The organism is Nonomuraea sp. NPDC049624, from assembly GCF_040675255.1.
GTDB lineage: Bacteria > Actinomycetota > Actinomycetes > Streptosporangiales > Streptosporangiaceae > Nonomuraea.
On sequence record NZ_JBFAOR010000009.1, the window covers coordinates 53,026 to 506,097 of the forward strand.

Below are 453,072 nucleotides of genomic sequence, written 5' to 3' on the forward strand. Positions count from 1 at the left end.
CTGGGCGGTGGTGGCCTCGTCGTCGTAGGTGGTGAAGCCGCCCGAGCCGTACAGGGGGACCTCGGGCCGGGCGGCGCCGAACAGGCGGGTCAGCGGCAGGCCGAGCAGGCGCGCCTTGAGGTCCCACAGCGCCACGTCGGCGGCCGAGACGGCGTAGCCGGCGACGCCGGGACGGCCCGCGTTGCGCACCTGCCGGAGCATCGCGGCGTGCAGGGCGGGGATGTCGGCGGCGTCCGCGCCGGTCAGGAGGCCGGCCAGCAGCTCGGTGACGACCGAGGCGGCGGCGGCCGGGGCGTAGGTCCAGCCGGTGCCGGTGACGCCCGCGGCGGTCAGGGTGACGACGACCATGGTGGTGGACCGCCAGGCCAGCGTGCCGTCGCCTTCGGGCTGGTCGGTGGGGATGCGGTAGGCGGCCGCCCCGGCGTTCTCGATCGTGCTCATGACATCCCTGGCCCTACCCGATGGCTCCCGGCATGACGCCTCGGCTCCCCGCCAAGCAACCTGAATTGCCTGTTCCGGGGCCGGACGCCTAGGGTGGCTGGAATGTCAGTCAAGGAGCCCGCGGACGCGCTCGCGGCCGTGGTCGCGCTGCGCCGCCTGGCCGACCAGCTGGAGGACGCCGCCGTGGAGCAGGCGATGCGGGCGGGCTGGAGCTGGCCGCAGGTGGCCGAGGCGCTCGGCGTCACCCGCCAGGCGGTCCACAAGAAGCACGCCAAGCGGCTCATCGCGGCCGGGGTCGAGCTGCGGAGGCGGGCATGAGCGGCGCCTTCGACCGCTACCTGCACGACGTGCTGATCCGGGGGGAGGCCGAGGCGCGCGCGGAGAGCTCCCCCACGATCGAGGCCCACCACGTGCTGCTGGCCATGGCCGCGCCGCAGGACACCGCGGCGCGGGCGGTCCTGGCCGCGGCCGGGCTCGACCAGGCGGGGCTGCGGGCGGCGTTGCGGCGGGAGTTCGAGCACAGCCTGGCCGCGGCCGGGGTGTCGGCGGCTGCCTTCGACCTGCGTTCGACGCCCGACCCCGAGCGGCGCCCGCAGCTCGGGGCGTCGGTCAAGCTGGCGATCGAGCGGCTGGCCGCCGCCCATCGCAAGAAGGACCTGCGGCCGGTCCACGTGCTGCTCGGCGTCCTGCAGGCCGAGGTGGGCACGGTCCCGCGGGCGCTGGCCCTGGCGGGGATCGACCGCGCCGCGCTGGCCGAGCGCGCCCGCGCCGCCCTGTAGATCCGGCGCGCATCTTTTCTCCCCGGCGATGTCGATCCGGGCCCCCGCCCTTCGTGTAAGGGGCAGAAGGAGGCATGACGACATGACCGAGACGAAGACATTGGTGACCGGGCTGTGCGTGGGCGAGTCGCCGCGCTGGCACGAGGGCAGGCTGTGGTTCTCCCACTGGGGGGTGCAGGAGATCGTCGCCGTCGGCCCGGACGGCGAGCGCGAGGTGGTCGGCCGCGGCCCGAAACCCGCCGGGTTCTGCCTCGCCTGGCTGCCCGACGGCCGTCTGCTGGTGACCGGCGAGCGCGAGCTGCTGCGCGTGGAGCCGGACGGCACGACGTCCGTCCACGCCGACCTGGGCGAGCTGCCGGCCGGGCCGAACGAGGTCGTCGTGGACGGCCGCGGCCGGATCTACGTGAACTGCGTCGGCTTCGACTTCGGCCGGGCCGGCTTCGCGCCCGGCGTGATCGCCCTGGTCGGCCCCGGCGGCCAGGCCCGGGTGGTCGCCGAGGACCTGTACTTCCCCAACGGGATGGCGGTGACCCCGGACGGCTCCACGCTGGTCGTCGCCGAGTCCTGGACGCGGCGGCTGACGGCGTTCGACATCGGCGCGGACGGCGGGCTGTCCGGCCGCCGGGTGTGGGCGCCCGTCGGCGGCGACGGCATCTGCATGGACGCCGAGGGCGCGATCTGGACCCAGGTGGACGACGAACAGGGGGCCGCCTGCGTACGGGTGCGCGAGGGCGGCGAGGTGACCGACCGGATCGAGCTCGACCGGGCCTGCTTCGCCGCCGCGCTCGGCGGCCGGGACGGCCGGACATTGTTCATGACGGTCGCGGTGTTCCCGGGCGTCGAGCGGATGGCGGAGATGTTCGCCGGCCGGACGGGCGAGGTCAGGACGGCCGACGTGGCCGTCCCCGGGCTCGTCTGAGCCGGTGGGGCCCGCGCGGTCAGCCGAACTCGGCCTGGAACAGGTCGGCGCAGGTGGCCAGGAAGTCGCCCCAGTCGCCGTTCACGTTGGCGACCAGGGTGTGGTTACCTTGCCGGTCGCCCATCGCGTACGTCATCGACCCCTGGATGTAGCCGCCCCCGCCCCAGAGCGTGACCCCGGACGGGAAACGCTGGGAGTAGACGCCGAGCCCGTACCGGGCGCCGGGCACCCAGCCGGCGCCCTCGGTGGGCACGGTGGGCACGGTGGTGAACATCTCCTCCTGCTGGGCGGGCGGGAGCAGCCGCCCGCCCAGCAGGGCGGCCAGGAAGCGGTGGAGGTCGGCCGTGGTCGAGACCATGCCGCCGGCGGCCCAGGCCCATGACAGGTCGGCGTCGGTCACGTCGTGGCGGACGGTCTCCTGGCCGGTCTCGTCCTGGCCGGAGTAGTGGCGGGCGTGCGGGTCGCGCAGTCCTTCGCCGGCCGCGGGCAGGTACGTCCCGGCCAGCCCCAGCGGGGCCGCGACGCGGCGGTCGATCTGCTCGGCCAGCGTCGAGCCGGACGCCGCCTCGACGATCATCCCGGCCAGGTTGTAGTTGACCTTGGAGTAGACGAACCGCCCGCCCGGCTCCCCGGCGGGCGGGGTCTCCTGGCCGGGGATCGCGTCCGGCAGGCCGCTGGTGTGGTTGAGCAGCAGCCGCGGGGTGATGCGGGCGGCGTCGGCGCCGGGGAAGTACTCTTCGACGACGCCAGGCAGCCAGGTGGTGACCGGGGCGTCCAGGGCCAGGTCGCCGTCGGCCGCCAGGCCCAGCACGACGGTCCCGACGAACGCCTTGGTGAAGCTGCCGATGCGGAAGTGCTCCCCGGGGCCGCGGGGGCGGCCGGTCTCCAGGTCGGCCACGCCCGCGGCGCCGAACCACGGCGGGTCGTCGCCGTCCCGCACATCGGCCACGACGCCGGGCCCGCGGTCGTCGGCCACCAGCCGGTCGAGCTCCTGCCGTAACCTCGGACGATCGGCGTGAACCATGGACATGCTGCCTCCAGCGACACGAAGGGGATCCGCGAACGCGAGCAACCGTAGTTGACTATCGGCGCCATAGTCAACTGAAGTTGCTTGTCGGCCGCGCATGGAGGGCGGGGTCAGGTGTCGCGGCGGCCGCGGCGGGCGGGTCAGGTGTCGCGGCGGGCCGCGGCGATCAGTCGCATCAGCGCGGCGTGCAGGTCCTGGAGCTCGTCGAGGTCCATGCCGAGCCGGGCGACGATGGCCGGCGGGATCTTCTCCGCCTCGGCTCTGAGCTGCCGGCCGGCGGGCGTGAGGGTGACGGCCAGGGCGCGCTCGTCCTTGCTGTTGCGCTCGCGGTGGACGTAGCCCAGCGCCTCCAGCCGCTTGAGCAGCGGGGACAACGTGCCGGGGTCGAGCTGCAGGAGCTCGCCCAGCTCCTTGACCGACAGCGGCTCGTGCTGCCAGAGGGCCAGCATCACCAGGTACTGGGGGTGGGTCAGCCCGAAGGGTTGCAGGAGCGGCCGGTAGAGGCCGATCACGCTGCGCGAGGCGATGCTGAGGGCGAAGCACACCTGCCGGTCGAGCGCCAGCAGGTCTGTCGCCTCTGTCACAGGCTCCATGCGTGTACGCCTCCGATGCCGTCTGGTAACTTACTTTGTGTACAAACTAATAGCCTGCAAATCGATGCCACACAAATCGTACCCGTGGCCGGGCCGCCGAAAGAGGGACACCTCATGTTTCACCGCAAGCCCCTGGAGGAGCGCATCGCCGAGCGCCAGGCCAAGCTGCCTCCGCTGAAGGAGGGCAAGCACTTCGAGCACGGCCCGGCCAAGTTCGTGTTCGTCACGCTGCTGGTCGTGGTGGTGGTCACGCACCTCGTCGGCCTGGCCATCGTCATGCACTTCGCCTGATCTGCCGGGAACATCCCGGCGGCGGCCGCCGTTACATCCCTCGTGGCCGGTGTGCCCAGTGTCCCCGGGCCTCACCTATCGCCTTCGCGGACTACCGTTCGGCTGGAGCCGCGTTGTGCCCCTCGCCGAGAGGCGACACGCACACCGGTACGCACGCGTGAGGGCCCCCCGCCCGTCCCGGCGGGGGGCCCTCACGCGTGTCCGGCTCAGGTACGCCCGGCTCAGGTACGCGGCCAGGGGCGGCCGGCCAGGCGTTCGATGTCGGTGTTGAAACGCCGGAGGTAGTCGGCGAAGGCGGTGACGTCCTCCGGCGACCAGTCGGCCATCACCTTCTCCAGGCCGCGCACGTTCCTCTCGCGCTCCTCGGTGAGGCTGCGCTCGCCCTCCGGGGTGAGGCGGAACTTGCGCGCGATGCCGCCCTCGGGGTCGGGGATGCGTTCGACCAGGCCGGCGCGCAGGAGGGCCGAGGTGTGCCGGTTGAGCGTGGAGACGTCCAGGCCGAAGGCGTCGCTGAGCTGCCCGATGGACATCGGGCCCGCGCCGTGCAGCCGCCGCAGCAGGAGGTGGGCACTGCGGTCGTAGTGCCGGTGCCGGCCGAGCAACATCGTCTCGAACTCGATGAGATGTGTGGGCTTTTCCATCCCAATCCCCCCTTTCGCGAGATATGTGCACCTTACATGAATTGTGTACGTAACACATGATGTGTAGCGTGCACATCCTTCGACGACGGGAGAACACCGTGGGAGGCCCCACATCCACCGCCCGGCCCGGCGGCATCGTCAGCGTGATGGCGGTGGCCGGCATCGTCGCCTCACTCACGCAGACCCTGGTCGTGCCGCTGATCGGCGAGCTGCCGCGGCTGCTGCGCAGCACCGCCTCCGACGCCTCCTGGGTGATCACCGCCACCCTGCTGGCCGGCGCGGTCGCCACGCCGGTCACCGGACGCCTCGGCGACCTGTACGGCAAGCGCCGCATGATGCTCGTCTGCACCGCGCCGCTGATCGCCGGGTCGGTGATCTGCTCGCTGGCCGGGTCGCTCGGCCCCATGATCGTCGGGCGCGGGTTACAGGGCATGGGGATGGGCCTGATCCCACTCGGCATCAGCGCCCTGCGCGACCTGCTGCCGCCCGACCGGCTCGGCCCCTCGATCGCGCTGATGAGCTCGTCCATGGGCATCGGCGGGGCCCTCGGCCTGCCGGTCTCGGCCGCGGTCGCCGAGTACGCGAGCTGGCGGGTGCTGTTCTGGGGCTCGGCCGTGCTGAGCGTGCTGATCGCGGTGCTGATCCGGGTGCTGGTGCCGCCCACCCCCCCGCCGCCCCGCGCGGGCGCGGCCGGGCGGCTGGACGTGCCGGGCGCGCTCGGCCTCGGCGCGGGGCTGGTGTGCCTGCTGCTGGGGGTCTCCAAGGGCGCCGACTGGGGCTGGGCGAGCGGCGCCACGCTCGGGCTGCTCGGCGCGGCCGCGCTGATCCTGCCGGCATGGGCCCTGTGGGAGCTGCGCGCCGCGGAGCCGCTGGTGGACCTGCGGGTGACCGCCCGGCGGCAGGTGCTGCTGACCAACCTCGCCTCCATCATGGTCGGCTTCTCGATGTACGCCCAGGCGCTGATCGTCATGCAGATCCTCCAGCTTCCCGCGGCCACCGGGTACGGGCTCGGCCAGTCGATGCTGGCCGCCGGCCTGTGGATGGCCCCCTCGGGCCTGATGATGATGGCGGTCTCGCCGCTCGGCGCCCGGCTGTCGGCCGCCCGCGGCCCGAAGGTCACCCTGATCGCCGGGAGCCTGGTCATGGCGTTCGGCTACGGCTCCTCCCTGGGCCTGCTGGGCTCGGCCTGGGGCATGCTGGTCGTCACCTGCGTGTGCAGCCTCGGCGTGGGCCTGGCCTACGGGGCGATGCCGGCCCTCATCATGGGCGCGGTGCCCCGGACGGAGACGGCCGCCGCCAACAGCTTCAACACGCTGATGCGCTCGATCGGGACGACGGTCTCGGCGGCGGTCGTCGGCGTGATCCTGTCGCAGCTGACGATCCGGCTGGGCGCGCACACGCTGCCGTCGGAGGCCGGCTTCCGCACCGGGATGCTGGTCGGCTGCGGGGCGGCGCTGGCCGCGGCGGCCGTCACCATGGCGCTGCCCGGCCGTCGCGGCGGCCGGACGGCCGGGGACGAGACCGCCGCGTCCGTCTCGCCCGCCCGCCGGTGACATCGCGGGAGCCTCTTGGCTTCCTACACTTTTGGTAGGAAAATCAGGCAATATCGGTTCTCGTCACTGGGAGGACGACGGTGCCCTTGCCCGATTTCCTGATCGCGGGAGTGCCCAAAGCGGGGACGACGGCGCTGCACACCGCGCTGCACCCGCACCCCGACCTGTTCCTGTCGCCCATCAAGGAGCCGAAGTTCTTCCTCACCGACGGGCCACCCCCCGGCCGGGGCGGACCGGGCGACGCCGAGACCTACCGGGAACACGTCTGGCGGCGCGCGGACTACGAGGCGCTGTTCGCCGCCGCTCCCCCCGGCACCCTCGCCGGCGAGTCCACCCCCTTCTACCTGTACGACCTGGACGCCCAACGCCGCATCCGGGAGACGATCCCGCACGTCCGGCTCATCGTGAGCCTGCGGGACCCGGTCGAGCGCGCCCACTCCAACTGGACCCACCTGTGGTCGGCCGGCCTGGAGCCGATCGGCGACCTCGTCCGCGCCTGCGAGGCCGAGCCGGAGCGCATCGCGGCCGGCTGGGCGCACTTCTGGCACTACACCGCCCTCGGCCGGTACGGCGAGCAGCTCGCCCACCTGTTCACCCTGTTCCCCCGCGACCAGGTGCTGATCTTCCGTTACCGAGACATCGTGGACCGCCCCGCCGAGACCCTGGACCGCATCTGCGGCTTCCTCGGCGTACGACAGGGCCTGCTCACCGGCGTCCCGAGGGAGAACGTGACCGCGCACCCGGACCCCGGCGCGCGGCACGCGTTGCTGTCCGCCCTGCGCCGCACCCTTCCCGCGTCCCTGTCCGGGCCGCTGGAGCGGCTGCTCCAGCGGCGCGGCCGGGCCCGCCGGCCGCTGGAGTGGGCGCAGCGGCAGCGGCTGATCCCCTACTTCGCGGCGGACGTCGAGCTGCTCCAGCAGGTCACCGGCGAGGACTTCAGCGACTGGCTGCGGCCGCGGGAACGTTCGGGCGGCCTGGTCGGCAGCCGGCCACCCGGCCAGCGCCAGGCCAGAAACGGCCGCGCCCCCTGACCACCGGCCCCACGGCCACGGGCCCCTTGCCCACGCCCCTTGGCCGCGCCACCTGATCGCGTCACCTGACCGCGCCCCTGGACGCGACGCCTGACCGCGACGCCTGACCGCGACGCCTGACCGCGACGCCTGACCGCGACGCCTGACCTCGATCTCTGGCCGCGATCTCTGGCCGCGACGCCGACCGTGGCGGTCGGGCTGGTCCGGGCCGGACCGGGCCGGGCAGCGGGTCGGTCAGCGGGCTGGGCGGAGTTCCGTGCGCAGGTCGTGGGCGCCGTCGGCGCGCGTGTACTCGTAGTAGAGGCGCAGGCCGCCGTCCGGCAGGTCGACGAAGGTGAGGTAGCGCAGGCCGCCGCCGTGGTGCGGGGACATCGCGGCGGGCCGGTCGCCCAGGGCGGCCAGCGCGTCGGGGTCGGCGCCCACGGCCACGCCGGTGCGCTCCTCGTAGTTCTCCTCCGCGCTGCCGCGGCCGTCGTAGAAGGCCACGACCCGGTCGCCGTCGAAGCGCACGGCGCTGATCCGGACGCCGCGGGCGTCCCACAGGCCCGGCCGGCCGGTCAGGGCGGTGCCGTGCCAGGTCCAGTCCAGGCCGTCGGCGCTGGTGGCGTAGTCGGTCACCATCCGGTCGGCCTCGTCGGGGTCGGCCAGCGGGTGGCAGGAGGCCCACAGGTGCCACACGTCGCCGCGCCGTACGATCACGGTGTCCTTGACCCCGGTCTTGGGGTCGCCGGGCAGCACCGTGGTGCGGGTGCACGGGTCGAACGCGGCAGGGTCGGCGGCCTCGACGACCTCCACCCGCCAGTGCTTGGTGCCGGGCGTGGCGCAGCTCAGGTACAGCCGCCAGCGTCCCTGCGGGGTGCGGACCAGGGAGGGCCGCTCCAGCGACTCGGCGTCCATCTCCTCGCGGGTGATCGTGGTCAGCGGCTCGAAGCGTTCGCCGTCGGACGAGCGGGCGACCACGACCGCGTACCCGCGGCCCTCGCCGACCGGGCGGCGCAGGCGGTAGGCGAGGTAGATCAGCCCGTCCGCGGCGACGGCGCTCGGCGCCCCCGCCCAGTGGCCGTGCGCCGGGACCGGCGGCTCGACCGCCACGACGGCGCGGCCGGGATCGGGGAGCAGGGCGTTCTCGTCGATCGACATGGAACCGAGGCTAGGCCAGGACGTGAAGCCGGACATGGCTGCTTACCTCTCCTTGGGATTATCCTTATTACCTATAGACTTTATGGGGTTATGGCCGTCCGGCGCATGCCCGGCACGCCGGAAACGTGTTCGCTCCCCGGGGGCGCCCGGCGCGCAGTGTGCCTCCGGCGGCCGGCGTCCGGTGCATATGCTGGACCGATGCCAACCCCTGAGTTCGTGCTCGCGCTGCGCGAGAAGATCGGCACCGAGCCGCTGTGGTTGTCCGGGGTGACCGCGGTCGTGCTGCACGAGGACCAGGTGCTGCTGGTCCGCCGGAGCGACACCGGCGCCTGGACGCCCGTGACCGGCATCATCGACCCCGGCGAGCAGCCCGCCGACGCCGCGGTGCGCGAGGTGGCCGAGGAGACCGGCGTACGGGCCGTCGCGGAACGGCTGGCCCTGGTGCACGTCACGCGGGAGGTCACCTACCCCAACGGCGACCGGGCCCGCTATCTCGACCTGGTGTTCCGCTGCCGATGGCGGTCCGGCGACCCGTACCCGGCCGACGGCGAGAACACCGAGGCCCGCTGGTTTCCCCTGCGGGAGCTGCCGGACCTGAGCCCCGACATGCGCGCCCGCCTCGACGCCTCCCTCGGCGACGACCCGGCCGCCCGCTTCCTCACCACCACCCCCTGACCACTCGGCCCCTGACCGCTCGGCCCTTGCCCACCGGCCCCTCACCGCTCGGACCCTGACGCCGTGGCCACGGGACGCCCCCGGCGTGGCGGGTGCGCCGCCTTGCGATCTATGGTGGGGGCCGGATGCGGAAGGATCGGGCCCATGGCGAAGAAGACCATCGTCCTGACCGGCGCCAGCGACGGCATCGGCCGCGCCGCTGCACGCGCCCTGCGACAGCGGGGCGACGAGGTCGTCCTCGTCGGCCGGTCGGCCGGCAAGACCGCGGCGCTGGCCAAGGAGCTGGCGGCCGACCACCACGTGGCCGACTTCGCGCGCCTGTCAGCGGTACGCGACCTGGCGGCCACCCTGCTCGACCGCCACCCGGCCATCGACGTGCTGGTCAACAACGCCGGGGCCATCATGGGCTCGCGCACCACCACGCCCGACGGCCACGAGGCGACCTTCCAGGTCAACCATCTGGCGCCGTTCCTGCTGACCACGCTGCTGCTGTCCCGGCTGCTGGCCGTCGGCGGCACGGTCGTCACGACGTCCAGCCTGCTCAACACCCGTGCCCGGCTCGACCTCGACGACCTCGACGCGGTGCGCCGCTACTCCGGCAGCCGGGCGTACGCCAACTCCAAGCTGGCCAACATCCTGTTCACGCGCGAGCTGCAGCGCCGCCACGGCGCGGACGGCCTGGCCACGGCCTCCTTCCATCCCGGCGTGGTGGCCACCAACTTCTCCGGCGGCGGCGACAGCGCGGCGCGGCTGCTCTACCACACGCCGCTGAAGCGGTTCCTGCTCACGCCCGAGCAGGGCGCCGACACCCTGGTCTGGCTGGCCACCTCGCGGCCGGGCGCCGACTGGGCCCCCGGCGGGCACTACGAGAAGCGCCGCCCTTCGGCCGTCCACCGCCTGGCGGACGACCCCGACCTGGCCCGCCGCCTGTGGGAGCGCAGCCAGGCCCTCGTCGAGCCCACCTGACCCGGGGGACCGCGACCAGGCACTCACGCCCGCCTGACCTTTAGGACCGCGACAAGGCACTCGCCGAGCCCGCGTGACCGGTTCCACGGCCTGGGGCGTGAGCGGCGGGCGGGCGGCGGGCCGGCCCGGCGCCCGGGCGTGAGCGGCGGGCGGGCGGCGGGCCGGCCCGGCGCCCGGCCGCGTACGTTGCGCGGGGCCACCAGGGGCTGATGCGCGGCGGGGTTCCGTCTGCGATCGTGAGGACGGCCGGGGCGCGCCCCGACGGTGATCGTCCGCCGGACGGGGCCGGTCCGCCCTGGTGAACAGGCAGGAGGAAAACGCCGTGATCAGATTCGGTTATGCCGACACCCCGTTCGGCCAGATCCACCACGCCTCGTGCGGCACGGGAGACCCGGTGCTCCTGCTGCACCAGACCCCCCGCTCATGGGACGAATACCGCGAGGTGCTCCCCCTGCTCGGCCGCACCCGGCGGGCCATCGCCATGGACACGCTCGGCTTCGGCAACTCCGCCCGGCCGTCCGAGCACTCGATCGAGACCTACGCCGCCGGCGTGTTAGCCCTGATGGACGCCCTCGGCCTGCCGCGAGCCGCCGTGGCCGGGCACCACACGGGCGGCGTCATCGCGGTCGAGACGGCGGCGCGCGCACCCGACCGCGTCACCGCCCTGGTGCTGTCGTCCACGCCGATGGTCGACCCCGAAGGGCGGCGGCGGCGTGCGGGACGTCCCTCGATCGACGCCGTGCGCGAGCAGTCCGACGGCTCCCACCTGGGCGAGTTGTGGAGCCGGCGGGCTCCCTACTACCCGTGGCCGCTGCTGACCCGTTTCGTCCGCGACGCGCTGACGGTCCTGCCGGAGGTGGAGCGCGGGCACGAGGCGGTGGCCGCGTACCGGATGGAGGAGCGGGTCGGGCTGGTCCGCTGCCCGGTGCTGGTCGTCGGCGCCACCGACGACCCCTTCGCCTTCCCCGAGCTGGAACGCCTGGCCGCCGCCCTTCCCCACAGCACCCGGGCCGTGGTCAAGGGCGGCGTGATCCCGCTGGAGCACCAGGCGGCGGAGTTCGCGGCGCTCGTGGCGGACTTCCTCGACGGCCAGGCCCGCGAGACCGGCTGAGGCGGCCCCGGTCAGGCGGGAGCCACCCACTCGACGAACTGGATGACGATCCCGTTGGGGTCGGTCACCTGGAACAGGCGCTCGCCCCAGGGCTCCTCGCGCAACGGCATGCTGATCTCGACACCCGCGTCACGAAGGAGCTTCTCCTGCCCGTCCAGGCCGCCGTCCAGGGTGAAGGCCAGGATGAGGCCGGAGGCGTGCTGGTCGCGCTGCTCCGGCGGCAGGACCTCGATGCCGCGGGCGAGCAGCACGATGTCCATCGCGTCGGCACGGGTGAGCGAGGCGAAGCCGTCCGCGGCTACCCGGACGGTGTAGCCCAGGTGCTCGGTGAGGAACGCCTGGGAGGCGGCGACGTCGGCAACGGTGAGCGAAACGGTGGACGTGGTGATCTGCAAGAAGGTCTCCGTGAGAGATGAGAACGGCTGAGCGAGACACGAGTGGCCGGTTCGAACGGCCCAGGCCGACGTTGACCACGACGGCCGACGACCGCTGTGGACGTGGCCCGCCATGGACGCGACCGCCATGGACATGGCCCGCCATGGGCGTGACGCAGCGAACGTCGTCAGTGGCGGACGCGGTTGGGGGCGGGGATCAGTGAGGGCGGCGGCGGGGAAGGTTGCGGGTCACTTGCGGGTCCCGCCATCCCCGTGCGCCATGGTCGGCGGACGGTCTGCGGAGCCCGCCGCCCGGGACGGAGATCGGCTGCGACGTGCGGTCGCGGCCCTCCGACGCCCCGAGGTCGATCTTGAAAGCTACAGCCGGGAAGAGCTTGAGTTCCAAGCAGGTTCTCCTTATCGTTCATCGGTCGCAAACTTACGACGGACGTAAATATAGCCCGAGACCCTGAGGGGTGTCAACATAAAAATACGACGAGGGTAAGATTTCCTCATGGCTCACGAGACCTCGCCCGCACCCGGCCTCCGCGAATCCAAGAAGCAGGAGACCCGGCAGCTCATCTCCGACCACGCCACCAGGCTGTTCATCGCCCAAGGGTTCGAGCAGACCACCATCGCCGAGATCGCCACCGCCGCCCGCATCGCCAAGAAGACGGTGACCAACTACTTCCCGCGCAAGGAGGACCTGGCCTTCGACCATCAGGAGGCGTTCACCTCCGCGCTGGCGGACGCCGTCGCCGCCCGCGATCCCGGCGAATCGGCCCTGTCGGCTCTACGCCATGCCTTCCTGGCCTCTGTCGCGGCCCAGGATCCGGTGGCCGGGTTCTCCGGTCCGGAGTTCGCCCGCATGATCGCTGACAGCCCCACCCTGACGTCCTGCCTGCGCGGCCTGCACGACCAGCGCGAACAGCACCTCGCCCGGGCCCTCGCCGACGCCACCGGCACGACGGCGGACGACATCACCGTCCAGACCGCCGCCGGGCTGCTGGGAACCGTGCACCGGGTGCTGTTCCAGCGGATCCACGAACTGACCCTGGCGGGCCTGCCCAACGACCGCATCGCCGACACGATCGCCACCGACGCCACCCGCGCCTTCGACCTCCTCGAACCCGCCCTCTCCAACTACGCCGCCGCATGACGACCGCCTGAAGGCCCACCCCAAACCCAGGAGGCCTCCAGCCCCAGAGGACCACCGGACTCCGGGTGCCGCCGGACTCCGGGGCAGGGCCGGCTGTTGGCCGGCCGGACGGGGGCTACCAGGGCACCACGCCCGCTCAAGGCCGTCCCAGTGTCAGGAGTTGGCTGGGTCAGGGGCCAGGGGTGGGGTGGGTCGGGGTTGCCAGATTGTCAGGAAGGCTTCGGCCAGGGCGCAGGCGCCGGCGTACGGCCCCTCGGCATGGGACAGGGCGGCGGCGGTGATCTCCGTGACGCGGTTCTCGACCAGGTGGCCGACCTCGTCCGCGGTGGCGACCGTCCCCGCCCGTTCGGCGAGGTAGCCGATCGTGGCCCCTGCGCCGCAGACGAAGTCCGCCAGCGCCACCACGCCCCGTTCCCCCAGGGTCCGCAGCCCCTGGGCGGTGTAGGGCACGTTCGCGGCCGGCGCGACCAGGCCGGCACGCAGCGTCGCCGCCCGCCGCGCCGACAGGGTGCCGGTCCGCGCGCCGGGGACCAGCACGTCGGCGGGCACCTCGTACAACGCCTCCGGCGGCAGCACGGGCAGGCCGAGCCGGGGCACGCACGCGTCGCCGTGCTCGGCGCGCAGTTCCTCCAGGGCCGCGACGTCCAGTCCGGCGGGGTCGCTGACGCACCCGTGCAGGGTGGACAGGGCGACCAGGCGCGCGCCGCGCCGCGCCGCCTCTCGCACGACGGCGCTGCCGACCTTGCCGAAACCCTCCACCGCCAGCGTCCGCCCGGCCAGCCCGCCGAGCGCCGTCGCGGCGGCCACGACCACGCCCAGCCCGGTCACGACGGTGTCCGCCAGCTCGCCGCCGGCCTCCCCGTGCATGATCGAGTCGGCCCGGTACCCGGGCAGCGCCGCGAAGTCCTGGGTCCGCGTGCCCAGGTCCGAGGAGGTGAGGAAGGTGCCCTTCTCGACCAGTGGCGCGACCTCCCGGCAGAAGCGCGCCACCGTGGCCGCCCGGTCGGCCGGCGAGGCCCGCAGCACCGCCTTGGCCCCGCCGATCCGCTCGCCGAGCACGGCCAGCTTGTACGTCATCGCCCGCGCCAGCAGCCCCGCCTCCTCACGGGTGACGTCCGGCGCCAGCCGGGTGCCGCCCGCGCTGACCGGGCAGTCCAGGTCGAAGGCGATGCAGCCGTCCACCGAGACGAGTTCCATGATCCTCATCCGCGCTCCCCGCGTCCGTGCGAACCGTGCCTGCCGCCCAATCTCGGCGCCGCCCGGCCGCCTGTCCATGGGCCGGCGTCAACCGGAATGGCCGCCTGGAACACGCTCCGGCGCCGGCCCATGGGGCAGGCGGCCGGGGTGCCCGGCCGCCTGCCCACGGGTCAGGGAGCGTTGTAGCCCAAGGTGTACGGACCGGTCCCGGAGTAGGAGTGCACCCGGTAGCGGTAGTACCCGGCCGCGCCGGTGTAGGTGAGCGTCTCGTCGGCTCCCGCCCCGGCGCTCTGGGCGACCGTCGCCCACGTGGACCCGTTCCAGCGCTGCAGGTACAGGTCGAAGTCGGCGCCGGACGGGCCGGCCAGGCACGCCTGGTGCGGGCCGGTGACGGTGGTCTGCAGATATCCGCCGTCGGGCTGGTACTGCTCCGCCCCGGAGGCCAGCGTCCCGGACTTGGTGGTCTCGTAGCCGGAACAGCCGCCCGCGGCGGCCACGGACAGGGCGAAGGAGACCGTGTGGGTGGCGGCCGGGCCGGTCGCGGACACCGTGATCACGTACATGCCGCCGGGCGTCTGCGCGGAGGTGGAGACCGTCATGACGGACGTGCCGCCCGACTGGACGCTGGGCGGCGCGAACGTCGCGGTGGCCCCGGCCGGCAGCCCGGAGGCCGCGAACTGCATCTGCTGCGGCCCGCCGCGCGTGACGGCGGTGGAGATGGTGCTCGTGGTCGACCCGCCCGGTGTGACGCCGCCGCTCGTGGGCGAGAGCGAGATCGCGAAGTCGTCGCCGCCGCCGTTCGGCGGGGTGTTGTCGATCAGGCCGGAGATCTCGTTGTACACCTCGGTGATGCGCGTCCCCCAGTTGGGGCAGCCGCCGAGGTGGTGCAGCGCGATCACCTTGTGGCTGGAGGCGGCGATCACCGGGGAGCCGGAGTTCCCGCCGGAGGTGTCGCAGCGGTAGCCGGTGTTGACGCCCGACGACACCACGTCGATCTTGCAGGCCGCGCCGCCCTGCGTGTCCTCGTACAAGGACAGGCGCTTGGGCAGGGTGTCGCCGTGGCCGGGGATGTAGATGCGCTCGCCCGCCACCGGGGGCCGCGGATCGAGGTACAGGGTGCCGAACTGCTGGATCGCGGCGAAGTCGGCGACGCTGAAGAGCGTGTAGTCGAGCGCTTCGAGTGCGCTGGTCTTCAGGAACTGGCCGCCGCCGACCTTCGTCCCGGCGCCCGGGTTGTTGCCGCCGCAGGTGACGCAGTCGTAGTCGAACTGGAACTCGCTGGCGCTCAGGTCGGCGGCGCTCTCCATGCAGTGGTGGTTGGTCAGCATGCGGTTGGTGTTGCCGACCCGCCAGGCCGTGCAGTAGCCGAGGCCGTTGAGCAGCTGGCGGGCCACGGCGCGGCTGCGGGCGTACTCGGTGGGGTTGCTGTCCTTGTAGCACACCACGTCGCGCCGCGCGTCGGTGCCGCAGACGCTGAACGTCCGCGGCGTCAGGGCCGCGGCCTCCGCGGTGGTGTAGCCGCGGAAGTACCGGTCGATGCGCACGCCGAAGCCCTGCCGGGCCAGCCGGACGGCGTTGCGCGGCCCGGACGCGTGCAGGGTGACCACCGCCGTGTCGCCGTCCACGGAGAGCGCGGCGAAGCCGGGGACGCCGTGCAGCGTGTACCCGGAGCCGGCCGGGTAGCGCCCGCGGGTGGGGTCGCCGTAGTAGGTGTGGACCTCGCGGCCGTCCGGCGAGGAGACGGTGACGTAGTCGCCGGGCACGAGGGTGAGCGCGGCGAAGTGCACCTTGACGTAGCGGGAGCCGGGGCGGGTGACGCGCGTGCTCCAGCTCCGTCCGGCGGCGCCGTAGGGCAGGGACAGGTCGGCGAGCACCTCCTCGCCGGCCGGGGAGACCCGGCTGTCGATCTGCGCCCGCAGCGGTGCGGCGGGGGCCTGCGCGAGGGCGGGGGCCGGGGTCGCCGGCGCGACGACGGCCAGCGCGGCGATCAACGCCGTGGCCGCCGCTCTCCATCGGGAAGGACTCATGCGGGGGACACCTCCACGTGAGGGGTGACCGAAGCAGGCCGCCGGTCGCCGGGAGCCGGGCCCGGTCCGGGCGCGTAGGCCGCGCCGGCCAGGGGCCGGCGGAGCCGGCGAACAGGCGGCCCGCCGTGGTGGGGGGTGGGCAGAGGGTAACTCCGCCTCCCATCCGTACCGTTATCGGTAGCGATACCGATATTTCGGGTTATCGGGCCGAAAGCTCTAGTACGTCACATCTACCGGCCCGAACGGGTCGGAGTGATGTACAAAATCATTGACACGATGTCCGCCTTCTTTTACGTTCATCATGTCTACTTTCTTTGACATGGAGACCTGCCTTGAAGGCCATCACCCGGCACGTCTACGGCCCCCCGGCCCTCACCGACCTCGACCGTCCCGCCCCCGGCCCCGGCCAAGCGCTCCTGCGCGTGCACGCCGCCTGCCTCGACCACGGCGTCTGGCACCTCGGCGCCGGGCTGCCCTACCCCGTCCGCCTGGCCACCGGGCTGCGCCGCCCCCGCTCGCCCCTTCTCGGCCGCGACGTCGCCGGGACCGTCGAGGCCGTCGGCCAGGAAGTCACCGGCCTGGCGGCCGGCGACGAGGTCTTCGGCGTCTGCGACGGCGCGCTCGCCGAGCACGCCGTCGCCCGCGCCGACCGCCTCGTCCCCAAGGCGCCCGGCCTGTCGTTCGAGGCCGCCGCCGCCGTCCCGACCAGCGGCCTGACCGCGCTCCAGGCGCTGCGCGACCACGCCCGCCTCCGCCCGGGGCAGCGCGTGCTGGTCATCGGCGCGGGCGGCGGGGTGGGGACGTTCGCCGTCCAGCTCGCCAAGGCGCGCGGCGCGCACGTCACCGGCGTCTGCGGCCCCGGCAAGGGCGACCTCGTCCGCTCACTCGGCGCGGACGAGATCGTCGACCACACCCGCGAGGAGCCGCCCGCCGGCCGCCACGACGTCGTCATCGACACCGCGGGCAACCGTCCCCTGCGGGACCTGCGGCGGCTGCTCACCCGCCGGGGCACGCTCGTGATCGTCGGCGGCGAGAACGCCTCCGGCCGCTGGCTGCACGGCACCGGCCGGCAGCTCCGGGCGACGGCGCTGTCGCCGTTCGTCCGGCACACCCTGCGCGCCCCGATCACCCGGACCGACCCGGCGGACCTGCGCCACCTGGCCGGCCTCGCCGCCACCGGCGAGCTCACCCCCGTGGTCGGCAGGACGTTCCCGCTCGCCGGCTTCCCCGACGCGATGGATCACCTGCGGACGGGCCACGCGACCGGCAAGGTCGTCATCGTCATGCCCGGAACGAGGTAGGTCACCAGTCGCCGGCCTCGACGCGGGTGTTGCGCAGCGGCTCGCCCGAGCCCTCGGCGGGCGCCGCCCACGACACCGCGTTGGCCAGGATCCGCCGCACGCCCGGCTGGTGGAAGACCGGGTAGTTCTGGTCGCCGGGGCTGAAGTAGAAGACGCGTCCCTTGCCGCGCCGGTAGCAGCAGCCGCTGCGGAACACCTCGCCCCCGGAGAAGGAGCTGACGAACACCAGCTCGTCGGGCGCCGGGACGCCGAACGGCTCGCCGTAGGTCTCCTGCTCGGGGATGACCAGCGGCTGGGGCACGCCCGCGGCGATCGGGTGGGCCGGCTCCACCGTCCAGACCAGCTCGCGGTCGGCGCTGTCGCGCCAGTTGACCGTGCAGGTGGTGCCCATGAGGGCGCGGAAGACCTTGGAGTAGTGGCCGGAGTGCAGCACCAGCAGGCCCATCCCGGCCCAGACGCGCTCGCACACCCGCGCCACGACCTCGTCGTCCACCTCCTCGTGCGCCGCGTGCCCCCACCAGGTGAGCACGTCGGTGCCGGCCAGCGTCGCGGCGTCGAGGCCGTGCTCGGGGTCCTGCAACGTCGCGGTGCGCACGCGCACCCGCTCCCCCAGGTGCTCGCGCAGGCCGCCGGCGATCGCGCCGTGCATGCCCTCGGGGTAGCGGCGGCGCACCTCCTCCTCCCGCTGCTCGTGTACGTTCTCGCCCCAGACGGTCACGTTGATGCTCACGCGCGATGTTCTCCCTCCGGACCTGCCGCACCTACCGTCCGGTCCTTACCCGTCCGCCCGCCGGTTCCGCCTCCGGTGGGCGGGCGGAAAATGTCTCGCGGGAGCAAGGACGGTTTGGGTAGGTTCGCCAGTGACCATGGAAGTCATGCGAAGCCGCGCGCCGGCAGGCGTCCCGCCGGACGGCCGTCCTGTCGAGATCGCCTGCGACGAGTCCGGCGCGGAGGGCGAGAAGCTCGTCGGCGGCAACACCGACGTGTTCGCCCACGCCGGCGTCTCCCTCGACGTCGCCGCCGCGGCCGACTGCGTACGCGAGCTGCGCCTCAGGGCGCCCTCACCGGTCACCGAGTACAAGGCCGGGCACGTGCTGCGCGAGAAGAACCGGGCCACCCTGGTCTGGCTGCTCGGCCCGTCGGGCCCCATCCTCGGCCGGGCCCGCGTGCACCTGACCGACAAGGCGTACTTCGCCGTGAGCAAGGTGACCGACCTGCTCGCCGGCCACCACTCCAGCCTCGGCCTCGACCAGGACGAACGCTCAGCCGCCCGGGCGATCACCCTCTACCAGGAGGGCCGCCACGCCTTCGGCCCCGCCCGCTGGACGGCCTTCCTCGACGCCTTCAACCACCTGCTGCGGGCCAGGAACGGCCGCGGCCCCGAGATCTCCGCCGATGCGGCCTTCGAGCTGGTCGCCGACCTGCGCACCACCCCGGGCCCGGCCGGCGAGATCATGGCCGAGCTGTGGGCCGCCCGGCCGCTCGTGGACGCCTTCACCGCGCGCCTGCTCGACGACCCGCACGTCTTCCCCGCCCTCGACCCGCTGATCCCGGCCATCGCGCACGCGGTCGCCCACTGGGGCGCGGGCGGCCGGCCCGTCTCGGTGGTGCACGACCGGCAGACGACGCTGACCGAGGAGCGCGTCGAGCGGCTGCGGCAGCTGCTCGCCCGCCCGGACGGCCCCGCCGGCCCGCTGGTGCTGACCAGCCTGACGCTGGTGGCCTCGCATCTCGACCCCCGCGTCCAGGTGGCCGACATCGTCGCCGGAGTGGCACGCAAGATCGCCTCCGAGGAGCTCAACGGCCGCGGCGACCCCGAGCTGACCGCCCTGCTCCGCCCGTACGTGGACCTCGCGTCGGTCTGGCCGGACGAGCGCAGCCGGGCCGCGCTGATCGAGGGTCAGCCGAGCCAGGCGCGCGCCTCGGCGGCGGCCTCCGGGTCGAGCACCGGCTGGGAGTAGACCTCGATCAGCGTGCGCATCAGCAGGCGCTCGCCCTCCGGCGTGGACAGGTCGGCCCCCATGCCGCGGCAGACGTGCGGGTACAGGACCGTGACCGACAGCGCCATCGCGGCCATCACCGCCGCCCGCGCCCCCGGCGGCACGTCCGGCGGATCGGATCGTTCCTGGTCGGCGGCGGCCAGCCAGCGCTCGCCGAGCCGGGTCATCTCGTCGAACAGCGGCGCGGCCCAGCCCTCGGTCAGCGCCCGCGCCAGGTAGGCGCGGTAGGGGCCGAGCGCGGCCACCGGGTTGAAGCCGGCCGGCGGGCGGCCGGCGGCCTCGGCGTTGAGCCGGCGCACCGTCTTCATCAGGTGCTCGTCGCACGCCTCGCGCAGCGCCTGCTTGGAGCCGAAGTGGTGGCGGACCAGGCCGAGCGAGACGCCCGCCGACTCGGCGATGTCGCGGATCGTGGCCCGCTCGAACCCGTGCTCGCCGATGTGCCGGATCGCCGCGTCGCGGATGCGGGCCCGCGCGGTGAGGTCCTCCGGGTCCTGGACGGTTGTCATCACACCACCGATTCGTACAGCGGACTGTTCACCGGACAAGCATCCTATACCGGCGTGCAGCCCCGCCTGGCCCCGGCCGCGCGGGAGCGGCCGCCGGCGACTACGCTCCTGCCCTGTGCCGACGTTCGAACTGCCCCTGCGCCTGGACACCACGATCCGGCCCTACGACTGGGGTTCCGTCACCGCCATGCCCGAGCTGTTCGGCACCGAGCCGACCGGCCGCCCGCAGGCCGAGCTCTGGATGGGCGCCCATCCCGCCGACCCGTCGATCGCCGGCGGCGTGCCCCTCGACCGGCTCATCGCGGGCGACCCCGTCGCCGCCCTCGGCGCGCCGGCGGTCGCCAGGTTCGGGCCCGCGCTGCCGTACCTGCTGAAGGTGCTCGCGGTCGCCCGGCCGCTGTCGCTCCAGGTCCACCCGACGATCGCGCAGGCCGAGGCCGGGTTCGCCGCCGAGGAGGCGCGCGGCGTGCCGATCGGCGACCCGGCCCGCACCTACAAGGACCGCTCGCACAAGCCCGAGATGGTCTGCGCGGTCACGCCCTTCCACGGGCTGTGCGGCTTCCGCTCCCCCGTCGTCACCGCCGGGCTGCTCGGCCGGCTCGGCGTGCCGGGCCTGCAGCCCTGGATCGACGCGCTCGCCGTCCGGCCCGCCGGGCAGGCCCTGCGCGCGGTCTTCGCGCAGATGCTGGACGACGCCTCCGCGCCGCTGCGCGCCCAGGTCGAGGACGCCCTCGCCGGCAGCTCCGACCCGGACCTGGCCCCGTACGCCGACATCGCCGCGGCCTGCCCCGGCGACCCAGGAGTGGTGGCCGCGCTGCTGCTCAACCACGTCGACCTGCGGCCCGGCCAGGCCCTCTACCTCGGCGCCGGCGTGCCGCACGCCTACCTGGGCGGCGTCGGCGTGGAGATCATGGCCAGCTCCGACAACGTCCTGCGCTGCGGACTGACCAGCAAGCACGTCGACGCGCCCGAGCTGATGCGGGTGGTCGACTTCACGCCCGCCGAGCCGCACCTGGTCGAGCCCGAACGTCCGGCCGGCGGGGAGCGGCGCTACGTCCCGCCCGCCCCGGAGTTCGCCCTCACGCGCTACGACCTCGGCGAGGCCGCCTCCTTCGAGCTGCCCGGCGGACTGCCCCGGATCGTGTTGTGCCTGGAAGGCGAGGCTCGTCTCGGCCCGGATCGGGGCGAGCTGACGCTGCGGCCCGGCGAGTCGGCGTTCGTGCCGGCCGTCGCGGGCGCCGGCCTGTCCGGCAAGGGTGTGGCGTACGTGGCCCAGCCAGGCGCCTTTACGATGTAGATCAGCGCGACGGGGACATTTCGGCCGGCGGTTGAACGTCGTCTTCCTAGGCTCCTGCCATGAACACGGCAACCCTCGGCCACGTCGCCATCGAACCCAGCATCCTCTACTTCGGCACCCCGGTCGTGCTGCTGAGCACGGAGAACCCCGACGGCTCGGCCAACCTGGCCCCGATGTCGTCGGCCTGGGCGCTGGGCCGGACCGTCGTGCTCGGCCTCGGCGCCGACGGGCAGACCGCGCGCAACCTGGCCGACCGGCCCGAACTGGTCGTCAACCTGCCGGCCCCGCACCTGTGGCCGCAGGTGGAACGGCTCGCGCCGCTCACCGGCCGCGACCCGGTGCCCGACACCAAGGCGGCCGGCTGCCGCTTCGAGCCGGACAAGTTCGGCGCGGCGGGCCTGCGCCCCGAGCCGTCGGAGACCGTACGGCCGCCGCGCGTGGCCGAGTGCCCCCTGCAGCTGGAGGCGGCCGCCGCGCGGATCCTGCCGAACGAGTCCGAGGACTTCGTCATCGTCGAGGCCGTCGTGCGCAGGGTGCACGCCGACCCGCGGATCGTGGTCCCCGGCACCCAGCACGTGGACCCGTCGGCGTGGAGCCCGCTGCTGTACAACTTCCGCCACTACTTCGGCCTCGGCCCGGAGCTCGGCCACTCCTACCGGTCGCAGACGGCCTGAGCGCCGCGGCGGGTCAGCCGGCCCGCGAGGCGCACCCGGCGTACGAACCGGCCGATGAGGAGACGGACTCCGCCGACGCCAGCGCCGACGGCTCCTCCAGCCCGCGCGGCGGCGGCGTGGGACGGTCGGCCGCCACGGTCAGCACGAGCGGCCCGAACCGGCGCCACCACCCGTGCGCCACCCCGCGCCCGCCCGCGCGCACGGTCAGCCCGCTCCACCCGTCGCGGGGCCGGCCGCAGCCCAGCGAGACCTCCAGCGCCCGGTGCTCGGCGCGGCGCAGCACCTGCGCGGCGCTCTCCTTGGCCGACCACAGCAGGCTGCCCAGCAGCGGGTCGTCGCCGGCGATCCGCTGCTCCTGGCGGGTGAACCGGTCGGCGACGAACCCCGGTCCGCGCGGCTCGACCAGTTGCAGGTCGCAGCCGACGGCCCCCGGCTCCAGGCCGAGCAGGCACACCGCCCACCCGGCGCGGCTGGTGATCGAGATGCCCACCGGCAGCGGGCGGCCGTCCCGCCACGCCTGCGCCGCGCCGTCGGGGCGGCGCCGCACGTCGGGGTCGCCGGCGGGGCCGGGGCAGACCAGGTGCAGCGCCTGACTGACGGTCCAGCGGGCGAGCGGGTGCTCGGCGGGCCGCCCGTCGCCCGTCCGGTCCTCCCCCGCCGGGAGTTGCCCCTCCCCGCGAGCCAGCCACCTCATCGAGCCTCCATTCCGCGCTCCCGCGCTATGGATGACCTCCGGCCGCGGCACGGCGGCCGGGATCGCGTGATCGACCGACCCGGCCGCCACGCCCGGACGGCCGTCTCGCGCAGCTTGTCCGCCCGCACCTCCTCGAACGCCTCGAACGCCTCGTGCGGCGGCGGACGCGCCGAGCGCCGCCCCGCGTGCGTGCATACCCGTACGTGCCCGCGCTCCGCCGCCGGACACCCGCGGGACCTCTCGACTAGTGTGATCTTGTGACCGGAATTTTCACAGTGTTCCCAGCCTCGCCGGGCGACGGTGAGACGCTGGGAGAGATCCACGCCGAATCCTGGAAGGCCGCCTACGCCGGCTTCTTCTCCCCCGACTTCTTCGACCGGGCCGTGCGCCACCGGCGCGGCAAATGGCACGACGTGCTCGCCGAGACCCCGGCGGGCCTGGTGCTGGCCGCGCTCGACGGGCGCCGGCTGGCCTTCTCCTCCTTCGGGCCCTCGCCGTCCCGGGCGGGCGCGGCGGAGATCCTCGGCTTCTACGGCCACCCCGACGGCTGGGGCACGGGCGTGGCCGCCGCCCTGATGACCGACACCCTGCGCCGCATCCGCGACGAGGGCTTCACCCGGGTGCACCTGTGGACGCCGCGCGACATGCCGCAGGCCCGCCGGTTCTGCGCCAAGAGCGGCTTCACCGAGTCCGGCGCCGCCCGCACCCACGACTACGGCGACGGCAACCCCGTCGAGCAGGTCGAGTACGAGCTGTCCTTCCCCTGACCCCAGCGCCCTTCCCACGCGTGCCGACTTGACAGAGTTCCCCGGCGTATTTCGCGGTGAATACCCCGCCGCGGGCTCTCTCGTTGACCGTCTCCACGGCCCATGGCAACCATTCTTGAGTATGGCCAAGCGGGCACGAGAAACGGTCGAGTGATCGCGTGAGAGGAATGGCATGAGCGCGAATGCTTTGTACGCCGGTCGAGACTGGAAACTCGACCACGACAAGCGAGTCAAGGTCAGCAACGCGGAACTTCGTTACACCGTCGTGGGGCGCGGCGAGCCCGTCCTGTGCATCCACTGCACCTCCATTTCGGACGGTCTCATCACGCCGCTCCTGAAGTACAACCCGGAGCTGCTGGACAAGTACCAGTTCATCAGCTATTACCGCGCCGGTTACAACGGCAGCACGCTGGAGAAGGACAGCCTCAGCATCGAGGAGGGCGCCGAGCACGCCAAGCAGCTCCTCGACCACCTCGGCATCGACAAGGCGCACGTCATGTCGTACTCCTTCGGCGGGGTGATCGGCTTCCAGTTCATGCTCTCCTACCCCGAGCGCACGCACTCGGCGGTGCTGCTGGAGCCGTACCTGCCGCGTGAGGGCGCCGAGGCCGAGAAGGCCAACAACGACGCCGTGATGACGGCCATCGAGCTGGTGCAGAAGGGCGACAAGCTCACCGCCGCCTGCGACTTCATGGCCGCCGTCTGCGGCCCGAGCTACCTCGGCTCCGTGGACATGACCTGCCCCCTCGACGTGTGGGAGCGGGTCGAGGAGTGCGCGGACGTCACGTTCAAGGTCGACTTCCCGGCGCTGGGCGGCTGGGGCTTCCGCATGTCCAAGGCCGACCAGCTCGTGCCGGAGAAGCCGCGGATGCCGGTGCTGGCCGTGATGGGCCTGGACAGCGAGGCGGCCATGCCCGGCTTCCGCGAGGCCCAGCACTTCCTCATGAACTGGCTGCCCCAGGCCGAGCGCTGCGGCATCGTCGGCGCCACCCACGGCCTGCAGATCATGAACCCGAGAGCGGTCGGCGAAGGCGTCTCGGCCTTCCTCGCCAAGCACCCGATGCAGTAGCACCCGATGCAGTGAGAGGAGAGCGATGTCGGATCTGACGGCTGAGCGACTGGCGGCGGCACACCAGGCGCTGCGGTCCGGCGACCGCGAGCGCGCGCTGGAGTACTGGCACCCCGACGTGCGGTTCCAGTCCCCCGGCAACCACCCGTACGCCGGATGGCACGACGGCCTGGACGCCTTCATGGGCTTCATCAAGACCTGGCAGCGGCTGGCCGGCGGCACTCTGCGCATGGAGCAGATCGCCTGCCTGGTCAACCCGGTGGACGGCTACACCATCGACGTCAACCGGTGCACCGCCGTGCGCAAGCGCACCGGCTCGGACGGCACCTCCTTCTACGAGCACCTGCAGATGGAGGGGGTGGACCTGATGCGGTGGGAGAACGGCCGCATCGTGGAGGGCCGCGGCGGCATCTTCGGCGACGGTACCGCCAACTTCAGCTCGTTCTTCGGCCCGATCGGCCCCGACGGGCGCAGATCCGACGACTGAGCGGGCGATCCCCGGCGGGCCGGTCGGTACCGGCCCGCTTTCTCGTGCCCGCGGGCCGTCCCGGCCTTCCTTCGTGCCCCTTTTTCCGCAGGAACGCGCCCACAGGAGAAGACATGACCCGTTTGCGTGGCGTCCTCCGCGCCTCCGCCGCCGCCCTGGCCGTCACCGCCGCGCTGGCGGCGGCGACGCCGGCCCAGGCGCTCCTGGCCCCGTCCTTCCGGGCCGTGGACCCGCCCGGCGACCCCACCACCCTCTGGAGCGTCGACGTGCTGGACGCCGCCCACGCCTACGCCGTCGGCTGGCGCGGCTACGACGGCTCGCCGGACACCTCCGTGCTGCGCTGGGACGGCTCGTCCTGGAGCAGGCTGCCGCTCACCGCCGGGTACGACGTGCCGAGCCCGTGCTGCGTCGCGGCCGTCGCGCCGGACCAGGTGTACGTGACCGGCAGCAAAAGCATCGCCGACGTGTCCTGGCCGCGCTCGGCGTTCTGGAACGGCTCGGCCTGGTCGGAGATTCCGCCCCCGCCCGGCTGGACGCCCCCGGTGCCCGGCGACGAGTGGACCGGCCCGCTCGCCGCCACCAAGGACGGCTCGCTCTGGTCGATCAGGTACAAGAGCAGCGGCGGCACCGACATCCTGCGCCTGCGCCAGGGCTCCTGGACGGTCTACCCGCGCACCGAGAACCTGGGCCTGCTGCGCGCCGTGGACGGCGGCGACCAGATCGTCTTCGCCGCCGAGAACGGCGTCGTCCTGTGGGACGGCACGGCCCTGCGCTCGCTGGGCAGGCCCGGCGTCAACCCGCGGGGCGTGTACGTCGAGGGCCCGGGCAGGATCTGGGTCAGCGGCTACCAGCCCCGGGCGAACCGGCCCGCGACCCCGGCGATCGCCCGCTACGACGGCGCCCGCTGGACCGTCTCGGCGCTGCCCGGCGCCCCGGGCAACGGCTCGGCCAGCATCAGCGGCGACGGCGAGGGCCACCTGGTCATCCCGACCGGCGGCGGCACCACCTCGCCCGCCTACCTGTACTTCGACGGCGCCTCGTGGACCCGGGTCAGCGGCCCGGCCCGCCCGTCGGCCGGGTACGCGGGCGCGTACGCGGTGGACCGCGTGCCCGGCACGTCCACGATCCTGTCGGTGGGCGGCGCCAACGTGACCAACCTGACCGGGTTCGCGATCAGTGACGTGATCAGCCCCCGCTGAGCCGGGCGGCGCGGACCCCGTGAGCGGGGAGGGGCGGCAGGCCCCTCCCCGCTCACGCGCGCCCGCCGCCCGCGCGGCCCTGGCGGATCGCCGTGACGAGCGTGCCGGCCAGCAGCAGCGCCGAGGTGACCGTCAGGACCACGCCCAGCCGGTGCAGCCCCTCGTCGGTGGCGCGCTCGCCGTAGGTCACGCTGATGAGCAGCGCCGAGCAGATCGCCCCGGCGTACTGCGAGGTGCGCAGCAGGCCGGCGGCCATGCCGATCCGGCCGGGCGGCGCCTGGGCGTACATGGCGGCCTGGTTGCCCACGATGTTGAGCCCGTTCTGCACCCCGAAGACCATGCTGAGCAGGCACAACGACAGGATGGACGCGCCGCCGTCGAGGGCCGGCAGCCAGGCGCAGCCGGCCAGCAGGGCCGCGGCGCCGGCCGGCAACATCCAGCGCGCCGTGCCTGAGGCGCCGTCGGCCCGCGCGGCCAGCCCCGAGACCACCGCGCCCACGGCCGAGGTGGGCATCAGCAGCAGCCCGGCGATCGCCGCCGTCAGCCCTCTGCCCTGCTCCAGCCACTGGGTCCAGCCGTACAGGAAGCCGTAGGTGGCCATGAAGGTCACCGCGTTGCGCAGGTAGGTGACCAGCAGCGGCCGGTTGCCGGCCAGGTCGCGCAGGCTGCCGCCGCCGTCCGCGCCGGAGCGCTCGTACGGCTCGTCGCGCGGCAGCCACAGCAGCGCCGAGACCACCCCGGCCACCGCCATCGGCAGGTTGACCAGGAAGATCCAGCGCCAGCCGCCGAGCGCGTCGAGCAGCCCGCCGAGCGGCGGCCCGAGCACCATGCTGACCTGCCCGGCCATGGCCAGCGCGCCCATCACCGAGGCGGGCGCGGCGCCGCCGGACCGCTGCGACCTGCGGCGGACCATGCTCATGGCGGCCGGGTAGGCGGCCGAGGTGCCGAGGCCGATCACCACGCGGGCGGCCACGAGCAGGCCGAGAGTCGGCGCCCAGTAGCCGAGCAGCCCGCCGGCCGCGACCGTGACGAGCCCGGCCAGGTAGACGCGGCGCGGGCCGAGCCGGTCGGCCAGCCGGCCCAGCACCGGCTGGCCGATCGCGGTGGCCAGGTACAGGGCCGACACCAGCCAGGAGGTGGCGTCGGCGCCCACGCCGAAGTGGTGGGCGATGGGCACGAGCGCGATGGCGATGATCGAGGAGTTGATCGGGTTGAGCAGCGAGCCGACCGAGACCGCCGTGACGAAGCGGGGGCCGAAGGCGGCCTGGCCTGGCTCGCTGTCCGGCCGCGGCGGCGCGGTCACAGCTGGTACTTCTCCTCTAGCTTCTCGTAGATGTCGATCTTGTAGTCGATGGCAGCCAGGTCGTCCTTGAGCTGGTCGATGCGCTTGGCCACCTCCTCGCGGTGGGTGAGCAGGATCTGCTTGCGCTCGGCGGTCGTGCTCTCGCCGGCACGCACCAGCTCGGCGTAGCGGCGGACGTCGGCGATGGACATCCCGGTGCCGCGCAGCCTGGTCAGGAAGCGGATCCAGGCCAGATCACGCTCGGTGTAGCGGCGGTGCCCGTTCCCGCCGCGCGGCGGCGTCTCCCGCATCAGGCCGGCTTTCTCGTAATAGCGCAGCGCGTGGGCGCTGAGGCCGGTCTCGGCTGCGACTTCCGCGATCGTCAGGCTCTGACTCATACCGATCATTGTCGCCCTTCGAGCGCGATCCAAGTCAAGTGCATTCGCCGGAATTCCGGTGAATGCGGGTTCGGACTTGACGGAATGGGACCGGCTACCTCCATACCGCCCGGTCACCGCCGGACGGCGCGTTGACGCGTTTTCCGGCGGCTGAACATGATTCTTCCGTAGCGCCGGACGAAATGGTGGTGCCAATGGCGAAGAGCGAATTCGTGAGATTCCTCGGCGATCTCCGGGAGAATCCGCAAAGACGCGCTGAGTATAGCGCGAGAAATCTCAGTCAATTGTTGTTCCACGCCTCCGACGAGGGCTTCCGGTTCACCGCCGAGGAGCTGGTGTCGGTGGTCGGTGCCCTGGAGATCGAGGTCATCGTCGCCAAGGACGGCGAGTCCGTCGACGGCGGCAGCACGCTCTGGCGGCACATGTGGGGCAGGCGTTACCTGGACTACCTGCTCGATCACGTGGTGGCCAGGTTCGGGGCGGAGGAGCTGCGCGGGTTCGCGGCCGACGAGAGGCGGCCGGTGGCATGAGCGGGACGAACCTGATCGCGTTCCTGCGCCTGGCGGGCTCGCGCGCCGACGTGCTGGAGTCGCTGAAGGACAAGAGCAAGGCGGAGGTCATCGCCGCCGCGGCCGAGCACGGGCTGCCGTTCTCCGAGGGCGACTTCAACGGCGTCGTGTGGGAGCTGGAGGAGCGTCTGGCCGACCTGCGCGGCGACGCCTTCGACGCCACCTTCCCGCTCTGGCGGACGATGTGGGGGCAGCACTACCTGGAGTTCCTGGTCGGCGACCTGCTGCCCGCGCTGGAGCGGGCCCGGCTGCTGGAGCCGTCGTGAGCGCCTACGACTACATCGTGGTGGGCGCGGGCAGCGCCGGGTGCGTCCTGGCCAGGCGGCTGCTGGACGCGCTGGGCTGCCGGGTGCTGCTGCTGGAGGCCGGCGGCCCGGACGACGCCGAGTGCGTGCACCGGACGGACGTGCCGTCGATGACGTCGATGTGGGGCTCGCCGGAGTTCGTGTGGGACTACGCCAGCACCCCGCAGCCGGAGCTGGGCGGCCGGGTCGTGCCCATCCCGCAGGGCCGCGTGACCGGCGGCGGCAGCTCGGTCAACGCCATGATGTACGTGCGGGGCAACCGCCGCGACTTCGACGGCTGGGCCGCGCTGGGCAACGACGGCTGGTCCTACGACGAGGTGCTGCCCTACTTCAGGCGCTCGGAGGACTACCCGGGCGGCTCGCCGGAGTACCGGGGCGGCGGCGGCCCGCTGAAGGTCGTGGACTACGGCTCGCCGTCGGACGCCTCGCGCGCCTTCGTGCAGGCGGCGATCGCCCGCGGCCGCGCCGACGGCACGGGGGACTACAACGGCCCCCGTCAGGAGGGCCTGGCCTTCTTCTACCAGTCCACCCGGGACAAGGACGGCCGCCGCTCCAGCACGTCGGAGGCGTTCCTGGCGCCGGTGCTCGGCGAGCCCGGCCTCACGCTGGAGACCGGCGCCGTCGTCACCCGCCTCACCGTCGAGGGCGGCCGGGCCACGGGCGTGGAGTACGTCAAGGACGGGCGCGCGCACCGGGCCACGGCCGCGCAGGAGGTCGTCGTGGCCTGCGGCGCGCTGGGCTCGCCTGCGCTGCTGCTGCGCTCGGGCCTCGGCCCGGCCGCGCACCTGCGCGAGCACGGCGTCGAGGTGGTCGCCGACCTGCCGGGCGTGGGCCGCAACCTGCAGGACCACGTGCTGTTCGGCATCGGCTACGAGAGCCTGCGCGAGCTGCCCTTCCCCGAGCTGCTGGCCGAGGCGGGGCTGTTCACCAACGTCCTGGGCGGCGACGGGCCGGACCTGCAGTTCTTCTTCGGTCCGGTGCAGTTCATCGACGACCGGTACAAGACGGACGGCCCGGGGTTCACCTTCGCGCCGATCCTGCTGCAGCCGGAGAGCAGGGGCGAGGTGCGGCTGCGTCCCGGCGACCCGCTGCGTCCGATCATCGACCCGCGCTACCTGGCGGCCGCCGCCGATCTGCGGCTGCTGACCGAGGCCGTCGTGCTGGCCAGGGAGCTGGTCTCGGACGCGGCCTTCGACTCCCTGCGCGGGCGGGAGCTGGCCCCCGGCCCCGGCGTGACGAGCCCGGCCGCCCTGGCCGAGTACGTGCGGGCCAGCGCCTCGACCGTGTGGCACCCGGCCGGCACCTGCCGGATGGGCCGCGACGACGAGGCGGTCGTCGCGCCCGACCTGCGGGTGCGCGGCGTGGACGGACTGCGCGTGGCCGACGCCTCGGTCATGCCGGTCATCACCCGGGGCAACACCAACGCGGCCACGATCATGATCGCCGAGAAGGCCGCCGACCTGGTCGCCGCATCGGCGCGGAGGTGAGCTGAGATGACACAGAGCTTCGACTTCGTCGTCGTCGGCGGCGGCACGGCCGGATCGGTCATCGCCGCCCGGCTGAGCGAGCTGCCCGGGGCCAGCGTGCTGGTCCTGGAGGCGGGCGACACGAAGGTCACGGACGCGGTCGAGGACCCGAGCCGGTGGAACGAGGTGCTGCTGACCGAGCTGGACTGGGCGTACATGAGCGAGCCGCAGCCGGGGCTCGGCGGGCGCCAGGTCTACTCGGCGGCGGGCCGCGGCCTGGGCGGGACCTCGAACGTCTACCACATGATCCACACGCGCGGCCGTCCTGCGGACTTCGACGCCTGGGCCTACGACGGCTGCCCCGGCTGGTCCTACGCCGACGTCCTGCCCTACTTCCAGCGCCTGGAGGGGCAGCGGGACGCGACCAACCCCACGGCGGGCCACGACGGCCCCATCAAGATCGTCAACGCCCGGGACATGGGCAACCCGGTCTCCCAGACGTTCGTGGACGCCTGCGTGGAGCTGGGTTACCCGCAGGTCGAGGACTTCAACGCCGACAGCTTCGGCGTCAGCTGGCACCACGTCGACATCGACGTCGACAAGGGCACCCGCTGCGGGGTGCGCGCCTCCTACCTGGAGCCGGCGCTGGAGCGGCTGAGCGTCGAGGTGGGCGCGCTGGCCACCCGGCTGCTGTTCGAGGGCGAGCGCTGCGTGGGCGTGGAGTACCTCAAGGACGGCGAGCTGCGGACCGTCAGGGCCGCGCATGAGGTGATCGTCAGCGCGGGCGCGATCCAGTCGCCCAAGCTGCTGCAGCTGTCCGGCATCGGCGAGGCCGGCGCGCTGGCCGCGCTCGGCATCCCGGTGGTCGCCGACCTGCCCGGCGTGGGCGCCAACTTCCACGACCACCCGCTGGTCATCGGCCCGATCGGGTACATGGAGGAGGCCGCGCCCGACCCGCGCGGCCAGGTCACCGAGGTCGGCCTGTTCTGGGGGTCGGAGCCGGGGCTGCCGGTGCCCGACATGGAGATCTGCCTGGTGCACCGGGCGCCGTTCGGCGACCAGTTCTTCGCCAACGTCATCAAGCGGGTGGAGACCGGGCAGCCGCTCACGCCGGTGCGCGAGCTGGTCGACCCGAAGATCGTGCTCACCCTGCCGGGGCTGGTCCGCCCGCTGTCACGGGGCAGCGTCCGGCTGGCCGGCACCGACCCGACGGCCTACCCGCGGGTCAGCGCGAACTACTTCGCCGAACGCTCGGACCTGGAGCGCACGGTGACGATGGTGCAGATCGCCCGCGACATCTACGCCAGCTCCGCCTTCCGGCGCGACTGGGGGCTGACCGAGGTCGCGCCCGGCCCGGACGTGCGCACCCGGGAGCAGCTCAGCGCCTGGGTGGTGGAGAACGTCGGCTCGTACTACCACTTCGCCGGCTCCTGCAAGATGGGCTCCGACAGCCTCTCTGTGGTGGACACCCGGCTGCGGGTGCGCGGCGTCGAGGGGCTGCGCGTCGCCGACGCCTCGATCATGCCGACGATCGTCTCGGCCAACCCCCACACCACCACCGTGATGATCGGCGAGCGCGCGGCCGAGTTCGTCGCGGCGGACTTCCTCCCGGCCCGACAGGAGGCCACGCGATGATCCACCAGTTCATCTTCGGCGCCCCCAAGCCCGGCTTCACCGCCCAGCAGTTCCAGGACTACTGGGTCGACGTGCACGCGGTGAAGTACGCGAGCAAGATCAAGCAGATCAGGCAGTACCTGGTCGACACCCGCATCCCCTTCGACGGCGACGTGGGCCGGCCGCCGCTGCCGCACCAGGGCATCGCCGAGATCTGGCTGGCCAGCGCCGAGGAGCAGCTCGCCTCGCTGCAGAGCGAGGAGTTCCTCCAGGGCGCCCGGCTGGACGAGCCCAACTGGGCGGCGTTCTGGTCGACGATCGTGGTGGACACCGTCGCCCACGAGCTGGTGCCCGGCCCCAAGCCGCGGCCGGACAGCTGGGTGAAGGTCACCACGCTGATCAAGCGGCGGCCCGGCATGCCGCTGGACACCTACCGCAAGCAGTCCCTGGAGTCCTACGCCGCCGCGGTGGCCGGGCTGCCGGGCCTGCGCAGGCACCTGCACTGCCACACCGTGGACGGCGCGTACACCTTCGGCGAGGCCGGCTTCGACGCCGTGGACCAGCTCTGGTTCGACGACGTGGACGCGCTGCGCGCCGCGCTGGCCTCGGCCCATCACGCCCGCCGGGTCAAGCCGGAGCTGGAGGCGATCGCCGACCCGGCCCACGTGTTCTCCATGACCTGCAAGGAAAACTGGATCATCCCCGGGGAGTCGGCATGACCAAGCGCGTTCTCGTGATCCTCTCGGAGTTCGGCTACTGGGGGGAGGAGCTCGTCGGCCCGCTGTCGGCCTTCGACGAGCGCGGCTACGACGTCGTGTTCGCCACGCCGACCGGCAAGCAGCCGCACGCCCTGCCGCCCAGCATGGACCCCGACTACGTCGACCCGCCGCTCGGCCGCTCGGTCACCACGCCCGAGGTGGCCAAGCTGACCCGCGACCTGGACGAGTCCGGCCGCCTGGCCAACCCGCTCAACCTGTCGGCCTGGGCGCCCGAGCGCCCCTACACCAGCAGCCCCGACTACCTGCGCCGGCTGGAGTCCTACCACCGGGCGGTGGGCAAGCTGGAGGCCGAGCTGGTGCCCTACGACGCGGTGCTGATCGTGGGCGGCAGCGGGCCGATCGTGGACCTGGCCAACAACGAGCGGGTGCACGAGATCGTGCTCGCGTTCGTGCGGGCGGGCAAGCCGGTGGCCGCCGAGTGCTACGGCGTGGCCTGCCTGGCCTTCGCCCGCGACTGGGAGGACCGCAAGAGCATCATCTGGGGCAAGCACGTCACCGGCCACTGCAAGGAGTACGACTACAAGGACGGCACCGGGTTCCTCGGCGTGCCCGACTTCAACATGGGGCCGCCGCCGTACCCGCTGGAGTACATCCTGCGGGACGCCACCGGGCCGCAGGGCCGCTACATCGGCAACTTCGGCAGGGAGACCTCGGTCATCGTGGACTTCCCGTTCGTCACCGGACGCTCCACGCCCGACTCGTTCCTGACCGGGCAGAAGATCGTCGAAGTGCTCGAGGGCGGCCTGCGCCGCTTCGGCTGGTGATGGCGGGCCATGGCCAGGGACGGCAACACCGCGATCATCGAGCAGTTCCTCAGCGACGGCATCACGTACATGTTCGGCAACCCGGGGACGGTCGAGCAGGGCTTCCTGGACGCGCTGGAGGGCTTCGAGGACTTCCACTACATCCTCACCCTGCAGGAGACGGTGGCGGCCGGCATCGCCGACGGCTACGCCCGCGCCACGGGCGGCCCCGCGCTGCTGCAGCTCCACAGCGGCGTGGGGCTGGGCAACGCGATCGGCATGCTGTACCAGGCCAAGCGGGGGCACTCCCCGCTGGTGGTCGTCGCCGGTGAGGCCGGGGTCAGCTACGACGCGATGGACGCCCAGATGGCCGCCGATCTCGTGGCCATGGCCCGGCCCGTCACCAAGCACGCCATGCGCGTGATCGACCCGGGCTCGGTGCTGCGGGTGCTGCGCCGGGCGGTCAAGATGGCGATGACGCCGCCGCGCGGCCCGGTGTTCGTGGCGCTCCCGCTCGACGTGCTGGACCAGCCCAACCACGAGCCGGTCCAGCCGTCGGTGGTGCCGCACTCGGCCGCGCTGCCCGCCCCCGAGCTGGTCCGCCGGGCCGCCGGGCTGCTGTCCGGCGCCCGGTCCCCGATCATCCTGGCCGGCGACGGCGTGTCGGTCTCCGGCGCGCAGGCGGAGCTGACCCGGGTGGCCGAGCAGCTCGGCGCGGACGTGTGGGGCGTGGAGTTCTCCGAGGCGAACATGGACGGCCGGCACCCGCTCTTCCGCGGCCAGCTCGGCCACATGTTCGGCCAGGTCAGCGCGGACGCGGTCAAGGACGCCGACGCCGTGCTGGTGGTGGGCACGTACCTGTTCCCCGAGGTGTTCCCGTCGCTGAGCAGCCCGTTCGGCAAGGACGCGCGGATCGTGCACGTCGACCTGGACTCGTACGAGATCGCCAAGAACCACCCGGTCACGCTGGGCCTGGTGGCCGACCCCCGGCTCACGCTGGCGGCGCTGTCGGCGGAGCTGGAGGGCACGCTGAGCAAGGCCGACCAGCGGGCGGCGGCGGCCCGGCTGGCCCGGCGGACGGCGGCGCAGCAGCAGCGGGTCGGCCCGGCGCCGGCCGAGGACTCGATACTCAACGCGTTCATGCGCGAGCTGGCGGCGCGGGCCCCCGAGGACGTGATCGTCTTCGACGAGGGGCTGACCGCGTCCGGCGTGATCGGCTCCTACTTCCCGCCGCGCGGGCCGGGCAGCTGGTTCCTGACCCGCGGCGGCTCGCTCGGCGTGGGCATCCCGGGGGCGATCGGCGCCAAGCTCGCCCGTCCGGACCGCACGGTGATCGGCTTCACCGGCGACGGCGGCAGCATGTACACCTTCCAGGCGCTGGCCACCGCCGTGCGGTACGACATCGCCGCCAAGTTCGTGATCTGCAACAACCACAGCTACCGGCTGCTGGACAACAACATCGAGGAGTACTGGCGCGGCCGGGGCATCCCCGGTCACCGTTTTCCTCGCTCGTTCGACCTCTCCTATCCCGACCTCCAGTTCACCGACCTGGCCAGGGGCTGCGGCGTGGACGGGCTGCGGGTGGAGAAGGCCGACCAGATCGAGGAGGCCGTCGAGCGGCTGCTCGGCCACGACGGCCCCTTCCTCATCGACCTCGTCACCGAACCGGGGAGGCCATTGTGAGCGGCATCGAGCCACGGGCCGGCGCGGCGCTGAACGGCCGCAAGATCGCTGTCCTGATGGAGAGCGACTACGTCGAGCCGGAGATCTTCTACTACGAGCGGCGCTTCGCCGAGGCCGGCGCCGAGGTGCACTTCATGACCCGCCTGTGGGGGCAGCAGTCGATCACCTTCACCGGTCACGAGTGGCGGGTGCCGTTCACCGTGGACCGTGGGTTCGAGGGCATCAGCGACCGTGAGCTGCGCTCCTACGCCGCGGTGATCGTGCCCTCGGGGATCGTCTCGGACCGGCTGCGCTACACCGACGACGTCAACCGGCTGGCGCCGGCCACCGCGTTCGTGCGGCGGGCGCTGGAGGAGCCGTCGATCATCACGGGCGTGATCTGCCACGGCCTGTGGCTGATGGCCGCCGCCCCCGAGACGATGCGCGGGCGCAAGGTCGTCGCGCACAACAACCTCGTGGGCGACGTGCGCAACATGGGCGCCGAGTACGTGGACCAGGACGTGGTCATCGACGGCAACCTCATCACCGGGCGCAGCGTGTACCACTGCCATCTGTTCGCCCACACCATCATCGGCCAGCTCGCCGAGACGCTGTAGGAGCAACGATGAACTTCACCTTCATGGACACCGTGGCCGGGCGGGTCGAACGGTTCGACGCCGGCTCCGGCTCCTTCCGGCTGGCGACCATCGACGGCCGTACGGTCGAGGTGCGCCTGGACGGCGAGGTCTCGGCCGAGCTGCTGCGCAACCTGGGCGAGCCGTACGTGGACGCGGGCGACCACGTGCGCGACATGCTGACGCCGGGCCGCCACCTGTTCGTCTACGGGATCTTCTACCCCGAGGGCGGGGAGCCGGTCTTCTCGGCCAAGCGGCTGATCTTCCTGGGCCGCGGCTCCGGCGAGTACCGGTTCGAGCAGCCCGACTGGTGGATCAACCAGCTCGACGAGATCGCCGCGTTCTACCGCCGCGCCCAGTTCGGGCAGGGGCCGGTCGACTTCCGCGACTACCGGACGATCCTGCGCCTGGGCGGCGACAAGACCGCCAGCCACGTGCAGGAGACCGACACGATCTCGCGCCTGGTGTACGGCATGGCCTCGGCGTACCTGCTGACCGGCGACGACGCCTACCTGGAGGTCGCCGAGCGCGGCACCCGCTACCTGCGCGAGCACATGCGCTTCGTGGACCCCGAGAACGACGTCGTGTACTGGTACCACGGCATCAAGGTGGACGGCGAGCACGAGAAGAAGCTGTTCACCTCGGAGTTCGGCGACGACTACGACGCCATCCCGATGTACGAGCAGATCTACGCCCTGGCCGGCCCGACGCAGACCTACCGGGTCACCGGCGACAAGCGCATCGCCTCCGACGTCGACGCCACGCTGCGGCTGTTCGAGAAGTTCTTCCGCGACCACCGGCGCGGCGGCTACTACTCGCACGTCGACCCGATCCTGCTCAGCCCGCACCACGACTCGCTCGGGCCGAACCAGTCGCGCAAGAACTGGAACTCCATCGGCGACCACGCCCCGGCCTACCTGATCAACTACTACCTGGCCACCGGCGACGAGCGCCACCTGGAGATGCTGGAGCGCACCTTCGACACGATCGTCGAGCACTTCCCCGAGCCGTCGAGCCCGTTCGTCAACGAGCGGTTCCACGACGACTGGAGCCACGACCTGACGCACGGCTGGCAGCAGGACCGCGCGGTCGTCGGGCACAACCTGAAGATCGCCTGGAACCTCATGCGCATGCACGGCGCCCGCCCCAAGGACGCCTACCGGGACCTGGCCGAGCACCTGGCCCGCACCATGCCGGCGGTCGGCAGCGACCAGCAGCGCGGCGGCTGGTACGACGTCGTCGAGCGGCACCGGGCCGAGGGCCAGCGGTGGCACCGCTTCGCCTGGCACGACCGCAAGGCGTGGTGGCAGCAGGAGCAGGCGATCCTGGCGTACCTGATCGTCGCCGGCGAGCTGGGCGGCGAGGACCACCTGGAGCAGGCGCGCCAGGCGGCGGGCTTCTACAACGCCTTCTTCCTGGACCACGACGAGGGCGCGGTCTACTTCAACGTGCTGGCCAACGGCCTGCCGTACCTGCTCGGGACCGAGCGGTTCAAGGGCAGCCACTCGATGAGCATGTACCACTCCTCCGAGCTGTGCTATCTGGCGACCGTCTACACGCGGCTGCTGGTCACGCGGCAGCCGCTCACCCTGCACTTCAAGCCGGGCCCGGACGCCGAGCGCATCCTGCGCGTCGCGCCCGACCTGCTGCCGGCCGGACGGGTGCTGCTCACCGAGGCCGAGGTGGACGGCAAGCCGTACGAGGTGCTGGACCCGGTGGCGATGACCGTGGAGCTGCCGGTCTCGGCCGAGGCGCTGCGCGTCAAGGTGACGCTGACCCCGGTGCAGGAGTGAGCGTGCCGGCTATGGAGATCACGACGGACACCGTCGGCCCGGTCACCGTGATCGGGCTCACCGGCCAGCTCGACAGCAGGTCGGCCCCGGCCGCGCAGGAGCGCATCCTGTCGCTGCTGCCGGACAGCCGCCCGGTGCTGCTCGACCTGACCGGCGTCAGCTACCTGTCCAGCGCGGGCCTGCGCACGATGCTGCTGGTCTACCGGCGGGCGCGGACCATGGACAGCTTCATCGCCCTGGTGGGCCTGTCGGCCGAGCTGCGCGGGGTGATGGCGGCGACCGGGTTCCTGCGCTTCTTCGTCGTCGCCGACTGCGTGGCGGACGCGCTGGAGATCGTCCGGGTCGCCGAGCCGAGGGAGGAGGCCACATGAGTGTGGAGACGCAGGGCGTGCCGGGCCGGATCGACTCCTTCCCGACGGCCGAGCTGGCCGGGTTCGGGGTGCGGGCGGGCCATCCGATGCCGTTCGGCGCCACGCTGGTGCCCGGCGGGGTGAACTTCTCGGTCTACTCCAGCGGCGCGAGCGCGGTCTCGCTGGTGCTGTTCCGGCGCGGCGAGCGGGAGCCGTTCGCCGAGCTGCCCTTCCCCGGCGAGTACCGGATCGGCGGCGTGTGGGCCATGACCGTGTTCGGCCTGGACCACGAGGGCGTCGAGTACGGCTACCGCGTCACCGGCCCGGAGACGCCGGCCCCCGGCGACCGGTTCGACCCGGCCAGGATCCTGGCCGACCCGTACGCCAGGGTCATGTCCGGCCGGGACGTGTGGGGCGCCGAGGTGGACTGGGACGACCCCTACCCCTACCGGTCGGTGCTGGTCTCCGACGACTTCGACTGGGAGGAGGACCGGCCGCTGCGCGTCGCGCCGGAGGACCTGGTCGTCTACGAGCTGCACGTGCGCGGCTTCACGGCGGACCCGTCCTCGGGGGTGTCGGCGCCGGGCACGTACGCGGGGCTGATCGAGAAGATCCCCTACCTGAAGGCGCTCGGCGTCAACTGCGTGGAGCTGATGCCGGTCTTCGAGTTCGACGAGTTCGACATGAGCCGCGTCAACCCGGTCACCGGTGAGCGCCTGTACAACTACTGGGGCTACTCGACGCTCGGCTTCTTCGCGCCCAAGGCCGGCTACGCGGCCACCGGCCGGTACGGCATGCAGTCCGACGAGTTCAAGAACCTGGTCAAGGAGCTGCACCGGGCCGGGATCGCGGTGGTGCTGGACGTGGTCTTCAACCACACGGCCGAGGGCAACGAGAACGGCCCGACCATCCACTTCCGCGGCCTGGACAACGCCACCTACTACATGCTCACGCCGGAGGGCTACTACTACAACTTCAGCGGCACCGGGAACACCTTCAACTGCAACCACCCGGTGGTGCGCGACTACGTGCTCGACTGCCTGCGCTACTGGGCCGGCGAGTACCACATCGACGGCTTCCGCTTCGACCTGGCCGCGATCCTGGACCGCGGCCAGGACGGCGCGCCGCTGGCCAACCCGCCGCTGATCGAGACGCTGGCCCACGACCCGCTGCTGCGCGACTGCCTGCTGATCGCCGAGGCGTGGGACGCCGGCGGCCTGTACCAGGTGGGCTCCTTCCCTGGCTACCAGCGCTGGTCGGAGTGGAACGGCCGCTACCGCGACGCGCTGCGCCGCTTCCTGAAGGCCGACCCCGGCTCGGCCGGCGAGCTGGCCACCCGGCTGGTCGGCTCGCCCGACCTGTACGCCTCCCGCGGCACGCTCGCCTCGGTCAACTTCGTCACCTGCCACGACGGCTTCACGCTGGCGGACCTGTTCGCCTACAACGGCAAGCACAACGAGGCCAACGGCGAGGACAACCGCGACGGCAACGACGACAACCAGAGCTGGAACTGCGGCGCCGAGGGCCCCACCCAGGACGCCGAGGTGCTGGCGCTGCGCGGGCGGCAGGCCAGGAACGCGCTGCTGTTGCTGCTGCTCAGCCAGGGCATCCCGATGATCCTGGCCGGCGACGAGGTCGGCCGCACCCAGCAGGGCAACAACAACGCCTACTGCCACGACGGCCCGCTGTCGTGGTTCGACTGGGGCCTGACCGAGCGCAACGGCGACCTGCTGCGGTTCGTGCGCGAGTGCGTCGCCTTCCGCGCCGCGCACCCGATGGTGCGCGACCGCCGCCACCCGTGCGGCGACGAGGGCGCCGGCGGCCTGCCGCAGGTGTCCTGGCACGGCGAGCGGGCCGGCGAGCCGGACTGGTCGCCGGACAGCACGCTGGTGGCGATGCTGCGCAGCGGCCCGGCGGCCGGCGGCGGCGAGGAGCACCTGTACCTGGCCGCCAACACCCACTGGCAGGCGCGGGAGCTGGAGCTGCCCGCGCTGCCGGGCGGCGCGGTGTGGCACCTGTTCGCCGACACCGCGGCCGCCGCCCCCGGCGACGTCCACTCACCGGGCCAGGAGCCGCCGCTGGCCGACCAGCGGCGGATCGTCGTCGGCCCGCGGGCCGCGGTCGCGCTGGTCGGCCGCGCCCATCCGTGAAATCCCATGGAGGAGATCCCATGTCGTTCAACGCGATCCTGACCCACGACGGCAGCACCGCACTGATCACGCTGGAGGGCGAGCTGGACGCCCTGACCGCCGAGACCTTCAGGAGGGAGGTGGAGCGCGCGGCCGAGGCCGCGGCCGAGCTGCTGGTGCTGGAGATGTCGCAGCTCAGCTACATGTCCTCGGCGGGGCTGCGCGGGCTGGTGTTCGCCCGGCAGAAGCTGGCCGACGACGTGCGCATCGTGCTGGTCGGCGCCAACGACGCCATCGAGCAGACCATCCGGCTGGTCGGTTTCCACCACAGCGTGGACTTCAGCGATGCGATCCCCGAGTAGGCAGGCGATGGAGCGGCTCAGGCTGCCCGCCGAGCCCGAGTCGCTGGAGGAGCTGATGGCCTACGTGCAGACGCTGAGCGCGCTCGGCGGGCTGACCCGCACGCGCGCCCACTGGCTGCGGCTGGCCGCCGAGGAGCTGATCGTCAACATCATCACCCACGGCCACCGCGACCGGCCGGGCGAGCTGGAGGTGACGGGCGGGGTGGAGCCGGGCCGGGTGTGGCTGCGCCTGACCGACTCGGCGCCGCCGTTCGACCCGACCGCCTACGAGGCCGTTCCCGACCTGGACCGGCCGCTGGGCGAGCGCCGGCCGGGCGGGCTGGGCGTCTACCTGGCCCGTACGGTCGCCGACCAGGTCCGCTACGAGTACAGCTCGGGTCGTAACCAGACGACCATCATCATGAACCGCGTCTAGGAGGTGCCGATGGATGCGGAGGTGACCCTCGTCGTCAGTGGCCCATCACCAGCAGCGGAAGAGCTGTGCCTGCTGCTGGCCGCCGACGGCGCTCCCGTGGCCAGGCGCACCCCCGAGCAACTGCTGGCCGAGGCGCCTCCGCCCACCGGTCTGCTGCTGGTGAACGCGAGCCTCGACGTGGAGGTCGTGCGCGAGGTGACGCGGGTCGTCCAGGCCGGCGCGCGGCCGCCCGTCGTGGTCGCGTTCACCGACGGCGACCTGCGTCAGCTCGCACCGCACGTGCTGGCCGGGCTGGACTACATCGTCCCGCCGTTCGTGCCGGAGCTGCTGCACCGCAGGCTGCGGGCGGGCCAGGTGTTCGGCCGCTTCCCGGGCGCCGAGGGTGAGGCGCTGCTGAAGTACGAGCGCGAGCTGCAGATCGGGCGGGAGATCCAGGCGGGATTCCTGCCCGACGCGCTGCCCGCCCGCGCCGGCTGGCAGCTGACCGTCCGGTTCCAGCCGGCCAGGGAGGTCGCGGGGGACTTCTACGACGCCCTGGAGCTGCTGGGCGGCTCGCGGATCGGGCTGGTGGTGGCCGACGTGTGCGACAAGGGCGTCGGCGCCGCCCTGTTCATGGCCCTGATCAGGACCCTGCTGCGGCACACGGCCGCCCACGTGGAGACCGGCCCGGCCGCCGCCGTCCAGGACGACACCACGCCGCTGCTGCGCGCGGTGATCGCGACCAACGACTACCTGACCGCCAACCACCTGCGCCAGGGCTACTTCGCCACGCTGTTCTTCGGCGTGCTCGACCCGGTCACCGGCGCGCTGGTCTACATCAACTGCGGGCACAACCCGCCCATCATCCGCCACGCGGGCGGCGGCCACACCCTGCTGCGTCCCACCGGGCCGGCGCTGGGGCTGGTGCCCGACTCCGTCTTCGAGGTCGGCAGGGCCCACCTGGACCAGGGGGACCTGCTGTTCGCCTACACCGACGGCGTGCCCGAGGCCAGGGACGAATCCGGCCGCTTCTTCAGCGAGGAGCTCATGCTGACCCTCGTCTCGCAGCCCGCCGCCGGCGCGGAGGACCTGCTGGACAGGCTCGAACGGGAGATCAGCGCGCACATCGGGTCCGCCGAGCAGTTCGACGACATCACCATGATCGCTCTACGTAGGACACCCACGGGGAAGTACGGACAATGAACGAGATCGCCGGAATCGCATTGGCGGGCGGACAGGGTCTCAGGGCCCGGCCGCTCACCCTGGAGGCCCCCGGCCACCTGCGGAGCAAGGCCACGGTCTGCTTCGCCGGACGGCCGGTCATCGAATGGCAGATCATGGCCCTGCGCGACCAGGGGGTCAGCGACTTCTACCTGATCGCCAACGGCCGGGAGAACCGCTACCAGGCCAAGGACGTGCTCGGCCACGGCGAGGGACTGGGCGTGCGCGTGCGCTACTCACGGCCCCGGATGGACTGGACCAACACCGGTTCCGGCGAGGCGACGCTGAGCAGCCTGGACTACTGGCAGCTCGACGGCCTGGCGCTGGTGTTCCCGACCGACTCGCTGTTCGAGTTCGACCTGGACGAGCTGGTCCGCCGCCACCGCGACAGCGACGCGGTGGTCACCGTGGCCGTGGTCGAGCGGCCGGCCGAGGAGGTCGCGGGCAAGTACGGCACGATGGTCACGGACGCCTCCGGGCAGATCCGGCGTTTCGTGGAGAAACCACCGCTGGCCGAGGTGCACGCCCTGGCCGCCGACCCGGCCCGGGTGCCCGTCAACGCCGGGCTCTACCTGGTCGACTGCGGGCGGCTGCGGAAACTGGCCGGGGAGCCGTCGCTGGCCGAGCTGGCCCGCCACCGGCTCGACTGGGGGCACGACCTGCTCCCGTGGCTGGTGGAGGCCGGGCACCGGGTCGGCATCGCGCCCATCGCCAAGCTGGGCGACCTGGGCAACCTGCGCGACTATCTCGGCACGCTGACCGACGCGCTGAGCGGCGGCTACCCGCACGTGCTCAAGGGCATGCTGCGGGCCTACCCGGGCAACGTGCGCATCCACGAGTCCTCGCTGCGCCAGCGGGACGCGACGTCGGGCATGACGCTGGCCGAGAAGATCAGCGCGGGCCTGGTCAGGATCGGGCCGAACGTGCACATCGGCCGGGACGTCGAGATCGGCCCCGGCGTGGTCGTCTCCGACTCCGCGATCGGCGACGGCGTCGACCTGCACACCGGGTGCCGGCTGCAGCGGGTGGCCTGCCTGGACGGCGCGATCATCGGCCCCTGGGCGCGGCTCACCGACACGCACGTGGGGACGATGGCCAGGGTCGAGTCGTTCGTGGACTGCGTGACCGTGCTGAGCGGCTACAGCGCGCTGGGCAACGGAGTGACGGTTCAGGCCGGCGTGCGGCTGTCCGGGGTGACGGTGTACCCGGGGCTGACCGTGCCGGCGCACTGCGAGGCCGCCGCCGGCACCTCGTTCGAGACCATCGCCGACCTGCAGGACGCGTGAGACATGACTGAGACGCTGGTGTTGACCGAGATCTCCGAGATCGCCGCGGGCCGCGTGCCCATCGTGGGGGTCCGGCCCGTCGTGGCGGGCGGGTGCCGCCCCGCGCGCGCGGTGCCGGGCGAGCCGTTCGAGGTGTCGGCGACGCTGTTCCGGGAGGGGCACGGCGTGGTGGGCGCGAACGTCGTGCTCACCGACCCCGACGGCAAGCAGGCCGCCTGGATCCCGATGGCGGCCGTGTCGGAGGGCTCCGACCGGTACGCGGCCGAGGTGTCGGCCCACCGGGAGGGCGAGTGGACGTTCCGGGTGGAGGCGTGGAGCGACCCGGTGGCGACCTGGCTGCACGTGGCCGAGGTGAAGATCCCCGCCGCGATCGACGTGGCCGTCACGATGGAGGCCGGCGCCCGGCTGCTGACCAGGGCCGCCGCCCAGCCCGAGGTGCCGCCCGCCGACGCCCGGCTGCTGCGCGTGGCCGCCGCGACGCTGCGCGACGGCGAGCTGGACCCCGAGGCGCGGCTGGCGATCGCGCTGGCCGAGCCGGTGCTGCGGACGCTGGCCCGCCGGCCGCTGCGCGACCACGTGACGGCCGGGGAGGAGCTGCCGCTGCTGGTGGAGCGCGAACGGGCGCTGTACGGGGCCTGGTACGAGTTCTTCCCCCGCTCCGAGGGCGCCGTGGTGGACCCCACGGGCTGTCACCCGCCGCGCTCGGGCACCTTCCGGACCGCGGCCGAGCGGCTGCCCGCCGTCGCGGCGATGGGCTTCGACGTGGTCTACCTGCCGCCGATCCACCCGATCGGCCGCACCAACCGCAAGGGGCCGGGCAACTCGCCGATCGCCGGGCCGCACGACCCCGGCTCGCCGTGGGCGATCGGCTCGGCGGCGGGCGGCCACGACGCCGTCCACCCCGACCTGGGCACGATCGACGACTTCGACTTCTTCGTGGCCAGGGCCGCCGAGCTGGGCCTGGAGGTGGCGCTGGACTTCGCGTTGCAGTGCTCGCCCGACCACCCGTGGGTACGGGAGCACCCGCGGTGGTTCGAGCACCGGCCCGACGGCAGCATCGCCTACGCCGAGAACCCGCCCAAGAAGTACCAGGACATCTACCCGATCTCCTTCGACGCCGACCCCGGCGGCATCCTGGCCGAGTCGCTGCGGGTGCTGCGGCACTGGATGGGCCACGGGGTGCGGATCTTCCGGGTGGACAACCCGCACACCAAGCCGGTGTTCTTCTGGGAACGCCTGATCGCCGAGATCAACCGCACCGACCCGGACGTCGTCTTCCTGGCCGAGGCGTTCACCCGTCCGGCGATCATGCACACGCTGGCCGCGGTCGGCTTCCAGCAGTCCTACACCTACTTCACCTGGCGCAACGCCAAGCCGGAGCTGGAGAGCTACCTGGGCGAGCTGGCCGGGGAGGCGGCGGCGTACATGCGGCCGAACCTGTTCGTCAACACGCCGGACATCCTGCACGCCTACCTGCAGGAGGGCGGTCCCGCCGCGTTCCGGGTGCGGGCCGCGCTGGCCGCGACGGCCTCCCCCACCTGGGGCGTGTACGCCGGATTCGAGCTGTGCGAGCACGAGCCGGCCGCGCCGGGCAGCGAGGAGTACAAGGACTCGGAGAAGTACCAGTACCGGCCGCGCGACTGGTCGGCCGGCGGCACGCTGGCGCCCTTCCTGGCCGCGCTGAACCGGGTCCGCCGCCGCCATCCGGCCCTGCGCCTGCTGCGCAACCTGCGTTTCCAGCACGCCGACGACGACGCCGTGCTCTGCTTCGCCAAGCAGGCGGGCGAGGACACCGTGATCGTCGTGGTCAACCTCGACCCGCACCACGTGCGGCAGGCCACGGTGACGCTGGACCTGCCCGACCTCGGGCCGTCCTTCCGGGTGCGCGACGAGCTGACCGGCGAGGTCTACCAGTGGGGGGCGCGCAACTTCGTGCGGCTGGACCCGTCCAGGCAGCCGGCGCACATCCTGGCGGTGGAGCGGTGACGGACGTCCTGACCGGCGGGGGCCCGTCCGTGCTGGGCGAGCTGGACCTGCACCTCATCGGCGAGGGCAGGCACGAGGAGCTGTGGCGGGCGCTGGGCGGGCGCACCCGGACCGTGGGCGGCGTGGCGGGCGTCTCGTTCGCCGTGTGGGCGCCGGGCGCGCGCGAGGTGCGGCTGGTGGGCGACCTCAACGGCTGGGACGGCGCCGGGCACGCGCTGCGCCGGGCGCCCGGCGGCGGCCTGTGGGAGCTGTTCGTGCCCGGGGCCGGCGACGGCTGCCGGTACATGTACGAGATCACCGGCGCGGACGGGCGTACCCGGCGCAAGGCCGACCCGCTGGCCCTGGCGGCCGAGCACCCGCCGCGCACCGCGTCGGTGGTGTTCACCTCGCGGCACCGCTGGCGCGACGGCGCGTGGCTGGCGGCCCGCGGCGACGGCCCGGCCCGCGAGGCGCCCATGAGCGTGTACGAGCTGCACCTGGGCTCCTGGCGGCGCGGCCTGACCTACCGCGACCTGGCCGAGCAGCTGCCCGGATACCTGCGCGGCATGGGCTTCACCCACGTGGAGCTCATGCCGGTGGCCGAGCACCCCTTCGGCGGCTCGTGGGGCTACCAGATCTCCTCCTACTACGCGCCGAGCTCCCGCTACGGCACCCCGGACGACTTCCGCGCCCTGGTCGAGGCGCTGCACCTGGCCGGGATCGGGGTGATACTCGACTGGGTGCCCGCGCACTTCCCGCGCGACGACTGGGCGCTGGCCCGCTTCGACGGCGGCCCCCTGTACGAGCACCCCGACCCGCTGCGCGGCGAGCATCCCGACTGGGGCACGCTCACCTTCGACCTGGGCCGCCCGCAGGTGCGCAACTTCCTCATCGCCAACGCCCTGTACTGGTGCGCGGAGTTCCACGTCGACGCCCTGCGCGTGGACGCCGTCGCCTCGATGCTCTACCTGGACTACTCCCGCCCGGACGGCGCCTGGCGGCCCAACGCGCACGGCGGCAGGGAGCACCTGGAGGCGATCGCGTTCCTGCGCGAGCTGAACGACACCGTCCACCGGCGCTGTCCCGGGGTGCTGACGATCGCCGAGGAGTCCACGGCGTGGGAGGGGGTGACCCGGCCGACGTCCGCCGGCGGGCTGGGGTTCGACTTCAAGTGGAACATGGGCTGGATGCACGACACGCTCGGCTACATGCGGCGCGACCCGGTGCACCGGCCGTACCACCATCACGCGCTGACGTTCGGGCTGACGTACGCGTACGCGGAGGACTTCGTGCTGCCACTCAGTCACGACGAGCTGGTGCACGGCAAGGGCTCGCTGGCCGGGAAGATGCCGGGCGACGAGTGGCAGCGGCTGGCGAACCTGCGCGCGTACCTGGCCTTCATGTGGGCGCATCCGGGCAAGAAGCTGCTGTTCATGGGCCAGGAGTTCGCGCAGCGCAGCGAGTGGTCCCACGACCGCGAGCTGGACTGGGCGCTGCTGCGCGACCCGCGGCACAAGGGCGTGCGCGACCTGGTCAGGGACCTCAACCGGCGCTACGCCGCCACCCCCGCGCTGTGGCGGCTGGACTGCTCCCCCGGCGGCTTCACCTGGATCGACGCCGACGACGCCGGTTCCAGCGTCTACTCCTTCGTGCGCTGGGACCGGTGGGGGGCGCCGCTGGTGTGCGTGAGCAACCTGTCACCGGTGCCGCGGCACGGGCACCGGTTGGCGCTTCCCTCCGGCGGGCGCTGGCACGAGGTGCTCAACACCGACGCCGCCTGTTACGGCGGCGGGAACCTCGGCAACCTGGGCTCGGTCACGTGCCCGGAGGGGGGTGCGGTCGCCGAGGTGCTGCTGCCGCCGCTGGCGACGCTCTGGCTGGTCCCCGGAGAGGAGGCGCCGGAGCGCCGGCAGTGAGGCGGCCATGGCGGAGGGGGCGTCAGGGCGTCAGCAGTGAGGCGGCCATGGCCTTGTTCACCGCGTCGAGGCGGGAGGTGGCGTCGAGCTTGGTGAAGATGTTGCGCAGGTGACGCTTGACCGTGCCTTCGGCGATCATCAGCCGGGTGGCGATCTGGGCGTTGCTGAGCCCCTGGGCGGCCAGGGACAGCACGCTCAGCTCCCGCTCGGACAGCTTGCCCGTGCGCGGCCGGCCGGACATCATCAGGCTCTCCCGCGACACCGACAGCACCACGCGCTCGGCGTCCGCGCAGACGCCGCGGATGGCCTGCACCAGTTCCTCCCGGCCGACGCTCTTGAGCAGGTAGCCGCGCACGCCCTGGGCGATGAGCTCCTGCACCAGCACCGGGTCGTCGTACATGCTCAGCACGATGACGCGGGACCGGGGCGAGACCCGGTGGATGTGGGTGGTGGTGCGCACGACGCCGTCGCCGGGCATCTCCACGTCGAGCACCACGACGTCCGGCCGCAGCGCCTCGGCCGACTTCACCGCCGCGCGCGCGTCCCCCGCGGTGGCGACGACACGAAGGTCGGGTTCGAGCTCCAGCGTCTGCTTGAGCGTCTCCCGCAGGATCGTGTGATCGTCGGCGATGAGGACGTCAATGCTGCCTTCTCTTTGCATCCGATGTTTCCTTCGGCCGCTCGTCCCGGACAGCCCGGACAGGGGCACGGAAGACGACCTCGGTGCCCTTCCCGGGGGTGCTCTCTATGGTCACCAGGCCGCCCAGAGCGACCCCGCGCTCACGCATGGAGGTCAGGCCGTTCCCATGTTTCGCGCGCCACCCCGAGAAACCCCGGCCATTGTCCCGCACAATTGCTGTGATCCGGTCGTGCACAATCTTGACGCACACTTCGAGCAGGTCGGCGCCCGCGTGGGAGATGCTGTTGGTAATGGCTTCGCGTAATATCAGGAATAACTCGTCCCGAATGCCCGGAGGCAGGCCCTCGACATCGCCGATAAGGGTGATTCGATGCTCCAGCCGGGGGTCCACAATGGTTGTCATGAGCCGCACGAGCGCTTGCTCCATTCCCGGCCAATGGGCGTGAACGCGCAGGTCGGATATGACGTCCCGGATTTCCTGGTGGGCTCGCAGCAGGGCGGCCTTCGCCTCCTTCACATGCACCGGGAAACCGTCCGTACCACGTGCGTGACCGATTTCGGCGAGCTCCAGCTGCCGGCTCGCCACGCTGATCTCGTGGCCCACCCGGTCGTGCAGGTCGCGGGAAATTCGCCGCCATTCCCGGGCGTCGCCGCGGTCGCCGTCCACCGGTCCGGCCAGGGCTCCTGAAGAACGGTCCGTACTGGCCTTGAGCCGGGCCACCATCAGGTCGAGGAGCTCCTCCGCCAACTCCGCGCACTCGCCCGGAGCGGCCCCGGAAGTTGATTCTTCAATTTCGCCGCACAGCTGTGCCAAGATCGCAGCCTTATGGGCCTCGATCCGCTCGGCTATCACAACCGTGGGCTGGATGTTGCACTGCACTGGTCATCCCCCGTAGTGTGTGTCGCCTTACTCAGTCACCGGCGCAGATCCCCGCATCATATGATCACATGATTCCGGCGGATGCAAGAGTGCACTCCAGACTCATCGGGCGGCAAGTCCATTACCCGCACACCTGACTGACGCCGCGTGTGATGTAATACCGGGTTATCCATGAGCACCCGGCAGCTGCCTCCGGGAGTACTCCCTTTAATACTCCCGGACAGCTCCGCTGCCACCTTGGTGTTACTCTCTTGTGCGAACCAAAACTTAACTGCGATCCTGACCGCGTTCGCCATTACGGATCTTCTCTAATGCAGGTGAGGGGCGGTCATGAGAGAACTCGCGGTGAACGAGCGGGAAGAGTTCGCAGAATTCTTCGGTACGATATTCGGTTCGCTGCCGCGCTCCGACCAGCGTAGCGCGGCGGAGTCGTACGTGCTGGGGCTGCTGCACGCGGGCGGGCGCAAGTCCATCCAGCGCATCGCCGACGAGGTGGGCGGCCCGCACAACGGCCAGTCGCTGCAGCAGTTCGTCAACCAGAGCCGCTGGGACCCGCGCCCGGTCCGCCGCACCGTCGCCGACGTGCTGGCGGCCGGCGCGCCCCCGGCCGCCTGGCTGGTGGAGGAGGTGGCCTTCGCCAAGCACGGCCGCTGGTCGGCGGGCGTCGAGCGCCAGTACGTGCGCGGCCTCGGCCGCACGGTCAACTGCCAGGTGGGCGCGGCCGTGCTGATGAGCTCCGGCGAGGCGGCCGTGCCGGTCAACTGGCGGCTGTGCCTGCCGCAGTCGTGGGAGGCCGACCACGACCGGCGGGCCCGCGCGCACGTGCCCGACCATGAGCGGCACCGGCCCTTCGGCGAGCACGTGATCGACCTGGTCGACGACCTGACGCTCGACTGGGGCACGCCCGTCGCGCCGCTGGTGGCCGACCTCACGCACGTCCGGGGCGTCGCCGACCTGCTGCGCGGCCTGGAGGACCGCGGCCTCGACTACGTCGTCGAGGTCGACGCCCGCCACCGGGTCCGGGCCTCGATGAGCGTGGTGCGCGGGGGCGGCCCGCGGGCCCGCGTCGCGCTGGCCGAGGCGGCGCAGGCCGCGGCCGGGATGGAGCGGCGCACGGTGGCCTGGTGGGAGGGGCCGCGGGGGCGGTCGCTGCGTTCGCAGTTCGTCCTCCTGCCGGTCTCCGACGACCAGGCGCGTTCGCGCAGGCTGCTGGTGGAGTGGCCGCTCGGCCGGCCGCGGCCGCGCGCGTTCTGGCTGACCAACATGTCCGTGCCGGCGCAGGAGCTGGTCGCGCTGGCCAAGTCCCGCTGGCGGGCCGCCCACGCCATCGGCGAGCTGGCCGGGGGCTTCGGGCTGTTCGACTACGAGGGCCGTTCCTTCCACGGCTGGCACCACCACGTCACGCTGGCCTCGGCCGCCTACGCCTTCGACGTGCGCTGGCGGCTGGCCGCCGGCGCCGAGCCCGCGCTGCTGCCCGCGTGAGCACCCGCACGACGTACGAGGAGTCACACCGCTCGATGAAGCCGAAAGCAGACAAGCAAGTCACCTGGGTCGAGCTCTTCTTCGACCTGGTCTTCGTGTTCGCCGTCACCCAGCTGTCCGACCTGCTCCACCACGGCCACGGCTGGGGCAGCGTGGGGCAGGCCGTCGTCGTGCTGGTGCCGACGTACTGGGCCTGGGTGGGCATGGCGGTGCACGCCAACACCCGCGACGTCAACAACACCCCCGACCGGCTGGGCATCCTGGCGCTCAGCCTGTGCGGCCTGTTCATGGCGCTGGCCACCCCCCTGGCCTACGAGGAGCGCGGGCTGATGTTCGGCGCCGCCTACTTCGCCCAGCGCTCGCTGCTGGCCGCCCTGTACTTCCGCGGCCGGCCGTTCGAGCTGGTCAACCCGTTCACGCTCTCGGTGTGCGTGACCGGGCCGCTGCTGCTGGCCGGGGGCCTGCTGGACAGCGGCGCCCGGGTGTGGGTCTGGGCCGCGGCCGCCGCCATCGACCTGGCCGCGCCGGTGCTGACCCGCAGCCACCTGGTGCGGGTCAACTTCCACCCCCATCACTTACCCGAGCGGTTCGGCCTGTTGCTGATCATCGCGATGGGCGAGCCGATCCTGGCCATCGGCGCGCAGGCGTCGTCGTCGCGCCCGCTCGCGGTGGGCTCGATCGGCGCGGTCGCCGCGACGTTCGTGCTGGCCTGCGCGCTGTGGTGGGTGTACTTCATCTTCGCCGCCGAGTCGCTGCCCAAGGCCCTGGACGAGGCCGTGATCCGCACCGACCTGATCCGGCGCGTCTTCTCCTACGGCCACCTGGCCTTCATCGGGTCGATCATGGCGATGGCGGTGGGCATGGCCGAGGTCGTCTCCCATCCGGGCCAGGTCTTCGCCGCCCCCGTGACCGCGCTGCTGTTCGGCGGCTGCGCCCTGTACTTCGCGACGTTCTGCTACGCCCGCTGGCACATCTTCGGCAAGTGGTCGGGGCCGCAGCTCGCCATGCCGGTGGCCATCCTGGCGATCATCCCGATCTCGCTGCAGGCGCCGGCGCTGCTGTCCGTGGCCTGCCTGGTGCTCGTGGTGATGACGTTCAACTTCCTGGAACATTCGCGGGCCAGATCCGAGTCCGACGCCTTGACTTAGCGCGCGCTCTAACCGGCAAGGTGAGGGCGGCGGCGCCGGTCGTGCGGGCCGCCTCCAGGACATGAACCGGGTGGACAACTGAGGAGCGTCATGAAGAATCCCGCTGTTCGAGTCGCGGTCGCCTACCTGGTGTCCGCGGTCGTCGGCGCAGTGATCATCGGTTCGTTCGTCGGAGCGCTGCACCACCCGGTTCCGCACGGGGTGCCGCTCGCCGTGGTGGGCCCCGACGCCGCCCGGCTGGAGCAGGCCGCGGGCGGGGCCGTGGACGTCCGCCCGTACGCCGACGCGGCCGGCGCGCGGGCGGCGGTGCTCCGGCGTGAGGTCGAGGCCGCCTACCTGGCGGGCGAGGGCCGGCTGCTGGTGGCCGGCGCGGGCGGTGACACGGCGGCCCCGCACTTCACCGCCCTGATGCAGCGCGCCGCCGGACGGCAGCTCGCCGTCGAGGACGTGCGCCCGCTGGCCGAGGGCGACTCCTCCGGCGTGTCCGGCATGTTCTACGTGCTGGGCCTGCTGCTGACGGCGCTGGCGACGACCGTGCTGACCATGCGCATGCAGCCGATGATGCACCGGGGGCTGCGCCTCGCGGTGCTCGCGCTCGGCGCGGTGACCGGCGGTCTGGCGCTCACCTGGGTCGTCGACGGCCTGCTCGGCGCGCTCACCGGCGCGCCGCTCGGGCTGCTGGCCGTCTCCGCCGCGGTGATCTTCCTGGTGTCGGTGGCGGTGAACGGGCTGATGCGCCGCTTCGGGCCGCGCGGCGTGATCGCGGCGGCCGTGCTGTTCATCCCGATCGGCCTGCCGGCCAGCGGCGGCCCGTTCGGCGCCGCGTTCATCGAGCCCTGGTACGCGGCGCTCGGCTACGTGCTGCCCACCCGGTCGGCGCTCGAACTGGTGCGCAGCGTGGTCTACTTCGACGGCGCCGCCGTGGCCGTCCCGCTGACGGTGCTCGGGCTGTGGGCGGTGCTCGGCCTGGTGCTGATGGCGCTGCCGCCGCGCCCGATGCCCCGGCCCGCCGCGCCCGCCGCGCCGTCGGTGCCCGTCGCCGGGGCTCACTGAACACCGGACCGGCCATCGGCCCCTGGACCGGCCCCACGGGCCGGCCCTCTGGACCGGCGCGGCCGCGGGTGCGGGGGTCCGCGCCCGTGGTCGCGCCCTCATCGCTGGCGGGTCAGGTGGCCGGGGGCAGCGCGAGGACCAGCCGTACGCCGGGTCGCAGCGGCTCGGCGCGCACCGATCCGGCGTGCGCCTCGGCGATCTGGCGGACGATGGCCAGGCCGAGCCCCGAACCCGGCAGGGAACGGGCCGACTCGGCGCGGTAGAACCGGTCGAACACGAACGGCAGGTCGTGGGCCGCAATGCCCTCGTGCACCAGGGCCGGGGCCTGCGGGTCGGCCGTGCCGCGCCCCTCCTCCAGCAGCTCCAGGTTCGTGGTGAGGCTGGTCAGCGGCGTGCGCAGCTCGTGGGAGGCGTCGGCGACCAGACGCCGCTGGGCGAGCACCGATTCGCGCAGCGCGTGCGTCATCGTGGTGAACGAGCCGGCCAGGCGGGCCAGCAGCGTGTTGCCCACTGGGAGGGGCGTGGCCGGCAGCGGCGAGTCGGCGGTCTTCAGCGATTCCAGCAGCCGCGGCGCCTGCCCGGCGGCCCGCACCAGCTCCCCGTCGTGCTGGCCGGCCAGCCCCGCCGCGGCCGCCGGGTAGACCACCAGCGAGACCGCCAGCAGCGCGGCGGCCACCACGGCGGCGACCGTCAGCGCGACCCTGGTACGCAGCCTCACGGCTCCTCCCGCAGCACGTAGCCCAGGCCGCGGACGGTCTGGATCAGCCGCGGCTCTCCCCCGGCCTCCAGCTTGGCCCGCAGGTAGCTGATGTAGACCCACAACGCGTTGGACGACGGCCCGAAGTCGTACCCCCAGACCGAGTCGAAGATGACCTCGCGGCTGAGCACCCGGCCCGGGTTGCGCAGGAACACCTTCAGCAGGGTGTACTCGGTCCTGGTCAGGTCGAGCGGCCGGCCGCCGCGGCTGGCCCGGCAGGCGGCCGGGTCCAGCTCCAGGTCGGCGTGGCGGAGCAGCCCCTGCGCGGGCGCGCTGCGGCGCAGCAGCGCGCAGCCTGGCCCGCAGCTCCTCCAGCGCGAACGGCTTGACCAGGTAGTCGTCGGCGCCCGCGTCCAGGCCCGCGACCCGGTCGCCGACCAGGTCGCGGGCGGTGAGCATCAGGATCGGGGTGCGGTCGCCCGCGGCCCGCAGGCGGCGGCACACCTCCAGGCCGTCCAGGCCGGGCATCATGATGTCCAGCACCACCGCGTCCTGACGTCCGCCGCCGGCCGCCTCCAGGGCGCGCAGGCCGTCGGCGGCGACGCTGACGTCGTAGCCCTCGCGGGTGAGCGCGTGGGTCAGGGAGCGGCGGACCGCCTCGTCGTCGTCGGCAACAAGGACGTGCATGGTGCCACTCTCCCCTCCGCACCCCCGGCTGAGGAAGATCGGTGCCGGTCTCTATGCGGGCTCGGTGCCGGCCAGTGCGCGTTCAGATCTCTATGCGGGCTCGGTGCCGGCCAGTGCGCGTTTGACGTTCCGCAGCGCCTGCTCCAGGCGGTCCGGCGTGACGCCGAGATGTCCGGCCACCGCGCCGAATCCGGCCGAGTCCGGGTCCACGCGGCCCTTCTCCGTCAGGGCGTCCAGTTCCTTGACGGCGCGCAGGGCGCGGTCGTACCCGACGCCCAGCTCGGCCGCGAGCGCCTTGGCGAACGCCTCCCGGGAGAGGCCGTGGTCCTTCTTGTCCGGTTCACCGGGCTTTCCGCGCTGGTCCGTCTTCTCTGGGCCGCAGCCGGGCCCGCCGTCGCGCGGCTTCCCGCCGCCGGGGTCCTTCCGCACGTCGGTCCGCACGTCGGTCCGTACGCCGGCCTTGCCGTCGGCGCCCGCGTGGTCCTTGGCCACGTCGGCGGGCGAGCAGGTCGAGGAGACCTGGGCGCACGGGCCGGCCGCCGCGGCCGGCACCGCCCCGGAGGCGGCCAGCGTCAGGGCCGCCGCCGCCCCGAGGGCCAGCGCGGTCTTTCGTGGGTTCATGTCGGTTGCCCTTCTGGCGGCCGGTCCCCAGTGGCCCGGCCCGCTGCGGCCACTCAACCGCGGCCACCTTCACCCCACCGTCGGGGAACCTTAGGAACGCCATAGAAGCCGTCGGGCACTTCCAGGTACGCCGGAGAAGCGCGCCGCCGCGTCCCGCGCGCCCGCGCCGCCGCCCCGGGAACGGGTTCCGACGGCGGGGCATTGTGGCAGGCGCCCGGGGAAGAGACCGATCCGCCCAGCGGAAGGGAAGGCGAGGACCCGTGAGACTTCTGGTGATCTGCAACCGGCAGGCCGGCGGCGTCGGCGACGACAGCACGCGGGAGGTGCTGCGGCTGCTGCGGGCGGAGGCCGACGTGCGGGTCTGCGACGGCGACGCGCGGGAGGCCGCGCGGTCGCACGACGACCGGGTCCCGGTGGTGCTGGGCGGCGACGGGAGCGTGCACGCGCTGGTCGCCGCGCTGCTGGAGCACGGCCGTCTGGACGCCGGCCCGGTCGGGCTGATCCCCATGGGCACCGGCAACGACCTGGCCCGCACGCTGGGCATCCCGCTCGACCCGGCCGAGGCGGCCCGCGTCGTGCTGGCGGGGCACGAGCGGCCCGTGGACCTGCTGATCGACGACGACGGCGGCATCGTGGTCAACGCCGCGCACCTCGGCGTGGGCGCGCACGCCGCCGAGCGGGCCGCGCCGCTGAAGCCGCTGCTCAGCCGGGCCGCGTACGCGGTGGGCGCGGTGCTGGCGGGCGCGGGGACGGGCGGATGGCGGCTGCGGATCAGGGTGGACGGCGCCCAGGTGTGCACCGGCCGCCGCCGGGTGCTGATGGCCGGCGTCGGGAACGGCGCCACGATCGGCGGCGGCACGCCGCTGGCCCCCGCGGCCCGGCCCGACGACGGGCTGGCCGAGGTGGTGGTCTCCTACGCCACCGGACCGCTGGCGCGGCTGGCCTTCGCCACCGGGCTGCGCCGCGGCCGGCACCCCGCCCGCCCCGACGTGCAGACCTTCCGGGGCAGGCGGATCACCGTGGCGGGCGGGCCCGTCCCGGCCAGCGTGGACGGCGAGCTGGAGCAGGTGGCGGAGCGGCGTACCTGGATCGTGCGGCCGGCCGCCTGGCGGGTTCTGGCGCCGCCCGCGTCCTGACCGGTCAGTGCTCCGGGTGCAGGGACTGGCCCAGGTACATGGCGGTGAGCATGGTGAACAGGTACGCCTGCAGGAACATGACGAAGATCTCGAACGCGGTCAGCACGCACGTCATGAACACGCCCAGCACGCCCACCGCCACGCCGCCCACGGTCGGCCGCTCCACCAGGAACCAGTAGCCGACCGCGCTGAAGAAGGCCAGCAGCGTGTGCCCGGCGAACATGTTCGCGAACAGCCGCACGGCATGGGTGAACGGCGCGGTGACGAAGATGTAGAACAGTTCGAGCGGCGCGTACAGGGTGATGGCGAGGGCCTTGGGCAGTCCCTCGGGGAACATCGCGTTCCTGAGGTAGCCGGCCAGGCCCTGGTGCCTGAAGCCGAGGTAGAGCTTGAGCAGGTAGACCACCCCGGCCAGCACCCAGGGGAAGGCGACGTGGGCGGTGACCGGGAACTGGAGCAGCGGGATCACGCCCATCACGTTCCAGAGCAGGATCAGCAGGAAGAGCGTGAGCAGCAGCGGCATCCAGCGGTCGGCGTCGGCGCCCAGCGACGGGCGGGCGATCTGGTCGCGGACGAACAGGTAGGCGTACTCGCCCGCGTTCTGCAGGCCGCGCGGCACCAGCCTGGGCCGGGAGAAGGCGCCCCAGGCCAGCGCGCACACCACGAGCACGCCGGCGGCGGCCAGCAGCACCGGCTTGGTGAGCCAGAGCGGCGCGCCGTCCCACAGGGCGGGGTAGTCGAACAACTCCGGTCCGGGCGGGCGGAAGTCGTCGGAGGGCATGGCGAAGCTCCTCTTGAGGGGGTGGAAGTTGCGGGTGGTGCGGGGCTGCGTGGGGTCGCGGGATGGGCGGGGGTCAGAGCCAGCCGCGGGTCTCGGCCGCGCGGACGGCCTCGGCGCGGTTGCGCGCCCCCGTCTTGGTGATGGCCGAGGACAGGTAGTTGCGTACGGTGCCCTCGGTCAGGAACAGGGTGCGGGCGATGTCGGCGACGGTCGCGCCGCCGGAGGCGGTCCGCAGCACCTCGGCCTCGCGCTGGGTGAGCGGGCTCGGCCCGACGGTCAGGGCGGACACCGCCAGCTTGGGGTCGATCACCGTCTCGCCGGCCATCACCCGCCGCACGGCCGCGGTCAGCTCGGCCACCGGCGCGTCCTTGACCACGAACCCGGACACGCCCGCGTCGAGGGCGCGGCTGAGGTAGCCGGGCCGGCCGAACGTGGTGACGATGACCACCCGGTGGCCGCGCAGACGTTCGGCGACCTCCAGGCCCGACATTCCGGGCATCTCGATGTCGAGCAGGACCACGTCGGGGCGGTGCTCGGCCACCGCGGGCTCGACCAGGTCGCCCCGGCCGACCTCGGCCACCACCTCGATGCCGTCCTCCAGGGCGAGCAGCGCGGCCAGGCCGCCCCGGACGAGGTCCTGGTCGTCGGCGATGAGGACGCGGATCATGGCAGCTCCAGAGGCACTCGGGCGTGCAGCCGGTAGCCGCCGCCGGGCAGCGGACCGGCCTCCAGACGTCCACCGGCGGCGGCGATCCGCTCGGCCAGCCCGGTCAGCCCGTTGCCTCCGACTCCTGCGGAATCCGCGGCTGCTTCGGCTCCGGGGGTGGGGGCGTCTTCGGCGGATCCGGGGCCGGGGCCGTCGTCGCGGATCTCGACGGTGGCGGTGCGGGCGTCGACGGCGAGGTCGATGCGGCAGTGGCGGGCGCGGCTGTGGCGTACGACGTTCGTGGCGGCCTCCCGTACGGTCCAGGCCAGCAGCGTCTCGGCGGCGGCCGGGACGGGCCCGCCGGCGGGCGAGACCGCCAGCCGGATCCCCGCCAGGTCCAGGCTGTGGGCCGCCGTGCGCAGCTCGCCCGACAACGAGGGGGCGCGGTAGCCGGCGACGGCGTGACGCACCTCGTCGAGCGCCTGGCGGGCGGCGCGTTCCACGTCGGCCATCTCGCGGGCGGCCCGTTCCGGGTCGGTGCGGGCCAGCCGGGCGGCGAGCTGGCTCCTGATGGTGATCGAGGTGAGCGTGTGGCCGAGCGTGTCGTGCAGGTCGCGGGCGAAGCGCAGCCGTTCGTTGTCCACGGCGAGCCGGGCGACGTGGGCGCGGGCGGCGTCGAGCCGGGCGACCATCTCGCCCAGGTGCTTCAGGCTGCCCACCGTCACCGCCTCGACCAGGATCACCAGCGGCACCCACCAGACCTGCTCGAACGGCCGCCCGTACGCCGTCAGCGCGGCCACCACCACGACCGTCGTCACCGCCGCCGACACGACGAAGGCGACCCGCGAAAGGCAGGCCGACAGGGCGCTGACCACGAACACGAAGCCGACGTAGGCCCATGGCGCCCGCAACACCGGCAGCAGCGCCAGCGCGGCGGCCACCAGCCCCACCGGCGTCCAGGTCAGGGCCGCCGCGCCCAGGGCGCTGAGCGCCCGCCACATGATCCGCAGCCAGCACGCCGCGAAGACCGCGACCGCCGCGACCACCCACACCAGGGCGAGCACGCCGGGACGCGTGGCGAAGAACGACCACAGCGGCCAGCCCACCAGCAGCAGCCACACGCACGACCCGGCGCGCGCCGCCGTCCGGCCCCGGCCGAACTCCACCTCCCGCACCGCCGCGTCACCCGTCACAGGGCCCGACGGTAACGCCCGGCGGCCGGCGCGGCGACCGCCAGGGGGCGCCGTCCATGAGTCTCAGCATGGGACCAGCCTGCCGGGAGTGGTGCCGCCGGGTGTAGTGCCGACCGTCAGAGACGCCTCCATGACAAACGTCATGGCGGATTCGGCTGGGGAACGGCGCGCCGGAGGTGCGGGTGAGGTGTGCGGTTCGTCAGCACGAGCACGCCCGCGCCGACGAGCCCCGCCGCGTGCAGGCACAACGCGGGCACGACGCCGACGACCTCGCCGAGCACCCCGGCGGCCGCCATGCCGAGCAGCGAGGTGACGGCCTGGGCGCTCGCGAGCAGCCCGATCAGGCCGCCCCGGCGCTCGTCAGTGGTGGCCGTCTGGGCCAGCGTCGCGAACCCGGCCGTCGCCACGGCCGCCGGCAGCCCGGCCAGCGCGATGAGCACGAGGGCCGGCCACAACGCGTCTACAACGAGGGGGTAGGCGAACAGCGCCAGGTCGAGCAGGCCGAAGGCGACCGTGCCCCAGCCGAGAAGCGCCCGTGGCGCGGGGTCGCGCCGGTGCAGGGCCACGGCCAGCGCGCCGGCCAGCCCGCCGACCGCCTGCACCGACAGGAACAGCCCGTAGGCGTCGCCCCGGCCGCCCAGCACGTCGGCCACGAAGGGGGCGGCGAGCGTGGCGAAGATCCCCTCGCCCAACCCCGTGATCACCATGTACACGACCAGCAACCGGATGCCGGGGTTCCCCATCGCCAACCGCACCCCGGAGGCCCACTGGACGCGGACGGACGGCGCCCGCGCCACCACCGGCGACCTGGCCGGGACGCGCAGGGTCGCCTGCAGGACCGCGGAGATCATGAAGCTGGCCACGTCGAGCAGGACGATCGCGGGCAGACCGCCCGCCGTGACGGCGACGCCGCCCAGCATCGCCCCCAGCAGCCGGGCGAGCTGGCCGCTCTGGCCGTGCAGGGCGTTGGCCCGCACCAACCTGGACGCGGGCACGAGCTGCGGGACGAGCGCCCGTTGCGCCGGGGCGAGCAGGGTGCCGAGCACGCCGGTCCACAGGGCGACGGCGTAGACGATCCAGACCTGGTCGGGGCCGCGTACCGCCAGCAGGGGCAGCAACCCGAGCCCGAGCAGCACGTCGGTGCCGACCAGCAACCGGCGGCGGTCCCAGCGGTCGGCCAGCACCCCGGCCACGGACCCGAGCAGGACGGCGGGCAGCCGGGAGACCAGCAGCATGATCGCGGTGGACAGGGTGGAGCCGGTCAGGCGGTAGACGTGGAACGCCAGCCCGGTGCTGATCACCCAGTCGCCCGTCTGGGACACGACGGACGCGACCAGCAACCGCCCGAACCCCCGCCCGTCGCCCGGCGACACCCACCCGCCACCGCCCCGCACCGGCCACCACCGCATCCCGGCCCGCCGCGCCGGCCACCACCGCAGGCCACCGTCCCGCGCCGGCCACCGACGAGCCACCCCCTCCCGGTCCGGCGGCTCCTCCACCGTCCGCCCACCAGCCCGGCCAGTCTCCGCGGCTGTCCGCCCACCGGCCCGGCCAGTCCCCGCGGCCACCCGCCCACCGGCCTGGCCGGGCCCCGCGGCCGGGGGGCGTCGCTCAGTCACCGGAGGCCGTCGGGGCGAGCGGGATGACCATCTGCGTCACCAGCACCGGCCGGGCCCCTTCGGGGCGGGCCGCCGCGTCGTCCACACGGGCCATCAGCGGCCGCAGCAGGTCGGCGACGGCCTCGCCGAGCGCCGTGATCTCCTGCGGCGTGACGTAGAGGTAGGAGTTGCCGATGCCGCCGACGCCCCGCCAGGGCTCCTCCTCGCCGCGCCGCGCCTCCTGCCACTCCACCAGCCGCGACAACGCCCGCTCGGCCAGGACCTGCTCCAGCAGGCTGCGGGCGGCCGACCGCTCGGCCCCGGCCACGTCGTCGTCCCACACCTGGACGCTCGCGGTCACCTTCCAGGGCCGCTCCCGCTCGTCGCGCGCCTCGGCCTGCTCCACCAGGCCGTATTTGGCCAGCTGCCGCAGGTGGTAGGAGGCCAGCGCCTGGCTGATCCCGACCTCGCGGGCGGCGTCGGCGGCGGTGGTCGCCCCCGACCGCAACAGCAGCTCGTGCAGCGCCAGCCGGACCGGATGGGCGAACGCCCGCATCGCGGCCGGATCGTCGAGCACCAGCCGCCGCCCCGCGGATTCCAAAGACATGCTTGGAATGTTCGGCCACCGGCACCCGCGATGTCAAGGATTCCTTTGGAATGCCGCCGGACTGGCGCCGGGATACCGCCGGGATACCGCCGGCGGTTACCTCCGGGGTAATCGACGGCGTTCAGGCGGGCCGGAAGACTGGGCGCATGGAGAGGGACACGCGGGGCATCGTGCAGGAGTTGTTGCGGCGGATCGGCGAGGGCGATCCGGAGCGGGTGGCGGAGTTGTTCGCCGAGCCGGTCGACTGGCGGCTCAGCTGGCCCGTCGAGGGGCATCCGGCGGTGCCGTGGATCCGGCCCCGGTCCGGGCGGGCCGAGGTGGCCGAGCACTACCGTTCGCTGGGGGCGCATCACGTGCCGGAGCTGAACGGCACCACGGTGCGGCAGATCCTGGTCGACGGGCCGGACGCCGTGGTGCTGGGGCAGATCGTGCAGACCGTGCGGGCGACCGGCGTCTCCTACACCACGCCGTTCGCGCTGCACCTGACCGTCGAGGACGGGCTGATCACGCGCAACCACATCTACGAGGACAGCCTGACGGTCGCGGCGGCCATGACCGCCACAGGATGAGCCCGCAGGAAGGGCGCGCGGCCGACGGCGGGATCCTCGCCCGATGATCCGCATTCGGCAATGCCCGCCACCGTTTTGCCCCTCGACCGGCGCACGGACCGCGCCGCCCCGCCCGGCCCGGGTTACGGTGATCGCCACAGCCCGTACGGCCGGAGGGATGGGATGGACGGCCGCGCCCCGCTCCCCCTGCGCGTCAACGGCCGGCCGCACGAGCCGCCGGCGGACCCGCGCGTGTCCCTGCTCGACTTCCTGCGCGACCACCTCCGGCTGACCGGCACGAAGAAGGGCTGCGACCAGGGGGCCTGCGGCACCTGCACCGTCCTGGCCGACGGCCTGCGGGTCTACGCGTGCCTGCTGCTGGCCGTCCAGTGCGAGGGGATGGAGATCGTCACCGTCGAGGGGCTGGCGGACGACGAGGTGGGGGCGCGGGTGCAGGAGGCGTTCGTCCGGTACGACGCCCTGCAGTGCGGATACTGCACGCCCGGCCAGGTCTGCTCGGTCACCGGCCTGCTGGCCGAGCTGCGGGACGGCGTGCCCAGCGCGACGACGCCCGACCTGACCGCTCCCCCGCGCGAGCTGACCGACGCCGAGCTCGGCGAACGCATGGCGGGCAATCTGTGCCGGTGCGGGGCGTACCACCACATCGCCGCCGCCGTCCGGGAGGTCGCCGCGAGGTGAGGGAGTTCGCCTACCTGCGGGCGTCCAGTGTGGCGGAGGCCGTCGCCATGATGGCCGCGACGCCGCCGGACGGCGGCCCGGCCCGCTACCTGGCCGGCGGGACGAACCTCGTCGACCTGATGCGGGAGGAGGTCGAGCGGCCGGGCCGGGTGGTGGACATCTCGCGCCTGCCGCTGTCGGCCGTCGAGGACCTGCCCGGCGGCGGGCTGCGGCTCGGCGCGCTGGCCGGCAACACCGAGGTCGCAGCCGACCCGCGGGTGCGGCGGCGCTATCCGGTGCTCGCCCGCGCCATCCTGGCGGGCGCCTCGCCGCAGCTGCGCAACCGCGCGACCGTGGGCGGCAACCTGCTGCAGCGTACGCGCTGCCGCTACTTCTACGACACCGCCGCCGCCTGCAACAAGCGGGTGCCCGGCGCGGGGTGCGACGCGCTGGAGGGGTTCAACCGCGCGCACGCCGTCCTGGGGGCGAGCCCGAGCTGCGTCGCCGTCCACCCCTCGGACCTGTGCGTGGCCCTGGCCGCCCTCGACGCGACCGTCAACCTGACGGGGACGCGGGGGTCGCGCAGCGTGCCGTTCACCGGCTTCCACGTCCTGCCCGGCCGGACGCCGCAGGTGGAGACCGTGTTGCGGGACGGCGAACTGGTCACGAGCGTGGACCTGCCGCCCGCCCCGCCGGGGCGCGGGGCGTACGCGAAGGTCAGGGACCGGGCCGGGTTCGCCTTCGCGCTGGTGAGCACGGCCGTGCTGCTGCACGTCGAGGACGGCCGGATCGTGTTCGCGCGGGTCGCGCTCGGCGGGGTGGCGCACAAGCCGTGGCGCGCCCACGCCGCCGAGGACCTGCTGACCGGCGCCGTCCCGGACGCGTCCGCCTTCGCGCGGGCCGCCGGCGTGGCGCTGGCCGAGTCCCGCCCGCTGCGGCACAACGCCTTCAAGCCGGTCCTGGCCGCCCGGCTGCTGCGCCGCACGCTCACCGAACTCGCGCGCCCGCCATGAAACGCCCCCACCCGTGCGAACCGCCCGCACTCGCGTGACCGCCCGCACTTGTGTGACCGCCCGCACTTGTGTGAATCGCCCGCGCGCCGGGCGGCCGGGGCAGGTAGGTCTGGTAGCCATGACGCTGATGACGTTCTACCCGCCCGTCGAGCCCTACGAGAGCGGCCTGCTCGACGTCGGCGACGGCCAGGAGATCTACTGGGAGACCTGCGGCGACCCCGGCGGCAAGCCGGTCGTGCTCCTCCACGGCGGCCCCGGCGGCGGGCTGCTGCCGGTGCAGCGCCGGTTCTTCGACCCCGGCGCCTACCGGATCGTCCTGTTCGACCAGCGCAACTGCGGGCGCAGCCGTCCGCACGCCGCCGACCCCGGGGTGTCGCTGGCCGCCAACACCACCTGGCACCTGGTCGCGGACATGGAGCTGCTCAGGCAGCGGCTCGGGATCGACCGCTGGCAGGTGTTCGGCGGTTCGTGGGGCGCGACCCTGGCCCTGGCGTACGCGCGCCGCCACCCGAGCCGGGTGACCGAGCTGGTGCTGCGCGGCGTCTACCTGGCGAGCGCAGCCGACGAGGCGTGGGCGTTCACCGGTTCAGGGGCGGCCCGGCTGTTCCCGGCGGAGTGGGCGGCCTTCCGCGACGCGATCGCGCCGGCCGAGCGGGACGACCTGCTCGGCGCCTACCACCGCCGCCTGTTCGACCCGGACCCGGAGGTGCACCTGCCGGCGGCGCGGGCATGGGCGGCGTGGGAGCTGGCGGCCAACACGCTGCTGCCCGCGCCTCCCCCTCCGCTGACGGACCGGGAGGTGCTGGGCTTCGCCCGGATCGAGGCGCACTACTTCACCCGGCGCTGCTTCCTGCGGGAGGGCGAGCTGCTCGACGTGGCGGCGATCAGGGACGTACCCTGCGTCATCGTCAACGGCCGCTACGACATGAAGACGCCGCCCGACGCCGCCTGGGAGCTGCACCGCGCCTGGCCCGAGGCCGAGCTGCGGATCGTCGAGGACGCCGGCCACGGCGGCGCCGAACCCGGCACGCTGCACGAGCTCGTCAGGGCCACCGACGGCTACCGTCCGAAGGCCCGTGCACCACAGGATTCATGATCTACAATACGAATTTGTAGTGGTTTTGCGGGACTTGCTGGTCTTGCACACTTCTGCTCACCGTTGTTGACATGTCACCTCGTTCGCAGCCCGCCGCGGAGCAAGACGTGATCCGGATCGCCGTGATCGACGACCACGAGCTGATCCGCCATGGGCTGGAGTACCTCCTGCACCGGCACGAGGACCTGCAGGTGGTGCTGCGGGGCTCGTCCGTCGGGGACCTGCGCGGCTTCGACGCCGGGTACGACGTGCTGATCCTCGACCTCTACCTGGCCGAGGACCGGCCGTGCCTGGCCGCGGTCAAGGAGCTGTCGGCCGTCACGCGGGTCCTCATCGTGTCGGCCTCCGGACGGCCCGCCGACGTGCTGGCGGCGATCCGCTGCGGCGCCAACGGGTACGTCACCAAGGACGCCCCCTCCGAGCTCATCGTCGCCGCCGTGCGCACGGTCGCCGCGGGCGGCTTCTACCTGTCGGCGGGCCTGGCCGACATCCTGCAGAGCGAGCTGGACGAGAACACCCGCCCGCCCGCCGGGGCCGACGGCTCGGAGGAAGGCGGGGACGGCGGCGGCGACGCCCGGCCCCGGCTGTCGGCCCGCGAGGAGGAGACCCTGTCCTACATCGCCCAGGGCTTCACCCACGCCCAGGTGGGCCGCCGGATGGGCGTCAGCAAGGCCACGGTGGACACCTACGTCGAGCGCATCAGGGCCAAGCTGCAGGTCGGCAACAAGGCCGAGCTCACGCGCGCGGCGCTCAACCGGCTCGAACGCCGCGACCGGCCGTGAGCCGCCCGCCGCGCCCGCCCGGGACGGCGGTCGCCGGCATGGAGCGCAGCCGGGCCCTCACCATGGTGGTCGTCCGGGTGGGCGCGCTGATGTTGTGCGGGTCGCTGGAGGTGCTGGGCGACGGGCGGTGGCTGACGCTCGGGCCGCTGCCGTACCTGCTGGGGGCGATGGGCGCGGTCAGCCTGCTGGTGTGCGTGGTCACGGCGGCCCGCGCCGCGCTCGCGCCGCGCGCGCTGCTCTGCGCGGACCTCGGCCTGGTGACGGCGGCGGTGCTGGCCGCCGGTCACTACGCCGGCTCGCGGGTGACCGACGGCTGGCCGGGCACGGTCCTGCCGTACGTGCTGCTCGTCGGCATCATGGCCGGCATCTCCTTCCGCACGTTCCCCGTCGTGCTGGCGTGGACGGCGGCGCTGGGCGGCGCGCTGGTCCTCGGGTACGTGCAGGCGGACCTGCCGTGGTGGGCCGGGTTGCCGCACGTCGCCGGGCTGACGACGAACGCCACGATGGCCGCGTACGTCATGCGCATCCTGTTCAGGACCGCCGGCGACCTGGACCGGGCCAGGGCGGAGGAGCTGCGCCGCTCGGCGCAGCTGTCGCAGGAGCGCGAGCGCGGCAGGACGGCCCGCGTGCTGCACGACCGGATCCTGCAGACCATGGAGGCGCTGACCCGCGACGGCTGGATCGCCGACGACTCGGTCAGGGCGCGGGTGGCGGAGGAGTCGCAGTGGCTGCGCGCGTTCCTGCGCGGCGACGACGGCGATCCGGCCGAGGACGTCGTGGCCGCCCTGGAGGAGGTCGTGCGGCAGGCGGTCGGCAGCGGGCTGCGGGTGGAGTTCAACGCGGGCCGGCTGCGTTCGGCGCCGGAACGCGAGGGCATGCCGGCTGAGGTCGTCGAGGCGCTGAGCGGCATCCTGCGCGAGGCGCTGACGAACGTGCGCAAGCACGCGGGCGTGCGGCACGCCGTGGTGCGGGCCGAATGCCGGTCCGGGACGCTGGCGCTGAGCGTGCTCGACCACGGCAGCGGCTTCGACCCGGACGCGCCCACGACCGGCCTCGGCATCGCCCGTTCCATCCGGGAGAGCGCCCGCGCGGTGGGCGGCAGCGCCGACGTCGAGGCCGCTCCCGGCGAGGGCACGCTGGTGTCGGTGCGCATCCCGCTGCCGTCGGGCGAATGACGTCCCGCCAACGCACCACAGGCCGCATGACAGATCCGGGCGGGCCGGCCGGTCCACAATCGTGCCGACGAACCCGATCTCTCCCTGGAGGTGGCGGCATGCGATCACACCGGACGGCGGCCGTGCTGGCGGCGGCGGCCCTGGCCCTGTTCCCGGTCACGGCGGCGGCAGCGGACGACGGCCCCGCGAACGGCCGTCCGGCCGCCCGGAGCTGCTCCGGCACGGCCTGCGACGGCAAGGATCCGGCGCTGACGGGCTGCACGACGGGCTCCTCCACCGTGGCGTCCAGGTGGGTCCGGGCCTTCGGCGGCTACCTCGAACTGCGGTACGGCCCCGGCAAGGACGGCACCTGCCAGGTCAACTGGGCCAGGTTCACCAAGCGGGGGCAGGGCGCGGACTACAACGTGTGGGTGGAGCGCAGGCCGGTCGGCCGCTCGGCCGGCTACGACGACAAGAGCCTCACCCAGTATTCGGGCGGCGACGAGGGCACCGGGGTCATCTACTCCGACCAGGTCTACGCGCCCGAGGTCCCGGCGCGGGCCTGCGTCGAGCCCGCCCGCGGCCGCCGCGCCGCCGGCTCGCCCGTCTGCACGGACCCCGTCTGACCCGGCTCGCGCGCCTCCCGCCGGTGGGGGGCGGGAGGCGCGCCGTGGATCAGCCGAAGCCGTCGGGGCACAGGAAGCTCTTGATCGACGCGGGCGCGCTCGCCACCAGCGCCGGGCGGCCCTCCAGGGAGCAGAAGTTGCTGCCGATGTTCGCGTCGAGGAACCGGGAGGCGTTCCGCCGGGCGATCAGGTCGATGGCGCCGACGCTCGGGGAGGACAGCTCGGCGGCGACCCAGGAGCCGACGCAGCGCTTGCGCGCGACCACGGCGTCCTGCGGGAGGCTGCCGCCGTTCAGCGCGGCGGCCTCGCGCAGGATCGAGCCCGAGGAGGCGCACGGGAACGTGCGGGGCCTGCTCTTGGTGGGCGTCTGCTCGGGCGTCTCCTCCGGCGTCTCCTCGGAGGTGTCGGTCTCGGTCGGGGTGTCTTCCGGGGTGTGGCTCTCCTCGGGGGTCTCGCTCTCCTGCGGGGTGTCCGTCGGGTCCGGGCCCGCGGAGGTGGCGGGCGGGCCGGTGGCGGAGGAGGTGGGTCCGTCGTCCGGGGACGGCAGCGCCTGCGGCGTGCCGGCCGCGTTGAGCGCGAACGCCGCGCCGACCCCCACGACGGCGACGACCGCGACCACGGCGGCCGCCACCGGCCACGACCGCGCCCGCCCCCCGGACGAAGGCGGCCTCAGCGGTCCTCCCCCGCCGGACGAAGGAGGCCTCAGCGGTCCTTCCCCGCCGGACGAAGGCGGCTTCATCGGTCCTTCCCCGCCGGACGGGGGCGGCGGGGTCAGGGGCAGGGTGCCGGGCGGAGGCGGCGGGGGTGTCAGGGGAAGCGTGCCGGACGGGGGCCGCGGCAGGAGGAGCGTGCCCGACCGGAGCGCGCCGAGCAGCTCCGCCGACCCCGGACGCGCCGCCCTGTCCTTGGCGAGCGCCGCCCGGACCAGGTCGCGCACGTCCTCGGGCACCCCGGACAGGTCGGGATCGACGCTCATGACCCGGTAGGCGAGCACGTCGGGCGCCCCCATGCCGAACGGCGGCCGCCCGGTCGCGGCGTAGACCATCAGCGCGCCCCAGGCGAAGACGTCGGCGGCGGCGTCGGCCTGGTCGCCCCGGTACTGCTCGGGGCTGATCCAGCCGGGCGAGCCGATGAGCGCGCCGGTGCCGGTCAGGCCGCTCTCGTCGAGGGCGCGGGCGATCCCGAAGTCGAGCACCTTCGCCCCGGACCCGGCCAGGATCACGTTGCCCGGCTTGAGGTCGCGGTGGACGATCCCGGCCCCGTGGATGTCGGTGAGCGCCTCGGCGATGTCCGCCCCGAACGCCACCAGGTCGTCCGGCGGCAGCGGCCCGTGGTCGCGTACGTGCTCGGTCAGCGTGGGGCCGGGCACGAACTCGGTGGCCAGCCACGGCGGCGAGGCGGCGGTGTCGGCGGACAGGACCGCGACCGTGCACCGCCCGCGCACCCGCGACAACACCTCGACCTCGCGCACGAACCGGTCGTGGAAGTGCGGGTCGGCGGCCAGCCCCGGATGGATGACCTTGACCGCGACCCGCCCGCCGTCGGGCGCGACCCCGGCGTAGACCACGCCCATGCCGCCCGCGCCCATGCGGCCCACGATCCGGTAGGGACCGATGCGCTCGCGTTCGTCCATCTCCAGGGGGCCGAAGCCGCCGGGGTCGCTCATCGTGCTCCCGATCGCCGGATCTTCGCAACAGCGACGATCTTATTGACACATCGGTGTAAAGCGCGCCCCCCTCAGGCGGTTGCCTCGTCGAGGAGCTCCAGGAGATGCCGGTAGGTCTGACCGGTGGCGCGGGTCAGGCCCAGCTCGCAGGTGCGGTTGACCGAGGCGTGCGCCGCGCAGCCCGCCTCGGCCACGGAGGCGGCCTCGGCGCGGGTGGCCGAGGCGGTCAGCTCGGGGTGCAGCAGGCCGCGGTCGCCGGCGAAGCCGCAGCACTGCCATCCGTCCGGGATCACGACCCGCTCGGCGACCGCCTCGGCGACGCGGGCGACGGCGGCGTCCAGGCCGAGCCGGGTGGAGGAGCAGGTCGGGTGGAGCGCCAGCGACGGCAGGCGGCGCGCCCGCGGCAGGCGGGGCAGGACGTGCTCGGCGGTGAAGGCGACCGCGTCGACCACCTGGAGGCCGGGCACCAGGTGGGCGTAGCCCTCGGTGCAGGAGGCCGCGTCGCTCACCACGGGCAGCCGGCCGCCGTCGGTGGCCCGCGCGAGCACGTCACGGACGCGCTCGCCCATGGCCTCGTGGCCGCCGGCGAAGCCCTTGGACGACCACGGGGTGCCGCAGCACAGGCTCGCGATCTTCTCCGGGACGTGCAGCCTCAGCCCGGCGCGGGCGGCCAGGCGCTGGAAGGCGGTCATCACGCCGGGACCGCCGTCCGCGGGGGCGAACAGCGTGTTCAGGCAGGACGGCAGGTAGACGGCGTCGGCGTCGTCCGCCGGGGACGGGCGCCGCCTGGCGCCGCCGCGCGGCAGGTCGCGGCTCCACCGCGGGACGTCGTCGGCCCCGGCCAGGGCGCGGGCGGCGCGCGAGGCGGCCTCGGGGAGCGCGGGCGGGACCGCGGCGGCGGTGTCGAGGGCCAGGTTCATCGCGCGGGTGACGCCGTCCCAGTGGCGGGCGGCGCTCGTCCAGGCGCGCTCGGCGGCGCGGCCGTGGCGCTCGGCGCGCAGGCGTTTGGTCAGGTCGCCGGTGTTGATGAGGACGGGGCAGGCGGTGGCGCACATGCCGTCCACGGCGCAGGTGTCCACGGCGTCGTAGGCGTAGGCGTCCGCCAGCTCGCGGGCCAGGGCGTGGTCGCCGGCCGCCTGGGCCGCGGCCAGCTCGCGGCGCAGCACGATGCGCTGGCGCGGCGTGGTGGTCAGGTCGCGGCTGGGGCAGACGGGCTCGCAGTAGCCGCACTCGACGCAGCGGTCGACCTCGGGCTCGACGGTGACGACGGTCTTGAGGTCGCGCAGGTGGGCCTCGGGGTCGTCGGTGAGGACGACGCCGGGGTTGAGCGTCCCGGCCGGGTCGCACAGGCGTTTGACCTCGCGCATCACCTCGTACAGCTCGTCGCCGTACTGGCGGCGCACGAACGGGGCCATGACGCGGCCGGTGCCGTGCTCGGCCTTCAGCGTGCCGCCCCTGGCCAGGACGGCCTCCACCATGTCCTCGGTGAACTGGGCGTAGCGGTCGAGCTCGGTGGCGAACCGCTCGTTGAGCATGAAGTGCAGGTTGCCGTCCTTGGCGTGGCCGAAGACGACGCTGCGCTCGTAGCGGTGCTCGGCGAACAGCCGGGTCAGGTCGTCGCACAGGTCGGCCAGCGCGGGCACGGGGACGGCGACGTCCTCCAGCAGGGCGGTGGTGCCGCTGGGGCGGGCGCCGGCGACGGTGGCGTACAGGCCCTTGCGGATGTGCCACAGCGCGGCCCGGCCGCCGGCCTCCCTGCTCAGCCGGGCGGGGGCGGCCAGGCGCAGCCCGGCGAAGACGCGCTCGGCGGCCCGCTCCCGCTCGGTGAGCACTTCGGCGTCGGACTCCTGCCATTCGACCAGCAGCGCGGCGTGCTCGTCGACGGCCATCGCGCGCAGCGTCTCGTCGGCCTTCGGGTCGGTCTGGGCGACGCGCAGGGACTCGGCGTCCAGCAGCTCGACGGCGGCGGGACCGGCCGCGACCAGCTCCGGGACCGTGGCCATCGCCTCGCGCAGCGTCGGGAAGACGAGCAGGCCGGTGGCGGCCAGGCGGTGGGCGGGGACGGTGCGGAAGACGGCCTCGGCGACGAAGCCGAGGGTGCCCTCGCTGCCGATGACCAGGTGCGCGAGGATCTGCGCCGGGCCGTCGTGGTCGAGGAAGCTGTTGAGGCCGTAGCCCATGGTGTTCTTCAGCGAGAACTGGTCCTGGACGCGCCGCACCGAGCCGGGGTTGCCGCGGACGCGGTCGCGCAGCCGTTCCAGGCCGGCCGCGAGGTCGGGTTCCAGGGCGCGCAGCCGCTCGTCGGCGTCGGGGGCGCCGGTGTCGAGGACGGTGCCGCTCGGCAGCACCAGCGTCATCGACTCCAGCGTCCGGTAGGTGTTGGCGTGCGTGCCGCAGGTCATGCCGCTGGAGTTGTTGGCCACGACGCCGCCGATCGTGCAGGCCGACTCGCTGGCCGGGTCGGGGCCGAGCTTGCGCCCGTAGGGGGCCAGGCGGGCGTTGACCTGCCGCAGCACCGCGCCGGGCTGGACCCGTACCCGGGCGCCGTCGTCGAGCACCTCGATCGAGCGGAAGTGCCGGCGGGTGTCCACGAGCAGGTGCTCGCTGACGCCCTGGCCGCTGAGGCTGGTGCCGCCGGAGCGGAAGGTCAGCGGCAGGCCGGTGCGCAGCAGCGCGGCGACCTGGCCGGCGCTCTCGGCCACCAGCACGGCCTGCGGGGTCAGCAGGTAGTGGGAGGCGTCGTGGGCCATGCCGAGCCGGTCGCTGGCGCGGGCGCGGGTGATCCCCGGGACGGCCGTCTCGACCGCCGCCAGGACGGCGGCGTCCGGCGCGTTCAGCCGTCGCGGTTCACGGTGGGTCATGCTCGTGCTCTCTTCCAGGTTCATGGCCGGGGATCGATGTGGATCTTGGGCCCCGGGCCGGCGCCGGGCGGTCGCCGTCCGGCCAGCACGCCGGCCGTCTCGGCGAGCCCGACCGTGGCGGCCACCAGCGGACGGGCGTCCACCGAGCCGCCGGCGTAGGCGTCGATGGCCCCGGCCAGCCCCGCCGAGCCGCCCAGGACGCCGACCGCGGTGACGTCCTTGAGCACCAGCTCGCGGGTGTCGAGCGTGGACGGCGTGCCGGCCAGGCCGATGTAGACGACGCGGCGGGCGGGTTCGGCCAGGCCGAGGGCGAGCGCGGGCATCGCGGCGGCGTTGGTGGCGTCGATGACGGCGTGCCAGGGCAGGCCGGGCAACGTCGCGCGGGTCCAGGCGTGCCGGAACCCGAGGCCCGCGGCCAGGCGCAGGTCGGGTTCGGCGCGGCCCATGAGGTGCACCTCGGCGCCGCCGGCGCGCGCGAACAGCGCGGCCAGCAGGCCGATCGTGCCCGTGCCCAGAACCAGCAACCGCTCCCCCGCCTCCAGCGCCGCCGCGCGGACGGCGCGTAAGGCGTTGCCACCGGGCTCGACCAGCGCGCCCGAGGTAGCGTCCACCGTATCGGGCAGCCGGTGGAGCGCCGCGACCGGGACGGCGAGCCGCTCGGCCAGCGCTCCCGCGGCGCCCCGGCTGATGCCGAGCTCGGCCAGGTCGGGGCACACGTGGTGGCGGCCCTGGCGGCAGCGGTCGCAGCGCCCGCAGCCGAGCATGGTGTCGCCGACGACCCGCCGCCCCAGCCACGACGGGTCCACGCCCGCGCCCAGCTCCGCGACGCGCCCGCACCACTCGTGGCCGGGGCGCAGCGGGTAGCGGGAGCGGCCGGTGCGCAGGTAGCTCATCCCGCCGCTGAACAGCTCCATGTCGGTGCCGCACACGCCGGCGCGCTCGACGTCCACGACCACCTGGCCGGGCCCCGCCGAGGGGGGCTCGACCTCCTGGACCTCGGCCGCGCCCGGCCCGGTCAGGACGAGCGCCCGCACTACCGGGGCTCCACGACCCGCTGGCGCTGGCTGCCGAGCCCGTCGATGCCGAGCTCCATGACGTCGCCCGGCCGGAGCCAGATCTGCGGGTCGTGGCCCATGCCGACGCCGGGCGGGGTGCCGGTGTTGATCAGGTCGCCGGGCTCCAGCACCATGAACTGGCTCAGGTGGTGCACGATGACGTACGGGTCGAAGATCATCGTCTTGGTGCTGCCGGTCTGGCGGCGCACGCCGTTGACGTCCAGCCACATGCCCAGGTTCCGGACGTCGGCCAGCTCGTCGGGGGTGACCAGCCAGGGGCCGGCCGGGTTGAACGTCTCGGCCGACTTGCCCTTGCTCCACTGGCCGCCGCGTTCCATCTGGAAGGCCCGCTCGCTGACGTCGTTGACCACGCAGTAGCCGGCGATCGCGGCCGCGGCCTCCTCGGGCGAGTCGAGGTAGGAGGTGCGGCGGCCGATCACGATGCCGAGCTCCACCTCCCAGTCGGTCTTGGTGGCGCCGCGCGGGATGCGCACGTCGTCGTACGGGCCGACGAGGGTGTTGGGCGACTTGGTGAACAGGATCGGCTCGGCGGGCACGGCCTGGCCGGTCTCGGCGGCGTGGTCGCTGTAGTTCAGGCCGATGCACAGGATCTGGTGCGGGCGGGCGATCGGCGCGCCGACGCGCTCGCCGGCGAACGCCTGCCGCGGGCCGGCGGCCACCCGCTCGGCGAGCAGGGCGGGGCCGCCCGCGGCGAAGAAGCGCTCGTCGAAGTCGGGGGTGAGGTCGGAGACGTCGACGTAGTGGTCGGCGTCCACGCGGACGACCGGCTTCTCGGCGCCGGGCGCGCCGATGCGCATGAGGTACAAGGGGTTCTCTCCGGTTCTGTGCGGGTCAGGGAAGGTGGCGCCCGGCGACGACGGCGCGGATGGCCGGCACGTCCTCGACGAGCACGCTCAAGGGGGTGCGGTAGGCCAGGCCGCTGATGCTGACCGCGCCGCTCGGCACGGTGGGCGAGGTCAGGTACGCCGGGACGGCCACGCAGTTGACGCCCGGCTCGTTCTCCTGGTCGTCGGCCGCGTAGCCCTGCTCGCGGACGCGTACCAGCTCGGCGTGCAGTTCCTCCGCGGTGCCGATCGAGCGTTCGGTGGGCCGCTCCAGCCGCCGGTCGCCCACCCAGGTGCGCACCGCGGCCTCGTCCGTCAGCGTCTGCGCCAGCAGCATCTTGCCGACGGCGGTGCAGTGGGCCGGGTTGCGCCCGCCGACGACCGAGGTGAGCCGGACCGCGCCGGACGGCGGGTCGAGCTTGGACCGGTAGACCACCGACGTGCCCTCCAGCACCGCGTAGTGCACGGTCTCGCCGTAGCGGTCGCACAGCGCCTTGAGCATCGGGGTGACCCGGACGTGGTCGGGCCGGGCCTCGTGGTGGGCGAAGGCCATGCGCAGGAACTCGTCGCCGAGCACGTACCGGCCGTGGCCGTTCTGGACGGCGAGCCCGGCGCGGCGCAGCGCGGCCAGGGCGCGGTGGGCGGTCGGCTTCGGGCTGGACACGGCGCGGGCCATCTCCTCCAGGCCGATCCCGTCGGGGTGCCGGGCGAGCTCGGCCAGCACGGCCAGCACGCGGTCGGCCCCCACCAGCTTGGCGTCACCGTAGGACATGTTCCGAAGGTTAGACCACCGTTCCGGAAAACGGAAGTTTGCCGCGATCCAGCCCGGCGTTGACGCAACCAATTGGTTGCCATAATGTGGCAACCGTTCGGTTGCTACTAATGAGAGGCCGCCATGAGTGTTCCTGTCGCGACCGTCGAGGCCGCCCCGCCGCGCCTCGACGGCAGACAGCGGTTGATCGCGTTCGTCCTGCTCGGCGCCGGTTTCATGCTGGCGGTCGACTTCTCGATCCTGAATGTCGCCCTTCCCCAGACCGGCGCGGGCGTCGGGCTGAGCCCGGCCCAGTGGCCCTGGATCACCTCGGCGTACGCGCTGCCGGCGGCCGGGTTCACCCTGGTGTTCGGCCGCACGGCCGACCTGTTCGGCCGGCGGAGGCTGTTCCTGGCCGGCATGGTGGTGCTGGCCGGGGCCTCCCTGCTCGGCGGCTTCGCCGGCGGGCCCGCGACGCTCCTGACCGCCCGGGTGCTGCAGGGCCTGGCCACGGCGATGACGGTCCCCGCCGCGTTGTCGCTGCTCACCACCACCTTCCAGGAGGGCCCGCTGCGCGCCCGCGTCCTCGGGCTGAACGGCGCCCTGCTGTCCGGCGGCTTCACCGTCGGCGCGCTGCTCGGGGGCGCCCTGGTCAGCCTGCTGAGCTGGCGGGCGGCGTTCCTGTTCAACGTGCCCGTGGCGGTGGCGATCGTGGTGCTGGCGCCGTTCCTGATCCGGGAGAGCGTGCTGCCGGAGCGGGTGCGGCTCGACCTGCCCGGCGCGGTCACGGTGACCGGCGGCCTGCTGGCGGTGATCTACGCGGCCGTCGAGACGAACCTCCTGGCGGCCGTCGCGGGCGTGCTGCTGCTGGGCGCGTTCTGGCTGATCGAGCTGCGCGCGCCCGCGCCGCTCGCGCCGGTGCGCATCCTGCGGCGGCCCACGGTGAAGTGGGGCAACTTCGCCGGGTTCGTGATCTTCACGATGGAGCCGGCCATGATTTTCCTGGTGACGGTGTACCTGCAGCGGGTGCTGGGCCTGTCGCCGCTGGTCACCGGCCTGGTGTTCGGCATCCCCGGGCTGGCCTCGGTGGTCGCCGGGGTGATCGCCGGGCGGTTCGTCGGACGCCACGGCAGCCGCCGCGTCCTGGTCGCCGGCATGACGGTCCAGGCGCTGGCGACGCTTCCCGCCGTCTTCCTCGGGACCGGCTGGACGGTTCTGGCGATCCTCGTCCCCGCGCTGTTCGTCGGCTTCTTCGGGCACGTCACCGCGATCGTCGCCTACACCGTCACCGGCACCTCGGGCCTGCCGGACGAGGAGCAGGGGCTGGCGACCGGGCTGACGTCGATGACGCAGCAGGTGGCCGTCACCGTCGGCATCCCGCTGCTCGGCGCGGTCGCCGCCACGCGCGCCGGGGAACTGGCGGGAATCCGCCTGGCCCTGCTCGTGGACGTCGCGGTGACACTGGCCGCCGTCGTCCTCGTCTCCTACGGCCTGCGCCGGCACCCGCGGCCGGAGCGGTGACCGTCCACCTGCCGCCACAAGGTGTGGCACCCTTTTCCCTGCTGCATATGGAGGTTGTCATGGGATTCCCCGATCGGGTCGAGCGGACCCTCGAGCTCGCCCAGCCGCCGGCCAAGGTGTGGGCGGCGCTCACCACCCCCGAGGGGCTGGCCGCCTGGTTCGGCCAGGAGGCGGCGATCGAGCTGCGTCCCGGCGGGCCGGCGCGGCTGAGCTGGAGCCACGGGCACACCGTCGACCTGCGCGTGGAGCGCGTGGAGGAGCCGTCGGTGTTCGGCTTCACGTGGCCGGTCTTCGGCATGCCGGAGGGCGATCCGCGCCGCACGTACGTCGAGTTCACCCTCGAACCGGCCGGCACGGGCACCCGGCTGACCGTCGTCGAGACCGGCTTCGCCCAGTTGCCGGACGACCACCACCGCAAGGCGTACGACGCCCACTCCGAGGGGTGGGCGAGCGAGCTGGGCGAGCTGGTCGGGCACCTTGCCGCCGCCTGACATCGAGGCGGTGGCCGAGCAGGTCTTCGTCGCCCTGGCCGACCCGAGCCGGCGCGCCGTCCTGGCCGAGCTGGCCGCCCGGGGCCCGGCCACGGCGACCGACCTGGCCGCCCGCCTGCCGATCACCCGGCAGGCCATCGCCAAGCACCTGACGCTGCTGGGCGAGGCCGGTCTGGTGACGGCCGAGCCCGGTGAGCGCCGTCGCGTCCGCTACCGGCTGCGCTCGGCTCCGATGCGGGTGGCCCAGCAGTTCCTGGCCGCGCTGGCCAGCGACTGGGACGGCCGCCTCGACGCCCTGCGCGACCACCTCGACGGCTGACCGCCCGTCCCCTCCCCCGCTCACGCGGCCCGGCGGGGACGGGTGAGCCAGGAGAACGACCCGGCCATCACCAGCGCGACCAGCCCGCCCGCGACCATCGCGGCCGAGACCGAGAAGCCGTCGACGACCGTGCCGCCCAGCAGCGCGCCGAGGGCGAAGGTCGCCTGGAACGACGAGGTGAACACGACGGTCGCCGCCTCCGGCGCGCCGGGCGCGGCCCGCAGGAACCACGTCTGGGAGCAGACCGGCACGCCCCCGTAGGCCAGCCCCCACACCACCAGCAGCACGACCGCGCCCGCCGGCGAGGTTCCGGCCAGCGGCAGCAGCGCGGTGGCCGCCGCGATCAGACCGCCGCAGACGGCGAAGGCCAGGCGGGGGGCCGTGGCCACCATCCGGCCGGCCAGGAAGTTGCCCGCGATGCCCGCCGCGCCGTAGGCCAGCAGGACGGCGCTGACGGCGGCCGGGGGCAGGCGGGTGACGTGCTCCAGGAACGGCGTGACGTAGGTGTAGGTGCCGAAGTGCGCCAGCACGACGAGGAACGTGCCCAGCAGGGCGATCCCGGTGCCGCGCACCCGCAGCAGGTCCAGTAGGACGCGCGCGCCGGTGACCTGACGGGCCGGCAGCGGCGGCAGCACGCGCAGCAGCGCGACCAGCACGAGGACCGAGAGCCCGGCCAGGACGAGGAACGCCGTCCGCCAGCCCGCCAGGTGCCCGATGAAGGTCCCGGCCGGCACGCCGAGCACCGAGCCCAGCGGCACGGCCGAGAAGATCACCGCCGTCGCGGTGCCCACGGCGGCCGGCGGCACCAGCCGGGACGCCAGCCCCGCCGCGATCGACCAGAAGCCGCCGATGGTGAGGCCGACGAGCACCCGCGAGGCCAGCACCACCCAGTAGGCCCCGGCCACGGCCGCCAGCACGTCGGCGGCGGCCAGCACCGCCATCAGGACGCAGAGCATCACCCGGCGGTCCAGCCGGGCGGTGGCCACGGTCAGGACGGGCGCCGCGACGGCGGCCACGAAGCCGGGCAGCGTCATGGTCAGCCCCGCGGTGCCGTCGGTGACGCGGAAGTCGGCGCCGATGGTCGTCAGCAGGCCGATGGGCAGGATCTCGCTGGTGACGATGGCGAAGATGCCGAGGGTGATCGAGGCGACCGCGAGCCAGGAGATCAGCGGCGGGCGCGGCGGGGCGAGGGTGGTGGTGGCCATGGTTCCGTTTCCAGGACAGGGGTTGATCTACGGCGAACCAGCCAACCAGCCACGACGTCCCCGGCACCGGCCGATTTCGGACCACACCGTCAACCGCCCCCGGACCACGCCGTCATCCGCCGCGCCCCCGGCCGCGCCGTCAGTCGGCGTGCAGCGCGGTGCGCAGGCCGGCGAGCAGGTCGGGGGTCGCGGCGCCCGGCGTCCTGAGCCGGACCGAGAACAGCCGCCCGTTCCACCGGGCCGGGACGCGGTACCGGCCGGAGACGGGCAGCCCGAGGTCGTGGCCGAGCCGCAGCCCGGCCCCGCCGTGCTGGAGCGCGACCGGCAGCAGGCCGTCGAACGCCAGGGCGCCCACCACGACCCCGCCCTGCGACAGGTGGAACGCCGAACCCGCGGGGCCCGTCGTGTGGACGACGTCCACGGACAGGCGGCCGGCGGGCAGAGGGCGGTCGGCGGTGAGCTCCAGCGGCTCCCCGGCGCGGGAGAAGGTGAAGGCCAGGCGGCCGCCGGTGACGTACAGGGCGAAGCCGCCGTTCCAGTCGCCCAGCGCGAACAGCACGCCCTCGGGCTCCCGGTCCGCCTCGATCTCGGCCGTCCAGCGGAAGCCGCCGAACAGCAGCGGCAGCGACTCGTCGCACACGGGCGAGGCCCCGGGCCGGAACGTGCGGTCGTCGCCGGGGGGCCAGGCCGGCCCGATGAGCGCGCCGAAGCGGGCCACGAGGTCGTCGTACAGCGGCAGGACGTTGTTGCGCCCGGCCTCCCGGTCCCACAACCGCCGCAGCTCGGCGACCACCTCCGGATGCCCGGCGGACACGTCGGCCGCCTCGGAGAAGTCGGCCGCCAGGTCGAACAGCGCCCAGTGGTCGGCGTCGAGGTCGCGGCTGCCGGTGAGCAGGTCCTCCTCGTCCAGGACGCCCGTGGACACGTGGTCGGTGGTGACCTTCCAGCGGCCGTGGATGAGGGAGCGCGAGCCCAGCATCTCGAAGTACTGGGTGGTGCGCGGCGCGGGCGCCCCGGGGTCGCTGAAGGTGGCCAGGAAGCTGGCCCCGTCGATCGGCTGCTGCTCGATCCCGTCCACGACGTCGGGCGCCCGGACGCCGATCGCGTCCAGCAGGGTCGGGAACAGGTCGTTGACGTGCACGATCTGGTCGCGCACCGCGCCGCCGCCGCCGATCCCGGCCGGCCAGTGGACGATGAGCGGCGTACGGGTGCCGCCGAGCCAGGTGTAGCGCTTCCACAGCCGGAACGGCGTGTTCCCGGCCCACGCCCAGCCCCACGCGTAGTGGTTGTAGGTGCGCGGCCCGCCCCAGTCGTCGTGGTGGGCCAGGTTGTCCTGCGGGGACTCGCGGATGCCGGCGGAGAAGCGGTGCTCGTTGACGCTGCCGTCCACGCCGCCCTCGGCGCTGGCGCCGTTGTCGGAGAAGATCACGACGATGGTGTCGTCGAGCCGCCCGGTCTCCTCCAGGTGGGCGATCAGCCGGCCGAGCTGGGCGTCGGCGTGGGTGAGGAAGCCCGCGAAGACCTCCTGCTGGCGGGCGTACAGGCGGCGGCGCTCGGCGGTGAGGCCGTCCCAGGCGGGCACCCAGTCCGGGCGCGGGGTGAGCACGGTGCCGGGCGGGACGACGCCCGTCCCGGTCTGGCGCCGGAAGATCTCCTCCCGCCAGGCGTCCCACCCCTGGTCGAAGCGGCCCCGGTAGGGCCGGCTCCACTCGGGCGCGACGTGGTGCGGGGAGTGCGTGGCGCCGAGGCCGAGGTAGAGGAAGAACGGTTTGCCGGGGGCGGCGTGGCGCTGGTCGTCGAGGTGCCGGACGGCCTGCGTGACGAGGTCCTCGGTGAGGTGGTAGCCCTCCTCGGGGGTGGCGGGCGGTTCCACGTAGTGGTTGTCCCGGACGAGGTTGGGCGCGTAGTGGTTGGTGTCGCCCTGCAGGAAGCCGTAGTAGCGCTCGAAGCCCTGGCCGAGCGGCCAGTGGCCGAACGGGCCGGCGGCCGAGCGCTCGTAGCGCGGCGTGAGGTGCCACTTGCCGATGGCGATGGTGGAGTAGCCGTGGTCGCGCAGGATCCGCGGCAGGGTCGCGGCCGAGCGCGGGATGCGGGCGGTGTAGCCGGGGTGGTCGAGCGGGAGGTCGGCGAGGAAGCCCATGCCGACGGCGTGGTGGTTGCGCCCGGTGAGGAAGCAGGCGCGCGACGGCGAGCACAGCGCGGTCACGTGGAACCGGTTGTAGCGCAGGCCGCCGGCCGCGAGCCGGTCGATGTGCGGCGTGGCGATGCCGGAGCCGAAGCAGCCGAGCTGGGCGAAGCCGGTGTCGTCCAGGACGACGGCGAGGACGTTCGGAGCGTGCTCCGGCGGGCGGCCGGCCCGGCGGAAGATCGGTTCTGCGGTCACGGCGAGGCTCCTGCCAGAAGAGGCGTACGGTCTTGGACAGCAGACGGCACGAGAGTAAGACAGAGCGTCTTAATCCGCGACGATACCTCGGTGATCCGGAAAAGGTGGGAATGCAGGCCAAAGAGAAGATTCTCCTGGCGGCTGAACGGCTCTTCGCCGAGCGCGGCCTCGACGTCTCGCTCCGGGAGATCGCCGTCGCGGCCGGGCAGGGCAACCATTCGGCCGTCCAGTACCACTTCGACGGCAAGGCCGGCCTGATCGACGCCCTGTACGCCCACCGCATGACCCCCCTCAACGAGCGCCGCCGCGAGCTGATCGGCGACCTGCGCGCCCGCGGCCTGGAGGAGGACCTTCCCGCCCTGGTCGAGGCGTATCTGGCGCCGCTGGCCGAGCACGTGCTCGGCCACCCGGGCACGAGCTGGTACCTGCGCTTCACCAGCCGTTACGTGTTGTCCGGCGGCTACCGCTCCTGGCCCTACTCCAGCGACCACCATCCCGGGGTCGCCGAGCTGGCCGCCCTGCTGCGGCGGCGGCTGCCCGGCCTGACGCGCGAGCGCCTGCGGGTGCTCAACCTGCACGTCGTCGTGGTGCTGGCCGACCTGGAGCAGCGCCTGGGCGACCCCGCCTTCGACGCCGCGCGGGCGACGGCGGCCGTCGCCGACCTGCGCGTCACCGCCCAGGCCCTGCTCACCGCCTAACGGCCGGAGGCGAGGGCAGACGCAGGTTCGCGGGCCGGTTCGGGGGCCAGGCGGGGCAGCACGTACTCGCCCACCCGGTAGGCCTCCTCCAGGTGCGGCCAGCCCGACAGGACGAACTCCGTCACCCCCGTGGCGGCGTACTCCCGCAGCAGGGTGACGACCTCGTCGTACGAGCCGACCAGGGCCGTGCCCGCGCCCTCGCGCACCAGCCCGACCCCGGCCCACAGGCCCGGATGGATCTCCAGGTCGCGGGTGCCGCCGGCGTGCAGGTCCACCATGCGGCGCTGGCCGACGGAGTCGTAGCGGGCGAAACGCCGCTGGGCCTCGGCGATGCGGCCCGGGTCCATGCCCGCGAGCAGCCGGTCGGCCTCGGCCCAGGCGGCTTCGTTCGTGTCGCGGGCGATGACGTGCACGCGCAGGCCGTACCGGAGCTCGCGGCCCAGCGGCGCGGCCAGGGCGCGCAGCCGGGCGACGCGTTCGGCGACCGCCGCGGGCGGCTCGCCCCACATGAGCACGACGTCGGCGTGGCGGGCGGCGACCTGCTCGGCGGCCGGGGAGGCGCCGCCGAAGTAGAGCGGCGGCCTCGGGTCGAGCGGCCCGGCCAGTCCGCCGCCCTCGACCCGGTAGTGCTCGCCGTGGTGGTCGAACGGCACGCCGTCCCAGGAGCGGCGGAGCACGTGCAGGAACTCGGCGGTCCTGGCGTAGCGGGCGTCGTGGTCCAGGAAGTCGCCGTAGGCGCGCTGCTCGACGGGGTCGCCGCCGGTGACGACGTTGAGCAGCAGCCGGCCGCCGGAGATCTCCTGGAAGGCCGCGGCCTGCTGGGCGAGCAGGGTGGGCAGCGCGTAGCCGGTGCGGAAGGCGACCAGCGTCCTGAGCCGGTCGGTGTGCTGGGCCAGGGCCGCGCACACGATCCACGGGTCGGGGCAGCCGGCGCCGACGGGGGTGAGCGCGCCCTCGAACCCGGCCTGCTCGGCGGCCCTGGCGACCTGCGTCAGGTAGCCGAGCGTGGCTGGGCGGGCGGCCGGACGGAAGGCGTCGGTGGTGGTGATGGCCGAGCGCACGTCGTGGCCGTCACCGGTCGTCGGCAGGAACCAGTGGAAACGCATCAGGGCTCCTCGTAGGCGACTTATCCCGTAAAAGCGACTTGTTTAGTATGAAAACGGTAAGGGATCCCCCACCACCGCGCAAGTCTCCGGGCACGCGGAACGCCCGGGGCGGCCGCCCCGGGCGTTCCGGTCAGGCTCAGGCCAGGTCGAACCGGTCGAGGTTCATGACCTTGTCCCACGCCGCGACGAAGTCACGGACGAACTTCTCCTTGGCGTCGTCGCTGGCGTAGACCTCGGCGACCGCGCGCAGCTCGGAGTTCGCCCCGAAGACGAGGTCGGCGCGGGTGCCGGTCCACCGCACCTCGCCGGTGGCGGCGTCGCGCCCCTCGAAGACGTTGGCGTCCTCGGTCGAGTGCCACGTCGTGCCCAGGTCGAGCAGGTTGACGAAGAAGTCGTTGGTCAGCCTCCCCGGGGTCGTGGTGAGGACGCCGAGCGTCGACTGCCGGTGGTTGGCGCCCAGCACCCGCAGGCCGCCGACCAGGACGGTCATCTCCGGCGCGCTCAGCGTCAGCAGGTTGGCCCGGTCGAGCAGCAGGTACTCGGCCGGCAGGCGGTTGCCCTTGCCGAGGTAGTTGCGGAACCCGTCGGCGACCGGCTCCAGCGCGGCGAACGACTCCACGTCGGTCTGCTCCTGCGTGGCGTCCGCGCGTCCCGGCGTGAAGGGCACCTGGACGTCGAAGCCGGCCTCCTTGGCGGCCCGCTCGACGCCCGCGCACCCGGCCAGCACGATCAGGTCGGCCAGCGAGATCTGCTTGCCGCCGGTCTGGGCGCCGTTGAACGCCTTCTGGACGCCCTCCAGGGTGCCCAGCACGGTCGCCAGCCGGTCGGGGTCGTTGACCTCCCACGCGCTCTGCGGCTGCAGCCGGATGCGCGCGCCGTCGGCGCCGCCGCGCTTGTCGCTGCCGCGGAAGGAGGAGGCCGAGGCCCACGCCGTGGACACCAGCTCGGACACCGACAGCCCCGTGGCCAGGATCTGCTCCTTGAGGGCGGCGACGTCGGCCGCGTCTACGAGCTCGTGCGTCACCGGGGGCAGCGGGTCCTGCCACAGCAGCGTCTCGGCCGGGACCTCCGGGCCGAGGTAGCGGGCGCGCGGGCCCATGTCGCGGTGGGTGAGCTTGTACCAGGCGCGGGCGAAGGCGTCGGCGAGCTCGTCGGGGTGCTCCAGCCAGCGGCGGGTGATCTGCTCGTAGATCGGGTCCACGCGCAGGGCCAGGTCGGTCGTCAGCATCGTCGGGGCGTGCCGCTTGGCCGGGTCGTGGGCGTCGGGCACGGTGCCGGCGCCGGCGCCGTCCTTCGGCCGCCACTGGTTGGCTCCGGCGGGGCTCTTGAACAGCTCCCACTCGTAGCCGTAGAGGATCTCCAGGAAGCTGTTGTCCCAGGTCGTGGGGGTGTTCGTCCAGATGCCCTCGAGGCCGCTGGTGATGGCGTCGCCGCCCTTGCCGGTGCCGAAGCTGTTGCGCCAGCCGAGGCCCATCTGCTCGATCGGGGCGGCCTCGGGGTCGGGGCCGACGTGGTCGGCCGGGCCCGCGCCGTGGGTCTTGCCGAAGGTGTGACCGCCCACGATCAGGGCGGCGGTCTCCTCGTCGTTCATCGCCATGCGGCGGAAGGTCTCGCGGATGTCGCGGGCCGCCGCCAGCGGGTCGGGGTTGCCGTTGGGGCCCTCGGGGTTGACGTAGATGAGGCCCATCTGGACCGCGGCCAGCGGGTTCTCCAGCTCGCGGTCGCCGGTGTAGCGCTGGTCGCCGAGCCAGGTGGACTCCGGGCCCCAGTAGACGTCCTCGTCGGGCTCCCAGGCGTCCACGCGGCCGCCGGCGTAGCCGAAGGTCTTGAAGCCCATCGACTCCAGGGCCACGTTGCCGGTGAGGATCAGCAGGTCGGCCCAGGAGATCTTGCGGCCGTACTTCTTCTTGACCGGCCAGAGCAGGCGGCGGGCCTTGTCCAGGTTGCCGTTGTCGGGCCAGCTGTTGAGCGGCGCGAAGCGCTGCTGCCCGGACCCGGCGCCGCCGCGTCCGTCGCTGATGCGGTACGTGCCCGCGCTGTGCCAGGCCATCCGGATCATGAACGGGCCGTAGTGGCCGAAGTCGGCCGGCCACCAGTCCTGCGAGGTCGTCAGCACCTCGGCGATGTCCCGCTTGACGGCCGCGAGGTCGAGGGTCTTGAACTCCGCGGCGTAGTCGAAGCCCTCGCCGAACGGGTTGGCCACGGCCGGGTTCTTGGCCAGGATCTTGACGTTGAGCCGCTCCGGCCACCACTGGCGGTTGCCGCCGCCCTGGGTCGGGTGCGGGGCGCGCTCGTGCGCGACCGGACAGCCGCCCGAGTCCTCCGACTTGGCGTCTGTGACGATCGCATCATGGTTCTCAGACATGGGAATCCTTCCGGACGAGGCGGAATCTGGGTGCTCAGGAACTGCTGCCGGTGGAGCAGGCGGGGCACAGGCCCCAATAGATGACCTCGGCCTCGTCGATGGCGAAGCCGCGGTCGTCGGAGGCGGTCAGGCAGGGGGCGTGGCCGACGGCGCAGTCGACGTCGGCCACGGCGCCGCAGGACCGGCACACGAGATGGTGGTGGTTGTCCCCGACGCGGCCCTCGTACAGGGCCGAGCTGCCCGGGGGGTCGAGGCGGCGGACGAGCCCCGCGGCGGCGAGCGCGTGGAGGGCGTCGTACACGGCCTGCAACGAGATATGACCCACGCGCTCGCGCACCCCGGAGGCGATCGCCTCGACCCCGAGGTGGTCGCCCTCCCGGACGGTCTCGAGCAGCGCGACCCGGGCGGCGGTCACCCGCAGCCCGGCGCCGCGCAGCTCCTCGGCGGTCGTCGGAGCCTTCGATGCGGTCATAGCCGCCAAACCTACCTATACAAACCTGAATGACACAAGAGAACGAACCATCCAAGTTTAGTAATATGTCCGGAAATAGCCCCCAGGGGCGGCGTCACCCCGCGTCCGGCCCGCCGCCCTCCAGCAGCCGCCCGCCGGACAGCTCCAGCCTGCGGTCCACCCGGATCTCCGCCAGGAACCGCTCGTCGTGGCTGACCACCACGAACGCCCCCTCGTACGCGCCGAGCGCGCTCTCCAGCTGGCCCACGCTGACCAGGTCGAGGTTGTTGGTCGGCTCGTCCAGCAGCAGCAGCTGGGGCGCCGGCTCCGCGCACAACACGCAGGCCAGCGTGGCGCGCAGCCGTTCGCCGCCCGACAGCACACCTACCCGCAGATGGGCCCGGGCTCCCCGGAACAGGAAGCGGGCCAGCAGGTTCATCCGCTCGGCGGCGGGCATCGCGGGGGCGAAGGCGGCCAGGTTCTCGGCGACGGTGAGCTCGTCGTCGAGCAGGTCGAGCCGCTGCGACAGGTAGGCCACCCGGCCGTCGGCCCGCCTGGCGGCGCCGCCGTCGGGCTCCAGGTCGCCGGTGATCAGGCGCAGCAGGGTGGACTTGCCCGCGCCGTTGGGGCCGGTCAGCGCGATGCGCTCGGGCCCGCGCACGACCAGGTCGATGCCGGGCTCGGCGAACAGGCCGCGGGCCATGAGGTGCTCGCCCTGGAAGACCGTGCGCCCGGCGGGCACGTTGGTGCCCGGCAGCTGCAGGGAGATGCGCTGGTCGTCGCGCAGGGCGCGGCCCGCCTCGTCGAGCCGGGCCTTGGCGTCGCTGACGCGGGCGGCGTGCGTCTGGCCCGCCCGGCCGGCCGACTCCTGGGCGCCGCGCTTCATGTTCCCGGCGAAGATGCGCGGCAGGCCGGCGTTCTTCAGGTTGCGGGCGGCGTTGCCGGCCCTGCGCTCGGCGCGCTCGCGGGCCTGCTGCATCTCCCGCTTCTCGCGCTTGAGCTCCTGCTCGGCCGTGCGCACGTTGCGCTCGGCGGCCTCCTGCTCGGTGCGTACGGCCTCCTCGTAGGCGGTGAAGTCGCCGCCGTAGAAGCGCACCTCGCCCCGGTCGAGCTCGGCGATGCGGTCCATGCGGTCGAGCAGGGCACGGTCGTGGCTGACCACGAGCAGGCAGCCCTTCCAGTCGCCGAGCACGGCGTGCAGCCGGTGTCGGGCGTCGAGGTCGAGGTTGTTGGTGGGCTCGTCGAGCAGCAGCACGTCCGGCCGCCGGAGCAGCTGCGCGGCCAGGCCGAGCGAGACGATCTGCCCGCCGCTCAGCGTGCGCAGGGTGCGGGCGAAGCCGAGGTGGCCGAGCCCGAGCCGGTCGAGCTGGCCACGGGTGCGCTCCTCGATGTCCCAGTCGTTGCCGATGGTGGTGAAGTGCTCCTCGGCGGTGTCGCCCGCCTCGATGGCGTTGAGCGCGGCGATGACCGGGGCGATGCCCAGGACCTCGGCCACGGTCAGGTCGCCGGCCAGCGGCAGGCTCTGCGGCAGGTAGCCGAGCACGCCGTTGACGGACACGCCGCCCGAGCGCGGCCGGTACTCCCCGGCGATCAGCTTGAGCAGCGTGCTCTTGCCGGCGCCGTTGGGCGCGACCAGGCCGGTACGGCCGCCGGGCACGCTGAAGGACAGGTCGCTGAAGACGGGGGTGTCGTCAGGCCAGGAGAAGGACAGGTTGGAGCAGACGATGAACGCGTCGGACATGTGAAGAAGACCTCGACAGAGAACGCGGGCATGCCGAAGCCGCCCGGTGAAAGGACAGGGATTCGGGAAACGACGAACACGGCCACACCGGCGGCGCTCACGCGCTCACGCCGAGGCCGATCGACCTCCGGTATCACCCGGAGATGTCGTCGTCACCTGCCATGTCTGGTCTCCTAGCTGAGGATCACAAGCATTTCACACCATAGCAGGCGCCCACCGTGCTCCGAACGCCTGCCTCCCGCACGGCCACCGAGGCCGCACCCCCGCCGTGTGTCAGTGGGCTCCGGCCGCGCGGAGCAGGGCGGCCACTTGCCGCTGGCCCTTGGCCACGGCGTGGGCGAGCGGCGTGACGCCGTCGCGGTCGGCCAGGTCGACGTCGGCGCCCGCGGCGATGAGCAGCCGCACGACCTCCTGGTGGCGCTCGCCGCCGTCGCCCAGGATGACCGCCTCCAGCAGGCCCGTCCAGCCCAGGTCGTTGACGTGGTCGACGTCGATGCCGGTCTTCAGCACCTCGCGCACGTACTCGACGTGCCCGCGCTCGCAGGCCGGGATGAGGGAGACGCCTCCGTACCGGTTGCGCCTGGTCAGGTCGGGCCCGGCGGGCAGCAGCGCCTTGAGCATCGCCACGCTCCCGGTGACGCCGGTGACCAGCCAGGGGGTGTCCTGCCTGGCGTCCTGGGCGTCGGGGTCGGCGCCCGCCGCGACGAGCACCTTGGCCACCTCGACGTGGTCGGCCGCCGCCGCCAGCAGCAGGGCCGTACGGCGTTGCCCGTCGCGGGCCTCGACGTCGGCCCCGGCGCCGAGCGCGTCCCGGACGGCGGCGGCGTCCCCGCGCGCGGCCCCCGCCAGCAGTTCCTCGTCGGCCATTCCCGCTCCCTTCACCTCGCGCCCGCCGCAGGCGGCGAGCATCAGACCGAGTCCCCAGGTCAGGATGGCTCGGCGGTTCATCCCCTCATCCTTCCGTCCGCCCGCCCCCGGCGGCGCGCCGGGGGCCGGTCCAGCCGGTCAGCGAAGCTGCCCGGCCACCGCCTTGAGGCCCGCCTGGGCGATGGACTCGTCGATGTCGCCGCTGGGGGCGCCGCCGACGCCGATGCCCGCGACCGGGGCGCCGCCCGAGGCGACCGGCACGCCGCCGCCGAGGAAGAGGGTGCCCGGGATGTCGGCGATGGACGGCCCGCCGCCGTTGACGCCCCTGCCCAGCTCGGACGTCGTCCGGCCGAAGGAGACCGCGGTGAACGCCTTGCGCCGGGCCGACTCCTCGGTCTGCGGGCCCGCGCCGTCGCCCTTGAGCACCAGCCGGGTCGCGCCGGACCGGTCGACGATCACGACGGTGACGCGCTGCTTCTGCTTGACGGCCTCCTTCAGGGCGGCGTCGGCGATCTTCAGCGCGGCGTCCGCGGAGAGCACGCCGGTCTGCACGACGGGCTCGGCCGCGGCGACCCGGGCGACGCGAGCGCTGTGGGCGGCGTCGGCGGCCTGGGCGGGCGAGGTGGCGGCGACGGCGCCGGCCAGCACGGCCAGCCCCGACAGCGAGCCGGCGACCAGGCGAGTACGGATGTTCATGGCTTTCTCCAGTTCGTCAGGGCGAAGTCGGACACCTCGTCGGACACCTCCAGGTTTCCGGCCGGACCGCCGCGGGCCATCGGGAGCACGGGCGATCCCCGCGCGCCGAGCGGTCGAGGGCCGGGTCAACCGATCGGTTGATGCGCCGCCGCCCTGGTGGGGGCCATTGTCGGGCAGGGGATAGTGTCGAAGGGCGCGGCGACGGGGAGGGCCATGAGGGAGCGCACCTGGCTCAACTGGGCCATGCACGTCGGCTTCTACCTGCTGCTCGCCGCCTCGGCCCTGCGGCTGGTGTCCCGTCACGGCATGAGCGCCCAGACGGTGACGTCGCTGGCCGTCTGCGGCCTGCTCGCGCTGGCGTACGCGGCCGGGATCGTCTGGTGGAACCGGCTGGGCCGGCAGGGGCGGCTGGTCTGGCTGGGCGGCGTGGCGGCGGGGTGGCTGGCGCTGGTGGTGCTGGCACCGTCGTTCAGCTGGTGCGCGGTCCCCCTGCTCTTCCTGTGCCTGCGGCTGCTCAACGCGCGCGGCTTCGCGGTGGCCGCCGCGGCGCTGACCCTGGTGGTGATCGTGGCCCAGCTGGAGATCGCCCGCGAGCTCGACGTCAGCCTGATCCTCGCGCCGGTCGGCATCGCGGCCATGACGGCGGTGATCTTCGGGGAGCTGCAACGTGAGAGCGCGGCCCGGCAGCTGCTCATCGACGACCTGATCAGCACGCGCGGCACGCTGGCCGACTCCCGCCACCGCACCGGCGTCCTGGAGGAGCGCGAACGGCTGGCCAGGGAGATCCACGACACCCTCGCCCAGGGCCTGACCAGCATGGGCCTGCTGCTCCAGGCCGCCGACCGCATGTGGGCCACCGACCCGGCCCAGGCCCGCGCCCACGTACGGCGGGCCGCCGCGGCCGCCGCCGACAACCTGGCCGAGGCGCGGCGGTTCGTCCGCGACCTCCAGCCGCCCGGCCTGGTGGACGTCACGCTGCCCGAGGCCCTCGCCCGGCTCTGCGCGGACGCCGGCCAGACCGGACCGCAGGTGCGCTTCCGGCTGGCGGGCGAGGAGTACCCGCTGGCGCCGGAGGTGCAGGCGGCGCTGCTGCGGGTGGCGCAGGCGGCGCTGGCCAACGTACGCGACCACGCCGCCCCGGCCGCCCCGGCGGGCACGGCGGGCCCGGCGGGCCCGGCGGGCCCGGCGGGCACGGTGGTGACAGTCACGGTGACGCTGTCCTACCTCGACGGCGAGGTGACGCTCGACGTGTTCGACGACGGCGTCGGATTCGCCGAGCCGGCCCCCGCTCCCGGCCGCGGCTACGGGCTGCGGGCGATGCGCGACCGGCTGGCGGAGGTGCACGGCGTCCTGGTGGTGGAGAGCGCGCCCGGCGAGGGCACGGCGGTCGCGGCCCGGGTGCCCGCCGGGTGGCCGCCGCGGGCACTGGACGGCGGTGGGGCATGAGGTTGTTCCTGGTCGACGACCATCCGGTGGTCCGGGCCGGGCTGGTGGCGCTGCTCGGCGGCGAGCCCGACATGGAGATCGTCGGCGAGGCGGCCGACGGGGCCGAGGCGTTGCGCGGCATCGCCGCCCGCTCCCCCGACGTCGTCCTCATGGACCTGCAGCTCGGCGAGGGCGTCGACGGCGTGGAGGTCACCCGGCGGGTCCGCGGGCTGCCCGCGCCGCCGCAGGTGCTGGTGCTGACGACGTACGAGAGCGACGCCGACATCATGCGTGCCGTCGACGCGGGGGCCATCGGCTACCTGCTCAAGGCGTGCCCGCCGGAGGAGCTGTTCCAGGGCATCCGGGCCGCGGCCAGGGGCGAGAGCGTGTTGTCGGCCAAGGTGGCGACCCGGATGATGCGGCGCATGCGCGAGCCGGGCCCGGCGCTGAGCGCCCGCGAGGTCGAGCTGCTGGAGCTGCTGGCCAGCGGGGCGAGCAACCGGGAGATCGCCCGGCGGCTCTACATCACCGAGGCGACGGTCAAGACCCATCTGGTGCACATCTACGACAAGCTCGGCGTGGACACGCGCACGGCCGCGGTCACGGCCGCGGTCGAACGGCGTCTCATCCGGCTCCCCTGACCGCCCGCCGAAGGCAGGCGGTCGCGTCAGCGGACGGCCGCGGGGGAGCTCGCGCCGGGGATCAGCCGCCGGGGCGGGCCGCCGCCGACGTCGGCCGCCCATACGTCGCCGTCCTTGGCGTACATGACCGTTCGGTCGTCCAGCCAGGCGGCCTGGTCGTCGATGCTGGCCCGCTCCCCCAGCGGGCTCTCCCGCATGGTGGCCAGGTCCAGCAGGTGCAGCCGCCACGGGCCCGGCGAGACACGTTTCTTGAACACCAGCCGTGTCCCGTCCGGCGACAGGGACGGGCACTCGGCGTTCTCCCTGAGCGCCCGCGCCCGCCAGGCCCCGAAGTCGCCCTCCACCAGGTACGTTTTGCCCTTGGTCGAGACGGTCGCGTAGAAGCGGTTGTCGTCGGCGGCGAACGTGACCCCCCAGTAGTTGACGTCGGCCGAGTGGTAGCGGCGGCCGTCGAGGTAGAGCGGGATGTCCTCCATGTTGGTGACGAGGTAGCCGGTCCGGGTGTCGAGGATGCCGGTCCAGGTGGAGAAGCCGCCGGTGCTGTAGGAGTCGCCGGTGACGAACACCGTCCAGGAGGCCATCCGGCCGCTGGCCGACACGCGGGCCCGGCTCGGGACGCCGGCCAGGTTGATCCGGCGGGTCTCCTTGAGCGACCGGTCCAGGACGAGCGCCTCGGTCTTCGGCAGCGGGCCGGGCCGGGTGACCAGGCAGAGGGTGGTGCCGTTCGCCGTGTAGAAGCGGTCGCAGGCCCGGGAGCTGACCCGCGGCGGCGCGCCCGGGTCGGCGAGCGGCACGGAGGCGACGCGTCCGCCGCTGCGCACCAGCACCCGGCCCGGCTCGCCGGTGTCGAACCCCGCGACGGCGGGCCCGGCCTGCCGCGAGGACGCCGCCCAGGTGGCGTACGCGGTCGCGCCGCCCGCCAGCAGGACCACCGCGGCGAGGAGTACGAGCACCCGTCTCATGGACGACCTCCTTGTGATCGCAGCGCCCGCCAGGCGATCGCGGACGCCGTCACCAGCCCCGCGGCCATCACCGCCAGCGCCGGCCCCTCCCCCGTCCCGGCCCACAGCAGGCCGAACAGGATGGACGACACCATCCGGGCCGTGGCCTGCCCGGTCTGCAGCAGCGCCAGCCCGCCGGTGCGCGCGCTCTCCGGCAACATCGGCCCGGTCAGGGCCATCAGCACGCCGTCGGTGGCGGCGTAGAACAGGCCGTGCAGCAGCAGCGCGGGCACAAGCCAGGCCGGGCCCATCAGCACCAGGTAGACCGCGAGCAGCGCCACGTGCCCGGCGACGAACACCGTCGCGCGCCCGAACCGGTCCGCCAGCCTGCCGAGCGGCACCGCCAGCAGCAGGTACGCGCCCGCCGTGCCGAGCGGCAGCAGCGGGAACAGCTCGGGCGCGATCGCCAGCCGCCGCTGCAGCACGAGGTAGACGAACGAGTCGCTGACCGTGACCAGGCCGAGCGCCACCGCCACCAGGCAGGCCCGGCGGAACCCGGGCTCCCGTGTCACCGCCGCCCGCAGCCGGACGCGGGCGGTCAGCGGGCCGCGCCGGTCCCGTACGTACAGGACCAGCAGCAGCACGGCCAGCGCGGCCACGCAGAAGCTGGTCACGAACACCGCGTCGTAGGCGCCGGCCGTCGCCGTCAGCACCGCGAAGGCGGCCAGCGGCCCGAGGAAGGCGCCCACGGTGTCCATCGCCCGGTGCACCCCGAACGCGCCGCCCAGCCGGTCGGGCGGGGCGCTCAGGGTGATGAGGGCGTCCCGGGGCGCGGTGCGCAGCCCCTTGCCGGTGCGGTCGGCGGCCAGCACCAGGCCGAGCGCGGCGGCCGACCCGCCGGCCGCGAGCAGGCCCAGCTTGCACACGGCCGAGAGCCCGTACCCGAGCCCGGCGACCAGCTTGCGGCGGCTCCACCGGTCGGCGGCGTGCCCGCCGGCCAGCCTGACCAGCGCGGTGACCCCGAAGTACAGGCCGTCCAGCAGCCCGAACTGCACCAGGCTGAGCCCGAGCGCGCCCACCAGGTACAGCGGCAGCACCGCGGTGACCATCTCCGACGAGACGTCCGTGACCAGGCTGACCAGGCCGAGCGCCACCACGTTGGCGGGCACCGCCCTGGTCAGCCGGGTGCCGAGAAGCGAGATGTACATCTAGTGGCAGGAGTAGGTCGGGCTGGTGTCCTTGACCGAGCCGTCGGTCCCGATCAGCTGCCAGCCGAACGTGCTGCCGGTGAAGGTCAGCTTCAGCACGCCGAACGTGCCGCTCAGCCGCTTCTGGCTGTTGGGCTGCACGTTCTCGATCTGGTACGGCGACGCGCCGCCCATCCCGCCGAGCACCTCGACGATGCCCTTCGCGGTGTCGGCCTGGGCGCTGGGGTTCTGCGGCCCGAACCGCTCGTAGTGGTGGTCGTGCCCGTTGAGCACGAACTCGGCGCCGGCCGCGTACAGGGCCTGCCACACGGGCTTGGAGACGGGGTCGTTGCCGTGCTCGCCGGAGCTGAACAGCGGGTGGTGCCAGTACGCGGCCACGCACGGCTTGGTGGTCGCGGCCAGGTCGCTCTTGAGCCAGGTGAGCTGGGCGGACTGGTCGAAGTGGTTGGAGTCGAGCGCGACGAAGTGCCAGTTGCCCCGGTCGTAGCTGTAGTAGCTCTTGCCCTGCGGGAAGGCGATGGCGCCGAAGTAGGACTTGTAGCCGGCCTCGGACCCGGCCGGGTCGTAGGTCTCGTGGTTGCCGGGGACCGGGCGGGTCTTGGCCTTGAACCTGCCCCACGTCTTGTCGTAGTAGTTGCGGAAGTCCGACAGCAGGGCGTCGTCGTACTGGTTGTCGCCCATGGTGATGACGAACTCGGGGTTCATCGACTCGACCAGGGCGGCCGTCTTCGGGTGCACGCAGGAGGAGGAGCTCGCGGTGCACTGCTCGGCGATGTCACCGGCGGCGGCCACCACGAACGTGTCGCCCGGCGGGTCGGTCGGCTGGGTGCCGCCGCCGTAGACCTGCATCTCCCACAGGGAGTAGCCGTAGTCGGTGCCGCGCGCGGTCCCGTACATGCGGACGTAGCGGCCGGTGCCGGTCACGGTGAGGTCGTCCACGTCGCCGTCGCCGGCGGTGGTGGAGTAGACGTCGGTCCAGGTGCTCCCGTCCGGGGAGGTCTGGATCTTGTACGACGTGGCGTAGGCGTCCTCCCAGGTCAGCTTGACCCGGGTGATCTGCTGGGACGCGCCGAGGTCGACGCGCAGCCATTCGGGGTCGTGGCCTTCGGCAGAGGCCCACCGGGTGCCGGTGAGGTCGCCGTCGAAGGCCTTGGCGGCGGCGTAGGAGGTGGCTTCCTTGGAGGAGGAGGTGGCGGGCTTGCCCTGTGACAGCAGCGTCTCGGCGGTGCCGGCCGAGGCGTTGGCGGCCACGAGCAGGCCGGCCACCAGGCCGATCACGGCCATGACGGCCGTGGCGGCCAGGCGGACTCTGGACATGGCGATTCTCCTGGGGGTGAGAGATCGGAGCACGGTCCGGTGGGCGGCCGGGGCAGGAGGTCTTTCGCTGAGCGCGTCACATCCTGGGAGAGGAAGCCGCGCCGAGCCGCTTACCGGGATCGTGGCGCAGGGCGCTGAGGGCTGTCAATGAAGTTAGGAAGGTTTCTTAACCCCGTTGGGCGGGGTTCACCCGGGCGGCGCACGGCACGGCGAGGGCGCCGCCCGGAGGCCGGGCGGCTGCTCCCGAGCGGGCCGTCAGCCCGGGGTCACGGGGACGTTCGTCAGCCCGCGGGTGGCGCCGGTGACGGTGTTGGAGGAGCGCACGACGTTGGGGTCGGCCGCGCATTTCGACGTCGAGGTGATCTTGATGGCGTACGCGCCGACGCCGCCGAGATCGGACCGGTTGCCGCGCCAGACGTTCCCGCAGCCGTTGAGGAAGGACGGCGTCGTGACCGGATTGTGCGTCTCGTAGCCGTTGGCGAAGGTGCCGGGCGGGGCGAACGTGCCGGTGTTGTTCTCGATCGTGTAGCCGGAGCCCTTGACGTCCACCCAGGAGTCGGCGGAGTTCTGGCCGCTGACGCCGGTGCCGTCGAAGGTGTTGCCGCTGATCAGGCCGCCGCTGGTGCCCTCCTTGACGTCGATGTGCTCGGCGGCGACGTACGGGCCGATCGTGTTCCCGACGACCTGGACGCGGTCCGAGCGGTCCGCGCCGCCGGTGTTGCCGTGACAGCCCCAGTTGGAGCCGGCCGAGCCGAGGTAGACGCCCTCGCCGTAGCCGGGCTGGAGGAGGCCGGTGTGGGTGATGCGGGAGTTCCGCAGCACGCCGTCGGACGAGCTGCGCCGGAAGTGCACGCCTTCGTCCTCGACGTGGTGCACGTACACGCCGTCGATCACCACGTGCGGGGAGGCGTCCAGGACGACGCCCTTCTTGGAGTCCTTGACGGTGAACCCGGTGAGCCGCCAGTACGGCGCCTCGTACAGCCACAGCCCGTACCCGGAGTCCCAGCCGTCGCCCGGCGCGGGGCAGGACGGCGCGACGCCGGAGGGGCCGTCGTTGACCAGGACGGCGTCCGCCGGTCCGGTCAGCGTGATCGGGGCGGCGGACGTCCCGGGTCGCCGGGCGACGAAGGCGCCGTGGTACTCGCCGGGTGCGAGCCTGATGGTCTGCCCGGGAACCGCCGCGGCCAGCGCGCCGGCGAGCTGGGCCGCCGTGGCCACCTCGACCACCTCGACCACCTCGACCACCTCGGCCGCCTCGCCCACCTTCGCCACTCCGGCCACCCCGGCACCGGTCTCTCCGGCGGCCGGCAGCGCGGCGGCCGGGGTGGAGAGCAGGAGGGGCAGGAGCCCGGTCAGCAGGGCCCGTCTCATGGGGTTCCTCCCTTCGGGGGGCCGTGCCCGCGGAGGCCGTCCGCGGGCACGGCTCGGGTTCCGCCGCCGGTCAGGGCACCCAGTGGTTGCCGGTCACCGTGATCATGACCTGGAGCTGGATGCTGGAGGAGTAGTAGCTGCTCGCGTCGATCGGGGTGCCGAGCATCTTGTTCCAGAGCGCGTCGAGCCAGGCCTGGCTGCCGGAGTCCGTCATCGCCGCCACCGCGAACGGGGCGAAGAAGGCGGCCTCGCTGCCGCTGGAGATCTGCGTGCCGTTCAGCTTGTAGCCGATGGCGATCTTGCCGGGGTCGCCGCCGGTCTTGCTCTTGATCCAGGAGTTGAGCTTCCTGGCCGAGGCGAGCGACTTGGCGTCGCCGCTGGTCACGGCGTCGTCGGCGATGCGCCACGGGGTGCGGCAGGCGTTCCACCAGTACTGGCCGTCGTTCGGGTCCTCCAGCACCTGGCCGGGGGCCGGCTTGGCGGTGGTGTTGGTGTTGACCACGAAGTCCGGCAGCAGGCCGGTGGCGGAGGCGTAGGTGTTCTGCAGGGTGGTGATCAGGTTCTGGTGGGCGGTCCTGATCGTGTCCCAGGCGCTGTTGCCCGTGGCCTTCCTGAAGGCCCTGAAGTGGTCGACCATCCAGTCGGAGGTACGGGTGATGTAGTAGTACTGGTCGCCCGAGCTGCTCCAGTCGCCCAGCTTGAGCAGGTTCGTGGACGGGTTGATCTCGTCCTTCTTGATGGCGTTGATGTGCTTGATCGCCAGGTCGAGGTAGTTGTACGTGCCCGCGCTGCCCCACTGCCGGTGGGCCAGGAGCAGGCCGTAGGCGACGTCCATGTCGCCGTCGGTGGCGCCGTCGCCGCCGTCGACGCTCTTGCAGGCGGTGTCCTGCTCGGCGGCCAGCAGGTCGGGGTTGACGGACGACGGGTGGGCGAGCATCCACTTGACCATGCCGTCGAAGATCTTCTTGGCGTCGGGGTCGGCCCCGGCCATGGTCGCGACCACCACCATGCCGTAGCCCTGGGCCTCGGCCACGTACGGGTGGTCGGCGTCCGGGGAGATGACCTCATACCAGCCGTTGCCGCAGTTCTGCCGGACGAAGGCGGCCTTCCACCGCTTGTAGTAGTCGGCCACCCGCGCGTCCAGCGTGGCCTGGTCGCCGGAGGGACGCAGCATGCCCGCCGCGTACGGGATGGTGTGGCTGCCGAAGGGCACCGCGGGACCGCCCCCGCCGCCGGGCTGGGTGGTCGCCGTGACGGGGCCGCCGGCCGCCGACTGGTTGCCCGCCGCGTCGCGCGCCTTGACCGTGTAGCTGTAGGCGGTGGCGGCGGTCAGGCCGGTGTCGGTGTACGTGGTGCCCGTCACGGTGGTCACCAGGGTCGAGCCCCGGTAGACGAGGTAGCCGGTGACGCCCACGTTGTCAGTGGCGGCGTCCCAGGCCAGGGAGACGCTGGTGGAGGTGGTGCCGGTCGCGCGCAGGTTGCCCGGGACGGAGGGCGGGGTGGTGTCGGTCCCGCCGCCGCCGCCGCTGCCGTAGACCTCCAGCTCGTAGAGCGAGTAGCCGTACGTCGTGCCGCGGGCGGTGCCGTACATGCGCACGTACCGGCCGCTGCCGCTGACCGTCAGGTCGTCGGTCGCGCCGTTGCCGGAGGTGGTGGAGTAGACGTCGGTCCAGGTGGCGCCGTCCGGCGAGGTCTGGATCTTGTACGACTTGCCGTAGGCCGCCTCCCAGGACAGCTTCACCCTGGAGACGTTGTACGTGTCGCCGAGGTCGACCCTGATCCATTCGGGGTCGTGGCCCTCGACGCTGGCCCAGCGGGTGGAGGCGTTGCCGTCCACCGCCTTGGCCGCCTCGAAGCCGCTGCCCTCGACGGAGGACGAGGTGACCGGTTTGCCGCCTGACAGGAGCGTGTCGGCGCTGGAACCGGCCGCGGCGGTGGCCGGCGGCGCCAGGGGCGCGGCCGCCATCAGGGCCGCGACCAGGGCCGTGACGAGCAGCGACGACCGCCGGGGGCGCCGCTCAGGACGTCTGATCATGCGTTGATCCTTCGGATAGGGGGTGCCATGGGGCCATCCGCAGGTGGACCGTGATCGATGCACGGCGTTAGGAAACTTTCCTAACGCTCATAGCGGACGGTAAACAAGAACACCCCCATCCGCAACCCTTCCCCTCAAACCAACCCCGCAGTTCACCTCCCCGACACGAACACACCACCAAAAAACCAGACAAACCCCACACCTAGACGGGCCGCGCCCCGCGGTGCCCGCCTTCCGGATCCGCGCGTGGACGGCGGAGACGCCCCACCCGGACGCGCAACGATCCCGGCGTGGCCGCCCCCTTCCTCCGCCCCTTCCTCCGCCCCCTCGGCGAGGCTCGGCCGGGTCAGCCGGCCTCCAGGCATCCGCCCGCTGCCCCGCACGGATCTACGCCCCCGCATGCCTCGTCGCCGGCGTCGGCCTCCCCTCCGGAACGGTCGTCGCCCAAGGGGCGGCGGGCGGGCCGAACCGTTCGCCCGGCGGCCGTGACCGGGCAGCGGGCAGGCACGGGTTCGCGGGGCGACCGTGACCGGGAGCGGCCCGGCACGGTCCGCCCGGTGGCCATGACCAGGCAGGGCGCACCCACCATCCGAACGCCACAAGCGTCCGGCCGTCCGGGCAAGATGCCCTCCTTGCCCGGACGGCCGATGCGTCCGGGCGAGGGATGGGTCAGAGGCGTTCGAGGAGCTTGCGGAGCTGGGCCACCTCGGCCTGCTGCGTGCTCTCGATGGCCTTGGCCAGCCCCTTGGCCTGCGGGTTCACCCCGCTCGCCTGCTCGGTACGGGCCATCTCGATCGCTCCCTCGTGATGGGCGATCATCTGCTCGGCGAAGAGCCGGTCGAAGGCGGCCCCCTTGGCCCCGTCGAGCTTCTTCATGTCCTCGGCGGACATGATCCCGGGCATGTCATGCCCCATGCCCCCGGACGGGACGGGCTTGCCCCACTCGGCCAGCCAGCCCTTCATGGTCTGGATCTCCGGATCCTGGGCGGCCTTGATGTCGGCCGCGAGCTTCTTGATCTCGGGGTCCTTCGCCCGCTGCGGAGCCAGGCCGGCCATCTCGACCGCCTGCTGGTGGTGCGGGATCATCATCTGGGCGAACATGACGTCGGCGTCGTTGAACGACTGCTGCGACGGGGACGCACCGGCGGTGGCCGTCTCGGTGGCGCTCTGGGTGGCGCTCGCGGTGGTGGCCCCGGGCGCGGCCGTGGAGGCGGTGTCGTTCGTGCCGCACGCGGTGAGCAGGACGAGCGCGCCTGCGGCGGCGGCGAGGCCGATCTTACGGTTGGTGGACATGCTGATGTGCTCTCTCGTTCGCTGGAACTGCGGGTAGGCCGATGCGCGCGGATCGCCGTCGAGGGCGTCCGGCGAAGGGGCGGCCTATATGCGCAGGATCGAGAGACGAGCCAGCCTCAGGGACGTGGGTCGCGGCGGCGGCCGCGCGACGGGCCGGAAGGCCGGGCCCGGATCGGCGCCGCCGACGGCCCGCCGCCGCACCCCGACCCAGAGGGCCAGCAGCACCACGACGAGCAGCGACGTCAGGACGGCCAGGCACACCCCGGCCGGATCGAGCCCCGGCATCTCGTGGCCGGGCGCGAGCCCCGCCAGGGCGGCGACGGGGGCGACGGGGCCGACGGGCAGCTCGTGAACGACCGCCAGGCCGTGCCGCGCGGTCGCCGTGTCGTGCCGGGCGTTCACATGACCGAGCGTGTGCATCCCGCACACGCCGAGGGCAAGGACGACGAGCAGGAGTGCACGCGCACCCCGTCGCAGGCTCCCCACCGGCCCTCCCCCGTCGCTCCGGCTCTTCCGAACGTGCAGGATACGGCAGCCGCCCACCTCCGGCAACCTGCACCCGGTACGGGTATGGATGCCGGCCGGGAGCTCAAGGTGTCAGAAGAACTGGCCGAGGCGGAACGGGCGTACCACGAGCGGGACCTCCGACCGGCTGATGACCTTGACCTTCCTGAGGCCGGTCAGCCAGTCGGCCGTCACCTTGACGCATTTCAGGCGCACCTCGTGCTCCCCCGGCGGCGCGTACCGGGAGATGACGACGCCCTTCTTGCCGAACCCCATGCCACCCAGCCCGATCCCCACCTCGCGGAACATCCGCCACGACCCCTTGACGGGGAACGCCGTGGACCCGACGACGGCGTGGTTGGCCTGGGTGGGGCAGTGGATGAGCAGCCGGATGGCGTCGTTCTGGTGCGGCGCCGCCGGCGAGACCCGGAAGGACGTCAGCTTCTTCCAGGACGTGTCCCCGTCCGGCCCGGTGGCCGCCCCGGCGAGGGCGGCGGGTCCCGCGGCGACGACCGCGACGGCGACCGCCGCCGCCCATGTGATCGACCGCATCTTTCCCCCTCACGCTGAGTGACCAGATGGTTCCCATTCTGGCTACTTCGCCCCAGCGCGGAAGCACGCCACGCCGGGCAGGCCCACGGCGTGATCCCGATGGCGTACAAAGGAGGCGTGAACCGGCCGGAGGCACGCCTGATCGCCACGTTCGTCGTCATGGGGCTCGCGTTGAGCGGGACGTTCACCGCCCTGCTGCTGGAGGGGACCGCAGACCAGGCCGCCCCTCCCCCTCGGGCACCCCTCCCGGCGGCGACGGCCGCGCCCTCCCCCACCTACCTCGGCTCCATGCCCGAGCTGTGGGGCAGGGAGCTGGGCGCGGCGAACGGGCAGCTCGCCGCGCTGGGGATCACCGCGCGGGTGCAGCGGGTCAACCCCGACGGCGGTCCCGAGACGGGCGGATGGGTGGTGACCGCCCAGGCGCCGTCCCCTGGCACACTGCTCACGATCACCATCCCCGTGTTCCTGGTCGTCGAGCCGCGCGACTGAGGACCGGCGCCTGCCCGCGCCTTCGCGAGACCGCGAGGTGGCCAGGGTCAGGGGTTCTTGCCCATGGCCCTGCGGATGACGTCGCGCGCCCGGTCCATCATCGCGACCGGCGTGCCGACGAGCACGTTCTTGGTCGCCGACTCCGTGCCCGCGTGCGGGTGCGTCGGCGCCATCGCCTCGGCGGCCTTCACGCCGGCCGCCATGCCACGACGTTCCGCCTGGCCGGTGCGCCCGCGCAGCTGGGTGAACTCGTACCGTTCCTCGCTGCGGGCGTGCGCCTCGACGGCGGCGCGCAGGACGGCCAGCTTCTCGGCGAAGCCGGGCGCGTCGGGGCCGCCCTCGTCCAGCTCGGTGAGGAGCCGCTTGGCCTCGTTCTCCTCGGCCAGCCGGTCGTCCACCACCGCGTCACCACCGTCGATCTTGTGGCGGGCGTACGGGTGGACGATCTCCTCCTCGGCCGTCTCGTGCACGGCGAGCAGGCGCACCAGCCGGGTGAACGCCTCACCCCGCTGACCGGCCGGCGCCTGCTCGACCTCGTCGAACAGGTCTCTGATCATCGCGTGCTGCGCGAGCAGCAGGTCGATGACGTCGGTCTCGGCCATCTTCTCGGGCGCTGTCTGTTGAGCGGTCACGATCGTCTCCCTCTCGGATTCTGGCCGTAGCTACCCGGGCCCTGCCCACTCACGCCCGTCTTTGTCATCTGTGTCCTCTTTGTCGGAACGGCGTAGAGATTGCCTCCGGGGCCCTCGGGTAGGCCCAGCCCGGTACGGCACGGCCGCGGTCGTGTCCACCGAGGCGCAAAGGAGCGCGGCGTCCATGACCTTCAATCCACTGCGGGAGCGGGGCATCCCGCTGGACAGGCAATTGCGCAACTGGCGCGAGCTCAACGTCCTGCCGATCGATCCCGACCACGCCGACCCGTACACCCGGTGCCGGATCATCACGATGAACGGCATCGAGGTCGAGGCGATCCTGTTCAGCCACCAGCTCGCCCGCCACTGCCCGGACCTGGAGCTGAAGCAGCAGCTCGCCCGGGTGCGCTACATCGAGGCGCAACAGCAGAAAGTGGTCAACTGGCTGCTGCCCGGCCTGGCCTCGGTGCTGGAGACCACCATCGCCTACGAGCAGGTCGCGGTGGACCTGACGGCGTGGGTGGCGCGCATGGAGCCGGACCCGTACCTGACGCAGGCGTACCAGTTCGGGGTGCTGGAGGACTTCGACCACCTCTACCGGTACGCCAACCTCTACGAGATGATCGAGCACCGCAAGGCCGAGAAGATCGTCGACCAGCTCACCGAGGTCATGCCGGGACGGCCGACGTACCTGCACCACCGGGACCCGGTCGACAACGTGCGCGAGCCGTACGACCGCAACAACACCGCCCCCGTCTCCAAGCTGCACGCCCTGACCATCATGGCCGCCGAGCAGCAGACCATGAACTTCTACATGAACGTCGGCCCCACCTACATGGAGCCGATCGCCCGCCAGCTCTACCAGGAGATCGGCCTCATCGAGGAGGAGCACGTCACCCACTACGAGTCGCTGGTCGACCCGGGCGAGAGCTGGTGGGAGATGCTGCTCAACCACGAGTACAACGAGTGCTACCTCTACCACTCGTTCATGGAGACCGAGTCCGATCCCAAGGTGAAGGCCGTCTGGGAGCTGCACCTGAACATGGAGATCGAGCACCTGCGGCTGGCCTGCGAGCTGTTCAAGCGGCTCGACGGCCGGGACCCGGAGGAGGTGCTGGCTCCCGAGCTGCCCGCGCCGGTGACGTTCGAGCCGAACAAGGCGTACCTGCGGGAGCTGATCGCGACCCAGATCGACTGCACGACCCTGGGCACCGGATACGTCCAGGAGGCCCACGAGCGCTTCGAGAAGATGCAGGACGCGATCATGGGCGGCGAGAAGCCGCCGTCCGAGCGGGTCATCGAGGAGAACCGCGCCAAGTCGGGCCAGGAGTACCGGCTGCAGACCGAGGGCGAGCACCCCGTGCACAGCCTGGCGCTCAACCGTCGCTGACGGGGCCGCCCGGCCCCGGGGAGGGGCCGGGCGGGGCGGGGTCAGGAGCCCTGGTGCAGGCGGGCGATGCCGCGTTCGATGGCCTCGATGATCCGCGGACGCAGCTCGGCGGCGCTGATGATCGCGTCGACCGAGCCGACCTCGACCGCGCGCTGGATGTTGTGCACCCGGTCGAACTCCGCGGCCACCTCGCCCAGCTTCTCCGCCCGTACGGCCGGCTGGACCTCGGCCAGGCGGGCGTTGAGCGCGGCCCGCTCGGCGCCGCTGGCCGCCGCGACCTGCCGCTGCAGCTCGCTCACGCGCGGATCGTTCGCGGTGCGGTTGTTCACCTCGCCGGAGAACACCACCGCCGCGGCCGGTGCGCCGCCGAGCACCGAGGCGAACGAGCCCTCCAGCGCCAGCACGGTCATGTTCGGGTTGAGCGCCTTGGAGAACACCACGAACGCGCCGCCGTGGTAGCGGGAGATGACGCAGAACACGATCGGCCCGTCGAAGTTGACGATCGCCCGGCCGATCTCCGCGCCGTACTCCAGCTGCAGCTTGCGCATCGACTCGGGCGAGCCGTCGAAGCCGGACAGGTTCGCCAGCACCACCAGCGGCCGGTTGCCGGAGGCCGCGTTGATCGCCCGCGCGGTCTTCTTCGACGAGCGCGGGAACAACGTGCCGGCCGTGTAGGAGTCGGGCCCGTCGGCGGGCGGGAAGCCGCGCCGCGGCACCGGCCGTGACTCGATGCCGATCAGGCAGACCGGCCGGCCGCCGATGTGCACGTCCTGGACGGCCGAGGTGTCGGCGTCGGCCATGCCCGCCCAGCGTTCCAGCACCGGGTGGTCCTGGTCGGACAGGGCGCGCATCACGGTGCGGATGTCGAAGGGCTTCTTGCGGTCGGGGTTGTGCTCGGCGGAGAAGATCTGGCCGACGGTGGTGAAGTCGCTGCCCGCCACGGCGTGCGGGTAGTCGCGGACGTCCCGGTCGACCGGGTCGGCGGTCGGGGCCCGCCGGGGGCCGCTCTCGCCGGGGACGACGTAGGTGTGGTCGTAGTGGGCCATCAGCACGTCGCGGGCGGCCGGCAGGTCGGGCGCCCAGTACTGGGCCTGGCCGTTGGGCCCCATGACGCGGTCGTAGCCGCCGATGCCGAAGTTGTCCTCGGCCGACACGCCGCCGGAGAAGTCGAGGGACTGCTTGCCGGTGAGCACCATCGCCGAGTCGGGGGTCATCACCAGGATGCCCTTGGTGTGCATGAGCATCGTGGCCTCGGCGTTCCAGTACGGCTGCGCCCCCACGGTGATCCCCGCGACCACGATGTTGATCTCGCCGCCGGCCTGGGTGAAGGTGACGATGCGCTTGAGCGCCGCCGCCACCCAGTCCATGTTCTCGGTGCCCGAGGTCATCGAGATCCGGGCGCCGGCCGAGAGCGCGAACCACTCCAGGGGCACCCGCATGCGCTCGGCCAGGTCGAGCGCGGCGATCACCCGCGAGCACTCCGGCTCCGACAGCGCGCCCAGCGCCTTGGTCGGGTCGCCGAGCAGCACCACCCGGGTGACGCCTTCGGGGTGGCGGGCGGTCGGCGTGGTGACCACGCCGGCCACGATCGCCGCGGAGTTGTTGCCCTTGGGCCGGTCGACCGGGACGAGCACGCCGTCGGCGTCGAGGTCGTGCTCGACGAAGCTGCCCTGCGGGCCGGCGAGCAGGCCGGTCAGCTCGTAGGGGTAGGCGTTGCCGCGCCGGGCGGCGCGCAGCACCTTCTGGCGGTAGTCGTCGAGCGGCTGGACCGGCTCGTCGGACGGCTTGCCGACGTGCAGGCTGGCGGCGTGGCCGGGGCCGAGGGTGATGCGCACCGCGACCTCGCTCAGCTCGCCCGAGGGGGTGCGCTGGCGGGCCACGAACTGGACCTCCTCCAGCCCGGCGCCCGCCGTGGTCGGCAGGATGCGCTGGACCAGCATGTTGAGCTCGTCGGTGGTCAGCTCGGTCGAGGGCCAGACGTACATCATGATGCGGTTGGTGTCGAAGCGCTTGTTCTGGGGGCGCTGGGCCTGGATGTTGCGGATCGCGTCGAGGCCGGCGTTGAGTGCGTCCTCGACGGCGGGCAGCGCGACCAGGCGGCCGTCGGCCTCGCGCAGCGGCGTCAGGTCGCGGACCTGGCCCATGGCGATGAGCCGCTCGTCGGCCGGGTTGCTCTTGGCGACGGCCTTGAACAGGTAGAGCTCCTCGTCGACCGAGGGCAGCCGGGTGAGGTCGAACTCCTGGAGCCGGTGCAGTTGCAGGCGCTGGGCGATCTGCGGGTGCAGGCCGCGGATCAGGCGGTCCTCGGCGAAGCCGGCGCCGTCGGGGCGGAAGGTGAAGTGGTGGTGCATGACCGCGCCGCTGGCGCCCAGGACGGTGGTGGTGATCCGCCGTACGCCCGCGATCTGCGGGCGCCCGGCCAGGACCTGTCCGAGCCGTACGGCCATCTCCTCGGCGTCGGGCTGGTCGTCCCAGGTGAGGTAGAGGTCGGCGACGAGCCCGCGCCCGCCCACCCCCTCGGCCAGCGCGCCGACGGCGTCGATGGCGTCGGGCAGGGCGGCGATGTCGACGGCGGTGGTGACCAGGCGGGTCACGCCGCGCGGGCCGGAGTGCTCGGCGGTGACGAACCGGCAGCCCGCCCTGTCGAGGGTGGCGACCTGCGACAGCCCGCGGTTGCCGTAGTAGCGGCGGGTCAGGACCTCCAGCAGCGGCGCGAGGTCGCGTTCCGGCCGGCCGATGCGCTGGCCGAGCAGCCGGACGAGCGGCTCGGAGCTGGCCACCATGGCCTGGATGCGCTCGGCGCGGTCGGGCGCGTCGGGGTCGCGGTCGAGGTGGCGCAACTCGTCGCGGACGGCGGCGTAGACCTTGGCGCGGTTGCGGCGCAGCAGCGGCTGGGCGAACCAGCGGAACACGACGCCCCGGGCCAGGTCGGCGACCACGGGGAAACGCACCTGCGTGGCCTCGACCAGGTGCTCCAGGGCGAGCCCGGCCCGCTCGCCGAGCGGCTCGCGCGGCGGCGCCCCGGCCAGCCAGGCGCGCAGCAGCTCCGACACGACGGCGACGCCGGCGGTCATCCGCTGCTGGGCCAGGAAGATCCGGAAGACCGCGGCCTCCAGCTCCGGGGTGCGGTCGAGCTCCTCGACGCCGTAGTGCCTGAGCATGCGCCGCAGCTTGGCCTGGAACGCCTCGGGCAGGCCGGCGCGCTCGACGTCGAGGCTCTGCAGGTAGCTGTGGAAGTACTCGCGCGGGCTGTGCACCGGGCTGCCCGGCTCGACGTCGAGCTCGCCGCCCGGCTTGTTGCGGCTCAGCTCGGACAGGTCGGCGAAGACGGTGAGCAGGTCGAGCTCGCCCTCGATCACGCGGTCGTCGAGCTCGGCGCGCGCGGCCAGGTAGCCCGACAACATGCGGGTGCGCTCGTGGCGGTCGGCGTCGAAGCCGAGCAGCAGCTCGCGCAGGTCCTGGACGCCGCGCTCGGCCTGTTCGGCGGCGGAGGCCCGCGGCGGGGCGGCGGGCAGGTCGATCTCGGGGGCGCCCGTCGCGGCGGCGGCCTGCGCGGCCTCGGCGCCGGCGAGGGGTTCCAGGCGCATCAGCGGCGCGCCGGCCTCGACCTGGCTGCCGACCGAGACGCCGCACTCGCGGACGCGGGCGCGGAACGGCGCGCGCAGCACCGTCTCCATCTTCATGCTCTCCAGCACCAGGATGGGCGCGCCGGCCTCGACCTCGTCGCCGGCCGACAGGGGCGTCGCCACCACCAGCGCGGGCGCGGGCGAGCGGACGACGCCGCCCTCGTCGCGGCTGATGCGGTGGGTGACGCCGTCGACCTCGACGAGGTGGATCGGGCCGTGGGTGGCCGACATCAGGCGGAAGCGGCGGCCGTTGACGGTGATGCGGCCGCTGTGCTCGTCGAAGCGGTCGATCTCGACGTCGAGCGGGTGGGAGCGGTCGCCGTCGGAGATGCCGACGCGGAAGCGCCGCTGCCCGGCCCTGGCCACCGTGAGCCGGTAGCCGGCGCCGCGGAGCTTGAGGGTCAGCGGGCGGCCGGTCTCGTGCTGCACCTGCGGGCGCCCGCCGTGGGCGGTGGCCAGCAGCCGGTTGCGGCTGACCTCCTCCTCGTCCTGGTACGCCTCGATCGCGGCGGCGGCCAGGGCGACCGCGGAGTGGCGGTGGCTGACCAGGCGGCCCTCGGCGCGGACGCGGTCGATCCAGCCGGTGTCGGCGACGGCGTCGACGACCTCGGGCTGGTCGAGCAGGTCGAGCACGAAGCTCTTGTTGGTGGCGCCGCCCTCGATGATCACGGTGGTGGCGGCCATCGCGCGGCGCAGGCGGGCCAGGGCCTGCTCGCGGTCGCGGCCGTAGGCGATGATCTTGGCGATCATGGAGTCGAAGTCGGCGGGGATGGTGTCGCCCTCGCTGACGCCGGTGTCGACGCGGATGCCGGGCCCGGCGGGCAGCACCAGGCGGGCGATGCGGCCCGGCGCGGGGGCGAAGTCGCGGTCGGGGTCCTCGGCGTTGAGCCGGGCCTCCACGGCGTGGCCGCTCTCGGCCGGCTGGGGGCCCTCCAGGCGCCCGCCGGCGGCGACGTGCAGCTGCAGCCGGACCAGGTCGGTGCCGGTGGTCAGCTCGGTGATCGGGTGCTCGACCTGGAGCCTGGTGTTGACCTCCAGGAAGGCGAACATCTTGTCGCCCGGGTGGTAGAGGAACTCGACGGTGCAGGCGCCGCGGTAGCCGACCGCCACGGCGAGCCGCGCGGCCGACGCCTTCAGCTCGTCGGCCTGGTCGCCGGTCAGGACCGGGGAGGCGGACTCCTCGATGATCTTCTGGTTGCGCCGCTGCACCGAGCAGTCGCGCACGCCCAGCGCCCACGCGGTGCCCTGGCCGTCGGCGATGACCTGCACCTCGACGTGGCGGGCGCCGGTGACCAGGCGCTCCAGGAAGACCACGCCCGAGCCGAACGCGCGCTCGGCCTCCTGGCTGGTGCGCTCGTAGGCGTCGGCCAGCTCGTCGGCCGAGGCGACCATGCGGATGCCGCGGCCGCCGCCGCCCGCGGTCGCCTTGAGCATCAGGGGGTAGCCGATCTCGTCGCCGGCGCGCAGGGCGTCGGCCAGCGTGGCCACCTCGCCGCGGCTCCACGGCGCGACGGGGACGCCGACCTCCTCGGCGATGAGCTTGGCGCCGATCTTGTCGCCGAGCCGGCGCATCGCCTCCGCGCTCGGCCCGACGAAGGTGACGCCGATCTTCTCGCACAGCTCGGCGAAGGACGGGTCCTCGGCGACGAACCCCCAGCCGACCCACGCGGCGTCGGCCCCGGTCTCGATCAGCGCCCGCTCCAGCACGGCGTGGTCGAGGTACGGGCGCGCGGAGGCGGGCCCCAGCGGGTAGGCGACGTCGGCCTCGCGGACGAAGGTCGCGTCGCGGTCGGCGTCGGTGTAGAGCGCGATCGTCTCGATCCGCTTGCCGGTCTCCGCCGAAAGATCCCGGACGGCGTGGATGAGCCGCATCGCGGCCTCTCCGCGGTTGACGATGGCGACACGATTGAACACCGGTTGAGCCTCCCACGTACCCCGTACAAGTAGGCGAAGTCCGGGGTGGTCCCCGGAGTCTCGCCTGTCACTGTCTCTACCGTGCTCGATGACCACCGCGTGCACCAATGTCCGCATAGTGCACGCCGGGGCTCCTGCTTTGTGTGGATCCCACAAAAACAGACCCCGCCACAGGGTTCGAGCGCCGGTTCCCGTGGCAGCCTGCCACAAGCCGTCACGGTACCGACGACTGTACCGGCGACCCGGGTCACGCCTGCGCACCCCTCGCCCGCCGAGCTGCTCCCCCAGGGCGGAACGTCCATGAATGTGGCAGAGTGCGGGCAACGACAAGATCGAAAGGTGCGTGCCTTGGCTGTCCCCCTCGCCGCCTCCCTCGCCGCCCTGACGCTGGCCTCCTCGCTCACCTCGCCGTCCGCCGCGCTGCCCGCCGCCCGGCCCGCCGCGCTGCCCGCCTGCCCGCAGATCTTCGGGCACGGCGGCTACCCGACCGGCGCCGACGCCTGGGAGCGGGACCAGGTGCGCCAGCCCAACAACCCCACCGCCGTCAAGCGTTACAAGGGCTGGGGCGCCTCCGGCGTCGAGGCCGACCTCCAGCTCACCAAGGACGGCACCAAGGCCGTCATGTGGCACAACACCTCGACCTGGGGCCTGTCGGGCACGAAGAAGAACATCACCGAGATCTGGTGGGCGGCGGGCGACACCGCGCTCAAGGGCCGGACCATCGTGCGCGGCCTGTTCAAGGGCGAGACCGTCTACACCTTCCGCGAGTGGCTGGCCGCGATGAGGTCGGCCGGCATGATCGGGCTGGTCGAGATCAAGACCGAGGCCCGCCAGTCGCTGCTCAGCTCGAACGCCACGATCAAGGCGCAGGCGTGGAACGAGGTGCTCGGGCCGGTCAAGGAGAGCTACCGGTCGCAGGAGATCATCCTGTACTCCCACGACAGCGCGATCGCCGCCGAGCTCAGGAGCCGCGTGACCGCCGCGGGCCTGAGCCAGGTGCTGACCGGCGGCCCGATCTGGCCGGAGGTGACCAAGTGGGAGGAGCCGCCGCCCTCCTGGACCCTGAACGAGAACGCGTGGAAGTCGGCGCTGGCGAGCGGGGCCAGGCGGGTGGCCACCGACTACACGCCGGAGTTCAGCGCGTGGCTGAAGGGCAGGTGCCAGTGACCGCGTCCTGAGGGCGCGGGCGAGGGCCGGGCGGCGGCATCAGCGGGGCTGAGATCATCGGGCGCCAGGCCCTTGGTGTCCCGGTAGGTCGCCTTCGCGATGAACCAGTCCCCGGCCGGTGGCTGCCGCTCCGGCCTGGGCACATAGATCGTCGGGGCGCTTCGCGATGTTCCCCGGCCTGGACCGAACCGAACGCCGGGCCCATCGCGGACCCCCTCGATCATCGTCTCCGCGACCGGGAATTGACCAGCGGCCCCGGGTTGCCGACGCGCTGGACGCGTACGGCCATCGCCGGGTTCATGGTCACGCCGACCAGCCCGACGCCCAGCATGGCGATCACCGCGGGGACGCTCGCTTTGCGCCGTAGCTGGCGATGGTCACGATTCCGCACCGGGACGGGCCCTGAAACACGGCGCAGGTGCCGGACAGCGGTGCTCACCTGCGTCATGTCGTGGAACACCTTCTCCATGGACCGCGCTTTCGATCAGCTCGAAGCCGAGGGCTATTCGCTGGCCGAGGAAGACGTCGCCCGGCCATCGCCCTTCGTCCGCCAGCACATCAACGTCCTGGGCCGCTACGCCCTTCACCCGCGCTGACGTCGGCTCCGGGCTGCGCCCCTTCCACCACCTGCCCGCCCCGGCCGGGTGAGCTCGCCACCGGTCAGCAGCAAGACTTCAGATCGGCGAGGATGCGGGAGACACCGTCACGATCGCCTCGATGCAGCACCTCCTTGCCGTCGCGGCCGGCGTCGCCGGCGAGCGCGGGGTCGGCCGGCGCCTCCTCGACGGGAGACTCGTTGAACGCGCCGGCGCTCGCGTCGATCAGCAGGTGGTCCAGGCTCGGGAAGTACTTGTACACCGTGCGGCGGGCGGCCGCGATGTCGTCGACGGACGGTGTCGTTCCGTCGGCGCTCAGGCGGACCGCCGCGTCCACGATCGCCTTGCGGGCACGGCGGCGCTGCGTTCGCGGCCGCTACGGCGGGCTGGATCGTCGCTGCGCATCGCTGCACTGGCGCTCCTTGGGCGGGTGGTGGCCACAGAACTTGACGCCCGCTGACCACCAGAGTATATCTTCGTGCAGTAATTGCACAGCAGTGCAGTAAATGCACACGAGTTCAACGAATTTTTCAGGGCCTGTATGACGCAAGTCACCTGAGCGGCTCTGTCACAGAACCCCGACCTCCGGCATCTCATGACCGAGCCGACAACAGCAGCAAGGAGCACTTCCGTGGAAAGCCGCCTGAACCTCTTCGCCAGCCCCGCCGTCGCCAAGGCCCTCGGGCACTACGGCGCGGCGGCCCCGGTGCTCATCCAGGAGTCGGCGTTGCCGGCCACGACCCAGAACCTGGTGATGCTGCGCGCGAGCCAGATCAACGGCGACCCCTACGCCACCGACGTTCACGGCAAGAACGCCGCGCACGCCGGCGAGACCGTCGCGCGCCTGAACCTGGTCGCCACGTGGCGCGGGTCCACGGTGTTCACCGACGCCGAGCGCGCCGCCCTGGAGCTGACCGAGCAGGGCACCCGCATCGCCGACGGCGCCGGCGGCATCACCGACGAGGCCTGGGCGAACGCCGCCGAGCACTACGACGACGACCAGCTCGCCGCCCTGGTGGCGTTCATCGCCCTCATCAACGCCACCAACCGCTTCGCCGTGATCAACCGGCAGCGGGGCGGGGCGTACCAGCCCGCCCAGTGACGATCCACAGCACCGACCGAACGACACACCACCCCGCGAGTGAGGACTTTGCCATGGAGCGCTTCGACCTGCTGACCAACGAGCTGGGCGCCAAGATCGCCAAGCGGATCTACAACGTCGCCGTACTGATCGAGAAGTCGCCGCTGCCCAAGGCGACTCAGGATCTGGTGATGCTACGCGCCAGCCAGATCAACGGCTGCGGCTTCTGCGTCGACTACCACACCAAGGACGCCGCGGTGGCGGGCGAGAGCGCGACCCGCCTCCACCTGGTCGCCGCCTGGCGCGAGTCGACGGTGTTCACCGACGCCGAGCGGGCCGCATTGGCGCTCGCCGAGGAGGGCACCCGGATCGCCGACGGCCACCACGGCGTGTCGGATGAGACCTGGGCCGAGGTGCGCAAGCACTACGACGACGACCAGACCGTCGCGCTGGTCTCGCTGGTCGCCATGATCAACGCCAACAACCGGCTCAACGTGATCGTGCGCAAGCCCGGGGGTTCCTACCAGCCCGGCATGTTCACCGACATGGCCAACTGATCGGCGCCTACGGCCACCCCGGATGAGTCCTGCACGCAGGCCGACACCGGCGACCCGAAACGGCCACGGGATGTCCAGGCCGTTTCGGCATGGGCGACGCCCTTGTGCCTTCTGGTCGTCGGGGTGTTCACGAGTACGGCCGACCTGGAGTGGAAGGGGCCATCGCAAGATCGCTTCCCGAACTCATGGAGATCGTTTCCCGCTCAACCTGCGACATGGAGACCGTCATGCCGGCCCCGTGTCGTTTGTGAGCCAGGGCGCCACAGGCCGATGAGGTCAGCGTCGAGCCTCGAAAGTGCCTTTCGTCGGAGGGGGGTGCATGCGCATCACCCGCGCCCGCCAGGACCTTCTCCGAAGTTCACGGCTGGTTGGGGAGCGACAGCGCCCGGGACAAGAGTGCCGGGGATCACGGGCAGAACTGGCGGGTGGTGCCTACGACATGCGGCAGGCGGGGCCTGGCGACATCGCCCGCCGCATGTCGTAGGACGTCAGGTGGCTGGGGCGAATTCGTCGGCATGGTCGGCCGCCCACTGCGCGAGCGTGCGACCCTTCCTGCCGGCGATCTGCTCGAAGGCGGGTGAGACGGACGGTGGCTCGTCGGCGTACTCGGCCTGGTAGCACAGGACGTACTCGGCGATCTCCATGGGGAGCCCGGCCTTGATGTAGGCCTGGCGGGCCTGCCCGAACGTCAGCCCTTCGAACGCGATCGGGCGGCCGAGCCCGGCGCTGATCGCCTCTGCCTGCTGCCGGTGAGTGAGCGCCTCGGGCCCGGTCAGGTCGTAGGCCCGGCCCGCGTGGCCGTCCTGCAGCAGGGCGATCGCCGCGACCTCGGCGATGTCCTCTTCATGGACGGGGACGCCGACGCCGTCGGGGTAGGCGTTGCGGACCACGTCCTCCTTGCGGATGGACTCACCCCAGACATCGAGCTTGTTGACGGCGAACTCGCCGGGACGTATGTGGGTCCAGGTCGCCCCGGAGTCCTCGACGATCCGTTCCACGGCGTGCAGCATCTCGAAGCTCCCGGCCCGCTGTACCGTGACGGCAGCGCCGGACATGCACACGATCCGGCTCACCCCGGCCGCCACGGCGCGGTTGACGAAGACCCGCGCCAGGACGGTCGCATGCTCCGGGTCGAAGAGGCCGGCGATGAGGAACACGCCCTGCACCCCGTCGAACGACAGGTCGCCTGGACGGTTCAGGTCGCCCTGCACGACGTCGACCCCGTCGGGCAGCCCGGCGTCCTCGGGGTTGCGGCTGAGTGCCCGGACGGGCCGTCCGGCCGCGACGAGCCGATCGACCACGTGCCTGCCCACGGTGCCGGTCGCTCCGGTCACAAGGATGGTCATGGAGAACCTCTCTGTGGATACCGACGATGGGTGCGGGCCCGCTGCCGAAGACGGTAGGACAGGTCCGGCAGGCCTCGCATATGGAACGTTCCCACCTTGGTGTTCATGGTGCCCGGGCAGAGGCTCACACAACAACTGTGGAGTGGTTCACCCGTTTTGACCGGAGGCTCAGGTGACGGCCAGGGTGACGGCCAGCACGGCGAGCAGTGAGCCCATGGCGAGACGTTGCGTACGCAGCCAGGAGGGATGGGCGGCCAGGAAGCCGGCGATGCTCCCGGCGGCCAGCACGATCGACAGGTTGACCAGGAGCGCGACGGCGATCTGGATGCAGCCGAGGATGACGCCCTGGAGCAGGACGTTCCCCTGATCGAGATCGATGAACTGCGGGATGATCGACACGTAGAGGATGGCGATCTTCGGGTTGAGCAGGTTGGTCATCAGACCCATCATGAAGAGCCGCCGCGGGGAGTCCGGCAGCACGCGGCCCACCGCGAAGACGGAGACGCCGCCCGGTTTGAGCGTCTTCCAGGCCAGCCACAGCAGGTAGGCGGCTCCCGCGATCCTGATGGCGGTCAGCAGTTCGGGGACCGCGGCGAACAGCACCGCCAATCCGAGATTCGCCCCCAGCAGGTAGACGAGGAAGCCCGTCGCGACGCCGGCCAGGGAGATGATCCCGGCCGACCGGCCCTGACTGGTGCTCCTGGAGACGAGATACATCATGTTGGGGCCCGGGGACAGCACCATTCCGAGCGCCACGGACACCACGCCGAGCACCGCACTCTGTTCAATCACGGGCATGAAGCTATCCGTGCGGCAATATCGGTACAATAGGAAAAATTGTACTCGGAGCGATTTTTGATTGGATGACCGATATGGAGGACTTCCGGCAGGTCGCCGACGCCATCGCCACCGAGATCGAGATCGGGAGACTGCGCCCGGGCGACCGGTTGCCGCCGCAACGGGTCTTCGCGCGCCGGCACGGCATCGCCAACTCCACCGCCGCCCGCGTCTACCAGGAACTCACGCGCCGCGGCCTCACCGTCGGAGAGGTCGGCCGCGGCACGTTCGTACGGGCCGCGACGCCGCAGCAGGGACTGGCCCTGACCGAGCCTGCGACCAGCAGGATCGACCTCGAACTCAACTACCCCGTCGTGCCCGGGCAGGCGAAGCTGCTCGCCGACGGCATCGGCCCGTTGTTGCGGCCCGACGTGCTGGAGTCGGCCATGCGGCCGGTCGGCGCCGCGGGCACCCCGCAGGCGCGCGGCGCCGTCGCCGACCTGCTCACCCGGGCGGAATGGCGTCCTGATCCGGATCGGGTGCTCTTCGCGGGCAACGGCCGCCAGGCGATCGCCGCCGCCATCGCCGCGATCGTCCCTCCGGGCGGGCGGCTCGGCGTGGAAGAGCTCACCTACCCCGTACTCAAGGCGATCGCCGCCCGCCTCGGCGTCACGCTCGTCCCGTTGCGCATCGACGGGGCCGGCCTCGACCCGGCGGCCGTCGAGGCCGCGGGGCCGCTCAAGGCCGTCTACCTGCAGCCGACGTTGCACAACCCGCTGTCGTTCAGCATGCCCGTGGAGCGCAGGGCCGAGCTCGCGGCTGTCCTCGCGCGCCTGGACCTACCCGCGATCGAAGACTCGATCTGGTCCTTCCTCCGCGAGGACCTGCCGCCCCTGGCCGCTTTCGCACCCGAGCGGACGATCCTCGTGGACAGCCTGTCCAAACGGCTCGCAGCCGGCCTGTCGCTCGGCTTCGCCCACATGCCCGGCCCCGCCGTCGCAGGCGTGGCGGCGGCCCTGCGCTCCGGGGGGTGGACGCCGATGCGGTTCGCGCTGGAGTCGGCCACCCGGTGGCTGACCGACGACACGGTGCGGTCGATCGCCCAGGCCAAGCGGCAGGATGCCGCCACGCGCCAAGCGCTGGCCGCCCGTCACCTCGACGGCTTCGCGATACAGAGCGACCCGTGCTCCTACTACTGCTGGTGGGAGCTCCCGCCGCCGTGGCGAACCGACACGTTCGTGGCAGCCGCCGCCAGGCACGGCATCGCCGTCACCCCCGCCGCCGCCTTCGCCGTCAGTGGCACCAACGCGTCCAACGCCGTCCGCCTCGGCCTCGCCTCCCCCTCCATCCCAACGCTGTCCCACGCCTTGGCCACCCTCGCCGGCCTCGCCCGCTCCAGCCCGTACGACCTCATGGCGGAGTGACGGGCTCCAGCCATCGAGCGGCCCGCGGTTCCGATGCCGGAATGGGAAGAGTCAGACCATTCCCTTGCGCTTCGTGGCGCCGGGTCAGTCCGTGGTGAGGGCGTCGAGCAGGTCGCCCACCTTGGCGTCGGGCACGGACTTGGCCACTTCGGCGAGCGCGACGATCCCGACGAGCCGGTGCCCGTCGATGACCGGCAGGCGCCGCACGCGGTGGCCGGCCATGGTGCGCAGGATCTCGCGGGCGTCGTCGTCGGCGCCGACGGTGACGGCCTCGCCCTGGGCCAGCTCGCCCGCCCGGCACTGGGCCGGGTCCTTGCCCGCGGCCAGCACCTTCACCACGATGTCGCGGTCGGTGAGCATGCCCTTGAGGCGGTCGTCGGAGCCGCAGATGGGCAGCGAGCCGACGTCCATGCGGGCCATCTTCTCGGCGGCCACCAGCACGGAATCCTCGGCGCTGACGCACTCCGCGTGCGGGGTCATGATCTCTCGTGCGGTCGGCACGGTGTTCCTCCTCGTCTCGGGGTCCCGCCCGACTGCCCGCCGCCCGGCCGCCGAAACCGGTCGCCTAGCGCGGCCGGCCGTCCGGGCCGGGGGCGGGCAGCGGGAGGCGCAGGGCGAAGCAGGGGCCGTCCGGGGTGTCCTCGATCTCCAGGTCGCCCTGGTGGGCGCGGGCGATGGCGCGGGAGATGGCCAGGCCCAGCCCGCTGCCCCCGGGATCGCGCCGGCGTCCCTCCGACAGGCGGACGAAGGGGTCGAACACCCGCTCGCGGTCGTCGGGCGCGACGCCCGCGCCGTCGTCGCGGACCGAGACCACCGCTTGGCCGTCGCGGCGCTCCACCCGGACCTCGACCACCGTGCGGGTGTGCCGCTGGGCGTTGACCAGCAGGTTCGTCAGCACCTCGCCGAGCTGGACGCGGTTGCCCAGCACCTGGAGGTCCTCCTCGACGTGCACCCGGATCAGCAGCCCCGCCCGCCGGCCGGCGACCTCCTCCCGGACCAGCTCGCCGAGCCGCACCGGCTCCCGGTCGTGCGGGGAGGCCGTGCGGACGCGGGCCAGCAGCAGCATCTCCTCGATGATCACCTGGAACCGGTCGGCGGTGGACAGCGCGTCGCTCAGGGCGGCGCGGGGGTCCACGTCGGGGTAGGTCAGCGCCTCCTCCAGCCGGGCGCGCAGGCCGGTCAGCGGCGTGCGCAGCTCGTGGGAGACCATGGAGGAGAAGTTGCGCTGCTGCTCGACCGCCTCCTCCAGGCGGGCCAGCGTCCTGTTGGCGGTACGCGCGAGCTCGGCCACCGCGTCGCCGCCGGGCGGCTCGGGCACCCGCTTGCTCAGGTCGGTGACGGTGATCTCGGCCATCCTGGCCCGCATCGCCTCGACCGGCCGCAGCGTACGCCCGATCAGGAACGCGGCGATCCAGGTGATCAACGCGCTGACGGCCAGGCCCCCGGCGACGATGATCAGCTCCAGGCGGTGGGTGGACAGCAGCGGCGGCTCCACCCGGGCGGCGTAGACGACGTGGGGCGCGCCGCGCCACAGGAACCGCTCCTCCTGCGGCGAGGGCCGGGTGGCGGTGAACATCAGGCACTCGTCCCCCCGGCAGGCCACGCCGTGCCGGATACGGTCGTCGGAGGGCGGCCAGAGTGTGCTGATGGGCGGCCTGCTCCGAGCGGCGCGGCTGGCCGCGACCACCTGGCCGCGGGCGTCCACGAGCTGGATGAGGTCGACGTAGGACGTGGTGACCGGGGGCGGGAAGGTGGTGCCCATCGAGCCGATCCACTCGGTGGTGGCCCGCTGGGTGTCGGCGAAGACGTCCTGCCGGATCCTGTCGCGGATCAGCAGGTCGAGGGCGACGCCGATCGCCGCGCAGACGACGAGCGACAACACGGCGGTCGCCAGGATGAGACGCGCCTGGACCGAGAGCCGGAGCGGCCGCAGGGCCCCCACCCCCTCACCGGTCTCGCCCGGGACTCCTGCCGCCCACATGCTCTCAACCCGGCTCTCATGGCACGCCCAAGGAGCGGCAATGACCTCGTCGGCGGCGCTGCGCAGTTCAGCAATTGATCCCGCAATGGCAAGGGATATACACGAATAACCGATTTACCGTGACTTATACCGACCGTCAGATTCGTCAATACAAATGCCCGATTCAATTCATGGCGGCCGCCGCGGATCCTGCTGTACGATCACCATTCGTGGCAGCGGGGCTTTCCGGTGGCGCCGAATGTGTCGGGGGTTCGGGCGATTCGGGCCCACGCCCGTCCGTGCGCGCCGCGATCATCCCCTTGCCCGGCCAGAGATCGCGCCGGCCGTCAGGAGAGAGCATCGTGAAGATCGCACACGCCGCCGCCGCGCTGGCCCTCGTCACGGGCCTCGCGGCCTGCGGCGGCGCCCCGGCCCCTCCCCCCACCAGCGGCTCGGGGAGTTCCGGCGGGCTGGAGAAGACCCAGCTCCTCGTCGGCGTGGTGCCGGTGCCGTCGGCGGCGCCGCTGTTCATCGCCGAGAAACGCGGTTTCTTCAAAGCCGAGGGGCTGACGGTCAAGACCGAGATCATCCAGGCCCCTCAGGCGGTCATGCCGAAAATTCTCAACGGCAGCATGGACGCGTTCCTGACCTCCTACGTCTCGCTGCTGTCCATCAACGATTCCGGCGCGGCCAAGCTCAAACTGTTCCAGCACAGCCAGGAGTCGGCCCCCGGAGTCGCGTCCGTCGTCGTGCCCAAGGGGTCGCCGGTCAGATCCGCCACCGACCTGAAGGGCAAGACGGTCGCGGTCAACGTGCTCAAGGCGCTGGGCCAGACGGTCACCAACGCCCACCTCCAGCAGGCCGGGCTCGCCCCCGACGACGTCAAGTACGTGGCGATGCCGTTCAACGAGCAGCTCGGCGCGCTGGCCTCGGGCAAGGTCGACGCCGCCTGGCTGGTCGAGCCGTTCCTGACCGCCGCCAAGAAGGCGGGCGGCACCGAGGTGATCGACACCATGTCGGGCCCCACCGCGGGCATCCCGATCGACGGCTGGGGCGTGTCCGAGTCCTGGCTGGCCGCCAACCCCCGCACCGCCGCCGCCTTCCACCGCGCCCTGGCCAAGGCCCAGGGCGTCGCCGCCGCCGACCGCAAGGCGATCGACGAGGTCATCCCGACGTACACGCAGATCGACGCGGCGAGCGCGGCGGCCATGAAGCTCGGCGTCTTCTCGATGGAGCCGCCCCGGGAGGGCTTCCAGAAGCTGGCCGACCTGCTCGTCGGCTACGGCTACCTGAAGAGCAGGCCCGACGTCGGCACGCAGATCGCGACCGGCCTGGAATGATCACGCGAGGCGGGCGGCTGGTTCTGGGGGCGGCCGGGGTCGCCGGGGCGCTGGTCCTGACCGAGGCCGCGGGCCGGGCCGGGCTCATCGACCCCGGGGTGCTGCCGTACGCCTCCGACGTCCTGGCCGCCGCGGCCGGGCTGGCGGCTGACGGCGCCTTCCACGCGCAGGTGCTGGCCACGCTCGGCGCGTGCGCGGCCGGCCTGCTGATCGCGATCGCGGTGGCGGTGCCGGCCGGGCTGCTGCTCGGCACGGTGCCGGTGGTGGAACGCTCGGCGCGGCCGCTGGTGGAGTTCCTGCGGCCGATCCCGTCGGTGTCGCTGATCCCGCTGGCCATGTTCCTGTTCCCCGACAGCGCCGACGCCAAGACCTCGCTGATCGTCTACACCTGCTGCTGGCCGCTGCTGGTCAACACCATGTACGGCCTGTCCGACGTCGACCCGCAGGCCAAGGAGACGCTGCGCAGCTTCGGCTTCGGCCCGCTGGCGGTCGTGCTGCGGGTCTCGCTGCCGAGCGCCGCGCCGTTCGTCGCCACCGGCGTGCGCATCTCCGTCGGGGTCACCCTCATCGTCGCCGTCAGCGTGGAGCTCATCGCGGGCGGCGACGGCATCGGCACGTTCCTGCTCCAGGCCGGCAGCGCCAACCACGTCGACCGGGTGCTGGCCGGCACGCTGTGGGCGGGCCTGCTCGGGCTGGCGGCCAACCTGCTGGTCACCACGGCCGAGCGGCGGCTGTTCCGCTGGCACCACGCCCGCGCGCAGGGCGCGGCGTGACCCGGCCGGGGCCGGGCGGGGCCGTGGCGACCGTCTGGCGGCGGGCGCGCCGCCACTGGCTGCTGCCCGTGGTGGCGGTGTTGTGGGAGCTGGTCGCCCGGCAGGCGGCGGCCGTCTACTTCCCGCCGCCCAGCACGATCCTGGCGCGGCTGCGCGAGATGTGGTTCTCCGGCTCGCCGGGCCGGCTGTTCCTGACCGACGAGGCGGTCGCCGACCTGCTGCCCAGCCTCGGGCGGCTGGTGGCGGGCTGGGCGCTGGCCGCGCTGGCGGGGGTGGCGCTGGGCCTGGCCCTGGGCCGCCTGGAGTGGCTGGCGGCGCTGGCCGAGCCGCTGCTGCATCTCGGCCGCTCGGTGCCGCCCGCGGCGCTGCTGCCGGTGTTCCTGCTGCTGTTCAAGATCGGCACCCCGATGCAGCTCGCCTCGATCGTGTACGGGGTCGTGTGGCCCGTACTGATCAACTCGATGGACGGCGGCCGCCACGTCGACCGCGGCTACCTCGACACCGGCCGGGTCTTCCGCCTGTCGGCGGCCACCCGCCTGTTCCACGTCGTCCTGCCCGCCGCCGCGCCGAAGATCCTGGCCGGGCTGCGACTCAGCGTGTCGCTGGCGCTGATCATGATGGTGATCTCCGAGCTGTACGGCAGCAGCGAGGGCATCGGCCACCGGCTGCTGGAGGCGCAGAGCCAGTTCGACATCCCGGCCATGTGGGCCGGCATCGTGCTGCTGGGCGTGCTCGGCGTGGCGCTCAACTCGATCTTCCTGGCGGCCGAGCGGGGGCTGCTGCGCCGCTACGCCCGCGCCTGACGCTCAGCCCCGGCCGTGCAGGCGTTCGATGACCTCGCGCTGCCGGGCGAGGTGGAAGCCGCGGTCCGGGGCGGTGTCCAGGTCGGCGGGCCGTTCGACGTCGTGCGCGGCGTACTCGCGCGCCCACAGCCCGGTCTTGACCCGGCTGGGCAGGTTCGCCATGCCGGGCCGGCGGCGGGCGCGGCGCAGCGCGGCCAGGTCCAGCTCGGCGGCGGCGACCAGCGTCTCCCCCGGCCCCGCCTGGGCCAGCGCGCGGCCCTCGTGGTCGATCACCTCCGAGCCGCCGTTGACCGAGTCGCCCGGGATCGCGATGCCGGACAACCCCGCGGTGTTGGCCGAGACGACGAAGGCCAGGTTCTCCACCGCGCGGGCGCGGCGGGCGACGGCCTTGGGCGTCAGGGCGGGCGAGTACGCCTCGGAGGTCGGGTTGCAGAACACCTCCGCGCCGCGCAGCGCCAGCGCCCTGGCCAGCTCGGGCACCAGGATCTCCTCCGAGGCGAGCGCGGCCAGGTTGCCGATCTCGGTGCGCGCGACCGGCAGCACGCCGTCGAGGCCGTACCGGTCGAGGTAGCGTTCCCACACGTCGTACGGCGTGGGCGTGAACAGCGAGTGCAGCCGCCGGTAGCGCAACACCGCCTCCCCCGCCGGGGAGAGGATCACGCACGCCTGGAAGTACAGGCCGGGGAAGTGCTCGTCGCGCTCGTAGGCGTTGACGCACAGGAACACGTCGTTGTCGGCGGCGATCGCGGCCAGCGCCCGGTACTCGGGCCCGTCCACGTCGAGTGCGGCCTTCTCGCGCCACTCGGCCGGGCCCTGCCCGGCGGGGAAGCCGGTCAGGACGTACTCCGGCAGCACCACCAGCCGCAGGGCGGGGCCGAGCCACGCCTTGCTGCCGCCGACGCGCTCCGCCACCCGCCCGACGGCGGCGGCCAGGTCGGCGCGGTCGGTGACGGCCCTGGCCGCGATCTGGAGCGCCAGGGCGGTGCAGGCGGTCATGTCAGGCGGTCCTGTGCTCGTCGATCAGGGTGCGCCGGACACACTCGCCGTTCCTGATCCACTGCCAGGTGCGGCTGCGGGAGTCGCCGTCTGGGCTCAGCACGATCAGCTCGAACAGCCGCAGGTCGTCGCCCTCGGCCTTGAAGCGCCAGGTCAGGTAGATGGTGTTGTCGTCGAGCTCCCAGAACTGGCCGGTCAGCCGGTCGGTGTCGAACGCGCACCGGCCGCCGCCCAGGTACGTGCCGGGGAACTCGTGCACCTCGGTGCGGCCGTCGTCCCAGCGGTAGCGGTTGGTCTGGTGGTAGCCGGTGTCGTCGACGATCGCGCAGGTCATCTCGACGTGGTGGCGGTCGATCACGGCGCCGTCCTTGTCGACGTGCACGTACTCGCCGGCCCATTCGCCCTCGTGGCGGGCCAGCAGCGGCATCTCGGCACGCAGTCCCATGCTCTATCCCTCCCTGGGGTGCCACCACGGGTCGGCGGCGCCGGACCGGTTGATCAGGTACGCCCTGCGGCGCAGGAACCGGCCGATCGAGGCGGCGCCCATGCGCGAGCCGCCGAGCCCCGACAGGCCGAAGGAGTTCTTCTCGCCCTCGTGGACGAGCGCGGTCAGCGCGGCGTCGTTGACGCTGACCGCACCGGCGTTCAGCCGGGCCGCGACGGCCAGCGCCTCCTTCTCGGTGGCGGCGAACACGGCGGCCGACAGCCCGTACGCGCTGTCGTTGGCCAGCTCCACCGCCTCCTCCGCCCCGGAGACGGCCATGACCGGCAGCACCGGCCCGAACGTCTCCTCGGTCATGACCAGCATGTCGTGCCGCACCCGCGACAACACGGTGGGACGGCACCACAGCCCGCCGCCGTGCCGCTCGATCGCGCCGCCCGTGTGGGTCAGCGCGCCCTTGGCGGCGGCGTCGGCCAGGTGGGCCGCGATCACGCCGGCCTGCGCGGGGTCGATGATCGGCCCGATGGGGCCGCCCTCGCAGGTCAGCCGGGTCCGCGCGGCCCTGTCGGCGAGCAGGCCGAGGAAGGCGTCGCAGGCGTCGCGCTCGACGTAGACGCGTTCGATCGACTGGCAGGACTGCCCGGCGTTGGCCGTGCCGCCCCACAGGACGGCCTCGGCCGCCCGTTCCAGGTCGGCGCCCGCCAGCACGATCGCCGGGTCCTTGCCGCCCAGCTCCAGGTGGGCGGGGACGAACGCGCGCGCCGCGGCCTCGGCCACCCGGCGGCCGGTCGGCACGCTGCCGGTGAACACGACGGTGTCCACCAGCCCGACGAGCCGTTCGCCGGTCTCGGCGGCCCCCTCGACCAGCCGCAGCGGCAGCTCGGCCGGGACCAGCCGCATCAGCGGCTCGATGAAGCGCGGCGTCACCTCGCTCGGCTTGACCAGCACCGCGCAGCCGGCCGCCAGCGCGGGCAGCGCGTCGATCAGGGCGAGCAGCAGCGGGAAGTTCCAGGGGCTGATCACCCCGGCCAGCTCGTACGGCACCGCGTCGCCGCCCACGGCGATGCCCGGCAGCGCGGCCGGCCGTTCGGGCGGGGGCGCGAGCAGGGCGGGGGCCTGGCGCGCCCAGCGTTCGGCGAGCCCGGCGGTGAGCTGCCGTTCCAGCCTGGACTCGGCCTCCCGGCCCGTGTCGGCCACCAGCGCGGCCAGCAGCTCGTCGTCGGCCGCCAGCGCCCGGCCGAACGCGGCCAGCACCTCGCCCCGGTCGGCGGCCCGGTCGGGGGCCCGCCAGGCGGGGGCCATCGCGCGCAGCCCGGCCGCGATCTCCGCCAGCCGGCCGGGGCCGACGGGCGCGAGCGGCCGCTCGGCGCGCCCGGTGCGCGGGTTCCTGACGACGTGCCCGGTCGAAGGCGTCACGAGGCCCATTCTGAGCACGTTGACCGGCGCGGTGTCCAGCCGTACGCTACCCCGAATGATCTTCGATGCCGGGGAGCTGCTGCGGGTGCGCGCGGCGCTGCGCGCGGCCGGCTGCGAGGTGTGGATCGCCGGCGGCTGGGGCGTCGACGCCCTCGCCGGCCGGGCCACCCGCGACCACCACGACCTCGACCTGCTGCACCGGGCCGAGCAGGAGCCGCGCGTGATCGGGGCGCTGGAGGCGCTCGGCTACACCGAGCGGGACGGCGCGGTGCCCGGCCGGCCGGCCCGATTCGTCATGGCCGACGACCTCGGCCGCGAGCTCGACCTGCATCCGCTCCGCTTCGCCGCGGACGGCTCGGCCGTGCAGGACCTCGACGACCGGGGCGGCGCGCTCTTCTACCCGGCGGCCGCCTTCGCCTCGGGCACGGTCGCCGGGCGGCGCGTGCCGTGCCTGTCGGCGGCCCAGCAGCTCGCCTTCCACCAGGGGTACGAGCCGAGGGCACACGACCTGCACGACCTGGCGCTGCTGCGGGACCTGCCCGGAGTCACCGGCGGCTGAGGCCGGTCAGCTCTGGAGGAGCGCGGCGATCGTCGCCAGCAGCGCGATCGGGCCCATGACGGCCACCGTCACCACGGTCGCGCTGCGGCCGGGCAGCAGGCGGGCCAGCACGCGGGCGGCCCTGCGCCGCGCGGGCCCCGCGCCGGGCAGCACGAACAGCCCCAGCGTGAACGCGCCCGCCGCCAGGGCCTCGGCGTGGCTGGTGCTCGATCCGGCCGCCTCCAGCAGGCCGGCCACGCCCAGGCCGCAGGCCAGCGACAGCAGCAGGCTCCCCATGCCCACGAGCGCGGCGCGGGACGGCGTCGGCCGCTCCTCGGACAGGAAGTGGTCGGCGACGCGCAGCGCCAGCGAGAGCGCCACCGCCAGCAGGCCGCCGACGACCGGCGTGACGACGGTCGTGGCCGACAGCGTCACCAGCGCCAGCACGCCGACGAACGCGCTGCTGGTCACGAAGCGCCGCAGGTCGAACGGCTCGGCGGGGGCGGCGGGCTCGGGGGCGGGCCGCGGGCGTTCCCACTGCCGGTCGGCGTGGACGGTGGGGGCGGGCGGCGCCGGCTGCTCGTGGTGGCCGCGCGGCGCGTACTCGACCGGCGGGAGCAGGGCGGAGACGGCGTCCATGGTGAGCGTGCTGGCGCCGGGCGGTTCGGGCGCCAGCGGGCGGCCGCCGGGGTCGAGCGCACCGGCCTGCCGCAGCAGCTCCCGGGCGACGGGCCGGGCCGCCGGGTCGACGCGCAGCGCGCCGGCCAGCCAGCCGCGCAGCCACGCGGGGGCCTCGTCGAGCCGCGCCCGTCCCTCCATGGTGTTGAAGCAGACGGCCTCGAACGACCCGGTGCCGAACGGCGGCAGCCCCGTGGCCGCGAAGAACACCGTCGAGGCCAGCGCGTGCACGTCGGCCGCCGGGGTGACCTGCGAGGCCCGGATGATCTCCGGCGCCAGGTAGCCGGGCGTGCCGACGAACATGCCCGACTGCGTCAGGCGGGCCGCGTCGACCAGGTGGGCGATGCCGAAGTCGATGACCAGCGGCTCGCCGCCGACCAGCATGACGTTGGCCGGTTTGAGGTCGCGGTGGATCACGCCGGCCGCGTGGATGTCGACCAGCGCCTGGCACAGCCCGCGCGCGAGCCTGACGACCGCGTGGGGCTCCAGGGGGCCGTCGGTCAGGACGGCCTGCTCCAGCGTGCGCCCGTCGGCGAAGCGCGTCACGACGTAGGGCCGGGGGGCGTCGAACTCGGCGTCGACGACCTCGGCGACGTACCGGCTGCGCACCCGGCGCATGGTCTCCACCTCGCGCACCAGGCGGTCGCGCGCCTTGAGGTCGGCGGCGACGTGCGGATGCAGCACCTTGATCGCGACCTGGCGGCCCGCGCCGTCGAGACCGAGGTGGGCGACCCCCATGCCGCCTTCGCCGATCTTCCTGATCACCCGGTAAGGGCCGAGATGCTCCTGCGTCTGAGCACTCATCCTCGACGTCATCCTCCGTGTTCCCCCGTTGTTCCCCCGCCGGCCGTGCACCGGCGCGCGGCGAGGATCATTCTCCCGCAGCGCACCCCCCGAGATGCACAGTAAGCGAAGATCGAGCGAAGTGCGGCGATATGGAAGGCGGTATGAAATCAGAGCCAGCCGCGGGCGGCCGCCTCCGCGCCCGCCTGGAAGCGGCTGGTCACGCCGAGGCTCTCCACCACGGCGGCGATCTTGCGGGTGGCCGTCCTGGGGCTGACGCCGAGGTGACGGCCGATGGCCTCGTCCTTGAGCCCGGCGTTGAGCAGGCGCAGCACGAGCAGGTCCGCCTCCGCCGGGCGTTCCTGCGCCGCCTGCGGCAGCCCGGCCAGCGGCCGGCCGCGCTCCCAATAGACGTCGAACAGCTCGACCAGGGCGTCCAGCAGCCGCGAGGGGTGCAGCAGGGCGATGTTGTCGTAGACGCCGTCCACCAGCGGGAACAGGCCGATCCTGCGGTCGGCGATGCGCAGCTTGAACGGCAGGTGCGCGACGAACCTGGACCGCTCGCCCTCCTCGGCCAGCCGGATCAGCGTCTCCAGACGGCCGGGCCGGTCCAGGGACTCGGCGCAGTAGACCACCCGGATGTCCACGCCGCGCGCCAGCAGCTGCCGGGTGCCGGCCAGCTCCGACTCGTTGGTGTCGTGGGAGTCGTCGGGGCGGCCCACATAGGGCGGACGGTCGAAGCCGAGCAGCTCCACGCCGACCGTCCGCTGCAACTCGGTGATCACCCGCTTGACGGCCTCCTCACCGGCCAGCACCTCCACGACCCCGGCGGGCCCCGAGCCCATCCGGCCGGAGTGGTAGAGCTGGGCGAAGTCCGACACGACCGTCCGGACCGCCGCGAGGCGCGCCTCGGTCTCCAGGCGCCGGCGGTCCACCAGCCACTCGATCGCCGCCTCCGGCGGCACGGCCTCGTACCGGCCGGGTCCGGTGCGGCGCAGCAGCCCGGCGTCGGCCAGACGGGCCAGCCCGGCGCGCACGCGGGCGGGGCCGGTCTCCAGCGCGGCCGCGGCCTGGGACGTGCGCAGGCCGGGCCCGCGCAGCAGCAGCCGGTACAGCCGCTCGTCGAAGTCCGACAGGCCCACCGCGCCGAGCACAGAGCCGTCCGCCACAAAGCACCTTCCGAAAATGTCGTTTTTGGTCACGTGGCCGAAAATGTCAGCACTATATCTCGACACTGATCTCCACTGGACGCTTGACTCCATGGCGGCCCTCCGGTGATCCTCCCCGGACGGGTGACCAGGCTCGTCCCCCTTGAGGAGCAATGTCCCGCAACACCCGCGTTCACCGCGCACTGGCACTGGCCGCCGCGCTGGCGGTCACCGCCGCCGTCCCGGCCGTGGCCGGGCCCGCAGCGGCAGCCGCCCCGCCCGCCGCCCCCTCCCCCGGCCCGTCCCCCTACGTCGTCACCCTGACCGAGTCGCCTTTGGCCACCTACGACGGCGGCGTCACCGGCATCGCGCCCACCAAGGGCGGCAAGGGCAGGAAGGTGGACACCACCAGCCCCCACGCCAGGCGCTACCGCGACCGCCTGACCGCCCGGCAGGACGAGGTGGCCCGCAGCGTCGGCGCGTCCGCCACCGCCCACCACGTGGTCGCCTCCAACAGCTTCACCGCCGACCTCACCCCGGCCCAGGCCCTGCGGCTGCACGCCACCCGGGGCGTGCTCTCGGTCACGCCGGACGTCCTGCACAAGGCCCTGGACGACCGGAACTCCACCGACTTCCTGCGCCTGTCCGGCGACCGCGGCCTGTGGGCCGCCCTCGGCGGCACCGGCAAGGCGGGCAAGGGCGTGGTCGTCGGCGTCGTCGACACCGGCATCTGGCCGGAGAACCCGTCCTTCGCCGGCCCCGCCCTCGGCACCGAGCCGCCCGGCGGCGCCGACCCGTACCGTCCCTATCTCAAGGACGGCGCCACGGTCATGCGGAAGGCCGACGGCGGAACGTTCACCGGCAGCTGCCAGACCGGGGAGCGCTTCACCGCCGACCTGTGCAACGGCAAGCTGGTCAGCGCCCGCTACTTCGGCGAGCAGTGGCTGCGGCAGACCCCGCCGCAGCAGCGCGACGACTTCGCCTCACCGCGCGACGCCCAGGGCCACGGCTCGCACACCGCCGGGACCGCGGCGGGCAACCACGGCGTCCCGGCCGCCGCGAACGGCATCGACTTCGGCACGGTGTCCGGCGTCGCGCCGGGCGCGGCGATCGCCGTCTACAAGGCGCTGTGGCAGGGCAAGGACGGCGGCACGACGGGCGGCTTCAGCTCCGACCTCATCGCGGCCATCGACCAGGCGGTGGCCGACGGCGTGGACGTGATCAACTACTCGATCGGCAGCGCGATGTCGGAATCGCCCGCCGACGACCCGATCCAGCTCGCCTTCCTGGCCGCCGCCCAGGCCGGCGTCTTCGTCGCGACCGCCGGCGGCAACTCCGGCCCCGACGCCTCCACGCTGGACAACACCGCGCCCTGGACGACGACCGTCGCCGCCGGCACGATCGCGCCGCGCCGGGGCGAGGTCCGGCTCGGCGACGGCGCCGCCTACCGGGGCATCAGCACCTCGGTCGTCGCGCCGCTCGGCCCCGTGCCGCTGGTCACCGCCGTGTCGGTGAAGGCCGGTCAGGCGGCCGACGCCGACGCCGAGGTGTGCGCGGCCGGCTCGCTCGACCCGGCCAGGGCCGCCGGCAAGATCGTCTACTGCGCGCGCGGGACGACGGCCCGCGTGGAGAAGTCGGCCGAGGTCAGGCGGGCCGGCGGCGTGGGCATGGTGCTGGGCAACCCGACCCCGCAGTCCACCGACGCCGACCTGCACGCCGTGCCGACCGTGCACGTGGACGCGCCCGACGCCGGGAGGATCGCGGCGTACGCGGCCACGCCGGGCGCGACGGCCACCCTGCTCCCGGCCCCCGCCGACGGCGTGGCCTACCCCGAGGTGACCAGCTTCTCCTCGCGCGGCCCCGCCCTGTCCGCCAAGGGCGACCTGCTCAAGCCGGACGTCACCGCCCCCGGCGCGGCGATCCTGGCCGCCGTGGCGCCGCCCGGCAACGACGGCAAGGACTTCGACTTCTACTCCGGCACCTCGATGGCCACCCCGCACATCGCCGGCCTGGCCGCCCTCTACCTCGGCCGGCATCCCCAGCTGTCGCCGATGGCGATCAAGTCGGCCATGATGACCACCGCCTACGACACCAGGACCCCGGACGTCTTCGCCCAGGGCGCCGGGCACGTGGACCCGTCCCGCATGTTCACCCCCGGCCTGGTCTACGACGCCGGGCCGAAGGACTGGTACGGGTTCCTGGAGGGCCTCGGCGTGGCCACCGGCACCGGCGTGGCGCCGCTGGCCGCCTCCGACCTGAACTACCCGACGATCGCGGTGGCCGAGCTGTTCGGCTCGCGCACGGTCACCCGCCGGGTGACGGCGCTCACGCCGGGCGTCTACCACGCCTCGATCGAGGTGCCCGGGTTCAGGGCGAAGGTCAAGCCGTCCACGCTGGTGTTCAAGGAGGCCGGCCAGGCCAGGGAGTTCACCGTCACGCTGGAGACGCTGCCCGAGGCCACCGGCGGGACCGCCGCCGGGCGGCTCACCTGGACCGGGGCGGGCATCAGCGTGCGCAGCGCGATCGTGGCCACGCCGCTGAGCGCCAGGGCGCCCGCCGAGGTGCGCGGCTCGGGCGCGGCCGGCTCGCTCTCCTTCGAGGTGACGCCGGGGCTGAAGAAGTTCCAGGTCACCCCGTACGGGCCGGTCTCGGGAGCCGAGACGCCCGGCACGGTGAGCCAGGACGAGGTGTGGGGCCGCGAGATCCCGATCACGGTGCCCGAGGGCGCCAGGGCCGCCGCGTTCCGCATCAAGGCGGCGAACCCGGACGCCCAGGTGGGCGGCCTGCTCGTCTACGAGGGCGCCGGCGGGCGCGAGTTCGAGGCCTGGCTGTCCAGCCCGGACGGCGACCACCGCGCCGCGCTCTCCCGCCCGCGGCCCGGCAGGCACACCCTGATCGTGCTCAGCCTCGGTGACCTGCCCGGGACGGCGTCCACGGCGTTCACCACCCAGGCCGACATCGTGGAGGCGGGCCACGCGCGTGGCGCGCTCACCGTGACGCCGGCCCGCCCGAAGGTGACCGCCGGCACGCCGTTCACGCTGACCGCGTCCTGGACGGGCGTGACCCAGCGCGTCAACACCGGCTACGTCGAGTACCCCAACGGCGCCGGGACGATCGTCACGATCAACTAGCCGCCCGCCGCTCCGGCCGCCACTCCGGCCGCCACGGGAGAACCCGTCCGAACCGGACGAGTTCCCCGTAGTGGCCGGGGTCCACCGGGCCGAGGGCCAGGTCGAGCAGGGGGACGGCGGCCTGCTCCGGCGAAGGCGCGCCGCTGACGTCCCACCACAGGCCGGACGTCGGCGTGTTGATCATCCCGGGGCAGACGGCCGCCAGCAGGATCCCGCGGCGGGCGTCCTCCTCCCGCCGCCGTCCGGCCAGCGCCCGCACCGCGGCGACCTGCCAGACCTTGGACGGGATGTTGACGAACCCCGGCCAGGACTGGGCGCGGGCGCTCCCGTCCTTGACCGCGTCGCGCCAGGCGGCCACCTGCGCGTCCACCTCCTCCAGGGTGGTCAGCCCGTCGAAGCGGTCGTGCAGGACGGGGGCCACGTGGTGCAGCGTGCCCAGCGAGCTGCCGACCACCAGGAACCTGCCGCCGTCCCGGACCAGCGGGGCGAAGGCGCGCAGGAGCCGGGTGGTGCCGAAGTTGTTCACCTCGGTGTAGGCGTCGATGAGGGCGCGCATGTCGTCGTCCGGGCCGACGCGCATGACGGCGTTGCCGGCGACGACGTCCACGCCGCCGTGCCGCTCGCGCAGCAGGCCGGCGAACTCGGCGGCGGCCCGCGGGTCGGCCACGTCGAACAGCTCGCCGCGGACGCGGGCGCCGGTCGCCGGCATCGCCGCCACGGCCGCGGCCACGCGGGCGGCGTCGCGCCCGGTGAGGTAGACGGTGTCGTCCGGCGTCATCCGGCGGGCCAGCCCTTCGACGAGGGCCAGTCCGAGCCCCTGCGTCGCGCCGGTCACCAGGGCGACCTTCGGGGTGGTGCTCATGGGTGCTCCTTCGGGGAATGGTTCTGCGAGCCGGTGCGCGCTCCCGGCACCGGCCAGGTTAGGAGCGGCCGGGGGCATTCGGGTAGCGAAAGTTCCTCAAGTCCGGTATGCGTGATCGTCATGGCCTTCACCGACGCGTCGCTCACCGCCCTGCGGGTCTTCCGCGAGGTCGCCGAGCGGGGCACGCTCACCGCGGCGGCCACCGCACTCGGCTACACGCAGTCCGCCGTGTCCCGGCAGGTCGCCGCGCTCGAACGCGCCGCCGGGGCCCGCCTGCTGGAGCGGCGGCACGACGGCGTGCGCCTGACCGCCGCAGGACGGCTCGTGCTGCGCCGCGCCGCGGCCGTCGTGGACGAGGTCGACGCCGCGGCCAGGGAGCTGGCCGGGCTGCCCGGCGAGCCGGCGACCGTGCGGTTCGGCTGGTTCGCCTCCGCGGGGGCCGCGCTGGTGCCCCGCGCGCTGGCCGAGCTGCGCCGCACGCGTCCGTCCATCGCGGTCACCGGGCGGGAGGACGGCAGCTCGGCGCTGGTGCGCGCGTTGCGGGCCGGCACGCTGGACGTGGCCCTGCTCAGCTCGGCCCCGCCGTTCCGCGCCCCGGACGCCGAGACGCCGCCGCTGGACATCGAGATCCTCACCGAGCGCGGCCGTCCCCGCCGGGCACCCGCTGGCCAGGGGCGAGTACGTGGACGTCGCCGACCTGCACGGCCGCCCCTGGATCGCCGGCCCGGCCGCCCCGGCGGGCGAGAGCCCCACCCTGGGCGTGTGGCCGGGCCTGGACGAGCGGCCGGAGACGGTGTTCGTCGTCCGCGACTGGCTGGCCAAGCTCGCCCTCGTGGCGGCCGGCTGCGGGCTGACCACGGTGCCGGCGTCGATGGGCGCGGCCGTGCCGGAGGGCGTACGGGTGCTGCCGGTGCGGGGCGGCCCGCGCGAGCAGCGGCGGCTGCTGCTGGCCCGCCTCCCCGGCCCTCTCCCCGGGCCGGTCGCGGACCTGGCGGGCGCGCTGCGCGCCGCCGCCGTCGGCTCCTGAGGCGGCCACCGGTTATGGTGTGGCCTGTGATCCGTGCCGTGGTGGTTGATGTCGACGACACCCTGTGCCTCACCGAGGCCGCGTGCTTCGAGCTGGAGAACGAGGTCCTGGGGCGGCTCGGCCACGGGCCCATGTCCAGGGCGGTGCACGTGGCGACCTGGGGCCGGCCACTGCACGAGGCCATGCCGCTGCGCTCGCCCGGCCTCGACCTGGCCGCCTACCTGCCCCTGCATCACGCGGTGCTGCGCGAGTACGTGGCGGCCGGGCTGGTCGACGTCGTCCCGGGGGAGAACCTGCGCGCGATCGACGAGCTCAACGCGGCCGGGCGCGCGGTCATGCTGCTGACCTCGCGCGACGAGGCCGAGATGGAGCACCTGATGGCGCCGGGCCACGCGCTCGACGGCCGGATCGCGGCCGTCTACCACGCCGGCAACACCCGCTTCGGCAAGCCCGACCCGCGCGCCTTCGACGAGCTGCTGGCCGCCACCGGCCTGGCCCCCGATGAATGCCTCTACGTGGGCGACTCCCCCACCGACGCGGCGGCGGCCACCGGCGCGGGCCTGCGGTTCGTCGCCTGCATGCAGAGCGGGCTGCGCAGGCCCGCCGACTTCGCCCCGCACCCGGTCGACGCCTTCATCGACGCCTTCCCCGACCTGGCCGGCACCGTCGCCCTGCTGGAACAGGCCGCCCGCGGCCCGCTGACGACGGCCCTCGACTGACGCCTCCCGCCCCCCAGGACAGCAGTCACCGGGGGATGTCCGCGGGCCTGGCCTACTTCTCGGGGATCTTCGGCGTGGGCGGGACGATCGCGCTGGTGGGCCGGCCGGACGGGCTGATCGCCGCGATCGTCATGCTGGTCGCCCTCACCGTGATCAACGTGGCCGTCGCCCTGCGCGAGCGCCGCCGCTGAGCGCCCGGGTCAGCCGCGCCGCCGGATCCTCAGCACGTTGTCGACGCGGACGGCCGGCGTGCCGCCCGGGGCGGTCTGGGCGCGGTCGAACTCCTCGGCCCGCAGCACCTCCCACTCCCCCTCGGCCAGCTCCAGAGCGTCCAGCACCTGCTGCGGGGTGGGCAGCTCGACGCGGGCCTCGGGCTCCCACGGCGGGGGGCCGGCGTGCCCGAGCACCAGGAGCTGGCCGCCGGGCGCGACGGCCGCGGCGGCGGCGCGCAGGACCTTCTCGCGCGACAGTTCGGCGGGCGAGTGCAGGTAGCTCGCGGTGACCAGGTCGTACTCGCCCTCGGGGAAGGACTCGGCCAGGTCGTGGCGCTGCCACTCGATGCGCTCGGCCACGCCCGCGTCCGCGGCGTGGGCGGCGGCGCGGGCCAGGGCCACGCCGGAGATGTCGGCGGCGGTGACCCGCCAGCCGCGGCGGGCCAGCCACACGGCGTCGGCGCCCTCGCCGCAGCCCAGTTCCAGCGCGGTGCCGGGGGCCAGGTCGGCGACCTCCTCGACCAGGCGCGCGTTGGGGTTGCCGCTCCAGATCCGGTCGGCCTGCCCGTAGCGGCCGTCCCAGAACTGTTCGCCGGAGAGCGGCGGGCCCGCGGCGGCCGCCACCGCGCGGCGGGTCTCCTCCTCGATCAGGTCGGCGTTGATCGCCGCGGCCGCCCTGACCCCGGCGGCGGCGGCGCCGATGACGTTCTCGCCCAGGTTGGCCACGTTCCCGGCCACCCACACACCGGGGACGCCGGTCGCGCCGGCCGGGTCGGCGGGCACGTGGACGCCCATGACGTGCCCGTTCATGAGCTGCTCGGCCGTCTCGACGCCGAGCCCGGCCAGCAGGGCCGAGCGGGCGGTGAAGCGCGGGGCGACCACGAAGGCCCGGCACGGGACGACGTCGCCGTTCTCCAGGGTGACGCCGGTGAGCGGGCCGGAGTCCGGCGACAGGCCGGCGACCCGCCCTTCGACGACGGTGACGCCGCGCGCGGCCAGCCTGGCCCGGTCCTCCTCGCCGAGCGGGGGGGCGGTGTGCGTGAAGAGCGTCACGTCGTCGCTCCACTGCCGCCACAGCAGCGCCTGGTGGGCGGCGATCGAGCCGGCGGCCAGCACGCCGATCGGCTGGTCGCGCACCTCCCACCCGTGGCAGTACGGGCAGTGCAGCACCTCCCGGCCCCACCGTTCGGCCACGCCGGGCAGGTCGGGCAGCTCGTCCACCAGGCCCGTGGTGACCAGCAGCCGGTCCGCCACGACCGCGGACCCGTCGGCCAGCCGGACGCGGAAACCGCCGGCGTCCAGGCGTTCGGCCGCCACGGCCGAGCCGGTGACGAGCTCGCCGCCGTACCCGGTCACCTCCTCGCGGCCGGCGGCCAAGAGGTCGAGCGGCGGGGTGCCCTCCCGGCCCAGGTAGGTGTGCACGCCGTCGGCCGGCGCGTTGCGCGGCCGGCCCTCGTCGATCACCAGCACCCGGCGGCGGGCCCTGCTCAGGGTCAGGGCGCCGCTGAGCCCGGCGGCCCCGCCGCCGACGACCACCACGTCGTACTTGTCGTCCATCGTGTTCCTCCAGAGATGTGCCGATGGCACACTGTGCGTCCCGCGCAGCCAGGTTGACAAATGTCGTTGCCGAAATGGCAAGCTGGGCCGCATGGACGAGACACCGGATCTCGACGAGGTCCTGCGGGCGGTGGGGCCGCGGCTGCGGGCGTTGCGGCAGCGGCGGGGCGTGACGCTGACCCAGCTCGCCGAGGTCACGGGCATCTCGGTCAGCACGCTGTCGCGGCTGGAGTCGGGCGGCCGCCGGCCCACGCTGGAGTTGCTGCTGTCGCTGGCGCGCGCACACCAGGTGCCGCTGGACGAGCTGATCGACGTGCCGCCGACCGGCGATCCGCGGGTGCACCTGCGGCCGGTGTCGCGGCACGGCATGACGTACATCCCGCTGAGCCGGCGTCCGGGCGGGATCCAGGCGTACAAGCACATCTACCCGCCGGGCTGGCCGCACGGCGAGTACGAGCAGCGGGCCCACGAGGGCTACGAGTGGCTCTACGTCCTGTCCGGGCGGCTGCGCCTGCTGCTCGGCGAGCACGACGTGGTGCTGACGGCGGGCGAGGTGGCCGAGTTCGACACCCGCGTGCCGCACGCGTTCGCCAATCCCGGCCCCGATCTCACGGAGGTGCTCGCCCTGTTCGGCCCGCAGGGCGAGCGCCTGCACGTGCGCGCCCGCCCCACCACCCGATGAACCGCAGCCCGATGAACCGCAGCCCGATGAACCGCAGCCCGATGAACCGCAGCCCGATGAGCCGCCGTCCGGGAGGCGCCGGTCAGGAGGTGCCGAAGCCGTCCAGCTTCTCGCGCTCCTCCGGGGTGGCGAGCTCCTGGAAGACGGTGATGTGCAGGCCGCCGGGCGCGTCGAGGCGGGCGTTGAGCGACTGCCAGGGGGTGAGCGTGGGCGGGGCCACCTCGTCCGCGCCGGCCGCCACCAGGCGGGCGGTGGTCTCACGGGAGTCGTCCACCTCGAAGGCGACCCGGAGCTTGGGCGCCACCTGCCGCCCCACCTCGACGTCGTCGATCATCTTCTTCTGGGCCGGGTTGGCGATCTCCAGGGTGGCCCGGCCCGCGTCGAGGATGGCCACGCGGGCGCCGTCGCCGGAGGAGTAGGCGGCCTCCTCGGGCAGGCCGAGCACGTCGCGGTAGAAGGCCAGCGCCGCCTCGTAGTCCTCCGCCTCGACGACCAGCCGGAGCTGTCGGACGGCCGGGGCGTCGGGGTGGTCGTTCATGGGTTCTCCTCATCAGATGGCGACGATCATCCCCGCCAACCCGCGCCGCGGCCGGTAAATTCCCCTTCCAGGCTCGTTCAGGCCGCGCTGAGGGCCTTGACCAGGTCGTCGAGGACGACGCCGGCGGCCAGCGGGGCGCCGCGGGTGCTCCAGACCGAGCCGTTCACCGGCACCACGTGCCCCGCCTTGACCGCTTTCAGCTCCTTGAACGCGGGCGTCCGCCGCACCTCCTCCAGCGTCTTCTCGCCGTCGGCGGTCAGGGTGGAGACGAACAGCCATTCGCCGTCGATGTCCGACAGCGCCTCCAGGCTGAGCGGCATGGAGTGGGCGGTGCCGTCCTTGTCCTGGGCGGCGGGACGGGTCAGGCCGAGGTCGGTGGCGACGAAGCCGGCGAACTGCCGCTTCTCCATCCAGCTCGGGCCCTGCGGGTTCCAGCGCACGATGCTCACCTCGGCCGGCTTGATCCTGGCCTTGGCCGCGGCGACGCGGGCGTCGTAGTCCGCCATCACCTTCCTGGCCGCGTCCAGTTTGTTGAGCGCGTTGCCGACGCCCATGAACGACAGTTTCCAGTCGTCGGTCGGGGCCATCGTCACCACGGTGGCCGGGGTGACCTTGCGGAGCTGGTCGAGCACCTGCTGGTCCTGCAGGTCGCCGGCGAGGACGAGGTCCGGCCGGGCCTCGACGACCTTGTCGATGACCGGCTGCAGCAGGTTGCCGACGACCGGGACGCCCTTGACCTTGTCGGCCAGGTAGGCGGGCGGCGTGTCGATGCCCTGGCCGTTGGTGATGCCCACCGGGGTCACGCCGAGGGCGAGGACGGCGTCCAGGTCCTCCTGGGTGAGGGTGACCACGCGCTTGGGCTCGACCGGCACCTTGATCAGGGCGCCGGTGGCGTCCTTGACCTCCCGGACGGCCGGCGCGGCGGCGGACGCGCCCGGCGCGGCGGGTGCGGAGGACGCGCCGCACGCCACGGCGGTCAGGACGGCGGCGGCGGCGACGAGCAGTCCGCCGAGCCTGCGGAGAGGGGCCATTCGAGCTCCCGGGCTGAGAAGTTAGGAAAGCCTTACCTTTTTTAGGTTAGCCTTACCTTATGTTTACGCAAGCCCGCGCCTTCTGGCTCGGCGCCGCCGCGCTGCTGGCCCTGTGCGCGGCGTCCATGCTCACCGGCGCGGGCCGGGTCGCCCCCGGGCAGGTCCTCGACTACCTGCTCGGCGGCGGCGGTGACGGCCACCTGCGCATGGTGGTGGACACGCTGCGGCTGCCCCGGACGCTGGCCGCCCTCGTCGTCGGCGCCGCGCTCGGGGTCTCGGGCATGCTGCTGCAGTCGGTCACCCGCAACCCGCTGGCCGAGACCGGGCTGCTCGGCGTGAACGCGGGCGCCGCGCTCGGCGTCGTGACCGGGATCGTCACCGCCGGCGCGCAGACCGGCGGCGCGTACCTGGGCTGGGCGCTCGGCGGCGCGCTGCCGGCCACCGGGGTCGTGCTCGCGATCGGGGCCCGGCTCTCGCCGCTGAAGCTGGTGCTGGCCGGGGCCGCCCTGTCGGCCACGCTCACCGGGATCACCACGGCCGTGCTGGTGGCCGACCCGGTGACGTTCGACCAGTACCGGTACTGGATCCTCGGCTCGCTGGCCGGGATCCCCATGGACCGGGTGCTGGCGATCGCGCCGGCGGTCGCGGCGGGGCTGGTCATGGCGGCGGTCGCGGCCCGGCCGCTGGCGGCGCTGGCGCTCGGCGACGACCTGGCCGTCGCGCTCGGGCACCGGCCGGGGCGCACGCGGCTGTGGGTGACGGTGGCGGTGACGCTGCTCAGCGCCGCGGCGGTCGCGGTGGCCGGCCCGATCGGCTTCCTCGGCCTGCTGGCCGGTTACCTGTCCAGGTCCCTGCGCGGGGGGCGGGTGGGGTCGCGGATCGTGTTGTCCGGGCTGGCCGGGGCGGTGGTGCTGCTGGGGGCCGACGTGCTGGCCCGGATGGTCGTGCGGCCGTACGAGGCGCCCGTGGCGCTGCTGGTCGCCGTGCTGGGGGCGCCGGTGCTGGTCGTGGTGGCCCGGTCGCGGGCGGTGGCCGCCGGGCCCGGCGACCTCGTCCCGTCCGGCGCGCCGCGGCCGTCGCGGTGGCCCGCCCGCAGGACCGCGCGGGCGGGCGGGCTGTCGCCCTCCGGCGCGCGGGTGCTGCGGGGGCGGGGCTGGTCGGTGCTGGTGCCCGTACGGTCGTCCGTGGCGGCGGCGGCGCTGCTGGCGGTCACCGCGGTGGCCGTCGTGGCGGCGGTCGCGGCCGGGCAGTCGGGCATGACGGCCGGGCAGGCGCTGAGTGCCCTGGCGGGCGCGGGTGAGGGCGGGCACGTGCTGCTCGTCCAGGAGATCAGGCTGCCGCGGGTGGTGGCGGGGCTGGTGGCCGGGGCGGCGCTCGGGCTGTCCGGCTGCCTGACCCAGGCGCTGGCGCGCAACCGGCTGGCCACCCCCGACATGCTGGGCATCAACCAGGGCGCGGTGATCGCCATCATGGTCGCCGGGATGCTGTCCGCCTCGGGCACGCTGTTCGCCCACTGGTGGATCGGCCCCGTGGGCGCGCTGGCCGCCGCCGTGGCGGTGTTCGCCGTCTCGGGCGGCGTCGGCCGGCAGGGATACCGGTTCATCGTGACGGGGCTGGCGCTGACCACGCTGGCCGGCGCGCTCACCCAGTCGCTGCTGGCCTGGCAGGGGCTCGGCTCGGCCACGGCGGTGCACTCCTGGAGCGTGGGCAGCCTGGCCGGGCGCGGCTACCCCGTCGCCCTGCCCGTGGCCGCCGGGCTGGCGGTGCTGGTCCCGGCCGCGCTCGCGCTGGCCCGCCGGGTGGCCGTGCTGCGCTTCGACGAGGACGTCAGCGCCGGGCTCGGCGTCGATCCAGGCCGGACCAGGATCGCCCTGCTGGCGCTCGCCGTCGTGCTGGCCGGGCTGGCGGCAGGGGTGGCGGGGCCGGTCGCGTTCGTGGCCCTGGCCGCGCCCGTCGTCGCCGCCCGGCTGGCGGGACCGGCCCGGCTGCCCCTGGTCAGCGCGCCGCTCACCGGCGCGGCGCTGGTCGTGATCGCCGACACGGCCGGCCGCGTGGCCGCCGACGGCGCCGAGATCCCCGTGGGCGTCGTGACCAGCATCCTGGGCGGCCCCTTCCTGCTGTGGACCCTGCTGTCGGACCGGAGGCCGTGACATGACACCCGTGACCACCCCGATCGTCGAGCCCGCCGGCACGCCCGGCCGGTGCAAGGTGACGTTCCTGTGGCGGCCCAGGTCGCGCGGCGAGCAGGCGGTCGTGCTGATCAACACGATGACCGACCGCGACCGGCACGCGGGCGACATCAGCCGACATGTCATGACCCGCCGTCCCGGCAGCGACCTGCTTCACCTGACCTACGAGCTCGACGCCGACCTGCGGGCCGGCTACCAGATCCTGCCCTGCGACCGGCTGCCGGGCACCGACCGGGACTCCTGGCTCCAGGTCATGCGCGCGGCCGTGCCGGATCCGGGCAACCCGCTCACCGTGCCCGGCCCGCCGGACCGGCGTGCGTCCTCGCTGCTGGAGCTGCCGCAGGCGCCGCCGCAGCCGTACCGGGAGCGCCGGCCGGGCGTGCCGCGCGGCCGGGTCGGCCAGGCGCGGTCGGGCGGGCGGCGGGTGTGGGTCTACACGCCGCCCGGCCCGGCCGCCGGTCCCCTTCCCGTCGTCGTGCTGCTGGACGGCGAGCTGTGGGCCGGACGCGTCGCGCCCACCCTGGACAACCTGGTGAACGAGGGCCGCCTGCCGCCGCTCGTCGTGCTGATGCCCGACTCGGTGGACCGGCCGACCCGGCTGCGGGAGCTGGCCTGCCACGAGCCGTTCGTCCGCTACCTGGCCGACGACCTGCTGCCGTGGGCCGGGCGCACGTACGGGGCGACGGGCGATCCGGGGCTGACCGTGATCGCGGGGCAGAGCCTCGGCGGGCTGACCGCGTCCTACGCCGCGCTCCTCGCGCCGGGACGGTTCGGCAACGTCCTGTCGCAGTCGGGGTCGTACTGGTGGCCCGACGAGGATCCGGAACGGCTGACCCGCCGGTACGCCGCCGTCCCGAGGCTGCCGGTGCGCTTCCACGTCGAGGCCGGGCGGCTGGAGTGGATGCTGCTGGAGGAGAACCGCCGTTTCGCCCGCACCCTGGCCGCCCAGGGGTACGAGGTGAGCTACACCGAGTACAACGGCGGCCACGACCCGGCCTGCTGGCTCGGCGGCCTGGCCGACGGCCTCACCGACCTCGCGGCCGGTTGGCTGTGAACGTCAGGGACGCGATCCGCCGCCGCGCCGAGGCGCTCGCCCCCGAGCTGGTCGCGCTCAGCCACCGGATCCACGCCCATCCCGAGACCGCGTTCGAGGAGCACCGGGCGGCCGCCTGGACCGCGGGCCTGCTCGAAGCGGGCGGCTTCGACGTGACGGCGGGCGCGGGCGGCCTGCCGACGGCCTTCTCCGCCTCCCGCGGCACCGGCCCCCTGACCGTGGCCTTCTGCGCCGAGTACGACGCGCTGCCCGGCCTCGGCCACGCCTGCGGCCACAACGTGATCGCCGCCGCCTCGACCGGCGCGGCCCTGGCGCTGGCCCCGTTCGCCGACGAGCTGGGGCTGACCGTGAAGGTCGTCGGCACCCCGGCCGAGGAACGCGGCGGCGGCAAGGCGCTGCTGCTGGAGGCCGGGGTGTTCGACGGCGTGGACGCCGCCATGATGGTGCACCCGGGGCCGTTCGAGACCGTCCGGTTCCGCTCGTTCGCGCTCGGCACCCTGGACGCCGAGTACACCGGACGGGCCGCGCACGCCACCCTCGCCCCGCACGAGGGCCGCAACGCGGCCGACGCGGTGACGCTGGCCCAGGTGGCGATCGGCCTGCTGCGCCAGCAGCTCCCGCGCGACCTGCGCGTGCACGGCGTGGTCACCTCGGCGGGCGAGGCCCCCAACGTCATCCCGGCCAGGTCCACGGCCTCCTACGAGATCAGGGCCGCCGCCGCGCGGGACCTGGTCGAGCTGCGGGCGCGGGTGGAGTCCTGCTTCCGCGGCGCGGCGACGGCGACCGGCTGCGAACTGCGGCTGACCCGGCCGGAGCCCGACTACCTGGACTTCCGCGACGACGCCGCGCTGGCCGGTCTGTACGCGGCCAACGCCGCCGCGCTGGGCCGTCCGGCGCCGGTGGAGCGTGAGCCGTTCGCGGTGACGGACATGGGGAACGTGTCGCACGTCGTGCCGGCCGTCCATCCCATGCTGGACATCGGGGCGGGCGGGGCCGCGCCGCACGAGCCGGCGTTCGCCGCCGCCGCGGCGGCCCCGGCGGCCGACCGCGCGCTGGCGCAGGCGGCCGTCCTGCTCGCCCTGACGGCCGCCGACCTGGCACTCACCCGGTAGCCCCGGCCTCCCGCACGGCCGACGCCCCGGGGCTCACCCGGTAGCCTCGTGCGGCCGCGTGGCGGCCGGGGCGGGGCGGAGCAGCGCCGCGGTTCCGTAGGCGGCCAGCAGGAACGCCGCCGCGGCCAGCAGTGCGGCGCGGTACCCGGCCAGGGCCGCCGCCGCGGCGCACACGCCCACGCCGAGCCCGCCGCCGAGCATGCGCAGCGACTGGAACAGGGTCATGGCCCGGCCCATCACCTGCGGCCCGATCGTCGTGAACGCCGACACCTGCACCGCCGTCACGGCCTGCCCGAGCACCAGGCCCACCGCGAACATGGCGGCCCGCAGCGTCCAGGGCCCCGGCTCGGCCAGCGCGAGGAACGCGAACAGCGCCGCGCCGCCGAGCAGCCCGGCCGCCACCACCCGCCGCTCGCCCCAGCGGGCGCAGGCGCGGTCCACCAGGAACCCGGCGGCCATGAGCCCCAGCGCCTCCGGGAAGACGACGAGACCGGCGTCGGTGGCCGTGGCCGCCAGCGCGTCCTGGTACATCACGGGGAAGGCGAACAGCATGCCGAGCAGCCCGGCGGCCGACAACGTGGCGGTGGTTGCGCCGCGCAGGAAACCGCGATCGGCCAGCAGCCCGAGGTCCAGCAGCGGCAGCTCGGTGCGGCGCGCCGACCTGGCCAGCGCCCACACCAGGGCGGCTCCGGCGGGCAGCGCCGCCCAGGCGAGCGGCGACATGCCGGCGGCGGCCTGGTTCAGCCCGTACATCAGCAGACCGGACCCGGCGCCGGCCAGCAGCAGGCCGCGCACGTCCAACCGGCCCCCGCCCCTGCCCGTGCCCCCGCCGGGCCCGGTGCCCCTGCCCGTCCCGCCGCCCGTGCCCCCGCCCCTGCCCGTCCCGCCGCCCGTGACGGGGGCGAAGGCGGGCCGCGGGGCGGCGGCGCCGGCGAGCAGGGCCGCCGCGCCGAGCGGCAGGTTGACCAGGAACGCCCAGCGCCACGAGAGCGTGTCGGCCAGCAGGCCGCCGAGCACCGGGCCGAGCGCGGGCGCGAGCGCGGTGGGCACCACGATGTGCCGGGACAGCCGCATGCGCTCCTCGGGGGCGTAAGCGGCGAACAACATGGCCATCCCGGCGGGCGTCAGCACGCCGCCCGCCGCGCCCTGCAGCACCCGGAAGCACACCAGCGCCCCCAGGTCCCACGACAGCGCGCACAGCCCGGAGGCCGCCGTGAACGCGGCGAGCGCGGCCAGGAAGACGCGGGACGCGCCGTACCGGTCGCACAGCCATCCGGCGACCGGCATGGCGATCGCGAGGCTGGCCAGGAACGCCGACTCCACGGCGTTCGCCGCGGCGGGCGGCACGCCCAGGTCGGCGGCGATGGCGAACAGCGCCGGGTTGACGATCGTCGCGTCCAGGCCGCTCACGCACATCGCCGTGACGTAGGCGGCCAGTACGCGGCCCCTCACCGGCGCAGGCTGCGGGGGCGCAGGTCGGTCCAGGACGCCTGGACGTAGGCCAGGCAGGCGGCCCGGCCGTCCGGCCCGAAGCGCACCGACCAGCCGTCCGGGACGGCGGCGAAGGAGGGCCACAGGCAGTGCTGGTCCTCGTCGTTGGCCAGGACGAGGAACTGGCCGTCCGGGTCGTCGAAGGGGTTCACGGGGTGTGCTCCTGGGTCTTGGCGACGGCGCCGAGGGGGCCGGGGCCGCCGGGCCGGTCGATTCCGTCGAGGTGGTCGAGGTGGTCGATTCCGTCGAGATGGTCGAGACGGGCGGCGACGATCGCGGCGATCTCGGCGATCGGGCCCGGCTGGGTCATGTCCTTGTGGCTGCAGGCCACGTCGTGCGTCTCGATCGTGCCGCCGACGTGCGGGCGCCAGGCGTCCGCGGTCAGGGTGTCGTCCACGGTGTCGACGGTGGCGCGGAAGAACAGCACGTCGCCGTCGAAGCGGCGGGTGTCGAGGGCGCGGACGAGGCGGTTGGTGTTGAGGTAGAGGTCCTTCAGCTCGGCCAGCGTCCCGGCCGGCAGCCCGGCCAGCGGGCTGGACTCGCGGCGCAGGATCTCCGCCACCCGCTCCAGCGTGAGGGCGGCGTCGGGGGCGAAGCCGGCCATCGTGAGCAGCGCCTCCAGCGCCTCGGCCTCGTCCGAGGGCGGCAGGTCGCGCATGCCCTCGGCGGGGTAGGCGTCCAGGACGGCCAGCAGCGCGACCTCCTGCCCGGCCAGCCGGAGCTGCACCGCCATCTCCTGGGCGATGATCCCGCCGGTGGACCAGCCCAGCAGGTGGTAGGGCCCGCGCGGGCGCACCAGCCTGAGCTGGGCCACGTAGTCGGCGGCCAGGCGGCGCAGCGAGGTGGGCAGGTGGTCGCGGCGGGCCTGCAGCCCGTAGATCGGGCGATCCTGGACGTGCCGGAGGAGGCCGCCGTAGCACCAGCTCAGCCCGCCCGCCGGGTGCACGCAGAACAGCGGCGGCCGGGAGCCGGACTCGCGCAGCGGCAGCAGCGTGCGCAGCGGGTCGGTGCGCGCGCCGCCCTGCGCCAGGGCGGTGAGCGCGGCGGCGGTCGGCGCCTCGAACAGCGCGCCGACGGACACCTCGGCGCCGAACACCTCCTTGACCCTGGCCACCAGCCGGACCGCGAGCAGCGAGTGACCGCCGAGGTCGAAGAAGCCGTCGTCCACGCCGACCCGGGGCAGGCCGAGCACCTCGGCGAACAGCGCGCACATCGCCTCCTCGCGCGGCCCGTCCGGCAGCCGGCCGCCGCCTATGGGGGCCTCGGGGGCGGGCAGGGCGGCGCGGTCGAGCTTGCCGTTCACGGTGAGCGGCAGCGCGGGCACCCGGACGACGGCGGCCGGCACCATGTAGCCGGGCAGCGCCCGCGCCACGAACGCCCGCACCTCCCCCACGTCGACCTCCGTGTCGGAGTGGCCGCCTCCGGAGGCGCCCCGGTCGAGGGCATCCCTGTCGAGGGCGGTCCCGGCGGAGGCGGTCCCGGCGGAGGCGGTCCCGGCGGGTGGGACGACGTAGGCGGTGAGGCGCTGGTCGCCGGGCCGGTCCTCGCGGACGATCACGGCGGCCTGGGCGACCGACGGGTGCCGCAGCAGGGCCGCCTCGACCTCGCCCGGCTCGATGCGGAAGCCGCGCACCTTGACCTGCTGGTCGGCGCGGCCCGCGTAGTCGAGCGTGCCGTCGGCGCGCCACCTGGCCAGGTCGCCGGAGCGGTACATGCGGGTGCCGGGCCGTCCGAAGGGGTCGGCGACGAACCGTTCGGCGGTCAGGCCGGGCCGGCCGAGGTAGCCGCGGGCCAGGCCGTCCCCGGCGACGTACAGCTCGCCGACCACGCCGGGCGGCACCGGCCGCAGGCGGTCGTCCAGGACGTAGACCCGCAGGTCGGGGATGCCGCGCCCGATGGGGCTGCCGTGCTGCTCGCCGGGCGGCAGCACGTGGTGGGTGACGTGCACGGTCGTCTCGGTGATGCCGTACATGTTGACCAGGCGCGGCAGGTCCGGGCGGCGGGCCCGCCAGGGCGCCAGCCGGGCCGGCTCCAGCGCCTCGCCGCCGAAGATCACGTACCGCAGGGCCAGGTCGCGGCCGTCGTCGGCGGCGATGAGCTGGTAGAACGCCGACGGCGTCTGGTTGAGCACGGTGACCCGCTCGCGTTCCAGCAGGGCGAGCAGGTCACCCGGGGACCGGCTGGTCCCGTACGGCACCACGACCAGGCGGCCGCCGTACAGCAGGGCGCCCCACAGCTCCCACACCGAGAAGTCGAAGGCGTAGGAGTGGAACAGCGTCCACACGTCGCCGGGGCCGAACCCGAACCAGGCGTCGGTGGCCGACAGCAGCCGGACGACGTTGTGGTGGGTGACGACCACGCCCTTGGGCCGTCCGGTGGAGCCGCTGGTGTAGATGACGTACGCGGCGTCGCCGGGACGCAGGTCGCGCGCCGGGTCGTGGTCCGGCCAGTCGCCGAGGTCGCCCAGCCAGGACGCGTCCACGACGCACACCGGCCCGGCGTCGGCGATCATGTGGTCGGTCCTGGCGGCCGGGTGGGACGGGTCGAGCGGCAGGTAGGCCGCGCCCGTCTTGACCACCGCGAGCAGCGCCGCCACCAGGTCGGGCGAGCGGGGCAGCGACAGCGCGACGACGGCGCCGGGCCGGGCGCCGTGGGCGATGAGCCGGTGCGCCAGCCGGTTGGCGCGCGCGTTCAGCTCGGCGTAGGTCCAGGCGTCCACGGCGACGGCGTCCGGGGTGCGGCGGGCCTGGGCCTCGAACAGGCCGGGCAGGGTGCCGCCGGGCTCGCTGACCAGGTCGCCGTTCCACTCCTCGATCAGGGTGCGGCGTTCGGCGGCGTCGAGCAGGTCGTACCCGCCGAGCGGCCGGTCCGGGTCGGCCACGGCCTGTTCCAGCAGCCGGGTCAGCCGGCCGGCGAGGGTGTGGGCGGTGGCCCGGTCGAACAGGTCGCTGTTGTACTCCAGGAAGCCGGCGCCGGACGGGCCGACGTTCAGGGTGAGGTCGAACTTCGCCGTCCCGGTGTGGACGACCTCGACGCCGGGCGGCTCGGCGGCGTCCTGGTGGACGAGCATGACCTGGAACAGCGGGTGCCGGTCGCGCGACCTGGGCGGGTTGAGCGCCTCGACGAGCCGGTCGAAGGGCAGCTCGGCGTGGTCGAACGCGGTCAGGTCGGCGGCCTTGACCCGGTCCAGCAGCTCGGCGAACGACGGGTCGCCCGAGGTGTCGGCGCGCAGCACGACGGTGTTGACGTAGAAGCCGACGCTGCCGTCCAGGGCGCTGTGGCCGCGGCCCGCGACGGGCGTGCCGATCGGGATGTCGGTGCCCGCGCCGAGCCGGGTGAGCAGGGCGGCGAGGGCGGCGTGCAGCACCATGAAGACGCTGGCGCGGGCGCGGCGGGCGAGCGCCTCGACCTCGGCCATGAGGACGGGCGGGAACGCCACGGGGACCGTGCCGCCATCGCCGCCCAGCACGGCGGGCCGTGGCCGGTCGAGGGGCAGGTCGAGCCGGTCGGGCAGGCCGGCCAGCGTGGCCCGCCAGTGTTCCAGCCCGGTCAGTGGCAGGTCGCGCTGCCACAGGGTGTAGTCGGCGTACTGGACGGGCGGCGGCCCGAACGCCGGCGCCCGCCCGCTCCGGCGGGCCTCGTAGGCCACCCTCAGGTCACCGACCAGCGGCCCCGCCGACCAGCCGTCGCCCGCGATGTGGTGCAGGACGAGCATCAGCACGTGCTCGTCGCGGCCGAGCCGCAGCAGGTGGGCGCGGAAGGGCGGCTCGGCGGCCAGGTCGAAGCCGCGGCGGGCGATCCGCCGCATGGCCGCGGCGGGCTCGGCCGGCTGCCAGACGGGCATCGGAACGCTGTACCGGTCCAGGATCCGCTGGCAGGGGACGCCGTCGCGGTCGGGGAAGACCGTGCGCAGGATCTCGTGCCGGGCCACGACGTCGTCGAGCGCGGCCCGCAGGGCGGCGCGGTCCACGTCGCCGCCGAGCCGCAGCGCCAGCGGGATGTTGTACGTCGGATCGGGTCCCTCCATCCGGTACAGGAACCAGAGCCTGGCCTGCGCGGACGACAGCGGCACCGGGTCGGGCTGCGGCCCGCTCTTCAGGGACGGGAGCAGGGGCGGCCGGGGGGCGGCGGTGACGCCGAGCCGGGCCGCGAGCCCGGCCGGGGTGGGGGCGTCGAACACGGCCCTGATCGGCACGGCGGCGCCGAAGGTCTCCCTGATCCGCACGGTGAGGCGGGCGGCCAGCAGCGAGTGGCCGCCCAGGTCGAAGAAGCCGTCCTCGGGACCCGCCGCCGGAAGGTTCAGGACCTCGGCGAACAGGGCGCACATGCTCTCCTCGGCGGCGTTCGCGGGCGCCCGGCCGGTGGCGGGCCCGGCCTCGGGGGCGGGGAGCGCGGCGCGGTCGAGCTTGCCGTTGGGCGTGCGGGGCAGCGCCTCCAGGCTGACGACCTGGGCGGGCGTCATCCCGGCGGGCAGCCGCGCGGCGGCGAACCGCAGCACCTCCCCACCGGTACGCGGGTCGCCACCGGGCCGGGTGGGGACGATGTAGGCGACCAGGCGGCCGGTGTGGGCGGCGACCGCGGCACCGGCCACCGACGGGTGCTCCTCCAGCACCGCCTCGACCTCGGCCGGCTCGATCCGCACGCCGCGCACCTTGACCTGGTCGTCGGCCCGGCCCAGCAGCTCCAGCCGTCCGGGGGCGGCCCAGCGGGCGCGGTCGCCCGTCCGGTACAGCCGCGACCCGCCGGGGCCGGCGACGAACCGTTCGGCCGTCAGGTCGGGACGCCCGAGGTAGCCGCGGGCCAGCCCCTCCCCCGCCAGGTACAGCTCGCCGGCGGCGCCCGGTGGCGCCGGTTGCAGCGCGTCGTCGAGCACGTGCGCCGACGAGCCCGCGGTGGGCCCTTCCGAGCCGTCGCCGAGCCAGGTGTAGGCGTCGACGGTGGCCTCGGTGGGGCCGTAGTGGTTGACGGCGAACGTGCGCTCGCGCAGGGTCCGCCACAGCGGGCCGGGCACGGCCTCGCCGCCGACCACGACGACGCGCGGCGGCTCGGCCAGCAGGCCGGGCAGCTCCTTCAGGTGGGACGGCGTCAGGTCCAGGTAGTCGACGCCGTGCTCGCGGACGTAGGCGGTCAGGGCCTCCGGGTCGCGGTAGCGGTCCTCGCCCAGCAGGTGCAGCTCGTGGCCGCCGATCATCCACAGCAGCGGGTCCAGGGAGGCGTCGAACGAGAACGACGCGGTGTGCGCGACGCGCAGCCGCCCGCCGTCCGGGAACAGGCGCTCGCGGTGGGAGTCCAGGAGGGCGGCGAGCCCGCCGTGGGTGCCCACGACGCCCTTGGGCCGGCCGGTGGAGCCGGAGGTGTAGATGACGTACGCGGCGTCGCCCGGCCCGGGAAGGGGCGGCGCGTCCGGCGTGCCGGGCGCGTCCCCGGCCCAGCCGGGGGTGAGCACCACGGACGGGGCTGCGTCGGCCAGCATGAGGGCGCGCCGCTCCGCCGGGTAGGAGGGGTCCACCGGCAGGAAGGCCGCGCCGCTGCGCAGCACCGCCAGCAGCGCCACCACCAGCTCGGCCGAGCGCGGCAGGACGACGGCCACGACCCGCTCCCGGCCCGCGCCGCCGGCGGCCAGCCGCCGGGCCAGCCGGTCCACCCGGGCGCCCAGCTCCTCGTAGGTGAGCCTGTCGCCGTCGCACACCAGGGCCGTCTCGGCGGGCGTCAGCCGGACCCGTTCCAGGAAGGCGTCCACCACTGTCCGCCCGCCGGCCCGCCTCTCGGTCCGCTCGGCGGTCCGCCCGTCAGTCCGCCCGTCGGTCTGTCCGGTGGCGCGGCCGGTCCGCGGGGCGGGCCAGGTGGGGAGGGCCGCGCGGTCCTCGTCGGTGAGGAGGGGGAGGCGGCCGAGGGGGGTGTCCGGGGAGGCGCCGGTCAGGGTGGTGAGGAAGCCGGCCAGGCGCCGGGTGTGGGCGGCCAGGGCGGGCGGGTCGTAGTGGGCGGCGTTGCCGTCGAGTTCCAGGGTGAGGCGGTCGCCGTCGGGCAGGAGCGCCACGGCCAGGTCGTCCACCGGGCCGGCGGCCAGGTTGGTGACGGTGCCGGTCGCGTTGCCGAACTTCGTCTCCGCCGGGAACGGCTTGATGTTGAGCAGCGGGCCGAACAGGGCCCGTGACGTCCCGCCGAGTCCCAGGTCGCGGCGCAGGTCCTCGATGCGGTAGCGGCCGTGGCGGCGGGCCTCGGCGATCCGGCGGGCGGCCTGGCCGACCAGGTCGCCGACCGTGCGGCCGGGCCGGACGTCCAGCCGGACCGGCAGCACGTTGACCGTCAGGCACGGCACCCGGACGGCGGCTCCGGCGCGGTTCATCAGCGGCAGCCCGACCAGCACGTCGGTGCTGCCGGTGAGCCGTCCGACGTAGCAGGCCAGGCCGGCGGCGGCGACGTCGGCCCAGGTGGCGCGGGCGGCGCGGGCCAGGTCGTCCCACCGGGGCAGGGGCGGCAGGGCGGCGCGGCGCCGTACGACCTCGCGGGCCGGCAGCGCGGGCGTCCCGGCGAGCCCGGCGGGCTCGGGGGCGCCGGCCAGCCGCTCCAGCCAGTACGCCCGGTCGCCGGCCCGCCGTTCCGAGGCCAGGTACGCTTCCTCCTCGGCCAGCACCGCCGCCATCGACCCGAACGGCCCCGCCCCCGGGGCCAGCCCGTCGGCCAGCGCCGTGTAGATGTCGGCGGTCCGGCCGACCAGCATCGACAGGGCGTAGGCGTCGATGAGGATGTGGTGGGCCCGCAGGTACCAGACGTGGTGGTCGCCGGCCAGGCGCAGCAGCGCGTGCCGCGACAGGGGGCCGGTGACGACGTCCACGGGCGCGGCCAGGTCGGCCCGCATCCAGGCGTCGGCCGCGGCCTCGGGGTCGGGCTCGCCGCGCAGGTCCAGCACGGTGAGGCAGCCACGCAGCGAGTCGTAGTCCGGCAGGTACTGGGCGGGTTCGGCGGTGAAGCGCAGGCGCAGCGGCTCGGCCTCGGCCAGGCAGCGTTCCAGCGCCCGCGCGAAGAGGGCGGGGTCGAGCGGGCCGCGCAGGTCGATGCGGTCCGCGGCGTTGTAGACGGGGTTCTCGGGGTCCAGGCGCTGGGCGAGCCAGATCCCGGCCTGGGCGCCCGTGAGCGGCCTGGTCTGCACGGTCACGTGAGCAGCTCCGCCCAGGCCGCGATGGTGGGCCGGTCCACGAGGTCGGGGAAGCCGATGTCGCGGCCCTCCCGCCTCCACGCCTCGATGAGCGTCATCACCCTGATGGAGTCCAGGCCGGCGTCCAGCAGGTCGTCGTGCGGGCCGAGCTCGGCGGGCTCGACGTACAGCAGGCCGGCGATCTGGGCGCGCAGGCGCTCCTCGGCCTCAGACACCGGCCACCGCCCCCGACAGGGCGCGGCTGACGCGCGTGGTCGTGGTGGTGACGGCGCACCGCTCGGCGGCGTAGGTGAGGGCCATCTCGTGGTGCTGCCGGGAGAAGTCGGCGACGGCGTCGGCGACCACGAACGCCTGCACGTCCCGCATGAACGCCTCGCAGGCGGTCATCAGCACGCCGATGTGGGCGTACACGCCGCAGATGACGAGCTGGTCGCGGCCCTGCCCGGCCATCAGCTCGGCGAGCCCGGTGCGCTGGTAGGCGCTGTAGCGCCACTTGGTGAGCAGCACGTCGCCGTCGCCGGGCGTCAGCTCGTCGGCGATCGCGGCCTCGCGCGGGTCGGCGCCGATGCCGGTGCCCCAGAAGTCCAGCAGCAGGCCGCGCTGCTCGGCGCTCTGGGCGCCGGGCTGGGCCGAGTAGACGACGGGCACGCCCAGCTCGGCGCACCGCTCGCGCAGCGCCAGCACGTTGGCCATCAGCTCGACCATCGGCGAGCGGCCGGGGGTGAAGGCGCGCAGGAAGTAGTTCTGCATGTCGTGCACGAGGAGCACGGCCCGGCGCGGGTCGGGCCGCCAGTCGACCCGGTTGGCCGGGAGCTCGGACGGCATGGCGTACGGTTCGATCCTGGGGATCGGCATGTCATGTCCTTTCGCGGAGGTGGCGCTTGCTGACCTTGCCGACCGCGGTCTGCGGGAAGGCGTCGACGAACTCGAACCGGTCAGGGATCTTGAAGACGGCGATGCCGCGCCCGCGCAGGAACGCGCGCAGCTCGGCCCTGCTGGGCGGGTCGCCGCGGCAGATGACGTAGGCGCAGGCCCGCTCCCCCAGGTAGGGGTCGGGCACGGCGACCACGCTGGCGTCGTGGACCGCCGGGTGGGCCAGGAGGTGGTTCTCGACCTCCTCGCCCGCGATCTTCTCGCCGCCCCGGTTGATCTGGTCCTTGGCGCGTCCCTCGACGATCAGGTGGCCGGTGGGGGTGCGGCGGACGATGTCGCCGGTGCGGTAGAAGCCGTCGTCGGTGAAGGCGGTCCTGTTGTGCTCCTCGGCCCGCCAGTAGCCGCGGATGGTGTACGGGCCGCGGGTCAGCAGGTGGCCGTGGTCGCTGTCGCGGCCGTCGTCGTCCAGGACGCGGATCTCGTCGTCGGGCGAGATGGGACGTCCCTGGGTGGTGACGATGGTCTCCTCGTCGTCGTCCAGGCGGGTGTAGTTGACCAGGCCCTCGGCCATGCCGAACACCTGCTGGAGCGTGCAGCCGAGCTCGGGCCGCACGCGTCTGGCCGCCTCCCGGCTGAACTTGGCGCCGCCGACCTGGAGCACCTCCAGGCTGGACAGGTCGTGGCCGGTGGTGGCGGCGGCGTCCAGCCAGACCAGGGCGAGCGGCGGGACGAGGGCCGCGATCGTGACGCGCTCGCGCTCGACGAGCGGGAAGCAGGTGCCGGGGCTGGGATCGGGGGCCAGCACGGAAGCGGCCCCGGCGCTCAGCGCCCCGAACACGCCGGGCGAGCTCATCGGGAAGTTGTGCGCGGCGGGCAGCGCGCACAGGTAGACGCTGTCCGGCCGCAGCGCGCAGATCTCGGCGCTGGCGCGGAAGCTGTAGATGTAGTCGTCGTGGGTGCGCGGGATGAGCTTGGGCAGGCCGGTGCTGCCGCCGGAGAGCTGCAGGAACGCGACGTCGCCGGGCGCGGGGCGGTGCGGGCCGCCGGGGTCTTCCTCGTCCGGGCCGTCCTCGTCCGGGCCGTCCTCGTCCGGCTCGGCCTCGGGGAGCTCGCCGAGGACGTGCGCGGGCGTGCCGGGGGCGAAGGCCCGGTGCTCGTCGTCGGGGCAGATGTAGGCGGCGGCCTCGGTGAAGGAGCAGAAGTAGGAGATCTCGGCCGAGCGGTGGGCGGGCAGCGCGAACACCGGCCAGGCGCCGATCCGGAACAGCGCGAAGCACACCTGGTGGAACTCGGGCACGTTGGGGAGCTGCACCACGACGCGGTCGCCGCGGCGGATGCCGCTCGCCCGCAGCCCGGCGGCCAGGCGGTCGGCGCGCTCGTCCAGGTCGCGGAAGGTCCAGCGGGCGGTGGGTGAGATCAGGGCAGGGCGGGGGCCGTGCGCGGCGGCCAGGTCGCGCAGCAGGCCGCCGAACGTCTCGCCGCGCCAGTAACCGGCCGCCCGGTAGCGCGCGGCCTCCTGCTCAGGCCAGTGCATCGGAGACCCCCAGGGCGCGCAGCATGGTGCGGAACTTGGCGGCGGTCTCGGCCAGCTCGGCCTCGGGGTCGGAGCCGGTGACGATGCCGGCGCCGGCGTACAGGCGCAGGGTGTGCTCGGCCACCTCGGCGCAGCGGATCGCCACGGCCCACTCGCCGTCGCCCGCGGCGTCGGTCCAGCCGGCCAGCCCGGCGTAGAAGCCGCGGTCGAACGGCTCCAGCTCCTCGATCATCCGGCGCGCCCCCGCCTCGGGCGTGCCGCAGACGGCGGGCGTCGGATGCAGGGCGGCGGCCAGCGCGAGCACGCGGGTGTCGGGGTCGCGCAGCGTGCCGGTGACGCGGGTGGACAGGTGCCACATGGTCTCGGTGGAGGTCAGCTCGGGCGTGCCGGGCACCTCCAGGCCCGCGCAGTACGGCGCGAGCGCGTCTGCGACGGCCTCCACGACCAGCCGGTGCTCGCGCAGGTCCTTGGCGGAGGCGGCCAGCGCGGCGGCCCTGCGCCGGTCCTCGGCGGGGTCGGCGCAGCGGGCCGCCGAGCCGGCCAGCGGGTTGCTGACCACGGCCCGTCCGTGACGGGAGACCAGCAGCTCGGGGCTGGCGCCGGTGAGCGTTCGGCCGCCGGGCAGCGGCGCGGCGAAGGAGTAGCCGTGCCCGAGCAGCGGACGCAGCAGCCCCGGCAGGTCGATCGGCTCGTCCGAGCGCAGCTCCACGGTCCTGGCGAGCACCACCTTGGCCAGGCCGCCGCGCTCCAGCTCGGCCAGGGCCCGGCGCACCGCGGCGGCGTACGCGGCCGGCTCGGGCACCCGCCTGCTCCACCAGCCGCCGCTGACCAGGGGGGCGGCGCCCGGCGGCAGCGGCGGCGACCAGGTCTCGGACTCGGGCAGGATCAGGTGGGCCGTGCCGTCGAAGCCGATGGCCCCGGCTGCCGGGCCGTCCACCCTGCCGGCCAGCGTGGCCAGGTCGCCGGCGGCGACGCCGCGCACCCCGCGGGTGAGCAGCGTGCCGCGGGCGGAGGCGAACAGCACCGACTCCGCGCGGTCGTAGCCCGCGAGCGGATCCGCCGCGGTTGTCAGCAGATGCAAGGGAGGTCCAATCTCGATCGGTCCAATCTCGGTCGGTCCATCTGGTTCGGCCCATCTGGTTCGGCCCGACGCCGGGCCGTCCGGGTCGGGAGGCCGCGGGCAGGAGGGACGGGTCAGGCGCGGAGGGTGGCGCCGCCGTCCACGAGGAGGTCGTGCATGGTGATGTGCCTGGCGCGTTCCGAGCACAGGAACAGCACCGCGTCGGCCACGTCGGCCGGGTCGGCCACCCGGCCGAGCGGGATGCCGACGCGGAAGGCGGCCGGGTCGCCGTGCAGGGTGGCCGACAGCGCCTCGTCGGGGTCGGCGCCGTCCCACAGGGTGCGCAGCATGGCGGTGTCGGTGGAGCCGGGTGAGACGACGTTGCACCTGATGCCGTGCCTGGCGACCTCCAGGCCGAGGCAGCGGGTGAACATCCGGGCCGCCGCCTTGGAGGCGGCGTAGGCGGCCATGCCGACGCGCGGCACCCCGGCCGCGTTGGAGCCGACGGTGACGATCACGCCCCGCCGCCGCGGCGTCATGCGCCGGGCGACGGCGCGCGAGACGTGGAAGACGCCGTCGGCGTTGACGGCGAAGCTCTGCCTCCAGTGGTCGTCGCCGGTGCCGTCCACCTCGCCGGGCAGCAGCACGCCGGCGGTGTTGACGAGGATCGCGATCGGGCCGAGGTCCCGCTCGACCGCCGCGACGACGTGCTCGACGTCGTGGGGGTCGCGCACGTCCACGCGGTACGGCCGCCCGTCGCCGCCGGTCACCGGTCGCAGGTCGGCCGCGGCGACCACGGCCCCGGCCCCGGCCAGGGCGGCGCAGACGGCCGCCCCGATGCCGCGGGCCGCGCCGGTCACCAAGGCGATCCCGCCGTCGATCCCGTCCATTGCGGCACGTCCTCCCCGAATGCTTTAGTTAGGTAAGCCTTGCCTAATTTGAAGGCAAAGAGACCGTCTGTCAAGACCGCCGTCCGGACCCGGGGAGAACCGTCCGGAAGGCCGCGCGAGGAGCGAGATCGGGGATGTCACCGCAGGTCGGAGACGCGAAAAGGCGGCGTGACCGCAGCTGGGAGCCGCGGCCACGCCGCCGGTGCGAGCAGGTGGTCTCAGGCCAGAGCAGGCCGGCGCAGGGCCGGGTAGTCGGTGTAGCCGGTGTGGTCGCCGCCGTACCAGTGCTCGATGCGGACGGGGTTCAGCGGGGCCCCGGCGGCCAGCCTGTCGGGCAGGTCGGGGTTGGCCAGGAAGGCGCGTCCCAGCGACACCAGGTCGGCGCCCGCGTCGAGCAGCCGTTCCGCCTCGCGCCGGCCGCCGTCGGCGGGCAGCGGGCCGGGCCAGGGCTGGCCCGCGACCTGCACGAGCGCGCGCGGGAGCTGGCCGCGCGGCAGGGCCACCTCTACGGCGAGGTGCACGCGGTGATGGGCCTGGCCCTGGGCGCGCGGCGGTCCGGGGATCTCGACGCCGCCGAGTCCTTCCTGGCCCGGCTGCGCGACGTCTATCCCTCCTCACCCGCGGGCGCGCACCTGGTCCACGCCGAGCTGGGGTTCGTGGCCGAGCTGCGCGGCGATCACGAGTCGGCCGCCGCCCGCCACCGGCGCGGCCTGGAGATCGCCCGCTCGACCGGTGAGCCGCGGACCCTGGCGCTCTCCCTGGAGGGGCTGGCCGGAGCGGCGGCGCTGGCGGGGGCGGCGGACCGGGCCGCGCTGCTGCTCGGCGCGGCCGACGGGCTGCGCGGCAGCGTGGGCGCCCGGCTGCCGGACGCCGAACGCGGCGACGTGGAGCGGATCACCGCGTCCGCCGTCGCCGTGCTGGGCCGGGACGCCTTCGCCGAGACGTTCCTGCACGGCACAAACAACATTCTTGACATCGCCGAAACTGCCGGGTCGAACTTTTCATGAGTCCTGCTCGGGCCGATGCGATCTCATTCTCCGGGACATAAGGCCAGGTCAGCGGCGCACCTGAAGCGGCGACGCCCCTTCCTTGATCTATTACTCCCGGTCAAAAAATCAGTATGACAGCCCCTTGCCCTCCTTAGGGATTTTGTTCATATTTGCGGACAAGTCACCCCACCCTCAGGAGGCTCCAGTGAGCATCCATGGCTTACGGATCCGGCGCGCCGCACTGATCGTCGCCACCGCCGGACTCCTCACCGGCGCGGTCACGGGCGTACCGGCCCAGGCATCGCCCGCGCCGGCCCAGCCCGCCGCCGACCCGGCCGCCGCCGCGGCCAGGCTGGAGGGGCAGCTCGGCGCCCGCACCGCCGGCTCCTACTTCGACCAGGCACAGGGCAAGATGGTGGTCACCACCACCGATCCGGCCGACGCCGAGGCCATCACCGCCTCGGGCGCCGTGCCGCGGGTCGTGTCCCGCAGCGGCCCCGCACTTGAGGCCATCATGTCCTTCCTCGACCGCACGGCCGCCGTCCCCGGCACCGCGTGGGCCGTCGACCCGGCCTCCAACCAGGTCGTCGTCTGGGTGGACAGCACCGTCGCGAGCAGCGCGCGCACCAAGGTCCAGATCGCGGTCCAGCAGGCCAACACCCAGGCGGCCGCGGCGCAGGGCCAGAGCGCCGAGGCGGCCACGCCCGCGGTGCGCGTCGAGAACGAGCCCGGCAGGTTCAGCCTCTTCATCCAGGGCGGCGACGCGATCTACGGCGGCCAGTACCGCTGCTCGCTGGGCTTCAACGTGGTCAGCGGTTCGACCTACTACTTCCTGACCGCCGGTCACTGCGGCAACATCGCCTCCACGTGGTACGCCAACTCCGCGAAGACCACGACCCTGGGCAACACGACGGGGTCCAGCTTCCCGGGCAACGACTACGCGATCGTCAAGTACACCAACACCAGCATCGCCCACCCGGGCGGCGTGGACCTCTACAGCGGCTCGCGCGACATCACCAGCGCGGGCAACGCCTACGTCGGCCAGTCCGTGCAGCGCAGCGGCAGCACGACGCACGTGCACAGCGGCTCGGTGACGGCGCTCAACGCCACCGTGAACTACGCCGAGGGCACCGTACGCCAGATGATCAAGACCAACGTCTGCGCCGAGGGCGGCGACAGCGGCGGCGCGCTGTTCTCCGGCGGCGTCGCGCTCGGCCTGACCTCCGGCGGCAGCGGCAACTGCTCCAGCGGCGGGACGACGTTCTTCCAGCCGGTCACCGAGGCGCTGAGCGCCTACGGGGTGAACGTCTTCTGATCGGCCGCTGACGGCGGGTGAGCCGATCCGCGTGCGGGCCGCGTCCAGGCGCGGCCCGCACGTTCGCGTAAAAGAACCTATACAAAACAGACAAAACGCCCTAATGTGGGCATCGCCCCAGTCGGAAGCGACTGGGGCGCCAAAACTTCTTCCGCCGGCGTGCGCACCGGCCGCCCATAGGGCCACATTTTCGGGCAATTCCCCTTCGGGGTGCCGCCCGCCCCCTCAATTACGTGTCGTAACGGCTGTGTTACTGTCCGCGTTATGAACAAATCGGCCACTGAGCGGCAGATCGAAATTCTCTGGCCCACCATCGGCGTATCGGTCACAGCAGACCTTGACGGACGCAACCGCGACCTCGCCGACGCGTTGTGGCGGACCCTGCCCTACCGCAGCCTGCAAGGCCACGCCCTCGTGGCGGGCCACCATCTCTACCACCTGGCCCCGATGCCCGAGTTGCTGCACGTCCCGGGCGTCCACAAGATCGACCGGCGGATCGCGCCCGACGGATCGGTGTTCTGCTCCCGCCTCCAGCACCTCGGCATCAAGTACGGCCCGCTGAGCGAGCCCATGCCCGCCACGCCCATCGGCACCGTCCGCGAGGAGGACCTCGACGCGCTCGCCGAGGCCGGGCAGGCGGTGTGGCAGTCGGTGTACTCCGGCGGCGAGCCCGTGATCGTCGAGGTGCGCAGGGCCGGCGACGGCGGCGGTCACCAGCTGCGGCGCCCGACGGCCCGGCACGCCGAGGCCGAGCAGCTCCTCGCCGAGCTGCACGAGGAGATCGAGCGCATCTGGCTCGACCCGCCCCAGGAGCTGGTCGACCTGCACGAGGGCCGGATCGCCTCGGGCGCGGGCAGCTTCGGCACCACGCTGACCACGATGCTGTTCGTCAACGGCGAGACCCGCCCGCTGGGCTACTGCTGCTACTCCGGCCTGGTCAGGGCCGCCCAGCAACAACAGCTCCCGCTGGAGTTCCTGCAGCAGATGGCGCGCATCATGGCCGCCACCCCGGCCGAGTTCCTCGGCTACTGCGGGCTGAACAAGCTGCACCAGTTCACCGAGCGCGCCCTGGAGGTCGCCGACCAGCTCCAGGACCGCGAGGACTTCGTCGCGCTCATGAGCCACATGGCCCTGTACGTCAACTGCCTGGGCGCCTGGAACCTCCAGCTCTTCCCGTGGCAGGTCGACGAGCACCTGCGCGCGGACGGCTCGGTGGCCCCGATCTCCGGCTCGATGCTGACTCCCTTCGAGGGCGGGACGGTGGCGCCGGCATGAGCCAGGCCGACCGGGCCGAGGTGGTGGTCATCGGCGGCGGCGTGATCGGCCTGTCGATCGCGGCCCACCTGGCCGAGGCGGGGGTGGAGACCGTCGTCCTGGAACGCGACGACCTGGCCTCCGGCGCCTCGCGGGCCACCGCGGACGTGCTGCGCGCCTACTTCTCCGGCGACCCGGTCAGCTCCGCGATGGCGGTGCGCAGCCTGTCGGCGTACCAGTCGTTCCCGCGCTGGCCCGGCGTCGAGCTGCCGATGCGGCAGGTCGGCTACCTCGTGCTGTTCACCGAACGGGAGCAGGTGAACAGGTTCGAGGACGAGCTGCCGGCGCAGCGGGCCGCGGGCGTGGACGTGTCGCTGATCGGCGCCGAGGAGGCCCGGCGGCTCAACCCGCTGGTCGAGGAGCCGTCGCTGCTGGCGGCCGCGTGGTCGCCGCAGGCGTTCGTGAGCGACACGGCCGCCATCGTGGAGGCGTACGCGGAGGGGGCGGCGCGGGCGGGGGCCTCGCTGCGCACCGGCTGCCCGGTCACCGCCGTCGATCCGGCCACCGGGCGGGTCGAGACCGCGGACGGCACGCTCACCGCGCAGGCGATCGTGTGCGCGGCCGGGGCCTGGTCGGGCTGGATCGCCTCGGCGGCGGGCGTGGACCTGCCGCTGACCGGCCCGGCGGTGCAGGAGCTGCTCACCACCGGCCCGCTGCCCGAGGTGCCGGACATCCCGGTCACCCTGCACGCCGCCAGCGGGCTGCTGATCCGCCGGCGCGGCGACCGGGTCCTGATCGGCATGGGCAACCCCGGCACCGACCGGGACGCCTGGTTCGTCAAGGCCAGGGCGCAGCTCGCCACCACCTACCCCGGCCTGGACCTGTCCGGGCTGGAGACGGCGGTGCGCGGCCCCAGGGACGCCAGCCCCGACCGGTCGGCCTTCATCGGCCGGCTGCCCGGATCGCCGGCGTTCCTGTACGCCACCGGGTTCTCCGGCCACGGGCTGTGCAACGCCCCGGCGGCCGGCGAGCTGGTCCGTGACCTGTACCTGGGCCACGACCCGGCGGACGCGTTCGGCTTCGACCCGATCGAGCTGTCGGCCGGGTCGCGGCGGCGCTCGCGCTGACACCGCGCCCGCAGTGGTGCCGCCCGCGCCGACGCCGCATCCTTTCCGTGATCGAGGCGTGGCGTTGCCGCGGGTTGGCACGGCAGCGGGTACGACCGGCACCGGGGGAGACAACGATGACCACGAATCCGTACGCCACTGCGCCCTTCGGCTACGCGGCCGAGCCGACGGCCGCGCCGTACTCGATCGTCGAGCTCATGCCCGGCGCCCGCAACCTGGTGCACTACCTGCGGGTGGCGCCGGGCGAGCGGGTGCTGGTGCTGGCCGAGCACACCGTCGACCCGGTGGTCGTCCAGGCCATCGCGGCCGCGGCGGCCTACCGGGACGCCGACGTGCACATCCTGTCGGTGGCGCCGTTCAGCCCGGGCGGCTGGGACAGCGGGGCCGGGCACCACGTCGAGCGGGCCGCCGTCGGGGCGTCCGACGTCGTCATCGCCTGCACCTGGTGGGGCGAGGTGCACACCGCGCCGCTGTTCTTCGACGAGATCGCCGCCCTGCCGGTCAGGTTCGCGTCCCTGCACATGAGCGCCACGGCCGGGGCGCTGCTCACCGGCGCCCGCCTGCCCAACGAGGTCTTCTACGCCCTGGCGCACCGCACGCTGGAGAAGCTGGCCGCGACCAGCAGGATCCGGGTCACCTCGACGGCCGGCACGGACCTGACGCTGTCCGGGCTGACCCTCATGCCGGACGCCGAGCCGCCGGGCCCCGGCCAGTGGCGGCCCTTCCCGTACGGGGGCGTCAACTTCTGGCCCGCCGACACCGAGGGCGTGCTCGTCGTCGAGGACTGCACGGTGACCGGCGTGCCCGAGGAGCCGCTGAGCGTCCACCTGGCCAGCAACGTCGTGCAGAAGATCGAGGGCGGGGCGGACGCCGACCGGCTGCGCCGCTTCTCCCCCGGCGGCTTCTACCTGCGGCACGCCCTGATCGGGCTGAACCCGAAGGTGCGGGTGGCGGGCGGCAGCCAGTTCGAGCGGGAGAAGCACGCCGGCGCGTTCTACTGCGGGCTCGACGCGCTCACCGACGGCGTGGCCGTCACCACCGCGCCCGGTTTCGCCCACTGCGACTGCCAGGTCGACCGGCCCACCCTGTACGCCGACGACGAGCCGCTCGTCCTCGACGGCCGGCTGCTGCTGCTCGACGACCCCGAGATCCGCCGGGTGGCCGAACGCTTCGGGCCGCCGGACGTGATCCTCGACGACAACCCGGTCATGGTCCTCCCCCGCCGCTACAGCGGGGCGACGTCGAGCCGATGACCGCCCGACCGCACCAGACAGACAGGATGACCATGGAACCCGAGTTCGTCCTCGACCCGGCCACCCTCGACCTGCACGACAGCGACGAGCGGCTGCGCCGGGCCGGCCCGCTCGTCCCGGTACGGGTCGAGGGGGTGCTGGCCTGGGCCGCCACCAGCCACGCGACGCTGGAGGCGGTGCTGTCGCACCCGGCGATGACGCGCGACATCCGGTACTGGGACCCGGCGGCCCGCGCCGCGGCCCCGCAGGGCACGTCGCTGATGCGGCTCGTCACCGACGCGTCCATGCTCAACGCCGACGGCGAGGACCACCGGCGGCTGCGCGGCCCGCTGGTCAAGCTGTTCAGCGCGCGCCAGGTGCAGCGGATGGAGCCGTGGATCACCTCCATCGTCGGCGACCTGCTGGAGGACCTGGCGGCCCGGCCGCCGGGCGAGCCGGTCGACCTGCGCGCCGAGTACGCCTACCCGCTGCCGTTGCGCGTCATCGTCGAGATGCTGGGCGTGCCCGAGTCCCACCGCGAGCGCCTGCGCGCGCTCACCGACGAGGTGGTGCAGCTCGACCAGAGCCCGCCGGACAGCCCGGAGGGGCGCAGGGCGTTGTTCGAGCTGGTCGGCGAGATCATCGAGGTGCGGCGCGGCACGCCCGGCGAGGACCTGACGAGCGAGCTGATCGCGCTGCACGCCCAGGGCCGGCTGGACGACGCCGAGCTGCGGGACACCGTGCAGGTGCTGCTGATCGCCGGCCACGTCACGACGATCAACCTCATCGCGCACGCCGTGCGCGCCCTGCTCGAACGGCCCGAGCAGCTCGAACTGCTGCGCTCGGGGGCCGTGCCGTGGAGCGCGGCGGTGGAGGAGGCGCTGCGCTGGGAGTCGCCCAACGCCTACTTCCCGATGCGCTACGCCATGGAGGACCTGGAGATCGAGGGCGTCCGGCTGCGGGCGGGCGAGGCGGTGCTGGCCTGCTTCTCCGCCGCCGGGCGCGACCCCGAGCGGTTCGGCGAGAACGCCGCCGACTTCGACGTGACCAGGCCGGCCGTGCCGCATCTGGCGTTCGGGCACGGGCCGCACTTCTGCCTGGGCGCGCCGCTGGCCCGGCTGCAGGCCGAGGTGGCGCTGCCGGCCCTGTTCGCGACGTTCCCCGGCATCCGGGCCGCCGGGCCGCTGGACGACCTGCCCCGGCTCACCTCGCTGCTGGACAACGGCGTGCGCGCCCTGCCGGTGCTGCTCGGCCCGCGCGCCACCGGCTGAGCTCCGTCGGCTGAGCTCCGCCGGTTTCTCCGTGATTGCGGATCTTCCTGGGCTGCTTTCTCGGAGATTGCCGCATGTGAACGGGCCCGTTGCGGCGCCCGCGCCGGGCGTTCTTTGCTGAATATCCAGGTTCGGAAACCAGGATCGACCTCCAGGGGTATTCATGCAGACGCCCATCGCCCCCATCGGCGCGCACGGCATGCTCGTGTTCCTGTTGCAGATCGGAGTGCTGCTCGGCCTGGCCCTGGGGCTCGGGGCGCTGGCGGCCCGGTTCCGGCTGCCCGCCGTGGTGGGCGAGCTGTTCGCCGGCGTCGTGCTCGGGCCGTCGATCCTGGCGCACGTCGCGCCGGGCCTCCAGCGCTGGCTCTTCCCCGCCGACCCCGGCCAGTTCCACCTCCTGGACGCCGTCGGGCAGGTCGGCGTGCTGCTGCTGGTCGGCCTGACCGGCATCCACATGGACCTGAACCTGGTGCGCCGGCGGGCGGCCACCGCGGCCGGGATCAGCGTGGGCGGCCTGGTCATCCCGCTCGGGCTCGGCATCGCCACCGGGTTCCTGCTGCCCCGGATGATCGTGCCCGACGGCACCGACGGGACGGTGTTCGCGCTGTTCATGGGCGTGGCGATGTGCGTGAGCGCGATCCCCGTGCTGGCCAAGACGCTGATGGACCTGCGCCTGCTGCACCGCAACATCGGCCAGCTGACGCTCACCGCCGGGATGATCGACGACGCGTTCGGCTGGTTCATGCTCTCGATCGTGAGCGCCATGGCCGTCAACGCGGTCAGCACCGGCACCGTGCTCACCTCGCTGGCCTACCTCGTGGCCATCGTCGTGGCGGCCCTGACCGTCGGGCGTCCGCTGGTGCGCGGCGCGATGCGGCTGGCGGCCCGGTCGCCCGAGGCGGGCCCGACGGTCGGCATGGCGATCATGCTGATCGTGCTGGCCTCGGCCGGGACGCACGCGCTCGGCCTGGAGTCGGTCTTCGGCGCGTTCGTGATGGGCATGCTCATCGGCGGCGCGGGACGGGTGGACCCGGCCCGGCTGGCGCCGCTGCGCACCGTGACGCTGTCCGGCTTCGCCCCCGTCTTCTTCGCCACCGCCGGGCTGCGGATGGACCTGACCGCGCTGACCCGGCCGCCGGTGCTGCTGGCCGGGCTCGCGGTGCTGGCCGTCGCGATCGTCGGCAAGTTCGCCGGCGCGTACGCCGGAGCCCGGCTGAGCCGGCTCAACCGCTGGGAGGCGCTGGCCCTGGGCGCCGGGCTCAACGCGCGCGGCGTGATCGAGGTCGTGGTGGCCATGGTCGGCCTGCGGCTGGGCATCCTCAGCGTCGAGGCGTACACGCTGGTGGTGCTGGTCGCGATCGTCACCTCGCTGATGACGCCGCCCATCCTGCGCGCGGCGATGGCCCGGGTGGAGCAGACGGCCGACGAGGAGATCCGCGAGACGGCCCACCGCTCCTGGACCACCACGGCGAGTTGACGGGGACGACGCCGCGCGCGGCACGCCCTAAGGTTGCCCCATGTCCGACATGCCGTCACGGGTGGAGCTGCACCCGCGGGGCCGCTACCAGGGGGCGTCCCTCGGCTACGCGGCCTTCGCCCCGTCCGCCGGGCGCGGCTACATGACCGACGGGCTGACCCTCGCCCTGCGGCACGCGTTCGACGACCTGCGGCTCCACCGCCTGGAGGCCAACATCCAGCCGGCGAACAAGGCGTCCCTGGCCCTGGCCCTGGCCCGGCGCCTGGGCTTCCGGTACGAGGGGCTGTCGCCGGACTACCTCTACATCGACGGCGCCTGGCGCGACCACGAACGCTGGTCCATCACCGCGCCGAGCCCCTGGCGGCCCGACCCCTCCCTGCCGGAGGTGTGATCAGGGCGACGGCACCACCCGTGTGGCCGTCACGAGGTCGTGCAGGGCGGCCCGGTCGCGGCGGGTCAGCACCAGCACGACCGAGGCCCCGGCCAGGGCGTACGCCGCGACCAGAAGCGGCATGGCGATCGCCGAGTCCGGGTCGCGGACCAGCCGGGAGACCGCCATGTGCGCGCACTGCCACGGAAGCAGCTTCACCAGGGCGCGCGCTGCGATCCGCGCCACGCCGGGCCGCCCCCCGCCGTCCAGTGCCACGACGAGCCCCGCCCGCCGCTTGCCCCACGTGGCCTGCCGCCGCCCCGCCTCCCCGATGACCAGGTACGCCCCGAGGGGCAGCACGCTCAGCGCGGTGATCAGCAGGTCGGTGCCCAGGGCGCCGAGCCCGCCGAACCCCGCTCCCGCGCGGCTCAGCGGGACGAACACTCCGGCCAGCACCGTCAGCCAGGCGGCGATCACGAGGTAGTCCCAGCCGGCCGCCACCAGCCTCGGACGTAACGCCGTCCGGCCGCCTCGCGTCCGCTCCCGCTCGTTCAGCACCGCGTCGCCTCCATGACCCGCACACACAAGGGAGCCTGATCTTCGCACGGCCGCCACCAGGCGGAGGACGAGGGCCCGGCGCCGGCCGTCCCCGGGACGGCCGGCGCGGGCTCAGGCGGTCGCGCCGGGACCGCGGCCGTTCTCGCTGATGGCCGCGTTCACCAGGGCACGCGCGGCCCAGCGGACGGTCTCCCGTTCGGCCTCGGCGTCCAGGCCGCGGACGTCACGCAGGGCGATCTGCGCCTCCCAGCCGACCACGACGGTCAGCGCCGAGATCAGCCGCTGGAACGCCTCCTCGCTCAGGGTGTCACGCAGCGGCGCGCAGGCCTGCTCCAGCCAGCCCACCCGCCGCTGGGTGCGGCGCGGGCCGGTCGCCCCTGGCGAGCCGCCCACCGGCGGGTCGACGGTCAGGCGGATCAGCCGGCGCCCGAGGGGCAGCGACTGCGGGGAGTGCTCCAGCAGGGTCCTGATGAGGGCGTCGACGCGGGCGGCGGGGTCGCCGGCCAGCGCGGGGTCGGCCAGCGCCTGCTCGACCGGCGGATCGTTGATCGCCCCCGCGGTCGCGTCGATCAGCAGGTGGTCCAGCGTCGGGAAGTACGTGTAGACCGTGCGGCGGGACACGTCGGCGGCGGCCGCCACCTCGTCGATGGACGGGGTGGCGCCCCCGGCGCTCAGCCGGATCGCCGCGTCGATGATCGCCTTGCGGGTGCGGCGGCGCTGCGCTTCTCGTCCGCCGCCGCGGACCGGATCGTCACTGGTCATGATGCCGTCTGTCACTCCTTTGGGCCGCCGGTCTGTTCGGTGCGCGGCCGTGTTGACGACCACTCGCGAGCTGAGTATATCTATGTGCAGTCGCTGCACGGGAGTGCAATCAATGCACAACCGAGAAATCGATGTCCCGTGCCCGGCACCCAGCAACGGAAGGACAGAAGGTCACCATGAGCAAGATCTGGTTCGTCACCGGTTCGTCCCGCGGCCTGGGCCGCGAGTTCGTCGAGGCCGCGCTCTCCCGCGGCGACAGGGTGGCCGCCACCGCGCGCCGCGCCGACGACCTCCAGGACCTGGTGGCCGCCCACGGCGAGGCGATACTCCCGCTGGCGATGGACGTCACGGACAGGGCCGCCGTCGCCGAGGCGGTGCGGCGGGCCGTCGGCCACTTCGGCCGCCTGGACGTCGTCGTCAACAACGCCGGTTACGCCCAGGTCGGCGCGGTCGAGGAGCTGACCGAGCAGGACCTGCGCGACCAGCTGGAGACCAACCTGTTCGGCGCGGTGTGGGTGATCCAGGCCGTCCTGCCCCACCTGCGCGCCCAGGGCAGCGGCCACATCATCCAGCTGTCCTCGGCCGCCGGGCTCATCGCCGTCCCCCTCGGCGGCGCCTACCACGCCTCCAAGTGGGCCCTGGAAGGGCTGAACGAGGCGCTCGCCGGCGAGGTCGCCGAGTTCGGCGTCAAGGTGACCATCATCGAGCCCGGCGGCTTCGCCACCAGGAACGGCAAGAACCCCGACCCGCTCGCCAACGGCCACCTGGCCACGCCGGACCCGGCCTACGACGACCTGCGCCGACGGCTGGCCGCGATGACGGGCAAGCAGCCGGCCGGCGACCCCAAGGCCGCCGCCCGGGCCCTGCTCAAGCTCGTCGACGCCGAGAACCCGCCCCTGCGCGTGCTGTTCGGCCAGGGCTTCTACCCGATGGTCCAGAAGGCGTACGCCGACCGGCTCAAGATGTGGGACGACTGGCAGGACCTGTCCGCCGAGGCCCACGGCCTGCCGGACGCCGGCGCGGTCCCGGCCGCGAGCTCCTGACGCCCGACCAGCCGGCCCGGCGGCTCCCGTCAGCCGGAGACGTAGGTGATGGAGCCGGTCCAGCGGTTGGCCGCGTCCCGGTAGACCTGGAACAGCCCGGTGTCGAAGTACGGGGAGACGCCGGTGTCGTACCGCCCGTCGGCGTCGGTGTCGGCGACGCTGATCGTCAGGCCGTTCAGGTAGCCGGCCCGGGTCTCGGCGTCGTAGCCGGTCACCCACGCCGCCCCGGGCGAGGCCGTGAACGGCGAGTCCACGCCGACGGGCCGGTCCACGCGCAGGCCGGAGGGCTTCACCGCGAACGTCGGCCCGGTCGAGCGTTCGAGGCTCCCGCCCCCGTACGGGCTCGAGCCGTCGGGGTGCGGCCCGGAGGGGTGGCCGAAGACGTCGGCCGCGGGCGGGAGCGGCTGGTTGGCCGCGATCCCGAGGCCGCCGACGTTGTCGCCGAGGCGGCCGACCGTGGTCAGCGCGCCCGGGGCGGACAGGACGACGCCGCTGTGGACGGTGGCGAAGGCGTAGTCCCGGTCGAAGTCGTGCAGGTCCTCGAAGTCGTAGTGAGTGACGCCCTGCTTGCCGACGTACAGGCCGTAGGGGGTGGCGCCGTCGGAGTAGGCCGGGACGAAGACCCACTTGCCGAGCGCGCCCATCGGGGCCTCGATGTCGAACACGCAGTGGCCTGCCGTGGCCACCAGGTTGCGGTAGGCCGACTGCACCGAGGTGCCGGTGCACCAGTGGGGCAGGCCGTCGCTGCCGATGAAGAACACCTTGCCGGACGTCACGACCTCGTCGCCGGGCGGCGGGTTCTCGGCCCCGATCGGCGGGGTGCTGACCGCGGGCCCGTCCGGGACGACGCCGGTGGACAGGCGTTCGCCCCCCGTCGCCGCGGCCGGCACGGTGTACGGCGTGGCGGCCCGCAGGTTGGCCGCGTCGTCGGCGAGCCAGAACCCCGCCACCTCCCTGGCCTTGTCCACGACGGTGGCCAGCGGGACCGTCGCGACGGTGGCCGCCCGTGCGGGGCCGGCCACGACGACGGGGGCCAGCAGGCTCAGCGCGGCGGCCGACGTGATCATTGCACGCCTCAAGGACATCTCTCCGTCCGGTAGGGCCGGCCGGACGACCCGGCCGGCGAACACCAAGATCGTAAGCACGACCGGCGACGGAAGCCCACAAGTTTTGGATCACATGTTCGAAACGGTGTGGCGACCGGCACACGTATGGCCCACCACCCGGAGGGTGATGGGCCAGGCCGCAGCGGAGCCGCGCGGGTCAGGAGCGCTTGCGGCCCACCGCGCACAGGTGGTAGTCGCCGTCGATCGGGGACGGGTCGGTGTCGGCGTCGGGACGCCACTCGCGGGTGTTGACGATGCCCGGCTCCAGGAGGTCGAAGCCGTCCAGCATGGAGGCGAACACCGACCGCCTGCGGGCCGTGAACGGCGAGGTCGCGTTGCGGTAGACGGCGCTGACGTCGTCGGCCTTGCTCGGCATGGTGTCGGGGGCGACGTGCGTCAGCACGATGTGGCTGCCGGCGGGCAGCAGGTCGCGGTAGCGGTGGACGACGCCCACCGGGTCCTCGTCGTCGGTGACGAAGTGCAGCAGCGAGACCACCAGCAGCGCGATCGGCCGGGAGAAGTCCAGCACCTCCGCCGCCCGTTCCATGACGGCCTCCGGCCGCCGCAGGTCGCCCTCCTGGACGGTGACGTCGGGCGAGTGGCCGAGCAGGGCGCGGGAGTGGGTGAGCACGACCGAGTCGTTGTCCACGTAGACGATCCTGGCGCCGTCGATCACCTCGTGCACGTGGCCCGCGGTCGGCAGCCCCGACCCGATGTCGAGGAACTGGTCGACGCCCGCCTGCCGCAGGTGGCGCACGGCGCGCTGCAGGAAGGCCCGGCTGTTGCGGGCGTCGCCCCTGATCTCGGGGATGATCGACAGCACCTTCTCCGCGGCGGCCCGGTCGGACGCGAAGTTGTCCTTCCCGCCGAGGTAGTAGTCGTACATCCGCGCCACGTTGGGCACCGCGGCGCTGACGCCCGGCGGGACTCGGTCACTCATCATGTGCCAAACCTAGACGATCTAGGGCTGACGTTGGGATGATCTCTGCCATGTTAGGTCTCGACCCCGCGGCGGGCATCAGCAGGACCAACCTCTGGGCATGCATGGGGCTCGGGCTCCTCGGCACGGCGGTCATCACGTTCCTGCCGGCCGCCCAGCCGTACCTGCTCACCGACGCGCTGGGGTTGTCCGGCGACGACCTGGGCCGCACGACCGGCTACCTCCAGGTCGCCGCGGAGGCGGCGCTCATCCTGAGCCTGGCCTGGTACGGCGCGCTCGCCGACCGGATCGGCCGGCGGCCGGTCGCCGTGGCGGGGCTGCTGCTGTGCGCGCTCGGCGCGGCGCTCTACCCGTTCGCGGGCAACGTCCCCGTCCTGGTCGCCCTGCGCGTCGTGTTCGCCCTGGGGATCGCCGCGCTGAACGTCACCATGTCCGCGATCACCGCCGACTACGTGCGCGACCGCGCGCGCGGCAAGGCCTACGGCTGGCTCGGCCTGTTCAGCGGCATCGGCGCGGTGGTCGCGGTGCTGGTGCTGGTACGCCTGCCGAACATGCTGGAGGGCGGCGGCATGGCCCCGGCCACGGCGGCCAAGGTGGGCTTCCTGGTGGTCGCCGGGCTGGTGCTGCTGGGCGCGCTGGCCCTGCGCGGCACGCTGGCCCCCGGCCTGGCCGCGTCCGTCGAGCCGCCCGCCGAGCAGCAGGCCGGGCAGCCGGCCGGTGAGCGGGCCGGGCTGGGGCGGCTGGTCGTCGAGGGCGTGCGGCTGGCCCGCGACCCCGGCGTGGCGCTGTCGTACGCGGCGTCCTTCGTGGCCAGGGCCGACCTGGCGCTGGTGGCGAGCTTCCTGTCGTTGTGGATCGTGGACCACGCCAAGGCCGTGCGCGGCATGTCCGCCACCGAGGCCCTGGCCAAGAGCGGCGCGATCGTGGGCATCGCGTACATGGTGATCGTGGTGGGCGCGCCGCTGTTCGGCTGGCTCGGCGACCGGATGCGGCGGCAGGACGTGGTGATCCTGGCCCAGGCGCTGGCCGGGGCCGCGTACCTGTCGACGCTGCTGGTCAGCGACCCGCTCGGGCCGGGGATGATGCTGGTGGCGGCGGCCGTCGGACTGGGCGAGATCGGCGTCATCACCACGGCGGGCCCGCTGCTGGCCCAGCAGGTGCCGGCCCGCTACCGGGGCTCCAGCTTCGGCGTCCAGACGCTCTGCGGCGCGATCGGCATCTTCGTCATCTCCGGCGTCGGCGGCTGGCTCTACGACCTGTGGCGGCCCGCGGCCCCCTTCGCGCTGGCGGGCGCCTGCGGCCTGCTGGTCGCCCTGTTCGGCCTGGCCGTGCGCCGCCGGGTGACCCCCGTCCCCGAGGCCGTCCAGGGGACCGTGCCCGCGGCCTGACGGACGAGGGCGCCCCGTCGAGGAGCGCCCTCGTCGCGGGTCAGGCGACCAGCCGGCGGTCGGCCGCCCGGACGGTCTCCCGGACCACGCGGCAGATGCCGGCGATGTGCCCCGCGTCCACCGTGGGGCCGGTCGGCAGGGACAGGACGCGGGCGGCCAGGCCCTCGGCGCGGGGCAGGGGCAGCGGGAAGTGCCTGCCCGGGTCCGACCGGTACGGCTCGACCTGGTGGCAGATCGGGGAGAAGTAGCGCCGCGCGTGCACGTTCTCCTCCAGCAGCGCCGCCAGCACCGCGTCCCGCGACACGCCGGCGACGGCCTCGTCCACCTCGATGACCAGGTACTGGAAGTTGGCCCGTTCGCCGGGCGCCTGGCCGCGCACCACGACGCCCGGCAGCCCGGCGAGCAGTTCCTCGTAGACCCGCTGGTTGCGCCGGTTGGCCTCGACGATCGTGTCGATGGCCTCCAGCGAGGTCAGCCCCATGGCCGCGTGGAACTCGCTCATCCTGGCCACCGTGCCGGCCCCGGAGATCTGACCGGCCGCGTCGATGCCCTGGTTGCGCAGTTCCCTGACGCGCGCGGCCAGGTCGTCGTCGTCGGTGACGATCGCGCCGCCCTCGACGCTGTTGACGAACTTGGTGGCGTGGAAGCTGAAGATCTCGGCGTCCCCGGACGTGCCGATCGGCCTGCCCCGGTAGGTGCAGCCGAGCGCGTGCGCCGCGTCGAACAGCAGGACGAGCCCGTGCTCGCGGGCCAGGCGCTCCAGGGCGTCCACGTCGCACGGGTAGCCGAAGACGTGCACGCCGAGTATGCCGCGGGTGCGCGGGCCGATCAGGCGCTCGACGTGGTCGGGGTCGGCGTTGCCGGTGATCTCGTCGGAGTCGCAGAAGACCGGGACGATGCCGATCCACTCCAGCGCGTGGGCGGTGGCCACCCAGGTGAAGGACGGGACGATCACCTCGTCGCCCGGCCGCAGCCCGGCGGCCCTGGCCGCGATCTGGATGCCGGTGGTGGCGTTGCAGGTCGCCACGGCGTTCCGGGCGCCGGTCAGGTCGGCCAGGCGGGCCTCGAACTCGCGCACCAGCGGGCCGTTGTTGGTCAGCCAGAGCCGGTCGAGCACGCCGCCGAGCCGTTCCAGCAGGCGCGCCCGCTCCCCCGCGTTGGGCCGGCCGACGACGAGGGGCTCACCGAAGGCCATCGCCGGCCTCCTCGCGCACGCCGACGAACAGCCCGGGGCTGTTGGGCCGGCCGTCGGCCAGCTTGAACGCGGGCCGGAAATCGGCCCGGCAGCCCGCCTTGGCGAACGCCTCCAGGTACTGGTCGCAGGTGAACAGGCTGGAGTAGAGGACCTCGGCGAACTCCTTGAAGCCCGAGGCGTCGGCGACCCTGAACCGCACCTCCAGCCGGCTCTTGCCGCCCTCCCTGCGCGAGTGCGTCATGCGGGAGATGACGAGCCCCTCCTCCACCAGCGTGTGGCCGCCGACGTGCCCGTCGAGGAAGTTCTCCGGGAAGTACCAGGGCTCGACGACGAGGACGCCGCCGGGCTCCAGGTGGGCCGCCATGCGGCCGACGGCCTCCACCAGCTCCTCGTAGGAGCCCAGCTCGCCGACGGCGTTGCCCATGCAGGTCACGGCGTCGAAGGTGCGTCCGAGGTCGAAGGTGCGCATGTCGCCGGCGTGCAGCGGCACGCCGGGCAGCCGCCGGCCGGCGACCTCCCGCATGTCGGGCGACAGCTCGACCCCCTCGACGTGGTCGAAGAGCTTGGCGAAGGTCTCCAGGTGCGCGCCGGTGCCGCAGGCGACGTCGAGCAGCGAGGCCGCGTGCGGCGACCGTTCCCTGATGATCCGGTCGAGCTCCCGGGCCTCGCCCTCGAAGCTCTTGCCGCGGCTGCGGAAGACGCGGTCGTAGTACTCGGCGTGGTCGGATCCGTATTCCATGCAGATCTCCTTCAGGCCACCGCCGGGACGGGCTCGGCCGTCACGACCCTCGGCTGCGGGATGGGGATGATGAACTTGCCGCCGCGGCGCAGGAAGTCCTGCTCCTTGGAGATGATCTCGTCGGCGTAGTTCCAGGCGAGCAGCAGGTAGTAGTCGGGCTGCTGGTCGCGGGCCTGCTCGGGCGAGCGGCACGGGATGCGGGTGCCGGGCAGCAGCCTGCCGTGCTTGAGGCTGGTGGTGTCGCTGCAGAAGCGCACCTCGGCCGGGCCGAGCTCGCAGAACTGCAGCAGGGTGGTGCCCTTGGAGGGCGCGCCGTACCCGGCGACGGTCAGGCCGCGGCCGGCCAGGTCGCGCACGAGGTCGCCGATCTGCCTGATCACCTGGTGGGCGCGCTCGGCGAAGGCCAGGTAGGCGTCGTCGGAGTCGAGGCCGCTCTGCCGCTCCAGCGACAGCAGCCGGTTCACGGAGGGCCGGGCGGGGTGGGCCGAGTCCTCCCTGGCGGCGAAGACGACGATCGAGCCGCCGTGCACGGCCGCCCGCTCGACGTCCACGATGCGCAGGCCGTGCCGGGCGAACAGGTGGGCGAGGGTGGTGACCGAGTAGTACGACAGGTGCTCGTGGTAGATCGTGTCGAACTGGTTCTCCTCCAGCAGGTCCAGCAGGTACGGGACCTCGATCGCGACCAGCCCGTCGGGGGCCAGCACGGCGGTTGCGCCGTCCAGCACGTTGTGCACGTCGTCGATGTGGGCGAAGCACTGGCGGCCGAGCACCAGCTTGGCCTCGCCCTGCTCGGCGTGGATGCGGCGGCCCTGGTCGGCGCCGAAGAACTCGGGCAGCGTGCGCACGCCGCGGGCGTTGGCGATCTCGGCCAGGTTCTCGGCCGGGTCCACGCCGACGACCCGCTGCCCCTGCTCCTGGAAGAGCGCGAGCTGCAGGCCGACGTTGCTGCCCAGCTCGACGACGAGCTCGCCGGGCGCGAGCCCGGCCCGGCGGGTGCACCAGCCGACGATGCGCCGCATGTGGGCGGTCATCTGGTCGGACTCGGAGGTGACGTACACGTAGTGCCGGAACAGCACGTCGGGTCTGATCACGTGCCGGATGGCCATCAGCCGGCAGTTGCGGCACACGATGACGTCCACGGGGTAGGCGGGCTCCTCGGCCGGGAGGTCGGCGGGGTCGAGGAAGCCGTTGGCCAGCGGCACGGACCCGAAGGAGGTGACCTCCAGCCAGTCGTCGCGCCCGCAGACCCGGCACGTGTCAAGACGTCGGACAATGTCCTGCATGGCTTCTCCTCATGATCTTCAGTGGGCGGCCACGGCGAGCTCGCGGTGCTTGAGCGGTTCCCACCAGGACCGGTTGTCCCGGTACCACGCGACGGTCGCGGCCAGCCCGGTCTCGAAGTCGACCGACGGCGCGTAGCCCAGCTCCCGCTCGATCTTGGAGATGTCGAGGGAGTAGCGCAGGTCGTGCCCAGGCCGGTCGGGGACGTGCTCGACCATGTCCCAGCCCGCCCCGCACGCCTCCAGCAGGCGGGCGGTCAGCTCCAGGTTGCTCAGCTCGCTGCCGCCGCCGATGTGGTACACCTCGCCGGCCCGGCCGCGGTCGAGGACCATGCGGATGGCCCGGCAGTGGTCGGAGACGTGCAGCCAGTCGCGCCGGTTGCCGCCGTCGCCGTACAGGGGCACCCGGCGGCCTTCGAGCAGGTTGGTGACGAACAGCGGGATGACCTTCTCGGGGAACTGGTAGTGGCCGTAGTTGTTGGTGCAGCGGGTGATCACGACGTCCAGGCCGAGCGTGCGGTGGAAGGCCAGCGCGAGCAGGTCCGAGCCGGCCTTGGAGGCCGCGTACGGCACGTTCGGCGCGAGCGGCGTCTCCTCGGTCCACGAGCCCTCGGCGATGGAGCCGTACACCTCGTCGGTGGAGACGTGCACGAAACGGCCGACGCCGTGCCGCAGGGCCGCCTCCAGCAGGGTCTGGGTGCCCAGCACGTTGGAGCGCACGAAGCCGGTCGCGCTGACGATCGACCGGTCGACGTGCGTCTCGGCGGCGAAGTGCACGATCGCGTCCTGCCCGGCCACCACCTCGTCGGCCACCAGCGGGTCGGCGGTGTCGCCCTGCACGAAGCGCAGGCCCGGGTGGCCGGCCACCGGGTCGAGGTTCTCCAGGTTGCCGGAATAGGTGAGCTTGTCCAGGACGGTGACCCGCGTGCCCGGCGAGTCGCGCAACGTGGCTCTGACGAACTCCGAGCCGATGAAACCGGCGCCGCCGGTGACCAGGATCCGCAACTGTCCGCCTCCTGTCTGAGGGGTCGACGGCTACCGGGCGGCGGCGGTCAGCCGCTCCAGCTCCGCGACGATGTCGGTCGGGCTCGGCGTGGCCAGCCAGTCCTGGTGGATGGCGGCCGCGCCCTTGGTGAACGAGGGGTCCTTCAGCACGCGCAGCAGCTCGTCGCGGATCTCGGCCGCGGACTGCGTCTGGTGGTTGATCCGCACGCCGGCGCCGCGCGTGGTGACGTACCGGGAGGTCCGGGTCGAGGTGAGCTGTTTCTGGCACTGGAGCTGCCAGTCGATGCCGCCCTCGACGGGGGTGCCGACGAGCCGGTTGTGCTCGTCGGTGTCGCAGACGATCTGCGGGACGTTCATGGCCGAGGCGGCCGCGAAGGTGCCGATCGAACCGTGGTGGATGATCGCCGAGCAGGTCGGCAGGAGCTGGTCGAGCGGCACGTAGTCGAACACGCGCACGTTGGCGGGCAGCGGGCGGTCCAGGTCGAGCAGCTGGTTGGCGTCCAGGGTGGCGACGACCTCGGCGTCCAGGCCGTCCACGGCCTCCATCAGCTTGGCGGTGCGGCCCCAGTCGCCCTTGAAGAACGTGCGCATCGACACGCCCAGCGAGATCGCCACCCGTGGCCGCTCCGGCGGCCGCCGCAGCCACTCGGGCACGACGCTCGCCCCGGTGTAGGGGACGTACCGGACGGGCAGGCGGCGCACGCCGGGGGTGGGCAGGCTCATCCCGGGCGGGAACGGGTCCACCGTCCAGTCGCCGAGCAGCAGGTTGTCGTCGACGGTCACGCCGTACGCGTCGGCCAGCGGGCCGATCACCCCGGTCATGGGGTTGCGCTCGCCGCTGCCGGCGAACCTGTCCGCGGCCCAGGCGGTGTAGTCGGGGGCCAGCAGCGTACGGGCGTGGGCGGCGCCGCAGACCCGGGCCGCCACCGCGCCGCACGGGAACCACGGGTCCCACAGGACGAGGTCGGGCCGCCACTCGCGGGCGAACTCGACGACGGCCCGCACGTCCTGGCGCGGCTCCGGCGGATGGTAGTTGCGCATGGTGAGCAGCGCGAAGTGGTAGAAGACATCCCAGGGCGGGCGTTCCGCCTCGGTGATGCCGAGCGCGGCGACCAGGCGCTCCGACTCCTCGATCGTCGGGATCAGATCGGCGAACCCGGGGTAGCCGCGGTCGTGCACCGACAGCGGCTCGGGCGCGCCGCAGGAGACCGCGGTCAGCCCGGCCGCGTTCACCGACCGGTGGAAGTCGGGCACCGAGACGCCGGTGTCGACGCCCGGCGGGGCCGCCACCACCACCTGGTGCCCGGCCGCCTGCAACGCCCAGGCGTAGGGCACGATCGGCAGGAAGTGCGCCGTCGCGGGGAAGACGGTGAACATCACGCGCATGGCGATCACTCCAGAGGCGAGTCGGGGGCGGCCAGGCCGGCGCGCAGAATCTCGCCGAAGTCGGCCACCATCGTCACGATCGTGCTCTCGGTGAACAGGTTGCTGTTGTAGGCGAAGTTGCCGAAGATCTCGCCGGAGGGGGCGATGTCGAAGGTGAGCAGCGCGCCGTCGGGGATGTCGGTGCCGTTGGGCTGGTCCAGCAGGCGTTCGCGGACCTCGGCGATCTCCAGGTCGCCGACGCGCTCGCCGTCCATGCCGGTGGCGAACTGCCAGACCTGGAGCGCGCACAGCGCCTTGCTCTCCAGCGCGGCGTCGGCCATCAGCTCGGGCGCCTCGGCCACGATCTGCAGGAACGGGATCTCGTTGGCGTAGGAGTCCATGCAGGTCCGGCGGGAGCGCTCGACGACCTGCCGGAAGGTGGCGCAGCCGTCCAGGCCGGTGCGCAGCGGCAGGAAGTTGAAGAACGGCCCCACGGTCTCCTGGAACTCCGGCTGCCCGCGTCCGGAGCTGATCACCGGGACGACCAGGTCGGTGGCCCCGGTGATCCGGCTGAGCAGCACGTTGTAGGCGGCCAGCAGCACCATGAACGGCGAGCTGCGCATCGTCCTGGCGTAGCCGATCACCCGGGCGGAGACGTCCTTGGGCAGCGAGAACCGGTGGACCGGGCAGACCTTGGCCAGCCCGGCCGACCTGGCGTGGTCGGTGGGGACGGCCAGCATGCGCGCCCCGCGCAGCCGCTCGGCCCAGAAGTCGCGGGCGGCCTGGGTCTCGGCGCTGCCGGCCTGCTCCTGCTGCCGTCCGGCGTACTCGTGGTAGGGCCGGGGCTCGGGCAGCTGCGGCACGGCGTGGCCGCGGCGCTCGGCGTAGCGGGTGACGATGTCGCGGATGAGCAGCTGCATGGACCAGCCGTCGCCCGCGGTGTGGTGCACGATCAGCGCGAGCACCGCGTCCTCGTCGTCGAACCGGCCGAGGATAGCGCGCAGGTGCGGCAGTTCCTGGAGGCTGTAGGAGCCGGCCTCGACCTCGGTGAGCAGCTCCTCGGCCCGCAGCGCGCGCTCCTCGGGGGCGGCGGCCGGCAGGTCGACCACCAGCAGCCGGGCCGGCGCGGACGGCTGCCGCACCTGGTACGCCTCCCCCTCCCCCCGGGTGATCGTCATGTTGAGCGCGTCGTGCCGGTCGGCGACGTCGTCCATGGCGAGCTGGAGGGTGTCGACGTCGATGCGGCCGCGCAGGCGCCAGCCGACGACGATGTTGTAGCGGGCGCTGAAGGGCCCCTGGGCGTCGCCCTGGTCGAACAGGCGCAGGAAGTGCTGGGTGTAGGACAGGGGGTACCGGATCGCCGGCGGGGAAATGGTCATGCTGCCGCCTCCGTGCGGGCATCGCGTCGGCCGCTGCGCTGGAGCTCCACGGCCCGGTAGAGGGCGCTGATGTTGCCGCTGCCGAAGCTGCGCGCGCCCAGTCGCTCGATGAGTTCGAAGAAGAAGGTGTCGCGGGGGTGGGTGGAGCGGGCGAAGATCTGGTAGAGCTGCCCGTCGTGGTCCTCGTCCACGAGGATGTCGAGCCGGGCCAGGTCCTCCAGCCGGTACTTCACCGGCCGGACCCGTTCGGCGAGCAGGCTGTAGTAGACGTCGGGGGCGGTCAGGAACTCCACCCCGCGGGCCGCGCTGCCCTCCACCGCGGCCACGATGTCGGCGGCGGCCAGCGCCAGGTGCTGCACGCCCGCGCCGCCGTGGTCGCGCAGGAACTCGTCGATGTGGCCGGGCGTCCTGGTCACGTCCGGCTCGATCAGCGTGAACGTCACCTCGCCGCGGCCGCGGCTGCGGACGACCTTGGTGGTCATGGCCTGCGAGCCGACGGCGATGCGCTCGGCGAAGGTGAGCTCGAAGCCGAGCACCCGCCGGTACCACTCGACGGTGGCGTCGAGCTCCCCGGCCGGGACGCACACGGCCAGATGGTCCACCTCCTGCAGCCCGAGGGCGGAATCGGCCGGCCGCGGCCCGGTGTCGCGGAAGCCGGGCAGCGCCCGCTCCGCCGCCCCGGCCGGGCGCTGCACGAACGTGTGCAGCACGTCGCCGAAGCCGTGGACGGCGGCCGTGACGAAGCCGTCGCGCCCGGCGGGGGCCGCGACCGGACGGGCGCCGCGCCGCACCGCCTCGTGGTAGGCGGCCGCGGCGTCGGGCACGCCCAGCGCGATGTCGGACACGCCGTCGCCGTGCCGGTCGAGGTAGCCGGCGCCGGGATGGTCGGCGGCCAGCGGCTGGGTGAGCACGAACCTGATCCGGTTCGCGCCCAGGGCGGCCGCGCGGGCCCGGTCGTCCCGGGCCGTGGCGTGGGCCGTCAGGCCCAGGGAGCCGGTCAGCCGTTCGGTCTCGCCGTCCAGGTCGCCGACGTAGAAGCCGATGTGGTCCAGGCGCAGGTCGTCGAAGATCGTCGTGGTGGTCATGGGCTATCCGGCGTCCGTCCGGGCGGCCAGACCGCGCGGGCGCAGGTCCGTCCAGTGGGTGGTGACGTACTCGGTGCAGGCGTCGCGGACGGCGGGGCCGAAGGCGACCTCCCATCCCGCGGGCACGTCGGCGAAGGCGGGCCACAGGCAGTGCCGGCCCTCGTGGTTCACCAGCACGCGGAAGGCCGCGTCCCGGTCGTCGAACGGGTTGCTCATCTCGTCCCTCTCACTGGGTGCGCGCGCCGGCCTCTAGCCACTCGTCCAGGCCGGCCACGGTCGCCGCGTCGAACAGGTCGCCGATGGACAGGTTCACGCCCAGCGCCGCGCGGATCCGGCTGACCAGCCGCATCGCCAGCAGCGACTGGACGTCCAGGTCGAAGATGCTGTCGTCCACGCCGACCCGCTCGACGCCGAACACCTCGGCGAACACGGTGCACAGGACCTCCTGGCGGGGGTTCTGCGGCGCGCGGTAGGCCGAGCCGGGCTCGGTGTCGGGGTCGGGCAGGGCCGCGCGGTCCACCTTGCCGTTGGCGGTCAGGGGCAGCGCGTCCAGCACGACGAACGCCGTGGGCACCATGTAGTCCGGCAGCGAGGCGCGCACGTGGGCGCGCAGCGCGGCGGGGTCGGGGGCCTCGGCGGCCGGCACGACGTAGGCGACCAGGCGTTTGTCGCCCTGCCGCGACTGCCCGGCCACGACGGCGACGTGCGCCAGCCCGGGATAGCCGGCCAGCACGGCCTCCACCTCGGCCAGCTCGACCCGGAAGCCCAGGATCTTGACCTGGTCGCCGGCCCGCCCGATGAACTCGATCTGCCCGTCGTCGTTGCGCCGGACCAGGTCGCCGGTGCGGTACATGCGCTCGCCGGGCCCGCCGAACGGGTCGGCGACGAAGCGCTCGGCGGTCAGGTCGGGGCGGCCGTAGTAGCCCCGGGCCACTCCCCTGCCCCCGATGTACAGCTCGCCCTCCAGGTCGCCGGGGACCGGGCTGAGGCGGTCGTCGAGCACGTAGAGCCGCACGTCCCGCATCGGGCCGCCGACCGGCACGGTCGTGCCCAGCTCGGTCCCGGCGGTCAGGGGGGCGTGGGTGGAGAACAGGGTGACCTCGGTCGCGCCGTACATGGCCCGCACGGTCGTCCCCGGGCAGGCGGCCAGCACCTGGCGGACGGCGGCGGGCACGATCACGTCGCCGCCGGTCAGCACCTCGCGGACGCCGGCCAGGCAGTCCGCCCCCTCCTCGGCCACGACCCGGAACAGCCCGGCGGTCAGGTGCAGCCCGGTGATGCGCTCCTCGCGGATCAGCCGGCGCAGGGTGTCGAGGTCCGGCTCGCCGGGCGGCGCCACGACGATCGTGCCGCCGTGCAGCAGCGGCACCCACAGCTCGTACGTCGAGACGTTGAACGCGTACGGCGCGACCATCAGGACGCGCTCGTGGGCGCCGGTGTCCCAGCAGGGGTCGAGGGCCAGGCCGAGCACGTCCCAGTGGGTGACCGCGACGCCCTTGGGGTGCCCGGTCGAGCCCGAGGTGTAGATGACGTAGGCCAGGTCGTCGGGGCCGGTGGCGACGTCAGGGTCCGTGGACGGCTGTGTGGCGGTGGCGGGGTCGTCGTCGGCCAGCAGGGTCGCGGGGGCGGCCGGCAGGCCGGCGGCGGCCTTGGCCCGGTCGGCGACCAGGACGGGCGTCCCGGAGGAGTCGACGATCCACTGCCGGCGGTCGGCCGGGTAGGCGCTGTGGACGGGCAGGTAGCAGCCGCCCGTCTTGAGGATCGCGAGGAGCGTGACGACCAGGTCGGCCGAGCGCTCCATCAGCACCGCGACCGGCGTCTCGGGGCCGGCGCCGAGCCCGCGCAGGCGGTGGGCGAGGCGGTTGGCCCGCTCGTCGAGCTCCCGGTAGGTCAGCCGCACCGGGCCCGCCGACACCGCGACCGCGTCGGGCGTGCGCCTGGCCTGCTCGGCGACGTGTCCGTGCACAGTTGTAGGCGACATCAGCGGGTTCCTCAGTCGTCGTGGAAGATGGCGTGGATGCCGGAGACGCCCGAGAGCATCGTGGCGAAGTCGATCTTGCGGGGGCGGAGCTTGCTGGGGTCGAGGGTCTTCTGCGCCCTGTCCCAGTACTCCTCCTTGTGCCTGGTGCGGTCGTAGAAGAAGCGCACGAAGTCCAGCAGGGAGTTCAGGAACTCGCGGTAGTCCTTCTCGTAGCGGGCCAGCACGGCCTCCTCCGAGGCCGGGTCGGCGAGGATCTCGTCCACCGCGCCGGCCAGCCCGTGGGCGCCGCGCAGCGCCAGGCCGACGCCGGTGGACAGCAGCGGGTCGATGAAGGCCGCCGCGTCGCCCACCAGGGCCCAGCCGGAGCCGTGGAAACGGGTGCAGGTGTAGGACCAGTCGCGGATGCTGCGGAAGCCGCTGACCCGGGTGGCGCCCTCGGTCAGGGCCCGCACCTCCTCGGCGGCGGCCAGCTCCGAGGCGTACAGGTCCTCCAGGCTCTTGCCGGACTTCTTGTACTCCTCGATGGGCGTGACGTAGCCGACGCTCACCGTGCCGTCGTGCAGGGGGATGAACCAGAACCAGCCGGCGGGGCGGTTCTCGGTGACGGTGTCGCCGAAGCGCGTGCCGCCGTAGCGCTTGCACCCCTGCCAGTACGACCAGACGGCGATGTTGCGCAGGTCGTCGTGGTACTCGATGAGGTCGAAGCGGCGGGCCAGCAGGTGCTGCTGCCCGGTGGCGTCGATCAGCAGGCGGCAGCGGGCGGTGCGCTGCTCGTCGTCGCCCTTCACCGCGTACGTGACGCCGGTGACGCGGTCGCCGTCGAACACCAGGTCCTTGACCGTGGCCTCCTCGAACACCGTCGCGCCCAGCTCCCTGGCCCTGGCCAGCAGAAGGGCGTCGAAATCGGCGCGGCGCACCTGGTAGGCGTACTCGTAGTTGGACGCCTCGGCGAAGCGGAAGTCCCAGGTGCCCTGGTTCCTGCCCCACAACAGGGTGCCGCCGTACTTCTTGACGAACCCCATCTGGTCCAGCCGGTCCTTCAGGCCCAGTTCCTCCAGCGTGGGCATGGACCCCGTGATCAGCGACTCGCCGATGTGATAGCGCGGGAACTTCTCCCGCTCCAGCACCAGAACCCGGTGCCCGCGCTGGGCCAGCAGTCCCGCCGTACCCGAGCCGCCAGGGCCTCCGCCGATCACGACAACGTCGAACTCGTCATGAGTATTGATCACCGTGCTCCTCCGTTTCGCCGCTCTGCGACTCGCAGTCAGGGTCACATTCACGTCGCGGGGCCCACATCCTTTGAATTGCTGTCTGAGCTCACGAAACACCGCATTTCACAAGATGTGCGGCGGGGTGGCCGCGTTCATCATGAGGCGAATGAGAACGGTCATCAGCGTCTGGATCGCCGAGCATCCCCTGCCGGACTACCTGGGCCCGATCAGGAGGATGGCCGCCGACTTCGAGGCCGCGCACCCGGACCTCCGGATCGAGATCACCGGGCACGGCTTCCGCGAGCTGCCCGCCGCGGTGGCCGCCGCGGCCGGCCGGGGCGAGCCGCCGGACCTGGCGGAGTACTACGCCACGGCCACCCGGCTCGCGCTGGACACCCGGTCGCGTTCCGGCGCACCGCTGTTCACGCCGATCGAGCGCGCCGTCGGGGGACGCGCGGAGATCCTCGGCGAGCCGGTCGTGCTCGCCGACCTCGAACCGGCCGTCCGCGGCCACTACACCTACCGCGGCGAGCTCGTCGCCGCGCCCGCGACGGCGACCACGGCGGTGCTGCTCAGCAACGCCACCCTGCTCCGCGCGGCCGGCATCGACGCGCCGCCGCGCACCTGGGAGGAGCTGGAGCGCGCGTGCGCCGCCGTACGGGCGCTGCCCGGCGGCCCGCCGCACGGCGTCTCCTGGGCCAACCACGGCTGGCTGTTCCAGCAGGCCGTCGCCGGGCAGGGCGGCCTGCTGGCCGACCACGACAACGGCCGCGCCGGCCGCGCCGGACGGGTGGACCTGGCCTCCAAGGAGCTGCTGGCCTACGCCGCCTGGTGGCGGCGCCTGCACGCCGAGGGCCACTACCTGCGCGCCGGCGAGCCCGGTGACTGGGGCCCGGCGCTGGGGGCGTTCCTGGAGCGGCGGGTGGCGTTCACGGTCGCGTCCTCGGTGGTGGCCGGCATGATCGCCGAGCGCGGGCGGGAGGCCGGGTTCGAGGTGACGGCGAGCCCGCTGCCGCACAACGAGAGCCTGCCGCGCGCCGGGCACCTGGTCTCCGGCCAGGCGCTCTGGCTGACCGACGGGCTGCCGCCGGAGCGGCGGGACGGCGCGCTGGCGTTCGTCCAGCACCTGCTGAGCGCGGGCAACGCGGCGCGGTGGCACCGTGAGGCCGGTTTCCTGCCGGTCACCAGGGCCGCGGCCGGCCTGCTGGAGGAGGAGGGCTGGTTCGCGCGGCACCCGGTGCACCGGGCCGCGACCGCCCAGCTGCGCGCCGCCGACGGCTCCCCCGCCGCGCTGGGCGCGGTGCTCGGGGACTTCGCCGGGATCCAGGACCTGATGACGCAGGCCATGGCCCGGGTGCTGGACGGCGCCGACCCCGACGACTGCTTCGCCGAGGCGTCGCGGCGGGCTCAGGGCCTGCTCGACGCCTACAACGCCGACTGCCTGGACGGGCGCACCCCGCGCCGCCTGTCCGTGGGCTGAACCACCGCCGCCCTCCGGGCGGCGGCACCGCTCCCACGGCATCCGCCCGTGAAGTGAGCACTTCAGAAGAAGACCGTGCCGGCGGGCGATGCCACGCTCGGACATGGCGATGGGAGTTCCCGTATGTTAAGCCGACGGCGCTTGATCGTTCTCGGTGGCCTGGCAGGAGGCGCCGCGCTCACCCCGGTGTCCCGCGGGCTGTTCGGCGAGCCGGAACAGCAGGCGCAGCAGCAGCACATGATGCGCATGCACGACCACGGCGGCCGGGTCCCCGCGGTCCGCACCGGCGCCACCGCGGCGCCCTTCAGCGTCGCGATGCCGGTGCCCCCGGTGCTGGCCCCCGTGGCCACCCTGCCGGGCATCGACTTCTACCGGCTGTCCATCCAGCAGGCGACCACCCAGATCCTGCCGGGCGTGAGCACGCCCGTGCTGACGTACGGCGGCCAGTTCACCGCCCCCACCATCCGCGCCCGGCAGGGCCGCAGGGCGCTGGTCACCTTCGACAACAGGCTCGGCCACGAGGCGAACGTGCACCTGCACGGCGGCCGCGTGCCGGCGGCCAGCGACGGGTACCCGATGGACCTGATCGCCGACGGCAAGTCGAAGACCTACGACTATCCGAACGCGCAGGCCGGCGCCACGCTGTGGTACCACGACCACACCCACCACATGGAGGCCGAGCACGTCTACCGCGGCATGCACGGCTTCTACCTGGTCGAGGGCGCCGACGAGCAGCAGCTCGGCCTGCCGTCCGGGGCCTACGACGTGCCCATCCTGCTGCGCGACGCGCTCTTCGACGACCAGGGCGGGCTCGTCTTCGACCCGGCCGACCCCTACAACCGGCCGACGCTGATCGCCAACGGCAAGGCCCAGCCGTACTTCCAGGTCGCGGCCCGCAAGTACCGGCTGCGCCTGCTCAACGGCTCCACGCACCGGATCTTCGAGCTGTCGCTGAGCAACGGCGCCCAGATGACGCAGATCGCCACCGACTGCGGGCTGCTGGCGGCGCCGGTGCCGACGTCCAAGCTGGTGCTCTCCTCGGGCGAGCGGGCCGAGGTCGTGATCGACTTCGGCGCGTTCCCGCTGGGCACGCAGATCACGCTGGAGGACGTGAGCGGCTCCGTGCTCCGCTTCGACGTCGTACGGCGGGCCGTCGACCGCAGCCGCGTGCCCAGCCAGTTGCGCGCGATGGTCCCGCTGGCCGCGGCCACGCAGACCCGGCAGCTCACCCTCAGCCTGGACCCGGTCAACATCCAGGCCCTGATCAACAATCGGGCGTTCGACGCCAACCGGGTGGACATGCAGGTCAAGCGGGGAACCAGCGAGGTCTGGGAGGTCACCAACTCCGACACCAACGTCGGGGGCTCCGGCTTCGGCGTCCCGCACAACTTCCACACCCACCTCGCCCAGTTCCGGATCCTGGACCGCGACGGCACGCCGCCGCAGCCGGGCGAGGCGGGATGGAAGGACACGGTGCTCATCCAGCCGGGCGAGACCGTGCGCTTCCAGGCCAGCTTCGGCGACTACCTGGGGCGATACGTCTACCACTGTCACATGTTGGAGCACTCGGCCATCGGGATGATGGGCCAGATGGAGATCGTCAACTAGTTCCTCAAGGAGGACTGCATGAGCACCACGAACAGCACGTCCGCCGTCGGCCGGTCCACCGGCCGCGGCGTCAACATCGCCCTCTGGGTCGCCCAGGTCCTTCTGGCGTTCCAGGTCGGCCTGGGCGGCGTGCTCAAGCTCGCCGGCGACCCGACCATGGTCGCCATGTTCGAGGACATCGGCGCCGGCCAGTGGTTCCGCTACGTGGTCGGCGTGCTGGAGATCGCCGGCGCGATCGGGCTGCTGATCCCGCGGCTGAGCGGCGTGGCCGCGCTGGCGCTGATCGGCCTGATGATCGGCGCGGCCGGCACCAACGCGATCGTGCTGGGCGGCGTCCCCGTGATCGAGGCCGTCCTGCTGGTCGTCCTGGCGCTGGTCGTCTGGGGCCGCTGGTCCCGGGTCAAGGCGTTCTTCGGCGCCAAGTGAGCCAACCCCCGCCCGGTACGCGATCGGCGTACCGGGCATCGACCTGTCCCGTGGAGGGAACATGACAGAGACGGCCAACCCGCAGAACCAGCTCCCCACCCCCGACCCCTCGCTGCAGACCCTGCAGCCGCTGGTCGGCACGTGGGAGATGACGGGCAAGGACTTCGGCACCGGCGAGGCGACCGGCGGCCGGCTCGTCTTCGAGTGGATGGACGGCGGCTTCTTCCTCGTCCAGCGCGTCGAGATGAGCCACGGCGGCGGCACGATGACCGGCGTGGAGTACATCGGCCACGACCCCGAGAGCGGCGCGCTGCGCTCGCACTACTTCGACAGCACCGGCAACAACTTCGTCTACGTGTGGAAGCTCGACGGGCGCGACCTCCACATCTGGTTCGGCGCGGAGGGCTCGCCTGCCGGGTTCACCGGCGCCTTCAGCGAGGACGGCCGGACCATCAGCGGCCGGTGGGAGTGGCCGGGCGGCGGCTACGAGGCCACCATGACCCGGGCGGGTTAGCCGGACCGATCTCGTGACGGCCGGGACCGGCCCCCACGGGCCGGCCGCCGCCCCCCGTCCCGGCCGGCTGCTCACTCCAGGCGGCCCCGCCCGGCTGCTCACTCCAGGCCGTCGCCGCCCGGTGCTCACTCCCGGCCGTCGCCGGGGCCGGCGGCGGGGCGGGTGAGGCGGACCATGGCCCGGTACAGGGCGGTGGGCGCGGGGGTCGGCTCCAGCGGGGGCAGGTCGGCGCCGGGGGCGGCGTAGGCGCGCAGCATCTGGCCGACGAGGCGGCGCCAGGTGTCCGGGGCGGCGTCCCCGGTGGCGGCGATGACCCCGGCGTTGGCCATCAGCAGGATGACCATGTCCTGGTCGGTGAAGTCCGCCCGCAGCCGGCCGGTGGCCTTGGCGCGCTCGATGAGGTCGAGGAAGCCCTGGTAGGCCGCGGCCCGGCGCTTCTCCAGCGCCTTGGCCGCGGGGAAAGTCATGGCCAGCACGTCGGCGAAGCCCCGGTCGGCGGCCTGCATGGCGCACACGGACCGGACGTAGCCGACGAAGCCGTGCCAGGGGTCGGGGTCGGCCAGCGCCTCGGCGACGGCGGCGGCGTAGGCGTCCATGCGGTCGGCGAAGACGGCGTTGATGAGCTCCTCGCGGGTGGCGAAGCGGCGCGACAGGGTGGCCTTGCCGACGCCGGCGGCACGGGCGATGCAGGCCATGGAGACGCCGAGGCCGTGGCTGGCGTACAGGCGGCGGGCGGTGGCCACGATGCGTTCGCGGTTGCGTTCGGCGTCGGCGCGAAGGCCCGGGCCGGGCTGCTCACCTGAGGCATCGGCGCGAAAGCCCGGGCCGGGCTGCTCACCTGAGGTGTCGGCGGGATGATCCATGCGCCCATCCTACCCAAGTGGAACGACCTACCCGTTTTTCTTGCTACGCTGACGGCACGAAACGGGTAGCCCGTTCCACTTTTCTGAGAGGTGCAGCTCATGCGTGCTGTCATGATGAACTCCGTCCCCGCCGACCCGGCCCTGGCCGATCTGCCCGTCCCGCGGCCGGCGGCCGGCGAGGTGCTGGTGAAGGTCGCGGGCTCCTCGGTCAACGGCTTCGACGTGGCCGTGGCCGCCGGCTATCTGCAGCAGGCGATGGAGCACCGGTTCCCGCTGGTCGTGGGTAAGGACTTCGCCGGCACCGTCGAGGCGCTCGGCGAGGGCGCCGAGGGCTTCACCGTCGGGCAGCCGGTCTTCGGCGTGGTGATGAAGCCGTTCCTCGGCCCCGGCTCGATGGCCGAGTACGTCACCGTGTCCGCCGGTTACGGCATCGCCCCGCTCCCCCAGGGGCTGACCGCCGCCGAGGCGGGCGCGCTGGGTCTGGCCGGCACCGCGGCGCTGGACAGCCTCGACGCCGTCGCCCCGGCCGACGGTGAGACGGTGCTGATCTCCGGCGCCACCGGCGGCGTGGGCGCGCTGGCCGTGCAGCTGGCCGCCGCCCGCGGCGCCCGGGTGATCGCCACCGCCCGTCCCGGCGCCGAGGCCGACTTCGTCGCCGGGCTCACCGACGCCAAGGTCGAGCTCGTCGACCACGGCGGCGACCTGGCCGCGCAGGTCCGCGCGCTGGCCCCGGCGGGCGTGGACGCCGTGCTGCACCTGGCGGGCGACGGCGCCGAGCTGGCGGGGCTGCTGCGCGACGGCGGCCGGCTCGCCTCGACCCTCGGCCTGACCCAGGACGCCGTCCAGGACGCCGTCCAGGATGCCGCGGTCACCGTGCACACCGTCATGGCCGATCCGAACCCGCGGACCCTGACCGAGCTGGCCACCCGGGTCGCGGCGGGCGCGCTGCGCGTGCCGGTCACCGCCACCTACCGGCTGGAGCAGGCCCCCGAGGCGTTCGCCGCCTTCCGCGCGGGCACGCTCGGCAAGATCGCCGTCACCTGCTCCTGACGTCCCCGGCCTGAAGGCCCGGGACCGTCCTCACCCCTCGACCGGCCACGCCGGGGCGCATCGCCCCGGCCACCCCCCGCTTTCGCGAAGGAACCCGTGATGAACATCGCCCTGTGGATCGTGCAGGCCGTGCTCGCCCTCCTGTTCGGGCTCGCCGGACTCACCAAGTCCACGCAACCCAAGGAGAAGCTGGAGCCCAGACTGCCCTGGGCCGAGGACTTCTCCGCCGGCGCCGTCCGCCTCATCGGCCTCACCGAGCTGGCCGGCGCGCTCGGGCTGATCCTGCCCGCGGTCACCGGCGTCGCGCCCCTCCTGACCCCGCTGGCCGCGGCCGGCCTGGCCGTGGTGATGGTGCCGGCCGCGCTCGTGCACGTCCGCCGCAAGGAGCCCGGCGCGATCGCCGTCAACGCGATCCTGTTCCTGCTGGCCGCGTTCGTCGCCTGGGGGCGCTTCGGACCTCACCCCTTCTGAGCACCCCTAGACCGGGACGCGCGGGCTCTCGGCCGCCCGGCGTGGCTCGGCCTCGGCGCGCCGGGCCACCAGGCGTTCGCGCAGCCGCATCGCGGGCAGCTCGACCAGGTAGTAGCTGACCGTCGCGACCGCGACCGTGCCCACGAGCACGACCGCCAGCAGCTCCCAGAAGCCGGACTTGCCCATCACCATCGGCATCGGCACCGGCGGCGCGCCGAAGACGCTGCCGTTCTGCAGCCAGAGGTACTGCAGGATGAAGTGCCACAGGTAGACGCCGTAGGAGATGCGGCCGAAGAAGCGCATCGGCCGGTTGGTGAGCACGGCGTCGATGACCTTCGAGTGCACGCCGGGCACCACCACCGGGGCGATGATCAGCAGCGCGAAGACCAGGAACAGCACCATCTCGGCCATCGCCTCGGGCACGGTGGCGTAGTCGGCCATGCCGGGCTTGCCGAACGGCCGGATGCAGTTGATCACGTAGACGACGGCCGCGCCCAGCCAGAACAGCAGCGGACGGCGGGCCACCAGCCGGTAGAAGGCGGGCGTGGTGTCCTTGGCCTCCGCGTACGCCGACAGGATCGCCAGGCCCATGCCGATGGCCAGGAAGCCGGTGAAGCCGATCACCCAGAAGTACTCGTACGGGAAGGGGCCCATCGACTCCAGGTGCGTGTACGCCGTCCAGGCCAGGCCGACGAGCACGAAGACGCCCAGCGGGACCAGCAGACGGCGGGCCTTGGCGCCGGGGTCGGCGGCCTTCCTGGCGTACCGGTCGAAGATCCAGGCCAGAATGGGCAGCGCCAGGTAGAAGGTGACCTCGGCGGGCACGGTCCAGGTGGGCTCCAGCCCGGCGTAGCCCGCCTCGGGGCCCGGCACGTAGTAGTGCATGAGCAGCAGGGGGCTGAGCACGTACCACAGGCCGTCGACGCTCTTGAGGTTGAGCAGCAGCAGCGCCGCCACGGCCACCAGCCAGTACGCGGGCAGGATCCGCAGCATGCGCTTGATCAGGTAGCCCTTGAGCTCAGGACGCGACGTGCCGACGATCGTCGCCCTGGCGAACGGCCGGTACAGCAGCAGGCCGGACATCACGAAGAAGGGCGGCAGCAGCACGTTGAGCCCCTGGATCAGCACGGGCCAGATGCCGACGGACGGTTTGTCGTAGAAGCCGATGACGCCGGCGGCGAAGGCGACGTGCACCACGATCACGCCCAGTGCCAGATATCCGCGCAGCCCGTCGAGCCGAGGGGCACGTTTGCCGGGGCCGCCCCTCTTGATGATCTCCGGTGAGGTCATGGCATGTTTCCTCGCAGTTCGCTCGCTGATGGGGCTCGGCACCCCCTCGGCGCCATCGTCACGCGGGGCCGCGGGCGGCCGCATCTCGTGTCGTGCTGAATTCCCCGTGCCGCCGGACGGCCTTTTCCACATCTTCCGGAATGCGTTTCCGGCGAATTGCAGGAAGCGGTCCCGGCGGGGCAGGTAGCTGCCCGGGAATGCCCTGTCGCCCGTCCCCCGGGAGGCGCATCGTTGGGGCCATGAGAGAAGACACCGTCCTGACGTACTCGTCCTACCTGGCGCTGGAGGAGATCCTCACGGCGCAGCGACCGGTTTCCGAGAGCCATGACGAGACCCTGTTCATCATCGTCCACCAGGTGTACGAGCTGTGGTTCAAACAATTGCTGCACGAATTCGCCGAGCTGCAACTCGAACTCGCCGGCGGATTCACCGCGCACGCCATGCGGACTTTGCACCGGTCCTTGAAGCTGATGCGGCTGGCGGTCTCCCAGATGGACGTCATGGAGACGATGACGCCGTTCCAGTTCGCCGCCTTCCGCGGCAAGCTGGGCACCAGCAGCGGCTTCCAGTCGGCGCAGTTCCGCGAGATCGAGGCGGTGCTGGGCCGGCGCGACGAGCGCATGCTGCTCGGCCAGGCCGAGGGCAGCCCGGCCCGCGCCCGGATCGAGGCGGCGATGGCCAGGCCCACGCTGTACGACTCGCTGCTGACGTACCTGTACCTGCGCGGCTACGAGGTGCCGCAGGACCGGCTGCACCGCGACGTACGCCTGCCGCTGGAGCCGTCGGAGCCGGTGCAGGACCTGCTGCTGCGGGTCTACCGGGACGACACCGGCGCGGCCCAGCTCTGCGAGCGCCTGGTGGACCTGGACGAATGCCTCCAGGAGTGGCGGTACCGGCACCTGAAGATGGTCGAGCGCACCATCGGCGCCCGGCCGGGCACCGGCGGCTCCAGCGGCGGGGCGTACCTGCGGGCCTCGCTGACGCCGGCGTTCCCCGACCTGTGGGCCGTCAGGAGCATGGCATGAACGACATCTCGGGACGCCTGGCGCCGCACTACTCGGCCTTCCGCGCGGCCGACCGGCTGCTGCTCACCGGCCACTCCCACCAGGCCTGGCCGGACGTGGCGCTGGCCGGGCAGATCGAGGCGTTCGACGACGCCGCCCGGGACGTGGACGACAAGTGGGCCGCCGCGTTCAAGAAGGCCGACCGGGTCAGGGAGGGGTTCCGCCTCTTCCTCGGCGACCCGTACGCCGAGCTGGCCCTCGGGTCCAGCACGCACGAGCTGGTGCTGCGCTTCCTGTCGGCGCTGGACCTGCGCGGCCGGCCCCGGCTGGTCACCTCCGGCGGCGAGTTCCACACGCTGCGGCGCCAGCTCGCCCGGCTGGCCGAGGAGGGGGTGGAGGTGGTCGTCGTCCCGCCGGAGCCGGTGGGCACGCTGGCCGCGCGGCTGGCGGACGCGGCCGACGGGCGCACGGCCGCCGTCCTGGTCTCGGCGGTGCTGTTCGAGACGGCCAGGATCGTGCCGGAGCTGGACGCGCTGGCCGCCGCCTGCCGCCTGCGGGGGGCCGAGCTGCTGGTGGACGCCTACCATGCGCTGGGCGTGGTGCCGTTCTCGACGGCGGGCCTGGAGTCGGCCTGGGTGGTGGCGGGCGGGTACAAGTACCTGCAGCTCGGGGAGGGCAACTGCGTGCTGCGGCTGCCGGCGCACGCCGACCGGCTGCGGCCGGTGGTGACCGGGTGGTACTCGGAGTTCGCCGAGCTGGCCGAGGACCCGCGGGCGGGCGGCCGGGTCGGCTACCCGGCGGGGGCGGCCCGGTTCGCGGGGGCGACCTACGATCCGGTGAGCCACTACCGGGCGGCCCGGGTGTTCGACTTCTTCGCCGCGCAGGGGCTGACGCCGCAGGTGCTGCGGGCGGTGTCGCTGCGGCAGCGCGGGCTGCTGGCGGCGCGCTTCGACGAGATCGGCGCGCCCCCGCACGTGGTCAGCCGGGACCTGGACGCCGCGCCCGAGGAGTTCGGCGGGTTCCTGGCGCTGCGCTCGCCGTACGCGGGGCGGCTGCGGGCGGGGCTGGCGGCGCGGGGGGTGCAGGCCGACAGCCGGGGCGACCACCTGCGGCTCGGGCCGGCGCCGTACCTGTCGGACGCGCTGCTGCACGCGGCCATGGACCACCTGGCCGCGGAGGTCCGCTCCCTGACGTCCGGGGCGGCGGCCGGCACGGCGACCGGCACGGCGACCGGCGCGACGGCCGGCACGGCGGCCGGGGCGAGGCGGGCGGCGTGAACCAGAGGGGGCGGCGGCGGCCCACAGCCGGGCACCTGCCCCCGGCCCCGGCCCGGCCTTGCACCCGCCGACGGTCAGGGGCGGAAGAGGGCCGGGTCCATGGGGACGAGCGACGGCGAGACGCGGACCGGGAAGCCGATCTGGTCGAGCACGTCGCGGCGCAGGTCCACCCCGGGCGCGAGCTCCACGAGCTCCAGGCCGCCGGCGGTGACGTCGAAGACGGCCCGCTCGGTGACGACGCGGGCCCACTGCCCGCGCCGCACGCCCTCGCCCAGCCGGTACGTGACGTGCCCGGCCCGCGGGACCAGCTTGCGCACCCGCCCTTCGGCCAGGATCCGCAGCCCGCCGTCGGCGCAGCTCACCCGGAGGCCGTCGGTGGTCAGCGTGCCGGCGAAGACCAGCCGCGTGGCGTTGTGCGCGATGTCCACGAACCCGCCGGCGCCGGGGTTGGCCGCGCCGAACCGGCTGACGTTCACGTTGCCCTCGGCGTCGATCTGGGCGAAGGCGAGCGCGGCGAACGGGCAGCCGCCGCCGTCGATGAAGTCGAACTGGGAGGGCCCGTCGAGCAGCGCCCGCGGCGAGTAGTTCGCCGAGAACTGCCAGCCGCTCATCACGATGCCGCCGAACGAGCCGTGCTCGGTGGTGAACAGGTGCTCGTCCAGGCGGCCGTCGTCCAGCAGGCCGTCCTCGGCCATGGCCAGGACGGCGTCGGAGGAGGCGCCGAACCCGAAGATCGAGGTCTCCCCCGGCCTGACCTCCCTGGCGACCCGGCGGGCGATCACCTTGTCCGGCCCGGACGGCAGCCGCGGCACTCGCGCGACGGCGTCGGGCACGTGCCGCAGGTAGCCGGGGTCGTGCCGTACGCCGGTGGTCATGGGCGCGTCCGGGACCACGACGACCCGGTCGACGAGCGCCCCGGGCACCCGCATCTCCCGCGCAGGCGACGAGCCGGCAGGCACGATCCGCGACACCTGCGCGATCACGGTGCCGCCGCACGCCTTCACCGCGAGGGCGATGGCCAGCGCGCTGGAGAACAGCGGCTGGTCCTCGAAGGACAGGTTGCCGTCGGGGTCGGCGGCGCTCGCCCGGACCAGGCCGGCGTGCAGCGGCCAGGACGGGTAGAACAGGTACTCCTCCCCGCCCAGCTCGACCAGCTCCACCAGGTCCTCCTGGGCCAGGCGGGTGAACCTGCCGCCGCCGTGCCGGGGGTCGGCGTACGTGCCGAGTCCGACGCGGGTCAGGTAGCCGGGGCCGCGCCGGGCCACCTCGCGCAGCCAGTGCATGGCCGCGCCCATCGGCCAGCTGTACGCCTCGACGAGGTCGTTCTGGATCAGCTCGGTCAGGGCCGGGCGGGCGCCGGTCACCGGGTGGCGGGGGTTGATGAACGAGGCGGACACGATGCGGCGCATCAGGCCCTTCCTGGCCACGTGGTCCATGCCGCCGATGCCGACGGCGTCCCCGGTGGCGCAGGGGAAGTAGAAGGTCAGCTCGCGGGGGGCGCCGGTGGCGGCGAAGCGCTCGCCGAGCGCGGCCAGCAGGGCGTCGGGGGTCAACCAGCCGATCACGCCGGTGCTGGCGACGGCCTGGTGGTCCTCGATGAGCGCGACAGCCTCGGCCGCCCCGCACACCTTGCCCGTCCGGCCGGCCGCCGCCGGCTCCGGGGCCTGGTCCGCGGCCTGATCCGGGGCCTGGTCCGGGACCTGATCCGGGGCCTGGTCCGGGACCTGATCCGGGGCCTGGTCCGGGACCTGATCCGGGGCCTGGTCCGGGACCTGGTCCGGGACCGGGGCCGGGGCCTGGTCCTGGCCGGTCATGGGCGGGCTCCGAAGCGGGCCAGGCTCTCGCGGGCCGCGGCGGAGGCGCAGTCGGCGCCGAACATCCAGGTCGTACGCGCGTCGAGCGTCTCGGCGGGCCCGCTCACCGCGTCGGCCAGCGCCCGCTTGGCGGAGGCGACCGCGTGCGGGGGCAGCGCGGCGAGCCCCGCCGCCACCTCCAGCGCGCACGCCAGGGCCTGGCCCGGCGCCGTGAGCTCGTCGGCGCCGCCGATCCCGTGCAGCTCGCGGCCGGTCAGCGGGCGGTCGCCCCAGACCAGCCGCCGCGCGGCGACCGGCCCGACCCGGGCGGCCAGGCTCTGGATGCCCCAGGGCGGCACCCAGCCGAGCCGCACCTCCGGCAGGTGCCAGCGGGCGTCCTCGGCGGTGACCACCACATCGCAGCCGGTGGCCAGCAGGAAGCCGCCGCCGAGCGCGAAGCCCTCGACGGCGGCCACCACGGGGATGCCGAGATGCTGGACGGCCCTGGCCACGCGCCCGGTGTCGGCCTCGTGCCGCACCATGCCCTCACGCGTCATCCCGGACAGCTCCTTCAGGTCCGACCCCGCGCAGAACCCCGGCGGCGCGCCCGTCAGCACGGCGGCGCGCACCCCCGGGTCGTCGTCCAGCTCGGCCAGCGCGCAGCCGAGCGCCGCGACCAGCCCGGACCCGAGCGCGTTGCGCACGCGGGGCCGGTCGAGCCGCAGGACGGCCACCGCCCCGCGGCGCTCGCACGCCAGGCCCCCGTCCGACGGCCGATCCATCAGAACGGGGTGGGCCAGGGGGCCAGCCAGGCGACGTCCACGACGCCGGGACGCAGGTGCGGCCAGGCGGCCACCTCGCGCCAGCCGTGCGCCGTCATGTGCTCGGCGATGCTGTCGAGGGTCGAGCCGCCGCTGTAGCGGGCCGTCACGCTGCCCTCGACGACGGCGAGCCGCAGCCGGCTCAGGTCGGTCCCGGCCAGCACCTCCAGCTCGGCGCCCTGGGCGTCCACCACCAGCACGTTGCAGCCGTGCTGCACCTCGCTGACGGGGATCACCGGGACGACGTCCTGCCGGACGACGGCCATGGGCAGCAGCGGCGGCAGCATGCTGGACTGCTTGTCGTAGGGGGTGACGTTGAGGGTGGCCTGGCCGCGTTCCCGGCCGGCGCACGCCGCCACGACCTCGCGGGCCGGGTGGCCGTGCTCGGGCTCGGGCAGCCCGGCGGCCAGGTGGTGCAGCCGGAGCTGCTCGCGCAGCGCGGGCAGGTGGTCGCCGTTGGGCTCCATCATGACCAGGCGGCGGAAACCGCACCTGGTGAGCGCCTCCACCTCCTGGCCCCGGTGCGCGCCCACCTGGATCACCCCTTCGGCCGGCAATCCCAGCTTGTCCAGCAGGTCGGGCAGGTGATCCTCCCATCGGGCGCTCACCCGCTCCGGTGCGACAGTCTGGTTGCGCATCTGGTCGTCTCCTCCCGGTGAACCGCTCAGGGCAGCGTCATCGTGGTCATCGTCGGTCGCGGCCGCGCGCCGCCGCATCTCGTGGATTGCGCGGTACGGCCGCCCGCCGCCGTGCTCGGTCGCCCGGGCTCGCCGTCCGGCACCGCCGCGCGGCGAGCAATCCGCGAGGTGCGGGACGGCCGCGCGGCGGACCACGATGGACGCGGCGACCGAAGGGAGGGCCCATGCGGCGAACTCGTGACCGTGACCTGAACGCCTACCTCGACCGGCTGGACGTCGGCGACCCCGGCGAGCCGTCGCTCCCGGCGCTGCGCGCCCTGCACCGCGCGCACGTGGAGCGGGTGCCGTACGAGACGTTGGAGGTGCAGCTCGGCCGGCGGATCACCGTGGACCCGCGCGAGTCGGTCGAGCGGGTGCTGCGCGGGCGCGGCGGCTACTGCGTGCAGCTCAACGGGGCGTTCGCCACGCTGCTTACCGCGCTCGGCTACGACGTCACCTGGCATCGGGCCGGGGTGCAGGCCGCCGTCCGGGCGCCCGCCTCGCCGGCGTCGTTCGCGCCGCACCTCGCGCTCACCGTCGCCCTCGACGGGCAGGACTGGCTGGTGGACATCGGGCTCGGCGACGGGCTGCACGAGCCGCTGCCGCTGCGGGCGGGGACGTACCGGCAGGGGCCGTTCGAGTTCCGGCTGTCCGCCTCGGACGTGGAGCCCGGCGGCTGGCGGTTCGACCACGACCCCCGCGGGTCGATCGCCGGGCTGGACGTCGAGCGGGCGCCCGCCGAGCCCGGGGACTTCGTGGAGTGGCATCCGTACCTGTGCACCTCGCCCGAGTCCCGGCTGGTGCGGGCCGCCGTCGTGCTGCGGCGCGACGCGACGGGCGCCGACTGCCTGGTGGGCTGCATGCTGCGCCGGGTCGGCGCGGACGGCAGGACCGAACGGGAGCTGTCCACCCGGCGGGAGTGGTTCGAGGCCCTGGAGGAGGTGTTCGGGCTGCGCCTCGACGACGTCAACGGCGCCGAGCGCGAGGCCCTGTGGACCAAGGTCCGCGACGCCCACCTGTCCTGGCAGTCCCGCCGCCGCACCCCCGCCGCCTGACCCCGCCCGCTGGTTTTCCGATCAGCGGGCGGATCTCGCCACGGCGGCCGGGGTGACCGGGGTGAAGAGGTTGACGAGATTGCCGTCGGGGTCGCGGAACAGCAGCGACCGGTTGCCCCAGGGCATCGTGGTGGGCTCGTTGACGAAGTCGGTGACGAAGCCGGTCAGGTTCTCGTACACGCGGTCCACGTCGTCCACCAGGAACTCGACGATCACGCTGTGGTTGTCGGCCGGGCGGGAGGAGCCCGGGGCGAACAGCGGGACGGTGCGGGTGCTCGCGATCGCCAGCGTGGCGGTGCCGGTCCTGATCTCGGCGAAGTCCTCGGTGGACCAGGTCGCCGGGGTCCCGGTGGCCTGCTCGTAGAACCCGGCGAGGCGGGCGACGTCGTCGGTGATGATGCGGATCGATACGAAGTTCATGACGTTCCTTCAGTGTTCGTGCAGCTCTTGGCACCCCGCACGGTACGACTGATACTGGACGGATTCGGTCCACTATTCGCCATAGGCTCGTATTCATGTCGCCACCCACCGGTCGTGTGCTCACGCTCCTGGAGTTGTTGCAGTCGGGCGGCGTCCGGACGATGGCCGAACTGGCCGACCGGCTCGGCGTCGACGGCCGTACCGTGCGGCGGTACGTCGGTCAGCTCGTCGACCTCGGGCTGCCGGTCGAGTCGGTGCGCGGCCGTTACGGCGGCTATCGTCTCGCCCGCGGTTACCGCCTGCCGCCGCTCATGCTCGACGACGACGAGGCGCTGGCCGTGCTGCTCGGCCTGCTCGCCAACCGGCGCACGGCGGGCGACGCCGGGGACACGGCGAGCGACACTGCGAGCGAGACGGCGGCCGCGAAGATCCGCCGGGTGCTGCCCGAACGGCTCGTCCGCCGGCTCGACGCGCTCCTGGAATCCCTCGCCTTCACCGGCCCGCCCGGCGGGCCCGCCGGGCCGGACGCCGCCGTCCTGCTCACGATCGCCGACGCCGTACGCCACCGCCGGCCCGTCTCGATCCGGTACGCCGACCGCACCGGCCGGCGCAGTGACCGCACGCTGCACCCGTACGGGATCGTCAGCCACGCGGGCCGCTGGTACGTCACCGGCGAGGACCCCGGCCTCGGCGAGAACCGGACCTTCCGCCTCGACCGCGTCGCGGACGCCCGGACCCTGCCCGGCTCGTTCGAGGCGCCGGCCGGCCCGGATCCGGCGCAGCGCGTCCTGTCGGGGTTCGCCACCGCGTCCTACCGGCACGAGGTGACCCTGCGGATCCACGGGACGGCCGAGCAGATCCGCGCCCGCCTGCCCGCCGCCGTCGCCACCATGGAGGAGATCACCGACGACCCCGCTCTCGACCCCGCTGACGCCCTCGCCGTCGAGCCCGCTGCGCAGACCGCTGACGAGCCCGCTGCGGAGGCCGCTGGGGAGGCCCGTCCGGCGGGTGGGCGCTGGTGGCGGGTCGAGCTGCGGGTCGAACGGCTCGACTGGCTGCCCGCCGTGCTCGCCGCGCTCGACCGCCCGTTCGTCATCGAACGTCCCGCCGAACTGCGCGACCTCGTCCTCGCCGTCGCCGGCCGCCTCGCGTGCCGCGCCCGCCGAGCCTGACCGCCCGGCGTCACACTCCGACGAAGCTCACCGTCTCCGCCAGGTCCGCCCGCCCCGTACGCAGCCGCGTCTGTTTCGCCGGAAATGAAACCTACGGTGCACTGGTGTCGTCCTGGCTAGCGTGGCGGAGTGCACACAGTGATCACGCGAGACGGCCGCACCCTTGCCGTGGAGCAGTGGGGCGTCCCCGACGGGACACCCGTCTTCTACCTGCACGGCACCCCCGTGGGACGCCTGGCCCGCCACCCCGACGACTCCTTGTACACCAGGCTCGGCATCCGGCTGATCACCTTCGACCGCCCCGGCCTCGGCGGCTCGACGCCGCTGCCGGGGCGGCGCGTCGTGGACGGCGCGGACGACGTCGCCGCCGTGGCCGACGCGCTCGGCCTGGACGAGTTCGCCGTCTACGGGGTCTCCGGCGGCGGGCCGCACGCGCTGGCGTTCGCCGCCCGCCACCCCGGCCGGGCGGTCCGGGTCGCCACGCTGGCGGCGCCGGCCCCGCGCGACGCCGAAGGGCTGGACTGGACGGCCGGGATGATGGAGGGCAACCGACGCAGCGCCGCCGTCGCCCTCCAGGATCGCGACGCGATGATCGCCCACCTGGGGGCGGACTCGTCCGGGCCGCCGCAGTTGCCGCCGTTCGAGGCCGCCGTCCTGACGCGGCCCGAGGTCAGCGCCATGTTGGCGGCCGCCTACGCCGCGGCGGTCCGTCCCGGCCTCGGGGGCTGGGCCGACGACGTCATCGCCCTCTTCGGCAGGCCCTGGGAGGTGGACCCCGCCGCCATCACCGTTCCGGTCCGGCTGTGGCACGGCGAGCTGGACGGGGTCGTGCCGGTCGCGCACGCCCGCTGGCTCGCCGCCCGGATCCCCACCGCCACCCTCACCGTCCAGCCCGACGCCGGGCACGCCGGGCACTTCGACGCCACCCCCGCCACGCTGGAGTGGCTGCTGCACGGCGACGAACCCCTCCGCGACCAGGACGAGATGGCGGCCGCCACGACATAGGCGGCCCGCCGTCAGTGAGGGATGGTGTCGATCAGTTCCCGGGCGCCCTGGCGGAGCAGCGCGACAGCGACGGAGGTGCCGAGCGTCGCCGGGTCGAGCGGGCCGGCCCACTCGTGCGCGTCGAGCACGCGCTTGCCGTCGGGGGAGAAGACCCGGGCGCGCAACGACAACCGGCCGTCGCGCTCGGCGCGGGCGTACCCGGCGATGGGCGAGTTGCAGTGGCCCTGGAGCACGTGCAGCAGCATGCGCTCGGCCGTGATCTCCCGCCACGTGTCGGCATGCCCCAGCCCGGCGACCGCGTCGACGGTCGCCGGGTCGTCCTCCCGGCACTGCAGGGCCAGCACGCCCGCGCCGATCGGCGGGCACATCGTCTCCAGCGACAGCGCCTCGGTGATCCGTTCCGGCCGGCCGATGCGCTCCAGCCCGGCCACCGCCAGCAGCAGCGCGTCGGCCTCCCCCGCGTCCAGCTTCTCCAGGCGCCGGTTGGCGTTGCCGCGCATCGGCACGCAGCGCAGCTGCGGGTGGGACGCGGCGAGCTGGGCCACGCGCCGCACCGACGACGTGCCGATCCGGGTGCCCTCGGGCAGCGCGTCCAGCTTCAGGCCGCCGGGGTGCACGAGCGCGTCGCGCAGGTCGTCACGCTTGAGGAAGGCCGCGAACACCGTGCCGGCCGGCAGCGGGCGGTCGGCGGGCACGTCCTTCATGCAGTGGACCGCCAGGTCGGCCTGGCCGGCCAGGAGCGCCTCGTCGACCTCTTTGGTGAAGGCGCCCTTGCCGCCCAGCGCCGACAGCGCCCCCTGCCACCGGTCGCCGGACGTGGTGACCGGGACGACCTCGGTGCGGATGCCGGGATGCCGGTCGGCCAGCTCCCGCCGGACGCGCTCGACCTGGGCGAGCGCCATGGGAGACGAACGCGTCACGATGCGGATCAGCTCGGGGACGGCCATCCCCCGATCGTAGGGCGTCACCTCCGTGCCGCGCGGGCTGATTCCGGAGCTCGCCATGGATGGCCCGCCGAAGGGATGGCGGCTTAGGGTACGGATCACCAATTGTCACGGGGGAAGAGGACGGGGACGTACATGATGGCCAATGATCCGGGACGGCCGACGCTGATGACGCGGATGGTCGCGGCGTACAAGGGCGAGGTGCGCGCGGACGAGCTGGAGGCGTACCGGCGGGCGGGGGGCCTGGTCTACACCGAGCTGGAGCGTGCCGAGGAGCTGCGGTTACGCCTGGTCCAGGACGGCGTCAACCTCTGGCACGGCCCGCAGTCCGCCTCCGGGCAGCTGCTGTGCACCTGGAACGCGTTCGTGCTGCAGACCATCGGCGAGCAGCTGCTCGACTCCGACTACAGCGCCGACCCGCGCACCGCGGGCTACGTGCCGCCGGTCACCAGCCGGCAGGTGGCCGCGTGCTTCGCGCAGGTGGAAGGCTGGGTGTCACGCGCCCGGCAGGCGGCCGGCAACACCCGCTATCTGGTCGAGACAGAGCTCCAGCTGCCCGCCGACCTGCCCGAATGGGCCGAGGCGGACCCGTGCCCGCTGCCCCACCTGCACGGCATGCTGGCCGCCACCCGCGCGATCCGCCGGCACGCGGAAGTGGCCTTCGGCGTGTTCGAGCAGACCGTCGCCGACGCCCACGACCACCAGGCCGACCTGCAGCGGCTGCGCCAGCTCGTGGCCGAGGCCGCCACCGCCGCCGACTACGCCGAGGGGCTGCTCAAGGCCGATCCGCAGCCGAGCCTGCACGAGGCGATCGAGCAACGGCTGCAGCGGTCCCTGGAGCTCTACTACCACGTGGGTCAGCTCATCGCCATGCCCAGGCACATCGCCACCTACCAGAGCACCGTCACCAGGCCCGCGGCGACGTACAAGTCCCTTGAGGCGAATCTGCGCGACCTCGACCCGTGGTGCCTGACCGACCCGCAGCGGCGGGACTACTGGCAGGCCGACCCCAAGGCCCGGCAGGCCGTCAAGGAGATGTGGGAGTACGACCCCGACCCGGCCGCCACGCTGCACATCCAGGCGCAGATCGACGCCGCCTTCCGGGACGGCGCCATCGCCTACGCCGTAGACGCGGCGGGCAAGCCGCTCGGCAGCTACTACTGCTGCCCGTTCCCCGCCATCTATTCGGTGCGCAGGCCGGTGGTCATCGCGGGCAGGCTGCTGCGGCCCATGCAGCGCTTCACCTTCGAGGCGTCCGCCGAGGAGATGGAGAGCGGCGGCCCGTTCCGGCGCGAGATCATCGTGGCCGACTTCAAGCCGACGAACGAGATCGACTACTGCGACCCCGACGGGCTCCACGGCGACTAGTGTCATCCGCCTGAAATTCGCCGGCAATATTCAGCGAGGGATTCGAGGATCTCCTCGGCGGATCTCCAGCTCGGCCGGCACGGTGTCGGTGGCGGGCGACCACCTGCCCTTCCAGCGCTACGACCTCAGCGCTGCCGCGGGCATGCGCACGTGGGCGCGGAACGGCTGTTCCGCGCCCACCGTCGATCCATCTGTTTCAGCAGCCGACCGGCGCGTCCACCGTGACGGAGGCAGGGCCGTAGAAGCTGGGCCCGCCGGGACCCACGGGCCCCTGGGACAGCTTGACCTCGGCGCGAACCGTCGATCCGCAGGGGACGGTCGCGGTGGCGCCCTCAACGGTCACGGTGTTGTTCCAGATGCTCACCGACTGCCGCCGGGAGCCGAGGAACAGGCCACCGACGACTTGGCCGGACACCTCCACCTCTGCGCGCTGTGGGGTGATGACTCCGCCGGGTCCAGGCTCCGCGATGCCGGGCGCGCCGACGGTGCCGTATAACCGTGCCTGGGTGCCGGTGAGATCCACGCAGGCCTTGGTGGAGAGGCCCGAGATCAGGACGCTGTCACTGCAGGTGGTCGTAGTCGTGGCAGCGGATGCCGGGCCGCTCAACGCGAGCGCCCCCGCGGCCGCCGCCCCTGCGGCGAGTACCGCGGCTCCACGCTTGACGATCTGCTTCAACGATTTCCCCTTTGATGATCGGGCGTGCGGCCTCGCGCCGCACACGATCAGTAGCATGTCACACATGACATGATGAAACGCTGAGCGCCAGGAGAACTGCACGATAACCACGGGAAAAGGTTTGAGCGTTTAAAATCGGGCAGCCCAAAACCGCAAAATCGGAAAATGAAATAGGGGTCGAAAGCGAAGGCGCAAACCCCGGCCGTCGAGCTCTCGCCCAGAAAGCGTCCGGGCTGCTTCGCGCCGTGCCTCACCTCCGGCATCTCAGCTAAATGCGACCGATACAGGGAGTGGCGCTCACCTCCGGCTGGGAGAGGAGCTCTCACCTCGCATTCAATTCATTTCCCATTCATCTGCAAGAGCGCTTCGCGACTCTCGGTTCCGCAGGCAAGCGGCGACGGTGGAAGCGGGTCACGTGGGCATGCATTCAGAAGACCCGGCCATTCTGCGCGACATCGTGACCGCCGAACTCGGGCGCGCGGGCGCACAGGACTGGTCGATCGTCGAGGACAACCTCTGGTGCAAGGTCACCCCCGACGCCTACCCGATGCCCGACCAGGGATGGAAGCTGCACGTCTCCGCGACGATGCTCTCCGCCCCGCTGGCGCTCGCCCGCGTCTCGCGAGTACTCGCCGAGGCCCGTTGCGCCTTCAAGTTTCCCGCCCGGCTGAGCGACTACTGGAAACTCCTTGAGCCGCACTGCAGCCGGGCGCAGGCCGGGAAGTTCATCACCGTCTATCCCCTCGACGACGCCGCGTCGGTACGCCTGGCCGCCCTGCTCGATGACGCCACCCGCGGACTTCCCGGTCCGGTGATCCTTTCCGACCGTCCGTACCGGGCGGGCGGGATCGTCCACTACCGCTACGGCGCCTTCAGCGGGCACCGCGTGCTCGGCAACGACGGGTTCTACGAGATTCGGCTGCGTTCGCCGCAGGGCCGGCTCGTTCCCGACGAACGGCGGCCCAGCTTCTCCCCGCCGCCGTTCGCGACCTGCCCGTTCGAGGTTCCGGTGGCGAGCCGGCGCCCGCGGGCGTCTGCGGTGATGCTCAATGACCGGTTCATCGTCCGTAAGGCCGTACGGCATGCCAACCGGGGCGGCGTCTACCTCGCCGAGGACACCGCCACCGGCCACGAGGTCGTCGTCAAGGAGGGGCGTCCGCACGCGTGCGCCGATCTGAGCGGCCGCGACGCGCGGGATCGGATCGCGGCCGAACGTTCCTGCCTGGAAGCCCTCGCCACGGCCGGGATCACACCGGCCGTGGTGGACTTCTTCGAGCAGGGCGGCCACATCTTCCTCGTCGAGGAGCTCGTGCCGGGGATCACGCTGCAGCGCTGGTCGGACGAGAATGCCGGGCCACTGGGCGAGGACGGCTTCGGCAGCGCGCCGGCGCAGGTCCTGCCCATCATCAGCCGCCTGACCACGTTGCTGAAGGCGCTGCACGGCCGAGGCTACGTGTTCGGCGACCTGTCGCCGAACAACGTGATGCTCTCGCCCGGCGGTGAACTACGGCTCATCGACCTGGAACACGCGGCCGTGCCGGGCACCACCGTCATGGTGGGCGGGACTCCGGGCTACCTCGCCCCGGAGCTGGCGGGCCACACGGGGGAGTTCCGGCCCGCCCCGCACGCGAGCGCCGACCTCTACAGTCTCGGCGCGATGGCGTACTTCCTGGCGGTCGGCGCCCACCTGGACCCGCCGGGCCCCGGCCAGGCGGCCAGGGTGGCAGCGGTTGCCGCAGCCAACCCCACGCTCGCCCTGCTGCGACCGCTCGTGGAGGGCCTGCTGGCGACAGAACCGGAACGGCGCTGGTCGCTGGACAGCTGCCTCCGCTTCCTCACCGCTCCCGCCCCGGAGCGGGCCGCCCCCCACCACCGGTCCCGGCCGCCGCAGCGGATCGGCCGCCTGATCGACGACGGGCTCGCGCACCTGGTGGAGACGATGGACACGAGCGAGGACGCCCCGTCGCCGTGGCCCGACGCCGCCGACGGCATCGAAGCCGATCCGTGCTCGGTCAACGGCGGCGCGGCGGGAATCCTCGGCGTCCTGACACGGGCCGAACCGCACGCGAGGGCGGCTGCCGAACTCGCCCGCTGGTTGAGGCGGCGGCTGGCGGCCGAGGACGTCTGGCCGCCCGGCCTGCACTTCGGGCGCTCCGGCGCCGTGTGGGCGCTGTACGACGCGGCGACGGCCACGGGCGACGCCGAGCTGGCCCGGTTCGCGGTACGGACGGCGCGGCGACTGCCGACCGACCACCCCGGCTCCGACGTGACGCACGGACTGGCCGGATGCGGCATGGCGCTCCTGCACATCGCCCTGGCCTCGGGAGATCTCCCGCTCCGGGACCGGGCCGCCGAAGCCCTCCAGAACCTGCATCAGGCGCGGTCGTACGGCAACGGCCACCCGCAGTGGCCGACGCCGCAGACGTTCGACTCGGGCCTGGCCGGGGCCAACCACTTCGGTTTCGCGCACGGCATCGCCGGCATCGGGACCGCGCTGCTCCACGCGGGCCGGGCCCTCCACCGGCCTGACTGGACGGCGACCGTCCACGAGATCGCCCGCGCCCTCTACGAACACGCCGAAGTGGACGGCGACACCGCCTGGTGGCCGACGCAGCGCGGCGACCTGTCCACGGTGCGCCCGCGCCGGCCGCACTGGTGCAGCGGCTCCTCCGGGATCGGCTCCTTCCTCGTGAGGTACTGGCGTGCCACCGGCGACCCGCCCGCGCTGGACCTGGCGCGCAAGGCCGCGGCGGCCGTGCACCGTACTCGATGGCAGTCAGGGCCGGTGCCGTGCCACGGACTGCCCGGCGACGGTGAATTCCTGCTCGACATGGCCGACTTCACCGGTGACGACCACTACCGGCGGTGGGCGCGAGATCTGGCCGGCTGCCTCGAAATCCGTGCGGCCGATCGTCGCGGCCGCCTGCTCGTCCCCGGACCCCAGGGAGACTTCCCGCCGACCTTTCTCGCCGGTACGGCGGGGATCGTCGCCTTCCTCATCCGACTGCGCGACCGGTCCGCCCGGTTGTGGCTGCCGGAGGAGGCCCCCAGGCTCGCCGCTCCCGCAGCGGGACGGCGATGACAGACGGCCGCGCCACTGGCGGCCCCGGCATTCACAAGGAGGTGACGACCATGTCCTTCGACGTCGAGGACCTGCAGGCGCTCCAGGAGCTCGAGCCCGGCGCCAACGAGGCGCTCCGGCTGACCAACTGCATCAAGCACTTCGGCTGCACCGACAACTGACAGTCGAACCCGCCCGCCCGGACACGGGCGGGCGGGGCTCTGTTCGATCATCAGACGTTCGATCTACCAGACGTTCGATCTACCAGACGCTCGGTCACCAGACGCTCGATGCAGACAAGGACAGGCCCGGCCCGTGCACGATCGTCCCCTCTTCGCTCCGGAGAAGCCTCCCGCCCCCGGAACCTGGCGCAGGGTCGTGCGGCTGTTCATGCCGCACCGGCTCGCCATCTGCTTCGTCGTCCTGCTCGTCGTGGCCTACTCCGCGCTGAACGCCGCCGTCCCGTTGCTGACCCAGCTGGTCTTCGACCGGGCGCTGTTCGGCGCGGGCGGTCCCGACCTGCCGCTGCTCGCGCTGATCGCCGGCCTGGCGGCGGCCACCGCCTGCGCGGTGGGTGTGGTGGACCTCGGCCAGTCGTGGGTGTCGGCCCGCGTCGCGCAGCAAGTGGTGCACGCGCTGCGCGTGGAACTGTTCGGCCGTCTCCAGCGCATGCCGCTGGCCTTCTTCGCCGCGACACCAGGTGGCGAGATCCAGTCGCGGCTGGCCAACGACACCGCTCAGATCGAGAACGCCGTCAAGGACACCCTGCCCAGCACGCTGTCCGGCGTCATCGGATTCGTGGCCGCCGCCGGCGCGATGGTGGCACTATCCCCCCAGCTCGCGGGTGCCGCCCTGATTCTCGCGCCCATCGTCGTCTGGGTGGCCTCCCGCTCCGGGCGAGCGCTCAAGAACCTGTCGGAGGTCAGCCAGCACTCTCGCGCGCAACTGTCGGCCATCGTGGCGGAGCGGCTGAGCCTGGGCGCCGTCATCCTGGCCAGGGTCCACGGCAGAAGCGCGGACGAGGCCGGCCGATTCGCCACGGAAAGCCGGCGGCTGATCCGGCTCGGAGTACGCTCCGGACTGGTGGCCCAAGGGGTGCTGAGCGCGGGACACGTCTTCTTCGTGTTGACCCCCTATCTGGTGTTCGTGGCGGCGGGCCTGTCCGACGGGATCACTCCAGGCACACTGGTGGCCTTCACCGTGCTGCAGGCCAGGCTCTACCAGCCCCTTTGGCAACTCCTGCACATCTCCACCGAGTTCCGCTCCGCCCAGGGAGCCTTCGAGCGGGTCTTCGACTACCTCGACATGGAGCCCGAGCCGGAGCCCGGACCTGACGCACGACCGGACCCCGTTCCCGGGCCCGGCGCGCTCGCCGTCCATGGGGCCACGTTCCGGTACGCCGCAGACGAGCGGGGCCGCCCGGCGTTGGACGCTGTGAGTCTCGCCCTCCCGGCCGGATCCACCACGCTGGTCGTCGGCCCGAGCGGCTCGGGCAAGACGACACTCGGCCACCTGCTGGCCGGCCTGCACACGCCCACCGAGGGCTCGGTCCGGATCGACGGGGTGAAGATCACCCGTCCGTCGCCCGGACAGATTTGCATCGCCACGCAGGAGCCCTTCCTCTTCCAGGGGTCGATCGCCGACAACCTCCGATACGCCGCCCCCGACGCCACCGCGGACGATCTCATGCGCGCCTGCCGGCTCACCCGCGTCCACGAGCGGATCATGGCACTCCCGGACGGCTACGACTCGCTGGTGGGAGAGCGGGGGGCGCTGCTGTCCGGCGGCGAACGACAGCGCATCGCCCTGGCCCGCGCGCTCCTGGCCGGCGCGTCCGTGCTGGTTCTCGACGAGGCCACCTCCGCGCTCGACCCGATGACCGAACTGGAGGTCGTCGAGGCGATCCTGGCCGAGCGGGCGGGACGGACGACGGTGATGATCACCCACAGGTTCGGCGTCCTCGAGTCCTTCGACACCGTCGTGGCCCTGGACGAGGGCCGGGTAGCGGAACACGGAGATCGCCTCGACCTGCTCGGCGACCGGCACGGATGGTACGCGCGGATGGTCCGCGCTCAGACCGGCGTCGCATAGACCCCCGTTCGCCCTGTGCCGCGTCAAACCATCACACAGGGCTTGAGCTGCATGTTCTCCGAAGCGGCTACGCGGCTCGCAGGCCCACCGGCGGACGGTCACCGACGCGATCGGCCTGGTCCTGCGCCGATGCCTGGATGGAGATGCGGGGTGTGATGGGCGAGTACGACACCCAGGCGCGCCTCGCCGCAGAACGTTCTACCGGAGATCGCGCTGTCGCCCGCCGCCGGATCGGCGATCAGGTTGTTCTGTCCCGCGGGCGGTGAGTTCGTCGTCGCGCACGTCAACAATCACCTGCCTACCGGCCAATAGCGACCAAGCGCCGGCGTCACATGGACATAGCCATTCAGTCATCTCTCCATGGGCGATAACCCGACCAGCACCAGTGCTTTGGCCCGGCGTAGTTTGACATCAGTTCTCCGTACGGCCGGCCCTCGACCCCACTTCTGCCATTGTCATCGGATCTGAACGGTGACAGTCGCCTGCGCCGGCTCCTCGGACGGACTGCCGGACACCTCGTGGTGATCTTGCCTGGCACCGCTGGTGGGATTAAGTGGCGGAGGCTTGAATCCTGTCCAGATGCGGGCCAGGACTGGAGGGTGATTTCCCGCCCGTAATCAAGTTTCATAGAGACGAACGGGCGTCGTTGCCTCGATCACCGACCGAATGGGGGCTGGTGATTGACATCGAGGGTGCACCGCTTTCAACCAGATGCTGTCCGTGGACTTCACCACTGCGGGCACGCCGCTGCTGCTCGCGCCGTGGTTCGGCAGCTCATCACAGGCTTTCTTGACGGGCGCATCTACCGGAATTCATGGCCGAAGAATATATGGCCGCTTTTTCTGTGTTGCCCCTTGAGCGTCGACCGGCTCAATGTGGAGACCACTGGCAGAGGGCACGCCGTCCGGTGTGTGTCAGGCCCCTCCCCCCCGATTTCCCCTACCAAGGAGGTAACCATGGCTTCCTTCCCTTCTCGCGCCCGGCTGATCGTCAAGCATTCGGGCAAGGTGCCGGCCATCGAGAACGCCGGCCTCAAGGACGGTGCCAGCGTGAACCAGTACGACTCCGGCCACCAAGACAACGAGAAGTTCCGGCTGGAGCCCATCAGCGACGCCAACTGGTAGCTCACAAGGTCGGGCACGTCCGTGCCGTCCGTGCGCCGGACGGCCGGGCGTACCTGACATCGCGGTTCACCATCTCCACACTGCCGGGCAGCAGGCAACTGCCACAGAACGGGCGGCCCGGAACCCCTCGGGCGGGGGTCCCCGAGTCGTCGGAACAGCGTCTATGGTGCGCGATCCTGCGGGGATCAGTCTGGGTTGCGCATCACAAAGACGCTTCAGATGACCACCGATCGGAGTTGAGCCAGAATCTGGCGGCGAGGGCTTTTGCTGATCATTTCCCAATTCCGGCTTCCCGGCGGTCGTCCCTACCTGTACATCCCTGCTTACGCGGTAGCCCTTGTTCAGGATGACCGGGTAGTAAAACGCGCTGGTGGATCCTGCGTATGGGCCGCCTTGTGGCGGATCCCCCTCTGAACCGCCTGCTTGGGGACCCGTCGGGGACCACACGCCCTGCTCGCGCCGGGTGTGCAGCTGCCACAGTTCGTCGGCCACCGCGTCCGGTTCGTGGCGGGCGCCAGGGCCGAAGGGGCCGACCACCGTGAGCTGCGCGGCGTGGACCCCGTCGTCGCCGAGCGCCGTCGTGGAGCATGCGGACGTAGGCTGACTCGGCCGCATGGGCGATCAGCGTTCAGGCAAGATCGGACCGCCCGCGAACGGTCTGGAACGTTCCCGCCGCGGTGAACGCGTTGGCGATCGGCGCGATGAGCGAGGCCAGGCGGCGGGCACCCGCGTCGCCGATCGGCGCCCACAGAGCGGCGCAGTGCTCGTCGGTCTCCACGTCGATGCGCTCACGTGCCGCACTGCCGGCGGCGGTGATCACAGCGTTGGAGTCGAGCCAGCCGCGCGCGACGAGGCGTGCCGTCGCCGCGCTCCACTCCTCGTCGTCCCACTGGCGGGTCGCTCGTGCGAGAGCCGTCGGGAGGCGGCCGGTTGCGGTGTGCAGAACGAGGCAGTCGCACGGCCCGAGGTCGTTGTCGGCGAGTACGACGAGATGGGCGTCGCCGCGCCACTCGCGCGCCACCGTGATTTGCTGCCAGAGCGCGACGAGAGGATCGGCGGGAAGCACGACCGAGGCGTTCGCGGCGGCCAGCACCTTGCCGGCGTAGTCGGCGCCGGCGACGACCGGGTCGATCAGCGAGCGCGCCTCGGCAAGGTGGTCGTCGGTGAGCTGTACGTTGACGCGCCGCATCGCCCGGCCGGCGGCCAGGAAGCGGGCGGCCTGCCATCGCCCGGGCGGTGCGACGTCCCACACGCCCGCCATGGCCCGCACTGCACGCGGGCTGAAGTTGTAGAAGGCCGCGAGCGTGACCTGCCACGGAACCGCGCCCATCGCGGCCGACCTGAAGGCCAGATACGCCGGCCCGCGGTCGCTCACGCCGAGCTCGACCGCCTCCTCGGCGGTTTCGGGGACGAGATAGATGAACAGGTGGGCGGCACTGATGGCGCGGCTGATGTCACGGACGGCGTTCAGGTCCATCAAGCCGTCGCCGGGGCGGGCGGAGTCGGGAAGGTGCATCGTGGTTGTTTCTCCTGGGAGTCGGGCGGTGCTGTCAGGCGGGTGTCTCGGCGGTCGCGATCAACATCGCGCGTCCGAGGGTGTGACCGGCCATGGTGAAGCCGAGGACGGCCGGCGTGGCGTCGGCCGGGACGCCTGTCGAGGGGATGTCGAGGGCGTGCACGACGACGAAGTAGCGGTGCGGGCCATGTCCGGCCGGCGGGGCGGCGCCGATGTAGCGGGCCACGCGGGCGTCGTTGGGCAACTGGTAGGCGCCCTCCGGCAGCTGTGAGCCGGTGTCGTCGCCGGCTCCCTCGGGCAGTTCGGTGACGGTGGCGGGGATGTCGGCGACCGCCCAGTGCCAGAACCCGGACCCGGTGGGGGCGTCGGGATCGTAGACGGTGACGGCATAGCTCTTGGTGCCGTCCGGGGCGCCGGTCCAGGACAGCTGCGGGGATGTGTCCTTCCCGCCGGGCAGGCCGGAGGAGCGTTGCTCGGGCGGCCAGGGGGCGCCGTCGGTGACGGTGGTGCTGGTGACGGTGAAGGAGGCCGCCTTGGGAAAGCGGGCGAAGGGGTCGTTGGCAGGCACAGCGGTCGTTCCTTTCCGGACGAGTGCGGTTACTTAATCGACCGTAGCACAAATAATCGATTATTCGAGGATCGTCTATGATGAGCTCATGGCTCAGATGGCGCACCCCTCGATCTCACCGGGGAAGCAGATGCTCTCCGAGCAGGTCTACGCACACCTCCGGGACGCGATCATGCGCGGCGACCACCCTCCTGGCGCCCCGCTCAAGCCGCAGGACCTGGCCAAGGAGCAGGGCGTGAGCCTGGCCGTGGTGCGCGAGGCGCTCGTGCGGGTGGTCGGCGAGGGGCTCGCCGACCGGCTGCCCAACCGCGGCTTCGCCGTCCCGGCCTTCTCCGACCGCCGCTGGCAGGAGGTCGCGGAGGCCCGTCGGACCGTCGAACCGGTCGTCCTGCGTATGTCCATCGAGCGCGGCGACCTCGACTGGGAGGCCCGTGTGCGGGCCGCCCACCATCGTCTGGTTCGCACTCCGGCGTACGTGCCGGAGGAGGGCGAGTACTACACCGGCGCTTGGGCCGAGGCTCACAGGGCCTTCCACCGCACGTTGCTGGAGGGGTGTGGCAACCGCGCGCTGTTGGAGACCTTCGACCGGCTGTGGACCGCGAGTGAGCTGGCCCGCCGTTGGTCGGCGCACCGCAACCCCGGCCGGGACGGCGCCAAGGAGCACCGCAGACTGGAGGAAGCGGCGCTGGCCCGCGACGCCGACACCGCGGCCGAGGTCCTGGTCCGGCACCTCACCTTGACCGCGGTTGCTCTGACCGACGACTCCGGCCAGGCCACCTAGGCCCACGCCGCAACGGCGAGCAGGACGCCGGTTCCCTCCAGCCCCAGAGGCCGGCCCTTCTAGATCCAGAGGCTGCCCAAGAGCCAGAAAAGCGCCCTGACCAGGGCCCTGGTCATCGGACGGGCCACGGAGGAACGCGGAGGAAATGCGGCGGAAGCCGGGCCGGGCCGTCAGTATCCAAGGACATCCGGCATCCAAGGACATCCGGCCTCGGAGCTGCCTATATTTCAGGCAACGGAATTCTCCTGTTGGAGGCTAGGTGTCCGATGTGTTCGCCAAGGATCTCAGCCGCCGGGTCGTGACCAGGATCGCTCCCGCCGAACTGCCGCTGTTCGACCAGACCTGGGACGCGCTCGGCGGCAGGACCAGGCCGAGGTCGCATCGGGATCCGCTCGGTTTCGGGTTGCCGGGGGTGGACGAGCTGCTGGTGACGGCGATCGTCTCCGGCGTGGTGACCACGGTGCTCGCGGACGTGGGCAAGGACGTCGGCTCGTGGACCGGCCGGCTGATCGGCCGGTTGCGCCGCCGTCCGCGGGAGCTGCCCGAGGCCCAGCCGGCGGGCCCGCCGCCGTTGCCGCCGGCCCGGCTGACGGAGATCCGCAAAGTCGCCTACCACAAGGCGCGCCGGATGGGCATGTCGCAGGCGCAGGCCGACGCGCTGGCCGACGCGGTGGTGAGCGAGCTGGCCCGCAACCCGTCATGAGCGGCCGTCTGCCGTCGGCCACCACGTCCGCGTTCGTCCTGCTGATCAGCCTGGCGTTCGCGACGACCGCGATCTACCGGCCGGGGATCTTCGACCTGCTGTCGGTGCAGGGGGCGGAGGTCCCGGCGAAGGTCAGGGAGGCGTGCCAGCTCGCGGCGCTGAAGGGCCTGGACGATCCCGCGTGCGACGTGATGAGCCGCGGGGCCCACCAGGATCTCCGGCTCGGCGTGTTGCTCTGTTTCGCGACGCTCGTCCTGCTCACCGGGCTGCAGTACTGGTTCGGCCCGGCCTGGCGGATCCGCCGCCGGCGGCTGCGTCCGGTCGGCGGCGAGGTGGGCGAGGAGCTGCGGCGGATGGCGGCGGAGGTGCTCGGCGGCCGCCGGGTCGTCTTCCTGCTCGACGTGCTCGACCCCGCGGTGGCCGGGCTGGCCTTCGGCCGGGCCGGGCGCCGGTACGTGGTGATCAGCCGGGGCACCTGGATGTCGTTCGAGCGCGACCGGCCGCTGTTCCGTGCGGTGGTGCTGCACGAGCTGGCGCACGTGCGCAACAGGGACCTGACCATCACGGCGGTGACGCTGGCGATGTGGCGGTCCTACGCCGCGGTGATCCTCGTGCCGGGTCTGCTCGCCGCCGTGAACGGGGTGTTGTCGGGGCAGGCGCCGTTCCTGCGGTCGGAGCTGATGCCGTTCGGGGCGCGCGCGGCGCTGTCGTGGTTGTTCGCCGCCCAGATCGCCGGGCTGGCGGTGTTGTCGTGGCTGACCCGTTCGGTGGTGCTGCAGTCGCGTGAGCTGATGGCCGACGCCCGCGTGTTGTCGTGGGAGCGGGACGCGACACCGCTGCGCCGCGTGTTCGAACAGGCGCCGGCGCCGCGCCGGTGGCCGGTGTCGCTGCGGGTGCGCACCCATCCGCATCTCGCCGTCCGGCGGGCCGCGCTGGAGGACGAGGAGCCGCTGGTGCGCCAGGGCTTCGTCTTCCCGCTGGCGCTGGGCGGCTGTTTCTCCCTGACCATGGATCCGGCCACGTCGCTGACCGCGCAGGGACGCACCAACACGCTGCCGTGGCCGGCGGAGGTGTTCGCCCTGCTGCTGGCCGTCGCGCTGGGGTTGCGGGCGTTGCGGGCCGTGGGGGCGCGCGGCGACGCGGTGCACGTGCCGCTGGGCCTGGCCGTGGGGCTGGCGGGCGGCTGGCTGCTGGCCCCGAGCAGGATGACGGACCATGCGCTGGCGCCGTTCCCCGTGTCGGTGCAGCTCGCCGGGCTGGTGGTGCTGGCGGTGGCGGGCCTGCTGCTGGGGGTGTGGGTGCGGTGGGTGGCGCGGGTGTGGGCGCCGCGGGTGCACGGGCTGCGGTCGGCGCTCGGGCCGCTGCTGCTGATCGCGGTGGTCGTGACGCTGGTCGCGCGGGCGTTCTACGACATCCAGGCCGACATCATCATCGCCCACGTGCAGAGATATCCCGCCGTCTCCGACCCGCTGGCCCAGGTCCTGATCAGCGCGCAGATCATGCTGGACTCCCGCCTGTCGGGGGGCGTCCTGCTGCTGCTCGCCGTCGTCCTGCTCATCCTGACCCCGATGGCGGTACGTTTGGTCACCCTCGGCGAACGCCGCCCGCCCGCGCCCCGGCGCACCGGCCGCGTCCCCCTGGCGGTGGGCTGCGCGGCCACCGCGGCGCTGGTCACGGCAATGGTGTCGGGCACGGTCAACGGCTACGTCTTCCAGAGTTCCGGCACCGCGTTGTCGGGCGTCATCGCGACCGGAGCCGCCGCGGGCGCCGCCCTGGCGGCCTGCGTGGCCGCGCTGTCCGGGACGTCGCCGGTCGCGAAGGGCATGCTGACGGCTCTGGCCGCGGCGGTGCTCTACGCCCTCGCGCTGGAGCTGGTGTGGCTGCCCCTGCGGACGGCGCTGCCGTGGCCGATCCACATGATCATCCTGGAGCGTATGCTGGCGGCCGCGCTGATCGCCGCGCTGGCCACGGCCCTGCCGGCCCGCCTGCTGCCCGTCCGCGCGGGGCCTGGCGCGCCCGCGCCGCGGTGAGGCGGGGGCGCTGGACGGACGCTACTGCGTCCTCATCAGGTCCCAGAAGGACCGGTGGCGGTCGGCGCCCGCCAGCCAGGGCGCGAGGAACCAGGCCTCCCACTCGCCGTCGGCGGTCCTGACGTGCGGGTTGAGCAGGTACTCGCCGTCATCCCCGTAGCCGACCAGCAGGGTGTCGCGTACGTACTCCTCCCGCAGGTTGACGCAGTCCTGCTCGGCCCCGTAGACGAAGTAGAGCTCGTCGGGGACGCTGTAGGAGACCGGTTCTCCGGGCGACGGCCACAGCCCGGCGGCCTCGGGCTCGAGGTCGCGATACCAGCCGACCCGCGCGGCCGGCAACACGGTATGGCCGGACTCGTCGTCGCCCCAGCCGTCGGCGAACAGCAGGAACTGCCGGTAGCTCGGTGGCAGGGCCGTGCCCAGCCGGTCTTCGAGCCGGCTGACCTCCGCCTCGCCGGCCGGAGGGTGCAGGGCGTTGCCCGGCGCGGGCGGCGGGCCGCCGGGGCTCCGGGGGGTCAGGCCCTTCGCCGCGAAGAGGGCGGGCCAGCCGTACTGGGTGTTCATGGCAGGTGACCGTATCCGCCGCGGCCGACATTCCGTCCGGTCCGGCGGCCGGATGACGGTTGGGATGATGGGGTCATGGACACCCCCATCCCGATCGACACCGATGCCTGGCCGCGCCGGCAGCACTTCGAGCACTACCGCCGGGCCGTCCCGTGCACGTACTCGATCACGGTGGAGATCGACGTCACCGCGTTCACGGCGGCGCTCGGCCGGTCGCGGCGCAAGTCCTACCTCGCGCAGGTGTGGGCGATCGCCACGGTCGTCAACCGGCACGACGAGTTCAGGATGTGCCTCACCGCCTCGGGCGAGCCGGCCGTCTGGCCCGTCGTGCATCCGGCCTTCACGGTCTTCAACCCCGAACGCGAGACGTTCGCGTGCGTGTGGGCGCCCTACGACCCCGACTTCGCCGCCTTCCACGACGTCGCCGCTCCCCTGCTCGCCGAGCACGGCCGCGCCACCGAGTTCTTCCCTCAGGGGCCGCCGCCGTCCAACACGTTCGACGTGTCGAGCCTGCCGTGGGCGTCCTTCACCGGGTTCAACCTCAACATCGGCGACAACTGGGACCACCTGGCCCCCATCTTCACCCTCGGCCGGTACACCGAGCGCGACGGCCGGGTCCTGCTCCCCCTCGCCCTCCAGGTGCACCACGCCGCCGCCGACGGGTTCCACTCCGCCCGGCTCGTGAACGAGCTCCAGGCCCTCGTCGCGGACCCGGCCTGGATCGACCGGAGCCCGGCCGGTTCACCAGCGCGCCCGTAGCGGGTGTCGCGTCGGAGAGCCTTCGCCCCGTGGTGACGTGACGCGCCGTTCGCATGCCGGTCCGGGCGGCGCGAAGTCGGCCGCCTCGATCCCCCGTCGTCCGCCGCCGATCAGGGCAGGCGGGCGTGTTCGGCTCGGGTGGCGGCGATCCGCTCACGCGCGAGCGTACGGGCGCGCTCGGTGTCGTCGCCGGTGAGCCGGGCCAGGATCGTCGCGAGCGGGCTGACCTGGCCCCTGCCGCCCCAGTGCCCCTCGGGGATCTCGGTGGGGAAGACCCAGATCCGGCCGGCGTCACGCGGCCAGGCGCCGTTCTCCGCGTCGAGGATGGCCTCGGTGACCTCGGAGATGACGCTCGCGCGCTTCCGCTCGTCGAGCTGGCCCTCGGGGACGGACGGGACGACCTTGTAGCGGGGCGCGTCCGCGGGTTGTCCGCCGACGTAGACGCCGGCCGGCCGGTGCAGCCAGAGCCAGGAGACGGAACGGCTCACCGGGTCGGCGGGGTCGAATCCCTCGTTGCGGATGAGGATCTCGGTGATGCGGTTCAGCAGGGCCGCCTCGGCGTCCGGCTGGAGCGCCCCGTCAGGGATGTACACGTCGAGCATGGGCATGGTCGATCTCCTCTGTGAGTTTAGTTCTTCAACTCAGGCCGGGAGTCTACGAGGGCTGAGTACAGCTTGTAAACCCAGACGGGTACACTCCTCCCATGGAGACGCGGCGAATCGACCCGGTGAACTGCTCGGTGGCGCGCGCCCTCTCGGTGGTGGGGGAACGCTGGTCGCTGCTGATCGTCCGTGAGGCGCTGGACGGCGCGCGCCGGTTCGGAGAGTTCCACTCCCGCCTCGGGATCGCCAAGAATCTCCTGGCGACCCGGCTCGAGACCCTGGTGGCCGCGGGAGTGATGCGCCGCGTGCCCTACCAGGAGCCCGGGGACCGGCAGCGCTTCGCCTACGAGCTCACCGAGCAGGGCCGGGCGTTGCGGCCCACGCTCGTGGCGCTCCTGGAATGGGGCGACACGTACCTCGCCGACCCGCAGGGCCCGTCCGTCATCGTCCGGCACCGGCCCGTCGATGACGCGAGCCCCTGCGACGAACCGGTCAAGATCGTCCTCGAGTGCGCCGCGGGGCACCGCCACCTCGCCCCGGAAGACGTCTGCCGCACTCCCGGACCGGGCGCGCGCTTCGTGGAAAGCCCCTGAGATCACATGCCCGTTCTGCCCCCGCTACGGACAGGGTCGTCCGAGGTGAGGGTTCTCCCGGGGACCTGTCGGGGGCATCCCTGATGCAGGCCGCGGCGAGGCCGGACAGGATGGACGGCATGAAGATCACTGCGATCGCGGGCGGCCTGCTGGCCTCCGCGGTGCTCCTGACCGGGTGCGGCCTGGACGCCATCGGCAAACCGAAGAACGAGGAGACCAGCACGTACCAGGTCAAGGAGAAGGTGCAGCGGCTTCACCTCAGAAGCGGCAGCGGGAACGTGACCGTCACCGAGTCGGATGCCGCCCATGTCAGCGTGACCGAGAGGCTCTACTGGAGCAACGACAAGCCGCGGGCCGCGCACAAGGTGGAGGGCGGCACGCTGTCCGTCTCCTACGACTGCGCGAAGTCGTGGGGCACCTGCGGGGTCGAGTACCAGGTGGAGGTCCCCAAGGGGGTGCCGGTCGACGTGGACGCCGGTTCGGGCGATCTCACCCTGCGGTCGCTCACCGGCCCTCTGGACCTGGAGGCCGGCTCCGGCGACATCAAGGGTGACGGCCTGGGCGGCAAGAAGCTGCTGGTCAAGGAGGGATCGGGCAAGGTCACCCTGAAGTACGCGGTCGCGCCGGAGAGCGTCGAGCTGTCGGCCGGTTCGGGCGACGTCGTGCTCACCGTCCCCGACGAGACCTACGACGTGAAGGCCAGTACGGCCTCGGGCGACGCCGGCATCTCGGTCAAGAAGGACGGCTCCTCGCCGCGCAAGATGTCACTGACCACGGGTTCCGGAGACATCACCGTCTCCGCCGGGTAGCCGGCACCCCGCGCAGCGCCGGATCACGGGCGGTCGCGCCAGGGTTCAAGCCTGCGGGCTGGTGTCCTCGAGGACGTCGTAGCCGACGAACTGGAACATGCGCTCGCCGAGAGCCAGCGGCTGCGGCCGGCCCGTGTAGCGATGCACCCCCACGCCGAAACCCGCCTGGGGGTCGGACAGCCACGTCCGGTCGAATTCTCGCTCCTCGAACCAGGCGCAGATCAGCGGAACCCGGTCCGGCGCGCGGCGGTGCCGCGTCCAGATGACGGTGGCGCCGGTGGCGCACAGCTGTGGGCAGAAGCCGATCGTGCGCTCGATGTCCTCGTCGGTGATGTTGCCGAACATCCCGCAGGCCAGCACGATGTCGGCCGGCGCCAGGTCCTGGTAGTGGTCGGTGAGCGCGGCGTCAGCCGTCACCACCTCGACCTGGTCCAGCCCTGCGGCCGCGGCCGCGGCCCGGGCGATCGCGGCGTTGCCTGGATCCAGTTCGACCAGGCGCGCCCGGACGTCGCCACGACGGGGATGATCGGCCATCACGCCGAGAAGGTCACGGCCTTGCCCCGAGCACAAGCTGATCACCTTCAGCGGACCAGGCGGGCGAGCGTCCAGTGCCAGCCGAAGCTGGTCCTGGACGACCTGCAGCCGCCGCGCCAGGACGGAGTCGTCGAGGTCGTATTCGTCGTGCCAGGTCTGCCAGTCCATGACCGCACCCTACGGCCGCCCTGTCGAACAGTCCCGGCGAATGTCGCAAACGTGTCCGTCAGATCTGCGCGTCCTCGCGCGGGCGAGCGTCCCGGGCGTTGACTTTGTCGCAAGGAATGACGCACCATGTTGCTACAAAGCTTGCGACAAAAGGAGGAGGCATGACGAACGCTTCCACGTCCGACGCCGGACCGCCGCCGGCCGACGTCCGGTCCGCCGAGACCTGGCTGCGGCGGCACGGCCTGGGCGACGGCACGCCGACGCCGTTGCTGGCCACGCGCCTGGCGGTGCGGCGGCGGGTGCGGCTGCTGGGCAGCGTCCTGCTGGCCGTGCTGATCATCGCGGCCTCCCTGGCGCAGGTCGCCGCCCTGCCGGGAGCCTCCGGCGGCGCCGGGCCGGGCCGGCCGGCGCCGATGCTGGCGCTGAGCGGGTCGATCGCCGCGCTGCTGCTGACCCAGACCCTGCTGGACGCCTGGGTGCGGCGCGTCGACCGGCGCGCCGGGGCCACGCTGCCGCGACGGGCGGCCCATCCGGTGCGGCTCGGCTGGGCCGCCCTGCTCGGACGGCCCTACGCCGTCGTGGCGGGCGCCACCTTCGCCTGCGCGTTCGCGCTGGGGGTGAGCGCGCTGGCCGTCACCGAGGGCACCGCACGGTACGCCGCCGTGGTGCTGCTGGTCGCCGTGACCGGAGTCGCCCTCGTCGCCGTCCTGCAACTGCGCGAGACGCTGGCCCGGCCCGTCGTGGCCGAGGACGAGATCTCCCTGACGGCCGACGTCGTCATGCGGATCGAGGACGCCCGCGAGAGCTACGCGCCGCCCGTGTTGTGGGCGCTGCCGGTGGTGCTGCTGTCCGGGTTCGCGCCCGGATGGTGGAGCGCCGCCGCGGTGGGTTTCCTGGTGCTGGGGGTGCTCGCCCTGGTCGCCGTCCATGCCAGGACCCCGTCGTACGCGGCCACGGCGCGGCGCGCGGTGGGCCTGCGATGATCGTCATCGACGCGGGCTCGCCGGTGCCGCCGTTCGAGCAGTTGCGGGCCCAGCTCGCCCGGCAGATCCAGAACCGCACGCTCGCCGTGGGCGCCCGGCTGCCGACCATCCGCCACCTGGCGGCCGACCTCGGCCTGGCCGTCAACACGGTCGGCCGGGCGTACCGGGAGCTGGAGGAGGCGGGGCTGATCGAGACGCGCGGGCGGGCGGGCTCGTTCGTGTCGGCCGCCGGCGAGGAGGGCCGGGAACGGGCCCGGCGGGCGGCCGCCGACTACGCCGCCGTGATCGCCAGCGTCGGCCTCGACGCGGCCGAAGCACTCCGCATCGTGCAGGCGGCCCTGACGTCCGGCACGGTGGCACCGGCCTCTCCATGACGGCACCCCGCCGCGGCGTCACGTCACCAGGCACGGGGGCGGGGGGCGACGCACGAGGTGGGATCGGCGCGACGGGCCCTTGCGGCGGGCGGAGAAGGCCACCTCCCGCAGCTCCTTTTGCGAGGGCCTATGCCGAGACGATCCATGACCCTGGTCTCTTCCTCCGGATAGCGGATGCGCGCACACTGTTTCGCCGCCCACAGATCGGCCGCCCTGCTTAACGGCCGACGTACTGGATCTTGTGACAGGATCGCGGGATGCTGCGACTCACCGACTTCATCATCGACTGCCCGGATGCGCTGAAACTGGCGGCCTTCTACTCCGCGGTGACGGGTCGCCCGGTCAAGGAGGGCAGCCACGAGAACTGGGCCGGCATCCAGTTCGGCGAGATCGAGCTGGCCTTCAACCCGGTGGAGCACTACCGCGCCCCGCAGTGGCCCGACAGCGAGCACCCCAAGCAGTTCCACCTCGACTTCGAAGTCGACGACGTCGAGGCCGAGCAGAGCCGCGTCCTGGCCCTCGGCGCGTCCCTGCGGCAGGAGTTCATCGGGCCCAACGGCTATGGGTGGCGCGTCTACACCGACCCCGTCGGCCACCCCTTCTGCCTGTGCCGCAACAAGGGTGTCGTCTGGACCGACCAGGGCCCCGTCTGGCCCGACCGCGCCCAGTAGCTGTCGCCGACAGTTCTCCGATCCCCCGCCGGCGTCAATCGCGGGAGGAGGAAACGTCCGGATGTGGCCGCGTCGAGCCGAGCGTGACCGGCTTGTCGGGCATGCGCACCCGTAGATCGCGAGCCGGCGCGCGCCGGTCGGACGCCGTGTCGGATGCCGTGTCGGATGCCGTGTCGGACGCGGCGGCGGGCGCCGGGGCGCCACCGGGCATCCCGCCCGTCGTGAAGTCCCACCACACGCCCGGCACCTCGTGGGCGACGACGGTGTCGGCGGTGGCCGTGCCGCCGTCGTAGCCGAGGGTGTAGATCAGGCGCTGGTCGTCGTCGGTGATGAACGCCGTCACCGGCCACGACTGCCCCGGCGCGCCGCCCGCCAGATGGGTGACACCGCCCCGGTAGCTGCGCAGGCTGCGCACCGAGTCGTCGTCGGTGTACTCGTAGGCCAGCGCGGTGCCCTTCTGGCTGAGGAACAGCGCCTTGCCGTGACCGTTGACGTCCTCGGGGACCAGGCAGTTGCCCGCGCCCGGCGTGGCGCCGCCGATCCTGGCGACCATCAGGCACGAGGTCTGGGACGGATGCGCGGTGAACCGCAGCGCCACCACCTGCCCGTCGCCGGAGATGATCGGGTCGCCGACGTCGGCGCCCGGGAAGATCTCCGTCGTGCCGCCGGCGGCGGCGTCGTACAGCCAGGTGCGGTACTTCTGGGCGGTGGCGTCGTAGGTGGACCAGGTCACCCGGTTGCCGTCGCCGGACAGGACGCCCTCGCCCGTCGAGGTCGGGCAGTCGCCGTCGGTCTGGGAGTCGCACGAGGTCAGCTTCTGCGCCGCGCCGCCCTTGACCTGCCGGTACAGGTTCCACCGGGAGGTGGCCGAGTGCACGTCCAGCTTCTTCCAGTACACGACCGCGTGCCCGTCGTCGCTGACGGCGGAGACGTAGCCGTACTCCTCCAGCGTCCAGGAGGTCCTGGCGGCGATGTCGTGCACGACCGACCTCGGGGTCAGCACGCCGGTCCACTCCAGCGAGGTGAAGGCGACCACGTTGCCCTTCCGGCCGGCCAGCGGGCCGCCGACGAAACCGGTGACCGGGGTGACGCCGTCGGCGCCCATGGACACGACCTGCGTGCCGCCGCCCTGCGTGTCCTTGCGCAGGATGAACGGCGCCGTGCTGGAGGGCACGCGCCGGTCGTCCGGCATGAGGTTGCTGCGCGCCTTGGTCAGGAAGAAGATGTAGCGGCCGTCGCCGGAGGCCGCGGCGCCGGTGGCGCCGCCGGCCGTCCCGGAGGAGTCGGGGCGGCCCTGCGTCTCGGTGCTGCCCGCGAGGTCCGCGCCGAGCGTGGAGGGCGGGCCGAGGAAGATCACGTCCGTCGGCGTCAGCTTCAGCGGGGCGGACGGCTCGCCGCTGCCCTGGGCGTTCTGCGCGATCACGGTGACGCTGTACGTCACCCCGGGCGTGAGCCCCTGGACGAGCTGGTGCGTCGCGTCGCCGCCATAGGCGAACGCACGCGCGGTCCCGCTGCCGTCCTCGGCCGTCGCCGTCACCACGTAGCCGGAGATGTCGCTCATGCCGGTGTCGGCGGGCGGCGACCAGCTCACGGTGGCCCCGCGCAGCGTCGGCGCGGTGTAGGTGTCGAGCTTGGGCGGTCCGGGTGTGCCGTACTTGGTGCCGACCTCGACCCCGCCGCGGGCCTGCAGCTGCGGGTGCCCGCCGGTCGCGGGGCTGGTCACCTCGACCTCGGCCACGCCCTCCTGCGCGGAGTTGTACAGGCCGTCCGCGGTCAGCGTGCCGGGGCCGCTGATCAGCTTCCACTGGGTGACGACGTCGTCGGGATAGCCGGAGACGCTGACCTTGAACTGGTAGTTCTGCCCCGGTCCCACCCCGCCGAGCTGAGGGGTGACCTTGATGCCCTGGAACGCGCCCGCGGCGTGGGTGACCGTCCAGAACGAGCTGATGATGTCGTCCTTGCGCCAGACCGAGTAGTCCTTGCCGATCGCGCCCAGGTCGATGGCGGCCCCGAGCCGGGCCAGCACCCGCAGTTCCCACCACGGGTTCTGCGTGGTGTCGGCCTTGAGCTGCACGCCCGGCACGTCCACCACCAGGGCGGGGCCCGCCAGGCCGTACAGCAGGAGCTCGACGTCGGTGGAGACGGCGGCGGTGACCGTGCCGTCGCCGTAGGCCCCCACGCCGCCGTCGCTGTAGAAGCCCGGGCCGCCGTCGTTCGGGGTGCAGGACGTGCCGCTCTTGCCGGTGTGGCAGCGCGTGCCGAACTGCTTGTCCCAGTGGACGGCGAAGCTCAGCCCGACCGACGCGGACGCCTCGACCGACAGCGCGACCGAGAAGCGCACGCACACCACGACCGGCACCTTGCCCACCATGAACGAGAAGCACGGCCCGTTGACGTGCCCGAGGTGCACCCGCTTGTCGAAGGCGAACCCGAGGCCCTGCTTCACCCGCACCTCGGAGCTGATCTTCGTGGTGTTGCTGATGTCCACGCCCCGGCCGGCGGAGTCGGTGCTGGCGCCCATCTTGGTGTCCTGGTCGATCACCGCCCAGCCCTCGACCTTCGTGACCGAGCGGCCCTTCTGCTCGAACGACTCCTCGAACTCGATGACCAGGTTCCCGTCCCGCAGGCCGATCCGCGGCCCGGCCGCCCGGTTACTGGTGTTCTCGACGGGTTTGACGAGCCTCGCCCCCGGCACCGACGGCACGAACTCCACCTGGTCGCCGGAGTCCACGCGGCCGTCGGTGGCGAAGTTGGCGTCGGTGAAGGCGTCGCTCAGCGAGGCGGCCGTGGTCGAGACGACGAACCGCCCGTTCTGCAGCGCGGTGCCGGACACCTTGCCGAAGAACCCTTCGGGGGTGCGTTCGGTCTGGCCGATGACGAGCAGCGTGCCCGCGGTGAGCCCGGTGACCTCCGCCGGCGGGTTCTCGAACTCCAGGACCCGCCCCCGTACGGCCCGCAGCGTGACCGCCGCCTGCGGGGACAACACCCGCGGCTCGCTCTTGACCGTGAGCTTCGGCGTGATCGCCTCGGTCGGGGCGCTGGCCGTGCCGGTGCCCGCGGCGTTGGCGGCGCGCACGGTGAAGGTGTAGGCCGTGGCCGGGTCCAGCCCCGAGATCGTGGCGGTGGTGGCGGTGACCGTCGCGCTCTTCCCGCCGGGGCTGGCCGTCACCGTGTAGCCGGTGACGGGGCCGGTGCCGACGTCGGCGGGCGCGTCCCAGCTGACCTGGACGCTGCCGGAGGCCGGGAGCCCGGCCCGCAGGTGCGTCGGCGCGCCGGGCGGCCGGCTCGCCGCCGGGGTGACCGCCGCCGCGGTGCTCGGGACGCTCGCGCCCACCGCGTTCCTGGCCACGACCGAGACCGTGTACGCGGTGCCGTTGGCCAGCCCGGTCACCGAGGTGACCGTCGTGTCGGGCGGCGTGTCGACGGTCCGGCCGCCGGGCTGGACGGTCACCGTGTACCCGGTGATCGGCGAGCCGCCGTCCACCGCGGGCGCCCACTGCACGTCCACGCGCTGGTCGAGGGGGGTCACCAGCAGCGCGGGCGGGGACATGGGCACCTCGGCGGGCGCCGGGCGCACCGCGTCCGAGGGCGGCGACGGGTCTCCCGCGCCCGCCGCGCCGACCGCGGTGACGGTGAAGGAGTAGTCGGTGCCGTTGGTCAGGCCAGTGACCGTGGCCTGCGTGTCCGTCGTGTTCACGGTGGCGCCGCCGGGTGAGGCCGTCACGACGTAGCCGGTCACGCCCGCGGCGCCGGTCTCGGGCGGGGCCCAGGTGACGCGTACCGCGCCGTCCCTGCCGTACACGCCGGTGACGAACGGGCGGCCGGGCCGGCCGGCGACGCCGGGGGTGACCGGGTCGGCGGGCGCGGAGGCGTCGGAGACCCCGCTCGCGTTGGCCGCCGTGACGGTGAAGGCGTACGCGGTGCCGTTGGTCAGGCCGGTGACCGTGGCCTGCGTGTCCGTCGTGTTCACGGTGGCGCCGCCGGGTGAGGACGTCACGACGTACCCGGTGATCGCCGAGCCGCCGTCGGAGGCGGGCGCGCGCCAGGTGACCTTCGCCGTGCGGTCGCCCGGCGTCGCGGACACCCCGAGCGGCGGCGAGGGACGGGTGACCGCCCCGGCCGGCGTCACCGGCGCGGACGCGGCCGACTTCGCCGAACTGCCCACCGCGTTGGCGGCGGTCACGGTGAAGGTGTACGCGGTGCCGTTGGCCAGGCCGGTGACCGTGGCCTTCAGCAGGTCGCCGGAGACCGTCGCGGTCCTGCCACCGGGGGCGGCGGTGACCGTGTACCCGGTGATCGGCGCGCCGCCGTCCGCGGGACGCTGCCAGGAGACGGTCGCCGACGCGTCGCCCGCCGACGCGCTCACGCCGGCCGGGGCGGACGGCACGGACGCCGACGCGTAGTAGTCGAAGGTGTCGACGGTCACGCTCACGCTCGCCGTGCCGGTGTTCAGGATCACGAACGTGCCGCCGGTGCCGACCTTCACCGGCACCAGGCTCGACCAGAAGTCGTTCGGCTGGTACGCGATCGAGCCGCCGCCCGGGATGCTCGACTGGCCCGTGGGGTGGACGCGCAGCAGGCCGTTCGCCGTGCCCTTGGCGGTGATGTTCACGCCGACCGCGCTCACCCCGGAGGCCGGCACACCGCCCTTGCCCAGCGGGGCGACCGTGTACGAGGCGCCCGCCGCCACCGTCACGGAGGTGAGGGTCCGTGACGGGGCGACGGGCGCCAAGATCGAGGAGGCGACCGTGGCGGCGGGCGTCGCGAAGTAGCCCGCGACGTCGGCGTACACCGTCAGCGCGGCGGCCCCGTTGTTGTTGACGGCGATCTTGCCGTCCGTGCCGAGGGCCGCGATGACCAGGTTCGACTGGAAGTAGGACGGCCGGTAGTCGATGTTCGACCCGACGGGCAGCGTGCCGCCGGACGGGTAGGCGATCATCTTGCCGGACCCGGTGCTCTTCACCGCGAACGTCAGCGCCACGTACGCCACCCCGGAGGCCGGCACGCCGCCCACCCCCGCCACCGCGAACGTGGCGGTCGAGTTGGCCGCGACGGTCTGGTTGCCGATGACCCGGCCCGTGTCCAGCGGCACGTACCGGGCTCCCGCCGTCGCGGCGGCCGTCGCGGTGTAGTACCCGTGCACGTCGGCGTAGACGTTGACGGCGGCCGTGCCGGTGTTCTTGACCTTGAGCGCGCCGTCCGGGCCGAGCTTGACCGTCACGAGCTGGTCGTCCCACACGCCGGACCGGTAGCGGGTGCCCGTCACCGCGGGCGCCGCGGCCAGGTCGGAGGGGAAGACGATGAGGCCGCCCGCCGCGCTCGCGCCCTTGGCCGCGAAGTTCACCGCGACGCTCGCGACCCCGCTCGCGGGCACCGCGCCCACCCCCGCCACCTTGACCGTGGTGGTGGCCCCCGCCGCGACCGACACGTTGCTCAGCACCCGGGCCCGGACTCCGTAGAACTGGCCCGGTCCCGGCTGAACCGACGCGGCGGCGGCCGGGGGCGCCCCCGCCACCACGAGGATCCCGGAGAAGACCAGCATGAGTGCTGACAACCATCGCATGACCACACTGGCCTCCAGGATCGCTCCGTGTTGCGCGGCTGACGCTATCAATGGCCCTGAGCTCGTGAAATACGGCGAAAAATAGAGATTTTTCGTCTATCAACGGCCGTACGGCGGCTTGTCCGGCTGCAACTTCGGCGGTAGCCGCCGTCACCGTCCGGGGTCATGCCGTAAAGGTGGTCGGCGCGCGGCGGACTCACTCTCCGAGGCGGAGGCCGGGCTCGCTCGCTGACTCCAGCGCCTCTGCCGTCAGGTGATAAATGTCGCGGTGCTGATAAATGAGCTCGCCGTCCTCGGTGTTGCAGCCGATCCCGAACGGCTCCTCCGGCGAACTGTGCATGTCTTTCCCCAACGCCTCATCCACTTCCAGAAACCAGGTGACGCCCGCGATCGGCACCCCGGAAGGGAAGGGGAAGGGGATTCGATCGCCGTTCGCGTGCATGATCTCGTAAATGGCGCTCTGCACGTCCGGTACGGCGTCATTGACTTCTTCCGGGCCTGCGTCAGGCTGTAACCGTCGGTAAGCCCTGCGTCCCTCTTCGAGAAGTCGGCCGATGTCTTCGATGCGGTAATCGATGCGGGACAGAATCGAAATCGTCGCTCCTGGCGCATCGACCTTTTCGAGGGCGGTGAGCGGCTGTTCGTGCTTCGGCTCACACATTGCGTACTTCACCGGTCCCTTTTCCTGGTCGCCTTGGCCACGCGTCGATGAGGTTATCGTCCGTACGGGTGATCAGCAGGCCGAAGGCGGCGCCGGAGACGCCCGCGATCAATGCCATCCCCACGTCGGCGACCCCGGAGGACGACGACGCCGCGAGGCCGAGTACGGCCGGCGCCATGAGGACGAGGTCGCGGACGACGTGCGTCCACCCCATGGGCGTCCGCGAGTCGCCGCCGAAGCAGCGGCACGGTACGGCCGCGCCCCGCCGTACGACGAGGGCGGTGGCGACGGCGAAGGAGGCGAGCAGCGCCGCCGCCAGCGCGAACCCCAGCACCGCCGCCCACCGGAGGGGCGTCGCCACCAGCACGATCACCGCGCCCTCCCCCACGACGACCGCGACCGCTACCAGGACGGCGTTCGAGCGCCACGGCGTCATGTCCCCGACCGACCTGACGAACCGCGCCCACGGCTCACGCCCGGAGATCTTGCCCCACAGTGCGAGCGCGAAGACGGTGACCAGCAGAACCCGGCATCCCACCTCGACGTAGCTCATGACGCGAATGGTGCGTCCCCCGGCTCAACGATTTCTCAATGCCGTCCGGGCCCTGTGCGCGATCCGCTGACGGCCCGCCGGCTCCGGCCGGTCGGCGGCCCCCGCGGCGCCTTCCGCAGCAACTTCCCGTCCCTGACGACCACCGGGGAGCCGAGTCTCACCACGGCTCATCGCGGTTCGGGCGCCCCGGGCTGTTCCGGGCGGCGTCCCCATGCCGAGATCAGCGGCGCGAGGGTGAGATCGAGCTCGCCGGCCTCGACGGCGGCCAGGTGCGCGTCGATCTCGGCGTCGTCGGCCAGACCGGCGGCGAGCAACTCGGCGCGGACCATGCGCACCGTCGCGGCCTCCAGCCGGTCGCAGGCCACCCCGCCGACCGGGAAGCAGCCGGCCGCCGCGACGTCGACCAGGCCGGCCGCCCGCAACGCCCGCGGCAGCGTACGGCCGTAGCGCAGGTCGGCGCCGCGACGGGTCAGCAACTCCCGGACGGCGCGCCGCAGCCGGTTGGCGCGCCGCTGTGCCGGGCCGACCTCGTCGAGGCAGGCCAGCGGCTGCAGCTCGGTGTCGGCGTCCTCGATCAGCAGCCGGCCGCCGGGACGCAGCGCCGCCGCCATCGTCGCCAGCGCCCGCGCCCGGTCGGGCACGTGGACGAGCACGAGCCGGGCGTGCACCAGGTCGAACGTGCCCGGCTGCGGCGGCGGGTCGGCGACGACGTCGTGCCGGAGCACCTCGTACCCGGCGTGCGGGTCCAGCCAGGAGGGATCGATGTCCGTGGCCAGCACGTAACCGGTCGGCCCGACGGCCGTGACGAGCGCCTCGGGAATGCCGGGGCCGCCCGCGCCGACTTCCCAGCAACGCCAGCCCGCCGTCAGGCCGAGCCGGTCGAGGTGCCCCCGGGTGACGCCGTCGAACAGCTCGGCCAGCCAGGTGAACCGCTCGCCCGCCTCCGCCCGGGCGTTGTCCAGCAAGTAGCGGTGATCCGGGGCAGACCCGGAGGTGTGGGACGCTGCGCCGGCGCTATCCCCCGGCCCGCCTGAGGTCGTGTCCGGCCCGGACCCGCGGCCGGCGGAGGACTGTGATGAACTCATGCCCACATCCTCACGATCTTCCCCGTGCCGTGTCAGCACGACAGAGGATTCAACCGCCGAGCGAGGCCAGGGCCCGGCGAGTGACGTCGGCCGGGGCGGCGGCGATGACGTCGTCGAGCGCGTTCATGGAGGCCTGGAGGTCGCTGATGGCCTGGGCGATGCGGTCGCGCTCCTGGTGGAGGTCGGCGAGCAGGTCCGGGCAGGTGGGGACGAGGCGGTCGCCGGCGTCCCGCAGGCACGGCAGGACCGTCATGATCGTCGAGGTGTTCAGGCCGGCGGCCAGCAGGCTGCGGATGCGGCGGACGACGGCGACGTCCTCCTCGGCGTACTCCCGGTAGCCGCTGGGGCGCCGCTGCGGGTGCAGCAGACCCTGTTCCCCGTAGTAGCGCAGCAGGTGGACGGCCACGCCGGTCCGCCGGGACAGCTCACCGATGCGCACGACGACCTCCTGACGGCGAGCCGGTCATCCCCCCGGCCGCCTTGACTCTCATATCGATGTGAGACTTTAGCGTCTACGCCATGAAGATGGACAAGGGTTTCGCGACGCTCGCGGCATTGTGCTCAAGCGTCTTCGTCGTGGGCACCTCGGAGTACCTGATCGCCGGGTTGCTGCCCCAGGTCGGAGCTGATCTCGACGTCTCCGTGGGCACCGCCGGGCAGGCGGTGACCGCCTATGCGCTCGGAGTGGTGGCCGGGGGGCCGCTCATGGCCCTGCTGACCTCGCGTCTGCCGCGCAAGGGGCTCGCCATAGGCCTGATGCTGCTGTTCGCTGTGGGCAGCGCGATCAGCGCGGCGGCGCCGTCGTTCGGCCTGCTGCTGGCGGGCCGCGTGGTGTCCTCGCTCAGCCACGCCGCCTTCCTGGCTCTGGCGCTGGTGACGGCGACCCGGGTGGTCCCGGCCGAGCGGACGGGCTCGGCCATCGCCACCGTGGCCTCCGGCTTCACCGTGGCCACGCTCCTCGGCGTGCCTCTGGGCGCGCTGCTCGGGGAGAGCGCCGGTTGGCGGGCGCCCTTCGCCGTGCTGACCGTTCTGTCCCTGGTGGGCACCGTGCTTCTGGCGGCCGTCCTGCCCCGGCAGGAGGCGCCGTCCACGCGGCTGCGGGACGAGCTGCGCGTGGTGACGCGCCGGCCGGTCATGCTCGCCATCGCCACCACCGCGGTGGGCTTCTCCGGGGTCGCCACGGTGTTCACCTACATCGCCCCGCTGCTGACCCGCGTCTCCGGCTTCTCCGCCGCGGCGGTCTCCGGCCTGCTGCTCGCCTACGGCGCGGGCAGCTTCATCGGCAACCTCACTGCCGGCAGGCTGACCGACAAGTCGATGAGCGCCACCGTACGGGGGGTCTTCGGCGGGCTGGCGGGGACGCTCCTGCTGGTCCCGTTCGCCGTGGTGTGGCAGCCTGCCGCCGTGGCCGCGGTCCTGATGCTCGGCCTGCTCGCCACCGCGACCATCGCCCCGCTGCAGGGACTGATCCTGCACCACGCGGGCGCCGCCCCGAACCTGGCGGTCTCCGCCAACGTCGGCGCCTTCAACCTCGGGGCCGCAGCCGGCTCGGTCATCGGCGGCACGATCGTCGCCGCCGGCGCCCTGCGGTGGACCGGCCTGGCGGGCGCGGCCCTGAGCCTGATCGGACTGGCCCTCACCTACCTCGTCCTTCCCCGCCCGCGGACCTCGCCGAAGGACGCCGAACACGAAGCCCCGATCGCCGTCTGACCCCACCCGGCAGGGAAGGGTGGGGAGTTTGGCAGGCTTGGTGCTTTGTATCCCGCTTCTGCGCTTGGTATGTTCCTGCGGTCTCGACGGGCCCGGCTGCGGCCTGAGGACGTGGGCCTGAGCTCAGGGGTCAGGCATCGGCGCGTCGCGGGGCTGCGCAGGGAGGAGCTGGCGCCGCTGGCCGGAGTCAGCGTCGGCTACTACACCCGCCTGGAGCAGGGGCAGAGCCCCAACGTCTCCGACGACGTCCTGGACGCCGTGGCCCGCGTCCTGCGGCTGGACGACGACGAGCTGGCCCATCTGCACCGGCTGGCCAGGGCCGCCCGCGCCGGGGCGAAGGCCAAGCCGGAGCAGCTGCGTCCCGGCATCAGGCTGATGGTCGGCGCCTTCACCGACCGGCCCGCGATCGCGGTCGGCCGGCGGGGCGACATCCTGGCCTGGAACCGTCCGGCGCATGCGCTGCTCGCCCCGCACTGGCCCTTCGAGGGGGCGGAGAAGCCGAACTTCGTCCGCCTCGACTTCCTGGAGCTGGAGTTCTCCCGCGGGCTGTATGTCGACTGGACGCAGAAGGCCCGCGACGACATCGCCTACCTGGAGGGCTCCCTGAGCCGGTTCCCCACCGACGAAGGGCTGACCGCGCTGGTCAAGGAGCTGCTGGCGCTCAGTCCTGAGTTCCGCTCGATGTGGACCGAGCACCCGGTGAGCAACTGCGCCTCGATCTCGCGCGACTACCGGCATCCGGAGGTGGGCGTCATGACCCTCACCGCCGAGCTGCTGCGCACGCCCGACGACGAAGGGCAGGGCGTGACGGTCTTCCAGGCCGAGGCGGGTTCGCCGTCGGAGGAACGGTTGCGGCGGCTGGCCGAGCTGGCCGCCGCCGTCTCACCGTAGGGCCTCGGAAGCACGGTCACGCGGCCGGGGCGGGGCGGCGCAGCAGGGCGCCGCCGACGAATGCGCCGGTCAGCGCCACGGCGCCGGCCACCAGGAAGGCGGCGTGCAGGCCGCCGAGGGTGGCCGACGCCTCGGTGGCGACGGAGGCGAACGCTTCCGTACGGGCGGCGGCGATCGCGGTGAGCCCCGCCACGCCGACGGCGCCGACGAAGGTGGGCATCTGGGCGAGGCTTCCCGCCACGCCCTGGTCGGCCTCGTCCAGCCCGGACGTGATGGTCGTGACGGCGGCCACCACCGTCAGGACGTGCCCGAACCCCATGGTGGCCGACGTCGCCAGCAGCAGGACCAGGCCGCCCTGGGCCGGCAGGAACACCATGGCGGCGGTGCCGGCGGCCTGCACGGTCAGGCCGGTGACGATGGTCGCCGCCGTCCCGCGCGTGCTGATCATCCTGGCCGCGAAGCCGCCCGCGACCAGGGCCGCGGCCGTCAGCGTCGCCAGCGTCGGCAGGCTGCCCCAGCCCGCCGACCTGCCGGTCGAGATGTCGTAGACCAGGGCGAACAGGCCGCCGCTCGCCAGGAGCGCGCCGGGCACGTCGAGCCTGGCGCGGCCGCGTACGGCCGTCTCCCGCACCACCGTCACCGCGCCCGTCATGACCAGGACGCCGATGCCGAACAGGACGAGCATCGTCCAGCGCCAGTTCAGTCCGCTGGTGATGAGGCCGCCGCCGATCGTCCCGACGACGAAGCCCAGCGACAGCAGGGCGCCGTTGACGCCCAGCGCCCTGGTGCGCTGCGGCCCTTCCTGGAACGTGCCGGTCATCAGCGCCAGCGCGGTCGGGCCGATCATGGCCGCGGCCACGCCCTGTCCCGCGCGGGCCGCCACCAGCAGCCCCGGGGTCGGCGCCAGCCCGGCCAGCAACGAGAACGCCGAGAACGCCGCCACGCCGATGACGAACAACCGGCGCCTGCCCACCATGTCGGACGCGCGTCCGAACAAGGGCATCAACGCGGCCGTCGGCAGCAGGCAGGCGGTGGCCACCCACTGCAGCGCCGAGGCGGAGGAGAAGCCGAGGTCCCTGCCGATCTCCGGCAGCGCCACCGTGATGATCGAGTAGTCCAGCCCGGTCATCAACGTCGCGCCGCACAACGTGATGAGGACGAGCCAGCCGCGCGGCCCCCATCGCGGGGTCGTGCCGGCGGCGGTCATGTCGTGGGTTTCGGTCGTCATGCGGCCAGCGTGCGGCCGGCCGTGAAGATCAACCAGAGCCCTGCTGAAGGTACCTCTGTCAGGTGCAGGACGGGCGGGCGCGGGATCGCGTCGGGCAATTCGTCAAGGGCACTGCAGAGTCACCGAGGCGGAGAGCTGGGTGAGCAACTCCAATTGATCGAAATAGAGGCGCAGACTCGTTATGAGCCCGTCTTCCACCGTGCAGACATAACAGCAACGCAAACGAAGGGGACGACCCGTCGCGGTCAGCACCTGACCGTCGGCCATGGCGTACGGCCCTCGGTGAGTTCCCACCATGAGAAGCTCGTCGACGGTCGTGGCCTCGCCCTCGGAGGACTCCGTGATCACGGCCCGGACGTCGGGGAACGCCGTCCAGAACTCCTCCAGATAGGAGGCCAGCTCGGCGTGTCCCTGGGAAACGCCTTCGGGGCTGATGGACACCCCGGTCGGGCTGAAAGTGCTGAGCAGTGCCTTCATGTCGTGGGCGTTGAACGCGTCCGTATAGCGGTCGCGTACGTCGCGGGCAACATTCATGGCACCGGATCCTCCTCCTTCGCTCGATGCCCGACGCGGCTGTGGATATGCGGTCGAATTGCCAACGCAGGCTAAACCCGTCCACTCGGCGAGGTAGAATTCTGGGCCTTTCACAAAGGCACGCGGCGTAGCGGCAGGTGACGGAGGGTCACCGGGCGCCTGTTGACGCGAACGTGAGGAAAGGATACGTTCCGGTAGATTTCACGGTTGTCCAAGGGAAATCCGGTGAGATGCCGGTGCGGACGCGCCACTGTATCCGGGACGCAGATCCCGGGAGCCAGGTCGCTTGGCAGCCGTGACCTCGTGATATGGGACGCGTGACCCCTGAGGAGGCTTGACATGACCGGGCTGTCCACCCCGTCGACGATTCCCTTTCCCCGCCTGCGCCCTTGGCTGCTGCTGGCCGTGCCCGTGCTGCTGCTGGTCGCCTACCTGGTTCTGATGGACAACGGCGCCATCTCCCAGACCGGCACCTTCCTGCACGAGCTGATGCACGACGGGCGTCACCTGCTCGGCGTGCCCTGCCACTGAGGGCCGGGGCATGGTACGCACCTTCCTGGCCAGAGGTCTGCTCATCGGGCTGCTGGCCGGGCTGATCGCGGGCGCCTTCGCCTTCGCCTTCGGTGAACCTCGCGTGGACCACGCGATCGCCCTGGAGGAGGCCGCCGCCCAGGCCGGGGCGCCCGATCCGGACGCCGGGACGGCCGAGCACGGCCACGCCGAAGCGGCCGAGCACGGTCACGCCGAAGCGGCCGAGCACGGTCACGCCGAAGCGGCCGGGCACGGTCACGGCGAGGACGCCGTGGTCAGCAGGCCCGTGCAGAAGGCGGGGCTGTTCCTGGCCACCGGGCTCTACGGGCTCGCCGTGGGCGGGGTGTTCGCCCTGGTGTTCGCCGGGCTGCGCGGGCGGGTCGGCCCGCGTTCCGACGGGCGGCTGGCGGTGGCCGCGGCCGGCACGGCGTTCACCGCGATCATCCTCGTGCCCTTCGTGAAGTATCCGGCCAACCCGCCTGCGGTGGGCGATCCGGACACCATCAACAGCCGCACGCTGCTCTACGTGGTGATGATCCTCGTCGGGCTGGCGGCGACGGCGATCGCGGTGGCGACGGCCCGGCGCGTCGAGGGCGGCCCGTGGGCGCGCTGGACGGCGGCGGCGGTCGCGTTCCTCGTGCCCGTCGTCGCCGCGTGGTGGTTGTTGCCGGCGGTCAATGAGGTGCCCGAGGGGTTCCCCGCCACGCTGCTGTGGGAGTTCCGGCTCGCCTCGATCGGCACGCAGCTCGTCTTCTGGACGGCGTTCGGCGTGCTGTTCGGCTGGGCGAGCGACCGGGCCGAACGGCGCGCGGCGGCTCATCCGCTGGTCGCGGCGCCGAGCTGAGCAAGGTGCTGTTCGTCCGGCATGCCACGACGCCGGGGATGCGGGCCGGCTGCTTTCCCGCCGACGAGGACGCCGACGCGGCGAGCCTGACCAGGGCCGCCGCGTGGGGTTCCGTCGAGGGGCCGGCGGCATGGACCGCTCCCGGCAGGGCCGCGCGGCAGACGGCCGCCGCCATGGGGCTGGCGGCCCGCGAGGTTCCCGCCCTGGCGGAGGCGGATTGCGGCCGGTGGCGGGGCCTGCCGTACGGGCGGGTCGCGCTGGAGGAGCCGGACGCGCTGGCGAGCTGGCTGGCCGACCCGCACGCCGCCCCGCACGGCGGTGAGTCGCTGAGCGCGCTCGCCGCCAGGGTGGCGGGCTGGCTCGACTCGGTGCGGGACGAGCCGCGGGCCGTCGTGGTCTGCGACGCGGGCGCCATCAGGGCGGCGCTCGGCCATGCCCTGGGGCTGGATCCGCTGCGCGCGGCCCGTTTCGACCTGGCCCCTCTGTCCACCACCGAGCTGACCGTCGCGCGGGACGGCTGGCGGGTGGTCCACGTCAACCGGAAGGCTGAGTCTTGATCGTCACCTATCCGTTCAGCGCCGTCGTCGGGCTCGGCGACCTGAAGCTGGCGCTGGTGCTGAACGCGGTGTCGCCCCGGGTGGGCGGGGTGCTCGTACGCGGCGAGAAGGGAACGGCGAAGTCCACGATCGTGCGGGCGCTGGCGGCCCAGTTGCCGACGGTGGCCGTGGTGCCCGGGTGCCGGTTCGCCTGCGATCCCGTCGTCCCCGACCCCGAGTGCCCAGATGGGCCGCACGGGCTGGGCGCCGGGCGGGTGGAACGGCCGGCCGCCCTGGTGGAGCTGCCGGTCGGCGCGTCGGAGGACCGGCTGGCCGGCTCGCTCGACGTGGAGCGGGCGCTGACGGAGGGGGTGAAGGCGTTCGAGCCGGGGCTGCTGGCGGCCGCCCACCGCGGCGTCCTGTACGTGGACGAGGTGAACCTCCTGCACGACCACCTCGTGGACCTGCTGCTCGACGCGGCCGCGCTGGGCACGTGCTACGTCGAGCGCGAGTCGGTGTCGGTGCGCCATGCCGCCCGGTTCCTGCTGGTGGGCACCATGAACCCGGAGGAGGGCGAGCTGCGTCCGCAGCTTCTGGACAGGTTCGGGCTGACGGTCGAGGTCAGGGCGTCCCGCGACCCGCGGGAGCGCGCCGAGGTGGTGCGGCGGCGGCTGGCCTTCGAGGCGGACGCGGCGGCGTTCGCGCGTCGATGGGCGGCAGAGGAAGCGGCGCTGGCGGCCCGCATCGCCGCCGCGCGGTCCCGGGTCCCGGACGTGCGGTTGCCGGACGCCCGGCTGCGGCAGATCGCGACGGTGTGCGCGGCCTTCGAGGTGGACGGCCTGCGTGCCGACCTGGTGACGGCGAACGCGGCGATCGCCCACGCCGCCTGGCAGGGCCGCGACACGGTGACGACCGAGGACGTGCGGGCCGCGGCTCGGCTGTCGCTGCCACATCGCAGGCGGCGCGATCCGTTCGACGCTCCAGGGCTGGACGAGGCGCTGCTCGACGAACTGCTGGAACGCACATCGGACGACGACGCCCCGGACGACAGCCCGGACGGCGGCCCCGACTCCGGGCCCGGCGGTGCCGGCGGACCTGGGGGGACGCCGCCACCGGGCGACGGCACCGGACCGGGCACGCCGGACCACCCGGCCGGCGAGCCCCCGGCGGACGGCCGGACGTCCGCCGACCCGCCGGGGTCCGCAGCCGCCCGTGCGGACGCGCCGCCGATGGCCGGGGGTCCCGCTCCGGACGCGGCACCCGCCACGGGCGCGACGGCCTCCCGAGCGTCGGCGCCCCAGCCGGCCACGCAGGCGGCCTCCGAGGCGGCATCTCAGGCGGCCTCACAGGTGGGCTCGCAGGTGGCGGGCGTGGCGGCGCCGTACCGGGTGCCGCTGCTGGAGGTGCCGGGGGTCGGCGAGGGGGCGGTGGGCCGGCGGTCGCGGTCCCGGACCCGGCGCGGCCGGAGCGCCGGCGCGCGCCGCCCGCACGGCCCCGTACGCGACCTCCACCTGCCGGCGACGCTGCTGGCGGCGGCGCCCCACCAGCGGGAACGCGGCCACCGGGGCCCCGGGCTGGCGCTGCGCGGCGACGACCTGCGCGAGGTGGTGCGCGAAGGCAGGGAGGGAAACCTCGTGCTCTTCGTGGTGGACGCGAGCGGCTCGATGGCGGCGCGCAGGCGGATGACCGCGGTCAAGACGGCCGTGCTCAGCCTGCTCCTCGACGCCTACCAGCGGCGGGACAAGGTGGGACTGATCACGTTCCGGGGCGCCGGCGCGGAGGTGGCGCTGCCGCCGACCTCGTCGGTGGAGGCGGGCGCGGCCCGGCTGCGCTCCCTGCCCACCGGAGGCCGCACGCCGCTGGCGGCGGGGCTGGTGCGCGCGGCGGAGGTGCTGCGGGTGGAACGGCTGCGCGACCCCGCCAGGCGTCCGCTGCTGGTGCTGGTCACCGACGGACGGGCCACCGCCGGCGGTGACGTGGACCGGGCCGCCGCGCTGCTGGCCGGCACGACGTCAGTGGTCGTGGACTGCGAGGGCGGGCCGGTCCGGCTCGGCCTGGCCGTCCGGCTGGCCGCCCGGCTGCGCGCGCGGCTCGTGCCTCTCGACTCTCTGGCCGATCTCGGTTCGGTCGTCCGTGACCACAGGAAGGCGGTCTGAGGATGCCTCAGGGAAAACCGGCTGTCGTGCCCGACGACGGCCTGACCACGCGCCAGCGCCGGACCCGTCCGCTGCTGATGGTGCACACCGGGCCGGGCAAGGGCAAGTCCACGGCCGCCTTCGGGATGGCGTTACGGGCCTGGAACCAGGGCTGGCCGGTCGGGGTGTTCCAGTTCGTGAAGTCGGCCAAGTGGCGCATCGGCGAGGAACGCGCGCTCAGGGTGCTCGGTGAGACGGGCGAGGGCGGCCCGGTGACCTGGCACAAGATGGGCGAGGGCTGGTCGTGGATCCAGCGGCCCGGCGCCGAGGAGGACCACGCGGCCGACGCCCGTGAGGGCTGGGAGCAGATCAAGCGCGACCTGGCGGCGCAGACGTACCGGTTCTACGTGCTGGACGAGTTCACGTACCCGCTGAAGTGGGGGTGGCTGGATCTGGACGACGTGCTGGAGACGCTGACGGACCGGCCGGGCAGCCAGCACGTCGTGATCACCGGCAGGGACGCGCCCGAACGGCTGATCGAGGTCGCCGACCTGGTGACGGAGATGGGCAAGGTACGCCACCCCATGGATGCCGGGCAGAAGGGGCAGAAGGGCATCGAGTGGTAGTTCCGCGCCTGGTGATCGCCGCGCCGTCGTCGGGCAGCGGCAAGACGACGGTGGCCACCGGGCTCATGGCGGCGTTGCGGGCGCGCGGACTGCGGGTCTCGCCGCACAAGGTGGGGCCGGACTACATCGACCCCGGCTATCACGCGCTGGCCGCCGGCCGTACCGGCCGCAACCTGGATCCGTGGCTCGTCGGGGAGGAGCTGGTCGCCCCCCTGTTCCTGCACGGCGCGGCCGGGTGCGACGTGGCGGTGGTCGAGGGCGTGATGGGCCTGTTCGACGGCAGGGGGGACACCGGGTTCGCCTCGACCGCGCACGTCGCGACGCTGCTGGACGCGCCTGTGGTGCTGGTCGTGGACGCGGCCCGGCAGAGCAGGTCGGTGGCGGCGGTGGTGCACGGGTTCGCCACCTTCGACCCGGACGTGCGGGTGGGCGGGGTGGTGCTCAACCGGGTGGGCTCCGACCGGCACGAGGAGTTGTGCCGGTCGGCGCTGGCGGCGGCGGGCGTGCCGGTGCTGGGGGCGATCCGCCGCGACGACGCCGTGGCCACCCCCTCCCGGCATCTGGGGCTGGTGCCGGCCGCCGAGCGCCGGACCGAGGCGGTCGCCGCCGTGGACCGGCTGGCCGCGCTGGTGGCGCGTTCGTGCGACCTGGACGCGTTGCTGCGGCTGGCGCGCTCCGCTCCCCCGCTGGGCGGCCCCGCCTGGACGCCGCCGGCGCCCGGCGCGACGGGCGACCGGCCGCAGGCGCGGGGGGCTGCGGGCGACCAGCCGGAGGTGGCGGGGGCTGCGCGTGAGCGGCCGGTGGTGGCCGTGGCCGGCGGGGCGGCGTTCACGTTCGGCTACGCCGAGCAGGTCGAGCTGTTGCGGGCGGCGGGTGCGGAGGTGGCCGTCTTCGACCCGCTGCGCGACACGCGGCTGCCGGACGGGACCGGCGCGATCGTGATCGGCGGCGGCTTCCCGGAGGTGTACGCCGCCGAACTGGCCGCCAACGAGCCCCTGCGGCAGCAGGTCGCCGCCTTCCCCGGCCCGATCGCCGCCGAGTGCGCGGGGCTGCTGTACCTGTGCGACGAACTGGATGGTCAGCGCATGTGCGGGCGCGTCCCCGGGCGGGCGCGGATGACGTCCCGGCTGACGCTCGGCTACCGGGACGCCGTCGCGCTGCGGCGCTCGCCGCTCACCAGGACGGGCGAGCGGCTGCGCGGGCACGAGTTCCACCGGACGGCCGTCACGTACGCGGGCGAGCCGCTGTTCCGCTGGGACGGCGGCCACGACGGGTACGGCGATCCCGGCGTGACCGCGTCCTACCTGCATCTTCACTGGGCGGGCGCGCCCGGCCTGGCTCAGCGGCTGGTGTCGTCCTCCAGGTCGCCCTCGGTCTTGAGGTAGACCTCCTGCAGGCCGCGCAGGACCTCTGGGTCGGGGTGCTGCCACATGCCGCGCTCGGCGGCCTCCAGGAGGCGTTCGGCGATGCCGTGCAGCGCCCAGGGGTTCGAGCGGGCCATGAACGCCTGGTTCTCGGGGTCGAGCACGTACGTCTCCGTCAGCTTGTCGTACATCCAGTCGGCGACCACGCCGGTGGTGGCGTCGTAGCCGAACAGGTAGTCGACGGTGGCGGCCAGCTCGAAGGCGCCCTTGTAGCCGTGGCGGCGCATGGCGGCCAGCCAGCGCGGGTTGACGACCCTGGCGCGGAAGATCCGTGAGGTCTCCTCCGACAGGGTGCGGGTGCGCACGGCGTCGGGACGGGTGCTGTCGCCGACGTAGGCGGCCGGGGCCCTGCCGGTGAGCGCCCGCACGGTGGCGATCATGCCGCCGTGGTACTGGAAGTAGTCGTCGGAGTCGGCGATGTCGTGCTCGCGGGTGTCGACGTTCTTGGCGGCGACGGCGATGCGGCGGTAGGCGTCCTCCATCTGGGGGCGGGCGGCGACGCCGTCGAGGTCGCGGCCGTAGGCGTAGCCGCCCCACACGGCGTACACCTCGGCCAGGTCGGCGTCGTCGCGCCAGTTGCGGCTGTCGATGAGCGGCAGCAGCCCGGCCCCGTAGGCGCCGGGCGCGGAGCCGAAGACGCGCATGGTGGCCAGCCGCTCGTCGCCGCCGGTCGCGGCCACGTGGGCGCGGACGTAGTTCTCCTCGGCCGGCTCCGCCAGCGACGCGACCAGCCGTACGGCGTCGTCGAGCATGCCGACCACGTGCGGGAAGGCGTCGCGGAAGAAGCCGCTGATGCGGACCGTCACGTCGATGCGCGGGCGGCCCAGCTCGGCGAGCGGGATCGGCTCCAGGCGGATGACGCGACGCGACGCCTCGTCCCATTCGGGGCGGACGCCGAGCAGGGCCAGCACCTCGGCGACGTCGTCGCCCGCCGTGCGCATGGCGCTGGTCCCCCACACCGACAGCCCGACCGAGCGCGGCCACTCGCCGGTGTCGGCGCGGTAGCGCTCCAGCAGCGACTCCGCCATGGCCTGGCCGGTCTCCCAGGCCAGGCGGCTGGGCACCGCCCTGGGGTCCACGGAGTAGAAGTTGCGGCCGGTCGGCAGCACGTTGACCAGGCCGCGCAGCGGGGAGCCGCTGGGGCCGGCGGGCACGTAGCCGCCGTCCAGGGCGTGCAGGACGTGATCCAGCTCGTCGGTGGTGCGAGCCAGGCGCGGCACCATCTCGGCGGCGGCGAACGCCAGCACCCGCGCCACCAGCTCCACCCGTCCCTCGGCCACACGGCCCACCGATGCGGCGGGAGCGGCACCGGGCGTACCGTCCGACGCGTCGGGAGCGAGGCCGGGTGTCGCGTCCAGTACCGCGCGGGCGACGGCGGGGGCTGCCTCCGGGGCCCAGGCGTGCTGCTCCATGGCCTCGACCAGGGCGCGGGCGGTCGTCTCCGCGCGGTCCACGTCGCCGAGCCCCGCCGTGCCGTCCTCGGCCAGGCCGAGCGCCTCGCGCAGGCCGGGCAGCGTCTCCCGGCCGGCCCACATCTGGCGGGCGCGCAGCATGGCCAGCACCAGGTCCACCCGGACCTGGCCGGTGGGCGCCTGGCCGAGGACGTGCAGGCCGTCGCGGATCTGCGCGTCCTTCACCTCGCACAGCCAGCCGTCCACGTGCAGGATGAGGTCGTCGAACTCGCTGTCGTGCGGCCGGTCGGCCAGCCCGAGGTCGTGGTCGAGCCGGGCGGCCTGGATCAGCGTCCAGATCTGCGCCCGGATCGCGGGCAGCTTGGCGGGGTCCATGGCGGCGATCGTGGCGTGCTCGTCCAGGAGCTGCTCCAGCCGGGCGATGTCGCCGTAGGTGTCGGCGCGGGCCATCGGCGGCACCAGGTGGTCCACCAGCACGGCGTGCGCGCGCCGCTTGGCCTGCGTGCCCTCCCCCGGGTCGTTGACCAGGAAGGGGTAGACCAGCGGCAGGTCGCCGATGGCGGCGTCGGTGCCGCACGCGGCCGACATCCCCGCCGACTTGCCGGGCAGCCACTCCAGGTTGCCGTGCTTGCCGACGTGCACCATCGCGTGCGCGCCGAACTCGGCCGACAGCCAGCGGTAGGCGGCCAGGTAGTGGTGGCTGGGCGGCAGGTCGGGGTCGTGGTAGATGGCGATCGGGTTCTCCCCGAAGCCGCGCGGCGGCTGCACCATCACCACGAGGTTCCCGGCCCGCAGCGCGGCCAGCACGATGTCGGTCCCGTCCTCGCCCTCGTGCACGAACAACTCTCCGGGCGGCGGCCCCCAGTGGCGCTCCATCTCCTCGCGCAGGGCCGCGGGCAGCGTCCGGTACCACTGTTCGTAGGAGGCGGCGGAGATGCGGACCGGGTTGCCCGCCAGGTGCTCCTCGGTCAGCCAGTCCTGGTCCTGGCCGCCGGCGGCGATCAGCGCGTGGACGAGCGCGTCGCCGTCCTGGTCGGCCACGCCGGGGAAGCCGTCGCCCAGGTCGTACCCCGCCTCGGCGAGACGGGCCAGCAGCCGGACGGTGCTCGCCGGGGTGTCCAGCCCGACCGCGTTGCCGACGCGGGAGTGCTTGGTCGGGTACGCCGACAACATCACCACCAGCCGCCGTTCGGCGGGAGGGGTGTGCCGCAGCAGGCCGTGGCGCACCGCGATGCCCGCCACCCGGGCGGCCCGCTCGGGGTCGGCGACGTAGACGGTCAGCCCGTCGGGGTCGATCTCCTTGAACGAGAACGGCACCGTGATGATCCGCCCGTCGAACTCCGGGATCGCCACCTGTGAGGCGGCGTCCAGCGGCGACAGCCCGTCGTCGTTCTCCTCCCAGGCCTGGCGGGTGGTGGTCAGGCAGAGTCCCTGCAGGATCGGCACGTCGAGCTCGGCCAGCGCGCCGACGTCCCAGGCCTCGTCGTCGCCGCCCGCCCCCGCGGTGGCCGGACGGGAGCCGCCCGCCGCCAGCACCGTGACGACCAGGGCGTCCGCCGCGCGCAGCGTGTCCAGCAGCTCCGGCTCGGCCGCGCGCAGGGACGAGCAGAAGACCGGCAGCGCCTGCCCGCCCGCGTCCTCGACGGCGTCGCACAACGCCTCGACGAACGCGGTGTTGCCCGCCACGTGGTGGGCCCGGTAGTAGAGCACCCCCACCACGGGACCGCCGGTGGTCCTGGCGGGGCGGTCCAGCCGTCCCCAGGTGGGGGCCGGGACGGGCGGCTCGAACCCGTGCCCGGTCAGCAGGACGGTGTCGGACAGGAACGCGTGCAGCTCGGCCAGGTTGGCCGGGCCGCCATGGGCCAGGTAGGCGTGCGCCTCGGCGCACACCCCGCCGCTGACGGTGGACAACTCCATCAGCTCGGCGTCGGGCGCCTGCTCCCCGCCCAGCACCACCACCGGGCGGGGCCCGGCCAGCAGCGCGTCGAGCCCTTCCGGCCAGGCCCGCCGCCCGCCCAGCAGGCGCACCACGACCAGGTCGGCGCCCTCCGTCAGGCCGGGGACGTCCTCGGCGGTCAGCCGGGCGGGATTGCCCAGACGGTAGCCCGCCCCGCAGGCGCGGGCGCTCAGCAGGTCGGTGTCGGAGGTGGAGAGCAGCAGAACGGTACGGCTGTCGCCAGGCACGGCGCATTCCTCCCTCGGGGTCCTCGCCCCGGTCGCGGGTGACACGACGGCAGGAGTCTCCTGGCTCCCGGATCGACGCTCACCCCGGCCTTCCCGTCCGTCGCCGGACAGTGGCCTCGTGGTGGGGTTCGCTCCCCGGTCACAGTGGCGGGACCGCGCCGGATTCGCACCGGCTTCCTCCCATTGCCATCGTCTACGCCGAAGCTTACGGCAGGAGCGACCCGTCCCAGAAGTGGCGTTACGATCCCTTCGTGCCCGTAGGTGAATCTTCCGGACGTACGCGTCCCGATGCCTGTCCGGGGGCGCTCCAGGTGCACGAGGCCGCCGACGGCCCGCTCGCCCGCTTGCGCCTGCCCGGCGGCGCGGTGTCGGCCGCGCAGCTCCGCGTGCTCGCCGGGTGCGCGGCCGAGCTGGGAGCGGGCGTGATCGAGCTGACGTCGCGGGCGAACGTCCAGGTGCGGGGCCTGCGCTCGCCCGAGGTCTTCGCCGGGCGCATCGCGGCGGCCGGGCTGCTGCCGTCGCCCGCGCACGAGCGGGTGCGCAACATCCTGGCCTCGCCGCTGAGCGGGCGCGGTCCTGACGGGCTGCTGGACGTGCAGGCGATGGCGGACGCCCTGGACCGGGCGCTGTGCGCGCGGCCCCGGCTGGCCGCGCTGCCGGGACGGTTCCTGTTCGCCCTGGACGACGGCACGCGGGACGTCGCCGGGCTCGGCGCGGACGTCACCTACGTGGCGACCGGCCGGCTGCTGCTCGCCGGCGCCGACACCGGGCTGACCGTCGCCCCGGACGCGGCCGTGCCGCTCATGATCGACGCCGCCGAGGCGTTCCTGGACGAGCTGTCCCCCGACGGCCCGCGCGCCTGGCGCATCCGCGACCTGCCGGACGGCCCCGCCGCGATCGCCACCCGCCTGCGCGCCGGCCGACCAGCCCGACCGAACGCCCCGAACGCACTGGACGCCCCGGAGGCCCCGCAGGCGCCCCACACCGCCGACGCCCCGCAGGCCGCGGACGCCGCGAACGCGCCGCCCTCACCCGCCCCCGCGCGCCGCCCGTCCGCGGGCAGGATCGCGCAGCGGGACGGCCGGGTGGCGATCGAGGCGCTCGTGCCGCTCGGCCGTCTGACGTCCGCCCAGGCCGGAGCGCTCGCGGACCTCGGGCGGCCGGTGCGCCTGACCCCCTGGCGAACCGTCGTCCTGCCGGACCTCTCCCCCGGCTCCCCCGGTTCCTCGGGCTCCCCGGGCTCCCCGGGATCCCCCGGCGAGGCGGACCGGATCGAGCGGGCGCTGGCCGCCGCCGGGCTCGTCACCGACCCGGACTCCCCCTGGGCCGGGGTCACCGCCTGCACCGGCCGTCCCGGCTGCGCGAAGGCGCTCGCCGACGTGCGGGCGGACGCCCGCCAATGGGTGCGGAGCCTCGGCCGCGCACCCGCCACACCCGTCCACTGGGCCGGTTGCGAGCGGCGCTGCGGCCTGCCGCGCGGCCCGGTCCGCCAGCTTATCGCGACCATCAACGGATACGAGGAACGCCAGGAGTGAGCGACTACATCCGCGACGGCGCCGAGATCTACCGGCGCTCGTTCGCGACCATCCGCGCCGAGACCGACCTCACGGGCCTGCCCCCCGAGGTCGCCCAGGTGGCGGTGCGCATGATCCACGCGTGCGGCATGACCGACCTCGTGACCGACCTGGCCTGGTCCCCGCGGGTCGTCGCGCGGGCCAGGGCGGCGCTGCGCGGCGGCGCGCCGGTGTTGTGCGACGCCATGATGGTCGCCTCCGGCGTGACCCGGCGCAGGCTGCCCGCGGGCAACGAGGTGCTGTGCACGCTGGGCGATCCGCGCGTCCCCGAGCTGGCCGAACGCCTCGGCACCACCCGCAGCGCCGCGGCCCTGGAGCTGTGGCGCGACCGCCTGGAGGGGGCGGTGGTGGCGATCGGGAACGCGCCGACCGCGCTGTTCCGGCTGCTGGAGCTGGTGGCCGAGGGCGCGGGACGCCCCGCGGCCGTGCTCGGCATCCCGGTCGGCTTCATCGGCGCGGCCGAGTCCAAGCAGGCGCTGGCCGGCAGCGACCTGGAGTACCTGGTGGTGCACGGCCGTCGCGGCGGCAGTGCGATGACGGCCGCCGCGATCAACGCCATCGCGAACGAGACGGAGTGAGCACCATGTCAGGACGCCTGTACGGAGTCGGCCTGGGCCCCGGCGACCCCGAGCTGGTCACGGTCAGGACGGCCCGGTTGATCGGCGAGGCCGACGTGATCGCCTACCACGCCGCCCGGCACGGCCGCAGCATCGCCCGATCGATCGCGCTGCCGTACATGCGCGAAGGCCAGATCGAGGAGCTGCTGCTCTACCCGCTGACCACGGAGACCACCGACCACCCCGGCGGCTACCAGGGGGCGCTCGACGACTTCTACGCCGACTGCGCCGAACGCCTGGCCGCCCACCTGGACGCGGGCCGCACCGTGGTCGTGCTGGCCGAGGGCGACCCGCTGTTCTACGGCTCCTACATGCACATGCACAAGCGGCTCGCCCACCGCTACCCGACCGAGGTGGTGCCCGGCGTGACCTCGGTCAGCGCCGCCGCCGCCGTGCTGGGCCGGCCGCTGGTCGAGCGGGACGAGGTGCTGACCGTGCTGCCCGGCACGCTGCCCGCGCAGGTGCTGGCCGAGCGGCTGCGCGACACCGACTCGGCCGCCGTGCTCAAGCTGGGCCGCACGTTCGGGAAGGTGCGCGACGCGCTGGCCGAGGCGGGCCGCCTCGACGACGCCTGGTACGTCGAGCGGGCCACCATGGGCGCCGAGCGGGTCGCCCCGCTCAAGGACGTGGACCCGGACGGGGTCCCGTACTTCTCGCTGGCGCTGCTGGCCAGCCCGGCCGAGCGCACGTTCGTCCCCGAGCGCCCGGTGGACGAGGGGCGGGGCGAGGTGGCCGTGGTCGGCCTGGGCCCGGCGGGACGGCCGTGGCTGACGCCGGAGGCGCAGGAGGCGCTGGCCGCGGCCACCGACCTGGTCGGCTACGGCCCGTACGTGGACCGGGTGGCCCCGAACGCGCGCCAGCGCCGCCACCGCACCGACAACCGGGTGGAGGCCGAACGCGCCAGGCACGCCCTTGAGCTGGCCCGGGACGGGGCCCGCGTGGCGGTCGTGTCGTCCGGCGACCCGGGCGTGTTCGCCATGGCCAGCGCCGTGCTGGAAGCCGCCGCCGACTTCCCGGACGTGCCGGTGCGGGTCGTGCCGGGACTGACCGCCGCCCAGGCGGTCGCGGCCAGGGCGGGCGCGCCGCTCGGGCACGACTACTGCGTGCTGTCGCTGTCCGACCTGCTCAAGCCGTGGAAGGTGGTGGCCGACCGGCTGTCCGCCGCCGCGCGGGCTGACCTGGTGCTGGCGATCTACAACCCGGCCTCGCGGAGCCGTACGTGGCAGGTCGCCGCCGCCCGGGACCTGCTGCTGGAGCACCGGGCGCCGGACACCCCCGTGGTGATCGGCCGCGACGTCGGCGGCCCGGAGGAGAGCGTCACGGTCACCACGCTCGGCGAGCTGGACCCGGGCCAGGTGGACATGCGCTGCCTGCTGATCATCGGCTCGTCCACGACCCGGGCCACCGAAGGCGGCGTCGTCTACACCCCGCGCCGCTATCCCTGAACCCAGGCTGCCGCCGCCGCCACGCTGTCCGTCGCCCGGACGCCCGCGGGCAGCGGCGGCCGGTCCACCATGATCACCGGCAGGCCGAGCTCACGGGCCGCGCCGAGCTTGGCCGTGGTCATGCCGCCGCCGCTGTCCTTGGTCACCAGCACGTCCAGGCGGTGCTCCCGGATCAGGGCGCGCTCGCCCTCGACGGTGTACGGCCCCCGGTCCAGCAGGACGTGCACGTTCGCCGGCACGGGCCCCTCCGGCGGGTCCACCGACCTGGCCAGCAGCCACACGCCGGGCAGCGGCGCGAACACCGGCAGGCTGCGGCGCCCGGTCGTGAGGAAGACCCGGGTCTCCCGGCCGGCCGCGCCCCACCGCTTCGCGGTCAGCAGCCCGGCCGCCGCCTGGAGGGAGCCGACCCGCAGCCACGCGTCGCCCGGTCCCTCCCGCCATCCCGGACGCCGCAGCACCAGCAGCGGCACCCCGGTCGCCGACGAGGCCGCGACCCCCGAGGCGGTCATCCGCTCCGCGAACGGATGCGTGGCGTCGACCAGCACGTCGATGCGCTCCTTCAGCAGCCACGCGGCCAGGCCCGCCGGCCCGCCGAACCCGCCTTCCCGCACCTCGCCCACGGGCAGCCGCGGGTTGTTCACCCGTCCCGCGAGTGAGGACACCACGTGCAGCCCGGGGGCGGCGGCCAGCTCGGCGGCCAGGGCGCGGGCCTCGGCGGTGCCGCCGAGGATCAGGACCCGTCGCACGCCCGCTCCCTGGCGTCGCTGTAGAGATGGCTGTCGGGGAACTGCGTCGCCGACAACACCCGGCCCACGACGATCACGGCCGTCCGCCGGATGCCCGCGTCGTGGACCTGTCCGGCGATGTCGGCCAGCGTCCCGCGCAGGATCACCTCGTCGGCCCGGCTCGCCCGCGCCACCACGGCCACCGGGCAGTCCGGGCCGTAGGAGGGCAGCAGCTCGGCCACCACGGCGTCGATCCGCTGCACGGCCAGGTGCAGCACCATCGTGGCCCGGCTCGCGCCGAGCGTCGCGAGGTCCTCGCCGTCCGGCATGGGGGTGGCGCGGGCGGAGGTGCGCGTCAGGATGACCGTCTGGCCGACGCCGGGCACGGTCAGCTCCCGGCCCAGCGCGGCCGCCGCCGCCGCGAACGCCGGAACCCCCGGCACCAGCTCGTACGGCACGCCCAGGGCGTCCAGCCTGCGCATCTGCTCGGCCACGGCGCTGAACACCGACGGGTCGCCCGAGTGCAGCCGCGTCACGTCGAGACCGTCGCGGTGGGCGGCGGCCAGCTCGGCGACGATCTCGTCGAGCGTCAGGTCCGCCGTGTTCACCAGCCTGGCCCCCGGCGGGCAGGCGTCGAGCAGCTCACGCGGCACCAGCGAACCGGCGTACAGGCAGACCGGCGACGCCTCCAGCCGCCGCAGGCCGCGCAGCGTGATCAGGTCGGCGGCGCCGGGACCGGCTCCGACGAAGTACACGGTCACGGCCGGTCCCCCTCCGTCATCGTTGATCCTTCCTTGTGATCGACCACACGGTCACCGGCATCGCCGCCCGCCAGCCGGTGAACCCGCCGACCGGCGAGGCCCGCTGGACGCTCAGGCGCACCAGGTCGCCCCCGAGCCTGCCGTACCAGTGGGCGAGGACGGCCTCGGACTCCAGGGTGACGGCGTTCACCACCAGCCGGCCGCCGGGGCGCAGCGCCGTCCAGCAGCGTTCCAGCAGGCCGGGGGCGGTCGCGCCGCCGCCGACGAACACCGCGTCCGGCTCGGGCAGCCCGTCCAGCGCCCCGGGGGCCTTGCCCTCGACCACGCGCATCGACGGCACGCCGAGCCGCTCGGCGTTGCGCCGGACGGCGGCGGCCCGGTCGGCCCTGCTCTCGATCGCCACGGCGGCGCACGACGGGTGGCTGCGCATCCACTCGACGGCGATGCTGCCCGCCCCCGCGCCCACGTCCCACAGCAGCTCGCCGGGCATCGGGGCCAGGCGGGACAGGCTGACGGCGCGGACCTCCCGCTTGGTGAGCTGCCCGTCGTGCTCGTAGGCGCCGTCGGGCAGCCCCGGCACCCTGGCCAGGGGCTCGGCGTCCCGGGCGAGGACGCACTCGACGGCGATCACGTGGAGCGCGGGCGCCTGGCCCTCCGCCCAGCTCTCCGCCGTCCCCCGCAGCGCGGACTCGCGCGGGCCGCCCAGGTCCGACAGCACCGTCATCGGGCTCGGCCCGTACCCGTGCCGGACGAGCAACCCGGCGACCAGCGAGGGCGAGCCGGGCCCCGCGCCGAGCACGACGACCCGGCGGCCCGGCTGGAGGGCGGCGGCCAGCGCCGCGGGCGGCCGGCCCACCAGGCTGACGACGTCCACCCGCTCGGCCGGCCAGCCCAGGCGGGCGCAGGCCAGCGACAACGACGACACGTGCGGCAGCACCAGGACGCGCTTCGCGCCCAGCAGCCGGACCAGGGTCGAGCCGATGCCGTGGAACATCGGGTCGCCGCTGGCCAGCACGCACACCTCGCGGCCGGCGTACCGGTCCATGAGCGCGGGCAGGGCGGGCAGCAGCGGCGACGGCCACGGCACGCGTTCGGCGGCCGTCGCGGGCACCAGGCCGAGCTGCCGCACGCTGCCCATGAGCACGTCGGCGGCCTCCACCGCGCGGCGCGAGCCCGGGGGCAGGCCGTCCCAGCCGTCCGCGCCGATCCCGACGACCGTGATCACGCGTCGCGCCGGGTCAGCTGGAGCTCCTCGGCGACCCGCTGACGGGAAGCGGCGAAGGCGGCGCCCTGCTCGGCCAGGTTCACGATCCTCCTCTATGGCAAAGTGCGAGGGATATCGTATATCTGCCTATCTGGCAGACTTTGGCGGGTGAAACGGCTTCTCGTCATCGGGATCGGCGCCGGCGATCCGGACCATCTCACCCTGCAGGCGGTCAAGGCCATCGCCGCCACGGACGTGTTCTTCATCGTCGACAAGGGCGAGATCAAGCACGAGTTGATCCAGCTCCGCCTCGACCTGATCGCCGAGCACGGCCGCAGGCCGTACCGGATCGCCGAGGCCCGCGACCCGGAACGCGACCGCACCGCCCCCGCCTACACCGCCGCCGTCGAGGACTGGCGCTCGCGCCGCTCGCTCGCCTGCGAAGCGCTCATCCGCGACGAACTGGGCGCCGGCGAGACCGGCGCGTTCCTGGTGTGGGGCGACCCGGCCGTCTACGACAGCACGCTCGCCATCCTCGACGAGATCCGGCGACGCGGGAACGTCGCCTTCGACGTCGAGGTCGTCCCCGGGATCAGCAGCGTGGCCGCCCTCACCGCCCGCCACCGCATCGGGCTGACCCAGGTCGGCCGGCCCACGCACCTGACCACCGGCCGCCGCCTGGCGGAGCAGGGCCCCACCGCCGACGACATGGTGGTCATGCTCGACGCCCACACCTCCTTCACCGGTCTCGACGACTTCCACATCTACTGGGGCGCCTACCTCGGGACGCCGGACGAGATCCTGGTGTCGGGGCCGGTGCCCGAGGTCGGTGAACGCATCCGGCGGCTGCGTGCCGAGGCCCGCGAGCGCAAGGGCTGGATCATGGACACGTACCTGCTGCGCCGCCTGTCACCGGAGGACCGCTGACCTGACACCGAGGTGGCGCCGCCGGGTCGGCGGGCCCCCTCGCGTCATGCCAGCAGTCCCTGCCCGATCCAGCCGCCGGGCGGGCAGCCCGGCAGGATGGCGAACACGGCGGACCCGATCGGCGTGGTCCACTCGTTGAGCAGGTCGGCCTCGGCCAGCCGGCGCTGCATGGGCAGGAACTGCGCGCCGACGTCGGCCTGGTAGGAGGCGAAGAGCAGGCCGCTGTCGGGGTGTCCGGCCGCGGTGAGCCCTTCGTCGTAGTTGTAGGGGCGACGGAAGATCCCCTTGGCCGGGTCGGCGCTGTGCGCCCGCCTGATGTGGGCGTACTCGGAGATGACCGGGAACCCCACGGGCGTCAGCTCGGCGAAGTCGGGCGGGTCGTGCTCGGCGGTCCCGGTCAGCGGGGCGCCGGTGTCCAGGCGGCGGCCGACCGTGAACTCCTTGGCGACCCGGTCGGCGGCGTCCCACGTCTCCAGTTCGACCCGGATCCGCCGCAGCACCAGCGTGGTGCCGCCGCGCAGCCAGGCGGGCGCGTCCGCGCCGGCCCACACCACCCGGTCGAAGACAGGGCTCCCGGGGACGGCGTTGGCGGTCCCGTCGAGCTGCCCCATGATGTTGTGCTGGGTCAGCCCGGACGCCTGCACCCCGGCGGCCCGCCGGAACCCGCGCTGGACCCATCGGACGCGGGTGAAGGCGCGGGCGTCCTTGATGATCATGCGGAGGGCGTGGGCGACGGTCAGCGGGTCGTCGGCGCAGATCTGCACCAGGAGGTCGCCGCCGTTCCAGCGGGGCTGCAACTTGTCGATGGAGAAGCGGGGCAACGCCTTCAGCGAGGACGGGCGCGCGTCCGCCAGGCCCACCGCGTCGAACAGGCCGGGCCCGAACCCGAAGGTGACGGTCAACCGGGCGGGCAGCACCGCCAGCTCCGGTTCGGTGTCGGCCAGGGCCGGACCGCCCGCGGTCAGGCGGCGGGCGTCGTCGGTCAGCAGCCGCATCATCCGGGCCACCGCCTCCCGGCCGACGCCGCCGCGCAGGTCCAGTCCGACGAAGACGGCGTGGGCCTGCGGGACGGTGGCGATCCCGGCCTGGTGCGGGCCGTGGAAGGGCTCCACCGCCGAGCCCGTCGGAGGGGCCTGCGCCGCGGCCGGGCCCGTCGAGGCGGCCTGTGTCGCGAGCGCGCCGGCCGCGGCGGCGGCGGTCGAGGCCAGCAGGCCCCGCCGGGTCAGGCGGGACCTGCTGCCGGTGTGCGCGTCCATCAGTGCTCGCCCTCACCGGGCTGGTAGTTCTCCTTGCCGCCGGCGAAGTCCTTGCCGATCGCGGTGAACCGGAGGGTGGAACCGTCGGCGAGGGTCAGGGTGAAGGGCACCTCGGCTCCCGGCTCCACCTTCCCGGTGACGCCCATCAGCATGATGTGATCGCCACCGGGGGCCAGCGGGTGGGAACCGCGAGCAGGGACCACGAACCCGCCCTTCTTGGGGCGCATCACCATCTTGCCCCCGGAGTCCACCACTTCGTGCAGCTCGACCTTCGGAGACAGCGGCGAGGTGCCGGAGACGACCGTCAGCTCCGCGTCGGTGTTGTTGACCAGGGTGCCGAAGGCGGCGGTCATGCCCTTCCCGCCGGTCTTGATCCAGGGGTCGGTGATGGTCAGAGCGGGCGAAGGCGCGCTGGCGACGGTGGCGGCGGCGGCCGGCGACGCCGACGCGGTCGTGCTCTGGCCGCCGCAGCCGGACACGAGCACGGCCACGGCCAGCGCCGCGGCGGGAAGAAGCGGGGAACGCGAACGGAGAGAGTGCATGGTGGGCCTTTCCAGGCAGGCCTCGGCGCACGGCGGGATCTCCCACCGCGCCGGAGGCGGATCAGGCAGGGACGCTCGACGCGGCCGCGACGTCCGCGGCCACGCGGACCCGGACGAAGCCGGGCATGACGACGTACTCCGGCACCACGGGGGTCAGCCGGAGAAAGCGATCACCTGCGTGCACGGCGGGCCACGCGTGGGCGCGGCGTGTGCCGGCACCGCCGAGCGCAGCCGCTCCGGCTCGGGCGCCGTCACCACGACGACCGGCTGGCCCAGCGGACGCGGGAGGAGTGCCAGGAGGACCCGGCACAGCCGCGCGGCCAGGCGGTGCAGCAGCCCCCACAGAGCGGCCTCGCCCCGGGCCAGCCACAGGGCGATCAGCCCGGTGGCACCGGCATGCGTGACGAGCATGCCGACGCCGGGCACCAGCCCCGAATGGCCGTGGACGAGCGCGGCGTAGGCGTCGGCGGCATGGCTGAGGGAGAACAGCACATGCAGCACCACCTGCATGCCCGCCAGCAACGGCAGGATCACCGCCAGCGTGCGCTCACGCGCCGAGGCCACGACCCCGCCCCCGAACGCCAGCAGCAGCCCACCGGCCACCACCGGCCCGGTGACCGATCCCCCGCCGAACAGGTGCGCCAGCACGCCCAGCGCCACGCAGACCACGGCGAACACCGCGGCACGGGCGAGACGGAACGGCAGGGAGGCGGTCATAACCGGCCCATCATCCCATCCCACCCCCTCGCCCTGGCATCCGCCATCGTGCCCCGCCTCCGGCACGGCGCCTGTCCACGCACGACGAACCCGACGGCCGAGGGCCCCGGGGTCGCCGGGCGGGGTGGTGGCCGAGGTCTGGAAGGTCACCTTGGCGGTCTGCTCGCGGGGGCGAGCCCGTGCCCGCTCGACGGCGGGCACGGGCTCGCCCAGCCCGATGTGTCGGCGGACGTGCCGGCTCAGCGGGCGAGCGGGAGACTGCCATGAAGGGGCACGTCTCCGCGGGACACGGCGATCGCCACCCCCAAGGTGACGGCGGCGTATCCGCAGGTCACGGTCAAACCCGCCCATGGCGGCAGCGGGTAGTAGCCCCCCAGCAGTGACGGGTCCACGTCCACATGCGCGAACGTCGGGATGCTCTGCGTGATCGCGAACCCGGCGGCCGGGGTGATCACCAGCAGCCACGGCGCCAGCCCCGCGGTCGCCAGCAGGTACGGCACGACGACCAGCACGATCACCAGCCCCGCCGCGAACCCGACCACGCCGACCACCACGGCCCTGGCCGCCAGCAGCCGCGCCGGACGCGACACGGCCGCCGGGCCGCTGCCGGCCGGTTCGCGCGGGTGTTCGGTCGGGCTGGGGCCCGTTGGTTCGGGCCGATTTCGGGTGGTGAGGAACGTGGCCGCCGCCACGAAGATCGGGATCAGCCCCACGGCCCCGCCGATCAGCAGGAGGTCGGCGCGCAGACCGCCCTCCACCGTGGCGGGCCCGATGTCGCCTCCCCCGGTCACGACGAGCTTCCCGCCGGACTCGACGACCCCGCCCGGGTGGTGCGGGGTCCTCCCGTCCGACTCCATGGAGACGCCGACGTCGTCGCGCCGCCAGGAACCGTCCGCCCCCTGCAGCTCGATCTGGTCGAAGGTGGCGGTGGCCTGGGCGAAGGCCTTCGCCATGTCCCACGGGCCGCCTGGCGAGGTGACGAACAGCCCGATCTCGACCGTCTCCGGCCGTCGATGGAGTGCTCGCCTCCCGCCGCCGCCGAGCCGCGGAACGCGGCATCGACCTCGTCGAACGCCTGACGCCCGCGGTGACGGCCGGGGACCCGAGACTGGTCGAGAGCCTCGTCGCCAACCTCGTCGACAACGCCGTCCGCCACAACCACCCGGACGGGCACGTGACGGTCACCACTCAGACGTCCGGCACGCAGGCGGCCCTCACGGTCGCCAACAGCGGGCCGGTCATCCCCGACGACCAGATCGAGCGCCTGTTCCACCCCTTCCAGAAACTGGCGCCCGATCGTCACGGCCGCCACGACGGCCACGGCCTCGGCCTCGCCATCGTCGACGCCGTCACCCGGGCGCACCGCGCCACCCTCACCGCCGATGCCCGCCCCGAAGGCGGCCTGTCCATCACCGTGCGGTTCGCGCAGGCGTCTCGAGGGCAGCCGGCTGACGGCCGATGATGCGGGCCCGGGGGCGCGCGGTGACCGCCGGCGTCCCGGACGGAAGAAGCTTGAAGAAGCCGATGGTTCTCGCTTGCCCGACGTCGAGCAGGACCAGCATCGAGCCGATGAGCCCGATGAGGGGAGTACCAATGGGGCAGAGCATCAAGGGGCCTATGGTCCTGCGCATCACCGAGGGCGAGATCGTCGACAGCCAGCTCTCCGAGGACGATCTGAGAGCGTTGAGCGACAAGAGCGAGGGAGCCGCCGCTCTGGCCAGGGTCAGATGCCCTGTCCTGTACTGCGCCGCCATGTACGACTCCGGCCCCCTGCGCTGAGGCCTCCGGTGCACACCGCTCAGGCAAGGCGGCAGATGGAGGAGATCCTCGCCGGCGACCGCCCGTTCGGCGACTGCGACTACATCCGTCAGCGCGTCCGCCTGCACTACCGTCACCGCCTGCTCCTGCTCAAGGAGCACTCCAAGGGCGCGCATCTGCTGCTCGCCGCACAGCGGGACGCCTCCGACGACCGGCACCACCAGGTGCTGGGCGACCCGGCGGTCCGGGTGGCGACCGACACCTGGCTGAGCGCCGTGCTCGGCGGCCGTGAGCTGCCCTGGCCCGAGGAGGAGCTGGACGCCGTCCTGGAGACCGCGGCGGCGCAGAGCCCTCGCGCGGCCGTGCCGCCGCTGGCCGAGGGCGCGGCGGATCTGGTGCGGCTGCACGAGACCGGCCGGCCCTGGGTGTGGTCCGAGCCCCGGGTTGAGGTGGACCCGCTGGGAGAGTTCTTCCGCCGCGTCTTCTCCGCGAGCTTCCATGGGCTCACCCTGACGAGCCCCGAGGGCCGCGTGCGCGAGACACTCCTGCGGGGCGCGGAGCTGCTGCACGAGCTCTGCCCCGTGCTGGCGCGGAGCGCGCTGAGCCACGTGCACCTGGTCGCCGTCGCGGGCAGGAAGTCGCCCGGCTCGGCGTCACCCGGCATCACGTCGCCCGGCTCGGCGTCGCCCGGCTCCACGTCACCCGGGTTCGCGTCGCTCACCCATCCTCGCATCCCGGGGGTGATCTTCCTGTCGGCCGCCGTGCTGGGCGACCCGTGGCAGGCCGCCGAGTATCTTCTGCACGAGGCGATGCACGTCAAGTTCACCGACCTCGAACACACCCACTCCCTGCTGGAGGAGGGCTACGACGCGGCGGAGTCGCCGCTGATCCGTCCGCACTGGAACCGGGCCAGGCCGCAGGCGGACGCGGGCTGGCCGGTGGATCGTGCCCTCACCGTGAGCCACCTCTACACCACCTTGGCGCTGTTCCACTCCACCGTGGCCGCCAGGCACGCGGAACTGGCCGACCGGTACGGGCCGATCACCGGCGCGGATCCCGCCCGGCAGGCGAGGCGGTCCTTCGACCGGGCCCAGTACCTCCTTCACCGTCTCGGCCACCACACCGACCAGCTCGGATCAGGCGGCCGGCTCTTCCTGCGCTGGCTGGGCGGGATCAACGAGGCGTTCGACCCGTCGCCCGCGCCGGCGGGCACGTACGCGCACCTCGTGCTCGACCTGTACGAGCGTGAAGCGGACACGATCCGGCGGGCCCTGTCCCGGCCGGACGCCGGGCACGCCGACGAGGACGCCGACGAGGACGCCGCCGCCCTGCGGAGCGCCGCGAGGCAGGAGATCAGCGGTTGCCTCGCCGTCCTGGCCGCGACCGGCGAGCCGAGCGACCAGCAGGACGAACTGCAGGGCCAGGACAGGGCGCTCGCGGAGCGCGAATCCTCCGGAGCGTCGTTCCGCGACAGCGCCGAGGCGTTCCTGCGGACGAGGGACCTGGTGCTGCGGGCGCTGGGCCCGGTGCCGCCCGCCGCGTTCCTGCGCCCCGTGCCCGACCGGTCGGAGGAGACCGTCACCGAGAAGGTACGGGCGATGGTCGAGGAGTCCGGCCGCCGCCTGGGCGCCCTGCTGGAGCGCTGATCAAGGGGTCGCGGGGCCGCGTCCCCGCGACCCGGCAACCGCGGACGTCAAGGAGCGCAGGCGATGCCCGACGAGGACGAGCAGGCACCGGGGAGTGCCGGCAGACCACAGGACCCGATCGTGGAGAGGTTGCGGCCCGATCCGGCGCAGGCGCCGGCGGCCGTCCTGCGCATGACCGGCTTTCTCGGCGACAGCGACCGGCCTGGCCACCGGCGGCTGTACTTCACGCGCGGGCTCGACTACTACGCGGAGTTCCGCACCGGCGACGTCATCGACATGACCACGGTCGCCCGCCACGAGGAGCCGTTCCGGGGCGAGGAGGCCACCCAGGTGACCCTGCGCCGCGACGCGACGGTGGAGTTCACCAGAACCCGTACGGCCCGCTCCCTCGACGAGTTCGACCTCGACGTGCGGATCGGCCGGTCGGGGAGCGGTCAGTGCATCCCGGGCCTGACCGACACCCGCGAGCACGACTGCGAGGAGCCGACGGCGGCGGAGGGCGGGGACTGCGTGACGCCGGGCACCTGCCAGCCGAGCTGCGAGACCTGCGTGACCAACTGCGGATCCTGCTACGAGACCTGCGTCAGCCCCACCAACTGCGCCAGCTGCGTGACCTGCGACGCCGGGTGCGGTGAGAACCGGTGAGCGCCGTCACGTCCGGGCCGCCCGTACGACGGCTGGGCACGGGGGCGCCGAGGACCGACGCCGCCTGGCAGAGCCCGCTCGGCCCCGACCGGCAGGCGGCGGCCCTCCGCGTCGCTCGCGACGTCGCCGCGCGGGTGACCGACCCGGGCCGGGTGGCGGCGGCGCTCGCCGCGTCCGTCGAACAGACCCGGTTCCCGAGATCCCTGGCCCGCAGGCCCTACGCCGTCGCGGACGGCGACGCGGGCCTCGCGCTGACCTGCGCCTACCTGGACGCGTGCCGGCCCGGCGAAGGCTGGGACGCGGTGGGCCACCAGTTCCTCACGGCGGCCGCGGCGGGCGTGGAAGCGGCGCCGGCGGGCCTGTTCGGCGGGTTGAGCGGGCTGGCGTTCGCCACCGTGTCGCTGAGCCGGGACGGGACCCGCTACCGGCGGATGCTCGCCGCGCTGGACGACGCCCTGGCGCCCCGAGCCGCGGCGATCGGCGCCCGGCTCGGCCAGACCCGCGAGCCGGGCCCGGTGAGCGCGTTCGACCTGATCTCCGGAGCCTGCGGCGTGGGCGCCCACCTGCTGCGGCACGACCCGCACGACATCCTCCCGGCGATCCTCGCCGGGCTCGTGACGCTCGCCCGGGAGCAGGAGCCGCCCGCCTGGATGACGCCCGCCCGCCTGATGGGCGACGAGACGATGTCCCGGCTGCACCCGCACGGCGCTCTGGACTGCGGTCTCGCGCACGGCATCCCAGGCCCGCTCGCCCTGCTGTCGCTCGCCCTGCGCGCGGGCGTCGAGGTGCCGGGCCAGGCGGACGCCGTCAGGCGCATCGCCGACTGGCTGGTCGCCCACCGTGCCGGGGACGACTGGCCCGCGTTCGTACCGCTGACCGGCGAGGGACGGCCCGGCCGGTCGGCCCCGTCACGGAGCGCGTGGTGCTACGGGACCCCCGGGGTCGCCCGCGCCTTGTGGCTGGCGGCCCAGGCGCTCGACGACGGCCTCCTGGGCGAGCTGGCGCTGGAGTCGATGGACGCCGTCCTGCGCCGGCCGGCCGAGCGGCGCGCGATCCCGTCGCCGACGTTCTGCCACGGGGTCAGCGGCCTGCTGCACGTCGTGCTCCGCTTCACCCGCGACACCGGCCTGTTCCGCCGGGAGGCGGCCGGGCTCGTGGACGAGCTGCTGGCCGCCTACCGGCCGGAACGGCCGCTCGGGTACGCCTCCCTGGAGCCGCAGGGCAACGCCGTGGACCGGGCCGGGGTCCTGGACGGCGCGGCGGGCGTCGTCCTGGTGCTGCTGGCCGCGGCGACGGACGTCGAACCGGCCTGGGATCGGCTCTTCCTGCTGTCATGACCCGCGCTGCCCGGAGCCTGTACACGCCGATGGACTGGGCGCTGGTGCGCGCCCCGCTGCTGCCGGTGGACGCCGCCGTGCGAGCGGGCAAGCCGGCGGAGCCGGGCCGCCTGCTGCCCGGCGCGCCGGCGGTGGTGGCGGCCATCCAGGTGGCGAGCGGCGATCTGGCCGCCGCTCTGGCGCGAACGGCGCCCGGCCATCCCAAGGCTCGGCGCATCGGCCGCAAGCTGCTGCGCTACCTCATCCGCATGAGCACCCGGCCGACCCCGTTCGGCCTCTTCGCGGGCGTCGCCCTGGCCGACTGGGGAGACTGCACCGACCTGGCCCTCGCCAAGCAGGAGCCGCGCACCCGCACCCGTCCGGACCTGGGCTGGCTCACGGACCTCGTCGCGCGCCTCGAAGCCGATCCCGAGGTGCGCGCCCGGCTGCGCCTGGTGGCCGACCCCGCCGTGCTGGTCCGCGCCGGGCGGGCGTTCCCGGCGGGCGGCACGGCGTCCGTGCGGGCCACTTCGGCGGTACGGCGGGCGCTCGCCCTGGCCCGCGAGCCCGTCTCGCGTGCGGAGCTCGTCGATGCGCTGATCACGCTGCCCGGCGCCACGCCGGAGAAGGCGGACGCCTTGATCGAGGACCTGCTCCGGCAAGGGTTCCTGCACCACGACCTGCGTCCGCCGCTCACCCGCGACCCCCTCGGCCACGTCCGGGAGCGGCTCGCCGGGCATCCCGTCGCGGACGACCTCGCCGGGTTGCGGGCGGCCCTGCGGGAGTGGGACGCCCGCCCGCTCGGCGAACGGGCCCGCACGTGGCCGGGCCTGCTGGACCGGATGACCGCGATCGTGTCCCCCGCCGACCCGCGCAACCTCCTCCAGACGGACCTCGCGCTGCCGCTGTCCGGGACCGGCCTGAACAGGCGGATCGGGACGGAGGCGGCGGCCGCGGCCGAGCTGCTGCTCCGGTTGAGCCCGCACCCCGCGGGACCGCCCCGCCTCGACGCCTGCCGCCGGGCGTTCGAGCGCCGCTACGGCGCGGGCCGCGAGGTCCCGCTGCTGGAGCTGGTCGACCCGGACTTCGGGCTGGGCCGCCCCACCGACGGCGGCAACCCGGCCCACGCGCCGGTCCACGCCCCGGTCCACGCGCCGGCCGCCCGGCACCGGCTGCTGACCGACCTGGCGGTGAACGCCTGCCGTGACCGGGTGACCGTCGTCGAACTCGACGACGACCTGCTGGCACGCCTCCAGACCTGGACCCCGGCGGCCGCGCCGGCCCCGCCGACCCTCGACCTCGCGGTCCTGGTGGCGGCCGCCGGCGCCGAGGCCGTGGACAAGGGCGACTTCCTGCTCGTCGTGGGCCCGAACCTGGGCGCGAACGCGGCCGGGCGCACCCTCGGACGCTTCGCCGACCTGCTCGGCCCCCCGGCGGCCACCGCGCTGGCGGAGGCGGCGCAGGCCGAATCCCGGCACGCGCCCGGCCGCCTCCTCGCCGAGGTGGTCTACACGCCGGAGCGGGCCCGTTCCGGCAACGTCGCCGTACGCCGGTGCGGGCACCGCCACGAGATCCGGCTCGGCCCTTCCACCGGCCTCGCGCCGGAGTGGGCCGTACCGGTGGACGAGCTGGTCGTGGGCCTGCGCGACGGCCTGTTCACCGTACGGTGGCCCGCCCGCGACGTGGAGGTCGTCGCCACGCAGTGCCACATGCTCAACCCGTCGCACGCGCCCCCGGCGGCCCGCTTCCTGCTGGACGCCGCCCGCGACGGCCGGTGCGTGTTCACCTCGTTCGACTGGGGGCCGGCCGCCGGTCTGCCGTTCCTGCCCCGGATCCAGCGGGGCCGCGTCGTCCTGTCCCTGGCCCGCTGGCGGGTCGATCCCGCGGCCCTGCGCGAGCCTGGCGGCCTGGCCGCCTGGCGGCGGGCGCAGCGCGTCCCGCGCCACGTGTACCTGGCCGGGGGCGACAACCGGCTGCTGCTCGACCTGGACGACCCCGACCAGGCCGGACTGCTGCGCGACGAGCCGCCGGGACGTCCCGTCACGCTGCAGGAGGCCCTGCCCCACCCGGATCACGCCTGGCTGCCGGGCCCGGAGGGCGCCCACCTCAGCGAGGTGGTGGTGCCGCTCGCGCTGAGGGAACCACCACGGACCGTCCCGCCGCGCCGCCGGACCTCCGGCGCCGTGCCTGCCGGCGCCCGCGTGCGCCCGCCCGGTAGCGACTGGCTCTACCTCAAGCTGTACGGCCCCCGCCGGTTCCAGGACGAGCTGATCGTCGACTCGCTGCGCCCCTTCGGGCAGTTCGTCACCGGAGCGGGGCTGGCCGCCGGCTGGTTCTTCCTGCGTTACGCCGATCCCGACCCGCACCTGCGCATCCGCTTCCACGGCGACCCCGCCACGCTGCTCGGCCCGCTCATGCGCCACGTCTGCGCGTGGGCGGCCGACCTGATCTCCACGGGCGCGTGCGCGACCTTCGCCTTCGACACCTACGAACGCGAGATCGAGCGGTACGGCGGCCTGGACGACATGCCGGCCGCCGAGGGCGTCTTCCTCGCCGACAGCCCGGCCGTGGCCGAGCTGCTGGCCCTGTCCAGAAGCCACGGATTCCCCTACGATCCGGCCACCGTGGCCGCGCTCAGCGTCGACGACCTGCTCGACGGCCTCGGTCTGGACGTCGAGCAGCGCACGCTCTTCTACCGCGACGCCGTCTCCCTCTCACCGGACGGCGGCCGGGACCATCGCCGGCGCTCCCGCGAGCTGCGCCGGCTGCTGGGCGATCCTGGTCCGGCCGTCCCGGCACCGCACGACCGGGCCCTCACATCGGTGCTGGCCGTCCGCCGCCGGAGCCTGCCGTCCGCGCGCCCCTCCCCCGTGGTGTGCCGCAGCCATGTGCACCTGCACTGCAACCGCTTGCTCGGCACCGGTCACGAGCTCGAACACCGCGTCCTGGAGCTCCTTCGCCGCACCCGCGACGGTCTCGCCCACCGGTGACCGCTTGGACAGCTTCATCCCTGATGGATAGTTTCTCTGGGTCCCGCCCGACCTGACCCGCCCCCCGCCTGCAAGGAAGACGCGCCGTGACCGACATCGTCCCGCTGCGGAGAAACGCGCGTTTTCAGCTGCTGTGGCTCGGCAGCGCGGTCTCGGAGCTGGGATCGCAGCTCACCGCGCTCGCCATGCCGCTTCTGGTGCTGGCGCTCACCGGCTCGCCCGGGCTGGCGGGCGTCGTCGCCGGAGCTCGTACCGTCGCGCTCCTGGCGGTCCAGATGCCGGCCGGCGTCTGGGTGGACCGGTGGGACCGCCGCCGTACGCTCATCACGGCCCAGGGCCTGCAGGCGGTGGTCTCCGCGCTGCTGACGGTGTTGATCATCACCGGTCGGGTACAGGTCTGGCAGTTCGTCACACTGGCCGTGCTGGACGGGCTGTGCGTCGCGTTCATCGGGCCCGTCCAGGACACGGCGCTGCGCGGCATCGTCCCCTCAGGCCAACTGCACAGTGCGTACGCGCAGGAGGAGGCCCGCAGCCACGCGGCCGGACTGATCGGCCCTCCGCTCGGCGGCCTGCTGTACGGCCTCGGGCGGGCAGTGCCCTTCGTCGTCGACACCGCCACCTTCGTCGCCGCCACGCTCTTCTACGCTCTGGCCAAGGTGCCCCGCCGCCCGGCGGACGAGCCGCCCCCCTCCGCCCGGGACGACGGCGAGGAGCAGCGGCCGATCCGGCGCGGCATGCGCCGGGAAGCGGCCGAGGCCCTCACCTGGTTGTGGCGGCGGCACGGCCTGCGGGAGGTCACCGCAGCGGTGACGGTCCTCAACCTGCTGGGCGGGGCGTTCCTCATCCCGCTGATCGTGCTCGTCGGCGAACGCGGCGGCGACGCGCGCGTCACCGGCACGGTCCTGGCCGGTCTCGGAATCGGCGGGCTGACCGGCGCGCTGCTGTCGGGCCGCCTCAGCAGGCTCCTGCCTCCCGGAAGGCTCCTGCTGGCCGTCGTCACGGTCTTCGGCGCCGCGCTGGCGGCCACGGCACTGCCCTGGGGCGCGTGGTGGCCGATGATCCCGTTGGTGTTCATCACCTTGTCCACGCCCTCGCTGAACGTGGTGATGAACGTCGTGGTCGCACGCATGGTGCCGGAGGCGATGCTCGGCCGGATGGGCGCGGTCCTGAGCATGAGTGCGATGGCGCTCAAGCCCCTCGGGCCCGTCCTCGGCGGGGCACTGGCTGCGGCGCTGGGCGGCGCGGCGGCCCTCGTCGTGCTGGGCGGACTGCTCGTCCTGACCGCCGCCGTGGCCGCGCTCAGCCCGGAGCTGCGCCGCTTCACCGGAGAAGCCGCCGCAGCCGGAGACGACACTCCCACCGACGACAAGGCCCCGCACGCCCCTGCCTAGCCGGTGCCGACCATGACCTCCGCTCTCGCCTTTCGCCGGCCGCGAACCATGCAACGCTGCCGATCGTTGTCCGAGTGTTGCCGATTCCAGGGGGACCGCGGTGGAGCAAGTCTTCGAGTACCTGCCCTTACTGTTCGTGGCGTTCGGCGCCGTGATCGTGCTGGTGTCGGTCAGGGGGATCGTGCACGGCAGGCGGTTCGTCCGCGGGGCGCGGCGAGTGCCGGGCGTGATCACCGACGTGGCCACCACGTTCACCGGACGCGGCGAGCATCTCAAGGCGAGCCGGCGTCCGGTGCTGACCTTCACCACCCTGGAAGGGCGGGAGGTGACCGCCGAGTCCTGGACGGAGTCGCAGCTGGGCATCGGCAGGGAGACCGACGTCCTCTACGACCCGGACGACCCGACGAAGGCCGTGCCCGCCGGCGACGCCGGTGTCGGGGGCGGTTACGGCGGCATCGTCATCGGGCTCATCGCCGCCGCCGTCGGCCTGGCCGTCTTCGCCGCCTCCTCCGGACATCTCACCCCGTTCGGCGGCGCGGATGACGGCTGCCAGATCGAGCACACCGACGGCACCTCCGAGCCCGTCGACTGCCCGCCGGGCGTGGACGTCGAGTGACGCGGGGAGGACTACTTCGGCATCAGAACGCTCGACCTGGCACAGCTCGGCACCTGGATCCTCCAGGCACGCCCCCTCCTGCAAGCCGGGCTGACCTGGTACCTGCCCGACTACTGCCTCCGCACCCAGCAGGTGAAGAAGGGACGCCCGGTCCAAAGAAGCAGGTCGATCCGTGATGCTCGGGCCGTCGACTTCCTGCTCAGAGGGCGGCGTGCGATCGAGGCGTCAGGCGACGAACCCGTCAAAAGCCGGCTCGTCCGACCGATCCTGGACATCAAGCTGCCCTACATCGACGGCGTCGGACTTCGGGACTTCAGCAGAATCACTGTCGAGGAGTTCGGCTCCTACGACCGTTTCCGCACCTACCTGCGCGGGAAGTTCCTCCAGCTCGACGAAGCCCAGGACGCCGTTCAGTCCGAAGTGGCCCTGACTCGGATCGGCCTGGAGATCCGGGAGCAGATTCAGGAATGCCAGGCCGAAATGGCCAGGATCCAGCGGACCAGAGCCCTTGCCGCGACCGGCGCCGTCCTCGGAACGACGGGAGCGACCCTCACCGCCGTCTACGGTCCGGCTCTGACCGCCGCGCTCGGAGTCCTGGGCGCCACCGGTGGAATATGGAGCGTGGTCCAAGCGATCAGCCAGAACAGTGTCCGGACACTCCGCGAGGGCAGGTGGTACTACATCTGGACCCTCGATCAGGCGTACGAGCAGAAACGCGCGAAGGGCGGCACTCCCCAGCGCTCGAAGAAGCGGCGTTAGGGTCCTGCCCTGCGCTGTCCTGGCGCGAACCACCGTCGCGGTGCGTGCGAGATCGGTCTGAGAGGAAGAAAGCCATCATGACGATCACGGAAGAGTCGGAGCTCGTCGAGGTCCCGTTCTGGTTCGATCCGCTGTGCCCTTGGGCGTGGGTCACCTCGCGCTGGCTGCTGGAGGTGGAGAAGGTACGGCCGGTGCACGCCGACTGGCGGCTCATGTCGCTGGCCCACCTGAACCTCGTCCAGCGCAAGGGCGAGGGGATGAGCGAGGACTACCGCAAGCAGATGGAGAACGCCTGGGGGCCGGTGCGGGTCTGCGCGGCCGCCGCCGAACACGCCGGCCGTGACGTTCTCGGTCCGTTGTACACCGCGATCGGCACCCGGTTCCACAACCAGAGACGTCGCGACGACCCCACAGTCATCACCGAAGCCCTCACAGAGGTGGGCCTGCCCGCTGGGTTGGCGGCGGCCGCCGACAGCGACGAGCTGGATCAGCTCATCAGGGACTCCCACGATGAGGCTTTCGACGAGGTGGGGCTCGATGTCGGCACTCCCGTTCTCCGCGTCGGCGGCATGGCCCTGTTCGGCCCGGTGATCAGGCGGGCGCCACGCGGTGAAGCAGCCGGCCGGCTCTGGGACGGCCTGGTCCTGGTCGCCGGGACGGAGGACTTCTTCGAGCTCAAGCGCAGCCGGGAGCGGGGCGTCCGACCGTCCTTCGACTGAGGGACGCCGCACCTGGCCGACGCCTGCTGCCGGGTTCGCGGTCCTCGGGCCGCCGCATGCGATACACCACCTGGAGGGCGGTGGCTTCCCGAGGCGCTGCTCCTGGCCCCGACCCTCCACCGGCGACCGATTCGCCTCCTGGGGCCAGGGTCACCCGTACTGCTGGCGCATGGAGCTGTCGTAGTCGGCGTGCGGCCCCAGCCCGACCTCGGCTCGCCGCTCGTCAAGCCGATCGCGATCTTCTATCGGCTGCGGCCGGAGAACGCCGTCAGGAGCGTGGTACTGCATGCCGAACACCTGCGGCCGTCCCTCACCGACACGGACCCGGTCCACGAGATAGGCGAGGTACGCAGGCGGTGTTGTCGGCGTCCACGGCCGTCCACCGCTCCATCAGGTCATCGGGCACGGGACCGCTCCTGCACAGGCTCAGGCACACCTCCTGATCGCGCCTCATGCGTTCCAGCAGCTCAGCGCGGAGCTCATCGTTCATCGTGCCGCTTCTGACATGCCGGAGGTCAGCGTCACGGGCAGGCGGAGCACGTCGGTGCCGATGAAGGAGGGTAGCGGCTGGAGATCCTGCGGGCCGGTGGCCAGCCGCAGATCGGGAAAGCGCTCGAACAGGGCGGGCAGAGCGATACGCGCCTCCAGCCGGGCCAGCGGCGCGCCCAGGCAATAGTGCATGCCGTGGCCGAAGGCCAGGTGCGCCCGGTCGTGCCGGTCGATGTCGAAGCGGTCGGGATCGGCGTTGACGGCGGGATCACGCCCGTGGGCGCCGAAGCCGATGAGGATGAGGTCGCCGGCTCGGATGACGGTCTGCCCGTCCAGGGGGATGTCGTCAGTGGCGTAGCGCATCGGCAGATGCATGACGGGCGGGCGCCGGCGCAGGGTCTCCTCGATGACGTCGTCCCAGCGTGCGGGGTCGCGGCGGGCGACAGCGAGCTGCTCGGGGTGGCTGAGCATGGCGATGACGGCATGGTCGAGCAGGGACACGGTGGTCTCGCTGCCCGCGCCGATCATCAGGAGCAGCGTGCTGACGAGCTCGTCGTCGCTGAGCTGATCGAGTCCGCTGTCCCTGGCGGCGATCAGCCGGCTGGTCATGTCGTCGCCGGGCCGGGCCCGTTTGGCCTCGATGAGACGGAGCATCGAGGCGATCATCCCCTGCTGGACGTGGATCGCCTGCCCGGCTGACAGGCTGGTGTCCACCACGGCGTCGATGGTGGCCAGCATGGCGGGCCGCTGGTCCAGCGGCACACCGAACAGGTCGCAGATGACCTGGGTGGGGATCTTGTAGGAGTAGCGGGCCCGCAGGTCCAGCACGCCTCCCGGGGCCTCGGCGGCCAGGACGTCCAGCAACGTGGTGACGACGGCGATGATCGGCTGCCGCATCGCCGCCACGCGGCGGGGCGTGAACGCCTTGCCGACCAGGTTCTTCAACCGGTGGTGGTCGGGGTCGTCGGTGGTGAACATGCTCTTCACGTCCACCCAGGCGGTGAGCCAGCCGATCGCGTAGGGACGGTAGCCGGGCCAGGACTTACGCGCGTCCTTGGAGACGTGGGGATGCGTCAGCAGGTGCTTGACGACGTCCCCGTCGGTCACCGACCAGGCGGTGAGGTCGCCGGGCAACCGGACGGGCACGGCCGGTCCGGCGGCTCGTAGGGAGTCGGCCTGCTCATAGACGCGGTGTCCGCTGCTGTCGAGAACCACGGGTGTGGGGGTCACGCGGGGCCTCCCGTGCGGGTGGGAGCTACTGCGGGCTGACGGGACACGGCGAAGGGGTCGCCTTGTCGTGCGGCGAAGCCCACGCCGAGCGCTGCGAGGCGGGTGCGGAAAGACCTGGCCGGTCGGGGCCGCACTCTCCTCCCAGTTCCAGATTCCACGCCTTGTCGAAGGTCGTTTCAAGGGCCCGTCCCTGAACACCTGGCCGGGAGCAGCGCCTGCCAGGCGGGTCCGCGCCGCGGCGAAGGCCGGTCCGCGCGGAGAGCCCCCGGCCCTCTCGCGGTTCAAGGGGGCCGGGGGCTCGCGGCGGTGCCGGGGTGCGCGTTCAGGCGGAGGGGGTCGCCCTGACGTAGCTGACCTCGACGTTCAGATAGGTCCCGACGCCGTAGTCATGGCCGCGGATGGCCAGGAGGTTGCAGCGCTCCAGGTGCCTGGCGGGCAGGACGACGTTGATGGCGCCCGCGGCGCAGCCGCCGCTCCTGACGGCCTGGACGAGGCGGCCGTTGAAGTAGACCCGCGCATCGTTGTCGATCGTTCCCTGGATGCGGACCAGCCGGGCGTTGCGCGGGATGTGCACCCAGTGGCGTACCAGGATGTCGGTGTTCACCGCCCAGGGCGTCTTGACGTTGGTGGAATTGTTCCACGAGCAGATCCGGTTGGTGGTGCCAAATCCTTCTTGTCCGCTCGACCAGTCGCTGTCGTCGAAGTCCGGCTCGTAGAAACGCGGGGCGTCGGCCCCGGGCGGCACCTGGAGGTATTTCCAGTCGGTGCTGTTGTAGCCGAGGACGGTGACGACATTTTGCCGCTTTCCGGCCAGGGAGGCCGACGCCGACGCCGGCGCGGGCAGGGCCACGGCGGCCAGCAGCGAGCCGGCCGCGAGGCCGGCGGGAAGGAAACGCAGCAGTTTCTTGAACATGGCGATCTTCCTCCGTCGATTGTGCGAAATGTCGATCCTGCGGCCACCGAAAGGGACATGTCTATCCATGTCGCAATTCTGCCGCCTAACATCCCGGCCGGAATGGGTAAATCGAATCATAATTTGAGCACACACCGACAGGTTAAGCAATGGCAAAGAAACGCCGGCGAGAGAAGCCAAGCACATTCATCGTCAATGGGAATTTATCCGATATACCGAATAAACGCCCTTCCTTCGCGAGGTGGTCAGGCGGGCACCAGCAGGGTGGTGAGCAGGTCGTCCAAGGTGACGAGGCCGACGACCGCGCCGGCGCCGTCGCGGATCACGGCGATCTGGCTGTGGGCGGCGCGCAGCCGGGCGACCGCGTCGGCGACCGAGGTCTCCCGGGGCAGGTCCGGCACCCGGTAGGCGAGCTGGGCGGCGGTGGTGGCGGCGCCGCGCCGGCGGGCCAGGTAGGCGTCGCGCAGGTGCACGATCCCGCTCGGCTCGGCGCCGGACCACACGATCAGCCGGGTGCGCCCGGACCGGTTGCAGGCGTCGATGACGTCCTGGGCGGCGGCGGTGGCGGGGACGCCGACGATCCGCTCGGCCGGGGTGATCAGCGCGGTGATGCCCGACTGCGGCGCCTGCAGCGCCTGGCTGAGCACCACGTGGTCGTCGGGCTCGATCAGGCCGAGCCGGCGCGACTCCGCCACCAGGTGCCGGAGCTGGTCGGGGGTGCGCGCCTTGGCGCCCGCCTCGTCCGGACGGACGCGGAACAGCCGCAGCAGGCCGTTGGTGACGGCGTTCAGCGCGCTGATCAGCGGGCGGACCAGCAGGGTGAAACCGCGGAACGGCAGCGCGAGCAGGGTGGCCGAGCGCTCGGGGTGGGCGATGGCCCAGGACTTGGGCGCCATCTCGCCGAGCACCATGTGCAGGAACGTCACGACCGCCAGCGCGATGACGAACGCCACCGCGTGCGCGGCGGCCTCGGGCAGGCCGACGGCGCCGAAGAGCGGGGCGAGGGTGCCGGCGATCAGCGGTTCGGACACCACGCCGAGCCCGAGCGAGCACAGCGTGATGCCGAGCTGCGCGCCGGCCAGCATGAGCGACAGCTCCTTGATCCCGGACAGGGCGGCGGAGGCGGCCTTGCTCCCCTGCGCGGCGGCCTTCTCCAGACGGTGCCGCTTGGCGGCGACCAGGGCGAACTCGGCGGCGACGAAGAAGCCGTTGCCGATCAGCAGCAGCAGGGTGAGCGGCAGCCCGACGGACAGGTTCATGCCTGCTCCTGCGATTCGTCACGGTAGGGGGTCAGGCGCACGCGGTCGGGCACGTGCCGGTCCAGCGTCAGCACCTCGATGCGGGCGTGCGTGGGGGCACGGGGGTCGAGGGTGGCGGGCAGGCCGGCGGTGATGACGTCGCCCGGGACGGCGAAGCGGCCCAGCCGGTGCAGGACGAGCCCGGCCAGGGTGTCGTACTCGTCCTCGTCGGGCAGGTTCAGGTCCGTCTCCAGAGCGATCTCGTCGATGCGCAGGGCGGCGTCCAGTTCCCAGGCCTCGCCCTGGCGCACCGCCCGTGGCGTGTCGGCGTCGTTCTCGTCGGCGATCTCGCCGACCAGTTCCTCGGCGACGTCCTCCCAGGTGACCAGTCCGGCCAGGCCGCCGTGCTCGTCCACCACGCAGGCCAGTTCCTGGCCGCGCGTGTGCATCTGGGCGACCAGGTCCGGCAGGTTGATCGAGAAGGGCACGATCAGCACGTCGTGGGCGAGGTCGGCGACACGGGTGGCGGCGGCCTGCTCGACCGGGACGGCGGCCAGGTCGCCCAGGCTGACCACGCCGATCACCTCGTCCAGGGTGGCGCCGAGCACCGGGTAGTGGGTGTGGCCGTGGGCGGCGACGAGCTCGTCCAGGTCGGGCACGGTGGCCGCGCCGGTCACGGCGACCACCTCCACGCGTGGCACCATCACTTCCTCGGCGGTGTGATCGGAGAAGGCCAGGGCCCGTTCGAGCACGTCGGCGTGGCTGCCGGGCAGGTGGCCGTGGGCCTCGGACTCGCCGATGATGTGGCCCAGCTCCTCCAGGGTGGCGCCGTGGTGCAGTTCCTCGACCGGCTCGATGCCGACGGCGCGCAGCAGCTTGTTGGCGGCGGTGTCGAACAGCTTGATCACCGGTCCGGCGATGGCCAGGTAGACCAGGGTGGAGCCGGCCAGCGCGCGGGCCAGCGGCTCCGGGCGGGCCAGCGCCAGGTTCTTGGGGGCGAGCTCGCCCAGCACCATCTGGATCACGGTGGCCAGCGCGAAGCCGATGCCGAGCGCGATGCCGCCGATCGCCGCCCGCGGCACGCCGGCCGCCTCCAGCGCGGGCGCGATCAGCTCGGCCAGCGCGGGCCTGGCGATGAAACCCACGATCAGCGCGGTGACGGTGATGCCGAGCTGCGCGCCGGACAACATGAACGACAGCCGTTCCATCACCTTGACCGCCTTGGCCGCCTTCTTGTCGCCGGCGGCGGCCTGCTGGGACAGGGCGAGCCGGTCGGCGCTGACGTAGGCGAACTCCTGGGCGACGAAGTAGCCGGTGGCGAGGGTGAGCAGGACGATGGCCACCAGGCCGAGTGCGACGCTCATCGCGGCTGTGCACCCCGCAGACGAAGGCCGTACCTGGGGCTGGGCCTACTGCCAGGTCAACGCGTATGGATGAGAGTAAGTGCCGGATGTGATCCGCGTCTCAGCCGGGTTCAGTCGCAGTGGGAGCCTCCCGTCGCCTCTACCATGATCAGCGATTTGTGATCTTCACTGTGAGGAGCGATCCAGTGGTGTCCGGGCAAGAACGCGTGCGGGCCGTGCTCGAGCACCGGCTCACCCAGCGGGCCGTCATCGGCGTCATCGTGCTCAACGCGGCCACGATCGGCTGCGAGACCAGCGCCTATCTGATGGACCGGGCGGGCGGCAGCACGGCCGGCGCGGCCCGGTCGAAGGCGAAGGCGAGCTGGGCGACGTCGAAGCAGACGTTCTGCAGGAGCACCTGGACCGGCAACATCGGCAGGAACGGCAGCGCCAGCCCGGCCGCCAGCATCGCGATCACGTTCCCGAGGTTGGACGACAGCGCGATGCGCAGGTAGGTGACGATGTTGCCGGTGCTGCGCCGTCCGGCGACGATCGCCTGGTCGATCGCCGACAGGTCCTTGCCGGCCAGCACGACGTCGGCGGCCTCGCGGGTGACGTCCACGGCGGCGCGCGGGCAGATGCCGACGTCGGCGGCGCGCATGGCGGGCGAGTCGTTGACGCCGTCGCCGAGGAAGCCGACCGTGTGCCCGGCCTCGCGCAGCAAGCGGACGACGCGGGCCTTGTCGTCCGGCGTGCAGCGGGCGATCACCGTGGCCCGTTCGGCGGACGCGGCGGTGAGGTCGGCCGCCTCGATCACCGCCCCCACGTCGAGGCCCAGCTCCCGGCACGTACGGGCGGCGGTGGCCGGATGGTCGCCGGTCAGCACCTTCAGGGTGATGCCCCTGCGGGCCAGCAGCGCCAGCGCGGCGGCGGCGTCCGGCGACGGCTCGTCGACGAGGGTGAGGAAGCCGGCGAGCGTCAGCCCGCCTTCTGTGCCGGGACCGGCGGACCGGTCGCACACGGCGACCGCGAGCACCCGCGCACCGGCCTCGGCCAGGGCTCCGGCGACCTCGCCGGCCCGCAGCCGGTCGCCCGGTCCCATCGCGCACCGGTCGAGCACCGCCTCCACGGCGCCCTTGACCACGACGACGTCCGCGCCGCCGTCGCGGACCACCGCGCGGGACAGGCGCCGGCGGGATCGAAGGGGGTGGCCTCCAGCCCCTCGGTGTCGCCCGGGTCGGGCGCGCACTCCAGGATCGCCTCGTCGAGCGGGTCGGGGATCAGCGGATCGGCCAGGTGCAGCGTCCAGAAGCTGTTGACGGCCGCCCAGCGCAGCACCTCGGGATCCGGCCTGCCGTCAGGGCCGACGGACCCGCTCAGCACCGGCCGGTCGCGGGTCAGCGTGCCGGTCTTGTCCATGCACAGGACGTCGATCGCCCCCACGTCGTGCAGCGCGGGCAGCCGCTTGACGATCACGCCCTGGCGGGCCAGCAGCGCCGCTCCCCGGGCGAGGGCCGTGGTCACCACGACCGGCAGCATCTCGGGCGTCAGGCCCACGGCCACCGCCACGGCGAACGGCAGCGCCTCCAGCCCTCTGCCGCGCAGGACGGCGCCGGCCACCAGCGCCACGGGCGGGACGACCAGCATGAGCCGGACCAGGATCCAGGAGATGCCGTTCACCGACTGGTCGAAGGCCGAACGCCTGCGCACCGGAGCGTGGTGGGCGCCGGCGAACCGGGTGCCGCCGCCGGTGGCCGTCACCACCGCCAGCGCGCTGCCGGAGGCCACGCTGCTGCCCTGCCAGCACAGGTGGTCGTCGCCCTCGGGCAGGTCGCGCGCCCGCTTGGGCACGGGCGCCGACTCGCCCGTCAGCGGCGCCTGATGGACGGTCAGGCCGGCGGCCCGCAGCAGCCGCACGTCGGCGGGGACCAGGTCGCCGGGCCCCAGCTTGACGACGTCACCGGGGACGAGCTGGTCGACGGGGATCTCCCGTTCCCGGGGCTCGCCTCCCTCGTGGGCGCGCCGTCTCACGGTGGCCGTGGTGGCCACCAGCCTGCGCAGGGCCGCGGTCGAGCGGTCGGCCCGGAACTCGCCGTTGGCGCGCAGCAGGCAACTCGCCACGACCAGCAGGACGATGACGCCCGCCGTGCCCCAGGAGCTGATCACGGCGGCGACGAGCCCCAGCGCGAGCAGCGTCATGGTGAACGGGTCACGCAGGCTGCGGGCCAGGCGGCGCGGCCAGGACACCGGCCGCTGGGCGGGGATCGTGTTCTCGCCGCGGTCCAGCAGGCGGGCCTCGGCCTGGTCCTCCGTCAGGCCGCGCGGCCCGGTGTCCAGCAGGCGCAGGGTCTGGAGCTGGGTCAGCGGGGCCGGACCGGCGCCGGCCGTGGTCGGCGCGTCAGGCGCCCAGACCATGGACGCGTCCCGCGGAGGTGCCGGCCCGCTGCGAGAGCCGCCCGACGAGCCCGCGCACGGTGGCCACGACGTCCTCGTCGTCGATCAGGTAGACGACCCTGCGGCCCTCGCGGCGGGAGCGGACCAGGCCGGCCAGCTTGAGCTTGGCCAGGTGCTGGCTGATCGCGGGCAGCGCGCCGCCCACCCGCTCGGCCAGCCCGGACACGTCGCACTCGCCCTGCGCCAGCGCCCACACGATGTGCAGCCTGGGCGGCGAGGCGAGCAGCGCGAAGGCGGCCGCGGCCTCGGCCAGCACTTCGGCGGGCGGGTCAGGGGTCTGTGCGCCGGCCACCTTCACTCCTTCTTGGGACAGGTGCCAAGTCTAGGCGCGCGGCGCGCCGGCTCCCGAGCGTCGCATCCGCTACCGGCCGTCCTGCCGCGCGCCGGCCCGCAACCTGGCCGCCTGCTCCTCCAGACGCCGGGCCTGCTCCTCCAGCGAGAGGGCCGGCTCGTCCGTCCTGGTGGTCTCGGCCTTGAAGATCCGCAACGAACGGCCGACGGCGCGGGCCGTGTCGGGCAGCCGCTTGGCCCCGAACAGGAACATGAAGACGAGGGCGATGATCAGGATCTCCGCCCAACCGAGGTCGGCCATGGTGTCGTCCTTACTGAGCAGGTGTTTTGTCAGCTTCAGACTGCATCAAGGTTGCTCAGATGCGCAAGTCAGACATTGTCCCGCGAGGGTGCGCCGTGTCGGTCAGACGGTGTGGAGTTCCACGTCCACCGGGGCGTTCTGCGCCTTGGCGGCGAGCGGCGTGAACAGCGCGCCCAGCCGGTTCACCACCTCGGGGACGATCCGGTAGTAGACCCAGGTGCCGCGGCGTTCGCCGTCGATCAGCCCGGCGGTGCGCAACACCTTCAGGTGGTGGGAGATGGTGGGGGCGGTCAGGTCGAAGACGCCGGTCAGGTCGCACACGCACGCCTCGCCGCCGGGATGGGAGCCGATCAGCGACAGCAGGCGCAGCCGTACGGGGTCGGCGACGGCCTTGAGCAGAGTGGCCAGTTCGGCGGCAGCTGTTTCGCCGAGCGGTTCGCGGGCGATCGGCGCACAGCACTGGGCGGTGGCGGGGGCTGCCATGGCGTGACTCCTTGATTCGATGCCGGTCTAAATCATAGGCGTTGGCAGGCGACCGGCGCGAACACGGAGACGGCACCCGCCACGGCCGTGGCGCGGCGCCCCCGCTCAGCCGCAGCAGCCGCCGCCGACGCCCGCGGCCAGGCCGGCCCGCCGCTCCTGGCCCTCGGCCAGGCTGGACGAGCACACCCCGGTCTCGGGCAGGTCGAGCCGCACGTCGCGGGCGGCCTGCCAGTCGCCGGCCAGCGCGGCGACGACGGAGCGGGCCTGCTCGTACCCGGTGGCGAGCAGGAAGGTCGGGGCGCGGCCGTAGCTCTTGACGCCGATGGCGTAGTAGCCGGGCTCGGGGTGGGCCAGCTCGTCCACGCCGTGTGGCGGGACGGTCCCGCAGGAGTGCTGGTCGGGGTCGATGAGCGGCGCCAGGGCGCGGGTGGAGCCGAGCACCGGGTCGAGGTCGAGACGCAGTTCGGCGGCGATGGAGTGGTCGGGGCGGTAGCCGGTAGCCCGGACGATCCGGTCCACGGTGATCGACTGCTCGGCGCCGGAGGGGGTGCGGCTGGTCACCTCGACGCCGTCGGCGGCGGCGCGCACCCGGTGGGTGAAGAAGCCGGTCAGCAAGGCGATGCGGCCGGAGGTGACGTGGGCGCGCAGCCGGGTGCCGAGTGCCCCGCGGGCCGGGAGGGCGTCGGCGTCGCCGCCGCCGTAGACGCGGCCGGCGGTGCCCGCGCGGATGGCCCAGGTGATCGGGGTGTCGTCCAGCTGGGCCAGGGCGAGCAGCGTGGTGGCGGCCGAGTGTCCTGCGCCGACGACCAGGACGTGCCGGCCCTCGTAGCGGTGCCGGTCGGCGCCGAGGACGTCGGGCAGGGCGTGGTCGATGGGCACGTCGTTCTCGCCGTGGGCGGGCAGGCCGGCCGCGCCCAGCACGTTCGGGGTGGTCCAGGTGCCGGAGGCGTCGATGATCGCGGCTGCCTGGAGCTCGCCGCCGTCGGCCAGGCGGATCACGAAGGGGGCCTGCTCGCGGCCTGCCGTGCGCAGCCGGTCGTGGCCGAGGCGGCTGATCGCGGTCACTCGTGCGTTCGTGCGCACCCGGTCGCCGAACAGCTTGGCCAGCGGGGCCAGGTAGTCGGCGACGAGCTCGGCGCCGGTCGGCAGCCGTCCGGGGTCGGGGGCGGTCCAGCCGTCGGCCTCCAGCAGGCGGCGGGCGGCGGCGTCGATGTCGTACGTCCAGGGGCTGAACACCCGTACGTGCCCCCACTGCGCGATCGACGCGGCGACCTGATCGCCGGCCTCCAGCACCAGGTGGCCGAGGCCGCGCTCGGTCAGGTGCGCGGCGGCGGCCAGGCCGACGGGGCCCGCGCCGATCACGACCACCGGCAGGTCGTCCCGCACCGAGGCCGCCTGGCGAGGGGCCGCGATCTGCTCGATCGCGATCGTGGTGGGGCCGCAGCAACTGTCGCTCATGACTGTTCCCTTGAATAGAAGCTCATCTAAGCAAGAGCCATCATGGGCCGCTGTTTCGACAGAAGTCAAATCAGCGAGCGTGGGACCCACATGGGGTCAGGTCAGTCAGCTCCAGGGCCACCTCCAGGCGCAGGTAGGCGTCGACCCAGGTCTGCTCGGCCGCCTCGCCCGGCCCCTGGGACCGCGCCGCCGCGAACGCTGTGACGGCCTGGGCGATGCGGTGGAGCCCGAGCGTGGTCAGCCGTCGCGCGGCGCTGCCGAGGCGGGCGTCGTAGGTCGGCGGCAGGTGGGACAGGCCGTGGTGGGCCGCTTCCGCGAGCAGCCCGCGGGCGTCGATCAGCACGGCGGTCAGCGGGTCGTGCCGGACGTCCGCGGCGGCCGCGAGCCGGCCGCCGCCTCCGGCGGGTCGCAGGTCGGGCACGACGACCCGGCCGCCGGCGGCCAGGCCGACGGGGTCGATGACGACACCGCCCGCGGTACGGCCGACCACTCCGCTCACGAAACGCAGCTCGCCCTCCTCCCCGGCGAGCACGGCGGCCAGCGCGTCGAGCCGGCCGGGTGCGGCGCCGGTGTGGACGGCGGTGACGGTGCCGGTGTTGCCCGCCCGGTCGGCGATGACGGCGTCGAGGCGCTGGTCACCGGCCGCGTAGGTCATGGCCACCACCCGGGAGACGGCGACGACGCGTACCAGCTCCGCTTCGACGCGCGGACGGATGGGCCGCAGCGTGAGGGCGTCGAGCTCGCGGCCGAGCGCGGCGAGGTCGGTCACCACCAGAGACGGCGAGAGCTCACCCCAGTCGCCGCGCGACGGGCTGACCGTCGTCCTGGCGATCCGCCCGGTGGCCAGCCGCACGGTACGGCTGGCGCTGCGGACGGCGGACTCGGTGACAAGGTTGCCGGTGGCCAGGGCGGCCAGCGTGGAGCCGGCGACGCGTCGCCGTGCCAGTGCGGCGCCGTCGCAGTCGTCGCCGCCGTCCTGTTCGCGGTCCCATTCGCGGCGGAGCACCAGGACCATCGCGCTGTCGCTGTGGGCCAGGTAGACCTCGGCGATCCGCCGGTCGCCGAGACTGCGGACCCGGCAGCCCAGGCTCTCCAGCCGGGCCCGGCGCAACGGGGTCTCGGCGGCCTCGGCGGTGCCGAGCACGCTGCTGCGGAGGGTGGCGTCGGGGCGGGTCACGGCCCGGTGCCGGGCGTGGAGCTCGGCGAGGTGGCTCGCGAGCAGCTCGGGACGGTAGTGGGCGCCGCGGTCGCGGTAGGCGGCCAGCTGCTCGGCGAGGTCGCCGACGGCCAGCAGCGGCCAGCGCGATCCGGCGGCGTCCAGGCGGCGCTGGACGTCGGCGATGGTGGCCGCCAATCCCTGGCCGAGGTGCGCCGCGCCCTCGCGCAGGACCGTGCCGGCCAGCCCCAGGGCCCCCTCCAGCCCGGCTCCTGCCCCGGCGACGGCTTGGCCGCCGACGTCGACCCGTACCTCCGGCGTCCCGGGATGCAGCTCGTCGGCCACCCGGAAGGCCCATACGGCGAGGGCGATGACGTCGTCGCGGCTGCCCGCGACGGCGTCGGTGTGCACGAAGCCGAGGTCGCCGGGGATCAGGAAACGCACGGTCGCGGTGGCGAGCTCGACCTGCGGCACCGGATCGGCGGCGGTGGCGCGGCGCACGCGGGCGGTGTATCCGGCCCTTTCGGCACGGCGGGCGGCGGTCATCAGGCGGGCGCCGATCCTGGCGGTCAGCTCGTCGTCGCTCAGCTGCCCCGGCGACCAGGCGGCGGGTTCCGGAACAGCGCCCTCGACCTGCGGATGTCCGACGGTCTCGACGGTCGCGGCGTGCTGGTGCCGGTACGCCAGCACCACCCCGACGACGTGCCGGCAGACTCCGGTGGCGCCGCACGTGCAGCGGGCCGCGTCGAGCCCGCCGGGGGGCAGGCTCGCGGTCGGTCCGCCCGCGAAGTCGCCGTGCACGGTCCCGTCGGCGTCGGTGCGCAGGTCGGGCGCGGCTTCCTTGCCCGCCCGCTTGACCAGGCCGCGGTTGGTGAGCGCGGCGAGGGAGTCGGTGGTGAGCCCGAGCAGGTCCGTTCTCATCGGCCCACGTGCTCCGCGACGAAGGACGCCAGCTCGCCCGGGGTCATCGCGCCCACGTACGCGCCGGCGTCGGCCAGGCGTTGCGCGAGGTCCCGGTCGTAGTCGGGGTTGGCCTGCTCGTCGAGGGCGGCCAGGCCGAGGACCTTGCTGCCCTGCTCGACCAGGTGACGCACGATGCGGACCAGCCGGTGGGGATCGCCGCCCTCGTAGAAGTCGGAGATCAGCACGACGACGGCCCGCCGCGGCTGGTCCACGAGCCCGGCGCCGTACGCCGCCGCGCGGGCGATGTCGGTGCCGCCGCCGAGCTGGACCTTCATGAGCAGTTCCACGGGATCGTCCACGTCGGAGGTCAGGTCCACCACGTCGGTGTCGAAGGCGACCAGGTGGGTGCGTACGCCGGGCAGACCCCACAGGCAGGCCGCGGTGACCGCCGAGTGGATCACCGAGTCGGTCATCGAGCCGGACTGGTCGACGAGCAGGATCACCTGCCACTGTTCGAGGTGGCGGCGGGTGCGGGAGAAGAACAGCGGGGTCTCGATCACGACCTTGCCGGTGTCGGGCTGGTAGCGGCCGAGGTTGGCGCGCAGGGTGCGGACCATGTCGAAGTTGCGGGCCAGCCGCAGCCGGCCCGGCCGCCGTGCCTTCGTGCCCGAGAAGGCGCTGCGCACCTCGGTGGCGAGCTGGTCCACGAGCTGCCGGACGACCTGCTCCACGATGCGCCTGGCCAGCCGCAACACCTGCGGGTTCATCAGGTGCTTGGTGTGCAGGACCGCCTTGAGCAACGCGGGGTTGGGCTCGATGCGCGCGAGCACGTCGGGGTCGGTGACGAGGTCGTGGATCTCGTAGCGTTCGACGGCGTCGCGTTGCAGGCGTTCGACGGTCTCCTTGGGGAACAGGCGGGTGATGTCGTCGAGCCAGCCGAACGTGGTCAGGTTCGACGGGCCGCTCCCGGCTTGTCTTCGTACGCCCCGCCTGCGCAGGTCCTCGTCGCGGCCGTACAGCCAGTCCATGGCGGCGTCGCGGCCGGCGGCCTCCTCGTCGAGCTGCCCGCCGCCGAGGCAGACGCCGCCGGCCTCGCCGAGCAGCAGGCGCCACCGCATGAGGGTGGGGTCGGTCATGGCGTGATCAGTCCTTCCCGGCGCAGTGCCGCATCGACTCGTTCGTCCAGTGCCATGCCTGCGGCCACCAGTTCCGGCGCCGCCTCCAGCCGCATCAGGTCCCACGCGGACGCGCCCGCGCCGGAACGCAGTTCGACCAGGCGGGCGGCGATGAGGTGCCGCTCGCGGGGCGGGAAGTAGCCGAACGCCTGACGCAGCGCCGGCAGGGCCACCAGGAAGTCGTGGTCGCCCATAGCCGCGACCAGCTCGTCGAGCAGCTCCAGCATGCCGCCGGTGTGCAGGACCTCCTCGCGGGCGAGCGCGAACAGCCCGGCCAGCCAGTCGCCGGCCGTGGCGGGGACGAACGCGCCGCGTACCGCCCGTGCGGGGTCCGCGGCGGGGGCGCCGCGCAGTGACCAGCCCAGCCCGAGCGCCGCCCCGCGCAGGTCGGGCGGCGCGTCCTGGCAGGCGGCGACGCGGTCGGCGACGCCCAGCGCCGCGTCCAGGTCCAGGCCCAGTGGCGGGCCGGCGTGCCTGAGCGCGTCGCGTACGGCGGCCAGGGCGCCGATGCGCCGCGGATCGGCCGGTACGGGCCCGCCGCGCACGCCCTCGGCCAGCCACAACACCCGGAGGGCGGCGGCCCGCACCACGGCGCCCAAGGTGGCGCTGCCGCTGGTGGCGAACAGTTCGTCGTGGCGCCACATCGCCAGGGCGACGGTGAGGGTGCGGCCCAGCGAGCCCAGGTCGGCCGCCGCGGCGATCGCCCGCGCGAGGTCGTCGAGCACCTGCCCCGTCAGCTCGCCGATGCCGCACAGCGCGGCGTCGAACAGCACGTCGGCCAGCTCGTCCAGGCCGGCGCCCCTGATCCGCCCGGCGAGCACGGAGGCCGCCGCCTCCTGCGGGTCCACGCCGTACCCGCCTGCCTCGATCAGGGCGGGCAGGCGGTCGTCGGCGTCGGTCAGGGTCCACTGTTCGACCAGCTCGGCGCCGCCCGCGGGGCGGGGCCCCGAGATGCGGACCACGCCCGGGACGCCCAGGACGCGCAGCCTGTGCAGGAAGCGGCTGCGCGCACGGCCGGCCTGCCCGCCGAGGTCGAGCCGTTCGTCGCCGGGGCCGCCCAGCTCGGCGAGCACCGCGTGGACCAGCGGCGGCAGCGGGGTCGAGGGGTGCAGGCGGCCTGTCCGGTCGCCGCTGAGCGCCGCGATCATCTCCACGACCACCGGGTGGTGGCCCGCCTGGAGGGGCCCGCGGGACGCCCAGGGCAGCGGGGTCTCGATCGCCTCGCCGACCAGCGCGGTGGCCAGGCCGTCGAGCACGTCGACGCGGGCCGGATGCGGGTGACCGCGCATCAGCGCGATCCCGTCGGCGGTGGCGCGCGCGGCGATCAGGTCGGCGGTGGAGACCGGCTGGCGCCGGGCGCGCAGCCGGGCCGTCACCGCCTCGGTGAGCCGGCGGGCGGCTCCGTCGGGGCCGTGCTCCCACAGGTCCTGGTAGTAGCCGGGCGACGGCATGCCCGACTGGTAGCCGTCGAAGGCGTCCAGCCGGCGGAACGAGTACGGCACCAGGTAGCTGCCGGCCGTCGCCCCCTCGGGCGGCTGCGGCACCTGCGGCCAGCTCCGCTCGCCCTGCTCGGCCAGCCGGATCAGCGCGGGACGGTGGAAGCCGCCCGTGACCACGACCACCGGCCGCTCGCCCGCCTCGCCGGCGGCCGCCCGGATCCACTGCGCCATGTACGCCTCGCGGGCCGTGTCGCCGGGATCGGTCTCGGTGTCGCCGCGTACGAGGTCGAAGTAGGTGGCCAGCCGTTCGGCCAGCCCGTCGGCCGGTTCGATCTCGAACAGGTGGTCCCACAACGCGTCCACGTTGTCCACGTCGAAGGCGCGGCAGAGCCGTCGGGTCGCCTCCGTGTAGCGGGCCTCGGCGTCGGCGTACCGGTTGCTGACGTCCGCCAGCGCGGGATGCCAGGCGGGCAGGTCGATGAAGCGCAGCTCGGCGCCGGTCGCGCGGCCCGCGGTCAGCGCCGCCCACTCCGGCGAGTAGTCGCACAGCGGTGTCCAGGAACCGTGTCGCCGCTCATGGTCGCGGTAGCCGGTGTGGACGGCGATCGGCAGCTCGTGGCCGAGCAGGAGCTCGTCCATCCTGCCGTTCATCTCCGACGGGCCTTCGACCAGCACGTACGCGGGGCGTACGGCACGGATGGTGTCGGCGACCAGCCGGGCGCAGGCGGGACTGTGGTGCCGCACGCCGAGGAAGACGACCGCCATCGGTCAGCCCGGCAGCAGGTGGCGGGCCTCGTACAGGGCCTGCCACTGGTCGCCGTGCCGCCTGCGCTCCAGGTACCTGCGCAGTTTGGCCAGGTCCTCCGGGTTGTCCTTGGCGGCCGTGCCGGCGAGGCAGGAGACCAGGTCGGCGGCCGTGCCCGGCTCGCGGCGCAGGAACCAGCCGCGCAGCCCGACGGCATGGGCGACCGAGACGGCCTCCGCGGTGCTCATCACCCCCGACAGCCGGTCGGTGGCCTCGCCGCGCGCGGTCTGCCCCTGGCGCAGGTCGCGGAAGGTGGTGACCAGGACCTCCAGCACGTCGCGGCGCGGCGGCGCGGTGACGCCCGAGCGTTTGAGCAGCGCCCCCGCCTCCGCCTCCACCAACGCCAGCTCGGTGTCGAAGTCGGCGATCGGGAAGACGGTCTCGAAGTTGAAGCGGCGCCTGAGCGCGGCGCTCATCTCGTTGACGCCGCGGTCGCGGGTGTTGGCGGTGGCCAGGATCGTGAACCCCTCCTGGGCGAACACCATCGACTCCGGGCCGCTCAGCTCCGGTACGGCGAGCACCCGGTCCGACAGCGGTGACAGCAGGCAGTCCTGCACCTCCAGCGGGCACCGGGTGATCTCCTCGAAGCGCACCACCTTGCCCTCGGCCATGCCGCGCAGCAGCGGCGCGGGCACCAGCGACCGGGTGGAGGGGCCCTCGGCGACCAGCAGCGCGTAGTTCCAGGAGTATTTGATCTGGTCCTCGGTGGTGGCCGCGCCGCCCTGGATGGTGAGCGTCGAGGTGCCGCTCACGGCCGCGGCCAGCAGCTCGGACAGCAGCGACTTCGCCGTGCCGGGCTCGCCCACCAGCATCAGCCCGCGGTTGGTCGCGAGCGTCACCAGGGACCGGTCGATCAGCGAGGGATCGCCCACGAACTTGCGGCTGACGCCCAGCTTCTCGTCCCCGAGGACGAAACGGCGGGCGGCCCGCAAGCTGAGCGCCCAGCCGGGCGGCCGGTCGTCGGTGTCGTGCTCCCGCAGCCTGGCCAGCTCGCCGGCGTAGCGGATCTCGGCCGGGGGCCGCTGGGCGTGTCCGTTCATCGGGTGATCTCCCTGAGGTCTCGGAGGATCTCGGAGGTGGTGATCGCATCGAGGCCGTCGAGCCCCAGCTGGACCAGGGTCTGCTCGTCGGCGAAGTCGACGTGGCCGATCGCGATGCCCGGATCGAGGCCGATCGTGATGGTGCTGCCGCCGGGCACGTCCCGCTCGATCCAGCCTTGCCAGCCGGCGTCCTGGGGCGCGCCGCGCCGCCAGCCGCGCCGCTCCAGGCCGAGCACCGCGCGGGTGGGGATCCTGGCCGCCTCGATCTCGGCCACCAGCGCCGGATCCAGCTCGTACGTCTCCCTGCCCAGCTGCGGGAACGGCTGCAGGATCTCGTAGTCGGCGAACACCTCACCCCACGCGGCCAGGTCCTCCCCCAGCTCCAGCGGGTGCGCCACGCCGACGAGGGCGTCCTCGGGCAACGTCAGCGCGTCGTCCTGGACGTCGGCGAAGCTGCGGTCCTCGGCCACGCGCAGGGTGCCCGTGAGCCGGCCCGACGGGTCGTACAGACCCCATACGAGCCGCCGGACGATGTGCCGGAGCAGCGGGTGGCCGACGAGCAGCCGGCCGAAGTCGCCGGCGCTCCAGCGACGCCGGTTGACCATGGCCTGCTCCAGGCGGTGGATGGCGTCCCCGGCCACGGAGCGCACGTCCTTCTTCAGCCCGGCGAAACGCCGGTAGGCGGCGGTCGCGAGCTCCTGATCGTCGTTGGCGCCTGGCTTGGGCAGGTTCTTCAGCCGTTTGCCCGAGGCGTCGGCCACGTACGGCTTGAGCTGCTCGTCGAAGCCCACCGCGAACCGCCTGCGGCCGTAGTCGAGGGTCAGGCTGCCGTCGGCGGACAGGCCGAAGTCGGGCACCAGCCGGTCGGCCAGCTCCTGCGGGCTCAGGCCGAGCTCGGCGGCGACCTCGTCGATCTTCTGCTTGGCCCGGTTCTTCAGCCCGCCGAACTTGGCCTTCTCGGCGATGCCGTGCAGGTGCATCAGCGCCACCTCGGAGCCGATGGAGGCCAGCAGGTCCAGGCCGGTGACCGCGCGCGCGTGCCCGCCCTCGCCCGGCCAGGTCCTGATCAGCGGGGTCAGCCGCCGTACGGTCTCGTCGTCGCCGAGCAGCGCCTGCGCGTCCATCACCCAGCTCTCCTTGGACGGGTAGCCGGCCGCCTGCCAGCACTGGAACAGCGCCCAGGCGAAGTCGGCGAGGCTGCGGCCGTCGCAGGCCTCCTTGACCACGGCCAGACCGGCGTACGGGTCGCCGGGCTTGGAGATCGCCAGCATCGTCATCACGTGGCGGGCCGCCTCGGGGGGCAGCGCGCCCGCCTCGCCGCGCAGGTGGATCGGGGTCATGACGGCGACCTCCGTCCATTCGGGCAGCACCGGCATCCTGGCGGGCAGCGCGTCGAGCGGGTCGGCCACGAGCAGGTCGGCGACGGCGGCCTCGGCGGCGGGCCCGTACCCTGCGGCGGCCTCGGCCACGGTGTCGCGGTGGCCGCCCGCGACCAGCGCCGCCAGCGCCCGCTCGGCCCGGAGCCGGGCCACGCCGGGCTTGCCGAGAGCCGCCGGGATCAGCGCCCTGGCGGCCGCTCCGGGGTGACGGTTCAGCCACGCCAGCGCGGTGGCGCGGACGGACTTCAGCCGGGCCAGCCAGTCGGCCATCAGCACGGCGACCTCCGGCGCCGCGAACGGCAGCAGCGACGCGGCGACCGAGCTGGGACCGCGCCGGGCGCTGTCGACCACCATGGGCAGCGCCGCCGGCCCGAACCTGGCCACCACCGTCGGCATCCAGTCGCCGGCCCCCCACAGGTCGCCGGGGCGCCACTTCCCGATCAGCGGCGCGGCCAGCTCCTCGGGCCCGGCGACGAACAGGGCGATCTGGTCCGTCCAGCGGGCGCCCCGCCTCTCGGCGATGTCGCGGGCGACGTCCTTCCAGCTCCGGTGCCAGGCCCGGCCCCAGGAGTTCGCCGCCCGGGAGGAACGCCAATTGTCCTGCTCGCCCGGCGCCCACGACAGGGCCGGTTCGTCGGTGCACGCCAGGCCGTCGACCACGACCACCTTGCGCGGCTTGCGCGGGCGGGTCCAGGGCGGGCTGACCAGCACCTCGGGCAGCGCCTGCGGCGGAGCGGCGGCGACGGTCCCGGCGGTCACGACCCTGTCGAGACGCTCGGCGGCGGCGCCGTCGCCGAGGCTCGCGAGCACCTCCTCCACCAGGTCGGGACGGGCCGCCACGTGGGTGCGCAGCAGCAGGTCGGCGGCCTTGCCGCCGGACTCGGCCAGCATCCGCATCGCGCGGCGGGGGAAGCGGGAGGCCGCGCGCAGGAAGGCCGCCTGGGTGTACTTCTGCTCGACGCGGTCGAGGATCGCCCGCATCGCCGTGTCGTAGGGCAGGTCGGCGAGCATGTGCAGCAGCCGCTTGCGGCTGTCCGCGCCGTAGGCGTGGTCCACCCAGCCGGCCAGCAGCGGCACGGCCGCCTCGCCCATGCCGTCGACGACCGTGGCCGGCAGGGTGAAGGAGTCCCCCAGGTAGACGCCACGCACCTGGTCCGCGATCAGCTCGGCGTGCTCCGGCGTGCTGACGGCGGCGATCAGGCGGACGGCGAGCGCCGGGAGGACCTGGCTCACCTCGGCGCAGTCGGCCGCGACCCATGCGGTCTCGGTGGGTGCCAGGAAGGAGGCGGCCACGCGGTGGTGGAGCCCGCCCGTGCGGCTCACTTCCAGCGCCGCGACGACCTCGGCGTACTCGTCGTCGGACGCGGCGGCCAGCACGGCGCGGACCCGGGCGTCGATCTGCTCGCCGGAGGCCCAGCCGAGCCACGGGTCGGGGGCCTGGCCGTCGGTCAGCCGGCGGACCACCGAGGCGCCCCCGTCGTGACCGTAGTCCAGCGAGGCCAGCTCGGTCACGGCCACCGCCGCGAACACCGGGCCGCGTTCGGCCAGCCAGGTGTCGGGGAACAGGGAGAACAGCTCGCGCTCGTTCCACGGCAGGGACGCGGCCACCGCCCTGACGACCACCGCCGCGCCCAGCGGTGTGGCGGCGGGCTCCCCCGCCAGGTAGGCCGCGCCCGCGGACGCGAGCTCCGGGTCGGGGCACCTCGCCACCATGTCGGCGAGCCCCTTCCCGCGTCTGCCCAGCTCGGCGGCCAGTTTCTGCGGCGCGCTCGGGTCCGGCCGGTGCGCCGGGGCCTTGGCTCCGCCCCGCCGGGGGTGAAGAGCGCGCAACCAGGCGGGCGGCAACGTCAGCCGGTGCTCGTCCTCGACGCCGCCGGCCGCTGCCTGCGACGCGGGAGCCGTGCCGTCCTCCGCGTAGCCCTTGCGCACCTTCTCCGCCACCAGCTTGTCGGCGGCGGCAGTGGCGGCGGCGGCCGAGCCGAACGACTTGACCTGTGTCTGACCGGCCGCGCCCAGCCGTCCGTACCGGATGTGCAGCTCCGCGCCGTCCTGGCGCACCTCCCAGAACTTGGCCGAACCTCCGCCGACGAACGTCAGCGTGCGCTCCACGCTCATGCCGATACCTCCACGCCGCATCCCGTCTTCCTCTTGATCGACAGCGGCGAGTATGGCGGGCGCGACCGACAAAGTGACTGGGCACACCGGCCACGGGCGGCTCCGCGCCCAACCGGCCCGGTGCGCCGCGTCGGCGCCGGGACTCAGGCTCCCGCGTCGCCGGGCCCGCTGCCGGGGGCGCGGAGGAGTGGCACCGGGTCGGTGGCGAAGCGAGCGGCGCGAGGCTCGCGTTCGTCCCCGAACCGGCGGGTGAGGATGCCGTAGAGCTCCGGACGTCGTCCCTGGATCCATCGGCGGCCGGTCGAGAGCGGCAGCAGGCTGAGGTCGAGGTCGGCGGTGACCATGTCGTCAGCGGCCGCCCAGGTCTCGCCGAGGATGCGGCCGTAGGGGTCGATGATCATGGCGTTGCCGGTGCGGATCTCGTCGTCGTCTTCGCCGATGCCGTTGCTGAACAGGACGAACAGCCCGTTGTCATGAGCCCGGGCGGGCAGCCAGCGCATCAGCCACTCGCGTCCGCTGGGGCCGCGCAGCTCGGCTTCGATCGCCTTCGGGGCGCCGTGCCGGTTCCGCCAGAGCTCCACGGGGATCGGGCGCATCCCGTGGGGGCTGCGCGAGGCGGTGCCGCCGGTCTGGTGGGGCGCCACCAGGATCGAGGCGCCCATCAGCGCGGTGGCGCGGACGTTCTCGACCAGGTTGTTGTCCCAGCAGATGAGGATGCCCATGCGGACGCCCCAGGGGGTGTCGAAGACGGTGTAGGCGTCGCCGCTGCTGATCGCCGGGTGCTCGAAGGCGTGCAGCTTGCGGTGACGATGGACGGATCCGTCCGGGAGGCAGAGGGCGTAGCTGTTGAACAGCCGCCCGTCCGTGTCGCTCTCCAGGAAGCCGACCCCCACGGCGACGCCGTGCTCGGCCGCCAGCGCGCGGACGGCGGTGACGGACGGACCGTCCACCGGCTCGGCGAGCTCCCGCAGCCGCTCGGGGGTCTGGCGGCGGAGATGCCAGTACCCCAGCAGGCACATCTCCGGGAAGGCGACGACCTGCACGCCGTCCGCGCTCGCCAGGCGCACGTAGTGCTCGACCTGGGCCAGGTTGTAGGTCTTGTCATCGGGACGATGCTCGAACTGCACGGTCGCGCACCGCAGTGCCGGCGTTGGGGTCTCGGCCGCTTCGTCGTTCCGCGCCATCGCGAACCTCCGGATCCTTGGGGTGGTTCACCAGGAGAGCGCATGCGCTTCCCATTCGTCCAATGAATCTTTTCCGCTGTTCGATAGGCTCCCGGAATGGATCTGGTTCTGCTGCGCGCCTTCCTCGCGGTCGCCGGGCACGGTCACTACGGCCGCGCCGCGCGTACGCTGAACGTCACCCAGCCGACGCTCACGAAGCAGATCCAGTCGTTGGAGGCGCAGGTGGGAGGCCGGCTGTTCGACCGCGGCCGGCACGGCGCCGTGCTGACCGGTCTGGGCGCCGTCCTGCTCCCGGACGCGCAGGCGCTCCTGCGGCAGGCCGACGCGCTCACGCGGCGGATGGCGAGCATGGCCGCCGGCGAGGCCGGGAGGCTGGCGGTCGGCTTCGGGCTGTCGAGCATCGACCTGGCCCCCCGGATCGTCGCCGCGTTCCGGCGGCGCCACCCCGACGTGCACGTCACCTTGGATGACATGTCGTCACAGGCCCAGCTCGACCGGATCGGCGCGGGCGACCTCGATGTCGGTTTCGTCCGCCTGCCCCTCGAAGGCGGATGGGGACGGCTGCCACTGGCCGGCGACCGCCTCGCCCTCGCCTGGGCCGGCCATGACGACCGGCCGCCGCACGACCTCGGCGATCTCGCCGGGTGGGTGGCCCGCCACGATTTCCTCCAGTTGGCGCAGGAGAGAGGGCCGGGGCTGGCCGGGCAGATCAGCCGCCTGTGCACCGCCGTCGCGATCCGGCCTGCCGTCGTCCAGGAGGCACGGGACCTGCAGACCGTGCTCGCGCTGGTGGCGGCCGGCGCAGGGGTGGCGTTCGTGCCGGCCAGCGCCCGCCGTATCGCGCCCCCGTCTGTCGTGATCACGCCGGTCCGCCATCCGGCGGCCGCATGGCAGATCGCCGTGGTGTGGAAGGACGGGCGGCCCGGCCCGTTGACGACCGGTTTCCTCGACCTCGTACGGGAACAGGGCCTTCTGGGGGCCGGCGGCTCCTGAGCCGGCGGCGGCTCGGGCGGCTGCGTCCGGCCGCAGACAGCCGGACGCGCGGCCGAGGAGACGTCAGGAGAGGGTGAGCGTGCCGTCCGGGTTGCGGGCGCACGTGACGACCGCGCGGGGCGCCGCGGTGAGGGCGCCGGTCAGGCACTGGCCGAGGACCGTGTGGCCCGCGGCGTTGGGGTGCCACGACTCCTGACAGGTCTGGAAGTAGGTGACGCAGGTGTTCGCCGCGCGCTGGATACCGATCTTGTCCCAGCCCGACAGGCTGGTGACGAACGTGCCGGACGGCCCGTCCTGCACGCGGACCGGCGTCGCGAGCGCACCGGCCGGGCTGCCGGGGTTCTCGCAGAGCCTGGCCCCGTCGAACGCCCGCTGGACGTCCAGGACGCGCAGGTCGGCCGCCGGGCGCTCGGCTGCCAGCGTGGTGAAGGCGTTCTTGACCAGTGAGCCGAGGTTCTGGGAGAACACGTGCCCGGGGGCCAGGCTCGCACGGTGGATCGGGCACCCGGCGGCGTAGCGCTCGGCGCCGAGGGCGCGGAACTTGTCGCGGGTGTCGGTGCGGCCGTCCTCGTCGTAGTACTGCGGGGCTACGTCGGGCGGCAGCGGGTTGGTGTAGGTCTGCAGGATCACCTGGTGGCTGCCGTCGGCGTCGATCTGGTCGAGGGTGTCGAGGATCTGGCGCAGGGCCGCGGTGGTCTCGGCGGTGGCGGCGGCGACCTCGGCGTCGGTGGCCAGGTCCGAGGCGGTGCAGGGCTTCTGCGGCACCTCGCCCTTGAGGTAGGCCCAGAACTCCCACCAGCCGGTCCAGGCGTCGGCGATGAAGCGGTTGGCGCACAGCGTGGCCACGTCGCCGAAGGTGAACTGGGTGTTGTTGGAGCCGAGGCCGACGAGGACGACGTCGATGTCGTGCGTCCGGGCGACGGCGCGCAGCTGGTCGAGTTGCGAGGCGACGGTGCGGCCCTCGGCCCTGGCGCTGGAGGGGCTGGCGATGTCGGCGGGCTGGGCGCCCGAGCACGCGAGGTTGAACCGTTGCTGGATGCCCGGGAGCGACGCCGCGAACACCGAGGCGTTCGCCGACCGGTGGCAGAAGTAGGCGTTGCTGTTGGCCGCCGACCAGCCGGGGAAGGACTGGGCCGTACCGGAGGCGTCGACGACGGGCTGGTAGTCCCCCGCGCCCTCCCCGCTGATGAAACTGTCGCCGAGCGCGACGGCGGCGGTGGGCAGAGCCGCCTGCGCCGGTCCGCTCCGCGCGACCTGGACGCCCGCCGCGCTCACCAGGAGCATGACAACCGCGGCCGCACTCTGGAGGAGCCTCATGACCACCTGATTTCCTACTGAACCAGTACGAAATACGCCTGTGTGGATCACAACATGCGGTGCCGGCAGCGTCAACATGCTGATGTGGGGGCCGCGCACGCTTACCTGGGACGTAATTGTCGCCCTTACCTCTGACTGACAAGCTCAGGACATCGCACGAAATAAGGAGTCATGAGATGTTCTTCGAGACCACGGACGGCACCCGCCTCGCCTACGAGGACTACGGCCAGGGCAAGCCCATCGTCTTCGTCGCCAGCGTGATGCTCTCCGCCGACATGTGGGAGTACCAGATCCCGTACTTCGTGGAGCGCGGCTACCGTTGCGTCGCCCTCGACCGGCGGGCCCACGGCCGCTCGGACCGCCCCTCGGCGGGCTACGACCTGGACACCGGCGCCGACGACCTGGCCGAGCTGATCGAGCTGCTCGACCTGCGTGACGTCACCCTGGTCGGTCACTCCATGGGCGGCGCCGAGGTCGCCCGGTACCTGGCCCGCCACGGCGACGAACGGGTCGCGCGGGTGGCGTTCGTCTCGGCGATGCTGCCGTTCCTGCTGCAGACCGACGACAACCCCGAGGGAGTGCCGGGCGCCATGTTGGAGGCCTCGATGGCGGCCCTGGACGCCGACCGTCCCAAGTGGCTGGCCCAGCGGGCGCAGGCGTTCTTCGCCACGCACCTGGGCAACGAGATCTCCCCCGCACAGGTGGACTTCACGCTGCGGCAGTGCCTTGAGGTCTCGCCGTGGGCGATCCGCCAGTACCAGCGGGCCGCCATGACCTTCGACCACCGGGCCTCGCTGGCCGAGATCGCCGTGCCCGCGCTGGTCGTGCACGGGGCCGCCGACGCCTCCGTGCCGGTGGCCGTCACCGGGCGGCGCACCGCCCAGCTGGTTCCCGGGGCGACCTACCTGGAGTACCCGACCGGCGGGCACGGCCTGTTCGTCACCCACCGTGACCGGTTCAACGACGACCTGCACACCTTCATCAAGTCCACCTGACGGCGGTCGCGGTCATGACCGCCGTGGCTCGGTGGTTCACTCGACCACCCGGCCTGTCGTCTTCTGGCCGTCCGTGCGTACGGCCAGGCAGTACACGGTCCGGTAGCGGGGCCAGTCCTCCGCGGCCGGCCCCAGCCACGTCATCCCGATGACATCCCTCTTCGACTTCTTGACGCGCATTCTGGGAAGGCATCCGTTCTCCGCGAGCCGTGTCATGTCCGCCTCCGGATAGGGCCCCTGCGGGAGGACGTAGGTGGTGGCGAACTCGGCCGAGTGCGGCACATGGCAGGGGACGACGGTCACCAGGAACGTCTGGGGAAGGGGTTCGATGCAGTCGCCGGGTCGCAGTTCGGTGGCGTAATACCGTTGCGTGCCGGGAACGGCGCTCTGCTGCAGCGGAGTCTGCGGGGCGGCGGCGGGTTCCGGCTGAGCGGACCTGGACGACTCGACCGGAACCGGGTCACCTGCGCAGCCGGCGAGCGAGACGGCTAAGCAGCATGCGATCAGTGATGTGCGAACCATGGCACAAGGGTGGCAGCATCAGAGCGCTCCGGAGGCTCGCCTGACGTCTCGGCGTCGCCGGTATATTGGGCGGATGCTGATCAGGGAAGCCACCGTGGACGACTGGTCGGCCATCTGGCCGTTCTTCCGCGAGATCGTCGCCGCCGGTGAGACCTTCACCTATCCGCTCGATCTCGGCCAGGAAGAGGGGCGCGGCTGGTGGTTGCTGCCCGCCCCGAACCGTACGGTCGTCGCGGTCGACGACGACGGCACGATCCTCGGCACCGCGAAGATGAACAACAACCAGATGGGCAACGGCTCGCACGTCGCGAGCGCCAGCTACATGGTCGATCCAGCACATTCCGGACGTGGTGTGGGCCGCGCGTTGTGCGAGTACACCATCGAGTGGGCCCGCACCACGGGTTTCCGCTCGATGCAGTTCAACGCGGTCGTGGAGACCAACGAGGCGGCGGTGCGCCTGTACCGGAAACTCGGATTCGAGGTGCTCGGCACCGTGCCGGAGGGCTTCCGGAGCCCGGCGAAGGGCTACGTCGGACTGCACATCATGCACCGCCCTCTCTGACGACCTCCCGGAGCACGCCCTGCGCGCACCGGACCCGGCGCCCGTGGTGGCGGCCACGGACGCCGGGGCTGCTGCTGCGCCCGGTCGTCCTAGCGGGTCGCTCCGGCCACCCACTTGGGGGCGCCGTACTGGTAGGCGCCGAGGCTCGGGAGCGGGTCCGTCGAACCGTCGTTGACGCCGGGCAGCGGGATCGCCCGGTTGCGCGCCGGGGACGCCGCCGACAGCCGGTAGTCGCGCCCGGCCGGGTCGACGAACAGCGGGTCGACGTCGGCCGGCAGGTTGTTGGACAGCACCATCCCGCCGTTCGTGGCGCCGTCGAGGCCGCGGATCGGGCCGATGTTGTTGTAGACCTTCGTGCCGGTCGAGTTGCCGGGCTCCTTGACGTAGAACATCGTCATGCCGCCGGTGTTGTTGTAGACGCCGTTGTTGTGCGAGCCGCCGCCGAGGCCGTTGAGCATCACGGTCCCCTCGGGGTTGCCCCAGCCCACGTTGGCGGCGATGGTGATGTTGCTCTGCCCGTTGTCGGCGTAGACGCCGGTGACCCCGAACTTGGTGGCGCCCCACCTCGGCGCCGGATCGTGCAGCACGTTGTGGTCGATCGAGGTACCCAGCATGTCGGAGCCGCAGCAGGTGTAGACCGCGGCCACGTCCAGGCTCAGCCGGGCGTACTGGGAGATGTCGTTGTAGGCGATGCGGTCCGGCCCCGGCGTGCCGCCGGCGGCGTTGTCCCACTGCAGGTTCACGCCGCTGCGGCCGACCCGGTAGATGGTGTTGTGCGTGACCGTCTGGCTGTTGCCCTGCACGGCGACGCCGGCCGCGTAGGTGCCCAGGTAGTCCACGTCGTGGATGACGTTGTTCGTCGCGGTGTTCCGCATGCCGCGCAGCGCGATGCCGTTTCCGGCGCTGAGTGACAGGTCGCTGTCGACGACCTGGTTGTCCGTGCCGTTGAGCACGATGCCGGTGTCGGCGACGCCCCGGGTGACGGTGGAGCCGCAGTCGGTGGCGCCGCGCGTGATGTCGGTGTAGTGCGACAGGTACCTGCCGGTGATCCCGTCGATCACGACATGGCTGCTGCCGGGCCCGGTCTCGATGGTGGCGGCGAACAGGCCGACGCCGGCGATCGTCGTGTGGCTCGTGTTCCGCAGGTCGAAGGCCAGCGTGCGGGCCTTGGCCTCGATCACGTGCCGGTTGGGGTCGTCCTCGCTGTACAGGTAGAGCCGTTTGCCGGCCGGGTCGTAGAACCAGGTGCCGGGGTGGGCGAGTTCGCCGATCTTGCCGGCGAGCGCGTACCGGGTGTCCTTCGGGATCACCTTGTGGACGCACGGCGGCGCCGCGTCGAGCACGACCGAGCCCACGTCGGAGCTCTTGATCGTGGAGGTCGCCGTGATGTACCAGTAGTTCGTCGTCACGCGGGCGCCGGTCCAGTAGCCGGCCGGGCGGGTCAGCGCGTCGTCGGCGACGGTGGCCTCCGCGCTGCCGGGGCCGGCGTACCGCACCGCGGGTTCGAGCAGGTCGAGGCCGGGGTAGGGCCACTGGGCCTCGACGTTCATCCGCTGGTCGGTGAAGGTCTGCACGGTCGTGACGTCGGGTCCGAGGTCGGCGCGGGCGCTGTGGACGCGACCGTCGCGCACGGCCTGGGCGAAGGGCGAGTCCGGCGCGTACGGGTCCCACTGCGCGATGCGGGCCACGTCCCGGGTGGTGACCGGGGACCAGCCCCTGATCCGCTTGGCGCCGCTCACCGTCACGCGCGCGCCGGGGGCCGCCCGGTAGGTGATGGGCAGTCCGGCGGCGCCCGACCTGGCGGGCACGACGGTCTCCTCGTACGTGCCCGACTGGATCAGGCAGGTGTCGCCGGGCGTCATGACGTCGGCGCACCGCTGGATGTGCCGGAAGGCCGTCGCGGCCGACCGGCCGCCGGCCGAGTCCCTGCCCCACGGCGCGACGTGGTACGTGGTGCCGCCCGCGCCCTGCTCGGCCGCCGCCGGGACGGCCGCCGACACGACCGCGATCATCGTCGCGATCACCGGCGCGATTACCACGGCCGCGCGCGGCCGCCGATTGCGTAACAACGTCATGGTCCCTCTTTCCGTGACGGGCCGTTCAGCCCTTGACCGCGCCGACCGTGAGGCCGCTGATGATGTGGCGCTGCATGTAGACGAAGAAGATGACGACCGGTGCCACCGCCAGCAGCAGGTTGGGGAACACCCTGGTCAGGTGGGTCGAGTACTGGCTGATCCCGGCGTAGATGGCCGTCGTCACCGTGTACCGGCCGGAGCCGGGGCTGAGCAGGATCTGCGGGCTGACGAAGTCGTTCCAGATCCCGATCGAGTTGAGGATCAGCACGGTGACCACCGCGGGCCGCATCAGCGGGAAGATGATCGTCCAGAACGTGCGCAGCCGCCCCGCGCCGTCGATCATCGCCGCCTGGTCGATGGAGGCCGGAATGGTACGGATGAAGCCGACGAACAGGAAGATGCTCACCGGAAGGGTCGAGGCCACGTCGTGGGCCACGAGGCCGGCCACGGTGTTGGCCAGGCCGACCGAGCGCAGCACGTAGATCACCGGGATCACCAGCGCGGCGCCCGGGATGAACGTGCCCGCGAGGAAGTACAGCAGCAGCAGCTGGGAGCGGCGGCTGAGGCTGCGCGCGATCGCGTACGCCGCCGGGCCGGCCAGCAGGATGCACAGGACGTCCACGACGACGACCAGGAACAGCGTGAAGCCGTAGCTGCGGATCACGTTGTACTGGGGGCTGTTGACGGCGTTGGCGAGGTACTCGAAGGTGAGGTCCCCGAACGGGAGGGAGAAGGGGTTGCCGAGGATGTCGTCCTGGGACTTGAAGCTGTTGACCACGAGCAGGTAGACCGGCACGGTCATGGCCACCAGGAGCAGCGCCAGCATGACCGGGCGCACGAAGGAGCGGCGCCTGCCGTGGGCGGCCTGCGGCTGTTCGATCATCACCGTCCCCTAACTCGTCGTGGCGCGGTCTTGCCGGTTGCGCGCGGCGGTCACCAGCAGGGCGAGGCCGGCGCACACGACCATGAGGAACACGGCCTGCGCGTTGGCGTAACCGACCTTCGTCCCCTCGAAGGACCTGGCCAGGATGAGGAACGAGTACGTCTGCGTGGCGCCCGCGGGCCCGCCGTTGGTGAGGCTCACGACCAGGTCGTAGGTCTTGATCAGGCCGATGAGGTTCAGCACGGTGGCCACGGTCACCACCGGGGAGATCATCGGGATCACCACGCGCAGGTTGGCCTGGCGCCGGGTCGCGCCGTCGATCGCCGCGGCCTCCAGCAGTTCGGCGGGGACCGTCTGGAGCGCGGCGACGAACAACACGACGTTGAACCCGAAGCCGGCCCACACGATCACCGCGATGAGCGAGACCAGGGCGAGGTTCTCCTCGAACAGGAAGCCGACGGGCCCGATGCCGAAGTGCTGCAGTGTGCTGTTGACGGCGCCGTTGGTGCCGAGGATCGCGGCCCAGAGGAAGCCGAGGATCAGCGCGCTGATCACGTGCGGGTAGTAGGCGAGCGTGCGGAAGAACGAGTTCGTCCGCGAGCGCTCCTTGAGCAGCAGCGCGTACGCCAGACCGCCGCCGATCATGAGCAGGGTGCCGGTGACGGCGACGAGGGCGGTCACGTACCAGGCGCCGGTCGAGCTCGGGTCGTCGAACAGGTGCAGGTAGTTCTCGAAGCCGATGAACACCGCGTCGGAGAAGCCGTTCCAGTCCGTCAGGCTCAGGTAGACCGCCACGCCCACCGGGACGACGGTCATCACCGTGTAGACCAGCACGGACGGGGCGACGAGCCCGAAGGTCACCGCCCTGGCCCGGTACCTGGCCGGCAGCCACTCGCGGCGCGGGCGCCGAGGCTCGGACGCCTGCCGCTCCGGCCGCCGGGTCAGCTCTGCGAGTTCCACCACTTGTCCAAACCGGCGGCGACCTGCTCGGCCGTGGCGCCCGTGTACAGCTTCTGCACCTGCGTGTTGAGCTCGGCCGGATAACCCTCGACCGGCTGGCGCTCGCCCGACTTGACCAGGACGGACGGCGCCTCCTCAAGGATCTTCTGGACCTGCGTGCCGAGGCTGGACATCTTGTAGGTGAAGCCCTTGCGCAGGTTGCCGTCGGCGGCGAGCTGGCTCTCGATCGCGGCCGGGTCGGTGACCAGCCACTTCACGAAGTCGATCGCGGCCGTCTTGTGCTTGGAGGCGTTGACGACCACGTACGGGCTGGCGATGTTGCCGTACTGGCCGGTGGGGTACGAGCCGTCGGTCGGCATGGAGAAGACGCCGATCTCGTCGCTCTTCTTGGCCGCGTCGGCGGCCGGGACGAAGAAGGAGCCCATGACGTACATCGCGGACTTGCCGTCGAGGAAGGCCGTCTGCCCGTCGGCGTAGGTCAGGCCGAGCGCGCTCTTGTCGAGGTAGCCCTGGTCGATCCAGCTGCGGAAGCGCTGGAGGTACTTCAGGTAGTCGCCGGTGGCGAAGGAGACCTGGTTCTGCTTGCGCTTGACCGTCCAGTCGGGGTCGGCGGTGAGCACGCCGGAGTCGGCGATCAGGGAGAACTGCGCTCCCGGCACCCACTGCCCGGCGCTCTGCAGCGGCGTGTAGCCGGCGCTCTTCAGCTTGGCCATGGCGTCCTGGAACTGGTCGAGCGTCTTGATGGCGGTGGCGTCGAGACCGGCCTTGGCGAAGGCGGCCTTGTTGTAGAAGACCAGCGACTGGATCTGCTGGCCGACGCCGACCAGGTAGCGCTTGCCGTCCACGGCGTACTGGTCGGCCAGCGGGGTCTGGGCGGTCCACGCCTCGCCGGTGAGGTCGGCGAACAGCGCGGCGTTCTCCTTCGTCGGGGTGATCTGCTGGGCGATGTCCGGCGGGTCGCCGGCGGCGAGGTCCTGGGTGAGCTTGGCGGTCGCCGAGACGGTCCCGGTGAGCTCCAGGTTGACCTTCACCCCCGGGTGGCTCTGCTCGTACTTCGCGAACAGTCCCTTCCAGTACTGCTCGGTCAGGTTCGGGCTGATGTTGACGATGATCCGCAGAGTCGTGGCGCCGGCCTGCGCCGGGTCCTCGCCGCCGCAGGCGGTGGCCGCGGCCACCGCGGTGGTGGCGGCCACCGCGACCGCGCACGCCCGGCGCAACTGTGTTCCCATATCCGCTGCACGCTCCAATTGCATAGTCATGACCGGTGGAAGGTCGGGGGTGGACTGGCCGTCTTCGGGAGCCGCCCGCCCGGGGGCCACCTGGGTGAGGGGGTCGGGCTGCGCGGGCCGGCGTGGCGGCTCGACACGATCGACGCGGCGACATCGACCACCGTCTACGTCCATCGCCTATCGATAGGTGATGTTATGTGGCATACCTAACTTGTTCAAGAGTCATTTCGTGAGTGCCGGCGAAAGCTCACGGCGAACCGGCCGCCGCTCCCCGGGCCGGTGACGGCCAGCGTCAGCCGGGTCAGCCGGGAGCCCCAGCTGCGCGCGAGGCGCGGGTCGTCGATGTCCCGGTGCTCGACGGACGCGACGCCGACGGCGGGGTCCCAGCGCAGTTCGAGCGGCGGTCCCCCCTCCGCCGTGACGACCGCCCGGCCCGGCTCGCACGCGACCTCGCCGGCGAGAACGTGCCGGAACAGCACCGTCCGCGGGCCCGCGGCCCATGTGTCCTCGACGGTGACGGACGGCTCCGGGCCGTCGCGCACCAGCCGGACGACCCGCTCCCAGCGGGTGAGCAGACCCGCCGGATAGGCGGCGCTCAGGTCCGCCCGCAGGACGGCCTGGCCCTCGTCGAACCGGACGGCGACGTCCCGCGCGCCGTGCTCGGCCCCCGGGAGCTGCCCGTGCCCCGGTTCCGGCACGTTGTGCCAGGCGCTCTGGAACGGCCACTCCTCGTAGCGGCGCGGGCCGAAGGTCGCGGCGGTGTAGGTCGGCTGGCCGACGTCCACGACCATCGGCCGTCCGTCGAGCGCCACCCAGTAGGAGCCGACGTCGAGGTGGTTGTGGTGCTCGCCGTTGTGGCCGGCCTTCGCCGCCACGGTCAGCCCGTCCGCGCTCCCGGCCCGCTCGCGCGCGACCATGACCTGGACGCGCGGCAGCCAGCATTCGCGGGCCAGCCAGGGCGAGCCGTCCGGCGTCCCGCCGGACGTGACCGCCCGGCACCATCGCCGGTCGGCCAGCGCGGTCATGGCGCGCCCGAGCCCGGCCCTGGGCTGGACGACGCCGCCGGACCCGCGTGCGGCGGCCACCGCGTACGCCACGGTCCCCGGTTGCCCCAGGCGCTCGCCCCAGCGGAAGAGCACCTGCCACGGCCGCTCGCCGGAGAGCCGGGCGGGAGCGTCGCCGGTGTTGACGTACCAGTCCGCGCCGAGGTGCATGCGCGGCGGATAGGCGAGCAGGGCGGGCAGCACCGGCGGGCCGGGGTCCTCCAGCAGGTCCAGCGCCTCCAGCAGCCGGCACGCCCCCTGCCACCAGTACGCGATGCCCTCGTCGATCCCGCCGTCGTCGGGCAGCCCGGCGACGTAGTGGTCCAGCCCCTCGGCGGCCAGGCGTACCAGGCGCTCCCGCCGCCGGACGTCGTCGCAGAGCAGCCGCGCGGCCGCCAGGACGGCGCCGTGGATCCAGGGGTTCCAGTTGTTGGCCCGGCCGTCGCGGCCGATCCAGTGCCAGTCGCGCACCCGCTCGAACGGCGTGAGCACCCGCCGGTCGGCCTCGCGGCGCAACCTGCGGCGCAGCCCCGGCGCCCGGATGTCCAGATGCGGGCCCAGCGCGTGGTCGGCCCAGGCGAACAGCGTCGCGATCTCGGCCGCGCCCAGATCGAGGAAGGGGTCGTCGGGATCGGGCACGACCTCGCCCCGGGCCGCGGCCCCGCGATCGTGCGGCGCCCAGCACCACGTGCTCGTCTCGGCGAGCGCCATCAGCCCGTCCACGACGGCGTCCAGGTGCGGGCACGCTCCGGGGGGCGCGGTCGCGGGGGCCACCTCGCCGGTGAGCACGGCGGCGAGGGCGAGGACGTCCACGCGTTCGCGCAGCCGCCGCGTCTTGTCCTCGTGGACGGCCCGCGCCCCGTCGCGGAACGTCCGGGCCCAGTCGTCCAGGGACAGGTGCGGGGCCGGCCGGGCCAGCTCCTCGGCCGCGGCGGCCAGGACGGCGTCGCGGGCCCCGGCGGGCGCCGCGTCCCACACCGGCCGCGCGGTGACGTCAGGAACCATCGTCGTCGCGCAGCACGAGCTCGACGACCGGCAGCGGCACGTCCGGTGCGGCGACGGGCAGGGTCAGCGTGAGCGTGCCCGGCGGCTGGCTCGGCAGGGCGAGGTTGTTGTGCTCGTGCTGGTCCCCGTCCGCCTGGTGGAAGCGCACCTCGGAGCCGTCGTGGAGGAACTGGGCGTAGCGTACGCGTCCGGCGAGGCCGGGCAGGTGGACGTGCTTGAGCGGCCAGGACAGCAGGTGCAGGTAGAGGCGGCCGGCCCGCTGGGTGTAGAGGGCGTTGGGCGGCGGGGTGAACGGGCTCGGCCCCGCGCCGTGCACGGCCCTGGCGTGCAGGGACATCCACTCCCCGATCGCGGCCAGCGTGTGCCGGGCCCGCGGGTCGAGCGCGCCCCGGCCGGTGGGCCCGACGTTGAGCAGCAGGTTGCCGGCGCACGCGACGGACTGGACGAGCATCCGGATCAGCAGCGCCGGGTCCTTGTAGTCGTGGTTGTCGCGGTCGTACCCCCAGGACCCGTTGAGCGTGTGGCACGCCTCCCACCTGACCTGGACGCCGTCGCGGGTGAGCGGCCGGTCGGGCTGGTACTGCTCGGGCGTCACGTAGTCGCCGGGGATGCCGAGGCGGTCGTTCACCACGATCTGCGGGTTCAGAGCGCGCACGGTCGCCATCAGCTCCTCCGCACCCCAGTCGGCGGGCCCCTTCGCCGGGTAGGTGAAGTCGAAGAAGAGCAGGTCGATCGGGCCGTACCCGGTCAGCAGCTCGCGTACCTGCCCGTTCATGTACGCCCGGTAGCGGGCCATGTCGCGCGTGGCGTTCGCGTCCGGCGGCGCGCTGTCACGCAGCGGGTGGTACTGGTCGATGGTGAAGTCGGGGTGACGCCAGTCGAGCAGCGAGTAGTAGAGCCCCACGCGCAGGCCCTCGGCCCGCATGGCCGCGGCGAACTCGGCGACCAGGTCCCGGCCGGCCGCGCGGACGCTGGTGTAGCCGGTGAGCTCGGAGTCGAACAGGCAGAACCCGTCGTGGTGCTTGGCGGTCAGCACCGCGTAGCGCATCCCGGCGGCGCGGGCGTTCCTGGCGAGCTCGGCCGCGTCGAACAGGTCGGGATCGAACTGTTCCAGGTAGCGGTCGTAGTCCTCGTCCGGCATCTTCTCCCGGCTGCGCACCCACTCGTGCCGGGCGGCGAGGCTGTAGAGCCCGAAGTGGACGAACATCCCGAACCGCGCTTCCTCGAACCACTCCGTCGGCCCCGCCGGCATCCCGGTCTCCTCTCACGGTTGACAGCCCTCATCGGTCGGCAGTTACATCTACCATCGATAGGCGATAATTGTCGATGTGTTGGGATGAGGCAGAAATGAGCACGAACGGGCATGTCGGGGCCCCGGGAACCGGCGTCTACGAGACGATGCTGGGGCCGGCGCACTCCTCGCCCTTCGTCCGGCCCGGCGCGGGCCTGGTGGACGCCCTCGCGGACGTGAGCGCCGCCACCGCCTGCGCCAAGCTCCACCAGATGGGCATCACCCGGACCTTCATCGACGGCCCCGTCCCCCTGCACAGGGAGCCCGGTGTGCGGATCACCGGCGGCGCCGTGACCCTGCAGTTCCTGCCCCAGCGCGAGGACGTCTTCTCCGGCACCGGACAGGAGGACGCCGAGCGCAAGACCGCGCTGTGGGCGGTGCTGGAATCCATCCGGCCCGGCGACGTGCTGGTCATCTCCGCGCAGGCCAGCCACTTCACCGGCTGCCTCGGCGACATGCTCGTCCGCTACTTCAAGCTGCGCGGCGGGGCCGGCATCGTCGTGGACGGCCGGGTGCGCGACGCCGCGCGGGTGCGCGCGCTCGGCGTGCCGATCTGGTGCACGGGGGTGACGCCGCACTACGCCTCGCAGGCCGAGCTGTTCCCCTCGGCCTTCAACGTCCCGGTCGGGGTGGGCGGCACGCTGGTGACGCCCGGCGACCTCATCGTCGCCGACGAGGACGGGGCGGTCGTCGTCCCGCAGCGCAGCGCCATGGCGGTGGCCGAGGACTCCCTCCTGCACCAGGACCGCGAGGAGTTCGCCCGCCGCCGCCTGGACGAGGGCGGCCGGCTGTCGGACTACTACCCGCTGACCGGAGCCGGCCTCGCCGAGTACCTGGCCGCCCGCGAGACCGACTGAGAGACGGGGGGCGGGGCGGCGAACCCGCCCCGCCGGGGTCTTCCTCTATCCGTCCAGCAGCTCGGGAGGGACGAAGCCCTCCTCGGCGAGCCGGCGCCACAACTCCGGCGGGATCTCCGTACGCGAGGCGGCCGCGTTGCCCTTCACCTCGGCCGCCGACCGGCAGCCCACCACGACCGACCGCACGGCGGGATGGAGGAAGGGGAACTGCACGGCCGCCGCGGCGAGCGGCACCCCGAACTCCGCGCAGACGGCGCGGCAGCGCTCGGCCCGAGCCAGCACGCCGCCCGGCACCGGCCGGTAGTTGTACATGGCCCCAGGACGCGGGTCTGCGAGCAGGCCGGTGTTGAAGACGCCGCCCACGACCACCGCCGTGCCGGTCTTCAGGCACAGCGGCAGCAGGGTCGTCAGCGCGTCGTGGTCGAGCAGTGAGAACCGCCCGGCGATGAGGACGACGTCCACGTCGAACTCGGCCACGTACGCGGCCAGCGGTTCGCTGTGGTTCATGCCGAAGCCGACGGCGCCGGCCAGCCCCTCCTCCCGCAGCCTGCGCACGGCCGGGTAGGCGGTACGGCGCACGTCGTCGGGGAAGTCGTCGGGGTCGTGCAGGTACAGGATGTCGACGGAGGGCCGCCGGAGCCGTTCCAGGCTGGACTCCAGCGACCGGCGGATGCCGTGCTCCGTCCAGTCGGTGACCACCGTCTGCCCGGGGCGCAGCAGCCAGCCCGCCTTGGTCGAGATCACCGGCTCGGCGGCGTCGCCACCGGTCGCGAGCGCGCGGCCGAGCCGTTCCTCGGCGACCCCGTGCCCGTAGCGGGGCGCGGTGTCGAAGTAGGTGACGCCCTCCTGGACGGCGGCGGCCACCGTGGCGGCCGCGTCCTGCTCGGAGACGTCCTGGAACAGGTTGCCGATGGGGGCGGTGCCGAGGCCCAGCCGCGGCAGCTCGGCCCTCATCGCCGCACCTCCATCGGCGGAGCCTCGTACGTGGGTCTCCCGCCGCGCAGCGTCATCGTCAGCGTGAGCCGTACGTGCGTAGAGCCGGGCAGCCGCACGTGGACATGCGGCCCCTCGACCGGTGTGGGCGGCTCGTCGTCGGCGCGGACCTCGTGGATGACGTGCTCGGCGAACGTGCCCGCCTGCACCACGAGCGAGCGCGGAGCCTCGCCGAGGTTGGCCAGCTCGACCACGGTGTGCCCGGCGTCGATGCTCGTGACCAGCGCGGCGACGTCGGCGGGCAGGCCCGGACGGCGCTCCTCCGCGTCGAAGTACCGCAGGTGCATCTGCGCCAGCGCGCCGTTGTAGAGCACCTGCGGGGATCCGGTGGTCAGCTGCAGCAGCGCCTCCGTGACGACCGGGTTGCGGTCCTGCCAGTCGTGGATGCCGAACGCGTCGGGGCCGACGGCGGGGTCCACCGGGTCGGCCGCGATGGACTCCAGCCGCTGGGCGCAGGTGTCGATGGCGCTGCGCAGCATCCGCTCGGGGAAGCCGGGGTTGCGGCCGGCGAGGTACTCGTACCAGGGCTCCTCGTGCCCGGACTCCTCCTTGGTGCGCTGGGTGTGCACCGCCGTCCAGTCCCAGCTCGCCTCCTCGCGCAGCCGGTCGACGCGTTCCCGGTCGGCGGCGGCCCGGCTGAACTGCCACAGGGCAACCGGCAGCTGGGTCGGCATGATGTTGTGGTCGAACCACCCGGAGTCGTCGCGGCGCATGGGCGCCATGAGCGTCGGCTCGTGCTCCAGCCCGCGCAGGTGGGGCCGCCAGCGCTTGGTGACGGTGGAGACGTCGGCGGGGCGGCGCCGTTCGGCCCGGCCGAGCACGACGTCCAGCGGGTTCCTGGCCAGGTCCAGGTAGGACGCGTCACCCGTCAGCAACATGGCGTTGGACGCGCCGACGATCGCCGCCGTCCCGACGGGTGGCAGGCCGTGCGGCCAGGACCAGCCGTAGTGGCCGCCGTACCAGCGGCCGTCCAGGTGCTCGCCGACCACGCCGTGCAGGCCGGCGTTGTCGGGGACGACGTCGCGGCCGTCCAGCCGCCGCCGCCAGGCGTCGACGTACTCCACCACCCAGTCGGCGTGGCGGGACTCGCCGCCGAGCAGGTAGGCGTTGGTGACGAGGCTGGTCGCACAGAGGTTGACGATCGTGTCGCCGCGGCCCATGCGCTCCCACATCACGCGGCCGTACGCGCGGGCCCGCGCCGGATCGGCGGCCAGGTCGTCGAAGGGCGCGGCCTCGTCGATCCAGTCCAGGGGCAGCCCGTAGGGGCGCAAGGCCAGGCTCCACGGGAAGTACACGTCGTGGTCGCTGAAGCCCCAGCGCGGGCCGGCGGCGCCGTTGTGCGGCGCGCGGATGATCCGGTGCTCGGGGTCGTAGTTGGGGCCGCCGGGCAGGTAGAGGTCGGCGAAGCGCCCGGCCAGCGCCCTGAGCTCGCCGTCATCGGGCGAGGCGAGGCAGAGCCCGTAGAACAGCAGCATGCCCTCGCCCTGGTGGAACCAGTCGTAGCCGCGCTCGAACCCCTCGACCAGCATGCCCATCCCGGTCAGCTGGGCGGTGACGCCCCGCCAGTGCCGCCGCGCCGCCGCCAGGACGTCCGCGCTGCCGCCGAGCAGGTACAGCGTGGGCCAGTTGAAGAACGCCTCGTAGAAGTCGTCGACCCCGTCGCGGCCGTCGAGCCCCTCCCCCAGCGTGTCGCGGAAGACCAGCCGGCCGTCGTCCTCGGTGTAGCGGTCGGCGAAGATCCGCCACGCCTTGTCCTGGACGGCGAACAGCTCCCGCTCCAACACGGCCCACCGCGGCGGAGTCGCCAGTCCGCGGGAGGCCCGCACCTCCGGCACGCGCGTGGCGTCGAAGGCCGTCACCGCCTGCCACCCCGCTCTGCCGCGCCGCCGGGACGTCTTGCTGCCATGCGCATGAGAACACCTGTAATCGCTGATCGATAGCCGATGATTAGAATCATCATGAGCTCGGATCAACGTGTCAATACTGGCCGAACATACGGAGCACAGGTGATCGACTGCCACGCCCACCTCTGGGACCTCGACGGCGGCTATCCGTGGATCACACCGGAGTCGCCCCACCACCGGTCGTTCACGGCCGGCGACCTGGCCGCGGCGGGCGACGGCCTCGGCCTGACCGGGACGATCCTGGTCGAGGCGTCCAGGGGCGACCGCGGCGAGACCTGGCGGCTGCGCGACCTGCACCTGCGTCACCCCGGCCTGATCACCGGGCACGTCGGCAACCTCAACGTCCACGCCGGGATCGAGCCGTCCCGGTTCCGGGAGCTCATGGACGAGGCCCGGCCCAACGGGATGCGGCTCGGCGGCCCCTCGTGGGCGGCCACGCCCGCCTCGGCCCGCGCGCTCGTCCCCGTGCTGGCCGAGCTCGGGGTGGCGCTCGAACTCAACCTGCACGCCGCCGCCGTCGGCGTCGCGGCCGAGGTCGCCGCGCGGCACCCGGAGCTGACCGTGGTCGTCGACCACCTCGGCAACCCCCCGAACCTGCTGGCGGCCGATCCGGAGGAGTGGCGCGAGCACGTGCGGCGGGCGGCCCGCACCCCGAACGTGATCATGAAGATCTCCGGCCTGCTCACCCAGCAGCACGGCGTGCCACCGGAGCGGGTGGCCGGCCTGGTCGCCCACGTGGTCGAGGCGTTCGGTCCCGACCGGTGCGTCGTCGGGTCCGACTGGCCGATCTGCCTGCCCCGCGGGTCCCGCGCGGAGTCGTTGCGGCTCTCGACTCTCGGGCTCGCCGGGCTGACGGCCGGGGAGCGCGTACGGGTGCTGCGCACGACCGCCGAGCGCGCGTACCGCCTGGCACCTCCGGTTGACAACGCTCCGGAGCCCCTGCTTCGATGCGACAGTTGATCGATAAGCGATGATTGGTTGATCGATGGCCCATTTCGACCTCCCCCAGGACCAGCTCGAACGGTACCTGCCGACCCTGCCGGAACCGGCGGACCTCGATGCGTTCTGGGCGAAGACCCTCGCCGGGACCAGCGGCGTCGACCTCGCCATGACGGCCGAGCCGGCGCCGAACGGGCTGGCGACGATCGACACCTTCGACGTCACCTTCGCGGGCTACGGCGGCCACCCCGTCAAGGGCTGGTTGCACCTGCCGGTGACCAGGACCGGCCCCCTTCCCGCCGTCGTGGAGTACCTCGGCTACGGCAGCGGCCGCGGCGTGGCCCACGAGAAGCGGCTCTGGGCGTGCGCCGGTTACGCGCACTTCGTCATGGACACCCGCGGCCAGGGCGCCGAGACGCCCGACCCCGATCCCGCGACCGGCGACGTCGCGGCCCCCGGATTCCTGACCCGCGGCGTGCTCGACCCGGAGCGGTACTACTACCGCCGCCTGTACACCGACGCCGTGCGGGCCGTCGCGGCGGTGCGCACGCATCCGGAGGTGGACGCCTCCAGGATCGCGGTGACCGGGACCAGCCAGGGCGGCGGGATCGCGCTGGCCGCGGCCGGGCTCGTCCCCGACCTCGTGGCGGTCATGCCGGACGTGCCGTTCCTGTGCCACTTCGGGCGCGCGACGACGTTCACCGACCAGCCGCCGTACGTGGAGTTCACCCGGTTCGTGAAGCTGCACCGGGAACACGCCGAGACGGCGATGCGCACCCTGTCGTACTTCGACGCCGCGACGCTCGCCCGCCGGGCCAACGCGCCGACGCTCTTCTCCGTCGGCCTCATGGACCGCATCTGCCCGCCCTCGACGGTGTACGCGGCCTTCAACCACTACGGCGCGCTGCACGACCTGCCCCCGGCGCGCAAGCGGATCAGCGTCTACCCGTTCAACGACCACGAGGGCGGCGGCCCGGCGCACGAGGCCGTCAAGCTCGCCTGGCTGGCGGATCGGCTGCAATCGATACCTGCTAACCGATGATCGCGTATCATGACACCGGGGACCGGGGACGCGCGAGATCGCATGATGAGGACTTCATGGCATCGACACGGCAAGCCAACAGTGACTTCGCCTCCAGACTGGCCACGAGCAAAGACTCGGTCCGTCCCACCTTGATCTCCGATCGGGTGTACGAGCTGCTCCGGCAGGCCATCGTCGAGGGCGACCTCGCGCCGAACGAGCGCGTGGTGGAGTCGGAGATCGCACGCCGTCTGGGCGTGAGTCAAGCGCCGGTTCGCGAAGCCGTCAAGCAGCTGGCCCGCGAGGGGCTGCTCGTGCACGTGCCGCGCCGCGGCAACTTCGTCGTCGAGATCTCCACCGAGCACGCCGAGTACGCCCGCCAGGTGCGCGAGCCGCTCGAACGCCTCGCCGCCCAGCTCGCCGCGGGGCACGTCACCGACGACCAGCTCCGCGAGCTGGAGGACCTCGTCGAGCAGATGCACCAGGCCGTGGCGATGAACGACGTCGGCAAGTTCCGCGACATCGACATCGCCTTCCACACCAGGGTCAGCCAGATCGCGGGCAACCCGTTCCTGACCCGGATGTGGGAGGTCCTCGAACCGAGCCTGCGCGCGCTGCGCGCCATCGCCGACCCGCTCTTCGACGGCGACTGGCACGCGATGGCCGACGAGCACGGCCGCCTGGTCTCGCTGCTGCGCGACGGCGACCCCGCCAAGGCGGCCGAGGCGTTCGCCGACCATTCCGCGGGCCGCTCCCCCGTCCCCGACCGCCGCGCCCGCAAGAAGAGCAAGCCCTCCTCGCGCTGAGCCCAGGATGTTGTCGTTCCAGGTGGCATTCGCCGGATTCCGCCGCCTGAATCCCGCTAACGTGGGGCGCATGGCAGTTGATCAACATGGAGGTGCGGGGGTGGCCGGCGACGGGCGTACGGCGGTCGATCTCAAGACGAACGTGCCGCACTCGGCGCGGGTCTACGACTACCTCCTGGGCGGCAAGGACAACTTCGCGGCCGACCGCGCGGCGGCCGAGGAGGTCATCAAGATCGCCCCGTACATGCCGACGTCCGTGCGCGCCAACCGCGACTTCATGGTCAGGGTGACCCGCCACCTGGCGGCCGAGCGCGGCGTCGACCAGTTCATCGACATCGGCACCGGGCTGCCCACCTCGCCCAACCTGCACGAGGTGGCCCAGCGGGCTCACCCCGCCGCCCGGATCATCTACGTGGACAACGACCCGCTCGTCCTCGTCCACGCCCGCGCCCTGCTCACCAGCACCCCGGAGGGCCGGACCCGCTACATCCAGGCCGACCTGAACGACCCGGAGGCCATCATCGGCTCGGCCGAGGTCCGCGACACCTTCGACTTCACCCGTCCCGTCGCGCTGTGCCTGATCGCGGTGGTGCACTTCATCCGCGACGACGCCGCCGTCCGCTCGATCATCGAGCACCTGATGAAGCCGCTGCCGCCGGGCAGCTTCCTGGCCCTGTCCACCATCACGCTCGACAGCGCGCCGAGCCGGCTGGTGAGCGAGGCCGTCGCCCAGTACAACCGGCGCGGCATCATGTCCAAGGCCCGTACCAGGGCGCAGATCGAGGAGCTCTTCTCCGGATTCGAGCTCATCGAGCCGGGTGTGGTGCCGGTGCACCGGTGGCGGCCCGACGACCGGGCGCTGCTCGTGGAGGACTCCATGGTCTCCATGTACGGCGGCCTCGCCGTCAAGGCCTGACCGGCCCTCGCAGGACGGCGGCGAGGATCCTGAACTCGGCGATGCGGAGAAGGCGCGCGGCCAGGGCGTAGAGGGCTCGTGCGGCGGCGGCCGAGGCGTTGCCGTGGGAGAACAGCGCGGTGGTCAGCTGCGGGCCGAGCACGACGAGGGCCGCGGCGACAGGGACCACGACCGCGTCGGGCCGAGGCCCCCGTCAGAGGGGCCTCGGTGTTGTTCATGCTTACGGCGTTTGCGCGGCACGCATCGCCACGTCGTCGATCCGGAACGCGGACCCGGTGGGGGCGCTCCAGACGAAGGTCCAGTCGACGCGGGTCGCGCCCGCCGGCGCGGTGAACGTGCCGGCCGCCTCGGTCCAGGCCGTCTTCCGGGGCAGGGAGACGGGGTCGGTACGCAGCACCGCGCCGTCCTCGTCGCGCCAGCGCACGTTCCAGGTGACAGTGGGCATGGTGGCCACGGCCTCCCGGTACCACAGCGACACGCGGTAGCTCTTACCGGCGATCACACCGCTGTATCCGGGGTACTTGTCGAGCGCCACCGCGCTGCCGGACCCCTCGGTGCTGGTCAGCTGCAGCGAGCCGGTGCCGCCGTGCGCGTCGCCGGTCTGGTGCGCCAGGCTGGATCCGTACCAGGCGGAGTAGGGCGCCGTCGAGACGTCCTCGAAGGTCTGCTCGGTGAGCGGCGGCACCTCGGGCGCCTTGCCGTCGAACGTGCTGCCGGCGTCCTGGCCGTACTGGGGACCGACCCACTCCGCGGCCGTGACGCGCCTGCCCATGTCGTAGATCCTGAACTGCCACGGTCCCGTGTAGGTGTTGTCGTGCCAGGAGTTGTTCGACTCGAAGACGATCGACTTCTCGATCTTCTCTCCCAGGTACGGCGACCAGTCCGGGTGCGCCGTGCCCCAGTTGGACAGCAGGCTCATCTGGCCGCAGTACTGCGTCGAGCAGCCGCCGTCGACGGCGCCGGGTGCGAAGGAGAACGTGTTGTGGTGGATGTCGAGGTTCTTCGTCCACCAGCGGCAGTCGGTGTAGAGCGGCTGGTCCTTGATGGCGGGCGGCGAGCACTTCGAGGTGTTGGCCGGCCCGACGATCAGGGTGCAGTCGCTGGTGGTCGAGGCCGCGCTGCCGCAGAACCGGTCGGCGTTCGCCCACGCGGTGATGCCGCCCCAGTTGTTCTCCAGCAGGTTGCCGGTGACCTCGATCTTGCCGGTGCGCGCCGGGATGCGCGGCTCGCCGTCCGCCTCGGACAGGTAGATCGCCGCGTCGGGGAACGAGTCGCCCTTCGCAGCCCGCTCGGCACCCGCCTTCCAGGTGTTGCGGCGCAGGGTGTTGTTGCGGATCACGGCGTTGTAGCTGATCTCGTAGAAGATCCCGATCGAGTCGTTGTCCTCGATGAGGTTGTTCTCGATGAGGAAGTCGTTGTTGTTGGTGTCCGCCCAGATCCCCGGCCCGTGGTTGTGGTGCACCCAGTTGCCGGTCACGTCGGCGCCGTTCACCGCCCAGAACTTCAGGCCACCGGTGCATCCGCACCCTTGGCCCTGGTGTTCCCAGTCGTCGGTGTTGTTGCCGGTGACCTCGTTGTCCGCCACCACCAGGCCGGTGATGTGGTCGCCGTGCTGGGACGCGTTCAGGCCGAGCTGGCCGTTGTCCCTGATGCAGTTGCCACGGATCTGGTTCCTGGCCCCGGCCATCAGCGCCGCGCCGGAGTTGTCACGGAACGTGTTGTGCTCCAGGACCCAGTCGTCGGCGGCGCTGTGGTTGACCACGGCCTCCTCCTGCGGCGCCACGAACCCGGTGACGGTCAGGTACCGGATGGTGACCCCGGTCGCCGTGTCACCGAACGCGTACTGGTTCACGCCCTTCCCGTCGAGCACCGCGCCGGGCGCGCCGATGAACGTCGCGTTGTCACCGGGCAGGATCTGGGCGTATTGGGCGGGCTCCAGGGTGTGCGTGCCGGTCTCGAAGTAGTACGTGGTGTTCGCCTTGCGTAAGTCCACGCCGCTGTTGTCGCCGGCGGGCACCACGACCGCGCCGGCCGGCGGTGTGGCGGGGCCGTTCAGCGACGCGCTACCGCAGACCGCGGCTTTGGCCGCCGTCGTTCCCGCGGTTGCGGTCGTCGCCTTGGCCGCCGGGTCGCCGGCGTCGCCACTCGCCGGCGTAGCGCCGCCCATGACGACAGCGGCGAGGGCCACCAACGCCATTGGCCACGTTCTTCTCATTCATGTTCTCCTCGGGTTTCGGCCAGCCTTTACTGCCTTTGACTGCTGGCCGTCGTCACTGTAGCCCGCGTCCGCTCACAAGATCGAAGCTTGGACAAATTGGACAAATCAATCGGGTCCCGCGCGAAGCCGGGCGCAGGTTCCCCGCCGGGCTGCAGCCGGGGCCGAGGCTGGTCCTCACGCGCCGGCGCCACCGTCCACCGGCACGATCGCGCCGGTCACCATCGAGGCCCGGTCGCTGAGCAGCCACGCGGCCACCTCGGCGACCTCGCGCGGCTCGGCCATCCGTCCGAGCGGCACCGTCCAGGAGATCGGCCACATCCTGGGCAAGTCAGCCGACGCCGCCAAGATGATCGCCAGCCGCGCCCTGCTGGGGACACCCGGCGACGAGCCCACGCCGGACGAGCAGGCGGCGCTGGCCGACTCGGTCGGCCTCGCCCTCCTCGTGGTGCTCGACTCGCTCACCCCGAGCGAGCGGCTGGCGTTCGTGCTGCACGACCTGTTCTGGGTCCCGTTCGCCCGGCGCGCGAGGAACCTCATCCTCTACAGCGCGCCGCCGGGCTCCCCTGACGCCGAGGCCCTGGCGCTTCTGGACGTCCTCGGCCCCGACTACGTCAAGGCGAGCGGCCCTCCCTGACGAACGGCCCGGTGTCAGCGGCTGCACCGCTCAGAAATCCTCCGCCACGTCGTCAGTACTGACAGCCCTCGCCACCCGCGGAAGGATTGACGACCATGACCGACGCCAGACTGCCGGCCGACGACGGGGCCGCGTTCATCGCGGCGGCCCGCTCGGACGACGCGGCAGAGTTCGCGCTCATCACCGAGCCCTACCGGCACGCGCTCCAGGTGCACTGCTACCGGATGCTCGCCAACTACGAGGACGCCCAGGACATGACGCAGGAGACGTTCCTGCGGGCGTGGAACAGGCGGGAGTCGTTCAAGGGTCACGCCGCGCTGCGGACCTGGCTGTACCGGATCGCGACGAACGCCTGCCTGGACTTCCTGGACAAGCGCAACGACCGCATGCCCGTGCCCGCCGAGCTGCCGGGCGCGGGCTCGGAGGTGCACCACCTGCAGCCCTACCCGGACCGGATGCTCCCGGTGGACCCGCAGGAGTCGGTGGTGGCGCGGGAGACGATCGAGCTGGCGTTCATCGTCGCCGTCCAGCACCTGCCGCCGCGGCAGCGAGCGGTGTTCGTGTTGCGCGACGTCCTCGGCTGGCCGGCCTCGAAGGCCGCCGGCGCCCTCGAACTGACCGTCGCGTCGGTGACCAGCGCGCTGCAGCGGGCGCGCGTGACGGTGCGCGAGCAGCTGCCCGGCCGCCGCCTCGACTGGCGAAGCCCGGCCACGCACGAGCTGTCGCAGGACGAGCGCGGCGTGGTGAAGTCGTACATGGACGCCCATGAACGCAACGACCTCGACGGGCTGACGGCCCTGCTCCGCGACGACCTGCGCTTCACGATGCTGCCCGAGCCGGGCACTTCGACCGTCACGGCCAGGGACGCGGTGGACGGCTGGGTCTCCCACGGCCTCTTCCAGCGCGGCTACGACGACTGGCGCTGCATCGCCACGACGGTCAACCTCATGCCCGCCGCCGTGTTGTACCGCCGCACCGCCGACGACCCGCGACACCGTCTGTTCAACATCGCGGTGCTGCACATCGTCGACGGGAGGATCGCCGAGCTCACCGGGTTCGACGCCACCGGCAAACCATGGCTGGGCCTGCCCGCGACGCTGTGACCGGACAGGGCCGGCGCACGGGCCGGCCTCGCCGTCCTCCTCGTCCTCAGCGCGGCGGCCCGTGCTCAGCGCCGCGTCTCGTATCGGGTCAGCAGCACGCCGCCGGGGAACGTCCGCGTCTCGACCAGGTCGAGGTTCACCCAGCTGTCCAGCGCGGTGAAGAACGGCGTGCCACCGCCCACCAGGGCCGGATGGGTGACGATCGCGTACTCGTCGATCAGGCCGGCCCGCATGGCGGCCGCGGCGAGCGTCGCGCCGCCGATGTCCATCGGGCCGCCGTCCTCGGCCTTGAGCCTGGTGATCTCGGTGACGGCGTCGCCGGTGACCAGGCGGGCGTTCCAGTCGACCTTGTCGATCGTCGACGAGAACACCACCTTCGGCATGTCCCGCCACAGGCGCGCGAACGCGATCTGCGCCGGGGTGGCGCCGGGCAGCTGGTCGCCGGTCGGCCAGTGGGAGCTCATCGCCTCCCACAACTTGCGGCCGTACAGCGACAGCTCGCTCGCCCGCATCTGGTCGTACCACCACTGGAACAGCTCGGCGCTCGGCGACGAGTCCGGCCCCTCCCCCGCGCTCCAGCCGATGTCGTCGCCGGGCGCGGCGATGTAGCCGTCCAGGGTCACGTTCATGCCGAAGATCAGTTTCCGCATCCTGCCAGCCTTCCGTGAGTCGGTCTCACGTGTACAGACGGGCGCGGCCCGGAAACCTCATCGGTGCGCGATCCGCTGCGGCTGGTTCCCGGCCGGTGCGGAGTCGAGGTCGGACGCAGGATCAGAGCCGGATGCCCTTGATGATCTTCGTCAGTTCCGGCACGAGAGGCGGGGTCGCCATCACGGTGACGACGACTCCCGGGCGCTCGACCCAGCCCGTGTACACACCGGCCCCCAGCGCGCCGTCACCCTGCTGGCGAAGCACCTGGCGATCGCCGATCTTCGCGGTGGTCGGGTCACCGGAGAACGTCCCGATGTGGAAGGGCGCGTTCTTGAGCTCCGCCAGCGAGGTCGCCTTCGGCCAGCACACCACCCTGACCCACAGCGACCGGTGCCGGCGGCTCATGTCGTCGCGATCGTCCGACCACTGGTAGCTGTACTCGACCATGCCGTCATGCTTGTTGACGAGCACCTGCCCGTTCGTGAAGCCCTTCGGGATGTGGTTGACGCGGACCCCCTTGATCGCCGCCGCGCCTCTCGCGGGCTTGTCGACCTTGTCGGCCGACGAGCGCCGCACGTCCGCCTTGGAGGGCAGGGGACAACTGGGACGCTCCGCCGCCTGCGCGGGGAAGGCCACGAGAGCTGCGGCAACGGGGAGCACGGCCAGGGCGGCAAGGTTCTGAATCTTGTTCATGTCAGGGTTGGATGCAGCTCGATCGAAAAGGGTTCGGCCCTCTCTTCCCGGTATTTCGGGCGGAACTTCGTCCGTGATGAGTGCATCAAACGAGCGTGTTGATCGAAGGAGACCCTCAGCGGATCGGTGGGTACTGGCTGGCCGGGCGGCTCGGTGCCGGCGGCCAGGGCGTGGTGTACGAGGCCTATGCCGAGGACGGCCGCCGGGTGGCGATCAAGGTGCTGCACGGCGACCAGGTGGCCCAGCTCGGCCGGGAGGCGGCGGCCGCGCAGCGGGTGGCCTCGTTCTGCACCGCGTCGATCATCGAGGCCAGGCTGGAGGGCCCGCGTCCCTACATCGTCAGCGAGTACGTGGAGGGCCCGAGCCTGCGCACGGCGGGCCGGATCTTCGCCGGTGACGACCTGCACCGCCTGGCCACCGCCATCGCGACGGCGCTGACCGCCATCCACGACGCCGGGGTGATCCACCGCGACCTCAAGCCCGACAACGTGCTGCTGGGCCCGGACGGTCCCCGCGTGATCGACTTCGGCATCGCCAGGACCGCCGAGATGTCCCTCACCGCGACCGGCGTGGTGAGCGGCACGCCCACCTACATGGCCCCCGAGGTGTTCATCGGCCAGCGGGCGGACGCCTCGGCGGACGTGTTCGCCTGGGGAGCCGTCATCGTCTTCGCCGCCACCGGCCGTGATCCGTTCCACGCCGAGAGCCTGGGAAGCGTCATGCACCAGGTGTTGTCGGCCACCCCCGACCTGTCCGCCCTGCCCAGGACGCTGCGCCGGCTGGTCTCCTCGGCGCTGTCCAAGGAGCCGGCCCAGCGGCCGACCGCCCGCGAGCTGCTGCTGGCGCTGGTCAGCGGCGACGGCGCCCTCGACACCGCCCGCCTGCTGGCCCAGGGCGGCCACCAGGCCGCCGGGATCGGCGCGCGGGGGCACGATCCCGCGCTCGGCACGCTGGCCGAGCAGGCGTACACGATGCTCGATCCGGCCGAGCGCGAGCTGGTCCCCGAGGTGTTCCTGCGGCTGGTGACGGTGGACGAGGCGGGCGAGTTGTCGGTCCGGCACGCCGAGCTGGCCGAGCTCGTCGAGGGGCGGGCCTCGCGCGAGGTGGCCGCCGTGCGGAGGATCCTCGCCGTGTTCGGCTATCTCCTGGCCAGCCAGGACGGCGGCGTACGGCTGGCCAGACCGGCCCTCCCCCACGCCTGGCCGCGGTACCGCCGGTGGATCGAGTCCAACCTCGACGGCCTGGCCGTCCACCGGCAGATCCTCACCGCGGCGCGGCGCTGGGAGGCGGCGGGACGCCGGGACGGCGACCTGTTCCAGGGCAGCGACCTGGAGAACGCGTTGCATTGGGCGGCCACCGCCCGCCGCGACATCACCCTGTCGCCCGCCGAACGCGACTTCCTGGCCGCGGCGGCCGCCCTGGCCGGGCAGCGGGCCAGGCGGGCCCGGCTGACCTCGCTGAGCCTGGGCGGGCTGCTGGTGATCGCGCTGGTCGCCGGCGGGCTGGCCGTGCAGCAGAGCGCGGTGGCCGACGACCGGGCCGAGCAGATCGCCGGGCAGCTGACCCGATCGGAGGCGGCCAGGCTGGCGGCGGCGGCGACCACGGCCCGCCGCAACGACCCGCACCAGGCGATGCTGGCGAGCCTGGCGGCCTGGCGGCTGGACCACACGCCGGCCACCAGAGCGGCCCTGGTGGCCTCGCTGGGGCGACGCGAGACGGCGATGTTCGGCGACCCGTCCACCGCGGGCGACACGGTACGGACGCTCGGCGCCGACGGCCGCACGCTGGTCAGCGCCGACTCCACGACGACGCGCGCGTGGGACGTGCGCAACGGCCGGCTCCTGCGGACGCTCCCCACCCGCCCGGCCGAGCCGCTGGACAGCGTGACGCTGAGCCCGTCGGGCAAGGTGCTGGTGACCGTGACGGCCACGCGCGCCACCGCGGTCGACTTCGTCAGCGGCAGGCCGATCAGCGACCACGCCTTCCCCGCCGCCAAGGACTTCACGAGCGAGTGGGTCGACGTGGTGTTCGAGCGGGACGACTCCGTCCTGCTCGAGGAGGCTGACCGGCGTACCCGCTGGGACCTGCGAACCGGCGCCGCCAAGGCGCTCGGGCCCGCCCCCGCGGGCACGTTCAGCCGGGACGGGGTCTGGCGCGCCGCACGGCGCGGTCGCCTGCTGGAGCTGACCGACCTGAGGACCGGGGCGAAGGACTTCATCGGCGACAAGGACGGCGCCGGCACCCAGGGCACCTGGAACGGCGGCGCGGCCGTGTTCGGCCCTGGCCTCATCGCGACGGTGGGACCGCGCTCCATCCAGTTCTGGCGCAGGTCGGACACGCAGCTGCTCACCTCGGTCCAGGTGAGTGCGGATGAGGACGCGGTGCAGGGAGCCTTCGACGGAAGCACGTTCCGCTACCTGCTGGGCGACCAGGTCTTCTCGGTGAACGTGGCGGACCTGGCTCTCGAGGACGACGATCACATCGTGACGACGGCGGCGCTGAGCGGCGACGGGCATCTCGTGGTCCGCGACGGCGCGTTGTCCGCCGTCGGCGGGCGGAAGATCGGCGCGTTGCCGGAGGCGGAGAACGCGGTGTTCAGCCCGGACTCCCGTTTCGTCGCCACGTACGGGCCCGGGGTGCGGATCGTGGACACCGCCTCGGCCGCCGTCCAGGGGACGATTCGCACGTCCGCCGCGCAGGTGGCCTTCTCGCCCGACGGCGGCAGGCTGGCCGTGGTCACCGAGCAGGGCGGGGTCGAGCTGTGGGACCGGCGGACCAGGCGGCGGGTGTGGTCGGCCAGGGCGGGCGCGGCGAAGTACGCGGCCTTCTCCTCCGACGGGCGGACGCTGGTGGTGGCGGGCGACCGCGTGCACCTGCTGGAGACGGCCAGCGGCAAGGCCCTGGGGCCGGCGTTCGGCGGCGGCGGCAGGAACGCCGAGGGGGTGCGCGCGTATTTCACCCGCTCCGGCAAGGCCGTCGTGGTGCTCGACGCGCGGCAACGGATGACGGTCTGGGACGTGGCCACGCGCCGCAGGCTCGCCACCGTGCGCGGGTTCGGCGAACCCGCCGCCTACTCGCCGCGCGAGGACCTGCTCGCCACCCTCCAGGTGGGCGGCAGGGTGCGGCTGGTCGACGTGATGTCGGGCACGGACCTCGGCACGCTGCTCGACCAGGGCGGCGGTCAGGACCCGGAGATCGGGCAGCCGCTCGACGTGGCGTTCACGGCCGACGGGTCGGCCGTGCTGACCGTGGACGGCAACGGCCTCGTCAGGCGGTACGCCGCGGGCGGGGAGGCGATGGCGGCGGCGGTGTGCGCGAAGGCGGGCGGGCTGAGCGCGGCCCAGTGGCGGGTGATCGTGCCCACGCTGCCGTACAGAAGGGCGTGTCCCTAGCCGGCGACCGCGGCCGAGCCCGTGCCGTACAGAAAGGCGTGTCCCTGGCCGGCGACCGCGGCGGGGCCCGTGCCGCACAGCGATCAGGAGCAGGCGCGGCCGGCGTGGGCGGGCCTGGCCGCGCTTCTTCGCAGACCCGCACGTGCTTGTATTTTCCTGCGGCGAAAGGGGAAGTTCGCCCTACCTGAATGGGGGAACCCCGGTTCCGAGGTGGGTCGTTGATCGTCACGACTGCGATATACCGACATATTCAGAAAGTGGGCCCTTTGTCGCCGACCGTCTTACGCCTCGCCTGCATCTCCCTGGCGGCACTCCTCCTCGCCGCGGGATGCTCGGCCTCACCCCCCGCCCCCGAGCAGGCCGTCCAGCCCCCGCAGGCGTGGAGCGGCGACCCCTCGGCAGACAGCACGGACGACGTGGAAGAAGCGGAAGAGGACCGCGTCGAGGTCTGCGTCAGGAAGGCCACCTCGATCAGGGTCGACTACCAGCTCTGCGACGACAAGGAGAAGGGCTACGCCCGCCGCCTCCTGCCCGCCACCGCGAGGATCCCCGCCATCGGGAGGAAGGTCGGCAAGGGAACGACCGGCGAGTACGACGGCCTGACGTACCGAGCCCCCAAGAAGGGCGGCAAGGGCGTGACGAACATGATCCTGGACAGGGACGACCGCATCGAGATCTGCGTCCGCGAGGAGACCCGGGTCCGCGCCGCCGACAAGCACTGCGAGAACGACAGATCCGGTTACGGCTGGTACTACCTCCCGCTCTCCCGCCGGATCCCCGCGGTCGGCAGGAAGGCCGCGAAAGGCTCCTACTTCTCGAACGAGTACTCCGAATCGTTCAAGGCGCGCCCGAGCGGCGGCAAGGGCAGCAAGGCGATGGTCGTCGAGGAAGAGCCCCCGGCCGTCACCGATGACGCCGGCACCCGTACGCGCACCTACAGCGGAACCTGCTCGATGACGATCGGCGGCTCCTGCGCGAACGACGACGGCGGCTCGACGCCGTCGTGGACCGGCCGCTGCACCACCTGCACCAGGAGGTCCACGGGCCGCCGCCGCTAGAGCCCGCTCCGGAGTGCCGCTCGTTCCATAGACCGATGACCGGTATATATTGATCACATGAGATCGATGCAGGAGCCGACCTTCCTGATCCTGACCGCGCTGGCCGCCGGTCCACAACACGGATACGGCGTCATCACCGACGTGGAGCGCATCTCCGACGGCCAGGTTCGCCTGCGCGCCGGCACCCTGTACGCGGCCTTCGACCGGCTCCAGGAAGAGGGCCTGATCGCCGAGGACCGGGAAGAGATCGTCGACGGCCGGGTGCGCCGCTACTACCGGCTGACCGGCGACGGCGCCGCGAGGCTGGCGGCGGAGGCCGAGCGCATGCGCCGGCACGCCAAGGCGGCCACCGTACGCCTGCGCGCGATCGGCTCGGGAGGGACGGCATGAGCCCGCTCGAATCCCGCTACCGCCGTCTCCTGGCCACCTACCCACGCGATCACCGGGCGCGGCACGAGGAAGAGATGATCGGCGTGCTCCTGGCCGGTGCGCGGCCGGGCCAGACCCGTCCTCATCTGGCCGACGCGGCGGACTTATTGTGGGGCGCGCTGCGCGTCCACGGGCGGCGTGCCTTCGGCCCGGTGTCCTCGCCGGCGTGGCGCGCCGGGCTGGCGCTCGCCGTGGCGCTGTGGCCGTTCCTGATGCTCACAGGTGCGCTGGCGACAGCGGTGCTCCAGGGCGCCGAAGCGGTGGCGAACGTGGGGGCCGCCGCTGTGGAGCGGCCTGCCTGGATGCTGTACCTGGCCGAGCCGATCGTCGTCGCGGCCCTTCCGGTGCTGGCCGTGCTGCTCGCCCGGCGATGGATCGCCGTGGCCGCGCTGGTCGCGCTCATGCTGGATCTGGCCGACGACCCAGGCGTGCTGGATGTGGACACGCTGCTGTTCCCCAACCACGGCCTGGTCCTGCTGGCCCGGCTCGCGACCGTCGTCATCGCCTTCGCGCCCGTGGCGTACCGCGCGATCGCGGTCGTTCCCCGGCGCGCGTTCCTGCTGTGGGGGCCGCTCGCCGTGGCCGGGCTGACCGCCAGCAAGGCCATCGTGCGCTGGGTGGACGTGATCGCCCACCAGGACGTCGTGAGCTGGAAACCCGTGCCCTGGCTCGTCGTGGTCGGGCTGGCCGCCGGGTACGCGTGCCGGTCGGCCGTGGGGCGGCGGGCGGCGCTGTTGCTGTTCGTGCCCGCGGCGGCCCTCGGCGACCTCGGTGACCTGCCGTCGGTGCCGACCGTCACGGCCCTTGCCCAACTCGGATGCGCGGCCCTGGCCTTCACCGCCGCGGCCGCCTTGACCCGGCGGCGGCGGAACCTGAGAGGAGCCCCGGCTTCTTGAGGCGCAGGCTCCGGGAGCACGTCGGGCTCGCCGGCCGGGGTACCGGCCTGTCGCAGGAGGGCGGGCGGCCAGTCGGCGGATAAGCGGGCTCGTTCCTCAGCAGGAGGCAGGCCACGTGAGGGTTGCTCATAGTTGACGGCATGACCCGAAGATCCTTACGGCGGCCCCTGCCCCGCGCCCTCACCGCGGGGGCCCTGGCCATGGCTCTGGTCGCGAGCTCCGGCTTCACTCCCGCGAGCGCCGCCCCCATCACCGACGTCCCGCTGCTCGACGACTACGACGCCGAATCGCTGGCGAACCTGCCCGCCGTCGGCGGCCTGGAGTACCTGGCTCAGCGGTACGCGCCGACCGACACCTGCCCGCCGGTGGGCGGCGGGCCGGGCGGGCCGCCGTTCTGGGGGGACGACAAGCCCGTCCAGTTCCGCCAGGGCGTCCCCCGGCCGGGGCAGCGGGTCGTGAAGATCGTCATCAATGGCGACTCGTACATGTCGGGAGAGGGGGCGGGAAACTACTACAACAAGCGCGGCTTCCTCCCCGAACCCATGCGCTTCCTTCCCGGGCCCAACGGCGGCCGCATCCCGGCGGAGGGCCACACCGAGGCCGACTACGCCGAGGACTTCCGTCACCGCTCGGCCAACGCCGCGGTCCTGCAGGCCATCGACCTGCTGCGGCGCGCCAACCCCGAGGTCTTCTTCGACGTGCGCTTCAACGCCTCCTCCGGCGCGGCCACCGAGCACTTCTTCGTGGGCCAGAACGACCACGGCCGCGTCAACCCGCCGCAGAACGAAGGGCTGGACGCCGCCACCGACCTGGTGATCTCCGGCTTCGGCGGCAACGACGCCCGCTTCGGGCCCATGCTGAAGGCCCTGCTCCAGAAGAACATCGGCTCCCGGGACAGCATCGTGGCGGAGGTCGCGCCGCTGCTCGACGTCACCCGCACCTCCGCGCAGGAATGGGCGGACTCGGAGCCGCCGCGTCCGCCGTTCGTCCGCCCGCTGACGCAGCCGACGACCCTCTCGGCGCGTCTGGTGCAGCTGGTGCGGGCGATGAACGTCGCCACCAGCGGCAAGGCGAGGATCATGATGGTCAACTATCCCCAGCCCCTGGCGCAGGGTCTCACACCGGGAGGCCTGATGCGATGGCTGGTGACCTCGGCGGACCTGGAGCCGCTCCGCGCTCTCGGACCTCGGCTGACCGCCTCCATCAAGAAGGCGCAGCAGGTCCTGGCCGACCACGGGATCGCCGCCGACGTGCTGGACCTCGCGAACGCCTTCGCCGGCCACGAGCTGGGGAGCAGGGCCCCTTACGTTCGCAGCATCAGCTGGACCCCCGCCGAGGGAGGCGACGAATTCAACATGGCGCAGCAGTCGGGGCATCCCAACCAGGAGGGGCAGAAGGCGCTGGCGGGTCACTACGCCCTGATGATCGCCGGTGAGCTCGGGCTGCGCCTCAAGGCGGCCGACGGGGCGCCCCCACCGGCCAGGGCGGCGCAGCCGTGCGACGGCGGCCCCAGCGACCGTCACTATCTGCCCGCCAAGGCCACCCAGAGCGGCGGGTCGACCGGCGGCACCGGCGGCGGAGGGGGAGGCGGCGGCGGCATCATCCCCAACGTGGGCCCGCGTTCGACCATGACCTACGTCAACATCGACCCGCCGCCCTTCCATCCGGTACCCCAGCCCAGCTCCCAGCCCAGCTCCCAGCCCAGCCCGGGAACGGGCACGCCGGACCAGACGCCGCGGTGGACCATCTATCCGGTCGACACCGTCCAGCCGACCAACCCGACCATCTCCTTCGACCTGACCCAGCCGCTGCCCTATCTGTGGCCTGTGGGGGGTGGGTCGAGCCCGTACCGCGACGTCTACGAGGTGAGGGTCAACGCCGCTCTGCTCTTGCAGTGAGGATCGCCGGGGACGACGGGCTTCCCGAGGGTTCCGTTCGGCAGCGACTCTAGGTAGTGCCTCGTTGCTCGGGACCTGCCGCCGTCCGGGAGTCAGTCGCCTACCTGGCCGGTCGGCTCGGGGCCGCCGAACCCGGCCAGGAGTTCGCGCAGGAGGTCGGCGAGCTGCTCGCGGCGCTGGAGCGGCAGGTGGCCGAGGAGGCGGTCCTCTGCGGTGAGCAGACCGGCCACGACGCGGTCGAGCAGGGCGTGGCCGGCCTCGGTGAGGGTGACCGCGCGGGTGTGGTAACCCGTTCCGGCGGTGGTCCGTTCGACCAGTCCCGCCGCGACGGCCCGCTCCACGCGCTGGGTGATCGCGCCGCGCGTCACCATGCACGCCTCGGCCAGCGCGCCGGGGCTCATCCGGTACGGCGGCCCGGAACGGCGCAGGGTGGACAGCAGGTCCAGCGTGGCGACGTCCACGCCGAGGCGGGCGAGCAGGCGGCGGCGCTCGTCGCCGAAGACCTTGGCGGCCCACCAGATCCGGGTGATGACCCCGATCGACTCCACCGGGACGCCCGGCAGCTCACGCCGCCAGGCGTCCTGGATCGCGTCGGCTCCGTCGCGGGGCAGGTCAGCGGCCACGTTCGGCGCCGCCGTTGACCTGGACGACCTGGGCGGTGACATGACCGCCGCCGGGCGAGGCGAGCCAGTGGACGGTCTCGGCGACGTCTCCCGGCGTCCCGGCGCGGCCGGTGCAGGTCTGGGCGACGAGGGTGGCGCGGCGGTCGTCGTCAAGAGCGCCGCCGAAGAACTCGGTGTCCTCGATGAACCCCGGCGCGACCACGTTCACCGTGATGCCGCGCGGCCCGAGAGCGGCGGCGAGATCGTAGGCGTACGGGTGCAGCGCTGCCTTCATCGGCCCGTACGACGTGCCGCCCGAGCCCCGCAGGGCCGCGATCGAGCTGAGGAACACCACCCGCCCGGCCGGATTGAGCAGGTCGCGCAGCGCCTCGGTGGGCAGCACCGAGGTCAGCACGTTGGCCCGGAAGTTGGCCGTCCACCGCTCGGCGAGGTCGCCGACGCCGCCGCGCCCCTCGACGTTGCCGCCGGCGTTGTTGACCAGGACGTCGATCCCGCCGAACCGTTCGGCCAGGTCGCCGCGCACCCGTTCGACGTCGGCCGGCTCGCTGAGGTCGGCGGGCAGGGCGAGGGCGCCGATCTCGGCGCCGTCTTCTCCAGCACGTCGGCGCGACGGCCGATGATCACCACCTGGTCCCCGTCGGCCGCGAAGCGGGCCGCCACCGCTCTGCCGATGCCGGTGCCGCCGCCGCTGACCACGATCGTGCGCGTCATGCTCATTCCTCCTTCGAGTTTAGCCCTAAAGTTAGGCTACACCCGTCGGGCGTGCCCGCCCTCGTGTCCGATCCGTACAAGACCGATGCCGATCTTCCTGAATAGCGTCATGGCTGTGCGCCACGGGGGCGCATGAGGACGGCCGGAAACGGACTGTCCGCATCGTTGTGCCGGAGTGAGATCTTGAGACGGAGTGCTCGTGAATATTGGAATCGGTCTGCCGAACGCCGTTCCCGGACGTCCTGCGCGGGAGGTCAAGCAGTGGGCGGAGGACAGCGAGCGCCTCGGCTTCCACTCCCTGGGATCCATCGACCGCCTGGTCTACGACATCCTTGACCCGCTGGTCTCCCTCGGCGTCGCCGCGGCGGTGACCGAGCGCGTCCAGCTGTTCACCAGCGTGCTGAACGTCGGATGGCGGGGCAACCCGATCCTGTTCGCCAAGCAGCTCGCCACCGTCGACCTGATCTCGCAGGGCCGGCTCACGGCGGGCCTGGGCATCGGGGGCTGGCCGGACGACTTCACCCTCAGCGGCGCTCCCGACAAGGGCCACGGCAGGATCTTCGACGAGACCCTGACCGAGCTGCGCCGCGTCTGGGACGGGGAGGTCACCAGCATCTCCGGCCCCACCCCGCTGCCCGGCAAGGGCCGTCCCAAGCTGCTCATCGGTGGCCTGATCCCGGTGGGCTACGCCCGCGCCGCCCGTTTCGGCGACGGCTGGGTGGCGCCGACGCTGAGCCTGGACCTGCTGGTGAAGGGCGTGCAGGGCGTCACGGAGGCCTGGGCCACGGCCGGGCGGCCCGGCAAGCCGCACATCCTCACCGGCCGCTACTTCTGCTGCGGTCCCGAGGCCGTCCAGCTCACCGACGAGTACGTGGCCCACTACTACGGCTCCAAGGAGTCGCCGTACTACGAGGCGGTCCGCGCCGACTCGCTCGACTCCGACGAGCGCCTGCTCAAGGAGCTGATCGCCTTGTCGGACGCGGGCGTCGACGACCTGGTGCTCTACCCGGCCGGCAGTTCCCTGGACCAGGTGCACCTGCTGGCCGAGGCGCTGGAGCGGGTGGGGGCCCGGCGCAACCCGACGTTCGAGTTCACCACGGGCTGACCTGGACCGGCCGACACGCCACCCGACCGACGACACGTAAGGACATGCAGTGATCGAGCAGATCCGGCCGACGGCCGGCCCCGCGCTGACCGCCGGGGCCGTGACGGGACTCGCCGGCAGCGTCAAGGGCCCGGTCTTCCTCCCCGGCGACCCGGGGTACGCCGAGGAGGCGGAGGGCTTCGACCGCTCCGTCGTCCACCACCCGGCCGTCATCGTCGGCGCGGCGGGCGCCGACGACGTGGTGACCGCGGTGCGCTTCGCCCGCGACCACGGCCTGGGCGTCGCCGTACAGGCCACCGGCCACGGCGTGGGGCTGCCCGCCGACGGGGCCGTGCTCATCTCCACGCGGCGCATGGACGGCCACCGGGTCGACCCCGGGCGCCGCACCGCGTGGCTGGAGGCGGGCGTGCTGTGGCGGGAGGTCATCGGGTCCGCCGCCCGGCACGGCCTGGCCCCGCTGAACGGCTCGGCGCCGTTCGTCGGCGCCGTCTCCTACACGCTGGGCGGCGGCATCGGCGTCCTGTCCCGCCGCCACGGTTACGCCGCCGACCACGTCCGCTCCATCGAGGTCGTCACCGCCGACGGCGAGCTGCGCACCGCCTCGGAGGAGGAGAACACCGACCTGTTCTGGGCGTTGCGCGGCGGCAAGGGCAACTTCGGCGTGGTCACCGCACTTGAGGTGGATCTGGTGGAGGTGTCGCGGATCTACGGCGGCGGCCTGTACTTCCCGGCCGAGTCGATCCGTGACGTGCTGCACTTCTACCGCACGTGGGTCACCGAGGTGCCCGACGAGCTCAGCTCCTCCTTCCTCATGATGCCCTGGCCCGATGTGCCCCAGGTCCCCGAGGAGTTGCGCGGGCGTTTCGCCATGCACCTGCGTCTGAGCTACCTCGGCTCGCCGCGGGACGGCGCCCGGCTGGTCAAGCCGCTGCGCGAGATCGCCACGCCGCTGCTCGACACGGTCGCCGACATCCCGTACACCGAGGTCGGCACCATCCACAACGATCCGCCGACGCCCGGCTCGTACCACATCGACAACTTCCGGCTCACCCACCTCGACCACGACGCCGTCGAGGCGATCCTGGCGCTGGTGGGCCCCGGGTCGGACAGCGCGGTCGGCATCGAGATCCGTCATCTCGGCGGCGCCCTCGCCCGGCCGCCGCGCCTACCGAACGCGGTCGCGCACACCCCCGACCAGTTCCAGGTGTACTCCGCCGGTGTCCTCGGCATCGGCGCGGACGAGGCCGTACACGCCGGGCAGGACCGGGTCGTCCGGACGCTCGCCCCGTGGAACAGCGGGACGCGCACGCTCAACTTCATGGCGGGCGTCGCCCACACCGACCCGGAGGACGTGCGCCAGGCGTTCACCCCGGAGGCCTACGAGCGGCTGGTCGCCGTCAAGACGGCCCACGACCCCGGCAACATGTTCCGCTTCAACCACAACATCCCGCCGGCTCGCCGCTGAGTCGCTCACCGTGCCGTCGTCGGCTCGGGTGCGTTGTGGGCGCGACGGTAGGCCAGCGGTGACAGGCCCAGGTACGTGTGGAAGTGCTTGCGCAGGGCGACGGGGTCGCCGAAGCCGCAGGCGGCGGCGATCCGGGCGACGCTCAGGTCGGTGGACTCCAGCAGCAGCCGCGCGTGCGCCAGCCGCCGCTGAGCCAGCCACTGCCGGGACCGCCGTCCTGGCGGACAGGAAGTGGAGAAGAACATGAGCGAGCACGTCATGCGGGCTGTCACCGTCAGGGAGTTCGGCGGGCCGGAGGTGCTGACCGTCGAGGAGGTCGCGCGCCCCGAGCCGTTGCCGACCGAGGTGCTGGTGCGGGTGCACGCCGCCGGCGTCAACCCGGTGGACTGGAAGACCCGCGAGGGTCAGGGGATGGCGGGGCTGCAGACGCTCCCGCTGATCCTGGGCTGGGACGTCTCCGGTGTCGTCGAGGAGGTCGGCTTCGGCGTCACCACGCTGGCGCCCGGCGACGAGGTGTACGCCATGCCGTGGTTCCCGCGCGCCGCCGGCGGCTACGCCGAGTACGTGACCGCACCGGCCCGCCAGTGGGCCCGCAAGCCGTCCACCCTCGACCACGTGCAGGCGGCCGCCGTGCCGCTGGCGGCGCTGACCGCCTGGCAGTCCCTGGTCGACGCCGCCCACGTGCGGGCCGGCCGGCGCGTCCTGATCACGGCCGCCGCCGGCGGGGTCGGTCACTTCGCGGTCCAGTTCGCCCGGCACCTGGGCGCCCACGTGATCGCCACCGCCAGTGCGGCGCGCCACCCCTGGCTCAAGGAGCTCGGCGCCGACGAGACCATCGACTACACCGCCACCCGCTTCGAGGACGCCGCCGCCGACGTCGACGTCGTCATCGACCTGGTGGGCGACGCCCATGACCGGACCAGCACCCGATCGCTCAAGGTGCTGCGTCCCGGTGGGCTGCTGGTCACCCTCACGGCCGGGGTGTCCCCGGAACTGGCCCAGGCCGCCGAGGCGGCCGGCGTGCGCGTCACTCCGTACCTGGTCGAGCCGGACGGCGCGGCGCTGGCCACGATCGCCGGCCTGATCGACGCCGGCGAGGTCGCCGTAGAAGTGGCGGAGACCTTCCCGCTGGAGCAGGCCGGCACGGCCCACGCCCGCCTCCGGACCGGCCGCACCCGGGGCAAGCTCGTCCTCACCGTGACCGGCTGAGACCGCCCGGGGGCGCGCCGCGGCGGCACGTCCCCGGGCGAGGCCCGGGGGCCGGGGGGGCGGGCCGGGCCGCGGCCCGGGGCGCGGGGCCGCGCCCGGGGGGGGGGGGGGCCGGGCTCGGTGGGGGGGGCGCCGGGGCGGGGGTTGGGGGGGGGCGCGGGGGGGGGCACGGGCCGGGCGCCGGCCCCGGCCGGGCTCACGGGCACCGCCGCCCGGCCCGGGCCCGGTCAGCCGACCGCGTAGGCGCGGGTCACCGTCTGGGTGACGCCGTCACCGGCGGCGTCCTTGACCGTCGCGCGCAGGGAGACGAACCCCGGCGAGCCCGGGTTGGGGATGGTCGCCGTCCAGCCGGAGGCGGCCGCCCGGGTGCTGACGGGCTGCCACGTCGCACCGTCGTCGGTGGAGAACTCCAGCTTGACCGTGCGCACCGCGGCGCCGCGGGCGCCGGGGTTGCGTTCGGTCCAGATCGACAGCGGAGTTCGTGACCCCGGTCTGGCCCGGTTCGCGGTGTCGAGTCCCCTGGGCGCGTACCTGACCGCCGTCAGCGGCAGGGGCGTGGCCTGCGCCGTACGGGCCGAGCGGAACGTCCAGACGGCGTCGACCCCTGTGGACAGGGCGTTCACGGACGTGTCCCTGCGCGAGGACGCGGCGAGGGTGTAGGTGCCGGCGTCCTGCGGCAGCGTCGCGGACAGCGCGCACCGGTCGCTGTCGCCCGGCGCGCACCCGGCGATGTCGCTGGTGGCGAGCTGCCTGCCGTCGCGGGAGAGGGTCAGGGTGCCGGTGGCGGTGTCGTCCATGCCGGTCAGCCCCGCGACGCCGTCGGTGTAGAGCCGGCCCGCGAGGAACCGCAGCGTGTCCCCGGTACGGCTGCCGCCGGGCGTGGCGAACGACGGGCCGGCGACCGCCGCGTTCCAGACCTCGGAGAAGGCGCGCTCGCGCACCGGGCTGGTGCCGATCTGCCGGGAACCGCCCGTCTGGAACTCCGAGGACCAGGCGAGCCCGGGGCTGCGGTAGTGCGTCATGGCGGAGGGCAGCGGGAGGTCCCTGGTGGGCAGGGTGAGCGCCCCGAGGCCGGCCGGGTCCAGCGGTCCCGTCCACATGGTGCCCGTGCCGGCCGCGCCCGTGGAGCGGAACGTCTCGGACGCCTTGACCAGGTCCCTGGCCCGGGCGGAATAGGTGGGGTCGTCCGGGATGCCGCCGGTGCGGCGGTCGACGAGGTCGTAGCGGTACGGGCTGGGCGCGGTGTCCTTCTTGTGCCAGACGGTCCAGGACTCGTAGGTGAGCCCGGGTTGCCGGACCGGAATGACGTAGTTGCCCTCGTTGGGGTCCTGGCCGGAGGCGTACCAGCCGTACTGCCATGGACCGTTGGCCAGGTAGAGGCCGAACACCTGGTCGGCCGCGGCGGTGGGGTCGTCCACGGCGAACCGGATCCGCTTGCCCTCGCGCGCGTCGACCGTGACGCTCAGGTCGCCGTCGCCGACCGTGAGCGGCCGGTGTCCGGTCGTCAGGACGACGGGGTCGAAGTCGTAGATCTCGGTGTAGAGGTTCCAGGCGCCCTTCGGGAGCCGTGCCTTCGCCATCCCGCCGCGGAAGTTGAGGATCCGCTGGGCGCCGCTCGCCTGGTCGTAGACCATTCCGAACACCACGCCGGGCGCGGCGCCCGACCTGGCGACCGTGCTGACGGTGACGTCGTGGGACTCCGGTTCCACGTACGCGCCCGCCGGCGTACGGAGGATCGTGTCGCCGGAGGCGGCGGTGAGCACGCCCGGGTAGTCGCCGGCGGGCTTGCCGGTGACGTCGACGGTGAGGGTGAGGGACGCCTGCCCGCCGGCCGGGACCTCCAGCTTGTCCTGCGGCAGCTTCAGCACGTCGGTGTCGGTCGTGAGGTTCAGGGTGACGGGGGCGTCCCCGTCGTTGGTGTAGGTGATCGTCCGGGTCGCCCGGTCGCCACCGGTGTGCTGCCACGGGAAGGCGGCCCAGACGGTGGCGGGTGAGGCGACCACCGGCTGCGCCAGGGCGCGGGGCACGTCCACCCGCCCGGCGCCCTGCTCGTAGAGGCCGGTGCCGCTGGTGGGCCTGGCGCTGTCGACCAGCGCGGCCTTGAGCTGCTGCCCGGTCCAGCCGGGGTGTCGCTGGGCGAGGATCGCCGCCGCGCCGCTCACGTGCGGCGCGGCCATGGACGTCCCGCTGTGCGCCACATGGGGCCCGTCGGCGGTGCCCTCGGCCGCGGCGGCGACGATGTCCACGCCCGGGGCGGTGATCTCGGGCTTGATCGCGTGGTCGCCCGTTCTGGGGCCCCTGTCGGAGAACGCGGCCACCCGGTCCGACCGGTCGACGGCGCCCACGGAGAGCGCGGCGTCCGCGGTGGACGGGCTGGTCACGGACCCTTCGCCGCCGCCGTTGCCGGCCGCCACCACGAAGAGCGTGCCCGTCCGTTCCGACAGGGTGTTGATCGCCTGCTCGACGGGGTCGTCGCCGGGTTCGTCCACCGTGCCGAGGCTCATGTTGACGACCTTGGCGCGGACCTCGGTGGCGGCCCACTCCATGCCGGCCAGCAACGCCGAGTCGGTGATGCCGTCCACGCCGCCCACCTTCCCCATGGCGATGCGGGCCCCCGGCGCGACGCCTCGGTACTTCTCCCCGGCCCCGGCGACGATCGAGGAGACGTGCGTGCCGTGGCCGACGCGGTCGGTCATGTCCGGCTCGTCGGAGAAGTTGCGCTCCTGGGTGACGACGCCCTTGAGATCGGGATGACCGGCGTCGTAGCCGCTGTCGAGCACGGCCACCGTGACGCCCTGGCCGGTGAACCCCTGCTTCCACGCCTCGGTCGCGCCGATCTGCGCGGTGCTGCGGTCCAGCGAGAAGGAGCGGCGCCCGTCGAGCCAGATCCTGCCCTTGCCCGCGGCCGGCGTACGGCTCCCGCTCACCAGGTTCCGCCACGTCCGCGCGGCGGTGCTCTTCGGCACCCGCACGGCCGCCGCGCCGAGGTCGTCGAGCTTGCGGGTCAGGCGGGTCCCGGTCAGCGTCGGGGCCGGCTGCTGCCCCGGGGTCTGACTGATCAGGGGGATCTCGTCCGTGTCGGCGTCGCCGTACCTCCATGCGAGAAGCTGGGTGACGTCGAAGAGCCGCTCGTCGAGCAGTCCCTCGCTGAGGAGCGGGAGCGCGTCCGAGGGGATCACGTGGAGGTGTCCGTCGCGGAACTGCGTCGAGTAGCGGACCTGCCGTCCGGGGGCGCTCTCCACCCGGTGGCCCCGGCCGCTGACCGTCACCTTGTCCCCGGTCAGGAGCGTCACGCTGCCCGACACGACCGGCCCGGACCCTGTCGGGGCCGCGGCGAGTGAGGGTTCCTGAGCCGTGACGGCCCCCAGGGAACCGGCCAGTACGGCGGTCACCAATCCTGTTCGCAAAGTTCTGAATGCCACACCCCTACTTGGACGAACCGGCGTGAACCGTTATGAGCCACGTCGCCAACCGGCCGGCATTGAGAGATCGATCCACCTGTGCGACATTTGCGGCAGGCTCTCAGTGAGCAGCGCAGGGAAGGGGGCCGACTGTGCGGAAGCAGCCAGGTTGCGGCGCGCCGCCGCGCTCGTCCTGCGACCGCCCGGCCGGGGCCCGGCGGCCGGCGCTCCGCGAGACGCTGTCTCTGCTGGCGGGCGAGTTCAGCGTGCGCGTGCGGGCCGCCCGGGCGGGCGGGGTGCCGGGGTGGGCCGACGGCCTGCACCTCGGCGCGCTGGCCGTGGCGGTCGTCACCGTCGCGCAGCTGCCCGTCCTGCCCTACCTCACGTACAAGGTGTGGACCGTGCTCGGGGTCGTCCTGACGGTGGCGCTCGTGCGGGGATGGACGCGGGTCGCGGCTCCTCTCGCGGCGATCGCCGCGCTGCTGACGAGCTGGCCCATCGTCCTGGGGTGGCTCCACGGCCCGGTGGTCGACGTCGGCCCGCTGTACGGCGACCTCGCGCCGGTCGCGCCCTACTGGGTGGTCGCGGCCGCGACGGCGGTGCTCGCCGTCCGGCGGGCCGGGGTGGGCCGCGCGCCGGGGGAGGGCCGACGGTGGGGCGCGACGATGCCGGCCCGGTCGCCGTGGTGGCTGGTCGTCCCGCCGGTCTGCTGGGCCTTGCAGCTCGCGCGGGTGCCGGCGTACGAGCCGGTCTGGGTCGTCGCGCGGGCCGGCGTCGAGGTGGTGGTCCTGCTGCTGGTGCTGGCCGCCACGCTGGTTGCCCGGGACGGCCGCTGGGCGCTGGCCGCCGCCGTCTTCCTGGTTCCCGGCCTGGTGTATCTGGCCGAGAATCTGCTCGTGACCGGTGTGGGCGGTTTCCTGTACTGGAGCGTGCTCACCGTTCTCGTGGCGGCCTCCTTGGCGGCGGCCCGGCGGGTGCGCGTCCAGGCGTGACCGCCGCCTGACGCCCGCACGGCGCCCTGCGGGCGTCTGGAGGTCAGGAGGTGGTGACGAGGAAGCGGTGGAGGCCGCGGCCCACCCAGCGGTCGCGGTGGTCCGGCGGCTCGGCCGCGGACAGCGCCGGGAAACGCCGCAGGAGCAGCGGCAGCGCGATGCGGGCCTCCATGCGCGACAGCGGCGCCCCCAGGCAGAAGTGCGGCCCGGCGCCGAAGCTGAGCGGCTGGACGTCCGGACGGTCCGGGTCGAAGCGGTCCGGGTCGGGGAAGCGGCGCGGATCCCGGTTGCCGGCGGCGAGCATGAGGACGACCTTCGTCCCGCCCGGCACCACGACGCCCGAGACGTCGGTCGCCGTCTCGGCCCACCGGCTGGTCGCCTGGACGGGCGCCTCGAACCGCAGGACCTCCTCCACGTACGCGGTGGCGAACCCCGGCTCCGCGCGCAGCCGCGCGGCCTGGCCCGGATGCTCGAACGCCAGCCGCAGCCCGTGCCCGAGCAGGAAGCTCGTCGTCTCGAACCCGGCGGTCAGCAGCAGCATGAGGTTGCCCACGAGCTCGTCGTGGCTGAGCCGGGTGCCGTCGTCGTGGGCGCGGACGAGCGCGGTCAGCATGTCGTCGGCGGGGTGGCGGCGGCGGTCGTCGATCAGCTCGCCGAAGTAGCCGGCCAGCTCGTCCATGGCCTTGTCGGCGATGGACAGCCTGGAGACGTTGGTGATGCCCTCCAGGGCGATCGTCAGGTCCGAGGCGACCTGACGGAACCACTTCTGGTCGTCCTCGGGCACGCCGATGAGCGCGCTGATGACGGCGATCGGCAGCCGGGAGGCGAACTCGGCGATGTAGTCGACGGGGGTGCCGCCGGCGCCGAGGTCGGCCAGCCGGTCCAGCAGCCGGTGGACCATCCGCTCGACCGACTCCTGCATGCCGGCCACCCGGGCGGGCGTGAAGCCGCTGCTGACCAGGCGCCGGGTCTGGGTGTGGCCGGGCGGGTTGCGGTACAGCATGGAGTCGGTGTAGCCGCGCAGCGAGGAGTGCGAGCGCCAGGCGGGATAGATGTGGTCGTACCCGGCGGCGTCCTGGACGCGGAGGCGGTTGTCGCGCAGCGCGCGGTTGATCTCGGCGTACCCGACGGCGACCGTGAGACCGGGACGTACCGGGACGACCGGGCCGTGGGCGCGCAGCAGCTCGTACAGCGGGTAGGGGTCGCGGCGGCCCTCGGGGGCGACCAGGGCGGCGACGATCTCGGCGGGGTTCACGGGCGTGCCACCAGCCGGACGATCCGCAGCGCGCCCGCCGGATGCACGGAGGCGACCTCCAGGCCGCACCGCGCGGCCAGGGCCCGCAGGTCGGCGACGGCGCGCTCGCGGCCGCCGTAGTAGACGAGCATGCGCAGGTCCATCCCGGTACGCGGCGACTCGCCGTCGGGGCCGAAGTCCTCCACCACGAAGACCGAGCCGTCCGGCCCGGCCGCCTCGGCGCAGCGGCCCAGGATGACGGCGGCGTCGTCGTCGCTCCAGTCGTGCAGGATCCACGACAGCAGGTAGCCGTCGGCGCCCGGCGGCAGCGGGTCGAAGAAGCTGCCCGCCACGGCCTCGCCGCGGCCGGACAGGCCGGCGGCCGCCAGCGCCGCGGCGGCGGCCCGCGCGGTGGCGGGCTGGTCGACGACCGTGCCGCGCAGCCCGGGGTGGGCGGTGAGCAGCGCGATGAGCAGGGATCCGTCGCCGCCGCCGACGTCGACGATCCGGCCGAGGCTCCCCCAGTCGTAGCCGGCCACGATGGCGGGGGCCCGGCCGGGGACCTCGGCGGCCATGCGCGCGTCGAACGCGGCGGCGCGGGCCGGGTCGGCGGCCAGGTCTTCCCAGAACGAGCGGCCGAACTGGCGGGGGAAGGCGGCCTCGCCGGTGCGCACGCTGTGCAGCAGGTGGGCGAAGGCCAGCTCGGCCCGGCCCTCCCAGCTCTCGATGTCCAGCATGGCGCGCATCCCGGCCGGGTGGTCGTCGCGCAGCTCCTCGCCGAGCGCGGTCAGCGTGTACCTGCCGTCGTCGTCCCGGCCGAGCACTCCCCTGGCGGCCAGGTAGCGCATGAGGCGCTCCAGCACGCCGGGGTCGGCGCCCACGGCGGGGGCGAGTTCGGCGCCGGTGGCCGGCGCCTTGGCGAGCCGGTCGGCGATCCTCAGCGTCGCGGCCACCCGGATCGCCATCGGGGTTCCCAGGTGGGCCAGCGCCCACAGGCGGTGCTCCGTCACGCGGTCATCGTCACACCGGGGCGCGGGCACGGGCACCTTCCAGAATGCCGCCCGCGCCCGCGCCGGCGGAACAGCGCACATCGCGAGATGGCCGCCGCGGGCGCGGGTGCCACGCTGAGGATGCACCGTGCTGCCTGCCCAGGGAGATGTCCGATGCCCGATGCCGCGCCGAAGACCCGCCCGCTCACGGGCAGCGAGTACGTCGAGAGCCTGCGTGACGATCGTGAGATCTACCTCTACGGTGACCGTGTCAAGGACGTCACCGAGCACCCGGCGTTCCACAACCCGGTGCGGATGACCGCCAGGCTCTACGACGCCCTCCACGCCGACGGCACCCGTGAGCTGCTGACCTGCCCCACCGACAGCGGCGGCGAGGGCTACACGCACCGCTTCTTCACCACCCCGCGCACGGTCGAGGACCTGGTCGCCGACCAGCGGGCCATCGCGACGTGGGCCAGGATGAGCTACGGCTGGATGGGCCGCAGCCCCGACTACAAGGCCTCCTTCCTCGGCACGCTCGGCGCCAACGCCGGCTTCTACGCGCCCTTCGACGGCAACGCCCGCCGCTGGTACCGCGAGTCGCAGGAGAAGGTGCTGTTCTGGAACCACGCGATCGTGCACCCGCCGGTCGACCGCAACCGGCCGCCGGACGAGGTCAACGACGTCTACGTGCACGTCGAGCGGGAGACCGACGCGGGGCTCGTGGTGAGCGGCGCGAAGGTGGTGGCGACCGGCTCGGCGCTGACGCACTACAACTTCATCGCCCACTACGGCCTGCCGGTCAAGAAGCGCGAGTTCGCGCTGGTGGCCACCGTGCCGATGGACGCGCAGGGCCTGAAGCTGATCTGCCGCCCGTCCTACGGCATGAACGCGGCGCTGACCGGCGGCCCGTTCGACTACCCGCTCTCCTCCCGGCTGGACGAGAACGACAGCATCCTCGTCCTGGACAAGGTGCTCATCCCCTGGGAGAACGTGTTCATCTACGGCGACCTGGGCAAGGCGCAGCTGTTCACCGGCCAGTCGGGCTTCACCGAGCGGTTCACCTTCCACGGCTGCACCCGGCTGGCGGTCAAGCTGGAGTTCATCGCCGGGCTGCTGGTCAGGGCGCTGGAGATCACCGGCACCAAGGACTTCCGCGGCGTGCAGACCCGGATCGGCGAGGTGCTGGCCTGGCGCAACCTGTTCTGGGCACTGTCGGACGCCGCCGCCCGCAACCCGGTGGAGTGGCGCAACGGCGCGCTGCTGCCCAACCCGCAGTACGGCCTGGCCTACCGCTGGTTCATGCAGATCGGCTACCCGCGGATCAAGGAGATCGTCCTTCAGGACGTGGCCAGCGGGCTCATCTACGTCAACTCCGGCGCGGCCGACTTCAAGAACCCCGACATCCGCCCGTACCTGGACAAATACCTGCGCGGCTCGGACGGCACCGACGCCGAGGGCCGCGTCAAGGTGATGAAGCTGCTGTGGGACGCGATCGGCTCGGAGTTCGGCGGCCGCCACGAGCTCTACGAGCGCAACTACGGCGGCAACCACGAGAACACCCGGGTCGAGCTGCTGTTCTCGCAGATGAACGGCGGCCAGCTCGACGAGTACGCGGCCTTCGTCGACCGCTGCCTCGGCGAGTACGACCTGGACGGCTGGACGGTGCCCGACCTGTCCTCCTTCGAGGAGCTGCGGCGCACCGGCACCGGCTGACCTGCTCGACCCACCCCTGACACGAGAAGGGCGGACCACCCATGCGTCCATTCCGCATCGACATCCCCGAGGCCGACCTGGCCGACCTGCACCGAAGGATCGACGCCACCCGCTGGCCGGACGAGCTGCCCGGCACCGGCTGGGAGCGCGGCGTGCCGCTGGGCTACCTCAAGGAGCTGGCCGACCACTGGCGGCACGGCTTCGACTGGCGGGCGGCCGAGGCCGAGCTGAACCGGCACCCGCAGTTCGTGACCGAGATCGACGGCGCCGACGTGCACTTCCTGCACGTGCGCTCGCCGGAGCCGCAGGCCGTGCCGCTGCTGCTGACGCACGGCTGGCCGGGCTCGGTCGCCGAGTTCCTGGACGTGATCGGGCCGCTCACCGACCCCCGCGCGCACGGCGGCGACCCGGCCGACGCCTTCCACCTGGTCATCCCGTCGATCCCGGGGTTCGGGTTCTCGGGGCACACCAGGGAGGCGGGCTGGCACCCGTACCGGGTGGCGCTGGCGTGGGCCGAGCTGATGCGCCGGCTGGGCTACGACCGCTACCTGGCGCAGGGCGGCGACGCGGGCGCGGTGATCTCGCTGGAGCTGGCCAGGCTGGCCCCCGAGCACGTGATCGGCGCGCACGTCAACATGCTGATGGCCTTCCCCTCGGGCGACCCGGCCGAGCTGGCCGGCCTGACGCCCGCCGAGCAGGGGCGGCTGGCCGGGCTGGCCCGGTTCGACGAGGAGCTGTCGGGCTACATGAAGCTGCAGTCCACCCGCCCGCAGACGCTGGCCTACGCGCTCACCGACTCGCCCGTGGGGCAGCTCGCCTGGATCGTGGAGAAGTTCCACGACTGGACGGACTCCGACAAGTCGCCCGAGGACGCCGTGGACCGGGATCGGATGCTGGCCAACGTGTCGATCTACTGGCTGACCGCGACCGCCGGGTCGTCGGCGCGCTTCTACTACGAGGGCGCGGCGGGGCTGAAGATGGCCGCCGAGGGCCACCGTCCGCCGCCCATCACCGTGCCCGTGGGCGTGGCGGTCTTCCCCAGGGACATCTTCGTGCCGGTGCGCCGGCTGGCCGACCGGGACATCCCGACGATCAGCCACTGGACCGAATTCGAGCGGGGCGGCCACTTCGCCGCCATGGAGCAGCCGGAGCTGCTGGTGGGCGACGTCCGCGCGTTCGCCCGCTCGCTGCGGTAGCCGTACCGGCGAAAGGGACGCCGGCGGGGATCCGCCGGCGTCCTTTCGTCGTTCGGACGGGGTCAGGACTTGAGCAGCGGCACCTGCGGACGCTGCTCGGGGGCGGCGGCCGGCGCGGTGCCGCCGCCGCTCTGGCACAGGACCCGCAGCATGAGCGCGGGCCGCATGAGCGTCTGCGGCGGGTCCACGAGCCCGGCCACCCGCATGAACGCGGCCGTGACCGCGCCATCGCGGGCCGCCGCTGCGTGCAGGCGCGCCATGTAGGCGTTGCCGATGCGCACCTTGGCGGTACGCCGCCCCTCCACCCCGGGGAAGGCGAGGTCGGCGCCGGCGGAGATGTCCCACGGGACGTCGATGACCCGCGAGATGTCCCGGAAGAAGGCCCGCCACGGCGGCACCGCGCCCGCCTGGAGGTGCCCGCGCAGGATCATCGCCTCCATGGCGGCGACGGTCATGCCCTGGCCGTAGACCGGGTTGAAGCTGCACACGCCGTCGCCCAGCACCAGCAGGCCGTCGGGGAAGGCGGGCAGGCGCTCGTAGCGGCGCCGCACGCTGGCCGGGAAGGTGAAGGTGACGCCCTCGTCGAGCGGTTCGGCGTCGCGGACGGCGTCGTAGACGTCGGGCACGGGCAGGGACTTGGCGAAGGCGAGGAAGCCCTCCAGATCGGCCGGCGGGTGGTCGCCCAGGATGCCGGTGAGGGAGAGCATGCTCATGTCGCCGGGCAGTTTGGGGAAGAACGCGCCGCGCGGGTTCGCCGGCGAGGCGACGGGGTTGATCGACAGGTCCTCGCCGTAGGGGTCGCGGCGCAGGCGGAAGTGGCGGGTGGTGTAGGCCAGGCCGATCTTGACGCGGTCCTCGTCCGGCCGGGGGAAGCCGAGCTCCTGGAGCCAGGCGGGGGTGCGCGAGCCGCGGCCCGTCGCGTCCACCAGCAGGTCGCAGGCCAGGTGCTGCTCGACGCCGTCCGTCCCGCGCACGCGGACGCCGGTGACCCGGTCGCGGGCCGGCGTCGCGGTCGGCCCGAGGATGTCGGTGCGCTCCAGGAAGCGCACGTTGGGCAGGGCCGAGACGCGGTTCCTGACCTGCTCCTCCAGGACGGGCCTGGTGGCCGAGACGCTGATCAGGCCGGTGGGGGCCGGGCGCAGCCGGCGGCCGTTGAAGTACCAGCGCAGGCTGGTGGCGAGGTCGCCGGCGGGCACCCCGTCGTCGATCATCTGCTGGGTGAGGCCGGGGAACAGCTCGTCCAGGATCTGCTGGCCGCGGGCCAGCAGGGCGTGGGCGTGGCAGCCGTGCGGCACGCCCCGGCGCGGGCCCGCCGCGCCGGTCAGCGTGTCCCGGTCCACCAGCAGGACCTCGGCGCAGTGCTCGGCGAGCACGCGCGCGGCCAGCAGCCCCGCCATGCCTCCGCCGAGCACCACCGCGCGCTGTGCGACGTGAGCGGCCATCTCAGTCACGCGGGCTGTTCTGGTAGGCGGCCAGCTTCCACTGCCCGTCACGGCGGACGGCCAGCCAGGAGGCGCGGACCGCGCGCTCGGGGGCGACCGCGCTCTCGCCGGCCGCCAGCACGCCGCCCTCGGTGGTCAGCAGGCAGACGTCCTCCGCGAGGAAGCGCAGGTCGATGGGCTGCCCGGTGACCTGGGTGCCCTGGTAAGGCCCGGCGAAGGCGTGGGTCATGAAGGCGCGGATCTCGGCCTGGCCCTTGCGGTACACGCCGGGCAGGATCATGGAGCCGTCCTCGGTGAAGACGGCGGCGAACGCCTCGGCGTCGTGGGCGGCCCAGGCGGCGATGATCTGCTGCGGCAGGGCGGCGACGGCGAGGGTCTGGTCGGGGGCCGACACGGTGGTCATGGCGATCTCCTTCAGATGTAGAGGGTGTCGGGTTCGAGGCCGCACAGAATCCGCCCGTACAGCTCGGCGTTGGTGTTGGGGTGCATGAGGGCGTGCTGGTTGACGGCGTGCACGTCGCGGGCGATGCGCTGGATGGGCACGTCGCTGTAGATGGAGGAGCCGCCGCTGGCGGTGGCCAGGATGTCGACGGCCTCCTTGGCCAGGCGGCAGACGGCGCCCATGTCGGCGCGGGCGCGTACGCGCTCTTCGATCGTCCACTGGGCGGAGCCGGCGTCCTTGGCGTCCACGGTGGCGGACAGGCGGTGGGCGTGGAACTCGGCCTGGTCGATCTTGAAGGTGGCCTCGGCGACCTGGAGGTGGGTCAGCGGGGCGGCGCTCTGGCTGGCGTACCCGGTGTAGGTGATCTTGCGGTCGGGCAGCCGCTCGAAGAAGACCTCGCGGGCGGCCTTGGCCAGGCCGAGCACGGTCCCGACCGAGGAGGCGGCGGCCACCGGCAGCAGCGGCGAGCGGTAGATCGGGGAGCCGGCGTTGGCGGCGTCGGCGTGCTGTCCCTGGAGGATCGCGCCCAGCGGCATGACCCGCGCGGCCGGGACGAACAGGTCCTGGGCCACGGTGCTGACGCTGCCGGTGCCGCGCAGGCCGGAGGTGTGCCAGTCGTCGATGACGGTCAGGTCGCTCATCGGCACCAGCGCCATGACCGGCTCGGGCTCGCTGTCCGGGCCGACGACGACGGCCACGATCTCCTGCCAGTGGCTGTGGTGGGCGCCGCTGACGAAGCCCCACTTGCCGTTGACCACGATGCCGCCCTCGGCGCGCACGGCCATCGCCGTGGGGCTGAGCGTGCCGCAGATGCGCACGTCGGGGGTGGCGAACACCTCGTCCTGGACGGCCTCGGGGAAGTGGGCCGCCATCCAGGTCGGGATCCAATAGACCGAGGCCGTCCACGCCGCCGCGCCGTCGGCGCGGCCCAGCTCGGCGGCGACCTCGACCAGGGTGCGCGTGTCCGCCTCGAAACCGCCGTAGCGGCGCGGCGTCCGCAGCCTGAAGACGCCGGCCTCGGCCAGCGCCTCGATCGTCTCCTCGTGCAGCCTGCGGTTCTCCTCCGCCCAGGCCGCGTTCCTGCGCAGGACAGGGCCTGCCTCCGTCGCGCGGCGGACGAGGTCTTCCCGCGCCGGAGCACCTGTCATCAACACCATGTCCTCCCGGGACGTCAGTCGAGACACTGCTCCCTGAACGTCCCATTCGCCGGTTGACGGGCGCATCTTCCGGCGTGCGGGATTGCCGGGCACGCACGGAGATGCGAAGGTCACCGGCGCCGGGCGAGCCTTGAGGGAAAACCCGAGACGAAGGGTTCGCGCAGCATGACAGCCGTCACCCACGCCCCCATGGCTCCGCCCGAGCCCGGGCTCACCCCCGACGAGATCGTCGCCAGGGCCGAGGCCATGGTGCCCGCCCTGGTCGAGCGCCAGGCCGAGACGGAGCGGCGCACCTACTACGCACCCGACACCCACGAGGCGTTCGCCAGGGCGGGCTTCTACCGCATCCTGGTCCCCCGCCGCTTCGGCGGCTACGAGTTCGGCGTGGAGACCTTCATGCGGGTGTCGATGACGCTCGCGCGGGGCTGCCCGTCCACCGGCTGGATGTACTCCTTCGGCGCGGCGCACACGCTGGCGGTGGCCACGCTGTTCGGCGAGCGGGCCCAGAGCGAGCTGTTCGCCTGCGGGGACTTCGTCTGCCCGGCCACGGTCGCGCCCGGCGGCTCCGCCCGTCCGGACGGCGAGGGCGGGTGGCTCCTCGACGGCACCTGGAGCTACTGCTCGGGGGCCCCGTACGCCACCCACTTCATGGGCCACGTCGTCGTGGACGGGCAGCCGATGTTGTTCGTCGCGCCGCGCGACCAGTGGCGGCGGCTGGACGACTGGGGCGGCCAGCTCGGCCTGAAGGGCAGCGGCTCGCACAGCATCGCCATGGAGGGCGGCCGCGTCCCCGGCCACCTCACGCTGCCGATCCACCTGAGCCAGGCCGTCGTCACCGGCGGCACCCCGGGCCGGGACCTGCACGGCAACCCCGAGTACGGCGGCGGCCCGCTCAGCGTCATGCTGCTCGGCAGCGCGGCCGTCGTGCTGGGCATGGCCCAGGGCGCCCTGGACGCCTACGAGGAGCTGATGCGGACCAGGACGACCATCTTCCCGCCCTTCACCACCCGCGCCGAGGACCCGGACTACCAGTTCTGGTACGGCGAGGCCGCCGGCATGCTCGCCGCCGCCGAGGCGGCCATGACGAACGCCGTCCAGCAGTGGAGCCGGACGTGCGCGGCGGGGCCTGCGGCGTTCACCAGGGAGCGGGACGTGCGCCTGGCCACCGTCAGCCGCGAGGTGGCCCGGCTGGCCTGGCGGGCCGTGGAGGGCTGCCTGTTCCCGACGGCCGGATCCAGCGCGGTCAGGGACGGCCAGCGCATGGAGCGGATCTGGCGGGACATGTCCACCACGCACAGCCACGCCGGGTTCGCGATCTACCTGGCGGCCCTGGCCAACCGGGAGCTGTCCCGCGCCCGGTTCGGCCTGGACTGAACCCGCGCACGACCAAGGCGGGCCCGGTTCCCCGGGCCCGCCTTCTCGTGCGCTCGGTGTCGTGCGCTCGGTGTCGTGCGCTCGGTGTCGTGCGCTCGGTCCCGTGGGCTCAGTCCACCAGGGCGGGCTCGCGGTCCGGCTGGTGGTGGCCGTCGTGCACGCCGGTGAAGGGCGCCACGCCGCGCAGCCGGACCAGCGCGAGCACGGCCAGCACAGCGCACAGGGCGGCGCTCGCCCACGCGACCGCGTGCAGCCCGGCGGTGAACGCCTCGCGGGCCGCGCCGAGCAGCGCCGCGCCCTGGTCGGCGGGCAGCTGCCCGGCCACGGTGACCGCGCCGGTGATGCCGTCCTGGGCGAGCGCCGGGGTGCCGGCGGGCGGGGTGAACGTGCCCCGGTAGACCGCGGTGCCGAGGCTGCCCAGGGTCGCGACGCCGAGCGCGACGCCGAACTCGCCGCCGGTGGCCACCAGCGAGGCGGCCGAACCGGCCTGCTCCGGCGGGCTGGTGCTCATCGCCACCTGGTTGATCATGCCGCCGACCGGCCCGACGCCGAAGTAGCACACGCCCAGGAAGACGATCAGCGCGGTCACCGCGCCCACGACGACCTGGGTGAGCAGCAGCTGCCCGACGACCGCGATCACCATCCCGCCGCCCAGCAGGTACGCCGGCCGCACCCGGCCGGCCAGCCGCGGGGTGAGGTTGATCGAGACGATGAGCGCGACGGCCGGGCCCAGCAGCCACAGCCCCGCCTCCAGCGGCGACATGCCCTCGACCGTCTGCAGAAACAGCGCGACCTCCATCCCGGTCCCGGTCTGCAGCGCCCCGCACAGCAGCCCGATCAGCACCGCGGCGGTGAACGCGCGGTGGCGGAACAGCCGCACGTCCAGCAGCGGGTGGGCCAGCGCGCGCTGCCGGTGCACGAACACCGCCCCCACCAGCAGCCCGGCGGCGACGGCGACGGCCGGACCGGCGCCCCAGCCGTCGCGGGCGACCGCCTTGAGCCCGTAGATCACCGGCAGGATCGCCGCCAGCGACAGCACGACGCTGACCAGGTCGATCCGGCCGCCGGCGGGATCGCGGAACTCCGGCAGCAGCGGGGCCGCGGCCAGCAGCAGGAGCATGACCGGCACGCCCATCAGGAAGACCGACCCCCACCAGAAGCGCTCCAGCAGCGCGCCGCCGACCACCGGGCCAAGCGCGATGCCCAGCATGAACGCCGTGCCCCAGGCGGCCATGGCCAGGCCGAACTGCCGGGGGTCGCGGAACATGACGCCGATCAGGGACAGCGTCGAGGGCAGCAGCGTGGCCCCGGCGACGCCGAGCAGCGCGCGGGCCACGATCAGCATCTCGGGGCTGGTGGAGAAGGCGGCCAGGAGCGAGAGCAGGCCGAAGGCCGCGCCCCCGGCCAGCAGCAGCCGCCGGCGGCCGATCCGGTCGCCGAGCGAGCCCATGGTGACCAGGAAGCCGGCGGTCATGAAGCCGTAGATGTCGGTGATCCACAGTTGCTGGGTGGCGTCCGCGCCCAGGTCGGCGCTGAGGTGCGGCAAGGCCAGGAACAGCACGCTGATGTCCAGGGCCACGAGCATCGTGGGCAGGAACAGCGCCACCAGCCCGAGCCACTCTTTCCGCCCCGCGCGCGGGGCGCCGTCGTCGGTCACGTCCTCACTCCTTGTTCCCTGGGTTCATGTGGTCAGCTCGATCCGCGTGTGGTCGCCGACCACGAGACGGTGGTCGCTGCGGCCGGGAGCGACGGTGGTGTAGCGCCCGATGAGCGAGCCGCGCAGGCCGCTGGCGGCCACGATGGAGGCGCCGTCGAGCACGATGGAGTCGGACAGGCGGGTGGAGCGCACCACGCAGTCGCGTCCGATGGAGGTGCCGGGCCCGATGTGGCTGTCCACGATCAGGGTGTCCGGGCCGATGATCGCCGGTCCCTCGACGACGGAGGCCACCACCCGCGCGCCGGGGCCGAGCACGACGTCGCCGCGCACCAGGCTGGCGGCGTCCACGTGGCCGGCGATGTCGCGGGCGAGCCGGGCCAGCAGCCGCCGGTTGCACTCCAGGACGTCATCCACGCGGCCGGCGTCGCTCCAGTAGCCGCGGTAGAGGCTCGCCCGCACCTCCTGGCCGGAGGTCAGCAGCCACTGGACGGCGTCGGTGATCTCCAGCTCGCCCCGCCGTCCGGGGACGATGCGGTCCACCGCCTCGTGGACGGCCGGGGTGAAGAAGTAGACGCCGGTCATGACCAGGTCGCTGCGCGGCTGCTCCGGCTTCTCCACCACCCGCAGCACCGCGCCGGTCTCGTCGGTCTCGACGACGCCGAACGGCCGGGGGTCGGCCACCCGGTGCACCACGATCTGGGCGGCCGGGCGCAACGCGTGGAACTCCTCGGCGATCGGGCCGATGCCGTCGGCCAGGACGCAGTCGCCGAGGTACATGACGAAGTCGTCGCCGCCGAGGAAGGGTCGCGCCAGCTTGACGCAGTGGGCCAGCCCCAGCGGGCGGAGCTGGCGGATGTAGGTGACGCGCGTCCCGAACCGCGAGCCGTCGCCGACGACCTCGGCGATCTGCGCCTCCCTGTCGCCGACCACGAGGCCGATCTCGGTCACGCCGAGCGCGCGCAGGCTCTCCAGCACGTGCTCCAGGACCGGTTTGTTGGCGATCGGGATGAGCTGCTTCGGCATGGAGTGGCTCAAGGGACGCATGCGGGTGCCGGACCCGCCGGACAGCACCAGAGCCTTCATGCTCGCCAGAATCCCAACGGCGGGCCCCCGCGGGCATCTCTGACAGTGCGCGATGACGGCGAAGAAGGGCTTGTCAGCCGATGCCCTCCACCAGCCCGGCGGCCGACGACAGGTTGTCGCGCAGCCGCTGACCGGCCCGTTCGTCGACCGTGTCGGCCAGTTCGTGCACCCGCGACAACGCCCGTTCGGCCGCGCTGGCGTCGCCGAGGGCGACCAGCACCTCGCTCAGCATCGTGAGCGTCTGCGCCTCGAACAGCGGCGCGCGCATCTGGCGGAACAGCGTGACCGCCTTGCGCAGGCGGCCGATCGCGTCGCCCGGCTCGTTCGCGGTGACGGCCAGCTCGCCCAGCCCGGCCAGGGCGTGCGCCTCGGCCAGGCGGTGGCGGGCGGTCTCGGCCACGGCCAGCGCCCGGCGCAGCAGGTCGCCGGCCTCCCGCAGGCGTCCCCTGCGCAGGTGGGCGATGCCGAGGCCGTGCAGGGCGAAGGACTCGCCGACGGTGTCGCCGATCTCCTCCACCAGCGTGAGCGCCTCCTCGAACGCGCCGGCCGCCAGCGCGAACTCCTCGGCCTGCAGGTGCACCCGGCCCATCCGGTGCAGGATCTGGGAGATGATGCGCCGGCTGCCGCCGCTCTTGCCGCGGACCAGCGCCTCCGCCAGCATGATCTTGGCGTCGTCGATGTCGCCGCACTCCGACCGGATGGCGGCCAGGTTGTCCAGCGTGTGCGCGGCCGAGATCTGGTCGCCGATGTCGGTGAAGATGGCCAGCGCCTGTTCCAGGTGCGTCGCGGCGGCGTCGAGCTGGCCGTTCATGCGTTCCAGGAACGCCAGGTTCCGCCGGGACCGGGCGATCTGCACGACGTTGCCGGTCTTCTCGAACAGCGTCAGGGCGGCCTCGAAGTCGCGTCTGGCCTCGCCGAAGTGCTGCTCGGTCTGGGCCAGCGTGCCGCGCACGCACAACATCTCGGCCTGGCCGCGCTCGTCGCCCGCCCGGCGGGCGGCCTCCAGGGCGATCTCCTGGATCTCGCGCCAGTCGTCGAGGTAGACGTGCAGCTCGAAGAAGGGCTCGGCGTTCATCGCGGTGCGCCAGCACAGCTCCACGAACCCGGCCTGGGCGGCCTGGCGGATGCCGGCCAGCAGCACGTGGCGCTCGCGTTCGAACCAGCCGATCGGGTCGGCGACCAGCCGCTCGACCAGCTCGGCCGGCAGCGGCGAGTCGGAGCCGGGCCGCAGGTGGGGGCCGGCGGGCGGGCCGTACTCACGCGTCCTGGCCGTCTCGGTGAGGCGGTGCAGCGCGTCGAGCACGCGGGCCAGCGCCGCGCTGCGCTCGGCGGGCGGCTCCTCGGCGGCCAGGCGTTCGTGGGCGTAGACGCGGATGAGGTCGTGGAAGCGGTACTGGACGTTGACGTTCCTGCCGACGCCGGCGACCTCGATGAGCTGGGCGTCGACCAGGTCGTCGAAGAGGTCCTGGGCGTCGGCCAGCGGCCGGTCGAGCAGGGCGGCGCCGGTCCAGGCGGAGAAGATGTGCGAGTGCAGGATGGCCAGCCGGCGGAACAGGCGGCGGGCGTGCTCGGTGAGCGCGTCGTAGGTGAGCGACAGGCTGGCCCTGATGCCCATGTCGCCGTGCTTGAGCTCGTCGAGCCGGCGGGCCTCGTCGCCGAGCCGGTCCACGAGCTGCTCCACGGCCCAGTGGGGGCGCGAGGCCAGGCGGGCGCCGGCGATGCGCAGCGCGAGCGGCAGGAAGCAGCACAGCTCGGCCAGGGCGGCGGCCGACTCCGGCTCGGCCCGTACGCGCTCGGCCCCGGCGATGCGGGACAGCAGCTCGACGGACTGGGCGGCGTCGAAGAGGTCGACGTCCACGTGGGTGGCGCCGGCCAGGCCGCCGAGCCGGGTCCGGCTGGTGGTGATGACGGCCGAGGTCGGGCTGCCGGGTAACAGCGGCAGCACCTGGCTCTCGGCGGCCGCGTCGTCGAGCACGATCAGCATCCTGCGGTCGGCCAGCAGCATGCGGTACAGCTCGGCCCGCTCGCCGAGGGTGTCGGGCAGCGCCGTCCCCTGCACGCCGCAGGCCCGCAGGAACCGGTCGAGCACCTGCATCGGGTGGACCGGGCGCGAGACGCCGCCGTGCAGGTCGGCGAAGAGCTGCCCGTCGGGGAAGTGGGTGGCGACGCTGTGCGCGGCGTGCACGGCGATCGTGGTCTTGCCGATCCCGGCCCGCCCGGCGACGGCGATGACGGGCACGGCGAAGCGGCCGTCCCCGGCCAGGGGGACGGTCACCCGCTGCCTGATGACGTCGAGCTGGGCCTGCCGCCCGATGAAGTCGGCGATGTCGGAGGGGAGCATGCCGGGCACCGCGGGCGGACGGGCGGGCGGCTCGGCCTGGGCCGCCGCGGGGGGCGGCTGCGCCTCCAGGCTCTCGTCGGAGGTGAGGATGGCCGATTCGAGCTGCTGGAGCCGTTCGTTGGGCTCGATGCCCAGCTCCTCGACGATCACCCGCCGGGCGTCGCGGTAGACCTGGAGCGCCTCGGCCTGCCGTCCTGAGCGGTAGAGGGCGACCATGAGCTGGGCGGCCAGTCCCTCCCTGAGCGGGTGTTCCTGGACCAGCGCGGCCAGCTCGCCGACGAGCTCGTGGTGGCGGCCGAGGTCCAGTTCGAGCTGCACGCAGTCCTCGTTCGCGGTGACGCGCTGCTCGGCGACCCCGCTGGCCAGCGCCTGCACGGCCCTGCTGTCGATGCCGTCGAAAGCCGGGCCGCGCCACAACGCCAGCGCCTCGCGGTAGTGCTGGATGGCCTCGGGGAACAGACGTCCGTCGCGAGCCTTGCGGGCCCGGCTCACCAGGCTCTCGAAACGGCGTGCGTCGATCGCGTCGGCGGGGGCGCGCAACATGTAGCCCTGCCGGGTGGTGACGATCATCTCGGGGTGGCCGTGGGCGCTGAACAGGCGCCTGAGCGCGGAGATGCAGATCTGCACCTGCGCGCGCGACGTCGCCGGGGGGTCCTCGTCGTAGATCGCCTCGACGAGGCGGTCCAGAGTGACCGAGTGATTGGCGTTCAGGATCAGGACGGCGAGGACGATCTGCTGCCGCGCCCCGCCGAGATCGAGCTGTCTCTCGCTCGCAGTTACCTCGAGCGCACCCAACACGCGAAACTCCACCCGCATCCCCTCACACAAATCATCGCCCTCGGTCAAAGATCTTTCCCGACGCGACCGGAATGCGGGCGTGATTGCCATGATGAGTGGCGTAACTGGTGCTTACCCCTCAAAAGTTTCTGCCATGGTTGGGTGGATGGTACAACGCCCTTGGGTATGTGGCCAGTTTTGGAGCGTTTCAGGGTGATCCGTGTTGCCTGTCACCGTCAGCGCTGAAAGGCACCCTCGATCAGGCCCCACGGCCAGTCCATCGTGCCGTTGACGGTGTCGTGCTGGCCGGCGGACGGAACGGCGTGCGCGGGGGCCGGTGCGGCGGCGACGGCGGCGAAGCCGGCCAGCGCGGCGAGCAGCAGGGCGAGGGTGAGACGGACGCGGGCGGTGATGGCGGTGGTCGCGGTCATTTCGATCTACCTCCGGTGATTACCGCGGTTCTCGTCCGCGGCTTCGGAAATGACGCTCACACGACCCGCAATTCGCGCTTTATCCATCTTCTTTTCACCGGACATCAGTGCACGTTGGACGCTGTGCACCCCCACCCCCGCACCCGCCGGCGATAGCGGGGATAGCGCGAAATAAGGCGGCCGCCTCTTTTCGCGATCGGCGGCGATCGGACGGCGATAGCACGGCGATAGCGGCCGGAGGTCCGGCGGATAGGCGGCGGCGCAAGCCTTGGGCGCGAGCCCGGGCGGCGCGACCTGTCGCCGTCCGGGTGGCCATGTGCGCGGACGGCCCGCGCGGACCACTCGGAGAGGTTCGATGGGAATAGCGGTGCAAGCCCAGGACGCGGTCTACGGCCGGGGTGCGGCTGACCTGCACGTACGCCTGGACCATGACGCCGACGGGCATTGGGTGCTCGAAGCCGAGACCCGTACGGATCAGGACGGATCGGTCAGCGAGTGGGCCGATCGCCCGCTCGACCGTGGCCTGTACCGCATCGTGTTCGCCACCGACCCGTACTTCGTCGGGCTCGGGCTGCGGCCGGCGTATCCGGAGATCGTCGTCACCTTCCGCATGGTGGACGAGACCGCCGTGAACCACATCGTCGTGCTGATCTCGCCGCATTTCTCGACCGTCTATTTCGGATCGCTCAGCTGAGGGACAGTGAGGCCGGACATGAAGATCAGCCGCTATCGACCCTTCCCCAGGATGCCGCTCGGCGACCGCGCCTGGCCGGACGCCGAGCTCACCGCGCCGCCGCGCTGGTTGTCCACCGACCTGCGGGACGGCAACCAGGCGCTGCCCAGGCCCATGGACCCCAGCCGCAAGCTGGTGCTGTTCGACCTGCTGGTGGGCATGGGCTACAAGGAGATCGAGGTCGGCTTCCCGGCGGCGAGCCAGGACGACTACGACTTCGTCCGGCTCCTGGTCGAGCGCGACCTCATCCCGGACGACGTGTGCGTGACCGTGCTGACCCAGGCGCGCGACGAGCTGATCGAGCGCACGGTGGAGAGCGTGAGCGGGGCGCCCAGGGCGACGATCCACCTCTACAACGCGACCTCTCCGCTGGCCCGGCGGCTGGTGTTCGGGATGAACCGGGACGAGTGCAAGGACCTGGCGGTCCAGGGAACCCGACTGGTCATGAAATATGCCGATAAATTACTCGAAGAGGGTGATGTTCGGTTTCAGTACTCGCCTGAGCATTTCCACGACACCGAGCCGGACTTCGCGCTGGAGGTCTGCGCGGCCGTCATGGACGTCTGGCAGCCGGGCCCCGACCGGCCGATCATCCTGAACTTCCCCACGACCGTCGAGCGCTCGACGCCCAACGTGTTCGCCGACCAGATGGAGTGGCTGCACCGCAACCTGCCGCACCGCGAGCACGTCTGCCTGTCGGTGCACACGCACAACGACCGCGGCACCGGGGTCGCGGCGGCCGAGCTGGCGATGCTGGCCGGCGTCCAGCGCGTCGAGGGCTGCCTGTTCGGCAACGGGGAGCGGGCGGGGAACGTCTGCCTGGTCACGCTGGGCCTGAACCTGGCCACCCAGGGCGTCGACCCCGGCATCGACTTCTCCGATCTCGACCGGGTGCGGCGCGTCGTCGAGGAGTGCACCGGGCTCGCGGTGCCGCCGCGCCACCCGTACGGGGGCGACCTGGTGTTCACCGCCTTCTCCGGCGGGCACCAGGACGCGATCAAGAAGGCGTTCGACGCCATGGACCGGGAGGCGGCCCGTACCGGGAACGATCCGGCGGGGCTGCCGTGGGAGGTGCCGTACCTGCCGGTGGACCCGCGGGACGTGGGGCGCACGTACGAGGCGGTGGTCCGGGTGACCAGCCAGTCGGGCAAGGCGGGCCCGGCGTACCTGCTGAACGCCCGGTACGGCATCACGCTGCCGCGCGGGCTGCAGATCGAGCTGGGCCGGGCCGTCCAGGCGATGGCCGAGGCCGGGCGCGGCGAGGTCGAGCCGGAGCGCATCAGGCGGCTGTTCGAGCAGGAGTACCTGACCCCCGGCGACCCCGCCGACCTGCCCGGCGACCTCGCCGGGACGGTGGCCACGCTGCACGTCGACGGCGGCGCGTACGGGCAGGCCCGATCGGACACGGCGGCGGCGTTGCGCACGGCGCTGGAGGCCGCCGGCGTCCGGGTCCGGGCCGTGCACCACCTCGACGGCGCGGCCGGCGCGGCCGGCGGCGAGGTGACCGTCTACGCCCGGTGCGGCCTGGACGGCGGCACGGCGTGGGGCGCCGGCGCCGCGCCCGACGCGGCCGCCGCGGCCCTGGCCGCCTTGGGCACGGCCGTGGCCCGCGCCCGCCGCGCCCACCCGCCGGCCACCGCACCCGCCACCGCACCCGCCACCGCGCCCACCACTGCCCCCGAGCTGCCCCTTCCCGAGCCCGGACGCCGGCGCGCGGCCAGGAACCGGCGGCTGATGGCGGGACGATAGAGATCGAATACCACCCCGGCCTAGCGTGAGCGCAACACGACATGTGGGGAGACGGCCATGACTCTCATCGAACGGCAGGAGGAGATGTCCTGCCTGGAGTCGCTCGTCGCCAACGCCATCCTCGGCCGTGGACGGGTCGCGCTGGTCAGCGGGCCCGCCGGGACGGGCAAGAGCGCGCTGCTGCGCGCGTTGTCCGAGCAGGCCATAGAGCTGGGCGCGCTCGCGGTGACGGCGACAGGATCGCGCATGGAGCAGGACCTGCAGCTGGGCCTGCTCCGCCAGCTCATCCAGGACGCCCCCTTGGTCGAGGAGGAGCGCGAGCGCTCGGAGAAACTGCTGGCGGAGGGCGTGCGGACGGCGACCGCGGCGCACGCCGACGCCGAGCGGCTGCTCGACCCGCAGGTCGTGCACGCCCTCGTCACGGTGCTGCTCGACCTGTCCGAACGTTGCCCGCTGGTGGTCGTCGTGGACGACGTGCACCACGCCGACCGCACGTCCCTGCTGTGCCTGGCCTACCTGGCGCGGCGGGTGCGCAACGCCCGGATCGTGGCGGTGTTCGCGCTCAACGACCGGCAGGGCACGGACGGCCCGCTGGAGACCGACCTGCTGCGGCTGCCGCACTGCCTGCGCCTGCAGCTCGCCCCGCTCTCCCGCAGGGGCGTGGCCGCGCTGGTGGCGGGCCAGGTGGGGCTCAGCGCGACCGAGCGGTTCGCCGAGGAGTGGCACACGATCAGCGGCGGCAACCCGCTGCTGGCCGGCGAGCTGGCCGCCGACTACCGCCAGCACCTGCGGGCCGTGGAGGAGCCGCCGCGTGAGCTGGTCGTCGGCGACCGGTTCGTCCGGGCGGTCGAGACGTGCCTGCGGCGCAGCCACCCGCGTACCGTCCGGGTGGCGCAGGGCCTGGCCGTGCTCGGCGAGGCCGACGGGCTGGCCGAGATGCTCGAACTGCCCGCGGTCGACGTCAGCAGGGAGCTGCTCACGATCGGCGCGACCGGCCTGCTGCGCGGCGGCGGCTACCGGCACGAGGCGGTGCGCTCGGCGGTGCTGGCCGGCATGGACCTGCCGGAGCGCAAGGAGCTGTACCGCCGCGCCGCCGAGCTGGCCTACACGCGCGGCGTGCGGCCCGGCGTGGTCGCCGACCGCCTGCTCCAGGCCGCCAGGGTCGAGGCGCCGTGGGTGGTGCCGACGCTGGAGGAGGCCGCGCTGGCCGCGCTGCGCAAGGGCGAGGTGGAGTCGGCGGTGGCCTACCTGAAGCTGGCCTGGCGCGAGTGCACCGACGAGCTCCAGCGCTCCAAGCTGATGACCATGCTCGTCCGCGCCGAGTGGCGGATCAACCCGGCCACCCCCGCCGGGCACCTGGACCAGCTCACCGAGGCGCTGCAGAAGGGCAGCCTGCACGGCAGCGACGCCGTCGTGCTGGCCCGCGCGCTGCTGTGGCACGGCCGCTTCGAGGACGCCCGCGACGTGCTGGAGCAGCTCAACCAGGAGGCGTCGGCGTCCGACCACGCGACGCTGGCCGAGCTGGTCGTGGCGCAGCTCTGGCTGCGGGTGACCTGCCCGCCGCTGGCCGCCTACGTGGCCAACCCGCCGCGCGAGCACATCCTGGCCGGCATGGTGTCGGTCGCCGTCAACCGGCGGCTGGAGTCCACGCTCGCCCTGGCCGAGGTGCTCACCCACGGCCCGCGCGAGCACAACCTCGACGCCGTCGAGCGCATCCTGGAGGGCGAGCGGCTGGACGAGATGTCCCTGGACGTCGTGGAGAACTCGCTGCTCGCCCTCACCTACGCCGGACGCTGCGAGCGCGCGGCGCCGCTGTGCGACCTGTTCGGCGACGAGGCGGCGGCCCGGCAGGCGCCGAGCCGCCGGGCCCGGCTGGCGGCCATCCGGGCCGAGATCGCGATCCGCCAGGGCGACATGCCCGCCGCCGAGCGGCACGCCCGCATCGCGCTGGACACGATCCCGATGAGCAGCTGGGGCGTGGCCATCGGCGGCCCGCTGGCCAGCCTGGTCATCGCGCTGACCGCGATGGGCCGGCACGAGGCCGTGCGCGACCCGCTGGACCGGCCGGTCGCCGAGGCCATGTTCCAGACCCGCTACGGCCTGCACTACCTGTACGCCCGCGGCCGCTACAACCTGGCCGGCGAGTCGTTCGTGGCCGCCCTGCACGACTTCCTGCGCTGCGGCGAGCTGGTGACGGCCTGGGGCCTGAACAACCCGGCGCTGATCCCCTGGCAGGCCGACGCGGCCGAGGCGTGCCTGCGGATGGGCCAGACCGAGGAGGCCAGGGAGCTGATCAAGGCCCACCTGGACGGCTGCGGCCCCGGCGCCTACCGGGGACGCGGCATCGGGATGCGGCTCAAGGCGGCCGTCTCCGAGCCGGCCCGCCGTCCGGCGCTGCTGCGCCAGGCGGTGGAGTACCTCCAGCTCGCCGGCGACCGGTACGAGCTGGCCAGGGCGCTGTTCGACCTGGTGGAGGCGTACGAGGCGCTGGGCGAGTTCCGGCGGGCCCGGACGGTCGCCGGACGGGCGCAGGCGGCGGCCCTGGAGTGCGGGGCCGAGCCGATGATCGGCGCGCTCAGCCGGGCGGCGGACGGGGACGGCGCGCCGTCCCCCCTGCCGGGCGACCTGATCGGCGTGCTGAGCGTCGGCGAGCGCCGGGTCGCCGCGCTGGCGGCGGCCGGTTACAGCAACCGCGAGATCGCGGCCAAGCTCTACATCACGATCAGCACCGTCGAGCAGCACCTGACCCGCACCTACCGCAAGCTGAACATCCGCCGCCGGGCCGACCTCCCGCTCGTGGTGGAGTTCGACGACACCGCCCAGTCCTGACCGCCCAGTCCTGACCCGGGGCCCGCCCGCTCCGGCGCGGCGTCCGCCGCCGGATCGGGTTCACCCGTGCGCACCTGTACTCCCGGGGGCACCGGGCATGCAGGAAGTTGCGGCCGCGCGGGCCCGCGGGCGAGCGTCGAAGGCATGGAACTCACCGTGGTGCGGGGGCAGGCGACCCCCGAGGAACTCGAAGCGGTCGTCGCGGCGGTCTTCCGCCGCCTGGCCGAGGCGGCCGAGCGCGAGGCGTCGGCGTGGGCAGACCCGTCCGTACTGGTGCGCAGCCCGCTGGCCGGCGGTGGCGGCGACTGGCGGCTGGCGGCCTGGGCGAGCTGACCCGGGTCTTCACGGTACTGGAGGAGGAGCACACCATGTCGTCTCTGCTCGGTTCGCTGCGCCGGCTCGTGCTGGCGCCATCCCTGGCCGACGTGACCTTCGGCGCACGCGGCTTCCCCGTCGTCCCCTCGGCGCTCACCGGCCGCCTGGAGGCCATCCCGCAGGCCGTCGTGTGCGGCTTCGAGTGGGGCATCGACGTCCGCGACCAGTGGGAGATCGAGCGCCGGCTGTCCCTGGTGGACGTCGAGCAGCGCGGCTTCGCCTACGAGGGCGCGACGATGGCCTTCACCGTGCTGGACGCCATGGGCGGCGGGCGCGGGCGGCGGACCCGGGACCTGCTCATGGGCCCGGGGCAGCCGCACATCTTCCTGGCCTACATCGGCATCGGCTTCGCCATGGCCCGGCTGCCGCGGGTGTTGTGGAAGAAGGTGCTGCCGGACCTGGACGGCACCCCGTACCACCCGGTGATGAGCTGGCTGGCCGTGGACGGGTACGGCTTCGACCTGGCCTACTTCCACACCCGCCGGTACGTCGACGGGCAGCAGGTGCCGGCCCCCTACCCCTGGCAGGGCGACGCGGCCTACTTCCCGCGCGCCGTGGACCAGGGCGTCGGCCGGGCGTTGTGGTTCGTCCACGGCGGCAGGCCGGCCGACGTGGCCGCGGCGGTGCGCGCGTTCGCGCCGGGGCGGCAGGCGGACCTGTGGAGCGGGGTCGGGCTGGCGGCCACGTTCGCCGGCTGCGCGGCGGGCGCGGCGGCGGTGCTGCGCGAGGAGGCCGGGGAGCACCGGGGCGAGCTGGCCCAGGGCTCGGTGTTCGCGACCAAGGCCCGGCACTGGTCGGGCTTCGTCCCGGAGCATTCGGCGGCCACGGGCGCGGTGCTGACGGGGCTCGACGTGGCCGGCGCGGTGGCGCTGGCCGACGACAGCGAAGTCGCCGCGGGCACGTCGGAACGCGTCCCGGATTACGAGCTGTGGCGCGGCAGGGTGCGCGCGCATTTCGCGGCCGAGGCCGAGCTCCCGGCCCGCTGAGCGTTTCCCGGAATAAGCACGACATTCGCTTTCGCACGCCCAAAAATGAGCCTCCGAGCTGAGCAAAGCCGAAGTTGTCCGGCCACCGGACGGCATGTGTCAATGAAATTGGATTGTTCGGGCTATAAGCGGCGGAGGCTCAATTGGCAAGCGCATTGCGGTCACTGAGACGCAGAATTCTGGTGCCGGACGTCGGCGAGACAAAGGTAGAAACGCGCGGCTTCTGGGTGAAGAACGCGGCGTCCACCGAATTACTGGAGACGGTCGGCGAATACTTTCTCGCCGGTTACGCCCACGCCGTGGAGTCGCGCACCGTCGCCGAGGCCGAGGACCGGCTCGAAGAGGTGCCCGCCCGCTTCCGGGGCTTCGCCTACGAAGGCGCGGGCATGGGCTTCGCCATCCTGGACTGCATGACCTTCGGCGACCTGCGCCGGGTCAACGCCTGCCTCCGGGGACGCGGGCACCACCACAACTACATGATCTACGTGGGGATCGGCTGGGCCATGGCCCGGCTCCCCCGCTTCCTGTGGCCCAAGCCCCGGCTGCTGGACCCGCTGCTGCTGTGGCTGGTCCACGACGGGTACGGCTTCCACCAGGCCTACTTCCACACCGACAAGTACGTGCACCAGCAGGTGCGCGAACCCCGCTTCTCCTGGCCGGCCGGCCAGGAGGACTACGCGGCCCACGCCCTCGACCAGGGCATCGGCCGCGCGCTGTGGTTCGTCGCCGGCACCAGCGCCGAGCGGGCGGTCACGCTGCTCGAACGGTTCCCCGAGTCCCGCCACGCCGACCTCTACGCCGGCATCGGGCTGGCCGCCACCTACGCGGGCGGCGCCGACGACGCCGAGCTGCGGTGGCTGCGCGAGCGCGCCGGAGCGCACCGGGGGCCGCTGGCCCAGGGCAGCGTGTTCGCTGCCGAGGCCAGGATCCGCGCCGGGCTGCTCTTCCCGCACACCGAGTCGGCCGTGGGCGTTCTCTGCGGCACCACGGCGGAGCAGGCGGCCGAGGTGAGCCGCGCGACCCGCCCCACCGCGACAGCACAGGACTCGCCGCCCGCCTACGAGGCGTGGCGCCGGCGTATCGCCGAGACGTTCGTCTTCCATGGAGGTGTTCCCTCGTGAGCTCGGTAGCCGCGTGGTTGCGCAAGCAGGCGGCGGGAGTCGCCGCACTCGCGCTGATGATCGCCGTCTTCGCGATCGGCCACCCGACCTTCGCCTCCGACGCGACCAAGGCCGAGATGGCCGGCGCGTACGGCTTCAAGTCCCTGGCGATCGCGATGCCGGGCGGCGGCCCGGCCAAGACCGTCCGCAAGGTGAACCAGGCCTACAAGCACATCGACGCCTGGATCTCCTCCGTGGGGGCCGCGATCGCGCTGAACGACCTCGACGGCAACGGCAGGGACGACGACCTGGTGATCGTCGACCCGCGTACCGACCAGGTGGTCGTCACCCCGGCGCCGGTCGAGGGCGGCGGCGAGCGGTACCGGCCGTTCGCGCTGTCGCTCGGCTCGCTGCCGGTCACCGACGCGATGGCGCCCATGGGCGCGGTGCCCGCCGACTACAACGACGACGGCCGGACGGACCTGCTGGTCTACTGGTGGGGCCGCACGCCCACGCTGCACCTGCAGCGGCCGACCGCGACCCGGTTCGAGGCCGCCGCCTTCGACGCGGCCGAGCTGGTGCCCAACGCGGGCGGCGCGAAGTACACCGGCGAGGTGTGGAACAGCAACGTCGCGACCGTCGCCGACTTCGACGGTGACGGCCGGCAGGACATCTTCGTCGGCAACTACTTCCCCGACGGCAGCCCGGTCCTCGACAGCCGCGTGGACGGCGGCGTGCAGATGAACCACTCGCTGTCCAAGGCCGTCAACGGCGGCCGGGACTACTTCTTCCGCGGCACCGGCAACGGCGGCTTCACCCGCCTGGACGGCGTGCTGCCGCCGGACGTCTCCACCGGCTGGGAGCTCGGCGCGACCAGCGCCGACCTGGACGGCGACGGCCTGCCCGAGCTGCTGCTGAACAACGACTTCGGACCCGACCACCTGCTCTACAACACCTCCTCCCCCGGAAAGATCACGTTCTCCCCCACCGTCGGGACGCACGAGATCGGCGTGCCGAAGTCGAAGGTGCTCGGCGAGGACTCCTTCAAGGGCATGGGCTCGGACGCCGGCGACCTCAACCACGACGGCGTCCTGGACTTCTTCGTCAGCAACATCACCACCCCGTACGGCATCCAGGAGAGCAACTTCACGTTCCTGTCCACCGTCAAGACCCAGGCCGAGCTGCGCGAGAAGCTGCGGCAGGGCAAGGCGCCGTGGAAGGACCTCAGCGCCGAGCTGCGCACCGCCTGGTCCGGCTGGGGCTGGGACCCGAAGATCGAGGACTTCGACAACGACGGCGAGAACGAGATCGTCCAGGCGACCGGGTTCGTCAAGGGCGACGTCAACCGGTGGCCGCCGCTGCAGGAGCTGGCCGCCGCCAACGACGGCGTGACCAGCAACCCCAAGTCGTGGCCGAACGTCACCGAGGGCGGCGACATCGCCGGCGCGCAGACGCTGGCCTTCTTCGCCAAGGGCCCCGACGGCCGCTACGCCAACCTGTCGGAGCAGCTCGGCCTGGCCGTGCCCGTGCCGACGCGCGGCATCGCGACCGGGGACGTCAACGGCGACGGCCTGATCGACTTCGCGGTGGCCCGCCAGTGGGAGGCCCCCGCCTTCTACCTCAACACCAGCCGGTCGGCGGGCTCGTTCCTCGGGCTGCGCCTGCTGCACGACACCCCCTCCGCGGCCGGCCCGCTGCCCGCCGCCGGATCGCCGGTGATCGGCGCGACGGTGACCGCCACCACGCCCGACGGCCGCTCCTTCATGGGCCGCGTGGACGGCGGCAGCGGCCACTCCGGCAAGCGCGCGCACGCGGTGCACATCGGCCTCGGCGCGAACGTCACCGGGCCCGTGCGGGTCAAGCTGAACTGGCGCGACCGCGCCGGGCAGCGGCACCAGCAGGAGCTCACGCTCACCCCCGGCTGGCACACCCTCCAGCTCGGCTCGCAAGCGAAGGAGAAGTGACGGCATGGCCGCCAAGACGATCACCCCGCCACGTCACGATCCCAAAGTGATCACGGCGCTGCGCCGGTTCGCGATCTCGATCACCATCTTCAACATCCTCGGCTACACCGTGCTGGGGTTCGAGCAGCCGTGGTCGTGGCCGTTCGTGGCGCTGGCCACCGGCTACACCGTGGAGATCATCCTTGAGGTGATCGGCGCCCGCCAGGAGGGCCGCGCGCCGCGCTTCCTCGGCAACGGCCCGCGCGGGCTGATGGAGTTCCTCTACCCCGCGCACATCACCTCCATCGCGCTCAACATGCTGATCTACGTCAACGACCAGGTGCTGGTCATGATGTTCGGCGTGACCGTCGCCGTGGGCGCCAAATGGGTGCTCAAGGCGCCGGTGCGCGGGCGGATGCGGCACTTCATGAACCCGTCCAACTTCGGCATCGCGATCATCCTGCTGCTGCTGCCGTGGGCCAGCATCGCGCCGCCGTACCACTTCACGGAGAACGTCGACAACCCGATCGACTGGATCATCCCGGGGATCATCATCATCGGCGGGACCATGATCAACGGGAAGCTGACCGGCCGCATGTGGCTGATCGGCGGATGGGTGAGCGTCTTCGCCCTCCAGGCCGTGGTGCGCGGGCTGATCATCGACGACATCTCCATCCTCGGCGGGTTGTCGATGATGACCGGGGTGGCGTTCATCCTGTTCACCAACTACATGATCACCGATCCGGGCACGAGCCCGTCCAGGCCGCTGTCCCAGGTCGCCTTCGGCGGCGGCGTGGCCGTGGTGTACGGCCTGCTCATGGGGATGAACATCCCGTACGGGATCTTCTTCGCCACGGCGGCGGTCTGCCTGATCCGCGGCGGCTTCCTGTGGGCGCTGCACATCGTCAACAAGGCGCGCGAGCTCGACGCCGCCAGGGTCAGCGCAGCCGCCGCCCAGGCGCTGCAGCACGCGCGGGAAGAGGTCGCGAAGGCATGACGAGGATCGCGATCGTCGGCATGGCCTGCCGGTACCCGGACGCCGCCTCTCCCCGGGAGCTGTGGGAGAACGCGGTGGCCGGCCGCCGGGCCTTCCGCCGGCTCCCGGACGAGCGCATGCGGCTGGAGGACTACTGGGACCCCGATCCCGCAGCGCCGGACCGCTTCTACGCCAAGACCGCCGCGGTCATCGAGGGCTACGCCTTCGACCGGGTGGCACACAAGATCGCCGGCAGCACGTACCGGTCGACCGACCTGGCCCACTGGCTGGCCCTGGACATGGCCGGCCGGGCCCTGGCCGACGCCGGGTTCGCCGGCGGCGAGGGGCTGCCGCGCGAGCGCACCGGGGTCGTCGTGGGCAACACGCTCACCGGCGAGTTCACCCGGGCGAACGTGCTGCGGCTGCGCTGGCCGTACGTGCGGCGCACCCTGGCCGCGGCCCTGAAGGAGCAGGGCTGGGACGACGAGCGCCTGGCCGCGTTCCTGGCCGACTACGAGGCCGCCTACAAGAGCCCGTTCCCGCCGGTGGACGAGGACACGCTGGCCGGCGGGCTGTCCAACACGATCGCCGGACGCATCTGCAACCACTTCGACCTCAACGGCGGCGGCTACACCGTGGACGGCGCCTGCTCCTCGTCCCTGCTGTCGGTGGTGACGGCCGGCAAGGCGCTGGCCGACCACGACGTGGACGTGGCCGTCGCGGGCGGCGTGGACCTGTCCATCGACCCGTTCGAGGTGATCGGGTTCGCCAAGACCGGCGCGCTGGCCAAGAGCGACTTCCGCCTCTACGACCGGCACTCCAACGGCTTCTGGCCCGGCGAGGGCTGCGGCATCGTCGTGCTGATGCGCGAGGAGGACGCGCTGGTCGCCGGGCGGCGGATCTACGCCACGATCGCCGGCTGGGGCGTCTCCTCCGACGGCAAGGGCGGGATCACCCGTCCGGAGGTGAGCGGCTACCTGCTCGCGATGCGCCGCGCGTACGACAAGGCCGGGTTCGGGCCCGAGAGCGTCGAGCTGTTCGAGGGCCACGGGACGGGCACGGCGCTCGGCGACGCGACCGAGCTCACGGCCCTGTCGCGGGCCCGGGCCGCGGCCGCGCGGCCGGCCGCGGTCGGCTCGATCAAGGGCATGATCGGCCACACCAAGGCGGCCGCGGGCGTGGCGGGCCTGATCAAGGCGGCCATGGCCGTGCACGAGCAGGTGCTGCCGCCGACCATCGGGTGCGTCGACCCGCACCAGGTGCTCACCGACGAGGGCGCCACGCTGCGGGTGCTGCGCACGGCCGAGCCGTGGCCGCAGGGCGCGCCGCTGCGCGCGGCGGTGACCGCCATGGGCTTCGGCGGCATCAACACGCACGTGGTGCTGGAGAACACCGGCCCGCGGCGGCGGGTGTCCAGCCGCGTCAAGGCGCTGGCCGCCGCGTCCCAGGACGCGGAGCTGTTCCTGCTGGACGGCGGCACCTGGGACGAGCTGCGCGGCCTGGTGTCGGAGCTGTTCGACTTCGTGCCCAAGGTGTCCTACGGCCAGCTCGCCGACCTGGCCGCCACGCTGCGCGGGCGGCTGCGCGGCCTGCCGTTCCGGGCGGCCGTCGTGGTCAGCTCGCCCGACGACGCCGTACGGCAGCTCACCCGGGTGCTGACGGCGCTGGAGTCCGGCGAGAACGCGCTGTCCACCCCCGACGGCAAGGCGTTCGTCGGCCGCGCATCGGCCCGGCCCCGGATCGGCTTCCTGTTCCCCGGCCAGGGCTCGGGCCGCGGGACCGACGGCGGCGCGCTGGCCAGGCGCTTCGCCGACGTCGCCGAGGTGTACGCCACCGCGGCGCTGCCCACGGGCGGCGACATGGCGGCCACCGAGGTCGCCCAGCCGCGCATCGTCACCGGCTCGATGGCGGGCCTGCGCGCGCTGTCGCTGCTCGGCATCGAGGCGGACGCGGCCGTCGGGCACAGCCTGGGCGAGCTGTCGGCCCTGCACTGGGCGGGCGCGATGGACGAGGACGCGCTGCTGCGCGTGGCGACCAAGCGCGGCCGGGCGATGCGGGAGCGCAGCGAGCCGGGCACGATGGCCGGCGTGCGGGCCGCGCCGGAGACCGTGCCGGCGCTGGTGGGCGACCTGCCGGTGGTGATCGCCGGGTACAACGGGCCGCTGCAGACCGTCGTCGCCGGGCCGGTGGCGGCGGTGGAGGAGGCCGGCCGCCGGGCCGAGCGCGCCGGGCTTACCTGGACCAGGCTGAACGTCTCGCACGCCTTCCACTCGCCCCTGGTCGCCCCGGCGGCCGAGGCGCTGGCCGGATACCTGGCCGAGGAGCGGTTCGGGCCGGTCGCCCGGCGGGTCGTCTCCACCGTCACCGGCGAGGACCTGGCCGCCGGGACCGACGTCCCGGCGCTGCTGCACCGGCAGATCACCGCGCCCGTGCTGTTCGCCCAGGCGCTGGCCGCCGTGGCCGCGGACGCGGACCTGCTGGTCGAGGTGGGCCCCGGCCGGGTGCTCAGCAGGCTGGCGGCCGAGCTGACCGACGTGCCGGCCGTCGCCCTGGACACCGACAGCGAGTCGCTGGCCGGGCTGCTCGGCGTGGCCGGCGCCGCGCACGTGGCGGGCGTGCCCGTCGACTGCGAGGAGCTGTTCCACGGGCGGCTGGTCAAGCCGCTGGAGATCGGCGCGGCGTTCTCGTTCTTCACCAGCCCGGCCGAACAGGCGCCGCAGGTGCGCGTCAAGGCCGCCGCCCCGCAGCCGGCGGAGCGGGCGGCCGATCCGGACGGCAGCGCGAACGGCAGCGCGAACAGCGGCGCGAACGGCGGGACGGCGGCCAAGCCGGGCGAGTCCACGGTCGAGCTGCTGCGGCGGCTGGCCGCCGAACGCGCCGAGCTGCCGCTGGAGATGGTCACCGAGGACAGCAAGCCGCTGGACGAGCTGCACCTGAGCTCGGTCACCGTCATGCACATCATCGACCAGGCCACCCAGCAGCTGGGCGTGCCCGCGGGCATGGCGCCGGCCAACGTCGCCACCGCGACGCTCCAGGAGCTGGGCGAGGCCCTGGACCGGCTGGCCGCGCAACCGCGCGCGCAGTCGGCGCGGGGCGTGGCGGGCGCGGCGCCGTGGGTGCGCCCGTTCGCCGTGGACCTGGACGAGCAGCCGCTGCCCCGGCGGACGGCCGAGGAGCGGGCGGGGACGTGGCAGGTGTTCGCGCCCGCCGGTGCGTCCCTGGCGGGGCCGCTGCGCGAGGCACTCGAAGGGGAGAAGATCGGTTCCGGTGTCCTGGTGTGCCTACCCGCGCGGTGCGCGGCCGACGACCTGGAGCAGGCGCTGCTCGGCGCCAAGGCGGCGCTGGCCGGCGGGCCGGGCACCCGGCTCGTCCTGGTCCAGCACGGCCGCGGCGCGGCGGGGCTGGCCAAGACGTTCCACCTGGAGAGCGGCCTGCCCACCACGGTCGTGCACCTGCCGCAGGACGCGCCGCAGGCCGCCGCCCGGGTAGCGGCGGAGGCGGCGGCCACGACGGCCTTCTGCGAGGTGCACTACGACGCCGCCGGCGTGCGGCGGGTGCCGACGCTGCGGGCGCTGCCGTACCGGCAGGAGCGGGCCGAGGAGCCGCTGACCGGCTCCGACGTGCTCCTGGTGACCGGCGGCGGCAAGGGCATCACGGCCGAGTGCGCCATGGCCATGGCCGGCGGGGCCAAGGTGGCCGTGCTCGGCCGCTCGGACCCCGCCCGGGACGAGGAGCTGGCCGCGAACCTGCGGCGCATGGCCGCGACCGGGCTGACCGTCCACTACGCCAGGGCCGACGTCACCGACGCCGCCCAGGTGCGGGCGGCCGTGGCCGCGGCCGAGCAGGCGCTCGGGCCGGTGACCGCCGTCCTGCACGGCGCCGGGCGCAACGAGCCCGAGGGCATCGCCGGGCTGGACCTGGACGCCTTCCGCCGCACGTTCGCCCCCAAGGTGGACGGCCTACGCAACGTGCTGGAGGCGGTCGAGCCCGGACGGCTGCGGCTGCTGGTGACGTTCGGCAGCATCATCGGCCGGGCCGGCCTGCACGGCGAGGGCCACTACGCGACCGCCAACGAGTGGCTGGCCGACCTGACCCGCGAGGCGGGCGAGCGGCATCCCGGCCTGCGGGCGATCTGCATGGAGTGGTCGGTCTGGTCCGAGGTCGGCATGGGCGAGCGGCTGTCGGTCGTGGACCGGCTGGTCGAGCAGGGCATCACGCCGATCCCGGTGGACCAGGGCGTGGAGATCATGCGCCGCCTGGTGAGCGATCCCGACGCGCCCGGCGTGGTGGTGATCAGCGGGCGCACCGAGGGCATCCACACCGTGCGCCGGGAGGAGCCGGAGCTGCCGCTGCTCCGCTTCGTCGGCACGCCGCTGGTCCGCTACCACGGCGTGGAGCTGGTCAGCGAGGTCGAGGTGAACGCCGGGACCGACCTGTACCTGGCCGATCACCTGCTGGACGGCAACCTGCTGTTCCCCGCGGTGTTCGGGCTGGAGGCCATGGCGCAGGTGACGTACGCGGCCACCGGCCGTCCCGGCGCGCCCGTCGTGGAGCAGGCGGAGTTCGTCCGGCCGATCATCGTGCCGCCCGACGGGAGCACCACGCTCCGGGTGGCGGCGACGGTCACCGGGCACGACACGGTCGCGGTCGCCATCCGCAGCCAGGAGACCGGCTTCGACGTCGACCACTTCACGGCCGTGCTGCGCCTGGACGCCGGCGCCCCGCCCGCCGGCCCGCCCGAGCAGTCCGGCGACGAGCTGCCGCCGGTCGCGCTGGACCCCGACACCCAGCTCTACGGCGAGGTGCTCTTCCAGGGCAGGCGTTTCCAGCGGCTGCGCCGCTACCACCGGGCCGCGGCCCGCGAGGTGGACGCCGACCTCCAGGTGGCGCAGGAGTGCGACTGGTTCGCCGGGTTCCTCCCGCCGGACCTGCTCCTGGGCGACCCCGGCATGCGGGACGCGCTGATGCACGGCAACCAGGTGTGCGTGCCCGACGCCACCCTGCTGCCGACCGGCATCGACCGCGTGCACCCGGCCGGGGCCGCGCTGTCCGGCGCGGACGAGGTGCGCTACTGCGCCTCCGAGCGGTCCAGGGACGGCGACGCCTACGTCTACGACGTCGCGGTCCGGACGAAGGACGGCGAGGTCGTCGAACGCTGGGAGGGGCTGCGGCTGCAGGCCGTGCGGAAGAAGGGCGGGGCCGGTCCGTGGGCGGCGCCGCTGCTCGGCCCGTACCTGGAGCGCACGCTGGAGGACCTGACGGGCGCGCGGGTGGCGGTCGTCGTGGAGCCGGGCGAGGGCACCGGCGACCTGGCCGCGGCCCGGCTCGGCACGGCGGAAGGCACGGCGGAAGGCACGGCGGAAGGCACGGCGGAAGGCACGGCGGAGGGCGTGCGGACGGTGTCGGCCCACGTGCCCGGACTGACGGTGTGCGTGGCCGCCCCAGGGCCGCTGTCGTGCGCCGTCGAGCCCGTCACCGCCGTCGAGCCCGTCACCGCCGTCGGGCCCGGCGACCCGGGCGACCGGGACGACCGGGGCGACGGGCGGGACGCGCTCGCCGGCGAGATCGCCGCGGCCTGCGGGGAGGACGCGGACACCGCCCGCGCCCGCACCCGCGCCGCGCTCGCCTGCCTGCGCACCGCGGGAGCGGCAGCGGGGACGGCGGCGGGGACGGACGTGCCGCTCGCGGTCACCCGGGCCGCGGCCGACGGGTGGGTGGTCCTGACCGGCGGCGGCGCGGGCGTGGCCACGCTCGCCACCCGGGTGCACGGCCTGCCCGCCCCCGTCGTCGTCGCGATACTCACCGAAGGGCGGTCCTAGCCCATGGGCACCTACTACGAGTACCTGCACACGGTCGGCTTCGAGGAGACCAACCTCGTCGGCAACGTCTACTACGTCAACTACCTGCGCTGGCAGGGACGCTGCCGGGAGATGTTCCTGATGGAACGGGCCCGGGACGTGCTCGCCGACCTGCAGGACGACCTCAAGCTGTTCACCCTCAAGGTCGACTGCGAGTTCTTCGCGGAGATCACGGCCTTCGACCAGCTGTCCATCCGGATGCGCCTGATCGAGCTGGCGCAGACGCAGATCGAGTTCGGCTTCGACTACGTCCGGGTCACCCCGGGCGCGCCCGAGGTCCTCGTCGCCCGCGGCAGGCAGCGCGTGGCCTGCATGCGGGGGCCGAACACCAAGACCGCGCCGGCGAGGGTCCCCGAGCCCCTGGTCAGGGCGCTCGAACCGTACCTGGCCTAGAACCCGGACCCAGGAGGTCACCGTGCAACTCCACTCATCGGCCCCGGCGCCGCAGGTCGCGGACGCCAAGGCGCTGCGCGACGCGTTCGGGGCCTTCGCCACCGGCGTCACCGTGATCACCACGGGCGGCGAGGTCCCGCACGCCATGACGGCCAACTCCTTCACCTCGGTCTCGCTCGACCCGCCGCTGCTGCTGGTGTGCGTCGGCAAGGGCGCGGTGATGCACCAGTGCATCACCGCGGCCACGTCGTTCGGGGTCTCGGTGCTGGCCGGGCACCAGGAGGCCGAGGCGCGGCACTTCGCCGACCGCTACCGGCCGCTCGGCCTGGCCCAGTTCGCCGACGTCGAGGTGACGCCGGGCGAGGTCACCGGGGTGCCGCTCATCGCGGGCGCGGCGGCCCGCTTCGAGTGCCGGGTCTGGCGCGCCTACGACGGCGGCGATCACACGATCTTCGTCGGCGAGGTGCTGTCCCTGAGCCGGCGGGACGACTGCGACGGCCTGCTGGTCTACCGGGGCCGCTTCGGTGAGACCTCCCCCGCTCTGCAGGGGGTGTCGGCGTGACCACACTGGGCACCCGCCCGGTGGCGCTGGGCGGCCGCGTGCCGCCCGGCCCGCCGCCCTGGGCGGCGCCCGTCCTGTACCGGCGGCTGGTCGGCGACCGGCTCGCGCTGCTGTCGAAGGCGACCGCCCGGTACGGCGACGCGGTGCGCATGACGATCGGCCCGAAGAGCATCTACCTGTTCAACCATCCCGACCACGCCAAGCACGTCCTGGCCGACAACAGCGGCAACTACCGCAAGGGCATCGGCCTGGCCGAGGCCCGGCGGGTGATCGGCGACGGGCTGCTGACCAGCGACGGCGAACGGTGGCGGCAACAGCGCAGAACCATCCAGCCGCTGTTCCAGAACAAGCGGCTGGCCCAGCAGGACACCGTGCTGGCCGAGGAGGCCGGCCGCCTGGTCGAGCGGCTGCGGGCCCGGGTGGGCGGCGGGCCCGTGGACGTGGCCGGGGAGATGACCGGCCTGGCGCTCGGGGTGCTCGGCCGCACGCTGCTGGCGGCCGACCTCGGCGCGCACGGCTCGGTCGGGCACGCCTTCGAGGGCGTCCAGGACCAGGCCATGTTCGAGATGGTGACGCTGGCCATGGTGCCGTTGTGGCTGCCGTTACCGCTGCACCTGCGTTTCCGCCGGTCCCGGCGGGAGTTGTACCGGGTCGTGGACCAGCTGGTGGCCGAGCGGCTGGCGAACCCGACTGGCGGCGGCGACCTGCTGTCCCTGCTGATCGAGTCCACCGGGCTGCGGAAGGACCCGCGGGCCGCCCGGCAGCGCCTGCGCGAGGAGCTGGTCACGGTGCTGCTGGCCGGGCACGAGACCACCGCCAGCACCCTGTCGTGGGCCTTCCACCTGCTGGACCGGCATCCGGAGGTGCGCGAGCGGGTACGGGCGGAGGCCGTCGCGGTGCTGGGCGACCGGCCGCCGGTGTACGAGGACCTGCGCAGGCTCACCTACACGGCGGCGGTGCTGGAGGAGGTCATGCGGCTGTACCCGCCGGTGTGGGCGCTGACCCGGGTGGCGCGGGAGGACGACGAGGTGGGCGGGTACCGGGTCCCGGCGGGGGCGGACGTGCTCATCAGCCCGTACACGCTGCACCGGCATCCGGCGTACTGGCGGGAGCCGGACGCGTTCCGTCCCGAGCGGTTCGAGCCGGGCGCACCCGCCGACCGGCCGCGGTACGCCTACATCCCCTTCGGCGCGGGCCCGCGCTTCTGCGTGGGCAACCACCTGGGGATGATGGAGGCCACGTTCGTGCTGGCGATGGTCACCCGGGAGCTGCGGCTGACCGGGCTGCCCGGCCGCCGGGCGGTGCCGGAGGCCATGTTGTCGCTGCGGGTGCGCGGCGGGCTGCCGATGACGGTGAGCCCGGCCTAGGGACCGGAGATCACGGAAGGGCCCGCGGACGTCGTCCGCGGGCCCTTCCGCACGTGCCGCCCCTTCCTGTCAGGTGTGGGTGTCGGTCCAGGCCAGCAGGTCGCGCAGGGCGAGCAGGACAGGCGGGTCGAGCGCGTTCATGGGACGCAGCCGCAGGTCGGCGCGCTCGCTTCCGCCGCCGCCCACCTCGATCGGCCCGATCCGCGCGATGCACGTCGCGGCGTCCCCCTGGGGCGGGTGGTGCACGGCGTCCTCGCGGGACTCGGCCACGGACTGGGCGATCAGGTACCAGGTGCCCTTGGGCACGTTCTCCAGCACGTACGGGCCGGGCCGGTCGATCAGGGTGAAGCTCGCCGGTCTGCCCTCCAGGATCTGGCCGGGGAAGACGCCGGCGAACACCGGCCGATCGGCCAGCGGCGAGGTCACGACGCCGTGCAGGGTCGCCGCCGGGCCGCCGAACGCCCGCTCGCCGCCGGCCAGGTCCGCCGCCGTGACGCTCAGGAACTGCCGGTACCTGCTCGGCGACAGGCCCACGCTGTGGGTGAAGCGCGAGCTGAAGGTGCCCACGCTGGAGTAGCCGACCTGGTGGCTGATGTGCGTGATGCTGAGCGAGGTGGACACGAGCAGGCGTTTGGCCTCGCGCAGCCGCACCGCGGACAGGAACCGTCCAGGGGACAGCCCGGTCACGCGCTGGAAGACGCGCGAGAAGTGGAACTTGCTGAACATCGCGGTCCGCGCCATGTCGTCAATGGTGAGCTGCTCGCCGTGGTTCTCCTGCATGCTCTCGATGACCCGCAGGACCGCTCGTTCGATGACGTCGTCCATATGGTCTCCCGGAACCCGGAAGCCCTCGGGCGCGCGTCCCTCGTCGATTCTCCGGCCGGAGAATTCCCGGGGGGCGCGACGATTCCTCGGCGCTCCGGATGCATTGCCTTTCGGTTGCCACCTGGTACACGCTCGCGGGCGCGCAGTACGCTGCATGACAAATCGCCCTTTTTTGGGAAATCTTCGGAAATCTCGGCAATTTATCTGAGAATGCGGTTTATAGGGCCCATTCGCGGCGGGGGGCCGGCAGCAGTTGCCTGAGCACCCGGCCGTCGCGGTGGTGCGGCCGCCGCTCGTGCGGGTAGCCGAGCGAGACCTCCTCGAAGCGCACCCCGTCGTGCCAGCTCGTGCCCGGGATGTGCAGGTGGCCGTGGACGACCGCGGCGGCGTGGAAGCGCAGGTGCCAGTCGGCCGTCTGCTCGGTGCCGCACCACAGCGCCAGCTCCTGGTGCCGCAGCACGCGGGTGGGGGCGCGCAGCAGCGGGAAGTGGTTGACCAGGACCGTGGGCAGGGCCGGGTCGAGCGCGTCCAGCCGCAGCTCGCTCTCGCGCACCCGGGCCCGGCACCACGCCTGCCTGCTGGGATAGGGCTCGGGATGCAGCAGGAACTCGTCCCTGCACACCACCCCCTGTTCGCGGGCCAGGCCGAGCGCCTGCTCCCGGGTGGTGCCGGGCGGGCGGAAGCTGTAGTCGTACAGCAGGAACAGCGGGACGACGGCCACCGGGCCGCCCTCCCCCGCCCAGACCGCGTACGGGTCCTCGGGCGTGAGCACGCCGAGACGCCGGCAGATCTGCACCAGGCGCCGGTAGCGCTCCTCGCCGCGCAGGCCGGGGTCGCCGGGCGTGGTCCACAGCTCGTGGTTGCCCGGCGCCCACACCACCTTGGCGAAGCGCTCGCCGAGCAGGCCGAGCGTGCGCTCGAAGTCGTCCAGCCGCTCGGCGACGTCCCCCGCCACCAGCAGCCAGTCGTCCGCGGTGCGCGGGCGCAGCTCCTCGACGACCGCCCGGTTCTCGGGAAATCCGACGTGGAGGTCGCTGATCGCCAGTAATGCACCGGAGGCGCTCACGCCGCGAGCGTATGCGCGCGAGAACGACCGGGAAGCGCGCGGAGCGAGAAACAGGGGTCTCATAGGGGCGAATAGGGGGTGGCGGCGGCGCCTTTGTGGATAAGGGCGCGGGGGCGTCCGTTAGGGGTTGTTGCGGCGCACCGCGCATTCAATTCTGAGCATGCCGAAGAAAGCGGAAATTGCACGGCCGTGTTCCGGGGGTGAGGGTGATGGCCGATGTACGGGGGCAGGAATTCGCTGATTTCGCGCGGGAGGCGAGGCCCATGCTGCGCCGGGTGGCCTTCCGGCTCTCCGACGACTGGCACGAGGCCGAGGACCTCGTCCAGCGGACTCTGCTGGCGCTGCACCGGCACTGGGACGGCCTCGACCGGCGCGACCGCGCCGAGGCGTACGCGCGGCAGATCATGCGGCGGCTGCTCATCAGCGACCGCCGGTCGCTGCGCTGGTCGCGGGAGGTGCTCAGCGGCGCGCCGCCCGACGCCGCCGCGGCGCTGGACCCCTACGACCTGGTGGGCGAGCGCATCGTGCTGATGGGCGCGCTGGCCAGGCTCGGGCCGCGGCAGCGGGCGACGATCTTCTTCCGGTTCTGGGAGGGGCGCAGCGCCGAGGACACGGCCCGGGTCATGGGCAACGAGTCCTCCACGGTCCGCAGCCAGACCGTCAGGGCGCTGAGCACCCTGCGGGCCGCGCTGGCGCGCACCGACCCCGCCGACCGTACCGACCGAAAGCCGACCTGAACGAGGGAGTACCCATGGGTCCACTGCTCTACGAGACGAGGGTGGAGACGCTGGAGGCGCTCGCGGACACCATCGTGCCCGGCCCCAAGCGCGGTCCGGACGACCGGGCGGTGGCCGGCATGAGCCCGACGGGCGGCGCGGTCGCGGCCGGCGCCGTCGAACTGCTGGAATGGGACGCCACCGGCGTCACCGAGGGCCTGGACGACTACGCCCGCTCGCTGAACGAGCACGCCCGCGCCCACGCCGACCAGCACGGCATCGTGCTGGAGGAGGGCGTGCCGGCGTTCGTGGCCCTGCCGTTCGAGGAGCGCGGCGCGCTGGTGCGCACGCTGACCGCGCCCGGCCATCCGGAGAAGGCGCTGTGGGTGCTGCTGGTGCTGTTCTGCTACATGGCCTACGACTCCGCCGCCCACCTGCACACCGCCGACGCCATCAGGGCCGGGCATCCCGGCCTGACCGCCATGGGCATCGCCCCGCCGGACGCGGACGGGCTCTGGCGCTTCCCCGCCTACTCCTACGGGCGTCCCCTCGCCGACCTCCACCCGGACACGACAGCTTCAGGGAGCCCCGCATGAACGGCGTCGAACGCACCGACGTGCTGGTGATCGGCAGCGGCTTCGGCGGCGCGATCCCCGCCTACCACCTGGCCGCCGGCGGCGCCGACGTGGTGATGCTGGAGCGCGGCCCGTGGCTGGAGTCGGCCGACTACGAGCACGACTTCAAGCTGGGCTCGTCCTACACCCGCATCTTCGACTTCACCGTCGGCGACGGCATGAGCGTGCTGGGCGGCAACTGCGTGGGCGGCGGCAGCGTGGTCTACTTCGCGGCCATGCCGCGCGCGCCGCGCTTCGTCTTCGAGCGCCGCGGCAGCATCAACCGCCGCATGTGGCCGGCCGCGATCAGCCGCGACACCCTCGACCCCTGGTACGACCGGGTCGCCGAGTCGATCTCCATCACCCAGCAGGGCTGGGAGGACGTCTCGTACTCCGGCGGACTGTGGGCGGCGGCCTGCCGGCACGCGGGCCGCACCGCCAACCCCGTGCCCGCGGCCGTGGACACCGGGGCCTGCGTCAACTGCAACTGGATGATGGCCGGCTGCCGGTTCGACGCCAAGCAGTCGTTGCTGGTCAACTACCTGCCGGCGGCGCTGGCCCACGGCGCCGAGATCCGGCCGCTGCACGAGGTGCAGAGCATCGAGCGCACGCCCGAGGGCTCCTACCGGGTGCACTACAAGATCGTCCATGGCGAGGACTACCGCCTGACCGAGGGCGAGGGCACGATCGAGGCCAAGGTGGTGGTCCTCGCCGCCGGCGCCGCCGCCACGCCGGTCATCCTGCAGCGCAGCGAGGCGGCGCTCGGCGCGATGCCGCACGCCGTGGGCCGCTACTTCTCCGGCAACGGCGAGCGGCTCAACACCGCCGTGCTGAACGAGGAGCGCGTGCGCGAGGTGCTGGGCCTGGAGCGCGGCGACGGCCTGGCGTACGCGGCCAACCAGATCGGCAAGGGCCCGACGGTGGCCAACTGGGACCGGCTGGACGGCTCGCTGCCCGAGTACACCCGCTACTCGCTGGAACAGCTCTACTTCCCGCCCGGCCTGGGCACCATCCTCGCGCTGGCCGGCGGCCCCGACCCGGCGTGGTTCGGGCTGCGCAAGAAGGAGATGCTGGAACGCTGGCGGTCCTGGCTGATCATCTTCCAGATGATCGAGGACGACAACGAGGGCGTCTTCGGGCCGCCGCCCGCGCGCGGCAACGCCGACCGGGTCTCCCAGCAGATGCTGGGCGTCGGCCGGCTGTCGTACAAGCCCACCGCGAACACCTCGGCCGCCTGGGCGATGGCCGACGCCGAGTGCAAGGAGATCCTGGAGCGCGACGGGCTGGCCACGGTGACGCCGTGGACGAACGACCTGGTCGGCGCGTACACGGTGCATCCGCTGGCCTCGTGCCGGATCGGCGACGACCCGTACACCTCGGCGCTGGACGACGGGCACGAGCTGCGCGGGCACCCGGGGATCTTCGTCACGGACGGCTCGGCCGTGCCCGGCGCGCTGACCGTCAACCCGGCGATGACCATCTCCGCGCTGGCCGAGCGGGCCGTGCCGGGGATCGTCAGGGCCGCGCGGGAGCGGGGCGTGCAGGTCTCCTACGGCGCGCCGGCCCCGGACGGCTCCACCGCCGGCCGCCGGGCCACCGCGTCGCTGGCCGCCGCCGCGCTGCGCGGGTAGGGCGCCGGCGATGGGACGGCTGCTCAGCCGGATGACCGCGCCCGGCGCGCTCGCCCAGGTGCGGTACGTGCGCCCGGTGCGGCCGGGCGCCGCCCGCGGCCTGGTGGCCCGGGTGTACGAGCAGGTCGAGCGGGACTTCGGCATGCTCGCGCCGCCGGTGGCCCTGCACTCCCCCGCGCCGCGCGCCCTGGCCGCGTGCTGGCTGGTCCTGCGCGAGTCGCTGCTGGCCGCCGGCGCGGCCGGACGGGTGGCCGGGGAGCTGGTGGCGAGGGAGGTCTCGGCCGGCAACGCCTGCCCGTACTGCGTGGACGTGCACGGCGCGACCCTGCGCGCGCTGACCCCCGCCGATCCCGGGCTGCGGCCGCTGGCCGCCTGGGCCAGGGCGAGCGCCGCCCCCGGGGCCGGCGGCCCGCCGGTGACGGGGGCGGCGGCCATGGAGCTCGTGGCGGTCGCGGTGACCTTCCAGTACCTCAACCGCATGGTCAACGTGTTCCTCGGCGACTCGCCGCTGCCGCCGGAGCTGCCGGGCGCCGCGCGCGGATCCGCGCTGCGGGTGTTCGGCGCGCTCATGCGGCCCGCCGCGCGGCGGCCCGCGACCCCCGGCGGCTCGCTGGGCCTGCTGCCCGGCGCGCCGCTGCCGGACGACCTGGCCTGGGCGGGCGGCGTCGCGCGGCTCGGCGAGGCGTTCGCCAGGGCCGCGGCGGCGATCGAGGAGGGCGGCGCGCGGCGGCTGCCCGTCCAGGTCCGCGAGCTGGTCGCCGAGCGGGTGTCCGGCTGGGACGGCGTCCCGCCCGGCCCCGGCCGCGGCTGGGCCGATCAGGCCGCCGCCGCGCTGCCGCCCGCGCAGCGTCCGGCCGCCCGGCTGGCGCTGCTGACCGCGCTGGCCTCCCACCAGGTGGACGCGCGCACGGTCGGCGAGTTCCGGGCCGCGACGCCGGGCCCGGCCGCGCCCACCGACGCCGCGCTCGCCGACGCCGCGCTCGTCGAGGCGGCCTCCTGGGCGGCCATGACCGCCGCGCGCCGGACCGGCGCCTGGTCCGGGCTGCCCGCCACCCCGCTTCCGACCGCATCGACAGCCGACTGAAAGGAACGAGGACGTGACCGAGCTAGAGGTAGTGCTCGACGACCTGGCGGCCGACGGCGACCAGCTCGACGCGCTGGTGTCGGGCCTGGACGCCCAGCAGTGGAAGCTGCCCACCCCCGCGCCGGGCTGGACGATCGCCGACCAGATCGCCCACCTGGCCTTCATCTTCCGCCTGGCCACCGCCGCCGCCACCGACGCGGAGGCGTTCGCGGCCATGACGGCCGGCGCCGAGAAGAACTTCGACGGCGCGGTGAACGCCGCGCTCAAGGCGTTCGAGAACGACTCGCCGGACACGCTGCTGGCCAAGTGGCGGGCCGGACGGTCGCAGGTGCACGCCGGTCTGGCCGCCGTGCCCGCGGGCGAGGTCGTGCCGTGGCTGGTCAACCCGCTGCCGCCGATCGTGCTGGCGTGCGCGGGCATCATGGAGACCTTCGCCCACGGGCAGGACGTCGCCGACGCCCTCGGCGTGCGGCTGGAGCGCACCGACCGGCTGCGGCACCTGGTCGTCTTCGCGGTGCTCACCCGGGACTTCGGCTACCTGTCGCGCGGGCTGACCCCGCCGGCCGAGGAGTTCCGCTTCGAGATCACCGGCCCCTCCGGCGAGGTGTGGGCCTACGGCCCCGAGGACGCGGCCCAGCGGGTCTCGGGCCCGGCCGAGGACTTCTGCCTGCTGGTGACCAGGCGGCGGCACCGCGCCGACGTGGCGGTCACGGCGACGGGCGCCGAGGCCGACCGCTGGCTGGACATCGCGCAGGCCTACCGCGGGCCGGCCGGCGCCGGCCGGCGTCCCGGCCAGTTCGCCCGCGCCGGCGTCTGACAGGCGGCGCCTGAGAAGCGGCGCTTGGCAGACGGCGTCCGGGAAGCGGCGTCTGAACAGCGGCGTCTGAACAGCGGCGTCTGAACAGCAGCGTGTGAGAAGTTTCCCGAACCGCGGGCGCGCCCGTCCGGAACTCCCCCAGTCCCGGGCGCGCCCGCTTCTCACGCCCCGACCTCCAGCGCGCGGCGGTCCACCTTGCCCGAGGCCGTCTGCGGCAGGCGCTCCACGAAGGTGATCTTCCGGGGGAACTTCTGGGCCGCCAGCCGGGCCCGGACGAACGCCTTCAGCTCGGCCGCCTCGACCGCCGCCGAGGCCACCACGTACGCGTGCGGCCGGGTCAGCCCGCGCAGCCGGTACCCGACCACCGCGCACTCGACGACGGCCGGGTGCTCGCGCAGGCAGTTCTCGATCTCGGCGGGCGCCACCCAGGACCCGCCCACCTTCAGCAGGTCGTCGGCCCGTCCCCGGTAGCGGAAGTAACCGTCGGCGTCCCTGGTCACCAGGTCGCCCGAGCGCACGGTCCGCCCGCCCACGAACGTGCCCGCGGTCCGCTCCGGGTCCTGCCAGTACTCCAGCGCGACGGCGTCGCCGGTGACCTCCAGCCGCCCGGTCTCGCCGTCGGGGACCTCCCGCCCCTCGGGGTCCACGACGCGGGCGCGGTAGCCGGGGACGACCTGGCCGAGCGTGCCGGGCCGGACCCGTCCCGGGCGGTTGGACAGGAAGATGTGGTACGCCTCGGAGGAGCCGAGCCCGTCCACCACCTCCACGCCGAAGGTGTCGCTCCAGCGGCGGTGCAGTTCGGGCGGCAGCGCCTCGCCCGCCGACGTGCACAGCCGCAGGCAGCTCAGGTCCTGCCGGCCGGCGTCGGGGTGGGCGAGCATGGCGCTCATCATCGTGGGCACGTTCACCAGGACCGTGGGCCGGTGCTCGGCGATCAGCTCGAAGATCGTCTCGACCCGGCTGCGTTCGGGGAAGATCACGCCGGCCGCGCCGACGCCGAAGGGGAACAGGGCGGTCAGGTCGCGGGCGTAGCCGAAGAACAGCTTGGGCACGGGCAGCACCACGTCGTCCGGGCGCAGGTCCAGCACGCCGCGGGCGTAGGAGTCGAAGCTGACGTGCGGGCTCCTGGCGGGCAGCACGCAGGCGCGCGGCGCGCCGGTGCTGCCGGTGGTGAACTTCCACAGCGCCACGTCCCCGGCGGCGACCGGCACCGGGTCCAGCCGCGCGTCCTGCGCGCCGACCAGGGTGTCGAAGTGGTGCTCGCCGGGGCGCAGCAGGTGGCGCGGCACGCCGGTGACGAGCAGGCCGGTCAGCCCCGCCGCGCGCAGGCTCTCCAGCGCCGACGGCCCCGCGACCACCAGGCGCGGACGGGCGTAGCCGGCGAAGTAGCGGTAGTCCTTGGGCCGCAGGAACGTGTAGACCTCGGCGGTGACCGCGCCGATCTTCTGGGCGCCGTACCAGGTGGCGACCGACTCCACGCTGTCGTCGGCGGCGATGAGCACCCGGTCGCCGCGGCGCACGCCGAGCTCGCGCAGCGCGTTGCCGGCGCGGTCGGCCAGGGCGCGCAGCGTCGCGTAGTCGACGCGGCCCTGGCGGGTGACGAGCGCGGTCCTGGCGCCGTCGGCGCGGTCGAGGAATCGTGCGGCGATGTTGAAAGAGTCCATGACATGCCTTCTCGCTGCTCTGCTCGCGGGCTGGTTCCGCCTTCCACGGTGCCGGGCGCGGGCCGTCCGCAGGGGGCCTGGAGGCGTCAGCAAGCTGGCGGTCGTGGCAGCTTGCTGACGGCTTTCTCCCGGATTGCGGGATGGCCGCCGCGGCGTTGACGGGCCCGTTCGGCCGCGCGTGTACTGGGGATGCGGCGGCCGCGACGGCCGTCGCGCTGCGGAGGAGAAGCGATGGCATCCACGCCCGCGGGCTCGTGGCCGGTGACGGAGACGACCGGTGAGGCGCCCGGCGACACGGCCGGCGGCATGGCCGGCGACATGGCTGACGACATGGCCGGTGAGACCGCCGCCGGGACGGCCGGTGAGGCGTTCGCGCCGATGGCCGACTGCCTGGGCGGCGCCGTCCATCTGGCCTGCGCCGAATCCCCGCAGGACGAGCTCGCCGTCATCGTCGCCGGGTTCGCCGGCTACGAGGCCCAGAGCAGGGCGCGGGCCCTGGCCCGGCTGGCCGCCCTGCGCCGCCTGCGCCGCCTGACCGGCGACGGCCCCCAGCCCGCGTGGACGGGGACGGAGCTGCGCCTGTCGGACTTCGTCGCCGACCCGCCGGCGAGCCTGCGGCGGCACGTGCCCGGCACCGGCCTGCTCAGCGGGCGGCGCTACCGGCTGCCCGTCGAGGTCGTGTGGACGGGCGGGCACGAATGCCTGGTCGAGCCGGCCACGAGCGGCGTGGTGGACAGCGGCGTGCCGGAGGCGATCGCCGAGGTGGTCGCCCACGACGTGGTGGCGCGCTGGTGGGCCGAGCCGCGCGAGCCGCTGCTGCGGGTCTCCGGCTCGCTGGACCGCCTGCTGCCGCCCGGCGTGACGGCCGCGGCCTCGGGGCTGGGGCTGCGGATGTCGGCGTTCGTGTTGTCGGTGCCCGATCTCCGGGTCGCCCTGGTGACCGTCGGCGGCGAGGGCGCGACGCTGGCCGCGGCGGCCGGCCGTACCGTGAAGTCGGCCGTGTGCGAGGCGTTCCTGCGCGCGATGGCGGCCAGGGCGCAGCCGTGGAGCACGCTGGAGCTGCCCGACTGCCTGCGCCGGTTCGCGGTGTGGCAGCGGGAGGGCGACTACGCCGCCCATCTGGAGCGCCTGGCCGTCGACGCCGATCCGCGGCTGGTGGACGAGGTGAGCGGGCTGCGTCCGTCCGGCTGGCCGGAGATCGCCGCGCGCCGGTTCGGGCACGAGCCGGTCGCCGTGCGGGCCGGCGGCGAGGTCGTCAAGGTGTTGTGCCCGGGGGCCGCGTGCTACCGGGCCGCGCCCGGGGCCACCGTGCTGCCCTGTCCCGTGCCCTGACCTCCGCGGACACCGCAACCTGCGAGGAGCGCCGGCCGTCCGGATTCCGATAATGGAAGTGCAAGCTCCGGCCGCCGAACCCCCGGGAGGTGGGGCGTGGATCTGTCCGTCATTGGAGTCACCCCCGAAGCGGAGGCGGTCTACCGCTACTTCCTGCGCCATCGGGGGGAGAGCGTCGGCTCGGTGCCCGAGGCCCTGGACCTCGATCCCGAGACGGTGGAGTCGGCGGTGGAGACGCTCGACCGGCTCACCATGCTCGATCTGAACGACCGCCACCGGGTCACCGCCACCGAGCCGCGGATCGCCATCGAGCGCCTGGTCGAGCAGCGCCTGGAGGAGCTGAACGCGGAGATCCGCCGGGTGTTCGGCGCCCGCGACGCCATCTCCAGCTTCCTGGAGGACAAGCGGGAGGGCGACCGCTCCAACGCGGTGCTGGACATCGAGCGGGTGGAGAGCGGCGCGCGGGTCCGCCAGCGCCTGGACGACCTGGCCTTCTTCTCCTACAAGGAGACGCTCTGCCTGCACCCGGGCGGGCCGTTCAACGAGGTGATGATCGAGTCGGCGCTGCCGCTCGACACGCGCTCGCTGCGGCGCGGCCTGGCCCTGCGCGAGATCTTCCACCCCAAGGCGCTGGAGGACCAGCGCATGGTGTCGTACCTGCGCGAGCTGGCGCACCTGGGCGCCGAGATCCGCGTCACCGACCAGCCGATGGACCGCATGCTCATGTACGACCGCAGTGTGGCCGTCGTCCCGATCGATCCCAAGGCGCACTCCACGGGCGCGCTGCTGGTCCGCGAGCCGGGCCTGATCTCCCAGCTCGTCATCTACTTCGAGGGCCTGTGGAAGTCGGCCGTGCCGCTGGCCGACCACCTCGACCCGCCCGGCGAGGAGCCGACGTTGTCGAAGATGGAGCAGCGGGTGCTGGCGGTCATGGCCACGGCCGACAAGGACGAGATCGCCGCCCGCGAGCTGGACATCTCGGTACGCACCTACCGCCGTTACGTCGCCGACCTGATGGCCAGGCTCGGCGCGGTCAACCGTTTCCAGGCCGCGCTGCGGGCCAAGGAGGAGAACTGGATCTGAGGCGTTTCTTCCGGCGTTTCCGCCGGACGGCATGACGAACCCCCGCGACCCGGTCGCGGGGGTTCTCTCGTGTTCGGCCCTCGTCTTATAAGCAGACCTCCTCGGCGAAATTCACGGTCAATTCCTTTCCGGTGTCGGGGCTTTTACGGCCAGGTGTTGCCCTGCGGGGAGGGCAGCGGGGTGGGCAGCGGCCAGGTGTTGCCGTCAGGGGCGGCCGGCGCGGGCCAGGTGTTGCCGTCCGCCTGCAGCACCACCGTGTCGGCGGCAGCGGCGGCGGCCTGCGCGGCGGTGGCGCCGACGGCCCAGACGAGCATCCCGGAGACAATCGCGATAATCCACTGGGAAATCCTCTTGGCAACAATGCTGTTCGTCATTTCACTGCCTCTTTCTCGGCGGTTCGTGGCGCTGTTTCCTTGCACTTCCAACTTTGCGCCGCGGCGGGGGCACGAACCAGGCTTCGGCGAGGCAGCAAGCTGCATCGGCGTTTCCGCTTCCTGCCATGTCCGGCGCGGTCAAGCACTGCAGGAGGTGACATGAAACGGTCATCGATCCTTAACTGGACATACCGGAAGAGTCCGAGGAGGAAACGATGACCATCTCCCCCGAGGTCCTCCAGGAAGCCCCGCCGTCGGCCATGGACCGCCTGCGCGAGGAGCTGGCCGGCGCGCGTGCGGACATCGCGCGCGGCCGCCCGCAGGCCGTGGAGCGGCAGCACGCGCTGGGCAAGCGCACCGCGCGCGAACGGCTCGACCTGCTGCTGGACGAGGGCTCGTTCCTGGAGATCGAGATGTTCCGGCGGCATCGGGCCCAGGGGCTCGGCATGGAGGCCCAGCGGCCGCACACCGACGGGGTCGTGGCCGGATCGGGAACCATCGACGGCCGCCGCGTCTTCGTCTACGCGCAGGACTTCACCGTCTTCGGCGGCTCGCTCGGCGAGGCGCACGCCCAGAAGATCCACAAGGTGATGGACCTGGCGCTGTCCAGCGGGTCGCCCTTCATCGGGCTCAACGACAGCGGCGGGGCCCGCATCCAGGAGGGCGTGCTGTCGCTCAACGGCTACGGCGGCATCTTCCAGCGCAACGTGCAGGCGTCGGGGGTGATCCCGCAGATCGCCGTCGTGCTCGGCCCGTGCGCGGGCGGCGCCGCCTACTCGGCGGCGCTGGCCGACTTCACGTTCATGGTGCGCGACACCGCCCAGCTCTACCTGACCGGCCCGGACGTGGTCGAGGCGGTCACCGGCGAGCGCATCACGCACGCCGAGCTGGGCGGCGCGCAGGTGCACGCCAGCCGGTCCGGGCTGGCCACGTTCGTGCACGACGACGAGGAGAGCTGCCTGGCCGCCGTGCGCGAGCTGGTCTCGATGCTGCCGAGCAACAACATGAGCCGCCCGCCGGCGCTGCCCGCCCGGGCCGCGGCCGGCGACGCCCGGCCCCGGCTGGCCGAGATCGTGCCGGTGGAGCCGACCAAGCCCTACGACATGCGGCTGGTGATCGCCGAGGTGGTGGACGACGGCGACTTCCTCGAACTGCACCAGAGCTGGGCGCCCAACGTGATCTGCGCGCTGGCCCGGATCGACGGCCAGGTGGTCGGCGTGGTGGGCAACCAGCCGACCGTGCTGGCCGGCGTGCTGGACGTGTCGGCCGCGGAGAAGGCGGCCAGGTTCGTCCGGTTCTGCGATGCCTTCTCCATCCCCCTGGTCACGCTCGTGGACGTGCCCGGCTTCCTGCCCGGCAAGGAGCAGGAGCACTCGGGCGTCATCCGGCACGGCGCCAAGCTGCTGTACGCCTACTGCGAGGCGACCGTGCCGCGCGTCCAGGTCATCGTCAGGAAGGCCTACGGCGGGGCGTACATCGTGATGGACTCCCGGTCGATCGGCACCGACCTGTCGCTGGCCTGGCCGACCAACGAGATCGCGGTGATGGGCGCCGAGGGGGCGGTCAACATCATCCACCGCAAGGAGCTGGCCGCCGCGGCCGACCCCGCCGCCCGGCGGGCGGAGCTGCTGGAGCAGTACACCCGCGAGCTGGTCCATCCGGCGTACACGGCCGAGCGCGGCCTGGTCGACGCCGTGATCGACCCGGTGGAGACGAGGTCGGCGGTGGCGCGCGGGCTGGCCATGCTGCGCGACAAGCGCAAGCACGTGGCGCCGCGCAAACACGGCAACCTTCCCTTGTAGCGCCTTCCGTCAGTTCGCCTGGTCGGCGCAGGGGACGGCCGCGGCCGTCCGGGCGCGCTGTCCGGGGATCCTGAGCGCGGCCAGAACGCCCGTCAGCGTGACGGCGCCCAGGACGAGGACCGCCGCGCGCATCCCCTGGGCGGAGGCGTCGCGCAGGGCCGGCCCGGCCAGGCCTTCGATGCCCTGGTTGGCGACGGCCACCAGGACCGCCAGGCCCGCCGCGGTGCCCACCTGCAGCGCGGTGGAGGCCACCCCGGAGGCCAGGCCCTGTTCGTCCGCCGGCACGCCGGTGCCGGCCGCGATCCACATGGCCTCGTACGTGATGCCCATGCCCAGGCCGATGACGACGATCCCGGGCAGGACGGTGAGCAGGGATCCGTCCCCCTGCATGCCGGGGGCCAGGAGCACGGCGCCCACGGCGTTGCCGAGGATGCCGGCGATCAGCGTGCCGCGGGTGCCGAGCCGGTGGACCAGCCGCTCGCTGAGGAAGCTGCCGGCCGTGATCGACAGGGTCGGGGCCAGGAACGCCAGGCCGGTCTCCAGGGCGTCGAAACCGAGGACGTCCTGGAGGTACAGGGTCAGGAAGTACGGCACGGCCTGCATCGTCAGGCCGAAGACGAGGATGACCACGACCGCGCCGCTGAGCGCGCGGTTGCGGAACAGCCGCAGCGGCATCAGCGGCCTCCGGCCGCGGGCCTGGAGGCGCAGGAACACCGCCACCAGGACCGCCGCGAGCACGGCCGCCGCGACCACCTCGGCTCGCGCCCAGCCCGCCTCCGAGCCGTGCGCGATCGCGAAGATCAGCAGCGTGACGCCGGCGGTGCCGGTCAGCGTCCCGGGCACGTCCACGCTGCCCCGGGTGGCGCGGCCGTCGGGAGGCAGCAGGGCGAAGGCGGCGACGGCGCCCACGACGGTCAGCGGCACGTTGACGTAGAACACGGCCTGCCAGCCCAGGGCCTGGGTGAGCACCCCGCCGGCCAGCGCGCCCGCCGTGAGCCCGCCGGCGCCCGCCATGGCCCAGACCGTCAGCGCGCGGTTGCGCTCCCTGCCCTCGGCGAACGCGGTGTTGACCAGCGCCAGCACCGCGGGGAAGAGCACCGCGCCGGCCAGGCCCTGCACGGCGCGCGCGGCGAGCAGCACCGCCGGCGCCGTGGCCAGGCCGCCCAGCACGGAGGCCACGCCGTACAGCGCCATGCCGAGCACGAACATCCGCCGGCGTCCGGCCAGGTCGGACAGGCGCCCGCCGAACAGCAGGAAACCGCCGTAGAGGACGGCGTACGCGGTGACCACCCATTGCAGGGTGTGCGCGGTGAAACCGACATCGGACGCGATGTCCGGCAGGGCCACATAGATGATGGTGAAGTCGAGACTGATGATCAGATGGCCCAGCGCGAGCAGCGCGAGGCTCCACCCCGGCCGCCGGATGCGGTCCGGGGAGCGGGTGATGGACATGGATGTGCCTTTCGTCCGTACGGGTTCCGGTGGCCTGATGGCTGCACCGGAACCGGCGGACATTTGTTGGCACACCCCCTGAGGGCACTGGGGTGGGCGGCGCCCGGGCTCGGGCCGTCCGGTCCGGTCATCGCCCCTCCCCACGTGTTCCGCGTCGTCTCCGGGACGACTATGCCGTCCGCCGCGGCCCGCGGGATCGGCCGTCCGGTCGCCGTGACCCGGGACCTTGGACCTAGGACCAGGGGCGGTCCCGGTGACAACATGCGGCGGCGGCCTGCAGCTTCCTGACGTCCCCATCCCTGGATCGCGCCCTCCCCGGATCCCACAGTGGAGGTACGAGAGACAGACCTCCGGCAGACGAGATGGAGATGAGACCCCATGTTCGCCCCTTCACGCCGCACGGCGACGAGGAAGCCATGCTGATCCAGGTGACGATGCGCCAGGTGCGCGGGATGCCGTTCCTCGGCTCCCCGATCGACGGGATCCGCATCATGGCGCTCCTGCCGGGCCACTGGCACAAGGACCTCACCCAGGCCGGCGGGGACATCGTCATCCGGATGCGCGTGGACGAGCCCCTGACCAGCGCGCAGGTGCGCGCCGAGGTGACGCAGACCCTCGCCAACCCCGAGGTGGACCGGTGGGAGCTGGTGGCCTGCCGCGTCCTGTCCCACAGCAGCACAGCCGCAAGGGAGGAAGACCAGTGATCGCATCTGTGGTGGCGCCAGGAGAGTGCCAGGTCTGGTGGGCCGGCCCGCGCGACCATCCGGAGGGGACCCTGCTGTCGGTGCTCAGCGAGCCCGAGCTGGAACGGGCCGCGCGGTTCCGCCGCGAGGCCGACCGCAGGCGCTTCCTGACCGGCTCGTGGCTGCTGCGCACCGCGAGCGCCGTGCAGCTCGGCGTCCGTCCCGAGGACGTCGTGGTGGACCGGTCGTGCCCCGACTGCACCCGGTACCACGGCAAGCCGCAGGTCCGGGCGCCCGGCTTCCCGCTGCACGTGTCGGTCTCGCACTCCGAGGACCGGGTCGCGGTGGCCGTGACGACCGAGGGGCCGCTCGGGGTGGACGTGGAGGCCGTGCCCGCCGACCCGGTGGACGACCTGGCCCGCTGCGCGCTCACCGAGGCCGAGCTGGCCGTCCTGGAGGCGTTCCCCCAGGAGGACAGGTACGAGGCGTTCGCGAAGGTCTGGGTGCGCAAGGAGGCGGCGCTCAAGGCCACCGGGCACGGCCTGCGGGTGCCTCCGACGGAGGTGGCGGTCAGCGGGCCGGCCGACGACCCGGCCCTGCTGAGCTGGCCGCTGGACATCCCGCCGGAGAGCCTGCGGTTCCGCGTCCTGTCGCCCGGCCGCGGCTACGTCGCCGCGGTCGCGGTGATCACCGGCCGTCCGGTCGAGGCGGTGGAGTTCCACCTGCCCGCCGCGCGGGCAGACTTCGCTCGGGGCCCCCTGCCGGGGCCGCTGGCCGGCGTCGCGTGACGAGGAGGACGATCCAGATGCGAAGGACCTTCCTCCTCCTGCCGGGCTCCTGGTCGGGCGCGTGGATCTGGGAGCCCGTCGTCCGGCGGCTGCGCCTGCTCGGGCACGACGCCCGCGCCGTCACCCTGCGCGGCCTGTCCGGGCCGCGCGACGACGTCGCAGGCGTCGGCCTGCACACGCACGTCGACGAGGTGCTGACCCTGATGAAGAACGAGGGGCTGCGCGACGTCGTGCTCGTCGGGCACAGCTACTCGGGGCTGGTGGCCGGTCAGGTCGCCGACCGGGCGCCGGGCCGCGTCGCCCACACCGTCTACGTCGAGGCGTTCCTGCCGCACGACGGCCGTTCGATGCTGCACGCCTTCCCCGACCGGCAGCGGGAGCAGGAGCTGCGCCTGATCGAGGCGGGCGGGGGCCGCTGGCCCGCCCCCGACCACACCCTGCTGGCCGAGGGACAGGGCCTCACGGCGGCGCAGGCGCGCTGGCTGGCCGCCCGGTTCGTCGGCCACCCCGGCCGCGCCGTGGCCGAGGCCGCCGTGCTCAGCACGCCGCTGGAGCGGCAGCGGGCCAGCTACGTGGTGTGCGCCCTGGACCACTTCCAGGGCAGCCTGTCGCCCGACGTGTCCGCGCTGCGCGCGGCGCCGTCCTGGGACTTCCACACCCTGGACACCGGCTGCTGGCCGATGGTCTCAGCGCCCGGCCCGCTCAGCGCTCTGCTGTCCGACGCCGTCGCCGGCCGCCGTTGAGTGGCCGGCGGCCTCCGGGCCCGGTGCCGGCCCGGGCCGCGAGGACGCGGGCAGCAGCCGCCGCAGCGAGCCGGCGTGCAGGAACCACAGCAGGCCCAGCGCCACGGCCAGCAGCAGGGCGCTGAAGACCCACTCGTTCGACCCGTCCGGCCCGTAGACGCGGCCGCCGGAGCCGATGTCCACCGCGCGGACCGGCTGCCCGGCCCGGTGGGTGTAGCGGTCGCTGCCGTACATCTCGACGCCCGTGCGGCCGGTGGTGCCGTCGTCGGAGCGGAAGTCGCCCGTCCAGACGCAGGACTCGTGCCCCGGATGCGTGATGCAGGCCAGCGTGCGCGGCACGAACACCCCGGGCACGCCGTCGGCGCGGGCGGCGCGCACGACCGTGCCGAGGTTCGGCACGGTCAGGAACAGCAGGAAGCCCGCCACCAGGCTGAGCGCGAAGGAGAAGGCCGGGGAGACCCCGCGGCGCCCGGAGCGCGCCATCACGCGGGCGACACCGCGCAGGCGCAGCGCATCGCCGCCCGCTCGGACGGACGGGGGCTGCGGTGCAGGAGCATGGCCACCACCATGGGCACGAAGACCAGCCCGTTGTAGAACAGGTGCAGCTCCATGCGCGGGACGAGAAGCTGGATGATGCTCGTCGGCACCGGACGGCCCATCAGGTTGTTCCCGGTGAGCGCCTGCAGGAGCAGCAGCAGGTGCTCCAGGTGGTGCCAGACCTGGATGCCCAGCGAGATGTTCCACCACGTGCGCGACCTGCCGGTGAAGCCCGAGCGCAGCATCACCAGGCCGATGAGCATCAGCAGCGCGTAGCCGTAGTGCATCCACTCGGAGCTGACCAGCCAGGGGAAGGGCATGCCGAGGACGCCGCGCGCCTCCTTCAGGGGCCAGCCCAGCACGTAGACCTGGATGGCCTGGGCGACGTGCTCGGCCCAGTGGGCGAGCACGACGACCAGGTAGAGGGTGAGGGCGGGCTTGTGGTAGCGGGTGTTGAGCGCGCTCAACAGGCCGCCGGACGTCGACACCGTGTGGGTGGCCATGCGGGAACCTCGGCTTCCGGGATCGTCGGTCACGCGTCGTCCCGGCACGGCGAGGTCGCCGGCGAACGGTCTTCGGTCCCCTTCGGTTGCGCCTGCTCCGGGAGATCGCGAGTTCAGTGTCCGCTGCGATCCCGGGCCTGACAACTCACAAATTGCGCGGCAGGCCGGCGAGCAGCTGCTTGGTCGTCAGGGTGACGCCGCAGCGGCCGGCGACGTAGCCGAGCGCCTGCCGGTGGTCGGCGGCGGTGAGGTCGGCGACGGCGTCGGCCACCACGTACGGCTGGATGTCGTGGGTGAAGGCGTCGAGCGCGGTGGTCAGGACGCCGATGTGGGCGTAGACGCCGGCGATGAGAAGCTGGTCGCGTCCCGACTCGCGCAGCCACCACAGCAGGGTGGTCTCGTGGAAGGCGCTGTAGCGCCGCCGGGTGAAGATCCAGTCGCCCGGTCCCGGCGCCATCGGCTCGGGGAAGCCGCGCCGGGCGGGCTCCAGCCGGTCGCTGCGCCGCCAGAAGTCCCTGGCCAGCCCCTGCTGCTCGCCGGTCAGCAGGCCCGGCTGCGCCGCGTAGGCGACGGGCACGCCGAGGCGCGCGCACAGCTCGCGCAGCGCCGTCACGTTGCGCACCAGGTCGGTGAGCGGCGCCTCGCCGGGCGGGAAGAGGTCGAGGCAGGCGTGCTGCAGGTCGACCAGCAGCAGGACGGCCCGGCGCGGGTCGGGCGTCCAGGTGACCGCGGCGGGCGGCAGCTCGGCGGCGTCCGGCATCGGGTAGGGCTCTATCTCGGAAACGACCGGCACGGCGACCTCCGAATTTCTCGCAGCTTTTTGAGGCTGATTCCATGATGTGCCGCCACGGCGTCCCCTGAAATGCCGGACGGCGGCAGGAAGCTGACTTCCCGCCGCCGTTTCCAGCCATTTTTCTTTTTCCGGGGAGCGCGCCGGGCCCATGGTCACAGCCCGGCCGCCGCCCGCAGTTCCTCCGTCCGGTTCACCCGCTCCCAGGTGAACTCCGCGCGGCCGAAATGCCCGTAGGCGGAGGTGCCCGCGTAGACGGGACGCAGCAGGTCCAGGTCCCGGATGATCGCGGCCGGCCGCAGGTCGAACACCTCGCGCACGGCGTCGTGGATGCGCTCCCGGGGCACCCGCTCGGTGCCGAAGCACTCCACGAACAGGCCCACCGGCCGCGCCTTGCCGATCGCGTACGCCACCTGCACCTCGCACCGCCCGGCCAGCCCCGCGGCCACCACGTTCTTGGCCACCCAGCGCATGGCGTAGGCGCCCGACCGGTCCACCTTGGAGGGGTCTTTTCCGGAGAAGGCGCCGCCGCCGTGCCGGGCCATGCCGCCGTACGTGTCGATGATGATCTTGCGTCCGGTCAGGCCCGCGTCGCCCATCGGCCCGCCGACCTCGAACCGGCCCGTCGGGTTGACCAGCAGCCGGTGGCCGGCGGTGTCGATGCCCGCCTCGGCCAGCACCGGCTCGACGACCTCGCGCGTGACGTCGGGGGTCAGCATGCCGGCCAGGTCGACGTGCGCGGCGTGCTGGGTGGACAGCACGACGGTGTCCAGGCGGACCGGCCGGTCGCCCTCGTACTCGACGGTGACCTGCGTCTTGCCGTCCGGCCGCAGGTACGGCACCGTCCCGGACCTGCGGACCTCGGCCAGCCGCCGGGCCAGCCGGTGGGCCAGCATGATCGGCAGCGGCATCAGCTCGGGCGTCTCCTCGCACGCGTAGCCGAACATCAGGCCCTGGTCGCCGGCGCCCTGCCGGTCCAGCTCGTCGGCGGCGACCGCGCCGCGGTGCTCGTAGGCGTCGTCCACGCCGCGGGCGATGTCGGGCGACTGGGTGCCGATCGACACCGACACGCCGCAGGAGGCGCCGTCGAAGCCCTTCTGGGAGGCGTCGTAGCCGATCTGCAGGATCGTCTCCCTGACCAGGCCGGGGATGTCCACGTACGTCTGCGTGGTGACCTCGCCCGCGACGTGCACCATGCCCGTGGTGATCAGCGTCTCGACCGCGACCCGGCTGCCGGGGTCCTTGGCCAGCAGGGCGTCCAGGATGCCGTCGCTGATCCTGTCGGCGATCTTGTCGGGGTGGCCCTCGGTGACCGATTCGGAGGTGAACAAACGACGTGACACCGACGCCTCCTAGTAGGGCAGCCGGCGCCCGGCGGGCGTGCGCAGGTCGAGTGCGGTCACGGGGGTACGCGGTCTCTTCGGCCTCGGCACGCGAATCACTTTGGGCATGGAATGGCTCCACATCTCGGCGGCGGGAAAACTCGAATTTCCCGGACGCAGATCATCCAAGATTTCGCGTCGAGCATTCTTCTCCGATGACCTGCGCGACGAAGGTTCGCTCTCGAGAATAACCACGGCCGGGCGTGGCGGGTTCTTTCCCTGTGCGGCGTCGGGACCGGTCGGGCAATCCAGGAGATGCCCCGGACGCGCCGGGAGGCCACGATGCTCCTGATGCCCGGACGGCAATTCCCGCCGCGCGGATCACCTACGCCGGGTCCCGGACGCACCGGCGACGAAAGGCTGATCATGAACGGAATCGGCGCGGAGATCGGGATCATCGGCGGCAGCGGGTTCTCCTCGGTCGCCGACGGCGCCCGGGAGGTCACGCTCACCACCCCGTACGGCGAGCCGTCGGCGCCGCTCTCGCTGGCCCGGGTGCGCGGCCGCACGGTCGCCTTCCTGCCCCGGCACGGGCGCGACCACCGCCGGCCGCCGCACCGGATCAACTACCGGGCCAACCTGTGGGCGCTGCACTCGGTGGGCGTGCGCCAGATCCTCGCGCCGTCCGCGGTCGGCTCGCTCCGGCCCGAGCTCGGGCCGGGCGTGATGGTGGTGCCCGACCAGCTCGTGGACCGGACCTGCGGACGGGTCCGGACGTACTTCGACGACGCGGCGGTGCACGTGCCGTTCGCGGACCCGTACTGCCCGGTGGGCCGCGAGACGGTGCTCGACGCCGCGGCGGCGACCGGACAGGACTGCGTGGACGGCGGCACGACGGTGGTCGTCGACGGCCCGCGCCTGTCCAGCCGGGCCGAGGCGCAGTGGTACGCCGCCCAGGGGTGGTCGCTGCTCGACATGACGGCCTGCCCGGAGGCGGCGCTCGCCCGCGAGCTGGCCCTGTGCTACGTGCCGGTCGCGCTGGTGACGGACCTGGACGCCGGGCTCGGCGTGGGCTCCGGCGCGCGGCGCGACGAGCTCTTCTCGATCCTCCACGAGGGGCTGGACCGGCTGCGGGCGCTGGTGCTGGCGACCGTGTCCCGGCTGCCGCGCACCCGTACGTGCGGGTGCGCGCGGGCCCTGGAGGACGCCGCCCTCCCCGCCGACGCCGACCACCTTCCCGCCTGAAGCGCTCTTGGAGCATGCGGAAACCCGGGTCCCCGCGGGAACCCGGGTGTGATCACGGGGACTACACCGCCATCGGCACGTGCGCGTCCAGGGCGACGCGTTCGACCAGCGCCTCCAGGTTCGGGTCCGCGTCGAAGACGTCGCCGACGTCGATGGAGATGCCCAGCTCCTCCTTGATCCGCCCGACCAGCCGCGCCGCGGCCGCGAACTCCCCTTCCAGGTCGGAGAACGTCGCCGCCTCCAGCCCCTGGGGCACGTCGAGCACCTCGTACCAGATGTCGCCGACCTTCTCGCGAAGCTCGGCGAGGCTGAGTCCGCCGGTCATGGGCCGTCCCCTCTCAAGATCTGCTGGTGATTGCCGCAACGGCGCCGCGGCGGCCGCATCTCCGCGGATGCCCGGGACCTGACCTGGCCGAGCAGCGCGTCGAGCGTCCCGTCGCACAGCAGGACGGCCGGTTCGACGGCCACCCCGAGCCGGCCCTCGATCCGGGCCGCCATCCGCAGCGCGGCCAGCGCCGTGCCGCCGAGCTCGCCGAAGGTGGCGCCGGCCTCGTCCGGGCCGACGCCGAGCACGGTGTTCCAGATGTCGGTGACGTGCCTGTCGACGTCCGCCGGGTCCACGTCTCGCGTCCTCCCGTGAGGCTCCCTTGGGGGGACCATAAGCCGCGGGGGGCGGCGGGCGCTTGTCCTCACGTGCGCACTCGGGACCGTTCGTCCACACCTGCTCGCTCGTCCGCGCCAGAAGGGTCGCTCGTGGGGTCAGGACGCGGCCCGTTCCGCCTCCCGCGTGCGCGACAGCGCCCGGACGATGCGCGCGTGCCCCTCGTTCCCCCTGGCCAGCACCTCGGCCACCGGGCCGTCGTCGGCGGCGCGCAGGGCGGCGGCGACGCGGCTCAGGTCGCGGGTCAGCTCGTCCAGCAGGTCGGCCACAGGGGTCGCGTTGTGCGCCAGGATGTCCCGCCACATGCCGGCGGGGCTGCCGGCCACCCGCGTCACGTCCCGCAACGCCCCGGCGGCCAGCGACAACCCGCCCGCGTCCCGGTCCACCTCGTACCTCGTCCCCGTGCCCGTGCCCGTGCCCGTGCCCGTCTCCGTGCCCGTCTCCGTGCCCGAGGCCATGCCCGAGGCCGGGTCGGCGGGCCCGTCCTGGTCGCCGGTCGCGAACCGGGCGGCGAGCGCGGCCGACAGGACCAGCGGCAGGTGCGACACGGCCGCGGCGGCCCGGTCGTGGGCGTCCGGCGCGAGCAGCCGCACCTCGGCCCCGCACGCGGTCGCGAGGGCCGCCACCGTGCGCAGCGCGCCCGGCGACAGCGCCGGATGGGGGCACAACGCCCACGTCCTGCCCTCGAACAGCCCCGCCCGCGCGGCCCCGGGTCCCGACACCTCCCGCCCGGCCATCGGATGGCCGGGCACGTAGCAGGACAGGTCGCAACCGCTGCGCTCGACCTCGGCGAGGATCCGCGACTTGGCGCTGGCCACGTCCGTGTAGACCCTCCCCAGCCCGCGGGCCTGCGCCTCCCGCAGGACGGCGGCCACCGACGAGGGCGGCGTGGCGATCACGACGACGTCGGCCGGGCCGGCCCCGGCCCGCAGCGCGGTGCCCGCGCCCATCCGCGCGGCCTGCGCCAGCGCCCACGGATCGTGGTCGGCCAGCTCGACCCGGACGCCCGCCCGCCGCAGCGCGCACGCCACGGACGTGCCGATCAACCCACAGCCGATCACCACGACACGGCGGATTGGGGACATGGCCGAACCTCGCTTCCCTCGGACGTCACTCCCCCATGGTCGCGGCGCGCGGCGCCCGGCGGCGGTACGCGGCCCGTCTTCTTGCTGCCGCCCCGCGGCACGTTCCTGCCAGCGCAACCCCAGGTCAAGCCCCTGGACGCGCTCCTACGATCACGACATGTCCTACCAAGACCTGCTGACCCGCCCGGTACGCCCGCCCGACCGCGTGCTGCGCTACGGCGACCGCCACCCCGACCAGGTGATCGACGTCTACGAGGGGACCGGCCGCCCGCCCCTCGTCCTGCTGCACGGCGGCTACTGGATGGCCGAGTACGACCGGCGGCACGCCCGTCCCATGGCCGTCGCCCTGGCCGCGCTCGGCCACACGGTCTGGCTGCCCGAGTACCGCAGGGTGGGCCAGGAGGGCGGCGGCCACCCGGGCACGTTCGACGACGTGGCTGCCGCGCTGGACCTCGTACGGGCGCAGTGGCCGTCCGGGGTGCTGCTGGTGGGCCATTCGGCGGGCGGTCACCTCGCGCTCTGGTCGGCGCTGCGGCACCGGCTGCCGCCCGGCTCCCGCTGGCACGCCGAACCGGCGGTCCGCGGCGTGGTGGGGCTGGCCGCCGTCTGCGACCTGGGCGAGGCGTTCACGGCGGGGCTCGGCGGCGGCGCGGCCCGCGCCCTGCTCCACGACCGCGCCGACCTGCTGGACGAGGTGGACCCGGCGCGCCTGCTGCCCTACAACCGGGGCCCGCTGGTGCTCGTGCACGGGGTCAAGGACCGCGTACTGCCGGTGTCGATGAGCCGCCGGACGGCGGCGGCCGAGCCGTCGGCGGTGCTGATCGAGCCCTCGGACGCCGGCCACTTCAGCCTGATCGACCCCCTGTCGAGCACCTGGCCCCTGATCACCGCAGCCATCGAAGCCGCGGCCGGGGGCGGCGCGGCCATGGAGCCCGCGGCCGGGCGCAGCGCGGCCATGGACTCCGGGGCGGGACGCAGCGCGGCCGCGGAATCCGCGGCTGGCCGCGGCGCGGTCATGGAGTCCGGGGCAGAGCGTGGGGCGGTCAGGACGGTTCGGGGGTGAGCGCGCCGACGACCCGGGCGAGCAGGGCGGCCCACTCCTCCTCGCCAACGGCGTGCAGGTCGGGCGTGACCAGGGCGCTGCCCATGGACAGCAGCAGGCAGAAATGGGCCAGCGCGGCGGGCGACAGCGCCGGGTCCAGCTCGCCCCGGTCCTGGGCGAGGCGCGCCAGCGCGGCCATCGACCCGGCGCGCTCGCCGACGTAGTCGCGCATGGGCCGGGCGACGTCCTCGTCCCGGCGGGCGGCGACGAGGGCCTCGACGATGAGGTAGCCGCGGGCGTCGCGCCGCTGCGGCAGCCAGCGTCCGATCTCCAGCAGCAGGTCGGGGACGGGCCGGTCGGGGTCGGCGGCGAACAGGTCGGCCAGCCCCCGCCGCCCGTGCGCCCGCAGCGCCGCCACCAGCAGCTCGGCCTTGGAACCGAAGTGCGCGTACAGGGCGCCGTTGCTCACCCCGGCGGCGGCGGCGATGTCGGCGACGCGGGTGCCGTCGTAGCCGCGCTCGGCGAACGCCTCCGCGGCGGCGCGCAACAACCGTTCACGAGTCTCGGCGGCGGTGACGCCGGCGATACGTCCCATGGCAGCATTAAACAGCCCGCCCACCCGGAGGATCGCAACGAGCCCGGTGCAGCGGATCAAGGAAACCCGGTGAGCCCGAACGAACGGCGCCTCTGGCGGGACCTCGAGACTCGTAGGCTGCGGAGGAGGCCGTATCGTCAACTTGCCGGGTTGTCATGGGAGAACCGTTCCGGGCGGAAGGCGGCGAGCGTCTCGTCCCGCCTCTTGCTGACGATCTCCGACGCGAGCAGCCGGCCGATCACCGGCCCGAGCGTGATGCCGCTGTGGGAGACGGCCTCGTAGTAGCCCGGCACGGACGGCACCGCTCCCACCGAGGGGTATCCGTCGCCCGGGATGGGCCGGTCGACCACCCGCGTCCTGACGATGCGAGAGTCCTCGAACCCGGGGACGACGTGCCGCGCCGACTCGTGGAGCAGCCGTTCGAGCGCCGCCGGATCTTCGCCGGTGTCGATGAGCGCGTCGACCTCGCGGCTGTGGAGGACCACCGAAGCGTCTCCGTCAGGTCGGATCGCGACGCGGGGCGCGTGCATGGTCCGGCGGATCGGCACCTGCGCACACTCGATCCGGGTGACGAGGCCGGGCTCCCGGCGCATCGGCAAGTGCCGCGCGACGAACCCGGCGAGGTGGGCGGCGCCGGGTCCCGCGGCGTTCACGACGACGTCGACGTCGAGACGGCTGCCGTCGGACAGGACGACGGTCCGTACGCTCCCGTCGGCGGCGGTGCCGATGTCATGGACCGTGGTGCCGAACCGGTGCTCGGCGCCGGCCGCGACGGCCTGGCCGACCAGGCGGCCGACGAGATGGCGTCCGTGCACCCAGGCTTCGTCGGGGAAGAACACGACCGGAACCTCGCCGGACACCGTGAGCGCGGGTTCGAGGTGGCGGCGTACCTCGGCTCCCGTGCGTACCTCGGCCCGGTAGCCCCAGCCGGCCAGCAGCGCGGCCGTTTCCAGGAGGCTCGCCTCCGCCGCGGGGTCGTCCGCCCAGCGCAGGTGGCCGTCGGGGTGCCACCATGGGTCCGGCCCGATGATCTCGGCAAGCTCGCGGTACGCGGCCATGCTCGCGACGTTCAGGTCGAAGTAGGGCCTGCTCGCGGTCTTGGCACTGGCGTTGACCCACGAGAACGACCAGTCGGTGACCCCTTCACCCGGCCGGCCCGCGTCGAGGAAGACCACCTTGACGCCGTGCCGTGCCAAATTCCAGCCCACACAGGCTCCGAGAACGCCCACCCCGATGACAGCAACACATCCAGGCCGCTCCACGACCCGATTCTCTCACGGACACTCGTCTCCGCCCTCTGGCAAGCGGCGCGACTGCGCTGTCGTCGTCGAAGAACGGCCCTCGCGCGGCGGCCGTCAGGCACTCACCGACGATCTAGAGTTCCCGGTCGCTTATGGAGTCAGGCTAGCGGCCCTCCACCGTGATGGCGGCCTCAAGGTGCCGGGCCACGGTCAGCAGGTCCTGGGTGCGGGAGTACTCGAGCTGGTCGTCGCGCGAGGGTGCCGGCCGGAGGCGAGCGGTGAGCTGGTCGATGCAGTCGGCCAGGAGTCGACGCTGCTCGGGCGGGAGATGACCGCCCGTGGCGAGGCACGTCTGCACGCATTCGCCAAGGAGCTGTGAAGGCTTGTCATCATCGACGATCAGGACCGCGAGCCGTCGCTGGTGCCAGAAGGACACAGCATGGAGGGCCGCTTCTCGGCGCGCGCCGTACCAACAGGCCGGGGTGTAGGGGTTGATGTCGCCGGGGCGGGGGCTGCGCCGGCCCCGCCGCTTGGCCTCGCGTCGAGCGATCGCGTAGGCCCGCTTCTCCGCCTGCCAGGCTGAACGACTGGCTTCCAGCACGGCCAAGGCTCGCAGAAGCGCGGACTCGTCGGTGCGGAACGGCCCAGCCTTGGCTCGCAGGAAACTCAAGGTCGCCTCGAAGCCGATCGGACGGTAGAGCTGCACGCAGGAGCGAAGCGCGGATACCCGTCGCTGGTGGGGCAAGGCTGTGTCGCGCGCCTTGCGAGCGAAGTTCCCGAAGCTCATCTGGCCGCGCTACCTCCGTCGCCGATGCGCCCGTCTCCTCTCACGGCCGCCGGGCTCAGACGGGCGCCGTGACGGAGCGCAGCCAGGCGAGCTTGTCGGCGGTGTCGGTGCAGGGCAGCGGGTTGTACAGCACCAGGGTCAGGTCGGGTCTGGCGGGCAGTCTCATCTGGCTGCTCTCGAAGGTCAGCGTGCCCACGACGGGATGGTCGACCTCGTTGACCCAGATCCCTGCCGCCTGGACGTCCTGTCGTGCCCACAACCGGGCGAACTCGGGACTGGACGCGCCCAGTGCGCGGACCACGTCGTGGATGTCGTGATCGCAGGGCTGCTCAGCCGCCGCGGCGCGGAAGGCCGCCACCACGGTCGGCGCCAGGTCCTGCCAGGCCCGCTCCCGGCGTCGGTACCGCAGGTCGTGGAAGAAGCCCACCAGGCAGTTGCGCTCGGCCTGCGCCATGTCCAGCGCGAGCGTGGCCGACTCGTTCCAGGCCACGTGGTTCCAGGAGGCGTCCAGCATGGTCGCCGGCTTGGGGTCCCAGGCTTCGATCAGTCGTTGCAGTCCCTCGCAGTAGGCGTGCGGGTGTCCGGCCGGAGGCGGCGGATTGAGCCCGGCCAGCGTGTACAGGTGCCGCCGTTCGACCTCGTCCAGTTGCAGGACCCGGGCCACGGCGTCCAGCACCTGCGCGGAGACGTTGATGTCGCGCCCCTGCTCCAGCCACTGGTACCAACCCGGGCTCACCCCGGCCAGCACCGCGACCTCCTCACGGCGCAGCCCCGGCGTGCGCCGGCGCCCGCCCGCCGGCAGGCCGGCGGCGGCCGGGCTGACGCGGGCCCGCCTGCTCATCAGGAAGTCACGCAGGTCCCGGCGACGTTCCTCTCCCTGCCTCACCGCGCACCGCTTCGACTGGTGGTGCCACCACCGGTGTCACCACGCTCTCCCCGCGCAGACCGGTGATGGCCGAGCGTGGACGCCATGACGATCGACCCCTTGTCCAGGGACGCCGAGGCCGGTGCCGGAACCTCCGCCGGGGAGCACGGCGCTCGGTTCACCACGCGTGCCAAATTCATCCTTGCCATCCTGTGTGCCGCGCAGTTCATCATTTCGTTGGATTTTTCGATTCTAAATGTGGCCTTGCCCGATCTCGGCAGGGAACTCGGGATGGACCAGGCCGACCTGCAATGGGCGATCACCGCCTTCGCGCTGCCCTCCGGCGGCTGCCTGTTGCTGTTCGGCCGCATGGCGGACCTGTACGGCAGGCGCAGGCTCTTCCTGGGCGGCGTCCTGCTGTTCACCGCGGCCTCCGTGCTGGCTGCCCTCGCGTGGAGCCCGGGGGTGTTCGTCGCGGGGCGGGTCCTGCAGGGGCTGGGGGCCGCCGCCGTCATTCCCACCGGCATGTCGCTGCTGACGACGACCTTCGCCGAAGGGCCGCAGCGCAACCGGGCGCTCGGCGTCAGCGGGTCGGTGCTCTCGCTCGGATTCACCGTCGGGATGCTGGTCGGCGGCACCATGACGGACACGCTGGGCTGGCGTTCGACGATGGCGCTGCTGGCCGTGGCGGGCGGCGTCCTCGCCGTGGCGGCGCCCGGACTGCTGACCGAGAGCCGGGGCGCCCGCTCTCCCCGGCTGGATCTGCCCGGAGCCGCCACCGTCAGCGGCGGCCTGGTCTGCCTCATCTATGCCCTGTCGGCGGCGGGCGCGGTGAGGGCCGCGGCCATGGCGGCGGCCGTGCTGTTGCTGGGCTGGTTCGTGGTCATCGAGTCGCGAGCCGCGCAGCCGCTGGTCTCGCTGACGATGCTGCGCAGGCCCACGGTCGCCCTCGGCAGCCTGGGCGGCCTGATCACCTTCTCCATGATGAGCTCGTTCATCTTCCTGCTGACTCTCTACCTGCAGGACGTCGTGGCGCTGTCACCCCTGTGGACAGGTCTGTTCTTCGGCGGCCAGGGCGTCGTCCTGGCCGTGACGGGCATGGTCTCCTCCTCGGTGATCCGGGTGCTGGGCGCGGGGCGGACGCTGGTCGCGGGGCTGGCCGTGCAGGGCGTCTGCACCGCCGCGATGACCGTGACCGAGGGCGCCTGGCCGGCCTTGGCCGTGATCTGCCTGGCCTCCGTGGGCCACATGTCGGTCGTGGTCTCCTACGGCGTCACCGTGACGTCCGGGCTTCCCGACACGGCTCAGGGGCTCGCGACCGGGCTGGTGACGAGCGCCCAGCAGATCGGCATCACCGTCGGCACCCCGATCCTCAGCGCCATCTGCATGGCTCAGGTGTCCGCGCTCCAGGCCGCCGGTCAGGCCGCGGCCCCGGCTCTGCTGAGCGGTGTCCGGCTGGCCGCCGCCGTGGACGCCGCCGTGGTGCTGGCCGTCTCGATCCTGATCGGGTACGCCCTGCTCCGCACCACCTCTCGCCGGCCATGAGACACGCACCCGTGAACGGCCGGTCAGCAGCCCGCGGAGGCGCCGGGCGACCCTACGGGAGGGCGCGGTCGGCGCCGGGGATCCAGTGCCGTCCGTCCGACGGGTCCGGCGGGCTCACGCGTGGGAGCCGGCCGAGCAGCGTACGGAGCAGCGGGTGCGGGTTGCGGCGGTGCCAGACCACCCACCACGGCAGGAGGGGGATCGGGTCCACGATGGGGATGCGGCGCAGCCCGCTCCCCGTCGCGTCGATGCTCCACTCCCCCAGGCCGACGGCGCTCTTCTCGCGCAGGAACTGCTGGACCAGGTGCCCCTGGCCGATGGCGGGCTCGGTGAAGCGCAAGGGCACGCCGAGGCGGTCGGCGAGGCGTCCCAGGTAGGCGCGCCATTCGGCGGCGCCCGCCGGGTCGGGCATCGCGATGCCGCCCGCCCGCAGGTCGGCGGGCCGCAGCTCGCTCAGGTGCGCGAGCGCGTGATCCTCCGGGACGAACGCGGCCAGGGGCTCCAGGTGGACCAGCCGCTGGGACAGCTCCTCCGGCCACGGCAGGTCGCGCGCCCGTCCGAAGGCCGCGTCGATCTCCTGGCGGCGCAGCGCCGGCAGCGCGACCGCGAGCCCCTGCCGCATGCTCACCTCCACGCGCAGCCGCGGGTCGCGCTCGCTGGCCTCCCTGACCATGCGCAGGGGCGTGAAGCGCTCGTCGTAGACGTCCACGCGGACGGGGCTGTCCACCACGCGGACCGCCCCCACCGCCTCGTCGAACGCCGCCACCGCCGCCACGGCCAGAGGCAGGAACCGCCTTCCGGCGGCGGTCAGCTCGATGGACCGGGTGGTCCGTTCGAACAGCGGCGTGCCGAGGGCGTCCTCCAGCCTGCGGACGCGTTTCGACAACGCCTGCTGGGTGATGAACATGCGCGCGGCGGCCCTGCCGAAGTGCAGTTCTTCGGCGGTCGCGATGAAGGCGCGTACGCCCGAGACGTCTGCTTCCACGCCCAGACCCTGCATCGACAACCATCGGTTGTCAATCCGTGGCGCCATGGCTGTTGGACAGCGCCATCGGCGGACCGGTTACCTGTTCCATGACATTTGTGCTGATGAGAGGGGGTCCCGCGATGGAGGTCGTGGAGGTCGAGCGGCGCCTGCACCTGCTGCGGCTGACGTTCGGGCAGGCGTACCTGTGGAACGACGACGGCGCGCTCACCCTGGTGGACACGGGCATCGCCACCTCGGCCCGGGAGATCGCCGAGGCGATCGGCCGGCTCGGGCTGCGCACCGACGCCGTACGGCGGGTCGTCCTCACCCACTACCACGAGGACCACTGCGGCGGCGCGGCGGACGTGACGGCGTGGGGCGAGGTCACGGTGCTGGCCCATCGCCTGGAGGCCCCGGTGATCCGAGGGGACGTGCCCGCCCCGCCGCCGAACTTCACCGACGAGGAACGGGCCCTGCATCGCAGTCTGGGCGCCGACCTGCTGCCGCCCGCGCCGCCGTGCCGGGTGGACCGCGAGCTTGAGGACGGCGACGTGATCGCCTTCGGGGGCGGGGCCCGCGTGATCGCCACCCCCGGGCACACCGCCGGCAGCATCGCCCTCCACCTGCCGGAGCACGGAGTCCTCTTCACGGGCGACACCGTGGCGCACGTGTCCGGACTGGTCATGCCCGGAGTGTTCAACATGGACCGTGACGAGATGCTCCGCTCGTTCCGGCGGCTGGCCGAACTGGACGTCCGGACGGCCTGCGTGGGCCACGGCGACCCCGTCACGGACGCCGGCGACGCCCTCCGTAAGGCAGCCGCCGACCTCCCCGCCTGACCCGGCCGCTCAGGCGTTCTCAGGCGTTCTCTTCAGACGTTCCAGCCAGGCGGTCGGCGAGGCGCCGGCGCGGATCGCCCCCGACCTCGTACACGGTGGAGGCGATCTTCATCCCGAACGCGGTCCAGTGAAAGACCGAGCCGGGGGCCAGCGGCCGTCGGCGTGCAGCTCCCGGACCCGCGTCGGGGCTGACGCCGTAGCCGGGGGCCCCGATCCGCCACTTCCAAGAGCTCTCCCACAACGACCGGTCGTAGCAGGGGGCCTTCGGCGACGACGCGCCGCGCGCGTCCTCAGCATTTCCCACTGAAGAACGACAGAGATCCTTTGCGCAAGGCCGCCAGAACGACGATCCACGCTCCCGCCACTGAACAGCAATCGACTCTCGGAGAAAGCCGGTAACCAGGGCCGTTGACCGACCCTCACCGCAACCGCATACTGACCAGATGTAGCGGGGACAGTCGTCGCCAGCCGCCCGGCCGACAATGGCGAAGGGTATACAGAATGTTGAACGAACGGCGTTCTTTCGAGTCCCTCAGCCCGCGCGGCCACTACATCCGGCACGCGAACTTCTTGGGAGAAATATCTCCGATAGCCACCTCGCTCGACCGCGCCGACGCCTCGTTCGACGTCGTCAGAGGGCTCGCCGGAGACGGCACCGTGTCCTTCCGGTCGGCCAATCTTCCCAACCACTACCTGCGACACCAGAATTTCCGCCTGGTCCTCTCGGAATTTACGCCGGACGACCGGCTGATGCACGAAGACGCGTCCTTCATATCCGACCTGGGCCTCACGGTAACCGTCTGGAACTCCTTTCGCTCCTACAATTACCCCAAGCTGTACATCCGGCATCAGAACTTTCATCTCTACGTGAGCGAGATCAACCAGAACAGCCCTGAGCTCGATCGATCGGACGCGACGTTCAATCCCGGGAACGCGTTCTTGGCGCCGCCCGAAACCATACGCCTCGTCGAGATGGCCAATGACAAGCGGATATTCCAGGCACCCGGGACCCCATTCCTCCGCCTGGACAAGCGGCTTGTCGCCGTAGCCCAAGAGCACAGCCAGGACCTGGCCAACCATCCCGGTCTCTGGGAGAGGCTCCTGAACGGTTATCCGGGACACTACGGCTCGGACAACAGCACGCCGGAGCAGCGGATTCAAAGGGTGATGGGTTCCGCCGGGACCGAGAACGTGTACATCCAGTGGTTCTGGGGCGGGAACACCCCGCCGCCCTCCGCCCAGGCGGCGCATGATTGGTGGTGGTACCAGAGCCCTCCCCACAAAGCCAATCTGATCAATTCAAGCCACAGGTCCACCGGTGTCGGCATAGCCACGGGATCCGGAAACGTCCCCCAAGGCCACGATCACGCAGGTGAGCGCGCGACGTTCCACTATTACACCCAGGTGTTCCATTCATCGCCTTAGCGGAGTCACGCGATACCGGCGTGCGGGGCGCCGCACCGTGGCCCGCGCCGCGCCGCCCAGCTCCTCGATCAGCGCACGCCCGATCGTGCCTGTCGCGCCCGTCACCACGATCATCAGGCACCCCTCTGCACAGAAGCTGGTCGTCCACCAAGGCGGGGGCGGTCAGCCGATGCGGAGCGGGAGGGTGCGGGGGCCGCGGACCTGGCCCGCTGCCCAGGTGACGGCGTCGGGGTCGGCGAGGGTGAAGGTGGGGATGCGCTGGAGCCAGACGTCGAGGGCGGTGCGCAGTTCCATGCGGGCCAGGTGGGAGCCGACGCAGCGGTGGATGCCGAGTCCGAAGGCGGCGTGGCGGTTGACCTCGCGGTCGATGCGGATGTCGGCGGGGTGGTCGAAGTGGGCGGGGTCGCGGTTGGCGGCGGGGAAGGAGAGCAGGACCCAGTCGTCGGCCTTCATGTCGACGCCGTTCCAGTGCATGTCGTCCTTGACGAGGCGGGCCATGGTGACGGGGGCGTAGGCGCGCAGGAACTCCTCCATGGCGGTGGGCAGCAGGGCGGGTTCGGCGACCAGGCGTTCGCGGTCGGCGGGCGTCTTGGCCAGGTGCCACAGGGACGCGCCGATCGCACTCCAGGTCGTGTCGATGCCGGCGATCAGCAGCAGCGTCATCGTCCCGACGACGTGGACGGGGTCCAGTTTCGCGCCGTTGAGCTCGGCGTCAAGCAGGTAGGTCGTGAGGTCGTCCCGCGGGTGGGCCAGGTGGTCGTGGATCTGCTCGACCAGGTAGGACGACAGCTCGGCGAAGCGCTCCAGCCGGTGCTCGGTGGGCTCGTTCACGCTTTCCAGGGCGTTCTCCACGAACCACCGGAACCGGTCGGCATCCTCGGGCGGGAAGCCCAGCATGTCGGCGATCACCCGCATCGGGACGTACTGGGCGTACTCGCGGGCCGCGTCCACGACCTCCCGCCCTTCCAGGCCGTCGATCAGCTCGTGACACAACGCCCTGGTGCTCGCCTCCCGCCTGGCGACGGCGGTCTTGGTGAAGGCCGGCAGCAGTAACTTGCGGGCGTCGTGGTGGAAGGGCGGGTCGGACGAGATCGGCGGAACCCCGCCCGCCGGCGCGAGATCCCGGGGCGGCTTGAGGTTGCTCACGACGACCGCCCTGGAGGAGAACCGCTCGGTGTCGTAGGCGACGGCGGCGACGTCCTCGTACCGGGTGGGCAGCCACACCCCGCCGAACCGGTCGGTGTGCGCGATCGGGCAACGTTGCCGCAGGTCGTCCTGGATGGGGTACGGGTCGGCGGCCCACTGGGGGTCGACGTGGGAGAAGTCGGTGGCCCAGTCGGAGACCGGATCGGTGACGATCTCACTGACGGTGCCGCGCAGCCGGCTCCTGCGCGTCTCTTCCAGCTCCGGGCCGAAGCGGTCGTCCACGGTCATCTCGCAGCTCCATCCCTGACGTCGATGAACCGGTCGGAGTCGATCTGAGGTGAATCGCACCCTCACCCGAATTAAAAAAGCATTCATTTGATACGTCAAGGCACCCCCACGAACCGATGTCCTTTGTCTGAGGCGCTTGCAGATGTCAGTACGGCGCCAGTCCTTCAAGTCGTGGGTCGATCGGATGGCCCTGCGGAACGGATCGCCGCCCTGGACGATCACCGAGGCGTCAGGGCTGGATGTGCGCGCGTCGAGTGACGTTCGTTCACTGGCGTACGGCGTCGTCACGACGCCGGAGGCGTGCAGGGCGATCGCGGCCGCCACAGGCCTGAGCTCCGAGATTGTCCGTGGGATGCACCTGGAGATGTTCGACGGCTCGGCCGTGGACCTGGCAAGCGTCCGCGTGGGCGACAAGGAGTCAGTCCGCCGGGCAGAGACCCGTGAGTGGGCGCAGCTCTTCGGCAGCCGGGCATGCCCGACCTGCCTCGCGGCTTCGGGCGGAGTGTGGCTGGCCTGGTGGAAGCTGGGCTGGGCCGCGGTTTGTCCCGCACATCGGACACTGCTGGTGGATCTCTGCCCGAGGTGCCGCCGTTGGCCCCAGCGTCGCCGCCGGGACATCGGGCCCGGCGACCTCTGGCGGGGCGCCGGGCCGGAAGCCGGTGGTCAGTCGGGGACTGGGCTGCCCTGGCAGCCGCTGTCGATCTTGCCCGTCTCGAAGTACCGCACCACGTCGGCGGCGCACTCGGGCACCCGGGTGGTCGACACGTGCACGTCGTCGGCGACCGTGTAGACGGTACCGCCGATGGCGCGCCGCGTCTGCAGCGTCCAGTCGTAGACGGACATGAACTCGTGCAGGTGCCCCGCCAGCACCAGTGACCCGCTGCTCCGCTTCAACGTGGCCTGCTGCGCCGGCAGGGGCCAGCCGGGACACATGGCGGGCAGTCCCCAGGAACGGCCGGTCGCCGGATGGCGCTTCACGAGCTGCTGGTAGTCACGCCAGGCGGTGTCGAAATTGGCCCGGCTGCTGTCCTCGTTGCACGCGACGGCCAGGTTCATGGTCCTGTTCAGCGTTTCGGGCGCGCCAGGCACGGGCGTCCCTATCCTCGGTGCGCCGAGCACCTCCTTGACGGCGGGCGGGGCGGTTGCGCCCGTCGCCGTCCGCAGTTCGGCCAGCGCCTTGCCCGCGCGCACCCACTCGGTCGAGTTGCGCCTGGCCAGGTCGGCGACGGCCGAGCCGTCGATCGGCCGCGGCAGGTCGGTGTAGGTCCTGGGACTCCTGTCGTACGTTCGGACCAGCTCCGCCACCTCCTCGCGCACCTTCCGCGCGGTGACGCCGAGACCGTAGGTCCCGTCGCGGCGGGCCAGCCAGGCGGCCATGCGCTCGAAGTCACGCTCGGCCGCGTCCGCGCTGTCCTTGGCGTGCTGGTCAACGCGTGTCCACGGCGGCGCCACGCTGTCCAGGAAGGCCCTTTCGGTGTGCCCGGGGAACAGGCTGCGGTACACCATGCCCAGATAGGTGCCCCAGGAGAAGCCGAGCAGGTTGAGCTTGCTCTCACCCAGCGCGGTCCGCACCAGGTCCACGTCCTTGGCCACGTTCTCGGTGGTGAGCTGTCCGAGGAAGGCGGAGTCGGAGCCTCCGCACTTCTGGTTGGCGGCGACCTGGGCGTCGTATATCTTCCTGGCCGCCTCCTTGGTCAGCGTGCCGGGCTCCGGCGGGCCTCCTGGCGCGAAGGGGCAGGCGACCTTGGTGCTGTTCCCGACCCCGCGCGGGTCGAAGCCGATGATGTCGTATCGCCCGTTGAGCCTCGCCATCTCCTCGTTCCTGAGCGCGGCCCGCAGGACCGGGTCCAGGTATCCGCTGTTACCCGGCCCGCCCGGCAGGACGGCGATGGCACCGAGCCGGTGGGCCTCGTCCGTGGCGGCCAGCCGGGTCACCGCGATGTCGATCTTCCGCCCGGCGGGCTCACGGTGGTTCAGCGGGACGCTGACCGTCCCGCACTCCAGGCGCTTCATCACGGAGCGGAAAGCCGCGACCTTGTCCTCCGACACGCCCAGGCTGCGGATCACCTCATCGGAGTAGGCCGGACAGGATTTCCATTGCACGGAAGCCACGCCGGAACTTGAGCTGGGGTTCGCGCTCGTGCCGACGGCGGCGGCTCCCGCCGCGGAAGGATGCGTCACCAACCCCGCCAACGCCAAGGCCAGGGCAGGGAAGGAGGTTCGGAATGTCATGCGGGCCAGTAGTAGCGCAGCCGTAGTTTCCTGACCGTTTCCGTGAGGAGGGTCGCCGATCAATGCACATGAGCAGGCCGGTGAGCAGCCGCACGACGTAGGGCGGGAGGCCGCCGGCGACGGCCCGGTTGCTGCCACAGGTGCCGCTCCTGGCCGCTGAAGGGTTACGCTCACGGGAGAGGGTTACATCGTCCCGAATCGAGCCCACTGAAGAAGCGCGAGCAGACAGGGCATCGAACCCATCGGTAGTTTCTGATCATGATCGAGGCCTTCTTCGCCGCTCATCCCGAGGTCCATGAGCAGGCCGAGACGTTCGAGAAGGTCCGCGCCACCGCGAGAACCCCCGGGGCGTCGCCGGAGGACTACGCCTGGGTGAAGGGCAGCGGGCTCGGCGAGATCTACACGATCGTCTTCGTCCGCGGGCTCGACGAGCATGAGGTGCTTCGCCGGATCGGGGCCGCGGACGAGGACATACGGCTGATCACGGACGAGGACCACTCCCAGCCGGAAGGGCCTGAGGTCATCACCGTGAGGCGCATCGGGGACTGGACTGTCGCCATCGAGGACTGTGGCTGGCGGGCCTCGCACATGGAGGTCCTCTGCCCGTTGTCCCGCGACGGCGGACAGGCGGTGGCGGTGCTGCGGCATGACTACGCCGCCCGGCACAGGCTCGCCTACGCCGTTGACGGCGAACACCTCACCGACATCGACCCGACCTTCCCCAGCCGAAGGCATGGCGAGGATCCTGATCGGCTCAATCGCCACCTTCGTGAGCTCGGCATCGATCCAGCCGCCGATGACCGCATCCAGAACGCCATCCCGGCGGCTCTGGCAATCGCCAGCCGGATCAGCAATGTCATGCTCACCCCGGAGCATCTTCGCCGCCCGGTCCTCGGCGCGGCCATACCCGGCGCCTACTGATCACCGACGGGCCGATCGTGCGCGCGGCATTCGCAGGGCCAGTTGGCATCAGATCGCTCGTCGGACGCAAGGGGGACTGCCGAGCACGGCTACGCCACCAACACGCAGTTTCAAGATCCAGTAGGTGTCTTGAGCATCTTCACGTGCTGGTCCTACCGTCGTGACCATGCGCCAGATCGACGACGACGTGGACGTGCTCAAGGTCATGACCAGCCGGTTCCGAATGAAGCTTTTCAGCCTCCTGTTCCGGATCGGCCCGGTCACGGTGAGCGAGCTCGCCAGGCGGATGGACGCCGACCCTGGCCAGGTGAGCTACCACCTGCGGCAGATGCAGCCCCATGGGTTGATCGAGGACGTGCCGGAGCTGGCCCGGGACAGCCGGGAACGCTGGGTGCGGGCGGCTTTGAGCGGATGGGCCCTGGTGCGGGACTCCGAAGCCCCGGAGGCCAGAGCCGCGCTGCAGGCGTGGACTTCACAGTGGGTGATCGACCAGTTCGAGCGGCTGCGTGACTTCGAGCGCACATACATGACGCTTCCGGAGAACTGGCGCCACGCGTCCTTCGGCAGCAGCCGCCACCTACGGCTCACCCAGGATGAGCTCACGCAGCTCGCCGATCAGCTCAATGCCGTGTTGAAGCCGTGGCGCGAACTGACCCAGGCGCGCGTCGAATCGAGCGAGATTCCGCCGGACACCCGTCCGATCTTCATCTTCTACCACGCATTTCCCGAAGAGCCCTGAGGAGCCTTTCGTGCATCACTTGCAGGAAGAGCTCGTCCGCGCGGACTTGGCTGAGCGGCGAGCCGAGGCCGCACGCCTGCAGATGATCCCGCCGCGCTCGCGCCGGCGTGCTCTTCCAGGCCTCCGCGGGCGGCTCGCAGTCACTCTCCGCCGCCTCGCTGATCACCTCGAACCGGCCCTGGAGTCCCGAGGTCGCCAGCCGACCCGCTGAGGCCCGTGTGCTCCGGTATGACGAGCCCGAGCCAACGACCTTCGTACGCCCCTACGCGGGCCGAGGTGAGCGATCTCGGCCGGATTCTGTCAACTCCCATGACGTGAGCGGCGATTCTCCGAGGCCCATCGAGGCAGCAGTCGGCCCCGCGTGTCCGCCGGGCCGGGCAGACTGAACGCTTCGATTGGCGGGATGGGCCGCTTGAGGCGAGTTCTGCGCATACGAGCAGCGAGGAGAGGCCACTTCGGCCCGGGTCGATCTGCTGCATTCGGTGGCGAGCGGGATGTCATGCCGTTTGCCTGCCTGACCAAGATCTGCCGTATGTCTGTGCCGCCGGGAATGCTGGGCCAAGATGGCCCGCATGTCTGACACGCCCGAAGATCACGTTGAGACCGCGACCCTCTCCGCACTCAACGACTACGACAGGATGGCTGAGGGGTACGCGGCCGAGAACGAAACCAGCCTCCTCAACGCGTACTACGAGCGGCCGGCGATGCTGGAGCTTGCCGGGAAGGTGACCGGAAGGCGCATCCTCGACGCCGGCTGCGGCGCGGGTCCCCTGTTCTCCGAGCTGCGCGATCGAGGCGCCATCGTGACCGGCGTCGACGCGAGCGCCGGAATGCTGGAGCAGGCCCGACGGCGGCTGGGCGCCGACGCCGATCTGCGGGTCGCCGACCTGGCCGGCCCACTGCCCTTCCCCGACGAGGCGTTCGACGACGTCATCGCGTCCCTGGTGCTGCACTACCTGGAAGATTGGGGCCCGACGCTGGCCGAGCTGAGACGCGTGCTGAAGCCTGGCGGCCGGCTTCTCGTCTCGGTGGACCATCCTTTCAGCGTCACCTTCTTTCAGCACATGGCCGGGGAGAAGCCCAAGTACTTCGAGACCCGCAGCCGGACCGACGAATGGACCATGGGCGGGCAGACCGTCCAGATGCGTTTCTGGGACCGGCCCCTGCACGCGATGACCGAAGCCTTCACTGCGGCGGGCTTTCGGATCAGCGTCATCAGCGAACCGCCGTTCGTGCCTGAAGCCCGCGAACTGTTCCCGGAGGAGTTCCGCGAGACCGAGCCCACTCGCACGCGGTTCCTGTGCTTCTTGTTCTTCGTTCTCGAAGCCAGTCAGGCCGTGTTTCACGGAGACGGGTCCTGTCGCCGGTGACCGTCCGGACGCCAGAGTCCGTACGGCGTTCCGGGGGCCGTACGGCGTTCCGAGGGGGTGGGGCGGACATGTGGTTAGTTATGCGAATATAATCGTTATATGCCTATAACGAGTAGAGCGCCCCTCTCCCCCGCCCCCGCGCTCAGCCCCCGCCGGCGGATGCTCGTGCTGGCCATCTGCTGCATGAGCCTGTTCATCGTCGGGCTGGACAACACGATCGTGAACATCGCGCTGCCGGCCATCCGCCGCGACCTCAACGCCTCCATGGCCGGCCTGCAATGGATCATCGACGCCTACACGGTGGTACTGGCGAGCCTGCTCATGCTGGCCGGCTCGACCGGCGACCGGGTCGGCCGCCGGCGCACGTTCCAGACGGGGCTGGCGCTGTTCACGCTCGGCTCGCTGATGTGCTCGCTCGCGCCCGGCCTCGGCTGGCTGATCGCGGCGCGGGCGCTGCAGGCCGTCGGCGGGTCCATGCTCAACCCGGTCGCCATGTCGATCATCACGAACACCTTCACCGAGCCGCGCGAGCGGGCGCGGGCCATCGGCGTGTGGGGCGCCGTGATCGGCGTCAGCATGGCGCTCGGGCCGCTGGTCGGCGGCACGCTGGTGGACTCGGTCGGCTGGCAGGCGATCTTCTGGATCAACATCCCGGTGGGGCTGGCCGCGTTCGCGCTGTGCGCGTTGTTCGTGCCCGAGTCGCGCGCGCCGCGCCCGCGCCGGGTGGACCCGGTCGGGCAGGTGCTGGTCATCGTGCTGCTGGCCACCCTGACGTACGGCTTCATCGAGGCGCCGGCGGCCGGCTGGGGGTCCCCGCGCACGCTGGGCTGCTTCGCGGTCGCGGCGCTGGCGCTGGCCGTCCTCGCACCGTACGAGCTGCGCCGCACCGACCCGCTGATCGACCTGCGCTTCTTCCGCAGCGCGCCGTTCACCGGGGCCACGGTCATCGCGGTGTCCGGCTTCGCCGCGCTGGCCGGGTTCCTGTTCGTCAACACCCTCTACCTCCAGGACGTGCTGGGCCTGTCCGCCCTGCACGCCGGCCTCTACACGCTGCCCATGGCCGGGCTCACCGTGGTCTGCGCGCCGCTGTCGGGACGGATCGTCGGGAACGCCGGGCCCCGCGTGCCGTTGGTGGTGGCCGGGGTCACCATGGCGGCCAGCGGCCTGATCATGACCGGGCTGGCGGCGGACACGCCGACCTGGCGGCTCATGGCCGCGTACGTGCTGTTCGGGGTGGGGTTCGGCATGCTGAACGCGCCGATCACCAACACCGCCGTGTCCGGCATGCCGCGCGCCCAGGCCGGCGTGGCCGCGGCGGTGGCCTCCACCAGCCGCCAGATCGGCCAGTCGCTCGGCGTCGCGGTCATCGGCTCGCTGGTCACCTCGGCCGTGGCCGGCCCGTTCGCCAGCGGGTTCCCGCAGGCCAGCCACGTCGGCTGGTGGATCGTCGCCGGGTGCGGGCTGGCCATCCTGCTGCTCGGTATCCTGACCACGACCGGCTGGGCCCGCCGCAGCGCCACCCGTACCGCCGAACGGCTCGCCCACGCTCCCGACAGAACGGCGGACGCTTGATGACCGACACCCCCGAAGGCCCCGGCAGTTCCGGGCACGACGCCGTGACCCGCGTCTGGGCGGCGATGTACGACCTCGTCCTGCGGCAGGAGGACCGCCGCAAGGAGGTGGCCGAGACGCTCGGCATGAGCTTCTTCCGGATCAAGGCGCTGCGCCGCCTGCTGGCCGGGCCGATGACCATGCGGGAGCTGACCGCCGAGCTGTCCACCGACAAGCCGTACACCACCCTGATGGTCGACGACCTGGAGCGGCGCGGCTACGTGACCCGCAGCGTCTCCCCCGACGACCGCCGCAGCAAGATCGTCACGCTGACCCCGGCGGGGACGGCCGCCGCCGAGGAGGCCGAGCGCATCCTGGCCCGCCCGCCGCGTTCCCTGCTGGCCCTGGACCCCGGCGACCTGGCCGCGCTCGACCGCATCATGGCCCTCCTGCTCACCCCGGAGGAACCGGCCCGCCGGCGGTGAGGCCGGGGCCGGCCGCGAGCGTCAGCCCTGGAACCAGGACAGGCGGGCGGCGCAGAGGGTCTGCTCGGCGCCGAACTCCTCGAAGGCGGCGACCGGCCGGAAGCCCAGGCGGGCGGCGAGTCTCAGCGACCGTTCGTGCGCGGTCCGGGTGACGATCACGACCGGCTGGTCGGGCAGCTCGCCCGCCGCGGCGCGCAGCGCGGCCGTCGCCGCCTCGTGGGCGAACCCGCTGCCCCATGCGGGGCGGCGCAGCACGTAGGACAGCTCCAGCTCCTCGCCGTCGCCGGTGACGTGCCCGGGACGGTCGGCCGCGCGGCGGTCGAGCGCCAGCGTCCCGAGGAGCCGGTCGGTGACGAGGTCCGCGATGACGTAGCCGCCCGGGGCGGCCGTGGCGGCGGCGGTTCCGGCGACGTCGAGGAAACGTTCGACGTCGTCCCGCGGCCGCGGGCCGCCCAGGTGCTCGCGCACCTCGGGGTCGGTCATCAGCTCGACGAGACCGTCACGGTCGCCGTCGTGGGCCTTGCGCAGCAGCAGGCGTTCGGCGCGGATCTCCGTGGCGGACAGCGTGGGCAACCGGCTCATGGGTCCTTGATCCTAGGACAGCCGGGCCGCCGCTCAGGGCGAAGGCGTCGGCGACCAGACCCCGGCCGCGGTCCCGTCCCGGACGTGCCGGCGGTAGGCGACGACCTTGCCGTGGATGATGTCCAGGCTCGCCGTCAGGTCGGCGATCCGCTCGCGGACGGCCCGCTTGTGCTCCTCCAGCAGCGCGAGCCGCTCCGGCTCGTTGCCCGGCCCCGACCGTACGAGGTGGGCGAACCTGCGCAGGGTGGCGATCGGCATGCCGGACTCCCGCAGCCGGTTGCACAGCAGCAGCCACTCCACGTCGGCCCGGTCGTAGGCCCGCTGCCCGCCGGCCGTTCGCGGGATCGGGCGCAGGAACAGCTCCTCGCGCTCGAAGAAGCGCAGCGCGTGCACGCCGAGGCCGGTGGCCCGCGCGACGTCCCCGATGGACAGGCGGTCGGCGTCACTGCTCATGGCACCTCGCCATAGTTTGACCTAGATTGCACTCTAGATTCTACGGTCGGGGGCATGGCACGTACACAACACAGGATCGGCTCGGGTTTCGGCGCGCACAGCACGGCCGACGACGTCCTGGCCGGCATCGACCTGTCCGGCAGGAACGTCCTGATCACCGGCGGCTACTCGGGCCTCGGCCTGGCGGCCACCCGTGCGCTGGTACGGGCGGGGGCGCACGTCGTCGTGCCCGCCCGCCGTCCCGGCGTGGCGCGGGACGCGCTGCGCGACCTCCCCGGCACGGAGGTGCGCGAGCTGGACCTGGCCGACCTCGGCAGCGTCCGCGCCTTCGGCGACGGCTTCCTGGAGGCCGGCCGCAGGCTCGACATCGTCATCGGCAACGCGGGCGTCATGGCCTACCCCCACCGGCCGGTCGGCCCGGGCTGGGAGGCGCACCTGGCCATCAACCACCTCGGCCACTTCGCCCTGGTCAACCGGCTGCGCCCGGCGCTCGCCGGGGCCCGGGTGGTGTCGGTCTCGTCCTCGGGGCACTTCCTGTCCGACATCCGCTGGGACGACCCGCACTTCCGCCACGGCTACGACCACTGGACGGCCTACGGCCAGTCCAAGACCGCCAACGCCCTGTTCGCCGTCCACCTCGACGCCCTCGGCGCGGCCGACGGCCTGCGGGCCTTCGCCGTGCACCCCGGCAGCATCCTCACCCCGCTCCAGCGCCGCATCCCCCACGAGGAACAGGTCGCCCAGGGCTGGATCAAAGCCGACGGACGCCGGGCCGACGGCTTCAAGACCCCGGAACAGGGCGCGGCGACGGCGGTGTGGGCGGCCACGTCACCCCTGCTGGACGCGCACGGCGGCGCCTACTGCCAGGACTGCGACCTGGCCGAGCCGGCGACGGGCGACGACATGCTGATCGGCGGCGTCAAACCCTGGGCCCTCGACCCCGACTCCGCGGCCCGCCTGTGGAAACTCTCCGCCGACCTGACCTCCGAGGCCGCGTACTCCTGACCTCCGAAGCCGCGTCTCCTGACCGTCCGAAGCCGCCTACCCTGACCGCCGAAGCCGCCTGCTCCCGACCGCCCGGCTCACCGGTGACGGCCGGGCCCGAGCAGCAGCGCGACCGCCGCCGCGAGCACGGGGATCGCCACGGCCAGCAGGACGATCGAGCTCCACGGCGTCTCGAACGGCACCCGCGGCGCCGGGTCCCAGTCCACCGAGGTCGTGAAGGGCCAGTACGTCCGTTCCGGGCAGTTCCTCCCGGACGGCGGCGCTCCCGAGCGCCGGTCGTGCGGGATCGAGCCGCACGACGAGCGCCCCCGGCCGCGCCTGCGGGACGTACTGCGCCCTGGACTGCGCGATCCCGGCCGCAGCGATGGTCGCCACCGCGACGGCGAAGGCCGTGGCGATCATGGTCGCGGCCACCGCGGGGGCCGTCCGCGCGCGCCGGTCGGCCAGGTGCCGGGCCGAGAGCCGCAGGGCCACCGGAAGCCGGGCGCCGCCCTGCCCGACCACGCCCAGCAACCAGGGGACGAAGGGGCCGAGCCCGAGGACGAACGTCGCGGCGCCCACGATGGCCGCCAGCAGGGTGAGCGTGGATCCGAAGTCGTCATAGTGCACGTCCTCGTGCGTCGACCAGGCCACCAGCGCCATCACCGTGAGCCCGGCCGCCGCCACCCACGCGCCGGCGACCAGATGGCCGGAGTGCATCCGGCCGTGCCGCCCGCGCGGAGCGGTCTCCGCGGCGAAGATGGTCGCGCCGCAGGCCGGCATCACGAGCACGCCGATCAGCACCAGGAGGAAGATGAGGGAGGCGAGGTCCGACATGGAGGGAGCGTACGGGCGGAACGATCATCGCGACACCCCCACGGGCCGGGAACGGCGACGGCCGGCCGCCGCGGGGTTCGCGGGGCCGGCCGGAGGGTTCGAAGGTCAGCCGTGGGAGTCGGTGGTCGCGGCGCGCTTGATGCTCAGCTCGTCGCCGCCGATGGAGCAGGAGGGGCCGTTCGGGCCGCCGAAGCGGACGGAGTCGAAGAAGTCGCGGAAGGTGATGTAGAAGTTGCCCTTGCCGCGCGGGCCGGTGACGGCCGAGCAGCCGCCGTAGTCGGCCTCGGAGTAGAGATGGATGAGCGTGTCGGTGCGGTTCCAGTCGGACTTGGCGCGGTCGCCCATGCCCAGTGCCGCCAGGTTGGCCGTGCTCGCCTGGAGCTGGACGATGTCGCCGGTGCCGTCCAGACCGGAGAACAGGCAGTAGTTGCCCTCCTGGCAGCGGTCGTATCCCGTCGCGGCCTGCGCGGGGGACGCCACTGCGGCCAGCGCGGCCACGGCGATCGGTAACGCCAGAACGTGAAACTTCTTGCCCACCATGCCTCCATGGACGAAACTTTCCTTCGGTCCGAACATACCCAGTGAGATCAACTTGCGCTAGACCGTCAGGGTGCACGTTCTTCAGCGGATAATCCGCTACGGGATGAGTTGGTAGCCTCGGTGACATGACTTCGATGGCGCCCTCGCGTACCGAGCACGACCTGTCGTTCCTGCTCGACCACACCAGCCACGTGCTGCGCACCCGGATGGCGGCGGCCCTGGCCGACCTGGGGCTGACCGCGCGCATGCACTGCGTGCTCGTGCACGCCCTGGAGGAGGAGCGCACGCAGATCCAGCTCGCCGAGATCGGCGACATGGACAAGACCACGATGGTGGTCACCGTCGACGCCCTGGAGAAGGCCGGGCTGGCCGAGCGGCGGCCGTCGAGCACCGACCGGCGGGCCCGGATCATCGCCGTGACGGAGAAGGGCGCCCAGGTGGCGCGGCGCAGCCAGGAGATCGTGGACGGCGTGCACGCCGCGGCCCTCGGCTCGCTCCCGGACGACGAGCGGGAGGTGCTGGTACGCGCCCTGAACCGGCTGGCCACCGGCCACCTGGAGACCCCGGCCGAGGCTCCTCAACCGGTCAGGCGGGCGAGGGAGCGCAGCTGAAAAGTTCCGTGACATATCGTCTGTAACGGAACTATCTGCTACGGTCTCTCCTGTTGCATCCCTTGAACAGGAGACGACCATGTCCCTCACCTCCCGGCGCACCGCCCTGGCCGTGTTGTCGACGTCCGCCTTGATGACCATCCTCGACGGCAGCATCGTCACCGTGGCCATGCCCGCCATCCAGCGCGACCTGGGGTTCTCCCCCGCCGGGCTGAGCTGGGTCGTCAACGCGTACCTGCTCGCCTTCGGCGGGCTGCTGCTGCTCGCCGGACGGCTCGGCGACCTCGTGGGCCGCCGGACGATGTTCCTGGCCGGGAACGCGGTGTTCACCGGCGCGTCCCTGCTGGCCGGCATGGCGAACAGCGAGGGCCTGCTGATCGCCGCCCGTTTCCTGCAGGGCGTCGGCAGCGCGATGGCCTCGGCCGTCGTGCTCGGCATCCTGGTGACGCTGTTCACCGAGCCGCGCGAGCGGGGCCGGGCGATCGCGGTCTTCAGCTTCACCGGCGCGGCCGGCGCGTCGATCGGGCAGGTGCTCGGCGGCGTGCTCACCGACGCGCTGAGCTGGCACTGGATCTTCTTCATCAACCTGCCGATCGGGCTGGCGACGATCGTGCTGGCGCTGCCCGCGCTGCCCGCCGACCGGGGCCTCGGCCTCGCGCGGGGCGCCGACGTGACCGGCGCGCTGCTGGTCACCTCGGGCCTGATGCTGGGCATCTACACCGTGGTCAAGGTCGAGGAGCACGGCTGGCTCGCCGCGCACACCCTGGCGTTCGGCGCGGTGTCGCTGGCCCTGCTCGCCGGCTTCTTCCTGCGCCAGGCCACCGCGCGCACGCCGCTGATGCCGCTGCGCGTGCTGCGCTCCCGCAACGTGGCCGGGGCCAACGTCGTGCAGATGCTGGCGCTGTCAGCGATGTTCGCCTTCCAGATCATCGTCGCGCTCTACATGCAGAAGGTGCTCGGGTACGGCGCCCTCGCCACCGGGCTGGCGATGCTCCCGGCGGCCGTGGCGATCGGCGGCGTGTCGCTGTTCGTGTCGGCGCGGCTCAGCGCCCGCCTCGGCGCGCCGGCCGTGCTGCTGGCCGGGCTGGTGCTGCTGCTGGCCGCGATGGCCTGGCTCACGCGGGTGCCGGTGGACGCCGACTACGTCACCGACCTGCTGCCGGTCATGGTGCTGATCGCGGGTGGCGGGCTGGCGCTGCCGGCGCTGACCACGCTCGGCATGTCGGCCGCCCGCGCGGACGACGCCGGCCTGGCCTCGGGGGTGTTCAACACCACCCAGCAGATCGGCATGGCGCTGGGCGTGGCCGTCCTGAGCACGCTGGCGGCCTCCCGTACGCAGGAGCTGCGCGCCGGCGGGGCGGCCGAGGCGGCGGCGTTGACCGGCGGCTACCACCTGGCCTTCGCCACCTCGGCGGGGCTGCTCGCGGCGGCCGTCGTGGTCGCCCTGGCCGTCCTGCGGCGTCCCCGCGCCGCCGCGTCCGCCGAGGCGTCGCGGCTCGACGAGCCCGCCGCCCGCTGATCCCCCTTCCACCGCGAAACGGAGCCGATCATCATGACCGAGCCCGCCTACGGACCCGGACAGGGCCCCGGCGCCCGCCCCCTCACCGAGGACGAACTGCTGCGCATCCTCGCCCGCCAGCCCTTCGGCGTGCTGGCGACGCTCAGGCGCGACGGCCGCCCGCACCTGGCCTCGATGGCCCTGCGCTGGGACGCCGCCGGACGCGTCCTGCGCATCTCCTCCGCCGAGGGCCGCGTCAAGGTGCGGCACCTGCTCGCCGACCCGCGGGCGACGGTGCACCTGCAGGGCGACGACGTCCTGTCGTACGCCGTCGCCGAAGGACGGGCGGAGGTCTCCGAGCCGTCGCTCACCCCCGGCGACGCCACCGGACGCGAGCTGCTGGAGATGGCCGGCGGCTTCCCCGACCCGGCGGACGAGGCCGCCTTCCTGGCGGAGATGGCCAGGGCCCGCCGCCTGGTCATCAGGATCCGGGTGGACCACCTGTACGGCATCGCCCTCGACGCCGCCTGACCGGCGCCCCCGGTTGCCGGGCCCTGTACACCAAACCAAGCGCTTGCTACGCTCCGCCCATGACGTCCACCGTGGTGTGGGGTACCGGCAACGTCGGCCGCGCCGCCATCAGGGCCGTGGAGGCCCATCCCGACCTCAGTCTCACCGCCGTCGTCGTGCATTCCCCCGACAAGGCCGGCCGCGACGCCGGGGAGCTCGCCGGGCTCGGCCGCGACCTCGGCGTCACCGCCACGGACGACGCCGCCGCCGTCCTGGCCGCCCGCCCGAGGGCCGTCGTGTACGCCGCCTCCGGCGACCTGCGTCCCGACGACGCCCTGGCCGACGTCCTGCGGGCCGTCCGGGCCGGCGCCGTCGTCGTCACGCCCTCCCTGTACGCCCTCTACGACCACCGCGGCGCCCCGCCCGAGCTGCGCGACCAGGTGCTGGCCGCCGTCGCCGAGGGCGGCGGCTCGCTGTTCGCCTCCGGCATCGACCCCGGCTGGGGCAACGACCTGCTGCCCCTGCTGCTCAGCGGCCTCGGCTCGGTCGTGGACGCCATCCGCTGCCAGGAGATCTTCGACTACTCCGGCTACGACCGCCCGGACGCCGTCCGGTACATGGTCGGGATGGGCCAGCCCATGGACTACGAGCCGCCGATGATCGCCCCGACCGTCCCGTCCATGGTGTGGGGCGGGCAGGTACGGCTGATGGCGCGGGCCCTCGGCGTCACGCTGGAGGAGATCCGCGAGGTCGTGGAGCGGCGGCCGCTGGACCGCACGGTCACCACCGCCGGCATGGGCGACTTCGAGGCCGGCACCCAGGGCGCGGTGCGCTTCGAGGTGCAGGGCGTCGTCGAGGGCGAGCCGCGCATCGTGATCGAGCACGTCACCCGCATCCACCCCGCCTGCGCCCCCGACTGGCCGCTGCCCCCGGACGGCGGCGACGGCGCCCACCGGGTCATCGTCGAGGGCCGCCCGCGCATCGAGGTCACGATCGAGGCCACCGACGAGGGCGGCAGCCGTTCGGCGGGCGGGAACGCCACCGCGGCGGGCCGGCTGGTGAACGCCATCGACTGGCTCGCCGCCGCCCCGCCCGGCCTGTACGACGCGCTCGACGTCCCGCTGCGTCCCGCGTCCGGCCGGCTCGGAAGGAAGAACCCATGATCGTCGACGTTCCGGGCGGCAAGGACCCGATCGCCTACGTCTGGGGCGAGCTGGTCCCCGGCATCGGGACCGCCGCCTCGAAGTTCTCCATGGCCGTCTACGCCCACACCACGCTGGGCCTGCGCGAGTTCGAGGCGGCCCGGCTGCGGATCGCGCAGATCAACGGATGCGTCTTCTGCCTCGACTGGCGCACCGAGCGCGACGGCGTCAAGGTCGAGGACGGCTTCGCCGACGCGGTCGCGGACTGGCGCGCCACGGACGCCTTCGACGCGCGCACCCGGCTCGCCGCCGAGTACGCCGAGCGCTACGCCCTGGACCATCACGGGCTCGACGAGGAGTTCTGGTCCCGGATGACCGAGCACTACAGCCAGAACGAGATCGTGGAACTGAGCATGAGCATCGGTTCCTGGTGGGCCTTCGGCCGGCTCAACCACGTGCTGGGCCTGGACACGGCCTGCATGCTGACCGGCGGCCCGGCACCCTCCGTCCGACCGACCGAGTCCGCGTCAGACCGACCGAGCGAGGGCACGTGACATGAACACCAGCCGCCGCACCTTCATCGCCGGAACCGCCTCCCTCCTGTGCGCCGCCGCACTGCCCGGCCGCGCCGCCGCCACCGCCACCGCCGCTGCCGGCGACGGGCCGATCGCCGACGGCGCCCGCGTGCCCGTCCTGGTGATCGGCACCGGGTACGGCGGCTCGGTGGCCGCCCTGCGCCTGGCCCAGGCGGGCGTCGAGGTGCACATGATCGAGATGGGCATGGCCTGGGACACGCCCGGCTCGGACGGCAAGATCTTCTGCAACACGCGCGAGCCCGACTATCGCTCCTACTGGCTGCGCACCAGGACCAAGGCGCCGCTCAACTACTTCCTCGGCTTCCCCATCGACCGGGACATCCCCCGCTACACCGGCATCCTGGACGCCGAGGAGTTCGCCGGCATCACGGTCTACCAGGGCCGCGGCGTCGGCGGCGGCTCGCTGGTCAACGGCGGCATGGCCGTCACGCCCAAGCGGGAGAACTTCGCCGCCGTGCTGCCGTCGGTCGACGCCGACGAGATGTACGGCGTCTACTACCCGCGCGCCAACTCCGGCCTCGGCGTCGGCCTGGTGGACCCGGCCTGGTTCGACACCACCGCGTGCTACCAGTACGCCCGCGTGGGCCGCAAGCACGCCCAGCGCTCCGGCTTCCCGTTCACCTTCGTCCCCGACGTGTACGACTGGGACTACATGAAGCAGGAGGCGGCCGGCACGGCCACCCAGTCGGCGCTGGCCGGCGAGATCCTCTACGGCAACAACCACGGCAAGAAGTCCCTGCAGAAGACCTACCTGGCGCGGGCCCGCGCGACCGGCAGGGTGACGATCTCGCCGCTGCACCAGGTCACCTCGGTCGCCCCGGCGGCGGGCGGCGGCTACACCGTCCGGATCGACCAGCTGGCCACCGACGGCTCGGTCACCGCCGCCAAGACCGTCACGGCCGCCCGGGTGTTCTTCGCCGCGGGCAGCGTCGGCACGAGCAAGCTGCTGGTCAGGCTGAAGGCCACCGGCGCGCTGCCGGGTCTGAACGACGAGGTCGGCCAGGGCTGGGGCGACAACGGCAACGTCATGTGCGGCCGGGCCAACCACCTGTGGGACCCGACCGGCAAGCTGCAGTCGGCCATCCCGTGCGCGGGCATCGACAACTGGACGGCCGGGGGCGCGTTCGCCGAGGTGGCGCCGCTGCCGACCGGGATCGAGACGTACGCCTCGTTCTACCTGTCGATCACCAACACCCCGCGCCGCGCGCAGTTCTCCTGGAACGCCGCGACCGGCAAGGTGGACCTGAGCTGGCAGACCGCCTGGAAGCAGACGTCCATCGACATGGCGAAAACGATCTTCGATAAGATCAACGCCAAGGAGGGGACGATCTACCGCACCGACCTGTTCGGCGTGTACAAGATCTGGGGCGACCACCTCACCTACCACCCGCTCGGCGGCGCGGTGCTCAACAGGGCCACCGACAACTACGGCCGCCTGACCGGGCACCCCGGCCTGTACGTCATCGACGGCTCGCTGATCCCGGGCAACACCACGGTGAACCCGTTCGTCACCATCACGGCGCTGGCCGAGCGGAACATCGAGAAGATCATCGCCACCGACCTTTAACGCAGGGTTTGCCGAAACGGCAACGGAGTTGGCGGGCCGCGGCACGGGCCGCGCATGATCCTGGTGACAGGCCAGGACTCATGTGCGTGGAGGAACGATGTCGCAGCTCACCCCGGTCGCCGAGGGCGTCCACCGCCTGGTGCCCTCCCCCGCCGGCCGGGTCCATCTCGTGGAGGCGGGGCAGGGGCCGCTGGTGTTGCTGGTGCACGGCTTCCCGGAGTCCTGGTACTCCTGGCGGCACCAGCTCCCGGCGCTGGCCGCCGCCGGGTACCGGGCGGTGGCGGTGGACGTGCGCGGCTACGGCCGCTCGTCCAAGCCGGCGGACGTGGCCGCGTACCGGATGACCGAGCTGGTCGAGGACGGCGTGGCGGTGGTGCGGGCGCTGGGCGAGCGGACGGCGGTGATCGTCGGCCACGACTGGGGCTCCTCGATCGCGGCCCACAGCGCCCTGCTGCGGCCGGACGTCTTCCGCGCGGTCGCCATGCTCAGCGTGCCGTACACGCCGCACGGCGGGCCGCGTCCCACCGAGACGTTCGCCGCCATGGGCGGGACGGACGAGTTCTACGTCAGCTACTTCCAGACGCCCGGCCGGGCCGAGGCCGAGATCGAGCCGGACGTCCGGGGCTGGCTGGCGGGCACGTACGCGGCCCTGTCCGCCGACACCAAGCCGGGCCCGGACGCGCCCCACCCGCTGTTCGTGGCCCCGGGCGGCAGGATGCGCGACCGGTTCCCGGCCGGCGGCCCGCTGCCCGGCTGGCTGAGCGAGACCGACCTCGACTTCTACGCCGCCGAGTTCGAGCGCACCGGCCTGACCGGCGCGCTGAACCGCTACCGCAACATGGACCGCGACTGGGAAGACCTCGCGCCCCACGACGGCGCGCCCATCGTCCAGCCCTCGCTGTTCGTCGGCGGCGCGCAGGACGACACGACCCAGTGGCTGTCCGGCGCGATCGACGCCTTCCCCACCACCCTGCCCGGCCTGGTCTCCTCCCGCCTCCTGGACGACTGCGGCCACTGGATCCAGCAGGAACGGCCCGACGAGGTCAACGCCATCCTCCTGGACTGGCTGACCCGGCTCTGACCCGCGGCGCCGCGGGCCCGCCCCGCGCGAGGCGGGCCCGCGGCGCCGGTCACAACACGGCTCCCGAGCCCTCGCGGGGCCGCCGGGCGGCCTTGGGCGCGGGCGGCTGGGGGGCCGGACGGCGGTCGTAGCGGGCCAGCTCGATGGCCGCAGGGCCGGCCACGAACGACGACGTCAGCGTGCCCACGACGATGCCGGTGACCAGCGCGATCGCGAAGTCACGCAGCGAGTCGCCGCCGAAGACGGCCAGCGCGACCAGCACGAACAGCGCGCCGAGCCCGGTGTTGACGGTCCGCGGCACGGTCTGCAGGATCGCCGTGTTCACCGCCTCGGCCAGCGGCGCGGTGCGGCGGGCGGCCCACAGCTCGCGCACCCGGTCGAACACCACCACCTTGTCGTTGACCGAGTAGCCGACCACGGTCAGCATCGCGGCGAGGAACACGCCGTCCACCGGCTTGCCGAGCCAGGCGAACAGCCCGATCACCACGGCCAGGTCCACCAGCAGCGCCAGCACGGTCGCCGTGCCGAACGTCCAGCGGAAGCGCACCGCCAGGTAGAGCAGCTGCGCCGCCACGGCCACGCCGAGCGCGATGACGGCGTTGCGGCGCAGCTCCTCGCCCAGCGTGGGGCCGATGAACTCGTCGCGCGCCTTGCTCACCTCGCCGCCCTGGCCCTCCAGCGCGGCCTGGATCCTGGCCGGGTCGAGCTGCCCCGCGCGCACGGTCACGCCGTCGGCGGCGGCCTGCACGACCGCGCCCGGATAGCCGGCCTCGCTCACGAGCCGCCGGGCGGTGTCGGCGTCGACCGGCCTGGAGGTGCCGAACTCCACGAGCCGGCCGCCGGTGAACTCGACCCCGAAGTCGAGGCCGCGGGTGAACAGCCCGGCCAGCGCCGCGACGACCAGGCCGCCCGCGACCGCCAGCCACAGTTTCCTGGCCTTCATGAGCTGGGGGTTCCGGCGGGCCAGCAACGTACGGACCGCGCCCGGTGAGCCGAGCCCCGACAGGCGCGGCCCGATCCGGCCGATGACGGCATGGGTGAGCACGCGGGTGATCAGCATGGCCGACACCAGCGAGGCCAGCACGCCGATCGCCAGCGTCACGCCGAACCCCTTGACCGGGCCGGAGGCCAGCCCGAACAGCAGCGCGGCGGCGATGAGCGTGGTGACGTTGGAGTCGGCGATGGCGCTCCAGGCGTTCTTGAACCCCCGGTTCAGGGCCGGGGCGAGCCCGCGGGCCGGGGCCAGGCCGTACTCCTCCCTGGCGCGTTCGAAGACGAGCACGTTGGCGTCGACCGCCATGCCGATGGCCAGCACGAACCCGGCCAGGCCGGGCAGCGTGAACGTCGCGCCCATCGCGACCAGCGCGGCGTAGGAGATCAGGCCGTAGCAGGTGAGCGCGATGGCGGCGAGCAGGCCGGACAGGCGGTAGATCACGACGATGAACAGGGCGGTCAGCACCAGCCCGGCGATCGCGGCCTTGACGCTGGCCTCGATGGCGTCGGCGCCCAGCGTGGGGCCGACCGTCCGCTGCTCGACCAGGTCGAGCGGCACGGGCAGCGCGCCGCCCTTGATCAGCACGGCCAGGTCGCGGGCCTCCTCGTGGGTGAAGGACCCGGTGATCTCGGTGTTGCCGCCAGGGATGCCGGCGCCGCACGGCACGGACGGGTCGAGCTGCGGCGAAGAGATGATCTTCTTGTCGAGCACGATGGCGACGCGCCGCTTCGGGTCGCCCGCCGGCTGGCAGGCGGCCTCGCCGGTCATCCGCTGCCAGGCGTCGGCGTCGCGGAAGTCGACCGTGACCGACCAGCCGGGGCCGCGCTGCGGGTCGCTGCGCTCGGTGGCGTCGCTGACGCCGTCGCCGCTGATCGCCGCCGGGCCGAGCGCGAGCGGGCTGCCGCTCTCGTCGGGCAGCGCGGTGGCGTCCCCGGCCTTGCCGGGGCCGGTGACCGGGTGGAAGGCGAGCTGGGCGGTGCGGCCGATGACCTCGGCCGCCTTGCTCGGGTCGAGCACGCCGGGCAGCTCGACGATGATCCGCTTCTCGCCGGAGCGGGCCAGCGTGGGATCGACGACCCCCAGCGCGTCCGCCCGGCGGCGGAGCACGTCGAGGGCGCGGTCGGTGGCCGAGGAGTCGGCCGTGACCGTCGGGGAGTCTCTGGCCTCGAAGACGAGCTGGGTACCGCCGCGCAGGTCGAGGCCGAGGCGTGGCGTGGCGGTGAGGGACAGGATGATCGAGGTCGCGATGACGGCGAACGCCGCCAGCGCGCGCCACATGGGCGCACGTGACATGAGGCCTCCACAGGCTCAGGTGTGCGGAAGAGGGATCTTCAGAGCACTGTGGAGGGAGGCGCGCGGGCCGCCGCCGCGCCGCCGGGGCGGTCGGCGGCGACACGGACGGCGGGCCGCCGTACGACGGCCGACCAGACGTGGAGCGACCGGGCCGGGGCCGCGGCGGGCAGCGCCTGCCCGCCGGGCCCGGCCTGGTCGTGCCCCGCCTGCCTGACCTGCGCGAGCGGAGGCGGCGGCGGGGTGGAGCCGAGCTGGGCGACGGCGAGCCGGTCGGCCGCCGCCTGGACCGCCGTGACCTGCTCGACGGCCTGCGTGACGGCCTGTGTGACGGCCGGGGCGGCGACCTGGGCGGCGACCTCGGCATGGCCCGTCGCGGGGAGCAGCCACGACAGGACGAGAAGCAGCGCGGCGGGCAGCCTGGTGCGCACCTCGCCTCCTTCCCGTCGTGGCCGTCGCCCCTACCGTAGCCCGCCGCCGGGCCGCTCAGGGCAGGGTGCGCAGGTACGCCGGGGGTTTGCGGACCTGAGTGGCCTGCTCGAAGGCGTATCCGAGGGCGATCAGGGACGGCTCGGAGAAGCGCCCGCCGAAGAACGTGACGCCGAGCGGCAGGACGTCCCTGGCGTACCCGGCCGGGACGGTGACCGCCGGGTAGCCGGAGATCGCCGAGGGGGCGGAGGAGGAGACGAAGCCGGTGAAGTCATCGCCCTTGGTCAGGTCGGTCAGCCAGGCGGCGTGGTTGGTGGGGGCGAGCAGCGCGTCCAGGCGGCCGGCGGCCATCGCCGAGTCGATCGCGCGGCGGGCCAGCGTGGTGGCCCGGTCGCGGAGGGCGCGGTAGGCGGGGTCGTCCAGGTCGCCGGTGGTGGCCTGGGCCTGCTCGAAGACCTCCTGGCCGAAGTACCGCAGCTCGGTCCCGGCGTGCCGGCGGTTGAAGTCGATCAGTCCGGCCAGGTCGGCGGGGTGCCGTCCGGGGGTGGCGGCCAGGTAGGCGTTCAGGTCGTGCTTGAACTCGGTCAGCAGCGCCGGGAACTCGGCCTCGCCGGCCTGGTCCACGCCCTCCAGCTCGACGTCCACCACGGTCGCCCCGCGGGCCTTGAGGGTGGCGACGGCGGCGTCCAGGGCGGCGCGCACCTCCTGGTTGTCGCCCGCGACCGAGCGCCACACGCCGACGCGGGCGCCGTTCAGCGCGCCGGGACGCAGGGCCTTGAGGTAGTCGCGGTCGCCGCCCGGGACGGTCGCGGGGTCGCGCGGGTCCGGCCCCTGGATGGCCGAGAGCACGGCGGCGGCGTCGGTGAGGTTCCTGGTGATCGGCCCCGCGGTGTCCTGCCGGGCCGAGATCGGCACCACGCCGGCCCGGCTGACCAGCCCGATCGTGGGCTTGATGCCGACCACGCCGTTGATCCCGGCCGGGCAGACGATCGAGCCGTCGGTCTCGGTGCCGATGGTGACGGCGGCCAGGGTGGCGGCGGCGGCGACCGCCGAGCCGCTGCTCGACCCGCAGGGGTTGCGGTCGAGGACGTAGGGGTTGTTGGTCTGCCCGCCGATCGCGCTCCACCCGCTGGAGGACGGGCTGGAGCGGAAGTTGGCCCATTCCGACAGGTTGGCCTTGCCCAGGATCACCGCGCCGGCCGCGCGCAGCCGCTGGACGATGAACGCCTCCGCGGCCGGCCGGGCGCCGAGCAGCGCCTGCGAGCCGGCGGTGGTGCGCAGCGGCGCGGCGGTGTCGATGTTGTCCTTGAGCAGGACCGGGACGCCTTCCAGCGGCCCGTGCGCGCCCCGGCGGCGACGCCGGTCGCTGCGCTCGGCCTCGGCCGGCGCGCCTGGGTTGATCTGGACGACCGCGTGCAGCAGCGGGTCCACCGCGCGGATGCGGTCGAGGTAGAAGCGGGTCAGCGTCACCGCGTCGAAGCGTCCGCGGTCCATGGCGCGTTGCAGGTCGAGCACGGTGGCGCGGTCGAGGTCCAGCCCGCGCAGGACGGTGCCGGCGGACGGCGGGGCCGCCTCGCGCGCGTGCGCGGGGACGGCCGCGGTTAACCCGGCGGCCAGCGCGAGCGCCAGAGCGGCGGCCGCCCGGCGTGCGGGCTTCAGGAGAGTCATGGCTGTCGAGCGTAGCCATGATGCTTTCCCGGGAAAATATTCCAATTCGTATATATCCGCCACCCTCGGTCCGGGCCGGTCCCCGCGGGCGCGGGGTCCGGGCCGGCGGCGGGGCGGGCCCTTCCTCCGCGCCCCCGGACCGGTGGCGGGGCGTCAGGGGCAGCCCGTGGCGGCGAAGGCCGTGAACTGGCTGACCTCGTTCCTGCTGAAGTTGTCGTCCGAGCCGATCACCAGCGTGCACTCCCCGGTGGCCAGGCGCGGCCCCCACGACATGGCCTCCAGGTTCTGCACCGGCGGCCGGAAGTCGCCCAGGTCGTAGACCAGCCGCTTGCTGACCGGCCGGTAGCCCGCGCTGAGGTCGTCCCGGTCGAGCACGTTGGTCGCGCCCGTCAGGTCGATCTCGTACAGCTTGACCTTGTAGTCGACGCCCTCGATCCAGGAGCGTTCCAGGGCCAGGTAGCGGTGGTCGTCGATGGGCAGGATCTCCGAGATCCCGCTGTCGGACTCCCCGGTGGGCGGCACCGGCGCGGCCGGGAGCGCGTCGAGCGGGTAGACGAACTGGCCGCGCGGGACGCCCCGCCGGTCCCACACGGTGAGCCGGGCGGGCGCGCCGTGCCGGACCGTGGGCGGCTCGCCGTCCTCGTACCGCGGGCCCTCGGTCATCGCCGTGATCCGGCGGGCGGTGACGGCCAGGCCCTCGAAACCGGCGTTGCGCCGCGGGCCGTGCTCGGTGGTGGTCAGGCGCAGGTTGCCGGGCAGGCGCAGGTCCCCCAGGTGACGGCCCTGAAGGTCGGCGGCGCGCACGCCGGAGGCGGCCAGCGGCAGGTCGGGGTGGCCGGCGTCGGGGCGGTCGCCCTCGTCGCCCCACAGCAGGCGGCCGGACCAGCGGTCGTACCTGACGGACTCGGGGTCGGCCGAGCCGGGCTTGCCGTAGCCGGGGTAGGGGGTGCCGTCCTGTCTGGTCAGCGTGGTGACGCCGGTCAGGCTGATGCCGGTGAACGCGCCCGAGTCCCGGTCGATGTCCAGGCGGGCGGTGTAGAAGCGGGCGGGACCGTAGCGCCAGCGGTCGTCGGAGATCAGGTACCAGGCGCCGGTGCGCGGGTCGCGGTCGATGCCCGACACCCCGCCGACGGTGGTGCCGTCGAACTGCATCAGGTACGGCAGCCGCTGCTCCCCCAGATAACGGGTGATGCGGACCTCCTCCCGCGGGGCCGCCCAAGCCGGCTGGGTGACGCTCATGGCGACCGCGCACGCGACCGCGAACCCCGTGATTCTTCGCATTCCGTCCCCTGTGTCGTTCTGGTTACGTGGAGTGACCGGGGGACATGAAATCGTGCCGCGCCCGCCGGGGCGACCGGGACACGCCGCCGCCCGCGCGTCTTTGCCTGGCGGGCCGTCTGTCGGGCCGTCTGTCGGGCCGTCTGTCGGGCCGTCTGTCGGGCCGTCTGTCGGGCCGTGGACAGGCCGGTGGCGCACGGGCCACCGTCCTGTCACCGCGGCGCGCGAGGCGGCGGAAACTGTCGGTGCCCGTCCGCACACTCAGCGCATGCCCGATGAGCCTCTGGAACTCGGTGAGATCACCGTCTCCGACTGGTACGCCCACAACGACAAGATGGCCGAGGTCGGCTTCCTGACCATCGCCAGGCGCCTGCCCTCGCTCGTGAGCCAGGCGATGCGCATGGCCTGGCGGGCCGGCCCCCGCGACACCGTGGCCACCATCGCGCTCAACCTCCTCGGCGGCCTGTTCACCGCCTTCGGCCTGCTGGCCACCACCGGCGTGCTGAGCGCCCTGTTCAGCGAGGGCCCGACCCCCGACCGGGTGCTGGCCGCCCTGCCCAGCCTCGTCCTGGTCGGCGCGGCCGCCGTGCTGCGCACGGTGGTGCAGGCCGGCGCGGGCTGGGCGCAGTCGCGCCTGACCCCGCAGATCTCCCGCCACACCGAGGAACGCCTCTACGGCCTGACCAGTCAGGTGGAGCTGGTCGCCTACGACGACCCGGAGTTCCACGACAGCCTCGAACGCGCCAACATCCGCGGCGTCAGCGTGGCGAGCGCGGTGGTCAGCTCGGCCATCAACGTCGTCACGGCGGCCGTCGGCATCGCGGCGGCGGCCGGCGTGCTGGGGGTGCTCCACCCGGTGCTGCTGCCGCTGCTGCTGCTGGCCGTGCTGCCCGACGCGTGGGCCACCGTGCGCGGCGCCCGCATGCGCTACTCGACGATGTACTCCCTCATCCCCGCCCGCCGCCGCAAGTGGATCATCGCCGAGCTGCTGGCCGACCGCGAGCCCGCCGCCGAGGTGCGCTCGTTCACCATGCGCGGCTTCCTGCTGCGCATGTACGACGCCGTCGCCAGGGCCGAGCAGGAGGTGCTGCTCACCCTGGCCAGACGCCAGACTTTGGCCGGCCTGGTCGGCGAGGCACTGGGTGGCCTCGGCACCGCCCTGGTCTACGTCGCGCTGGGCGTGCTGCTGGCCGTGGCGGCGATCCCGCTCGCGGTCGCGGGCACCGCGGTGCTGGCCATCAGGACCGGCCAGTCCTCGCTGGCCAACCTCCTGTACGCCACCAACCGCCTCTACGAGGACGGCCTCTATTTCACCGACTTCCTCCAGTTCTGCGCCGACGCCGAGCGGCGCGTGCCCGCCGCCCGCTCCGCGGCCGTGCCCGAGGGGTTCGAGCGCATCGTGGCCGACGACGTGACCTTCACCTACCCGGGCGCCGACCAGCCGGCGCTGCGCGGGGTGACAGTCGAGATCAAGCGCGGCGAGGTCATCGCGTTCGTGGGCGAGAACGGCTCAGGCAAGACCACCCTGGCCAAGATCCTGTCCGGCCTGTACGAGCCCGACACCGGCACCGTCTCCTGGGACGACGTCGACCTGGCCGACGTGTCCCCCGACGACCTGCGCCTGCGCACGGCCGTCATCGCCCAGGACCACACCCGCTGGCCGCTCACCGCCCGCTACAACATCACCATGGGCACCGACAAGGGCGAGCCCGCCCTGGTCGCGGCCGCCTCGGTCGCCGGGGCCGACGAGGTGGTCGCCGGCCTGCCGCACGGCTACCGCACGCTGCTCGACCGCCGCTTCAAGGACGGCTGCGAGCTGTCCGGCGGCCAGTGGCAGCGCATCGCGGTGGCCAGGGGCTTCCACCGCGACGCCGACCTGCTCATCTGCGACGAGCCCACGGCGGCCCTCGACGCCCGCGCCGAGCACGCCCTGTTCGAGCGCATCCGCGACCACTCCGAGGGCCGCACGGTGCTGCTCATCACCCACCGGCTGGCCAGCGTGCGCTACGCCGACCGGATCTACGTCCTCGACCACGGCAAGGTCACCGAGCAGGGCGACCATCAGGCGCTGATGGCGCTCAACGGCCTCTACGCCGAGCTCTACACCCTCCAGGCCGCCGCCTACCGCTGACCCTGCCGGACGCCGGACCTACGGGGCTTGCGCTTGGCCACCGGCAGGGTGCGGCGTCCGTGGTACCGGGGGACGGCAACCGGCCGCACGCCGGCGGAGTGGGTCTTCTCGTCGGGGAAGACCCACTTCCGTAGCGCCCAGAAGCGGAACACCATGGCGACCAGCGTGCCGACGAGCTGCGCGCTCACGAAGTCGGCGATCTCCTGGGCGGCCACGCTCACGTCGGGGACCTCCAGGCGGAACACGTACCGGGAGATCCACAGCGGCGCCGAGCTGAGCACCAGGCCGATGCCGCTGACCAGGAAGAACAGCCCCGCCTCGTGGCGGCGCTCGCGACCGCCCCTGAGCCGGAACGACCACTCGCGGTTGAGCACGTAGGACACGATCGTCGCCACGAGCACCGCAATGATCTTCGCGGTCACCGGCTTCGGTTCCAGGACGGTCAGCTTCAGCCCGTAGAACACCGCGTTGTCCACCACGAACGTCGCCCCGCCGACCACCGCGAACTTCAGCAGTTCACGGTGCCTCAGCACGAGCGCCTGCAGCGGCGCCGGTAATCTCGCGAGTACTGCTTCTGCGATTCGGAGCACTCTCGATCTTCTCATCCGTCCGGACCGCGAAGGACGGGCGTTCTGACACGGCGGCCTTCCCATTCTGACCGGGCGTTGCAAGGCGGGCCTCCCGATGGTGCACTCAAGGGCGTTGGTTCCGACCTGTGTTCAGGCCGCCAGCGGGAGCGAGGGCCGGCGGCGGACCTCGAAGGGAGAACCGTGAGACGATTACGTCCCCTACTGCCGTTCCTGCTCGCCGCCCTGGCCGTCCTGGTCGCGGCCTGCGGCGGGGCCGCGCCCGGCGGCCCGCGGACGGCCGGTTCCGGCGCGCCGCCGGAGAAGATCAGGATCGGCGTCATCCCGATCCCCGACAGCGCGCTGGTCTACCTGGCCCGCGACCGCGGCTACTTCGCGGCCGAGGGGTTGTCGGCCGAGCCGGTGACCGTGCAGGGCGGCGGCCCGGCGATCGACCGGATGAAGGGCGGCGCCCTGGAGTTCGGGCTGGTCAACTACGTGACGGCGTTCCTGTACCAGCGGCGCGAACCGGGGCGGCTGAAGCTGGTCGCCGACGCCTACCACGCCGCGCCGGGCGCGTTCCAGCTCTTCGTGGCGCCCGGCAGCCCCATCAGAAACGCGCGCGACCTGCGGCGCTCCGGCGGCGCGAAGAAGAGCGTCGCGGTGGCCACGCTGCGCTCGGTCGGCACGCTGAGCGCCGAGACCGTGCTCGCCGCGGCCGGGGTGCCCGCGGACGACGTCGCGTTCAAGGAGATCCCGCTGCCCAACATGCCGGCCGCGCTGGCCGCGCACGCGGTGGACGTGGCGTGGATGACCGAGCCGTTCATCACCGCCTACCGCCGGCAGGGCGGCCGGTCGCTGGGCGACGCCATGGCGAACGTCCCCGCCGGGTGGCCGATCGCGGGGTGGGCCACGACCGCCGCGTACGCGGCCGCGCACCCCCGGGCGGTCGCCGGGTTCCAGCGGGCCATGGCGCACGCCCAGCTCGACGCCCGGGACCGCAGGCTGGTCACCGGGGTGCTGGGCACGTACACGAAGATCCCGCGTGAGGTGCTGCCGACGATCACGCTCGGCTCGTTCCCCGCCGCGCTGGAGCCCGAAGGGCTGCAGTCGGTGGTGGACACCATGGTGAGGTTCCGTTACCTGCCCGCGCCGCTGCGGGTGGAGAGCATGATCGTCCGTCCGGCCTGGGAGTCGGGGAAGGGGAACCCATGAGCGAGACGCCGGAGCGGGCGCGGGTGCTGCGCCTGATCGACGACTTCATCCTGTACGCCGCCGTCCGGGCCGCCCTGCGGCTGTCGGTCTTCGACCTGCTGGCGGCCGGGCCGTGCGCCGTGCACGAGCTGGCCGACGAGATCTCCGCGGGCGGCGCCGGCCGTCCCGACGAGATGCTGCTCGGCCGCCTGCTGCGGGCGCTGGAGCACCTGCGGCTGGTCGAGCGGGACGCCCGCGGCCGCTACCTGCTCACCGGCGAGGGCGACCTGCTCACCAGCGGCCGGGACGACTCGCTGGCCCCCGCCGCGCTGATGTGGGGCGAGGAGCTGTGGCGCGACTCGGCCGACCTGCTGCACCGGACGATCATCGGGGGCGCGCCCGCCGCGCTGGAGCTGCACCAGGTGGACTCCCCCTACGCCTGGCTGGGCGCCCGGCCCGCGGCCGGCGCCCTGTTCAACGAGTTCATGGCCACCCGCAGCGTCACCGTGGCCCGCGCGCTCGCCGAGCAGGACGTGACCGGCGTGGACACGGTCGCCGACATCGGCGGCGGCACCGGCATCGTCCTGGCCACGATCCTGGCGGCCCGTCCGCGGCTGCGCGGCGTGCTGTTCGAGCTGCCCGAGGTGGCCGCGCAGGCCCGCCGTCACCTGGACGGGCGGGCGGGCATCACGGTGGCCGAGGGCGACATGTTCACCGACCCGCTGCCCCGGGCGGGCCTCTACCTGCTGGGCAACATCCTGCACAACTATCCCGACGAGCAGGCCGCCAAGCTGCTGGCGCGGCTGGCGTCCCTGATGGACGGCCGCGCCGAGTTGTGGATCGTGGACGCCGTCCTCGACGACGACCCGCACCGCTCGCCCACGTCGGCGGTCGCGCTGGACATGAAGATGCTCACGTTGTTCAGTGGCGGCCAGGAACGCACGCTGACCGAGGTCGAGAGCCTGCTGGGGGCGGCGGGGCTGCACGTCGCCCGCACCGAGCCGCTGCCCCACGGGCTGCACCTGGTGGTGGCCAGGCAGCGCCCGGCTCCGGCGTGAGGCCCCGGCCGCCGCGCACCCGCGGCGGCCGTCGGCGAGACTGGCGGCCACGGGCGTCGGCCCGGGCCGCTCGGCGACAGTGATCTTGGGCTTTCCGCCACTTCGCGGCTTCTGGAAGTATTCGATCATGGAAGAAGGGAGACGCGAAGTGGCAGAGGCCAACGCGGGCGTACGACGATTACTTGCGGACTCCGGGGAGCCGCGCGGGTGGGTGCCGCTCCGGGCGGATCTCGTCACCGCGCTGCTGGGGGTCTGGTTCGGCGTCGGGTTGATGATCGACGCCTGGGCGCACACCAACCGCAGCGACCTGGAGACGTTCTTCACGCCGTGGCACGCGGCGTTCTACTCCGGGTTCGCGGCGGTGTCCGGCTGGATCATCTGGCAGGTGTTCCGCAACGTGCGGCTCGGCCGGCAGGGGGTCGCGGCCGTTCCCCAGGGTTATCTGGCCGGGCTGGTCGCCATCCCGGCGTTCGCGCTCTTCGGGCTGGCCGACATGACCTGGCACACCGTGCTCGGCATCGAGACGAGCGTCGACATCCTGTTCAGCCCCTCGCACCTGGGGCTGATCGTGACCATGCTGCTCATCATCACCACGCCGCTGCGCTCGGCCTGGAACGCCCCCGACGTCGGCGTCCGGCCCTCGCTCGGGCGGCTGTTCCCGGCGCTGGCCGGGCTCGCGTTCGCGGCCACGCTGGTGTCGCTGTTCCTGTCGTACGGCGACGCCCTGCAGTACCGATCCGCGCGCGTCGTCGAGGCGTTCTCCAGCGTGGACGGGCCCGGCGCCGAGCATCTGGCCACCTCCATGGTCATCAGCAACGTCGTCCTGCTGGCCCCGGTGCTGCTGGTGGCCCGGCGCTGGAACCTGCCGTTCGGCGCGGTGACCGTCATGTACACGATCGCCGTCCTGATGCCCGGCGCGCAGACGGCGTTCGAGAACGCGCCGACCCTGCTCACGTTCGTCGCCGCGGGCCTGGCGAGCGACGTGCTGATCCGCCTGCTGCGCCCGTCCGGCGCGCGGCGGGGCGCCTACTGGGCCTTCGCCGGGCTGTCGGCCTTCGTCACCTGGTCGCTCTACATCGGGGTCGCCTCGGCGGCCGTGGGCACGCTGCCCGCGGTGCCCGAGCTGTGGACCGGCGCGCCGGTGGTGGCCGGGCTGATCGGCCTGGCGCTCGGGGCGCTGTTCCTGCCGAACGCGCTCCCCGCGGACGCGGCCGACGCCGGACGGGCATGATCCGGCCGCTCCGGGTCCTGTGTCTCGTCGCCGTACTCCTGCTCGCGGGCGCCGCCCCGGCCGCGGCCCACAACGTCACGGCCGGCGCGGACCTGCGCTTCGCCCAGACCATCGCCGGCGCCGAGCTCACGGTCGTGATCAAGGGCACGTCGCGGGTGCCCGGGCCGCTGCTGATCGGCGTGATCGCCTACGAGCCGGCGACCGGGCCGCCGATCGGCCTGGAGGTGCGCTCGGTCGAGGACGGCCGCAGGGCGACGGCCACCGCGCAGCCGTCCGCCACTCCCCGGTACGTCAAGATCACGGTCGAGCGCACCGGGCCGCACGAGCTCAGGCTGACGGCGGGCGACGAGGTCGCCGTGCTGCCGTTCCGCGTCCTGGTGGACCGCGGCTCCGCCGGCGAGTTCCTGATCTACGGCGGCCTGCTGGTGGCCGGGCTGCTGCTGGTGGGCGGCCTGCTCACCGGCGCGCTGTCGCGCAGGACGCCGGCGATGCTGCTGGCCGGTGGCGCGGCGGCCGCGGTGACGGTGGCCGCGATGGTCGTGGTGTTCGAGCCCGCGTTGCCGCCCCCGCCGCCGGACGGCGCCGCCCCGGCGGTGAACACGACGGCTCTCGGACGGCCCTTCGCGCAGGGACGGGTGACGACCGTCCCGGCCCGTCCGGCGGCCGGCGCGGAGTTCACGCTGCGCCTCGACCTCACCGACGGCTCGACCGGGCATCCGGTGGACGACCTCGTCCTGCACCACGAGGCGCTCGCCCACCTGGTGGTCACCAGCGAGGACGGCGCCTGGTTCCGGCACCTGCACCCGCTGCGCACCGCGCCCGGACGGCTGGAGGTCCGGCTGCGCGCCGACCGGCCTGGCCGGTTCCTGGCCTACGCGGAGCTGGAACGCGAGGACTCCGGCGGCCAGCTGCTCGGCGGCGAGTTCCGGGTCGCCGGGCCCGCGGTGGCCGCTCCGCCGTCGGCGCCGCCCGCGGCGGGGGGCACGCCGGTGGTGCGGCCGTCCGTGCCGGTCGCGGGGCGTCCGGCGGCGATCGAGGTGGCTCTAGGGGTCACGCCGCGGCAGTGGCTGGGCATGTCGGGGCATCTGATCGTGCGCAGCCAGGACGGCGCGTTCCTCGGCCACGTGCACGAGATGGGCGCCCCCGCGCCCCGGCTGCGCTTCACGTTCAGCTTCCCGGCGCCGGGCCGCTACCTGGCCTGGGCGCAGTACGCGGCCGCCGATCGGATCGTGACCGTGCCCTTCACCGTCGAGGTCGCGGAGGCCCTCGGATGAGGCGGATCCTGGCCGTCGCCGCCCTGCTCGCGGCGGCCATGGCGGTGTTCCTGTACGTGCGCGGCCCGGCGCCCGGCCCGCTCACCCTCACCAGCACCGGCGAACGGTACGCCGTCACCGTCGTGGTCCCGAGGCCGACGACGGGCCGCGTCACGGCCGAGGTGCGGGTGACCTCCGGCGACCCGCACACGGTGGCGCTGTCCACGGTGATGCCCGGCATGGGCCACGCCACCCCCGAGATCGTCGCCGACCCGCGGCAGCCGGGCCGTTACGTGGCCGAGGGCGAGTTGTTCCCGATGGCCGGGGTGTGGGAGCTGTCGGTCCGGCTGAGCGGCCCGGCGGGAGAGGAGGTGCTGGTGGTGAAGGCGCCGATCACGGGATAGGCAGCCGCTCTTGACGGATGAAATGAACGATCTTTTAATTCGTCCATGGGACGGATCGCCGGCGTCACCGCCGCCGAGACGCGGGAACGCCTGCTGCGCGCCGCCGCGGACGTCTTCGCCAGGCGCGGCTACGACGGCACGCGCGTCGCCGACATCGCCGCCGCCGCCGGGGTAAGCAACGGCGCCCTGTACGCCCACTTCGGCTCCAAGGCCGGCCTGCTCGTGGCAGCGCTGGGCGCGCACGGGCGGCGGCTGATGGACGGCCTGTTCGCCGACGGCCCCGACCGGCCGGTCGCCGACCTGCTCGTCGCCGTCGGCCGCCGGCTCCCCCGCCCCCTGGACGCCGGCGGCGACCTCGTCGTCGAGGCGCTGGCCGCCGCCCGCCGCGACGAGGACGTGGCCCTGCCCATGCGCGACTACGTCGGCGAGCGCGCCCACTGGCTGGCCGGCCTGGTCCGCGCCGGCCAGGACGGCGGCGAGCTGGACCACGCGCTGTCACCGGAGGCGATCGCCCATTTCTGCCTCCTGCTCGCGATGGGCAGCGCGCTCATCGCCCCCGACCCCCACCAGGTGGACGAGGAGGAGTGGGCCAGGCTGCTCATCCGCGTCGTCGCCGCCCTCTCCCCCGCCCCACCGCCCGAAGGAACGCCGTGAGAGTACAGATCGACCCCGAGCGCTGCCAGGGACATGGCCGCTGCTACGACCTCGCCCCCGACCTGTTCGGCGAGGACGACGAAGGTTACGGAACGGTCCTCGGCGACGGCCAGGCGCCGCCCGGCCAGGAGCGCACCGCGCGGCTGGCCGTCTCCAACTGCCCGGAGCGGGCCATCGACCTGCTCGGGGAGGCGTGACATGAGCGTGGACGAGCGGTTCGTCAAGAACTTCGCAGAGCCCGGCGACGACGAGGTCGTCGGCACCCGCAGCGAGATCGTCACCGGCCCGGTCTCGGACTGGGCCACCGACTTCTCCCACCTGGAGCCGGAGTGGGCCGCCGACCCGTACCCCATCCAGGACGACCTGCGGCAACGTTGCCCGATCGCGCACACCGACCGGTTCGGCGGCGGCTGGCTGCCCACCCGCTACGAGGACGTCGCGGCCGTCGCCTACGACACCGAGCGGTTCTCCTCACGCTCGATCATCATGAGCAACTTCCGGCCGCCGCGGGAGAGCGCGCCGGTGGGCGGCACGCCGCCGATCTCGTCCGACCCGCCCTTCCACCACGACGCCCGCAAGCTGCTGCTGCCGGCCTTCACCAAGACGGCGGTCGCCAGGCGGGAGGAGTCGACGCGGGCGTTGTGCCACGAGCTGATCGACGGCCTGGAGGGCCAGGACGTCGTGGACGCCGCCCGCGACTACGCCCAGCACATCCCGATGCGGGTGATCGCCGACATGCTGGGCTTCCCGCCCGAGGACGGCCCGCGCTTCCGCGAGTTCATCGAGAACGCCCTGGAAGGCGTCAACCTGCCGCCCGAGCAGCGGACCGCCAACATGGGACGGCTCTTCGACTACCTGCTGGACCAGATCCGCGACCACGTGGAGCACCCGCGCGACGACCTCACGACGTACCTCGTCGAGGCCGAGCTGTACGGCCACAAGCTGGAGGCCGGGCACGTGGCGGGCACGATCGCGCTGCTGCTCATCGCCGGCATCGACACGACCTGGAGTGCGATCGGCGCGTCCCTGTGGCACCTGGCCAGGACGCCCGCCGACCGCGAACGCCTGGTCGCCGAACCCGCCCTGCTGCCCACCGCCATGGAGGAGTTCCTGCGCGCCTACGCCCCCGTCACCATGGCCCGCCTCGTCAAGGACGACATGCACTGGAACGGCGTCGACATGAAGGCCGACGACTGGGTCCTGCTCTCCTTCCCCGCCGCCAACCGCGACCCCGCCCACTTCGACCACCCCGCCGACGTCCGCATCGACCGCGAGGTCAACCGCCACGCCGCCTTCGGACTCGGCATCCACCGCTGCGTCGGCTCCCACCTGGCCCGCATGGAACTGCGCACCGCCCTCGACGTCTGGCTCCAGCGCATCCCCACCTTCACCCTCGCCGACCCCGACGCCGTCACCTGGGCGACGGGCCAGGTCCGCGGCCCCCGCACCCTGCCCCTGCGCATCGGCTGACCCTCGCCCCTCCCCCTTGGCCGATCATGCCGCTTCGGCCGTCACCAGGAACAGCAGGGCCGAGGCCAGGAAGGGGCGGGAGCGCAGGTCGTCGAACCACTCCTCGGCGCCGGGTTCGAGATATCCGGCGCCGACGGCCCTGACCAGGTTGCGGCGCAGGCCGAGGACCTGGTCGGCGGTGGCCAGGTCGCGGAAGACCGGCGCGACCGTCACCACCGACCGCACCGCGAGGCCGGCCTCCTCGCACAGCCGGACCAGGCTGCGGCCCAGCGTGCCGTGCCGGACCATCTCGGTGGAGATGAACCGGGCCAGCGTCCGGCCGACGTCCGGGCGCGGGGAGTCGACGAGCATGCCCTCCCAGTCGGGCTCGGCCATGACGATCCGCGCCCCTGGACGCGCCACCCGGCGGAACTCCGCCAGCACCCGCGCCGGGTCGTCCACGTGTTGCAGCACCCGGTCGGTACGGGCCCGGTCGATGCTCCGGTCCGCGACCGGCAGCTCGTGCACGTCCCCGGGACGCACCTCGACCTGGGGCCGTCCGGCCAGCCGGGCGCCCGCTTCGGCGACCATCGCCGGGTCGCGGTCGAGGCCGATCACCCGTCCGGTGGGGGTGACGGTGTCGGCCATGGCCGCGAGGTCGGTGCCGGGGCCGCAGCCGAGGTCGAGCACGGTGTGCCCGGGACACCAGGTGAAGGTTCCGTGCAGCCGAGCTCGCGGCCGCGCGACGCAGCCGGGAGCTTGCGGGCGCTGACCGAGTGCCCGGCCGGGCGCGGGCGGAGGGCCCGGCCGGGCGCGGGTGGAGGGCGTCACGTGCGGCGGAGGCGCCACAGGGAGGTGATCTCGGCGGTGCGGGCGGCGTGCAGGGGGTCGGTCCGGTCGGAGGCGCGCGGGTGGCGTGGCCGGATCCGGAGCCGGCCCACGACCCGCAGGCCCGCGTTCGCGAAGGCGGACAGCAGTTCGGCCCGGGTCCGTAACCCCAGCCGTTCGGCCAGGTCCGACAGGATCAGCCAGCCCTCGCCCTCCGGTTCGAGATGCTCGCCCAGGCCGTCGAGGAAGGCGCGGAGCATGCGGCTCCCGGGGTCGTAGACCGCGTGGTCGAGGGGCGAGGCGGGCTCGGCCGGCAGCCAGGGCGGGTTGCAGACGACGAGCGGCGCGCGTCCGGGCGGGAAGAGGTCGGCCTCCAGGACGTCGACCCGGCCGGACAGCCCCAGCCGTCGCAGGTTGTCGCGGGCGCAGGCCACGGCGCGCGGGTCCCGGTCGGTGGCCACGACGCGCTCGACGCCTCTGCGGGCGAGGACCGCGGCGAGCACGCCGGTCCCGGTGCCGACGTCGAACGCCCCGGCGCGCGAGACCAGCGGGGCCGCGGCCACCAGGTCGACGTACTCGCCGCGCACCGGCGAGAAGACGCCGTAATGGGGATGGATGCGGTCGTTCAGGGAGGGCACCTCGACGCCTCGCCTGCGCCACTCGTACGCCCCGACGATGCCCAGCAGCTCCCGCAGCGAGGTCACCGAAGCCTCCGTCGCGGGCCCGTAGACCTGCGCGCACGCGCTCCGCACGTCGGGGGCGCGCCGCAGGGGGACGCTGTGGTCCGGGTCGAGCGGCACCAGCAACCGGCCCAGCGTGACGGCCCGCTGGGAGCGAGCCTGCCGGTACTGGTGAAAGGCCCGCGCGGGCGACGACGCAGGCGCGGGGGTGGGTAGGCGGTGGTCGGCGCGGCGGGTCATGGCGCGCAGCAGGCGGCGGGCGGCGTGGAAGTCGCCGCGCCACAGCAGCGCGGTGCCCTCGCAGGCCAGCCGGTACGCCGTGGCCGCGGCCAGGCGCTCGTCGGCGATCACCACGCGGGCGGGCGGCGGCGAGCCGTTCTCCGAACGCCAGCGGGCCGAGCGGGCCTCGCCGTCTTCGGTCCAGCGGATCTCGAGCACTCGGGCTCCTCATGATCGAACCAGTGATGGCCATGAGAAGCACTTCGACGTGGAGAGGGTCAGCCTGTGGCGGCCTCCCGCGAGGAAGTGCGCGCCGGGGCGTCGCCGAGAACCATGCCGGGCGGTGGGAACGACATGATCAACCTCCTCGCGCTGCTGGGAACCCCTTCATCCTAGCTTCACGGACGGACGTCGAGCGCTGTCAGGTTCCTCCTGACCGCGTTTCAAGGACAGATCGGGTCGAGCCGGAATACGGTGGGCCGTTGACCATCGGCCAACGCCAGCAAGCCCTACGGAGTCTCTCCATGCGTACCGCAGCGGCAGTCCTCTCCTTCGTGCTCGCCCTCGCCCTTCTCCCCGCCCAGCCGGTGACGGCCACTGCCACGGCCACTGTTGCGGCCAGGGCGGCCGCCTCGCCGCTGCCGGGCGGCAAGTCCACGTTCGTCGTCTCGCAGGGCCATCTCCAGGCCGCCTCCCGGCAGAACTGGGTGCGCCTGGGCACCTACCGCTTCGCCGCGAACGGCACGGTGAGCGCCGCCCTGTACCTGTGGTGGCAGCGTTTCCCCAAGGCCAGGCAGCGCACCGGCACCGTGCCCGACCCGAGCTGCACCACCAGGGCCGGCGGCGTCTCGTCGCGGCCGCGCGGCTGCGAGGTGCTGACCGCGGGCGGGTACACGGGTGGCCCGAGCGAGACCCGTACGGGGACGTACACGCTGGCGGGCAACGTGCTCACGATCCGGTGGAAGATCGCCCAGACCTGGACCGAGCAGTGGTACGTGCGCACCTCGCCCGACGGCAGGCTGGCCCGTCTCGACCTCAAGGGCAGCAGCCTGGCCACGCACGGCTACGGCTACGGCAGCAACGCCGCGATCGGCACCCGGCGCGCGATGAGCTCGGTGCGGGCCTTCCCCGGCTCGCTCAGGCAGGACCTGACGAGCTGGGCGAGCGGCACGCTGGTCAACTCGGCGAACCAGCCGTTCGGCCACTCCTCCTTCCGCGCCTGCAAGTCGACCACCTCGTGCCTGACCTACCTGCAGCCGTCCTCGCGGGGGGCGTGCCAGAAGTCGGGCGGCTGCCCCAAGTACGGCGGCGGCACGAAGGCCAATGTCAGCTCCATCCAGTACTACCTGACGACGATCTCCAAGTCCGACCGGCGTGACACGCTGTGGCACTGGTGCACGTGCCTGGCGATGGAGCGCGGCGAGTTCTGCTACACGGGCAACTCGCACGTCAAGCCGCTGATGCAGATCATCGACGACACGGGGGCCTTCCGCGGCTGGGTCGGGGTGGAGGCGTCGTTCTCGACCGGTTCGCGGGCGACGGACATGCTGGCGGTGCTGCGCATCTCCGACTTCCGCTGACAGCAGGGGCCAGAAACCGGGGTCAGGAGCCGGAGCGCAGGTCCTCGGCGGCCTCTTGGTAGGCGCGGGCGGCCCGGTCGAAGTAGTCGTAGAGCACGTCGAGGTGCTCGGCCGGGTAGTCAGCGAGGATGTCGCCGATCTTCTGCCGGACGGGGGCCATGACCGCGTCGAGCTGGGCGGGCCTGCCGACCGGCTCGACGATCACCTTGCGGCGGTCGTCGGGGGCGGGCACGCGGCGGACGTACCCGGCCTGCTCCAGCCGGTCGATCAGCCGGGTGGTCGGGCCGGTGGTCAGGCCGGTGCGGACGCCGAGCTCGCCGGGGGTCATCGGGCCGGCCAGTTCGAGGATGTTCAGGGCGTACAGGTCGGTGGCGCCCAGGCCGCAGGCTTTGGCGCCGGCGTGGCCGTGCAGCATGACCGCGCTCAGGTAGCGGCGGTAGCGCCGGCCGGCGTCCGACGGGTCGGGGGTGTTCGGCACGCGGTCCTCACTTCCTGTCCTCCTTCTTGGGGAAGATAAATCCTCCAAGAAGTAACTTCTTCTGCGAAGTTACCACGCGGGAGACGCGCAGGCGTCCCAGCGCGAGCAGGAGGAGGGTCGTGAGCACCACGGCGGTCAGCAGGACGGCCAGGTTCAGCGGGGTGCGCAGGAAGCCCAGCGCCACGATCAGCGTGGTCGCGCCGCCGGGCGGATGGGAGCTGTCGGTGGCCAGCATGCCCAGCGTCGTGCAGGACAACGCGATCACGACGGCGAGCACCCGGCGCCCGTCGATGTGCCCCAGGTCGGGCGCGGTACGCGTCAGCCCGGTGAGGGTGAGGGCCAGGTAGCCCCCGGCGGCGCTGATGGCGTGCCCGGCGACGGTACGGCGGGGAGCGGCGGCCGGCGCCCCCGGCGCGGTGAGCACCAGGTAGATCGTCGGCCCCAGGGACGGGAAGACGAACGGCTGGTGGGCCAGCCAGGCGACCAGGGCGGGCACGCTGATGCACACCGCGGCCCGCGCGGCGACCGCGCACGCCGTGGCGACCCGCGCCCTGACCGCCCGCCGCTCCCGGGCCTGGCCGCCGGCCGCCCCCTCCGCGCCTTCCGTTCCTTCCGTTCCTTCCGCGGCGGCTTCGGCGCTCATCGGGGCAGCGCGCCACCGCGGGAGCGGTAGACGATGTACGGCCTGGCCAGGTAGGCGACGGGCGCGGCGAAGGCGTGGACCAGGCGGCTGAACGGCCACAGCGCGAACAGGGCCAGGCCGAGCAGCGTGTGCGCCTGGAACACGAACGGCGCCGAGGCCATGGCGTCGACGTCCGGCTCCAGTTCGAGCAGGCTGCGGAACCACACCGACACGCCGAGCCGGTAGTCGTAGTGGCCGGACGGCCCGAGCAGCGTGGCGACCAGCCCGGCGAGCAGCACGGTGGCCAGCACCGGGTACAGGACGCGGTCGGAGCGGCCGGAGGCCCGGCGCACGGCCCGTACGCGCAGCCGCCGCCACAGCAGCACGCCGAGCCCGATCACGGTGGCCAGCCCGGCCAGCCCGCCGACGACCAGCGCGTTGAGCCGGTACATGGGCTCGCTCACGTGCACCGCCTCGGTGAACCGCTCCGGGACGAGCAGGCCGACGAGGTGACCGGCGATCACGAACAGCAGCCCGAAGTGGAACAGCGGCCCGCCCACCCGCAGCAGGCGGCTCTCGTGGAGCTGGCTGGAGCGGGTGGTCAGCCCGAACCGGTCGTAGCGGTGACGCCAGACGGCCCCGGCGACGAACAACACCAGGACGACGTACGGCAGAACGCCCCACAGGGCGATGTCGAGATGCCTCATCGGCGGACTCCTCCGGGAACCTCAGGCAGGACGGTGAGGCCGACGCGTTCGGCGGGCGGGCCGAGCGCCGTCCGCTCGTCCACGACCCGGCGGTCGGCGGACGTGGCGCGCGGCAGCGTCAGCCGCACGGCCTCCACGACGGCGGCGTAGCGGCTGCGGCGGGCGGTCAGGCCGGCGTGCAGCAGGTCGAGGCCGGGCCGGTGGTCGCGCAACAGCCGGATGCCGGGCCCCGGCACGCGGGCGGCGAACTCCAGCATCACCGGCAGGAAGTCGGGCAGCTCGCCGGCGCCGGGCCGCCAGCCGTGCGCGCGGTAGAGCGTCTTGAGCTCCAGCAGGGACTCGCCGCGCCGGCGGGTGTCGCCGTCGCCGTAGTAGGTCATGTGGAGCGTGCGCCGGCCGCTGCGGTCGAACGTGGACACGTACGCGGCGCCGGCGTCGAGCGCGGGCAGGGCCGCCGCCTCGGCGCAGAAGCCGCGCAGGCGCTCGGCGGCGGCGCCGCCCGTCACGCCGAGGGCGTCGCGGACCAGGCCGAGGCGGGCGGTCCAGTCGTCGCCCGGGTAGCTCAGGAGCAGGGAGGCGGCCTGGTGGATCAGGCGGGCGTCGTAGCGGTTCACTCGGCCGCCTCGTCCCTGGGCGGGAACAGGCCGTCAGGGGCGCCCTTGCCGTCCCAGTCGAGCAGGTTGACCCGGCCGCGCAGCCGGTCGTCCCTGGTGACGGGGGCGCTGTGGAAGCTCTCGGCGAGCATGCCGGGGCCGCCGGGGGCGTCCAGGCTGCAGCCGGCGTGCCCGGCGGGATCGGCGGGGTCGGTGTGATCGGAGGTGACGTAGGCGGTGGGGATGACGTACCGCTCGTCGTACTTGGCGAGGGCGAGCAGGCGGTACATGCTCTCCAGGTCGGCGGCCCGCAGGCCGGTCCCGGCGGCGATGCCCGGGTCCGGCTCGTCGCCGAGGTTGCGGGCCCGCATGTGGGCGCGCATGGCGGCCAGGCGGTGCAGCGCGGCCTCCACCGGCGCCGGGTCGCCCGCGGTGAACAGCTCGGCGAGGTAGCCGACCGGGATGCGCAGCGAGTCGATGGCGCCGAACAGGTTGCCCGCGTCCTCGCCGTCGTGCCCGGTCTCGGCCAGCGCGTCGACGATGGGCGACAGCGGCGGGACGTACCAGACCATGGGCATGGTGCGGTACTCCGGATGCAGCGGCAGCGCGATGCGGAACTCGGTGATGAGCCGGTGGACGGGCGAGCGGCGGGCCGCCTCCAGCCAGTCGTGCGGGATGCCCGCCGCCTCGGCGGCGGCGACCACCTCGGGGTCGGCGGGGTCGAGGAAGCAGTCGAGCTGCGCCGGGTACAGGTCGCGCTCGTCCGGGACGGCGGCGGCCGCGCCGATGCGGTCGGCGTCGTAGAGCATGACCCCGAGGTAGCGCAGGCGGCCGACGCACGTCTCGGAGCAGACCGTCGGCTCCCCCGCCTCGATGCGCGGGTAGCAGAACGTGCACTTCTCGGCCTTGCCGGTCTGGTGGTTGAAGTACACCTTCTTGTACGGGCAGCCGGACACGCACATGCGCCACCCCCGGCACCGGTCCTGGTCGACCAGCACGATGCCGTCCTCCATGCGCTTGTACATCGCCCCCGACGGGCAGGCGGCCACGCACGACGGGTTGAGGCAGTGCTCGCAGATGCGCGGCAGGTGGAACATGAACGCCCGCTCGTAGTCCAGGCGCACGGTGTCGCTCACCTTGCGCAGGACGACGTCGGCCGACAGCTGCTCCGGGCCGCCGCCCAGGTCGTCGTCCCAGTTCGGGCCCCAGGTGACGGCGGTCGGCCGCCCGTCGATGAGCGAGCGGGGCGGCGCGGTCGGCACGTCGTCGCCGAGCGGCGCGCTGGTGAGGTTGTCGTAGTCGTAGGTCCACGGCTCGTAGTAGTCGTCCAGGCCGGGGAACTCGGGGTTGGCGAAGAGCGTGGCCAGGCGGCGCAGCCGGCCGCCGGCGCGGGGGACCAGACGGCCGTGGCGCAGCCGCCAGCCGCCCCGCCAGCGCTCCTGGTCCTGCCAGCCCCGCGGGTAGCCCTGGCCGGGGCGGGTCTCGACGTTGTTGAACCAGGCGTACTCGGTGCCCGGCCGGTTGGTCCACGTCTGCTTGCAGGTCACCGAGCAGGTGTGACAGCCGATGCACTTGTCCAGGTTCATCACCATGGCGATCTGGGCCATCGGTCGCATCAGTAACGCACCTCCTGATCCCGGCGGCGGACGACGGTCACCGCGTCGCGCTGGTTGCCGGTGGGGCCGTAGTAGTTGGGGGCGAAGGAGAGCTGGCCGTACCCGCCGATCAGGTGGGTCGGCTTGACCAGGAGCTTGGTGAGCGCGTTGTGCACGCCGCCGCGCCGGCCGGTCGTCTGCGACTTGGGCACGTTCACCAGCCGCTCCTGGACGTGGTACATGAACACGGTGCCGGGCGGCATGCGGTGGGAGACGACGGCGCGGGCCACCACGACGCCGTTGACGTTGACGGCCTCGATCCAGTCGTTGTCGGCCACGCCGATCGCGGCGGCGTCCTCGACGCTGATCCAGATGACCGGGCCGCCCCTGGCCAGCGTCTGCATGAGCAGGTTCTCCTGGTACTCGGAGTGGATCGACCACTTGGAGTGCGGGGTGAGGTAGCGCACGTTCACCGCCTTGCCGCCGTCGGGCGCGGCGGGCAGGCACTCCCCCAGCGCGTCGAGGTCGAGCGGCGGCCGGTAGACGGGCAGCTGCTCGCCCAGCTCGGCCATCCAGTCGTGGTCGAGGTAGAAGTGCTGGCGGCCGGTGAGCGTGTGCCAGGGCTTGCGGTGCTCGGTGTTGATGGTGAACGGCGCGTAGCGGCGGTCGTGCCCCTCCGCGCCCGACCACTCGAAGCTGGCCCCGGCGGCCACCGGCCGGTCCTGGGTGTCGGAGAACACCGTGCGGCGCCCGGCGACCGACGCGCCCAGCTCCGACAGCCCCGAGCCGGGCCCGCAGCGCTCGGCGAGCCGGTCGAAGCCCTCGGCGGCGATCCTGCCGTTGGTGGTGCCCGACAGCGCCAGGATCGCCTCGCACAGCTTGACGTCGCTGTCCAGCAGCGGACGGCCCTCGGCCGGGCCGCCGGCGGCCGTGCCGCAGCGCGCGGCCAGCCAGGCCGACTCGGGGCCGGGCCGCACGGTGACGCCCTTGACGGTCATGCCCTGCCGCTCGGCCAGCGGGCCGAAGGCGGCCAGCTTGTCGGCGATCGCGGTGTAGTCCCGCTCGACCAGCGTCACCGCGGGCATGGTGCGGCCGGGCTCGGGCGTCTCGCCGCTCTCGCGCCAGTCGGGGACGCCGCCGCCGGGCTGGGCGATCTCGCCGGGCGTGTCGTGCTGGAGCGCGGTGGCCACCAGGTCGTGGGCGACGTCGAGGCGGCCGGCGGCCAGCTCGCTCAGCTTGCGGGCCAGGGAATGGAAGATGTCGAAGTCGGTGCGGGCCCGCCAGGGCGGGTTGATCGCCGGGGTGAAGGCGTGCACGAACGGGTGCAGGTCGGTGCTGGACAGGTCGTGCTTCTCGTACCAGGTGGCGGCGGGCAGCACCAGGTCGGCGAAGAGCGTCGTGGACGTCATCCGGAAGTCGAGGGCGAGCAGCAGGTCGAGCTTGCCGCGCGGCGCGTCCCGCCAGGTGACCTCCCGCGGGCGGCCGGACGGCGGCGCCTCCTCGGCGGTGGCGTTGTCGGGCGCGCCCAGCAGGTGGCGCAGGAAGTACTCGTTGCCCTTGGCCGAGGAGCCGATCAGGTTGGCCCGCCAGACGGTGAGCACCCGCGGCCAGTTCTCCGGCGCGTCGGGGTCCTCGCAGGCGAACGCCAGCCGCCCGGACTCCACCTCGCCGGCGATCCAGCGGGCCGGGTCGGCGCCGCTGTCGTGGATGCGGCGGCCCAGGTCCAGCGGGTTGGCGGCGAAGGTGGGGTAGCTCGGCATCCAGCCCAGCCGGGCCGACTGCGCCACCAGGTCGAGGGTGTGCCGCCCGGCGAACCGGCGGGGCCCGGCGGGGCTGGACAACGTCCCGGCGGAGAACCGTTCGTAGCGCCACTGGCCGGTGTGCAGGTACCAGTACGGCGTCCCGGCCATCTGGCGGGACGGGCGCACCCAGTCGGCCGCGGTGGACAGCTGCTGCCAGCCGGCCAGCGGCCGCACCTTCTCCTGGCCCACGTAATGGGCCCAGCCGCCGCCGTTGACGCCCTGGCAGCCGGTGAGCAGCAGCAACGTCAGGAAGGAGCGGTAGATGGTGTCGGAGTGGAACCAGTGGTTGGTGCCCGCGCCCATCATGATCATGGCCCGGCCGCCGGTGCGCTCGGCGGTGGCGGCGAACTCCCGGGCGATCCTGATCGCCTGCGCGGCCGGGGTGGAGGTGATGCGTTCCTGCCAGGCGGGCGTGCCCGGGGCGGCGGGGTCGTCGTAGCCGGTGGGCCACCGGCCGGGCAGGCCGGGGCGGGCGACGCCGTACTGGGCCATGAGCAGGTCGAAGACGGTGGTGACGAGCCGGTCGCCGACTCGCCGGACCGGCACGCCCCGGCGGACGACGCCCGGCTCGTCGAAGCGCGGCAGGACCACCTCGGCGCCGTCGCAGCCGGGCGCGTGCAGGGTGAGCAGCGGGTCGAGGTCGCCGAGGTCGAGGTTCCAGCGTCCCTGCTCGGCGCTCCAGCGGTCGCCCAGCGTGCCGTTGGGCGCGACCGGGCGGCCGGTCGCGGCGTCGAGGATCATCGGCCGCCAGCGGGCCGCCTCCTCCTGGCCGCCCAGGTCCGCCGAGGTCAGGAACTTGCCGGGACGCAGCCCGCCGTCGTCGTGCTCCTCCAATCGCACCAGGAAGGGCAGGTCGGTGAAGCGCTTGACGTAGCCGGTGAAGTGCGGGACCTGCCGTTCGGCGAAGAACTCGCGCAGGATGACGTGCCCCATGGCCACGGCCAGCGCGCCGTCGGTGCCGGGATGGGGGTGCAGCCACTCGTCGGCGAACTTGGTGGCGTCGGAGTAGTCGGGCGAGACCACGATGACCTTCTGACCCCGGTAGCGGGCCTCGGTGACCCAGTGGGCGTCGGGGGTGCGGGTGACCGGGACGTTGGAGCCCCACAGCATGAGGTAGGCCGCGTCCCACCAGTCGCCCGACTCCGGCACGTCGGTCTGGTCGCCGAAGACCTGCGGCGAGGCCACGGGCAGGTCGGCGTACCAGTCGTAGAAGGACAACATCGGCGCGCCGATCAGCGACATGAACCGGGCCCCCACCGCGTGCGAGGCCATCGACATGGCCGGGATCGGCGAGAACCCGGCCACCCGGTCGGGCCCGTACGTCATGAGCGTGTGCACGTGGGCCGCCGCGGCGATCTCCAGCGCCTCGTCCCACTCGATGCGGACCAAGCCGCCCTGGCCGCGCGCCGACTGGTAGCGGTGGCGTTTGCGGGGATCGGTGGTGATCTCGGCCCAGGCCGCGACCGGGTCGCCCAGGCGCGCCCTGGCCTCCCGGTACAGCTCCACCAGGACGCCGCGGGCGTGCGGGTAGCGCACCCGGGTGGGCGAGTAGGTGTACCAGGAGAAGGCGGCGCCGCGGGGGCAGCCGCGCGGCTCGTACTCGGGACGATCGGGGCCGACGCTGGGGTAGTCGGTCTGCTGGGTCTCCCAGGTGATCAGGCCGTCCTTGACGTAGACCTTCCAGGAGCACGAGCCGGTGCAGTTGACCCCATGGGTGGACCGCACCACCTTGTCGTGCGCCCACCGGCGCCGGTACGGGGAGTCGTTGACCTTGTCCTCGCCGCGGTACACCGCCCGCCGGTCGGGCGTGGTGTCGGCGCGCAGCAGGTGGGTGCCCGCCGCCAGCAACCGGGCGGCCGCCGTGTCGGCGGCGCGTTCGGCTCGTGTCAGATGCATGCGTATTCCGCCAGGCACGACACATGACCTCCTCGCATGGAGATGATGCTTTCGGGTATGCGCGCCGGCCCGGCCGGGACGCGGCCCTCTCCCTGCGCCCGGAAACCGGCGAATCGACTGAAAGTAAAGGCGTGCAGTCAGACGACTGTTTCTAGCATGCGACAGTGTCCATATGGAATCTGTTAGTTCCGCGAGGAGGTTTCGCCGCCCCCGAAAACACAATTAAGTCTTTCGACCGAAATTTCGCGAAATAAGGGGAAATAGCGGCTGATATTGGCGGATCAGGTGGTCAGGAGTCGGCCGCCTCGGTCAGCCGCCGCAACACGCGGACGAGCGTCGCGTGGTCGTCCGGGGCCAGTTTCTCCAGCGCCTGGCCGATGCGCTGCCGCCGCGCGGCGCGCAGCCGCTCCAGCACCTCCCGGCCGGCCGGGGTCGTGGTGATGCGGATCTCCCGGCGGCTGTGGGCGGCCGGAGCCCTGCTCAGCAGGCCGGCGGTGTCCAGGCGGTCGACCACCCGGCCGGCCGCCGACAGCGACATGTCCAGGCGACCGGCCAGGGAGCGGAGGTTCATCGGGCCGTGCCGGTCGACCGCCAGCAGCACCCGCAGCCGGGGCACGGACAGGTCGCCCAGCGCGGCCATGGCGTCGAGCGTCGCCTCCACCAGCACCAGGGACGCCTCCTCGATGTGCCATGCCGAGTCGTCCATGACCGCACCTTCGAGCGGTGTCGTGGAGCGGCCGGGGAATACCGAAGCCGCTGGTCCGACATTTTCCCACATAACGGGCCATCCATTCATCACTCCGCCGACGGCCGAAAGGAAAGTCCTAGCAGGCGGCCCGCCCTTGACGCACCCCGGCCGGCACGGGCCCGGACGACGCCGCCGTCCGGCGGAGCGACGTTGTTCACCCCCCATGACAGTGCTTTTCCCGTGAGGTTTTCACATGGTGATGAATTGCGGGCCCTCAGGGACGCCGTCCGGGTTCGTCGACCAGGCCGGTGCCGAGCTGGGCCGTCCAGGTGACCGGGGTGCCGGCGGGCACGTCGGCGCTGCCTCCCGTCCACGTGAAGGCGCGGTCGGTCACGCTGACGCCGTAGGTGCCCAGGAAGCGGTAGTCGGCGGGGCTGAGGATGAGGTCGTAGCGGGCCCAGTCGCCGGTGTAGCTGAAGGCGACGCCGCGCCGGCCGGCGGCGTCGACCGCGTCGGGGGTGACCTGCACGCCCTCGATGCCCGACAGGGCGCGGAACAGCGCGGCCCGCACCCGCGGCGGGAGCGCCTGCTCGCCCATCAACTGGTAGATCGCCTGGAAGAGCCGCTCGTTCATGGGAGTCGGCGGGTCGCCGGCCGACGACTCGAGCGGGCGCAGCGCGGCCCTGAGCCGGTCGGTCACGGTCTGTGCGGTGACGGGCTCCACGGCCAGGTCGGCGGCGCCGACGCCGGGGTGGGTGTACTGGACGAGGAGCTCGCCCTTGTCGTCGTACCAGGCGATCTTCTTGCCGTCGACGCTCGTCCACACCTCGGAGGTGATCCGCCTGCCCGTGTCGACCCCGTACCCGCTGTAGGCGCCGGGTGCGGCGCTCAGTCCCTTGACGTAGAGCCACTGGTCGCCGCGGGCGCCCGGGTCGGGGGCGCCCTCCGCCGCGCCGGCGGCCCATTCGCTCAGCTCCCGCACGCTCGCCACCGGTGCGGCGCCGGGCGCACGGGTGGCGGCCCAGCCGAGGCCCGCCAGGACGGCCAGGACGAGCGCCGTCGCGAGCCGCCACACCGGACGCGCCGGGCGCCGCCGGGGCGGCGCGGGCGTCCGTAGCGCGGTCAGCAGCCTGGCCCGGGCCGCGCCCTCCGCCTGCGGCGTCATCTCCGGGACGGAGCGGCGCAGTCGCCGCACCGCGTTCAGGTCGTCCATCAGTTCTCCTCCTCCGCGGGAAGCACGGCCTTGATCTTCTTGCGCGCGCGGTGCATGCGGGAGCGCGCGGTTCCCGCCGGGATGCCCAGGGCCTGCGCGGCCTCCTCCAGGCTCATGTCCTCCCACGCGACGAGCAGCAGGACGTCGCGGTCGCCGGGCGACAGCGCCGCCAGCGCCGCCAGCAGCCGGCGCTCCTCGCCCTGGGCCGCGACGCGCCGGGTGACGACGTCCCCGAGCGGCTCGGGCAGCGGCTCCGCCCCGGTACGGCTCAGCGCCCGCAGGAGCCGTTCCTCGTCGCGCCGGTGCCGGGCGATCAGCTTGGTGGCGATGCCGTACAGCCAGGGCCTGGCCAGGCGGACGGCGGGATCGTAGGACGCGCGGCGGCGGAAGGCGGCCAGGAACGTCTCCGCCACGATGTCGTCGGCGGCCTGCGTGCCGAGCCGGCGCGCGACGTAGAGGTGGATCTGCCGGGCGTGGCGGTCGAACAGCGTGGCGAACTGTTCGGGGTCGTCCCGGGAGCGGAGGATCACCTCCGCGTCGTCCTGCTCCGAGAGGTTCTGCAGGGTCACATCATTCCTTCCACGGGGACGGCGGTCATCTCGCTGTCTCCCGCAGGCCGCATCATCGTTCACGGCGGGGGCGGGCAGGCCGCGAGGGCCGTCCGGTGGAAGGTCAGGGGATGCGGGCCACGGCTCCGTAGTTGCCGGACGAGGCGGGGGCGTCCGCGCAGGCCGGGTCGTCGTCGGCGGCGGGACGCCACTCGGGCACCCACACCAGGCCCGGCTCCAGCAGGTCGAGACCGTCCAGCAGGTCCGCGACCTCGGCGCGGGTGCGCACGTTCAGGCCGGGCAACGTCATGGCCAGCATGCCCCGCACGGCCGGGGCCAGCTCCCCCGGCACGCCGTCGAACGTGATGTGCAGCAGCCCGAGGAAGCTGCCCTCGGGGACGGCGTGCCGCAGCCGCTTGACGACGGTGCGGGCGCATTCGTCGTCAAGGCTGTGGGCCGACAGCAGCAGCACGGCGATCGGCCGATCCCAGTCGAGGAACGTCTGCACCACCGGGTCGCCGAGCATCTCGTCCATCTCCCGCACGTCGCCGTCGACCACGCGCACCAGGTCGCAGAACGGCTCGATGGTGGCCTGGGCCAGCGTCAGGGCCATCGGGTCGCTCTCGACGTACACGACGCGGACGTCCGGGCCGGGCGAGGTCAGGCGGGCCACCTCGTGCAGGCGGCTGCCGCCCGAAGGGCCGTTCGGCACGCCGCTCCCCACGATCATGAATTGGTCCACGCCCTCGACGGCGGCCAAATGACCGATCACTCGCGTCAGGTATTCAAGAACGGCACGGGCCGCGGTGGTGGCGACGGGAGTTACTTGATCGAAATGGCGAACCAGGTCCCGGTCGGCGAGGAAGTTGTTCTTCCCGCCCGCGGCGGCGTCAAGTATCCGCGTGATCCTGGCGTGCGCCGTGCCAAGCCTGGCCAAGTTGCGGACAGCACGCTGGCGCATGAGCGTTGCCCCTTTCCCCTCGCCGCCACCTTCTTGCGGTAGGCGATCTTTGGACTTCACTCGTGACTCAGACCATATGTTCCAACAATTCCAGTTAATGACAATGGGGCAGACCGGTTATTTCGGGAAATGTTTGTTACCAGAACTTCCGGGCTAGATCATCGGGCCGCCGTCCGCGCGTAGGATCGGCGGATCGACAGGGAGGTGGCCGTGGCGGAGGAGCATGCCGCACCGCTGGCCGGGATGCGGGTCGTGGAGCTGTCCAGCTTCGTCGCCGCGCCGCTCGGCGGGATGACGCTGGCCCAGCTCGGGGCGGAGGTCGTCCGGGTCGATCCGGTCGGCGGCGGGCCCGACGCGCGGCGCTGGCCGCTCGCGCCCTCCGGCCGCAGCCTCTACTGGGCGGGGCTGAACAAGGGCAAGCGCTCGGTCACCGTGGACCTGCGTTCGGCCCGGGGGCGTGCGCTGGTCGCCGAGCTGGCCGTCGCGGCGGGCACGGTGCTCACCAACGCGCCGCCCCGGGCCGGGCTGTCGTACGAGGAGCTGGCCGGGCGTCGTCCCGATCTGGTGTACGCGCGGCTGCTCGGCCACCGCGACGGCCGTCCCGCCGTGGACTACACGGTCAACGCCGGGCTCGGCCTGCCGTACGCGACCGGCCCCGCCGGCCACGACGGCCCGGTCAACCACGTGCTGCCGGCCTGGGACGTCGCCTGCGGCCTGTACCTGGCCGTGGGCCTGCTCGCGGCCGACCGCCACCGGGCCGCGACCGGCCGGGGACGCCGCCTCGACGTGGCCCTGCACGACGTCGCCCTGGCGACCATGGGCAACCTGGGCCTCCTGGCCGAGGCCCAGCTCGGCGGCGCCGGCCGGCCGCGCATCGGCAACGACCTCTACGGCGACTTCGGCCGCGACTTCGCCACCGCCGACGGGCGGCGGCTCATGGTCCTGGTGCTCACCGAACGCCACTGGCGCGACCTGGTCGCCGTCACCGGGCTGTCGCGCGTGGTGTCGGCGCTGGAGGAGGCGCTGCCCGCCGACTTCCGCTCCGAGTCCGACCGCTACGTCCACCGGGAGGCGCTGGGCGGGCTGCTCGCGCCGTGGTTCGCCGCGCGCACGGCGGCCGAGGCCGAGGAGGGGCTGAAGGGCACGTCGGTGCTCTGGTCGCGGTACCGGACGCTGGCGGAGCTGGCCGCCGGCGGGGCGGCGGCGCTGCGCGCGGAGCCGCTGATGGCCCCGCTCGACCAGCCGGGCGTCGGCCCCCACCTGGCCCCGGGCGGCCCCCTGCTCCTGGACGGCCGCCAGACCCCGCCGTCGCCCGCGCCCGAGCTGGGCGAGCACACCGACGCGGTGCTGGGCGAGCTCCTGTCCCTGTCCCCGGCACAGGTGGCCGCCCTGCGCGCGGAGGGCGTGGTCGGCTGACCGCGATTTGGTCATGACCGAAACCGTGGTTACGGGCCCGAAAGATGAGAAGTCGCGGGAGCGCTCCCAACACGCCGAAACACCCGCCGAGCTGGTCTTACCTGAAGACGATCCAAGTTTCACCTAGAAAGCGCCGGACAGAACACTGCCCGCCCGGACTTCCCGCCCGGACTTGACATCGCAGGCAGGCCCTTTGCGGTCCCCCTTGTCCTGCATCGTTCCACCGACTGCGCCATAACCCCTGACCTGGGCTTTCAGGCCGACACTACTGTTAGTCAGCAGGCCCGCAAGTTCCGGTGGGTCCGTTATCCGATATTGCGGTGGCCGTCGCCGGGACAGGTGACATACTGCGTTGGGAGCGCTCCCGTGACCCTTCGATGACGCCCACGAGGACCGGTAGTGAACCATCCCGACCCCCTGCTCGACGTCCCGCGCCCCTGGGCCGCCCACATCTGGTGGATCGCCCTGGCCGTCGGCGCGGCCGGCTTCGCCTTCGTCTGGCTGGCCACCCCGCACGCCCGCGAGATCGACACCGCCTGGCAGCTCGCCGCCAAGCTGCTCGCCTTCGCCTGCCTGTGCTGCGCGATCGCGTTCTTCCCCTGGGTGTCGCCGCGCCTGCACTGGTTGCTGTACGCGCCGTTCGTGTTCCTGACCGGCTACCTCATCCCGAGGATCAGCTGGTTCTACTACGGCGACGGCGCGCGGGCACACGGCGACGACTTCTACACGCACCTTTACCTGCTGCTCTACCCGGGGATCGTGCTGACGGCCGCCGCCGCGTACCGGATCGGGGGCGGGTCGCCGGGCCGCTGCCTGAAGATCATGGCGAGCGGGGTGCTGATCGTGTTCTCCGGCTTCCTGGACGTGATGTGGCAGGTGGTCAACCCGGTCGAGATCCCCGACCGGATCGACGCCCCGCACATCAACCTGTTCACCGGCGGGCCGATCCCGTTCTGGGGGGCGGTCGTGTTCACGCTGGCGCACGTCCCGGTCGTCGCCGGGGTCAACCTGCTGCCCCTGGACCGCTGGATCGGGCGCCTGACCGGGGTCGGCGCCGACACGGACGCCACCCGGAGGAGGTGACCCCTTGCCGAACAGGCCAGCCGTCGACGTCTCCGTGGCGGCACCCGCGTACAACGAGGCGGACAACATCGCGGCGGCGGTGACGGAATGGCGGGAGTACCTGGAGCGCCACCCGGGGGTGGCCACGTGGGAGATCGTCGTGTGCGACGACGGCAGCTCCGACGCCACCGGGCCGATCCTGCGCGAGCTCCAGGAGGACTGCCCGCAGCTCGTCGTCGTCACCTTCGCGTGCAACCGGGGCGCGGGGGCCGCCATCGCCGCGGCCGTCGCGCGCACCCGGCTGGACTGGGTGGTGCTGCTCGACTCCGACGGCCAGTTCCCGATCGCCAACCTCGACGCGTTCCTGGAGCGCATCCGGGCCGGCGGCGGGCCGGCCTTCTCGGGGGCGCGGGTCAGGAAGGCCGACAGCCTGCCGTACCGGTGGGGGTCGGCGGCCAGCGGCGCGGTCAGCAACCTGCTGCACCGCACCCGCTACCGCGACTTCAACTCGATCTTCAAGGTGGTGCGCGGCCCGCTGTTCAGGGCGCTGCCGCTGGAGTCGGCGGGGATGAACTGCTCCACCGAGATCACCGCCCGCGTGGCCGAGCTGGGGCACGTGTGGGAGGAGCTGCCGATCGAGCACCGCGAGCGCGGCGGCGGCAGCCGGGGCTGGCGGTTCTGGCGCGGGGCGCGCGACCGGGCGCTGTTCGTCGGCTACCTCGGGCTGCGCCGCTGGTTGCTGCGCCGGGGCGTGCTGCGGGCGCCGCTCGCGCCGTTCCCGCTGGGCCGCTCCCCGCTGGAGGAGGTGCGGTGAGCACGGTGACGCGCAGGGTGTCGGTGGCCCTGTTCGGCGGCGGGCGCGGCGGCGCCGGCATCGCCCGCGCGCTGTTGCGCACCCCGGGGACGAGCCTGTCGCTGCTGGTCAACGGGTACGACAACGGGCTGTCCACGGGCGCGCTGCGCCGCTGGCTGCCGGGCATGCTGGGCCCGTCCGACTTCCGCAAGAACCTGCTGCTGCACCTCGACCCCGGCGACCCGCGCCACACGCTGCTGGAACGCCGGCTCCCGCCCGGCGCCACCCCGGCCGACCTGGACGCGCTGATCGGCGACGTCGCCGCGGCGGGCCCGGCGGAGGCGGCGCGGGAGCTGCGGGTCGTCGCCGGCCGCCTGGCCGCCCGGCCGGGCGGGCTCGACCTGGCCGACTGCGCGCTGGGCAACCTGGTGTTCGCCGGGGCGTACCTGCGGCTGGGCGAGGACTTCAACGCGGCCGTCCGGGCGTGCGCCCGCACGTTCGGCTCGCCGGTGCGGCTGCTGAACGTGACCGGCGGCGAGAACGCGTTCCTCGTCGCGCTCAAGCAGGACGGCCGGGTGCAGGCCGACGAGGCCGACATCGTCGCGCCGCAGGACGGCGTGCCCATCACCGGCCTGTTCCTGCTGCGCGAGCCGCTGTCGGCGGCCGACCGCGCCGCGCTGGCGGGACGCCCGGCCGAACGGGTGCGCGAGCTGCTGGCCCGCCGGTCCGCCGTGGTGACGCCGAACCCCGAGGCGCTGCGGGCCCTGGCCGGGGCCGACCTGATCGTGTACGGCCCCGGCACCCCCCACTCCTCGCTGCTGCCCAGCTACCTGACCCCGGGCCTGGCCGAGGCCCTGTCCGGAAGCGGGGCCGCGGCCAGGGTGTTCGTCGTGAACGTCGGCGGCGACCACGACGTCCAGGGGCTGACGGCCACCGACCTGGTGGACCGCACGCTGGCCTACCTGGGCGACCCGGGCAACGAGCGGGCCACGATCACGCACGTGCTCAGCGGCCGGGGCGCGGGCGCTCCCGCCGTGCCGGCCCGCGTGCTGGAGCGGGGCTCGTGGGCGGGGGCGCGCTGGATCAGCGCCGACCTGGAGGACCCGGCCCGGCCCGGCGCCCACTGCGGCCCGCGTACGGCCGAGGCGCTGCTCGCGGTGCTCGGCGAGGCGCCGCTGGCGCGGGCCGGGTGAGCCGGATGCTGCCCTGGACGGTCTGGCTGTGCGACCTCGACGGCACGCTGGTGGACTCGGCCCCCGCGCACGAGGCCGCCTTCCGCCACGCCCTGGCCGAGCACGCGCCCGGCGCGCTGGAGACCTTCCGCTACGCCGACCACGCGGGCGCGAGCACCGCCGCGGTGGCCGCCCGGCTGACCGGCGACCCGGCGGCGGCCGGCCGGCTGGCGCGGCACAAGCAGCGGCTCTACCGCGGCTACGTCGAGGCGGGCCTGGTGCGGCCGTTCCCCGGCGCGCGCCGCCTGCTGGCCGCGCTGGGCGCGGCGGGCCGGGCCGCGTACCTGGTCACGGGCGGCAGCCGGGCCTCGGTGGAGCGGGTGCTGGCCGCGTGCCCGCTGCCGGTGCGCGGCGTGCTGACCGCCGACGACGTGCCGGTGAGCAAGCCCGACCCGGGGTTCTACGCCGCGGCCTGCCGCCGCTGGGGCGTGCGCCCGGCCGCGGCCGTGGCGCTGGAGGACTGCGCGCACGGCGTGGCGTCGGCCGTCGGCGCCGGGCTGGCGACGCTGCACGTGCACACCGCCGAGCCCGCGCCCGGCGCGGTCGCGGCCCCTGACCTGGACCACATCGTGTCCCTGCTGGAGAGGTGATCGGCGACGTGAGTGAACGGCGGGTGTGCGCGGTGATCCCGGCCGCCGGACGCGGGACGCGGCTCGGCCACGACCTCCCGAAGATCATGATCAGCCTGGCCGACGGCGTCACCGTGTGGGACGTCCTGCACCGGCGGCTGCGCCCGGCGGCCGGGCACGTGCACGTGGTGGTGTCCCCGGCGGGCGCGGGGCCGTTCGGCGAGCTGGTGGCGGGGACGCCCGGGGTGTCGGTGAGCGTTCAGGAGCGGCCGACCGGGATGGGCGCGGCGATCTTCGGCGCGGCCGGGCACTGGGCCGGGTACGAGACGATCCTGGTGGTCTGGGGCGACCAGGCGAACCTGTCGGCGCGGACCGTGCGCCGGGTCGTCGCCGCCCATCCGGGCGAGGGGCTGACCCTGCCGCTGGTGCCGATGGACGACCCGTACGTGGAGTACGAGCTGGCCGGGGGCGAGCTCGTCCGGGTGCGGCAGTCGCGCGAGGGCGAGGCGTGCCGGCCGGGCGGGCTCAGCGACATCGGGGTGTTCTGCCTGGCCACCGCGGGCCTGCGGGAGGCGTGGGAGCGGTACGCGGCGGGCGCGGCGCGCGGCGCGGCCACCGGCGAGGTGAACTTCCTGCCGTTCCTGGCGCATCTGTCGCGGGCCGAGGGATGGCCGGTGACGGTCGTGCCGGTGACCGACCCGGCCGAGGCGCGCGGCGTCAACACGGCCGACGACCTGGAGTTCGCCCGGCGGGCGTACGCGCGGTGCACGGGCTGAGTGGCCGCGCGGCGGACCTCGTCCGTGGGCACCGGTGGGCGGCGGGGCCGACGCTGGTGAGCACGGCGGCCAGCGGCCTGGCGGCGGCCACCACGCTGGTCGTCGCGCGGGGCGCGGGGGCGAGCGCGTTCGGCCGGTTCACGGTGGTGTTGTCGATCGCGTTGATCGTCACCGTGGTGATGTTGACGAGCCTGCACTACGTCGTGCTCCAGGAGCTGCCGCGGGCCGCGCCGGGCGAGCGTCCTGCGCTGGTCACGACGGCGCTGGCGGCGACGCTGGCGATGAGCGCCGGGCTGGCCGCGCTGGGCCTGCTGGCCGCCCCGCTGCTCACGCCCGCGCTGAACGTGGACGTCCCCACATTGGCCTACGGGCTGGCGCTGGCGGCGTCGATGACAGTCAACCAGCTCGCGGACGGGTTCCTGCGGGGGCTCGGCCGGTTCGCGCTGGTGGCCCGGCTCAAGCTGGCGGTCGCGGTCGCCTACCTGGGCGCCGCCTGCTTCTGCCTGCTGGTGCTGGGCATCAGGGACGCCGGGCCGTACCTGGTCGCGCTGATCGCGACGAACGCGGCGTTCGCGGTGGTGGCGACGGCGGCGGCCGGGGTGCGGCCGCGGGCGTTCTCGGCGCGGCTGGCCCGCTCGCTCTACCGGCACGGCGCGTACGTGACGGCCGTCGCCGCGCTGACCGGCCTGCTGTTCGGCGTGGACGTGCTCTACCTGAACCACTGGGCGGCCCCGGCCGACGTCGGCGTGTACGCGGTCTACAACGGCTTCCCCAAGCGGCTGCTCGGCGTGGTGTTCACCGACGGCGTGCTGCTGGTGCTGCTGCCCAGGATGGCGACCGCCGACAAACCGCTGCTGATGCGGCGGATCGCCCGGCTGGTCCCGGCCGTGGCGGGGGCGACGGCGGTCTTCTCCTTCGCCGCGAGCACGGTGTTCTTCCTGCTGATGGGCGGCGAGTACCCGTACTCGACCGGGCTGATGACGCTGTCGGCGCTGGGCATCGGGGCGCACACGGCGTTCAACCTGTACTCGGTGGCGCTGTCCATGGACGGGGTGCGCGGCGCCCGCGTGCTGATCGGCTGCCTGCTCATGAGCGCGCCGGTCGCGCTCGCCGTGCCGGCCTGGTGCGTCCGGTGGCACGGGGTGGCCGGCGGCCTGGCCGGGTTCGCGCTGGTCAACCTCCTCCTGCTGGCCGTCGTGGCCGTGACGGCCGCGCGCGTCTACCTCAAGGACCTGTCATGAGAATCGCCTGCGTGGTCAACCAGTTCCCGCCCAACGTCACGGCGGGGCTCGGCCGCTACGTCGAGCTGATCACCCCGTGGCTCGCCCGCGAGCACGAGCTCACCGTCCACACGCTCAACGTCGGCGACCTGCCGGTGGACGAGCGCGTGGACGGCGTCACCGTGCACCGGCCGCGCGTCCGGCTGCCCGGCGCGCGCGGGCGGCGGCTCAACCGCACCCGTCGCGCCGAGTTCCTGCTGCTGGCCGCGCAGGTCGTGGTCAGCGACTGGCGGTACGTGCGGCGGCTGCGCCGCGGCGCGCGGCCGGACCTGGTCGCCGTGCACGACTCGACGAACTTCCTGGCCGCCCTGCTCTGCCACCACCTGCTGCGGCTGCCGGTGGTCCTGCACGTGCACACCACCGAGTACGGCGTGGCCGCGCAGCGCAGCATCCGCGACCCGCTGAACCTGTTCGCGGCGCTGGAACGCCACCTGGCCCGGATCTCGCGGCGGGTGGTGGTGGCCACGCCCGAGGTGCGCGAGCAGCTTCTCGCCGCGGGGTGGCGGCGTACGCCCGTCGACGTGGTGCCGCTCGGCGGCACGTACGAGCGGGTCGTCGCCGATCCGGCCTTCGACCTGGACGCGCTGCGGCGGGGCGCGGCGGCGCTGCGGCGGCGGCTGGGGTTGTCCGAGCGGGACAAGGTGCTGCTGTTCGTCGGCAGGATCGAACGCCAGAAGGGCGTCTACCAGTTGCTGGAGGCGATGCGGACGGCGTCGGCCGCCGTGCCGGGGCTGCGGCTGCTGATCGTCGGCGAGGGGGACGAGGTGGGCGTCCGGCGCATCGTGGCCGCGACCGGGCTGCGCGGGCGGGTGCTCACCTCGGGCCGCTTCGTCACCGGCCGCGAGCTGCTGGAGTACTACGAGCTGGCCGACGCGTGCGTGTTCCCCTCGCTGTTCGAGCCGTTCGGGCTGGTCGCGACCGAGGCGATGGCCCTGGGACGGGCGACGCTCCTGGGCGACGGCTTCTCCCGGATCTTCCTCGGCGACGACCCGGCGCGGCCCGCGGCGCGGTTCGTCCGGGCCGCCGAGCCGGCCGACATCGCGCGCGGGATCGTCGACGTCATGTCGGACGAGGCGCTGCGGCGGTCGCTGGGCGAGCGCGGCGAGCGGTTCGTCCGCGAGAGCCTGAGCTGGGAGCGCGCGGCGGCGGCCACGACCGCGGTCTACCGGGCGGCGCTCAAGCCGCCCGCCTCCTAGAGGGTCAGGCCGGGCCGCCCCGCAGCACGCGCAGGGAGCCGACGGCCAGGCCGGTGACCAGCACCACGTGCACGGCCAGGTGCACGGCCATGAAGTAGGCGGTGAAGGCCGGGCCGCGCTCCCGGTGGACGAACCGCAGCAGCTCCGGATCGGCCACCACGAACCACCCGACCAGCACGACGGGCACCGCGAACAGCGCCGGCGCGAACAGGCCGAGCGGCAGGCAGGCCAGCGCCAGCGCGCAGGCGAGGATGCCGGCCCGGCTGTTGGCGTTCTCCGGCTTGGCCGCGCCCCGCCTGGCCGTGGCCAGCGCGAGCGGGATCAGCGGCAGCGCCCGCCGCCACTGCTCCGACAACACGGGCAGGAAGCGGTGGCCCTCGTCGTGCCGGCCGGCCACGGCGTCGGTCAGCACGATCCGGGTGTGGACGGCCAGGCGGCTGCTGTACTCGACGTCCTCGCAGTCGCGCAGGCTCTCGTCGAGCCGGCCGGCCCGGGTCAGCACGTCACGGCGGATGGCGGCCAGGGCGAACACGACGCTGTTGACCTCGCCCAGGTGCCGGCGGCGCCAGTGGACCTGGTGCAGCAGCCGGTACCACTCGACCGGGCCGTCGTCGATCAGCGGCTCGGTGTCGTAGACGCCGTGCACGCAGCCGACGCCCGGATCGGCCTCCAGGATCGCGACGGCCTGCGCGACCGCGTCGGGCCGCAGCGCCACGTCGCTGTCCAGGAAGAAGATCACCTCGCCGGTCGTGTGCTCGACGCCGGCGTTCCTGGCCGCCGACACGCCGCGGTTCTCGGGCAGGCGCACGACCCGGCAGCCCAGCTCCTCGGCGAGGGCCGCCGAGCCGTCGGAGCCGGCGTCGTCGACGACCACGATCTCGTCGGGCAGGCGGGTCTGGGCCAGCACCGACTCCAGGCACAGGCGCAGGGTCCTGGCCGCGTTGTAGCACGGCACGATCAGCGAGACCGTCGTCACGAGCGTTGCCCTCCGGCGAGTTCCCCGGTCGCGGTCACCACGGCCCGCGGCCCTGCTCCATGATCTCGCACGGACCCCCGTCTCAGCCAGTCATGATCCCGCCGAGCACGTCGTCCAGGGTGACGACGCCGAGCACCCGTCCTGACTCGTCGGCGACCGCGGCGAGCTGGGCGCGGCGGGCGCGCATGACGGCCAGCACCTGGGCCAGGGTGGCGGTGGCGGGCACCTGCGGCAGGGCGCGCACGGGCAGCGGCTCGGCGGCGCCGTGGCCGTTCAGCGCGTCCAGGACGTGCAGGTAGCCGCGCAGCTCGGCGGGGTCGGCGCCGTGCACGGGGAAGCGGGAGTGGCCGTGGCGGCCGGCGTACCGTTGCAGGCCGGCGCTGTCGATGGTCTCGGGCACGCTGACGACCTCGCTCATCGGCACCATCACCGAGCCGACCGGGCGGGCGTGCAGGGCGAGGGTGGCGATCAGGCGGTCGCGCTCGTCCTGGCGGAGCAGGCGGTGGCGGCGCGACTCCTCGATGAGCACGGGCAGCTCGCCGGAGGTGTAGACGGTACGGACCTCCTCGGCGGAGGGGACGCGCAGCAGCCGCAGCACCACCCCCGCCATGGCCTTGACCAGCGTCAGCACCGGCCGGGTCGCCCTGGCCAGCACGAACAGCGGCGGCACCAGCCACAGCGCGGCCACGTCGGGCGCCGACAGCGCCAGGTTCTTCGGCACCATCTCACCGATGATCACGTGCGCCGCGACCACCAGCAGCAGGGCCACCGCGAAGGCGATCGGATGGACCAGCCGCTCGGGCAGCCCTGCGGCGGCCAGCAGCGGCCCGACCGCGCCGGCCACCACCGGCTCCCCGGCCGCGCCGAGCACCAGCGAGGCCAGCGTCACGCCGAGCTGCGCCGCCGCCAGCATGGTGGGGACGGCGTTCATGGCGGTGAGCACGGCCTGCGCCCGCCGCGACCCCTCGCGCGCCCGCGGCTCGATCAGGGTGCGGCGGGCGGAGATGAGCGCGAACTCCGCGCCCACGAAGAAGCCGTTGACGGCCAGCAGCAGCACGATGACCAGCCCTTGGACGAGGCTCACCGGCGCTCCCCCGCCGGGCCCGGCGCGGTCAGCGTGACCTGCTCGACCCGGCGTCCCCGCATGGTCTCCACGCGCAGGACCCACTCGCGGACCACCACCTCGTCGCCGGGGTCCGGGATGCGGCCGAGCGCGGCCAGCACCAGCCCGGCGAGCGTCTCGTAGGGGCCCTGCGGCATGCGGAAGCCGGTGCGCTCCTCGACCTCGTCGGCGCGCAGCAGGGCCGGCAGGTGCACGGAGGCGCCCGGCGCTAGCAGCACGGGCGAGGGCTCGTCGGACTGCTCCTCGGGCAGGTCGTACTCGTCGGCGATGTCGCCGATCAGCTCCTCCGCCAGGTCCTCGACGGTGACGACGCCGGCCAGGCCGCCGTACTCGTCGATCACGACGGCCATCTCGGCGCGGGCGGCGGCCAGGCGCTCCTGCACGACCTCCAGCCGCAGCGTCTCGGGCACCTGGAGCGCGGGCCGGGCGATCGCGGCCACCGGGGTCGTGTCGCGTTCGGACGGCGGCACCGCGCAGGCGCCGGGGACGCTGGCGATGCCGAGGATGTCGTCGCGTTCCGCGCCGCAGACCGGGATGCGCAGGTGGCGGCGGCTCCTGGCCAGCTTGAGGAAGTCGGCGACGCTGGTGGCGCCGGGGACGGTCACGCAGTCCGTACGCGGGGTCATGGCCTCGGCCGCGGTCTTGCCGCCGAAGCGCAGGGCCCGCTGGAGCATGGCGGCGGTGCCGGGCTGGAGCACGCCGGCCTCGGCCGACAGGCGTACCAGGAGGCCCAGCTCCTCGGGCGAGCGGGCGGAGGCCAGCTCCTCCTGCGGCTCGGCGCCGAGCCGTCGGACGATCGCGTCGGCCACCGCGTTGCACAGCCGGATCAGCGGCCCGCACGCCGCCGAGAACGCCCGCTGCGGCGGCGTCGCCAGCCGGGCCACCGCGAGCGGCCTGGACAGGGCGGCGTTCTTGGGCACCAGCTCGCCCAGCACCATCTGCGCCACCGTGGACAGCGCGATCGCCAGCACGACCGGCGCCGCCGGGACGCCGCCGAGCAGCGGGTCGAGCAGGTCGGCGATGGCGGGCTCGGCCACGACGCCGAGCAGCAGCGAGGTGACGGTGATGCCGAGCTGAGCGCCCGACAGGTGGAACGACAGCCGTTGCACCGCGGCCTCGACGCCCTGGGCGCCCCGGTCGCCGTCCTCGGCGAGCTGGCGGACCTGGCCGCGTTCGACGGTGACGAGGGAGAACTCGGCCGCGACGAAGATGCCGTTGGCCAGGATCAGGGCCAGGGCCGCGAGCAGCTGGACGGCGTCGAGGAGCACGTCAGCCCGGGCCCTCGGGTAACGCCGCGGGCGGCCGGTCGTACTCAGACTCCACGGGCGAAAGCTAGCATCCGGGTCGGGCGTGCGGAAGTCATGACGAACCGCCAGTGATCAGACGTTGCCCATCACGCGCGTCACCTGGATCTCCAGCACCACCCTGGACGGGTTGGGCCGGGGCGGCTTGTAGCGGGCGGTGTACCGGCGTTCGGCGTCGGCGACCTGTTCGGGCTCGGTGCGCACCACGGCCCGGCCCTCCAGGGTGGACCAGCGGCGGCCGTCGACCTGGCACAGCGACACCGCGGCGCCGTCCGCGCCGATCAGCCTGGCCTTGCGCGAGGAGCCGGAGGTGATCACGCGGGCGGTCGCGGTGTCCAGGTCGAGGGTCGCGCCGACGGGCACGACGTGCGGCGGGCCGCCGTCGCGGGCGGTGGCGAGCGTGCACAGGTGCCGCTCCTGCCAGAACGCGGCGAACGCCTCGCCCAGCTCGGCCAGGTCCACGATCCTCCTCAGGGTTTCCGGACGCCTGCTCGGGGCGCCGGACGCCCGCTCAGGGCCTCCGGGCGAGCGACATCGTATCCGCCCGGCGAAGGGGCGGCTCAGGAGGCCGGGCCCTGGCGGGCGTGGGAGGTGTAGATCCCGACCTCGTCGGGGCGGATCAGGCCGTCCTGGATGGCGCAGATGAGCAGTTTCTCCTTGGTCGGCGCGGGCCGGCCGGCCGCCGCGTACTTGACCCTGGCGCGGTCGATGTACTGGCGCACGGTGCGTTCCTTGATGCCCATGCGGGCCGCGACCGACGCCTTCGACATCGACTGGAACCAGAACAGCAGCGCCGCCCGCTCCTTGTCCGACAGCTGGGGGCGATGGGGGCCCTCGTCCGTGGCGATGGCCTGGGCCATGGGCAGCGTCACGGACGGCCGGTCGGCGGCCACCTCCATGATCGTCTCCAGGCAGGACTCCCGGGTGGCGCGTCCCTTGCCGATGAACGCCGACGCGCCCGCGTCCAGCACCGCCCGGACGATCTCGGGCTCCTCGTGCTCGGAGAAGACGATCACCCGCTGGCCGCCCGCGCACAGGCCGCCCACCCGGTCGGCGACCATCGTGCCGTTGAGGTTGAGGTCGAGCAGCAGCACGTCGGCGGCCACGCCGCGGACCGACTCGATCGTGGGCCCCTGGGCGACCAGCTCGACGCCGCTGCCCGGCCCGAACCAGGAGCGCACGCCGTCCACCACCACCTGGTGGTCCTCGACCAGGGCGACCGTCACGGGCGCTGCCAGATGCTGTTGACCCATACCTCCCCTCCCTGGCGCTGGTAGGTGACCACGACCCCGCTGGGCTCGCGCACCGGGGTGGGGCTGACCGGCAGGTCGTCGTTGTCGGCGACGACGGCCACGCTCACCATGGCCGACATCGCCGACACGGTGACCCTGGCCCGCGAGCGGGCGCCGTCCAGCGCCAGGACCGGCGCCCTGAGCAGATCCTCCCGCACGCCCTCGGGCAGCGCGGGCAGGTTCTCGCCGAACGGCGGCGCGGTCACCAGCACCTGACGCCGCTCGGCCGCGTCGATGCGCTCGCGCAGCGCGGCCACCAGCGCGTCCGGGACGTCCTCGCGCTCGGTGATCAGGCGGCGCAGCCGCATGGCGCCGGCCGTGCAGTCCTCACGGACGCGCGGGTCGCCGGGGTCGGCCCCGTCGGCGAGCTGCTGGAGCAGCGACTCGGCCACGTCCCTGATGGCGGCGTACCTGCGGATGCGGTCGGCGTGGATGCTCCTGGCCGACTCCCGCCAGGCGTCGTCGGCGGCGAGCCGGCGGGCCAGCAGCACGGCGTCCTCGGCGCGGGCGCGCAGCAGCGCGCAGCCGGCCGTGTAGCCGAGCTGCATGGTGACGCCGCCGACGATGACCACCAGGTACTTGGCGAGCGAGACCCGGTCGAGCGCCCCGGCGACGGCCATCGCGGCCAGCATGACGGCGGCGTTGACGGCCAGGAACGCCCCCAGCTCCGTCCGCCAGCGCGGCCGGTTCCAGGCCAGCATGACGCCCAGCCAGCCGACCGACCCCCATCCCCAGTCGCTGATGCCGAGCAGGTCCTGCGGGCGGCAGGCCACGATCACCGCGACGTCGGCGGCCAGCGCCGCGACCGCCAGGCCGAGGACGCGGCCGGGGCCGCGCGAGGTGCGCGCGAGCGACAGGCCCGCGATCACGCCGACCGCCGTGTAGACGACCCAGGCGGCCGCCGCGAGCACCGGCCACCGGAAGGAGCTCCAGCCGGTGACGGTGACGGTGAGGTCGTAGCCGGTGTGCCAGAAGCCGGCGATGACGGCCGCGCCGAGCGCGGTGTAGCGGGCGTAGCGCTGGGCGACCTGCTCGATGTCGTCGGTCACGGCCGCCACCACATGCTCACCCGCGTGCCGGTGCGGCCGGAGGAGATCCGGGCGCCGCCGCCGCGCAGCTCGTTCATCGTGTCGAGGATCGAGCCGCGCACGCCGAACCGGTCGGGCGGCAGGCGGTCCTGGTCGAAGCCGTGGCCCGCGTCGGCGACCTCCACCCGGATCTCGCCGTCGTGCCCGCTGGAGACCAGGACGGCCTCGGCCACGCCGGCGTGCAGCGCGACGTTGGCCAGGGCCTCGG

The 453,072-nt window shown here is 73.3% G+C and carries 407 protein-coding genes, 8 pseudogenes and 2 riboswitches (2 of these 417 cut by a window edge); of the genes and pseudogenes, 210 read left to right on the forward strand and 205 right to left on the reverse strand.

Annotated features, from left to right (window positions below; genetic code table 11):
• Positions 1–441: the beginning of an enolase C-terminal domain-like protein gene (locus AB0J76_RS34110; RefSeq protein WP_352324433.1), read on the reverse strand. The gene continues 657 nt to the left of window position 1, outside the view; only the first 441 of its 1,098 coding nucleotides appear in the window; it begins with the start codon at positions 439–441; the stop codon falls past the left edge of the window.
• A gap of 102 nt (positions 442–543) precedes the next feature.
• Between AB0J76_RS34110 and AB0J76_RS34115 the strand changes: the two genes are divergently transcribed.
• The 3 genes from AB0J76_RS34115 to AB0J76_RS34125 all read left to right on the forward strand — a co-directional run bounded on the left by AB0J76_RS34115 (position 544) and on the right by AB0J76_RS34125 (position 2,139).
• A complete protein-coding gene (locus AB0J76_RS34115) occupies positions 544–759 on the forward strand; it encodes a hypothetical protein (protein WP_352324434.1) in 216 nt (71 codons plus the stop codon).
• Positions 756–1,220: a Clp protease N-terminal domain-containing protein gene (locus AB0J76_RS34120; RefSeq protein ID WP_352324436.1), complete on the forward strand. Its 465-nt coding sequence runs from the start codon at positions 756–758 to the stop codon at positions 1,218–1,220. Before AB0J76_RS34115 ends, AB0J76_RS34120 begins: the two co-directional genes overlap by 4 nt.
• An 82-nt stretch (positions 1,221–1,302) precedes the next feature.
• The gene (locus tag AB0J76_RS34125; protein ID WP_352324438.1) at positions 1,303–2,139 is read left to right on the forward strand and encodes an SMP-30/gluconolactonase/LRE family protein; all 837 of its coding nucleotides are present in this window, start codon (positions 1,303–1,305) and stop codon (positions 2,137–2,139) included.
• A 19-nt stretch (positions 2,140–2,158) separates the two neighbouring features.
• On the opposite strand, the gene AB0J76_RS34130 is transcribed toward AB0J76_RS34125, so the two are convergent.
• Together AB0J76_RS34130 and AB0J76_RS34135 are read right to left on the reverse strand one after the other, a co-directional pair.
• Complete coding sequence (locus tag AB0J76_RS34130; protein WP_352324439.1) at positions 2,159–3,169, reverse strand: serine hydrolase domain-containing protein; 1,011 nt, start codon at positions 3,167–3,169, stop codon at positions 2,159–2,161.
• 137 nt (positions 3,170–3,306) lie between these two features.
• The gene (locus AB0J76_RS34135; RefSeq protein ID WP_352324440.1) at positions 3,307–3,750 is read right to left on the reverse strand and encodes a MarR family transcriptional regulator; all 444 of its coding nucleotides are present in this window, start codon (positions 3,748–3,750) and stop codon (positions 3,307–3,309) included.
• A 123-nt stretch (positions 3,751–3,873) separates the two neighbouring features.
• On the opposite strand from AB0J76_RS34135, the gene AB0J76_RS34140 reads away from it, so the two are divergent.
• Entirely contained in the window at positions 3,874–4,050 is a 177-nt protein-coding gene (locus AB0J76_RS34140; RefSeq protein WP_189650423.1) for a hypothetical protein, read from the forward strand.
• 221 nt (positions 4,051–4,271) lie between these two features.
• Here AB0J76_RS34140 and AB0J76_RS34145 read toward each other — a convergent pair whose 3' ends face one another.
• Complete coding sequence (locus AB0J76_RS34145; protein WP_352324441.1) at positions 4,272–4,691, reverse strand: MarR family transcriptional regulator; 420 nt, start codon at positions 4,689–4,691, stop codon at positions 4,272–4,274.
• A gap of 98 nt (positions 4,692–4,789) precedes the next feature.
• Here AB0J76_RS34145 and AB0J76_RS34150 point away from each other — a divergent pair, with 98 nt between their 5' ends.
• Both AB0J76_RS34150 and AB0J76_RS34155 read left to right on the forward strand, forming a co-directional pair.
• Positions 4,790–6,244: an MFS transporter gene (locus AB0J76_RS34150; protein ID WP_352324442.1), complete on the forward strand. Its 1,455-nt coding sequence runs from the start codon at positions 4,790–4,792 to the stop codon at positions 6,242–6,244.
• 80 nt (positions 6,245–6,324) lie between these two features.
• Entirely contained in the window at positions 6,325–7,275 is a 951-nt protein-coding gene (locus AB0J76_RS34155; RefSeq protein ID WP_364391796.1) for a sulfotransferase, read from the forward strand.
• Between the two features lie 234 nt (positions 7,276–7,509).
• Here AB0J76_RS34155 and AB0J76_RS34160 read toward each other — a convergent pair whose 3' ends face one another.
• Positions 7,510–8,415: a hypothetical protein gene (locus AB0J76_RS34160; RefSeq protein WP_352330940.1), complete on the reverse strand. Its 906-nt coding sequence runs from the start codon at positions 8,413–8,415 to the stop codon at positions 7,510–7,512.
• 198 nt (positions 8,416–8,613) lie between these two features.
• Here AB0J76_RS34160 and AB0J76_RS34165 point away from each other — a divergent pair, with 198 nt between their 5' ends.
• The 3 genes from AB0J76_RS34165 to AB0J76_RS34175 all read left to right on the forward strand — a co-directional run bounded on the left by AB0J76_RS34165 (position 8,614) and on the right by AB0J76_RS34175 (position 11,167).
• Positions 8,614–9,090 (forward strand): NUDIX domain-containing protein, encoded by a 477-nt coding sequence (locus AB0J76_RS34165; RefSeq protein WP_352330941.1) that lies wholly within the window; start codon positions 8,614–8,616, stop codon positions 9,088–9,090.
• A gap of 144 nt (positions 9,091–9,234) precedes the next feature.
• Positions 9,235–10,056 carry an SDR family NAD(P)-dependent oxidoreductase gene (locus AB0J76_RS34170; protein WP_364391801.1) on the forward strand — a complete coding sequence of 274 codons (822 nt, stop codon included), beginning with the start codon at positions 9,235–9,237 and terminating at the stop codon, positions 10,054–10,056.
• A gap of 322 nt (positions 10,057–10,378) precedes the next feature.
• On the forward strand, positions 10,379–11,167 hold the full coding sequence (locus AB0J76_RS34175; protein WP_352330848.1) for an alpha/beta hydrolase: 789 nt from the start codon (positions 10,379–10,381) through the stop codon (positions 11,165–11,167).
• 11 nt (positions 11,168–11,178) lie between these two features.
• On the opposite strand, the gene AB0J76_RS34180 is transcribed toward AB0J76_RS34175, so the two are convergent.
• On the reverse strand, positions 11,179–11,562 hold the full coding sequence (locus tag AB0J76_RS34180) for a VOC family protein (RefSeq protein ID WP_352330850.1): 384 nt from the start codon (positions 11,560–11,562) through the stop codon (positions 11,179–11,181).
• 493 nt (positions 11,563–12,055) lie between these two features.
• On the opposite strand from AB0J76_RS34180, the gene AB0J76_RS34185 reads away from it, so the two are divergent.
• The gene (locus AB0J76_RS34185) at positions 12,056–12,700 is read left to right on the forward strand and encodes a TetR/AcrR family transcriptional regulator (protein ID WP_352330852.1); all 645 of its coding nucleotides are present in this window, start codon (positions 12,056–12,058) and stop codon (positions 12,698–12,700) included.
• 153 nt (positions 12,701–12,853) lie between these two features.
• On the opposite strand, the gene AB0J76_RS34190 is transcribed toward AB0J76_RS34185, so the two are convergent.
• Complete coding sequence (locus tag AB0J76_RS34190) at positions 12,854–13,906, reverse strand: Glu/Leu/Phe/Val dehydrogenase dimerization domain-containing protein (RefSeq protein ID WP_364391806.1); 1,053 nt, start codon at positions 13,904–13,906, stop codon at positions 12,854–12,856.
• Between the two features lie 161 nt (positions 13,907–14,067).
• On the reverse strand, positions 14,068–15,924 hold the full coding sequence (locus AB0J76_RS34195; RefSeq protein ID WP_352330988.1) for a trypsin-like peptidase domain-containing protein: 1,857 nt from the start codon (positions 15,922–15,924) through the stop codon (positions 14,068–14,070).
• A gap of 332 nt (positions 15,925–16,256) precedes the next feature.
• Here AB0J76_RS34195 and AB0J76_RS34200 point away from each other — a divergent pair, with 332 nt between their 5' ends.
• Entirely contained in the window at positions 16,257–17,225 is a 969-nt protein-coding gene (locus tag AB0J76_RS34200) for an NAD(P)-dependent alcohol dehydrogenase (protein WP_352328292.1), read from the forward strand.
• A 1-nt stretch (position 17,226) separates the two neighbouring features.
• Here the strand turns inward: AB0J76_RS34200 and AB0J76_RS34205 are convergent, their stop codons facing one another.
• The gene (locus AB0J76_RS34205) at positions 17,227–17,955 is read right to left on the reverse strand and encodes a ThuA domain-containing protein (protein ID WP_352328293.1); all 729 of its coding nucleotides are present in this window, start codon (positions 17,953–17,955) and stop codon (positions 17,227–17,229) included.
• Positions 17,956–18,100: 145 nt separating this feature from the next.
• On the opposite strand from AB0J76_RS34205, the gene AB0J76_RS34210 reads away from it, so the two are divergent.
• Complete coding sequence (locus AB0J76_RS34210) at positions 18,101–19,186, forward strand: hypothetical protein (RefSeq protein ID WP_352328294.1); 1,086 nt, start codon at positions 18,101–18,103, stop codon at positions 19,184–19,186.
• Here the strand turns inward: AB0J76_RS34210 and AB0J76_RS34215 are convergent.
• Positions 19,126–19,731, reverse strand: a complete 606-nt coding sequence (locus AB0J76_RS34215; RefSeq protein ID WP_352328295.1) for a helix-turn-helix domain-containing protein — start codon at positions 19,729–19,731, stop codon at positions 19,126–19,128. The genes AB0J76_RS34210 and AB0J76_RS34215 overlap by 61 nt on opposite strands.
• Before the next feature lie 115 nt (positions 19,732–19,846).
• On the opposite strand from AB0J76_RS34215, the gene manA reads away from it, so the two are divergent.
• A complete protein-coding gene (manA, locus tag AB0J76_RS34220; protein WP_352328296.1) occupies positions 19,847–21,028 on the forward strand; it encodes a mannose-6-phosphate isomerase, class I in 1,182 nt (393 codons plus the stop codon).
• 59 nt (positions 21,029–21,087) lie between these two features.
• Positions 21,088–21,702 (forward strand): flavin reductase family protein, encoded by a 615-nt coding sequence (locus tag AB0J76_RS34225; RefSeq protein WP_352328297.1) that lies wholly within the window; start codon positions 21,088–21,090, stop codon positions 21,700–21,702.
• Between the two features lie 13 nt (positions 21,703–21,715).
• Here the strand turns inward: AB0J76_RS34225 and AB0J76_RS34230 are convergent, their stop codons facing one another.
• Positions 21,716–22,396, reverse strand: coding sequence for a hypothetical protein (locus tag AB0J76_RS34230; protein ID WP_352328298.1), 681 nt, complete (start codon positions 22,394–22,396; stop codon positions 21,716–21,718).
• A 275-nt stretch (positions 22,397–22,671) separates the two neighbouring features.
• On the opposite strand from AB0J76_RS34230, the gene AB0J76_RS34235 reads away from it, so the two are divergent.
• From AB0J76_RS34235 to AB0J76_RS34250, 4 genes are all read left to right on the forward strand, one after another.
• Positions 22,672–23,163, forward strand: a complete 492-nt coding sequence (locus AB0J76_RS34235) for a GNAT family N-acetyltransferase (RefSeq protein WP_352328299.1) — start codon at positions 22,672–22,674, stop codon at positions 23,161–23,163.
• 172 nt (positions 23,164–23,335) lie between these two features.
• Positions 23,336–24,232, forward strand: a complete 897-nt coding sequence (locus AB0J76_RS34240; RefSeq protein WP_352328300.1) for an alpha/beta hydrolase — start codon at positions 23,336–23,338, stop codon at positions 24,230–24,232.
• Positions 24,233–24,257: 25 nt separating this feature from the next.
• Positions 24,258–24,719, forward strand: coding sequence for a nuclear transport factor 2 family protein (locus AB0J76_RS34245; protein ID WP_352328301.1), 462 nt, complete (start codon positions 24,258–24,260; stop codon positions 24,717–24,719).
• A 113-nt stretch (positions 24,720–24,832) separates the two neighbouring features.
• Positions 24,833–25,918 carry a hypothetical protein gene (locus tag AB0J76_RS34250; RefSeq protein ID WP_364391816.1) on the forward strand — a complete coding sequence of 362 codons (1,086 nt, stop codon included), beginning with the start codon at positions 24,833–24,835 and terminating at the stop codon, positions 25,916–25,918.
• A 52-nt stretch (positions 25,919–25,970) separates the two neighbouring features.
• Here the strand turns inward: AB0J76_RS34250 and AB0J76_RS34255 are convergent, their stop codons facing one another.
• Both AB0J76_RS34255 and AB0J76_RS34260 read right to left on the reverse strand, forming a co-directional pair.
• Entirely contained in the window at positions 25,971–27,221 is a 1,251-nt protein-coding gene (locus AB0J76_RS34255) for an MFS transporter (protein WP_352330855.1), read from the reverse strand.
• Positions 27,218–27,598: a MerR family transcriptional regulator gene (locus AB0J76_RS34260; protein WP_352330857.1), complete on the reverse strand. Its 381-nt coding sequence runs from the start codon at positions 27,596–27,598 to the stop codon at positions 27,218–27,220. The genes AB0J76_RS34255 and AB0J76_RS34260 overlap by 4 nt, the downstream gene beginning before the upstream one ends.
• Before the next feature lie 284 nt (positions 27,599–27,882).
• Here AB0J76_RS34260 and AB0J76_RS34265 point away from each other — a divergent pair, with 284 nt between their 5' ends.
• The 17 genes from AB0J76_RS34265 to glgB are packed head-to-tail and all read left to right on the forward strand — an operon-like array spanning position 27,883 to position 46,787.
• The gene (locus AB0J76_RS34265) at positions 27,883–28,128 is read left to right on the forward strand and encodes a hypothetical protein (protein ID WP_352330859.1); all 246 of its coding nucleotides are present in this window, start codon (positions 27,883–27,885) and stop codon (positions 28,126–28,128) included.
• The gene (locus AB0J76_RS34270; protein WP_352330861.1) at positions 28,125–28,433 is read left to right on the forward strand and encodes a Nif11-like leader peptide family natural product precursor; all 309 of its coding nucleotides are present in this window, start codon (positions 28,125–28,127) and stop codon (positions 28,431–28,433) included. Before AB0J76_RS34265 ends, AB0J76_RS34270 begins: the two co-directional genes overlap by 4 nt.
• Entirely contained in the window at positions 28,430–29,959 is a 1,530-nt protein-coding gene (locus AB0J76_RS34275; protein WP_364391821.1) for a GMC family oxidoreductase N-terminal domain-containing protein, read from the forward strand. The genes AB0J76_RS34270 and AB0J76_RS34275 overlap by 4 nt, the downstream gene beginning before the upstream one ends.
• Positions 29,960–29,965: 6 nt before the next feature.
• Entirely contained in the window at positions 29,966–31,573 is a 1,608-nt protein-coding gene (locus AB0J76_RS34280; RefSeq protein ID WP_352327031.1) for a GMC family oxidoreductase N-terminal domain-containing protein, read from the forward strand.
• The gene (locus AB0J76_RS34285; RefSeq protein ID WP_352327032.1) at positions 31,570–32,271 is read left to right on the forward strand and encodes an EthD domain-containing protein; all 702 of its coding nucleotides are present in this window, start codon (positions 31,570–31,572) and stop codon (positions 32,269–32,271) included. Before AB0J76_RS34280 ends, AB0J76_RS34285 begins: the two co-directional genes overlap by 4 nt.
• Entirely contained in the window at positions 32,268–33,095 is an 828-nt protein-coding gene (locus AB0J76_RS34290) for a type 1 glutamine amidotransferase domain-containing protein (RefSeq protein WP_352327033.1), read from the forward strand. The genes AB0J76_RS34285 and AB0J76_RS34290 overlap by 4 nt, the downstream gene beginning before the upstream one ends.
• Positions 33,096–33,104: 9 nt before the next feature.
• On the forward strand, positions 33,105–34,757 hold the full coding sequence (locus AB0J76_RS34295) for a thiamine pyrophosphate-binding protein (RefSeq protein ID WP_352327034.1): 1,653 nt from the start codon (positions 33,105–33,107) through the stop codon (positions 34,755–34,757).
• Positions 34,754–35,353 (forward strand): DJ-1/PfpI family protein, encoded by a 600-nt coding sequence (locus AB0J76_RS34300; protein WP_352327035.1) that lies wholly within the window; start codon positions 34,754–34,756, stop codon positions 35,351–35,353. The genes AB0J76_RS34295 and AB0J76_RS34300 overlap by 4 nt, the downstream gene beginning before the upstream one ends.
• Before the next feature lie 8 nt (positions 35,354–35,361).
• Complete coding sequence (locus tag AB0J76_RS34305; RefSeq protein WP_352327036.1) at positions 35,362–37,164, forward strand: AGE family epimerase/isomerase; 1,803 nt, start codon at positions 35,362–35,364, stop codon at positions 37,162–37,164.
• 11 nt (positions 37,165–37,175) lie between these two features.
• A complete protein-coding gene (locus tag AB0J76_RS34310; RefSeq protein WP_352327037.1) occupies positions 37,176–37,535 on the forward strand; it encodes an STAS domain-containing protein in 360 nt (119 codons plus the stop codon).
• The gene (gene glgX / locus AB0J76_RS34315; RefSeq protein ID WP_364391828.1) at positions 37,532–39,664 is read left to right on the forward strand and encodes a glycogen debranching protein GlgX; all 2,133 of its coding nucleotides are present in this window, start codon (positions 37,532–37,534) and stop codon (positions 39,662–39,664) included. The genes AB0J76_RS34310 and glgX overlap by 4 nt, the downstream gene beginning before the upstream one ends.
• Positions 39,665–39,684: 20 nt before the next feature.
• Entirely contained in the window at positions 39,685–40,005 is a 321-nt protein-coding gene (locus AB0J76_RS34320; RefSeq protein WP_352329001.1) for an anti-sigma factor antagonist, read from the forward strand.
• Entirely contained in the window at positions 39,989–40,420 is a 432-nt protein-coding gene (locus tag AB0J76_RS34325; protein WP_352329003.1) for an ATP-binding protein, read from the forward strand. The genes AB0J76_RS34320 and AB0J76_RS34325 overlap by 17 nt, the downstream gene beginning before the upstream one ends.
• Before the next feature lie 9 nt (positions 40,421–40,429).
• Entirely contained in the window at positions 40,430–41,602 is a 1,173-nt protein-coding gene (locus AB0J76_RS34330; protein ID WP_352329005.1) for a PP2C family protein-serine/threonine phosphatase, read from the forward strand.
• A complete protein-coding gene (locus AB0J76_RS34335; RefSeq protein ID WP_352329007.1) occupies positions 41,599–42,906 on the forward strand; it encodes an NDP-sugar synthase in 1,308 nt (435 codons plus the stop codon). The genes AB0J76_RS34330 and AB0J76_RS34335 overlap by 4 nt, the downstream gene beginning before the upstream one ends.
• Positions 42,907–42,909: 3 nt before the next feature.
• Positions 42,910–44,892 carry an alpha-1,4-glucan--maltose-1-phosphate maltosyltransferase gene (locus AB0J76_RS34340; protein ID WP_352329008.1) on the forward strand — a complete coding sequence of 661 codons (1,983 nt, stop codon included), beginning with the start codon at positions 42,910–42,912 and terminating at the stop codon, positions 44,890–44,892.
• Entirely contained in the window at positions 44,889–46,787 is a 1,899-nt protein-coding gene (gene glgB, locus AB0J76_RS34345; RefSeq protein ID WP_364391835.1) for a 1,4-alpha-glucan branching protein GlgB, read from the forward strand. Before AB0J76_RS34340 ends, glgB begins: the two co-directional genes overlap by 4 nt.
• Positions 46,788–46,809: 22 nt before the next feature.
• Here glgB and AB0J76_RS34350 read toward each other — a convergent pair whose 3' ends face one another.
• Together AB0J76_RS34350 and AB0J76_RS34355 are read right to left on the reverse strand one after the other, a co-directional pair.
• Positions 46,810–47,448: a response regulator transcription factor gene (locus tag AB0J76_RS34350; RefSeq protein ID WP_352329471.1), complete on the reverse strand. Its 639-nt coding sequence runs from the start codon at positions 47,446–47,448 to the stop codon at positions 46,810–46,812.
• Positions 47,426–48,307 (reverse strand): histidine kinase, encoded by an 882-nt coding sequence (locus tag AB0J76_RS34355; protein WP_352329472.1) that lies wholly within the window; start codon positions 48,305–48,307, stop codon positions 47,426–47,428. The genes AB0J76_RS34350 and AB0J76_RS34355 overlap by 23 nt, the downstream gene beginning before the upstream one ends.
• Positions 48,308–48,637: 330 nt before the next feature.
• On the opposite strand from AB0J76_RS34355, the gene AB0J76_RS34360 reads away from it, so the two are divergent.
• The 3 genes from AB0J76_RS34360 to AB0J76_RS34370 all read left to right on the forward strand — a co-directional run bounded on the left by AB0J76_RS34360 (position 48,638) and on the right by AB0J76_RS34370 (position 51,990).
• Positions 48,638–49,789: an IS701 family transposase gene (locus AB0J76_RS34360; RefSeq protein WP_352329473.1), complete on the forward strand. Its 1,152-nt coding sequence runs from the start codon at positions 48,638–48,640 to the stop codon at positions 49,787–49,789.
• A 35-nt stretch (positions 49,790–49,824) separates the two neighbouring features.
• Positions 49,825–50,937, forward strand: coding sequence for a low temperature requirement protein A (locus AB0J76_RS34365; RefSeq protein ID WP_352329475.1), 1,113 nt, complete (start codon positions 49,825–49,827; stop codon positions 50,935–50,937).
• Between the two features lie 90 nt (positions 50,938–51,027).
• Complete coding sequence (locus tag AB0J76_RS34370) at positions 51,028–51,990, forward strand: hypothetical protein (protein ID WP_352329477.1); 963 nt, start codon at positions 51,028–51,030, stop codon at positions 51,988–51,990.
• A gap of 112 nt (positions 51,991–52,102) precedes the next feature.
• Here AB0J76_RS34370 and AB0J76_RS34375 read toward each other — a convergent pair whose 3' ends face one another.
• The 3 genes and pseudogenes from AB0J76_RS34375 to AB0J76_RS34385 all read right to left on the reverse strand — a co-directional run bounded on the left by AB0J76_RS34375 (position 52,103) and on the right by AB0J76_RS34385 (position 53,995).
• A complete protein-coding gene (locus AB0J76_RS34375) occupies positions 52,103–52,708 on the reverse strand; it encodes a sensor histidine kinase (RefSeq protein ID WP_352329479.1) in 606 nt (201 codons plus the stop codon).
• A pseudogene (locus AB0J76_RS34380) lies at positions 52,705–53,374 on the reverse strand (response regulator transcription factor). The gene AB0J76_RS34375 and the pseudogene AB0J76_RS34380 overlap by 4 nt, the downstream one beginning before the upstream one ends.
• 90 nt (positions 53,375–53,464) lie before the next feature.
• Positions 53,465–53,995: a hypothetical protein gene (locus AB0J76_RS34385; protein WP_352330298.1), complete on the reverse strand. Its 531-nt coding sequence runs from the start codon at positions 53,993–53,995 to the stop codon at positions 53,465–53,467.
• Positions 53,996–54,255: 260 nt separating this feature from the next.
• On the opposite strand from AB0J76_RS34385, the gene AB0J76_RS34390 reads away from it, so the two are divergent.
• Positions 54,256–55,131 (forward strand): diacylglycerol kinase family protein, encoded by an 876-nt coding sequence (locus tag AB0J76_RS34390; RefSeq protein WP_352330296.1) that lies wholly within the window; start codon positions 54,256–54,258, stop codon positions 55,129–55,131.
• Positions 55,132–55,135: 4 nt separating this feature from the next.
• On the opposite strand, the gene atpB is transcribed toward AB0J76_RS34390, so the two are convergent.
• The 5 genes from atpB to AB0J76_RS34415 form a co-directional block, all read right to left on the reverse strand.
• Positions 55,136–55,912, reverse strand: coding sequence for a F0F1 ATP synthase subunit A (gene atpB, locus AB0J76_RS34395; RefSeq protein WP_352330294.1), 777 nt, complete (start codon positions 55,910–55,912; stop codon positions 55,136–55,138).
• 73 nt (positions 55,913–55,985) lie between these two features.
• Complete coding sequence (locus tag AB0J76_RS34400) at positions 55,986–56,579, reverse strand: response regulator transcription factor (RefSeq protein ID WP_352330292.1); 594 nt, start codon at positions 56,577–56,579, stop codon at positions 55,986–55,988.
• Positions 56,576–57,751, reverse strand: a complete 1,176-nt coding sequence (locus AB0J76_RS34405; protein WP_364391844.1) for a sensor histidine kinase — start codon at positions 57,749–57,751, stop codon at positions 56,576–56,578. The genes AB0J76_RS34400 and AB0J76_RS34405 overlap by 4 nt, the downstream gene beginning before the upstream one ends.
• A 140-nt stretch (positions 57,752–57,891) precedes the next feature.
• Entirely contained in the window at positions 57,892–59,124 is a 1,233-nt protein-coding gene (locus AB0J76_RS34410; protein WP_352330168.1) for an MFS transporter, read from the reverse strand.
• A gap of 238 nt (positions 59,125–59,362) precedes the next feature.
• The gene (locus AB0J76_RS34415) at positions 59,363–59,956 is read right to left on the reverse strand and encodes a winged helix-turn-helix domain-containing protein (RefSeq protein WP_352330169.1); all 594 of its coding nucleotides are present in this window, start codon (positions 59,954–59,956) and stop codon (positions 59,363–59,365) included.
• A 146-nt stretch (positions 59,957–60,102) separates the two neighbouring features.
• Between AB0J76_RS34415 and AB0J76_RS34420 the strand changes: the two genes are divergently transcribed.
• From AB0J76_RS34420 to AB0J76_RS34450, 7 genes are all read left to right on the forward strand, one after another.
• The gene (locus AB0J76_RS34420) at positions 60,103–60,525 is read left to right on the forward strand and encodes a nuclear transport factor 2 family protein (protein ID WP_352330171.1); all 423 of its coding nucleotides are present in this window, start codon (positions 60,103–60,105) and stop codon (positions 60,523–60,525) included.
• A 162-nt stretch (positions 60,526–60,687) separates the two neighbouring features.
• A complete protein-coding gene (locus tag AB0J76_RS34425) occupies positions 60,688–61,203 on the forward strand; it encodes a 2Fe-2S iron-sulfur cluster-binding protein (RefSeq protein WP_352330173.1) in 516 nt (171 codons plus the stop codon).
• The gene (locus AB0J76_RS34430; protein ID WP_352330175.1) at positions 61,200–62,195 is read left to right on the forward strand and encodes a xanthine dehydrogenase family protein subunit M; all 996 of its coding nucleotides are present in this window, start codon (positions 61,200–61,202) and stop codon (positions 62,193–62,195) included. Before AB0J76_RS34425 ends, AB0J76_RS34430 begins: the two co-directional genes overlap by 4 nt.
• Before the next feature lie 124 nt (positions 62,196–62,319).
• Positions 62,320–63,291, forward strand: a complete 972-nt coding sequence (gene pip, locus AB0J76_RS34435) for a prolyl aminopeptidase (protein ID WP_364392232.1) — start codon at positions 62,320–62,322, stop codon at positions 63,289–63,291.
• 71 nt (positions 63,292–63,362) lie between these two features.
• Entirely contained in the window at positions 63,363–64,073 is a 711-nt protein-coding gene (locus AB0J76_RS34440; RefSeq protein WP_352331192.1) for a response regulator transcription factor, read from the forward strand.
• Positions 64,070–65,248, forward strand: a complete 1,179-nt coding sequence (locus AB0J76_RS34445) for an ATP-binding protein (RefSeq protein ID WP_364391851.1) — start codon at positions 64,070–64,072, stop codon at positions 65,246–65,248. The genes AB0J76_RS34440 and AB0J76_RS34445 overlap by 4 nt, the downstream gene beginning before the upstream one ends.
• Before the next feature lie 98 nt (positions 65,249–65,346).
• Positions 65,347–65,853, forward strand: coding sequence for a DUF2690 domain-containing protein (locus tag AB0J76_RS34450; protein ID WP_352331520.1), 507 nt, complete (start codon positions 65,347–65,349; stop codon positions 65,851–65,853).
• A 49-nt stretch (positions 65,854–65,902) separates the two neighbouring features.
• Here AB0J76_RS34450 and AB0J76_RS34455 read toward each other — a convergent pair whose 3' ends face one another.
• From AB0J76_RS34455 to AB0J76_RS34475, 5 genes are all read right to left on the reverse strand, one after another.
• Positions 65,903–67,519: a serine/threonine-protein kinase gene (locus AB0J76_RS34455; RefSeq protein WP_364391854.1), complete on the reverse strand. Its 1,617-nt coding sequence runs from the start codon at positions 67,517–67,519 to the stop codon at positions 65,903–65,905.
• Positions 67,520–67,590: 71 nt separating this feature from the next.
• Positions 67,591–70,380: an FAD-binding and (Fe-S)-binding domain-containing protein gene (locus AB0J76_RS34460; RefSeq protein WP_364391857.1), complete on the reverse strand. Its 2,790-nt coding sequence runs from the start codon at positions 70,378–70,380 to the stop codon at positions 67,591–67,593.
• A gap of 20 nt (positions 70,381–70,400) precedes the next feature.
• Positions 70,401–71,414, reverse strand: coding sequence for an alcohol dehydrogenase catalytic domain-containing protein (locus AB0J76_RS34465; RefSeq protein ID WP_352331374.1), 1,014 nt, complete (start codon positions 71,412–71,414; stop codon positions 70,401–70,403).
• Positions 71,414–72,262: a fumarylacetoacetate hydrolase family protein gene (locus tag AB0J76_RS34470; RefSeq protein WP_364391861.1), complete on the reverse strand. Its 849-nt coding sequence runs from the start codon at positions 72,260–72,262 to the stop codon at positions 71,414–71,416. The genes AB0J76_RS34465 and AB0J76_RS34470 overlap by 1 nt, the downstream gene beginning before the upstream one ends.
• Before the next feature lie 25 nt (positions 72,263–72,287).
• Positions 72,288–73,052 carry an IclR family transcriptional regulator gene (locus AB0J76_RS34475; RefSeq protein WP_352329090.1) on the reverse strand — a complete coding sequence of 255 codons (765 nt, stop codon included), beginning with the start codon at positions 73,050–73,052 and terminating at the stop codon, positions 72,288–72,290.
• 123 nt (positions 73,053–73,175) lie between these two features.
• On the opposite strand from AB0J76_RS34475, the gene AB0J76_RS34480 reads away from it, so the two are divergent.
• From AB0J76_RS34480 to AB0J76_RS34490, 3 genes are read left to right on the forward strand one after another with little or no spacing between them, the layout of a single operon-like run.
• Entirely contained in the window at positions 73,176–74,552 is a 1,377-nt protein-coding gene (locus tag AB0J76_RS34480) for an MFS transporter (RefSeq protein ID WP_352329088.1), read from the forward strand.
• Positions 74,553–74,611: 59 nt separating this feature from the next.
• Positions 74,612–75,043, forward strand: a complete 432-nt coding sequence (locus tag AB0J76_RS34485; RefSeq protein ID WP_352329087.1) for an SRPBCC domain-containing protein — start codon at positions 74,612–74,614, stop codon at positions 75,041–75,043.
• A 10-nt stretch (positions 75,044–75,053) separates the two neighbouring features.
• Entirely contained in the window at positions 75,054–75,362 is a 309-nt protein-coding gene (locus AB0J76_RS34490) for a metalloregulator ArsR/SmtB family transcription factor (protein ID WP_352329086.1), read from the forward strand.
• A gap of 20 nt (positions 75,363–75,382) precedes the next feature.
• Here AB0J76_RS34490 and AB0J76_RS34495 read toward each other — a convergent pair whose 3' ends face one another.
• Both AB0J76_RS34495 and AB0J76_RS34500 read right to left on the reverse strand, forming a co-directional pair.
• Positions 75,383–76,567: an MFS transporter gene (locus AB0J76_RS34495; protein ID WP_352329084.1), complete on the reverse strand. Its 1,185-nt coding sequence runs from the start codon at positions 76,565–76,567 to the stop codon at positions 75,383–75,385.
• Positions 76,568–76,706: 139 nt separating this feature from the next.
• On the reverse strand, positions 76,707–78,950 hold the full coding sequence (locus tag AB0J76_RS34500; protein WP_352329083.1) for an arylsulfatase: 2,244 nt from the start codon (positions 78,948–78,950) through the stop codon (positions 76,707–76,709).
• Between the two features lie 110 nt (positions 78,951–79,060).
• Here AB0J76_RS34500 and AB0J76_RS34505 point away from each other — a divergent pair, with 110 nt between their 5' ends.
• A complete protein-coding gene (locus AB0J76_RS34505) occupies positions 79,061–79,648 on the forward strand; it encodes a TetR family transcriptional regulator (protein ID WP_364391868.1) in 588 nt (195 codons plus the stop codon).
• On the opposite strand, the gene AB0J76_RS34510 is transcribed toward AB0J76_RS34505, so the two are convergent.
• The 6 genes from AB0J76_RS34510 to AB0J76_RS34535 form a co-directional block, all read right to left on the reverse strand.
• Entirely contained in the window at positions 79,645–80,754 is a 1,110-nt protein-coding gene (locus tag AB0J76_RS34510; protein WP_352331427.1) for an LLM class flavin-dependent oxidoreductase, read from the reverse strand. The genes AB0J76_RS34505 and AB0J76_RS34510 overlap by 4 nt on opposite strands.
• Positions 80,755–80,890: 136 nt before the next feature.
• Entirely contained in the window at positions 80,891–83,119 is a 2,229-nt protein-coding gene (gene katG / locus AB0J76_RS34515) for a catalase/peroxidase HPI (RefSeq protein WP_364391871.1), read from the reverse strand.
• A gap of 34 nt (positions 83,120–83,153) precedes the next feature.
• A complete protein-coding gene (locus AB0J76_RS34520) occupies positions 83,154–83,591 on the reverse strand; it encodes a Fur family transcriptional regulator (RefSeq protein WP_352327424.1) in 438 nt (145 codons plus the stop codon).
• Positions 83,592–83,685: 94 nt separating this feature from the next.
• Positions 83,686–85,311 carry an ABC-F family ATP-binding cassette domain-containing protein gene (locus AB0J76_RS34525; protein WP_352327423.1) on the reverse strand — a complete coding sequence of 542 codons (1,626 nt, stop codon included), beginning with the start codon at positions 85,309–85,311 and terminating at the stop codon, positions 83,686–83,688.
• A 273-nt stretch (positions 85,312–85,584) separates the two neighbouring features.
• On the reverse strand, positions 85,585–86,259 hold the full coding sequence (locus AB0J76_RS34530; RefSeq protein ID WP_352327422.1) for an ankyrin repeat domain-containing protein: 675 nt from the start codon (positions 86,257–86,259) through the stop codon (positions 85,585–85,587).
• A 57-nt stretch (positions 86,260–86,316) separates the two neighbouring features.
• Positions 86,317–86,874 (reverse strand): heme-binding protein, encoded by a 558-nt coding sequence (locus tag AB0J76_RS34535; protein WP_352327421.1) that lies wholly within the window; start codon positions 86,872–86,874, stop codon positions 86,317–86,319.
• A gap of 213 nt (positions 86,875–87,087) precedes the next feature.
• Between AB0J76_RS34535 and AB0J76_RS34540 the strand changes: the two genes are divergently transcribed.
• Positions 87,088–88,320: a histidine kinase gene (locus AB0J76_RS34540; protein ID WP_352327420.1), complete on the forward strand. Its 1,233-nt coding sequence runs from the start codon at positions 87,088–87,090 to the stop codon at positions 88,318–88,320.
• On the forward strand, positions 88,317–88,940 hold the full coding sequence (locus AB0J76_RS34545) for a response regulator transcription factor (RefSeq protein ID WP_352327419.1): 624 nt from the start codon (positions 88,317–88,319) through the stop codon (positions 88,938–88,940). Before AB0J76_RS34540 ends, AB0J76_RS34545 begins: the two co-directional genes overlap by 4 nt.
• Before the next feature lie 26 nt (positions 88,941–88,966).
• On the opposite strand, the gene AB0J76_RS34550 is transcribed toward AB0J76_RS34545, so the two are convergent.
• From AB0J76_RS34550 to AB0J76_RS34585, 8 genes are all read right to left on the reverse strand, one after another.
• Positions 88,967–89,902 (reverse strand): hypothetical protein, encoded by a 936-nt coding sequence (locus tag AB0J76_RS34550; RefSeq protein WP_352327418.1) that lies wholly within the window; start codon positions 89,900–89,902, stop codon positions 88,967–88,969.
• On the reverse strand, positions 89,899–91,089 hold the full coding sequence (locus AB0J76_RS34555) for an MFS transporter (RefSeq protein ID WP_352327417.1): 1,191 nt from the start codon (positions 91,087–91,089) through the stop codon (positions 89,899–89,901). Before AB0J76_RS34555 ends, AB0J76_RS34550 begins: the two co-directional genes overlap by 4 nt.
• Positions 91,090–92,406 (reverse strand): discoidin domain-containing protein, encoded by a 1,317-nt coding sequence (locus AB0J76_RS34560; protein ID WP_352327416.1) that lies wholly within the window; start codon positions 92,404–92,406, stop codon positions 91,090–91,092. It abuts the gene before it with no gap.
• Positions 92,407–92,661: 255 nt separating this feature from the next.
• The gene (locus AB0J76_RS34565) at positions 92,662–93,777 is read right to left on the reverse strand and encodes a right-handed parallel beta-helix repeat-containing protein (RefSeq protein ID WP_352327415.1); all 1,116 of its coding nucleotides are present in this window, start codon (positions 93,775–93,777) and stop codon (positions 92,662–92,664) included.
• A 70-nt stretch (positions 93,778–93,847) separates the two neighbouring features.
• Complete coding sequence (locus tag AB0J76_RS34570) at positions 93,848–95,812, reverse strand: glycosyl hydrolase family 8 (RefSeq protein ID WP_364391879.1); 1,965 nt, start codon at positions 95,810–95,812, stop codon at positions 93,848–93,850.
• Positions 95,813–96,481: 669 nt separating this feature from the next.
• Complete coding sequence (locus AB0J76_RS34575; protein ID WP_352330211.1) at positions 96,482–97,105, reverse strand: DUF305 domain-containing protein; 624 nt, start codon at positions 97,103–97,105, stop codon at positions 96,482–96,484.
• 84 nt (positions 97,106–97,189) lie between these two features.
• Positions 97,190–97,591, reverse strand: coding sequence for a hypothetical protein (locus tag AB0J76_RS34580; RefSeq protein WP_352330213.1), 402 nt, complete (start codon positions 97,589–97,591; stop codon positions 97,190–97,192).
• Positions 97,592–97,702: 111 nt separating this feature from the next.
• Entirely contained in the window at positions 97,703–98,161 is a 459-nt protein-coding gene (locus AB0J76_RS34585; RefSeq protein ID WP_352330215.1) for a hypothetical protein, read from the reverse strand.
• Between the two features lie 117 nt (positions 98,162–98,278).
• On the opposite strand from AB0J76_RS34585, the gene AB0J76_RS34590 reads away from it, so the two are divergent.
• Positions 98,279–98,650 carry a hypothetical protein gene (locus AB0J76_RS34590; protein ID WP_352330216.1) on the forward strand — a complete coding sequence of 124 codons (372 nt, stop codon included), beginning with the start codon at positions 98,279–98,281 and terminating at the stop codon, positions 98,648–98,650.
• Between the two features lie 47 nt (positions 98,651–98,697).
• Here AB0J76_RS34590 and AB0J76_RS34595 read toward each other — a convergent pair whose 3' ends face one another.
• Positions 98,698–99,282, reverse strand: a complete 585-nt coding sequence (locus AB0J76_RS34595; protein WP_352330218.1) for a hemerythrin domain-containing protein — start codon at positions 99,280–99,282, stop codon at positions 98,698–98,700.
• A 184-nt stretch (positions 99,283–99,466) separates the two neighbouring features.
• Here AB0J76_RS34595 and AB0J76_RS34600 point away from each other — a divergent pair, with 184 nt between their 5' ends.
• Positions 99,467–100,672, forward strand: a complete 1,206-nt coding sequence (locus tag AB0J76_RS34600) for a hypothetical protein (RefSeq protein ID WP_364391885.1) — start codon at positions 99,467–99,469, stop codon at positions 100,670–100,672.
• A gap of 41 nt (positions 100,673–100,713) precedes the next feature.
• On the opposite strand, the gene AB0J76_RS34605 is transcribed toward AB0J76_RS34600, so the two are convergent.
• Entirely contained in the window at positions 100,714–106,212 is a 5,499-nt protein-coding gene (locus tag AB0J76_RS34605) for a carboxyl transferase domain-containing protein (protein ID WP_352329327.1), read from the reverse strand.
• 348 nt (positions 106,213–106,560) lie between these two features.
• On the opposite strand from AB0J76_RS34605, the gene AB0J76_RS34610 reads away from it, so the two are divergent.
• A complete protein-coding gene (locus tag AB0J76_RS34610) occupies positions 106,561–107,379 on the forward strand; it encodes a hypothetical protein (RefSeq protein ID WP_352329326.1) in 819 nt (272 codons plus the stop codon).
• A gap of 329 nt (positions 107,380–107,708) precedes the next feature.
• A complete protein-coding gene (locus tag AB0J76_RS34615; protein ID WP_364391890.1) occupies positions 107,709–107,975 on the forward strand; it encodes a Tn3 family transposase in 267 nt (88 codons plus the stop codon).
• Between the two features lie 64 nt (positions 107,976–108,039).
• On the opposite strand, the gene AB0J76_RS34620 is transcribed toward AB0J76_RS34615, so the two are convergent.
• Positions 108,040–108,312, reverse strand: coding sequence for a hypothetical protein (locus AB0J76_RS34620; RefSeq protein ID WP_352327413.1), 273 nt, complete (start codon positions 108,310–108,312; stop codon positions 108,040–108,042).
• A 294-nt stretch (positions 108,313–108,606) separates the two neighbouring features.
• Between AB0J76_RS34620 and AB0J76_RS34625 the strand changes: the two genes are divergently transcribed.
• Together AB0J76_RS34625 and AB0J76_RS34630 are read left to right on the forward strand one after the other, a co-directional pair.
• Entirely contained in the window at positions 108,607–109,077 is a 471-nt protein-coding gene (locus AB0J76_RS34625) for a carboxymuconolactone decarboxylase family protein (RefSeq protein WP_352327412.1), read from the forward strand.
• Between the two features lie 53 nt (positions 109,078–109,130).
• Positions 109,131–109,613: a carboxymuconolactone decarboxylase family protein gene (locus AB0J76_RS34630; protein ID WP_352327411.1), complete on the forward strand. Its 483-nt coding sequence runs from the start codon at positions 109,131–109,133 to the stop codon at positions 109,611–109,613.
• A 488-nt stretch (positions 109,614–110,101) separates the two neighbouring features.
• On the opposite strand, the gene AB0J76_RS34635 is transcribed toward AB0J76_RS34630, so the two are convergent.
• Both AB0J76_RS34635 and AB0J76_RS34640 read right to left on the reverse strand, forming a co-directional pair.
• Positions 110,102–110,959 carry an NAD(P)H-binding protein gene (locus tag AB0J76_RS34635; protein WP_352327410.1) on the reverse strand — a complete coding sequence of 286 codons (858 nt, stop codon included), beginning with the start codon at positions 110,957–110,959 and terminating at the stop codon, positions 110,102–110,104.
• A gap of 168 nt (positions 110,960–111,127) precedes the next feature.
• Positions 111,128–111,757: a LysE family translocator gene (locus AB0J76_RS34640; RefSeq protein WP_364391897.1), complete on the reverse strand. Its 630-nt coding sequence runs from the start codon at positions 111,755–111,757 to the stop codon at positions 111,128–111,130.
• A 65-nt stretch (positions 111,758–111,822) separates the two neighbouring features.
• Here AB0J76_RS34640 and AB0J76_RS34645 point away from each other — a divergent pair, with 65 nt between their 5' ends.
• Complete coding sequence (locus tag AB0J76_RS34645) at positions 111,823–113,160, forward strand: PLP-dependent aminotransferase family protein (RefSeq protein WP_352327408.1); 1,338 nt, start codon at positions 111,823–111,825, stop codon at positions 113,158–113,160.
• Positions 113,161–113,244: 84 nt separating this feature from the next.
• On the opposite strand, the gene AB0J76_RS34650 is transcribed toward AB0J76_RS34645, so the two are convergent.
• Together AB0J76_RS34650 and AB0J76_RS34655 are read right to left on the reverse strand one after the other, a co-directional pair.
• Entirely contained in the window at positions 113,245–113,661 is a 417-nt protein-coding gene (locus tag AB0J76_RS34650; protein ID WP_352327407.1) for a CBS domain-containing protein, read from the reverse strand.
• Positions 113,662–113,725: 64 nt separating this feature from the next.
• A complete protein-coding gene (locus AB0J76_RS34655) occupies positions 113,726–115,141 on the reverse strand; it encodes a HAMP domain-containing sensor histidine kinase (protein WP_352327406.1) in 1,416 nt (471 codons plus the stop codon).
• A 341-nt stretch (positions 115,142–115,482) separates the two neighbouring features.
• Here AB0J76_RS34655 and AB0J76_RS34660 point away from each other — a divergent pair, with 341 nt between their 5' ends.
• Genes AB0J76_RS34660 through AB0J76_RS34670 form a run of 3 tightly spaced genes read left to right on the forward strand, consistent with a single transcriptional unit; the run spans position 115,483 to position 118,036 of the window.
• On the forward strand, positions 115,483–116,460 hold the full coding sequence (locus AB0J76_RS34660) for an ABC transporter substrate-binding protein (protein ID WP_352327405.1): 978 nt from the start codon (positions 115,483–115,485) through the stop codon (positions 116,458–116,460).
• A complete protein-coding gene (locus AB0J76_RS34665) occupies positions 116,457–117,233 on the forward strand; it encodes an ABC transporter permease (protein ID WP_352327404.1) in 777 nt (258 codons plus the stop codon). Before AB0J76_RS34660 ends, AB0J76_RS34665 begins: the two co-directional genes overlap by 4 nt.
• A complete protein-coding gene (locus AB0J76_RS34670) occupies positions 117,230–118,036 on the forward strand; it encodes an ABC transporter permease subunit (protein ID WP_364391903.1) in 807 nt (268 codons plus the stop codon). Before AB0J76_RS34665 ends, AB0J76_RS34670 begins: the two co-directional genes overlap by 4 nt.
• A gap of 3 nt (positions 118,037–118,039) precedes the next feature.
• On the opposite strand, the gene AB0J76_RS34675 is transcribed toward AB0J76_RS34670, so the two are convergent.
• The 3 genes from AB0J76_RS34675 to AB0J76_RS34685 are packed head-to-tail and all read right to left on the reverse strand — an operon-like array spanning position 118,040 to position 120,890.
• A complete protein-coding gene (locus AB0J76_RS34675) occupies positions 118,040–119,032 on the reverse strand; it encodes a nitrilase-related carbon-nitrogen hydrolase (protein ID WP_352327402.1) in 993 nt (330 codons plus the stop codon).
• A 1-nt stretch (position 119,033) separates the two neighbouring features.
• A complete protein-coding gene (locus tag AB0J76_RS34680) occupies positions 119,034–119,477 on the reverse strand; it encodes a hypothetical protein (RefSeq protein WP_352327401.1) in 444 nt (147 codons plus the stop codon).
• A gap of 3 nt (positions 119,478–119,480) precedes the next feature.
• Entirely contained in the window at positions 119,481–120,890 is a 1,410-nt protein-coding gene (locus AB0J76_RS34685) for an aldehyde dehydrogenase family protein (protein WP_364391908.1), read from the reverse strand.
• Positions 120,891–120,945: 55 nt separating this feature from the next.
• Between AB0J76_RS34685 and AB0J76_RS34690 the strand changes: the two genes are divergently transcribed.
• Entirely contained in the window at positions 120,946–121,449 is a 504-nt protein-coding gene (locus AB0J76_RS34690) for a hypothetical protein (RefSeq protein ID WP_352327386.1), read from the forward strand.
• A 6-nt stretch (positions 121,450–121,455) separates the two neighbouring features.
• On the opposite strand, the gene AB0J76_RS34695 is transcribed toward AB0J76_RS34690, so the two are convergent.
• Together AB0J76_RS34695 and AB0J76_RS34700 are read right to left on the reverse strand one after the other, a co-directional pair.
• Complete coding sequence (locus AB0J76_RS34695) at positions 121,456–122,910, reverse strand: serine/threonine-protein kinase (protein ID WP_364391912.1); 1,455 nt, start codon at positions 122,908–122,910, stop codon at positions 121,456–121,458.
• Positions 122,911–123,059: 149 nt separating this feature from the next.
• Positions 123,060–124,058 carry a hypothetical protein gene (locus tag AB0J76_RS34700; protein ID WP_352326451.1) on the reverse strand — a complete coding sequence of 333 codons (999 nt, stop codon included), beginning with the start codon at positions 124,056–124,058 and terminating at the stop codon, positions 123,060–123,062.
• 152 nt (positions 124,059–124,210) lie between these two features.
• On the opposite strand from AB0J76_RS34700, the gene AB0J76_RS34705 reads away from it, so the two are divergent.
• Entirely contained in the window at positions 124,211–127,168 is a 2,958-nt protein-coding gene (locus tag AB0J76_RS34705; RefSeq protein WP_352326453.1) for a S8 family serine peptidase, read from the forward strand.
• Here the strand turns inward: AB0J76_RS34705 and AB0J76_RS34710 are convergent.
• The gene (locus tag AB0J76_RS34710) at positions 127,161–128,030 is read right to left on the reverse strand and encodes an SDR family NAD(P)-dependent oxidoreductase (RefSeq protein ID WP_352326455.1); all 870 of its coding nucleotides are present in this window, start codon (positions 128,028–128,030) and stop codon (positions 127,161–127,163) included. The two genes, AB0J76_RS34705 and AB0J76_RS34710, sit on opposite strands and share 8 nt — an antisense overlap.
• A 120-nt stretch (positions 128,031–128,150) precedes the next feature.
• Between AB0J76_RS34710 and AB0J76_RS34715 the strand changes: the two are divergent.
• The 4 genes and pseudogenes from AB0J76_RS34715 to AB0J76_RS34730 all read left to right on the forward strand — a co-directional run.
• Positions 128,151–128,564, forward strand: a pseudogene (locus AB0J76_RS34715) (LysR family transcriptional regulator); the annotation flags it as partial.
• A 118-nt stretch (positions 128,565–128,682) separates the two neighbouring features.
• Positions 128,683–129,057, forward strand: a pseudogene (locus tag AB0J76_RS34720) (LysR substrate-binding domain-containing protein); the annotation flags it as partial.
• Positions 129,058–129,083: 26 nt separating this feature from the next.
• Positions 129,084–129,776: an HAD-IA family hydrolase gene (locus AB0J76_RS34725; protein WP_352326464.1), complete on the forward strand. Its 693-nt coding sequence runs from the start codon at positions 129,084–129,086 to the stop codon at positions 129,774–129,776.
• Positions 129,777–129,811: 35 nt separating this feature from the next.
• Complete coding sequence (locus tag AB0J76_RS34730; RefSeq protein ID WP_352326456.1) at positions 129,812–129,967, forward strand: hypothetical protein; 156 nt, start codon at positions 129,812–129,814, stop codon at positions 129,965–129,967.
• A 9-nt stretch (positions 129,968–129,976) separates the two neighbouring features.
• Here AB0J76_RS34730 and AB0J76_RS34735 read toward each other — a convergent pair whose 3' ends face one another.
• Complete coding sequence (locus AB0J76_RS34735; protein WP_352326457.1) at positions 129,977–131,545, reverse strand: FAD-dependent oxidoreductase; 1,569 nt, start codon at positions 131,543–131,545, stop codon at positions 129,977–129,979.
• A gap of 91 nt (positions 131,546–131,636) precedes the next feature.
• On the opposite strand from AB0J76_RS34735, the gene AB0J76_RS34740 reads away from it, so the two are divergent.
• Positions 131,637–132,227 carry a helix-turn-helix domain-containing protein gene (locus tag AB0J76_RS34740; RefSeq protein WP_352326458.1) on the forward strand — a complete coding sequence of 197 codons (591 nt, stop codon included), beginning with the start codon at positions 131,637–131,639 and terminating at the stop codon, positions 132,225–132,227.
• An 82-nt stretch (positions 132,228–132,309) separates the two neighbouring features.
• Here AB0J76_RS34740 and AB0J76_RS34745 read toward each other — a convergent pair whose 3' ends face one another.
• A complete protein-coding gene (locus tag AB0J76_RS34745) occupies positions 132,310–132,765 on the reverse strand; it encodes a VOC family protein (RefSeq protein WP_352326459.1) in 456 nt (151 codons plus the stop codon).
• A 77-nt stretch (positions 132,766–132,842) separates the two neighbouring features.
• A complete protein-coding gene (locus tag AB0J76_RS34750; RefSeq protein WP_352326460.1) occupies positions 132,843–133,796 on the reverse strand; it encodes an ABC transporter substrate-binding protein in 954 nt (317 codons plus the stop codon).
• 59 nt (positions 133,797–133,855) lie between these two features.
• On the opposite strand from AB0J76_RS34750, the gene AB0J76_RS34755 reads away from it, so the two are divergent.
• Genes AB0J76_RS34755 through AB0J76_RS34765 form a run of 3 tightly spaced genes read left to right on the forward strand, consistent with a single transcriptional unit; the run spans position 133,856 to position 138,151 of the window.
• Complete coding sequence (locus tag AB0J76_RS34755; protein ID WP_352326461.1) at positions 133,856–135,946, forward strand: iron chelate uptake ABC transporter family permease subunit; 2,091 nt, start codon at positions 133,856–133,858, stop codon at positions 135,944–135,946.
• 10 nt (positions 135,947–135,956) lie between these two features.
• Entirely contained in the window at positions 135,957–137,039 is a 1,083-nt protein-coding gene (gene fes, locus AB0J76_RS34760) for an enterochelin esterase (protein ID WP_352326462.1), read from the forward strand.
• Positions 137,036–138,151 (forward strand): amidohydrolase, encoded by a 1,116-nt coding sequence (locus AB0J76_RS34765; RefSeq protein WP_352326463.1) that lies wholly within the window; start codon positions 137,036–137,038, stop codon positions 138,149–138,151. The genes fes and AB0J76_RS34765 overlap by 4 nt, the downstream gene beginning before the upstream one ends.
• A gap of 33 nt (positions 138,152–138,184) precedes the next feature.
• Here AB0J76_RS34765 and AB0J76_RS34770 read toward each other — a convergent pair whose 3' ends face one another.
• The 9 genes and pseudogenes from AB0J76_RS34770 to AB0J76_RS34810 form a co-directional block, all read right to left on the reverse strand.
• Entirely contained in the window at positions 138,185–139,603 is a 1,419-nt protein-coding gene (locus AB0J76_RS34770; RefSeq protein WP_364391923.1) for an MFS transporter, read from the reverse strand.
• Positions 139,600–139,794: an MbtH family protein gene (locus AB0J76_RS34775; RefSeq protein WP_352331064.1), complete on the reverse strand. Its 195-nt coding sequence runs from the start codon at positions 139,792–139,794 to the stop codon at positions 139,600–139,602. The genes AB0J76_RS34770 and AB0J76_RS34775 overlap by 4 nt, the downstream gene beginning before the upstream one ends.
• Positions 139,791–146,798 carry an amino acid adenylation domain-containing protein gene (locus AB0J76_RS34780; RefSeq protein WP_364391928.1) on the reverse strand — a complete coding sequence of 2,336 codons (7,008 nt, stop codon included), beginning with the start codon at positions 146,796–146,798 and terminating at the stop codon, positions 139,791–139,793. Before AB0J76_RS34780 ends, AB0J76_RS34775 begins: the two co-directional genes overlap by 4 nt.
• Positions 146,795–147,013 carry a phosphopantetheine-binding protein gene (locus AB0J76_RS34785; protein WP_352329905.1) on the reverse strand — a complete coding sequence of 73 codons (219 nt, stop codon included), beginning with the start codon at positions 147,011–147,013 and terminating at the stop codon, positions 146,795–146,797. Before AB0J76_RS34785 ends, AB0J76_RS34780 begins: the two co-directional genes overlap by 4 nt.
• Positions 147,006–147,653, reverse strand: a complete 648-nt coding sequence (locus AB0J76_RS34790) for an isochorismatase family protein (protein ID WP_352329906.1) — start codon at positions 147,651–147,653, stop codon at positions 147,006–147,008. The genes AB0J76_RS34785 and AB0J76_RS34790 overlap by 8 nt, the downstream gene beginning before the upstream one ends.
• 1 nt (position 147,654) lies before the next feature.
• On the reverse strand, positions 147,655–149,205 hold the full coding sequence (locus AB0J76_RS34795; RefSeq protein WP_352329908.1) for an AMP-binding protein: 1,551 nt from the start codon (positions 149,203–149,205) through the stop codon (positions 147,655–147,657).
• Positions 149,192–150,286, reverse strand: coding sequence for an isochorismate synthase (locus tag AB0J76_RS34800; RefSeq protein WP_364391933.1), 1,095 nt, complete (start codon positions 150,284–150,286; stop codon positions 149,192–149,194). The genes AB0J76_RS34795 and AB0J76_RS34800 overlap by 14 nt, the downstream gene beginning before the upstream one ends.
• Before the next feature lie 113 nt (positions 150,287–150,399).
• Positions 150,400–151,155, reverse strand: coding sequence for a 2,3-dihydro-2,3-dihydroxybenzoate dehydrogenase (locus AB0J76_RS34805; protein WP_352330685.1), 756 nt, complete (start codon positions 151,153–151,155; stop codon positions 150,400–150,402).
• Positions 151,156–151,373: 218 nt separating this feature from the next.
• A pseudogene (locus AB0J76_RS34810) lies at positions 151,374–151,592 on the reverse strand (alkene reductase); the annotation flags it as partial.
• 87 nt (positions 151,593–151,679) lie between these two features.
• On the opposite strand from AB0J76_RS34810, the gene AB0J76_RS34815 reads away from it, so the two are divergent.
• From AB0J76_RS34815 to AB0J76_RS34850, 8 genes are all read left to right on the forward strand, one after another.
• On the forward strand, positions 151,680–152,162 hold the full coding sequence (locus tag AB0J76_RS34815; RefSeq protein ID WP_352330683.1) for a tetratricopeptide repeat protein: 483 nt from the start codon (positions 151,680–151,682) through the stop codon (positions 152,160–152,162).
• 187 nt (positions 152,163–152,349) lie between these two features.
• Positions 152,350–153,459, forward strand: coding sequence for a S1 family peptidase (locus tag AB0J76_RS34820; RefSeq protein WP_352330681.1), 1,110 nt, complete (start codon positions 152,350–152,352; stop codon positions 153,457–153,459).
• Between the two features lie 264 nt (positions 153,460–153,723).
• Positions 153,724–154,734, forward strand: a complete 1,011-nt coding sequence (locus AB0J76_RS34825) for a hypothetical protein (RefSeq protein WP_352328972.1) — start codon at positions 153,724–153,726, stop codon at positions 154,732–154,734.
• Positions 154,731–155,840 (forward strand): FAD-dependent oxidoreductase, encoded by a 1,110-nt coding sequence (locus AB0J76_RS34830; protein ID WP_352328974.1) that lies wholly within the window; start codon positions 154,731–154,733, stop codon positions 155,838–155,840. Before AB0J76_RS34825 ends, AB0J76_RS34830 begins: the two co-directional genes overlap by 4 nt.
• 116 nt (positions 155,841–155,956) lie before the next feature.
• A complete protein-coding gene (locus AB0J76_RS34835) occupies positions 155,957–157,093 on the forward strand; it encodes a hypothetical protein (RefSeq protein ID WP_352328976.1) in 1,137 nt (378 codons plus the stop codon).
• A 32-nt stretch (positions 157,094–157,125) separates the two neighbouring features.
• Positions 157,126–158,343 (forward strand): cytochrome P450, encoded by a 1,218-nt coding sequence (locus AB0J76_RS34840; RefSeq protein WP_352328978.1) that lies wholly within the window; start codon positions 157,126–157,128, stop codon positions 158,341–158,343.
• A gap of 163 nt (positions 158,344–158,506) precedes the next feature.
• Entirely contained in the window at positions 158,507–159,820 is a 1,314-nt protein-coding gene (locus AB0J76_RS34845; protein WP_352328980.1) for a cation:proton antiporter, read from the forward strand.
• A gap of 40 nt (positions 159,821–159,860) precedes the next feature.
• Positions 159,861–160,211, forward strand: coding sequence for a GNAT family protein (locus AB0J76_RS34850; RefSeq protein WP_352328981.1), 351 nt, complete (start codon positions 159,861–159,863; stop codon positions 160,209–160,211).
• Here the strand turns inward: AB0J76_RS34850 and AB0J76_RS34855 are convergent, their stop codons facing one another.
• Positions 160,212–160,748 carry an RDD family protein gene (locus AB0J76_RS34855; RefSeq protein ID WP_352328983.1) on the reverse strand — a complete coding sequence of 179 codons (537 nt, stop codon included), beginning with the start codon at positions 160,746–160,748 and terminating at the stop codon, positions 160,212–160,214.
• A 111-nt stretch (positions 160,749–160,859) separates the two neighbouring features.
• Complete coding sequence (locus AB0J76_RS34860) at positions 160,860–161,510, reverse strand: TetR/AcrR family transcriptional regulator (RefSeq protein WP_352331495.1); 651 nt, start codon at positions 161,508–161,510, stop codon at positions 160,860–160,862.
• 176 nt (positions 161,511–161,686) lie between these two features.
• Here AB0J76_RS34860 and AB0J76_RS34865 point away from each other — a divergent pair, with 176 nt between their 5' ends.
• Positions 161,687–162,553, forward strand: coding sequence for an SDR family NAD(P)-dependent oxidoreductase (locus tag AB0J76_RS34865; protein ID WP_364391942.1), 867 nt, complete (start codon positions 161,687–161,689; stop codon positions 162,551–162,553).
• A 29-nt stretch (positions 162,554–162,582) separates the two neighbouring features.
• Here the strand turns inward: AB0J76_RS34865 and AB0J76_RS34870 are convergent, their stop codons facing one another.
• The gene (locus AB0J76_RS34870) at positions 162,583–163,638 is read right to left on the reverse strand and encodes a hypothetical protein (protein ID WP_352327793.1); all 1,056 of its coding nucleotides are present in this window, start codon (positions 163,636–163,638) and stop codon (positions 162,583–162,585) included.
• A 178-nt stretch (positions 163,639–163,816) separates the two neighbouring features.
• Positions 163,817–164,602 (reverse strand): SAM-dependent methyltransferase, encoded by a 786-nt coding sequence (locus tag AB0J76_RS34875; RefSeq protein WP_352327794.1) that lies wholly within the window; start codon positions 164,600–164,602, stop codon positions 163,817–163,819.
• Between the two features lie 47 nt (positions 164,603–164,649).
• Between AB0J76_RS34875 and AB0J76_RS34880 the strand changes: the two genes are divergently transcribed.
• Positions 164,650–165,987 carry an MFS transporter gene (locus AB0J76_RS34880; RefSeq protein WP_352327795.1) on the forward strand — a complete coding sequence of 446 codons (1,338 nt, stop codon included), beginning with the start codon at positions 164,650–164,652 and terminating at the stop codon, positions 165,985–165,987.
• A gap of 40 nt (positions 165,988–166,027) precedes the next feature.
• Here the strand turns inward: AB0J76_RS34880 and AB0J76_RS34885 are convergent, their stop codons facing one another.
• From AB0J76_RS34885 to AB0J76_RS34930, 10 genes are read right to left on the reverse strand one after another with little or no spacing between them, the layout of a single operon-like run.
• Positions 166,028–167,182: an aminotransferase class I/II-fold pyridoxal phosphate-dependent enzyme gene (locus tag AB0J76_RS34885; RefSeq protein WP_352327796.1), complete on the reverse strand. Its 1,155-nt coding sequence runs from the start codon at positions 167,180–167,182 to the stop codon at positions 166,028–166,030.
• Positions 167,169–167,921, reverse strand: a complete 753-nt coding sequence (locus AB0J76_RS34890) for a methyltransferase domain-containing protein (RefSeq protein ID WP_352327797.1) — start codon at positions 167,919–167,921, stop codon at positions 167,169–167,171. Before AB0J76_RS34890 ends, AB0J76_RS34885 begins: the two co-directional genes overlap by 14 nt.
• An 11-nt stretch (positions 167,922–167,932) precedes the next feature.
• A complete protein-coding gene (locus tag AB0J76_RS34895; RefSeq protein WP_352327798.1) occupies positions 167,933–169,204 on the reverse strand; it encodes a class I SAM-dependent methyltransferase in 1,272 nt (423 codons plus the stop codon).
• A gap of 18 nt (positions 169,205–169,222) precedes the next feature.
• On the reverse strand, positions 169,223–170,206 hold the full coding sequence (gene rfbB / locus AB0J76_RS34900) for a dTDP-glucose 4,6-dehydratase (protein WP_352327799.1): 984 nt from the start codon (positions 170,204–170,206) through the stop codon (positions 169,223–169,225).
• A gap of 30 nt (positions 170,207–170,236) precedes the next feature.
• On the reverse strand, positions 170,237–171,592 hold the full coding sequence (locus AB0J76_RS34905; protein WP_352327800.1) for a nucleotide disphospho-sugar-binding domain-containing protein: 1,356 nt from the start codon (positions 171,590–171,592) through the stop codon (positions 170,237–170,239).
• Positions 171,593–171,597: 5 nt separating this feature from the next.
• Positions 171,598–172,950 carry a condensation domain-containing protein gene (locus tag AB0J76_RS34910; protein ID WP_364391950.1) on the reverse strand — a complete coding sequence of 451 codons (1,353 nt, stop codon included), beginning with the start codon at positions 172,948–172,950 and terminating at the stop codon, positions 171,598–171,600.
• Positions 172,947–174,035 (reverse strand): 4-hydroxyphenylpyruvate dioxygenase, encoded by a 1,089-nt coding sequence (hppD, locus tag AB0J76_RS34915; protein WP_352330097.1) that lies wholly within the window; start codon positions 174,033–174,035, stop codon positions 172,947–172,949. The genes AB0J76_RS34910 and hppD overlap by 4 nt, the downstream gene beginning before the upstream one ends.
• A 3-nt stretch (positions 174,036–174,038) precedes the next feature.
• On the reverse strand, positions 174,039–174,251 hold the full coding sequence (locus AB0J76_RS34920) for an MbtH family protein (RefSeq protein ID WP_352330095.1): 213 nt from the start codon (positions 174,249–174,251) through the stop codon (positions 174,039–174,041).
• 10 nt (positions 174,252–174,261) lie between these two features.
• Positions 174,262–176,016: a non-ribosomal peptide synthetase gene (locus AB0J76_RS34925; RefSeq protein WP_352330093.1), complete on the reverse strand. Its 1,755-nt coding sequence runs from the start codon at positions 176,014–176,016 to the stop codon at positions 174,262–174,264.
• Positions 176,017–176,027: 11 nt separating this feature from the next.
• Positions 176,028–177,245 carry an NAD(P)/FAD-dependent oxidoreductase gene (locus AB0J76_RS34930; protein ID WP_352330092.1) on the reverse strand — a complete coding sequence of 406 codons (1,218 nt, stop codon included), beginning with the start codon at positions 177,243–177,245 and terminating at the stop codon, positions 176,028–176,030.
• 148 nt (positions 177,246–177,393) lie between these two features.
• Here AB0J76_RS34930 and AB0J76_RS34935 point away from each other — a divergent pair, with 148 nt between their 5' ends.
• From AB0J76_RS34935 to AB0J76_RS34950, 4 genes are all read left to right on the forward strand, one after another.
• Positions 177,394–178,707 (forward strand): extracellular solute-binding protein, encoded by a 1,314-nt coding sequence (locus AB0J76_RS34935; RefSeq protein ID WP_364391955.1) that lies wholly within the window; start codon positions 177,394–177,396, stop codon positions 178,705–178,707.
• A 141-nt stretch (positions 178,708–178,848) separates the two neighbouring features.
• Complete coding sequence (locus AB0J76_RS34940; RefSeq protein ID WP_352326521.1) at positions 178,849–180,315, forward strand: multicopper oxidase domain-containing protein; 1,467 nt, start codon at positions 178,849–178,851, stop codon at positions 180,313–180,315.
• A gap of 18 nt (positions 180,316–180,333) precedes the next feature.
• Entirely contained in the window at positions 180,334–180,741 is a 408-nt protein-coding gene (locus tag AB0J76_RS34945) for a DoxX family protein (RefSeq protein WP_352326520.1), read from the forward strand.
• Between the two features lie 61 nt (positions 180,742–180,802).
• Entirely contained in the window at positions 180,803–181,255 is a 453-nt protein-coding gene (locus AB0J76_RS34950; RefSeq protein WP_352326519.1) for a DUF1579 family protein, read from the forward strand.
• Positions 181,256–181,380: 125 nt separating this feature from the next.
• Here the strand turns inward: AB0J76_RS34950 and AB0J76_RS34955 are convergent, their stop codons facing one another.
• On the reverse strand, positions 181,381–182,118 hold the full coding sequence (locus AB0J76_RS34955) for a helix-turn-helix domain-containing protein (protein ID WP_352326517.1): 738 nt from the start codon (positions 182,116–182,118) through the stop codon (positions 181,381–181,383).
• A gap of 99 nt (positions 182,119–182,217) precedes the next feature.
• Here AB0J76_RS34955 and AB0J76_RS34960 point away from each other — a divergent pair, with 99 nt between their 5' ends.
• Entirely contained in the window at positions 182,218–183,168 is a 951-nt protein-coding gene (locus AB0J76_RS34960; protein WP_352326516.1) for an NADP-dependent oxidoreductase, read from the forward strand.
• 99 nt (positions 183,169–183,267) lie between these two features.
• Positions 183,268–183,639: a DoxX family protein gene (locus AB0J76_RS34965; protein WP_352326514.1), complete on the forward strand. Its 372-nt coding sequence runs from the start codon at positions 183,268–183,270 to the stop codon at positions 183,637–183,639.
• Between the two features lie 6 nt (positions 183,640–183,645).
• Here the strand turns inward: AB0J76_RS34965 and AB0J76_RS34970 are convergent, their stop codons facing one another.
• Positions 183,646–184,929: an acyltransferase gene (locus tag AB0J76_RS34970; protein WP_352326512.1), complete on the reverse strand. Its 1,284-nt coding sequence runs from the start codon at positions 184,927–184,929 to the stop codon at positions 183,646–183,648.
• A 239-nt stretch (positions 184,930–185,168) separates the two neighbouring features.
• Between AB0J76_RS34970 and AB0J76_RS34975 the strand changes: the two genes are divergently transcribed.
• Together AB0J76_RS34975 and AB0J76_RS34980 are read left to right on the forward strand one after the other, a co-directional pair.
• Positions 185,169–185,954 (forward strand): tryptophan 2,3-dioxygenase family protein, encoded by a 786-nt coding sequence (locus AB0J76_RS34975; protein ID WP_352326511.1) that lies wholly within the window; start codon positions 185,169–185,171, stop codon positions 185,952–185,954.
• The gene (locus AB0J76_RS34980; protein ID WP_352326509.1) at positions 185,951–187,210 is read left to right on the forward strand and encodes a kynureninase; all 1,260 of its coding nucleotides are present in this window, start codon (positions 185,951–185,953) and stop codon (positions 187,208–187,210) included. Before AB0J76_RS34975 ends, AB0J76_RS34980 begins: the two co-directional genes overlap by 4 nt.
• Before the next feature lie 74 nt (positions 187,211–187,284).
• Here the strand turns inward: AB0J76_RS34980 and AB0J76_RS34985 are convergent, their stop codons facing one another.
• From AB0J76_RS34985 to AB0J76_RS34995, 3 genes are read right to left on the reverse strand one after another with little or no spacing between them, the layout of a single operon-like run.
• The gene (locus AB0J76_RS34985; RefSeq protein ID WP_364391961.1) at positions 187,285–189,024 is read right to left on the reverse strand and encodes a CoA-transferase; all 1,740 of its coding nucleotides are present in this window, start codon (positions 189,022–189,024) and stop codon (positions 187,285–187,287) included.
• Positions 189,021–189,785, reverse strand: a complete 765-nt coding sequence (locus AB0J76_RS34990) for an enoyl-CoA hydratase/isomerase family protein (protein ID WP_364391963.1) — start codon at positions 189,783–189,785, stop codon at positions 189,021–189,023. Before AB0J76_RS34990 ends, AB0J76_RS34985 begins: the two co-directional genes overlap by 4 nt.
• Positions 189,785–190,462: an FkbM family methyltransferase gene (locus AB0J76_RS34995; protein ID WP_352326503.1), complete on the reverse strand. Its 678-nt coding sequence runs from the start codon at positions 190,460–190,462 to the stop codon at positions 189,785–189,787. The genes AB0J76_RS34990 and AB0J76_RS34995 overlap by 1 nt, the downstream gene beginning before the upstream one ends.
• A gap of 224 nt (positions 190,463–190,686) precedes the next feature.
• On the opposite strand from AB0J76_RS34995, the gene AB0J76_RS35000 reads away from it, so the two are divergent.
• The gene (locus tag AB0J76_RS35000; RefSeq protein ID WP_352326502.1) at positions 190,687–191,556 is read left to right on the forward strand and encodes an arylamine N-acetyltransferase; all 870 of its coding nucleotides are present in this window, start codon (positions 190,687–190,689) and stop codon (positions 191,554–191,556) included.
• A gap of 21 nt (positions 191,557–191,577) precedes the next feature.
• On the opposite strand, the gene AB0J76_RS35005 is transcribed toward AB0J76_RS35000, so the two are convergent.
• A complete protein-coding gene (locus AB0J76_RS35005; RefSeq protein ID WP_352326501.1) occupies positions 191,578–191,976 on the reverse strand; it encodes a VOC family protein in 399 nt (132 codons plus the stop codon).
• 95 nt (positions 191,977–192,071) lie between these two features.
• Between AB0J76_RS35005 and AB0J76_RS35010 the strand changes: the two genes are divergently transcribed.
• Together AB0J76_RS35010 and AB0J76_RS35015 are read left to right on the forward strand one after the other, a co-directional pair.
• A complete protein-coding gene (locus tag AB0J76_RS35010; protein ID WP_352326500.1) occupies positions 192,072–193,148 on the forward strand; it encodes a WYL domain-containing protein in 1,077 nt (358 codons plus the stop codon).
• A gap of 129 nt (positions 193,149–193,277) precedes the next feature.
• Positions 193,278–194,153, forward strand: coding sequence for an alpha/beta hydrolase (locus AB0J76_RS35015; RefSeq protein WP_364391968.1), 876 nt, complete (start codon positions 193,278–193,280; stop codon positions 194,151–194,153).
• A gap of 11 nt (positions 194,154–194,164) precedes the next feature.
• Here the strand turns inward: AB0J76_RS35015 and hemC are convergent, their stop codons facing one another.
• Positions 194,165–195,100 carry a hydroxymethylbilane synthase gene (gene hemC, locus AB0J76_RS35020; protein WP_352325537.1) on the reverse strand — a complete coding sequence of 312 codons (936 nt, stop codon included), beginning with the start codon at positions 195,098–195,100 and terminating at the stop codon, positions 194,165–194,167.
• Positions 195,101–195,232: 132 nt separating this feature from the next.
• Between hemC and AB0J76_RS35025 the strand changes: the two genes are divergently transcribed.
• Positions 195,233–196,465, forward strand: a complete 1,233-nt coding sequence (locus tag AB0J76_RS35025) for a hypothetical protein (RefSeq protein ID WP_352325538.1) — start codon at positions 195,233–195,235, stop codon at positions 196,463–196,465.
• A gap of 196 nt (positions 196,466–196,661) precedes the next feature.
• Here AB0J76_RS35025 and AB0J76_RS35030 read toward each other — a convergent pair whose 3' ends face one another.
• Positions 196,662–197,141, reverse strand: a complete 480-nt coding sequence (locus AB0J76_RS35030) for a hypothetical protein (protein ID WP_352325539.1) — start codon at positions 197,139–197,141, stop codon at positions 196,662–196,664.
• A gap of 421 nt (positions 197,142–197,562) precedes the next feature.
• Between AB0J76_RS35030 and lanL the strand changes: the two genes are divergently transcribed.
• The 3 genes from lanL (at position 197,563) to AB0J76_RS35045 (ending at position 203,417) form a co-directional block, all read left to right on the forward strand.
• On the forward strand, positions 197,563–200,223 hold the full coding sequence (gene lanL, locus AB0J76_RS35035) for a class IV lanthionine synthetase LanL (protein ID WP_352325541.1): 2,661 nt from the start codon (positions 197,563–197,565) through the stop codon (positions 200,221–200,223).
• 294 nt (positions 200,224–200,517) lie between these two features.
• Positions 200,518–202,293 (forward strand): ABC transporter ATP-binding protein, encoded by a 1,776-nt coding sequence (locus AB0J76_RS35040; RefSeq protein WP_352325542.1) that lies wholly within the window; start codon positions 200,518–200,520, stop codon positions 202,291–202,293.
• A 956-nt stretch (positions 202,294–203,249) separates the two neighbouring features.
• Positions 203,250–203,417 carry a hypothetical protein gene (locus tag AB0J76_RS35045; protein WP_352325543.1) on the forward strand — a complete coding sequence of 56 codons (168 nt, stop codon included), beginning with the start codon at positions 203,250–203,252 and terminating at the stop codon, positions 203,415–203,417.
• A gap of 628 nt (positions 203,418–204,045) precedes the next feature.
• Here the strand turns inward: AB0J76_RS35045 and AB0J76_RS35050 are convergent.
• Positions 204,046–204,894 (reverse strand): hypothetical protein, encoded by an 849-nt coding sequence (locus AB0J76_RS35050; RefSeq protein WP_352325545.1) that lies wholly within the window; start codon positions 204,892–204,894, stop codon positions 204,046–204,048.
• Positions 204,895–204,967: 73 nt separating this feature from the next.
• Positions 204,968–205,501: a YbhB/YbcL family Raf kinase inhibitor-like protein gene (locus AB0J76_RS35055; RefSeq protein WP_352325547.1), complete on the reverse strand. Its 534-nt coding sequence runs from the start codon at positions 205,499–205,501 to the stop codon at positions 204,968–204,970.
• Positions 205,502–205,589: 88 nt separating this feature from the next.
• Between AB0J76_RS35055 and AB0J76_RS35060 the strand changes: the two genes are divergently transcribed.
• The 3 genes from AB0J76_RS35060 to AB0J76_RS35070 all read left to right on the forward strand — a co-directional run bounded on the left by AB0J76_RS35060 (position 205,590) and on the right by AB0J76_RS35070 (position 209,015).
• Positions 205,590–206,282, forward strand: a complete 693-nt coding sequence (locus AB0J76_RS35060) for a GntR family transcriptional regulator (protein WP_352325548.1) — start codon at positions 205,590–205,592, stop codon at positions 206,280–206,282.
• A 259-nt stretch (positions 206,283–206,541) separates the two neighbouring features.
• Positions 206,542–206,985, forward strand: coding sequence for a hypothetical protein (locus AB0J76_RS35065; RefSeq protein ID WP_352325549.1), 444 nt, complete (start codon positions 206,542–206,544; stop codon positions 206,983–206,985).
• On the forward strand, positions 206,982–209,015 hold the full coding sequence (locus tag AB0J76_RS35070) for a M48 family metalloprotease (RefSeq protein ID WP_352325550.1): 2,034 nt from the start codon (positions 206,982–206,984) through the stop codon (positions 209,013–209,015). Before AB0J76_RS35065 ends, AB0J76_RS35070 begins: the two co-directional genes overlap by 4 nt.
• Before the next feature lie 21 nt (positions 209,016–209,036).
• On the opposite strand, the gene AB0J76_RS35075 is transcribed toward AB0J76_RS35070, so the two are convergent.
• Positions 209,037–209,579, reverse strand: coding sequence for an SMI1/KNR4 family protein (locus AB0J76_RS35075; RefSeq protein WP_352325551.1), 543 nt, complete (start codon positions 209,577–209,579; stop codon positions 209,037–209,039).
• A 75-nt stretch (positions 209,580–209,654) separates the two neighbouring features.
• Between AB0J76_RS35075 and catA the strand changes: the two genes are divergently transcribed.
• The gene (catA, locus tag AB0J76_RS35080; protein ID WP_352325552.1) at positions 209,655–210,338 is read left to right on the forward strand and encodes a type A chloramphenicol O-acetyltransferase; all 684 of its coding nucleotides are present in this window, start codon (positions 209,655–209,657) and stop codon (positions 210,336–210,338) included.
• Between the two features lie 110 nt (positions 210,339–210,448).
• On the opposite strand, the gene AB0J76_RS35085 is transcribed toward catA, so the two are convergent.
• Positions 210,449–210,946: a hypothetical protein gene (locus AB0J76_RS35085; protein ID WP_352325553.1), complete on the reverse strand. Its 498-nt coding sequence runs from the start codon at positions 210,944–210,946 to the stop codon at positions 210,449–210,451.
• A 95-nt stretch (positions 210,947–211,041) separates the two neighbouring features.
• On the opposite strand from AB0J76_RS35085, the gene AB0J76_RS35090 reads away from it, so the two are divergent.
• Both AB0J76_RS35090 and AB0J76_RS35095 read left to right on the forward strand, forming a co-directional pair.
• Positions 211,042–211,533, forward strand: coding sequence for a helix-turn-helix domain-containing protein (locus AB0J76_RS35090; RefSeq protein ID WP_352325554.1), 492 nt, complete (start codon positions 211,042–211,044; stop codon positions 211,531–211,533).
• A gap of 119 nt (positions 211,534–211,652) precedes the next feature.
• Positions 211,653–212,342, forward strand: coding sequence for a DUF4097 family beta strand repeat-containing protein (locus AB0J76_RS35095; RefSeq protein WP_352325555.1), 690 nt, complete (start codon positions 211,653–211,655; stop codon positions 212,340–212,342).
• A gap of 45 nt (positions 212,343–212,387) precedes the next feature.
• Here AB0J76_RS35095 and AB0J76_RS35100 read toward each other — a convergent pair whose 3' ends face one another.
• On the reverse strand, positions 212,388–213,044 hold the full coding sequence (locus AB0J76_RS35100) for an SAM-dependent methyltransferase (protein WP_352325557.1): 657 nt from the start codon (positions 213,042–213,044) through the stop codon (positions 212,388–212,390).
• Between the two features lie 161 nt (positions 213,045–213,205).
• On the opposite strand from AB0J76_RS35100, the gene AB0J76_RS35105 reads away from it, so the two are divergent.
• The 3 genes from AB0J76_RS35105 to AB0J76_RS35115 all read left to right on the forward strand — a co-directional run bounded on the left by AB0J76_RS35105 (position 213,206) and on the right by AB0J76_RS35115 (position 215,072).
• On the forward strand, positions 213,206–214,027 hold the full coding sequence (locus AB0J76_RS35105; RefSeq protein WP_364391982.1) for a hypothetical protein: 822 nt from the start codon (positions 213,206–213,208) through the stop codon (positions 214,025–214,027).
• Entirely contained in the window at positions 214,024–214,401 is a 378-nt protein-coding gene (locus AB0J76_RS35110; RefSeq protein ID WP_352330917.1) for a GntR family transcriptional regulator, read from the forward strand. Before AB0J76_RS35105 ends, AB0J76_RS35110 begins: the two co-directional genes overlap by 4 nt.
• A 257-nt stretch (positions 214,402–214,658) precedes the next feature.
• The gene (locus AB0J76_RS35115; protein WP_352330919.1) at positions 214,659–215,072 is read left to right on the forward strand and encodes a VOC family protein; all 414 of its coding nucleotides are present in this window, start codon (positions 214,659–214,661) and stop codon (positions 215,070–215,072) included.
• Positions 215,073–215,106: 34 nt separating this feature from the next.
• Here AB0J76_RS35115 and AB0J76_RS35120 read toward each other — a convergent pair whose 3' ends face one another.
• The 5 genes from AB0J76_RS35120 to AB0J76_RS35140 form a co-directional block, all read right to left on the reverse strand.
• Entirely contained in the window at positions 215,107–220,635 is a 5,529-nt protein-coding gene (locus tag AB0J76_RS35120) for a fibronectin type III domain-containing protein (RefSeq protein WP_364391987.1), read from the reverse strand.
• Between the two features lie 196 nt (positions 220,636–220,831).
• The gene (locus AB0J76_RS35125) at positions 220,832–221,308 is read right to left on the reverse strand and encodes a hypothetical protein (protein WP_352319988.1); all 477 of its coding nucleotides are present in this window, start codon (positions 221,306–221,308) and stop codon (positions 220,832–220,834) included.
• Positions 221,289–221,849 (reverse strand): MauE/DoxX family redox-associated membrane protein, encoded by a 561-nt coding sequence (locus AB0J76_RS35130; RefSeq protein ID WP_352319990.1) that lies wholly within the window; start codon positions 221,847–221,849, stop codon positions 221,289–221,291. The genes AB0J76_RS35125 and AB0J76_RS35130 overlap by 20 nt, the downstream gene beginning before the upstream one ends.
• A 167-nt stretch (positions 221,850–222,016) precedes the next feature.
• Positions 222,017–222,814 (reverse strand): methyltransferase domain-containing protein, encoded by a 798-nt coding sequence (locus tag AB0J76_RS35135; RefSeq protein WP_352319992.1) that lies wholly within the window; start codon positions 222,812–222,814, stop codon positions 222,017–222,019.
• 169 nt (positions 222,815–222,983) lie between these two features.
• Positions 222,984–223,373, reverse strand: a complete 390-nt coding sequence (locus tag AB0J76_RS35140; protein WP_352319993.1) for a MerR family transcriptional regulator — start codon at positions 223,371–223,373, stop codon at positions 222,984–222,986.
• Positions 223,374–223,453: 80 nt separating this feature from the next.
• Here AB0J76_RS35140 and AB0J76_RS35145 point away from each other — a divergent pair, with 80 nt between their 5' ends.
• Together AB0J76_RS35145 and AB0J76_RS35150 are read left to right on the forward strand one after the other, a co-directional pair.
• Positions 223,454–224,644, forward strand: a complete 1,191-nt coding sequence (locus AB0J76_RS35145; protein WP_364391992.1) for an MFS transporter — start codon at positions 223,454–223,456, stop codon at positions 224,642–224,644.
• A 69-nt stretch (positions 224,645–224,713) separates the two neighbouring features.
• Complete coding sequence (locus tag AB0J76_RS35150) at positions 224,714–225,535, forward strand: helix-turn-helix transcriptional regulator (RefSeq protein WP_352319996.1); 822 nt, start codon at positions 224,714–224,716, stop codon at positions 225,533–225,535.
• A gap of 16 nt (positions 225,536–225,551) precedes the next feature.
• On the opposite strand, the gene AB0J76_RS35155 is transcribed toward AB0J76_RS35150, so the two are convergent.
• On the reverse strand, positions 225,552–226,763 hold the full coding sequence (locus tag AB0J76_RS35155) for an MFS transporter (RefSeq protein WP_352319997.1): 1,212 nt from the start codon (positions 226,761–226,763) through the stop codon (positions 225,552–225,554).
• A gap of 102 nt (positions 226,764–226,865) precedes the next feature.
• On the reverse strand, positions 226,866–227,297 hold the full coding sequence (locus tag AB0J76_RS35160; RefSeq protein WP_352319999.1) for a nuclear transport factor 2 family protein: 432 nt from the start codon (positions 227,295–227,297) through the stop codon (positions 226,866–226,868).
• 175 nt (positions 227,298–227,472) lie between these two features.
• Positions 227,473–227,602: riboswitch (cobalamin riboswitch) on the forward strand.
• A 34-nt stretch (positions 227,603–227,636) separates the two neighbouring features.
• Here AB0J76_RS35160 and AB0J76_RS35165 point away from each other — a divergent pair.
• Genes AB0J76_RS35165 through AB0J76_RS35190 form a run of 6 tightly spaced genes read left to right on the forward strand, consistent with a single transcriptional unit; the run spans position 227,637 to position 233,354 of the window.
• Positions 227,637–227,828 (forward strand): CbtB domain-containing protein, encoded by a 192-nt coding sequence (locus AB0J76_RS35165; protein WP_352320001.1) that lies wholly within the window; start codon positions 227,637–227,639, stop codon positions 227,826–227,828.
• A gap of 10 nt (positions 227,829–227,838) precedes the next feature.
• Positions 227,839–228,672, forward strand: coding sequence for a CbtA family protein (locus AB0J76_RS35170; protein WP_352320003.1), 834 nt, complete (start codon positions 227,839–227,841; stop codon positions 228,670–228,672).
• 5 nt (positions 228,673–228,677) lie between these two features.
• A complete protein-coding gene (locus AB0J76_RS35175) occupies positions 228,678–229,229 on the forward strand; it encodes a histidine phosphatase family protein (protein WP_352320004.1) in 552 nt (183 codons plus the stop codon).
• A complete protein-coding gene (locus tag AB0J76_RS35180; protein ID WP_364391998.1) occupies positions 229,226–231,364 on the forward strand; it encodes a VWA domain-containing protein in 2,139 nt (712 codons plus the stop codon). The genes AB0J76_RS35175 and AB0J76_RS35180 overlap by 4 nt, the downstream gene beginning before the upstream one ends.
• Before the next feature lie 2 nt (positions 231,365–231,366).
• The gene (gene cobO, locus AB0J76_RS35185) at positions 231,367–231,969 is read left to right on the forward strand and encodes a cob(I)yrinic acid a,c-diamide adenosyltransferase (RefSeq protein ID WP_352330740.1); all 603 of its coding nucleotides are present in this window, start codon (positions 231,367–231,369) and stop codon (positions 231,967–231,969) included.
• Between the two features lie 8 nt (positions 231,970–231,977).
• Entirely contained in the window at positions 231,978–233,354 is a 1,377-nt protein-coding gene (locus AB0J76_RS35190; RefSeq protein WP_352330743.1) for a cobyrinate a,c-diamide synthase, read from the forward strand.
• Here AB0J76_RS35190 and cobN read toward each other — a convergent pair.
• Positions 233,309–236,989: a cobaltochelatase subunit CobN gene (cobN, locus tag AB0J76_RS35195; protein WP_364392001.1), complete on the reverse strand. Its 3,681-nt coding sequence runs from the start codon at positions 236,987–236,989 to the stop codon at positions 233,309–233,311. The genes AB0J76_RS35190 and cobN overlap by 46 nt on opposite strands.
• A 53-nt stretch (positions 236,990–237,042) precedes the next feature.
• Positions 237,043–237,169: riboswitch (cobalamin riboswitch) on the reverse strand.
• 71 nt (positions 237,170–237,240) lie between these two features.
• Here cobN and cobG point away from each other — a divergent pair.
• The 3 genes from cobG to AB0J76_RS35210 are packed head-to-tail and all read left to right on the forward strand — an operon-like array spanning position 237,241 to position 240,625.
• Entirely contained in the window at positions 237,241–238,524 is a 1,284-nt protein-coding gene (gene cobG / locus AB0J76_RS35200; RefSeq protein ID WP_352327283.1) for a precorrin-3B synthase, read from the forward strand.
• Complete coding sequence (locus tag AB0J76_RS35205) at positions 238,521–239,141, forward strand: precorrin-8X methylmutase (protein WP_352327284.1); 621 nt, start codon at positions 238,521–238,523, stop codon at positions 239,139–239,141. Before cobG ends, AB0J76_RS35205 begins: the two co-directional genes overlap by 4 nt.
• Before the next feature lie 5 nt (positions 239,142–239,146).
• Complete coding sequence (locus AB0J76_RS35210; RefSeq protein WP_352327292.1) at positions 239,147–240,625, forward strand: precorrin-2 C(20)-methyltransferase; 1,479 nt, start codon at positions 239,147–239,149, stop codon at positions 240,623–240,625.
• On the opposite strand, the gene AB0J76_RS35215 is transcribed toward AB0J76_RS35210, so the two are convergent.
• The 3 genes from AB0J76_RS35215 to cbiE are packed head-to-tail and all read right to left on the reverse strand — an operon-like array spanning position 240,616 to position 243,336.
• Positions 240,616–241,371, reverse strand: coding sequence for a cobalt-precorrin-6A reductase (locus AB0J76_RS35215; protein WP_352327285.1), 756 nt, complete (start codon positions 241,369–241,371; stop codon positions 240,616–240,618). The genes AB0J76_RS35210 and AB0J76_RS35215 overlap by 10 nt on opposite strands.
• The gene (gene cobM / locus AB0J76_RS35220; RefSeq protein WP_352327286.1) at positions 241,356–242,111 is read right to left on the reverse strand and encodes a precorrin-4 C(11)-methyltransferase; all 756 of its coding nucleotides are present in this window, start codon (positions 242,109–242,111) and stop codon (positions 241,356–241,358) included. The genes AB0J76_RS35215 and cobM overlap by 16 nt, the downstream gene beginning before the upstream one ends.
• Before the next feature lie 16 nt (positions 242,112–242,127).
• Positions 242,128–243,336: a precorrin-6y C5,15-methyltransferase (decarboxylating) subunit CbiE gene (gene cbiE / locus AB0J76_RS35225; RefSeq protein ID WP_352327287.1), complete on the reverse strand. Its 1,209-nt coding sequence runs from the start codon at positions 243,334–243,336 to the stop codon at positions 242,128–242,130.
• 147 nt (positions 243,337–243,483) lie between these two features.
• Here cbiE and cobF point away from each other — a divergent pair, with 147 nt between their 5' ends.
• A complete protein-coding gene (cobF, locus tag AB0J76_RS35230) occupies positions 243,484–244,242 on the forward strand; it encodes a precorrin-6A synthase (deacetylating) (RefSeq protein WP_352327288.1) in 759 nt (252 codons plus the stop codon).
• Positions 244,243–244,286: 44 nt separating this feature from the next.
• On the opposite strand, the gene AB0J76_RS35235 is transcribed toward cobF, so the two are convergent.
• The 4 genes from AB0J76_RS35235 to AB0J76_RS35250 form a co-directional block, all read right to left on the reverse strand.
• Positions 244,287–245,498 (reverse strand): Dyp-type peroxidase, encoded by a 1,212-nt coding sequence (locus AB0J76_RS35235; RefSeq protein ID WP_352327289.1) that lies wholly within the window; start codon positions 245,496–245,498, stop codon positions 244,287–244,289.
• On the reverse strand, positions 245,498–246,040 hold the full coding sequence (locus tag AB0J76_RS35240; RefSeq protein ID WP_352327290.1) for a copper chaperone PCu(A)C: 543 nt from the start codon (positions 246,038–246,040) through the stop codon (positions 245,498–245,500). The genes AB0J76_RS35235 and AB0J76_RS35240 overlap by 1 nt, the downstream gene beginning before the upstream one ends.
• A gap of 153 nt (positions 246,041–246,193) precedes the next feature.
• A complete protein-coding gene (locus tag AB0J76_RS35245) occupies positions 246,194–246,757 on the reverse strand; it encodes an MFS transporter (protein ID WP_352327291.1) in 564 nt (187 codons plus the stop codon).
• 239 nt (positions 246,758–246,996) lie between these two features.
• Positions 246,997–247,710 carry a hypothetical protein gene (locus AB0J76_RS35250; RefSeq protein WP_352324495.1) on the reverse strand — a complete coding sequence of 238 codons (714 nt, stop codon included), beginning with the start codon at positions 247,708–247,710 and terminating at the stop codon, positions 246,997–246,999.
• 65 nt (positions 247,711–247,775) lie between these two features.
• Between AB0J76_RS35250 and AB0J76_RS35255 the strand changes: the two genes are divergently transcribed.
• The 10 genes from AB0J76_RS35255 to AB0J76_RS35300 all read left to right on the forward strand — a co-directional run bounded on the left by AB0J76_RS35255 (position 247,776) and on the right by AB0J76_RS35300 (position 258,597).
• Positions 247,776–248,219, forward strand: a complete 444-nt coding sequence (locus AB0J76_RS35255) for an ATP-binding protein (RefSeq protein ID WP_352324493.1) — start codon at positions 247,776–247,778, stop codon at positions 248,217–248,219.
• Positions 248,220–248,350: 131 nt separating this feature from the next.
• On the forward strand, positions 248,351–248,536 hold the full coding sequence (locus AB0J76_RS35260) for a hypothetical protein (protein ID WP_352324492.1): 186 nt from the start codon (positions 248,351–248,353) through the stop codon (positions 248,534–248,536).
• A 35-nt stretch (positions 248,537–248,571) separates the two neighbouring features.
• Positions 248,572–250,161 carry a hypothetical protein gene (locus tag AB0J76_RS35265; protein ID WP_352324491.1) on the forward strand — a complete coding sequence of 530 codons (1,590 nt, stop codon included), beginning with the start codon at positions 248,572–248,574 and terminating at the stop codon, positions 250,159–250,161.
• Between the two features lie 63 nt (positions 250,162–250,224).
• Complete coding sequence (locus AB0J76_RS35270; RefSeq protein ID WP_352324490.1) at positions 250,225–250,806, forward strand: hypothetical protein; 582 nt, start codon at positions 250,225–250,227, stop codon at positions 250,804–250,806.
• Positions 250,803–252,143, forward strand: a complete 1,341-nt coding sequence (locus tag AB0J76_RS35275; RefSeq protein ID WP_352324489.1) for a lanthionine synthetase C family protein — start codon at positions 250,803–250,805, stop codon at positions 252,141–252,143. The genes AB0J76_RS35270 and AB0J76_RS35275 overlap by 4 nt, the downstream gene beginning before the upstream one ends.
• Positions 252,140–255,112: a lantibiotic dehydratase gene (locus AB0J76_RS35280; protein WP_352324488.1), complete on the forward strand. Its 2,973-nt coding sequence runs from the start codon at positions 252,140–252,142 to the stop codon at positions 255,110–255,112. The genes AB0J76_RS35275 and AB0J76_RS35280 overlap by 4 nt, the downstream gene beginning before the upstream one ends.
• Positions 255,113–255,198: 86 nt before the next feature.
• Positions 255,199–256,503, forward strand: coding sequence for an MFS transporter (locus tag AB0J76_RS35285; protein ID WP_352324487.1), 1,305 nt, complete (start codon positions 255,199–255,201; stop codon positions 256,501–256,503).
• A gap of 100 nt (positions 256,504–256,603) precedes the next feature.
• Complete coding sequence (locus tag AB0J76_RS35290) at positions 256,604–257,119, forward strand: DUF3592 domain-containing protein (protein WP_352324486.1); 516 nt, start codon at positions 256,604–256,606, stop codon at positions 257,117–257,119.
• Positions 257,120–257,251: 132 nt separating this feature from the next.
• Positions 257,252–257,878, forward strand: coding sequence for a hypothetical protein (locus AB0J76_RS35295; protein ID WP_352324484.1), 627 nt, complete (start codon positions 257,252–257,254; stop codon positions 257,876–257,878).
• A 77-nt stretch (positions 257,879–257,955) separates the two neighbouring features.
• Positions 257,956–258,597: a DsbA family protein gene (locus AB0J76_RS35300; RefSeq protein WP_352324483.1), complete on the forward strand. Its 642-nt coding sequence runs from the start codon at positions 257,956–257,958 to the stop codon at positions 258,595–258,597.
• 150 nt (positions 258,598–258,747) lie between these two features.
• On the opposite strand, the gene AB0J76_RS35305 is transcribed toward AB0J76_RS35300, so the two are convergent.
• The 17 genes from AB0J76_RS35305 to AB0J76_RS35385 all read right to left on the reverse strand — a co-directional run bounded on the left by AB0J76_RS35305 (position 258,748) and on the right by AB0J76_RS35385 (position 279,936).
• Positions 258,748–258,930, reverse strand: coding sequence for a DUF6624 domain-containing protein (locus tag AB0J76_RS35305; RefSeq protein ID WP_352324482.1), 183 nt, complete (start codon positions 258,928–258,930; stop codon positions 258,748–258,750).
• Between the two features lie 153 nt (positions 258,931–259,083).
• Entirely contained in the window at positions 259,084–260,316 is a 1,233-nt protein-coding gene (locus tag AB0J76_RS35310) for a cytochrome P450 (RefSeq protein WP_352324481.1), read from the reverse strand.
• 322 nt (positions 260,317–260,638) lie between these two features.
• Positions 260,639–261,229: a hypothetical protein gene (locus AB0J76_RS35315; protein ID WP_352324480.1), complete on the reverse strand. Its 591-nt coding sequence runs from the start codon at positions 261,227–261,229 to the stop codon at positions 260,639–260,641.
• Positions 261,230–261,474: 245 nt separating this feature from the next.
• A complete protein-coding gene (locus AB0J76_RS35320) occupies positions 261,475–262,488 on the reverse strand; it encodes a hemolysin family protein (RefSeq protein ID WP_352324479.1) in 1,014 nt (337 codons plus the stop codon).
• Positions 262,485–263,831: a hemolysin family protein gene (locus AB0J76_RS35325; RefSeq protein ID WP_352324478.1), complete on the reverse strand. Its 1,347-nt coding sequence runs from the start codon at positions 263,829–263,831 to the stop codon at positions 262,485–262,487. Before AB0J76_RS35325 ends, AB0J76_RS35320 begins: the two co-directional genes overlap by 4 nt.
• 298 nt (positions 263,832–264,129) lie before the next feature.
• Entirely contained in the window at positions 264,130–264,846 is a 717-nt protein-coding gene (locus AB0J76_RS35330; protein ID WP_364392237.1) for an HAD-IC family P-type ATPase, read from the reverse strand.
• The gene (locus tag AB0J76_RS35335) at positions 264,789–266,225 is read right to left on the reverse strand and encodes an HAD-IC family P-type ATPase (RefSeq protein WP_352324477.1); all 1,437 of its coding nucleotides are present in this window, start codon (positions 266,223–266,225) and stop codon (positions 264,789–264,791) included. Before AB0J76_RS35335 ends, AB0J76_RS35330 begins: the two co-directional genes overlap by 58 nt.
• On the reverse strand, positions 266,209–266,556 hold the full coding sequence (locus AB0J76_RS35340) for a metalloregulator ArsR/SmtB family transcription factor (RefSeq protein ID WP_352324476.1): 348 nt from the start codon (positions 266,554–266,556) through the stop codon (positions 266,209–266,211). Before AB0J76_RS35340 ends, AB0J76_RS35335 begins: the two co-directional genes overlap by 17 nt.
• A gap of 69 nt (positions 266,557–266,625) precedes the next feature.
• Entirely contained in the window at positions 266,626–266,856 is a 231-nt protein-coding gene (locus AB0J76_RS35345) for a twin-arginine translocase TatA/TatE family subunit (RefSeq protein ID WP_352324475.1), read from the reverse strand.
• 102 nt (positions 266,857–266,958) lie between these two features.
• On the reverse strand, positions 266,959–267,339 hold the full coding sequence (locus tag AB0J76_RS35350; protein ID WP_352324474.1) for a metalloregulator ArsR/SmtB family transcription factor: 381 nt from the start codon (positions 267,337–267,339) through the stop codon (positions 266,959–266,961).
• 105 nt (positions 267,340–267,444) lie between these two features.
• Positions 267,445–268,797: an FAD-dependent oxidoreductase gene (locus AB0J76_RS35355; protein WP_352324473.1), complete on the reverse strand. Its 1,353-nt coding sequence runs from the start codon at positions 268,795–268,797 to the stop codon at positions 267,445–267,447.
• Positions 268,798–268,867: 70 nt separating this feature from the next.
• Positions 268,868–270,874, reverse strand: a complete 2,007-nt coding sequence (locus tag AB0J76_RS35360) for a hypothetical protein (RefSeq protein WP_352324472.1) — start codon at positions 270,872–270,874, stop codon at positions 268,868–268,870.
• Positions 270,871–271,992 carry a VWA domain-containing protein gene (locus tag AB0J76_RS35365; protein WP_364392023.1) on the reverse strand — a complete coding sequence of 374 codons (1,122 nt, stop codon included), beginning with the start codon at positions 271,990–271,992 and terminating at the stop codon, positions 270,871–270,873. The genes AB0J76_RS35360 and AB0J76_RS35365 overlap by 4 nt, the downstream gene beginning before the upstream one ends.
• Positions 271,989–274,235: a DUF5682 family protein gene (locus AB0J76_RS35370; RefSeq protein ID WP_352323602.1), complete on the reverse strand. Its 2,247-nt coding sequence runs from the start codon at positions 274,233–274,235 to the stop codon at positions 271,989–271,991. The genes AB0J76_RS35365 and AB0J76_RS35370 overlap by 4 nt, the downstream gene beginning before the upstream one ends.
• 3 nt (positions 274,236–274,238) lie before the next feature.
• Complete coding sequence (locus AB0J76_RS35375) at positions 274,239–275,315, reverse strand: AAA family ATPase (RefSeq protein ID WP_352323601.1); 1,077 nt, start codon at positions 275,313–275,315, stop codon at positions 274,239–274,241.
• The gene (locus AB0J76_RS35380) at positions 275,312–278,809 is read right to left on the reverse strand and encodes a DUF4132 domain-containing protein (protein WP_352323600.1); all 3,498 of its coding nucleotides are present in this window, start codon (positions 278,807–278,809) and stop codon (positions 275,312–275,314) included. The genes AB0J76_RS35375 and AB0J76_RS35380 overlap by 4 nt, the downstream gene beginning before the upstream one ends.
• Before the next feature lie 143 nt (positions 278,810–278,952).
• Positions 278,953–279,936: a nitrilase family protein gene (locus AB0J76_RS35385; protein WP_352323599.1), complete on the reverse strand. Its 984-nt coding sequence runs from the start codon at positions 279,934–279,936 to the stop codon at positions 278,953–278,955.
• 153 nt (positions 279,937–280,089) lie between these two features.
• Between AB0J76_RS35385 and AB0J76_RS35390 the strand changes: the two genes are divergently transcribed.
• Positions 280,090–280,986 carry a LysR substrate-binding domain-containing protein gene (locus AB0J76_RS35390; protein WP_352323598.1) on the forward strand — a complete coding sequence of 299 codons (897 nt, stop codon included), beginning with the start codon at positions 280,090–280,092 and terminating at the stop codon, positions 280,984–280,986.
• Positions 280,987–281,049: 63 nt separating this feature from the next.
• Here the strand turns inward: AB0J76_RS35390 and AB0J76_RS35395 are convergent, their stop codons facing one another.
• Positions 281,050–282,303 (reverse strand): hypothetical protein, encoded by a 1,254-nt coding sequence (locus AB0J76_RS35395; protein WP_352323597.1) that lies wholly within the window; start codon positions 282,301–282,303, stop codon positions 281,050–281,052.
• Positions 282,304–282,479: 176 nt separating this feature from the next.
• On the opposite strand from AB0J76_RS35395, the gene AB0J76_RS35400 reads away from it, so the two are divergent.
• The gene (locus tag AB0J76_RS35400; RefSeq protein ID WP_352323596.1) at positions 282,480–283,298 is read left to right on the forward strand and encodes an alpha/beta hydrolase; all 819 of its coding nucleotides are present in this window, start codon (positions 282,480–282,482) and stop codon (positions 283,296–283,298) included.
• Between the two features lie 36 nt (positions 283,299–283,334).
• Here AB0J76_RS35400 and AB0J76_RS35405 read toward each other — a convergent pair whose 3' ends face one another.
• The gene (locus tag AB0J76_RS35405) at positions 283,335–283,820 is read right to left on the reverse strand and encodes a hypothetical protein (protein ID WP_352323595.1); all 486 of its coding nucleotides are present in this window, start codon (positions 283,818–283,820) and stop codon (positions 283,335–283,337) included.
• Between the two features lie 73 nt (positions 283,821–283,893).
• Between AB0J76_RS35405 and AB0J76_RS35410 the strand changes: the two genes are divergently transcribed.
• On the forward strand, positions 283,894–284,382 hold the full coding sequence (locus AB0J76_RS35410; protein WP_352323594.1) for a GNAT family N-acetyltransferase: 489 nt from the start codon (positions 283,894–283,896) through the stop codon (positions 284,380–284,382).
• A gap of 89 nt (positions 284,383–284,471) precedes the next feature.
• Here the strand turns inward: AB0J76_RS35410 and AB0J76_RS35415 are convergent, their stop codons facing one another.
• The 6 genes from AB0J76_RS35415 to AB0J76_RS35440 all read right to left on the reverse strand — a co-directional run bounded on the left by AB0J76_RS35415 (position 284,472) and on the right by AB0J76_RS35440 (position 292,829).
• Complete coding sequence (locus tag AB0J76_RS35415; RefSeq protein ID WP_352323593.1) at positions 284,472–286,457, reverse strand: right-handed parallel beta-helix repeat-containing protein; 1,986 nt, start codon at positions 286,455–286,457, stop codon at positions 284,472–284,474.
• A 25-nt stretch (positions 286,458–286,482) separates the two neighbouring features.
• The gene (locus AB0J76_RS35420) at positions 286,483–287,340 is read right to left on the reverse strand and encodes a carbohydrate ABC transporter permease (RefSeq protein ID WP_352323592.1); all 858 of its coding nucleotides are present in this window, start codon (positions 287,338–287,340) and stop codon (positions 286,483–286,485) included.
• Between the two features lie 9 nt (positions 287,341–287,349).
• On the reverse strand, positions 287,350–288,300 hold the full coding sequence (locus AB0J76_RS35425; RefSeq protein WP_352323591.1) for a sugar ABC transporter permease: 951 nt from the start codon (positions 288,298–288,300) through the stop codon (positions 287,350–287,352).
• Complete coding sequence (locus tag AB0J76_RS35430; RefSeq protein WP_352323590.1) at positions 288,282–289,529, reverse strand: extracellular solute-binding protein; 1,248 nt, start codon at positions 289,527–289,529, stop codon at positions 288,282–288,284. The genes AB0J76_RS35425 and AB0J76_RS35430 overlap by 19 nt, the downstream gene beginning before the upstream one ends.
• 215 nt (positions 289,530–289,744) lie before the next feature.
• Entirely contained in the window at positions 289,745–291,577 is a 1,833-nt protein-coding gene (locus AB0J76_RS35435) for a heparinase II/III family protein (RefSeq protein WP_352323589.1), read from the reverse strand.
• Positions 291,567–292,829 (reverse strand): alpha-L-fucosidase, encoded by a 1,263-nt coding sequence (locus AB0J76_RS35440; RefSeq protein WP_352323588.1) that lies wholly within the window; start codon positions 292,827–292,829, stop codon positions 291,567–291,569. The genes AB0J76_RS35435 and AB0J76_RS35440 overlap by 11 nt, the downstream gene beginning before the upstream one ends.
• A gap of 95 nt (positions 292,830–292,924) precedes the next feature.
• Between AB0J76_RS35440 and AB0J76_RS35445 the strand changes: the two genes are divergently transcribed.
• A complete protein-coding gene (locus tag AB0J76_RS35445; RefSeq protein WP_352323587.1) occupies positions 292,925–293,725 on the forward strand; it encodes a hypothetical protein in 801 nt (266 codons plus the stop codon).
• 45 nt (positions 293,726–293,770) lie between these two features.
• Here AB0J76_RS35445 and AB0J76_RS35450 read toward each other — a convergent pair whose 3' ends face one another.
• Both AB0J76_RS35450 and AB0J76_RS35455 read right to left on the reverse strand, forming a co-directional pair.
• Positions 293,771–294,679, reverse strand: coding sequence for an aldo/keto reductase (locus AB0J76_RS35450; RefSeq protein WP_352323586.1), 909 nt, complete (start codon positions 294,677–294,679; stop codon positions 293,771–293,773).
• A complete protein-coding gene (locus AB0J76_RS35455) occupies positions 294,676–296,577 on the reverse strand; it encodes a hypothetical protein (protein WP_352323585.1) in 1,902 nt (633 codons plus the stop codon). Before AB0J76_RS35455 ends, AB0J76_RS35450 begins: the two co-directional genes overlap by 4 nt.
• A 147-nt stretch (positions 296,578–296,724) precedes the next feature.
• On the opposite strand from AB0J76_RS35455, the gene AB0J76_RS35460 reads away from it, so the two are divergent.
• From AB0J76_RS35460 to AB0J76_RS35475, 4 genes are all read left to right on the forward strand, one after another.
• Positions 296,725–297,582 (forward strand): amidohydrolase family protein, encoded by an 858-nt coding sequence (locus AB0J76_RS35460; RefSeq protein WP_352323584.1) that lies wholly within the window; start codon positions 296,725–296,727, stop codon positions 297,580–297,582.
• A 25-nt stretch (positions 297,583–297,607) separates the two neighbouring features.
• Positions 297,608–298,603 carry an acetylxylan esterase gene (locus tag AB0J76_RS35465; RefSeq protein WP_352323583.1) on the forward strand — a complete coding sequence of 332 codons (996 nt, stop codon included), beginning with the start codon at positions 297,608–297,610 and terminating at the stop codon, positions 298,601–298,603.
• Positions 298,604–298,659: 56 nt separating this feature from the next.
• Complete coding sequence (locus AB0J76_RS35470; protein ID WP_352323582.1) at positions 298,660–299,388, forward strand: GntR family transcriptional regulator; 729 nt, start codon at positions 298,660–298,662, stop codon at positions 299,386–299,388.
• 70 nt (positions 299,389–299,458) lie between these two features.
• Complete coding sequence (locus AB0J76_RS35475) at positions 299,459–300,304, forward strand: SAM-dependent methyltransferase (RefSeq protein WP_352323581.1); 846 nt, start codon at positions 299,459–299,461, stop codon at positions 300,302–300,304.
• Here AB0J76_RS35475 and AB0J76_RS35480 read toward each other — a convergent pair.
• The 3 genes from AB0J76_RS35480 to AB0J76_RS35490 all read right to left on the reverse strand — a co-directional run bounded on the left by AB0J76_RS35480 (position 300,294) and on the right by AB0J76_RS35490 (position 302,840).
• Positions 300,294–300,473 carry a hypothetical protein gene (locus AB0J76_RS35480; protein ID WP_352323580.1) on the reverse strand — a complete coding sequence of 60 codons (180 nt, stop codon included), beginning with the start codon at positions 300,471–300,473 and terminating at the stop codon, positions 300,294–300,296. The two genes, AB0J76_RS35475 and AB0J76_RS35480, sit on opposite strands and share 11 nt — an antisense overlap.
• A gap of 51 nt (positions 300,474–300,524) precedes the next feature.
• On the reverse strand, positions 300,525–302,501 hold the full coding sequence (locus AB0J76_RS35485; protein WP_352323579.1) for a right-handed parallel beta-helix repeat-containing protein: 1,977 nt from the start codon (positions 302,499–302,501) through the stop codon (positions 300,525–300,527).
• 195 nt (positions 302,502–302,696) lie between these two features.
• Positions 302,697–302,840, reverse strand: coding sequence for an SDR family oxidoreductase (locus AB0J76_RS35490; protein WP_352323578.1), 144 nt, complete (start codon positions 302,838–302,840; stop codon positions 302,697–302,699).
• A 76-nt stretch (positions 302,841–302,916) separates the two neighbouring features.
• On the opposite strand from AB0J76_RS35490, the pseudogene AB0J76_RS35495 reads away from it, so the two are divergent.
• Positions 302,917–303,036: pseudogene (locus AB0J76_RS35495) on the forward strand (RNA polymerase subunit sigma-70); the annotation flags it as partial.
• Positions 303,037–303,251: 215 nt separating this feature from the next.
• Positions 303,252–304,259: an RNA polymerase subunit sigma-70 gene (locus AB0J76_RS35500; RefSeq protein WP_352328711.1), complete on the forward strand. Its 1,008-nt coding sequence runs from the start codon at positions 303,252–303,254 to the stop codon at positions 304,257–304,259.
• 65 nt (positions 304,260–304,324) lie between these two features.
• On the opposite strand, the gene AB0J76_RS35505 is transcribed toward AB0J76_RS35500, so the two are convergent.
• Positions 304,325–304,909: a dihydrofolate reductase family protein gene (locus AB0J76_RS35505; RefSeq protein WP_352328713.1), complete on the reverse strand. Its 585-nt coding sequence runs from the start codon at positions 304,907–304,909 to the stop codon at positions 304,325–304,327.
• A 121-nt stretch (positions 304,910–305,030) separates the two neighbouring features.
• Positions 305,031–305,603, reverse strand: a complete 573-nt coding sequence (locus AB0J76_RS35510; protein WP_352328715.1) for a hypothetical protein — start codon at positions 305,601–305,603, stop codon at positions 305,031–305,033.
• 95 nt (positions 305,604–305,698) lie between these two features.
• Here AB0J76_RS35510 and AB0J76_RS35515 point away from each other — a divergent pair, with 95 nt between their 5' ends.
• The 5 genes from AB0J76_RS35515 (at position 305,699) to AB0J76_RS35535 (ending at position 313,276) form a co-directional block, all read left to right on the forward strand.
• Positions 305,699–308,995 (forward strand): serine/threonine-protein kinase, encoded by a 3,297-nt coding sequence (locus AB0J76_RS35515; RefSeq protein ID WP_364392044.1) that lies wholly within the window; start codon positions 305,699–305,701, stop codon positions 308,993–308,995.
• 266 nt (positions 308,996–309,261) lie between these two features.
• Complete coding sequence (locus AB0J76_RS35520) at positions 309,262–310,053, forward strand: hypothetical protein (protein ID WP_352327609.1); 792 nt, start codon at positions 309,262–309,264, stop codon at positions 310,051–310,053.
• Between the two features lie 57 nt (positions 310,054–310,110).
• A complete protein-coding gene (locus tag AB0J76_RS35525; protein ID WP_352327610.1) occupies positions 310,111–310,443 on the forward strand; it encodes a helix-turn-helix transcriptional regulator in 333 nt (110 codons plus the stop codon).
• The gene (locus AB0J76_RS35530) at positions 310,440–311,378 is read left to right on the forward strand and encodes a hypothetical protein (protein ID WP_352327611.1); all 939 of its coding nucleotides are present in this window, start codon (positions 310,440–310,442) and stop codon (positions 311,376–311,378) included. Before AB0J76_RS35525 ends, AB0J76_RS35530 begins: the two co-directional genes overlap by 4 nt.
• 140 nt (positions 311,379–311,518) lie before the next feature.
• The gene (locus AB0J76_RS35535) at positions 311,519–313,276 is read left to right on the forward strand and encodes a hypothetical protein (RefSeq protein WP_352327612.1); all 1,758 of its coding nucleotides are present in this window, start codon (positions 311,519–311,521) and stop codon (positions 313,274–313,276) included.
• A gap of 92 nt (positions 313,277–313,368) precedes the next feature.
• Here the strand turns inward: AB0J76_RS35535 and AB0J76_RS35540 are convergent, their stop codons facing one another.
• The 3 genes and pseudogenes from AB0J76_RS35540 to AB0J76_RS35550 form a co-directional block, all read right to left on the reverse strand.
• A complete protein-coding gene (locus tag AB0J76_RS35540) occupies positions 313,369–313,899 on the reverse strand; it encodes a MarR family winged helix-turn-helix transcriptional regulator (RefSeq protein WP_352327613.1) in 531 nt (176 codons plus the stop codon).
• Positions 313,889–314,476: an SDR family oxidoreductase gene (locus tag AB0J76_RS35545; protein WP_352327618.1), complete on the reverse strand. Its 588-nt coding sequence runs from the start codon at positions 314,474–314,476 to the stop codon at positions 313,889–313,891. The genes AB0J76_RS35540 and AB0J76_RS35545 overlap by 11 nt, the downstream gene beginning before the upstream one ends.
• Positions 314,477–314,538: 62 nt before the next feature.
• Positions 314,539–314,616, reverse strand: a pseudogene (locus tag AB0J76_RS35550) (hypothetical protein); the annotation flags it as partial.
• Between the two features lie 193 nt (positions 314,617–314,809).
• On the opposite strand from AB0J76_RS35550, the gene AB0J76_RS35555 reads away from it, so the two are divergent.
• Both AB0J76_RS35555 and AB0J76_RS35560 read left to right on the forward strand, forming a co-directional pair.
• Positions 314,810–315,715 carry an LLM class flavin-dependent oxidoreductase gene (locus tag AB0J76_RS35555; protein ID WP_352327614.1) on the forward strand — a complete coding sequence of 302 codons (906 nt, stop codon included), beginning with the start codon at positions 314,810–314,812 and terminating at the stop codon, positions 315,713–315,715.
• A gap of 49 nt (positions 315,716–315,764) precedes the next feature.
• The gene (locus tag AB0J76_RS35560) at positions 315,765–317,180 is read left to right on the forward strand and encodes an FAD-binding oxidoreductase (protein ID WP_352327615.1); all 1,416 of its coding nucleotides are present in this window, start codon (positions 315,765–315,767) and stop codon (positions 317,178–317,180) included.
• 5 nt (positions 317,181–317,185) lie between these two features.
• On the opposite strand, the gene AB0J76_RS35565 is transcribed toward AB0J76_RS35560, so the two are convergent.
• Positions 317,186–317,425, reverse strand: a complete 240-nt coding sequence (locus AB0J76_RS35565) for a helix-turn-helix domain-containing protein (protein ID WP_352327616.1) — start codon at positions 317,423–317,425, stop codon at positions 317,186–317,188.
• Between AB0J76_RS35565 and AB0J76_RS35570 the strand changes: the two genes are divergently transcribed.
• Entirely contained in the window at positions 317,424–318,389 is a 966-nt protein-coding gene (locus tag AB0J76_RS35570) for an NADP-dependent oxidoreductase (protein WP_352327617.1), read from the forward strand. The genes AB0J76_RS35565 and AB0J76_RS35570 overlap by 2 nt on opposite strands.
• A 227-nt stretch (positions 318,390–318,616) precedes the next feature.
• Here the strand turns inward: AB0J76_RS35570 and AB0J76_RS35575 are convergent, their stop codons facing one another.
• Positions 318,617–321,781 carry a S8 family serine peptidase gene (locus tag AB0J76_RS35575; RefSeq protein WP_364392053.1) on the reverse strand — a complete coding sequence of 1,055 codons (3,165 nt, stop codon included), beginning with the start codon at positions 321,779–321,781 and terminating at the stop codon, positions 318,617–318,619.
• Positions 321,782–321,942: 161 nt separating this feature from the next.
• Between AB0J76_RS35575 and AB0J76_RS35580 the strand changes: the two genes are divergently transcribed.
• Positions 321,943–322,782: a hypothetical protein gene (locus AB0J76_RS35580; RefSeq protein ID WP_352330586.1), complete on the forward strand. Its 840-nt coding sequence runs from the start codon at positions 321,943–321,945 to the stop codon at positions 322,780–322,782.
• A gap of 43 nt (positions 322,783–322,825) precedes the next feature.
• On the opposite strand, the gene AB0J76_RS35585 is transcribed toward AB0J76_RS35580, so the two are convergent.
• A complete protein-coding gene (locus AB0J76_RS35585; RefSeq protein ID WP_352330584.1) occupies positions 322,826–324,037 on the reverse strand; it encodes a cytochrome P450 in 1,212 nt (403 codons plus the stop codon).
• Positions 324,034–325,026 carry a methyltransferase gene (locus tag AB0J76_RS35590; RefSeq protein WP_364392057.1) on the reverse strand — a complete coding sequence of 331 codons (993 nt, stop codon included), beginning with the start codon at positions 325,024–325,026 and terminating at the stop codon, positions 324,034–324,036. Before AB0J76_RS35590 ends, AB0J76_RS35585 begins: the two co-directional genes overlap by 4 nt.
• A 153-nt stretch (positions 325,027–325,179) precedes the next feature.
• On the opposite strand from AB0J76_RS35590, the gene AB0J76_RS35595 reads away from it, so the two are divergent.
• Together AB0J76_RS35595 and AB0J76_RS35600 are read left to right on the forward strand one after the other, a co-directional pair.
• The gene (locus AB0J76_RS35595; protein ID WP_352330770.1) at positions 325,180–326,721 is read left to right on the forward strand and encodes a 4-hydroxyphenylacetate 3-hydroxylase N-terminal domain-containing protein; all 1,542 of its coding nucleotides are present in this window, start codon (positions 325,180–325,182) and stop codon (positions 326,719–326,721) included.
• 41 nt (positions 326,722–326,762) lie between these two features.
• Positions 326,763–327,917 carry an epoxide hydrolase family protein gene (locus tag AB0J76_RS35600; protein WP_352359654.1) on the forward strand — a complete coding sequence of 385 codons (1,155 nt, stop codon included), beginning with the start codon at positions 326,763–326,765 and terminating at the stop codon, positions 327,915–327,917.
• Positions 327,918–327,979: 62 nt separating this feature from the next.
• Here AB0J76_RS35600 and AB0J76_RS35605 read toward each other — a convergent pair whose 3' ends face one another.
• The 3 genes from AB0J76_RS35605 to AB0J76_RS35615 are packed head-to-tail and all read right to left on the reverse strand — an operon-like array spanning position 327,980 to position 330,949.
• The gene (locus AB0J76_RS35605) at positions 327,980–329,359 is read right to left on the reverse strand and encodes an FAD-dependent oxidoreductase (protein ID WP_364392240.1); all 1,380 of its coding nucleotides are present in this window, start codon (positions 329,357–329,359) and stop codon (positions 327,980–327,982) included.
• A 1-nt stretch (position 329,360) separates the two neighbouring features.
• On the reverse strand, positions 329,361–329,762 hold the full coding sequence (locus AB0J76_RS35610) for an SgcJ/EcaC family oxidoreductase (RefSeq protein WP_352325986.1): 402 nt from the start codon (positions 329,760–329,762) through the stop codon (positions 329,361–329,363).
• An 11-nt stretch (positions 329,763–329,773) separates the two neighbouring features.
• Positions 329,774–330,949, reverse strand: coding sequence for an acyl-CoA dehydrogenase family protein (locus tag AB0J76_RS35615; protein ID WP_352325985.1), 1,176 nt, complete (start codon positions 330,947–330,949; stop codon positions 329,774–329,776).
• Between the two features lie 174 nt (positions 330,950–331,123).
• On the opposite strand from AB0J76_RS35615, the gene AB0J76_RS35620 reads away from it, so the two are divergent.
• Positions 331,124–332,332: an acyl-CoA dehydrogenase family protein gene (locus AB0J76_RS35620; protein WP_352325984.1), complete on the forward strand. Its 1,209-nt coding sequence runs from the start codon at positions 331,124–331,126 to the stop codon at positions 332,330–332,332.
• A 109-nt stretch (positions 332,333–332,441) separates the two neighbouring features.
• Here AB0J76_RS35620 and AB0J76_RS35625 read toward each other — a convergent pair whose 3' ends face one another.
• From AB0J76_RS35625 to AB0J76_RS35640, 4 genes are all read right to left on the reverse strand, one after another.
• Positions 332,442–333,989 (reverse strand): MFS transporter, encoded by a 1,548-nt coding sequence (locus AB0J76_RS35625; protein WP_352325983.1) that lies wholly within the window; start codon positions 333,987–333,989, stop codon positions 332,442–332,444.
• Between the two features lie 24 nt (positions 333,990–334,013).
• A complete protein-coding gene (locus AB0J76_RS35630) occupies positions 334,014–335,072 on the reverse strand; it encodes a glucose-1-phosphate thymidylyltransferase (protein ID WP_352325982.1) in 1,059 nt (352 codons plus the stop codon).
• A 73-nt stretch (positions 335,073–335,145) separates the two neighbouring features.
• Complete coding sequence (locus tag AB0J76_RS35635) at positions 335,146–338,211, reverse strand: BTAD domain-containing putative transcriptional regulator (RefSeq protein WP_352325981.1); 3,066 nt, start codon at positions 338,209–338,211, stop codon at positions 335,146–335,148.
• A gap of 215 nt (positions 338,212–338,426) precedes the next feature.
• Positions 338,427–338,621: a hypothetical protein gene (locus AB0J76_RS35640; RefSeq protein WP_352325980.1), complete on the reverse strand. Its 195-nt coding sequence runs from the start codon at positions 338,619–338,621 to the stop codon at positions 338,427–338,429.
• 367 nt (positions 338,622–338,988) lie between these two features.
• Between AB0J76_RS35640 and AB0J76_RS35645 the strand changes: the two genes are divergently transcribed.
• The 12 genes from AB0J76_RS35645 to AB0J76_RS35700 all read left to right on the forward strand — a co-directional run bounded on the left by AB0J76_RS35645 (position 338,989) and on the right by AB0J76_RS35700 (position 357,492).
• Positions 338,989–339,315: a hydroxyisourate hydrolase gene (locus AB0J76_RS35645; RefSeq protein WP_352325979.1), complete on the forward strand. Its 327-nt coding sequence runs from the start codon at positions 338,989–338,991 to the stop codon at positions 339,313–339,315.
• A gap of 18 nt (positions 339,316–339,333) precedes the next feature.
• Positions 339,334–341,103: a 2-isopropylmalate synthase gene (locus AB0J76_RS35650; RefSeq protein ID WP_352325978.1), complete on the forward strand. Its 1,770-nt coding sequence runs from the start codon at positions 339,334–339,336 to the stop codon at positions 341,101–341,103.
• 57 nt (positions 341,104–341,160) lie between these two features.
• Positions 341,161–343,932 carry an AAA family ATPase gene (locus AB0J76_RS35655; RefSeq protein WP_352325976.1) on the forward strand — a complete coding sequence of 924 codons (2,772 nt, stop codon included), beginning with the start codon at positions 341,161–341,163 and terminating at the stop codon, positions 343,930–343,932.
• Between the two features lie 144 nt (positions 343,933–344,076).
• On the forward strand, positions 344,077–344,265 hold the full coding sequence (locus AB0J76_RS35660) for an acyl-CoA carboxylase epsilon subunit (RefSeq protein ID WP_352325975.1): 189 nt from the start codon (positions 344,077–344,079) through the stop codon (positions 344,263–344,265).
• 35 nt (positions 344,266–344,300) lie between these two features.
• Positions 344,301–345,293 carry a DUF1702 family protein gene (locus AB0J76_RS35665; RefSeq protein ID WP_352325974.1) on the forward strand — a complete coding sequence of 331 codons (993 nt, stop codon included), beginning with the start codon at positions 344,301–344,303 and terminating at the stop codon, positions 345,291–345,293.
• A 155-nt stretch (positions 345,294–345,448) separates the two neighbouring features.
• Entirely contained in the window at positions 345,449–346,414 is a 966-nt protein-coding gene (locus AB0J76_RS35670; RefSeq protein WP_364392243.1) for a DUF1702 family protein, read from the forward strand.
• Positions 346,411–348,357 (forward strand): CRTAC1 family protein, encoded by a 1,947-nt coding sequence (locus tag AB0J76_RS35675; protein WP_352330164.1) that lies wholly within the window; start codon positions 346,411–346,413, stop codon positions 348,355–348,357. The genes AB0J76_RS35670 and AB0J76_RS35675 overlap by 4 nt, the downstream gene beginning before the upstream one ends.
• 4 nt (positions 348,358–348,361) lie before the next feature.
• Positions 348,362–349,333, forward strand: coding sequence for an enediyne biosynthesis protein (locus AB0J76_RS35680; protein WP_352330166.1), 972 nt, complete (start codon positions 348,362–348,364; stop codon positions 349,331–349,333).
• Positions 349,330–355,131: an SDR family NAD(P)-dependent oxidoreductase gene (locus tag AB0J76_RS35685; RefSeq protein WP_364392071.1), complete on the forward strand. Its 5,802-nt coding sequence runs from the start codon at positions 349,330–349,332 to the stop codon at positions 355,129–355,131. The genes AB0J76_RS35680 and AB0J76_RS35685 overlap by 4 nt, the downstream gene beginning before the upstream one ends.
• Positions 355,132–355,134: 3 nt before the next feature.
• A complete protein-coding gene (locus AB0J76_RS35690) occupies positions 355,135–355,563 on the forward strand; it encodes an acyl-CoA thioesterase (protein ID WP_352329445.1) in 429 nt (142 codons plus the stop codon).
• A 22-nt stretch (positions 355,564–355,585) separates the two neighbouring features.
• Complete coding sequence (locus AB0J76_RS35695; RefSeq protein WP_352329447.1) at positions 355,586–356,125, forward strand: flavin reductase family protein; 540 nt, start codon at positions 355,586–355,588, stop codon at positions 356,123–356,125.
• Positions 356,122–357,492: a cytochrome P450 gene (locus AB0J76_RS35700; protein WP_364392074.1), complete on the forward strand. Its 1,371-nt coding sequence runs from the start codon at positions 356,122–356,124 to the stop codon at positions 357,490–357,492. The genes AB0J76_RS35695 and AB0J76_RS35700 overlap by 4 nt, the downstream gene beginning before the upstream one ends.
• A gap of 69 nt (positions 357,493–357,561) precedes the next feature.
• On the opposite strand, the gene AB0J76_RS35705 is transcribed toward AB0J76_RS35700, so the two are convergent.
• Together AB0J76_RS35705 and AB0J76_RS35710 are read right to left on the reverse strand one after the other, a co-directional pair.
• Positions 357,562–358,317 (reverse strand): AraC family transcriptional regulator, encoded by a 756-nt coding sequence (locus AB0J76_RS35705; RefSeq protein WP_352331111.1) that lies wholly within the window; start codon positions 358,315–358,317, stop codon positions 357,562–357,564.
• A 217-nt stretch (positions 358,318–358,534) separates the two neighbouring features.
• A complete protein-coding gene (locus AB0J76_RS35710) occupies positions 358,535–359,383 on the reverse strand; it encodes a metallophosphoesterase (RefSeq protein WP_352331110.1) in 849 nt (282 codons plus the stop codon).
• Positions 359,384–359,592: 209 nt separating this feature from the next.
• Between AB0J76_RS35710 and AB0J76_RS35715 the strand changes: the two genes are divergently transcribed.
• From AB0J76_RS35715 to AB0J76_RS35735, 5 genes are read left to right on the forward strand one after another with little or no spacing between them, the layout of a single operon-like run.
• Complete coding sequence (locus tag AB0J76_RS35715; RefSeq protein WP_364392078.1) at positions 359,593–360,120, forward strand: sigma-70 family RNA polymerase sigma factor; 528 nt, start codon at positions 359,593–359,595, stop codon at positions 360,118–360,120.
• A gap of 14 nt (positions 360,121–360,134) precedes the next feature.
• Complete coding sequence (locus tag AB0J76_RS35720) at positions 360,135–360,695, forward strand: DUF5987 family protein (protein WP_352330936.1); 561 nt, start codon at positions 360,135–360,137, stop codon at positions 360,693–360,695.
• Positions 360,692–362,344, forward strand: coding sequence for a GMC family oxidoreductase N-terminal domain-containing protein (locus AB0J76_RS35725; protein WP_352330934.1), 1,653 nt, complete (start codon positions 360,692–360,694; stop codon positions 362,342–362,344). Before AB0J76_RS35720 ends, AB0J76_RS35725 begins: the two co-directional genes overlap by 4 nt.
• Positions 362,345–362,354: 10 nt before the next feature.
• The gene (locus AB0J76_RS35730) at positions 362,355–363,428 is read left to right on the forward strand and encodes a carboxymuconolactone decarboxylase family protein (RefSeq protein WP_364392082.1); all 1,074 of its coding nucleotides are present in this window, start codon (positions 362,355–362,357) and stop codon (positions 363,426–363,428) included.
• A 13-nt stretch (positions 363,429–363,441) separates the two neighbouring features.
• Positions 363,442–364,245 (forward strand): TIGR03084 family metal-binding protein, encoded by an 804-nt coding sequence (locus tag AB0J76_RS35735; RefSeq protein ID WP_352328837.1) that lies wholly within the window; start codon positions 363,442–363,444, stop codon positions 364,243–364,245.
• A 161-nt stretch (positions 364,246–364,406) separates the two neighbouring features.
• On the opposite strand, the gene AB0J76_RS35740 is transcribed toward AB0J76_RS35735, so the two are convergent.
• The gene (locus AB0J76_RS35740; protein WP_352328838.1) at positions 364,407–365,909 is read right to left on the reverse strand and encodes a benzoate-CoA ligase family protein; all 1,503 of its coding nucleotides are present in this window, start codon (positions 365,907–365,909) and stop codon (positions 364,407–364,409) included.
• Positions 365,910–366,140: 231 nt separating this feature from the next.
• Between AB0J76_RS35740 and AB0J76_RS35745 the strand changes: the two genes are divergently transcribed.
• Positions 366,141–367,241, forward strand: coding sequence for a hypothetical protein (locus AB0J76_RS35745; protein WP_352328840.1), 1,101 nt, complete (start codon positions 366,141–366,143; stop codon positions 367,239–367,241).
• A gap of 96 nt (positions 367,242–367,337) precedes the next feature.
• Positions 367,338–368,324 (forward strand): helix-turn-helix transcriptional regulator, encoded by a 987-nt coding sequence (locus AB0J76_RS35750; protein WP_352328841.1) that lies wholly within the window; start codon positions 367,338–367,340, stop codon positions 368,322–368,324.
• Positions 368,325–368,467: 143 nt separating this feature from the next.
• On the opposite strand, the gene AB0J76_RS35755 is transcribed toward AB0J76_RS35750, so the two are convergent.
• Complete coding sequence (locus AB0J76_RS35755) at positions 368,468–368,638, reverse strand: hypothetical protein (RefSeq protein ID WP_352328843.1); 171 nt, start codon at positions 368,636–368,638, stop codon at positions 368,468–368,470.
• 275 nt (positions 368,639–368,913) lie between these two features.
• On the opposite strand from AB0J76_RS35755, the gene AB0J76_RS35760 reads away from it, so the two are divergent.
• Positions 368,914–370,500, forward strand: a complete 1,587-nt coding sequence (locus tag AB0J76_RS35760; protein ID WP_352328845.1) for an acyl-CoA carboxylase subunit beta — start codon at positions 368,914–368,916, stop codon at positions 370,498–370,500.
• A 9-nt stretch (positions 370,501–370,509) separates the two neighbouring features.
• Here AB0J76_RS35760 and AB0J76_RS35765 read toward each other — a convergent pair whose 3' ends face one another.
• Entirely contained in the window at positions 370,510–371,952 is a 1,443-nt protein-coding gene (locus AB0J76_RS35765; protein WP_364392089.1) for an MFS transporter, read from the reverse strand.
• A gap of 368 nt (positions 371,953–372,320) precedes the next feature.
• On the opposite strand from AB0J76_RS35765, the gene AB0J76_RS35770 reads away from it, so the two are divergent.
• From AB0J76_RS35770 to AB0J76_RS35780, 3 genes are read left to right on the forward strand one after another with little or no spacing between them, the layout of a single operon-like run.
• A complete protein-coding gene (locus tag AB0J76_RS35770) occupies positions 372,321–372,656 on the forward strand; it encodes a hypothetical protein (RefSeq protein ID WP_352329776.1) in 336 nt (111 codons plus the stop codon).
• Positions 372,653–373,423, forward strand: a complete 771-nt coding sequence (locus AB0J76_RS35775; RefSeq protein WP_352329774.1) for a 4'-phosphopantetheinyl transferase superfamily protein — start codon at positions 372,653–372,655, stop codon at positions 373,421–373,423. The genes AB0J76_RS35770 and AB0J76_RS35775 overlap by 4 nt, the downstream gene beginning before the upstream one ends.
• A 17-nt stretch (positions 373,424–373,440) precedes the next feature.
• Positions 373,441–374,166, forward strand: coding sequence for an alpha/beta hydrolase (locus tag AB0J76_RS35780; protein ID WP_352329772.1), 726 nt, complete (start codon positions 373,441–373,443; stop codon positions 374,164–374,166).
• On the opposite strand, the gene AB0J76_RS35785 is transcribed toward AB0J76_RS35780, so the two are convergent.
• The 4 genes from AB0J76_RS35785 to metK all read right to left on the reverse strand — a co-directional run bounded on the left by AB0J76_RS35785 (position 374,110) and on the right by metK (position 377,339).
• Positions 374,110–374,652: a hypothetical protein gene (locus AB0J76_RS35785; protein ID WP_364392094.1), complete on the reverse strand. Its 543-nt coding sequence runs from the start codon at positions 374,650–374,652 to the stop codon at positions 374,110–374,112. The genes AB0J76_RS35780 and AB0J76_RS35785 overlap by 57 nt on opposite strands.
• Positions 374,649–375,206: a hypothetical protein gene (locus tag AB0J76_RS35790; protein WP_364392097.1), complete on the reverse strand. Its 558-nt coding sequence runs from the start codon at positions 375,204–375,206 to the stop codon at positions 374,649–374,651. Before AB0J76_RS35790 ends, AB0J76_RS35785 begins: the two co-directional genes overlap by 4 nt.
• 145 nt (positions 375,207–375,351) lie before the next feature.
• Entirely contained in the window at positions 375,352–375,999 is a 648-nt protein-coding gene (locus AB0J76_RS35795) for an isochorismatase family protein (RefSeq protein WP_352329767.1), read from the reverse strand.
• Positions 376,000–376,151: 152 nt separating this feature from the next.
• Positions 376,152–377,339: a methionine adenosyltransferase gene (gene metK / locus AB0J76_RS35800; protein ID WP_364392100.1), complete on the reverse strand. Its 1,188-nt coding sequence runs from the start codon at positions 377,337–377,339 to the stop codon at positions 376,152–376,154.
• Positions 377,340–377,744: 405 nt separating this feature from the next.
• On the opposite strand from metK, the gene AB0J76_RS35805 reads away from it, so the two are divergent.
• Positions 377,745–378,563, forward strand: coding sequence for an S-methyl-5'-thioadenosine phosphorylase (locus AB0J76_RS35805; protein WP_364392103.1), 819 nt, complete (start codon positions 377,745–377,747; stop codon positions 378,561–378,563).
• 61 nt (positions 378,564–378,624) lie between these two features.
• Here AB0J76_RS35805 and AB0J76_RS35810 read toward each other — a convergent pair whose 3' ends face one another.
• The 3 genes from AB0J76_RS35810 to AB0J76_RS35820 all read right to left on the reverse strand — a co-directional run bounded on the left by AB0J76_RS35810 (position 378,625) and on the right by AB0J76_RS35820 (position 380,309).
• Positions 378,625–378,888: a phosphopantetheine-binding protein gene (locus AB0J76_RS35810; protein ID WP_352330730.1), complete on the reverse strand. Its 264-nt coding sequence runs from the start codon at positions 378,886–378,888 to the stop codon at positions 378,625–378,627.
• Complete coding sequence (locus AB0J76_RS35815) at positions 378,885–379,184, reverse strand: phosphopantetheine-binding protein (RefSeq protein ID WP_352330732.1); 300 nt, start codon at positions 379,182–379,184, stop codon at positions 378,885–378,887. Before AB0J76_RS35815 ends, AB0J76_RS35810 begins: the two co-directional genes overlap by 4 nt.
• Before the next feature lie 138 nt (positions 379,185–379,322).
• A complete protein-coding gene (locus AB0J76_RS35820; RefSeq protein WP_352330734.1) occupies positions 379,323–380,309 on the reverse strand; it encodes a prephenate dehydrogenase/arogenate dehydrogenase family protein in 987 nt (328 codons plus the stop codon).
• A gap of 157 nt (positions 380,310–380,466) precedes the next feature.
• Here AB0J76_RS35820 and AB0J76_RS35825 point away from each other — a divergent pair, with 157 nt between their 5' ends.
• Positions 380,467–381,372: an alpha/beta hydrolase gene (locus tag AB0J76_RS35825; protein WP_352330735.1), complete on the forward strand. Its 906-nt coding sequence runs from the start codon at positions 380,467–380,469 to the stop codon at positions 381,370–381,372.
• On the opposite strand, the gene AB0J76_RS35830 is transcribed toward AB0J76_RS35825, so the two are convergent.
• From AB0J76_RS35830 to AB0J76_RS35845, 4 genes are all read right to left on the reverse strand, one after another.
• Positions 381,353–381,946: a TetR/AcrR family transcriptional regulator gene (locus tag AB0J76_RS35830; protein ID WP_364392108.1), complete on the reverse strand. Its 594-nt coding sequence runs from the start codon at positions 381,944–381,946 to the stop codon at positions 381,353–381,355. The two genes, AB0J76_RS35825 and AB0J76_RS35830, sit on opposite strands and share 20 nt — an antisense overlap.
• 137 nt (positions 381,947–382,083) lie before the next feature.
• Positions 382,084–383,208 carry an FAD-dependent oxidoreductase gene (locus tag AB0J76_RS35835; RefSeq protein ID WP_352327204.1) on the reverse strand — a complete coding sequence of 375 codons (1,125 nt, stop codon included), beginning with the start codon at positions 383,206–383,208 and terminating at the stop codon, positions 382,084–382,086.
• Positions 383,209–383,350: 142 nt separating this feature from the next.
• Positions 383,351–383,974 (reverse strand): hypothetical protein, encoded by a 624-nt coding sequence (locus AB0J76_RS35840; RefSeq protein ID WP_352327205.1) that lies wholly within the window; start codon positions 383,972–383,974, stop codon positions 383,351–383,353.
• A 55-nt stretch (positions 383,975–384,029) separates the two neighbouring features.
• On the reverse strand, positions 384,030–384,860 hold the full coding sequence (locus tag AB0J76_RS35845; RefSeq protein WP_352327206.1) for a helix-turn-helix transcriptional regulator: 831 nt from the start codon (positions 384,858–384,860) through the stop codon (positions 384,030–384,032).
• Positions 384,861–384,944: 84 nt separating this feature from the next.
• On the opposite strand from AB0J76_RS35845, the gene AB0J76_RS35850 reads away from it, so the two are divergent.
• Complete coding sequence (locus tag AB0J76_RS35850; protein WP_352327207.1) at positions 384,945–386,384, forward strand: MFS transporter; 1,440 nt, start codon at positions 384,945–384,947, stop codon at positions 386,382–386,384.
• 52 nt (positions 386,385–386,436) lie between these two features.
• Here the strand turns inward: AB0J76_RS35850 and AB0J76_RS35855 are convergent, their stop codons facing one another.
• The gene (locus AB0J76_RS35855) at positions 386,437–387,369 is read right to left on the reverse strand and encodes a LysR family transcriptional regulator (protein ID WP_352327208.1); all 933 of its coding nucleotides are present in this window, start codon (positions 387,367–387,369) and stop codon (positions 386,437–386,439) included.
• A 104-nt stretch (positions 387,370–387,473) separates the two neighbouring features.
• Here AB0J76_RS35855 and AB0J76_RS35860 point away from each other — a divergent pair, with 104 nt between their 5' ends.
• Positions 387,474–388,190: an MBL fold metallo-hydrolase gene (locus tag AB0J76_RS35860; RefSeq protein WP_352327209.1), complete on the forward strand. Its 717-nt coding sequence runs from the start codon at positions 387,474–387,476 to the stop codon at positions 388,188–388,190.
• 501 nt (positions 388,191–388,691) lie between these two features.
• Positions 388,692–389,615 (forward strand): AbfB domain-containing protein, encoded by a 924-nt coding sequence (locus AB0J76_RS35865; RefSeq protein WP_352327210.1) that lies wholly within the window; start codon positions 388,692–388,694, stop codon positions 389,613–389,615.
• A 162-nt stretch (positions 389,616–389,777) separates the two neighbouring features.
• Here the strand turns inward: AB0J76_RS35865 and AB0J76_RS35870 are convergent, their stop codons facing one another.
• The gene (locus AB0J76_RS35870) at positions 389,778–391,049 is read right to left on the reverse strand and encodes a cytochrome P450 (protein WP_364392115.1); all 1,272 of its coding nucleotides are present in this window, start codon (positions 391,047–391,049) and stop codon (positions 389,778–389,780) included.
• Between the two features lie 142 nt (positions 391,050–391,191).
• Between AB0J76_RS35870 and AB0J76_RS35875 the strand changes: the two are divergent.
• Positions 391,192–391,602 (forward strand): annotated as a pseudogene (locus AB0J76_RS35875) (TniQ family protein); the annotation flags it as partial.
• Between the two features lie 110 nt (positions 391,603–391,712).
• Here AB0J76_RS35875 and AB0J76_RS35880 read toward each other — a convergent pair.
• A complete protein-coding gene (locus AB0J76_RS35880; RefSeq protein WP_352325293.1) occupies positions 391,713–393,116 on the reverse strand; it encodes an alpha/beta fold hydrolase in 1,404 nt (467 codons plus the stop codon).
• Between the two features lie 423 nt (positions 393,117–393,539).
• Here AB0J76_RS35880 and AB0J76_RS35885 point away from each other — a divergent pair, with 423 nt between their 5' ends.
• The 5 genes from AB0J76_RS35885 to AB0J76_RS35905 all read left to right on the forward strand — a co-directional run bounded on the left by AB0J76_RS35885 (position 393,540) and on the right by AB0J76_RS35905 (position 398,347).
• Positions 393,540–394,202, forward strand: coding sequence for a DUF6461 domain-containing protein (locus AB0J76_RS35885; RefSeq protein WP_352325294.1), 663 nt, complete (start codon positions 393,540–393,542; stop codon positions 394,200–394,202).
• A gap of 166 nt (positions 394,203–394,368) precedes the next feature.
• Positions 394,369–394,941, forward strand: coding sequence for a helix-turn-helix domain-containing protein (locus AB0J76_RS35890; protein WP_352325295.1), 573 nt, complete (start codon positions 394,369–394,371; stop codon positions 394,939–394,941).
• A gap of 563 nt (positions 394,942–395,504) precedes the next feature.
• Positions 395,505–396,311 carry a class I SAM-dependent methyltransferase gene (locus AB0J76_RS35895; protein ID WP_352325296.1) on the forward strand — a complete coding sequence of 269 codons (807 nt, stop codon included), beginning with the start codon at positions 395,505–395,507 and terminating at the stop codon, positions 396,309–396,311.
• A gap of 99 nt (positions 396,312–396,410) precedes the next feature.
• Complete coding sequence (locus AB0J76_RS35900; RefSeq protein ID WP_352325297.1) at positions 396,411–397,883, forward strand: MFS transporter; 1,473 nt, start codon at positions 396,411–396,413, stop codon at positions 397,881–397,883.
• The gene (locus AB0J76_RS35905) at positions 397,883–398,347 is read left to right on the forward strand and encodes a MarR family transcriptional regulator (RefSeq protein WP_352325298.1); all 465 of its coding nucleotides are present in this window, start codon (positions 397,883–397,885) and stop codon (positions 398,345–398,347) included. The genes AB0J76_RS35900 and AB0J76_RS35905 overlap by 1 nt, the downstream gene beginning before the upstream one ends.
• A 21-nt stretch (positions 398,348–398,368) precedes the next feature.
• Here the strand turns inward: AB0J76_RS35905 and AB0J76_RS35910 are convergent, their stop codons facing one another.
• A complete protein-coding gene (locus AB0J76_RS35910) occupies positions 398,369–398,929 on the reverse strand; it encodes a GNAT family N-acetyltransferase (RefSeq protein ID WP_352325299.1) in 561 nt (186 codons plus the stop codon).
• A 33-nt stretch (positions 398,930–398,962) separates the two neighbouring features.
• A complete protein-coding gene (locus tag AB0J76_RS35915; protein ID WP_352325300.1) occupies positions 398,963–399,382 on the reverse strand; it encodes a MerR family transcriptional regulator in 420 nt (139 codons plus the stop codon).
• A gap of 54 nt (positions 399,383–399,436) precedes the next feature.
• On the opposite strand from AB0J76_RS35915, the gene AB0J76_RS35920 reads away from it, so the two are divergent.
• Positions 399,437–400,387: an SDR family NAD(P)-dependent oxidoreductase gene (locus AB0J76_RS35920; RefSeq protein WP_352325301.1), complete on the forward strand. Its 951-nt coding sequence runs from the start codon at positions 399,437–399,439 to the stop codon at positions 400,385–400,387.
• A 36-nt stretch (positions 400,388–400,423) separates the two neighbouring features.
• Here the strand turns inward: AB0J76_RS35920 and AB0J76_RS35925 are convergent, their stop codons facing one another.
• On the reverse strand, positions 400,424–401,203 hold the full coding sequence (locus AB0J76_RS35925; protein ID WP_352325302.1) for a hypothetical protein: 780 nt from the start codon (positions 401,201–401,203) through the stop codon (positions 400,424–400,426).
• A gap of 105 nt (positions 401,204–401,308) precedes the next feature.
• Positions 401,309–401,743 (reverse strand): peptidase inhibitor family I36 protein, encoded by a 435-nt coding sequence (locus AB0J76_RS35930; RefSeq protein ID WP_352325303.1) that lies wholly within the window; start codon positions 401,741–401,743, stop codon positions 401,309–401,311.
• 125 nt (positions 401,744–401,868) lie between these two features.
• Here AB0J76_RS35930 and AB0J76_RS35935 point away from each other — a divergent pair, with 125 nt between their 5' ends.
• From AB0J76_RS35935 to AB0J76_RS35965, 7 genes are all read left to right on the forward strand, one after another.
• Complete coding sequence (locus tag AB0J76_RS35935) at positions 401,869–402,354, forward strand: MarR family transcriptional regulator (RefSeq protein WP_352325304.1); 486 nt, start codon at positions 401,869–401,871, stop codon at positions 402,352–402,354.
• A 79-nt stretch (positions 402,355–402,433) separates the two neighbouring features.
• Positions 402,434–403,873, forward strand: a complete 1,440-nt coding sequence (locus AB0J76_RS35940) for an MFS transporter (protein ID WP_352325305.1) — start codon at positions 402,434–402,436, stop codon at positions 403,871–403,873.
• Positions 403,874–403,906: 33 nt separating this feature from the next.
• On the forward strand, positions 403,907–404,383 hold the full coding sequence (locus tag AB0J76_RS35945) for a TIGR03618 family F420-dependent PPOX class oxidoreductase (protein WP_352325306.1): 477 nt from the start codon (positions 403,907–403,909) through the stop codon (positions 404,381–404,383).
• A gap of 59 nt (positions 404,384–404,442) precedes the next feature.
• Positions 404,443–405,525 (forward strand): dihydrodipicolinate reductase, encoded by a 1,083-nt coding sequence (locus AB0J76_RS35950; RefSeq protein WP_352325307.1) that lies wholly within the window; start codon positions 404,443–404,445, stop codon positions 405,523–405,525.
• The gene (locus AB0J76_RS35955; RefSeq protein ID WP_352325308.1) at positions 405,522–406,058 is read left to right on the forward strand and encodes a carboxymuconolactone decarboxylase family protein; all 537 of its coding nucleotides are present in this window, start codon (positions 405,522–405,524) and stop codon (positions 406,056–406,058) included. The genes AB0J76_RS35950 and AB0J76_RS35955 overlap by 4 nt, the downstream gene beginning before the upstream one ends.
• Before the next feature lies 1 nt (position 406,059).
• On the forward strand, positions 406,060–407,667 hold the full coding sequence (locus AB0J76_RS35960; RefSeq protein WP_352325309.1) for a GMC oxidoreductase: 1,608 nt from the start codon (positions 406,060–406,062) through the stop codon (positions 407,665–407,667).
• A gap of 97 nt (positions 407,668–407,764) precedes the next feature.
• A complete protein-coding gene (locus AB0J76_RS35965; RefSeq protein ID WP_364392129.1) occupies positions 407,765–408,748 on the forward strand; it encodes an alpha/beta hydrolase in 984 nt (327 codons plus the stop codon).
• 49 nt (positions 408,749–408,797) lie between these two features.
• Here the strand turns inward: AB0J76_RS35965 and secD are convergent, their stop codons facing one another.
• From secD to AB0J76_RS35990, 5 genes and pseudogenes are all read right to left on the reverse strand, one after another.
• The gene (secD, locus tag AB0J76_RS35970) at positions 408,798–411,035 is read right to left on the reverse strand and encodes a protein translocase subunit SecD (RefSeq protein WP_352331042.1); all 2,238 of its coding nucleotides are present in this window, start codon (positions 411,033–411,035) and stop codon (positions 408,798–408,800) included.
• Positions 411,036–411,073: 38 nt separating this feature from the next.
• Positions 411,074–411,463, reverse strand: a complete 390-nt coding sequence (locus AB0J76_RS35975) for a hypothetical protein (protein ID WP_364392132.1) — start codon at positions 411,461–411,463, stop codon at positions 411,074–411,076.
• A 55-nt stretch (positions 411,464–411,518) separates the two neighbouring features.
• The gene (locus tag AB0J76_RS35980) at positions 411,519–413,129 is read right to left on the reverse strand and encodes an amidase (protein WP_352330544.1); all 1,611 of its coding nucleotides are present in this window, start codon (positions 413,127–413,129) and stop codon (positions 411,519–411,521) included.
• Positions 413,130–413,282: 153 nt separating this feature from the next.
• Positions 413,283–414,410, reverse strand: coding sequence for an esterase-like activity of phytase family protein (locus AB0J76_RS35985; RefSeq protein WP_352330546.1), 1,128 nt, complete (start codon positions 414,408–414,410; stop codon positions 413,283–413,285).
• A 108-nt stretch (positions 414,411–414,518) separates the two neighbouring features.
• Positions 414,519–414,668, reverse strand: a pseudogene (locus tag AB0J76_RS35990) (PT domain-containing protein); the annotation flags it as partial.
• Between the two features lie 7 nt (positions 414,669–414,675).
• Here AB0J76_RS35990 and AB0J76_RS35995 point away from each other — a divergent pair.
• Positions 414,676–416,538 carry an ABC transporter ATP-binding protein gene (locus AB0J76_RS35995; protein ID WP_364392135.1) on the forward strand — a complete coding sequence of 621 codons (1,863 nt, stop codon included), beginning with the start codon at positions 414,676–414,678 and terminating at the stop codon, positions 416,536–416,538.
• Here AB0J76_RS35995 and AB0J76_RS36000 read toward each other — a convergent pair.
• The gene (locus AB0J76_RS36000) at positions 416,529–417,071 is read right to left on the reverse strand and encodes a GtrA family protein (protein ID WP_352330427.1); all 543 of its coding nucleotides are present in this window, start codon (positions 417,069–417,071) and stop codon (positions 416,529–416,531) included. The two genes, AB0J76_RS35995 and AB0J76_RS36000, sit on opposite strands and share 10 nt — an antisense overlap.
• Positions 417,072–417,308: 237 nt before the next feature.
• On the opposite strand from AB0J76_RS36000, the gene AB0J76_RS36005 reads away from it, so the two are divergent.
• From AB0J76_RS36005 to AB0J76_RS36040, 8 genes are all read left to right on the forward strand, one after another.
• Entirely contained in the window at positions 417,309–418,319 is a 1,011-nt protein-coding gene (locus AB0J76_RS36005; RefSeq protein WP_352330426.1) for an ABC transporter substrate-binding protein, read from the forward strand.
• Complete coding sequence (locus AB0J76_RS36010) at positions 418,316–419,356, forward strand: methyltransferase (RefSeq protein WP_352330425.1); 1,041 nt, start codon at positions 418,316–418,318, stop codon at positions 419,354–419,356. The genes AB0J76_RS36005 and AB0J76_RS36010 overlap by 4 nt, the downstream gene beginning before the upstream one ends.
• A 148-nt stretch (positions 419,357–419,504) precedes the next feature.
• A complete protein-coding gene (locus AB0J76_RS36015) occupies positions 419,505–420,587 on the forward strand; it encodes a hypothetical protein (RefSeq protein WP_352327216.1) in 1,083 nt (360 codons plus the stop codon).
• A complete protein-coding gene (locus AB0J76_RS36020; RefSeq protein WP_352327215.1) occupies positions 420,584–421,861 on the forward strand; it encodes a hypothetical protein in 1,278 nt (425 codons plus the stop codon). Before AB0J76_RS36015 ends, AB0J76_RS36020 begins: the two co-directional genes overlap by 4 nt.
• Positions 421,858–422,244: a FixH family protein gene (locus AB0J76_RS36025; RefSeq protein WP_352327214.1), complete on the forward strand. Its 387-nt coding sequence runs from the start codon at positions 421,858–421,860 to the stop codon at positions 422,242–422,244. Before AB0J76_RS36020 ends, AB0J76_RS36025 begins: the two co-directional genes overlap by 4 nt.
• 45 nt (positions 422,245–422,289) lie before the next feature.
• On the forward strand, positions 422,290–422,898 hold the full coding sequence (locus AB0J76_RS36030; protein ID WP_352327213.1) for a helix-turn-helix domain-containing protein: 609 nt from the start codon (positions 422,290–422,292) through the stop codon (positions 422,896–422,898).
• Positions 422,895–423,095: a ferredoxin gene (locus AB0J76_RS36035; protein ID WP_352327212.1), complete on the forward strand. Its 201-nt coding sequence runs from the start codon at positions 422,895–422,897 to the stop codon at positions 423,093–423,095. Before AB0J76_RS36030 ends, AB0J76_RS36035 begins: the two co-directional genes overlap by 4 nt.
• Before the next feature lies 1 nt (position 423,096).
• Positions 423,097–424,368, forward strand: coding sequence for a cytochrome P450 (locus tag AB0J76_RS36040; RefSeq protein WP_364392144.1), 1,272 nt, complete (start codon positions 423,097–423,099; stop codon positions 424,366–424,368).
• Between the two features lie 24 nt (positions 424,369–424,392).
• Here AB0J76_RS36040 and AB0J76_RS36045 read toward each other — a convergent pair whose 3' ends face one another.
• Together AB0J76_RS36045 and AB0J76_RS36050 are read right to left on the reverse strand one after the other, a co-directional pair.
• Positions 424,393–425,037, reverse strand: coding sequence for a methyltransferase domain-containing protein (locus tag AB0J76_RS36045; protein WP_364392147.1), 645 nt, complete (start codon positions 425,035–425,037; stop codon positions 424,393–424,395).
• A 137-nt stretch (positions 425,038–425,174) separates the two neighbouring features.
• Positions 425,175–426,293: a class I SAM-dependent methyltransferase gene (locus tag AB0J76_RS36050; protein ID WP_352326906.1), complete on the reverse strand. Its 1,119-nt coding sequence runs from the start codon at positions 426,291–426,293 to the stop codon at positions 425,175–425,177.
• A 305-nt stretch (positions 426,294–426,598) separates the two neighbouring features.
• On the opposite strand from AB0J76_RS36050, the gene AB0J76_RS36055 reads away from it, so the two are divergent.
• A complete protein-coding gene (locus AB0J76_RS36055) occupies positions 426,599–427,654 on the forward strand; it encodes a hypothetical protein (RefSeq protein ID WP_352326905.1) in 1,056 nt (351 codons plus the stop codon).
• Between the two features lie 22 nt (positions 427,655–427,676).
• On the opposite strand, the gene AB0J76_RS36060 is transcribed toward AB0J76_RS36055, so the two are convergent.
• From AB0J76_RS36060 to AB0J76_RS36105, 10 genes are all read right to left on the reverse strand, one after another.
• Positions 427,677–428,132, reverse strand: coding sequence for a MarR family transcriptional regulator (locus tag AB0J76_RS36060; RefSeq protein WP_352326904.1), 456 nt, complete (start codon positions 428,130–428,132; stop codon positions 427,677–427,679).
• Between the two features lie 7 nt (positions 428,133–428,139).
• Positions 428,140–428,775 (reverse strand): HPP family protein, encoded by a 636-nt coding sequence (locus AB0J76_RS36065; RefSeq protein WP_352326903.1) that lies wholly within the window; start codon positions 428,773–428,775, stop codon positions 428,140–428,142.
• Entirely contained in the window at positions 428,772–429,461 is a 690-nt protein-coding gene (narI, locus tag AB0J76_RS36070) for a respiratory nitrate reductase subunit gamma (RefSeq protein WP_352326902.1), read from the reverse strand. The genes AB0J76_RS36065 and narI overlap by 4 nt, the downstream gene beginning before the upstream one ends.
• Entirely contained in the window at positions 429,458–430,075 is a 618-nt protein-coding gene (narJ, locus tag AB0J76_RS36075) for a nitrate reductase molybdenum cofactor assembly chaperone (protein WP_352326901.1), read from the reverse strand. Before narJ ends, narI begins: the two co-directional genes overlap by 4 nt.
• Complete coding sequence (gene narH / locus AB0J76_RS36080) at positions 430,072–431,670, reverse strand: nitrate reductase subunit beta (protein WP_352326900.1); 1,599 nt, start codon at positions 431,668–431,670, stop codon at positions 430,072–430,074. Before narH ends, narJ begins: the two co-directional genes overlap by 4 nt.
• Positions 431,670–435,347, reverse strand: coding sequence for a nitrate reductase subunit alpha (locus AB0J76_RS36085; RefSeq protein ID WP_352326899.1), 3,678 nt, complete (start codon positions 435,345–435,347; stop codon positions 431,670–431,672). Before AB0J76_RS36085 ends, narH begins: the two co-directional genes overlap by 1 nt.
• 289 nt (positions 435,348–435,636) lie before the next feature.
• Positions 435,637–436,053: a MarR family transcriptional regulator gene (locus AB0J76_RS36090; RefSeq protein WP_352326898.1), complete on the reverse strand. Its 417-nt coding sequence runs from the start codon at positions 436,051–436,053 to the stop codon at positions 435,637–435,639.
• A 256-nt stretch (positions 436,054–436,309) separates the two neighbouring features.
• The gene (locus tag AB0J76_RS36095; RefSeq protein ID WP_352326897.1) at positions 436,310–437,248 is read right to left on the reverse strand and encodes a CU044_5270 family protein; all 939 of its coding nucleotides are present in this window, start codon (positions 437,246–437,248) and stop codon (positions 436,310–436,312) included.
• Positions 437,248–437,817 (reverse strand): RNA polymerase sigma factor, encoded by a 570-nt coding sequence (locus AB0J76_RS36100; RefSeq protein ID WP_352326896.1) that lies wholly within the window; start codon positions 437,815–437,817, stop codon positions 437,248–437,250. The genes AB0J76_RS36095 and AB0J76_RS36100 overlap by 1 nt, the downstream gene beginning before the upstream one ends.
• 103 nt (positions 437,818–437,920) lie before the next feature.
• Positions 437,921–438,757 (reverse strand): SAM-dependent methyltransferase, encoded by an 837-nt coding sequence (locus AB0J76_RS36105; RefSeq protein WP_352326895.1) that lies wholly within the window; start codon positions 438,755–438,757, stop codon positions 437,921–437,923.
• A gap of 210 nt (positions 438,758–438,967) precedes the next feature.
• Between AB0J76_RS36105 and AB0J76_RS36110 the strand changes: the two genes are divergently transcribed.
• The 8 genes from AB0J76_RS36110 (at position 438,968) to AB0J76_RS36145 (ending at position 447,081) form a co-directional block, all read left to right on the forward strand.
• Positions 438,968–440,173 carry a CoA transferase gene (locus AB0J76_RS36110; RefSeq protein WP_364392156.1) on the forward strand — a complete coding sequence of 402 codons (1,206 nt, stop codon included), beginning with the start codon at positions 438,968–438,970 and terminating at the stop codon, positions 440,171–440,173.
• A gap of 399 nt (positions 440,174–440,572) precedes the next feature.
• Positions 440,573–441,256: a hypothetical protein gene (locus AB0J76_RS36115; protein WP_352326589.1), complete on the forward strand. Its 684-nt coding sequence runs from the start codon at positions 440,573–440,575 to the stop codon at positions 441,254–441,256.
• 4 nt (positions 441,257–441,260) lie between these two features.
• The gene (locus AB0J76_RS36120; RefSeq protein ID WP_352326588.1) at positions 441,261–442,049 is read left to right on the forward strand and encodes a glycosyltransferase family 2 protein; all 789 of its coding nucleotides are present in this window, start codon (positions 441,261–441,263) and stop codon (positions 442,047–442,049) included.
• The gene (locus tag AB0J76_RS36125; protein WP_352326586.1) at positions 442,046–443,221 is read left to right on the forward strand and encodes a 2-phospho-L-lactate transferase CofD family protein; all 1,176 of its coding nucleotides are present in this window, start codon (positions 442,046–442,048) and stop codon (positions 443,219–443,221) included. The genes AB0J76_RS36120 and AB0J76_RS36125 overlap by 4 nt, the downstream gene beginning before the upstream one ends.
• A 5-nt stretch (positions 443,222–443,226) precedes the next feature.
• Positions 443,227–443,850, forward strand: a complete 624-nt coding sequence (locus AB0J76_RS36130) for an HAD family phosphatase (protein WP_352326584.1) — start codon at positions 443,227–443,229, stop codon at positions 443,848–443,850.
• Between the two features lie 8 nt (positions 443,851–443,858).
• The gene (locus tag AB0J76_RS36135) at positions 443,859–444,605 is read left to right on the forward strand and encodes an NTP transferase domain-containing protein (protein ID WP_352326583.1); all 747 of its coding nucleotides are present in this window, start codon (positions 443,859–443,861) and stop codon (positions 444,603–444,605) included.
• Entirely contained in the window at positions 444,593–445,846 is a 1,254-nt protein-coding gene (locus tag AB0J76_RS36140) for a hypothetical protein (protein WP_352326581.1), read from the forward strand. The genes AB0J76_RS36135 and AB0J76_RS36140 overlap by 13 nt, the downstream gene beginning before the upstream one ends.
• Positions 445,843–447,081: a glycosyltransferase family 4 protein gene (locus AB0J76_RS36145; RefSeq protein ID WP_352326579.1), complete on the forward strand. Its 1,239-nt coding sequence runs from the start codon at positions 445,843–445,845 to the stop codon at positions 447,079–447,081. Before AB0J76_RS36140 ends, AB0J76_RS36145 begins: the two co-directional genes overlap by 4 nt.
• 4 nt (positions 447,082–447,085) lie before the next feature.
• Here the strand turns inward: AB0J76_RS36145 and AB0J76_RS36150 are convergent, their stop codons facing one another.
• The 7 genes from AB0J76_RS36150 to AB0J76_RS36180 all read right to left on the reverse strand — a co-directional run.
• Positions 447,086–448,057, reverse strand: coding sequence for a glycosyltransferase family 2 protein (locus AB0J76_RS36150; protein ID WP_352326578.1), 972 nt, complete (start codon positions 448,055–448,057; stop codon positions 447,086–447,088).
• Between the two features lie 82 nt (positions 448,058–448,139).
• Positions 448,140–449,141 carry a hemolysin family protein gene (locus AB0J76_RS36155; RefSeq protein WP_352326576.1) on the reverse strand — a complete coding sequence of 334 codons (1,002 nt, stop codon included), beginning with the start codon at positions 449,139–449,141 and terminating at the stop codon, positions 448,140–448,142.
• A complete protein-coding gene (locus AB0J76_RS36160; RefSeq protein ID WP_352326575.1) occupies positions 449,138–450,448 on the reverse strand; it encodes a hemolysin family protein in 1,311 nt (436 codons plus the stop codon). Before AB0J76_RS36160 ends, AB0J76_RS36155 begins: the two co-directional genes overlap by 4 nt.
• A 111-nt stretch (positions 450,449–450,559) precedes the next feature.
• Complete coding sequence (locus AB0J76_RS36165; RefSeq protein WP_352326573.1) at positions 450,560–450,946, reverse strand: pyridoxamine 5'-phosphate oxidase family protein; 387 nt, start codon at positions 450,944–450,946, stop codon at positions 450,560–450,562.
• 98 nt (positions 450,947–451,044) lie between these two features.
• A complete protein-coding gene (locus AB0J76_RS36170; RefSeq protein WP_352326571.1) occupies positions 451,045–451,737 on the reverse strand; it encodes a sigma factor-like helix-turn-helix DNA-binding protein in 693 nt (230 codons plus the stop codon).
• A complete protein-coding gene (locus AB0J76_RS36175) occupies positions 451,707–452,825 on the reverse strand; it encodes a hypothetical protein (protein WP_352326569.1) in 1,119 nt (372 codons plus the stop codon). Before AB0J76_RS36175 ends, AB0J76_RS36170 begins: the two co-directional genes overlap by 31 nt.
• A protein-coding gene (locus AB0J76_RS36180) for a hypothetical protein (protein ID WP_352326568.1) crosses the window boundary here: on the reverse strand, positions 452,822–453,072 show its end. It continues 952 nt past the right edge of the window; only the last 251 of its 1,203 coding nucleotides appear in the window; its start codon lies beyond the right edge, outside the window; it ends in the stop codon at positions 452,822–452,824. Before AB0J76_RS36180 ends, AB0J76_RS36175 begins: the two co-directional genes overlap by 4 nt.

Excerpts from the sequence above, each read along its gene's own strand:
- AB0J76_RS34350 (WP_352329471.1), bottom strand. The coding sequence starts at position 47,448 with ATGCAAAGAGAAGGCAGCATTGACGTCCTCATCGCCGACGATCACACG.
- AB0J76_RS34875 (WP_352327794.1), bottom strand. The coding sequence starts at position 164,602 with ATGATGAGTGACCGAGTCCCGCCGGGCGTCAGCGCCGCGGTGCCCAAC.
- AB0J76_RS34420 (WP_352330171.1), top strand. The coding sequence starts at position 60,103 with ATGGAGAGGGACACGCGGGGCATCGTGCAGGAGTTGTTGCGGCGGATC.
- AB0J76_RS36040 (WP_364392144.1), top strand. The coding sequence starts at position 423,097 with ATGAGCGTGGACGAGCGGTTCGTCAAGAACTTCGCAGAGCCCGGCGAC.
- AB0J76_RS35320 (WP_352324479.1), bottom strand. The coding sequence starts at position 262,488 with ATGAACCTGTCCGTCGGGCTGCCGCTCACCCTGCTGCTGCTGATCGGC.
- AB0J76_RS35510 (WP_352328715.1), bottom strand. The coding sequence starts at position 305,603 with ATGAACAAGATTCAGAACCTTGCCGCCCTGGCCGTGCTCCCCGTTGCC.
- AB0J76_RS34555 (WP_352327417.1), bottom strand. The coding sequence starts at position 91,089 with ATGTACATCTCGCTTCTCGGCACCCGGCTGACCAGGGCGGTGCCCGCC.
- AB0J76_RS35440 (WP_352323588.1), bottom strand. The coding sequence starts at position 292,829 with ATGCCGGCGGGGCCGACGGAGTGGTTCGAGGAAGCGCGGTTCGGGATG.
- AB0J76_RS34565 (WP_352327415.1), bottom strand. The coding sequence starts at position 93,777 with ATGAGACGGGCCCTGCTGACCGGGCTCCTGCCCCTCCTGCTCTCCACC.
- AB0J76_RS34455 (WP_364391854.1), bottom strand. The coding sequence starts at position 67,519 with ATGAGCGACCCCGGCGGCTTCGGCCCCCTGGAGATGGACGAACGCGAG.
- AB0J76_RS34950 (WP_352326519.1), top strand. The coding sequence starts at position 180,803 with ATGACAGAGACGGCCAACCCGCAGAACCAGCTCCCCACCCCCGACCCC.
- AB0J76_RS34790 (WP_352329906.1), bottom strand. The coding sequence starts at position 147,653 with ATGCCGATCCCCAGGATCGAACCGTACGCCATGCCGTCCGAGCTCCCG.
- AB0J76_RS35120 (WP_364391987.1), bottom strand. The coding sequence starts at position 220,635 with ATGCGATGGTTGTCAGCACTCATGCTGGTCTTCTCCGGGATCCTCGTG.
- AB0J76_RS35660 (WP_352325975.1), top strand. The coding sequence starts at position 344,077 with ATGGAACTCACCGTGGTGCGGGGGCAGGCGACCCCCGAGGAACTCGAA.
- AB0J76_RS34740 (WP_352326458.1), top strand. The coding sequence starts at position 131,637 with ATGGACGAGACACCGGATCTCGACGAGGTCCTGCGGGCGGTGGGGCCG.
- AB0J76_RS35860 (WP_352327209.1), top strand. The coding sequence starts at position 387,474 with ATGAGAGGGGGTCCCGCGATGGAGGTCGTGGAGGTCGAGCGGCGCCTG.
- AB0J76_RS35955 (WP_352325308.1), top strand. The coding sequence starts at position 405,522 with ATGATCGTCGACGTTCCGGGCGGCAAGGACCCGATCGCCTACGTCTGG.
- cobO (WP_352330740.1), top strand. The coding sequence starts at position 231,367 with ATGCCTCAGGGAAAACCGGCTGTCGTGCCCGACGACGGCCTGACCACG.
- AB0J76_RS34520 (WP_352327424.1), bottom strand. The coding sequence starts at position 83,591 with ATGACCGCATCGAAGGCTCCGACGACCGCCGAGGAGCTGCGCGGCGCC.
- AB0J76_RS34655 (WP_352327406.1), bottom strand. The coding sequence starts at position 115,141 with ATGTGGGCGGCAGGAGTCCCGGGCGAGACCGGTGAGGGGGTGGGGGCC.
- AB0J76_RS35420 (WP_352323592.1), bottom strand. The coding sequence starts at position 287,340 with ATGATCGAACAGCCGCAGGCCGCCCACGGCAGGCGCCGCTCCTTCGTG.
- AB0J76_RS34325 (WP_352329003.1), top strand. The coding sequence starts at position 39,989 with ATGCGATCCCCGAGTAGGCAGGCGATGGAGCGGCTCAGGCTGCCCGCC.
- AB0J76_RS34690 (WP_352327386.1), top strand. The coding sequence starts at position 120,946 with ATGATCTTCGATGCCGGGGAGCTGCTGCGGGTGCGCGCGGCGCTGCGC.
- AB0J76_RS35935 (WP_352325304.1), top strand. The coding sequence starts at position 401,869 with ATGACTTCGATGGCGCCCTCGCGTACCGAGCACGACCTGTCGTTCCTG.
- AB0J76_RS34310 (WP_352327037.1), top strand. The coding sequence starts at position 37,176 with ATGGAGATCACGACGGACACCGTCGGCCCGGTCACCGTGATCGGGCTC.
- AB0J76_RS35720 (WP_352330936.1), top strand. The coding sequence starts at position 360,135 with ATGGGTCCACTGCTCTACGAGACGAGGGTGGAGACGCTGGAGGCGCTC.
- AB0J76_RS35265 (WP_352324491.1), top strand. The coding sequence starts at position 248,572 with ATGGAGGAGATCCTCGCCGGCGACCGCCCGTTCGGCGACTGCGACTAC.
- AB0J76_RS35335 (WP_352324477.1), bottom strand. The coding sequence starts at position 266,225 with ATGGTCTGGGCGCCTGACGCGCCGACCACGGCCGGCGCCGGTCCGGCC.
- AB0J76_RS35395 (WP_352323597.1), bottom strand. The coding sequence starts at position 282,303 with ATGAGGCTCCTCCAGAGTGCGGCCGCGGTTGTCATGCTCCTGGTGAGC.
- AB0J76_RS35400 (WP_352323596.1), top strand. The coding sequence starts at position 282,480 with ATGTTCTTCGAGACCACGGACGGCACCCGCCTCGCCTACGAGGACTAC.
- AB0J76_RS34935 (WP_364391955.1), top strand. The coding sequence starts at position 177,394 with ATGAGAACGGTCATCAGCGTCTGGATCGCCGAGCATCCCCTGCCGGAC.
- AB0J76_RS34400 (WP_352330292.1), bottom strand. The coding sequence starts at position 56,579 with ATGATCCGCGTCCTCATCGCCGACGACCAGGACCTCGTCCGGGGCGGC.
- AB0J76_RS35155 (WP_352319997.1), bottom strand. The coding sequence starts at position 226,763 with ATGACGACCGAAACCCACGACATGACCGCCGCCGGCACGACCCCGCGA.
- AB0J76_RS35505 (WP_352328713.1), bottom strand. The coding sequence starts at position 304,909 with ATGCGGAAACTGATCTTCGGCATGAACGTGACCCTGGACGGCTACATC.
- AB0J76_RS34835 (WP_352328976.1), top strand. The coding sequence starts at position 155,957 with ATGACCACGAATCCGTACGCCACTGCGCCCTTCGGCTACGCGGCCGAG.
- AB0J76_RS35985 (WP_352330546.1), bottom strand. The coding sequence starts at position 414,410 with ATGCGAAGAATCACGGGGTTCGCGGTCGCGTGCGCGGTCGCCATGAGC.
- AB0J76_RS34825 (WP_352328972.1), top strand. The coding sequence starts at position 153,724 with ATGAACAAATCGGCCACTGAGCGGCAGATCGAAATTCTCTGGCCCACC.
- AB0J76_RS34130 (WP_352324439.1), bottom strand. The coding sequence starts at position 3,169 with ATGTCCATGGTTCACGCCGATCGTCCGAGGTTACGGCAGGAGCTCGAC.
- AB0J76_RS35850 (WP_352327207.1), top strand. The coding sequence starts at position 384,945 with ATGACGATCGACCCCTTGTCCAGGGACGCCGAGGCCGGTGCCGGAACC.
- AB0J76_RS34635 (WP_352327410.1), bottom strand. The coding sequence starts at position 110,959 with ATGACCATCCTTGTGACCGGAGCGACCGGCACCGTGGGCAGGCACGTG.
- AB0J76_RS35895 (WP_352325296.1), top strand. The coding sequence starts at position 395,505 with ATGGCCCGCATGTCTGACACGCCCGAAGATCACGTTGAGACCGCGACC.
- AB0J76_RS34750 (WP_352326460.1), bottom strand. The coding sequence starts at position 133,796 with ATGGCCCCTCTCCGCAGGCTCGGCGGACTGCTCGTCGCCGCCGCCGCC.
- AB0J76_RS35170 (WP_352320003.1), top strand. The coding sequence starts at position 227,839 with ATGGTACGCACCTTCCTGGCCAGAGGTCTGCTCATCGGGCTGCTGGCC.
- AB0J76_RS34735 (WP_352326457.1), bottom strand. The coding sequence starts at position 131,545 with ATGGACGACAAGTACGACGTGGTGGTCGTCGGCGGCGGGGCCGCCGGG.
- AB0J76_RS35665 (WP_352325974.1), top strand. The coding sequence starts at position 344,301 with ATGTCGTCTCTGCTCGGTTCGCTGCGCCGGCTCGTGCTGGCGCCATCC.
- catA (WP_352325552.1), top strand. The coding sequence starts at position 209,655 with ATGGACACCCCCATCCCGATCGACACCGATGCCTGGCCGCGCCGGCAG.
- AB0J76_RS35370 (WP_352323602.1), bottom strand. The coding sequence starts at position 274,235 with ATGGCGGTCGTCTTCCTCGGCGTGCGGCACCACAGTCCCGCCTGCGCC.
- AB0J76_RS34245 (WP_352328301.1), top strand. The coding sequence starts at position 24,258 with ATGTCGGATCTGACGGCTGAGCGACTGGCGGCGGCACACCAGGCGCTG.
- AB0J76_RS35280 (WP_352324488.1), top strand. The coding sequence starts at position 252,140 with ATGACCCGCGCTGCCCGGAGCCTGTACACGCCGATGGACTGGGCGCTG.
- AB0J76_RS35475 (WP_352323581.1), top strand. The coding sequence starts at position 299,459 with ATGGCAGTTGATCAACATGGAGGTGCGGGGGTGGCCGGCGACGGGCGT.
- AB0J76_RS35360 (WP_352324472.1), bottom strand. The coding sequence starts at position 270,874 with ATGAGAACGGACCTGCTCGGGCTCACCACCGACTCCCTCGCCGCGCTC.
- AB0J76_RS34985 (WP_364391961.1), bottom strand. The coding sequence starts at position 189,024 with ATGACCGGCCAGGACCAGGCCCCGGCCCCGGTCCCGGACCAGGTCCCG.
- AB0J76_RS34495 (WP_352329084.1), bottom strand. The coding sequence starts at position 76,567 with ATGGCCACCACCACCCTCGCCCCGCCGCGCCCGCCGCTGATCTCCTGG.
- AB0J76_RS35770 (WP_352329776.1), top strand. The coding sequence starts at position 372,321 with ATGAGACCCCATGTTCGCCCCTTCACGCCGCACGGCGACGAGGAAGCC.
- AB0J76_RS35950 (WP_352325307.1), top strand. The coding sequence starts at position 404,443 with ATGACGTCCACCGTGGTGTGGGGTACCGGCAACGTCGGCCGCGCCGCC.
- AB0J76_RS34705 (WP_352326453.1), top strand. The coding sequence starts at position 124,211 with ATGTCCCGCAACACCCGCGTTCACCGCGCACTGGCACTGGCCGCCGCG.
- AB0J76_RS35805 (WP_364392103.1), top strand. The coding sequence starts at position 377,745 with ATGAACGGAATCGGCGCGGAGATCGGGATCATCGGCGGCAGCGGGTTC.
- AB0J76_RS34295 (WP_352327034.1), top strand. The coding sequence starts at position 33,105 with ATGGCCAGGGACGGCAACACCGCGATCATCGAGCAGTTCCTCAGCGAC.
- AB0J76_RS34365 (WP_352329475.1), top strand. The coding sequence starts at position 49,825 with ATGAAGCCGAAAGCAGACAAGCAAGTCACCTGGGTCGAGCTCTTCTTC.
- narH (WP_352326900.1), bottom strand. The coding sequence starts at position 431,670 with ATGCGACCGATGGCCCAGATCGCCATGGTGATGAACCTGGACAAGTGC.
- AB0J76_RS34330 (WP_352329005.1), top strand. The coding sequence starts at position 40,430 with ATGGATGCGGAGGTGACCCTCGTCGTCAGTGGCCCATCACCAGCAGCG.
- AB0J76_RS36065 (WP_352326903.1), bottom strand. The coding sequence starts at position 428,775 with ATGAGCGCCGAAGCCGCCGCGGAAGGAACGGAAGGAACGGAAGGCGCG.
- AB0J76_RS35900 (WP_352325297.1), top strand. The coding sequence starts at position 396,411 with ATGCCTATAACGAGTAGAGCGCCCCTCTCCCCCGCCCCCGCGCTCAGC.
- AB0J76_RS35165 (WP_352320001.1), top strand. The coding sequence starts at position 227,637 with ATGACCGGGCTGTCCACCCCGTCGACGATTCCCTTTCCCCGCCTGCGC.
- AB0J76_RS35960 (WP_352325309.1), top strand. The coding sequence starts at position 406,060 with ATGAACACCAGCCGCCGCACCTTCATCGCCGGAACCGCCTCCCTCCTG.
- AB0J76_RS34865 (WP_364391942.1), top strand. The coding sequence starts at position 161,687 with ATGAGCAAGATCTGGTTCGTCACCGGTTCGTCCCGCGGCCTGGGCCGC.
- AB0J76_RS35765 (WP_364392089.1), bottom strand. The coding sequence starts at position 371,952 with ATGTCCATCACCCGCTCCCCGGACCGCATCCGGCGGCCGGGGTGGAGC.
- AB0J76_RS35260 (WP_352324492.1), top strand. The coding sequence starts at position 248,351 with ATGGGGCAGAGCATCAAGGGGCCTATGGTCCTGCGCATCACCGAGGGC.
- AB0J76_RS36095 (WP_352326897.1), bottom strand. The coding sequence starts at position 437,248 with ATGGACGACCTGAACGCGGTGCGGCGACTGCGCCGCTCCGTCCCGGAG.
- AB0J76_RS34540 (WP_352327420.1), top strand. The coding sequence starts at position 87,088 with ATGAGGGAGCGCACCTGGCTCAACTGGGCCATGCACGTCGGCTTCTAC.
- AB0J76_RS34270 (WP_352330861.1), top strand. The coding sequence starts at position 28,125 with ATGAGCGGGACGAACCTGATCGCGTTCCTGCGCCTGGCGGGCTCGCGC.
- AB0J76_RS35925 (WP_352325302.1), bottom strand. The coding sequence starts at position 401,203 with ATGTCGGACCTCGCCTCCCTCATCTTCCTCCTGGTGCTGATCGGCGTG.
- AB0J76_RS34115 (WP_352324434.1), top strand. The coding sequence starts at position 544 with ATGTCAGTCAAGGAGCCCGCGGACGCGCTCGCGGCCGTGGTCGCGCTG.
- AB0J76_RS36020 (WP_352327215.1), top strand. The coding sequence starts at position 420,584 with ATGATCCGGCCGCTCCGGGTCCTGTGTCTCGTCGCCGTACTCCTGCTC.
- AB0J76_RS34425 (WP_352330173.1), top strand. The coding sequence starts at position 60,688 with ATGGACGGCCGCGCCCCGCTCCCCCTGCGCGTCAACGGCCGGCCGCAC.
- AB0J76_RS35650 (WP_352325978.1), top strand. The coding sequence starts at position 339,334 with ATGAAGATCAGCCGCTATCGACCCTTCCCCAGGATGCCGCTCGGCGAC.
- AB0J76_RS36055 (WP_352326905.1), top strand. The coding sequence starts at position 426,599 with ATGCGTACCGCAGCGGCAGTCCTCTCCTTCGTGCTCGCCCTCGCCCTT.
- AB0J76_RS35045 (WP_352325543.1), top strand. The coding sequence starts at position 203,250 with ATGGCTTCCTTCCCTTCTCGCGCCCGGCTGATCGTCAAGCATTCGGGC.
- AB0J76_RS35910 (WP_352325299.1), bottom strand. The coding sequence starts at position 398,929 with ATGAGCCGGTTGCCCACGCTGTCCGCCACGGAGATCCGCGCCGAACGC.
- AB0J76_RS36025 (WP_352327214.1), top strand. The coding sequence starts at position 421,858 with ATGAGGCGGATCCTGGCCGTCGCCGCCCTGCTCGCGGCGGCCATGGCG.
- AB0J76_RS35725 (WP_352330934.1), top strand. The coding sequence starts at position 360,692 with ATGAACGGCGTCGAACGCACCGACGTGCTGGTGATCGGCAGCGGCTTC.
- AB0J76_RS34965 (WP_352326514.1), top strand. The coding sequence starts at position 183,268 with ATGAACATCGCCCTGTGGATCGTGCAGGCCGTGCTCGCCCTCCTGTTC.
- AB0J76_RS34885 (WP_352327796.1), bottom strand. The coding sequence starts at position 167,182 with ATGGCCTTCGGTGAGCCCCTCGTCGTCGGCCGGCCCAACGCGGGGGAG.
- AB0J76_RS35890 (WP_352325295.1), top strand. The coding sequence starts at position 394,369 with ATGCGCCAGATCGACGACGACGTGGACGTGCTCAAGGTCATGACCAGC.
- AB0J76_RS34550 (WP_352327418.1), bottom strand. The coding sequence starts at position 89,902 with ATGAGACGGGTGCTCGTACTCCTCGCCGCGGTGGTCCTGCTGGCGGGC.
- AB0J76_RS35640 (WP_352325980.1), bottom strand. The coding sequence starts at position 338,621 with ATGACCGCGACCACCGCCATCACCGCCCGCGTCCGTCTCACCCTCGCC.
- AB0J76_RS34910 (WP_364391950.1), bottom strand. The coding sequence starts at position 172,950 with ATGACCATTTCCCCGCCGGCGATCCGGTACCCCCTGTCCTACACCCAG.
- AB0J76_RS35315 (WP_352324480.1), bottom strand. The coding sequence starts at position 261,229 with ATGTTCAAGAAACTGCTGCGTTTCCTTCCCGCCGGCCTCGCGGCCGGC.
- AB0J76_RS34360 (WP_352329473.1), top strand. The coding sequence starts at position 48,638 with ATGAGAGAACTCGCGGTGAACGAGCGGGAAGAGTTCGCAGAATTCTTC.
- AB0J76_RS35500 (WP_352328711.1), top strand. The coding sequence starts at position 303,252 with ATGACCGACGCCAGACTGCCGGCCGACGACGGGGCCGCGTTCATCGCG.
- AB0J76_RS35250 (WP_352324495.1), bottom strand. The coding sequence starts at position 247,710 with ATGGCGAAGGCCTTCGCCCAGGCCACCGCCACCTTCGACCAGATCGAG.
- AB0J76_RS35980 (WP_352330544.1), bottom strand. The coding sequence starts at position 413,129 with ATGACTCTCCTGAAGCCCGCACGCCGGGCGGCCGCCGCTCTGGCGCTC.
- AB0J76_RS34570 (WP_364391879.1), bottom strand. The coding sequence starts at position 95,812 with ATGATCAGACGTCCTGAGCGGCGCCCCCGGCGGTCGTCGCTGCTCGTC.
- AB0J76_RS34645 (WP_352327408.1), top strand. The coding sequence starts at position 111,823 with ATGACCGATATGGAGGACTTCCGGCAGGTCGCCGACGCCATCGCCACC.
- AB0J76_RS34960 (WP_352326516.1), top strand. The coding sequence starts at position 182,218 with ATGCGTGCTGTCATGATGAACTCCGTCCCCGCCGACCCGGCCCTGGCC.
- AB0J76_RS35615 (WP_352325985.1), bottom strand. The coding sequence starts at position 330,949 with ATGACAGGTGCTCCGGCGCGGGAAGACCTCGTCCGCCGCGCGACGGAG.
- AB0J76_RS35465 (WP_352323583.1), top strand. The coding sequence starts at position 297,608 with ATGGCCCATTTCGACCTCCCCCAGGACCAGCTCGAACGGTACCTGCCG.
- AB0J76_RS35810 (WP_352330730.1), bottom strand. The coding sequence starts at position 378,888 with ATGACCGGCGGACTCAGCCTCGCCGAGCTTCGCGAGAAGGTCGGCGAC.
- AB0J76_RS34335 (WP_352329007.1), top strand. The coding sequence starts at position 41,599 with ATGAACGAGATCGCCGGAATCGCATTGGCGGGCGGACAGGGTCTCAGG.
- AB0J76_RS34710 (WP_352326455.1), bottom strand. The coding sequence starts at position 128,030 with ATGAGCACCACCCCGAAGGTCGCCCTGGTGACCGGCGCGACGCAGGGG.
- AB0J76_RS36010 (WP_352330425.1), top strand. The coding sequence starts at position 418,316 with ATGAGCGAGACGCCGGAGCGGGCGCGGGTGCTGCGCCTGATCGACGAC.
- AB0J76_RS35240 (WP_352327290.1), bottom strand. The coding sequence starts at position 246,040 with ATGCACTCTCTCCGTTCGCGTTCCCCGCTTCTTCCCGCCGCGGCGCTG.
- AB0J76_RS34545 (WP_352327419.1), top strand. The coding sequence starts at position 88,317 with ATGAGGTTGTTCCTGGTCGACGACCATCCGGTGGTCCGGGCCGGGCTG.
- AB0J76_RS35415 (WP_352323593.1), bottom strand. The coding sequence starts at position 286,457 with ATGACGTTGTTACGCAATCGGCGGCCGCGCGCGGCCGTGGTAATCGCG.
- AB0J76_RS34120 (WP_352324436.1), top strand. The coding sequence starts at position 756 with ATGAGCGGCGCCTTCGACCGCTACCTGCACGACGTGCTGATCCGGGGG.
- AB0J76_RS35160 (WP_352319999.1), bottom strand. The coding sequence starts at position 227,297 with ATGAATGTTGCCCGCGACGTACGCGACCGCTATACGGACGCGTTCAAC.
- AB0J76_RS35680 (WP_352330166.1), top strand. The coding sequence starts at position 348,362 with ATGGCCGCCAAGACGATCACCCCGCCACGTCACGATCCCAAAGTGATC.
- AB0J76_RS35085 (WP_352325553.1), bottom strand. The coding sequence starts at position 210,946 with ATGCCCATGCTCGACGTGTACATCCCTGACGGGGCGCTCCAGCCGGAC.
- AB0J76_RS35405 (WP_352323595.1), bottom strand. The coding sequence starts at position 283,820 with ATGGTTCGCACATCACTGATCGCATGCTGCTTAGCCGTCTCGCTCGCC.
- AB0J76_RS34280 (WP_352327031.1), top strand. The coding sequence starts at position 29,966 with ATGACACAGAGCTTCGACTTCGTCGTCGTCGGCGGCGGCACGGCCGGA.
- hppD (WP_352330097.1), bottom strand. The coding sequence starts at position 174,035 with ATGACCACCACGACGATCTTCGACGACCTGCGCCTGGACCACATCGGC.
- AB0J76_RS35535 (WP_352327612.1), top strand. The coding sequence starts at position 311,519 with ATGACCCGAAGATCCTTACGGCGGCCCCTGCCCCGCGCCCTCACCGCG.
- AB0J76_RS35915 (WP_352325300.1), bottom strand. The coding sequence starts at position 399,382 with ATGAGCAGTGACGCCGACCGCCTGTCCATCGGGGACGTCGCGCGGGCC.
- AB0J76_RS34585 (WP_352330215.1), bottom strand. The coding sequence starts at position 98,161 with ATGCGGTCGATCACATGGGCGGCGGCGGTCGCCGTCGCGGTCGTCGCC.
- AB0J76_RS34535 (WP_352327421.1), bottom strand. The coding sequence starts at position 86,874 with ATGAACATCCGTACTCGCCTGGTCGCCGGCTCGCTGTCGGGGCTGGCC.
- AB0J76_RS35570 (WP_352327617.1), top strand. The coding sequence starts at position 317,424 with ATGAGCGAGCACGTCATGCGGGCTGTCACCGTCAGGGAGTTCGGCGGG.
- AB0J76_RS34140 (WP_189650423.1), top strand. The coding sequence starts at position 3,874 with ATGTTTCACCGCAAGCCCCTGGAGGAGCGCATCGCCGAGCGCCAGGCC.
- AB0J76_RS34980 (WP_352326509.1), top strand. The coding sequence starts at position 185,951 with ATGAACGACATCTCGGGACGCCTGGCGCCGCACTACTCGGCCTTCCGC.
- AB0J76_RS35010 (WP_352326500.1), top strand. The coding sequence starts at position 192,072 with ATGTCGCCACCCACCGGTCGTGTGCTCACGCTCCTGGAGTTGTTGCAG.
- AB0J76_RS34250 (WP_364391816.1), top strand. The coding sequence starts at position 24,833 with ATGACCCGTTTGCGTGGCGTCCTCCGCGCCTCCGCCGCCGCCCTGGCC.
- AB0J76_RS36085 (WP_352326899.1), bottom strand. The coding sequence starts at position 435,347 with ATGCATCTGACACGAGCCGAACGCGCCGCCGACACGGCGGCCGCCCGG.
- AB0J76_RS34730 (WP_352326456.1), top strand. The coding sequence starts at position 129,812 with ATGTCCGCGGGCCTGGCCTACTTCTCGGGGATCTTCGGCGTGGGCGGG.
- AB0J76_RS34890 (WP_352327797.1), bottom strand. The coding sequence starts at position 167,921 with ATGGAATACGGATCCGACCACGCCGAGTACTACGACCGCGTCTTCCGC.
- AB0J76_RS34560 (WP_352327416.1), bottom strand. The coding sequence starts at position 92,406 with ATGTCCAGAGTCCGCCTGGCCGCCACGGCCGTCATGGCCGTGATCGGC.
- AB0J76_RS36090 (WP_352326898.1), bottom strand. The coding sequence starts at position 436,053 with ATGGACGACTCGGCATGGCACATCGAGGAGGCGTCCCTGGTGCTGGTG.
- AB0J76_RS34440 (WP_352331192.1), top strand. The coding sequence starts at position 63,363 with ATGTCACCTCGTTCGCAGCCCGCCGCGGAGCAAGACGTGATCCGGATC.
- AB0J76_RS34920 (WP_352330095.1), bottom strand. The coding sequence starts at position 174,251 with ATGAGCAACCCGTTCGACGACCGGGACGCGGCCTTCCGCGTGCTGGTG.
- AB0J76_RS35105 (WP_364391982.1), top strand. The coding sequence starts at position 213,206 with ATGACGAACGCTTCCACGTCCGACGCCGGACCGCCGCCGGCCGACGTC.
- AB0J76_RS36170 (WP_352326571.1), bottom strand. The coding sequence starts at position 451,737 with ATGGGTCAACAGCATCTGGCAGCGCCCGTGACGGTCGCCCTGGTCGAG.
- AB0J76_RS34695 (WP_364391912.1), bottom strand. The coding sequence starts at position 122,910 with ATGAGTGCTCAGACGCAGGAGCATCTCGGCCCTTACCGGGTGATCAGG.
- AB0J76_RS35825 (WP_352330735.1), top strand. The coding sequence starts at position 380,467 with ATGTCCTACCAAGACCTGCTGACCCGCCCGGTACGCCCGCCCGACCGC.
- AB0J76_RS35715 (WP_364392078.1), top strand. The coding sequence starts at position 359,593 with ATGGCCGATGTACGGGGGCAGGAATTCGCTGATTTCGCGCGGGAGGCG.
- lanL (WP_352325541.1), top strand. The coding sequence starts at position 197,563 with ATGCATTCAGAAGACCCGGCCATTCTGCGCGACATCGTGACCGCCGAA.
- AB0J76_RS35760 (WP_352328845.1), top strand. The coding sequence starts at position 368,914 with ATGACCATCTCCCCCGAGGTCCTCCAGGAAGCCCCGCCGTCGGCCATG.
- AB0J76_RS34320 (WP_352329001.1), top strand. The coding sequence starts at position 39,685 with ATGTCGTTCAACGCGATCCTGACCCACGACGGCAGCACCGCACTGATC.
- AB0J76_RS36030 (WP_352327213.1), top strand. The coding sequence starts at position 422,290 with ATGGGACGGATCGCCGGCGTCACCGCCGCCGAGACGCGGGAACGCCTG.
- AB0J76_RS35600 (WP_352359654.1), top strand. The coding sequence starts at position 326,763 with ATGCGTCCATTCCGCATCGACATCCCCGAGGCCGACCTGGCCGACCTG.
- AB0J76_RS35870 (WP_364392115.1), bottom strand. The coding sequence starts at position 391,049 with ATGACCGTGGACGACCGCTTCGGCCCGGAGCTGGAAGAGACGCGCAGG.
- AB0J76_RS34600 (WP_364391885.1), top strand. The coding sequence starts at position 99,467 with ATGACCTTCAATCCACTGCGGGAGCGGGGCATCCCGCTGGACAGGCAA.
- AB0J76_RS35380 (WP_352323600.1), bottom strand. The coding sequence starts at position 278,809 with ATGAGCGTGGAGCGCACGCTGACGTTCGTCGGCGGAGGTTCGGCCAAG.
- AB0J76_RS35025 (WP_352325538.1), top strand. The coding sequence starts at position 195,233 with ATGATGGCCAATGATCCGGGACGGCCGACGCTGATGACGCGGATGGTC.
- AB0J76_RS34795 (WP_352329908.1), bottom strand. The coding sequence starts at position 149,205 with ATGCACTGGCCTGAGCAGGAGGCCGCGCGCTACCGGGCGGCCGGTTAC.
- AB0J76_RS34665 (WP_352327404.1), top strand. The coding sequence starts at position 116,457 with ATGATCACGCGAGGCGGGCGGCTGGTTCTGGGGGCGGCCGGGGTCGCC.
- AB0J76_RS36145 (WP_352326579.1), top strand. The coding sequence starts at position 445,843 with ATGAGAATCGCCTGCGTGGTCAACCAGTTCCCGCCCAACGTCACGGCG.
- AB0J76_RS35530 (WP_352327611.1), top strand. The coding sequence starts at position 310,440 with ATGAGCCCGCTCGAATCCCGCTACCGCCGTCTCCTGGCCACCTACCCA.
- AB0J76_RS35485 (WP_352323579.1), bottom strand. The coding sequence starts at position 302,501 with ATGGCGTTGGTGGCCCTCGCCGCTGTCGTCATGGGCGGCGCTACGCCG.
- secD (WP_352331042.1), bottom strand. The coding sequence starts at position 411,035 with ATGTCACGTGCGCCCATGTGGCGCGCGCTGGCGGCGTTCGCCGTCATC.
- AB0J76_RS35375 (WP_352323601.1), bottom strand. The coding sequence starts at position 275,315 with ATGAACGGACACGCCCAGCGGCCCCCGGCCGAGATCCGCTACGCCGGC.
- AB0J76_RS35470 (WP_352323582.1), top strand. The coding sequence starts at position 298,660 with ATGGCATCGACACGGCAAGCCAACAGTGACTTCGCCTCCAGACTGGCC.
- AB0J76_RS34225 (WP_352328297.1), top strand. The coding sequence starts at position 21,088 with ATGAACACGGCAACCCTCGGCCACGTCGCCATCGAACCCAGCATCCTC.
- AB0J76_RS34480 (WP_352329088.1), top strand. The coding sequence starts at position 73,176 with ATGAGTGTTCCTGTCGCGACCGTCGAGGCCGCCCCGCCGCGCCTCGAC.
- AB0J76_RS35740 (WP_352328838.1), bottom strand. The coding sequence starts at position 365,909 with ATGGACTCTTTCAACATCGCCGCACGATTCCTCGACCGCGCCGACGGC.
- AB0J76_RS34450 (WP_352331520.1), top strand. The coding sequence starts at position 65,347 with ATGCGATCACACCGGACGGCGGCCGTGCTGGCGGCGGCGGCCCTGGCC.
- AB0J76_RS36130 (WP_352326584.1), top strand. The coding sequence starts at position 443,227 with ATGCTGCCCTGGACGGTCTGGCTGTGCGACCTCGACGGCACGCTGGTG.
- AB0J76_RS36105 (WP_352326895.1), bottom strand. The coding sequence starts at position 438,757 with ATGCGCCAGCGTGCTGTCCGCAACTTGGCCAGGCTTGGCACGGCGCAC.
- AB0J76_RS34975 (WP_352326511.1), top strand. The coding sequence starts at position 185,169 with ATGAGAGAAGACACCGTCCTGACGTACTCGTCCTACCTGGCGCTGGAG.
- AB0J76_RS34850 (WP_352328981.1), top strand. The coding sequence starts at position 159,861 with ATGTCCGACATGCCGTCACGGGTGGAGCTGCACCCGCGGGGCCGCTAC.
- AB0J76_RS34870 (WP_352327793.1), bottom strand. The coding sequence starts at position 163,638 with ATGTCCTTGAGGCGTGCAATGATCACGTCGGCCGCCGCGCTGAGCCTG.
- AB0J76_RS35630 (WP_352325982.1), bottom strand. The coding sequence starts at position 335,072 with ATGAAGGCTCTGGTGCTGTCCGGCGGGTCCGGCACCCGCATGCGTCCC.
- AB0J76_RS35350 (WP_352324474.1), bottom strand. The coding sequence starts at position 267,339 with ATGGCAGCCCCCGCCACCGCCCAGTGCTGTGCGCCGATCGCCCGCGAA.
- AB0J76_RS35945 (WP_352325306.1), top strand. The coding sequence starts at position 403,907 with ATGACCGAGCCCGCCTACGGACCCGGACAGGGCCCCGGCGCCCGCCCC.
- AB0J76_RS35145 (WP_364391992.1), top strand. The coding sequence starts at position 223,454 with ATGAAGATGGACAAGGGTTTCGCGACGCTCGCGGCATTGTGCTCAAGC.
- AB0J76_RS34215 (WP_352328295.1), bottom strand. The coding sequence starts at position 19,731 with ATGACAACCGTCCAGGACCCGGAGGACCTCACCGCGCGGGCCCGCATC.
- AB0J76_RS35525 (WP_352327610.1), top strand. The coding sequence starts at position 310,111 with ATGAGATCGATGCAGGAGCCGACCTTCCTGATCCTGACCGCGCTGGCC.
- AB0J76_RS34830 (WP_352328974.1), top strand. The coding sequence starts at position 154,731 with ATGAGCCAGGCCGACCGGGCCGAGGTGGTGGTCATCGGCGGCGGCGTG.
- AB0J76_RS34745 (WP_352326459.1), bottom strand. The coding sequence starts at position 132,765 with ATGAACGACCACCCCGACGCCCCGGCCGTCCGACAGCTCCGGCTGGTC.
- AB0J76_RS35210 (WP_352327292.1), top strand. The coding sequence starts at position 239,147 with ATGTCAGGACGCCTGTACGGAGTCGGCCTGGGCCCCGGCGACCCCGAG.
- AB0J76_RS35730 (WP_364392082.1), top strand. The coding sequence starts at position 362,355 with ATGGGACGGCTGCTCAGCCGGATGACCGCGCCCGGCGCGCTCGCCCAG.
- glgX (WP_364391828.1), top strand. The coding sequence starts at position 37,532 with ATGAGTGTGGAGACGCAGGGCGTGCCGGGCCGGATCGACTCCTTCCCG.
- AB0J76_RS35780 (WP_352329772.1), top strand. The coding sequence starts at position 373,441 with ATGCGAAGGACCTTCCTCCTCCTGCCGGGCTCCTGGTCGGGCGCGTGG.
- AB0J76_RS34190 (WP_364391806.1), bottom strand. The coding sequence starts at position 13,906 with ATGAGGATCATGGAACTCGTCTCGGTGGACGGCTGCATCGCCTTCGAC.
- AB0J76_RS34680 (WP_352327401.1), bottom strand. The coding sequence starts at position 119,477 with ATGGGACTGCGTGCCGAGATGCCGCTGCTGGCCCGCCACGAGGGCGAA.
- AB0J76_RS34460 (WP_364391857.1), bottom strand. The coding sequence starts at position 70,380 with ATGACCCACCGTGAACCGCGACGGCTGAACGCGCCGGACGCCGCCGTC.
- AB0J76_RS35995 (WP_364392135.1), top strand. The coding sequence starts at position 414,676 with ATGCCCGATGAGCCTCTGGAACTCGGTGAGATCACCGTCTCCGACTGG.
- AB0J76_RS35070 (WP_352325550.1), top strand. The coding sequence starts at position 206,982 with ATGAGCGGCCGTCTGCCGTCGGCCACCACGTCCGCGTTCGTCCTGCTG.
- AB0J76_RS34370 (WP_352329477.1), top strand. The coding sequence starts at position 51,028 with ATGAAGAATCCCGCTGTTCGAGTCGCGGTCGCCTACCTGGTGTCCGCG.
- AB0J76_RS34510 (WP_352331427.1), bottom strand. The coding sequence starts at position 80,754 with ATGCGTTTCCACTGGTTCCTGCCGACGACCGGTGACGGCCACGACGTG.
- AB0J76_RS35130 (WP_352319990.1), bottom strand. The coding sequence starts at position 221,849 with ATGAGCTACGTCGAGGTGGGATGCCGGGTTCTGCTGGTCACCGTCTTC.
- AB0J76_RS35355 (WP_352324473.1), bottom strand. The coding sequence starts at position 268,797 with ATGAGCGACAGTTGCTGCGGCCCCACCACGATCGCGATCGAGCAGATC.
- AB0J76_RS35325 (WP_352324478.1), bottom strand. The coding sequence starts at position 263,831 with ATGAGCGTCGCACTCGGCCTGGTGGCCATCGTCCTGCTCACCCTCGCC.
- AB0J76_RS35605 (WP_364392240.1), bottom strand. The coding sequence starts at position 329,359 with ATGGCCGCTCACGTCGCACAGCGCGCGGTGGTGCTCGGCGGAGGCATG.
- katG (WP_364391871.1), bottom strand. The coding sequence starts at position 83,119 with ATGTCTGAGAACCATGATGCGATCGTCACAGACGCCAAGTCGGAGGAC.
- AB0J76_RS34805 (WP_352330685.1), bottom strand. The coding sequence starts at position 151,155 with ATGGACGGGATCGACGGCGGGATCGCCTTGGTGACCGGCGCGGCCCGC.
- AB0J76_RS34305 (WP_352327036.1), top strand. The coding sequence starts at position 35,362 with ATGAACTTCACCTTCATGGACACCGTGGCCGGGCGGGTCGAACGGTTC.
- AB0J76_RS34905 (WP_352327800.1), bottom strand. The coding sequence starts at position 171,592 with ATGCGCGTGATGTTCACCGTCTTCCCCGCGACGGCGCACTTCCTGCCG.
- AB0J76_RS34485 (WP_352329087.1), top strand. The coding sequence starts at position 74,612 with ATGGGATTCCCCGATCGGGTCGAGCGGACCCTCGAGCTCGCCCAGCCG.
- AB0J76_RS35755 (WP_352328843.1), bottom strand. The coding sequence starts at position 368,638 with ATGCTCGTCTGGGCCGTCGGCGCCACCGCCGCGCAGGCCGCCGCCGCT.
- AB0J76_RS34415 (WP_352330169.1), bottom strand. The coding sequence starts at position 59,956 with ATGTCTTTGGAATCCGCGGGGCGGCGGCTGGTGCTCGACGATCCGGCC.
- AB0J76_RS34895 (WP_352327798.1), bottom strand. The coding sequence starts at position 169,204 with ATGCAGGACATTGTCCGACGTCTTGACACGTGCCGGGTCTGCGGGCGC.
- AB0J76_RS35150 (WP_352319996.1), top strand. The coding sequence starts at position 224,714 with ATGTTCCTGCGGTCTCGACGGGCCCGGCTGCGGCCTGAGGACGTGGGC.
- AB0J76_RS34240 (WP_352328300.1), top strand. The coding sequence starts at position 23,336 with ATGAGCGCGAATGCTTTGTACGCCGGTCGAGACTGGAAACTCGACCAC.
- AB0J76_RS35705 (WP_352331111.1), bottom strand. The coding sequence starts at position 358,317 with ATGGACGACGTCATCGAACGAGCGGTCCTGCGGGTCATCGAGAGCATG.
- narI (WP_352326902.1), bottom strand. The coding sequence starts at position 429,461 with ATGAGGCATCTCGACATCGCCCTGTGGGGCGTTCTGCCGTACGTCGTC.
- AB0J76_RS35655 (WP_352325976.1), top strand. The coding sequence starts at position 341,161 with ATGACTCTCATCGAACGGCAGGAGGAGATGTCCTGCCTGGAGTCGCTC.
- AB0J76_RS34160 (WP_352330940.1), bottom strand. The coding sequence starts at position 8,415 with ATGTCGATCGACGAGAACGCCCTGCTCCCCGATCCCGGCCGCGCCGTC.
- AB0J76_RS35930 (WP_352325303.1), bottom strand. The coding sequence starts at position 401,743 with ATGGTGGGCAAGAAGTTTCACGTTCTGGCGTTACCGATCGCCGTGGCC.
- AB0J76_RS34990 (WP_364391963.1), bottom strand. The coding sequence starts at position 189,785 with ATGGATCGGCCGTCGGACGGGGGCCTGGCGTGCGAGCGCCGCGGGGCG.
- AB0J76_RS34170 (WP_364391801.1), top strand. The coding sequence starts at position 9,235 with ATGGCGAAGAAGACCATCGTCCTGACCGGCGCCAGCGACGGCATCGGC.
- AB0J76_RS35090 (WP_352325554.1), top strand. The coding sequence starts at position 211,042 with ATGGAGACGCGGCGAATCGACCCGGTGAACTGCTCGGTGGCGCGCGCC.
- AB0J76_RS34230 (WP_352328298.1), bottom strand. The coding sequence starts at position 22,396 with ATGAGGTGGCTGGCTCGCGGGGAGGGGCAACTCCCGGCGGGGGAGGAC.
- AB0J76_RS35390 (WP_352323598.1), top strand. The coding sequence starts at position 280,090 with ATGGATCTGGTTCTGCTGCGCGCCTTCCTCGCGGTCGCCGGGCACGGT.
- AB0J76_RS35005 (WP_352326501.1), bottom strand. The coding sequence starts at position 191,976 with ATGAACTTCGTATCGATCCGCATCATCACCGACGACGTCGCCCGCCTC.
- AB0J76_RS34955 (WP_352326517.1), bottom strand. The coding sequence starts at position 182,118 with ATGGATCATCCCGCCGACACCTCAGGTGAGCAGCCCGGCCCGGGCTTT.
- AB0J76_RS35940 (WP_352325305.1), top strand. The coding sequence starts at position 402,434 with ATGTCCCTCACCTCCCGGCGCACCGCCCTGGCCGTGTTGTCGACGTCC.
- AB0J76_RS35430 (WP_352323590.1), bottom strand. The coding sequence starts at position 289,529 with ATGGGAACACAGTTGCGCCGGGCGTGCGCGGTCGCGGTGGCCGCCACC.
- atpB (WP_352330294.1), bottom strand. The coding sequence starts at position 55,912 with ATGCCCTCCGACGACTTCCGCCCGCCCGGACCGGAGTTGTTCGACTAC.
- AB0J76_RS35110 (WP_352330917.1), top strand. The coding sequence starts at position 214,024 with ATGATCGTCATCGACGCGGGCTCGCCGGTGCCGCCGTTCGAGCAGTTG.
- AB0J76_RS35685 (WP_364392071.1), top strand. The coding sequence starts at position 349,330 with ATGACGAGGATCGCGATCGTCGGCATGGCCTGCCGGTACCCGGACGCC.
- AB0J76_RS34385 (WP_352330298.1), bottom strand. The coding sequence starts at position 53,995 with ATGAACCCACGAAAGACCGCGCTGGCCCTCGGGGCGGCGGCGGCCCTG.
- AB0J76_RS34640 (WP_364391897.1), bottom strand. The coding sequence starts at position 111,757 with ATGCCCGTGATTGAACAGAGTGCGGTGCTCGGCGTGGTGTCCGTGGCG.
- AB0J76_RS35620 (WP_352325984.1), top strand. The coding sequence starts at position 331,124 with ATGACAGCCGTCACCCACGCCCCCATGGCTCCGCCCGAGCCCGGGCTC.
- AB0J76_RS34505 (WP_364391868.1), top strand. The coding sequence starts at position 79,061 with ATGCAGGCCAAAGAGAAGATTCTCCTGGCGGCTGAACGGCTCTTCGCC.
- AB0J76_RS34755 (WP_352326461.1), top strand. The coding sequence starts at position 133,856 with ATGTTTACGCAAGCCCGCGCCTTCTGGCTCGGCGCCGCCGCGCTGCTG.
- AB0J76_RS35745 (WP_352328840.1), top strand. The coding sequence starts at position 366,141 with ATGGCATCCACGCCCGCGGGCTCGTGGCCGGTGACGGAGACGACCGGT.
- AB0J76_RS34185 (WP_352330852.1), top strand. The coding sequence starts at position 12,056 with ATGGCTCACGAGACCTCGCCCGCACCCGGCCTCCGCGAATCCAAGAAG.
- AB0J76_RS35610 (WP_352325986.1), bottom strand. The coding sequence starts at position 329,762 with ATGACCACCGTGTCGGCCCCCGACCAGACCCTCGCCGTCGCCGCCCTG.
- AB0J76_RS35060 (WP_352325548.1), top strand. The coding sequence starts at position 205,590 with ATGGCTCAGATGGCGCACCCCTCGATCTCACCGGGGAAGCAGATGCTC.
- AB0J76_RS34195 (WP_352330988.1), bottom strand. The coding sequence starts at position 15,924 with ATGAGTCCTTCCCGATGGAGAGCGGCGGCCACGGCGTTGATCGCCGCG.
- AB0J76_RS34475 (WP_352329090.1), bottom strand. The coding sequence starts at position 73,052 with ATGTCCTACGGTGACGCCAAGCTGGTGGGGGCCGACCGCGTGCTGGCC.
- AB0J76_RS34945 (WP_352326520.1), top strand. The coding sequence starts at position 180,334 with ATGAGCACCACGAACAGCACGTCCGCCGTCGGCCGGTCCACCGGCCGC.
- AB0J76_RS35920 (WP_352325301.1), top strand. The coding sequence starts at position 399,437 with ATGGCACGTACACAACACAGGATCGGCTCGGGTTTCGGCGCGCACAGC.
- AB0J76_RS35565 (WP_352327616.1), bottom strand. The coding sequence starts at position 317,425 with ATGTTCTTCTCCACTTCCTGTCCGCCAGGACGGCGGTCCCGGCAGTGG.
- AB0J76_RS35690 (WP_352329445.1), top strand. The coding sequence starts at position 355,135 with ATGGGCACCTACTACGAGTACCTGCACACGGTCGGCTTCGAGGAGACC.
- AB0J76_RS34840 (WP_352328978.1), top strand. The coding sequence starts at position 157,126 with ATGGAACCCGAGTTCGTCCTCGACCCGGCCACCCTCGACCTGCACGAC.
- hemC (WP_352325537.1), bottom strand. The coding sequence starts at position 195,100 with ATGGCCGTCCCCGAGCTGATCCGCATCGTGACGCGTTCGTCTCCCATG.
- AB0J76_RS35445 (WP_352323587.1), top strand. The coding sequence starts at position 292,925 with ATGAGCACGAACGGGCATGTCGGGGCCCCGGGAACCGGCGTCTACGAG.
- AB0J76_RS35830 (WP_364392108.1), bottom strand. The coding sequence starts at position 381,946 with ATGGGACGTATCGCCGGCGTCACCGCCGCCGAGACTCGTGAACGGTTG.
- AB0J76_RS35075 (WP_352325551.1), bottom strand. The coding sequence starts at position 209,579 with ATGAACACCCAGTACGGCTGGCCCGCCCTCTTCGCGGCGAAGGGCCTG.
- AB0J76_RS34145 (WP_352324441.1), bottom strand. The coding sequence starts at position 4,691 with ATGGAAAAGCCCACACATCTCATCGAGTTCGAGACGATGTTGCTCGGC.
- AB0J76_RS35000 (WP_352326502.1), top strand. The coding sequence starts at position 190,687 with ATGCGGCGAACTCGTGACCGTGACCTGAACGCCTACCTCGACCGGCTG.
- AB0J76_RS35245 (WP_352327291.1), bottom strand. The coding sequence starts at position 246,757 with ATGACCGCCTCCCTGCCGTTCCGTCTCGCCCGTGCCGCGGTGTTCGCC.
- AB0J76_RS34165 (WP_352330941.1), top strand. The coding sequence starts at position 8,614 with ATGCCAACCCCTGAGTTCGTGCTCGCGCTGCGCGAGAAGATCGGCACC.
- AB0J76_RS35595 (WP_352330770.1), top strand. The coding sequence starts at position 325,180 with ATGCCCGATGCCGCGCCGAAGACCCGCCCGCTCACGGGCAGCGAGTAC.
- AB0J76_RS34260 (WP_352330857.1), bottom strand. The coding sequence starts at position 27,598 with ATGAGTCAGAGCCTGACGATCGCGGAAGTCGCAGCCGAGACCGGCCTC.
- AB0J76_RS34970 (WP_352326512.1), bottom strand. The coding sequence starts at position 184,929 with ATGACCTCACCGGAGATCATCAAGAGGGGCGGCCCCGGCAAACGTGCC.
- AB0J76_RS35435 (WP_352323589.1), bottom strand. The coding sequence starts at position 291,577 with ATGGTTCCTGACGTCACCGCGCGGCCGGTGTGGGACGCGGCGCCCGCC.
- AB0J76_RS34290 (WP_352327033.1), top strand. The coding sequence starts at position 32,268 with ATGACCAAGCGCGTTCTCGTGATCCTCTCGGAGTTCGGCTACTGGGGG.
- AB0J76_RS34285 (WP_352327032.1), top strand. The coding sequence starts at position 31,570 with ATGATCCACCAGTTCATCTTCGGCGCCCCCAAGCCCGGCTTCACCGCC.
- AB0J76_RS35840 (WP_352327205.1), bottom strand. The coding sequence starts at position 383,974 with ATGAGCTTCGGGAACTTCGCTCGCAAGGCGCGCGACACAGCCTTGCCC.
- AB0J76_RS35965 (WP_364392129.1), top strand. The coding sequence starts at position 407,765 with ATGTCGCAGCTCACCCCGGTCGCCGAGGGCGTCCACCGCCTGGTGCCC.
- AB0J76_RS34575 (WP_352330211.1), bottom strand. The coding sequence starts at position 97,105 with ATGTCCACCAACCGTAAGATCGGCCTCGCCGCCGCCGCAGGCGCGCTC.
- AB0J76_RS35365 (WP_364392023.1), bottom strand. The coding sequence starts at position 271,992 with ATGACCGACCCCACCCTCATGCGGTGGCGCCTGCTGCTCGGCGAGGCC.
- AB0J76_RS35410 (WP_352323594.1), top strand. The coding sequence starts at position 283,894 with ATGCTGATCAGGGAAGCCACCGTGGACGACTGGTCGGCCATCTGGCCG.
- AB0J76_RS34525 (WP_352327423.1), bottom strand. The coding sequence starts at position 85,311 with ATGTCCGACGCGTTCATCGTCTGCTCCAACCTGTCCTTCTCCTGGCCT.
- AB0J76_RS35050 (WP_352325545.1), bottom strand. The coding sequence starts at position 204,894 with ATGGACCTGAACGCCGTCCGTGACATCAGCCGCGCCATCAGTGCCGCC.
- AB0J76_RS34125 (WP_352324438.1), top strand. The coding sequence starts at position 1,303 with ATGACCGAGACGAAGACATTGGTGACCGGGCTGTGCGTGGGCGAGTCG.
- AB0J76_RS35095 (WP_352325555.1), top strand. The coding sequence starts at position 211,653 with ATGAAGATCACTGCGATCGCGGGCGGCCTGCTGGCCTCCGCGGTGCTC.
- AB0J76_RS34880 (WP_352327795.1), top strand. The coding sequence starts at position 164,650 with ATGTTAGGTCTCGACCCCGCGGCGGGCATCAGCAGGACCAACCTCTGG.
- AB0J76_RS34630 (WP_352327411.1), top strand. The coding sequence starts at position 109,131 with ATGGAGCGCTTCGACCTGCTGACCAACGAGCTGGGCGCCAAGATCGCC.
- AB0J76_RS35345 (WP_352324475.1), bottom strand. The coding sequence starts at position 266,856 with ATGGCCGACCTCGGTTGGGCGGAGATCCTGATCATCGCCCTCGTCTTC.
- AB0J76_RS34615 (WP_364391890.1), top strand. The coding sequence starts at position 107,709 with ATGGCGATCACCGCGGGGACGCTCGCTTTGCGCCGTAGCTGGCGATGG.
- AB0J76_RS34860 (WP_352331495.1), bottom strand. The coding sequence starts at position 161,510 with ATGACCAGTGACGATCCGGTCCGCGGCGGCGGACGAGAAGCGCAGCGC.
- AB0J76_RS34925 (WP_352330093.1), bottom strand. The coding sequence starts at position 176,016 with ATGTCGCCTACAACTGTGCACGGACACGTCGCCGAGCAGGCCAGGCGC.
- AB0J76_RS35100 (WP_352325557.1), bottom strand. The coding sequence starts at position 213,044 with ATGGACTGGCAGACCTGGCACGACGAATACGACCTCGACGACTCCGTC.
- AB0J76_RS35450 (WP_352323586.1), bottom strand. The coding sequence starts at position 294,679 with ATGAGGGCCGAGCTGCCGCGGCTGGGCCTCGGCACCGCCCCCATCGGC.
- AB0J76_RS35235 (WP_352327289.1), bottom strand. The coding sequence starts at position 245,498 with ATGGACGCGCACACCGGCAGCAGGTCCCGCCTGACCCGGCGGGGCCTG.
- AB0J76_RS35865 (WP_352327210.1), top strand. The coding sequence starts at position 388,692 with ATGTTGAACGAACGGCGTTCTTTCGAGTCCCTCAGCCCGCGCGGCCAC.
- AB0J76_RS35300 (WP_352324483.1), top strand. The coding sequence starts at position 257,956 with ATGACGATCACGGAAGAGTCGGAGCTCGTCGAGGTCCCGTTCTGGTTC.
- AB0J76_RS35905 (WP_352325298.1), top strand. The coding sequence starts at position 397,883 with ATGACCGACACCCCCGAAGGCCCCGGCAGTTCCGGGCACGACGCCGTG.
- AB0J76_RS34530 (WP_352327422.1), bottom strand. The coding sequence starts at position 86,259 with ATGAACCGCCGAGCCATCCTGACCTGGGGACTCGGTCTGATGCTCGCC.
- AB0J76_RS34340 (WP_352329008.1), top strand. The coding sequence starts at position 42,910 with ATGACTGAGACGCTGGTGTTGACCGAGATCTCCGAGATCGCCGCGGGC.
- AB0J76_RS34995 (WP_352326503.1), bottom strand. The coding sequence starts at position 190,462 with ATGCGCAACCAGACTGTCGCACCGGAGCGGGTGAGCGCCCGATGGGAG.
- AB0J76_RS35270 (WP_352324490.1), top strand. The coding sequence starts at position 250,225 with ATGCCCGACGAGGACGAGCAGGCACCGGGGAGTGCCGGCAGACCACAG.
- AB0J76_RS34210 (WP_352328294.1), top strand. The coding sequence starts at position 18,101 with ATGCGAAGCCGCGCGCCGGCAGGCGTCCCGCCGGACGGCCGTCCTGTC.
- AB0J76_RS35790 (WP_364392097.1), bottom strand. The coding sequence starts at position 375,206 with ATGGCCACCCACACGGTGTCGACGTCCGGCGGCCTGTTGAGCGCGCTC.
- AB0J76_RS35820 (WP_352330734.1), bottom strand. The coding sequence starts at position 380,309 with ATGTCCCCAATCCGCCGTGTCGTGGTGATCGGCTGTGGGTTGATCGGC.
- AB0J76_RS35885 (WP_352325294.1), top strand. The coding sequence starts at position 393,540 with ATGATCGAGGCCTTCTTCGCCGCTCATCCCGAGGTCCATGAGCAGGCC.
- AB0J76_RS35115 (WP_352330919.1), top strand. The coding sequence starts at position 214,659 with ATGCTGCGACTCACCGACTTCATCATCGACTGCCCGGATGCGCTGAAA.
- AB0J76_RS34845 (WP_352328980.1), top strand. The coding sequence starts at position 158,507 with ATGCAGACGCCCATCGCCCCCATCGGCGCGCACGGCATGCTCGTGTTC.
- AB0J76_RS34675 (WP_352327402.1), bottom strand. The coding sequence starts at position 119,032 with ATGACCGCCTGCACCGCCCTGGCGCTCCAGATCGCGGCCAGGGCCGTC.
- AB0J76_RS35490 (WP_352323578.1), bottom strand. The coding sequence starts at position 302,840 with ATGTGGCCGATCTCCTGGACGGTGCCGCTCGGACGGATGGCCGAGCCG.